The organism is Enterobacter wuhouensis, assembly GCF_004331265.1.
GTDB lineage: Bacteria > Pseudomonadota > Gammaproteobacteria > Enterobacterales > Enterobacteriaceae > Enterobacter > Enterobacter wuhouensis.
On sequence record NZ_SJOO01000002.1, the window covers coordinates 288358 to 726201 of the forward strand.

Here is a 437844-nt window from a genome sequence, read left to right on the forward strand (position 1 = left end):
GGCAGCTCAACGCTGCTGAAGCGGTTATACAGTTCCGCAGAGATAATACCGACGAGGATACCCACGAACTGGTTGCTGATCTTACCGAACGCGGCAGGCACCTGGTCCGCCGGGATCTTCTGGATCATGGAAACCGCAGCCGGGGAACAGAGCGTGGTCAGCACCAGGAAGCCCACGAAACCGGTCAGCGCCGCAGCACCGTCTTTGTCTTTGGACATACCGTAAGCCACACCAATGGCGAACAGCACGGACATGTTGTCGATGATGGCGGAACCAGACTTAATGAAGAACGCCGCTAACGCGTTGTCTCCACCCCAGCCTACCGGATCAATCCAGTAACCGACACCCATTAATATCGCTGCCGCTGGCAGCGTGGCAACCGGCACCATAAGCGCGCGGCCAACCTTTTGTAAATAACCTAGAATACTCACTTTCTTCCCCCTATGAGACCCCGTTTCAGGCACGTTCTCAGCTGTGTTTTTTATTGTGTCACTAACTATAAATACAGTTGATGATTCACTGGCATTGTGAGTGTGTGGAAAATTAATTCGTATCGCAAATTAAACACCCATTTTTTGTGATTTTTGTCACCAAATATCGTAATTAACCCTCCCTTTCACTGGCTAACAGCGAAAACTTATTTTATCATTCAAAAAATCAAGACGGATTGATCCGGCCTGAAAGGTTCCAGGTTACGCTTAAGTATCAGGCTGCAAGAATCATCCGCCCACGTTTCTACTTAAACTTTAGAGGTGAACAATGAGACTGATTCCCCTGACAACAGCTGAACAAGTCGGTAAATGGGCTGCTCGTCATATCGTTAACCGCATTAACGCATTCAAACCAACTGCCGATCGTCCGTTCGTTCTCGGCCTCCCAACCGGCGGCACGCCGCTGACCGCCTATAAAGCACTGGTTGAGATGCACAAAGCAGGCCAGGTTAGCTTCAAGCACGTTGTGACCTTCAACATGGACGAATACGTCGGCCTGCCGAAGGAGCATCCGGAAAGCTACCATAGCTTCATGCACCGTAATTTCTTTGATCACGTTGATATTCCAGCTGAAAACATTAACCTGCTGAATGGTAACGCGCCTGATATTGACGCAGAATGCCGTCAGTACGAAGAAAAAATCCGTTCCTACGGTAAAATCCATCTGTTCATGGGCGGCGTGGGTAACGATGGTCACATCGCCTTTAACGAGCCGGCGTCTTCTCTGGCTTCCCGTACCCGCATTAAAACGCTGACCCATGACACCCGCGTGGCAAACTCCCGCTTCTTTGACGGCGACGTGAACCAGGTTCCAAAATACGCCCTGACCGTTGGCGTAGGCACCCTGCTGGATGCCGAAGAGGTGATGATTCTGGTGCTGGGCGGCGTGAAGGCGCAGGCGCTCCAGGCTGCCGTTGAAGGCAACGTTAACCACATGTGGACCATCAGCTGCCTGCAGCTGCACCCTAAAGCCGTCGTTGTGTGTGACGAACCGTCCACAATGGAGCTGAAGGTGAAAACGTTGAAATACTTCAACGAGCTGGAAGCAGAGAACATCAAAGGTCTGTAACTGAATAACCGCCTCTCAGTATAGAGGCGGTCGCTTTTTTTAAACCGGGGGTCGTTATGTACGCTTTAACCCACGGTCGGATTTATACCGGCCATGAAATTCTGGATGACCACGCGATTGTTATCGCGAATGGCCTGATTGAACGTGTTTGCCCGCTGGCCGAGCTGCCGCCGGAGATGGAACAGCGCTCACTCAATGGAGCAATAATCTCCCCCGGTTTTATCGACGTACAGCTTAACGGCTGCGGCGGCGTGCAGTTTAATGACACAGCCGATGCGGTGACGGTTGAAACGCTGGAGATCATGCAGAAAGCCAACGAGAAATCGGGCTGCACCAGCTATCTGCCCACGCTGATTACCAGCAGCGATGACCTGATGAAGCAGGGTATCCGCGTGATGCGCGAATATCTGGCGAAACATCCTAACCAGGCGCTGGGTCTGCACCTCGAAGGACCGTGGCTGAACATGGTCAAGAAAGGTACGCATAACCCGGACTACGTCCGCAAACCGGACGCTGAGCTGGTTGACTACATGTGTGCTAACGCCGATGTCATCACCAAAGTGACGCTTGCACCTGAAATGACCGGCACTGACGTTATCAGCAAGCTGGCTGCCGCCAGTATTGTGGTGTCAGCAGGTCACTCAAACGCCACGCTGAAAGAAGCCAAAGCGGGCTTCCGCGCAGGTATTACCTTTGCGACCCACCTTTATAACGCTATGCCGTATATTACGGGCCGCGAACCGGGTCTAGTCGGGGCAATTCTGGATGAGCCAGACGTTTACTGCGGCATTATCGCCGACGGCCTGCACGTTGATTACACCAACATCCGCAACGCCAAGCGCCTGAAAGGTGACAAGCTCTGTCTGGTGACAGATGCCACAGCGCCAGCAGGGGCAAATATTGAGCAGTTCATTTTTGCTGGTAAAACAATATACTACCGCAATGGACTCTGTGTGGATGAGAACGGCACGCTGAGCGGTTCTGCCCTGACGATGATTGAAGGGGTGCGTAACCTGGTCGAGCACTGCGGTATTGCCCTTGATGAAGTGCTGCGTATGGCAACGCTTTACCCGGCTCGCGCAATGGGCGTGGATAAACAGCTTGGCGGAATTGCACCGGGTATGGTTGCAAACCTGACGGCGTTCACACACGATTATAAAATTATTAAGACCATCGTTAATGGTAACGAGGTCGTCACTGAGTAAGTAAAAGTATGACACCAGGCGGACAAGCTCAAATCGGTAATGTCGATCTCGTTAAACAACTTAACAGCGCGGCAGTTTATCGCCTGATTGACTCACACGGGCCAATCTCTCGAATTCAGATAGCCGAACAAAGCCAGCTTGCTCCCGCCAGCGTGACAAAAATTACGCGTCAGCTTATTGAGCGCGGCCTGATCAAAGAAGTCGATCAGCAGGCCTCCACCGGGGGGCGCCGCGCCATCTCCATCGTGACCGAAACCCGCAACTTTCAGGCCATTGGTGTGCGTCTTGGTCGTCATGACACCACCCTTACGCTCTACGATCTGAGCAGCAAAGCCATCGCCGAAGAGCACTATCCCCTGCCGGAACGCACCCAGGAGACGCTGGAACACGCTCTGCTGAACACCATCGAGCAGTTTATCGAGAGCTGTCAGCGCAAGATCCGTGAACTCATTGCTATCTCCGTGATTCTACCGGGCCTTGTCGACCCGGAAAGCGGCGTTATTCGCTATATGCCGCACATTCAGGTGGAGAACTGGGGGCTGGTGGACGCGCTGGAAAAGCGCTTCAAGGTTACCTGCTTTGTGGGTCACGACATTCGCTCGCTGGCGCTGGCAGAGCACTACTTTGGTGCGAGCCAGGACTGCGAAGACTCTATTCTGGTGCGCGTTCACCGTGGTACGGGCGCGGGCATTATCTCCAACGGCCGCATTTTCATCGGCCGCAACGGCAACGTGGGCGAGATCGGCCACATTCAGGTGGAACCCCTCGGCGAGCGCTGCCACTGCGGCAACTTCGGCTGCCTTGAAACGGTGGCTGCCAACGCCGCCATTGAACACCGCGTTCGTCATCTGCTGGAACAAGGCTACCAAAGCCGCGTAACCCTGGACGACTGTAAGATCGGCGCCATCTGCAAGGCCGCCAATAAGGGCGATGCGCTGGCCTGCGAGGTTATCGAGCAGGTTGGGCGTCACCTGGGTAAAACCATCGCCATCGCCATCAACCTGTTCAACCCGCAGAAAGTGGTGATCGCCGGTGAAATTGTCGAAGCAGAAAAAGTCTTACTGCCCGCTATCGAAGGCTGCATCAATACCCAGGCGCTGAAGGCGTTTCGCCAGGGCTTACCGGTGGTGCGCTCTACGCTGGATCACCGCTCCGCGATCGGTGCTTTTGCCCTGGTAAAACGCGCCATGCTCAACGGTATTCTCCTGCAACATTTGCTGGAAAGTTGATCGGACCTTATAGTAACGCCTTCTTTTTTTGATGTCGGGAAGTCCATGACCATTAAGAATGTAATTTGTGATATCGACGGCGTGCTGATGCACGACAACGTTGCCGTGCCGGGTGCTGCGGAGTTTCTTTACCGCATCATCGACAAAGGAATGCCACTGGTTCTTCTCACGAACTACCCTTCCCAAACCGGTCAGGATCTGGCAAACCGCTTTGCCACCGCGGGCGTCAACGTCCCGGACAGCGTGTTTTATACCTCCGCAATGGCGACGGCAGATTTTCTGAAGCGTCAGGAAGGGAAAAAAGCCTACGTGGTCGGTGAAGGCGCGCTGATCCACGAGCTGTATAAGGCAGGCTTTACCATTACCGACGTGAACCCGGACTTTGTGATTGTCGGCGAAACGCGCTCCTTTAACTGGGAGATGATGCATAAAGCTGCGTACTTTGTCGCCAGCGGCGCGCGTTTCATCGCCACCAACCCGGACACGCACGGCCGTGGGTTTTATCCGGCCTGCGGCGCGCTGTGCGCCGGCATCGAAAAAATCTCGGGCCGTAAGCCGTTTGTGGTCGGTAAACCGAGCCCGTGGATCATCCGCGCCGCGCTGAACAAGATGCAGGCCCACTCCGAAGAAACCGTGATTGTCGGCGACAACCTGCGCACCGATATTCTGGCCGGTTTCCAGGCGGGTCTGGAAACTATTCTGGTGCTTTCCGGCGTCTCGCAAATTGATGACATTGACTCCATGCCCTTCCGCCCGAGCTGGATTTACCCCTCCGTCGACGAAATCGACATCATCTGATTACAAACCACGCCTCAGGGCGTGGTTTTTCATTTTCAGCCCATACAAATAAACACCCATCTAACGAAAGGCGCATTTTATTGCATAACCATCAATAAAAGCGCTCATGACGTACTCTTTTTTCACTATTCAACAATCGCCATTGCACTTTTTCCGTTTTAGGCTGCAAAACCCTTGCGTGCCCTGCCCCTTTGCGGCATTTTCATAAGCAAGCAACATTACAAAGCAACAGGGTTAACGGAGAAGGTTATGTGTTCAATTTTTGGCGTACTGGATATTAAAACTGACGCGGGCGAACTGCGTAAAAAGGCACTCGAACTGTCCCGCCTGATGCGCCATCGCGGTCCGGACTGGTCCGGCGTTTACGCCAGCGATAAAGCGATTCTGGCTCATGAACGTCTGTCGATTGTTGACGTCAACGCCGGAGCACAGCCGCTGTACAACGAGAAAAAAACGCACGCGCTGGCCGTCAACGGTGAGATCTACAACCATCAGGCGCTGCGCGCAGAATACGGCGATCGCTACGCCTTCCAGACCGGCTCAGACTGCGAAGTGATCCTGGCGCTGTATCAGGAGAAAGGTCCGGAGTTTCTGGACGATCTGCAGGGCATGTTTGCCTTCGCCCTGTACGACAGCGAAAAAGACGCTTACCTGATTGGCCGTGACCACATCGGCATTATCCCGCTGTACATGGGCCACGATGAGCACGGCAACTTCTACGTTGCATCCGAAATGAAAGCCCTGGTCCCGGTGTGCCGCACCATCAAAGAGTTCCCGGCGGGCAGCTACCTGTGGAGCAAAGACGGCGAGATCCGCCAGTACTACCAGCGCGACTGGTTCGACTATGACGCGGTGAAAGACAACGTGACTGACAAAGCCGAGCTGCGTCAGGCGCTGGAAGATTCCGTAAAAAGCCACCTGATGTCAGACGTGCCGTACGGCGTGCTGCTCTCCGGCGGGCTGGACTCCTCCGTGATCTCCGCCATCACCAAGAAGTTCGCCGCGCGCCGCGTGGAGGATCAGGAGCGCTCTGAAGCCTGGTGGCCGCAGCTGCACTCCTTCGCCGTGGGCCTGGAAGGCGCACCTGACCTGAAGGCCGCGCAGGAAGTGGCAAACCATCTCGGCACCGTGCACCATGAGATTCACTTCACCGTGCAGGAAGGCCTGGATGCGATCCGCGATGTGATCTATCACATTGAAACCTATGACGTGACCACCATCCGCGCCTCTACGCCGATGTACCTGATGTCGCGTAAGATCAAGGCGATGGGCATCAAGATGGTGCTGTCCGGTGAAGGTTCCGACGAAGTGTTTGGCGGCTATCTTTACTTCCATAAGGCGCCAAACGCCAAAGAGCTGCACGAAGAAACCGTGCGTAAGCTGCAGGCGCTGCATATGTTTGACTGCGCGCGTGCCAACAAAGCAATGTCCGCTTGGGGCGTGGAAGCGCGCGTGCCCTTCCTGGACAAGGCTTTCCTCGACGTGGCGATGCGCATTAACCCGCAGGATAAAATGTGCGGCAACGGCAAAATGGAAAAACATATCCTGCGCGAATGCTTCGAATCCTACCTGCCGGCAAGCGTTGCTTGGCGTCAGAAAGAGCAGTTCTCCGATGGCGTAGGTTACAGCTGGATCGACACCCTGAAAGAGGTAGCGGCAAAACAGGTTTCTGATCAACAGCTGGAAACCGCAAGCTTCCGCTTCCCGTACAACACGCCGGGTTCCAAAGAAGCGTATCTGTACCGCGAGATTTTCGAAGAGCTTTTCCCGGTTCCGAGTGCCGCTGAGTGTGTGCCGGGTGGCCCGTCCGTCGCCTGCTCTTCCGCCAAAGCCATTGAATGGGATGAATCGTTCAAATCCATGAACGATCCGTCAGGACGCGCGGTAGGCGTTCACCAGTCAGCCTATAAATAAGGTTCAGAATGCAATCAGGCCCTCCGGGGCCTGATTTTTTTTGCCTCACTTTTCATCGCTTAAAACCGATTAATAACCAATAATTGTCGAATATTCGGCCTCGCTGTTCGCAACCTAACCAAACGATCGCATTCCGGCTATTTTCGTTGAAAAAGGTGTTGACGCTGCAAGGGTCTATACGCATAATGCGCCCCGCAACGCCGATAAGGTAACGCGAAAAAAAGATGGCTACGTAGCTCAGTTGGTTAGAGCACATCACTCATAATGATGGGGTCACAGGTTCGAATCCCGTCGTAGCCACCATCTTTTTTGCGGGAGTGGCGAAATTGGTAGACGCACCAGATTTAGGTTCTGGCGCCGCAAGGTGTGCGAGTTCAAGTCTCGCCTCCCGCACCATTCCCAGGTAAGCGTTGCACGGATGGGGTATCGCCAAGCGGTAAGGCACCGGTTTTTGATACCGGCATTCCCTGGTTCGAATCCAGGTACCCCAGCCATATTTCTTCGATTTTGCGGTTCTCCGCGGTATTGGGGTATCGCCAAGCGGTAAGGCACCGGTTTTTGATACCGGCATTCCCTGGTTCGAATCCAGGTACCCCAGCCATCGAAGATTTTAGTACTGGCTACGTAGCTCAGTTGGTTAGAGCACATCACTCATAATGATGGGGTCACAGGTTCGAATCCCGTCGTAGCCACCATATTAGTAATCTGTCGAATGATTCGATAGACTAGAAAAAATTGTTGGGGTATCGCCAAGCGGTAAGGCTCTGGTTTCTGATACCAGCATTCCGAGGTTCGAATCCTCGTACCCCAGCCAATTTAAAAAGTCGTTAAGCAGTCTGTTTAACGCAATTGGGGTGTCGCCAAGCGGTAAGGCACTGGTTTCTGATACCAGCATTCCGGGGTTCGAATCCCTGCACCCCAGCCACTCAAGTAACAAAAAAGCCCGCTCTGCGGGCTTTTTTGTTTTTGTCGTCAGTACCGTGCGGCCTAATGCCCTCTCCCACAGGGAGAGGGGAATAAGATTAGAGTCCGAGTGCGTATTTCAGCGCCTGACGCTTCAAACCGCCCGCACGCTCTGCCGCCATCAATCCAATATTACGCAAAATGCGCACCGGCCCCAGGTCGTTGCTGAATCCGGCGTAGAACAGATCCATCCCCGACTGCATGATGAAGTTATCCGCCATGCGCCGCGTCTGGTAGCGCTTCAGCACCTGATGACTGGCCCAGGCTTCCGCATGGCCGCGCGCGTTGCTCAGCACGTCCAATAAGGCGTCAACGTCACGGTATCCAAGATTTACGCCCTGCCCGGCCAGCGGATGAATGGTGTGTGCCGCATCGCCCACCAGCGCTAACCCCTCGCGGGCATACTGCAGGGCATGGCGGCGCGTGAGGGGGAATGCGCCAGCCGCCACCGGCGTGACGTGGCCCAGGCGGCTCGGGAAATGCAGCATAATCTCACGCTGTAATTGTTCCATCGAAAGCCCCTGCAGCTGGCGAATGCGCGCCGGTTTGTCGTACCACACCAGCGACGCCCAGCTATCAAACAGCGGTAAAAACGCGTGCGGGCCGTTCGGGGTGAAGTGCTGCCAGGTGCTTTCGCCGGGCGCATTTTCAGACTGAACGGTGATCAGCATGCAGGACTGCTGATACTGCCAGGCGTGAACGCCAATTCCGGCCATCTGTCTGACCTGCGAGTTGGCGCCATCGGCTCCCACCACCAGCTTCACGGCCAGCTCGTCATCGTTGTCCAGCGTCAGAATATAGCCACCGTCATGACGATGCAGTGCCTTGAGCGAGGCAGGCACGCGCAGCGTCACCTTTGGATGCGCCTCCAGCGCCTGCCAGAGCGCGAGCTGGAGCACGTTATTCTCTACCATATAGCCCAAGCGCGGCAGCTTCAGCTCGGCGGCATCAAACGCGACGTGGGCATTTTCCCACTCCCAGGTTTCGAGGCGGCTATAGGGATGCGCACGCATCGCCAGCACCGCCTCCCAGACGCCCAGCCCGCGCAGCAGATCGACCGACGCCGCGCTGATGGCAGAAATGCGCACGTCCGGTTTGCTGGCAGGATCGAAGGCCGGCGGAGCAGCCTGTTCAATTACCGTTACCTCGAATCCCTGCTGTGCCAGCCCCAGCGCCAGCGCGCCGCCGACCATACCGCCGCCGACAACGGCAACTTCGGTGTGTTGGAGTGTCATGGTCATTTTTCCTTATTGGAGAATCCCTTAAGTTTACCGGATTTTTGTGGTCTTGAGACGCATAACCTTCACACTGGTCACAACCCCACCAAAGCATTACAATACGCGGCTTGCAATCCTGAGCTGAGCAAGTCGATGACTAAAAAACTCCATATAAAAACCTGGGGCTGTCAGATGAACGAATACGATTCATCCAAGATGGCCGATCTGCTGGATTCAACCCACGGATACCAGCTGACAGAAAACGTGAAAGAAGCGGACGTGCTGCTGCTTAACACCTGTTCGATCCGTGAAAAAGCGCAGGAAAAAGTCTTTCACGTATTAGGCCGCTGGAAGCTCCTCAAGCGTAAAAATCCGGACCTGATCATCGGCGTGGGCGGCTGCGTCGCGTCGCAGGAAGGTAAGCTGATCCGCCAGAGAGCCCCGTATGTGGACATTGTCTTTGGCCCTCAGACCCTGCACCGCCTGCCTGAGATGATCAACAAGGTTCGCGGCAGCCGTAGCCCGGTGGTTGACGTGAGCTTCCCGGAGATCGAAAAGTTTGACCGTCTGCCGGAGCCGCGCGCCGATGGCCCGACCGCCTTCGTCTCCATCATGGAAGGCTGCAACAAATACTGTACTTACTGCGTGGTGCCTTACACCCGTGGTGAAGAGGTCAGCCGCCCGGCGGACGATATTCTGTTTGAAATCGCGCAGCTTGCCGCGCAGGGCGTTCGCGAAGTTAACCTGCTGGGCCAGAACGTTAACGCCTGGCGCGGTGAGAACTACGACGGCACCACCGGCAGCTTTGCCGAACTGCTGCGCCTGGTGGCCGCGATTGACGGTATCGACCGTATCCGCTTTACCACCAGCCATCCAATGGAGTTCACCGACGACATCATTGACGTGTACCGCGATACGCCAGAGCTGGTGAGCTTCCTGCACCTGCCGATTCAGTGCGGCTCCGACCGCGTGCTCAACCTGATGGGCCGCCCGCATACGGTGCTGGAGTACAAATCCACCATACGCAAACTGCTTGCCGCGCGCCCGGATATTCAGATCAGCTCCGACTTTATCGTCGGCTTCCCTGGCGAAACCACCGACGACTTCGAGCGCACCATGAAGCTCATCGGCGAGGTAAACTTCGACGTCAGCTACAGCTTCATCTTCTCTGCGCGTCCGGGAACCCCAGCCGCAGATATGGTTGACGATGTGCCGGAAGAAGAAAAAAAGCAGCGTCTGTATATTCTGCAGGAGCGCATCAACCAGCAGGCCAACGCCTGGAGCCGTCGGATGCTCGGAACCGTCCAGCGTATTCTGGTAGAAGGCACCTCGCGCAAGAGCATTATGGAACTGTCCGGTCGTACCGAGAACAACCGCGTGGTGAACTTTGAAGGCACGCCGGACCTGATCGGTAAATTCGTGGACGTCGAAATTGTCGACGTGCTGACCAACTCACTGCGCGCGAAGCTGGTACGCACCGAGGACGAAATGGGCCTGCGAATTGCTGAATCGCCGGAATCCGTTATTTCGCGCACCCGCAAAGTCAACGATTCTGGCGTGGGAATTTACCAGCCGTGATCCTTCTGGCCTGCCTTTCCGGCAGGCCTTGTATTTCCTCTCATCGTCCCCAATATGCATAGCAATGCTTGCGCCTTTTTTCTCAGGCGTGAATACTTTCGGTATGACAGTTTTATGATGCCAGGCCTACAAAACACTCAAAGAGGAACGGTTTGAATATAGACACGCGTGAAATTAGCCTTGAGCCTGCAGACAACGCTCGCCTGCTGAGCCTGTGCGGGCCGTTTGATGACAACATCAAGCAACTGGAGCGACGTCTGGGTATCGAAATCAATCGTCGCGATAACCATTTCAAACTCACCGGACGCCCTATCTGCGTCAACGCGGCGGCGGATATCCTGCGCAGCCTGTATGTCGATACCGCCCCGATGCGCGGCGAAACGCAGGATATCGAGCCGGAACAAATTCACCTCGCCATTAAAGAAGCACGCGTGCTTGAGCAGAGCGCGGAAAGCGTGCCGGACTACGGCAAGGCGATCAATATTAAGACCAAGCGTGGCGTGATTAAGCCGCGCACGCCGAACCAGGCGCAGTACATCGCCAACATCCTCGACCACGACATCACCTTCGGCGTGGGCCCGGCGGGTACGGGTAAAACCTATCTGGCGGTTGCCGCTGCGGTGGATGCCCTGGAGCGTCAGGACGTGCGTCGTATTCTGCTGACCCGTCCTGCCGTTGAAGCGGGTGAAAAGCTCGGCTTCCTGCCGGGCGATTTAAGTCAGAAAGTGGACCCGTATCTGCGTCCGCTCTACGACGCGCTGTTCGAAATGCTCGGCTTTGAGAAGGTTGAAAAGCTGATTGAGCGTAACGTGATCGAAGTTGCGCCGCTGGCCTACATGCGCGGGCGCACGCTCAACGACGCGTTTATCATTCTTGATGAGAGCCAGAACACCACCATCGAACAGATGAAGATGTTCCTGACGCGTATTGGCTTTAACTCAAAAGCGGTTATCACCGGCGACGTCACCCAGATCGACCTGCCGCGCAGCACCAAGTCGGGCCTGCGCCACGCTATCGAAGTGCTCGCTGAAGTCGACGAAATTAGCTTTAACTTCTTCCACAGCGAAGACGTGGTGCGCCACCCGGTGGTCGCGCGCATCGTTAACGCCTATGAAGCCTGGGAAGAGGCAGATCAAAAACGTAAGGCCGAACTGGCCGCGGAACGCAAGCGCGACGCGCAGGAGCAAGAGAATAAATGAGTCAGGCGATCCTCGATTTACAGCTGGCCTGTGAAGATAATTCCGGTCTGCCAGAAGAGGCACAGTTTCAGAAATGGCTGGATGCGGTTATCCCCCAGTTTCAGGAAGAATCAGAAGTCACGATTCGCCTGGTGGATGAAGCAGAAAGCCATGAGCTTAACCTGACCTACCGCGGGAAAGATAAGCCGACCAACGTGCTCTCTTTCCCGTTCGAAGCGCCACCGGGCATTGAGATGCCTCTGCTGGGCGATCTGATCATCTGCCGTCAGGTGGTTGAACAGGAAGCGAAAGAGCAGCAGAAGCCGCTTGAGGCCCACTGGGCGCATATGGTGGTGCACGGCAGCCTGCACCTGCTGGGCTACGATCACATTGAAGATGACGAAGCGGAAGAGATGGAGTCCCTTGAGACAGAGATAATGCTTGCTCTGGGCTATGAGGATCCGTACATTGCCGAGAAAGAATAGTCAGTCTATTGACCGACTACCGTGCCGCCGCGTAAGGACATCACGCGGCGGCAAACGTTGAACTCACAAGAGAACCCTTAACCAACGCCATGAGCGACGACAATTCACACAGTAGCGACACGACAAACGGTAAAAAGGGATTTTTCTCCCTCATTCTGAACCAGCTTTTCCACGGCGAACCGAAAAACCGTGATGAACTGCTGGAGCTGATTCGTGATTCCGGGCAGAACGACCTTATCGACGAAGATACGCGCGAAATGCTCGAAGGGGTGATGGACATCGCCGACCAGCGCGTCCGCGATATTATGATCCCCCGCTCGCAGATGATTACCCTGAAACGTAACCAGACGCTGGACGAGTGCCTCGATGTGATCATCGAATCCGCCCACTCGCGTTTCCCGGTCATCAGCGAAGACAAAGATCACATCGAAGGGATTTTGATGGCCAAAGATCTGCTGCCGTTTATGCGCAGCGATGCCGAAGCCTTCAGCATGGAAAAAGTGTTACGCCAGGCGGTGGTTGTGCCGGAAAGCAAGCGTGTGGATCGGATGCTGAAAGAGTTTCGCTCTCAGCGCTACCACATGGCGATTGTTATTGATGAATTTGGCGGCGTGTCCGGTCTGGTCACGATCGAGGATATCCTTGAGCTGATCGTCGGCGAAATCGAAGACGAGTATGACGAAGAAGAAGATATCGACTTCCGTCAGCTCAGCCGCCACACCTGGACCGTGCGCGCGCTGGCCTCCATTGAGGACTTCAACGACGCTTTCGGCACCCACTTCAGCGATGAAGAGGTTGATACCATCGGCGGGCTGGTGATGCAGGCCTTTGGTCATCTTCCGGCGCGCGGTGAGACCGTTGACATCGACGGTTACCAATTCAAAGTCGCCATGGCCGACAGCCGACGTATTATTCAGGTTCACGTCAGAACACCGGACGACTCACCGGTGCCAAAACTGGAAGATTAATGTAAATGGCATTTGCCCCATTACTTGAACGCCAGCGCGTCCGTTTGCTGCTGGCGCTGTTGCTCGGAGCCAGCGGTACGCTGGCTTTTTCTCCTTATGACATCTGGCCCGCGGCCATTCTCTCCCTGATGGGGCTGCAGGGCCTGACCCTGAATCGTCGTCCGGTACAGGCTGCCGCCATCGGCTACTTCTGGGGGCTGGGGCTGTTTGGCTCCGGCATCAACTGGGTCTACGTCAGCATCGCGCAGTTTGGCGGCATGCCGGGGCCGGTTAACGTCTTCCTCGTTGTGCTGCTCGCGGCGTATCTCTCGCTCTATACCGGCCTGTTCGCCGGCATTCTCTCCCGCCTGTGGCCTAAAACCACCTGGCTGCGCGTGGCCATTGCCGCGCCGGTTGTCTGGCAAATTACCGAGTTCCTGCGCGGCTGGGTACTCACCGGCTTCCCATGGCTGCAGTTCGGCTACAGCCAGATTGACGGCCCGCTGAAAGGGCTGGCACCGGTGATGGGCGTTGAAGCGATTAACTTCCTGCTGATGGTCGTGAGCGGCCTGCTGGTACTGGCGCTGGTGACGCGCTGCTGGAAGCCGCTGGCCGTGGCGCTGGTGCTGTTCGCCCTGCCCTTCCCGCTGCGCTATATCCAGTGGTATACCCTCGTTCCGGAACGCGCCACGCAGGTATCCATGGTGCAGGGCGATATCCCGCAGTCTATGAAGTGGGACGAAAAAGAGCTGCTGAATACGCTGAAGATCTACGCCAACGCCACCGAAAAGGTGATGGGTAAATCGCAGCTGATTATCTGGCCGGAGTCCGCTATTCCCGATCTGGAAATTAACCAGCAGCCGTTCCTCAACATGATGAACGACCTGCTGCTGGCGCGCGGCAGCACGCTGATCACCGGGATTGTTGACGCACGCCTGAATCAGCAGAACCGCTACGATACCTACAACACCATCATTACGCTCGGCAAGGATAGCGAATACAGCTACGGCTCCACCGACCGTTACAACAAGAACCACCTGGTGCCGTTCGGTGAATTCGTGCCGCTGGAGTCAATTCTTCGCCCGCTGGCACCGTTCTTTGACCTGCCGATGTCCTCATTCAGCCGCGGTCCGTACGTTCAGCCTCAGCTGCACGCCCACAACCTCGCCCTGACGGCGGCTATTTGCTACGAGATCATCCTCGGCGAGCAGGTGCGCGATAACTTCCGTCCGGATACCGACTTCCTGCTGACCATCTCTAATGATGCATGGTTTGGTAAGTCTATTGGCCCGTGGCAGCACTTCCAGATGGCGCGCATGCGTTCCCTGGAGCTGGCGCGTCCGCTGCTGCGCAGCACCAACAACGGCATCACCGCCGTGATTGGTCCGCAGGGTGAAATTCAGGCGATGATCCCGCAGTTTACCCGTGAGGTACTGACCACAAAAGTCACGCCAACCACGGGGCTGACGCCGTACGCCCGCACCGGGAACTGGCCGCTGTGGATTTTGACCGCACTGTTCGGCTTTGGCGCCGTGCTGATGAGCCTGCGTCAGCGTCGTAAATAACCTCACCTTCTGTTGCCGGGTGGCGCTGACGCTTACCCGGCCTACTTTCCCCTTGCTGTAGGTCGGGTAAGGCGCAGCCGCCACCCGACAATCCCTCCCAAATTTTAAATCTGGCACGCCTATTGCTTTGTTTATTCACGCAAACGCAGTTACGGCTTAACGTGCAACCTTGTCGCACCAGCGTAGTTCGTCGGTAGCACCGAAACGGTGCAACGAGAGATTATTGCCTCTGAATGGTGCGGCGCGCTTCGCAAAAATAAACAATAACGCAGCAAAATCTTTACATTAAGCCAGACTAAATGTTAACAAGCTTGCATAACACTGCACTCGCATCGCGCGAGATATAACAACATCACAATGGGTATCAATGCGTCACTGGCGCTGATAAGAAAGGAGTTGGGTATGCAATTACGTAAACTGGCCACAGCAATGCTGGTGATGGGGATGTCTGCAGGCGTCGTTCACGCTGAAGACGCTCCGGCAGCAGGAAGCACTCTCGACAAGATTGCCAAAAACGGCGTGATCGTGGTCGGCCACCGTGAATCTTCTGTCCCGTTCTCTTACTACGACAACACGCAAAAAGTCGTGGGCTATTCACAGGACTACTCCAACGCCATCGTTGAAGCTGTGAAGAAAAAGCTGAACAAACCTGACCTGCAGGTAAAGCTGATTCCAATCACCTCGCAGAACCGTATTCCCCTGCTGCAGAACGGCACATTCGATTTTGAGTGCGGTTCTACCACCAACAACCTCGAGCGTCAGAAACAGGCCGCCTTCTCCGACACGATCTTCGTGGTAGGGACGCGTCTGCTGACCAAGAAAGGCGGCGAGATTAAAGATTTTGCTGACCTGAAGGGTAAAGCCGTCGTTGTGACGTCGGGTACTACGTCAGAAGTGCTGCTGCACAAGCTGAACGACGAGAAGAAAATGGATATGCGCATCATCAGCGCGAAAGACCATGGCGACTCCTTCCGTACTCTGGAAAGCGGCCGTGCCGTCGCGTTTATGATGGATGATGCCCTGCTGGCAGGTGAACGTGCAAAAGCGAAGAAACCTGACAACTGGGAAATCGTCGGCACCGCGCAGTCTAAAGAGGCCTACGGCTGTATGCTGCGTAAAGATGACGCTGACTTCAAAAAGCTGATTGATGACACCATCGCGCAGGCGCAGACCTCCGGCGAAGCGGCAAAATGGTTCGACAAGTGGTTCAAGAACCCGATTCCACCAAAGAACCTCAACATGAACTTCGAACTGTCTGACGACATGAAAGCGCTGTTCAAAACACCAAACGACAAAGCTCTTAACTAATTAGAACGACAGGGGCGGGATCTCCTGCCCTCTCGATTGTCGGGAAGCATGGACAGACTATACGTTGAGTGGATCGTTCCCCACTCGGCGCGAAAAATGAGCTTCTCACCAATCTTCGAGGGTAGCGCTGCTACCCTTTTTTTTCTGGAGTTTATTATGTCAATTGACTGGAACTGGGGCATCTTTCTGCAACAAGCCCCGTTCGGCAACACCACCTATCTTGGCTGGCTGTGGAGCGGCTTTCAGGTTACCGTCGCGCTATCGATAACGGCGTGGATCATCGCGTTTCTTGTCGGATCGCTGTTCGGTATTCTGCGCACCGTCCCTAACCGCTTTCTTTCAACGCTCGGCACGCTTTATGTGGAACTGTTCCGTAACGTTCCGCTGATCGTGCAGTTCTTTACCTGGTATCTGGTCATTCCGGAACTGCTGCCGGAAAATATCGGCATGTGGTTCAAGGCGGAGCTTGACCCTAACGTCCAGTTCTTCGTCTCTTCCATGCTGTGTCTGGGGCTGTTCACCGCCGCGCGCGTCTGCGAGCAGGTGCGTGCCGCCATTCAGTCACTGCCGCGCGGGCAAAAGAACGCTGCGCTGGCGATGGGGCTGACGCTGCCGCAGGCCTACCGCTACGTGCTGCTGCCAAACGCGTATCGCGTTATCGTGCCGCCGATGACCTCCGAGATGATGAACCTGGTGAAAAACTCGGCCATCGCCTCGACGATTGGCCTGGTGGATATGGCCGCGCAGGCGGGCAAGCTGCTGGATTATTCCGCCCATGCATGGGAATCCTTCACGGCGATCACGCTCGCGTATGTTCTGATTAACGCTTTCATCATGCTGGTGATGAACCTGGTTGAACGCAAAATTCGCCTGCCGGGCAATCTGGGGGGCAAATAATGTACGAGTTTGACTGGAGTTCTATCGTTCCATCCCTGCCTTACCTGCTGGATGGCCTGGCGATCACCTTAAAGATCACCGTAATTGCCATCATCATCGGTATCGTCTGGGGCACCCTGCTGGCGGTCATGCGCCTGTCGAGCTTTAAGCCGCTCGCCTGGTTCGCCACCGCCTATGTCAACGTCTTCCGCTCCATCCCGCTGGTGATGGTGCTGCTGTGGTTTTACCTGATAGTGCCCGGTTTCCTGCAGAACGTGCTGGGGCTGTCGCCGAAAACCGATATCCGCCTGATCTCCGCCATGGTGGCGTTCTCGATGTTCGAGGCCGCGTACTATTCCGAGATTATCCGTGCGGGTATTCAGAGCATCTCACGCGGGCAGTCCAGCGCTGCGCTGGCGCTGGGGATGACCCACTGGCAATCCATGCAGCTTATTATTCTGCCGCAGGCGTTTCGCGCCATGGTTCCGCTCCTGCTGACCCAGGGCATCGTGCTGTTCCAGGATACCTCGCTGGTTTATGTCCTGAGCCTGGCAGACTTCTTCCGTACCGCGTCCACCATTGGCGAGCGTGATGGTACGCAGGTTGAGATGGTGCTCTTCGCGGGTGGAGTCTATTTTGTGATTAGTTTAAGCGCATCGCTGTTGGTCAGTTGGCTGAAGAAAAGGACTGTGTAATGATTTCCCTGAAAAATGTTTCTAAATGGTATGGGCACTTTCAGGTGCTGACCGACTGCTCCACCGAAGTGAAAAAAGGCGACGTGGTGGTGGTGTGTGGGCCCTCCGGCTCTGGTAAGTCGACGCTGATCAAAACCGTGAACGGCCTCGAGCCGGTGCAGCAGGGTGAGATCGTCGTCAACGGCACCAAAGTGAACGACAAGAAAACCAACCTGGCCCAGCTTCGCTCCCACGTCGGCATGGTGTTCCAGCATTTTGAGCTGTTCCCCCACCTCTCTATTATCGAGAACCTGACGCTGGCGCAGGTAAAAGTGCTTAAGCGCGATAAAAAAGCGGCGCGCGAGAAAGGCTTAAAATTACTGGAACGCGTGGGGCTTTCGGCACATGCCAATAAGTTCCCGGCACAGCTTTCCGGCGGGCAGCAGCAGCGCGTGGCGATCGCCCGCGCGCTGTGTATGGATCCGGTGGCGATGCTATTTGATGAGCCAACGTCGGCGCTTGATCCTGAGATGATCAACGAAGTGCTGGACGTGATGGTTGAACTGGCGCACGAAGGGATGACCATGATGGTGGTAACCCACGAAATGGGCTTCGCCCGTAAAGTGGCCAACCGCGTGATCTTTATGGACGAAGGGAAAATTGTCGAAGACTCACCGAAAGAAGAGTTCTTCGCTAACCCGAAATCCGACCGCGCCAAAGACTTCCTCGCTAAAATCCTGCATTAATCTTCCCGGTGCGCAATCTGCGGATTGCGCACTGCTTCACGCTTTCACGCTCTGCTTCTCGTCGGCGTCACACTGCAGCGTTAACCTTGTCACAAAATAACGCTACGTATGGAGAACGCTATGGCACAGCCTATTATTCTCGATTGCGATCCGGGTCATGATGACGCGATCGCCCTCGTCCTCGCTCTTGCCTCCCCTGAGCTCGACGTAAAAGCCGTCACCTCGTCCGCCGGAAACCAGACGCCGGACAAAACCCTGCGCAACGTGCTGCGCATGCTGACGCTGCTCAAACGCACCGATATTCCGGTGGCAGGCGGTGCCATCAGGCCGCTGATGCGCGAGCTGATCATTGCGGACAACGTTCACGGGGAAAGCGGGCTGGATGGCCCAGCGCTGCCGGAGCCTGGCTTTGCGCCGCAAAGCTGCACCGCCGTAGAGCTGATGGCAAAGGTGCTGCGTGAAAGCGCAGTGCCCGTGACGCTGGTGGCGACAGGCCCGCAGACCAACGTTGCGCTGCTGCTTAACAGCCATCCGGAACTGCACGATAAAATCGCCCGTATCGTCATAATGGGCGGCTCAATGGGGCTGGGTAACTGGACGCCTGCGGCGGAGTTCAACATCTTTGTAGACCCGGAAGCGGCGGAGATCGTCTTTCAGTCAGGATTACCGATTGTGATGGCGGGACTGGATGTTACCCACCGCGCGCAGATTATGGCAGACGATATTGCGCGTTTCCGCGCCGTGGGCAACCCGGTTGCGACAACCGTGGCGGAGCTGCTGGACTTCTTTATGGAGTACCACAAAGCCGAGAAGTGGGGCTTCCGCGGCGCGCCGCTGCACGATCCGTGCACCGTTGCCTGGCTGTTAAAACCGGAAATGTTCACCACGGTCGACCGCTGGGTTGGCGTGGAGACGCAGGGGAAATATACGCAGGGCATGACCGTGGTGGATTATTACTCGCTGACGGGGAATAAACCGAATACCACGGTGATGGTGGACATCAATCGGGAAGCGTTTGTGGATTTGCTGGCGGAAAGGCTGGCTTACTATTGTGCGGCCTGATGCCCTCACCCCGGCCCTCTCCCACAGGGAGAGGGAGCAAACACTAAAAACGGCAACGGGGTTGCCGTTTTGCTTTTACCTTGTGCGGCCTGATGCCCTCACCCCGGCCCTCTCCCACAGGGAGAGGGTGCAGACACTAAAAACGGCAACGTCGTTGCCGTTTTGCTTTTATTTATGGCTCAAACGGCCGGCGCTGGAACTGATCGTGCCCGCACTTCGGACACAGCGGCAGCACGTCCGGCGTGTAAACTGCAATGTGGTGATGGCACTTCTCGCACACCAGATTCCCCAGCCCAACCACCTCACCGCTGTGGTAGACCCCGTGGTGGTTCAAATCCTGGAACACCTCTCGCCACTCCAGCTGGGTTTTATCGGTGATATCCGCCAGTTCCTGCCATAGGCTCTCTTTGATTACCCGCATAAAGACGCTGTCGGCAACTTCATCCTGACTCTCTTCGTAGCTGCGGGCAAACTCCTCCAGGTCGCGGCGTACCGCGCGCGTCACCTCTTCAATTTCGGTTCGCGTTAACTCACCCGTTTGCGCCACCCGCACGCGCGCCTGTTCAACCAGCGCATCGATATCGCGCTCGCCGTTACGCAGCCGTTCCGTCAGTGTCGCCACCAGTTCGCGGTAAAATTGAGCAACCTTGTTCATCATTTTGCCTCCCGGGTAAGTAACTATCTCTAATAATAGACCTTATTTCGCCGCCGCTTTGTCAGGTGAAGCACAGACCCGGTAAATTCCTGCAAAGTGCATTTGTGCGAAAGGCTGTTTTGACGCGGGCGTTTGGGCTATGCTATGCGGATCTGAATTACCACATCCATTGGCTACATTTGTAGCTGTATTGAAAACAGGACCACTGGCTGCCATGCAAGAGCAATACCGCCCGGAAGAGATAGAATCAAAAGTCCAGCAACACTGGGACGAGAAGCGCACCTTTGAAGTAACCGAAGACGAGAGCAAAGAGAAGTATTACTGCCTGTCGATGCTTCCCTATCCTTCTGGTCGACTACACATGGGCCACGTGCGTAACTACACCATCGGTGATGTGATTGCACGCTACCAGCGTATGCTGGGCAAAAACGTGCTGCAGCCAATCGGCTGGGATGCTTTCGGTCTGCCTGCGGAAGGCGCGGCGGTAAAAAACAATACCGCCCCGGCGCCGTGGACGTACGACAACATCGCGTACATGAAAAACCAGCTCAAAATGCTGGGCTTTGGCTATGACTGGAGCCGCGAGCTGGCAACCTGCACCCCGGAATACTACCGCTGGGAACAAAAATTCTTCACCGAGCTGTATAAAAAAGGCCTGGTGTACAAGAAGACCTCTGCCGTTAACTGGTGCCCGAACGACCAAACCGTTCTGGCAAACGAACAGGTTATCGACGGCTGCTGCTGGCGCTGCGACACCAAAGTTGAGCGTAAAGAGATCCCTCAGTGGTTTATCAAAATCACCGCCTACGCTGACGAACTGCTGCGCGATCTGGATAACCTGGATCACTGGCCTGACACCGTTAAGACCATGCAGCGCAACTGGATCGGGCGTTCTGAAGGCGTAGAAATTACCTTCAACGTTGAGCACTACGACCAAACACTAACCGTCTATACCACTCGTCCGGACACCTTCATGGGCGCGACCTACCTGGCCGTGGCCGCAGGTCACCCGCTGGCGCAGAAAGCAGCCGAAAACAATCCGGAGCTGGCGACCTTCATCGACGAATGCCGCAATACCAAAGTGGCCGAAGCCGACATGGCGACGATGGAGAAAAAAGGTGTGGATACCGGCTTTAAAGCGATCCACCCACTGACCGGCGAAGCCATCCCTGTCTGGGCGGCGAACTTCGTGCTGATGGAGTACGGTACGGGCGCGGTCATGGCCGTACCGGGCCACGATCAGCGCGACTATGAATTTGCATCCAAATACGGCCTGAACATCAAGCCGGTGATCCTGAACGCCGACGGTTCTGAACCCGACCTGTCTGAGCAAGCGCTGACTGAAAAAGGCACCCTGTTCAACTCCGGTGAGTTCAGCGGCCTGAGCTTTGAAGAGGGCTTCAACGCCATTGCCGACAAGCTGGCCTCTCTGGGCGTGGGGGAGCGTAAGGTTAACTTCCGTCTGCGCGACTGGGGGGTTTCCCGCCAGCGTTACTGGGGTGCGCCAATCCCGATGGTGACTCTGGAAGACGGCACCGTGATGCCAACGCCAGAAGATCAGCTGCCGGTGATCCTGCCGGAAGACGTAGTCATGGACGGCATTACCAGCCCGATCAAAGCCGATCCTGAGTGGGCGAAGACCACCGTCAACGGCCAGCCTGCGCTGCGCGAAACTGACACCTTCGACACCTTTATGGAGTCCTCCTGGTACTACGCGCGCTACACCTGCCCGCAGTATCAGGAAGGCATGCTGGATTCCGATGCGGCAAACTACTGGCTGCCGGTAGACATCTACATTGGCGGTATCGAACACGCCATCATGCACCTGCTCTACTTCCGCTTCTTCCACAAGCTGATGCGTGATGCAGGCATGGTGAACTCTGACGAGCCGGCTAAGCAGCTGCTGTGTCAGGGAATGGTACTGGCGGATGCCTTCTATTACGTCGGCGAGAACGGCGAGCGTAACTGGGTTTCTCCGGTTGATGCGATTGTCGAGCGCGACGAGAAAGGCCGTATCGTTAAGGCGAAAGACGCTAAAGGTCATGAACTGGTTTACACCGGCATGAGCAAGATGTCCAAGTCCAAAAACAACGGCATCGACCCGCAGGTCATGGTTGAACGCTACGGCGCAGACACCGTACGTCTGTTCATGATGTTTGCTTCTCCGGCTGACATGACCCTTGAGTGGCAGGAATCCGGCGTGGAAGGCGCGAACCGCTTCCTGAAGCGCGTCTGGAAACTGGTTTATGAGCACACCTCTCAGGGCGAAGCTCCGGCCCTCAACGTGGCTGCACTGACTGAAGATCAGCAGGCCCTGCGTCGTGATGTTCATAAAACGATTGCAAAAGTCACCGATGATATTGGTCGTCGTCAGACCTTCAATACCGCAATTGCGGCTATTATGGAACTGATGAACAAGCTGGCGAAAGCACCGCAGGAAGGCGAGCAGGATCGTGCCTTAATGCGTGAAGCGCTGCTGGCCGTCGTTCGCATGCTGAACCCGTTCACCCCGCACGCCAGCTTTACCCTGTGGCAGGAGCTGAAAGGCGAAGGCGATATCGACAACGCGCCGTGGCCGGTCGCAGACGAAGCGGCAATGGTGGAAAACACCACGCTGGTCGTGGTACAGGTTAACGGCAAGGTGCGCGGTAAAATTACCGTGGCCGTAGATGCAAGCGAAGAGCAGGTTCGCGAACGCGCAGGCCAGGAACCGCTGGTTGCGAAATATCTTGAGGGCGTTACCCTACGTAAAGCGATCTACGTACCGGGTAAATTGCTGAATCTGGTCGTTGGCTAAGCGCGGGAGGAAACGTGCGACAACTGGCAACAATACTCTTATCTCTGGCGGTGCTTGTCACCGCTGGCTGCGGCTGGCACCTGCGCAACACCACGGCAGTGCCTGCCCAGATGAAAACGATGATTTTCGACTCATCGGATCCGAATGGTCCGCTCAGCCGTGCCATTCGTAACCAGCTGCGCCTGAACGGCGTTGAGCTTGTCGAGAAAGATACGCTGCGCCAGGATGTACCGTCTCTCCGTGTTCTGGGTATGACCCTGAGCAAAGATACGGCTTCTATCTTCCAGGACGGGCGTACCGCTGAGTACCAGATGGTCATGTCGGTTAACGCGGCAGTGCTAATCCCGGGTAAAGACATCTACCCAATCAGCACCAAAGTGTACCGTTCGTTCTTTGATAACCCGCAAACGGCTCTGGCGAAAGATGCCGAGCAGCAGATTATCATCAACGAAATGTACGACAAGGCTGCAGAACAGCTGATCCGCAAACTGCCGAGTATTGCCGCATCAACGAAGCAGGGCTCTGACATCATCGAAAAACCGGATGCCGATGCGTCTCCTGTTTCTACCTCCATGGGTAACTGATGATCAGGCTGTATCCTGAACAACTCCGCGCGCAGCTCAATGAAGGGCTGCGCGCGGCGTATCTGCTTCTCGGAAACGATCCGCTTTTACTTCAGGAAAGCCTTGATGCCGTTCGCCATGTGGCGGCGACTCAGGGCTTCGATGAACACCACACGTTCCAGTTGGATAACAGTACCGACTGGAATGCCCTCTTTTCGCTCTGCCAGGCGATGAGCCTGTTTGCGTCGCGCCAGACGATCCAGATCCTGCTCCCGGAAAATGGTCCTAACGCGGCGATCAATGAACAGCTTGCTACGCTGGTTAGCCTGTTGCACAGCGATCTGCTGCTGATTGTACGCGGCAACAAGCTCACCAAAGCGCAGGAAAACGCAGCATGGGTTACCCAGCTGGCGACTCACGCAGTGCTGGTTACCTGCCAGACGCCTGAACAGGCACACCTGCCAAAATGGGTCGCCGCGCGCGCAAAACAGCATAACCTGCAGCTGGATGACGCAGCGAATCAACTGCTTTGCTACTGCTATGAAGGCAACCTGCTGGCGCTGGCACAGGCGCTGGACAGGCTCTCCCTGCTGTGGCCTGACGGTAAACTGACCTTGCCGCGCGTGGAGCAGGCCGTAAATGATGCTGCGCACTTTACCCCTTTCCACTGGGTGGATGCCTTGCTGTCGGCTAAGAGCAAACGCGCCCTGCATATTTTGCAGCAGCTACGGCTGGAAGGCAGTGAACCCGTCATTTTGCTGCGCACGCTGCAGCGCGAACTGCTGCTGCTGATCAATCTCAAACGTCAGTCGGCCACTACGCCGTTAAGATCGCTGTTTGATAAACACCGCGTATGGCAAAACCGCCGGGCGATGACCACTGAGGCAATCAACCGCCTGAGCCACGAGCAGCTTCGTCAGGCAATTCAATTGCTGATGCGCGCTGAGCTTACGTTAAAACAAGATTACGGCCAGTCAATCTGGGCGGAGCTGGAAAGCCTTTCACTTCTGCTCTGCCACAAGGCGCTGGCTGACGTATTTATCGATGGATAGTATGCATTCACTACAGGCGTTGTACGGCGGGACTTTCGATCCGGTCCACTACGGGCATCTTAAGCCCGTCGAAATACTGGCAAATTTGATTGGCCTGAAGCGCGTGACCATCATGCCTAATAACGTCCCGCCCCACCGCCCTCAGCCTGAAGCAACCAGCGAGCAGCGTAAAGAGATGCTCGCGCTGGCAATAGCGGATAAACCGCTCTTTAGCCTGGACGAGCGGGAACTGCGCCGCGATACCCCTTCGTGGACATCGCAAACATTGCAGGAGTGGCGGGCAGAGCAAGGGCCACACAGGCCGCTGGCCTTCATCATAGGCCAGGATTCGCTGCTTAACTTCCCCAGCTGGCACCAGTATGAAACCATTCTGGATAACAGCCACCTTCTCGTCTGCCGCCGCCCGGGCTATCCGTTAACCATGCGTGAAGAGCAGTATCAGGACTGGCTTGAGGCCCATCTGACCGACAATGTAGAAGATCTGCATACCCTGCCCGCCGGCAAGATTTATCTGGCGGAGACGCCGTGGTTTGATATTTCTGCGACCATTATTCGTGAGCGGCTGCAGAACGGGCTGGCCTGCGACGATCTGCTGCCATCCTCAGTGCTGGCGTATATTCACGAGCATGGGCTGTATCATAAAAGCGCAGACGCATAGCCGGGCAGCACGAAATAGCGCCTTATTGATTATCCTGCCTTGACAGAGTAAGCCATACTGTTATCCTCCGCTGCCAGACTTTCCCGCCGTTCATTGCTTTACAGAAATTGTTTTACAAAAATGGCGATGCAATCTCAGGCGGAGGGTGGGATGATACCCGCCTTCAAAAGCCCGGCCGGCGACATTTGTCCCGACACTGGCGTCAGTTCAGGTATACTGTCTGGCCACAAATTCATAGTTGCACCATCTTATTCACCCCAGGGGGAAAACTTGCAGGGTAAAGCACTCCAGGATTTTGTTATCGACAAAATTGATGACCTGAAAGGTCAGGACATCATCGCTATCGACGTAAAGGGTAAATCCAGCATCACCGATTGCATGATTATTTGCACCGGGACATCCACTCGCCATGTAGTTTCTATCGCTAACCACGTGGTTCAGGAATCACGCGCTGCAGGGCTTTATCCGCTTGGCATGGAAGGCGAAGCTACGGCTGACTGGGTGGTAGTCGATCTCGGCGATGTGATTGTCCACGTCCTGCAGGAAGAGAGCCGTCGCCTGTATGAGCTGGAAAAACTCTGGGGTTAATGCGTGAAGTTGCAGCTGGTCGCCGTCGGCACAAAAATGCCGGACTGGGTACAAACTGGTTTTACCGAGTATCTGCGCCGTTTCCCGAAGGATATGCCGTTCGAACTGGTGGAGATCCCAGCAGGCAAGCGCGGCAAGAACGCGGATATTAAACGTATTCTCGATAAAGAGGGAGAGCTGATGCTGGCTGCCGCAGGCAAAAACCGCATCGTGACCCTCGATATTCCAGGGAAACCCTGGGATACGCCGCAGCTGGCGCACGAACTGGAGCGCTGGAAGCAGGATGGCCGTGACGTCAGTCTGTTGATTGGCGGGCCAGAGGGGTTATCCCCCGCCTGTAAAGCGGCAGCAGAACAAAGTTGGTCCCTCTCCGCGCTGACGCTTCCCCACCCGCTCGTTCGGGTTCTGGTGGCAGAAAGCCTCTATCGCGCGTGGAGCATTACTACCAACCACCCATATCACCGCGAGTAGTGAATGACCAGGGTAGATTAAGCAGCGGATGAAACTACAGAATTCTTTTCGCGACTATACGGCTGAGTCCGCGCTGTTTGTGCGCCGGGCGCTGGTCGCCTTTACGGGGATTTTGCTGCTGACCGGCGTGCTGATCGCCAACCTTTATAATCTGCAAATTGTCAGATTTACCGATTACCAGACGCGCTCGAACGAAAACCGTATCAAGCTGGTGCCTATCGCGCCCAGCCGCGGCATTATTTATGACCGCAACGGCACGCCGCTGGCCTTAAACCGCACCATCTACCAGATCGAGATGATGCCGGAGAAAGTCGACAGCGTGCAGGATACGCTGGAAGCGCTGAAGGGCGTTGTCGATCTCACCGACGACGATATCGCCGCCTTCAAGAAAGAACGCGCTCGCTCGCACCGCTTTACCTCTATTCCAGTCAAAACAAACCTGACCGAAGTGCAGGTGGCCCGCTTTGCCGTAAACCAGTACCGTTTCCCGGGTGTGGAAGTAAAGGGCTACAAGCGCCGCTTCTATCCTTATGGCTCTGCGCTGACGCACGTGATTGGCTACGTTTCCAAAATTAACGATAAAGACGTTGACCGCCTCGATAAGGACGGCAAGCTGGCGAACTACGCCGCGACGCACGATATCGGCAAGCTGGGCATTGAGCGCTATTACGAAAATGTCCTGCACGGACAAACCGGCTACGAAGAGGTTGAAGTCAACAACCGTGGCCGCGTGATCCGCCAGCTGAAAGAGGTTCCACCTCAGGCGGGACATGACGTCTATCTGACGCTCGATCTTAAGCTCCAGCAATATATTGAAACCCTGCTGGCCGGCAGCCGCGCTGCCGTTGTGGTCACCGATCCGCGTACGGGCGGCATTCTGGCGATGGTATCCATGCCAAGTTACGACCCTAACCTCTTTGTCGACGGCATATCCAGCAAGGACTATTCCGGCCTGCTTAACGATCCCAATACGCCGCTGGTAAACCGCGCAACCCAGGGCGTTTATCCTCCTGCATCGACGGTCAAACCTTATGTCGCCGTGTCTGCGTTAAGCGCAGGGGTGATCAACCGCAATACCAGCCTGTTTGACCCGGGCTGGTGGCAGCTGCCGGGCTCAGAAAAGCGCTATCGCGACTGGAAAAAATGGGGCCATGGCCATCTGAACGTGACCAAATCGCTGGAAGAATCCGCGGATACCTTCTTCTATCAGGTCGCCTATGACATGGGGATTGACCGCCTGTCCGAGTGGATGAGTAAATTTGGCTACGGGCATTACACCGGGGTCGATCTCTCAGAAGAACGCTCAGGCAACATGCCCACCCGCGAATGGAAGCTCAAGCGCTTTAAAAAGCCGTGGTATCAGGGTGATACCATTCCGGTAGGTATCGGCCAGGGCTACTGGACCGCCACCCCGCTGCAGATGAACAAAGCCATGATGATCCTCATCAACGATGGCGTGGTTAAAGTGCCGCACCTGCTGCAGAGTACGGTTGAAGGCGGTAAAAAAGTGCCGTGGATGCAGCCGCACGAAGCCCCGGTGGGCGATATTCATTCCGGCTTCTGGGAAATCGCTAAAGACGGGATGTACGGCGTAGCAAACCGCCCTAACGGGACGGCGCATAAATACTTTGCCGGTGCCCCTTACAAAGTGGCCGCCAAATCAGGTACCGCGCAGGTCTTCGGCCTGAAGGCAAACGAAACCTATAACGCACACAAAATTGCGGAACGTCTGCGTGACCACAAGCTCATGACGGCGTTTGCCCCTTATGATAACCCGCAGGTTGCGGTGGCGATGATCCTGGAAAACGGCGGTGCAGGTCCGGCTGTGGGTACCATCATGCGTCAAATCCTCGACCATATAATGTTGGGCGACAACAACACCGACCTGCCGGCAGAAAACCCGGCAGCCGCTGCGGCGGAGGACCAATAATCATGACGGATAATCCGAATAAAAAATCGCTGTGGGACAAAATCCACATCGACCCAGCCATGCTGCTGATCCTGCTGGCTTTGCTGGTCTACAGCGCTCTGGTTATCTGGAGCGCCAGCGGCCAGGACATCGGCATGATGGAGCGCAAGATTGGCCAGATTGCGATGGGCCTGGTCATTATGGTGGTCATGGCGCAAATCCCGCCGCGCGTCTACGAAGGCTGGGCGCCTTACCTCTACATATTTTGTATCGTGCTGCTGGTTGCGGTAGATGCCTTTGGTGCCATTTCCAAAGGTGCGCAGCGCTGGCTTGACCTGGGTATTGTCCGCTTCCAGCCGTCGGAAATTGCTAAAATTGCCGTGCCGCTGATGGTGGCGCGTTTTATCAACCGCGACGTCTGCCCGCCTTCGCTTAAAAATACCGCGATCGCGCTGGTGCTGATTTTCCTGCCAACCCTGCTGGTTGCGGCGCAGCCTGACCTTGGCACCTCGATTCTGATCGCGCTCTCCGGTCTGTTTGTGTTGTTCCTGTCGGGGCTGAGCTGGCGTCTGATTGGCATCGCCGTAGTGCTGGTTGCGGCCTTTATTCCCATCCTGTGGTTCTTCCTGATGCATGATTATCAGCGCCAGCGCGTGATGATGCTGCTCGATCCGGAAACCGATCCGCTGGGTGCGGGCTATCATATTATTCAGTCAAAAATTGCCATTGGCTCCGGCGGCCTGCGCGGTAAAGGCTGGCTACACGGCACGCAGTCTCAGCTGGAGTTCCTGCCAGAGCGCCATACGGACTTCATCTTTGCAGTGCTGGCGGAGGAACTGGGGCTGGTTGGCATCCTGATCCTGCTGGCGCTTTACGTGCTGCTGATCATGCGAGGGCTATGGATTGCCGCACGCGCGCAAACCACCTTTGGTCGCGTCATGGCCGGTGGATTGATGTTGATTTTATTCGTTTATGTCTTCGTAAATATTGGTATGGTGAGTGGTATTCTGCCGGTTGTAGGCGTACCGCTGCCGCTAGTGAGCTACGGAGGCTCGGCACTGATCGTGTTGATGGCCGGGTTTGGTATCGTGATGTCGATCCACACCCACAGAAAAATGTTGTCAAAAAGCGTATAAAAATAAGGGGATCGCAATGCGTAAGCAGTGGCTGGGGATCTGCATTGCAGCGAGTTTACTTGCTGCATGTACAAGTGATGATGGTCAGCAGCAGGCGACCGTTGCGCCGCCGCAGCCTGCGGTCTGTAATGGCCCAATCGTTGAGATTAGCGGTGCCGAACCGGTCTATGAACAGCCGAACGCAACGGCAAATCAGGATTACCAGCGCGACGGCAAAAGCTACAAAATCGTTCAGGACCCGTCCCGCTTCAGCCAGGCTGGCTTTGCCGCTATCTATGATGCGGAACCCGGCAGTAATCTGACCGCGTCTGGCGAAGCCTTCGACCCAACGCAGCTGACGGCTGCACATCCAACGCTGCCTATCCCGAGCTATGCCCGCATAACAAACCTGGCGAATGGCCGAATGATCGTGGTGAAAATTAACGATCGCGGCCCTTACGGTAACGATCGCGTGATTTCACTCTCTCGTGCGTCCGCCGATCGCCTGAACACCTCGAACAATACCAAGGTCCGTATCGACCCGATTATTGTGGCGCAGGATGGTTCGCTCTCCGGGCCAGGCACAGCCTGTACGACGGTGGCAAAACAGACTTACGCCCTCCCCGACCGCCCGAATCTGGACGGCGGAATGGGAAGCGTGTCTTCCCCGGCTGAGCCTGCTCAGCCCGGGGGAGAAATTCGCCCCATCAGCAACGACACCCTGCAAAGCGATGACAGCACGGATGCTCCGGTAAAAAGTAGCGGCTTCCTGGGCGCGCCGACGACCTTAGCCTCGGGCGTGCTGGAAGGCAGCGAGCCAACGCCCGCTCCTGTAGCCACGCCGGTTACTCAGCCAGCGCCCGTAACGGCTCCGACTACCGCGCAAAGTGCGCCAGCGTCTGCTCCGGCCACCTCTGCGGGCGGCTTTGTGGTGCAGGTTGGCGCGGTGAGCGATCGGGCACGTGCGCAGCAGTATCAGCAGCGCTTGACCCAGCAGTTTGATGTCCCGGGCCGCGTTGAGCAAAACGGCGCGGTCTGGCGTATCCAGATGGGGCCGTTTGCCAGCAAATCGCAGGCAGTCGCCCTGCAGCAACGTTTGCAAAATGAAGCGAAATTGCAGTCATTTATCACTGTTGCGAAGTAATTAATCGGCGGTATCCGAATTGTCAATTTGTGTAACTTACATTCACAAAGTCGCACTGAAAGTCGGATGCCTGCCTGTATAGCTTTTGCTATAGTAAGGCACTTTTTTTAATTCCATCACGGATGTCGTAGTTCGACCATGAAGACCACTTTCTCTGCTCGTTTTGTGCAGCGCATCGCGCTCACCACGGCCCTTTGCGCGGCTGCACTCTCTGCAGCGCACGCGGATGACCTGAACATCAAGACCATGATCCCTGGCGTTCCGCAAATCGACGCGGAATCCTACATCCTGATCGATTACAACTCTGGCAAAGTTCTGGCTGAACAGAATGCCGATGCCCGTCGCGATCCGGCCAGCCTGACCAAAATGATGACCAGCTACGTTATCGGCCAGGCCATGAAGGCGGGTAAATTCAAAGAAACCGACCTGGTGACCATCGGTAACGATGCGTGGGCAACCGGTAACCCGGTGTTCAAGGGTTCATCGCTGATGTTCCTGAAGCCTGGCATGCAGGTACCCGTTTCTCAGCTGATCCGTGGTATCAACCTGCAGTCCGGTAACGATGCCTGCGTGGCAATGGCCGATTTCGCCGCGGGCAGCCAGGACGCGTTTGTTGGCCTGATGAACAGCTACGTTTCTGCGCTGGGCCTGAAAAACAGCCACTTCCAGACCGTACATGGCCTGGACGCAGACGGTCAGTACAGCTCCGCACGTGACATGGCCCTGATTGGTCAGGCCCTGATCCGTGATGTGCCAAACGAATACACTATCTACAAAGAAAAAGAGTTTACCTTCAACGGCATCCGTCAGACCAACCGTAACGGCCTGCTGTGGGATAACAGCCTGAACGTTGACGGTATCAAGACCGGCCATACCGATAAAGCGGGCTATAACCTGGTGGCTTCCGCCACTGAAGGCCAGATGCGCCTGATCTCCGCCGTGATGGGTGGTCGCACCTTCAAAGGCCGCGAAACCGAAAGTAAAAAACTGCTGACCTGGGGCTTCCGTTTCTTCGAAACCGTGAATCCGCTGAAAGCGGGGAAAGAGTTCGCCTCTGAGCCGGTCTGGTTCGGTAATAACGATCGTGCTTCGCTGGGCGTGGATAAGGACCTTTATCTCACCATTCCTCGTGGCCGCATGAAAGATCTGAAAGCGAGCTACGTGCTCAACACCACCGAGCTGCACGCACCGCTGCAGAAAAACCAGGTTGTGGGCACCATCAACTTCCAGCTGGATGGCAAAACCATCGACCAGCGCCCGCTCGTAGTCCTGGATGAAATTCCGGAAGGCAATTTCTTCGGCAAAATCATTGATTACATTAAATTGATGTTCCACCACTGGTTTGGCTAAAAATTGAACACTTGAAAGTGTGATTTTGATCCCCATATACTAAGTATCCTGATAACTCCCACCTGACGTGGGAGTTATTATTTTTTGACGTTACGCCGGAGCTGACATGAAAACCAAACTTAACGAACTGCTTGAATTCCCTACCTCATTTACTTACAAAGTGATGGGTCTGGCGAAACCTGAGCTGGTTGATCAGGTGGTTGAAGTGGTACAGCGCCATGCGCCGGGCGACTACTCTCCGTCAGTAAAACCAAGCAGCAAGGGCAACTACCACTCGGTTTCTATTACCATCACCGCGACTCACATTGAGCAGGTTGAGACGCTGTACGAAGAACTCGGCAATATCGAAATTGTTCGTATGGTGCTGTAGTCCCTCTGCGGTTACCCGGTTTACCGGGTAACCCGCCTCCCCGCTGTGATATACTCCCTCCCATCTTTTGTCCCTCGTCTTCGGAGACGTTGTTGTGTTCCAGGATAAAATTCTCGTCCGTCAACTCGGGCTTCAACCTTACGAGCCTGTCTCCCAGGCCATGCATGACTTCACCGATTCACGCGACGACACCACCCCCGATGAGATCTGGCTGGTTGAGCACCTTCCCGTGTTTACGCAGGGCCAGGCAGGGAAAGCCGAGCATTTATTGATGACGGGCGATATCCCGGTGATTCAGAGCGACCGTGGCGGGCAGGTGACGTATCACGGCCCCGGGCAGCAGGTGATGTACGTTTTGCTTAATCTGAAACGCCGTAAGCTGGGCGTACGCGAACTGGTTACCCTGCTGGAACAAACCGTGGTTAACACGCTGGGTGAATACGGTATAGAAGCCCATCCGCGTGCCGATGCGCCGGGCGTTTATGTTGGTGAAATGAAGATCTGTTCTTTAGGCCTGCGCATCCGTAAAGGCTGCTCGTTCCACGGGCTGGCATTGAATATAAATATGGATCTCACGCCGTTTCAGCGCATCAATCCTTGCGGCTATGCCGGAATGGAAATGACGCAAATGCGCCAGTGGGTTGAGACCGCTACGCCAGATAATATTCGTCCTGTACTTTTAAACAACTTTTTAGCGCTGCTTAACAATCCTTCCCACGAATATATCCCTGCTTAATACATCATACATCCTGGCTCGATTATTTGACGGGCCACTGCTTATTTGCCGCTTTTATACTTTACAATAATCCGCAGATTCTATATTTTCGAAGCGCCCGAATATTGGCGTTACATATTATTTACTCTACAGCCATTGCTGCCTGCAGAACCTATGTAACTTGCGTGATAATCACACAACTGTTTGTTTTTGATAAACAAGTGAAACACAACCAGCACTTTACGAATCTCTACAAGCATAATAAATAAATTCAACTATCATTCATACTATGAATGAATACGGAGTGAACGCGTGGAGTCTACTAATTTACCAGCCAAACGCCTGAATGAACCTGGTGGACAAGATAAGCCGCAAATTTTTCGGACTTTACGTAATATTGATCTCAATTTGCTGACTATTTTTGAGGCGGTATATGTCCACAAGGGTATCGTTAACGCTGCGAAAATTCTTAATCTCACGCCATCGGCAATTAGCCAGTCAATTCAAAAATTGCGCGCGATATTTCCTGACCCCTTATTCATTCGTAAGGGTCAGGGGGTTACGCCAACCGCCTACGCCACGCATCTTCACGAGTACATCAGCCAGGGGCTGGAATCGATCCTGGGGGCACTGGATCTAACCGGTAGCTATGACAAACAGCGGACCATCACCATTGGCACCTCCCCTTCTCTGGGGGTTCTGGTGATGCCGGCCATCTACCAGGCCATAAAACAGCATGCGCCGCAGCTGCTGATTCGCAACGTTCCCATAAATGAGCCGGAAACTCAGCTGGCGCAATTCCAGACCGACCTGATAATCGACAGCAATAGCTTCACTGCCAGAGCCTTAGGGCAGAATGTTCTCTATGCCGACCATCTGACACTCGTGTGTCGGCAGCAGCATCCAGCGTTCAGCGAACCTTTAACCCTGGAAAGCCTGCGCAAGTATGAGCATTCGTCGTTCATGACCGAGGGCCATGGGCAGAACCCGCAGCGTCAGCGTTTAGACGAACTCTTCCCTGAACGCCAGATCAGCTTTAGCAGTTACAATATGTTTACCGTAGCAGCCCTGATTGGCAGCAGCGACATGCTCTGCGTGATGCCTGTCCGCCTCTTCAATCTGCTGCGCAAATGCTGGCCGCTGCAGAGTATTCCGCTGAGCCAGCTCAATGCAGAAACGGTTGAAATATCCGTGCATTACAACAAGCTAAGCCTGCGCGACCCGGTACTGGAAAACGTCATTAACGTCATCCGTCAGGCCTTCTGACAGCGACGTGCAGCATAAGCCCCTGCGCCATGCAGGGCAAAAGGCACAAAACAACAACTATTTTACAAATTGGCGACCCGGCAGGCTGCTTTATCGACCGTTTCAATGATATACTGCCTGTCGTTGGTTCAAAAATAGTTGATAATTACAACATTCCCTTGAATTGAAACGCTTTCCTTCGATATTCGCAACTGGAACACGCACGCTATGAGTAAACCCATTGTGATGGAACGCGGTGTTAAATACCGCGATGCCGATAAAATGGCCCTTATCCCGGTTAAAAACGTGGCTACAGAGCGCGAGGCGCTGTTAAGAAAACCGGAATGGATGAAAATTAAACTTCCGGCTGACTCTTCGCGTATCCAGGGGATCAAAGCGGCGATGCGCAAGAATGGCCTTCACTCCGTGTGTGAAGAAGCTTCTTGCCCGAACCTTGCTGAATGTTTTAACCACGGTACCGCGACGTTTATGATTTTGGGTGCCATCTGTACCCGCCGCTGTCCGTTCTGCGACGTTGCGCATGGCCGCCCCGTTGCGCCTGACGCGAACGAGCCGCTTAAGCTGGCCCAGACCATCGCCGACATGGCCCTGCGTTATGTCGTCATCACCTCCGTTGACCGTGACGACCTGCGCGACGGTGGAGCACAGCACTTTGCGGATTGCATTACCGCCATCCGTGAAAAAAGCCCAAGCATTAAGATTGAGACGCTGGTGCCTGACTTCCGCGGCCGTATGGACCGCGCACTGGACATTCTGACCGCAACGCCGCCAGACGTGTTTAACCACAACCTTGAGAACGTGCCGCGTATCTATCGTCAGGTCCGTCCCGGCGCAGACTACAACTGGTCACTGAAGCTGCTGGAGCGCTTTAAAGAAGCCCATCCGCATATTCCGACCAAGTCCGGCCTGATGGTTGGCCTTGGCGAAACGAATGCCGAAATTATCGAAGTGATGCGCGATCTGCGCCGCCACGGTGTGACCATGCTCACGCTGGGCCAGTATCTGCAGCCGAGCCGCCATCACCTGCCGGTACAGCGCTACGTCAGCCCGGATGAGTTCGATGAGATGAAAGCCGAGGCGATGGCGATGGGCTTCACCCACGCGGCCTGCGGTCCCTTCGTTCGCTCGTCTTACCATGCCGATATGCAGGCGAAAGGCGAAGAAGTTAAATAAACCTGTAATATCCTTTTACACTAATACAAAAAAACCGGCCTCATGTGCCGGTTTTTTTTTCGCAAGCCCGCAGGCATTGCCGTTACTCTTTGTGAGAAAGCTTCTCTGCAGGAACGTCATCCTCGGCGCTTTTCTTCGCAGCCGCATCATCGTCGTTCATCGCCTTCTTAAAGCCTTTAATGGCTGCACCCAGGTCTCCACCCAGCGTGCGTAACTTCTTGGTACCAAACAGCAGGACGACCAGTGCGGCAACCACCAGCAGTTTGGTAATACTAATCTCACCCATAGATACCTTCTTTACATAAAACAGGCTGCATTCAGCCCCAAAAACCCGATCGTATTAACGGTCATTTGGCGCGTGCACACAATAGCAATCTGTAACGAGATGAATCAAGCATTGTTGAAAAAATCATCATAATAATTGCGGTGGCGCAAACCGCCGGTTACGAAGAACGGGTAATTGCTGGCGCGCAAGCGCAATTCTTTCTGAAATTATCTCCGCCATCAATAAAACCGGCGCTTCCGCCGCCGCCGCGACCGTCACGCCCAGCGGATCGACCACCCTGCTCTGGCCAATATTTTTATTTCCGCACTCGCCTGCCGCGACCACATAGCAGGTTGTATCCAGAGCCCGTGCGGCCAGCAGCGTTGCCCAGTGATGCTCCTTTAACGCGCCCCTGACCCAGGCGGCGGGTAAAACCAGAATATCCGCCCCCTGTAGCGCCAGGTTCAGTGCCAGCTCGGGGAAACGCAGGTCGTAGCAGGTCATCAATCCAATCCTGAACCCACACACGTCCAACAGCGGCGGAACGGTGTCGCCCGGATCAACGAGCCTGGATTCCTGAATACTGAATGCGTCATAGAGATGTAGCTTCGCATAGCTTGCGATAACTGCCCCCGCCCGCAGGACCACCAGCGTATTCACAGCTCGCCCTGGCGTAGAGGGTACATGAATAGTCAGAACGGTGGTCAGGGCATTCCCGGCACTCTCCTGACACAGCATGCGTATAAATGCCCCGTCAAGCGGCTGCGCTGACTTTACCGAGAGATCGGGATCGTTGTCATTCCTCGCCAGAAGGGCTTCCGGGAGAACCAGTAAAGATGCCCCTTTCAGCCGTGCCTCCGCCATCAGGGAGATACATTTTTGCGCATTAACCTCCCAGTCGGGCGTCACCGCAAACTGCCCTACCGCAACATACATATTTGTCCCCTGGTCATAATCGGCGTTAAACTCGATGATCTTATAGATCAAATAGCAGGTATTTAGCGTGTTACAACTACTTATAGCCGTTTTTATCGGTGGGGGCACGGGTAGCGTTGCGCGATGGCTTTTAAGCATGCGGTTTAATCCCCTGCATCAGGCTATTCCGATGGGAACCCTGGCAGCAAACCTGATTGGCGCATTTATCATCGGCATGGGGCTCGCCTGGTTTAACCGTATGACCCATATTGACCCCATGTGGAAAGTCCTGATTACCACCGGTTTTTGCGGCGGCCTGACGACTTTCTCAACCTTCTCTGCCGAAGTGGTTTTTCTGATTCAGGAAGGGCGAATCGGCTGGGCGCTGACCAACGTTGCGATTAATATGCTCGGCTCATTTGCGATGACGGGGATCGCATTTTGGCTATTTTCTTCCGCCAGCGCGCACTGACCATCGGGACGTTAATGTTGGCTTAATTTTTCTCTGTCACTCTGAGGGCAATACTGAACGAGGGTGACAGAATGAAAGAGAGCTTGATGAGTGCGGGAATGGTGTTGTTAAGCGTCCTGATTATCGCCAGCTTCCTGAAAATGTATCTGCTGGGTTGATTCAAAACGAAAAAAACCCGCTCAGTGAGCGGGTTTTGAAATTCTTGCTGACGCGTCTGAATTACAGAGCGATTACGTTAGCAGCAGAAGGGCCTTTGGCACCGTTAGTGATTTCAAACTCAACGCGCTGACCTTCAGCCAGGGTTTTGAAACCATTAGACTGGATTGCAGAGAAGTGTACGAACACATCTTTGCTGCCATCTTCAGGAGTAATGAAACCGAATCCTTTGGACTCATTAAACCACTTAACGTTACCTTTAATCTTAGACATCAAAATTACCTTTACATTAAAAAACGACACAAATGCTGTGTCGGGTATCAGTACACCAATTGCGGGACCTTTTGTCCAGCGGTTCTTTGATAAAAAGTGACAAAAGTCGCGTTAATTTTTGCCGGGCGTTTTTTATCCTATCGGTTTCAACATCAGTGCATTTTTTCACCAATACGTCACGTTTTTTCAGTTAAAACTGAAAACGCATCCACGCGAAGTAAACGTTACCGTTGTTATAGGTTCCGGGTATGTAAGTCATCTGGAAAGTTGCCGGTCCATAGCCAATGGAGGCCAGCGGCAAAAGCACCGGAATCGGAATGTACTTCCAGTTATCGCGCGCGGTAAAGCCAGCGGTATAGCCCAGCCCAAGGCGGAAGTTATCATCAGCCAGCGGGCGCCAGGTTTTCTCCCAGCCGTAACCGCCGATAGGCTCCCACTTATTGTATGAGTCCTTAAAAGCCATCAGATAGAGCCCGTGCCAGTTGCCTTTTTCATCCCAGCGAGACTGGCCAAAACCCGCACCCCACGGACGTTCGTTATAGCGATCCGTTTTTTCTTTGTCGTACGCGAAACGCGCGTGCCAGGTTATGGCTGGAATATAGAGATCATAGTGTTCTGGCTCCTTCCAGGTTTGCGAAACGTTGTCCGTAAAGGTAGAGAACCAGCCTTTATCGGCCTCGTTACCTTCTGCCTGCGCAACAGAAGAGAAGGTTAACTGTCCAAAAATAAACAATAAAATGAGAAAAAATCTATTCCGTACGATCACAATGCAATTACCATTCTTAGTATTCAAAGCAAAGTTTACCATAGAATACTTGAATGAAGTCTTAACAACATCAGCGTTATTCTTAATTAATGACGGGAGTTATGGGAATATTCCGATAGGTAACTTCCTGCACACCCAAATAAGCATATGCAGGAATGTATATTTAACGTTGATGTAACAATTTATACAGGGCGGGAATAACCAGCATCGACAGTAAGGGGGCCGTCACCATTCCACCGATCATCGGCGCAGCGATGCGTTGCATCACCTCAGAGCCGCTGCCACCGCCCCACATGATGGGCAGCAGCCCCGCCATGATAGTTGCCACCGTCATCACTTTTGGACGCACGCGCAGCACCGCGCCCTCATGAATAGCCCGCATCAATACCGCATTTCCACCGTCAGGATCGCGACTTCGGTATTTATCCAGCGCATGATTTAGATAGAGAATCATAATTACACCGAATTCCGCGGCAACACCAGAAAGAGCGATAAATCCTACCGCCCCCGCCACAGAGAGATTATATTCAAGCAGCCACAGCAGCCAGACTCCACCAATAAGAGCGAAGGGTAATGTCCCCATTATTATCAGGACATCCGTCACCCGCTTAAACGTCAGCCAAAGCAGCAGAAATATAATCATTAGCGTTAGCGGCAAAACTATTTTGAGCTTCGCCGTTGCGCGTTCGAGATATTCAAACTGACCGGACCAGGAGAGCGAAACGCCCTGGGGCAAAACCACATTTTCCGCTACCCGTGTTTGCATTTCATCCACGGCGGACTTCAGATCGCGTCCGCGCAAATCGACATAGATCCAGTTGGACAGGCGGGCGTTTTCACTTTTCAGCATCGGCGGCCCCTCGGTAACAACGATATCTGCCAGCTCTCCCAGCGCCACCTGGCTACCGTTCGCCGCAATCACCGGTAACACCCGCAGCTTGTCGACGTTATCGCGCAGATCGCGCGGGTAGCGCAGATTGATCGGGTAACGCTCCCGTCCGTTGAGCACCTCGCCAATGTTATCCCCACCCACCAGCGTCGAAACCATGCTCTGCAGTTCATCAACGGAAACGCCATAGCGGGCGGCCTTCTGCCTGTCGATTCGAATGTCGACGTAGCGCCCGCCCGCCAGCCTCTCCGCCAGCGCAGACGTCACGCCGGGAACGTGCTTCACCACCTGCTCAATTTGCTGCGCCACGCGCTCGATATCCGCAATATTATTGCCGTTCACCTTAATGCCTACCGGGCTTTTAATCCCGGTTGCGAGCATATCAAGACGGTTGCGAATAGGCGGAACCCAGACGTTAGCAATGCCGGGCAGCGATACCGTTTTATCCAGTTCCTCGACCAGCTTCTGCGGCGTCATGCCGGGCCGCCACTCCTCGCGAGGCTTAAAGTGGATGGTGGTCTCCAGCATGGTTAACGGCGCGGGATCGGTTGCCGACTCCGCGCGTCCGGCTTTACCAAACACGCTTGCTACCTCCGGGACGCTTTTGATTAGCCTGTCCGTTTGCTGCAACAGACGCGAGGCCTCCCGGGCAGAGATACCCGGCAAGGTAGACGGCATATACAGCAGATCCCCTTCGTCCAAAGGCGGCATGAATTCACTCCCCAGGCGGCTTAGCGGCCAGAGCGTGGCGAGTAAAAGCGCGAACGCCAGCACCAGGGTGGTTTTGGGGAAGGTCAGTACTTTATCCAGCAGCGGCTCATACAGGCGGATCAGCGCGCGGTTAATCGGATTGGCTTTCTCATCCGGGATTTTCCCGCGGATAAAATAGCCCATCAGCACGGGGACCAGGGTGATCCCAAGCCCCGCCGCCACGGCCATTGACCAGGTTTTGGTAAACGCCAGCGGCGAGAACATCCGCCCTTCCTGCGCTTCAAGCGAGAACACCGGGATAAACGACAGGGTGATAATCAGCAGGCTGCAAAAAAGTGCCGGCCCTACCTCTACCGCCGCACGCTCCGCCAGACGCCAGTACTCTCCCGACGCCGGCTCTTTGCCCGGATTATCATGCCGCCACTGCTCCAGCACCTTGTGCATGTTCTCAATCATCACAATCGCCGCATCCACCATCGCGCCGATGGCGATGGCAATACCGCCCAGCGACATAATGTTCGCGTTGATCCCCTGATAGTGCATCACCACGAATGCGCCCAGGATGCCCAGCGGGAGCGAAACGATCGCCACCAGAGCCGAGCGGAAATGAAACAGGAACAGCGCGCAGACCACCACCACCACGGCAAACTCTTCAAGCAGCTTGTGGGTCAGGGTTTTGACGGATGCCTCAATGAGCGTGGAGCGGTCATACACCGGGACAATCTCAACGCCCTGCGGCAGCGTTTTCCGTAACGCTTCCAGCTTCTCTTTCACTGCATGAATGGTCTCCTGAGCGTTCTGCCCGTAGCGCATCACGACGACGCCACCGGCGACCTCGCCTTCCCCGTTAAGCTCCGCGACGCCACGGCGGATTTCAGGGCCGAAGCCAATCGTCGCGACATCCTTGAGAAGGATGGGTACACCGTCGCGGCTGGTGATAACCACGTTGCGGAAATCGTCCAGCGAGCGCAAATAGCCGGTGGTTCGCACCATATACTCCGCCTCGCCCATTTCCAGCAGCGCACCGCCGCTCTCCTTATTCGCTGCCTGAACGGCACCGGAAAGCTGGCTGTGGGTGATATTAAGCGCGCGCATCTTCGCGGGATCGGCCACAATCTGATACTGGCGTACCATGCCACCGATACTTGCCACTTCCGACACGTTAGGCACCGCCTTAAGCTCAAATTTCAGCGTCCAGTCCTGAATGGCCCGCAGATCCGCCAGGCTATGCTTGCCGCTGCGATCGACCAGGGCATACTCGTAAATCCAGCCCACGCCGGTAGCGTCCGGCCCCAGGGACACCTTAACGCCGGCAGGAAGCTGCGATTGCACCTGACTCAAATACTCCAGGACTCTGGAACGCGCCCAGTAGAGATCGGTGCCATCTTCAAACAGCACGTAGACGTAGGCATCCCCAAACATGGAAAAGCCGCGAACCGTTTTCGCGCCGGGCACCGAGAGCATCGAGGTCGTCAGCGGCCAGGTCACCTGATCTTCAATCACCTGTGGCGCTTTACCCGGATAGCTCGCCTTGACGATAACCTGCACGTCCGACAGATCGGGAAGCGCATCCAGCGGTGCACGCTGCACCGACCACACTCCCCAGCCGACCATCACCAGCGCGGCCAGGATCACCAGCAGCCGGTTTCGTAACGAAGCCCGAATAATTGCCGCAATCATGGCGTCACCTCCGGCATTACGCTCCGCAGGCTGGCTTCAGAGTCGATCAGGAACTGCCCGGAGGTCACCACGCTGTCGCCTTCTTTCAGCCCCGAGCGGATCTCCGTCCACCCCTGCGCCGTTAGCCCCGTCTCGACATTCACCGGATGGAAATAGCCGTCGCCCGTGGCAATGAGAAGACGTGAAGATCCCCCGCTATTAATCACCGCCTCTTCGGGCACGGCGAGCACGGGCGGACGTTTGGATTCTTCCGCACGGGCAACGGTGAGGTACATTCCCGGTTTGAGCTTTTGCCCGGGATTCTCCAGCACCACGCGCGCTTTTAGCGTTCGGGTGGTCGTATCCATCTGCGGCAACAGCTCGCTGACGGTGCCGTGGAACTGCTCGCCGGGCCAACTCTCGCTGGTAGCGATCATCTTATTGCCCACCGCAAGAGACTGTGCCTGCGTCTGGGGGTAATCAATGACCAGCCAGACGGGATCGAGGCTGGCGACCTCAAAAAGGGGCGCAGTTGCGGTAATTTGCGCACCTTCCCGCACGTCCAGCTTCACCACGTATCCCGCCTGAGCGGCACGAAGCGTCATTGTCGTTTGGGGCTTTCCGCTGCGTTCCAGCGTTCTGATGACCTCTTCCGGCATAAACTGCAGCGCAAGCCGTTCGCGCGCCGCCTGCGTCAACCCGGCATCGCCAAGCTGGCGAACCGCCAGATACTCCTGCTGCGCCGTCGTCCACTGCGGTATCCACAGCTGCGCCAGCGGTTCCCCGGCTTTCACCTGCTGCTGAGGCGCGTTGACAAACAATTTCGTTACCACCCCGCTGGCCGGAGCCGAGACGACCGACACGCTGCGTTCGTCCGTGGATACCGTGGCAAAGGCCGAGAAAGGCGATACCAGCTGGCGCACCTGCGCCCTGGCCGTTTTCATCCCCAGATTTTGCTGCTGCTGCGTGCTGATGCTAACGCCAGCCGCGGCTTTCTCTTCATCGGCATAGCGCGGTACCAGATCCATATCCATAAAGGGCGATTTGCCCGGTTTATCGAATCGCTGTCCGGGCACCATGGGGTCGTACCAGTAAAGCACCTTGCGTTCAGCGGGTTGAGAAGGCGTTGCTGTTTGATGGGGCCGTTTCGTTCCCGCGTAGTAGCCGCCGCCGGCGGCCACGATGACGGCGATCGCGACGGCCGTTAAGGTTGTTGTTTTCATTGGGCAAGCTCCTGCGGTATCAACCAGTTCACGGCAGCCCAGGTTCGCGCCATCTCGCGCTCGGCCTGATTGACCGCCAGCGCCGTGTCCAGCACGCCGCGGCGTGCCTCCAGCAGCGTCGAGAGATCTGACTGTCCGGAGCGATACTGCGCCGTCAGCACATCCAGCCGCTGGCGCTGTAAAGGCAACACCTCATCCCGCTGGCGCTGCCACAGGGTTTGTGCCGCCTGATACTGCGCCACCAGCGTCTGGACCTGCGCAACGTGCTCGCGCTTGAGGAGCGTGAGCTGGTCGACCGCCTGCATAGAGCGGGAAACATCGGCGGCATAATCCTTGTCCTGACGTCTGGACTGGAAAAGAGGCAGATCCACGCTGAACATCACCCCTGCCATATCGTCATAGCCTTCGGCACGGTGGGCGTAGAACACCTCGACATCCACGTCCGGGATCGCAGCCACTGCGGATTGAGCAGAACGGGCTTTCGCCGTCTCCGCCTCGCGGCGTGCCGCTTCCACTTCCGGGTGCTGGGCAATGCCTTCCTCCAGCGTTTTCTCCTCTGCCGGGAGCCGTTGATAGCGTGGTAACGGGCCGCGCACGTCTGAAATCGCTCGCCCCGTCAGCTGCAGGAGACGGCTTTGCGCCAGCCGTACGTCACGCTGTGCAAGCGTCTCTTTATCGCGCATGGCGCTCAGGGTCATCTGCAGCGCCAGCACGCTGTCCGGGTTCGAGCTGCCCGCGCCGACGCTCGCCTTCTGCACCCCGCGTTGACGCTCGGTTTCGCTGACCAGATTTTTAGCCGTGCCAAGCGCCTGCTGCGCGAGCGCCAAATCCAGCCATGCCTGAGCGGTATCGCGCTGAAGGGCGGCACGGATGGCCTCCGATTTCGCCAGCACCCCTCTCGCCTGCGCCTGTAAAGTCTGTGCCTTACGGTCCCGCTTCTCTGAACTGACGTAGCGTTGCATGAAGCCAATCTTCTGCATGGTCATGCCTTCACGCGTCATGCGCCCGTCGTTATTGCCCTGCACAGGAACGTTTTCTATGCCGAACTTCAGCTTCGGATCGGGTAACTGCGTGGCGGAATCCGCCATTGCATCCAGCGCCTGCGCTTCGTTGCGGCTGGCAGAAAGCTCCGCCGAATAGCGCTGTGCCTCGGTCAGGGTCTGTTCGAGCGTCCACGGCTCCGCCTGCACGGCGGAGCTGAGAAGGCCGAACAGCACCCCACCGAGCCACAGGCTCAGTGTGTGTTGTTTCATGGTGTCCTCGCTTAGCGCTCTGGCGTCAGCGAGACGATCCGGAAGCCGTCACCTGCACGCTCAAGCGTGAAGGTCACCTCGTCACCCGGTTTCGCACCGTTCAGCTTTGCATCCGGGGATAAGGTGAACGGCATGGTCATCGGAGGCCATTTCAGTTCGGGTATGGCGTCGTGCTGGAGCATGACGGAACGATCGGAGACGGACTGAAGCACGCCGTGGCCCTGCCAGCTCTGGCTGGCCTGAACGGAAAAAGAAGCTACAGAAACGGACGCGCCGAACAGCGCGGAAAGGAATAAAGCACGCATGATAAAACTCCTGTTAAACGTTAATTGAATAAAAACAACGGATTAACAGGGTTATTTACTCTCTGAACCGGCAATAGCGTATCGTTGCCGGCGGCCCTACTGCTGGAGGGGTTACTGACCACGCAGAATGGCTCGCGGAGGTGCATTCTGGCGGATTCAGGGTGAGGGTCATGGCGGCAGGGATCGCCACCAGCTGCGGTTGGGCAGGATCTTTTTGTGCCTGATCCGGCACGCAGTGTTTCTCACAAAGCGGTGAAGCATCAGCAGTGCTGTGAATCCCCGGCGTCGCCATCATATCCATATGCTGGATAGCGGCCACCTCGCCACGCACGTCGATGGTGCAGCTGTGAGACGCGACGGCAACCTGACTCTGGATCATCAGCCAGCCAAACGCCATCAAAAACATCAACAGATGCTTTTTGAGAAAGCGCAGGCGATAGGTCCAGCTGGCGTGCATAGTGGGATCGTCAGGTTGAAAAAAGTGGCGAGAGTATAGGCAGGCAAAAGAATGAATGAAAAGCGCTTTTAACGAGTTTTACGTTACATCTCCTTCCCGGGGGAAATTACCTCCAATGCATTAACAGTTGACTATCAATTTAATGACATATAATGGTGTCTTAGCGGGTCAATATCGATATGGCATAAATGTTAGTGCGGTGGCAAAAATATCGTCGATATCTCCTTTAGTAGTATCTTTATTGATTTTAATCAGCAAGGACTGGCCATTAATTCGGCACATTCTCACCCTTCTTTTATTTTATTGATTTTTTGTGCTCTCGGGCAGCAAGGATACAGGGGAAACCATGCTTACGTTTATCGAACTCCTTATCGGAGTCGTCGTCATCGTCGGTGTAGCACGCTACATCATTAAAGGATACTCGGCCACCGGAGTGTTATTTGTCGGCGGCTTAACGCTGCTGATCATTAGTGCCCTAATGGGACATCCGGTTTTACCTGCCAGCGAAACCAGCACGGGCTATACCGCGACGGACATTGTTGAGTACATTAAAATTCTGCTCATGAGCCGCGGTGGCGATCTGGGCATGATGATTATGATGCTGTGTGGTTTTGCGGCCTATATGACCCATATCGGCGCGAACGATATGGTCGTGAAGCTGGCGTCCAAACCGCTGCAGTATATTAACTCCCCTTATCTGCTGATGGTTGCGGCCTATTTCCTCGCCTGCCTGATGTCTCTGGCCGTTTCATCGGCCACCGGTCTGGGCGTGCTGTTAATGGCGACCTTATTCCCGGTGATGGTTAACGTCGGCATCAGCCGCGGCGCGGCGGCGGCAATCTGTGCGTCCCCGGCGGCCATTATTCTTTCCCCGACGTCCGGTGACGTCGTGCTGGCTGCAAAGGCCGCTGAAATGTCGCTCATTGACTTCGCCTTTAAAACCACGCTGCCTATTTCCATTGTGGCTATCGTGGGAATGGGGATTACCCACTTCTTCTGGCAGCGCTACCTGGATAAAAAAGAGAACATCAGCCATGAGATGATGGACGTGAGCGAAATCACCACTACCGCGCCGGCGTTCTACTCAATTCTGCCCTTCACCCCTATTATCGGCGTGCTGATTTTCGACGGCAAATGGGGCCCGCAGCTGCACATCATCACCATTCTGGTTATCTGCATGCTGCTGGCCGCGGTGCTGGAGTTTATACGCGGTTTCAACACGCAAAAAGTGTTCTCTGGCCTGGAAGTCGCCTATCGCGGGATGGCCGATGCCTTCGCGGGCGTGGTCATGCTGCTGGTTGCCGCGGGCGTATTTGCGCAGGGCCTGAGCACCATTGGCTTTATCCAGAGCCTGATCTCCATCGCCACCTCGTTTGGTTCAGCCAGTATTATTCTGATGCTGGTCCTGGTGGTGCTGACCATGCTGGCGGCGATGACGACCGGTTCCGGTAACGCGCCGTTCTATGCGTTCGTGGAGATGATCCCGAAACTGGCGCACTCCTCCGGCATTAACCCGGCCTACCTCTCCATCCCGATGCTGCAGGCGTCCAACCTTGGCCGCACCATTTCTCCGGTATCAGGCGTGGTGGTTGCGGTTGCGGGGATGGCAAAAATCTCGCCGTTTGAAGTGGTTAAACGCACCTCGGTGCCTGTACTCGTCGGCCTGATCATCGTCATCATCGCCACGGAAGTGCTGGTTCCCGGCGCGGCCTAAGCGAAATTCCTGCTGTTCCAAAAGCGCCTGCGGGCGCTTTTTGTGCTTTAATAACTTCCAGAAATAAATCGCACCCCACCGATCAGGAAATCAAATGTTCAGGAAGGATATCGTTATCCCGTCTGGCGCAATGGCGCTTGCACTCTGTGTATTATCCGCACAGGCAGACCCACTCAAGGCAACGCAATATGGCGATTTCGATCGCTACGTTCTGGCTCTTTCCTGGCAGACCGGTTTTTGCCAGAGCATGGTCGAACGCAATCGCAATGAACCTGACGAATGTCGTCTGCAAAAAGAGAGCAACACCAAAACTGATTTTTTGACCGTCCACGGACTGTGGCCGGGCCTGCCGAAATCCATCGCGGCGCGCGGCGTGGATGAACGCCGCTGGATGCGCTTTGGCTGCGCGACGCGCCCTGTCCCGAATATGCCGGAGGCGAAGGCCAGCCGTAAATGTTCTGCTGCCGAAACGGGGCTATCGCTGTCAGGAGCCGCAAAGCTCAACGGCGTCATGCCCGGGGCGGGCGGAAACTCGTGCCTCGAACGCTACGAATATGCCAAACACGGCGTCTGCTTCGGTTTTGATCCTGACGCCTACTTCGGCACCATGGTGCGTATGAACCAGGAAGTGAAAGCCAGCGCCGTGGGCCAGTTCCTTGCGGCAAACTACGGTAAAACCGTCAGCCGCAACGATTTTGACAACGCGGTGGCTAAGGCCTGGGGTAAAGATAACGTCAGAGCCGTTAAGCTCAGCTGCAGCGGTAATCCTGCTTATCTGACCGAAATGCAGATCTCCCTCAAAGCCGACACCATCAATAATCCGCTCTCTGCCGCATCCTTTGCGCCACAGCCTCATCCGGGCAACTGCGGCAAACGATTTACCGTCGATAAGGTCGGCTATTAACCCCCGCCGGGCACCCTTTGCCCGGCTTGTCATTCATTTCCGTTATATGACGATTCGCGTCACACTTCCGCACACCTGTATCATTTATCCAGCCATTGCATTATTTATCCGGTAAACACAATCGAAAACTCACCGCCATAATCGTTCCGTCACCTACAGGAGGAATTTCACATGGCTAAAAAATTGATTGCACTGTGCGCGTGCCCGATGGGCCTGGCGCATACCTTTATGGCCGCTCAGGCGCTGGAAGACGCTGCGGTTGAAGCAGGTTACGAGGTCAAAATTGAAACCCAGGGCGCGGACGGTATTCAGAATCGCCTGACGGCGCAGGATATTGCCGACGCCGACATCATTATCCACGCCATCGCCATTACGCCGGAAGATAACGAGCGCTTTGAAACGCGCGACGTCTACGAGATCACGCTTCAGGACGCCATTAAAAATGCGGCGGGCACCCTGAAAGAGATCGAAGAGATGATTGCAGCAGAACAATAATAATCCTCAACCTCAGGGGTTTTCGTCATGGCAATTAAAAAACGCAGTGCGGTTCGCCCGGAAAGTCACGAGGGCTACACGCTCGCAATCAAACCCGCGCCGGTCGCCGCGGGCGGTACCTTCTGGAAAGAGCTTCCCCAGCACATTATGTCGGGCATCTCCCGCATGGTGCCGACGCTCATTATGGGCGGGGTGATCCTCGCTATTTCACAGCTTATCGCTTACGTCTGGCTGGAAATCCCGCCGGATACCGGCATTATGGATGCGCTGAACTCGGGCAAATTTACCGGATTTAACCTCTCCGTTCTGAAGTTCGGCTATCTGACGGAGTCCTTCGGCGGGCTGCTGTTTAGCTTTGCGATCCCGATGTTCTCGGCGTTTGTCGCCAACTCCATCGGCGGCAAGCTGGCCTTCCCGGCCGGATTTATTGGCGGCCTGGTCGCTACGCAGCCCACGCTGGTGCTGAACTTCGATCCTGAAAAACTGACCTGGCTTGCCACCAAACCGGTGCCTTCCACCTTTATAGGTGCGCTGATTATCGCCATTGCCGCTGGCTATCTGGTGAAATGGCTGAATGCCAAAATCAGCGTGCCGCAGTATCTGCTGGCCTTCAAAAGCACGTTTCTGATCCCGATTATCTCGGCCCTGTTCGTGATGCTGGCAATGTACTACGTCATCACCCCGATTGGCGGCTGGTTAAACGCCGGCATGCGCGCCCTGCTGCTTGCCGCAGGCCAGGCAGGCTCGATGATGTACGCTATCGGCATGGCCGCCGCGACGGCCATTGACCTCGGAGGCCCCATCAATAAGGCGGCGGGCTTTGTTGGGCTGGGATTAACCACCGACCACGTGCTGCCGATTACGTCACGCGCCGTCGCCATTGTCATCCCACCGATTGGTCTGGGGCTGGCAACGCTTATCGATCGCCGCCTGACCGGTAAACGCCTGTTTAGCCCGCAGCTTTATCCGCAGGGAAAAACCGCGATGTTCCTCGCCTTTATGGGCATCAGCGAAGGGGCGATCCCGTTCCTGCTGGAAAATCCGCTCGCAACGCTGCCTGCCTACATGATCGGCGCCATCGCCGGGGCGATGACCGCGACCGCGCTGGGCGCCGTGCAGTGGTTCCCTGAATCGGCCATCTGGGCGTGGCCGCTGGTGACCAATCTGGGTGCCTATATGCTGAGCATCCTGGTCGGCGCGGTGATTACGGCGCTGCTGGTGGTGACTATTCGGAACGCCTTGCACAAGCGCGGAAAACTCGCCATCGATACGCTGTAACGGAGTAAAAAAGATGGATTTACTGACAACGCTTCGCGGCTGGCTCACGGCAGAAAAACTGGACGGCGTCCTGATCGCATCGCGTCAGAACAAACAGCCGCATCTGGGCATTTCAACCGGGTCGGGCTACGTGCTGGTCACGAAAACCCGCGCGCATATCCTCGTCGATTTTCGCTACTACAACGATATCGCGTCGCGCGCGGCGGGCTACCAGATGCATCTGCTCGATGCCGCAAACCCGTTTGCCGCGGTGGTGAACCGGATTGTTGCCGACGAGGGCCTCACCGCGCTGGGTTTTGAAGGCGAACACGTCAGCTGGCAAACGGGCTGCCGGTGGCGCGACGCGCTGCATGCGACGCTTTGCGGTATCTCCCTCGACGCACTGCGGCAGATAAAAACGGCGGACGAAATTGCCCGCATTCGCGCGGCCTGCCGCATTGCCGACGGCGCGGCGCAGCATATCCGGCGCTTTATTCTGCCGGGCATGCGCGAGCGCGACGTCGCCGCCGAGCTGGAGTGGTTTATGAAGCTGCAGGGGGCGGACAAGCCCTCTTTCGACACCATCGTAGCCAGCGGGCCGCGCGGCGCACTGCCGCACGGTAAAGCCTCTGACAAAGTGATTGAGGCAGGCGAGCTGGTCACCCTCGATTTTGGCGCCCAATACCAGGGATACTGCTCGGACATGACGAGGACCTTCCTTGTCGCCGGGCAACAGCAGGCGCCTGAGGACCACCCGCTCTATGCGATCTACCAGATCGTGCTGGAGGCGCAGCTCGCTGCGATCCGGGCGACTCGCCCGGGCGTTCCGTGCCGTCAGGTGGATAGCGCCGCGCGCGAAATTATTGAACGCGCAGGCTACGGCCCGCAGTTTGGCCACAACACCGGCCACGCCATCGGCATTGACGTGCATGAAAATCCGCGCTTCTCGCCCACCGATACTACGCTGCTGCAGCCCGGTATGCTCTTGACCGTCGAACCGGGCATCTACCTTGACGGCGTGGGCGGCGTGAGGATTGAGGACGTCATTCTGGTGACGGAAACGGGCGCCGAGGTGCTTTACGACACCGATAAAACGCTGCTGCTGACGGGGGAACGCTGATGGACCATGAATTACTGCGCGCGCTGAGCGAAGCCGATGCCATTGCGGCGTCAGAGCAGGAGGTGCGCGATATCCTGATCGCGGAGGCACAGAAGTACCATAAAGAGGTGCAGTTTGACGGCCTTGGCTCAGTGCTCATCCGCGTGAACCAGAGCAGCGGGCCGAAGGTGATGGTTTGCGCCCACATGGATGAAGTCGGTTTTATGGTGCGCAGCGTGTCCCGGGAAGGCGCGATTGACGTTTTACCCATCGGCAACGTACGCATGATGGCCCGCACGCTACAGCCCGTGCGCATCACCACGCGCGCCGGCGCTAAAATCCACGGCCTGCTGGATGGGGATGTTAAAGGCGATACCGTAGACAATCTGCGCGTCGACACGGGAGCGACCTCAGCGGAAGAGGTCTTTGCCAGCGGCATTGACGCAGGCGATCGCGTGACCTTCGATACGCCTTTTCACGCCCTTCCCCACGGCCGGGTGATGGGCAAAGCCTTCGACGACCGCCTGGGCTGTTACCTGCTGATTAGCCTGCTGCGCGAGATGCATCAGGCTCCGCTTGAGTGTGAACTGTGGCTGGTTGCCAGCTCCAGTGAAGAAGTGGGATTGCGCGGCGGACAGACCGCCACGCGAGCGATTAACCCCGATATTGCGCTGGTGCTGGATACCGCCTGCTGGTCAAAAAACTTTGATTACGGCAGCGCGAATCACCGGCAAATCGGCGCGGGGCCAATGCTGGTGCTGTATGACAAAACCCTTATCGCCCCGCCGAAACTCACCGCCTTCATCGAAAAAGTGGCGCGCCCGTTAGGCATCCCGCTGCAAAAAGATATGTTCAGCAACGGCGGTACGGACGGTGGCGCGGTGCATCTTTCCGGCACGGGCATCCCCACCGTGGTGCTCGGCCCCCCAACCCGGCACGGGCATTGCGCCGCGTCGATTGCCGATGAAAAAGACATTGAATACACCCATCAACTGCTTGTCGCGCTGGCGGCATGCATGAACCGTGAGACCGTGGCTCACCTGACGGACTTCAGGTGCTGATCTCACGCGGTAAGGAGAAAATATGCTTTCGATTGAGTTTTTCTGCCCGCTGCCCAACGGCCTGCACGCGCGGCCAGCCTGGGCGTTAAAGGAGCAGTGCAGCGCCTGGCGCAGCGATATTCGTTTTATCAATAAGCGGCTAAACACCCACGCGGACGGCAAAAGCTCACTGGCGCTCATCAGCACCGGCACGCTGTTTAACGATAGCTGCGTGCTGGAAATCAGCGGCAGCGATGAAGAGCAGGCCAGACGCGCGCTTGATCAGTACCTCAGTTCAGAATTCATCGACAGCGACAGCATTCCCTCCGGCGATGCGCCGCACGTTGCGCATCCCCTTCCGCGTTCGCTCGTGCGGCTTAACCCGCAGCTGCAGCACGGCATCACGCTGGCCAGCGGCATCGGCGCCGGTACGCTGCGCGGCTGGCAGAGCGACAACCTTCAGCGTTATCGCCAGCGTCCAGCCTCCCCGGAGGACATTACTCGCCTGGAGCACAGCCTTGCCACGCTTGCGGAGCAGCTTAACCAGCGCCTGCGCGGGCTGGACGGCGAGAGCAAAACCATCATCAGCGCTCACCTGTCGCTGATTCAGGACGATGAGTTTGGGGAAAATATTCGCCGCCTGATCGACGAAGAGCGGCTTAGCCTGGCCGAGGCGATCATTCGCAACATGGAGCAGATCTGCAATAAGCTCTCGCTCTCGGCCAGCGATTACCTTCGCGAGCGCGTCAGCGACATCCGCGACATCAGCGAGCAGCTGTTGAGTATCACCTGGCCGGAGCTTCAGCCAACGTCGGCCTTCACCCTGGATACGCCCACCGTTCTGGTGGCGGAAGATTTAACCCCAAGCCAGTTCTTAAGCCTTGATACCCGCTATCTGAAAGGGATGGTGCTGGAGAAAACCGGGCGCACGTCGCATACGTTAATTCTCGCGCGCGCCGCGTCGATACCCGTACTGAGCGGCCTAACGGTCGCCTCGCTGGAGCCGTACGCGGGCAAAAAGGTGATCCTTGACGGCGTGTGCAGCGTACTGGTCACCGAGCCGGATGAGGCCGTTAATCATTATTACAGCGTAGCGCAGCGCCTTGCCGACAAACGCCATCTGCAGCAGATCAAAGACGCCGGGCTGCCGGCGCTGACCCGGGATAACGTGCCGGTAGATATTGCTGCCAATATCGGCAGCGCGCTGGAAGCCCCCGGCGCATTCGCCAGCGGCGCGCAGGGCGTGGGTCTGTTTCGCACCGAAATGCTCTATATGGATCGCGATACCGCGCCGGACGAGCAGGAACAGTTTGAAGCCTATCAGCAGGTTTTACTCTCCGCCGAGGGCAAACCCGTTATCTTCCGCACGATGGATATCGGCGGCGATAAGCAGATCCCGTATCTCAATATTCCGCAGGAAGAGAACCCGTTCCTCGGCTATCGCGCGGTACGCATTTACCCGGAGTTTGCCCATCTGTTTCGCACCCAGCTTCGCGCCATTTTGCGCGCGGGCGCCAGCGGCAACGCGCTTTTGATGATCCCGATGGTGCATAGCCTCGATCAAATTTTATGGGTCAAACAGGAGCTGCAGAAGGTTCGCGAGGCGCTAACGTCGCAAGGGCTACGCCATACCCCGCACCTGCCGCTGGGGATTATGGTGGAAGTGCCTTCGGTGTGCTTTATCATCGACCACTTCTGCGACGAGGTGGATTTCTTCAGCATCGGCTCGAACGACATGACCCAGTACCTGTACGCGGTCGACCGCAACAACCCGCGCGTGTCGCCGCTGTATAACCCGATTACGCCGTCGTTTTTACGCATGGTGCGCCAGATTGTCGACGCGGCCCATCGCCACGGAAAATGGGTTGGCATCTGCGGCGAGCTGGGCGGCGAGCGCCGCTATCTTCCTTTACTGCTGGGTCTGGGCATTGATGAGTTCAGCATGAGCGGGCCGCGCATTCCTGCGGTCAAGGCGCATCTTCGCCAGCTGGAAAGCGATGCCTGTCGGACGCTGGCGGAGCAGGCCTGCGAATGCCGCAGCGCTGAGGAGATAGAGACGCTGCTGGCGGAGTTCACGCCGGAAGAGCCGCCGCGCCCGCTGCTGGCGCTGGAAACCATCGTCTTTAACGAACCGCTCACGTCAAAAGAGCAGGTGCTCCAGTTCCTGTGCGGCAACCTGGCGATTCAGGGGCGCACCGAAAACCCGCTGGAGCTGGAGGAAGATGTCTGGCAGCGCGAAGAGATTGTTACCACCGCGGTCGGGTTTGGCGTCGCGATCCCGCACACCAAATCCCAGTGGATACGCCATTCCAGCATCAGCATCGCCCGTCTGGAAAAACCTATCGACTGGGAGTCAGAGATGGGTGAGGTCGAGCTGGTGATCATGCTGACGCTCGGCGCGCAGGAAGGGAATAACCACGTTAAGGTCTTCTCCCAGCTGGCGCGAAAGCTGGTGAACAAGGCGTTTCGGGAGGCGCTCTTCGCAGCAGACTCGCCGCAGGGCCTGCTTGACCTGCTGAATGCCGAAATCAGCTTCTGATCGCTACTGAAAACGCGCCCGGTATTCACCCGGCGTCAGGCCAAACTGGCGCCGGAACAGCCTGGAAAAATAGTCGCTGTCGGGATAGCCGCAGCGCTTCGCCACCTCGCCCACCGGCAGGTGGTATTTTTGCAGGATGGTGCGCGCTTTTCCCATTCGTACCCAGCGCACGTAATCGACAAAGCTCATCGTTCCATGCTGAGAAAACAGACGCGACAGATGGTTAGGCGAAATATTAAATAACGCGGCGACGCCCTCGCGCGAAACGGGTTCCGCGTAGTTTTCCTGCAGCCAGCTGCAGATACTCTGATAGAGAAAATCCCCGCGAGACAGCCCCGGTTCAGGGTGCAACCCGGCAACCTTGCGACACCAGTGCAGGAGGCTCAGCGCCAGCGGCTGAATGATATCCTGATCCTGCGCAGAGGTGCTCAGATGGGTCAGCGCCATCAGCATAGCGGCACACTCCCCCCGTTCGGGGTGCGGAAGCTCAACGTTCCGCTGGGGCTGTCCATTGCCGGGAGCCTGAAACGCCAGCCCCAGCCAGGACGGGGCAAAAACAATAGTCAGCAGCATGACCGTTTTTTCAAACATCGGCACATTTGCCGCCCGAGCGGGCAGAAACAGCATCTCTCCCTGACGAATCGCCTTTTGTTCAGGAATAAGCGCGTTGCCATAAACGCCGCGCAGCACCACGTCGAGCCGAGGCCACTCTGCGCGAAAACATCCGGCAGGCGCTGACGCAGGCGAGTGCGCGAACCAGACGCGCCCCAGCTGCTGCGGATTCAGCACCAGCCCGCTGAGCAGGTCTGCAAAAAACTGCCGATCGGCGGGAAGCCGGTTATCAATCATTTTATCCCCTGCGGGCATCCGGGCGAACCAGATCAAAGCGGTGGGTGTCGCTGATGCCGTAGTAGGCCGTCGGTCCACCTGCCCGCAGAATCGGCTGCGCCTTCGCGGTTTGGTAAATCCCCTCTTCCAGCAGCGTGTCGGCAATATGGATCCCAATCACTTCCCCCAGCACCAGCCAGGTGTCGACAGGCGTGCCGTCAGCGCCCGTCAGCTGAATGCACTGCGACAGGCGGCACTCAAAGTTCACCGGGCTTTCCGCCACGCGCGGCGCGTTCACCAGCCTGCTGGCAGCCGGCGTTAATCCGGCAAAGGTAAACTCGTCCTCACCGTGGGGCAACGTAACGGAGGTTTCATTCATCGCCTCGGCTAAATCCCGCGTTGCCAGATTCCAGACAAACTCGCCGGTTTCGGTGATATTACGCACGCTGTCCTTCCAGCCGTTGCTGGAAAAACCGACGATCGGCGGACGATAGTTAAAGCAGTTAAAAAAGCTATAGGGCGCAAGGTTTAGCTGCCCGTCTTTATCACAGGAGGAGATCCAGCCAATCGGGCGCGGGCCGACAATGGCGTTCAGCGGGTCATGCGGCAGGCCGTGCCCCTGAGACGGTTGGTAGAAGTACATTTGGCTCTCTCGTTGGTGGGGCAGACGCGAAATGCGTTTCGCTCATCGCCCTGATTCAGGACGCTCAGCGTAACGCATTCCGCCAGAAATTAAGACTGAATAAATTTCAGCAAATCGTCATTAATCTGGTGCTTATGGGTCGTGCAAATGCCGTGCGAACCGCCGGCATACACTTTCAGCTCGGCATCAGGCAGGATCTCCGCCGCCACGCGCCCGCAGGTGTCGATCGGCACGATTTGATCGTCATCACCGTGGATCACCAGCGTTGGGATAGTCATCCTTTTCAGATCGTCACGCAGATCGGTTTCTGAGAAGGCTTTTACGCAGTCGTACAGCGCCTTGATGGACCCCTGCAGCCCCTGCTCAACGAAGCTTTCACGTACCGCCTTCGACTCTTTCGCGCCTTCGCGGTTATAGCCATAAAAGGCCGCGCTCAGCTCATAGAAGAAGGCTGCACGATCGTTCACCACCCCTTCCCGAATACCATCAAAGACCTCTTTCGGCACGCCGTTCGGGTTGAAATCGGTTTTGATCATAATCGGCGTAACGGCACCAATCAGCGCGGCTTTTGCCACGCGCTGCGTTCCGTGGCGGCCAACGTAACGCGCCACTTCGCCGCCGCCCGTGGAATGGCCAACGTGTATGGCATCCTTAAGGTTAAGATGCTCGGTCAGCTCGGCGAGATCGTCAGCGTACTGATCCATATTATGCCCGTCCCACGGCTGCGCGGAGCGACCGTGCCCACGTCGGTCGTGCGCTATTACGCGAAATCCTTTTGACCCCAGAAACAACATTTGATCTTCAAAGGCATCTGCCGTCAGCGGCCAGCCGTGGCTGAACACCACCGGTTGCCCACTTCCCCAGTCCTTAAAATGCAGATAGCTGCCGTCTTTCAAGGTAAGTTTGTCGTAATCGCTCATGAGATCTCCTGATAAGGAAGGCTGAATGCGGGTAGTCGCCGGATGAGGGCGCTTAAAAAGGATAATTCAAATTTGCGGAGCGTCACGTTTTTCGCCAAAAATTCATATGACGGATGAATGTGACCGACATCACTTCAAACCTGGTCGCGCAATGAGTATCATCAGGGGAGTTAAACCCTCGCTGCCAGACGGCGAGGGTTTTCTTTTGGATTGGTTTCTGCGTTACACGCAGCATTAACGACATGGAGTAATAAATGTCCAGACCCACAATTATCATTAATGAACTCGACGCAGAACGCATTGACCGACTTCTGGAAAAAGCTGAATTCGCTTCGCTCCCGGTAGCCGACGCGCTGAACGAAGAACTCGACCGGGCGCAAATGTGCACGCCGGAAACCATGCCGCATGACGTGGTGACCATGAACAGCCAGGTCAAATTCCGCAACCTGACCACCGGGGAAGAGCTGACCCGCACGCTGGTCTATCCGGCGCAGATGACCGACAGCAGCGCGCAGCTTTCCGTACTGGCACCGGTAGGCGCAGCCCTGCTTGGCCTGCGCACGGGCGATACCATCCACTGGGAGCTGCCGGGCGGCGCCTCGACCCATCTGGAAGTGCTTGAGCTGCTCTACCAGCCCGAAGCCGCAGGCGATTATCTCCGTTAATCCCTTCTGAACAAGCGCCCCCGCTTTGCACAGAGGATGCGCCTGCATCCTCTTTCCGCAATTTCACCCGAATGCCCTATATCACCCAAAATCCCCTTAATCCACGCTTAATCTGTTTTGGTGCCGCGGGGACGGTCATGGGTGAGATACTGAGTATCACACTAATTTTCATGTGTATTTTGGCGATTATCGTCGCGGCAGTGCTGTATCTCGAGCGTCACTGGTAGGCGTGCGACGTCACACCACCCCGCCGGGAAAGGCGTTGACCAACCCTTTCACCTTCTGCTCCGCCGCCTCCGGACTTTCTGCACCGGGCACCAGAATCACCTTGCGGCACTCCTCTTCCCGCTTCTCAAAAATCCTGTAGGCGCGTTCGGCATCCGCCAGCGGCAGGTAATGCGTAACTATCTCCTCCGGGGTAAGCAACCCTTTTTCAATGAGCGGCAGCAGCTCGCCCAGCCACGCGTGAACGTGCGTCTGCCCCATCCTGAAGCTGAGTCCCTTATCAAACGCATCGCCGAACAGAAAACCGTGTATAAATCCGGCATAAACGCCGGGTACGCTCACCACGCCGCCGCGACGCACGGCAGCAATGCACTGGCGCAGCGCTTTACCGCTGCTCCCTTCAATTTTCAGGTTGCTGAGGATAGTTTCCGTGGTGCTGCCTTTGGCTTCAAACCCGACGGCGTCAATCACCGCATCCACGCCGCGCTGCCCCGCCGTCTGCTCGATAATTTTTTCCGCCGCGTCGTTGTCATCATCGAAGTTAATGGGGATTGCGCCATAGCGCTCCTGGGCAAAGCGCAGGCGGTACGGGTGATGGTCTATGACGAAAATCTGTTCTGCGCCGAGCAGCCGGGCGCAGGCTATGGTCAGCAAGCCGACCGGCCCCGCCCCGAAAACGGCGACGCTGGAGCCTTTTTCAATCTGCGCGTTTTTTGCCGCCTGCCAGGCGGTTGGCAAAATATCAGAGAGGAACAGCGCCTTATCATCAGAGAGGAGCTGCGGCACCTTGAACGGCCCGACGTTCCCTTTCGGCACGCGGACGTACTCCGCCTGCCCGCCCGGCACGCCGCCGTAGAGATGGCTGTAGCCAAATAGCGCGGCCGGTGCCGGAATTTGCTTTTTATTCAGGGCCGCACCCTGTCCGGCGTTGGTTTTCTCGCAGGCGGCATACTGCTGCAGACGGCAAAAGAAGCAGTCCCCGCAGGCAATCACAAAGGGGATCACCACCCGATCGCCTTTCTGTAAATTCTTGACATCCCTTCCGCTTTCGACCACTTCACCCATGAATTCGTGGCCAAAAATATCGCCGTGCTCAACTTTGGGGATTTTGCCGCGATAGAGGTGCAAATCGGAACCGCAAATCGCCGTCGCGGTGACGCGCAGGATGATGTCATCGGGTTGTTCAATAACGGGATCGGGAACATTTTCGACGCGAACATGGTGTGGACCGTGGTACGTGAGTGCTTTCATGCAACCTCCGAAAGGATGTGAGCAGCTTCTAAAAGGGTAGCGTCCTCTGAAGGTCTGCCCTGAAATCGGGGCGTTTTGAGATTTATCCTGGCGAGATAAAAAAGTGCTGTTGAGGTTACAGAAACCGATAATATTTTATGTTTGAATGAATTCAGCGTTTATAAACAAGGAGAAACGGGTATGTATAAGACAATCATTATGCCGGTTGATGTTTTTGAAATGGAACTGAGCGACAAGGCCGTACGCCACGCCGAGTTTCTGGCGCAAGAAGACGGCGTTATTCATCTTTTGCACGTATTACCGGGTTCTGCCAGCCTGAGCCTGCACCGCTTTGCCGCCGACGTGCGTCGCTTCGAAGAGCATCTGCAGCACGAAGCCGAAACGCGCCTGCAAACCATGGTTGAGCACTTCAGCATTGATCCTGCCCGCATTAAAACCCACGTCCGGTTCGGCAGCGTGCGTGACGCCGTGAACGAACTCGCAGGCGAATTGAAGGCCGATGTCGTGGTTATCGGCTCGCGTAATCCGTCGATCACCACGCACCTGCTGGGATCTAACGCGTCGAGCGTGATCCGCCACACCCACATCCCGGTGATGGTCGTCCGCTAAATGCAGACAAAAAACCCCGCAATCGCGGGGTTTTTCCTGTCAGTACAGGTGGCCAATATTCACGATAGTGCTGACGGTATCGCCGAAGAAGGTCAGGCGACCGAGCACCAGCCCCACCAGCAGGATCGCAAACAGCATTTTCTGTTTTGGCTGACGCATCAGCGTGAGCGCAAACCCTACCGCGCAGCACAGAAGGCTTCCGATATACAGCGGCGAGCTTAGCCAGGCATGGGCGGTCATTTTCATGATGGTGCCGCCGCTCAGCCAGATAACCGGGGCGGCAATCATCAGCACCACCAGCGTGAGAATGCCCTGGCGCAGCGCGGCCGTGGCGGGCTTCAGCCCAATCAGCGGCGTGGCGGCGCAGCCCATCACCCAGACGATCGCAAAGAACAACATCATCGTCATGCCGTTGGCAATGGCCTGCATCGCAGGCGCCGCATAGGTCATTCCCTGCACGACCACCAGCAAAATGCCGAACAGGGAGGCCAGTAGCGCAGCCCCCTTATTGCCTTTGCTGAGAAATGCCAGGCCGATGGTGCCGCCATACAGCGTCGCGCCAAGAATTTCTCGGCTCAGCCATGCGTGCTTGAGGTTGATCAGCGCGTTATAGGCGTGCTCCGGATGCGCCAGATGGAGGATTGCCGCCACGGACGCCGCCCCCAGAATCAGTCCGGTAATCAGCCACTGAATACGGTTGCCGTGTACGTCACCGCGCAGCGTGCGCCAGGTGAGCAGCAGCGTCATCCCGACGGACATCTGGCTCAGCACGGTAAAGATAACCAGCGGAATTTCGTACTTTTCCATTATTTATCCCCCGGCTGTTTTGGCTGACGGGCCAGAATAAAGCGCGTGCCCGGATTGAGCTGCGGCATCTTCGGGAAACCCGGCGGATACTGCACGGCATTGTTCGGCAGCGGATCGGCATCCAGGTCAATAATGGTCAGCGCCCCGACCGGGCACGCATTTACGCAGGCAGGCGCCATGCCGACATCCAGACGCTCGTAACACATGCTGCACTTCTCGGCCTTTTTGGTTTCCTCGTTGAAGCGCGGCGCGCCGTAAGGGCAGTTGCGGATGCAGTTTTTGCAGCCGATGCAGCGTTCAGGGTTGTGCACCACGATGCCATCATCACGTTTGGTGTAGGCTTCTACCGGACACGCCGCCAGGCAGGCCGGATTTTCGCAGTGGTTACAGGCCAGCGAGAAAAATGCCCGCTCCTCGTGGGGATAAATTTCTTTATCCAGCGGGTAAACGTAGCGCCAGAAGCGATCCGGCTCAAGCTGGTTAAAGCTCTTGCAGGCCATCGCGCATCCACGGCAGCCGATACACTTGTCACTGTTCACTAAAAATGCGCGTCTCATGCGTCTGCTCCTTCATTCGCGATAAGGGCAATATCAACAAACTGGCTGTGGATCGCCGCGCCCGGCGCGCCGGTTGCCATCTTGCCCATATCGGCTGGCGTGTCTTTCACCACGTTCTGCACGTTGTATTTGAGTTTGTTAAACCAGGATTCATACATCACCAGGAAATCTTCCGGTACGTTGGTGGTGATCTTCGCCCGCAGCGTCACCTCACCCGCTTCGTTAAATACCCGTACGGTCGCCAGATCGCGGATGCCCTTTTTCTGCGCCGCGGCAGGATGGATATATACAAACGGCTCGGGCCAGAAGACCTGCATCCAGTCGAGGTTCACAAACTGGGAGTGCAAACCGTACTGCAAATGCGGCGTGAAGAGGTGGAACGGCAGCTTGCCTTCTGCGGCCGGCAGATACTCCGGCAGCGCTTTGTGCCCGTTCTTTTCACACAGCTCAGAGAGGAACTCATATTTGCCCGATGGCGTTTTAAACTTGCGATCGTGCCAGGCGGCGGTGCTGACCATTTTTGCCTTGGCCGGGCCGTCAAGCAGATCGTCCCACGAGCGGATGCCGAACTGCTTCGCCATGCCGTCGTTAAATTCCAGATCCAGCCATGTTTTCTGGTCGATATCCTGCGGGAAGGTGCAGGCACCCGGCTCCATTTTATTGATGGTGCGCGAGAGCAGCGCGGCAATGTCCAGATCGCTCTTACACTCGTACATCGGCTTAATGGCCGGCTCGTTCACCGAGAGCCAGTAATGCCAGTAAGAGGACGAGAGATCCCAATGTTCAAAGGTGGTGGTGACCGGCAGAACGATATCCGCATGCTGTACCGTCTCGTTGAAGAACTGATCGACACACACCACCATCTCCAGCTTGCTAAAGGCTTTTTCCATTTTGTTGCGGTCAAAGTCCTGCGCGAACGGGTTCTTGCAGGCCACCCACAGCATGCGGATTGGCGGATCGTTGGCGTCCAGAATACTCTGCGCGGTCTGGTTAAGGTTCAGCGCACGGTCGGCGTACTGGCTCTTTTCGCCGCTGTCGCTGACGAACTCGCCCACCGGACCGCCGGCCCCCTCCATCCCCACGGACCCCGCCGGTGGCTTCTGCGTCATTGCGTGATAGTTATAGCCCCAGGTCTGCAGATGGCCGTAGCGGGCTCCGCCCCCTTCCACGCCGATGTTGCCGGTCATGGCGACAAACGCATCAATGGCGCGCACGTTTGCCCCGCCGTTGACGTGGCGCTGCATCCCGTAGCCAATCCAGACGGTGGCGGGTTTCACGGCGGTGAACTCTTCCGCCAGCTGACGGATCACATCCGCCGACAGGCCGCAGATCCCCGCCGCCCACTCGACGGTAACGTGACTGCGCAGGTACTGTTCGAACTCGGGGTAGCCGTGGGAAAAGTTGTTCACAAACTCCTGGTCGACGCGGCCAATATCCAGCAGGTGGCGCGCCATACCCAGCGCCAGCGCGCCGTCGGAGCCCGGGCGAACCCGCAGATAGAGGTCGGCCTTAGCGGCGGTCTGCGAGAACAGCGGGTCAATGACCACCACTTTCGCCCCTTTCTCACGCGCCTGGTAGATGTACTTCATGGAGTGCATGGAGCACCACGCCGGGTTAGCGCCCCAGAGGATGATGTATTTGGCCTTCACCATATCTTCCGGGTCGTTACACCACATGTCGCCCATATCGTAGTGCTGGGCATCAATCCCCGCAGGCCAGCACGGCGTACCCGCAAAGCGCGTGGTGTAGCCGAGGGAGGACATCATCCCCTCAACCGCATAGCTCATCACGCCGAGGTTGCCGGAATACTTCGACAGCGCGAGGCCAAGCATGGAGCCATCTTTCTTTTTGATCTCCAGCATCTTGCTGGCGATGCGCTGCATGGCCTCATCCCAGGAGATGCGACGCCATTTCCCGCTGCCGCGCCCGTCCTGAATCATCGGGTATTTGATACGGTCAGGAGAATAAACGCGGCGCGGATAGGTCAGCCCTTTCACGCACGGCGCGCCGTGGGTGAATGTGGATTCGCTCGCCCCGTCGACGAAGGCGATCACATCGTCTTTGACCCAGGTTTTTAAGCTGCAGGTGTCGTAGCAGTTACGCGGGCAGGCGTTGCGGAAAATTTTGTAGGTTTTCGGGTTAAACGGAATGGGCGGCTGCGCCATCGCACAGCGGGACGATAATAATCCACCGGGCAAGGCGGCGACGGTGCCTAACGCAATCAGCCCTTTTAAAAAGGAGCGCCTGTTTAGCTGCCCTTTATCAATGCTCATAATATTACTCTCGTTTTTAATTCATCAAACCAATTGGTTAATTGCAATGCGAGACGTTTAATTGCGGGTGTTGTCGCACGTTGATTTATTTTTTCAATAAAAGCAGGAAGCCATAATTCGAGATGCCCCGTCACAAATCGGGCGAGCGCGTCATGATAGTGCGGAGATGTGCGGGCATGCGCGCAGAGCATCACCGCCAGCTCAAGCTCAACGCTGATGTGATCGTCAGGCACCGCATTTTCATCGGTGACGACAAGCCCCATGCTCTGCAAAAACTCGCGCACGCTAAGCGTGGTAGCGCCCATCAACAGCGGCTCATCGCCCATATAGACAGAGGCGTAAGGGGGCGCCAGCAGCGTCGCAGGCCCGACAAACAGCGCGTTGAAGTCATACTCAACCTCTAACGCCTCATCTTGCTGCAACGGTTCGCTATCCGCGCATAAATGGCGCAGGGAGATCTGTCGTGACGAAATATCTGCCGCGTTAAAAAAATCGCGAAGCATTAATCCATTTATTTCAAAAGGGGTTAACGCTTCATATATTGAAGTTGTGAATACATCTTTATCATTCATGTTAAATATAAATATCAATCAACAAAAAACGACGAGATATTATCAGCAGGCTTATTAATTTCTTTGATCGGAGCAGGCAATTACCGCAAGCAGTAGGCGGTGACGAAAATAATTGAGAGGAAAAAGAGTCTTAAAATAGGTATAAAAAAAGCCACCTCATAAAGAGGTGGCTGCTGCAGGTGTAGTCTTACTTTCTTTTATTATGCTGTTTTGGTGCGAATCAGGTAGTCAAACGAACTCAGTGATGCCTTCGCACCTTCACCGGTCGCGATGATGATCTGTTTGTAAGGCACGGTCGTACAGTCACCCGCCGCAAACACGCCCTTCACGCTGGTTTCGCATTTGGCATCGATGATGATTTCGCCCATGCGGTTGCGCTCAATCGCGCCTTCCAGCCAGGTTGTGTTTGGCAGCAGACCAATCTGCACGAAGATCCCCGCCAGCGCCACGCTGTGAACATCACCCGTTACGCGGTCGCGGTATTCCAGACCGGTCACTTTGCTGCCGTCGCCCTTCACTTCCGTGGTCTGCGCATTCAGCACGATATCGACGTTTTTCAGGCTGCGAACCTTATCCTGCAGAACCTGGTCGGCCTTCATTTCAGGTGCGAATTCCAGCAGGGTCACGTGTTCAACGATACCCGCCAGGTCGATAGCCGCTTCCACGCCGGAGTTACCGCCGCCGATCACCGCCACGCGCTTGCCTTTGAACAGCGGGCCGTCGCAGTGCGGGCAGTAGGTTACGCCTTTGGTGCGATACTGATCTTCACCCGGCACGTTCATGTTGCGCCATTTCGCGCCGGTCGCAATGATAATACTGCGCGCTTTCAGCACCGCGCCGGACGCGGTTTCAATCTGGTGTAAACCGCCTTCAACCGCAGCCGGAACCAGTTTGCTCGCGCTCTGGCTGTCGATGACGTCAACTTCATAGTCGCTAACGTGCGCCTTCAGGGCGCCGGCCAGCTTCTGGCCTTCGGTTTTCGGCACGGAGATGTAGTTTTCGATGTCCACGGTATCCAGCACCTGGCCGCCAAAGCGTTCGCCCATCAGGCCGGTACGAATGCCCTTACGCGCGGAGTAAACCGCCGCCGCCGCGCCCGCCGGGCCGGAACCGACGATCAGCACGTCGTAAGCATCGCGTTTGTTCAGCTCTTCCGCCGCGCGTTTTTCTGCGCCGGTATCCACTTTGGCAACGATTTCGGTCAGCGTCATGCGGCCCTGGCCGAACTCTTTGCCGTTCATGTAGACCGCCGGTACGCCCATCACGTTGCGATCGGTGATTTCGTTCTGGAAGGTGCCGCCGTCAATCGCCGTGTGCTTAATGCGCGGGTTCAGGACTGACATCAGGTTCAGCGCCTGCACCACGTCCGGGCAGTTGTGGCAGGAGAGCGAGTAATAGGTTTCAAACTCAAAATCGCCGTCGATATCGCGGATCTGCTCCAGCAGCGCCTGGGCTTCCTTCGACGGATGCCCGCCGGTCCACAGCAGCGCCAGCACCAGCGAGGTAAATTCGTGACCCAGCGGAGAACCGGCAAAGCGCGGCCCCTGGTCAGAGCCTGGGTTAGTAATCAGGAAAGAAGGCTTGCGCACCGCCAGAGTATTGTCTTCCTTGAAGGTCACTTTCGGCGACAGCTCGGCGATCTCCGCCAGCAGTTCCTTGATCTCTGCCGATTTTGCGCTGTCATCCAGCGTGGCAATCAGCTCAACGGGTTTGGTCAGTTTCTCAAGGTAGGCCTTGAGCTGGGTTTTCATATTTGTGTCGAGCATTGTTCTTCCCTCTCTTAAGACGTCATCATGCAAGCTGCCTTATGCGGGCGGCCTGAATGCAACTTGCATCATGGTGCTGGAATGAAATGGGCGCGGGTGCGCCCATTGATTGCCGGGTGGCACGTCGTTTACCCGGCCTACGATACGGTAGGCCTGTGCAAGCGCAGCGCCGCCAGGCTTTGCAGACTTAGATCTTGCCGACCAGGTCCAGGGATGGAGCCAGCGTCGCTTCGCCTTCTTTCCATTTCGCCGGGCACACTTCGCCTGGGTGAGAAGCCACGTACTGAGCGGCTTTCACTTTACGCAGCAGGTCAGATGCGTCACGGCCGATACCTTCAGCGGTAACTTCGATAGCCTGGATAATGCCCTGCGGGTCAACAACGAAGGTCGCACGGTCTGCCAGACCTTCATCTTCACGCATATTTTCGAAGTTACGGGTCAGGGCGCCAGTCGGGTCACCGATCATCGCGTATTTGATTTTCGCGATGGTTTCAGAGCTGCCGTGCCATGCTTTATGGGTGAAGTGGGTATCGGTAGAGACAGAGTAAACGTCTACGCCCAGCTTCTGCAGTTCATCGTAATGGTCAGCCACGTCGCCCAGTTCGGTCGGGCAAACGAAGGTGAAGTCAGCCGGATAGAAGAAGAAGACGCTCCAGCGGCCTTCGGTATCTTTCTCGGTAACTTCGATGAATTCACCGTTTTTGAACGCCTGGTTTTTGAAAGGTTTAATTTTAGTGTTAATCAAAGACATCTGTACTTCCTCCGTGTTTTCGTTGAGATGTAAGGTAACCAACTTTTTTCATCGGGGCTAATGCGTATGCTTTATCAAATCAATCAGCCAAACCTTACAACTTTAACAAGACAGCAAGATGAACCTTATTAAAGGGAACCAGAAAGTAAAAAGGCCGCCTCAACGGGCGGCCCTGATACCTGAATTCCCCACAGGTACATTCAGTGCCAGCCGACGCTGGCGTTGCGTTGCGCTCTACAACCCTTTATATCAAGGCGGTAACAGCGTTTTGATTACACCATTCACGCGGGCAATGAGCAATCCATAAGAGAGATAGTCCTGCCTATGGCTGTGATAGGTTTGATCGAACATGTTCTCAGATTGTTATAAATATAGTTCCGTGATGAATCACTCACCTTATATAAATGCCAATTGTCATTCAATTAATTCACTCCCTATTCACAGATAAAATTATCTTAATCACCCTTGAAGTTTTGTTTCATTAATTTGATAGCGTGATATATTAAGGTGACTTAAAACTAAAATTAAGTGAGTTAACCACAGGGATTGTAAATGGTTAACTTCAATCTATAGTTATCAGTGATGTGATAACCACAGCAAACACGGCATCCTCAGGACGAAACATGGCAAACCTCTACGACCTTAAAAAATTCGATCTCAATCTGTTGGTCATTTTCGAGTGCATCTATCAGCATCTTAGCATCAGTAAGGCCGCCGAAACTCTGTATATCACCCCCTCTGCCGTGAGCCAGTCACTCCAGCGGTTGCGCGGTCAGCTTAACGATCCCCTGTTTATTCGCTCAGGAAAAGGGATTACCCCCACCACCGTGGGCGTTAACCTGCATCAGCATCTGGAACAGAACCTTAACCAGCTTGAGCAGACCATCAATATCATGCACAGCAGCGGGCTTAAAAAGAATTTTGTGATTTACTGTCCGCAGTTTATGAGCACAAAAATCATGCTCGGGCCGATGCTGCTGCTCATGAAAAAATACAACTATGAAATTGAATTACATGATGTTTTGCTCTCACCCGATTCCGCCGAGGATCTCCTGGCCTACCGAAAAGCCGACCTGGTCTTCTCTTTTTTGCCGCTGAACAGCCGTTCCATCGCCTGCAGCCTGTTCCATAAGCTGCCTTTCGCCCTGCTGTGCCGGGAAGATCACCCGCGCATCGGCCAAAACCCTACGCGTGAAGCGATCCTGAATGAGCATTTCACCGCCTATCTCAGCAACGAAACGAGCGTAAAGAACTATCAGGATAAAGCCGCCCACGCTTTACCTGAAAGAAATATTATCTTTCGCAGCGACTCCTTTATTTCGCTCCTGACGATGATCAGCTCAACCGATCTTCTCGGTTTAGCGCCCGTTCCCGCCTTTGAACAATACGGCGCAGCGCTGAATCTTCGGAAAATAGAAACGGATATACAGTTTCCCAGCATAGATATTTATATGATGTATAACCGCTCCGCATTAAACAGTTCGGCATTCTCGAGCTTTATTGAAGAAATAACCTTACCCTGACATTTACCCTGGCGCCCCTCACTTTCGGGGCCAGGATATTTGATTCATTCACCATAGTAATATATAAAATCTAACATCTTAATTGAGATTATTTATTGACTGAAATTATCCTCTCCCTAATATTGACAGTGTTGTATGGTCTTATTTACTCAGGAAGAGAGCGATCATGTCAATTTACAAGTATCCCCTCAATCAAAATGTCGTCCTCGCTGCTGAGGAACGAATAGCCTGGACTCTGGATAATTTATCCCGGGTCTGCGTCTCATTTTCAGGCGGGAAAGATTCTACCGTCATGCTCCATCTTACGGCACTGCAGGCACGCAGGATGAAACGGAAAATAGACGTCTTATTCATCGACTGGGAAGCGCAATTTTCCTACACCATTTCGCACGTTGAGCGTATGCGTACGCTTTACGCTGATGTCATAGACCACTTCTGGTGGGTGGCGCTCCCCCTGACGACGCAGAACTCGCTCTCGCAATTCCAGCCGGAATGGCAATGCTGGGAGCCAAACACCGAATGGGTACGCCCTCCCCCGGAAGAGGCAATAACCGATCCCGCCTTCTTCCCCTTCTACCAGACGGGCATGAGCTTTGAGGATTTCGTTCGCTGCTTTTCCGACTGGTTTTCCTGCAATCGCCCCGCGGCCGTGCTGGTTGGCATCCGTGCCGACGAGTCGTACAACCGCTTTCTGGCTATCGCTTGCGCGCGCAAGCAGCGGTTTTCAGATGACAAGCCCTGGACCACCGTCGCGCCCGGCGGACATGCCTGGTATATCTACCCGCTGTACGACTGGAAAACCGCCGATATCTGGACCTGGTTTGCCAAAACGGGCCGATGCTATAACCCGCTCTACGACCTGATGTACCAGGCCGGGGTGCCCCCGCGCTATATGCGAATTTGTGAACCTTTTGGCCCGGAGCAGCGCCAGGGGCTGTGGCTCTATCACGTCGTGGAGCCCGAGCGCTGGGCCGCCATGTGTCAACGCGTCAGCGGCGTGCGCAGCGGCGGTATTTATGCCGGTCACGATAATCATTTTTATGGTCACAGGAAAATCCTGAAACCTAACCACCTGTGCTGGCGTGAATATGCCCTCCTGCTCCTCGACAGCATGCCGCAAAATACGGCTGAGCATTACCGCAATAAAATCGCGATTTATCTTCACTGGTATCAAAAAAAGGGGATGTCAGACATTCCTGATACGCAGGAAGGCGACATCGGTTCAAAAGATATCCCCTCCTGGCGACGTATTTGTAAGGTTTTACTCAATAACGACTACTGGTGTCGGGCGCTTTCGTTCAGCCCAAATAAGCCTAAACACTATCAGCGCTACAGCGAGCGGGTGAAAACAAAACGCAAGGAGTGGGGAATTTTATGCGACAACGACTAATCACCGAGATACAAAGCTATCTTCAGTCTCTTCCTGAGGATGAGCGAATTGACGCCATTAATGCGTTTCGCGAGGCGATACATGAAAACAGCCCTTTCCGCGATCAGCCTATCGACTGCGTAATGTGGATCAAACAAGATGATATTACGGCCAACGATTACAACCCCAATACGGTGGCGCCGCCGGAAAAACGGCTGCTGAGCAAGTCGCTGGAGCTAGATGGGTTCACTCAGCCCATTGTAGTGACCGAAAGCGAACCGCATCATTACGAAATCGTGGATGGTTTTCACCGGCATGAAATCGGCTCGAACCGTGCGGTATTAAAGCGCCAGCTCAAAGGGTATTTGCCCGTCACCTGTCTGCGCCGGGATCGGCAGGATAAACATAACCGCATGGCCGCTACCATTCGCCACAACCGCGCGCGCGGGCGGCATCAGATCAACGCCATGTCTGAGATCGTACGCGAACTGGTGCAGCTCGGCTGGGACAACGAGAAGATAGGCAAAGAGCTTGGGATGGATAGCGACGAGGTGCTGCGCCTCAAGCAGATTAACGGCCTACTGGAGCTGTTTGCAGACCGTCGTTACTCAGAAGCCTGGACGGTAAAATAATCAGAGCGTATTCAGACGCTCGGCCGCCGCCAGCAGCGTCGATTCCTGCTTCGCAAAGCACAGGCGAATCAGCCTGTGCGGGAAGGGATCGGCGCAGAACACCGACAGCGGAATGGCGGCCACGCCCACCTCTTTTGTCAGCCACTGGCAGAAGCTGACGTCGTCCAGATCGGAAATCGCGCTGTAGTCGGCCAGCAGGAAGTAGGTTCCTTCACAGGGTAAAATCTCCAGGCGGCTTTTGCTCAGCGCGTTCACAAACAGATCCCGGCGTTTTCGATAGAAGTCCGGCAGCTCGCGGTAGTGCTCCGGCTCGGCGCGCAGCATATCCGCCAGCGCCAGCTGGGCAGGCGTGTTCACGGCAAAGGTCAGGTACTGATGCACCTTGCGAAGCTCGGCGCTGATGGCGGCCGGTGCCACGCAGTAGCCCACTTTCCAGCCGGTCATATGATAGGTCTTACCGAACGACGACACTGCAACCGCGCGCTCGCGAAGCTGCGGATGGGCCAGCACGCTGGCGTGGCCTTCCTCTGCAAAGCAGATGTGCTCGTAGACTTCATCGCTCAGCACGTAAATTTCACGTTCGGCAATCGCCTGCCACAGCGCGGCGAAATCGGCTTTCTGCCACACCGTTGCCGACGGGTTGTGCGGCGTGTTCAGGATCACCAGCCGGGTTTTGTCGCTCAGCAGCGCGGCGAACGCCTGCCAGTCCGGGCGGAAATGCGGCGGCTGGAGCGCCACGCGCTTCACCACGCCGCCGGAAAGTTCAACCGCAGGCGCGTAGCTGTCGTAGCTCGGGTCAAAGCAGATGACTTCATCCCCCGCACGCACCAGCGCGGTTATCGCCGCATACAGCGCTTCGGTTGCGCCTGCCGTCACCGTGATGTCGCTGTTCGCATCGGGCTTGAAGCCATACAGCTCCGCCGTTTTATCCGCAATGGCTTCACGCAGCGCCTGCACGCCCGTCATCGGCGCGTACTGGTTTGCCCCCTGCGCCACGTGGTACGCCAGACGCTCCTGCAGATAGGTCGGGCCGTCGAAATCCGGGAATCCCTGCGAAAGGTTAATGGCGTTGTGCTGCTGCGCCAGGGCGCTCATCTGCGTGAAGATAGTGGTGCCAAGATTGGGAAGTTTACTCTGCGGAATCAATGCGTTATTGCTCATTGTGCGGTGCCTGCTTGTAATACTTATGTTGCTGACACTATAACACGATGTTAGTCTTTGGCAATCAAGACGCTTAGACGTCTATACCATATAAATATTCCTGGCCGCGAGGGTAAAAGGAAATGACAGACAACCTGCAACTCACACATCTGGTCGACGCCTGCCGCTGGATTGGCGCCAAAGGCTGGGCCCCCGCCACCGGCGGCAACATGTCGGTGCGTCAGGACGAACGCCTGTGCTGGCTCAGCGAATCCGGCAAAGACAAGGGCAGCCTGACGACGGAGGATTTTCTGCAGGTGGAGATTGCCACCAACCGCGCGCCGTCTGGTCGTAAGCCATCAGCCGAAACGGGGCTACACACCCTTATTTATCGCCTGTTCCCGGAGGCCAACGCCGTCCTGCACGTGCATACCGTCAACGCCACGGTGCTGTCGCGTCTGGTGAAAGAAGCCGAGCTCAGCATCAGCGGCTTTGAAATGCAAAAATCCCTCACCGGGCAGACCACGCATCTGGATACGGTGGCTATCCCGGTCTTTGATAATGACCAGGACATTGACGCCCTCGCCTTGCGGATCGCCCATTACGCCCAGGAACGCCCGCTTAATTATGGTTTTCTTCTGCGCGGTCATGGCTTAACCTGCTGGGGACGCGACGTGGCCGAGGCGCGCCGTCATCTGGAAGGACTCGAATTCTTATTTGAGTGCGAAATGCGTTTACGACAACTGGAGAGAGTATGATTCGCGCGATTGTGACGGATATTGAAGGGACCACCAGCGATATCCGTTTTGTCCATGATGTTTTGTTCCCCTACGCGCGCGAGCGGCTGGCGGCCTTCGTGACCGCGCAGCAGTACGCCGAGCCGGTGAAATCCATTCTGGACAACCTGCGTGATGAAATCGGCAACCCGCACGCCGGTGCAGGCGAGCTTACCGACGCCCTGTTTGCCTTTATGGATGAAGACCGCAAATCGACGGCGCTGAAAGCCCTGCAGGGGATCGTCTGGCAAGACGGCTACGTTAACGGCGACTTTACCGGCCACCTCTACCCGGACGTGCTGCCTGCGCTGGAAAAATGGAAGGCGCAAGGGATTGATCTCTATGTTTATTCCTCTGGCTCCGTCGCCGCGCAGAAACTGTTATTTGGCTACAGCGACGAAGGTGATATTACTCATCTGTTCAGCGGCTATTTTGATACCCACATCGGCGCCAAGCGCGAGGTGCAGTCTTATCAGAACATTGCGGCGCATACGGGCATCGCCCCGTCGCAGATCCTGTTCCTGTCCGATATTCATCAGGAGCTGGACGCGGCTGAACGGGCAGGCTTTCGCACCCTGCAGCTGATTCGCGGCGATGATGACGGCGCAAGCCATCACCACCAGGTCCACCAGTTTGACGAGATTAATCCGGAGCAGATCCCTTCATGAGCGCATTGACCATTTATTCCGATAAAGACGCCATTCAACACCAGTGGCACAGCACCGACGCCGCCGAGATCGCCCAGCAGCTCAACGCTAAAGGCGTGCGGTTTGAACGCTGGGCTGCCGATCGCGATTTAGGACACGATCCCGCGCCCGAAGCCGTGATCGAGGCGTATCAGCACGCGATCGACAAGCTGGTGGCGGAGAAAGGCTATCAGAGCTGGGACGTGATTAGCCTGCGCGCCGACAACCCGCAGAAAGAGGCGCTGCGCGCGAAGTTCCTGAACGAACACACCCACGGCGAAGACGAAGTACGCTTCTTCGTAGAAGGCGCAGGGCTGTTCTGCCTGCACATTGGCGACGAGGTGTATCAGGTGCTGTGCGAGAAAAACGACCTGATTTCCGTTCCAGCGGGCACGCCGCACTGGTTTGATATGGGCTCAGAGCCGAACTTTACCGCCATTCGTATTTTCGATAACCCGGAAGGCTGGGTGGCGCAGTTTACGGGCGATGCGATCGCGGATGCGTATCCGCGCCTCGCTTGATGAGCCAGCACTGAACAGTCCCCTCGCCCCTCCGGGGAGAGGGTTAGGGTGAGGGGAAACAGCGTGTTGGTATTTCCTTTTCCAACCTTGATTAAATGCTGGCGATAATCCTCTGTACATCAGCTCCAACCAACCTTGCCAGATGAGGAATACCAAAAAGAGAAATCTGTCTTCGACTTGATCAATGAATTCTCCCCCTCACCCCAGCCCTCTCCCTTAAGGGAGAGGGGGTTGAAGAGGCTTCACATACCTCACCACGCGCTCCAGTTTTAAGTCTGTTTCAGGATCGAGCGTCACGATGTTGTCCTCTCAGGGGAACCCCTTAAAGGATAGCCGGACTCAGGCGAATTTCCCTTCCGCCACCGCTTCCGGCGTAACCACGCCCGTATCCAGCACCCAGCCGCTAATCAGCGAGGCAGGCGTGACGTCGAACGCCGGGTTATAGACCTGCGCGTTTTCCGGCGCCCACTGCACCGCGCCAAAGCTTCCGGCTACGCCCGTCACCTCGCTGGCGGCGCGCTGTTCAATCGGGATCGCGTCACCGTTCGGGCAGTCCGGATCGAGGGTCGTTTGCGGGGCAGCCACATAGAACGGAATGCCGTGGAATTTCGCCAGCACCGCCAGAGAATAGGTGCCGATCTTGTTCGCCACGTCGCCGTTGGCGGCAATGCGGTCTGCGCCCACCCACACGGCGTCCACCAGCCCTTTCGCCATCAGGCTGGCGGCCATGGAATCGGTAATCAGCCGATACGGCACGCCCAGCTCGCCAAGCTCCCACGCAGTCAGTCTGCCACCCTGCAGCAGCGGACGGGTTTCATCCACCCAGACGCTGCTGACGTTACCGTCCTGATGCGCGCGGGCAATTACGCCCAATGCGGTGCCGACGCCCGCCGTTGCCAGCCCGCCGGTGTTGCAGTGGGTCAGCAGGCGGCTGCCGGGCTTCACCAGCGCGCTGCCGGCTTTCGCAATCGCGTCGCAAAGCCGTTTGTCTTCGTCAATCAGCCGCAGCGCTTCGGCCACCAGCGCCGGAACATACTCTTCCTGCCACAGCGCAATCTTCATGCGGTCGAGATTGTTCATCAGGTTCACCGCCGTCGGGCGGGACGCGCGCAGGGTGTCCAGCGCCGCCGCCAGCTCGTCGCGGCTTTTGCCGTTTTCCGCCAGCAGCGCCAGCAGCAGGCTTGCAGAAAGACCAATCAGCGGCGCGCCGCGCACCCGCAGGGCATGAATGTGCCCAACCAGCGCCTCGACCGTCGAAGCATCCAGCCAGTGCTTCTCCTGCGGAAGCGCCTGCTGGTCGAGAATAAAGAGCTGATTATTCGCCACCCGCAGGCTGGTCGTCTGTAATGTCTGCATGTCGTTAATTCCCTGTTGCGTTGTTGTAGCACATTGTGTCAGGATGAAATCCAGATGTATAGACGTCTACATGTCTTTATTAGCAAACCGTGAGGAACAGGCCATGTCGCAATACCGTACCTTTACCGCTCAGGACGCCGTGGAGTATGCCAGGCAGTTTGGCGGCCTTGATGACCCATCATCGCTGGTGGAGGCGCAGGAGGTAGGCGACGGCAACCTCAATCTGGTCTTTAAAATTTTCGACGGCGCGGGCGTGAGCCGCATCATCGTCAAGCAGGCGCTGCCCTACGTGCGCTGCGTCGGGGAGTCCTGGCCGCTGACGCTGGACCGCGCCCGTCTTGAGGCGCAAACGCTGGTCGAGCACTACCGGCACAGCCCGCAGCACACCGTGAAAATTCACCACTTCGACCCGGAACTGGCGGTAATGGTGATGGAAGATCTCTCCAGCCATCGCATCTGGCGCGGCGAGCTGATCAACAACATTTACTACCCGCAGGCGGCGCAGCAGCTGGGCGAATACCTCGCGCACGCGCTGTTCCACACCAGCGATTTCTACCTGCACCCGCACGAGAAAAAAGCGCAGGTGGCGAAATTCATCAACCCGGAGATGTGCGAGATCACCGAAGATCTGTTCTTCAACGATCCGTATCAGATCCACGAGCGCAACAGCTACCCGGCCGAGCTGGAAAATGACGTAGCGGCCCTGCGCGACGACGCCCAGCTAAAAATTGCCGTAGCCTCTCTGAAGCACCGTTTCTTTTCTCAGGCTGAAGCCCTGCTGCACGGCGATATTCACAGCGGGTCGATTTTTGTGGCCGACGGCAGCCTGAAGGCCATCGACGCCGAGTTCGGCTATTTCGGGCCGATTGGCTTTGACCTCGGCACCGCCATCGGCAACCTGCTGCTGAACTTCTGCGGCCTGCCGGGGCATCTGGGCATTCGCGATGCCGCCGCCGCGCGCGAGCAGCGCCTGACCGATATTCAAGAACTCTGGAACACCTTCGCGGAACGCTTCCAGGCGCTGGCAAACGAAAAAGCCCGCGACGCCGCGCTTAACGCACCGGGCTATGCCTCCGCGTTCCTGAAAAAGGTCTGGCATGACGCCATCGGGTTCTGCGGCACCGAGCTGATTCGCCGCAGCGTCGGGCTTTCCCACGTGGCGGATATCGACACCATTCAGGACGAGGCGATGCGCCACGCATGCCTGCGCCATGCGATAACGCTCGGTAAAGCGCTGATCGTCATTGCCGACCGCATCGACAGCGCGGAAGAGCTGGTGGCACGAGTGCGACAGTACAGCTGAGTGCATTTGGTTTTCTCCCTCTCCCTGTGGGAGAGGGTCGGGGTGAGGGCACCAAACCGCACTTACCCCAAATACTCAATCACCGACAATCCGCCGTTATAATCCGTGCTGTAAATAATCCCCTGCGCATCCACAAACACGTCGCACGACTGGATCACCTGAGGGCGATTCGGCCGCGTGTCCATCATTCTCTCCGGCGCGGCGGGCACCAGCGCCCCCGTTTCCACCGGTCGATACGGATTGGAAATGTCATACGCGCGAACGCCCGCGTTCTGATAGGTCGCAAAAATTAGCGTCGAGCTGACGAAGCTCCCCGGCCGATTCTCATGCAGGTTGTGCGGGCCGAAATGCGCCCCTTTCGCCACGTAGTCGGTTTCATCCGGCTGCGGGAAGGTCGAGATGCTCACCGGGTTCGACGGCTCGCGGATATCAAACAGCCAGATGAGCTTCTCGCCGTCCTCCTGGTTATCCAGCACCGCTTCGTCCAGCACCACCAGCAAATCGCGGTCCGGCAGCGGCAGCGCGGTGTGCGTCCCGCCGCCAAACGGCGGGCTCCAGTTGCGGTGGCTAATGAGCTTCGGCCGGGTGCGGTCCTTCACGTCCAGCAGCGTCAGGCCGCCGTCGCGCCAGCTGCCGTAGGCGGTATCGCCAGCGATAATCGCGTGGTGCAGCGCGTAGCGTTTCCCTTCCGGCCAGTTCGGCCTCTCCCCTTCTGCCTGGTTCATCCCCGGCAGCCACCAGCGCCCCGCCACTTCGGGCTTGCGCGGGTCCGCAAGATCGATGGTCAGGAAGATGTAGTCGGTAAAGCCGTCGATCAGCGCTGAAACGTAGGCCCAGCGGCCACCGACGTACCAGATGCGGTGAATGCCGATGCCGCTCAGCGACAGAAAGCCGATTTCGCGCGGCCTGTCCGGCGTGGAGATATCAAACACGCGCAGCCCGGCGCTCCAGCCTTTGTCCTGCACGTCGCTGACGGTCTCCCCCACCTGGCGGGTGTAGTACACCTTCTCGTCGGCAAAGCGGGCATCGGCAAACAGATCCCGGGCGTTAATCACCAGCAGCAGGTCGTCATGCGCCTGCAGGTGCACGTTCCAGGTGCCGGGCGGCGCGGGCACGTAGCCTGCGGCCTTTGGGTTCTTCGGGTCGCGCACGTCGACAATCGAAAAGCCCTGCGACACCATATGGCCGATATACGCGAAGCCGCGGTGCACCATCAGCTGCACGCCGTCCGGACGACCGCCCTGGTCGCTATGGCCAATCAGCCGCATATTGCGGCTGTATTCTGGAGGGGGTAAAGAAGTCACCTTGAGCTCCTGTTGGTTTTCCCCCTCTCCCAAAGGGAGAGGGCCGGGGTGAGGGCATCAGGCCGCACCTGACGCCACCCGGCTTGGTTTTACTTGTTTTTCGCTTCCAGCGTCGCAAACCACGGCGCGATAAAATCTTCCGTCTGGCCCCAGCCAGGAATGATTTTTCCCAGAGACGCCACGTTCACCGGCCCCGGCTGGGCGGTCAGCAGCGCCTGCGGAATGGCGGCCGCTTTAAAATCGTAGGTTGCAGGCGTCGCTTCCCCGGCAATCTTGTTCGCCACCAGACGCACGTTCGTCGCGCCAATCAGCTTCGGATCCACCGCCACGCTCACCTTCCACGAACTGCCCGGTTCGCGCATCAGCTGCAGATCCTGGTTGGAGATGTCGATGCTGTAGAGCTTGATCTCGGTGCGGCCGTTCTCCTTCAGCGCCTTATACGCGCCCTGGCTGAAGGCGTCCCAGGTGCCCCAGATGGCGTCGATTTTGCCTTTCGGGTATTTCGCGAGGATCGCACCCACCTTGTTGGCGGTATCGCCCTGCACGTCAGAGGAGACGGCACCGATGGACTCCAGCTCTTTGATGTCCGGATACTGCTTTTGCAGCTCTTTATAGGCTGCCTGACGGCGCTCCATCGGCGGGAAGCCCGCGACCCACAGCTTGACGATATTGGCCTTGCCGTTGAAATCTTTCGCCAGCTGGCCGAAGGAGAGGTTCGTCAGGGAGGCATCGTCCTGCTGGGTGACGGTCACGCCCGGGATCTCGCCGTTAACGGCGGTATCAAAGACCGCGACTTTAATACCGGCATCCACCGCCTTCTTCACCAGCGCGGTGGAGTACGGATCGCGCCCCTGAGAGAGAATAATCCCGTCATATTTCTGGCTGATCGCCTGGTTCACGAAGTCCTGGAATTTAGCGTCATCCCCGTTGCTTAAAAAGGTGCTGACCTTAAAGCCGAGCTTTTTCCCTTCCTGAATCGCCCCGGCAACAAACTGCGTGGTGTTGTCGTCCGAGCCGAGGTTGCGGATCACCGCGATGCGGATCGGGCCGTCATGGTTCGCAATGGCCGCCGGAACCGGCGCGGGCGTAGCCGCGAAGCCTGGCAGAGCCGTGAGCAGTCCAAGTGCCACCAAAGAGAGTGCAATCTTTTTCATTTTTTATCCCGTTGTGTTGTCAGCGTTTTTGTATGTAGGTCATCGCCAGCGCCACTGCGAGCACCAGCCCTTTTATAATGTCCATGGCGTAATACGGCACGGAGAGCATCACCAGCCCGTTCGACAGCACGCCGAGGATCACCGCCCCGACGAGCGTACCCAGCGCGTTCGGTTTCCCGGAACCCGCCAGCGAGAAGCCGATCCACGCCGCCGCCACCGCATCCATCAGGTATCCGCCGCCCGCATTCACCTGCGACGAACCGATGCGCGACGCCAGCAAAATCCCGCCCAGGCCCGCCAGCAGCGAGGCAATCACGTAGGCCGCCACCTTGTAGCGCGTGGTGCGAATGCCGGAGAGGCGCGCCGCTTCCGGGTTGCCGCCAATGGCGTACATCCGGCGTCCGTGCGTGGTCAGCGAGAGGCCAAGCTGCGCCAGCACGGTCACCACTAGCATGACGATCACGATGGTCGGCACCTGTCCCAGCAGGCTGAACGCCTCCGGAATGGTCCCTTCCGCCATGTCGCCGCTCGGCAGCACCATGTTCTCGGTAATCGACCCGCCGTAGCTGTAGGTCATCGCCACGCCCTGGATCACAAACAGGCTGGCAAGGGTCGCGAGCATGTCCGGAATACGCAGGATGACGATCAGGAAGGCGTTAAACAGCCCCACCAGCGTGCAGAGCGCCAGCGTAATCAGAATCGACTCGGTGGTACCAAAGCCGTGCCAGACGAAAAGGGAAATCACCAGCGCGTTCGCCAGCGAGGCGGTGGATCCGACAGAGAGATCGAACCCGCCGATGGTCAATGAAATCGACACGCCAATGGCAATCACCGTCACGATGGCAATCGAGCGCAGAATGTTGATGATGTTGTTCGGATCGAGGAAGCTGTCCGACGCCAGGCCAAAGACGGCCACCAGCGCGACGACGGTTAACAGCATGCCCCACTTGTAGAGAAAATCGAAAATCTGCTGACGGCCAGACGCCGCCGCGTTCACTGAAAGGGCCTTGCTCACGACGCCGTTCCTCCGGTTGAATAATAAAGTAGTGTCTCTTCGCGGGCCTCGGCCCCGGCGATTTCCGCCACGATGCGCCCGTCCCACAGCACGCAGATGCGGTCGCACAGCCCGACCAGCTCGGCAAACTCGCCCGAGGCGTAAATCACCCCTTTGCCCTCGCGCGCCAGGCCGTCAATCAGCTGGAACAGGTCGGTTTTGGCCTTCACGTCCACGCCTTTGGTCGGCTCGTCGAATATCAGCACGCTGGCGTCATTGCGCAGCCATTTACCGATGGCGACCTTCTGCTGGTTGCCGCCGGACAGGCGGCGCAGCACCTGCCCCGGCCCACGCGCGCGCACGCCGACGCGGGCAATCACCTCTTCCGCCCAGCGCCACGCCTGACGATGGCCAAACAGGCTCCAGCGCGAGAAGCTGTTATCGGCGCACACGGCAAGGTTCATGCTCACCGGCTCGTCGATAAAAATGCCCTCTTTCCGCCGCTCCTCCGGCACCAGCGCCAGACCGCGCAGCACGGAGTCGGCCGGATCGCGCGGCTGCCAGGACTGATGATTCAGCTCGCCGCGCGCCACGCGGCTTTTGGTGGCGCCAAACAGCGCCTTGCAAAGTTCGGTTTTCCCCGCCCCCGCCAGCCCGGCAATCCCGAGAATTTCGCCTTTGCGCAGGTGCAGGGAGATATCTTTTAGCAGCGCGTCGTCGTGAAGCCCCTCAACGCGCAGCAGCGTTTCGTCGCCGTGCGGCGGTCGCGCGGGCGGATAGATATCGCTCAGCACGTGGCCGAGCATCTTCTCGACGATCGCTTCGCCGCTAAGATCGGCCATCGGGCCGGACTCGATCAGCTTGCCGTCGCGCAGCACCGTTAAGGTGTCGCAGATGGCCTTCAGCTCGTGAATGCGGTGGGAGATAAACACCACGCCGATGCCCTGCTCTTTTAAACGTCTCACCACCGCAAACAGGCGCTCGCTCTCGTGCGCGTCCAGCGGCGCGGTGGGCTCATCAAGAATCAAAAAACGGCAGTGGTGTGACAGGGCGCGTGCCAGCAAAATCTGCTGCTTTTCGGCCAGCGAACAGCCGTCGATGGAACGGCGAACGTCGAGTGAAACGTCGAGCTGCGCCAGCGCCTGTCTCGCCTGCTGGCGGATCGCGCGCCAGCTATAGCGGTGTCCCGGCTGCGCCAGCTGGTCGAGCATGATGTTCTCGGCAATGCTTAATCCCGGGATCAGCGCCACGTCCACCTCCTGCTGTACGAGGTGAATGCCCAGCCGTTTGGCGTCCAGCGGCTCGCGGATCGTCACCGGCTGGTTGTTAATGCAGATTTCGCCTTCATAGTGGTCATGCGTGCCGCACAGCACCGCCATCAGCGTCGATTTCCCCGCGCCATTGGCACCGGTCAGCGCATGTACGGATCCGCCGGTTAAGGTGAAATTCACGCGCGACAGCGCCTGAAAGCCGGAAAAGACCAGGCTGATACCGCGCATCTCAAGGCGACTGGAAACCATCCGCGTAAATCCTTCATTACTCTTCTGATTTATCGAATTTTTCACAGCTCCGGTTGACTGACAACGACGGAAAAGGCATAAGATAAAGCGAAATATTATTAGCCATCCGGATGTCCAGACATAACATCGGGTTAGCGCTTGCTAAAAAAAGGACAACACCATGAGCAACACCGATATTCGCGTCGTGCCCGGCCCGGCGAACTACTTCTCTCATCCAGGCAGCCTTGCGCATCTGAATGAATTCTTCACCCCGGACCAGCTATCCCGCGCGGTGTGGATCTACGGCGAGCGCGCTATCGAGGGCGCGCGCCCCTTCCTGCCGGAGAGCTTTAACGCGCCGGGAGCGAAACATCTGCTGTTTAAAGGCCACTGCAGCGAGCGCGACGTCACCCATCTGGTGAATGAGTCCGGCAGCAACGCCAGCGTGGTGATTGGCGTCGGCGGCGGCGCGGTGATGGATACCGTCAAGGCCGTGGCGCGCCGCTTAGGGGTACCGTTCGTGGGCATCCCTACGATTGCCGCCACCTGCGCAGCGTGGACGCCGCTCTCCGTCTGGTACAACGATGCCGGTCAGGCGCTGCAGTTCGAAATTTTCGACGACGCCAACTTCCTGGTGCTGGTGGAGCCGCAGATCGTCCTTAACGCCCCGGCGGAGTATCTGTTGGCGGGCATCGGCGATACGCTGGCGAAGTGGTACGAAGCCGTTGTGTTAGCGCCCGAGCCGGAAAACCTGCCGCTGACCGTGCGGCTGGGCATCAACGGCGCGCTGGCGATCCGAGACGTGCTGCTGGAGCGCAGCGAAGAGGCGCTGGCCGACCAGCAGCGCGGTGACCAGACGCAGGCGTTCCGGGATGTAGTCGATGCGATTATCGCCGGTGGCGGGATGGTCGGCGGCCTGGGCGAACGCTATACGCGCGTGGCGGCAGCGCATGCGGTGCACAACGGCTTGACCGTGCTGCCGCAGACGGAAAAATACCTGCACGGCACCAAGGTAGCCTACGGCATTCTGGTGCAGAGCGCCCTGCTCGGCCAGGACGACGTGCTGGCGCAGCTGGTGGCGGCGTACCAGCGCTTTAACCTGCCGACCACGCTTCGCGAGCTGGACGTCGACATCAATAACCGGGAAGCGCTGGACAAGGTCATTGCCCACACCCTGCGCCCGGTGGAGTCGATTCACTATCTGCCGGTTGCGTTAACGCCTGAGGTTCTGCGCGCCGCGTTTGAGAAGGTGGAATCCTTCCGCCGTTAATTGCGCCGACCGTCTATACCTAATGATGATTCTCACCACTCTCGTAACGAGGTCATCATGCAGATCGATTTAACAGGTAAAAAGGCGCTGGTTACCGGCGCCAGCCGCGGGTTGGGTCGGGCAATTGCACTCTCGCTGGCGCGCGCCGGTGCGGATGTGATTATTACGTATGAAAAATCGGCCGATAAAGCCCAGGCGGTCGCCGAGGAGATTAAGGCGCTGGGACGACACAGCGAAGCTGTACAGGCGGACAGCGCCAGCGCGCAGGCGATTCAGGATGCCGTCACCCATGCGGCGCGTTCCCTTGGCGGGCTGGATATTCTGGTCAACAACGCCGGGATCGCGCGCGGCGGCCCGCTGGAATCCATGACGCTGGCGGACATTGACGCCCTCATCAACGTCAACATTCGCGGCGTGGTGATCGCCATTCAGGAAGCGCTGGTGCACATGTCCGACGGCGGGCGCATCATCAACATCGGCAGCTGTCTGGCGAACCGCGTGGCGCAGCCGGGTATCGCCGTTTACTCGATGACCAAATCGGCCCTTAACTCCCTCACCCGTGGTCTGGCACGCGATCTGGGGCCGCGCGGCATTACCGTTAACCTGGTCCACCCCGGCCCCACCAACAGCGATATGAACCCGGAAGACGGCGAACAGGCTGACTCTCAGCGTCAGCTTATTGCGTTGGGTCATTACGGCCAGCCGGAAGACGTCGCGGCTGCGGTCACGTTTCTTGCCAGCCCGCTTGCCGGGCAAATCTCCGGAACCGGTCTGGACGTGGACGGCGGTTTGAACGCCTGATCGCATATTTCCTGCACGCCTCTGTCGCCCGACAGAGGCGTTTCCGAGCAGCCTCGAAGGTTTGCGTTTTGCCGCTTTCTCCCGTTTTTTCTCCGCTCTACAGTACCCCATAAGAAATTCGGAATTTATCTAATAGTCTTATTATTTCCTTATATTTTGTGTGGGCGTACAGTGGAGGTACGGATGAAGATTGTCTGGTCCAATGGTGCAAAGAAGGCGTTTTCAAAGATTGACGAGCGGTATCAGCGTCGCATTGAGGTAAAGCTTGCTGAGCTGGATGACCGCTCGGCTCCCCGGCCCGATATCAAAAAAATATCGGCGACAGAAGATCATTTCCGGCTACGCGTAGGCGATTACCGCATCATCTATACGCTTCGTGGCGATCCCGATGACCATTGTTATGTTTTGGCCGTCAAGCGCAGAACTTCAACGACTTACCTGCATGAGGAGAGTGCCAACTATGGCTGTACAGCTAATCAAGGACGATAACGGGAAAACGCAGTACGTCGTTATTCCCTATCACGAATATTTTCGTATGCTCTTACAGATGGCAGAAATTGACGACGAAACCGACGACGATCTGGAGGATATTGAGGTCGAACACGACAGTCTGGATGACGTGGAATTGCCCGGAGAAGTGTGCAGCATCATGACCTGGCAGAACGTCAGCCTGCAGGCCGCATGGCGTATCCTGCGCGGCATGTCCCAGCAGGAGGTGGCGGAGAAACTCGGCATCAGTCAGTCCGCCGTATCACAGCTTGAAGCGCTGGACTCCCGTCCGCAAAAGCGCACCCGCGAAAAGCTGGCGGCAATTTATGGCTGTAAGCAGGAGCAAATCAGCCTCTATTTACCGAAAGAGGGTTAACAGCACTTCGCCCCGCCCTTGCCGCCGTAGCGGGCGTCCTGGCGGTCGCGGAAAAATTCTTCGTAGGTCATGGGCGTCTGGTCCGGATGGTTGACGCGCATATGCTCGACGTAGTTGTCGTAGTCCGGCACGCCAATCATCATTTTGGCGGCCTGGCCCAGGTACTTACCTGCTTTGGAAAGGGTGTCGAACATAATCAGTTTCTCGTTTGTTTCCCCCTCACCCTAACCCTCTCCCCAAAGGGGAGAGGGAACTTACAACACCCTCTCCCCTTTGGGGAGAGGGCTGGGGTGAGGGGATTTGGTTAATGCGCCCCTTTGGCCTGGGTGACAATCTCTTCCAGGTTTTCAGGCATCGGCTCGTAGGGCGTCTCTTTCGCCGTTGGCTTGTCGACTTTCAACGCCGCCAGCGCGGTCTTGAGAGAATACAACGCCAGCACCACGACCACCACCATAAAGAAGATGGTCAGCCCGGCGTCCAGACGGTTGTTAAACACCAGCTGCGACAGCTGGGACTCGGTGTACTGCGCCGGGATCTTGCCGCTATCGATCATCGCCTGGAACTTGTTGGCGATTGCCAGGAAGCCCACCTTGTTGTCCGGGCTGAAGGCTTTCTGCCAGCCCGCCGTCAGGGTGCAAATCAGCAGCCATGCGGTTGGCACTAATGCCACCCAGGCGTAACGCTGGCGCTTCATCTTGAACAGCACCACCGCGCAGAGCATCAGCGCCATGCCCGCCAGCATCTGGTTGGCGATACCGAACAGCGGCCACAGGGTGTTGATCCCGCCCAGCGGATCGACCACGCCCTGATGCAGGAAGTATCCCCACGCCAGCACGCACAGCGCCGTTGCCAGCAGGTTAGCCGGGAGCGAGTCGGTGCGCTTCAGGTTCGGGGAGATCACCCCCAGCAGGTCCTGCAGCATAAAGCGCGCCGCACGGGTTCCCGCGTCCACCGCCGTCAGGATAAACAGCGCCTCAAACAGGATGGCGAAGTGATACCAGAACGACACGTCCATCAGCCCGCCCAGCGCGCCGTGCAGGATGTAGGCCATGCCCACCGCCAGCGTCGGTGCCCCGCCCGCACGGGAGATAATCGACTGCTCGCCCACCTCATTGGCAATGTGCGTTAGCGTTTCAGGGGTAATGGCAAAGCCCCAGCCGCTTACCACCTGCGCGGCAGACGCCACCACGTCAACGGTTCCGGCAGGGGCCAGCACCGCCATCGGGCTGTTCATCGCGAAGTACACGCCCGGGTCGATGATACAGGCCGAGACCAGCGCCATGATGGCGACGAAGGACTCCATCAGCATGCCGCCGTAGCCAATCAGGCAGGCCTGATTTTCATTCGCCAGCATCTTCGGCGTAGTGCCGGAGGCAATCAGCGCGTGGAAGCCGGACACCGCGCCGCAGGCGATGGTGATAAACAGGAACGGGAACAGGTTACCGGTCCAGACCGGGCCGGTGCCGTCGATGAATTTAGTCAGTGCGGGCATGGTCAGAGTCGGGCGCATGATCAGAATGCCGATAGCCAGCCCGACGATGGTGCCGATTTTCAGGAAAGTGGAGAGATAGTCGCGCGGAGCCAGCAGCAGCCACACCGGCAGCACCGCCGCCACAAAGCCGTAGCCCACCAGCATCCAGGTCAGCTGTACGCCGGTAAAGTCAAACCACGGTGCCCACGTCGGGCTTTCCGCCACCCAGCCGCCGGAGATAATGGCGAATACCAGGAACACCAGACCGATTACCGACACTTCACCGATGCGCCCCGGGCGCAGGTAGCGAATGTAGATCCCCATAAACAGCGCCAGCGGAATGGTGAAGGCCACGGTATAGGTTCCCCACGGGCTGTGGGTCAGCGCTTTCACCACGATCATCGCCAGCACCGCGAGGATGATCACCATGATCATAAAGGTCGCCACCAGCGCAATCACCCCGGCGGTTGCCCCCATCTCTTCTTTCACCAGTTCACCCAGCGAACGGCCGTCGCGGCGGGTCGAGACGAACAGCACCATAAAGTCCTGCACCGCCCCCGCCAGCACCACGCCGGCGAGGATCCAGATCATCCCCGGCAGGTAGCCCATCTGCGCCGCCAGCACCGGCCCCACCAGCGGGCCCGCCCCGGCAATCGCCGCGAAGTGGTGGCCGAACAGCACTTTTTTGTCGGTCGGCACGTAGTCCAGCCCGTCGTTATGGCGCACGGCGGGCGTCATGCGCGTGCTATCAACCCCCAGGACGTTCTTCGCGATATAGCGACCATAAAAACGATAGGCGATCAGATAAATACAAACGGAGGCGACAACGATCCAGAGCGCGTTGATCTGTTCCCCCCGATTAAGGGCGATATAGCCCAGGGCAAAGGCTCCCACAACGGAGAGCCCTGCCCATGTAAGGTATTTCCCTGAGTTGTTCATAGTTGTTTTCCGCTGTAGTGAAACCGTGAGTTGTTACATTTTGTTTCTAGAACAACGGCGGAAATTTAACAACTTTGAAACGTAATTATGCGTGGTCAAACCAGACATTTACACCACAGTGTTAAGCCGATCACTTTCGCGCCGTCACCGGTCACACTTTTGCCTTTTTCATCCTGCCACCGCCTTACGGAATGATTTGTATCATTTTTTTTGGTTATAACCTCGCCAGAATGATCCTGCGCGATCGCGCGCTTACAAGGAAAAGGATATGAACAGTTCAGTACCTCAGGAGTATAAGGTCGGGCCCGGCGCGTACTTCGCCCTGGCATTTGCAGCCGTTTTCTTCTCCGGCCTGTTGGGCGGAAAGGAGTGGTACGGCGTTTTTGATTTCACCACCCTCAACGGCGCGTTTGGCAAAGTGGTCAGTAAGGCCAGCCTGGATGATGGCACCCTGACGACCGCCAGCAGCGCCTTTCGCGGCACCGGCGGCAGCGGCGCGATGGACGGGTTTCTCTTCGCGCTCGGCTTAATTCCCGCGGTGATGTTCGCGCTGGGAATGATCAACGTGCTTGAGCACTACGGCGCCCTGCGTGCCGCCCGCAAGCTCTTAACCCCTCTGCTGCGCCCGCTGCTGGGCATTCCCGGCACCACCGGGCTGGCGCTGATCGGCAGCCTGCAAAGCACCGACGTGGGCGCGTCGCTGACCCGCAACCTGTCAGACGAAGGGCAAATCAGCGAAAAAGAGAAAGACGTGTTCGCCATGTTCCAGTTCTCCGCCGGGGCAATGATCACAAACTTTTTCTCCTCCGGCGCGATCCTCTTCACGCTGGTCGCCGTTGACGGCACCGCGGCGGTTCCCACGTCCATCGGAGCCTGCATTGCGGTGATGTTCATCATGAAGATTGTCGGCGCGAATATGCTGCGCCTGATCCTGACGTTTACGGGCAAAGAAGCCCCTGCGAAACAACCGGCAGAAGGAGACGCCGCATGAGTGCCCCACAGTCAAATCCCGTTATTACAGATGTCTTTGTCGAAGGCGCGCGCAAGGGCTGGGGCATTGCCACCGGCAGCACCCTGCCCAACGTGGTGATGGCGTTTATCATCATCAAAGCGCTGGAAATTACCGGCGCGCTGAAAGGGCTGGGCATGATCTTCGCCCCATTGATGGGCCTGTTCGGCCTGCCGGGTGAGGCCGCCGCCGTGCTGATCGGCGGCTGGATGTCGATGGGCGGCGGGATCGGCGTCGCCATCGGCCTGTTTGATAAAGGCATTATCACCGGCGAGCACCTGGCGATCCTGGCACCCGCCATCTACCTGATGGGCTCGCAGGTGCAGTATCTGGGCCGCATTCTGGGCGTGATCGGCACCCGCGCCAAACGTATCCCGCTGATGATCGCCATCTCGGTAGTCAACGCGTTTTTAGCCATGCTGCTGATGCACATTATTCTCTGAACAGGACGTGAACATGAATCTTGACCACTATATTGAAGAGCTGAAAACCCTGGTGAACGTGGACTGCGGCACCCAGACCATTGCGGGCGTTGCCGCCGTTGCGGGCATTATGCAGCAGCTCTGGCAGCGAGAGGGCTGGCACACCGAGCAGGTTAATCTGGGCGATAAGGTGGGCCCGGGCGTGTTCGTCTGCAATAAGCCGCAGGCGGAGCATTTTGACGTGCTGCTGGTCGGCCATCTCGATACCGTCTTTGCCCCCGGCACCGTCGCCGAGCGCCCGATGAGCGAGGATGATACCCGCCTGTATGGCCCCGGCGTGTCGGATATGAAGAGCGGACTTCTGAATATTTTGTGGGCGATGCGCGGGCTCGACGCCGCGGACAACGATCGTCTCGCGATAGCCGTGGCGATGAACCCGGACGAAGAGACCGGCTCGGTGCATTCCCACGAATGGATCGGCGAGCTGGCGAAGCGTTCCCGCTGCGTGCTGGTGTGTGAAGCCGCCCGCGCCGACGGTTCGCTGGTGAAAGCGCGTAAAGGCATGGCGGGCTATCACCTCACCTTCAGCGGCGTGGCGGCGCACGCGGGTAACGATCCGGAAAAAGGCCGCTCGGCAATTACCGCCCTGGCAAACAGCGTTATCGCCATTAATGCGCTAACCGACTGGGATCGCGGCACCACGCTCAACGTCGGGGTGATTCACGGCGGCAGCGCGGCCAACGTGGTGGCGGATAACGCCGTAGCCGAACTCGACGTGCGCTTCTGGGAAAACGACGAGTACGACCGGGTGAATCAGGCGCTGGAGGCGTTATGTGAAAAAGGCTTTTTAGACGGCGTGACCACGACGCTTGCGCGGGTGAATCACAAGCCGGCGATGGCAGCCAGCGTTGAGACGCAGGCCCTGATGCAGCAGGTTGAAGCGGCAGGAAAAGCGGAGGGTATCGACATTACCTGGCAGGCGGTCGGCGGCGGCAGCGACGCCAACCACACCGCCGCGCTGGGCATCCCGACGCTCGACGGACTGGGCCCGATTGGCGCCGGGTTCCACAGCCCCGCGGAATGGCTGGATAAAGCGTCGATTGAGCCGAGAATTCGTTTGTTAAAGCGGATCGTCTCGACATTGTAAACGCCGGGTGGCGGCTTCGCCTTACCCGGCCTACACGTAATTTTGCACTAAACCGTCCCCTCTCCCTGTGGGAGAGGGTTAGGGTGAGGGCAACAAACCGCACAAAATCAACCCAACACCATCGTACTCAACCGGCAGGTGCAGCACCGCCGCCCCTGCTCGTCGAACACCACAATCTCCCAGCTCTGGCTGGAGCGCCCGAGATGCAGCGGCTGGCACACGCCGCGCACTTTACCCTGCGACACCGCCCGGTGGTGCGTGGCGTTTAGCTCCGTGCCGACCACGTTCTGCCCGTCGCGGGTCATCAGAAAACCGGCCATCGATCCCAGCGTTTCCGCCAGCGCCGCCGACGCGCCGCCGTGCAGCAGGCCAAACGGCTGATGGGTGCGGGCGTCCACCGGCATTTCGGCCTCGAGCGTCTCGTCCCCGAGGCGGGTATAGACGATGCCGAGATGCGCCACAAGGGTGTTCTGGCTGGTGGCGTTCAGCGCGTCGAGCGATAAATGACGTTTCCAGATCATCTTACGCCCCCAGCGTGGAGCCGCCGTCCACCACGATATCCTGCAGGGTGATATGGCTGGCGGCATCCGAGGCCAGGAACAGCACCGTGCCGGCAATCTCCTGCGGGCGGGCAATCTTGCCGAGCGGAATGCCGAGCTTGAACTGCTCGCCAAAGCCGCGAATGCGCTGCTGCTCCGCATCGTCGCTTTTCCACAGGGTGCGCTGCATGTCGGTGTCCGTTGAGCCCGGCGACACCAGGTTACAGCGCACGCCGCTACCCGCCAGCTCCAGCCCGACGGTCAGGGCCAGGCTTTTCAGCGCCGCCTTCGACGCGCCGTAGGCGCTCATGCCGATGCGCGGCGTGTGCGCCGCGTCGGACGCCACGGTCACTATCGCCCCGCCCTGCTGACGGCGGAACTGGCCCATCGTCTGCTGGAACAGGTTGAACGCGCCGCCGACGTTGACCGCGAAGGTCTGCTGCCAGTCCTCCTGCGAAAGCGCGTCCGTCGCGCCCATGCGCAAAATGCCCGCCGCGTTGACCAGCACGTCCAGCCGCTCAAGGGTATTAAGCAAACGGCCACACGCATCGCTGACCTGAGCAAAATCCGCCACGTCCAGCGTTTCGGTGGCGAAAGGATAATCACCCAGCGGAAACGCCAGATCGAAGCCGGTCACCTGCGCGCCTGCCTCCACAAACGCCAGCGCCGTCGCGTAGCCAATCCCCTTCCCCGCGCCCGTCACCCAGACGGTTTTGCCGGTAAAATCAAAACCCATCACTTCACCTCGCGGGAGAGCAGCGCCCACCAGGCGTCGATTGTTGGATTTTTGGCCAGCATAACGAAATCAATGTCGCCGTGCACCTTGCGCCAGCGGGCGGCCAGCGCCATCATGCGCACCGAATCCAGACCGTAGTCGATCAGGTTTTCGTCATCCATCGGCTCGTCGGACTCGTCCAGCAGCGGCAGGATCAGCGCGCGCAGCGCGGCTTTGGTTGCCGGAACGGACGGCAGCAGCTCGTCGGTCATCACCACGCGGCCCGAGCGTCCCGCTACGTAGTTCAGCGACATCAGGTGCTCGTCGCGGGTGAAATCCGCCAGCGCGTCGGCGATAAAGAACGGCTTGATGTCGCGCATAAACGCATCGGTGGCGGTGGTCATGCAGCCGATGTGGGCATACACGCCGGTAATCAGCAGCTGGTTGCGGCCCGTCTCCTTCAGCATCTGCTCGAGCGGCGAGCGATGAAACGCGCTGTAGCGCCACTTCACCAGCACCGTGTCGGCTTCGTCCGGCGTCAGTTCAGCGACGATACGCTGCTGCTCCGGCGAGCGGGTCAGGCCCGGCCCCCACATGTCGTTCAGCAGGGCGCGGTCTTCATCGCTCTGCTCTTTCGGCTGGGCGGTGTAGTACACCGGTATGTTGTGTTCTTTGCAGTAAGCGCGCAGTTTAGCGATGTTCGCCACCACCTGCTGCATCATCGCGCTATTTTCACCCCAGAAGTTCAGGAAGTACTCCTGCATATCGTGGATAAGCAGCGCCGCGCGCTCCGGCTCAAAGGCCCAGTTCACTTTATTGGTCGGCAGCTCTGCGGCGGTCGGCAGCGCGTAAGCGGTTAATTTTGGTATAGCCATACTCTGTTCCTCAGCCCCGGGCGCGTTCAGCGAGCCACAGGCGCAGCTGTTTCTTATCGACTTTGCCGACCGGCGTTAACGGAAGCGCATCCACGCTCTCCACGCGGTCCGGCAGCTTGAATTCGGCAACGCCCTGCTCGCGCAGGAAGCGGCGCACCTCGACCGCGCGCAGCGGCTGTTTCACCACCAGATACGCGCAGCTTTTTTCGCCCAGCAGGCTGTCCTCCATGCTCACCAGCGCGGCGTGGATCACCGACTCGTGGCGCAGCAGCAGGTTTTCGATCTCCTCGGCGGCGATCTTCTCCCCGCCGCGGTTGATCTGATCCTTCTCGCGCCCCTGCACGGTGATGTACCCCTGCTCGTCGATGGCGATCAGGTCGCCGGAGCAGTAAAAGCCGTCGGCATCAAAGGCGCTGGCGTTGTGTTCCGGGCTGTTAAAATAGCCGCGGAAGGTATAGGGCCCGCGCGTCATCAGACGCCCGACTTCGCCGCGCGGCAGCGGGTTACCGTGCTCGTCCGCCACCCACACTTCGTCGTCCGGGCACATCGGACGGCCCTGGGTGTTGATGATGCGTTCCGGCGCGTCGTCGAGCGCGGTGTAGTTCACCAGCCCTTCCGCCATGCCGAATACCTGCTGAAGCTGACAGCCGATTTCCGCCGGAATGCGCGCCGCGAGCGTGGCGGACAGGCGTGCACCGCCCACCTGCAGCAATTTCAGCGACGTAAGCTGACCGTTCCCCGCCCCTTCGGCAATCGCCTGCAGCCACAGGCTGACCGCCGGCGGTACCAGCGAGGTGACGTTAACCTGATGCTGTTCAATCAGCGGGAAGCAGAGCGTGGCGCTCGGGTCGTTCGCCAGCACCACGCAGCCCCCGGCGGTGAAGATGCCGAGCGATCCCGGCGAGCTCATGGCGTAGTTATGCGCCGCAGGCAGGGCGTTGAGGTAACGCGTTTCGGCGGTAATGCCGCAAATCTCGTTGCTGCGGCGGATGCTGTAGTCGTAATCGTTATGCGTGCGCGGGATCAGCTTCGGCGTGCCGGTGCTGCCGCCGGAAAGCTGGAAGAAGGCCACTTCGTCGGCGGGCGTCGGGTTCGGGATAAAGTTGTCGGCCGGACGCGCAATCGCCGTTTCCAGGGCGTGTTCGCCCCGATCGCCGCGCAGCAATACGACGCGGACCGAGCGGTGCTCATCCACAAAGGCGTTGAGGAAGTCATCGCCCGCGAACAGCGCGTGGTCGCGATCGGCAATCAGCACGGCGGGTTTGATCTGCGCGGCGTAGGCGTTCAGCTCGCTGCGCTGATGGCTAAAGAGCGCGTTGACCGGCGCCACGCCGATTTGCAGCAGCGCGAAGAAGGTGATGTAGAACTCGGCCACGTTGCCGAGCTGCACCAGCGCCGTCTCGCCGCGGTGCAGCCCCTGCGCCTGGAGGGCAGAGGCCAGGTTATTCACCGCCTGATTAAACGCGCGGTAGGTAATGTGCCGCTCGCCGTCGATAATCGCCACGGCATCGCTTTGCGCACGATCCGTCAGAATGTGCGTCAGCGGCAGATCCTGCCAGTAGCCTTTCTCACGGTAGCGGCGGGCAAATTCCTCAGGCCAGCGGGTAAAGGGGATGGTCATGAGTATTCCTTAGTGCAAACCAAAAACGTTGAGCATGGTGGAGAGCTTCACGCCGGTTTCGCGCCACTCGCCCACCGGCGAGGAGGCGGGGACAATGCCCGCGCCGGCAAACAGGCGCACGGTATTTTCGCGAAGACGCGCGCAGCGGATGGTCACCACCCATTCGCCGTTGCCTTCGCTGTCGCACCAGCCGACGATGCCGCCAAACAGCTCGCGGTCGAACGGCTCCAGCTCGGCAATCAGCTGTTTCGCCTCCTGATGCGGGAATCCGCTCAGGGCAGGCGTCGGGTGCAGGAGGCAGGCCAGGGTCAGGGCGTTTTCATTTTCACGCGCGTCACCTTCTACCGGCGTCGCCAGGTGCCACAGGGTCGGGGTGGTAATCAGCTGAGGAGAATCCGGCATGCTGAGATGGTGGCTGCGCGGTGCCAGAACGGCCTTCATCGCCTGGGTCACCAGGTCGTGCTCGTGACGGTCTTTTTCAGAGGCCAGCAGCTTGTTGCCCGCTTCTCTGTCCAGCACGTCGTCCGGCTGACGGCGCGCCGAGCCTGCCAGCGGCAGCGAGCTAAAGTGCGCGCCCTCTTTGCGCAGCAGCAGCTCCGGGCTTGCGCCCAGCAGCACGCCGCCGTCTTCCAGCGGCACGTGGAAGTTAAAGCTCGCCGGGTTCTGGGCGATCAGGCGCTCCATCAGCGCACCGCTGTCGAGGGTTTTGTCGGCCGCAATATCGATCAGGCGCGAGAGCACCACCTTGTTCACCTGCGGCGTGGCGGTCAGCGACGCGGCGCGGGCAACCATCTCTTCGAACACCGGCTGCGGCGGGATCTCGGTCCGTTTTTCCACGTTCAGCGTCTGCGCGCCGGTGAAATAGCGCGAAGACTGCTGGCGCGCCGGGCGAGAGAAGGTCTGCCAGCGCTGCGGAATAAACAGGGACGACGGTTTGCGGGTATCGAACGGAATAGCGCCCACCATCACCGGGTGGGCAATGCCGCTGGCCTTCGCGCTCTGGAAAGCCTGGGCTAATTTTTGCTGGAAGTGACCGGCAGGATCGTCGCCGCCGACGGCGGACTCAGAGAAGCGGGCAAAACAGCCTGACGTGGTAAAACTGCGATAGGGCGACATAAAGAAAAAGCTGTCTGATTGCAGCGTGGTCGCGGTGTGCTGGGTATCCTCAGCCAATGACGTATCCATATCATCCTCCTAAAATGATAAAAGCAGTAATAATGATTATCATTTATATTTTCGATGGCTAACCTAATCTCACAGCGCCCCGGTGTCAACCGCAGAGCAAACAACTTGTGCGACTAACGCTTGCATCCCTTCCCCGCAATCATGAAAATGAGAAGCATTAACTTCAATAAAAACAGGATGCCGCTCCGTGAAACTCCCTGCCGTTTGCCGTAATGCCCTTCTTTTAACAGGACTTTTTGTTTTAGGACTAACCTCAGCCACCGCCGCCGACTGGCCGCGTCAGGTGACCGACAGCCGCGGCGTTCACACGCTTGAGAGCAAGCCGACGCGCATTGTCTCCACCAGCGTAACCTTAACCGGATCGCTGCTGGCGATTGACGCCCCGGTCGTCGCCAGCGGTGCCACCACGCCGAACAACCGCGTGGCGGATGCGCAGGGCTTTTTATGCCAGTGGGGAGATATCGCAAAACAGCGCAAGCTGGCCCGGCTGTACATCGGTGAGCCGAGCGCCGAAGCGGTCGCCGCGCAAATGCCGGACCTGATTTTGATTAGCGCCACCGGCGGGGATTCCGCGCTGGCGCTGTACGATCAGCTCTCCGCCATCGCCCCCACGCTTATCATTAACTACGACGACAAGAGCTGGCAGGAACTGCTGACGCAGCTGGGCACCCTCACCGGGCAGGAAAAACAGGCTGCCGGGCGCATTGCCGCGTTTGATAAACAGCTCGCGCAGGTGAAACAGCAGATGAAGCTGCCGCCGCAGCCGGTGAACGCCATCGTCTACACCGCCGCCGCGCACAGCGCCAACCTGTGGACCGCGGAATCCGCGCAGGGCAAGCTGCTGCACCAGCTGGGCTTTACGCTGGCGGAACTGCCCGCCGGGCTGCAGACCTCAAAAAGCCAGGGCAAACGCCACGACATTATTCAGCTGGGCGGGGAAAACCTGGCGACGGGGCTGAACGGCGAAGGGCTGTTCTTGTTTGCGGGCGACCAGAAGGACGTGGAGGCGATTTACGCCAACCCGCTGCTGGCGCATCTGCCCGCCGTGCAGAACAAGCGCGTCTGGGCATTGGGAACCGAGACGTTCCGCCTGGATTATTACAGCGCGATGTTGGTGTTGCAGCGTTTAAATTCAATTTTTAAATAAGTGGCACGTTCCCCGTAGGCCCGGTAAGCGCAGCGCCACCGGGCGTTTTGTCGGGTGGCGGCTACGCCTTACCCGACCTACAGGGTCAAGACGCTCTCCTGCCTGAATCGGCGCAATTCTGCCAACGACAATAATAAAACCGCACCAATAATTGCCAGTACAAACCCGCTGCTGCTCGCCGAGGCCACCGGGGTCATTATCGCCCCCAGCCCGCCGAGGATCGCCGCGCCAATCGCATCGCCCGTCACGTTCTGCGCCGTCCACAGGCCGTTAATGCGCCCGAGCATCCCTTCCGGCGTCTGGGTCTGGATCAGGGTGTACTGCAACAGCGAGCTGATGGCGCTCAGCCAGCCGAAAATCACCAGGCACAACACGCCCAGCGCCCACACCGGCATCAGGCTGAAGAAGCCAATGGCGATAAACGACGCCAGCGTGGCAAGCAGCATAATCAATCCCGGACGCGCGCTCTGCGCCAGGTTGCCGCTGGTCAGCGCCCCGCACGCCGCGCCGAGCGGAATGGCGGCGTAGAGAATGCCAATCTCCGAGGCGCTCATCTGCCACTCACCCGCCAATGCCGGATAGAGCACGCGCACGGAGCTCGCCATCGTCAGCAGGCCGCCAAGCAGCGCAATGCCGCCAATCAGCGGGTTGCTGAACAGAAAGCGAATCGCGGCCATCAGCGATTTCAGCGGATGCTCGCGCGGCTGCGGCGGAGGCGGCAGCAGCGGCAGGCGCAGCAGCGTCAGGGTAGTGATAAAGGTCCCCGCCGCCGCCAGGCCGTAGTTCCACGCCACGTTGCCGGTCGCCAGCAGCAGGCCGCCCACCATCGGCGAAATCACCGACCCGAGGCGCACGGTGAGCATGGTGATCGCCCCCGCCTGCATCAGGTTCTCGCGCCCGACCAGCGCGGGCGTGGCCGCCAGCAGCGCCGTCACGCCCAGCGAGGCAAAGAAACCGTCCCACAGCCCCAGGGCATAAATCGCAATCAGCGACGGCTCCGGCAGCATCGCGTTCAGGCACAGCCCGATAAAGCCCACCCCGCAGGTGCCGCGCGCCAGCAGGATCAGCTTTTTACGCTCGTAGCGGTCCGCCAGCACGCCGCCCACCATCAGGCCGATAAACATCGCCCCGCCGGTTAAGGTGACGGATAGCCCCACCAGCCAGCTGGAGTGGGTCATGGTCTGGATTTGCACCGGCACGGCAACGCCGAGCAGGCCGAGGGACAAAATGGAGATAAAACGGGCGATAAAGACGGCGCGAAACGCCGGGTGCGTTTTGAGGAGGCTGAGGTTGAGCAGCCAGGATTTTTGATTCATGACAAGGCCTTGAGGTATCGGTCTACCATTTCCATGGGCGCACATGCTAACATAGCCAAATAAGATAGATAACGATAATTACTATCATTATCACATCATGGACGTTGCTATGTCGTTTTCCTCTTCCGCGGTGCGCGCCGTTGCCGTGCCCGTTTTATTGCTGCTGTTGATCCTTGCGATTGCACTCAGTCTGCTGGTTGGCGCGAAGCCGCTGCCCGCGTCCGTTATTGTCGATGCGCTCTCCGGTACCTGCCAGAGCGCCGACTGCATCATCGTGCTCGACGCCCGCCTGCCCCGCACCCTTGCCGGACTGCTGGCGGGAGGCGCGCTCGGCCTTGCCGGAGCCCTGATGCAAACCCTCACCCGCAACCCGCTGGCCGACCCCGGCATTCTCGGCGTTAACTCCGGCGCCAGCTTTGCCATCGTGCTCGGCGCGGCGCTCTTCGGGTTGACGTCTCCGTCCGAGCAGCTGGTCATGGCCTTTTGCGGCGCGCTGGCCGCCTCGCTGGTCGTGGCCTTTACCGGCAGCCAGGGCGGCGGGCAGCTGAGCCCGGTCCGCCTGACGCTGGCGGGCGTGGCGCTCGCGGCGGTGCTGGAAGGCTTATCCAACGGCATCGCCCTGCTCAATCCGGACGTTTACGACCAGCTTCGCTTCTGGCAGGCCGGATCGCTGGATATCCGCACCCTTGAAACCTTAAAAGTGGTGGTGGTTCCGGTCATCGCCGCCGCCGCCGTGGCGCTGTTTTTAAGCCGGGCGCTCAACAGCCTGAGCCTCGGCAGCGACACCGCGACCGCCCTCGGCAACCGCGTGGCGCGCACGCAGCTGGTTGGTCTTTTGGCCATCACCGTGCTGTGCGGCAGCGCGACCGCCGTGGTCGGCCCCATTGCCTTTATCGGCCTGATGATGCCGCACATGGCGCGCTGGCTGGTGGGGGCAGATCACCGCTGGTCGCTGCCGGTGACGCTGCTGGCCACCCCTGCCCTGCTGCTGTTTGCCGACGTGCTGGGCCGCCTGCTGGTGCCCGGCGAACTACGCGTCTCGGTGGTCAGCGCCTTTATCGGCGCGCCGGTGCTGATCTTCCTGGTACGCCGCAGGCGCGGAGGTGGCGCATGATGGCCCCGTCCCGCCGTTTAGTCACCAGCGTCTCCCTGCTGCTTATCGCCATTCTGCTGCTGGCGGTCTGGAGCCTGCGCAGCGGCGCGGTGACGCTCGATTTTGCTCAGGTGCTTAACGCCCTGCTCGGCAGCGCGCCGCGTAATATCACCATGGTGGTGACCGAATGGCGGCTGCCGCGCGTGGCGATGGCGGTGCTCGTCGGTGCGGCGCTCGGCGTGAGCGGTGCGATATTCCAGTCGCTGATGCGCAATCCGCTCGGCAGCCCGGACGTGATGGGCCTCAACACCGGGGCCTGGAGCGGCGTGCTGGTGGCGATGGTGCTGTTTGGCCAGCACCTGACGGCGATTACCTTTACGGCAATGGCGGGCGGCATTCTGACGTCATTACTGATCTGGGCGCTGGCCTGGCGCAACGGCATCGACACCTTCCGCCTGATCATCATCGGGATCGGCATCCGCGCCATGCTGATGGCCTTTAACACCTGGCTTTTACTGCAGGCCTCGCTGGAAACCGCGCTCTCCGCCGGGCTGTGGTACGCCGGCTCCCTCAACGGCCTGACGTGGGGCAAAACCTGGCCCGCCGCGCCGCTGATTGTGCTGATGTTTATCGGCGCGCTGCTGCTGGTGCGGCGTATGCGCCTGCTGGAGATGGGCGACGACAGCGCCTGCGCGCTCGGCGTGGGCGTCGAGCGCTCGCGCCTGATGCTGATGCTGGTCGCCGTACTGCTGACCGCCGCCTCTACCGCTATCGCCGGGCCGATCTCGTTTATCGCCCTCGTGGCACCGCATATCGCCCGCCGCCTTAGCGGGACGGCGCGCTGGGGATTAACCCAGGCGGCGCTGTGCGGCGCGCTGCTGCTGCTGGCCGCCGATCTCTGCGCCCAGCGGCTGTTTATGCCTTATCAACTGCCGGTGGGCGTAGTGACCGTCAGCCTCGGCGGGATTTACCTCATCGTCTTGCTCGTTCAGGAGTCACGCAAGAAATGACCGATTCAACCACCCGCTTGCGCGGCGAAAACCTCACCCTCGGCTACGGCAAAAAAATCATTGCCCGGGACTTATCCGTTGCCATTCCGGACGGGCACTTCACGGCAATCATCGGGCCGAACGGCTGCGGCAAATCGACCCTGCTGCGCACCCTGAGCCGCCTGATGACGCCGTCTGAAGGCAGCGTATTCCTCGACGGGGAGCAGATCCAGCGCTTCGCCAGCAAAGAGGTGGCGCGGCGCATCGGGCTACTGGCGCAGAACGCCACCACGCCGGGGGACATCACGGTGCAGGAGCTGGTCTCGCGCGGGCGCTATCCGCACCAGCCGCTGTTTACCCGCTGGCGCAAAGAGGACGACGAGGCGGTCAGCCGCGCGATGCAGGCGACGGGGATTACCGATCTGGCCCTGCAGAGCGTGGACACCCTTTCCGGCGGGCAGCGTCAGCGCGCGTGGATCGCGATGGTGCTGGCGCAGGAGACCTCGATCATGCTGCTGGATGAGCCGACGACCTGGCTCGACATCAGCCATCAGATTGACCTGCTGGAGCTGCTGAGCGAGCTCAACCGCACGCAGGGGTATACCCTGGCGGCGGTGCTGCACGACTTAAACCAGGCGTGCCGCTATGCGACGCATCTGATTGCCTTGCGAGACGGTGAGATTGTGGCGCAGGGCGCGCCGAAAGAGATTGTGACGCCGGAGTTGATCGAGCGGATCTACGGCATGCGCTGCATGATTATTGACGATCCGGTGGCAGGCACGCCGCTGGTTGTGCCGCTTGGCAAACGTGCGGTCTGATGTCCCCTCACCCTGACCCTCTCCCCAAAGGGGAGAGGGGACGATTACACCCTCTCCCCTTTGGGGAGAGGGCTGGGGTGAGGGGCTTTTGACCTTACCCCAATATCTCCTTCAACACCGGCCCTATCTTCTCAAACGCCTGCGGTGAAATGATATCCACGTGGGCGCAGTCCTGGCTGTACACCTCAAGCTCCGCCACCCACGGCGACCACGCAACCTGCGGATCCATCGTTCGCGTGCGCTCGGCGACGAACAGCGTCGCTTTGCCGTCAAACCTTGCGCTGTGCGCCGTGGTGAGCAACCGCACCGCGTCGGCGTAGTTACCTTCGATGGCGTTAAACAGCTCGCTGGAGCCCTGCCCCTGCTGAGCGGCGATAAACGCCTGACGCTCGCGCTCGATTTCCGCCAGCACTTCCGGGTCGAGGCCGTTGGCCTCTTTCTCCGCCCAGTTCTGGGTTTCCGGCGGCCAGGTGTCCAGCAGGCCGAGGAAGGCCACCTCTTCACCCAGCTCGCGCAGACGGGCGGCAATCGCCTGCGCCAGCGTGCCGCCGAGGGAGTAGCCGAACAGGTAATATGGCCCCTGCGGCTGCTGCTTACGCAGCGTAGCCAGATGATGCTCAATGACTCCATCCAGATACGCACGCTGCTGCATCGGCCCGTCCGGGCGCGGCGACTGAATGCCGGTAATGGACCAGCGCGGGCTGAGGTAGCGCGCCAGCACGCTGAACTGCCAGGCAAAGCCGGACGCCGGATGGAAGCAGAACAGCGTCGGGCCGTTACCTTCACGCAGCGGGAGAAGGGTTTCATACCCCAGCCGCTGCGCCTGCTCGTCGCTCATCTGCGAGTCCAGCAGCGCGCTGAGCTTGCTCACCGTGGAGGCGACCATAATCTGCCCCGGCGTCACCTTGCGGTCGAATGCGCGGCTTAGCTGCGCGGCCAGGCGCATCGCCAGCAGCGAGTGTCCGCCAAGGGCAAAGAAGTCGGCCTCAATGTCGTTGACCTCGCAGCCCAGCAGGGCAGAAAACGCCTGTGCCACGGCGGATTCGGTTTCCGTCTCCGGCGCGCGCCCGGTGGTTTTGCTGGTCAACTCCGGCAGCGGCAGCGCCTTGCGGTCAAGCTTGCCGTTCGCGCTGAGCGGCAGCGCGCTGATTTGCAGCAGCACCACCGGCACCATGTGCGGCGGCAGCTGCGCTTTAAGGGATTCCAGCAGCGCGTCGCGATCCAGCGGTAAGCCGGATTCGGAGACGACGTAGCCCACCAGCTGACGGGCATCGCCGCCGGTGGCCGCCGCCTGGTTGAACACGCAGGCGTGCGCCACGGCCTGGGCCACGTCCGGCAGCGACAGCATCGCCCGGTCGATCTCGCCCAGCTCGATGCGCTGGCCGCGAATTTTCAGCTGATCGTCGCTGCGTCCCAGGTATTCCACCGCGCCGTTGTCCAGCCAGCGGGCAACGTCGCCGGTGCGGTACATGCGCTCGCCGGGGGCAAACGGGTCGGCAATAAAGCGGCTGGCGGTAAGGTCCGGACGGCCCAGATACCCCTGCGCCAGCTGAATGCCGGTGAGGTAAAGATCCCCCGCCACGCCGAACGGCACCGGGCGCATCATCGCGTCCAGAATGCGCAGCCCCGTGTTCCACACCGGGAAGCCGATCGGCACGCTGTTGCCCTCCACCCCCGCCAGCTCGGGGCCAAACGCCGGATACCAGCTCACGTCCACCGCCGCTTCGGTTGGGCCATAGAGGTTATGCAGCGGCGCATGAGTCAACTCTTCCCACTCGCGGCACAGCTCGGTCGGCAGCGCTTCGCCGCTGCAGAACACCTGCTTAAGGGTGTTGCAGCACGCCGCGTTTTCCGGGGTCAGCGAGGCGACAAAGGCCGCCAGCATCGACGGCACGAAGTGGGTGGTGGTCACGCCGTACCGTGCGAAGAAGCTCTGCATCGCCTGCGGATCGCGGTGCGCGTCCGGCTCGGCCATCACCAGCTTCGCCCCGGCGATAAACGGCCACCAGAACTCCCACACCGACACGTCAAAGCTGCACGGCGTTTTCTGCGCCACCACGTCCGTCGCGTCCAGCGGGTAATGATCCTGCATCCACTTGAGACGGTTAACGATGGCGGTATGGCCGACCATGACCCCTTTCGGGCGGCCCGTCGAACCGGAGGTAAAGATGATGTATGCGGTCTGCTCCGGCGTCGCCAGCCGCAGCGGCTCAGCCTCCGCAGCCGGTAACAGTGTGTTGTAACTAAACGCCGTAATCGGCAGATCGCTAAAGCGCGGGAGCTGCTCGTCGGTGGTAATGAGCAGGGACGGCTTCGCGTCCTCCAGCATCATCCGCAGGCGGTCGTCCGGGTAGCCGGTGTCGAGCGGCAGCCACGCGGCACCGGCCTCAACGATGCCGTGCAGCGCCAGCGTCAGGAACACCGAGCGCGGGAGTGCCACCGCCACGCTGTCGCCCGGCTTCACGCCGCGCGCGCGCAGCAGGTTTGCCAGCGCGACCACCTGCTCGCGCATCTGTCGATAGCTGAGCTCAACGTGCGCATCCGCCAGCGCGGGGGCGTCCGGCGTTTTGCTCGCCTGCTCCGCCACCAGCTCCGCGAGGGTGGTGGACGGCAGCGCCAGCCCGGTATCGTTGATGCGCGCCAGCTGGGCGTACTCCTGCTCAGAAACCGTTTCCACTTCGCCGCAGCGCAGGTCCGGGTTGGCCGCAAACTGCAGCAGCATCGCGTTCAGGCGCGCGACGTGGCGGGAAAGCGTCGCTTCATCGTAACGCTGTTTATTGGCGAGGATCTCAATGCTCAGGCCGCCCTGCTCGTCCGGGAACAGCGCCAGTTCAAGATCGTTCACCGGGCCGGTGGCCAGCGTGTGGGTGATGGCCTCCACGCCGTCGATATCCAGCTGATAATCGAACACCTTGACGTTCAGCACCGGGCCGAACAGCGCGTCTTCACCCGCGGCGCGCCCGCCGTCGCGCACAATCTGCTCGGCGTCGTAGCGCTGGTGACGGCGCATTTTTTTCAGCTGGTTCGCGAGGCGCAGCGCCAGCGCCGGCAGGCTCTCCTGCGGGTTAATATTCACCGCCAGCGGAAGGACGTTGAGCACCGGCCCCGTCGCGGTGAGCGCGGCGGACCCCATGCGGCGCATGAAGATAAACCCGGCGGCGTAGTCCAGCCGTCCGGTCAGGCGGCCCAGCCACAGCGCCACCAGCGCAAGGGCCAGATCGGTGCGCTGCGCCTGCCCTGCCGCCTGCGCAAGCTGGCTAAACGCGCGGCCGTCCATTGCAATTTTCAGGCGCAGGATATCGGTTGTGGCCGCGCGGCCCGGTAAAGGAGCAGCAGAAAGCGACACCGGAGAAGGAAGCTGCCTGCGCTGCTCCGCCCAGAAGGCACCGTCGCGCGCGTACGCCTCGCTGTCGCGATAGCGCTGATACTCTTCAACCACTTCCGAAAACGGCGTGAACGGTGATTCCGGCGTGCTTTCGCCGTTTTTCCATGCGCGATAGATAGCGGCGATCTGGCGGGTAATCGCCGGGAAGCTAAAGCCATCCACCACCAGATGGTGATAGCGCTGATACCAGTACCAGCGATTTTCACCTACCTGAATCAGCTGGTGAAACGCCAGCGGCTGACCGCTGTCGACGCGCAGGTTCTGATTAAGATCGGCCTCCATCAGCGCCGCGGCAGCCGCATGGGAATCGACGCGAACGATGGACGGCTCCGGCAGCATCATGGACGCATCCACCCACTGCCACACCTCGCCGTTATCCTCAGCGAAGCGCGTGCGCAAAGTGTCAGCCTGCATCATGCCTGCAGCAACGGCTTTCGCCAGCAATGGCGCATCGATGTCGCCGTTCAGTTCGGTATAGTGCGCCACGCTCCAGGCGTTTGGCAGCGTGGAAAGCTGCTCCGCCATCCAGATACCCGGCTGGGCGGCAACGAGAGGTAGACGGTTCATGCTGTTTCCCCCGCAAAATGAGAAGGTTCAAGCGTTTGCCAGTTTTCCGCCAGCCACTGCTGGCAGGCGTCCTGGGGCTGCGGCTCGCAGACCACGCGCCAGCCTGCGGGCAGCTCGCACTGCTGCGGCCACAGGCTGTACTGCCCCTGGTCGTTACGCAAAATGGCGAACTGTCCCTGCGGATTATCGAAAGGATTGCTGAATTCCATACAGACTCCGTTAGTGAAAAAGCGGCTGCCAGAGGGCCATCAGCCCCTGCGTCAGCCCACCGCGCCAGCAAAGCGCATCGTGTCCGCCGTCAACCTGACGCCAGATAACCGGTTGCTGTGTGTGCTGTAGTTCGGCGTGAATCGCCTGATTTGCGCGAAAGATAAGCGGCTCGTTGCGCCCGGCCTCAAGGACGATGCGCAGCCCGCGTGCGGTTTTTTCACCCGCTTTAAGCTGCTCGATGAGCAGCCCGTCCTGCTGCGCGCCGCGGTGCGGCCACCAGTAGGAACCGGACTGGCTGAGCACGCAGCCAAAGCGCTGCGGCCAGTTGAGCCCTGCGTATAGCGCTGAAAGCCCGCCGAAGCTCTGTCCCGCCACGACGGTACGGTCGGCGCGGTCGCTGAACGGCGCGAGGTTTTTCACCTGCGGGAGGAGTTCTTCCTGCACCGCCAGCCAGAAATCGGGGTTGCACGGCAGCTCGCGGCTGCGGTGCGCGGTATCAATCACGTCGATTAACACGTAGACCGCAGGCGGCAGTTTGCCTTCATGGGTGAGCGACGCCAGCGCGGGCCAGACGGGCATACTTTCGGCCCAGAACTGCCCGTCGAGCAGCACCGCAAGCGGGCGCTCGGGATCTTCATCACCGGTGGTAAAAATCCAGACGCGGCGACGGTTGCCCAGCCGCTCGCTGGTCCATTCGATGCAGACGGGCTTTTTGAATGGCGTATACGGAGTGTTCCAGCCCGGCTGTACCGGGGCCTCAGGCATCTCCAGCGCCGAGACGGCGTGACCGCGCCCGCCGCGCCAGCTCTGCGGATTCAGCGGGTCGGACACCGCGTGCGGCAAGAGTTTGCGCCAGCCTTCGCGCAGCGCCATGCGGTCCGGCCGCTCGCCTTCAAACACCGCGCTGGCAAAATCATTTTCGTTATCGGAGGGAATAAAACAGTAGCTGCCGCGCCATTCGGGGCTGAACTCGCCCTGCCACTGCCAGACGTCGGTATCCGGGATGCGTTCAAGGGACTGCGGACGCGCGTTTTGATGGTGATCGGTCACGCCGGTGATATAGAGCCAGACGCGCTTCACCGCCGACGTCGCCTGCGTTCCCGCCGGGTCCCGCCACCAGAAGGTGACGCGAAAGCGCCCCTTCTCACGTTCCCATTCCGGCCCGCTTTTCGACTGCCACCACGCTTCACTTCCGGTTGTTAACGCCGTCACCCTTATAACCCCATGTTTAACAGTCTTTTTTGTTTCAGAGCAAATTTTATTGATAATATTATTGATAACTATTTGCATTTGCAATAGCGTAATGCCCGCGCTGTGGGAAGCGCGCTCATTAAATAACCATAAAAGCGGGACGTACAATGAATAAGAAGATTCACTCCCTGGCCTTGCTGGTCAACTTAGGGATTTACGGCGTCGCGCTGCCAGCGCTGGCAGACGACAACACCACCACCGCGCAGCACGAAGACACGATGGTGATCACCGCCGCCGAGCAGAATCTGCAGGCGCCGGGCGTGTCGACCATCACGGCCGATGAAATCCGTAAAAACCCGCCCGCTCGCGACGTGGCTGAAATCATCCGTACCATGCCGGGCGTTAACCTGACCGGTAACTCCACCAGCGGCCAGCGCGGCAACAACCGCCAGATCGACATCCGCGGCATGGGCCCGGAAAACACCCTTATTCTGATCGACGGCAAGCCGGTCACCAGCCGCAACTCCATCCGTCTGGGCTGGCGCGGCGAGCGCGACACCCGCGGCGATACCGGCTGGGTACCGCCGGAGATGATCGAACGAATCGAGGTGATCCGTGGCCCGGCTGCGGCTCGCTACGGCAACGGTGCGGCAGGCGGCGTGGTCAATATCATCACGAAAAAATTCGACAACCAGTGGCACGGCTCCTGGAACACCTACCTGAACGCCCCGGAACACAAGGACGAAGGTTCCACCAAGCGCACCAACTTCAGCCTGAGCGGCCCGCTGGGCGGCGACTTCAGCTTCCGCATGTTCGGCAACCTGGATAAAACCCAGGCCGACGCGTGGGATATCAACCAGGGCCACCAGTCCGATCGTACCGGTGCCTACGCCGACACGCTGCCGGCTGGCCGCGAGGGTGTGGAAAACAAAGATATTAACGGCGTGGTGCGCTGGGACTTTGCGCCAATGCAGTCCCTCGAATTTGAAGCCGGCTACAGCCGACAGAACAACCTTTACGCGGGCGATACCCAGAACACCAACAACGACAACAGCTCCAACGGCCTGGTGAAGAAGAACTACGGTAAAGAGACTAACCGTATTTATCGTCAGAACTTTGCGGTGACATGGAACGGCGGCTGGGATAACGGTATCACCACCAGCAGCTGGGCGCAGTACGAGCACACCCGCAACTCCCGCCTGGGCGAAGGGCTGGCGGGGGGTCTGGAAGGATTGTTCAACAGCAATAAATTCACCGACACCGACCTGGCCGACGTGATGCTGCACAGTGAAATCAACCTGCCGATCGATTTCCTCGTCAACCAGAACCTGACGCTGGGCACCGAGTGGAACCAGCAGCGCATGAAGGATTCCACCTCCAATACCCAAACCCAGCAGGGCGGCGCCATCCCGGGCATGAGCGACGACCGCAGCCCGTACTCCTCGGCGGAGATTTTCTCCCTGTTCGCCGAGAACAACATGGAGCTGACCGACAGCACCATGCTGACCCCGGCGCTGCGCTTCGACCATCATACGATTGTGGGTAACAACTGGAGCCCATCCCTGAACCTGTCGCAGGGTCTTGGCGATGACTTCACCCTGAAGATGGGCATCGCGCGCGCTTATAAAGCCCCGAGCCTGTATCAGACCAACCCGAACTACCTGCTGTACAGCAAAGGCCAGGGCTGCTACGCCAGCTCCGACGGCGTGGGCTGCTACATGATGGGTAACGACGACCTGAAGGCCGAAACCAGCATCAACAAAGAGATTGGCCTGGAGTGGAAGCACGACGGCTGGCTGGCGGGCGTGACCTGGTTCCGCAACGACTATCGCGACAAGATTGAAGCGGGCTACGCGCCGATTGGCCAGACGTCTACCAGCAAGGTCACGACCGATATTTACCAGTGGGAAAACGTGCCGAAGGCCGTCGTTGAAGGTCTGGAAGGCTCCCTGAACGTGCCGGTCAGCGACACGATCAACTGGACCAACAACATCACCTACATGCTGCAGAGCAAGAACAAGGAGACCGGCGACCGTCTGTCGATCATTCCTGAGTACACGCTGAACTCAACCCTGAGCTGGCAGGTTCATCAGGACGTGTCGCTCCAGTCGACCTTCACCTGGTACGGCAAGCAGCAGCCGAAGAAGTACAATTACAAAGGTCAGCCTGTGACCGGGTCTGAGAAAGATGAAGTCAGCCCGTACAGCATCGTTGGCCTGAGCGCGACCTGGGACGTGACCAAAAACGTCAGCCTGACCGGCGGGATTGATAACGTCTTCGACAAGCGCCAGTGGCGCGCGGGTAATGCCCAGACCACGGGTAACACCACGACGGGCGCGTATATGTACGGTGCGGGTGCCTACACGTATAATGAACCGGGTCGTACCTGGTATATGAGCGTGAATACGCATTTTTAAGGCACTGAAGTCAATCCACCCTCTCCCCTACGGGGAGAGGTTCAGGGTGAGGGGGAAAACCATGCACACAGCCTACAGCACATTTTCCCTCGCAGGCCTCACCCTTCATCACATCACCTTCGACCCCACCACCTTCAGCGACGCCGATCTTATCTGGCTCCCCCATCACGCGCAGCTATCGCACGCCGGGCGCAAACGCAAGGCTGACCACCTGGCAGGCCGCATCGCCGCCGCGCATGCATTACCTGACCACGCCGTCCCCGGGATCGGCCCCAGCGGCGAACCGATCTGGCCGGACGGTATCTCCGGCAGCATCACCCACAGCGGCACGCGGGCGATGGCCGTCGTCACGCAACACCCTGCGCTAATCGGCATCGATTGTGAAACGATCCTCCCCGAAAACGAAGCCCTGGAAATCAAAGACGGCATCATCGATGCGCAGGAAGAGGCCGTGCTTTCACGCTCCGGCTACCCGTTTGCCCTCGCCCTGACGCTGGTTTTCAGCGCCAAAGAGAGCCTGTTTAAGGCTCTCTTCCCGAAGGTGAAGTCATATATGGGATTTGACAGCGCCCGCATCACGATGCTCGATAAAGAGACGCTGATGCTGGCGCTGACCCGTCCGCTGACGGGGTTTGACGAAGGCACCGCCTTCACGCTTCACTGGCTACACAACGGCGATGGGGTTATCACCCTGCTGTCACGTTCTCCTGCCGACGGGCCTTCGCGCTGGTGACCGCAAACGTCACGATAAACACCGCTGCAAACAGCACCACAATGGTCGGCGCGGGCGCGCTGTCGAGATAAAACGACGCATACACGCCGCTCACCGACACGAGGGCTGAAACCGCTACCGCGACCAGCAGCGCCATGTGGAAGCGCCGGGTGATCAGCACCGCCACCGCGCCGGGCGCAATCAGCAGCGAGATCGACAGAATAATCCCCACCGCCTTCAATGTCGCCACGATGGTGAGCGAAACCATGCACAGCAGGCCGTAGTGCAGCCAGCGGGTGCGCAGGCCGCTCGCCTGCGCCTGCTGATAATCAAAGCAGAACAGCAGAAAGTCGCGCCACTTCAGGCCAATCACCAGCGCGATCAGCCCCGCCACGATCCCGCTTTGCAGAATATCCATCCCGTTAATGCCCAGCATATCGCCGAACAGAATGTGGTCGAGATGCACCTCGGGCTTAACGGCGATATAGAGGATCAGGCCCGCGCCGAACATGCCGGAAAAAACGATCCCCATGACCGTATCCTGCTTGATTCGGCTGTTATCCTTCAGGTATCCGGTGGCGATTGCGCAGAACAGCCCGGCCACAAACGCGCCCAGCGCCAGCGGCAGGCCCATCATCCACGCCAGCACGACGCCGGGGAACACCGCGTGGCTCATGGCGTCGCCCATCAGCGCCCAGCCTTTCAGCACCAGGAATACCGACAGCAGCGCGCAGGGCACGGCCACCAGGAGTGAAATCAGCAGCGCGTTGTTCATAAACGCAAACTGGAAGGGTTCAAGGAGCAGCGCCATCATGAGCGTGCCTCCCGCGCGCGGCGGCGGCTGGCGAGCAGCCCGTGCTTCGGCGCAAAGACGAACGCCAGCAGGAACAGCAGCGTCTGGGCGACCACGATAATGCCGCCGGTCGCGCCGTCCAGATAGTAGCTGGCCCACGCGCCGAGGAAGCTGGTGATGCTGCCAATGGCGACGGCAATCACCAGCAGGCGCGGAAAGCGGTCGGTGAGCAGCCACGCGGTCGCGCCGGGGGTGACCACCAGACAGATCACCAGAAACGCGCCGACGGTTTGCAGCGCCGCCACGGTGGAGACCGCCAGCAGGGTAAAGAAAAGAATCTTCAGGCGTTCAGGACGCAGGCCGATGGCGCGGGCGTGGTTCTCATCAAAAAAGGTCACCATCAGATCTTTCCATTTGAACAGCAGGATAACCATCGACACCACGCCGATAATCGCCAGCTGGACGATATCCTCCGGGGCGATAGCCAGAATATTGCCGAGCACGATGGTCTGAATATTCACCGAGGTCGGATTGAGCGAGACCATAAACAGCCCCAGCCCGAAAAAGGAGGAGAAGATCAGCCCGATGATGGCGTCCTCCTTCAGGCGGCTGCGCTGGTTGAGAAACAGCATACTGCCCGCCGCCAGCCCGCCCGAGAGGAACGCCCCCAGCGAGAACGGCAGCCCGAGCATGTAGGCTCCCGCCACGCCGGGCACGATGGAGTGCGACAGCGCATCGCCGATCAGCGACCAGCCTTTGAGCATCAGGTAGCAGGAGAGAAACGCGCACAGCCCGCCCACCATCGCCGAAACCCACATCGCGTTGAGCATGTACTCGTAGCCGAAGGGTTCGAGAAGCGCGTTCATTTGGCCTCCTGACGGTGCGTCACGAAGGGGCGCTCGTCGTCGGTAATAATGCGATCTTCCGAGCCGCTGAGCACCACGTGGCGCAGCACGCCGCTGAAGGCGCGCTCAAGGTTCTCGGCGGTAAAGGTGGTTTCCGTCGGGCCGCTCGCCAGCACGGTGCCTTTGACCATTACCGTGTAATCGCAAAACTCCGTGACCGACCCCAGGTTATGGGTCGAGACCAGCATCGTTTTGCCCTCGTCGCGCAGCTCGCGAAGCAGGCTGATGATCCTGGCTTCGGTTTTGACGTCCACGCCGGTAAACGGCTCGTCGAGCAGGATCACCTCACCCTGCTGGGCAATCGCCCGCGCCAGAAACACGCGCTTCTTCTGCCCGCCGGACAGCTCGCCAATCTGCCGATGGCGCAGCTCGAGCATATCCACGCGCTTCAGGGCGTCGGTCACGATTTGTCTGTCGCGATCTTTGGGCCGACGCAGAAACCCCATGTGCCCGTAGCGGCCCATCATCACCACGTCTTCGACCAGCACCGGAAACGACCAGTCAACCTCTTCCGACTGCGGCACGTAGGCGACCAGGTTCTGGCGCAGCGCCCGGTGCGGCGGCAGCCCCAGAATGGTGATAGTGCCGCTCGCCGCCCGCACAAAACCCATCACCGCCTTGAACAGCGTGGACTTGCCGGAACCGTTCACGCCAACCAGGGCGGCAATCGATCCGCCCGGCACGCTGAACGACGCGTCGCGCAGCGCCGTGTGGCCGTTGCGGTAGGTCACGGTCACGTCTGAGACAACAATCCCCTCGTGCATGGTTACTCCTTCATGCCGTCACGGATGCCCTGCACCAGCGTGCGGGTGGTGACGTTCAGCAGATCGATATAGGTCGGCACCGGACCGTTTTCCGCGCTCAGGGAGTCGACGTACAGCACGCCGCCGTAGCGGGCGTCGGTTTCCCGCGCCACCTGCCGCGCGGGCTTATCGGAAACCGTGCTTTCGCTGAACACCGCCGGGATGTGATGTTTTTTCACCAGATCGATCACCTTGCGCACCTGCTGAGGCGTGCCCTGCTGATCGGCGTTGATCGGCCACAGGTAAAGCTCTTTCATCCCCAGATCCCGCGCCAGATAGGAGAAGGCACCTTCGCTGGTCACCATCCAGCGCTTGTCTTCGGGGATCTCCGCAACCTGCTTGCGCAGCGGTTCGAGAGTGGCGGTGATCTTCTGCTTGTAGGCTTCAGCGTTGCGCCGATACGTCTGCGCGTTGGCCGGATCGTACTTCATCAATGCGTCGCGGATGTTATCGACGTAAATCAGGGCGTTGTCCGGCGACATCCACGCGTGCGGGTTGGGCTTGCCGTTATACGGCCCTTCGCTAATCCCCATCGGCATAATGCCCCTGGTAACAATCACCTCCGGCACGCCGTTCAGGTGCTGATAAAAGCGCTGGAACCACAGCTCCAGATTCATGCCGTTCGCCAGGATCAGCTGCGCCTTCTGCGCGCGTTTGATATCACCCGGCGTGGGCTGGTACTCGTGAATTTCAGCGCCCGGCTTGGTAATGGACGTCACGTCTGCGGCCTCACCCGCCACATTTTTCGCCATATCCGCGATAACGGTAAAGGTGGTGATAACCTGAAACTTTTCAGCCGCCAGCGCGCCCGTAGTGGTCGCGGTCATGAGCAGCGCGCCGAGCAACAGACGCATAATTCCTTGCCGTGGGTGCATCGCAGAAGTCTCCTGAGGTGATTAAATTCAAAGCAAAATTAGCCCGTGCTATAAGGTATAGCACAGGCTATATTTAAATGAAAATGGTTATCATTAAAGTTGTGTCAATGAGCGCTGCCATCCGGGAGTTTTAGGAAAAGTGCGTTCTTTTTTCTCTGCCGCTCAGGCGTATGATTTACGGTCAATATCCATATTAAATAAAGGGAATTGACATGCCCGTTAACGAAAGGATTCATCCCACATCGGGAACCCCGATTAATCCGGGAGGGGTCCGACAGCTCACGATTGGTGAAATCGCCCTGGCGAAGACGCTTTACGGTTACAGCATTCGCTATCATCTGGTTTGGGTGCACAGGGAAAGCTATCTTCCTTTTAATTTGCAACCTGTAAATGTAGCGATGACTCCTAACGGGGAAATGTGGTTTAGAGAAGACACATATTCCCCAGATTTTTCATTAGAAAAATTGTTAGATAAAAAACATCTATTCATGCATGAAATGATGCACGTATGGCAAGCCCAAAAAGGGATGTTTGTCAGAACAAGGGGATTATTCTCTGGTATTGCTGATTACTACTATAGCTTAGATAAAGTAGATCTATTGCATTATGGATTAGAACAGCAAGCATCGATCGTAAGTGATTACTGGCTATTACAATTTTATGGCTTTGAAAAATATAAATTCCTGCCAAAATATCGGGATATTAATTCGAATGAACCCGTATATTCTCTGCTTCACAAATATAAAAACATTCTACAAGGATTCCCAGGATGAAAACTATAACGCTCATCTCACCATTATGTATTCTCCTGACGGGATGTCCTGGATGCCCCCCGTTGTCTCATCCCAGAGCTACTTTTATTGATGGAAACCATGTTTGCTTTAGTATTGATAAAAAAGATGTCGTGAACTATTACACCATTGATTCCAGCAAAGGTCCCGACATTACAACTATCACAAGTTCAGGAAGTAATAAACTCAGTTGGTCTTATCCTAATAGTTGCATAGATGTGAAATGGGAGTATGGCTATACGTATGTTATTAGCTACGGTTTAAATAATAAAAATTATCATCACGAATTCTTTATTGATAATGACGGACAGCTTACTCATTTAGGAGGGTTATAATGTCATTACCCGCTTACTTATTTCTCTACGATGAGAACGGAATGCTCATTCAGGGCGACTGTATGATGCCAGGCCGGGAAGGTGCTATCGAAATTATGAACAGCAGTTACGGCATAAGGCAGGCAGTAGACAGCCATACCGGGAATATGACTGGTACACGGCAGCATGGTCCGGTTACCGTGCATAAGGAATTAGATAAAGTGAGTCCTTATCTTGCCGTTGCCACCTGCGAGGGCAGACGCCTGCAAAAAGCCATTATCAAATATTATGAAATTGCTGAAGCGGGAGCAGAAAGAGAGATCTACACCATTACGCTTGATAGCGTGGTGATCTCATCTCTGGACTTCACGCATGTTTATTACCCCGGCAGCTCAGCGCCGAATATGCATGAAGTGGTTGGACTTAGATTCCGGGGCATACAGTGGAATTATGTGCAAGGCAATATTCTTTATGGCGACGCATGGATGAAACCCGCGCAGAAAGAAACAATCAAATGATAACTATAAATGAAGACGTGATTGCCCTTTAAACGCATTGCACAATGAATGCCTGATGGCGCTTCGCTTATCAGGCCTACGGTAAACCGATTTTGTAGGCCGGGTAAGGCATCGCCGCCACCCGGCTTGAGGGCAACGGCGATGCCTTTATACGTTTTCAGATTGAGTTTTACACATCCGGGAACATCACGCTGTTCCCCGGCGCTTCCCTGTGCAGGTGGATAAAGTTCAGGTGCCGCTCGTACTGGTCCAGAATATCCGTAATCACCTGCTCCTTGCTGTAATCCATCAAGTCATTCCCCTGGCTGCCTTCCAGCAGGAAGGTTTCCAGCCGATAGTAGGTCGACTTCCCGCTGCGCGCCCGGTAGGTGAACCCGGGAATTGAATACTGCTGCGGCCAGATCTTATAGACGAAGTTCTGCTCGTCGCCCATGTGCACCAGCAGGTCCAGGTGCCCCAGGGTCTCACCCTCTTCCGGCGGCAGGTTTTTCAGCTCCACGTAGGCCCCACGCAGCTTCAGCTCCTGCGCCACCTCTTCCATCGCCGGGAAGCAGACCGTCTCCATCATCTGTTTGGTGTAGCGCGTGCCCGGGTAGTTCATCAGGCGCGACAGGCGTTTCTTCCAGCTCAGGCGATCCTGCGCGCCCAGCGGTCGCGGCGCGGTGTCGCGGCTGGCGCTTTCGCGGCGGTAATCTTCTACCTTGAGCGATTTATACAGCCCGGCCATCACGAAGAAGATCACGAAGCTGAACGGCAGACCCATGATCACCGTGGTGTTCTGCAGCGCAGAGATACCGTTGGTCATCAGCATGCCGAGCGTCAGCAGGCCGATGGCGACGGACCAGAAGATGCGCAGCCAGTTTGGCGCGTCGCTGTTGATGTCTTTGAGCTTCGAGGTGAAGTTGCCCAGCACCAGCGCGCCGGAATCCGCCGAGGTGACGTAAAACAGCAGGCCGGTGATGGTCGCCACCGAGGCGCTAAAGGTAAACGCCGGGTACTGCGCCAGCAGGCTGTAGAAGCCGCGCTCCGGGTGCGCCATCGCTTCCTGCGCGAAGGTCGCATTGCCGTGGATGATCTCGTGCAGCGCGCTGTTGCCGAAAATCGACAGCCACAGCAGGGTAAAGGTGAACGGGATAATCAGCGTGCCCATCACGAACTGGCGGATGGTGCGGCCACGCGAAATACGCGCCAGGAACAGGCCGACAAACGGCGACCACGCCACCCACCACGCCCAGAAGAACAGCGTCCAGTTGTTCATCCACTCCACCGGGCGGTCGAAGGCGAAGCTGTTCAGCGTCATGCCCATAAAGCGGTTCACGTAGTCACCCACGTTGAGCACTAAGGCATTGAGCAGGAACGAGGTATCGCCCATAAACAGCACGAACAGGATCAGCCCCAGCGCCAGCGCCACGTTCAGCTCGGAGAGCACGCGGATGCCTTTATCGACGCCCGACGTCACCGAGATGGTGGCGATAATGACGGAGAGCGCAATCAGAGCCGCCTTGGCCGCCATCGAGTCCGGGATATCAAACAGCACGCTCAGCCCGTAGTTGAGCTGCACCACGCCGATGCCGAGCGTCGTCGCGATACCAAAGATGGTGCCGATCACCGCCGCAATGTCGACGCTGTGGCCAATCGGGCCGTTAATTTTTTTACCGAAGATCGGGTAGAGCGCGGAGCGGATGGTGAGGGGCAAATTATAACGATAGCTAAAGTATCCGAGCGCCATGCCCATCAGGGCATACATCGACCAGCCGGTCAGGCCGTAGTGGAACAGCGTCCAGACCATCGCCTGGCGCGCGGCCTCCATCGTCTGCCCTGCCCCTTCCGGCGGCTGCATATACTGCGTGACCGGTTCCGCCACCGAGAAGAACATCAGGTCGATGCCGATGCCCGCGGCAAACAGCATTGCGGCCCAGCTCAGCAGGCTAAACTCGGGCTTTGACTGCTCAGGCCCGAGCTTCACCGAACCGAAGCGCGAGCAGGCAATGCAGACCACGAAGACGATATAGAGCGTCGCGGCCAGCAGATAGTACCAGCCGAAGGTCTTCGACACCCAGTTCAGGGTGCGCCCAATCCACTCGGCAGAAAAATCACGAAAGAAGATCGTCGTCAGGGAAAACAACAAAATCAGCCCGGCGGAAGTATAAAAAACGACCGGGTTGATTTTGTCTTTTTCTCTGTCCTGTGAAAGGTCTGTCATCCAGTATCCCCACTGTTTTTGTAACTATTGAAATCCAAAACCGCAACAATTAAGACACATTTTATATTGAACGTCCAATCAAAAACCGCTTTAATAGTTAACCAACGCTGATGAATGGAGTGGCAAAAATGCCCAAAGTGGGGATGCAGCCGATCCGGCGCAGGCAGCTAATCGATGCCACGCTGGAAGCAATAAATGAGGTGGGTATGCACGATGCGACCATCGCGCAGATCGCCCGTCGGGCGGGCGTTTCCACGGGGATCATCAGCCACTACTTCAAAGATAAAAATGGCCTGCTGGAAGCGACCATGCGCGACATCACCGGCCAGCTGCGCGACGCGGTGTTAAGCCGTTTACACGCCCTGCCGCACGGCAGCGCGGAGCAGCGATTGCAGGCCATTGTCGGCGGCAACTTTGATGAAACCCAGACCAGCGGCGCGGCGATGAAGGCCTGGCTGGCCTTCTGGGCGAGCAGCATGCACCAGCCGATGCTCTACCGCCTGCAGCAGGTGAGCAGCCGCCGCCTGCTGTCGAATCTGGTGTACGAGTTCCGCCGCGAGCTGCCGCGACAGCAGGCCGAAGAGGCGGGCTACGGGCTGGCGGCGCTGATCGACGGGCTGTGGCTGCGCGCCGCGCTGAGCGGCAAGCCGCTGGATAAAACCCTGGCGCAATCGCTCACCAGCCACTTTATCAGCCAGCATTTACCGACCGAATAACCGAGGAGAATTTATGTCCCGAATGGCAGAACAGCAGCTTTATATCAATGGTGGTTATACATCCGCCACCAGCGGTCGCACCTTCGAGACCATCAACCCGGCCAACGGTGAAGTCCTGGCGAGCGTACAGGCCGCCGGACGTGAAGATGTGGATCGCGCCGTAGAAAGCGCACAGCGCGGGCAAAAAATCTGGGCGGCGATGACCGCCATGGAGCGCTCGCGCATCCTGCGTCGCGCCGTCGATATCCTGCGCGAGCGCAACGACGAGCTCGCAAAGTTGGAAACCCTCGACACCGGTAAAGCATTTTCTGAAACCTCAACCGTCGACATCGTCACCGGCGCGGACGTGCTGGAGTACTACGCGGGGCTGATCCCGGCGCTGGAAGGCAGCCAGATCCCGCTGCGCGAGACCTCGTTCGTCTACACCCGCCGCGAGCCGCTGGGCGTGGTGGCGGGCATCGGCGCGTGGAACTACCCGATCCAGATCGCCCTGTGGAAATCGGCCCCGGCGCTGGCGGCGGGCAACGCCATGATCTTCAAGCCAAGCGAGGTGACGCCGCTCACCGCACTCAAGCTCGCGGAGATCTACACCGAAGCGGGCGTTCCGGACGGGGTGTTTAACGTCCTGCCGGGCGTTGGCGCGGAGACCGGCCAGTTCCTGACCGAGCATCCGGGCATCGCCAAAGTCTCCTTCACCGGCGGCGTCGCCAGCGGCAAAAAGGTGATGGCCAACTCGGCGGCCTCGTCCCTGAAAGAAGTGACGATGGAGCTGGGCGGCAAATCCCCGCTGATTATTTTCGACGACGCGGATCTGGATCTCGCGGCGGACATCGCGATGATGGCGAACTTCTTCAGCTCCGGCCAGGTGTGCACCAACGGCACCCGCGTGTTCGTGCCCGCGAAATCTAAGGCCGCGTTTGAGCAGAAGATCGTCGAGCGCGTGGGCCGCATCCGCGCGGGCGATCTGTTCGATGAACGCACCAACTTTGGTCCGATGGTCAGCTTCCCGCACCGCGACAGCGTGCTTCGCTACATCGCCAAAGGCAAAGAGGAAGGCGCGCGCGTGCTGTGCGGCGGAGACGCGCTGAAGGGCGAAGGTTTTGACAACGGCGCGTGGGTCGCCCCGACCGTGTTCACCGACTGCACCGACGAAATGACCATCGTGCGCGAAGAGATCTTCGGCCCGGTGATGTCCATCCTCACCTATGAATCCGATGAAGAAGCCATTCGCCGCGCCAACGACACCGACTACGGCCTGGCGGCGGGCATCGTCACGGCCGACCTGAACCGCGCGCACGGCGCCATTCATCAGCTCGAAGCGGGCATCTGCTGGATCAACACCTGGGGTGAATCCGCCGCAGAGATGCCGGTTGGCGGCTACAAGCACTCCGGCATTGGCCGCGAGAACGGCGTGATGACGCTGCAGAGCTACACCCAGGTGAAGTCCATCCAGGTTGAGATGGGTAAATTCCAGTCCATATTTTAACCGGGAGGTTTATTTGCAATTTGACTACATCATTATCGGTGCCGGCTCTGCCGGCAACGTGCTGGCAACGCGACTGACTGAAGATCCGAACACCACCGTCCTGCTGCTCGAGGCGGGCGGGCCGGATTACCGTATGGATTTCCGCACCCAGATGCCCGCCGCGCTGGCGTTCCCGCTGCAGGGCAAGCGCTACAACTGGGCGTATGAAACCGAGCCAGAGCCGTACATGAACAACCGCCGCATGGAGTGCGGACGCGGCAAAGGGCTGGGCGGCTCTTCGCTGATTAACGGCATGTGCTACGTGCGCGGCAACGCCATGGATCTGGACAACTGGGCGAAAGAATCTGGCCTTGAACACTGGAGCTACCTCAACTGCCTGCCCTACTACCGCAAGGCGGAGACCCGCGACGTGGGGCCGAACGATTACCACGGCGGCGACGGTCCGGTGAGCGTCACCACCTCTAAGCCGGGCGTGAACCCGCTGTTTGAAGCGATGGTCGAAGCCGGCGTGCAGGCGGGCTACCCGCGCACCGAGGATCTCAACGGCTACCAGCAGGAAGGCTTCGGCCCGATGGACCGCACGGTGACGCCACAGGGCCGACGCGCCAGCACCGCGCGCGGCTATCTGGACCAGGCAAAGCAACGCCCGAACCTGACCATCCGCACCCACGCCATGACCGATCATATTATTTTTGACGGCAAGCGCGCGGCGGGCGTCGAGTGGCTCGAGGGCGAAAGCACCATTCCGTCCAAAGCGACGGCAAATAAAGAAGTCCTGCTGTGCGCAGGGGCGATTGCCTCCCCGCAGATCCTCCAGCGCTCCGGCGTGGGCAGCGCGGACCTGCTCGCCGAGTTCGATATCCCGCTGGTGCACGACCTGCCCGGCGTGGGCGAAAACCTGCAGGATCACCTGGAGATGTACCTCCAGTATGAGTGCAAAGAGCCGGTCTCCCTCTACCCTGCCCTGCAGTGGTGGAACCAGCCGAAGATTGGTGCCGAGTGGCTGTTTGGCGGCACCGGCGTGGGCGCGAGCAACCACTTCGAAGCGGGCGGCTTTATCCGCAGCCGCGAAGAGTTCGAGTGGCCGAACATTCAGTACCACTTCCTGCCGGTGGCGATTAACTATAACGGTTCGAACGCGGTAAAAGAGCACGGCTTCCAGTGCCACGTCGGCTCCATGCGCTCCCCGAGCCGCGGGCACGTGCGCATTAAGTCCCGCGATCCGCACCAGCATCCGGCGATCCTGTTCAACTATATGTCCCACGAGCAGGACTGGCAGGAGTTCCGCGACGCGATCCGCATCACGCGTGAGATCATGCACCAGCCCGCACTGGACAAATACCGCGGTCGTGAAATCAGCCCGGGCGTCGAGTGCCAGACCGACGAACAGCTGGACGAGTTCGTGCGTAACCACGCCGAAACCGCGTTTCACCCGTGCGGTACCTGCAAGATGGGCAATGACGAGATGGCGGTAGTTGACGGCGAAGGCCGCGTTCACGGGCTGGAGGGGCTGCGCGTCGTGGATGCGTCGATCATGCCGCAGATCATCACCGGCAATCTGAACGCCACCACTATCATGATTGGCGAGAAGATTGCCGACGCCATTCGCGGGCGCGAGCCGCTGGCGAAGAGCACGGCGGCGTATTACGTGGCGAACGGAGCGCCGGTAAGACGCTAAGTCATTTCCCCTCACCCTGACCCTCTCCCCAAAGGGGAGAGGGAATTCACTTCCCCGCCAAAAATTTATTTTCATTTCACTGCATCCAGTTTCCCCCCTGCCCTCGTATGTGAGTATGTGAGCAACGCCTTTGCTCCCTAATCCGAGGATAAATGATGAAAAAGCTACTCAGTGTTGCATTCGTATCCAGCGCCTTGCTCTTCTGTGCAGGCGCATCAGCAGCCATGACGTCTGGCTCCGTGATGGTGGGCGGAGCGGAAATGTTCCCGAGCAAAAACATTGTTGAAAACGCCGTGAATTCAAAAGATCACACCACGCTGGTGGCGGCGGTCAAAGCGGCTGGCCTGGTGGATACCCTGCAGAGCAAAGGGCCCTTCACCGTTTTTGCGCCAACCGATGCGGCGTTTGCAAAATTGCCTGCGGGTACGGTCGACAATCTGGTGAAGCCGGAAAATAAAGCGCTGCTCACCAGCATTCTGACCTACCACGTGGTTGCGGGTAATTACGATATGAAAGCGCTGGAGCAAAAAATTAAACAGGGCGGCGGCCACGCGGAGCTGAAAACCGTTAACGGGCAACCGCTGTGGATCATGAGCAACGGCCCGCACAACATCCAGATCAAGGATGGTAAAGGCAACGTGGCGAACATCAGCACCTACGACGTCCATCAGAAAAATGGCGTGATCGACGTGATTGATACCGTCCTGATGCCTAAGTAGTTGTCTATACTTCGGAAGTGTGACGTTGCCTTCCGGGAAAAACATGGATAACGCGCTGGCTGAACAGCAGTTGAAATTAATGCAGGCGGTCGCAAACGGCGATCGCCGCGCATTTGAACAACTTTACCGCCTCACTTCGCCTCACCTGTTTGCCGTCGCGCTGCGCATGTTGCGCCATCGCGCCTGGGCAGAAGAGATCCTTCACGACTGTTTTGTCACCGTCTGGAGTAAAGCCGAAACCTATAACGCCACCCTGAGCTCCCCGATGACCTGGCTTACGCATATTGTTCGCAACCGCTGTATTGACTGGCTGCGCAGCGGGCAAACCCGGGCTGCCGCCCGTGAAGAGTCGTATTCGGAAGATATTCTGCTGAGCGAAAGCGATGAGCAGAATAACTGGCACGACGACGCGCAGGCAGCACGGCTCAGGCATTGTCTGGAACATTTGAGTCACGAACAGCGCCAGAGCATTACGCTCGCCTACTATCAGGGCATGTCCCACAGCGACATTGCCGACTGGCTCCAGCAGCCCGTGGGCTCGGTAAAAAGCTGGATCCGGCGCGCGATGGATCATCTTCGGGAGTGCGTGGGCCTATGAATGACAGCGAAAAACGCGATGACATGCTGGCTGCGGAATATGCCCTCGGCACCCTGCGCGGCGGGGCGCGGCTTCAGTTCCAGAAAAGGCTTGCCGCTGATCCCGGACTGGCCGCCCGCGTGGCGTACTGGCAGGAAACGTTCAGCACGCTCGACAGCCATCTCGCGCCCGTTACCCCACCCGAGACGGTGTGGAAGAAGATCGCCCTCGATCTGCCGCCGAAAAAGCCTTTGCGCCAAAGCCGACCTTATCTCGGCTGGATGGTCGCGGCCGGCATCGCCGCCGTTAGCGCGGTAGCATGGTATACCACCCGCACGCCGGAACTCGCACCGCTGATGGTGCTCAACGATGCCCAACAGCACGGGCAGTGGATTGTCAGTGCGGACGCCCGCCGCCAGTATCTGAGCATAACCCCTCTCAGACCGAACGCCGTCGCGGCGCAAAATAGCCTGCAGATTTGGCTGATCCCTGCCGGTGAGGCCCCGATCTCCCTGGGCCTGCTGCATAACGCTGTACCGACGAGCGTTGTCCTGAAGAACGAAACCCTTACTCCTGACGCCATAATAGCCATAAGCCTCGAGCCCGAGGGGGGATCGCCCACCGGCCAACCCACCGGCCCCGTGCTCTACAGTGGCAAAATTTAATTCTCAGGCCCTGCTCGCAGGGCCGCGAGCGTCTTAATACACCTTTCGCCATGATACGAAAAGAGAGCATTTTCAAGGCCAAACCTTATTTCGATAATATTCACTTTTACATATAAGAATTAAATATTAGCACGGCAATGCATTTAATTATTTAAAACGTTATTGACACTCTCTCCTGAACTCTATTAAGTTTAATCGAATGTCATTCCATTCAAAATATACAATATATCGCTTTAAGGATTAAAGAATCTGTCATTATTCTTTAATCCTTTCCTGCCTTTTATTTTTTGAATCACACAACAGTGAGATAAGATCATGAATAATAGTGCAAACAAGGTTATTGTTATCACCGGCGCCAGCAGCGGGATCGGCGAGGCTATTGCTCTGTATTTAGCGGATAAGGCATTTTCGCTGGTCCTGGTGGCGCGCCGCCTTGAGAGGATTAACGCCCTGGTGGATCGGATCATTCAGCAGGGCGGACAGGCGATTGCCGTAAAGGCCGACGTCACGCGCCAGGAAGAGGTGCAAAAGGCGATCGATGCTGCCGTCGCGGCATACCAGCGCGTGGACGTGCTGATAAACAACGCCGGTTTTATGGCTATCGCCCCCCTCAGCGAGCTAAAAACCGACGAGTGGGACCGGATGATTGATACCAACCTGAAGGGCGTACTGTACGGTATCGCCGCGGCATTCCCGGTATTCCAGCGCCAGGGAAGCGGCCACTTTATCAACGTGGCCTCCGTGGCGGGTATCAAAGTGCTGGCCCCCGGCGGCGTGGTGTACAGCGCCACGAAATTCGCGGTTCGCGCCCTGAGCGAAGGCCTTCGCCAGGAGGCGGGCAGGACCATTCGAACCACCCTTATTTCTCCGGGCGCGGTCGAAAGCGAGCTGCAGTTCGGCAGCTCAGACGAAGAGAGTAAAAAATTTCTCCATGAGTTTTATAAGCAGGCTATTTCGGCTGACGCGATTGCCCGCTCCGTTTTATTTGCTATCGAACAGCCCAACGACGTTGATGTGAATGAAATTGTTGTCCGACCGACGCAGGAAGAATTTTAGTATGACTTAATTAATACTGAATGAGGTGTCATTATGATTAAATCATTAACGTCCTTATCAGATTTAAATATGCGCTCAGGTGCCGATATTCTCCTCGACGTACTGGAGAGTGAATGCGTGGAATATATATTTGGCAACCCCGGCACGACGGAACTTCCGCTGATTGACGCCCTGCTCCGGCATGAAAACATTCACTATATTCTGGCACTCCAGGAGAGCAGCGTGGTTGCCATTGCCGACGGCTATGCGAAAGCCTCCGGCAAAACCGGTTTTATCAATTTACATACCGCCAGCGGCCTCGGACACGGGATGGGAAACTTAATCAACTCGCGGATCATGAAAACGCCGCTGGTTGTGACCGTCGGGCAGCAGGACACCCGGCACTACGTGCGCGATCCGCTTTTGTACGATGACATTGTCTCCATCGGTGCTCCGGTGGTGAAGTGGGCGCAGGAGGTCACCAGCGCCGATCAGCTCCCGGTTCTGGTGCGCCGCGCCTTTCATGCTGCCAGCTACCCTCCCGCGGGCCCGGTGCTGCTCTCCCTGCCGATGAACGTGATGGAGGAGCTCAGCGACGCCGGGATACAAACGGCCTCTAAGGTGAACTACCACACCGTGGCGGGCTCGCTGGACGAACTGGCGGAGGAGCTGAGCCAGGTTACGCCCGGCAGGATCATGATCGTGGCGGGGGATGAAGTACACTCCAGCGGCTCAACGCAGGAGATAGTCCAGCTTGCGGAAGCGCTCGGCGCCCACGTCTACGGCTCCTCCTGGCCGTTGAATCTGCCCTTTCCCACACAGCACGCGCTCTGGCGCGGCAATATGCCCACCACCGCCTGCGAAATCGCCGGCATCGTCAATGGCTACGACGCGGTGTTTATCATCGGCGGCAGAAGCCTGATCACCATTTTGTACAGCGAAGGGGACGCGATCCCGGGTTCGTGCGCGGTATACCAGCTCTCCGCCGACATGAACGAGCTGGGCCGCACCTACGCCACGCGCCTCTCGGTAATGGGGGATATCAAACTCTCCCTGAAGGAACTGTTACCGAAGCTTGAGCAGCGCCGGGTGGCAAGCAAGTTGACGCATCAGCGCTTGCTCAAAGCGGCACGCGCTGAACGTGAAAAAGAGTGGCAGGAGCAGGAAGAACGGCTGGCAGCCGAGCGGCTGCGCCCGGCGATTTCGCCGATGGTCGCGGCCTACGAGGTGATTAAATCCGTTCCGCCGGGCACCACGATTGTCGACGAGGCGATTGCAACGGCAAGGCACGTTCGCCGGGTGATCTCGGACCAGCAGCACCTGCGCTACTACTTTATGCGCGGCGGCGGGCTGGGCTGGGGTATGCCTGCGGCAGTCGGCCACTCGCTGGGGCTGGGCCGCGAGCCGGTAGTGTGCCTGATGGGCGACGGCGCGTCCCTGTATTCCCCGCAGGCGCTCTGGACGGCGGCACACGAACAGCTTCCCGTGACCTTTATCGTCATGAATAACCTGGAGTACAACGTTCTCAAAAACTTTATGAAGAGCCAGCCTACCTACAGTTCGACGACGCTGGGGCGCTTTATCGGAATGGATTTGGTTAACCCGCACATCGATTTTCAGTCGCTCGCCACCGCCATGGGCATTCGCTGCTGTCGGGTCACAGAGGCGGCGGACATCGCCGCCGCGGTAACTCAGGGACTGCAGTCCGGCAAAACCAACTTAATTGAAATCGTGATTTCGGCAGATTAATCACAGGATTTCGCTGTACCCTACGTAAACGTTCTTATAAACGAAAATCCTCAAGCCGCTTAACCTGCCGCCCTTCCCCGTCAAAATTCTCCGCCGCCAGCCAGGCGCGCAGCTCCGCATCGCGCTGCGGCCATTCGCCGTCGATAATAGAGAGCATATCGCTGTCGCGGTTGCGCCCTTTGCGCACAAGCTTCTGGCGAAGCCGCCCTTCCCAGACGAACCCCAGCCGCTCCGCCGCGCGGCGAGAGGCGGTGTTCATCGAATCGCACTTCCACTCCAGCCGACGGTACTTATGCTCAAACGCATTTTTCAGCAGCAGCCACACCGCTTCGGTGCCGATGCGGGTGCCTTTCATCCTGCGCGACCAGGTGACGTGGCCGATTTCCACCGAGCCGAGAAACCGCTCGATCGCCATATAGCTCACCAGCCCGACCGCCTTTTCGGTCTGTACATCAATAACGGCGAAAGGCACCAGGTCATCATCCAGCACCTTTCCCAGCACCCAGTGCGCGGTGGCCTCCACGCTTTCCGGCTGGGTGCTGGCAAGCCACGTCCAGTCGCTGTCGTCCCCCAGCGCGTAGGCGTCAAACAGGTCTGCAGAGTGGCGGTCCGCATCCAGCGGCTCCAGACGGCAATACTGGCCGGTCAGCGCCGTGCGGGTTAATACCTGCGCGCATTTCCAGTCGGGAACAATATCGTTAACGGTTTGACCATGATGGTTGATTTCGGGCACGGCGGTGACTCCCTGAAAGGTAAGGGATTTGTTATAGCAGGTTAAAAAGCGGACGAAAAGAGACGTGACTAATAACCAGGCCGAATGCGTTATACCCGGATGGCATAAGCAAAGCAGAATTTCGACTTTGAGGAAATCCTTAGTCAGCCTACCGTAGCGGAGCATAAAACAATCACAATATATTTTCTTCAGGGATCGCTATGACTAAAAAACTGCTGCCATTACTGGTGCTGGCTGCGCTCTCAAGCGCTGCCCACGCCGCTACTCCGCCCAACACGCTGGTTGTCGCCCAAGGCCTTGATGATATCGTGAGCCTCGACCCGGCCGAAGCCAACGAGCTTTCCAGCATCCAGACCGTGCCGAGCCTGTATCAGCGTCTGGTTCAGCCGGACCGCGATAATCCGGAAAAAATCACCCCAATTCTGGCAGAAAGCTGGGACGCGGACGCGGCAGCAAAAACCCTGACCATCAAACTCAAGCCCGATGCGAAATTCGCCTCCGGCAACCCGCTGCGCCCGGAAGACGTGATTTTCTCGTACACCCGCGCCGTGACGCTGAACAAATCTCCGGCGTTTATTCTCAACGTGCTGGGCTGGGACGCGAGCAACATCGCCAGCCAGCTGAAAAAGGTGGACGACCATACCCTCCAGCTTCACTGGACGGCGGACGTCAGCCCGTCGGTGGCGCTGAATATCCTCTCCACGCCGATTGCCTCCATCGTTGATGAAAAGCAGGTTGCGGCAAACGTGAAGGATAACGACTTCGGTAACGCCTGGCTGAAAATGCACTCGGCGGGCAGCGGCGCGTTCAAAATGCGCGTCTATCAGCCGCACCAGGCCATCGTGCTGGAAGCCAACGAATCCGCACCCGGCGGCGCGCCGAAGCTGAAAAGCATCATCATTAAAAACGTTCCCGACCCGGCCTCCCGTCGCCTGCTGATCCAGCAGGGTGACGCGGACGTGGCGCGCGACCTGGGGGCAGATCAGATAAGCGCCCTGGACGGCAAGCCGGGCGTGAAGGTGCTGAGCATTCCGTCCGCCGAGCAAAACTATCTGGTGTTTAACACCGGCAACAGCGCCAACCCGCTGCTGAACAACCCGGCGTTCTGGGAAGCCTCGCGCTGGCTGGTGGACTATGAAGGCATCACCAAAGACCTGCTGAAAGGCCAGTACTTTGTACACCAGAGCTTCCTGCCGGTCGGGCTGCCGGGCGCGCTGGAAGATAATCCGTTCAAGTTTGACCCTGCAAAAGCGAAAGCGATCCTCGCCAAAGCGGGCATTAAGGACGCGCACTTCACGCTGGACGTGGAGAACAAGCCGCCGTTTATCACCATCGCCCAGTCGATGCAGGCGAGCTTTGCCCAGGGCGGCGTGAAGGTCGATCTGCTGCCTGCCGCCGGGAGCCAGGTCTATGCCCGCGTGCGCGCTAAGCAGCATCAGGCGGCGATCCGTCTGTGGATCCCGGACTACTTCGACGCGCACTCTAACGCCAGCGCCTTCGCGTGGAACGACGGCAAATCCAGCACCGTGGCCGGGCTTAACGGCTGGAAAATTCCCGAGTTGAACAAGGCGACGCTGGCGGCGGTGGCCGAGCCGGACCCGGCGAAGCGTCTGGATCTGTACAAGAAGATGCAGGAACAGCTGCAGCATAGCTCACCGTACGTGTTCGTCGATCAGGGTAAAACCCAGATCGTGGTGCGCGATAACGTGAAGGGGTATCAGCAGGGGCTGAACGCGGATATGGTCTGGTACGATCGCGTCACGAAGTAGCCTTTCTCCCTCTCCCCGTGGGAGAGGGTTGGGGTGAGGGCAACATCGCGCAACAGAGTCGCCTGTTCCCCCTCACCCCCGCCCTCTCCCAAAGGGAGAGGGGGTCGTCCGTGCATATTTTCAGGATAACGATTTTCCCATGCCACATCTTTCCACCCGCGTGCTCCAGGGTCTGCTGACCCTGCTGCTCACGCTCTTCGGGCTGCTGCTCGTCACGTTTGCGCTCTCGGCATTTTCACCTGTCGATCGCGTGCTGCAGATCGTGGGCGATCACGCCAGCCAGTCTACCTACGATCAGGTACGCCACCAGCTCGGGCTGGATCGGCCCCTGCCCGTGCAGTTCTGGAACTACCTGCAAAACCTGGCCCACGGTGATTTAGGCACGGCCAGCGCCACCGGGCAGCCGGTGTTGCAGGACTTACTCCACGCGTTCCCCGCTACGCTGGAGCTGGCCACGCTGGCGTTAATCATCGGGTCCGTCCTCGGCGTAATTGCCGGTGTGCTTTGCGCCCGCTACGCCGGCTCGCCGCTCGATCTCGCCATTAGAACGCTTACCCTACTCGGCAACTCGGTGCCGATTTTCTGGCTCGGCCTGCTGATGCTGGCCCTGTTCTACGCGAAGCTGCAGTGGAGCGCGGGCCCCGGCAGGCTGGACGATATCTGGCAGTTTACCGTGGAACCGCGCACCGGCTTTGCGCTGATTGATACCTGGCTTTCCGGCGACCGCGAGGCGTTCCGCAACGCCATCAGCCACCTGGTGCTGCCGGTACTGCTGCTGGCCTATTACTCGCTGGCGAGCATCACGCGCCTGACGCGCTCCGCCTGCCTGAGCGAGATGAACAAAGAGTACATTCTGCTTGCCCGCTCCAAGGGTGCCGGGGAGATGACTATTCTGCTGCGCCACGTGCTGCCGAACATTCGCAGCACCCTATTGACGGTGATTGCGCTGGCCTACACCAGCATGCTGGAGGGCGCGGTGCTGACAGAAACCGTCTTCTCGTGGCCGGGCATCGGGCGCTATCTCACCACGGCCCTGTTCGCCGGAGACACCACCGCCATCATGGGCGGCACGCTGCTGATTGGCGTGAGCTTTGTGCTGATCAACAACCTTACCGACCTGCTCGTGCGGGCAACCGATCCCAGGGTACGCTAATGCCGTTTTATCTTTTCTTACGCCGCCTGCGCCGCTCCCCTGCCGCGTTTTGCGGGCTGAGTGCCATCGCGCTGCTGGTGCTTATCGCCCTGCTCGCGCCGTGGCTTGCGCCGCTTGACCCGAACTGGCAGGACGCCGCCGCGCGCCTGCAGGCACCGAATCACCAGCACTGGCTGGGCACCGACAGCTACGGGCGCGACCTGCTCTCGCGCCTGATTTACGGCACCCGTCCGGCGCTCGGGCTGGTGGCGCTAGTCACCGTTATCACCCTGCCCGCGGGGCTGCTGGTGGGGATTTTGTCCGGCTACTACGGCGGCTGGCTGGAGCGCATCCTGATGCGCTTTACCGACGTGGTGATGTCGATGCCGCGCCTGATCCTCGCCTTCGCGTTTGTGGCGATGCTCGGCCCGGGGCTGGTCAACGGCGCGCTGGCGCTGGCCTTGACCACCTGGCCCGCCTACGCGCGTCAGGCCCGGAGCGAGATCCAGCGCCTGCGCCACAGCGACTACCTCGCCGCCGCCGAGATGATGGGCATTCGCGGCCCGCGCCTGCTGGTCGGCCATATTCTGCCCCTGTGCCTGCCGTCCGCGATTGTGCGGTTGGCGCTGGATCTGGCGGGGATTATTCTGGCAGCCGCCGGGCTGGGCTTCCTCGGCCTTGGCGCGCGTCCGCCGATGGCCGAATGGGGCGCGATGATCGCCGACGGCATGCAGGTCATTTTCGACCAGTGGTGGATTGCCGCCATTCCGGGCGGGGCGATCCTGTTTGCCAGCCTGGCCTTTAACCTGCTGGGCGACGGCCTGCGCGACGTACTGGAGCCACAGCATGACTGAACAACGCGTCATCGTCGATGCGCTGAATATCGACTACCCCGCCGCGCGCGTGGTGAATAATCTGAGCTTCACGCTTGGCAACGAGCGGCTGGCGCTGGTGGGGGAATCCGGCTCGGGCAAATCGATGTCAGCCCGTGCGTTGATGGGGCTGGTGCGCAGGCCCGGCATCGTGAGCGCCCGCCAGCTTAACGTACTCGGCAACGACCTGCTGACCCTGAACAGCCGACGCTGGCAGGCGCTGCGCGGCAACGGGATTGCGATGGTCCTGCAGGACCCGCGCTACGCCCTGAATCCGGTGAAAAACGTTGCCGCCCAGCTTGATGAGGCGCTAACGCTTCATCAGCGCCTGCCCCGCGCCGAGCGCCTGGCGCGCATTCACGACGTCATCCGCGCCGTCGGGCTGAACGAGCAGGTACTCCAGCGCTACCCCGGCGAACTCTCGGGCGGCATGGGCCAGCGGGTGATGATCGCCATTGCGCTCATCAACAACCCGCAGGTGCTGATTGCCGACGAGCCCACCTCCGCGCTGGACGCCCGCCTGCGCAATCAGATCCTCGAGCTGCTGGTGGAGCAGTGCGAGGCGCGGCAGATGGCGATGCTGCTGATCAGCCACGACCTGCCGCTGGTGGCGGAACACTGCGACCGCGTGCTGGTGATGTATCAGGGTGAAAAGGTAGACGAGATGGCGGCGAACCGGCTTTCGCAGGCGACGCATCCGTATACGCGCACCCTGTGGACCTGCCGACCCAATGCGGAAACCTACGGCCAGATGCTGCCGACGCTGGACCGCTCGCAGCCGTGGAAGGAGGCCGACAATGGCGCTCGTTGAAGTCAATCAGCTCCAGGTGAGCTTCGGAGAGAAAACGGCGGTGTCCGCCGCCAGCTTTGCCATCGAGCAAGGCGAAACCTTCAGCCTGATAGGTGAATCCGGCTGCGGGAAATCGACTATTCTTCGCGTGCTGGCGGGGCTGCAGCGCGAGTGGAACGGCCGCATTTCGATCCTGGGAGGCGCGCTACGGCCAGGACGACGTTTTGAAGGCGAGCTTCGCCGCAACGTGCAGATGGTGTTTCAGGATCCGTGGGCCTCTTTGCACCCGAACCACACCGTTGAGCGCACCCTGTCGGAGCCGTTACACATCCACGGCGAAAAGCAGGTTCCTGAAAAGGTAGCGGATGCGCTGCGGCAGGTTGGTCTTTCAGCCGACGCGGGCAGGTGTTATCCGCATCAGCTTTCCGGCGGACAGCGCCAGCGCGTGGCCATTGCCCGGGCGCTGCTGCTGCGGCCTCAGCTTCTGCTGCTGGACGAGCCGACCTCGGCGCTGGATATGTCGGTGCAGGCGGAAATTCTCAATCTTTTGAACCGCCTGAAGGCCGAGCACGGCATGACCTATCTGCTGGTGAGCCACGATGCGGACGTGATTGCGCATATGTCCGACCGGGCGGCGTTTATGGCGCACGGGGAGATCCAGCGGGTGTTTGACCGTGAGGCGATGTTAAGGGGCGAGCACAGGATGGGATAAACCGTGCGGCGGCGAGCGCCGCACGGGTTTCGTAGGCCGGGTAAGGCGTAGCCGCCACCCGGCAAAACGTTACTTCAGCAGCTTCACCGTGGCGTCGATGTCGATCTCATCTTCGGTAAAGATCATCGTCGTGTTCTGGAAGGTGGTGATCGCCAGCTTCTTCACCGAACGCGTTTCGCCCGGCTTTTTATCGGACTTCGGCTTGATGCTGTTCATCAGCAGCCCTACCGACAGCACCGCGTTCTCTTTGTCGATTTTGGCATCAACCGGCTCTTCTTCGCTGAACACCACGAAAGATTTGATCGAGGTGAGCTTTACGCGCTCGCCCGCGATAAAGAGGTGCTTGCTTTCATGGATCACCTTCACCGCATACGCGGAAAGGCCTTTGTTGTTGGTGGTTGGCTCGAAGGTCACCGCCGCATCTTTCTTAATCAGATCAGGGTTGGCGACCTTAATCACATGAAAATAGCGGTTGTCGCCGTTTTCATCTTTGATAAATCCGAAGCCTTTATCTTTAAACCACGTTGTGATTGTACCGTTCATCGCTGTTACCGCCTGTCAGATCTCTGAGACTAAAGTTTTGCAGCGCGCAGTGTAATGCACAATGGCTGAGGAGACAAAAAAAAGCCCCTGCAATCGTGCAGGGGAAAGTTCATGTCAGAGCTTATTAGAATTTAATTAAACACCATCCCACCATCAATCAAGAGCGACTGGCCGGTCATGTAGTCGGAGTCCGGTCCGGCGAGGTATGAAACGCAGGCGGCCACGTCCTCAGGCTCGGACAGACGGCCAAGCGTAATGCGTTTGGCAAAGGTTTCGGTTCCGTAGCCGAGCGGTTTACCCGCCGCCTCGGAGACCTGACGGTCGATTTCCGCCCACATCGGCGTTTTGACGATGCCCGGGCAGTAGGCGTTAACGGTGATCCCCAGCGGCGCGAGGTCCCGCGCGGCGGTCTGGGTTAAGCCGCGTACCGCGAACTTGCTGGAGCTGTAGACCGCCAGTTCAGGGTTGCCGGTGTGGCCCGCCTGGGAGCAGGCGTTGATGATCTTGCCGCCGTGCCCCTCTTTGCGAAAAGCGTCAATCGCGGCCTGAATGCCCCATATGACCCCCTTCACGTTGATGTTGTAAACCTTGTCGACAATCTCCGGCGTGATGGATTCGATAGGGGTAGACGGCGCGACCCCGGCGTTGTTGACGATAACGTTGAATCCGCCCAGCGCGGTGCGGGCTTTTTCCACCGCTGCGAACACCTGGTCGCGGTCAGAGACGTCCACCTTCACCGCGACGGCCTTGCCGCCACTGCGGATGATTTCATCGGCCACGGCCTTCGCCGTCTCCTCGTTGTAATCCGCGATGGCGACGGCAAAGCCGTCCTTCACCAGGCGAAGCGCGATCGCTTTACCAATCCCCTGGCCCGAGCCGGTTACGAGAGCTACTTTTTGCATGTCTCTGTCCTTATAGTGATTCATAAAATCTGGCTGAGATGGAGCTGGCCCATCAGCAGCGGGTTATCGCTGTAGTCGACGGGAATGGCCACCACGGCCGGGCCGTCGACATCCATTGCCGCGCGCAGCGTCGGCTCAAGCGCGTCCGCGCTCTCCACGGCAAAGCCTTTCGCGCCGAAGGCGTCGGCATAGGCTTTGAAATCGACCGGGCCGAACTCCACGCCGGAAAGCCGCTGGTATTTTTTCTCTTCCTGAATCGCCACCATGTTGTAGGCGTTATCCACCCAGATGATGTGCAGCACGTTGGCGTTGAGGCGCACCGCGGTTTCCAGCTCCATGCTGGACTGCAGGAAGCCGCCGTCGCCGGAGACCGATACCACCTTGCGGCCCGGGTTCACCAGCCACGCGCCAATCGCCCACGGCAGCGCAACGCCCATGGTCTGCTGACCGTTGGAGATCATCACCTGACGCGCCCGGAAGCTGTAGAGATAGCGGGCGATCCAGATGTGGAAGCTGCCCATGTCGACGGTGAGCGTTACGTCGCTGTTCACGATGTCCTGCATGGCGCGCACGATGCGCAGCGGATGCAGGGCAAACTGGTTGAGCGAGGCGCCGCGGCGATCGAGGAGATCGCGCTGATGCTGGCGATCGACGAGGATCTCCGTGGCGCGCGGGCTGAGTTCCAGCTTATGGTCGATGCGGCTGGCGAGCTGATTCAGCGTTTCGGCGATGTCCCCCACCAGTTCGAGATCGGGAACATACCTGCGCTCCTCGTAGGCGGGCAGCACGTCGATATGCACCAGCGTCGCGTCGCCGCTGTTCCACATGGACGGCTCGTATTCCACCGGGCTGTAGCCGATGCAGATAATCAAATCCGCCAGGTGCAGCAGCCGGTCGCCCGCCTGGTTGTTGAACAGGCCGACGCGTCCGGCAAAGCGGGTGAAGTGCTCCTGATTCACCGCCCCGGCGGCCTGATAGGTGCTGGTGACCGGAATACGGCTTTTCTCCAGCAGCGTGCGCAGTGCGGCGCTGTTGGCGGGCTGGCTTGCCATCAGGCCAAGCAAAATCACCGGGTTTTTAGCCTTTTCAATCAGCTTCGCCACGTCGTTAATGGCTGACTCTGGTGCCGGGCCCATCAGCGCCGGACCGCTGGCGGGCAAAATCGCGCCCGCGGTGGGCTGGTCGACAATATCCTGCGGCAGGCTGACGAACGAACTTCCCGGCCTGCCCTGTTCGGCGGCGCGAAAGGCGTTCGACACCACCTCGGCAATCGCCTCCGGTGAATTGACTTCAACGGCGTATTTGGTCACCGGGCTGAACATCGCCACCGTGTCCATGCTCTGGTGGACCAGCTTCGCCTTATCCGCGCGCTTCACCGCCCCGCCCAGCGCGACTACCGGGTCGCCTTCGCTGTTAGCGGTGGCAATGCCGGTGATCAGGTTTGAACAGCCCGGCCCGGAGGTGACCAGCGCCACCCCGGCCTTGCCGGTCAATCGCCCTACCGCCGCCGCCATGAACGCCGCGTTCGCCTCGTGGCGCACGGGGATAATCTCGATGGAGGAGTCCAGCAGGGAGTCAAAGACCTTGTCGATTTTCGCGCCCGGAATGCCGAACACCTGCTTCACGCCCTGCGCTTCCAGCTGGGCAACGACCATATCGGCGCCGTGCGCCCACTGACGCGACTGTTTCTCACTGTTCACGGTGTTCTCCTGTTAGTTTTCGACGGAACGGATGGCCGCATCAAGGTTGCTCGGGTGAAGGTTGGCCTGTAAGAACGCGCTGTCGGCGGGCAGGTCAATCATCAGCTTGTGGATTTCGCCGAAGGTGAGCACGCCGCTCTCCAGCTGGTAGTCGAGCAGATGGCCCCCGCCCTGACGGTCGTCGGTGATGAAATGCTCGTGATAGCCCGCCACGTTGATGCCCTGCATGTGCTGCGGCGTGCGGAACCCGACCAGCACGCCCTTGCGCTGGTTAAAGCGGAACACCGGCTGGTCGTCCAGCACGTCGGTCATCGCGCGGTACGGCGGCTTCTGACGCGGTACGGTGCGGGTGTGGGCGTGGCGGAAGTTGCCGTCAATGCGCAGCGCGCAGAACAGGTTGTCTGAGGGGATCTGCTGGTCGATTGCGTCGTGGATCTGCTGGCGGCTGACCGGCGCATCGAAGGTGATACGGTACTGCGGCTGGAACCAGGTCATCACCGCGAACGGCGTTTTCTGCTCTGGCTTCGCGGCCCTGGCGCTGCCGTCGGCGCGCAGCTGGTACACCTGACTGCTGAAGGCAATCATTTCACCGTCCAGCTCGTTGAAGGTCCCCAAACCAAAATCACCGTGTGCCAGCAGATCGGCGATGGTGGTCTCCCCCTCGTACACGCCGCTTAGCAGGGCGCTCATTAGCGATGTCTGATAGATCACGCTGTCAGGATGCCGGGCGGAGAACCCCTGCAGGGTCTCGCACAGGCTGGCCTCACAGTCGCAGGCAGATGAATGCATCATCGTGCTCGTCCTCTTCAACTTTATTTAGAAAGGTTAAATAAATGTTGACCCGATTCAGCAGAGAGTTCCAATATAGAAACTATGCTGGTTTGAGACGTTTTTGATATGGAACTTCGATATCTGCGGTATTTTGTCGCCGTGGCACGCGAGCGACACTTCACGAAGGCGGCCAAAGCGCTGGGTATTTCACAGCCTCCTCTGAGTCAGCAGATCAAGCGGCTCGAAGAGGAAGTGGGCACGCCGCTGTTCAGGCGCCTGACGCGCGGCGTGGAGCTCACCGAGGCGGGAGAAGCCTTCTACGAGGACGCCTGCAAGATCCTGGCGATGAGCGACGCCGCGCTGGAGAAGGCCCGGGGCATCGCGCGCGGGCTGAACGGCAGCCTGTCGATTGGCATCACCAGCTCCGACGCCTTTCATCCCAAAATCTTCACCCTGATCCGCCAGTACCAGGTGCAGAACATGGCGGTGCGGGTTCATCAGGTGGAAGCAAACATGTCGTCGCTGATGACGATGCTGGCGGAGGGGGAGCTGGATATCGCCTTTGTGCGGCTGCCGTGCGAAAGCAGCAAGGCGTTTGACCTGAAAATCCTTGACCGAGAGCCGATGGTGGTGGCGCTGCACCGCGACCACCCGCTGGCAGCGTGCGGTGAACTGGCGCTGGAGCAGCTTCGTGATACGCCGGTGGTGCTGTTTCCGCAGGAGGTCGCGCCGGGGCTGTACGACCGCGTGTACGGCTGCTGCGAGCGGGCCGGGATTGACGTAAAACGCGCGCTGCAGTCGTCCCAGCTTTCATCTTCTTTGAGCATGGTCTCTGCGGGCGGCGGGTTCGCCCTGGTGCCGCAGTCGATGGCGGCCATTTCACAGCCGAATGTCACCTACCACGCGCTGAGCGCGCCGGCGCTTTATACCGATATCGCCATCTGCTGGCGGCGGTTTGAGCGTTCGCGGACGGTGAAGCGGTTTCTGGCAATGATGAGCGAGGGGTAACCGCCGCGCCCGGTGGGTTTGGTTGGTGGTTGTTGTAGGCCGGATAAGACGTAGCCGCCACCCGGCAATGCCGATCTGGAAGCCGCCTCGCATACCTGCAAGCAACCTTATGTAATTCAGGGTTATCCCTTTTAATCCCTTCTTCGCGGTCGTACAGTGCCTGCGTTGCGGCACATCCGTAACCGGGCGTAGGAACCCGTTAGCATAACGTGACATTTCTTACTTAAAGAGGATGCTAAATGGCGACTATCCCTGAGTTTTCTTATGCGCTTTCTGAAGAAAGCGCCGTTCATCATCTCATCAACTTACCCGTTTCCGAATCTGCGGATCTCTTTGAACTGGCCGACGCCTGCACCGCGTATGTGAGCGTGCTGGTGGAAACTGACGACGCAGTGACGTTTGCCACGCTCTGAAAGCGATTGCTGGAGGCGCTAAAGCGACTGCGTGAATGCTGCGATGCTGAACTCCCGCAGTATCTGGTTGAACAGCTGATTGCGGGGGAGAAGATCAACTCATGCGTGCCGGACTGCTGGCAGGAGACGACGCTGCAGGTGGACTATGCCGTGGCGTTAACGCTGGCAGTGATGGGCGGAACGCTGCCTGCAAGCGTGGCGAAAGAACTCACCGGGCTGCTGCATGATATGGTCTGGCTGCTGGCGGAGTTTGTAAAGGAGCCTTATATCACGGCGCACTGAGGCGGGTGATGGTAGGCCGGGGTTCTGCTGGGTAAGAAGCGGGATTTCGGTCTTATGCAAAATACAATGTTGTTTGTTGGATGTCTGTGAAGCGCGAAAAGCGGGCATAATGTTGAACTTAAATAATGATCATTTACTAATCTTGGCGAAAACGGCCCTTAACCCTGACTAGTAAAGACAAGGCAAAATCACGCATCCGGTCGTCAGGTCAAAACATGATATTCTTCAGGATACTTACAACCTAAAAGGCGAGTCCGGATGGAAAAGACCTTCACTCCTGAACAAATTAACATTATCAATCGTGTTGTCTTCAGCCATATCGATAAAATGACTGAGGAAGTGGCTAACATTGTTGAAAAAACAGAGAAAGCCGCGCACCAAGAAATATCAGATTACGGCATAAATATGGCAGATTTTTATCCTGCCAATCAGCCATTTTTAATGATGACAATCGTACAGACATTGATAGACCGTGTGCATGGTGGGGACATGGCTCTTGCTCAAAAAATGATAACTATGGAAGCGAAAAGACTGAATGTCAGCGTAAGTGTTGAGGCGGATAAATCAGGGATATCGAGCATGAACGATTAAATTGCTAATCATGTCCGCTTTTGGCATGAAGCGGATCGCCTGACATACTGCGAGGTCTGCTACGAGCGAATAGCAGACGGCCTATCCATCAAAAGAACATAAAAAAAACCGCCGTGAGGCGGTTTAGCTGTCTCGTTAGGAGGTTGCGCTTGCGAGTCGCGCTGCAAATCCAATGAAGAACATACCTACCAGCGCGTTTCCAATGGTTGATAATCTACGGTTGCCTTTCAAACGGCTTAGCAGATAAGAGCCGCAGAAAACGAGAAAGCCGAAATAAACGAGAGTAATTGCGAACATTACTGCTGCCAGAATGATAAAAGCCATCCAGGAGTGTTCAGCCTGAACATTAATGAACTGGGCGAAGAAAGAGATATAGAACAGCAGCGTCTTTGGATTCAATAGCGTAACCAACATTCCGCGTCCGATGATCCCCCCGGCATCAGCTGAAGCTTTCTTTTCCTCACTCGTTTCGACAGCTGGCTTGAAGATAGCGCGTATTGTCTGGACACCGAGATAGAAAAGATAAGCAGCGCCTGCGTACTTGATGGCGTTAAACAAGGCAGGAGTTGAGCTTATGACCGCCGCCAGCCCACACCATGCCAGCAGAACCAGAATAACGTCGCTCAGCAGAATGGAAAATATTGCAGCAAAGCCCCGCTTGATGCCGCTGGTAATGCTCGTTTTAATCACGAACATGGTTTCAGGGCCAGGTACAAGGACTATCAGCGTTGCACCAAGCAGGTACGTCCAGAAATTCACGACACCAAAATCAGCAAACATTTTCACTCCGGTTCTCTCGTTTTCAACGAAGCTATTCTAATGTAACCAGCGTAGATGAAAACACATCACGGCAACTTTCCTAGTAAGCCAATGTCTGCTGTTGGCACAGAGCGGACATTCATATTCATCTCCCTTCCTCTCTATCGGCCCGCCGCCACTCTCAGGTATGAATACGTTTATCACCTTGTTTAGAAAAGCGATGGGCAGCACGGCCGCCCATTACTTTGCCGAACGGAAAAACAGCGGCCGTTAACCCGGCCCCTCGCTCCCCGCCGCCAGCAGCGGCACCACCACGTCGCTGATGGGCACCGCAATACCGTGCCTGCGGCCGTAGCGCTGGATCACGCCGTTGCGGATGTCCCACTCCATCGGGCGATCGGCCTGACGGTCAGCAAGGATCGACGTGCCCAAATCCTCAGGCGCACGCTGGAACTTCGCCAGAATATCCTCAGCAACGTCATCGTCCAGCTTCGCCCCTTCGGCACGGGCGACGGTAAGCCCCTCGCGCAGGTAGGCCAGCGCAAGCTCGCTAATATCCTCGCGCCTGAACATCCCGGCGCGGCGGTTGGCCAGCACCATCAGCCCGGCGACCGCGTTTTGCAGCAGCTTGCGCCAGGCGACGGTAGGGAAATCTGCCGAGAGCTCAACTTCACAGCGCGTTCCGCGAAGCGCCTCCACCACCCGCTGCGCCTGCGGCACGTCCGGCAGCGTTAGGCGCGGTTTGGCACGCAGCCAGACGGACGCATCCGGCTCACGCTGGGCCGGAAACCACACCACCGACGGCAGCACCGTTGCACCATTAACCAAAGGCTCAAGCTGGGCTTTTTGCTCCACGCCGTTTTGCAGCGCGCAGACCACGGTATTTTCATCGCACAGCGCGCGCAGCCATCCGGCGCTGTCGGCATTTTGCGTCGTCTTTACCGCCACGAAAACGAGATCGACGGGGCGCGTAATGACGGACGGATCGGTCAATACCGGGCCGGGCACCACGGTTTCGCCCCCGTCGTGGCGAAGACGCAACTCTGGATGCGCGGTGCGTCCGCACAGCAGCGGCGTACGGCCCGCGTCATGCAGTACCGCGGCGATGGTGGTCCCAATTGCGCCAGGCCCAATCAGCGCAATCACTGGATTGTCAGACATGGTTAACTCCCCTTTTCGCTAAGCCTGCTAACAGTTATACCACCCTGAAAAGTGAGCGCCACGTCGTTGTCTATACTCAACACACAACAGCCAACGGAGTGCACCATGCCCCTACCCGACTTTAAATCCTCTGAACCCTACACCCTCGGCATCGAGCTCGAACTACAGGTGGTTAACCCGCCGGGCTACGACCTGAGCCAGGACTCCTCCGCGCTCATCGCCGCCGTCAAAGACGACATCAAAGGTGGCGAAGTCAAACACGACATCACCGAGAGCATGCTCGAAATCGCCACCGGCGTGTGCCAGACCATCGACCAGGCGGCGGCGCAGTTCTCGGTGATGCAGCAGAGCATCCTGCGCGCGTCGGCGGAGCAGCATATCCAGATCTGCGGCGGCGGGACGCACCCGTTCCAGAAGTGGCAGCGTCAGGAGGTGTGCGACGACGAGCGCTATAACGTCACGCTGGAGCGCTTTGGCTATCTGATTTTGCAGGCGACGGTGTTCGGCCAGCACGTGCACGTCGGCTGCCGGACCGGAGACGACGCGATTTATCTGCTGCACGGCCTGTCGCGCTTCGTGCCGCACTTTATCGCCCTGGCGGCCGCCTCGCCGTATATGCAGGGCACCGACACGAAGTTCTCCTCATCGCGGCTCAACATCTTCTCAGGCTTTCCGGATAACGGCCAGATGCCGTGGGTCAACAGCTGGCAGGAGTTCGAGGGGCTGTTCCGCCGCCTGAGTTCCACCAGCATGATCGACAGCATTAAGGATCTGCACTGGGACATCCGCCCCAGCCCGCACTTCGGCACCGTGGAGGTGCGGGTGATGGATACGCCGCTGACGCTCGGCCACGCGATTAACATCGCCGGGCTTATTCAGGCGACGTCGCATTGGCTGCTAACCACGCGGCCCTATAAGCATCAGGAAAAAGATTTTCTGCTGTACCGCTTTAACCGTTTTCAGGCGTGTCGCTACGGGCTGGAGGGGATCCTGACGGACGTGCACACCGGTGAGCACAAAACCGTGGCGGAAGACATTTCGTGGCTGCTGGAGCAGGTTGCGCCGTCGGCCGAGAAGCTCGGCGCGACGAGCGCGATCAATGAAATTGCCCTGCTGTTAAAGCAGGGCAAGAGCGAGGCGCAGCGCATGCGGGAGTTTATCGCCGACGGCGGCTCGCTGATTTCTCTGGTGCAGAAGCACTGCGAGCTGTGGGCGACGAGTCCGTAAGGCCGTGACCCCACTCGCGCAGGCGCTGGAACAGCACGAACAGCGCCGGGATAAACAGGATCCCTACCACGGTTGCCACCAGCATGCCGCTGAACACCGTGGTGCCGATGATGCGGCGGCTCTGGGCACCGGCCCCGGTTGCCAGCATCATGGGCAGGACGCCAATGATGAACGACACGGCGGTCATCATCACCGCGCGGAAGCGGCGCGAGGCCCCTTCCCTTGCGGCATCGACAATCGTCATCCCGTCCATGCGCCGCGCGCGGGCAAACTCCACGATAAGAATTGCGTTTTTAGCCGCTAGCGCGATCAGCAGCACCAGGCCTATCTGCACGTACACGTCGTTGGCGTAGCCCGCTAACCACAGCCAGACCAGCGCCCCGCCGATGGCGAACAGCACCGAGAGCATCACGCTCGCCGGGAGCGTCCAGCTCTCGTACTGGGCGACGAGGAACAGCCACGCCATCACCACCGCCGCCAGCACGATCCATATCGCCTGGTTGCCGGTCTGCTGCTCCTGATACGACATGCCGCTCCAGGCGTAGTCGTATCCCGCTGGCAGATTCTCCGCCAGAAGCTCGCCCATCGCCGCCATCGCGGTGCTGCTGCTCACCCCAGCCGCCGCCGAGCCGCTCACCGACACGGACGGGAACTGGTTGTACTGCTGCAGAAATGGCGCGCCGACGGTCGGCGTGATGGTGACGAGGTTGCTCAGGCGCACCCGCTCGCCGCTGTTGCTGCGCACGAACAGCTCGCTTATCTGCTCGGCGCGCTCGCGCCACTGCATCTCGTTCTGCATCACCACGTGGTAAACGCGGTTGTTGACGCTGAAATCCCCGGCGCGCGTGCCGCCAAAGGCGGTCTGCAGGCTGCTGAAGATGCGCGACACCGGCACATCGAGGCGCGCGGCACGCTCGCGGTCAACGGTCAGCGTCAGCTGCGGCACGTTGCTGCTCCAGGTGGTGAACACGCGGCTCAGCTGCGGATGCTGGTTGGCTTTCGCCAGCACCTCGCGCGTCACGCGCTCCAGCTCCGCCGGGCTCTGCCCCGCCTGCGCCTGAATGCGCAGGTCGAAGCCGGAGGCGTTGCCCAGCCCCGGCAGCGTCGGCGGCGCGAAGGTCATGATGGTTGCTTCCGGCAGAGCCAGCAGTTGGCGCTGCAGGGTGCCCATCACCTCGTCCAGCGGCGGGCGCTCGCTCCAGTCTTTGAGCATGATGGAGATAAACCCGCCGTTGGAGGCGCTGGTGCCGTTGAGGATGTTAAACCCGGACACCTGAATCACGTCCTCCACCGCCGGATTTTTGATTATTAATTCGCGCGCCGTGGTCATCACCGCCTCGGTGCGCTCCAGCGAGGCCGCTTCCGGCAGCTGGACGCTGGCGAAGAAGTAGCCCTGGTCTTCCTGCGGCAGGAAGCCTTTTGGCATCGACGTAAAGCTGAACGCCACCACCGCCGCCGCGCCCGAGGTAGCCAGCAGCGCCAGCCACGGGCGCTGGTTTAATACGTTCACGATGCGGGTGTAGAAACCGCGCGTGGCGTCCAGCCCGCGGTTAAAGGCGCGATAAACCGCGGCAGGTTTTTCCGGGCGCGGACGCAGCAGCATCGCGCACAGAGCGGGCGTCAGGGTGAGCGCCACCAGGCTTGAGAGCGTGACGGCGGTGGAGAGCGTCACCGCGAACTGGCGGTACAGCTCGCCGACAATCCCCGGCAGGAGCGCCACCGGCACAAACACCGCCAGCAGCACCAGCGTCGTCGCGATGACCGGCCCGGCGATCTGGCGCAACGCCAGCGCGGTCGCCGCCGTGCGGCTCTGCCCTTCCGCCATCAGCGTTTCGACGCTCTCCACCACCACGATGGCGTCATCCACCACCATGGTCAGCGCCAGAATAATGGCGAACAGGCTGAGGGTGTTGGCGGAGTAGCCGAGCGTGTAGAGCACCGCGAAGGTGCCCACCAGCGACACCGGAATGGCGAGCGCGACAATCAGCGTCGCGCGCCAGCTTTGCAGGAACAGGGAAACGACCACCACAACCGCCAGCATGGTGAGCGCCAGCGAGACGCCGATCTCTTTAATGGTGGCGGCAACAAAGGAGGTGGTGTCGAATTTCACCTCGTAGACCAGGTCGTCCGGGAAGCGCGTCGAGAGGCGCTCCAGCTCCGCGCGCACCGCATCGGCCACGCGCAGGGCGTTGGCGGACGGCGTCGGGTAGATGCCGAGGTAGGCGGAGTCGTGCCCGTTCAGCTGCGCGCCGGAACTGTAGCTGCGCGAGCCGAGCTCGATGGTGGCGACGTCCTTCAGGCGCACCAGCTGGCCCATCTCGCCCGCTCGGATAATGATGTCGGCAAAGTCTTCGGCCTGATTCAGGCGCCCCAGCCCGTTAATGGTCAGGGTCTGCTGCTGGCCGTTAAACACCGGCGGCGTGCCGACCTGGCCTGCCGCCCCCTGCACGTTCTGCTCGCGCAGCGCCTGCGCCACGTCGTCGGTGGTGACGTTCAGGGCGTTCATGCGGTCCGGACGCAGCCAGATGCGCATGCTGTAGTCGCGCGCGCCAAACATCTGCACCTGCCCGACGCCCGGCAGGCGTGACAGCGCCTCACGCACCTGGGTACTGGCGTAGTTGCTGACGAACAGCGGCGTGTGGGTGTTGTTCGGTGAGTAAAGACTTACCCCCATCATCAGGTTGGTGGCGCGCTTGCGGACCTGCACGCCGTTTTGCTGCGCCTCGGTCGGCAGCTGCGCCACGGCCTGCGCCACGCGGTTCTGCACGTCGATGGCGGCGAGGTCCGGATCGGTCCCCGCCGCAAAGGTGATGTTCAGGCTGTACGTGCCTTCGTCCGAGCTGGTGGACTCCATATAGAGCATGTGATCCACGCCGTTCAGCTGGGTCTCCAGCGGCGTGGCTATCGCTTCTGCCACGTCAGCCGAGCTGGCGCCGGGCCATGAAGCTGACACATTCACCACCGGCGGCGTGATCTGCGGGTACTGCTCTACGGGAATAATCCTCAGCGCGATGGCCCCCAGCAGGGTGATGACCAGCGCAATCACCATCGCGAAGCGCGGGCGTTTGATGAAAAACGTCAGCATGATGGCTCCTTAATTCAGTATCTGGACGGCGGCGCCGGGCTGCACGCGCTGCGCGCCATCAGTAATCGCTCGCTCACCGGGCTTCACGCCGGATGAAATCTGGAACTGCTGGCCAATCTGTCCGGCGACCTGTAGCGGACGCATTTCGGCTTTGCCGTCGGCGTTAACCACCCAGGCAAAGAACCCGTCGCCGTTCTGCTGTACGGCAGCGGCGGGCAGGGTCAGGACAGGCTGCTCGCTGGTCGGGCGCAGGTAGACGTTAACGTTACCGCCGGGCAGGAGCTGATGGCGCGGGTTAGCGAACTCGGCGCGCAGCATCACGCTGGCGGTGCGCGGGTCGATGCGGTTGTCCACGGAGGTCAGTTCACCGCTGACGCGCTGGCCGTTGCTGTCGATAAGCGCCTGCCAGGCCTTTTTCATGGAGTTAATATCAGGATGCTGTCCGGCTTTGGTGGCAAAGGCTCCCTCTTCCAGCGCAAAGGCGATGCGGATGGGATCGAGCTGCACGACCTCCACCAGCACGCCGCTTGCGGGGTTGACCAGGCTGCCGACGTGGAAGTTGCTGTGCCCCACGCGCCCGTCAATCGGCGAGGTGATTCGGGTATAGCTCAGGGTGACGTTGCGGGTTTCGAGACGTGCTTTCGCCTGCTCCAGCGCCGCGCTGGCGACGTCGCGCTGCATGCGGGCGTTATCCACGTCGTGACGGCTGATGGCGTTGCTGCTGCCCAGGCTTTCAAAGCGGGAAAGCTGCTGCTGCGCCTGGCGCAGCGTGGCTTCTGCACTTTTTACTTCGGCCTGCGCCAGACGCACCGCGGCGCGCGGCTCGGCATCGTCCAGCTCGAACAGCACATCGCCTTTTTTCACGTACTGTCCGTCGCGGAACGGGGCTTTGACGATTGCGCCTTCCGTACGCGCGCGCAGCTCAACGGTGTGGATAGCCTCAATGCGGCCCGGGATCTGGCGCTCGGCGGCGTGGGCGGTCTGCTCCACGGCGGCGACGCGAACGGGAATGGCGGCGGCGAAGGCGGGTTGCAGGGTGCAGGCGAGGAGCGCGAACAGGAGTGGGAGTTTCATGGGAGTACCTCAGATGTGTTCCCCTCACCCTAACCCTCTCCCCAAAGGGGAGAGGGAACTTGAACACCCTCTCCCCTTTGGGGAGAGGGCAGGGTGAGGGGTAAGGTTTTAAGGTTTTCGTTACGCAGCCTTACGGAACCTGCGGGTCAGTCGCTTCTCGACTTCGACGACGAAGAACATCACGCCCGCGACCGCCAGGGTCACAAACCAGTAGCGCAGCGGCAGGGCTTCGGTGCCGAACAGCATCTGCATAAACGGCAGGTAGATGATCGCCGCCTGGAGCAGGAACAGCACGCCCGTCACCAGCCAGATACCTTTGTTCGCCAGCAGGCCGCGGTTCAGAGAGAACCCGTCGGTGTTGCGGCAGTTAATCATGTACACCCACTGGGCGCAGACCAGCATCTGCAGCAGCACGGTGCGGATGAACTCCGCGCTGTGGCCGCGCGGGGCCAGCCAGGCTTCCAGCGCAAAGGCGGCGATGGCAATCATGGTGCCGACGAAGGCCACGCGCCACACGGCGTAGGCGTCCATCACGTGCTGACCAGTCTGACGCGGCGGACGGCGCATGATGTTGCGCTCGGCGGCCTCAAAGGCCAGGCCGAAGGAGAGCGTGGCGGAGGTGGCCATGTTCATCCACAGAATCAGCACCGGCGTCAGGGGAATAATGTTCCCCGCCAGCAGCGCAATCACAATCAGCAGCCCCTGCGCCAGGTTGGTCGGCATGATGAACAGAATGGTCTTCTTCAGGTTGTCGTAGACGCGACGCCCCTCTTTCACCGCGCTGGCGATGGTGGCGAAGTTATCGTCCGTCAGGACCATGTCCGCCGCCTCTTTGGTCACTTCCGTGCCCTTGATGCCCATCGCGATGCCCACGTCCGCCTGGCGCAGCGCCGGGGCGTCGTTCACGCCGTCACCGGTCATGCCGACGATTTCGCCTTTGTCCTGCAGCGCTTTCACCAGGCGCAGCTTATGCTCCGGGCTGGTGCGGGCGAAGATGTCATACTTCACCGCGGCTTCCGCCAGCGCGGCGTCGTCCATCTTCTCCAGCTCGTAGCCGGTGACCGCCTGCTCGCTGTTGGTGATCCCCAGCATCTGGCCGATGCTCATCGCCGTCTGCGGGTGATCCCCGGTGATCATCTTCACGCGGATCCCCGCCTGCTGGCAGGCGTTAATCGCATCAATGGCTTCCGGACGCGGCGGGTCCATCATCCCGGCGATGCCGAGGAAGATCAGGCCGTGGCTCAGGTCATCGTGCGTCAGCGTCTGCTCGCCGTTTGCCGGCTTGAACGCCGCGGCAACCATGCGCAGCCCCTGACGCGCATAGCGCTCCATCTCGGCTTCCCAGTACGCGCGGTTGAAGGCTTCGGTGCCGTTGCGGGTCTGCTGCTCGGCGCACAGGGCGAAAATCACGTCCGGCGCACCGGTGATCAGGATCTGCTCCTCACCGCCAATCTGGTAGTGGGTGCTCATGTACTTGTACTGCGAGTCGAACGGGATCTTGTTAATCAGCGTGGTCATGACCGGCGCAAGGTTAGCCTTCGCCGCCAGCACCTTCAGCGCGCCCTCGGTCGGCCCACCGGTAATGCCCCACAGGCCGCGCTCGTCCTGAATCATCTGGCTGTCGTTACACAGGTCGATGGTGCGCAGGTACTGCTCCAGCACGGTGCCCGGCTGGATCTGCACCGGCTCGTCGCTGCCTTCCAGGTAAATGTTGCCCACCGGCTCGTAGCTGTTACCGTCCACGCGATAGCAGGTGTCGGCGGTGATGATGGCTTTGACCGTCATCTCATTCATGGTCAGGGTGCCGGTTTTATCCGAGCACACCACGGTCATCGCGCCCAGGGTTTCAACCGTCGGCAGCTTGCGGATAATCGCCCGCTTGCGCGCCATCGCCTGCACGCCCAGTGAGAGGATGATGGAGATAATCGCCGGCAGACCTTCCGGCACGGAGGCCACCGCCAGGCTAATCAGGGAGAGCAGCAGCTCGCCCATTGGGATCTCGCGGAACACCAGGCTGAAAACAAACAGCGCGGCCATCATCGCCAGGATAATGGCGAAGATGGCTTTACCCAGCTTGTCCATCTGCACCAGCAGCGGCGTGCGGTGCTTTTCGATGCCCGCCATCATCTGGTTGATGTGGCCAAGCTCCGTATCCTTGCCGGTCGCGGTGACCAGGCCGACGCCACCGCCCGCGCTTACGGTCGTCCCGGAGAAGACCATGTTGGTGCGGTCGCCCAGCGGCAGTTCGCCGCTCAGCGGATTCGTGTGCTTATCCACCACGGTGGATTCACCGGTCAGAATCGCCTCTTCCACGCGTAAATTATGCGCTTCGATTAAGCGCATATCCGCCGGAATACGATCTCCCGCGCGTAATACAATAATATCGCCCGGGACTATTTCAGTTGTGGGTATCGTTTCGTGGTTGCCGTTACGAATAACGCGCGCCTCGCTGGAGAGCATATTGCGAATACTCTTCAGCGATTTTTCCGCGTTGCTTTCCTGAATATGGCCAATTAAGGCATTGATGACCGCCACGCCGAGAATAACCAGCGTATCGACCCAGTGGCCCATCACCGCGGTTAATACGGCCGCCGCAAGCAGAACGTAAATCAGGACATCGTTAAAGTGCGCGAGAAAACGCAGCCAGCCCGGCTTGCCTTTTTTCTCCGGCAGGGCGTTCGGGCCATGTTTCTGCAAACGCGCCTGCGCCTCGGCGCGGTCCAGGCCGTTAGCCTGACTCTGCGCCTGAGCGAGCACCTGCTCTACGGTCTGCTGGTACGCCTGCCCGCCCGCGGGTGGCATATTCTGTGAGAAATTTTTTTTGGTCATGGTATTTTTCCTTCAATATCCGGTGGACGGAAGCCGGAATTCCCTTCTGGCTTTAATTAATTCAATTTTAATTCTTGCGGGTTAAATTGATCTAAAGCAATATAATGACAACGGAGTTATTCAAAACTGCTAAAAATTAATTCGATAAGATGATTTTTACAAAATATTTCTAAACCAACATTAAACAAGGAGACAGCATGTTTGGTATTTATCGCGGACGGCGCCTGGCGTTATACATTGTCGCAGCCATTGTTATTGCTACGTTAATTGGATACAGCACCTATACGTTTGTAAAATTATTTTCCTGATGCAGACGTTTATTTACATAACGCGATATTAATTTAATCGACCGGCCAATATTATTCTTTTTTTAGTTATGAAATGCGGAATAAAGGCTATGTGATATTCAAATTCGTCGGCCGGATTGATATTGCTTTACGAAACAGGATGCCGGACAATGACATTTTTAACTGACGATTAACATTACGATGAAACACCCGTTAGAATCGCTGCTTACGGCCGGGGGCATTTTATTGCTGGCCCTGATCTCCTGCCTGCTGCTACCCGCGCCGTCGCTGGGTCTGGTGCTGGCGCAGAAGCTGATGACGACCTTCCACATGGTCGATCTTAACCAGCTTTACACCATTCTGTTCTGCCTGTGGTTTTTAGCGCTCGGCGCCATCGAATTCTTCATCCTGCGTTTCGTCTGGCGCCGCTGGTTTTCACTGGCGTCGTAGGCCGGTGAAATCACGCATGCCGTGGATCAGCGCTTCGCACCAGGCCGCGTAGTCGTGGCCGCTGGATGACGGACTGAAACTGACGCGATAGCCTTTCTCCCGCAATACCTGTTCAAATTCCTGGGTTGTGCGATAGATCCCCCCGCCCGGCCCCGCGGTTTCGAACTTCCCGGCCTGCAGCCAGAATCGCACCGGATACGGCGGCGACTGCTGATACTGGCGCGTCAGCCAGCCGGGGGCTTCCCCCTTCGGCGCCCACCAGTACGAGCCTGAAAGACTCAGCACGTTGCCAAACAGGCGCGGGTAGCGCAGCGCCACCCACGACGAGGCAATGCCCCCGTAGCTCGACCCCGCCAGCACCGTTTTCTGCCGCTGCATCGCAATGCCCTGCCCGCGCAGCCACGGCAGCAGCTCGTGCGCCATAAAGTCGGCGAAGTCCGGATTTGGCGGCAGCTCTTTGCCGCGTCGGGCGTGATCGAGGCTGTCGATAAACACCACGTTAATCGGCGGAAGATGATGGCGGGCAATAAGACCGTCCAGCACGTTGGCGAAGCGGTATTCATCCTGATAAATCTGCCCGTCGAAGAGGATGAGCGTCCAGCGCGCGGGCTGCGCGCCGCGCGGCTTGTAGACCATCACTTCGCGGGAATTGCCGAGGATCTTGCTCGCTATGTTCTGACGGCTCAGCGTGCCGTGCACCAGCGGCTGCGCCGTGGCCTGAACGGTGCAGTAGCGCGCGGGGCTGAGATCGAGCAATGAATAGCGGTTCCAGCGATCGGTCTTTTGCCCCCCAAAGGACGTCGGGTTGAGCGGATCGGCCTGGGCGCTCACCAGGATCGCGCGCCGCTGGTCGCGTGGCGATCCGTCAATGACCGGCACGTCCGGCGCAAGCTTGTACTGCATCACCGTATCGGCGGGCACCACGTAGCTGCGGAACCAGACGTCGCTTTTGCCCAGCCGGAAAAGCGGATCGTGATCCCCCGCCGGGGAGCCAAGGATAAAAACGTTGTCCCGCGCGCCGCGCCACAGGAAGGTGACGCGCTTATGGCCCGCATCCACCGGCTCCACCATCGGCGTTCCCTGCCGACTCTGCGCCTGCCAGAACGCGTTGGTACTCCCACCGGCAGCAATCTCTTTTGCCAGCGCCTGAAGCGTCGGGCTTTCAGGCGCCAGGATTTGTTCGCGCGATAAGGCGGAGGTCTCTTTCATCCGCCACTGAAAACGCCACGGCTTGCCCGCTTCACCGTGCAGCACCAGCGAGCTGGTTTGCTTCACCGGGAGGGCAAAAAGCAGCGTGTGTTCCCCGTCGGCGGGTCCATTCTCGACCAGCGTGCGAATGCGGCGGTTTTGCCCGTACAGCAGGCGCGCATCGGTCACGCCGTTCAGCGTGGCGGATACGTAATTCTCGTCCAGCGGCGGAAGTAAAAAACAGACTTCACCGCTGGCATCAAACTTCCCCTGCACATCGCCCTGAAGGGAAGAGTGTTCGCACGTCGCCGCCACGGCGGGTAGCGCGCCTATCCCTAATAACAACCCACTCCATACCCTCTTCATTACCGCATGTTCCCCGACGAAATTTGTTAACAACGCTAATGCAAATGGTAATAATTTGCAATATCATCCAGACCGATTTACCGGTGTTTTTATGGCGATAGCAACCAAGGACGTTCAACAAAAATGTTTAAAAATAATAAGATAATGCAGCTCTGGCTGCTGAGCCTGACCGCGGCCAGCGTGACGGCTCAGGCAGAAACGAAAGAAGAAACCATCACGGTGACGCAAGGGACGAGTCAGGAGCCCACCGCGCCCGTGAAGGGGATTGTGGCGACAAAAACTCTCTCTGCGACCAAAACCAGCGCTGAGATCGTCAGGACGCCGCAGTCGGTGTCGGTGATCACCCGCGATCAGATGCAGATGCAGGACGTCACCTCCGTGTCGCAGGCGCTGCGCTACTCGGCGGGGGTGTTCACCGAGTATCGCGGATCGTCAAACCGTAACGACGAGGTGTTTGTGCGCGGCTTTAGCTATGTGCCGAAATTCCTCGACGGATTAAGCTTTGGCGCAACGGCCTCGTCACAGACGGGCACCATCGATCCGTGGCTGCTGGAGCGCGTGGAGCTGGTGCGCGGCCCGGCGTCCGTTCTGTTTGGCCAGGTGAACCCGGGCGGGCTCATCAGCATGACCAGCAAGCGCCCGACCGCTGAATCCATCCACAACGTGCAGTTCCGCACCGGCAATAACGCCCTCGCCGAAGGTGCATTTGACGTCGGCGGCAGGCTCAGCGACGACGGCCGCGTGCTGTACCGCGTGAACGGGATTGCCCGCACCCAGCATAATCAGGTGGATGATTACAAAGAGACGCGGATGGCGATTGCCCCTGCCATCACCGGGTACCCGAACGATCGGACCCGCTTTACGCTGCTGACCAGCTACCAGAAAGATCCGGACGCGGGCTACCGCAACTTCCTGCCCGCCTACGGCACGGTAAAAAGCGTCGACGGAAAATACATCCCGCGCGACTTTAACGTCAGCGATCCGGATTATAATCAGTCCTGGCGCGAGCAGACGATGATTGGCTACGAGCTGGAACATCAGTTCGCCGATAACCTCACCCTGCGCCAGAACGCACGTTACGCCACCATCAGGCAGAAATACCGGTATCTGGTCTACGCCACCAGCGCCGCCAACAGCTCGGTGCTAACGCGTCGCGCCCAGCACGAGGAACGCACCACCAACGAGTTTGGCCTCGACAACCAGCTGGAGTACCTGGCGAATACCGGTGAAGTCTCCCATACCCTGCTCGGCGGATTCGACTATAAAACCAGCAAAGATAAACAGCTGCTGGCGCGCGGGAGCGGCTCGCAGTATGACCTCGACTGGCGAAACCCGGTATACGGCGTAAACGTGGACGAAAGTACCTTTAAGGCCGCCACCGACGAACAGCAAAATCTCGACCAGATGGGGCTGTATCTGCAGGACCAGATGAGCTGGAACCGCTGGGAGTGGCTGGTTTCCGGGCGCTACGACTGGAGCGAAGTGCGCACCAATGACTTCACCGACGGCAGCTTTGCCCAGCAAAACGACAGCAAGTTCACCTGGCGTACCGGCCTGCTGTACGCGTTCGACTCTGGACTGTCGCCGTACGTCAGCTACAGCACCTCGTTTGAACCGAACCTGCAAACCAACCGCGCGCCGGGCGTGGGGCCGTTTAAGCCGACCACCGGCGAGCAGGCCGAGATTGGCCTGAAGTATCAGCCGGTCGATACCACCCTGATGACCCTGGCCCTGTACGATTTAACCCAGGACAACGTGGCGACCTACAACAGCGCCGAAGGCTGGTTCGAGAATGCGGGCAAGGTGCGTTCGAAGGGCGTTGAGGCGGAAATCCACTCCACGCTGTTGGACAACGTCAACCTGATTGGCTCGTACACCTACACGGATGCGAAAACCAGGAGCACCACGGTCGCGGGGACCGAAGGCAAAACGCCAGCGCGTATTCCGGCGCATATGGCCTCGGCCTTCGCCAGCTATACCGTGCCCGGCGGCGCGCTGAAGAGCCTGACCGCCGGCGTGGGGATGCGCTACATCGGCACCAGCTACGGCGACGCGAAAAACACCTTCAAGGTGCCGTCGGTGGATCTGTATGACGCGATGGTCAGCTACGACCTGGGCGAGATGAGCCGCAGCCTGAAAGGGGCGAGCGTGCAATTCAACGTCAATAACGTGGCGGATACGAAGTATGTGGCATCGTGCGCAAGCGATACGGCGTGCTTCTACGGGATAGGCCGGACGGTAACGGCGACGATGAATTACAGCTGGTAAACTGGGTGCGGTCTGGCCCCTCACCCTAACCCTCTCCCCAAAGGGGAGAGGGGACGATTACACCCTCGCCCCTTTGGGGAAAGGGCCGGGGTGAGGGGACGATTACACCCTCGCCCCTTTGGGGAGAGAGCCGGGGTGAGGGGACGATTACACCCTCGCCCCTTTGGGGAAAGGGCCGGGGTGAGGGGACGATTACACCCTCGCCCCTTTGGGGAGAGGGCCGGGGTGAGGGGATGTTTTTCAGTGCGCCCTACTATGGTTCTCTTTACGGTACGCGCCCGGCGGCTGGTTGAAGGTGCGGGTAAATATGCGGGTAAACGTCTGCTGCGAGTCAAACCCGTAGCGCAGACAGATGTCGTACACGCGCTCGTCCGATTCGCGCAGGTCGCGCGCCGCCAGCAGCAGCTTGCGCTCGCGAATATAGCGCCCCAGACTTTCCCCCTTGTACTGCATAAACAGCCGCTGCAGGTGCCACTTCGAATATCCCGCGTGGCGGGCAATCTCTTCGATGCGTAGCGGCTGATGTAGGTTGTCGTCAATCCACTCGACGATGGTGTCGATGACCTGAGCGGAAATAGTCATGCTGCTCTCCCCCTCTGCTTCTCGGTTAAACATTATTCCCACCACTCACGAAATTGTTGCGTGCTGTCGCCCACGCGAACCGGTTCGCCCAGCTCTGGCGTCAGCAACCGATAATTTTTGTCCTTGCTGGCCCGCGCCAGCTGGATCAGCGGATCGTTCCACGTGTGCTTCGCCAGCACGAAGCGCCCGTTGTGTCCCGGCACCACCGCTTTCGCGTTGAGATCCGCCGAGGCCTGCGCCGTTTCATCCGGCAGCATGTGGATGTACTTCCAGTCCTGGTCGTACTGACCGTTTTCCATGATGGCTAAATCCACTTCGCCAAACTGCTCGCCGATGGCCTTGAAGTGCGGGCCATAGCCGGAGTCACCGCTGTAATAGACCTTCTGCCCTGGCGTGACGAACATAAAGCTGCCCCACAGGGTCTGATTGCGCTTGATGCCGCGCCCGGAAAAGTGGCGCGCCGGCAGCACGTGCACCGTCAGTTCATCGCTAATGCGCACCGCCTGGTTCCAGTCCCGCTCGTCGATAATCTCCGGGTTCATGCCCCAGTAGCGCAGGTGGGAGCCCACGCCCAGCGGCGTGACTACGCGCTTCACCTTCGGCAGCAGCGCCCTGATGGTGGTGTAATCCAGATGATCGTAGTGATCGTGCGAGATAATCAGCAGGTCGATCTCCGGCATGCTCTCCGCATGCCACGGATACTCACCGGCAAAGGCCTTATTGAGGAACGAAAACGGCGCGGCGTAGTTGCCAAGCACCGGGTCGATCAGAATGCGTTTCCCCGCCAGCTGCATATACCATGACGAGTGGCCGAGCCACACCAGGGTATCCTGCTCCAGCGGCAGGCTCGCGAGATCGGTTTTCACCAGCGGCAGCGGCTGCGCCGGTCGTGCGTTTTCGGTTTTACGGGTCAGAAACTGCCACCACGCCACCAGCATATTTTGTTGACCGGTAAAGCCCGGCGTCGGCAGCGTATTGTGGAATGTCCCGTCGCGATACTGCGGGGAGGCTTCCACCTCGGAAAGCCGATCGCCCTGCGGGGGCTGGCCGAAACCGGCGTTCAGAACAAAAGGTAAACTGGCCGCTGAAGCAATAATCATGACAAACACCACGCAGATGAATAGAGGCTTTTTCATTTCCTGACCCGAATACGCGCCCCGTCCGATGGTTTACGCGGGTTAAGCTTGATTATGAGTGAGTAAGCACTCATTATTAGATACGATGAATATATCGTCAAGACGTTTTCGATCTTTGACATTCCGCGTTGCAGCAGTATGAACCGCATGCTTCAATACGCTTTTTTACAATTGACAAAGGGGAGAATTTAGTGGCACGTCCGAAGAGTGAAGATAAAAAACAGGCCTTACTGGAAGCAGCAACCGCTGCATTTGCGCAGTCGGGGATTGCCGCCTCAACGGCGCTCATTGCCCGTAACGCGGGCGTTGCCGAAGGCACCCTGTTTCGCTACTTTGCGACGAAAGACGATCTGCTGAATGCCCTCTACCTGCACCTGAAGCAGGATCTCTGCCAGGCGATGCTGTCTAATCTGGATCGCTCACTCACCCAGCCCAAAGAGCACACGCGTAACATCTGGAACAGCTATGTCGACTGGGGGATTAAAAATCCTCTCGCACACGCCGCCATTCGCCAGCTGGGCGTCAGTGAGAAGATCAACGCCGAGACGGAACAGGCCGTGAAGGATATGTTCCCGGAGCTGCACGAGCTGTGCCGCCGCTCGGTGCGCCAGGTGTTTATGTCCGACGAATTTAAAACCTTCGGCGATGCGATTTTCTTATCGCTGGCCGAAACGACGATGGAATTTGCCACCCGCGATCCCTCCCGCGCCGTCGATTTTAAAGCGCTGGGCTTTGAGGCCATGTGGCGCGGGCTGGCTCAGGAGGATAGCGATGGACGGTAAGTCCTTGCAGGAACACGCAAAACGCGCGGCGCTGGAACTGCCTTTTACGGAACACTGCTGGCCGTTTGGGCCCGAATACGACGTGTTTAAAGTGGGCGGGAAGATTTTTATGCTGATGGCGGTTGTACGCGGTCGCCCCCACGTCAGCCTGAAATCCGATCCTGAAAAATCGCTGTTGAATCAGCAGATTTACCGCGGCGTTGAACCGGGCTATCACCTGAATAAAAAGCACTGGATCTCACTCTACGGCACCGATGACATCACGCCTGAGGTGGTTACCGATTTCATCAATGACTCATGGAACCTGGTGGTCGATAAGCTGCCCAAAAAAGACCAAAAATGGATACGCCCGGCCTGATTGTTCGCCTGAGACGAACAGATTAACCGCTCGAATCGCACTTATCTTTTCCCGCTTCGCGCGGTAATCTGCTCTCCTTTCGCGCCCGCGTACGGGCGAATTTTATTACCAGGAGTTGTTATGGATATCATTTCTGTCGCCCTGAAACGTCACTCGACCAAGGCGTTCGATCCAACCAAAAAACTGACCGCGGAAGAAGCGGAAAAAATCAAAACCCTGCTGCAGTACAGCCCGTCCAGCACCAACTCCCAGCCGTGGCACTTTATTGTCGCCAGCACCGAGGAAGGGAAAGCGCGCGTGGCGAAATCCGCCGCGGGGACCTACGTGTTCAACGAACGCAAAATGCTGGATGCTTCTCACGTGGTGGTGTTCTGCGCGAAAACCGCAATGGACGATGCCTGGCTTGAGCGCGTGGTGGAGCAGGAAGAGGCCGATGGCCGTTTCAACACGCCAGAAGCTAAAGCCGCCAACAATAAAGGCCGCCACTACTTTGCCGACATGCACCGCGTGGATCTGAAGGATGACGACCAGTGGATGGCGAAACAGGTTTACCTGAACGTCGGTAACTTCCTGCTGGGCGTGGGCGCGATGGGTCTGGACGCGGTGCCGATTGAAGGTTTCGACGCCGCTATTCTCGACGAAGAGTTTGGCCTGAAAGAGAAAGGCTTTACCAGCCTGGTGGTTGTACCGGTTGGGCACCACAGCGTGGAAGATTTCAACGCCACGCTGCCGAAATCTCGCCTGCCGCTGAGCACGATTTTGACCGAGTGCTGATCCTTAGTGGCACGCTGGGTTCCGGCGTGCCTGTTTTCAGTAAAGCGTAATTTGCGGGTGTTTAACCCCGCACACCAGTGCATAACGCGTTAACGTATCAAGGCTCGCCCGGGTAATATTCGCTTCCATTCTTGATACGGTGGGTGCGCTGACGCCCATTCGCTCCGCCACCTGTGCGCGCGTCAAACCAGCCTGGTTCCGCCATTGCGCCAGCATCTCTCGCAGGCGCTCCTTGCGCTCTTCTGCATCAAAAGAAGCCTGAACCTCTGAATCGCTTAACAGTTCCGCTCTGAGTGCGTCCCAGTCAATAATCTTCTTGCTCATCCAACATCTCCTGTTGTCGTTTTAATGCCAGACGGAGTTCAGCTGAGGGCGTTTTTTGCGTCTTCTTAACAAATACACGCAAAAGAAAAATCGTCTTTTCCCGCTGGTAAACATAAATACCTCGGGTATGGATCAGCCCAACGGTCCTGATTTCAAACAGACCATGCGTCAGTGGTTTGCTGTCAGGTTCCCGAAGAGCCGTCGGGTTTAAGCGCAATTTATCAAGCTGGCGAATTAGCTTCGCCTGCACCCCTGCAGGCAGTAAGAGAATCTCTTCCCTGACCGCCTCATGAACGATAAGTCTGAACACGGTATTTCATCCCTGATGATATTAACACATAAGGCAATTTGCATTAAAGGCTAATATTGCCTTTAGTGACTTACCTTACCTGCTTTTATCGGGTCATACCGGATCCGCAATAATTCCCTGAAAGCGCCTCGCAAAAAATTTATTTCCCCGCATGCCAAATCTTCTCCGCATACCGCCCAATCACCGCCAGCGACGCCGCCAGGATCAGGAAAAACACCACTTTGTTCATCCCGTCCCAGAAGTATTCGAAGTAGCGCGTATAGAGGTTAACGGCGAGGAACGTCAGGCCAAAACCGCGCAGCATCCCGTCGTCGGTTCTCAGGCTGATGTAAATGCAGAGCACCGCCGCCACGGCGAACAGCAGTGCCCACGGCAGGAGTGAGGCCCGCGTGACGCTGTACCAGCTGTCGATATCGTAATTGCCGAAAATCGACATGATCCACAGGGCCACAAACAGATACGTCAGCCCCATGGCTTTGCTGGTGGCATAGAGATGCCGCGCCTGCAGCACTGCACGCAACACCCGGCACAGCGCCAGCAGCGCGCCGCCGAAGAAGATAAACCGCACCGGGTAGTTCATCCCCAGCCAGTACGCGCCCCAGCCGGACATGTAGCCCGTCTCTGCGCCAAACCAGTTGCCGAGCGAGAGCAGGAAAAACAGCCACACCAGCCCCGAACGGCCAAAGAAGCCCACCAGCCCGTAGATCGCGCATCCGGCCAGGAACAGCGGCGCAACGTGACCGCTGCCGTTATCGAGCCGCTCGCCAAGCTGCCAGAGCGCAATGGCGGTAAAGAGCACGCCGAGGAACAGAATCGCCTCGGTACTGTAGTGCCACCAGGTTTCCCGCCGCTGTCGGCTGAATCCCCACAGGTAAAACAGCACCGCAATCACCGCAGGCAGGCCGATGCGGGCGAGAGAAGAAAAAGCGAAGAATTCGATGATGCGCGCCATCAGCTCGCTGTCGGAGAACAGGCTGCCGATGGCGATAATGACGCAGGCCAGCGCCGTCCAGAAGGCATAACGGCTGAGGCGCTGCCAGTCCATGGTGACGCGGCGTAAGGTTCCGGCAAGGCGCTGGTGCTCGTCGGCGGTTAATGCGCCCTCCTGCTCCCACTCGGTGAGCGCGCGGCGCAGGAGGCGTTCCTGTTTGCGGGTGACGTTCATTTTACCTGCTCCGCCAGCCATTCCATCGCCCTCTCCCCCGCTTCGTCCACCGGCAGATACACCAGCAGCCGCGATCCGTTTCGCGGCGCGGAGTACCAGTACATCTGCTGCAGCGTAAAATCCCCCAGCTCGGGATGGGTAAACAGCTTGAGCTGGTTCTCCACGCCGCGCACGTCGTTGCGCTGGTGCCACAGGGTTTTGAACTCTTCGGACACGGCAAAGAAGCGCGCCAGCTTCGCTTCCCACAGCGGGTCGCCCCGGTGCTCGGCCATCGCCGCGCGGAAGTAGGAGACAAATATCGGCAGCACGTCGTCGCGCCTGCCGAGCCGCGCGCGCCACGCCGGGTGGGTGAGGAACAGGTAAATACAGTTGCGGTCTTCCGGCGGGATCTCATTGAAATCGACGCCCATCAGGTGCCCAAAGCTGTCGTTCCACGCCACGATGTCGAAGTTCGGCTTCTGGATGCTGGCAGGCTTCGGCATCAGCGTGTCGAGCAGGCGGCGCGTGCCTTCGCTGATGCCCTCGCAGCAGACCGCCTGCGGCGCTTCGCCCGGCGGCAGACCGGCGAGCACGAAAACGTGTCGCGCTTCGGTCGGGGTGCACTGCAAGGCTTTCGCCACGGCCGCCATCACCGCGCTGGACGGATTGACGTCCCTGCCCTGCTCAAGCCAGGTATACCAGGTCACGCCCACGTCAGCGAGCATCGCCACCTCTTCGCGGCGCAGGCCCGGCGTGCGTCGGCGCCCGCTGCGCGGCAGGCCGAGACGCTGCGGATCGAGGCTTTCACGGCGGGCGCGCAAAAATGCGCCGAGCTGTTTTCGCGTGTCATCCTGAAGTGAGACGACGGGTTCAGACATCAAGGCCATAAATCCCCCTGCATGGTAGTGCCAGTACCAGTATAAGTAAGAACTGGTACCCGTTTATCAGATGGTTGATGCTACGACCATCTGATGAATGACGCAATGGAGATCCCATGAATACGTCAGTTGTTTCACCGGGCCGCGCTGGCCTGATATTGCTGTTAACCGGCCAGATGCTGCCGCTGATTGATACCTCAATTACCAACGTCGCGCTGGACTCCATCACCCACTCTTTACACGCTACGGCGACCGAACTGGAGCTGATCGTCGCGCTCTACGGCGTGGCCTTCGCCGTCTGCCTGGCGCTCGGCAGCAAGCTGGGGGATAACTTTGGCCGCCGTCGCCTGTTTATGTGGGGCGTGGCGAGCTTTGGCCTGGCCTCGCTGCTGTGCGGCATGGCGGGAAACATCGAACAGCTGCTGGCCGCGCGCATCGTTCAGGGCGCGGGCGCGGCGCTGATCATGCCGCAAATTCTCGCGACGCTGCACGTGACGTTAAAAGGCACGGCGCACGCCAAAGCCATCAGCCTGTTCGGCGGCATCGGCGGGATTGCGTTCATCGTCGGCCAGATGGGCGGCGGCTGGCTGGTATCGGCGGATATCGCCGGGCTGGGCTGGCGTAACGCCTTCTTTATCAACGTGCCGATTTGTCTGGTGGTGCTGGCGCTGAGCCGCCGCTACGTGCCGGAGACCCGTCGCGATACGCCATCGCGCATCGACTGGCCGGGTACGGCTCTGCTGGCGATGATTCTCTGCTGCCTGCTGTTCCCGATGGCGCTTGGCCCGCAGTGGCACTGGTCATGGCCGCTGAAGGCTGCGCTGCTGGCCATTATTCCACTGGCATATTTAATGGTGCTAAACGCGCGTAAAAAAGAGCGTGAAGATGCGCACCCGCTGATCCCGCCGCGTCTTATGCAGCTCAACAGCATCCGTTTTGGCGTGCTGATCGCGATGCTCTTTTTCAGCGTCTGGTCCGGGTTTATGTTCTGCATGGCGCTGACCATGCAGACCGGCCTTGGCATGGCGCCGTGGCAGTCCGGAAACAGCTTCATCGCCCTCGGAGTGACCTACTTTATCTCCGCGTGGTTCGCGCCGCGCCTGATTGCCCGCTACAGCACCAGCACCATTCTGCTCACCGGGCTGGCGATCCAGATTGTCGGCCTGCTGGCGCTGGTTGCCACCTTCCGCACGTGGGGCATGAACAACACCGCGCTGACGCTGGCACCCGCGACCGGGCTGGTCGGCTACGGGCAGGCGCTGATTGTGAACAGCTTCTACCGCATCGGGATGCGCGATATCAAGCCCGACGACGCGGGTGCCGCAAGCGCCATTCTCAGCACGCTGCAGCAGGCCGCGCTGGGGCTGGGTCCGGCCATTTTTGGCGCGATTCTGCTGCACGCGCTGCAAAACCATCACGGGGACTACACCCAGGCGGTTAACGTTTTCCTGACGGTAGAAACTGCGATGATGGTCGCGCTGGCGCTGGCGACGCTGCGCATGCGCCATCGCCTCTGTTTACCGGTGGTAAAGGTTTGCCAGGCCACCAAATAAGCCTGTGAATTTGCATAATTAATCCGCAGCCGCCATTATGGGGCTGCATCAATACAGGAGACGTTATGCAGGAATTAATTGCTCAGGTTGAAGAGTTAGGGATTGAAATTAATCACACCACCTCTTTAGTGATTATCTTTGGTATTATTTTTCTTACCGCCATCATCGTTCATTTTATTCTGCACAAAGTGGTGCTCCGCGCCTTTGAAAAGCGCGCGCGGGCAAGCAGCCATTTGTGGCTGCAGATCATTACCGAGAATAAATTATTTCACCGCGTGGCCTTTACCCTGCAGGGGATAATCGTCAACGTTCAGGCGGTTCTGTGGCTGCAAAAAGGCAGCGAAGCGGCGGAAATACTCACTACCTGCGCGAAGCTGTGGGTAATGGTCTATGCCCTGCTCTCCTTCTTCTCGCTGCTGGACGTGATATTTAATCTGTCGCAAAAGATGGCCACCGCGTCCCAGCTGCCGCTGAAGGGGATCTTCCAGGGCGTTAAGCTGGTGAGCGCCATCCTGGTGGGGATTTTGATTATCTCCCTGCTGATCGGCCAGTCACCGGCGATCCTGATTAGCGGCCTGGGTGCGATGGCCGCCGTGCTGATGCTGGTCTTTAAAGATCCGATACTCGGACTGGTGGCGGGCATTCAGCTTTCCGCCAACGACATGCTCAAGCTCGGCGACTGGCTGGAGATGCCGAAGTACGGCGCCAACGGCACGGTGACCGACATCGGCCTGACCACCGTCAAGGTGCGCAACTTCGATAACACCATCACCACCATTCCGACGTGGGCGCTGGTGTCCGACGCCTTTATCAACTGGAGCGGCATGTCGGCTTCCGGCGGTCGACGCATCAAGCGCAGCCTGAATATCGACACCACCAGCATTCATTTTCTCGACGAGCAGGAGCAGCAGAAGCTGATACAGGCGAGGCTGCTGAAGCCGTATCTGGCCGCGCGACACGAGGAAATTACCCTCTGGAATCAGGAGAACGGTGAAGGGGAATCGGTATTAAACCTGCGCAAGATGACCAATATCGGCACCTTCCGCGCCTACCTGAATGAATATCTGCGCAACCACCCGCGCATTCGCAAAGATATGACGCTGATGGTGCGCCAGCTCGCGCCGGACGCTAACGGCCTGCCGATTGAAATATACGCCTTCACCAACACGGTGATCTGGGCGGAATATGAGGAGATTCAGGCGGATATTTTCGACCATATTTACGCGGTGGTGGATGAATTTGGTCTGCGCATTCACCAGTCGCCGACCGGGAACGATATTCGCTCCCTGGCGGGCGCACTCGTTAAATAATCAGGCGCTGGCGCGGGAAATATAGCGCCAGTCCATCATCACCCTTTCCGTAGGCGCATCCGGGTTGTCGATTTTATTCATTAACAAATCGACCGCCTTGCGCCCGATATCCCGCGAAGGCTGCTCAATGGTGGTGAGCGAAATCATGTCCGCCAGCTCCGTGCCGTCAAACCCCACGACCGAAATATCCTCCGGCACCCGCAGCCCCGCCTGCTGAATGGCGCGCAGCGCGCCTGCGGCCAGGGTATCGGACACCGCAAAGACCGCGTCCGGCGGGTTCTCTTTCAGCAGGTTTTGCATCGCGGCCATCCCGGCGCGCGAGCTGAGATCGCTGGCGTATTCCACCGCCTGATAGTCCAGGTCCTTCAGGTGGATCACGCTCTTGTAGCCGCGCTCGCGCAGGCGGGCATATTTATAGCTGAGGTCGTGGTTTATCATCGCGATACGCGTGCGCCCGCTTTCAGCCAGCTGGCTGACGGCGTGCTGCGAGGCGTCGACGTCGTTAATCCCCACGCAGGAGACCGCGCCCGCATCGGCGTATTCGGCGCACTGTACCCACGGCGCGGCACCAATCAGCGCGGCCAGTTCCGGCAGCTTCGAGAAGGCGTCCATGGTGATAATGCCGTCGACGATTTTGCCCGACAGCAGGCTTAAGCCCGAGCGGGAGCGCTCGATGTCCGAGCCGGAGTTGCATAGCAGGATGCGGTAGCCGTTTTTCTCCGCCTCTTCTTCAATGCCCTTCACCACCTCGGCGCAGAACGGGTTGGCGATGTTGGAGACCATTACCAGGATCATATAGCTGCGGGCGGTGCGCAGCTGGCGCGCCAGCAGGTTCGGCTGGTAGTTGCTCTCCTGGATCGCCTGCAGAACGCGCTCGCGGTTTTTCGCCTTCACGGTGTCGCTGTTGTTGAGCACGCGGGAGACCGTCGCCACGGAGACTCCGGCGAGCTGAGCGATTTTCTGAATAGACATAGCGACGACACATCCTGCGGTTAGCGTTTTGTGCAGGCTACCATAAAACGGTTGCCCGGCGAACCGGGCAACGCGTCAATACGCCACGCGCACCCAGCGCTGCTGCTGATGGCTTTTCACTATCGCATCAATGATATACATCACGTTCGCGCCGTCGTGGAAGGTCGCAAACGGCGGTTTATCCGCCATCGCCCCCGCCTGAACGGCGCGGTAGAACTGCGCCATCATATTTTTAAACGCGTCCGGCCAGCCTTCGATATGCCCACCGGGGAAGTGGGCGCTGTCGGCCACGTCAGGGTTCATCAGGCCCGGATCGTCGGTGAGCGTCTGGTTGGCCTGCGCGCGATGCCCGATCCACAGCCGCTGCGGGATCTCCTGATCCCACGCCACCGACCGCTCGCTGCCGTTGATCTCAAACGTCAGGCGATTTTTGCGCCCCGCGCTCACCTGCGAGACGCTAAAGCTGCCCCTGCTGCCGTCGTCGAAGCGGAACAGCACCGAGCCGAAGTCTTCGGTGGTGACCGGCCTGTCTTCATACTGCGCGTGCGCATCGTGGGTAAAAGTCTGATTGCCCGACACGCTGGCTTTGCGCGTCGGCCAGACGATGGCGAGATCGGCCATCACCTCGGTTATGCGTCGCCCGGTGACGAACTGCACCGTGTCGCACCAGTGGGAGCCGATATCCGCCACCGCGCGCGATGCGCCGCCGAGCGCGGCATCCACCCGCCAGTTGTAGTCGGTTTCCAGCAGCATCCAGTCCTGCAGGTAGCTGCCGTGCGCGGCGAACAGCCGCCCGACGCTGCCCGCGCGCATCATGCTCGCCGCCTGGCGCACCATCGCAAACTGGCGATAGACAAAGCTCACGCCGTGCACCACGCCTGCCTGCTCCGCCAGCGCCACCAGCTCGCGCGCCTCGTCCGGAGTCATGCACAGCGGCTTTTCGGAAAACACGTGCTTGCCCGCGCGCAGGATCTTGCGGTTAATTTCCGCGTGCAGATGGTTCGGCGTGCAGTTGTGCACCACGTGCAGATCGGGATGTGCGAGCAGTTCCTCCACGCTGCCGTACGCGTGCGGCACGTTAAGCTGGCGCGCTTTTTCTTGCGCCTGAGTAAGGGTTCCGTCGCACAGGGCAACCACCTGCACAAAACCTAGGCGCCTAAGCGCCTCGATATGCGCCGGGCCGATAAACCCGCTGCCGATAATCCCGACGTTAATCATGGCTGCCTCCCGCCGCGAAGTCGTCAAACGCGCGCCCGGAGACCGGGATGATATGGCGGCGGATAAACTCGCTGCCCTCACTGGCGCCGGCTTCGCCGTCCTTTAGGCAGCACTCCCACTCCAGCACCGCCCAGCCGTCGTAGTCGTACTGGGTCAGCCTGCTGAAAATGCCCTTAAAGTCGATCTGCCCGTCGCCGAGCGATCGGAAGCGCCCGGCGCGGTTGATCCACGGCTGGTAGCCGCCGTACGCGCCGCTGCGCCCGTTGGCCCTGAACTCGGCATCCTTCACGTGGAACGCCTTGATGCGCGCGTGGTAGATGTCGATAAAGGTCAGGTAGTCCATCTGCTGCAATAGCATATGGCTCGGATCAAAGAGAATGTTGCAGCGCGGATGGTTATCCACCAGCGCCAGAAAACGCTCGAAGGTCACGCCGTCGTGCAGATCCTCCCCGGGATGCAGCTCAAAGCAGACGTCCACGCCCTGCTCGTCGAACGCGTCCAGAATCGGCCGCCAGCGGTTTGCCAGTGCCTGGAACGCTTCCTGAAAACGCTGCTCGTTGTGCGGCGGCCACGGGTAGAAGAACGGCCACGCCAGCGAGCCTGAGAAGGTGGCGTGCGCTTTCAGGCCTAACCTGGCCGAGGCAGCCGCCGCCTGCGTCAGCTTCTCCGTCGCCCACGCCCGTCGCGCCGCATCGTTGCCGCGCACGGCGGCGGGCGCGAAGTGGTCAAACGCGTCGCTGTAAATCTCATTCACGGCGACAAGCTGCCCCTCCAGATGGGTCGACAGCTCGCTGATGACCAGCCCGCGCGCGGCCAGCTTGCCGGTGATTTCATCACAGTAGCTCTGGCTCTCGGCCGCCTTCGCCACATCAAAAATGTGCGGATGGTTGCAGGGGATCTGCACCGCTTTATAGCCCTTCCCGGCTGCCCACCCGGCCAGCCCGTCGAGGGTGTTGAACGGCGCTTCTGCACCGATAAACTGCGACAGAAAAATGCCGGGTCCTTTCATCGTCCTCATACCACCTCCTGAACGTTACGCCTTGTCATCGTCATACTTAAACGTGAGAAGGAAAATCAGCGCGATCGCCGCGGCAGCCACCGCCGGGATCCACCAGAATGTCACCCACGCCTGCGGCACGGTTTGCCCCGCCACCAGACGGTTATAGAGCGCGCCGGAAATCTGCGAGCCGAGCAGCATGCCGATGCCGTAGGTGAACATCACGATCATGCTCTGCGCCTGGCCCTTCACCTTTTCGCCCGCCACGCGGTCGGTATAGATAAAGCCCACCACAAAGAAGAAGTCATAGCACACGCCGTGCAGCAGGATGCCGATATAGAGCAGGAAGCGCCCCTCCTCGCTCACGCCCAGCGCGAACATGGCGTAACGCACGAACCACGCCAGCATGCCGATCAGCAGCATGTATTTCACGCCCAGGCGGCGGAACAGCAGCGGAATGACCAGCATGAAGAAGATTTCCGACATCTGCCCGAAGGACATGGCGGTACTGACGTCGGCAATGCCGGCATCCGCCAGGTATGAGGCGGTGTAGGCGTAATAGGTGCCGAGCGGAACGGAGATCAGCATCGCGCAGACGGAAAAGACGAAGAAGTGGCGGGTTTTGAGCAGCGCGAAGGCATCCGCGCAGAACAGATCGCGCACCTTTACCGGCAGCCCCTTCGCCGGAGCAGGCGTGTGCGGCAGCGTCAGGCTGTAGAGCGCCAGCAGCACGGAGCTGGCCGCCGCCACCTGGAAGATGGTGACGCTGGACGCCACGCCGGTCACGCCGATGAAAATGCCCGCCACGATCCAGCCGATGGTCCCAAAGACGCGCACCACAGGGAAGGTCTTATCGACGTTCGCCAGGCTGTGAAACGCGATGTTGTTGGTCAGCGCCAGCGTCGGCATGTAGCAGAGCGTGTAGCCAAACAGCAGGCCGATGAGCAATGCGCCGTTTTCAGCAACGAGCGCCCCCGGCACAAACCAGAGGATCGCCGCGCCCGCCAGATGCATCACCGCCATCACCTTCTGCGAGGCGAAGAAGCGGTCCACCAGCATCCCGAGCACGAACGGCGAGAGAATAGACGCGATTGGCCCTGCGGAAAACGCGTCGCCAATCAGCAGAGACATGTTGTGCTGGGTCATCACCAGGCCGAGCGTGACCGACCAGCTACCCCAGATAAAAAACTGCAGAAACATCATCAGCGACAGACGCGGAACCAGCATCCGGTGCTGTGCTATCGCCTTTCCACTACTTTCAGTTGTTGACACCATGATGAGCCTCACCCAGAAAAAGTAATCGATTACAAAAAGAGTTCAAATGAAAAGTAATCGATTACAAAATAAAGATCCTGTGGATCAAAACGGAATTGGGAGGGAGGTCACGATAAAGGTTGAGCTGGAGGTGATTTGGGATTTTGTAGGCCCGGTAAGCGTAGCGCCACCGGGCGTGAAGGCGGGTGCGGTCTGGTTTGGTGCGGCCTGGTGCCCTCACCCCGGCCCTCTCCCACGGGGAGAGGGAGAAAACCGTGCTACTTTTTGCGCGAGAGCTTAAACGCCACGAACAGGAACACCACCCACACCGGCAGCAGCATCGCGGAAAGACGCATCTCATCCATGGTGCACATCAGCACCAGAATCAGCGCCAGGAAGGCGATGCAGATATAGTTCCCCGCCGGATAGAGCAGCGCTTTGAACTGCGTTTCGCGTCCCTTTCGGCGCATCGCCGCGCGGAAGCGCAGGTGCGCCAGGCAGATCATGATCCAGTTCAGCAGCAGCGTGGCGACAACCAGCGCCATCAGCAGGCCAAAGGCCTCTTTCGGCAGCAGGTAGTTAATCAGCACCACCAGCGAGGTTATGGCCCCGGAAAGCAGCAGCGAATTGACCGGCACGCCGCGACGGCTGACGCGGGTCAGGAACTTCGGCGCGTTCCCCTGCACGGAAAGGCCAAACAGCATGCGGCTGTTGGAGTAGACGCCGCTGTTATAGACCGAGAGCGACGCCACGAGAATGACGAAGTTCAGCGCCGATGCGACCAGGTTGCTGTTCATGTCGTGGAAAATCATCACGAACGGGCTGCTGTCGGACTTCACTTCCACCCACGGATAGAGCGCCAGCAGGACCACCAGCGAACCGATGTAGAACAGCAGGATACGGTATACCACCTGGTTGACCGCTTTCGGGATGCTTTTGTGCGGGTCGCGCGCTTCGGCCGCGGTGATCCCTATCAGCTCTAATCCGCCGAAGGAGAACATGATCACCGCCAGGGAGAGGATCAGCCCTTTCCAGCCGGTCGCCAGGAAGCCGCCGTGCTGCCACAGGTTGTCGATGGTGGCGCGCTCGCCGCCGTTGCCGGAGAACAGCAGCCAGAGGCCAAAGCCGATCATGCCGATAATCGCCAGCACCTTGATCAGCGCAAACCAGAACTCGGTTTCGCCATACAGGCGCACGTTCACGAGGTTAACGGCGTTGATGATGATGAAGAAGGCCGCTGCCCAGATCCACGTAGGGACGTCCGGCAGCCAGTATTGCATGTAGATGCCTGCGGCGGTCAGCTCCGCCATCCCCACCAGCACGAACATCACCCAGTAGTTCCAGCCGGACAGGAAGCCTGCGAACGGGCCCCAGTATTTATAGGCAAAGTGCGCGAACGAGCCTGACACCGGCTCTTCAACGACCATCTCGCCGAGCTGGCGCATGATCAGGAAGGCGATAATCCCCGCGATAGCGTAACCCAGCAGAACCGCCGGGCCAGCCATCTGAATGGCGGGGCCGATGCCGAGGAACAGCCCGGTACCAATGGCGCCGCCGAGGGCAATAAGCTGAATATGTCGATTTTGCAAACCACGTTGCAGCGTCGGATTCTGATCCGACGAGGCTTCAGCGCTACCGTTGGCTGAAGCGGATGACGCGTCTTTCACGTCCTACCCCTGTCTCTTTTTTAGAAGGGGCACGTTTTAACACTTCATGCTGGTGGTAGCAAGGGATTGGGGCATCCCTGCCCCTGATAACGAGGGTGGAACGCTTAGAACTCGTAGCCAACCGAAACCTTAAAGGTGCGCGGTTCGCCCTGAGAAAGGTAGGTGCCGGTATCGTCAACCGCCGCCCAGTAGTTTTCATCGGTTACGTTTTCGATGCCCGCGCGAAGGGTCATCTGATTTTGGTTGTGGATCACGGCGAAGCGATAGCGCATGCCCAGATCCAGCGTGGTATAGCTGTCCAGCTTGTTGGTATTCGCCAGGTCAGCGTATTGCGATCCCGAGTGGTTCACGCGCGCCGTTGCGGTCAGGCCATCAATAGGCTTGATGTCGTATTCTGCGCCCAGCACAGCGTAGAAACTCGGCACGCCAATCGCCTTGTTCCCCTGATTCACGCCGTTGTTCGTTTTGGTCAGCTCCGCCTGCAGCCAGGTCGCGCCAGCGTTAAGACGCAAGCCCAGCATCGGCTCGCCGAAAACATTCAGCTCGACGCCACGGTTACGCTGCTCCGCATCCAGACCGTAGTGCTTGGTCTGACTGTCGAGAATAGCGGAGGGCATTTTGATTTCGAACAGCGCCAGTGAACCGCCCACGCGGCCAAAATCTGCCTTCACGCCCACTTCGTTCTGTTTAGAGTGAACGATTCCGGTGCTCTGACCGTAGTTGGTGGCGGTGTTAGGCGCGGTTTTACCCGGCTGCAGCGCTTCGGTGTGGTTGGCGTAGAGTGAAACTTCATCCAGCACTTTGTAAACCACGCCGTAGGTTGGCATCCAGCGGCTGCCGTCAAAGGAGTCGCCTTTATTTTCCAGCCCGGTTTGTTTGTCATAACCGCGAATGACCACCTTTTGGTGGCGCGCGCCTGCGGTAAACAGCAGTTTATCATCCAGCACGCCCAGGGTATCGCTCAACAGCCAGCCCTGAGTACGAGTGCGGCCGCTGGTCAGCGGATCGCTATATTTCCCGCCGAGGCCGTTGAAGTTGGTGCTGTCAGGCGCGTTGACGCCCGTATTATGGTAGATGTTGGTATACGGATTATCCGCCGCAGCCGACATTTTCCAGGCGATTTTTTCGTTTTTGGTCATCGCCGAGTAACCGACGTTGACCTTATGCGATACAAAGCCCGTATCAAAGTTACCGCGAATCCCCGCCATTCCGCTGACGGAGTCGCTAATACGATTTGTGTCCAGGCGCGTCGCCGTCGCCGTGCCGTCTTTTTTCCACAGCTTAGCACCGCTGTATAAACCTTCTTCATGGGCGTGCTGCGCGCCAAGCCCGGTGTAGGCCGTCCAGCTGTCGGTAATATCGTATTCGCTGCGCCACATACCGAATTCGTTTTCGATATCGTTGTAAGCCCACTTCTGGGAATAGTTGCGATCGTTTTTTGGCGGCTCAGGAATGAAATCAACGGCGGAGATATTTACTCCGGTTTCACTCCCGTGGAATGATTTCTTCTGATAGCCCACGTCCAGAGAGGTGCGGAAGCTGTCACTTTTATAGTCAAGCCCGGTGGAGAGCAGCGTGGTGCGGCGGCGATCGTTAGCAACCGGCGCTTCGCCTTCGCGATGCACCAGATTCACGCGCGCGCCAAACTGGTCATTGTCACCAAAGCGGCGTCCCGCATCCAGCGTGGTGCCAATCTGAGAATCGGACGTGTAGTCGACGCCCACCTTCGCCTGCGGCGTATCGCCGGCATGCTTAGGCTCAAGGTTGATCATCCCGCCAACGCCGGAGCTGGCCGCTCCGTTCATCAGGGCGTTGGCGCCTTTAAAGACCTCAATGCGATCGACCATCTGTGCATCCACCACCTGACGCGGCAGCACGCCGGACAGGCCGCCAAAGGTCATGTCGTCGCCGTCAAACTTCAGGCCGCGAATGCGGTAGGTTTCGGAGTTGTTGCCATAGCCCTGTACGTTCTGAACACCCGCGTCGTTCGCCAGAACGTCGGCAATGGTTCTCGCCTGCTGGTCTTCCACCAGCTTCGAGGTGTAGCTAATGATATTGAACGGGACGTCCATGGCGTTTTGCTGGCCGAGCATGCCCATGCGCCCGCCGTTCGCCACCTGTCCGTCGAGGAAGGCCGGAACGAGCTGGTCGCCGCCGGGTTTGAAATCGTCGGCAGGTGCGGCCTGGACAACAAGGGTGTCCTCTTTTTTAGTCTCCGCCGCAAAGGCGGAGTGCGTAACCGCGCCAACGGCGAGCGCCAGCAGCGTTTTGTGCATTGTGGTGTTGTTCATACGTTACTCATGAAAAAAGCGCGCAAAAATGGCCCGTTGCCGGGCCTGAGAATTTAGTTAAGTGCGATGCGAACGACGCTGTCCGGCCCGTTAGTCGAGTGGTCTTTATTGAAAGCCTGCTTCACGGTGACGTAGAGCGTCTGGCCATCCGCCGACAGCAGCAGGCTGTTCGGATTCGGCGGCAGCTCCCAGGTTTGCTTCACTGCATAGGAGGTAGCGTCCAGGCTCAGCAGTTTCCCGCTTTCGCGCTGGGTGATGTAAAGCTCGTTGCGTTTGGCGTTGAACTTCACCGCCAGCGAATCGCCCACATCCAGCTGTTTGATTACCTCCCCGGTATGGATATTCAGCACCAGCGTAGTTTTCGCCTTGGAGTTATCGGTGACGAACAGACGCCCGGTGGCGTTGTCTTCCGCCAGGTTCAGCAGCAGCGCAGGCTTGTCGCCCAGCGGCTTCCAGCGTTTTTCGATTTTGTTGCTGTGCGGGTTGATCACCAGGATCTCACCGCCGCCGTTCGCCGCATACAGACGATCGGTTTGCTCAGACCACAGCAGCCCGGTGACCCACTGGCCGGCATTCTTGATGGTTTTTTTCAGCTTCAGCGTCTCTGCGTCAACCACCCAAATCACGCCCGGATCGCCCACGCCGCCAACGTACAGCGTGCCTTCATGGAGCAAAATTTCACGCGCGCCAAACGGGAACCCCTCTTTGTTGCGCTCGGTGAACATCAGGCGTTTTTTGATTTTGCCGTCAGCCGTATTGATAGCGCTAATGCCGCCGTCCAGCGAGTTGGTGACGTAGAGCGTCTGCCCGTCCGGGGAGAGGGTCATCGCAAAGTTTTTCAGATCGGTATGGCTGCGGCCAATGGTTTTCAGCGTGGTGGGATCGAGCTTGTAGATCACCCCACCCTGCACATCCTTGAAGCCTTCAGCGCTGGCAACGAACAGCGCGTCACCTTTCTGGTTCAGCACCATTTCGTACAGGCCGTCGGCGAGCTCGCGCTTGAGGACGCCGGTTTCTGCCGGAGCCGTTACGGTTTTCTGGACGTCAGGTGCGGGGGCGGCGTGCCGGGCAGCGCAGCCGGAAAGTGAAGCAGCGACGAGCAGCGCCAGCGCGGACAGTTTTTTGGTCATCAGGAACATCCTTTACCGTTTAAAGAGAGTCAGGCGGGGATCTGCGTCGCATGCGGCTGCGATTATGGTTGTGTTGGCAGGCTGTCAAGCCAGAGCAGGTTCCACCGTCATACCCAGTGTTCCGTGTGAGATCTGCTCACTGTTGATGCGGGAAATATCCGTCGGCGCCCGCAAACACTAAAGAGAATGAGAACTATACTCATTATCTTTGTATGATCAAGTGTAAATATGCCTAAGGCATTAAATTAAAAGGAGTGCGATGAAAAGGGGTATTCCCGCTCAGTCTTTGGTGCAGTAAAACGTGGGCGAATTACCAAAGCTAAAGAGGTAGCTGTGGCCGTTTACCGGCATAATTTGTATGCTGATGCCGCTGTCGCGATGGTGGAAGAAATCAGGAATATCATGGCGGAAAGGTTCGTCTTTTTTCGGCAGTTCATTCGTTTCGCTGGCGACCAGAATAACCCTGCCATCTTCATACCAGTAGTTAAAAGCGATTTTATTGCTGATGGTGACAGGCTGCTGGCCCGCCTCGGTATATTCCCCGGTGGTATCATAACTGCCGGTGCCATTATTAAAAGTAAAGGTCATAATGGAATCAACCCGCCAGTCATTGTCGACGATCGTTAAGTGACTTTCGCAGGTAAAATGATTTTTCTGGTCATTGAGATACCAGGCGTAAAGCAGTGGCGCAATAATCGCCAGGGTTATAACCAGCCAGCGCACAATCAGGCTATTCACTCTCATGATATTGCTCCCGATAGACAATGGCATCACATTGAGCGTCGTCATTGCTCAGTTTTTTATCGCATATCATCACCGAGGTGCCATTCTGAAAACGATTGAGCGTGATATAAGCCACGCCGCCCGAGCGGCACTGAATGGGATAACGCCCGTCACGGGCAATAAACGCACTCCGGCTTCTCATTTCATCATGCCAGGATGAATACACTTCGCATCCCTTGATTTTACCCACGTATTGATAATCATCAAAATTCGCGCGCTGCCCCTCAAGCTGGAAATATAACACCGAGCAAGAGACGATAAACAGCAGTCCAGCCAGTAAATAGGCGATGAGTGAATAAGACGAAGCGTGACGTTGAGAAGGTATTTCGGCTGGCACAGGAACAGCCGAATCGATAAAGTCCTGGAGGGTGCCCGTTTCAATTTGCGCAATTGACTTAAAACCCTCTTTAGGCACCGTCTGTACAACATTTTCTGCCAGACCGGCGGTTTTTAACGCCTTACGGATTGAGGCGATGGTTTGATACAGCGCATTGGTGGTCACGACCGCGCCCTGTTTTTCCCATACTGCAGCAAACAGATAGCGTTGCGTGAGTACCTCTCCGTTATGTTCAAGCAGTTGCAGCAAGCACTCACTGACCGGGCCGTGCAGCAAGACCGCATGTTCCGGGTAGCCCGCAAGCGGGCCCAGCCGACGCTTATCTGGCTCAAACAACACGGAGCCATTAATCAGAAAGGCCGGCTTCATGGGGCACCTGCCGGTAAGGTACAAGGGTGAAATATATTCATCGTTGTTATATTACCGCGTCCGTATTCAGTTTCTGATTCAGGATTTTATTTTTATTTATCAACGCATTGACTTTTAAACAATGCGCTATCCTGCATTTTTAGTCCGCTCTGCGCCTCTATACGATCAGTATAAATCATTTAACTTCATTCCACTTTGTTGCTCAGACCTCGTAACGTGAGTGACATCGCAAAGGATTAACCTGACGTGCAAAAGCCAGCCCGCCAGGACAGGCAGATATGCTGATAGTTTTTAAAATTTTGCACTTTTATATTGAGGCATCGATCGCGTATTTAATTTTAAAACAAATGAAAGATAATCTGCGTTTGGGTAGTTTTTTGCGCTAAAAATACAGCTTACATCGACAAATACGCCATGAGCGCATGTTACATAGCCAGTTTCTCATAGCGCATAAGGATGCGTATTGGAAAGCATTGATAGCGGCAATATAATCCTCCACACAAAAGGTATGGATTATCTCAACGCTTATATGCAGGGTTGCTCCCTGGTTTAATTGAATATAGGTATAAGACATGAGTTATCGTCTATATGGATTCATGATTGGTGATGAAATTCATTTCGACATTTCTAATCGCAGGCTGTACCGACTCTCCGGGAGCCATACTGAAAAAAGCATTGCCTTTGCATCCATTTATTTTAACGAAACAATGCTGCGGCTTTTCCTTTATTTGTTGATGAATGGCAGAACGAAGCCCGTTTCAAAAGAGGAACTGTTTGAAGAGATATGGGAGGCTCACGACCTGAGCCCCTCAACCCAACGATTATGGCAGGTCCTGCACAATCTAAACAATAAACTCAGCCTGCTTGGACTGCCCGATGATTTCATCCGCAATATTAGAGGGCGCGGTTACATTATTAATTATCCGGACGTCATCCCGGTATATTACAGGATGAGCGAACTCCCGGCTCATTCCGTTAAAAAAGAGGAGAAGACAGATAGCCTGAGTGAGTGATGTCAACCCAGGTTTTGCCCTGAGCACGTCCGTGCGAGGGGCTTTTTTTTATCTCATTTTCAACGCGTTTTATTACTCCGTTAGTGACGATAGCACTGTTTCTCGGCGATCGCCGAGACTGGAAAAAACCTATGAATATATTTAATCGTTTTAATAATTTAAAAGTCAGCAAGAAATTATTTTTCGGGTTTACTGCCGTACTGCTGGTGACGTCGGCTATTCTCGTTACGGGGTTACTTGGGCTGTACAACGTCCAGGATAAAGTCGATAAAAACGGTCATACCACCGATCTGTTTAACGCGCTTTCTGCCGTGCGCCTCAACCGCACCAGCTATCAGTACACGCTGGATCGGCAGTACCTGGACAAGACGAACGCCGCCGCCCAGCGCATGAAGGCAACGGTGACCGAGCTGGAAAAGTTTGACTGGACCTCAGACGGGAAAAGCACCGTTGACGCCACCGGGCGCGCCGTGAACAGCTACGTTAAAACCCTGTCGTTATTTACCGCCGCGCTAAACGAAAAGAGAGAGAGCGAGGCGAAACTCAATACGCAGGGCCTGTGCGATAACTCAGAAATCGCCACCAGGCTGAGCCGTAACGCGACGCTGACGCCGGAGCAGGCACTGCTGGCGTCTCAGGTGGCGTTCATTATGAGCGATATCGACTCGCAGGTGTCTCTGTATAAGCAACACCCGACGGATGCGTTGCGCCAGGCGGTACTCGCGCGTCTCAGTACGGGAATTACCGACTCCGGTAAGCTGCTGCCGCTTTTGCCTGACGATGGGAAAGAATGGGTGCTCGAAGGCATTGAGGAGATGAAGCGCATCACTGCCGAGGTGGACAACTATAAAAACGTTTGGCAGCAGCAGGCCACGCTGTCGGAGGCGTTAACCGCTAATGCGGTTGCGCTGACGGACGCCATTCAGACCATGTTTACCCGACAGCAGCAAAAAGTGTTTGATACCGTGGACAGTATTCAGACGCAAATGAGCATTGTCGCCGCCATAGGTATCGTGCTGGGCATGCTGCTGGCGCTGGCGATCACCCGTTCGATTACTCGCCCGCTGAATGAAACGCTGCACGTTGCCGAGAATATCGCCCGGGGCGATTTGACCAGCACGCTCGCCAGCACTCGCCTTGACGAACTGGGCTTGCTGATGCGCGCCGTCTCCACCATGAATGACAATCTCAAGAAAATTATCCGCGAGGTGCATGACGGCGTGGAAAGCGTTGCCCGCTCGTCCTCGGAAATTGCCGCCGGGAATATGGATCTTTCAGCCAGAACGGAGCAGCAGTCTGCCGCCGTGGTGGAAACGGCCGCCAGCATGGAAGAGCTTACCTCGACCGTGGCGCTGAACGCGGAAAATGCCAACCATGCCCGACTGCTGGCGGATGAAGCGTCGCAGAACGCGACTGAAGGGAGCCAGATTTCACTGAAGGTGATCGATACCATGAAAAACGTGCGCAGCAGCTCGCACCGGATTTCAGAAATCACCACCGTCATTAACAGCATCGCGTTTCAGACCAACATTCTCGCGCTGAATGCCGCCGTTGAAGCCGCCCGCGCGGGCGATCAGGGGAAAGGCTTCGCCGTGGTCGCCGCCGAGGTGCGAACCCTGGCGCAGCGCAGCGCCCAGTCGGCAAAAGAGATTGAGAACCTGATCAACGAGTCCGTCGTGCATGTCGATACCGGTTTTAGCCTGGTGGAGAGCGCGGGTGATGCGATGACCAAAATCGAAACCTCCGTGGCGCAGGTCCGCGACATCATGAACGAAATCGCCGCCGCTACCGACGAACAGAGTCGCGGTATTTCCCAGATTGCGCAGGCGATGGCCGAAATGGACACCACCACCCAGCAAAACGCCGCGCTGGTGGAAGAATCCTCCGCGGCGGCAAGCTCGCTTGAGGATCAGGCCGTTCAGCTCGAAAACGTCGTCTCGATTTTCCGCGTCTCGAACGATCAAACCGCTCGCGTGCAAAAACGTCCGCAAAGCAGCGCTGCCGTCCTGAAGCACCCGTCGGCCAAAGAACCTAACGACTGGGTCAAATTCTGATGACGCGTCTTTTTACCCGTGCACCGGAAAAAACGCTGAGCAAGGCCATTGCTCAGCGCCAAATCCGGCCGGTCTATCAGCCCTTCTTCGACAGCCAGAAGGGCACTCTTGCAGGCATTGAAGTCCTGGCCAGATGGAGGCATCCGCTGTATGGCAACGTTGCGCCGGATACCTTTATCGCTCTGGCGGAAGAACGCAACCTCATCGCCCCGCTGACGCATCAGCTCATTCAACAGGTGATTGCCGATCTCGAGCACCACATCCATCTTTTCCCTGATGGCCTGTACATTAATCTTAACCTGAGCCCCTACAACTGCCTCGATCCGCGCTTTGAATCGGACACGGTTGAGCTTTTGCAAAAATTCGCCGACAGCCGCGTGCAGCTGGTTATTGAAATCACGGAGAGGCATCCGCTGCATTTCACCCCGCAGCTGAGCGAGTGGTTTGCCGTACTGCGAAAATCCGGTATTTCCGTTGCGCTGGACGACTTTGGTACGGGGTATTCGAACCTCTCCTATATTTACGCCCTGGAGCCTGAGTTCATCAAAATCGATAAACTGTTCGTTGGCCAAATCGGTGAAAATGGCGATACCCGTCTCGTGGACAGCCTGATCGCGCTCGCGAAGAATATGCATCTGAGGATTATTGCCGAGGGCGTCGAAACCCAATGCCAGGCCGACTATCTGCGCACGAAAGCGTGTGATTTTTTGCAGGGCTATCACCTGTGCAGGCCGGTTCCGATGAGGGAACTGATTGGGATGGCTGGCTAACAGAGGCTGGATAACCACCCCGCAATCGGGGTGGTTGTGAGGAGGTTATTTTTTCTTGTAAATATTGGCCGTACCGTGAATTTTATTGTTGGTGTTACCTGACGTCAGGACCAGCACATCGGCGCCTTCCTTGTCCGCTTTTTCAATCAGCTCTTTTTTGGCATCATCCACCGATACTTCACCCGAGGTGTTCACCGTACCGATTTTTGTATACTGAGATTCGACCTTCTCGAACTCACTTTTGGTCAGCAGCTCAGCCGCAAAGGTGCTGGTTGTAAACAGAAATACCGTTCCCAACAAAATAGCAGTCGTCTTTTTCATAACCTTTTTTCCTTGAGATTAATCAGCAACTACGTAAAACCTCACGACCCACTGTAAGGTTTAATGAGCATGGTAGAGGATCTCAGGAAATGCCATACGTTCAGGAAAATTCTTTTATAACAATCCGTTGTATAAAAATACTAACGAGCGTTAAGAATATTCAAAACGCGAACGTTGCCGATAACATCAATACGCACGGCCATGCCCGGACGCCAGGCTGCCTGGCTAACCGTTTTCAGGGCGATGGGTTCCTCCTGCCCGACAAGGGCCAGCGTGAGCGTGGAGAGATGACCGGTAAAATCCACATCAATAATGGATACAGGGCTGTCCTGCTGCGCACAGGCCGTCACCCGAAGTTGTTCAGGACGCATCATAATCCTGCCCTGACCCGCCGCATGCGCGTTGTCCGTCCGCACTTCGCCCAGGGCACAGAGCGCGCGTCCGTTAGAAAGCCGGGCGGGCAAGATGACCGCATCGCCAAGAAACAGTGCCGTCTCTTCATCCACAGGCTGGGTGTAAACCTCAAAGGGCGATCCTACCTGGGTAAATCGACCGGAACGCATCACGGCCACCTGCGTCGCAAAGGAGAGTGCCTCATTTTGATCGTGGGTAACCAGAATAGAGGCAACGCCCGCCTCCGCCAGCAGTTCGGCGGTGGCCTTGCGGGTCATCGCGCGCAGCCCCGTATCCAGGGCGGAAAAAGGTTCGTCGAGCAGCATCAGCGAGGGACGCTGCGCCAGCGCGCGGGCAAGCGCCACGCGCTGCTGCTGACCGCCGGAAATCTCGTGCGGCCAGTGCGCGGCAAGCTGCCTGTCCAGAGACACCCTCTCCATCAGCGCGTCCACGTGCTTACGCTTTTCGTGGCGGCTGCCCTCTAATCCCCAGGCGATGTTATCCGCCACGTTGAGGTGCGGGAACAGCGCTCCCTCCTGCGGAACAAAGCCGATGCCGCGCTGGTGAGCCGGGATAAAACTGTTTTCATCAAACAACGTTCGCCCCTGCATCACGATGCGCCCGGCGTCCGGCGTTTCAAACCCGGCAAGTATGCGCAGCAGCGTCGTTTTCCCCGAACCGGACGGCCCGACAATCGCCGTCCGGCTTCCCGGTGCAACGCTCAGGTTTACATTCTCCAGCACCTGAGCATCGGAAAACGATTTTGAAATGGACGTGAGTTCAAGCATGTCATAGCCCTGCAATTTTTTTAGACTGCACATAAAGAATGGCGGTGAGCGGTAAGGAGATGAGGATCATCAGCATTGCGTAAGGCGCAGCGGCCACGTAGTCGATCTCGCTGGTCAGGGCCCAGAAGCCGGTGGAGAGCGTGCGCGTGCCCAGCGGGGAGAGCAGAAGCGTGGCGGTCAACTCATTGCTGACGCCGAGGAATACCAGCGCCGCGCCCGCAGCGGCACCCGGTGCGGCCAGCCGCAGGGTAACGCTCCACAATGCTTTTCCCGGCGTGCTGCCAAGGCTGCGGGCTACGTTTTCCAGCTCCACAGGCGCCTGGGCGATCCCGGCCCGCAGGTTAATCAGCGCCCTGGGCATAAACATCAGCACATAGGCGAGGAACAGCGTGATTTCCGTCTGATAGATCGGACGGGCGTAATGGATCGTGACGGTGACCAGCGCGAGGGCGGTCACAATTCCCGGCAGAGAGCTGGTGATATAGATGCACCCTTCAAGCATGCGGAAGAGGCGGTGCGGATAGCGAACGCCGAGCCAGGCTATCGGGATCACGCAGGCCGTCGTCAGCAGCGCCCCGCCCACGCCCAGCATTAGCGTCTGGCGCAGCGAGTGCCAGAGATCGGCGCTCATCCAGATTTCCACGCCGCCAAGCCCTATCCAGCGGCACAGCACAATCAGGGGAACGCCCAGCGCCAGCATCACCAGCGACAGAAACATCACCTGGCTCAGTGCAGCAACAGCAGGCTTCAGCATCCAGCGCTTTTGCTCGCGGGCAGCTCCGGCACCGATTCGCGCATACCGCGCTTTGCCGCGCGTCACCCCTTCCAGCACCAGGATGGCCAGGCAGCACAACGCCAGCACGCCCGCGAGCATGTTCGCCGCCGGGCCGCTGAAGGTTGACTGGAACTGGTCATAAATTGCCGTGGTGAAGGTGTCAAAACGGATCATCACGTACAGGCCATATTCTGCCAGCAGATGCAGCGCCACCAGCAGCGCCCCGCCGCAGATCGCCAGCTTAAGCTGGGGTAAGACCACGCGGAAAAAGACCCGCCAGGGAGGTGTACCCAGCGAGGCGGCCACATCCTCAAGCGTCGGATCGAGGCGGCGTAGCACCGCCGCCACCGGCATGTAAATAAACGGATAGTAGGCTAACACGGAGAGAAACACGCCCGCGGAAAGACCGTGCAGGGAGGGAACTGCGCTCACCCAGGCATAGCTTTGTACAAACGCAGGGATCGCCAGCGGGGCTACCGCCAGCGCAGACCACATCCCCCGCCCGGCAAGCGTTGTGCGCTCCGTGAGCCAGGCAATCGCCACGCCCAGGACAATGCACAGCGGTACCGCAAGCGCCGTCAGCCACAGCGTGTTGCTCAGCAGCTCGGCAACACGCGGGCGGAACACCAGCGCCTGAATGTTCTCCCAGCCGGTCTCAATGCCAATGGCTACGATAAAACCCAAAGGCAGAAGCGCCAGTACTGAAAACAACGCGGCTAACATGACCATCGGCAGTGCAGGACGCCTGCGAACAGGCTTCCGTAATCTGCTTTTGCCGATATCGAGACTCAGACCAGACATAGGACGTTCACTTTACTCTCAGGATCACAGCAGGCCGGCCTTCGTCATCAGCTCGATAACTTTTTTACCGTTGAGCGTTGAAGGTTCAACTTTTGGCGCATCCAGATCCTTCAGAGGCACCAGCTTCGGATTCGAGACCGCGTTCACGCCCACCGCATATTCAAACGCGTTGTTGGTGCGCAGCTGCTCCTGGCCTTCTTTACCGGTGATGTACTTAACGAAGGCCTGAGCCTGTTCTTTATGTTTGCTGGATGCCATGACGCCGCCGCCAGAGAGGCTGACAAACGCGCCCGGGTCCTGATTTTTGAAGTAATAGAGCTGGGTATTTTTGCTGTTTTCACCCGTTTTGGATTGATCGACAAAACGGTAGTAGTGATAGATCACCCCGCCATCAATTTGTCCGGCATTCACCGCTTTCATCACGGTGCTGTTGCCTTTGTAGGCAACAAAGTTAGCCTTCATCGCTTTGAGCCAGTCCAGCGTCGCCTGCTCGCCTTTCAGCGCCAGCATTGCGCTGACGATTGCCTGGAAATCGGCACCGGACGGAGAAGCCGCCCAGCGGCCCTTCCACTCAGGCCTGGCCAGATCCATCAGCGATTTTGGCAGTTGCTGCTCGTTCAGTTTTTTCGGGTTATAGACAAACACCGTGCTGCGGGCAGCAATGCCAATCCAGCGGCCGTGTGCCGGACGATATCCCGGCGGGACCTGCTTTAAGGTATCCGCATCTAACGTTGCGAACAGTTTTGCATTATCAACTAATACCATCGACGGGGAGTTTTCCGTCAAAAATACATCCGCAGGAGACGCATCACCTTCCTGAACCAGCTGATTACCCAGCTCGCTGTCGTCGCCATTGCGTAAAGTCACTTTAATACCGGTCTCTTTTGTAAAACCGTCCACCCAGGACTTCACCAGATTTTCATGCTGCGCGTTATACACCACAATGCCTTCGTTGTTATCGGCGGCAACTGCTTGTGTTGAAAGGAAAATTGACGATAAAAGCAAGGCAAGCGAGAAACATGACAGCAGGCGAGAATGCATAGAAATATCCTTAATAGACCAATGTAAATAATAACGAATGGCTTAGCGGGTAAGGATTAAAGCATACAAAAACGCTAATGATAATTACTATCAATCCAGTTTAGATGTAAAAGTGTAAAATATCCCTGAAGATGAATTTGGTGTGATAAAAATCCAGAGTAAAATAAGTGAAAAATTAAAGATTAAGAAAACCTTAAGATGAAAATAATAATAATTTATTAGCGTTCTATTTATTAGTCGATTATTTAACGGGCTGCGTAAAGGTGCAACAAAAGCGTGGTTGTGACCAGGCCGAGACAGGTATATGAAGGGAAGCGAGCGGGTAGAATGGTACGCCCTGTAGGATTCGAACCTACGACCTACGGCTTAGAAGGCCGTTGCTCTATCCAACTGAGCTAAGGGCGCACGGAGAAGTAAAAACTTCGCGGTGGTGAAACGCCTGGAATTATACGGTCAATGACAGGTGAGTCAATGCCTTTTCCTTCTTCCGGGCTGATTACGGCTAGTCGATTGTAAATACGACTATTTTTTCGACATTCGGCGCGCGTGCTTCACCTCTTTCCCCGTTGCGAAAAAGCCTGGCCTCATTTAAGTAACGCCTGCTGTTAACCCCTGCATCCCGCGGTCACACTGGTGCAATGGCAAACAACAGGATACCGGCGTGACAGCGCAAAATCAGGCGTATACGCCCCCCCGCTTAAAACATGTTTCTCAGGACATCGTTGGCATAAAGCTGGAGCCTATCGTGGCGCTCTCCACCTTACGCAGGGTGGGCGTGGAAGTGCTCAGCGTGATGTCCCCGACGCAGCAAAGCGAGGACTTTTTTCGCAGGCAATCCGCCGGGCGGTTGTTTACGCTACTCGAGGCGCAGCGCGCGGCGCTAAAAAATAGCCCGGCCTGCAATAACCTTTTCATCAATTTGCCGATAACCGTACTGACCGTGCCGGAAAATTTTCAGCGATTGCTGCGGATGGATGGCGCACCGCTCAACATTGAGATTGTCGAACCTGCACAATTTTTGACGCTCACCGGTGCGCAGCAGCGTGAGGTCATCCAGCGGCTGAAGCGGCTCACTCTACAGGATCACCGCATCTGGCTGGATGACGTTGATGAAACGTTAGCGCAGCGCTTTTTATGCTATCGATTGCCCTTACACGGCATCAAAATCGATAAAGAAGCATTCTGGCGCTTGCGTAACACCCCCGAACTTGGACAGCTGGTTTCTTTTTGCGCTCAACTTGCCGGGAATGTGCTTATCGAAGGTATTGAAACTGAAAGGGATCTTGCCTGTGCGCAGCGGGCAGGCGCAGGACTCGGCCAGGGATATTACTGGCCATCCTGGACATGGCCGGAGAAGTAAACAGCATCTCCAGGAGGGAAGCCATGCGAATGACCGTGCGCCGTTACCGGCGGCGTCGTACAGGAAGTGATGCTCTGGGATTCACCCACTCGCCGTTTGCTCCCCCCTTTTTCGACCGGCTTGAATTTTTAAGCCAGCCCAAAAACCTGGCCCGTAAAACGGATGCGCCGTATATCATCCTGGTCACGGAGGATCACTTCCTGCGCGCGGGATTTTTGAACGGGCAATTCCCTCTGAGCAGCTGTTGCGATTATCCCGCGCTGGACGTTGCCCTTAGCGCCCTGAACCAGTGGCCATCTTCCCGTCTGGTGGTGGATGTAGAGAGTCATAAAACGACGCTCATCGACAGGCTGGAGCAGCTGAGAAGGCACAGCCTCTACCCGCCTTTTCTTACGCCGCATCTGTTAATCAGGGCGGATGATTATGATACGCGCCTGTTCTGTAAAGCAGCCGGTCCTTTTCATGTTCTCGAGCGCCAGCTGACGGCCGCAACGCTTCAGCGTCGGCTTCTGGAAACCAGGCCGCCTCCAGGCGTACATAAAGAGTGGTTCTCTCGGGCCGAGTGGCCCATTTTGCAGGAGATGTCGCGCGGGAAGTCTCTGCGTCAGATAGCGCTTATGCAAAATCGGCCCTACAGCCGCATTATTTATCGTCTCGGCTGCATTCTGACGAAGCTTGGTTTGAGTCATCGCCAGGAACTGCTCCATCTTCTTAACAATATCTCAGACTGCGCACGATAACTTACCCACTAACCTCTTAATTCCTAAAGACCTTTAAGAAATTGCCTATCAGCAATGTTGCTTTTATGTTTAATATTAACAATTCATTAAATTTTAAAACTATTCCTAATTCATCAACTTAAACGAAGCGAAATGTTTAAGAACAGGTAAATTCCAGCACTTTCCTCCATGTGTTAGAGGAATAGCGCTTCCGTTAACAGGATGATAATGATGCAAAAACAAGCAGCTTGTCAGCTTTGGTCAAGACGATAAGGTGACGGAAACAGCATATCCTGCTGCTTCATTTGGTTTTTTCCCGAAGGGCATCCCAGCGCTTTCCCGTGAAGGTTCGCCGCACTTTTCCGGCAAAGGCGTGCCCGCCCGGCCCCCTCTCTATGTCATAAATTTATTAACAACCAATTAACATTAAGCAATATATGTTATTTTTTGTTATTACATAAAGACGAAAGAATGCTGTAAATCGGATAGCAGGATAATTCCGCTAAAATTAAAATAATAGTCATTCAGATCCAGAAGATAATACAAAGCAATTAGTAGAAAATAATTTACAGGGTTTTCGGAGAAAACTTACACGGTATAATAAGACGTGTTTCAAATATGAATAAGAAAACGCTTTTTTGCCACCGTCAGCCAATTGAGCTATACGCGCTGAGGCACTGATTTTTCACTACGTAAACAAGGATGCTTTCGCTCTTTCCAGGGAAATACACCGTATAAGGATCTGCATATTTATCCTTCCGGCATTTCGTGAGTTTTACAAAACTCAGCATAACGCTTTTAACAATCTGAGGCATAAAAAATGAAACCGGCATCCGTTATCATTATGGACGAACACCCTATTGTCAGAATGTCGATAGAAGTCCTGCTACAGAAAAATAAAAATATCATCGTCAAACTCAAGTCTGGCGACAGCCATGAGGTGCTTGACTGTATCCGTAATCATACTATCGACCTGGTGATCCTTGACATTGAACTCACGGGCACCGATGGACTGGCATTACTCAAAAGAATCAGGAACTTAAATAAAGACATTAAGGTTCTGTTTCTCTCCTCTAAATCAGAGTCCTTCTACGCGGGCCGGGCGATTCGCGCAGGCGCAAATGGCTTTGTCAGCAAGCGAAAAGATCTGGGTGAAATCTACAATGCGGTAGAAATGATCCTGATGGGCTATTCTTTTTTCCCTTCAGAAACCCTGAATTTTATTAACCATCTGGGTTCCGGGAAAGGCGATGTGGTGGATATGCCATTATCGAATCGCGAGGTGACGGTATTGCGTTATCTGGCAAATGGATTATCAAATAAGGAGATTGCAGAACAGCTGCTATTAAGCAACAAAACCATTAGTGCGCATAAGTCCAATATTTATTCCAAGCTCGGCGTGCAAAGCATTGTCGAATTAATTGATTACGCAAAAGCGCACGAGCTGCTATAACCTGAATTCACTCCCCGCAACTTATGTGAGTTGCAGGGAGTGCGGTCAGCGCTAGTTATAATTAATCATAAAGGTGGCATCCGCGTCAGCCCGCCCGGGCTGAGGGTTGTCAGCCGTCGCGATATAATTGGCATAAAACGACAGTTCCGCGTTCCCCTGCGCATCCACCGTTACCGGCTGGCTGGCCTGCTGCAGAGCCAGACGCGTCTTATCGCCGTCAAGGATCTCAACGGCCACGTTATCAGCGGTACTGCCGTCATTCAGGGCCAATAGTCCGCTATCGCTTCCGTTCACCTTCCCCGAAAACGTTATGGAGGCCGACCCCGGCGGGCAGCCGGTAAGCTTCAGCGTAAAGGGCATGGGCTGCGTGCGGCTGCCCGCTGTGCGGAGCTGCTTCGTCGGCCAGGTTCCCAGTTTGACAACCTTGTCGCTATCGCTGCCCTCCGCCACGCAGGTAAAATCCACAATGTTGCCGTGCATCTCAATATTGATTTCGCCCAGCGCAGTCACCGCCTGCGCGCTGGCGTGAAGCATCCACAGCGTCGCCGCAAAAAATCGGAACCCGTTACGCATCCCCACTCCTTAATCGTAATCCACACGCAGATAGCCGCGTGACGTAAAGCGCCCCTCGGCAGGCTTGTTGCCCGTAATGCTCACCGGCCAGACCCGAATCGCCACCTGCGCCTGGGCGCTATCGTCCAGTCGGAACGGGATTTTGCTGGTCAGGTTGTTGGGCGTCAGCGGGACACCGCTTTCGTTAGCCACCACAAATCCCAGGTCCGCGTTATCAGAAACCAGCGCATTGCCGGACACTTTTTCCGCTTCAATACGCATCGTCAGCAGAGCGTTGGCCTCCACGTTGGTGCATTTGATGGCGATGGTTTTGCTTTGCGGCGAGACTTTCTGCGGGCGGTTTCCTGCCCCGGCATCGCTGAACAACGACGCGCGAATGTCCCCAAAATCAAACTCCACGATCTGGCCGGCGTTAATCGCACAGCTTTGCGGCACCTGAATCGTCCCGCTGTAGCTGATGGTATAAACCGCCGTCGTCAGCGGATCGGATCGGGTTGTGGTGACATACACCCGGAACATGGTCTGCTGCGGGATAACCACCATGTTGATAAACCGTCGCGTGACCCTCAGACGAAATACCAGCTTCGAATCCGTGACCGGGAAGGCCTTATTGTTCGGCACGTTCGGGTGCTGCCCCATCTGGATATAATCCGCGGGCGGATAAAACGTGCCCGCGAAATCATCGTGGATTTGCATTGCTCCATCGAGATAATCATTGAGCTTCACATACTTATAGCTGTCGATCACCGTGGTAATGGGCAGATCGGTCACGTAGCTGCGCATGGTCGATTTGCCGCTCGTTCCTTTCGGACAAATGGCGTTTACCCCCACCAGGCCGGATTTTTGCGCCAGGGTGACGATCTGCCCGGGTTTGTTGTTCGAGCTGTCGAACACGTTCGAAAGATCGTAGGAAATGTCCTTCGCGGAACCCGTCGAATTCTGACAGACCGTCGCCCAGGCCGGCAGCGCGCTGCACAGCAAAGCCGCGCCTAATACGTTGCGAAAAAGAGTCATTATTGGTTTCCTGTTAGCGATCACAGCGTGCCCCCGCGAGGGTAATGGCCTGATTCTGGCTTTCAGGCGGGAGTTGGTACTTCGCGCGACACTGGGACTGCATGCCGTCGCCCCACTGGATAAGCAGCTCCCCGTCCAGCGGAAGCCCGCTGAGGTAGACCTGCCCGTCATCCCCTACCATGCTGGTGACGCCGCTCTGCGTTTCGCGTACCACCGCGCCAAACGGCACGGGCTGGTTACCGCGCATGACGGTCAGCAGGGCGCGAACGCCGATTCGGGTTTCAAAGCTCGCACGCACCAGCGCCCCTTTGGTGGGCACCACGCTGCTCACGTTGTTTTCGATATCGGTGTTGTTGCTCATGGAGTTGGTATCCAGCGCCACGCGGTTGTAGCGGTAGACGGTGGCGTACGGCATCACCGCGTAGCCCCGCCAGTCGGTTCTCACCCCGGTCTGGTTTTCGACGCTCACGCCCGTCGCCCCCGGCGCTTTGATCAGCACGTTGGTGTCACCCAGCGGCTGGCTGAACGTCACGCCGTCTGAATGTCCCACCACGCCGCCGGAAAGCTGCCAGTTGAGATCGTGCTGGTCGCGGGCATAGTTGTAGCCTACGCCCAGCGTGCCGTAGGTGGCCTGCCAGTTGGCGCTCGCGCTACCGCTGGAGCCGTTGTTGCTGGTATGCCCCTGGGTAACGCTGTAGCTCAGGTTACGATCCTCAAGCAACGTCCCGCTGACGCCGGTTTGCCAGCTGGAATCGCCCTCGCTGTTACGGCTGGCGGATGCGGTCGCGTAAGCTCTGTCGAGGGCGCTATCGCGACGATAGCCGCTGCGGGTAAACAGGCTGAACGGCACGGAGACGTTAAACGACGCGATCCTGTCCGTGCCGTCAATGCCCACGGCCTTGTTCCACGACCAGGATACGGAGTAGTTGATCCCCTGCACGCCGCCGGCATAGCCCAGCTGATACCAGACGTTCGATTCGCTGGTGCCCCAGTAGCTTTGCTGGCTCCCCGACACATACACCGAGCCGTAATCTCCCAGCGACTGCGAGATATTGAGCTGGAAGCGCCCTTTTTTGTTCCACGTCAGGTTGTGATAGCTCTGCACGTCCGGTACGCCGTCCTCGTCCTTGCTGTCGCCGTACTGGTAGCCTTCCATCGAGCGCCAGGCCACGTCGTCCAGGGTGTAGAAGCCTTTCGTGGAGTAGCGGTAGCCAAGCAGCTGAAAGTTGGTGCCGAAGCTGTTGAGCGATTTTGCATAGAGAAAACGGAGCGACTGTCCTTCATGACGGCTGTCGTCCGCCAGCTGGCTGCGGGCGTGCGTGAGATCGAGCGAAACCGCCCCCCAGTCGCCCAGGTTTTTACCGGCACCGATAGCCAGCGCGGTATAGCGCGATGCGAGCTGCGTTCCCCCGTAGAGCGTATAGCCGTCGGGCAGGCCCGCAATCAGCGTTCCCTGCGTAAAGAACGGCGTATCCTGCTCGCTGTTGCCGCTGCGGTAATCCCCCGCCACCAGGTCATACTTCCAGCGCCCTTCACGCTGCAGCAGCGGCACGGTGGAGTACGGCACGGTATAGCGCTGCTGGCTACCGTCTTTCTCTTCAACCGTGACGTCCAGGTCGCCGCTTGAGGAGGTCGGGTTCAGGTCGGTAATGGCAAATGCGCCCGGCTGGACGTAGCTTTGATAGATAACGTAGCCGTTCTGGCGAACGACCACTTTGGCTGGCGTGCGGGCGATACCGCGCACGGTTGGCGCGTAGCCCTGCAGGCTGTCCGGGTACATGCTGTCGGAGGAATAAAGCCGCCCGCCGCGAAAGCCGAGGCTGTCGAACACGTCGTTACCGGTATTGCTGTCGCCCAATACCAGCTCGCTTTTCAGCGGAATCACGGTGCGCTCGGCCCAGGTGCCGATATTCTGCCATTGGCTGTGGCGCTGGCCGTTGCTTTCGGTGTAGCGCCACGCGCCGTTGTTACGCAGGCGCCAGGCACCGTAGTTCAGCCCGCTCTGCAGGTTCAGATAGTAGCTGTCGTCGTCGCTGCCCCGGTTGCCGGTGAAGCTGTAGTTCACCAGCGCGGCCGGGATGCCCTCATCCCACTGTTCAGGAGGAATATAGCCCCGGGCGCTGTTCTGCATCGCCACCTGCGGCAGGCTGACGTTCAAACGCTGCGACGCAAAGTTGAATGCCGTTTCGCTGCCGGGGATGGCCGTCGTCAGCGGAACACAGGTATCGCCCTGCACGTTCGCCAGCTCCGGGAAGGCCGCAACGTTGACGCCAAAACGATCAAGCATCGCCCGCGTGATGCACGGCGACAGGCCGCCCGCCACCTGCGGGGTATCCTCAGCCTGTTCAAAGCGTACGTCCTGGGTCCCGATAAATTCGTCGTTACGCCAGATATCCACGCGATAAATGCCCGGCGCCTGCTGGTGCCCTTGTTCAAAACGCGACAAATCCGCCACGTTAGCGGTGTCATCGGATAAAAAGGCCGGGTTGAAGTAGCTTTCACCCCAGCCGGCGTGCGGCCAGAGCGTTGTCATCAGAGCCAGTGCAACCGGGCAGTAACGCCATTGAGTGTTCATCGCCCTGACTCTGCTCACAGATTTACGCTGCGCGTCGGCGTAATGGCACCATAATCATTCACGCTCTGCCAGGAGAGCGTGCCGCCCGCGGCTGCCGGAAGCACCTGCTGCGCCGAGTTTTTCGGTGCGACCATCAGGTTATCCAGCGCCTGAGCGCCCAGCTTCAGGTTGACCAGGGTGATGTAATACGGCGACGCGTTGCTGACCTTGAGATGGTTCCCGACGCGTTCAAAACGCAGCTGAGAGAGCGCCTCTTCCGGCGGCATCGCCAGGTTAGCCGGGCGAACAAACAGCTTGATGCGTGACAAAATGGCGAGCTGCAGGACGTTGTTTCCCTCCTGCTGCGATTTGCTTACCGACGGGATCGCCTTTACGTTCATGTAGAAGAGCGATTCGCGATCGGCGGGCAGCGCCGGGCCCGCATAAATAATACGCAGCGTGTTTTCGCTATCCGGCTCGCTGACGAACAGCGGCGGCGTTACCGCGAACGTTTTTTCTTTTTGCCCGCTGGCGTTTTCAATCCACGCGTTAATTAAGTAACGCTCTTTTTTATTGCTGTTGGTGATCGCCAGCGATGTCTGTTTAGCCTCTGCCGGATAAATAACGCGCGTGGCGCCCAGCGCAATTCCGCCGGAGGCATTTGCGCTTGCGGAAATCATCATCAAAATAAGCGATAAAATCAGACCTGGTTTAATTAGGATGTTCATCACAACCGTACCTTTATTAATGTGTTCGCAGGCGTTAGGGATAAATCAACGTAAACCAGACGTCCGACTGAATAGCGCCTGGCACGAGGTGTTCGGAAATTGCCCGGTATCGGGCGCTGAAATGAAACGCAAGCTCGCTGGTGTTAATCGGTAACCAGCTGACCGCCGTGGCGTTTGGGATAATCTGACGCTGCTGTTCGTCGAAAAGCGCCAGCCCCACCCCGCTGCTGACGGGCGTTTCGCCTGGCCGCGATGTCGCCAGGAAAACCTGCGGATCTTCTGCGGGGGTTACCCCCTGAAACTGAATACCCACGGTGCGCGAGACGTCGACGCTGCAGTCCAACAGCCGGACGGTAAACGGCACATTCACCGTGGAAAAACTGCCGACACCGGAAAACGCGTTGGTCCGATACTGCCCCATATCGATGCGCATACTTTGACTGTCAGGCGCCACGGCGCAGCCACCGTTGACCAGCTCGCCTCTGAGGTGAACCTTACCGCCGTCGATGACCACGGTATGTGCGTTTGCGGCAGGGGCAATCGCAAGGGTTAACAGTACAATCCCAATCCTTGTCATCCTTTGTTCCCGGCGTGAGCAATAAAAAGGCCTCCTCCCTGAGGCCAGCGACATCCCTGTGCGAAAGTCTTATTCGTATTTCATGACGAACGTTGCGTCTGCGTTCGCCTGACCTGGGGTGGTGGTCGCCGCGGTCGCTTTATAGCGCGCGGTGAAGTTCAGGGTGTTGGTCCCTTCGATCAGCGTCTGCGCAGCAGAGAAGGTGGCACCGTCCGGCGTCAGGACGCTGGATTTGCTGTCGAGGATCTCAATACCCACGCCTTTCGCGGTGTTGTCGTTGCTGCCGGAGCTAACGGCCAGCAGGGTTTTATCGGTCGCATCAATTTGACCGGTAAACGCAACGGCAGCGGTTTTCGCAACCAGCGGATCGCAATCGTTCAGTTCGATGGTGAACGGAATATTAGAGGTGGTGTCACCCACTTTGGTAAATTTCGCGGTACGGTACTGGCCGAGCTTAACGGTCTGCTCAGAAGAATCAGTATTTACTGAGCATGCCGCATTCACTAATTCACCTTTGAAGTGCACGGTACCGCCATTTACGGAAACCGGCGTGGTGGTATCTTCTGCGTGAGCGGCACCCGCGACCAGGGCCAGAGAAGCAATTACGGTAGATGCAATATTGCTGAATTTCATGTCTATTCCTTTAAGATGTAAATAACCCTTCCCGTGAATTATCGGGAATAAGAAATATGTTCAATTGATAAATTGAAGGCTTATTTCGGAGGAGATAAAGTAGCCCATGAATGTATTTTAAAATATGTCAAAACGCTGTCATTTCGCCAGGTCACATCCTAATCAGGCCTAAGAAATTGACCATCACAAAACCAGGGGCTTTAGGGTCAGTTTTCGAAATCTCGCAAAGGGTGACTGACAGCGGCGCTCGCTTCTGACAAAATAAAGGCAATCCCCCCTTTTGAACGTTACAGACGGAATCTTCTCTCTGATGGCAGCAAAGATTATTGACGGTAAAACGATTGCGCAGCAGGTGCGCTCTGAGGTTGCGGAAAAAGTGAAGGCCCGCAGAGCGGCCGGAAAACGCGCCCCTGGGTTAGCTGTTGTGCTGGTTGGTAGCAACCCGGCATCGCAAATTTATGTCGGCAGCAAGCGCAAAGCGTGTGAAGAGGTGGGCTTCGTCTCCCAGTCTTACGACCTGCCGGAAACCACCAGCGAGGCAGAACTGCTGGAACTTATTGACACTCTGAATGCCGATAAAGAGATCGACGGTATTCTGGTTCAGCTGCCGCTGCCTGCGGGCATCGACAACGTGAAGGTGCTGGAGCGTATTGCGCCGGACAAAGACGTCGACGGTTTCCACCCGTACAACGTGGGCCGCCTGTGCCAGCGCGCGCCGCGCCTGCGCCCGTGTACCCCGCGCGGGATCGTGACGCTGCTGGAGCGCTATAACATCGATACCTACGGCCTCAACGCCGTGGTCATTGGCGCCTCCAACATCGTGGGCCGCCCGATGAGCATGGAGCTGCTGCTGGCGGGCTGCACCACCACCGTGACCCACCGCTTCACCAAGAACCTGCGTCACCACGTCGAGAATGCGGACCTGCTGATCGTTGCGGTCGGTAAGCCGGGCTTTATTCCGGGCGAGTGGATCAAGGAAGGCGCGATTGTCGTGGACGTCGGGATTAACCGTCTGGAAAGCGGCAAAGTGGTCGGCGACGTAGTGTACGAGGATGCCGCCGCGCGCGCGTCTTACATCACTCCGGTTCCGGGCGGCGTAGGCCCGATGACCGTCGCAACATTAATTCAGAATACCTTGCAGGCGTGCGAGGAGTATCACGACGTAGAGGACGCGTAAGATGGCCACTTTTTCTTTAGGTAAACACCCGCACGTAGAGCTGTGCGACCTGCTCAAGCTGGAAGGCTGGAGCGAGAGCGGCGCGCAGGCAAAAATCGTTATCGCCGACGGGCGGGTAAAAGTCGACGGTGCGGTGGAAACCCGCAAGCGCTGCAAGATTGTCGCGGGCCAGACCGTGAGCTTTGAAGGTCAGAGCGTAACCGTTACGGCGTGAGCCGTCAGTTGCCCTCACCCTAACCCTCTCCCACAGGGAGAGGGGATAAAAAATCCCCCCACATCCATCACGGTTAATTATCGATCAACTTCAAACAATCACGCTTTCATCTGAAGAAATGTGAAATTTAAGTTGCGCGAAATTCATGCTTTCATCACGATAAGTAGAACGTTCTACTAAAACGTTCTACTTACAATAACAGCGCTAATAAAAGCGCTTCTCGGGGGAAGTCAGCATGAGTCTGATATCAGGGTTTGTTAAATCGCTGTCTAAGTTATCGATGATTGGTCGCGCCTTAATGCTGCCAATTTCACTGCTTCCCGCCGCGGGCCTGCTGCTGGCCTTCGGCGATAAGTTCCACCTGCCGCTGATGATGAACGCGGGCGGGGTTATTTTTGATAACCTGCCGATGCTGTTCGCCATCGGCTCTGCCGTCGGCCTGGCGTCGGAATCCGGCATCGCGGCGCTTTCTGCGGCGGTCTCGGTGTTTGTCACTAACATCACCATCAGCACCGTGTTAAGCATCACGCCGGAAATGGCCTCTCAGGGCGGGAAATACGCCATGGTGGTCGGTATCCCGACGCTGCAGATGGGCGTCTTTGGCGGCCTGATCTGCGGTATTCTCGCAGCCTGGTGCTACAACCGCTTCCACACCATGCAGCTGCCGGAATTCCTCGGCTTCTTCTCCGGCAAGCGTTTTGTAGCCATTGCGACGGCGTTTCTCTCGTTCCTGCTCGGCCTGCTGCTGCCGTACGTCTGGCAGCATATTCAGTCCGGTATCGACGCCCTTTCCGTGGTGGTGAATGGCGATAATCAGGCGGCCTCGACCTTTATCTTCGGTCTGGTGGAACGCGCGCTGATCCCGCTCGGCCTGCACCACATCTGGTATCCGTCCTTCTGGTATTCGTTCGGGGATTACACCACCCAGGCCGGCCAGGTGATCCACGGCGACCAGACCATCTGGTTCAAGATGCTGGAAGAAGGGGTGAAATCCTTCAGCAGCGACACCTACCAGAACGCCGGTAAGTTCATGCAGGGCGAGTTCCCGCTGATGCTGTTCGCGCTGCCCGCGGCGTGCCTGGCGATGTATCACGAAGCGCACACGAAGAATAAGAAAATCGCGGCCGGTATTCTGTTCTCTGCGGCGCTGACCTGCTTCCTGACGGGGATCACAGAGCCGGTAGAGTTCACCTTTATCTTCGTGGCCCCGATCCTTTACGTCTTTAACGCCATCATGGCGGGTCTGGCGTACATGACCATGTACCTGCTCCATGCGCATATCGCCAAGTCGTTCTCGGCGGGCTTTATCGACTACCTGTCGTTCGGGATCCTGCCGTCGTTTAACGGCTACCAGACCAACTTCCTGAGCGCCATTATCATCGGTATTCCAATGGCGCTGATTTACTACTTCACCTTCCGCTTCGTGATCCGTCGCTTCGACGTGAAAACGCCGGGACGCACTGAAGTGACCGCCAATGCAAACGATAAGTCCGATTCCGAACTTGCTACCGAAATCATCGGCCTGCTGGGCGGCGCGCAGAACATCGATTCCGTGGGTTCCTGCATCACCCGCCTGCGTCTGGAAGTGGCGAAGAGCGACGTGGTGAATAAAGACGGCCTCAACGGACTCGGCGCACGCGGCGTGGTCTTCGTGGGCGACAACGGTATTCAGGTGATTTTCGGTGCCAGAGCACAGTTTATCGCCCAGACCATGTCCACCATGATCGGCAAATAATAAGATGCCTGAACGACACGTCTCCTGTACGCTGGGAGACGTGTCTTATCTGGCTGATAATCGGTAAATTTCAGGGAGCGGTTTTGAAGAAAGTCAGCATCATTGATGTCGCAAAGCACGCGGGCGTCTCGGTTTCGACCGTGTCGCTGGTGCTACGCCAGAAAGGGAAAATCTCAGAGGCGACGATCGGGAAGGTCAATGCCGCCATCACGACGCTGGGCTATGTTCATAACGTCGCCGCTGCCAACCTCCGCGCCAACACCTCCAACCTCATCGGCCTGATCCTGCGCGACTTCAGCGACAGCTTTTCCATCAAGGTGATGGCGAGCATCGTTCAGGAGCTGGAAAAGCAGGGTTATATGGTTTTTCTCGGCCAGCCGCTGAACGACCGTGAACATCTGGAACGCACCCTGCTGTCGTTCAAGCAGCAGGGCGTCGCGGGCGTCATCTATCTTGCGTCTGACACCCGCAACGCAGCGTTGCCCCAGCAAATTCGCCAGTGCCCGCTGCCGCTGGTTGCGGTGTCTCAGTCTCTGCTGGATGAAAAATGCAACCTTGTGATGCGCGACAATCGCCAGGCGGCGAACCTCGCCGCGCGCTATTTGATCGAGCGCGGGCACCGCAACATCGCCTACATTGGCGGGCGCGAAGGCTGTCTGATCCGCGAGCAGCGCCTGCTTGGTTTTCGCAGCGCGATGACGCAGAACGGGCTGGTCCTGCGCGACGAATACTCCCCCGCCTGCAGCGACGACACGCAGGCCGCCGCGATGGCTACGCGCCAGCTGCTGGAGAAGAACAGCTCCATCACCGCCCTGCTCTGCCATTCGCCGGATGCGATGATCGGCTCTATTTCCGGCATTCATCAGGTGGGCCGCACCGTGGGAAAAGACGTGTTCCTGTCCCAGCAGGTCGCGCTGGTCGGTTTTGAAGATATGCTCCACGTTAACCTCACCTCCCCATCCTTCACCTACGTATCATCGGCCAGCGACGAAACCGGGCGTCAGGCTGCGGGGCTGATTATCCGCAAGCTGAAAGAGCCGGATCTGCAAACCCAGCGCATTACCCTTTCCGGGCAGCTTATCGCGCGCGAGTCGGCGTAAATTCAGAATTTGGCGCAGCTTTGCTGGGGCGAATTCGCTGCTAAATTTCCATGATTTGCCAGGAATAATTGCAATGCCTACCGTCATCACTCACGCCGCTGTACCTCTTTGCCTGGGCTTAGGCCTGGGAACTAAAGTCATCCCTCCCCGCCTGCTGTTTGCCGGCGTCGTGCTCGCGATGCTGCCGGACGCCGACGTGCTGGCGTTTAAATTTGGCGTCGCCTACGGAAATATTTTCGGCCATCGCGGTTTTACCCACTCCCTGCTGTTCGCCTTTGTGGTGCCGATACTCTGCGTGCTGATTGGCCGACGATGGTTCAGGGCCAACCTCACGCGCTGCTGGCTGTTTTTAACGGTGTCACTGCTGTCGCACAGCCTGCTGGATTCCGTTACCACCGGCGGAAAAGGCGTCGGCTGGCTGTGGCCGTGGTCGGATGAACGGTTCTTCGCGCCGTGGCAGGTGATCAAGGTCGCGCCGTTTGCGCTGTCGCGCTACGCTACGCCGTACGGGCATCAGGTCATTATCTCGGAACTGCTGTGGGTGTGGCTGCCGGGGGTAGTAGTGATGGGGTTGCTGTGGTGGAAACGCGCGCGCTGATGCCCTCACCCCGGCCCTCTCCCACGGGGAGAGGGAGACAACCGAACGATCCCCTCTCCCTTAGGGAGAGGGTTAGGGTGAGGGTGGAAATTACTTACGGCGCCAGGTGGTCCCCTGCGGGCCGTCTTCCAGAATGATGCCCATCTCGGTCAGACGGTTACGCGCCGCATCCGCCGCTGCCCAGTCTTTCGCCTGACGCGCTTCCAGACGCGCCTTAATCAGCGCTTCAATCTCCGCCACTTCGCCGTCGTCCGCCTGCGCGCCGCTCTGCAGGAACGCGTCCGGCTCCTGCTCCAGCAGGCCGAGCACGGAAGAGAGCTTGCGAAGATGGGACGCCAGCGCATTCGCCGCGGCCATATCTTCTGACTTCAGGCGGTTCACTTCGCGCGCCATGTCGAACAGCACGGAGTAGGCTTCCGGGGTGTTGAAGTCGTCGTTCATCACCTCGATGAAGCGCGCTTCGAACGCCTCGCCGCCCGCGGCAGGAACAGAGCTGTCGGTCCCGCGCAGCGCGGTGTACAGACGCTCCAGCGCCGAACGCGCCTGCTTCAGGTTCTCTTCGCTGTAGTTCAGCTGGCTGCGATAGTGGCCGGACATCAGGAAGTAACGCACGGTTTCTGCGTCGTAGTACTTCAACACGTCGCGCACGGTGAAGAAGTTGCCCAGCGATTTGGACATCTTCTCGCGGTCAACCATCACCATCCCGGAGTGCATCCAGTAGTTCACGTACTCGCCGCCGTGGGCGCAGGTGGACTGCGCGATTTCGTTTTCGTGGTGCGGGAACATCAGGTCCGAACCGCCGCCGTGAATATCGAAATGTTTGCCCAGCTGCTTGCAGTTCATCGCCGAACACTCAATGTGCCAGCCCGGACGGCCTTCGCCCCACGGGGACGGCCAGCTTGGTTCGCCCGCTTTGGACATTTTCCACAGCACGAAGTCCATCGGGTTACGCTTCACGTCAACCACGTCTACGCGCGCGCCGGCCTGGAGCTGGTCCAGATCCTGACGGGAAAGCGCGCCGTAGGTTGGGTCCGTCGGCACCGAGAACATCACGTCGCCGTTATCCGCCACGTAGGCGTGACCGCGTTCGATCAGCTTCTCGGTGATCTCGATAATTTCATGAATATGGTGGGTCGCACGCGGCTCGCTGTCCGGGCGCAGGATATTCAGGGCGTCAAAATCTTTGTGCATTTCGACGATCATACGGTCCACCAGCGCAACGAAGCTTTCGCCGTTTTCATTAGCGCGCTTGATGATTTTATCGTCGATATCGGTGATGTTGCGCACGTACTTCAGCGTATACCCCAGGAAGCGCAGGTAGCGTGATACCACGTCGAAGGCAACAAAGGTACGGCCATGGCCGATATGACAGAGATCGTAAACCGTAATACCACACACGTACATGCCGACTTCCCCGGCATGGATAGGTTTAAATTCCTCTTTTTGGCGCGTCATTGTATTAAAGATTTTTAACATCGAAGATTCCATGTAAACACGTGTGTGGACGAAAACCGGGTATTCTACCCGTAATTCAAACCCGAAGCAGCACACAATGCAAGGTGATCGCATCCTGTGGTTATGCTATAACAAGCCCCTATAGATGACCCGAACGCGGGTCGACGTACCACAATAACGGAACAGGATGCAAAAATGGTTACTTTCCACACTAATCATGGCGATATCGTAATCAAGACCTTTGATGACAAAGCGCCTGAAACAGTTAAAAACTTCCTGGACTACTGCCGCGAAGGTTTCTACAACAACACCATCTTCCACCGCGTGATCAACGGCTTTATGATCCAGGGCGGCGGTTTCGAACCTGGCATGAACCAGAAAGAGACCAAAGAAGCGATCAAAAACGAAGCGAATAACGGTCTGAAAAACACCCGCGGTACGCTGGCAATGGCCCGTACTCAGGCACCTCACTCCGCAACCGCGCAGTTCTTCATCAACGTGGCTGACAACGACTTCCTGAACTTCTCCGGCGAAAGCCTGCAGGGTTGGGGCTACTGCGTATTCGCCGAAGTAGTTGAAGGTATGGACGTGGTTGACAAGATCAAAGCCGTCTCTACTGGCCGCAGCGGTATGCACCAGGACGTTCCTAAAGAAGACGTTGTGATTACAAGCGTGACCGTCAGCGAGTAATTCGTGGCGACACTCTTTATTGCGGATCTACATCTGCAAACGGAAGAACCGGCGATTACCGCCGGTTTTCTGCGTTTTTTACGCGGTGAAGCGAAAAGCGCCGATGCGCTGTACATTCTGGGCGACCTGTTTGAAGCCTGGATTGGCGACGACGATCCTAATCCGCTGCACCGTGAAATGGCCTCCGCCATTAAGGCGCTGGTTGATTCCGGCGTCCCCTGCTACTTCATCCACGGCAACCGTGATTTCCTGATAGGCCAGCGCTACGCCCGCGAAAGCGGCATGACGCTGCTGCCGGAGGAACAGGTGCTCGACCTCTATGGCCGTAAGATACTGATCGTGCACGGCGATACGCTCTGCACCGACGATACCGGCTACCTGGCGTTTCGCGCCAAGGTCCATACACCGTGGATCCAGAGGCTGTTCCTGGCACTGCCGCTGTTTATCCGCAGCCGTATCGCCGCCAAAATGCGCGCGGGCAGCAAAGCCGCCAACAGCAGTAAATCCATGACCATCATGGACGTGAACCCGCAGGCGGTTGTCGACGTGATGGAAAAACATCGCGTCCAGTGGCTTATCCACGGGCATACCCATCGTCCTGACGTGCATTCCCTTATCGCCAACGGCGAACCCGCCCACCGCGTAGTGCTGGGCGCGTGGCACACTCAGGGGTCAATGGTCAAAGTCACGCCGCAGGGCGTTGAGCTGATCGCCTTTCCTTTCTAAATACCCCACCGCACTAAATGATCAAGAACATTCAATTTTATTGAATGATATCGGCAAATTGTTTCGATTTTAATCACTCCGTGGTCGGTCTATTATTTATCACATCAGGGCAACACGCCCTATCCCAAACAAAACACTTAAGGAATACGACCATGAAATCTATCAAAACTTTCGTTGCAGTTGCGGCTCTCTCCCTGGTTTCTTTCGGTACTTTCGCACAGAGCATTAGCGCGACCGGTTCAACTCTCGACCGTGCAGAAGCGAAAATTGCTGCCCAGGCCGCTGAACAGGGTGCCTCTTACAAAATCACCAGCGCACAGTTCAACAACCGCGTACACATGACTGCAGAACTGACTAAATAAGAACACAGATTGCCGTGCCGCCAGTTGAGACTTGCGACAGCGACAAGACGATGAGGAAGGAACAGAGAATGAAAAAAATCAGCATCGTGAGCGCCCTGCTGTTAGCAGCTTTCGTGTCCACTGGCGCAATGGCGGCGGAGAATCGCTTCTCCATGCCCGAAGCAGGCTCAAATATGGACACCGGCATGGTGAATCATATTGACGTCAGCCACGCGTTCGACAAAGAAAACCTGACCGCAGGGGATCTTCAGTAAACGCCTAAAACAGACCGCCAAATGCGGTCTGTTTTGTTATGCATTCCCGCCCACAACGGCTCACCTTTTAACCGCGCAACCGTTTTCCTTGCCCGTATTACATGCTATTCTCTGTGCCCTCGAAAGCAGTGTGTTTCGCACCACAGGAGTTTTAAGACGCATGTCTTCCCGCAATAATCCGGCGCGTGTCGCCATCGTGATGGGGTCCAAAAGCGACTGGGCTACCATGCAGTTCACCGCCGAAATCTTTGAAATCCTGAATGTTCCGCACCACGTCGAAGTGGTCTCCGCGCACCGTACCCCCGACAAACTGTTTAGCTTCGCCGAACGCGCCGAAGAGAACGGTTACGAGGTGATTATTGCCGGTGCGGGCGGCGCAGCACACCTGCCGGGCATGATTGCCGCTAAAACCCTGGTGCCGGTTCTGGGCGTCCCGGTGCAAAGCGCCGCGCTAAGCGGCGTGGATAGCCTCTACTCTATCGTCCAGATGCCGCGCGGCATTCCTGTCGGCACGCTGGCGATTGGCAAAGCGGGTGCCGCAAACGCCGCCCTGCTGGCGGCGCAAATTCTGGCGACGCACGATAAAGCGTTGCATCAGCGTCTGGCGGACTGGCGTAAAGCCCAGACCGACGAGGTACTGGATAACCCTGACCCGCGGGGTGATGCATGAAGCAGGTATGCGTCCTCGGCAACGGCCAGCTAGGCCGGATGCTGCGTCAGGCCGGCGAGCCGCTGGGCATTGCCGTCTGGCCCGTCGGGCTGGACGCCGAGCCGGAAGCCGTGCCGTTCCACCAGAGCGTAATCACCGCCGAGATTGAACGCTGGCCGGAAACCGCGCTGACCCGCGAGCTGGCGCGCCATAACGCCTTCGTGAACCGCGACGTGTTCCCAATCATCGCCGACCGCCTGACGCAGAAACAGCTGTTCGACAAGCTCGGCCTGGCGACCGCGCCGTGGCAGCTCCTGTCCGACAAAAGCGAGTGGAATGACGTCTTCGCGATGCTGGGCGAGCTGGCGATCGTGAAGCGTCGCGTGGGCGGCTATGACGGCCGCGGGCAGTGGCGCCTGCGCGCCGATGAAACTGCAGAGCTGCCGGACGACTGCTACGGCGAGTGCATCGTTGAGCAGGGCATTAACTTCAGCGGCGAAGTATCGCTGGTGGGCGCGCGCGGGCACGACGGCCACACCGTGTTTTATCCGCTGACGCACAACCTGCATCAGGACGGCATTCTGCGCACCAGCGTCGCCTTCCCCCACGCAAATGCTGACCAGCAGGCGCAGGCGGAAGAGATGCTCTCAGCCATCATGCACGAGCTGGGCTATGTCGGCGTGATGGCGATGGAGTGCTTCATCACCCCGTCCGGCCTGCTGATTAACGAGCTGGCGCCGCGCGTGCACAACAGCGGCCACTGGACGCAAAACGGCGCGTCCATCAGCCAGTTTGAGCTGCACCTGCGCGCGATCGTCGATCTCCCTCTGCCGCAGCCGGTCGTCAACAGCCCGTCGGTGATGATCAACCTGATCGGCACCGATCTGAACTATGACTGGCTGAAGCTGCCGCTGGTGCATCTGCACTGGTATGACAAAGAGGTACGCGCGGGGCGTAAAGTGGGTCACCTGAACCTGAACGACGCCGATACGGACCGCCTGAGCGCCACGCTGGAAGCGATCGTCCCGCTGCTGCCGCCGGAGTATGCGAGCGGCATCGTCTGGGCACAATCAAAGCTAAAATAGCTCTCCCTCCGCCGGGGAGTTGATATTCCCCCTCCCCGGCGTAAAATCCCCGCCCATTGCTGCTCAGTTTTCTTCTGGAATAACCATGAACGATGGAACGGACTATCGCGCGATCCTCGCGTCGGATACCCCTTTGATCGACGTTCGCGCGCCGATCGAATTCGCCCAGGGCGCGATGCCTGCGGCTATCAACCTGCCCTTAATGAACGACGACGAACGCGCCGCCGTCGGCACCTGCTATAAGCGTCAGGGACCGGACGCCGCGCTGGCGCTCGGCCATAGCCTGGTGAACGGCGACACGCGCAGCGCGCGCATCAGCGCCTGGCGGGAAGCCAGCCTTGCTCATCCTGAGGGCTATCTCTGCTGCGCGCGCGGCGGCCAGCGTTCGCACATCTCACAGGCGTGGCTGAAAGAGGCGGGCGTCGAGTACCCGCTGATCCGCGGCGGCTATAAGGCCCTGCGTCAGACGGCCATTCAGGTGACGGTCGAGCAGTCACAAAAGCCGATGGTGCTTATCGGCGGCTGCACCGGAAACGGTAAAACGCTGCTGGTGAAGCAGCACGCCCAGGGCATCGATCTGGAAGGGCTGGCGCACCATCGCGGCTCATCATTTGGCCGCACGCTGACGCCGCAGCTTTCCCAGGCCAGCTTTGAAAATCATCTTGCCGTCGAGCTGCTGAAAAAAGACGCCGCGCGCTGGGTGCTGGAAGACGAGGGCCGGATGATTGGCTCTAATCACCTGCCGGAGTGCCTGCGCGACCGCATGGTTGACGCCCCTATCGTGGTCGTCGACGATCCGTTTGACGTCCGTCTTGAGCGCCTGCGCGAAGAGTATTTCGACCATATGTGGGCCGATTTTTCTGCCGCCTACGGTGAAGACGCGGGCTGGAAAGAGTACAGCGAGTACCTGCATCACGGCCTGTTCGCCATCCGCCGCCGTCTGGGGCTGCAGCGCTTTGCGGAATTCACCGCGCTGTTAGACTCCGCGCTGCTGGAACAGCTTCGCTCCGGCAGCACCGACGCACACTTCAGCTGGCTTGCGCCGCTGCTGAAGGACTATTACGACCCGATGTACGGCTATCAGCTGGAGAAAAAAGCGGAGAAGATTGTGTATCGCGGGACGTTCGAAGAAATTGCCGAGTGGCTTAATCGCTGAAAAAAGCCGGGTGGCGGCTACGCCTTACCCGGCCTACATGTTCTACCCGTCTGTTCCCTCTCCCTTTCAGGGAGAGGGTTAGGGTGAGGGTTAGAAGTCGTAGCGCAGACGCACCAGGTTCATGTCACCCAGATCGTCGGTGCTGGAGGTGAACACGTGTTCGTAATCCACGCGGAAACCGTAATCCAGCTGGAAGCTGATACCCACGCCGTTGTCGATGCGCTGGTAGTTACGACCGTTCACGTACTCGATACGATCGCCCATGAAGTAAGGCTGGATAGACTTAACCGCATACTGACCGATTGGGAATTTATACCCTGCGAAGTACTCGATACCCCATGCATCACCGGCAAAGTAGTTGTTAGTCGATACTTTTTTGGTGGTCATGAAGTTCTGGTACCAGCCGCCGCCGGCAGAGAAGGTCCAGTTGTCCGGCGTCCAGCTCAGTGCGGTACCCAGGATGTTCTGGTCGTAGGTTTTGCTGTCGCCGTTTTCCGGGTTACGCATGTCTGCACGGGTATAGTTCCACGCAGCGCCCCAGGTCAGATCGGTGGTCAGGTGGTAATCCAGACCCAGCGAGCCGCCGCCTTTACGCTTGTAGCGCAGGCCGTTGCCCGGCAGGTATTCACTGTCTTCAAACAGGTAAGATGCGTAGATGTCTGCATCGCCCACGGTTTTCTTATATTTCAGCATCTGGCGTGAACGATAAGAACCGTCGTAGTCGCCGTTGATCCCGTTACCCGGCGCCTGACCAATCATGTCATAGTCCCAGATATCGGTTTTCACGCCAACCACATCATAGTAAACGCTGTTTTGTTGACCGAAGGTCAGCGTACCCCAGGTATCGCTCTTCAGGCCGGTGTACAGCATACGGCGAGAGGTGTTGTTCGCACCTTCTGCGTAGTGGTTGTCCCAGTCGAACAGCGCAGGAATATTCACGCCCAGCTCGTAGTAGCTGATCCAGCTGATGTCATCAAACAGGTAGTAATCTGCTGCAAAACGGAAGCGGGTGCCGCCGTCGAAGCCGTTACGCTTGTAGGAGCCTTTGTCGCCGTCGCCGGTCATCATGTTGAACTGAGGACGGATGCTGCCGCCAACGGTGAAGTTCAGGCGGCTCAGCGGATCGCCCGCCTGAGGATCTTGTTTCAGAACCGTGATTTCCGCTTGCGTTGCGAAGGACGTTAATGCCACTGCCGCGCCGATCGTTGCCGCCAGCGCTGATTTTTTTATAGTCATTATTTTTCCTTGATAGACACGCTGCTAAATATTTAGCAGGTGAATATTAACTGGAAATAATCTGGCTGTGTGGGCGGGTTTTTAATGATTTGTGCTACTAACGCTTGTGGTATTACCGTTTTGTGCTACTAAGCGATTACGCACCAGCATATAAACCGGTGCGTAATCATCACGGATGTAAATTAACTGACAAACTGTCGGAACAGCGCTTTACCTTTTAAAAGCCGCGTTCCGAGCCAGCCGCCGCACAGCGACAACAGCACCGCGCCGCACGCCGGCAGCGTGATCCACAGCCGCCAGTCCGGCTCCCACGGGAAGTCAAAGACTCTGGTCTGCAGGACCGCCAGCGCCGTCTCCGCACCAATGGCCGCCACCAGGCCGGCCACCAGCCCCAGCAGGGCAAATTCGCTCCAGAGCGTGGCGCGCAGCAGGCGCTTTCCTGCCCCCAGCGTGCGGTAAACCACCAGCTCCTGATGGCGCTGACGCATGCCAACCTGCACCTGCGCCAGCAGCAGCAGTACGCCGCAGATCGTCACCAGCACCACCATCACCTCCAGGGCACGGCTAACCTGATCGAGCACCTGACCCACCTGCTTCAGGATCGCGCCGATATCCAGCAGGCTCACCGTCGGGAATTCCCGGTTAAGCTGGGTCAGCATGCCGTTGCCGTTCTCCCAGCGGAAGCTCGTCAGCCAGCTCTGCGGCTGCCCGTCCAGCGCCCCTGCCGGGAAGATGAAGAAGAAGTTTGGCCGCAGGCTTTCCCAGTCCACCTTGCGCAGGCTGGTCACCTTCGCGCTGAAATCCTGCGTGTCGCCGGTAAAGGTCACGCTGTCCCCGAGCCTCACGTTCAGGCGCTTCGCCAGCCCCTCCTCCATCGACACTTCACCCGCTTTGGGTGGCCAGGTTCCGGCGGTGATCGGGTTGTGGTCAGGGCGCTTATCCTGCCATGTCAGGTTCAGCTCGCGGTTAAGCGATTCGTCTTTATTTCCGTCCGTCGACTGCCCGTTAATCTGCGTCAGGCGCGCGCGAACGATGGGATAGAACGACTCCGGAATAATGTGGTGCTCCGACAGGAAGCCCTTCAGCGGCGTGACCTGTTCCGGGGCAATGTTGATCAGGAAATAGTTCGGGCTTTCCGGCGGAAGCTGCTGCTGCCAGCGATCGAGCAGATCGCCGCGCAGCACCAGCAGCAGGGCCAGCAGCATAAACGACAGCGAAAACGCCGAAAGCTGGCTGAGCGTGGACCACGGCTGGTGCAGCAGGCGGTTCACCGCCAGCCTCACCGGCAGCGATTTGACCGTCAGCTTTCTCAACACGTTGAGCAGCAGCCAGCCCACCACGCCGCACAGCAGCGCCAGCACCACGGCCCCCGCCAGCACGGCCCACAGCAGCGTGCTGCCGCCCATCAGCCAGGCCAGCAGCCCGACCGCCACGGCGATAATCACCGGCAGATAAAACTTCAGCGGCCAGACGCTGGCAACCACGTCACGGCGCAGCACGCGCAGCGGCTGCGTTGCCAGCAGCAGCCGGTACGGGCGTAGCCCTACCAGCAGCGAAATCACCGTCATCGCGCCGATTGCCCATAGCCACGGCCAGAGGCTGGCGGGAGGAAGCGCTGCAGGCAGAACCGGCTTTAGCAGCACCATCAGCAGCTTCTCAAACAGCAGCCCGATAGCCCCGCCGGTCACGGCAGACAGCGCCAGCACCATCAGCCACTGGCCGACGATCAGCCTGCGCAGCTGCGCCCGGCCCGCGCCGAGGGTTTTGAGGATTGCCACCAGGTCGTAGCGGCTGCGGCAGTAGTGCCCCATCGCCACGGCGACCGCCGCAATGGCCAGCAGCAGGGTTAACAGCGCCGACAGCAGCAGGAACTGCTGGGAACGCTCAAGGGATTTGCCGAGCGCCCCTTCGTCCTGCTCCAGCCCGTACCAGCGGTGTTCCGGCTTGAGCTGCGGCAGGAGCCATTTTTCATACGCATCAAGCTGCGCGGGCGTACCGCCAAACTTGTAGCGCCAGGTGACGCGGCTCCCCGGCTGCACGGCGTTGGTTTTTGCCACGTCAGCGGTATTCATCAGCAGGCGTGGCGCAAGCTGGAACGGGTTGAAGCCCGAGTCGGGTTCCTGAACCACCTCCCCGGCAATTTTCAGCGTGGCGTCACCCACGTCGATGCTGTCGCCCGTTTTCAGGTTCAGCAACGCCATCAGGCGCGGGGCCAGCAGTACGGTGCCGGATGTCGGCTTCAGGCCCGCCGGGCTGGTCTGAAGCTCCCCGTACATGGGGTAGACATTATCGACGGCTTTCACGCTCGCCAGCTGCGGCGTGTCGCCCGCAAAGGTCATGGTCTGGAACGTAATCTGCTCGCCGACCTTCAGCCCCATCCGGCGGGCCTCATCTATCCAGCCGGGCGGAACGGCGCGCGAGCTTTGCAGCGTCCTGTCCCCCGCCATAAATTCACGGCTCTGCTGGCTGAGGCCTTTCTCCATGCGGTCGCTGACGCTGCCGAGCGCCAGCACGCAGGCCACCGCCAGGCTTAGCGCCAGCCAGACAATCAGCAGCGAGGGCGAGCGCCATTCGCGCCAGAACCAGCGTGCGATCATGCTTCCTCCTGCAATTCACCGTTCACCAGGCGCAGGCGTCGGTCACAGCGGGCGGCGAGCTGCGGATCGTGGGTGACCAGAACCAGCGTCGTGCCGTGCTCGCGGTTGAGGGAAAACAGCAGATCGGCAATTTTATCCCCGGTCTTACGATCGAGATTGCCGGTGGGTTCATCGGCGAATAACACTTCAGGCCGGCCGTTGAACGCGCGCGCCAGCGCCACGCGCTGCTGCTCGCCGCCGGAAAGCTGGGCCGGAAGATGGTTGAGGCGTTTGCCCAGCCCCAGCTGTTCCAGCAGCGCTTTCGCGTGATCGCGGCTTTCACGGGTGTTTTCCCCGCGCAGAAGCCCCGGCAGCTCGACGTTTTCCAGCGCGTTCAGGGTGGGGATGAGCATAAAGGACTGAAAGACAAAACCGATATGCCGGGCGCGCAGCGCGGCGCGCGCCTCTTCATCAAGCTGGTGCAGCGGTTGCCCAACAAGGTTGACCTCTCCACTGCTGCCGTCGTCCAGGCCGGCCAGAATCGCCAGCAGCGTGGACTTACCGGAACCGGATTCGCCAATCAGCGCGATGGTTTCGGCGCGTTTGACAACGAGTTCAACTCCGGTGAGGATGGAAAGCTCGTGTTCCCCCTGACCGACGGACTTCTTAAGACGATGAACTTCAACACTGTTTTCCGCTGGCATTTGCCCTTCCTGTTTATGATTCTGATGACCTTCCGCGCGGCGGCAGCGGACACGTTACTGGTTCTGGGCGACAGCCTGAGCGCGGGCTATCGCATGGCGGCCAATGCGGCCTGGCCGGCCCTGCTCAATGACAAATGGCAGACGCAAACCGCTGTCGTCAACGGCAGCATCAGCGGCGATACGTCGCAGCAAGGCTTATCGCGCCTTCCCGCCTTACTCAAGCAGCATCAGCCGCGCTGGGTGCTGGTGGAGCTGGGCGGTAATGATGGCCTGCGCGGCTTCCAGCCTCAGCAAACGGAGCAGACGCTGCGCACCATTTTGCAGGACATTAAGGCGGCCAATGCCCAGCCGCTGCTGATGCAAATTCGCCTGCCCGCCAACTACGGTCGTCGGTATAATGAGGCCTTTAGCGCGATTTACCCTAAGCTTGCCAAAGAGTTTGATATTCCGCTGCTGCCATTTTTCATGGAAGAGGTCTATCTCAAACCCCAATGGATGCAAGACGATGGTATTCACCCCAATCGCGATGCACAGCCGTTTATTGCCGACTGGATGGCAACACGGTTAGCCCCTTTAGTTAAACATGACTCCTGATTACGTGGAGATCCTGACAGGTAAAGTTATGCAAAAATCGGTCTTAATAACAGGATGTTCCAGCGGAATTGGCCTTGAGAGCGCGCTTGAATTAAAACGTCAGGGATTTTGGGTACTGGCGGCCTGCCGCAAACCCGAAGACGTCGACCGCATGAACGGGATGGGCCTTAAGGGCATCCTGCTCGATCTGGATTCGCCCGAAAGCGTTGAACGCGCCGCCGACGAGGTGATTACCCTGACCGGCAACCGCCTGTACGGCCTGTTTAATAATGCCGGCTACGGCGTTTATGGCCCGCTGGAGACAATTTCACGCGAGCAGCTGGAGCAGCAGTTCTCCGCTAACTTCTTCGGCGTGCATCAGCTGACCATGCGCCTGCTCCCGGCGATGGTGCCACACGGTGAAGGACGCATTGTGATGACCTCCTCGGTGATGGGGCTGATTTCTACCCCAGGCCGCGGTGCCTATGCCGCCAGCAAATATGCGCTGGAAGCCTGGTCAGACGCCCTGCGCATGGAGTTACGCCACAGCGGCATCAGGGTGAGCCTGATTGAACCCGGCCCCATCCGCACCCGCTTTACCGATAACGTGAACCAGACGCAGTCTGACAAACCGGTCGAGAACCCCGGCATAGCCGCACGTTTTACCCTCGGACCTGACGCGGTTGTCGCCAAAGTTCGCCATGCTTTTGAGAGCGATAAACCCAAAATGCGCTATCCGGTCACGCTGGTTACCCATGCCGTCGGCTGGCTAAAACGCCTGCTGCCGGGCCGGGTGATGGACAAAATTTTACACGGCTGAGTTGAAGCGCCGTCGCTCACCCCCATGTAAAGATCAAACTGATAAAAGAGAATTCCGCATGTCCGTACAGAATATCGTCAATATCACTGAAGCTAACCTGCAGCAGACGCTCGAACAGTCGATGACTAAGCCGGTGCTGTTCTACTTCTGGTCTGAGCGCAGCCAGCACTGCCTGCAGCTGACGCCGGTACTGGAAAGCCTGGCCGCGCAGTATAACGGTCAGTTCATACTGGCGAAGCTGGACTGTGACGCCGAGCCCATGGTGGCCTCTCAGTTTGGCCTGCGCGCCATCCCAACGGTGTACCTGTTCCAGAACGGTCAGCCTGTGGATGGCTTCCAGGGGCCGCAGCCGGAAGAGGCGATCCGCGCCCTGCTGGATAAAGTGCTGCCGCGTGAAGAGGAGCTGAAAGCGCAGGAAGCCATGGCGCTGATGCAGGAAGGCAAATATGACGAGGCGCTGCCGCTGCTGAAAGACGCGTGGCAGCTGTCGAATCAGGATAGCCAGATTGGCCTGCTGCTGGCGGAAACGCAGATCGCCCTGCACCGTTCAGAAGATGCAGAAGCCGTGCTGAAAACCATTCCGATGCAGGATCAGGACACCCGCTATCAGGGCCTGGTGGCGCAGATTGAACTGCTGAAACAGGCGGCGGACACTCCGGAGATCCAGCAGCTTCAGCAGCAGGTTGCCGACAACCCGACGGATGCCGCACTGGCAAGCCAGCTGGCGCTGCAGCTGCATCAGGTGGGGCGTAACGAAGAGGCGCTGGCGCTGCTGTTCAGCCATCTGCAAAAAGACCTCGCCGCCGCAGACGGCCAGGCGCGCAAGATGTTCCAGGAGATCCTGGCCGCGCTGGGCACCGGTGACGCGCTGGCCTCGAAGTATCGCCGTCAGCTGTACGCGTTGTTATATTGATGCACTTTGCCCGGTGGCGGCTTCGCCTTACCGGGCCTACAAAAGCACGAATCGTAGGCCGGGCAAACGCAGTGCCGCCCGGCACAATCACCGCACGTTTTTCAACTGCGTCACCACCAGCTGGTGACGCGAGTTGTAAAACTTCCGGTAGGTTAAATAGCAGGCAATAATGGTCGACAGGCTGGCCGTAGAGAGCAGCATAAAGGTCACCATGATCTGATACTTAATCGCTTTCACCGGATCGATACCGGCAAAAATCAGCCCCGACATCATCCCCGGCAGGCTCACCAGCCCCACCGTTTTCACCGAATCCACCGTTGGGATCAGCGACGAACGGATGCTTTCGCGGATTAACCGCGCAGAGGCCACCTTCGGCGTTGCCCCAAGGCTCAGCTTCTCCTGCAGCTGCTGCTGTTCGCTGCTAAATCGCTGCCCCAGATTGTTGTAGCACAGCCCCACGGCCACCATCGCGTTGCCGGCGATCATCCCGGAGATCGGAATCACCTGCATAGGGGTAAATTCAATAGAGCCCGAGAGAACCAGCACCGCCAGCGTAAGCGCCGTTCCGGTGGTGATGGCAATAAACGATGAAATGAATGCTTTATCGATGTACTTGCTGCGCTTCTGCGCGTTCCAGGCCGCGTTGAAGCAGATAAAGAGCACCATCAGCAGCGTTAGCACCGCGTGGTTGACGTTGAAAATGTACTTGAGCACATAGCCAACGATGATGAGCTGGATTACCGCGCGGCAGATGCTCCACAGGATATCTTTCTCCAGCCCCAGCTTTTCCCGGTAGCTCACCACGATTGCGACCAATACCAGCACCATCGATAGCGCCAGCGATTCGTTAGTTATATTATGTTCACCCACGGTGTGCCTCCTGCATTTTCCCACCCTGCGGCGCCAGCCTGATGACATCATCCGCATGGGTAATTTCATTTGCGTCGTGCGTCACCCACAGCACAGCGATGTTCTGCTCCCGCGCGTAGCGATGAATGATGTCGTTAACGTTGCGTTTATTGTCGTCGTCCAGCGCGCTGGTGATCTCGTCGAGGAGCAGCACCTTCGGCAGAAACTGCAGGTTGCGGATCAGCGACACGCGCTGTTTTTCTCCGCCCGACAGCTCGTGAATGGATTTGGTGAGCGTTTCCTGGGGCAGGCCAAAGCGGGCGAGATCGGCAATGAACGCTTCCGGCTCCGGCGTTTTTTCGCGGATCTGCCACGGGAAAATCAGGTTGTCGTAAACCGTCTCGCCAAACAGGGAAGGCGTTTGCACACAGTAGGAGACCTGCTGGCGATAGCGTTCCGGCGAAAGCGTCGCGATATCTTTTCCTTCAAACATAATGGTGCCTTCCGTCGGGCTGAGCAGCGAGGCCACAATCTTCAGTAACGTGCTTTTACCGCAGCCCGAGGGGCCCGTGATGAGTTTGAATTCACCCGGTGAGAGGCTTATATCCACGTGCTGAAGGATGATATTACCACCGACATGAAAGCCAACGTCCTTAGCCTGCAAGAGCTTCGTTTTATTGTTCATCTCTGTTCCCTTTTAACGCATCACTTATTGAACACATTTTACAGTTTATCTTTACAGTTTACAGTGTGACCACGCTGGCAGTTCCGCACCCAGGGTTTAGAACCTTCGTTAAAGTGGTGTTAAACTCTGCGCGCAGCACAATAAGGAAGTACCAGAATGTCTAATAATCACACTTTTTATGAGTTTTCCGCGCTTGAACCCGGGGTAAAAACAATAGACCAGCTTCTTGCGGCTATTGCTTCTGAATCTGTTACGGCATTTGTCTTTGGCGGAGAGCTGGTCAGGTTCGTCAACGGTCTGCTGAAGATGAAACCCGTTATCCAGCTTAAAAATTGCCGTTTTGCCTTTGATAATGGCGCTCGCTTTGTTGAAGTTGATAGCAAAGGGAATGTTAAAGAGTTTGAACCAGGGCAAGTTCCGGCCTGGTTTCAGGATCCGGGTGAGTTTGCCCGAGGCCAATGGTTAGTTAACCATGACTTTGCCGATCTGGTCACGCCAGAGTTCATTCATGCTTTTATCGAACGTTTCCCTGACGTAAAGAAAAGACGCGAGCATGCAAATCTCCTCTTTGACCTGCAGCTCGGCAAGATGTCAGCGGCAGCAGCGCAGCCGGTGCACAAAAGAAGCGGAAATATTCAGGGGAAAACAACCAAACCCCGCGTTACGGACCTTCAGTCTTTCGAACTCTTCGGTCAATTCTATAGCCGACTGAAAGAGGCCGTAAACGCCGATCGTTTCCCGACCCTGCAGGTCCTGACCGGCTACGAATCAATGAATGAAGCCCCTACATCGCTCAAAGGAGCGGTCCGTACCTGGTTTAAGGGCATTACAGGCCAGCTTCCCCCCAACAATAAGCGCGTGGGCGCGGGCAATTCGGCGCTCTTTTGTGCGCCAATCCGGGAACAGCTGCAGCACGTAGATGAAATCGGGCTTGAGGCATACTACCAAAGTCTCTCTAAAGCGATTGCGGACGCCGGTGAAGATACGCTTATTGCAGACTTTACCTTCCATTATAAATAACCTTTTTTCCTGCCCCGCTTTCTGCGGGGCTGCTTATTTCCCGAGAGTCTGTTTCCCACCTCTTTACAGGGGCGAATTTCCCCCCAATAGCCGATATACTTACGGCTAACAAACACGCGGATTTTCTTATCACAGCATGCAAAACAGGAGGTTTTTATGCTCATCGTTATTCCTGTCCTTATTTTCGTCGCGCTGGTCATCGTGGGCGCGGGTGTCAAAATTGTCCCGCAGGGCTATCAGTGGACCGTAGAGCGTTTCGGTCGATACACCAACACGCTGCAGCCGGGATTAAGCCTGATCGTGCCGTTCATGGACAGAATTGGTCGCAAGATCAACATGATGGAACAGGTACTGGATATCCCTTCTCAGGAAATTATCTCCAAGGACAACGCCAACGTTACCATCGACGCGGTCTGCTTTATTCAGGTCATCGATGCGCCAAAAGCGGCCTATGAGGTGAGCAACCTCGAGCTGGCCATCGTCAACCTCACCATGACCAATATTCGAACGGTGCTCGGCTCGATGGAGCTGGACGAGATGCTTTCCCAGCGCGACAGCATTAACACCCGCCTGCTGCACATTGTCGATGAAGCGACGAATCCGTGGGGGATCAAGGTCACCCGCATTGAGATCCGCGACGTGCGTCCGCCGGCGGAGCTGATCGCCTCCATGAACGCCCAGATGAAGGCCGAGCGAACCAAGCGTGCCTATATTCTGGAAGCCGAAGGGGTGCGTCAGGCCGAGATCCTCAAGGCAGAAGGTGAAAAGCAGTCGCAGATCCTGAAGGCAGAGGGCGATCGTCAGTCCGCATTCTTACAGGCCGAAGCGCGTGAACGTTCAGCCGAGGCGGAAGCCCGCGCCACCCAGATGGTCTCCGAGGCGATTGCCGCCGGTGATATCCAGGCCGTGAACTACTTTGTCGCGCAAAAATATACCGACGCGCTGAAAGAGATCGGCTCTGCGAACAACAGCAAAGTGGTGATGATGCCGCTGGAGGCCAGCAGCCTGATGGGCTCCATCGCGGGCATTGCGGAATTAATCAAAGACAGCGGGAACGAGCGCAAAAAATGATTGAGCTGATCGTTGCACATCCTCATGCCTTCTGGCTAAGCCTCGGCGGCTTATTGCTGGCGGCGGAGATGCTGGGCGGCAACGGCTACCTGCTGTGGAGCGGTATCGCCGCAGTGATTACCGGGCTTCTGGTCTGGATCCTGCCGCTGGAGTGGGCGTGGCAGGGCGCGCTGTTTGCCGTCCTGACGCTGGTGGCGGCGTGGCTCTGGTGGCGCTGGCTGAACAAACGGGTTAAGGAACAGACGCCCGCAGACGCACACCTTAACCAGCGCGGACAGCAGATCGTCGGCAAGCGCTTTACGCTGGATACTACGCTGGTCAACGGGCGCGGGCACATGCGCGTGGGCGACAGCTCGTGGCCCGTCGTGGCTGACGACAACCTCAGTGCCGGAACGCAGGTTGAAGTCATTGCGGTGGAAGGCATTACCCTGCGGGTTAAGGCCTGTTAAGCATGCGCCTTACGGTGACAGCAGCCAGAAAGGTTGTCGATAATCGGGCAATCGGCGCTGTCATCTCCCGGACATGATGCCGCCAGCCCCAGGAGCTGCTCGCGCATCGCCTGTAGTTCGACAATGTGGCGTTCGATCTCCGCCACTTTTTCCAGCGTGCGCTTTTTCACGTCGGCGCTGTGGCGCTTCGGATCGTTGAACAGGTTAACCAGCTCGCCGCACTCTTCCAGATTAAACCCCACCTGCCTTGCCTGGCGCAGAAGCGTCAGTTCATCAAGATGCAGCTGCGTGTAGCTGCGGTAGCCGTTTTCGCTGCGCAGCGGCGGCGTGACCAGCCCTTTCTCTTCATAAAAGCGAATAGCTTTGCTGGTTAACCCGGTTTTTTTCGCAACATCACTGATATTCACATTTCCCCCTTGACCTTCCCCTTGATGGAAGGTTTAACCTTCATAACAGTTAGCGAAAAGCGTTACTCCGGTCAACTACTGACCAGTTCATTATACGGGAGTTTTGTTATGTCTCACACTATAGACCTGACGCTGGACGGCCTCTCCTGCGGCCACTGTGTCAAACGCGTTAAAGAAAGCCTGGAACAGCGCCCTGACGTTGAAAGCGCTGACGTGACTATCGATCGTGCCGCCGTGACCGGCAGCGCCAGCGCCGACGCGCTGATCGATACCATTAAGCAGGCCGGTTACGGGGCGGAGTTAAGCCACCCAAAGGCTAAACCGCTGGCAGAGTCATCATCCCCGTCGGAAGCGCTGACAGCGGCCACTCCTGAGCTTCCGGCAGCGGATGACATTGACGACAGCCAACAGCTGCTGATCAACGGCATGAGCTGCGCCAGCTGCGTCTCCCGGGTACAAAACGCCTTGCAGGCCGTACCGGGCGTCGCGCAGGCACGGGTCAATCTTGCGGAGCGCACCGCGCTGGTGATGGGCAGTGCCTCCGCCGCAGATTTAGTGCAGGCGGTTGAGAAAGCGGGCTACGGTGCGGAGGCCATCGAAGATGATGCCAAACGCCGCGAGCGCCAGCAGGAAACGGCGGTTGCCACCATGAAGCGCTTCCGCTGGCAGGCGATCGTCGCCCTGCTGGTCGGTATTCCGGTAATGGTGTGGGGCATGATCGGCGACAACATGATGGTCACCGACGACAACCGCACGCTGTGGCTGGCGATTGGCGTCATTACGCTGGCGGTGATGGTCTTTGCTGGCGGGCATTTCTATACCAGCGCCTGGAAGAGCCTGAAAAACCGCACCGCGACGATGGACACCCTGGTGGCGCTCGGAACGGGCGCGGCGTGGCTCTATTCCATGAGCGTGAACGTCTGGCCCCAGTGGTTCCCGATGGAAGCGCGGCATCTCTACTATGAAGCGAGCGCGATGATTATCGGCCTGATTAACCTGGGCCATATGCTGGAAGCCCGCGCCCGTCAGCGCTCCTCGAAAGCGCTGGAAAGATTGCTCGATTTAACCCCGCCGACGGCCCGCGTGGTCACGGACGAGGGGGAGAAAAGCGTCCCGCTGGCGGACGTCCAGCCCGGCATGACGCTGCGCCTGACGACGGGCGACCGCGTTCCGGTTGACGGTAAGATAACCCAGGGCGAAGCCTGGCTGGATGAAGCGATGCTGACCGGCGAGCCTATCCCTCAGCAGAAATCAGACGGCGACGCCGTTCATGCCGGTACGGTGGTGCAGGACGGCAGCGTGCTGTTTACCGCCAGCGCCGTCGGCAGCCACACGACGCTGTCGCGTATCATCCGCATGGTGCGCCAGGCGCAGAGCAGCAAGCCGGAGATCGGCCAGCTCGCCGATAAAATCTCCGCTATTTTTGTTCCCGTCGTGGTCTGTATCGCCCTGCTGAGCGCGGCCATCTGGTATTTCTTCGGCCCGGCACCGCAGATTGTCTACACCCTGGTGATTGCCACCACGGTGCTGATTATCGCCTGTCCGTGTGCCCTTGGCCTGGCGACGCCGATGTCGATTATCTCCGGGGTAGGCCGCGCGGCCGAATTTGGCGTACTGGTGCGGGATGCCGACGCGCTGCAGCGGGCCAGCACCCTCGACACGCTGTTGTTTGATAAAACGGGTACGCTGACCGAAGGCAAACCGCAGGTCGTGGCGGTGCACGCTCTCGACTTCTCTGAGGCTGACGCGCTGCGCCTTGCCGCCGCGCTGGAGCAAGGGTCCAGCCACCCGCTGGCCCGCGCCATTCTTGACAAAGCCAGTGAAGTGACTCTGCCGCAGGTGAGCAACTTCCGCACCCTGCACGGGCTCGGCGTCAGCGGTGAAGCCGAGGGCCACACGCTGCTGCTGGGCAATCAGGCGCTGCTGAATGAAAACGGTGTTGATACCTCGGCGCTTGAACACGAGCTGAACGCTCAGGCCTCGCAGGGCGCTACGCCGGTTCTGCTCGCCGTTGACGGCAAAGCCGCCGCGCTGCTGGCCGTTCGCGACCCGCTTAGACAGGACAGCGTTGATGCGTTGAAACGCCTGCATCGCGCGGGCTATCGCCTGGTGATGCTGACCGGGGATAACCCCACTACCGCCAACGCCATTGCCAAAGAGGCGGGCATTGATGAAGTGATCGCTGGCGTGCTGCCGGATGGCAAAGCCGACGCTATCAAGAACCTGCAAAGCCAGGGTCGTCAGGTGGCGATGATCGGCGACGGGATCAACGACGCCCCGGCGCTGGCGCAGGCTGAGGTGGGTATTGCCATGGGCGGCGGGAGCGATGTGGCCATTGAAACGGCGGCCATTACCCTGATGCGCCACAGCCTGATGGGCGTTGCGGATGCGCTGGCCATTTCGAAAGCCACGTTGCGCAACATGAAGCAGAACCTGCTGGGGGCGTTCATCTACAACGCGTTTGGCATCCCCATTGCCGCCGGGATTTTGTGGCCGCTGACCGGCACGCTGCTGAACCCGGTAGTCGCGGGGGCCGCGATGGCGCTCTCCTCCATCACCGTGGTGAGCAACGCCAACCGTCTGCTGCGGTTTAAACCGAAAGCGTAGAATGCCAGAAGTAGGCCGGGTAAGCGCAGCGCCACCCGGCTTTTTTTGCCTGATGGCGCTGCGATTATCAGGCCTACGAAACCTGACGGCGTTCGCCTATTGCGCCCCCCTTCCCCACGCGCTAGCATGAACCTTTCCGGTCATGGAGCGCGTATGAGCCTGTTTAATCGTATAAAAGCGTCGTTTCGCGCCCTTTTCCCTCGCCGCTATACCTGGCCCGGTATGGATATTTCGCTACCCGGTGGACAGCATCTCCATCTGGTCGGCAGCATCCATATGGGCACGCAGGATATGTCTCCCCTGCCACCCGGCCTGGTAAAACGCCTGAAGAGCGCCGATGCGCTGGTCGTCGAAGCGGATATCTCAGGTCACGACTCGCCCTTTGCCGGGCTTGAAAGCGATCGTCCTCTGGCCGAGCGGCTGAATGAGCAGCAGTTCACCGAGCTGACGCGCCTCGCCGATGAGGTTGGCGTGTCCCTCTCCATGCTGGATACTCTGCCGCTCTGGCAGATTGCGATGGTGTTACAGGCCACGCAGGCGCAGCGTCTTGGCTTGCGCGGCGATTACGGCATCGATTACCAGCTGTTGAATGCGGCGAGGGCGCGCAGCATGCCCATCATCGAGCTGGAAGGCACCGATAGCCAGATAGCCCTGCTTCGCCAGCTTCCCGACGACGGCCTGATGCTGCTGGATGACACGCTGACCCACTGGCACACCAACGCGCGGCTGCTGCAAACCATGATCGGCTGGTGGCTGAATGCCCCGCCGACGGACGGTAAGCTGGCGCTACCGTCGACGTTCAGTGAATCGTTGTATGACGTGCTGATGAACGAGCGCAACAAAGCCTGGCGAGAGACGCTGCACGCTCTGCCTGCCGGATATTACGTTGTGGCCGTTGGCGCGTTACATTTGTACGGAGAAGGGAATTTGCCGTCGCTGCTGAAATAAAAAAATGGCCAATATTTCTATTGGCCCGTCAAAGAGGAATTTCATCGTTTTTATTATGCCGAAGGAGACCTTCGGTTGAGCCGATTGTCGCTCAAAGTGACCATCACTGCCAATACTATTGCGCAAGATGGTGCTATTTTTTAGACAAACGTCAGGCGTATGCTGTTGGCATGAATTGTCTGTCGCAAGAAGGATAGCTATGACTCCCGCCGTTAAATTACTCGAAAAAAACAACATTTCCTTCCGGATCCACACTTACGATCACGATCCGAATGAAACCAACTTTGGTGACGAAGTGGTGCGCAAGCTGGGGCTAAACGCCGATCGGGTCTACAAAACGCTGCTGGTGGCGGTAAACGGGGATATGAAGCATCTCGCCGTCGCGGTCACGCCCGTTGCCGGGCAGTTGGATCTGAAAAAGGTCGCGAAAGCGCTGGGAGCAAAAAAGGTCGATATGGCCGATCCGATGGTTGCGCAACGCACCACCGGGTATCTGGTCGGCGGCATCAGCCCGCTCGGGCAGAAAAAACGCCTGCCGACGCTGATCGATGCGCCTTCACAGGAGTTTGAGACGATCTATATTTCGGGCGGCAAGCGCGGGCTGGATATTGAGCTGGCCGCAGACGATCTGGCGGAAATGCTGGACGCGAAATTTGCGGATATTGCGCGCCGGGAGTAAAAGAAAAGCCGGGTGGCGGCTACGCCTTACCCGGCCTACATTTTGCACCCGTAGGCCCGGTAAGCGCAGCGCCACCGGGCAAAACAACAACCCGCACTACTGCCAGCTCACCTCACCCTTCGGCTCATAGGCATTCACGTCAATCGGTGAATTCTGCTGGATATACTGTTTCAGCACTTCCGCGTCGATAAAGCCGGTATTCACATAGCCCGGTTTGTTATCGATATGCGGATAACCGTCGCCGCCGGTGGCGTTAAAGCTTAACGTTGCCAGACGGTACGTTTTAGCCGGGTCAACCGGTTCGCCCTTGATCTTCAGATCGTTAAGCTTGCCCTCTTTTGCGTTAAAGCTAACGTTGGCAAACTGCGGATAGGCACCCGAGTCCGGCTTCATCTGCGCGACGGCGGTGAGGTACTCAATAACCTCTTTACCGCTCATGTCCGCATACACCACCACGTTGCCGAACGGCTGCACCTTGAGCACGTCCTTGTAGGTGATGTTCCCGCCTTCGATGGAATCACGAATGCCGCCGCCGCTCATCACGCCAAAGTCCGCACCGGTGCGCGCCATTTGCGCCGCCAGCACCAGGTGGCCCATATTGGTCTGCACGAAGCGCACCTTGCTGCGATCCCCTTCCAGTCTACCGTTCAGCGTCCCGATCTTCACGTCCAGCTGGGCCTTGCCCTTGCTCTGGAACGGCGTCAGCAGGGAGAGCATCTGCTGATTCTCATGGATCTCAGGCGTGTAAAGTACGCGCTCGCTTTTCCCGTCCGGGTAGGTCACTTTCTTCTTCAGGTTGACCGGAATAAGCTGATAGTGCACCAGCTTCATCTCGCCGTTGCGGAACTCGAAATCGGCACGACCGACGTATTTCCCCCACTCGTGGGCCTGGACAATCCAGATACCGTTTTGACGATCCGGCGCGCACGGCGTGCCGGGCACGTAATCCACCTGCTTTTTATTCTCAGACGCCATGCACACCGGATCTTGTGAGTGACCGCCCACAATCATCGCCAGCGAGCCTGCCGGCAGGCTGCGCGCCATCTCCACGTCTCCCGGCGCGTTGGAGCCGTGCTCGCCGTTATCGTAGTGGCCCATATGGGTAGTGGCGATAATCACGTCCGGCTTTTCGTTCTGCTGCAATTCCTGGATCACCAGCTTCGCTTCGTCTGCCGGTTTGCGGAATTCGATATCGGTAAAGAATTCAGGGTTGCCAATTTTTGCCGTGTCGTCGGTGGTTAAACCAATGACCGCAATTTTGAGGTCCTGACGCTTAAACAGCGCCCATGGCTTAAACAGACGCTCCCCGGTGCTTTTTTGATAAATATTGGCGGAGAGGAACGGGAATTTGGACCACTTTTCCTGCTGGCGAAGCACGCTCAGCGGGTTGTCGAACTCATGGTTGCCAACGGCCATCGCGTCGTAGCCAATTAGGTTCATGCCGCGAAAGTCAGGCTCGGCATCCTGCAAATCGGATTCCGGGACGCCGGTATTAATATCGCCTCCGGACAGCAGCAGCACGCTGCCGCCTTCTGCGGCGACCTCTTTGCGAATACCGTCCACCAGCGTTTTTTGCGCCGACAGGCCATATTCACCGTATTCACTGCGCCAGAAATGGCCGTGGTGATCGTTGGTATGCAGAATAGTGATTTTATAGGTTTTATCTTTTTCATACGCCTGCGCGGGTGAACTCATCATCCCCCAGGCCGCTATCAACGCCAGCGCGACGCCACGCTTCATTAACTTCATCATCTCTCTCCCTGACCAATAGACAAACGCAAAAATTACAGTGACTCACAAGAATAGACAAATATGTTTTCAGAATTGCGACTTTCTTCAAATGTCGCGGACGGGTATGTTAGTTGGATAATAATTACACCCTGCATTTCTAATAACAAAACGACGTGGTATTTATGGCAATCAGTGAATCAACCCAGCCCGTTTCGGGCGCTCCGGCGTCGCCGCCAAAATCGCGCACCTCATTTAAAGTATTAGGCGCAATCAGTCTGTCTCACCTGCTCAACGACATGATCCAGTCGCTGATCCTGGCAATCTACCCGCTGCTGCAGTCTGAGTTCTCGTTAACCTTCGTGCAGATCGGGATGATCACCCTGACCTTCCAGCTGGCCTCCTCGCTGCTGCAGCCGGTGGTGGGCTACTGGACGGACAAATACCCGATGCCGTGGTCGCTGCCGATTGGCATGTGCTTTACCCTAAGCGGGCTGGTGCTGCTGGCAATGGCGGGCAGCTTTGAAGCGGTGCTGGTCGCCGCCGCGCTGGTGGGAACGGGTTCGTCGGTGTTCCACCCGGAGTCGTCACGCGTGGCGCGCATGGCCTCCGGCGGACGGCACGGGCTGGCGCAGTCCCTGTTCCAGGTGGGCGGTAACTTCGGTAGCTCCCTCGGCCCGCTGCTGGCAGCGGTGATCATCGCCCCGTACGGTAAAGGCAACGTGGCGTGGTTTGTGCTTGCCGCCCTGCTGGCGATCGTGGTGCTGGCGCAGATCAGCCGCTGGTACGCTGCGCAGCACCGCGTGAATAAGGGCAAACCTGTAGCGAAGGTTATTAATCCCCTTCCCCGCAACAAGGTTATCCTGGCCGTAAGCGTGCTTCTGGTGCTCATTTTCTCGAAATATTTCTATATGGCGAGCATCAGCAGCTATTACACCTTTTACCTGATGCAAAAATTCGGATTATCGGTACAAAACGCCCAGTTTCACCTGTTTGCCTTCCTCTTTGCGGTGGCGGCAGGCACGGTTATTGGCGGGCCTGTGGGCGATAAAATTGGGCGTAAATATGTCATTTGGGGCTCGATCCTCGGCGTAGCGCCGTTTACCCTCATTTTGCCGTACGCAACCCTTGAATGGACGGGGATTTTAACCGTTATCATTGGTTTCATCCTCGCGTCCGCCTTCTCGGCTATCCTGGTCTACGCGCAGGAGCTGCTGCCCGGGCGTATCGGTATGGTTTCCGGCCTCTTTTTCGGTTTTGCCTTCGGTATGGGTGGCCTTGGAGCCGCGGTGTTGGGGATGGTTGCGGACCACACCAGCATTTTCCTGGTCTATAAAATCTGTGCTTTCCTGCCACTTCTGGGGATGTTGACCATATTCCTGCCTGACAACCGTCACAAAGCATGATTTACAGGCCGCCAAAGTTAAACTTTGGCGGCCCCACCCCCTCATACCATAAGGGTTTCGTCTTCTTACCCTTGCCGATTTTGTCATATCCTGCTTTTTTGCATCCATATTGCCGTTTTATTCAAACTTCAACAATTATTCATAAACATAAGCCTGAAAATTGTCATAAACTATTAATCGGCTTTTTGGTATTCACACCAAAAATGGAACACTCACCGCGAAAGGAGACGGAATGCACCACGCCACACCGCTTATCACCACCATTGTTGGTGGACTTGTGCTTGCTTTTATCCTTGGCATGATTGCCAACAAACTGCGTATTTCTCCTCTTGTCGGCTATTTGTTAGCGGGTGTTCTGGCGGGTCCTTTCACGCCAGGTTTCGTGGCGGATACCAAACTGGCTCCTGAACTGGCGGAATTGGGCGTGATTCTGCTGATGTTTGGCGTGGGCCTGCATTTTTCCCTAAAGGACCTGATGGCGGTAAAGTCGATCGCCATACCGGGTGCGATCGCCCAGATAGGGGTGGCGACGCTGCTGGGGATGGCGCTTTCGGCGATGCTGGGCTGGTCACTGATGACCGGCATCGTGTTTGGGCTGTGTCTTTCAACCGCCAGTACCGTGGTGCTGCTGCGCGCGCTTGAAGAGAGACAGCTGATAGACAGCCAGCGCGGACAAATCGCGATTGGCTGGCTGATAGTTGAAGATCTGGTGATGGTGTTGACGCTGGTTCTGCTGCCTGCCGTCGCCGGGATGATGGAAAAAGACAACGTCGGCTTTGCCTCGCTGGCGCTGGACATGAGTATCACCATCGGTAAAGTCGTGGCCTTTATCGCCATCATGATGCTGGTGGGTCGCCGCCTGGTGCCGTGGATCATGTCCCGCAGCGCGGCGACGGGCTCCCGCGAGCTGTTTACGCTCTCCGTTCTTGCTCTGGCGCTGGGCATCGCCTTTGGCGCCGTTGAGCTGTTCGATGTTTCCTTCGCGCTGGGCGCGTTCTTTGCCGGGATGGTGCTGAACGAGTCCGAGCTGAGCCACCGCGCCGCGCACGACACCCTGCCGCTGCGCGACGCGTTCGCCGTGCTGTTCTTTGTCTCCGTCGGGATGCTGTTTGACCCGATGGTGCTGATCCATCAGCCTCTGGCGGTGCTGGGCACGCTGGCGATCATCATCTTTGGTAAATCGGCGGCGGCCTTCTTCCTGGTGCGTATGTTCGGCCACTCGCCGCGTACGGCGCTGACTATCGCCGCCAGCCTGGCACAGATTGGTGAGTTCGCGTTTATCCTGGCGGGCCTGGGTATGGCGCTGAATCTGCTCCCTCAGGCCGGACAAAACCTGGTGCTGGCGGGGGCGATCCTCTCCATCATGCTAAACCCGGTGCTGTTTGCCCTGCTGGAAAAATACCTCGATAAAACCGAAACGCTCGAAGAGCTGACGCTGGAAGAGGCGACGGAGGAAGAGAAGCAGATCCCGGTGGATATCTGCAACCACGCGCTGCTGGTCGGCTTTGGCCGCGTGGGGAGCCTGCTCGGTGAGAAGCTGATGGCGCAGGGCATTCCGCTGGTGGTGATAGAAACATCGCGCACCCGCGTCGACGAGCTTCGCGAGCGCGGCATTCGCGCGGTGCTGGGTAATGCAGCGAACGAAGAGATTATGAATCTTGCACACCTCGACTGCGCCCGCTGGCTGCTGCTGACCATCCCGAACGGCTATGAAGCCGGTGAGATTGTGGCTTCCGCGCGCGAGAAATGTCCAACGATTGAGATTATCGCCCGGGCGCACTATGACGACGAGGTGGAGTACATTACCGAGCGCGGCGCGAATCAGGTGGTAATGGGCGAGCGTGAGATTGCGAATACTATGCTGACGCTGCTGGAGAAACCGCCGGTTGAAGAGGCGGTGACGGGTTAATTTTGGTGCGGCCTGGTCCCCTCACCCCAGCCCTCTCCCCATAGGGGAGAGGGTGTTCAAGTTCCCTCTCCCCATAGGGGAGAGGGTTAGGGTGAGGGGTTTTCTTTTAGCAATCAACGATCCCAATACGCCTCTTCGAGGCTGTCTTCCCGTTCCGGCAGGCCACGCGTTAAGCGCGGGGAGTGCTGGTTCAGCACCTGATAGCTCACGCGGTTCGCGTACTTACATACCTGCGCCAGCGACGAATAGGTCAGCCAGCTAAACGTGTGCTTGCTGGAGTTCGGCACGTTGGTTTTGTGGTAGGCATTGGCGGTGATGTCGTGCAGCAGCGCCGCCAGCGCGCCGTCGCCCGCGCCGTTGGTGTTCATGATCTTCTCCGGCCCGCCCATGTATGGCGCGATGTGGGAGTAAATGCGCAGCGGGTTGGTGCAGTCTTTATGGCGCATACCGCGGCTGAACTCGTACTGGTTGAACTCGGCAATCGCCCCCGGCAGCAGCGGATGCTGGGTTTTGCGCTTGCTCTCTTCTTCCGTGAAGCCCGCCATATACAGGCCCACCGGCCCGGCGGTGCAGAGCACCAGATCCACCCAGTCCAGCGCTTTATCGGACGCCAGGAGCGGATCGCTTTCGCCGGTCAGCGCTTCGGCCTCTTCTTCGTTCATCGCCAGAATCGAAACGTGCTCCTTCAGGAAGGCCTGCCACCACTCCGGGTTATCGGCAATCACAAATTTGGTGCCCAGCGTCAGGACAACGGGTACGTCATATTTTTTCGCATACTCAATCGCCTTCATGGTCGCTTCCGGCATCGGTTCACCCGGCTTGCAGCGCACCAGATAGGAGGTCAGCACCAGCGCAGAGGCGCCCGCGATCACCGCTTCCGGGATGCTTTCGGCGCGCAGCTTGTTCATGTGGCCCGGGCTGATGGCAAAGGTACGCTCGCCGGATTCGCCAATCAGGGTAAAGCAGCGGCCAATCGGCCCGTCGACGCCCTGCAGGTAGTTCAGATCGGTACGGCTGGAGGTGTTGCAGAGATAGCGGTAGGCGTAGCCGCCGATTTCGATATTGCTGCACATCACGCCGAGCAGCACCGAGCGGTCGTCTGCCAGCACGGAGTAGTTGTGCATGGTATTGCCGATGGTGCCACCGGCGAACTGATGGGTAATCAGGTTTTCGCGCACCAGTTCCTGATACAGCGCTTCGGCAACGTCGTCCTCGATCACCAGCGAATGCCCGGCGCTCAGACCGTAACGCGCGACAAACGCATCGTCCACTTTGGCTTCAATATCCACCAGCGTCTGGTCGATACCCACCACCCACGCGGCGCTGGTTTCGTTTTCCGGCTGGATTTGCTGCAGGAGCGGATCGCGAGCGTTGACGGGGAAGTAGTGTTTAGATTTACGTTTACCGGGAAATTTCATGGTCTGAACTGTGCAAGGATTATGGGCCGGGAATGGTAGCACAAACCCGGCCTCAAGCGCGATCAGCGGCTTTTCGTCACCAGCGAGACCATCATGTCGATATGTTCAGGGGAGTCGTTAAGTGCCGGAATGTACTCGTACTTTGTTCCGCCCGCCTCGAGGAAGAACTCTTTATTTTGTACGGCAATTTCTTCCAGCGTTTCCAGGCAGTCTGCCGAGAAGCCCGGCGACATGACCTGAATATGCTTCACGCCCTTCTCGCCCAGCATTTTGAGGGTGTCGTCAGTATACGGCGTGAGCCATGGCTCGCGGCCAAAGCGAGACTGGAAGGTCATCATCACCTTCTCCGGCGGCAGTCCAAGGGCAGAGACCAGCTCGCGCGTGGTATCGCGGCAGCGCTGCGGGTAGTCGTCACCTTCATTGGCGAAACGCTGCGGAATGCCGTGATAGGAGAGCAGGAGCAGATCCGGCTCGCCGTGCTTTTCAAACGATGCGCGCGTGCTGCTGGCGAGTGCCTTGATGTACAGATCGTTATCCGCGTAGTCGCGAATAAAGGTCACCGCAGGAATGCGGCGTCGCGTCTTCAGAATACGCGCCAGCTCGTCCCACACGGCAGCCACCGTGGAGCACGAATACTGCGGATAGAGCGCCAGCACCACGATGTGGTCCACGCCCTGCGCGAGCAGGTTTTCCACCGCGCTTTCCAGCGAAGGTTTACCGTAGCTCATGCCGAGCGCGACGGGCATATCCGGCAGGCGGGCAGCCAGCGCTTTTTCCTGTCGGCGGCTGTACACCATCAGCGGCGAGCCCTCTTCCATCCAGACGGACTGGTAGAGTTTTGCCACGCGCGGAGAACGAATCGGCAGAATGACGCCACGCAGCAGCGGCCACCACAGCAGTCTCGGGGTATCCACAACGCGCGTGTCGCTTAAGAATTGTCGCAGGTAGCGTTTTACCGCGTCTGGAGTGGGTGCTTCTGGAGTGCCCAGATTGGCAAGCAGGATGCCGGTTTTCGCCTGACTCATTCACGCCTCTTAACCATTTGATAGGTTGTCAATTGTAGCGGAAATGCGTTTAAACGGAACCAATTGCAGTGAAAGGAAAAATGAGAATTTTTCTCACCCGGAGAAACCGGGTGAGAAGAGTGCATTAGCCGAGGATTTTTTCCAGCTCTGCACGTACGTCAGCCACGGCCTGGGTGCCGTCAACTTTGGCGTATTTGGTGTTACCCGCCTGCGCTTCTTTGGAGTAGTAGCCGATCAGCGGCGCGGTCATCTGATGGTATTCCACCAGGCGCTTACGCACGGTCTCTTCCTGATCGTCTTTACGGGTGGTCAGCTCTTCGCCGGTCACGTCGTCTTTGCCTTCAACCTTAGGTGGGTTGAATTTGATGTGGTAAACGCGGCCTGAGGCAGCGTGTACGCGACGGCCAACGATACGGTCAACGATCAGCTCGTCCGGCACGTCGAACTCCAGAACGTAGTCCACGTTGATGCCCGCTTCTTTCATGGCGTCAGCCTGAGGAATGGTGCGCGGGAAGCCGTCCAGCAGGAAACCGTTACGGCAGTCTTCCTGCGCAATACGCTCTTTAACCAGCGCGATAACCAGTTCGTCGGTTACCAGCTTGCCCGCGTCCATGATGTCCTTCGCCTGTTTGCCCAGCTCGGAGCCAGATTTCACAGCGGCACGCAGCATGTCACCGGTAGAGATTTGCGGAATACCGTATTTCTCCATGATGAACTGAGCCTGAGTTCCTTTACCCGCGCCCGGAGCGCCAAGCAGAATAATACGCATTGCGAAAATCCCCTCAAATGTCGTTTCAATTTTTCAAAAGCGCTAAACAATACCACCAGAACGGGCGTGGCTCAAGGAAGGCGGGGAAGCTGAAACGGTTAAGGGGGGAGATAATTTGGGTGAGTGCGGTTGGTTCCCCCTCACCCTAACCCTCTCCCCAAAGGGGAGAGGGAACGATTACACCCTCTCCCCTTTGGGGAGAGGGCAGGGTGAGGGGCAGGTGTTTAATTACGCCAGCAGCAGCGCATTCACACGCTTAATGAACAGGTTAGGATCTTCCAGCGTGCCGCGCTCGGCCAGCAGGGACTGATCCAGCAGCAGCTCAACCCACTCGGCGAAGCGGGCGTCGTCCTGGGTATCCGCCGCGCGTTTCACCAGCGGGTGATCCGGGTTCAGCTCGAAGATATATTTCACTTCCGGCATCGCCTGGCCCGCCGCCGCAAACAGCTTCGCCATCTGGGTGCCCATTTCGTCGGCATCGGTGGTGACAATTGCCGGCGTATCGGTCAGACGGTGCGTGAAGCGAACCTCTTTCACGCGATCGCCCAGCAGGGTTTTCACACGCTCAACGAACGGCTCCAGCGCCTTCTCGGCCTCTTTCGCGCTTTCGTCCACTTCGTCCGCCAGCTTGTCGATGGACTCGTCGGCTTTGGCAACGGACTGGAAGGATTTACCGTCGAACTCGGTCAGGTAGTTCATCATCCACTCGTCGATGCGGTCAGAAAGCAGCAGCACTTCGATGCCTTTCTTACGCAGCAGCTCCAAGTGAGGGCTGCTCTTCGCCGCCGCGTAGCTGTCGGCGGTGATGTAGTAGATTTTCTCCTGGCCGTCTTTCATGCGGGAGACGTACTCTTCCAGCGACACGGTCTGCGCGGAGGAGTCGGTATGCGTAGAGGCAAAGCGCAGCAGCCTGGCGATGGTTTCGACGTTCGCGGTGTCTTCCGCCGGGCCTTCTTTCAGCACCAGGCCGAACTGTTTCCAGAAGGTCTGATATTTTTCCGCATCGTCTTTCGCCAGTTTTTCCAGCATCTGCAGCGTACGCTTGGTCAGCGCGTTGCGCAGGTTGCGGGTCACCGTGCTGTCCTGCAGAATTTCACGCGAAACGTTCAGCGGCAGATCGTTGGAGTCGATCAGGCCGCGGGTGAAGCGCAGGTAGTTCGGCATGAACTGCTCGGCGTCGTCCATGATGAACACGCGCTGCACGTACAGCTTCAGGCCGTGCTTGTGATCGCGGTTCCACATGTCCCACGGCGCCTGCGCCGGGATGTACAGCAGACTGGTGTACTCCTGCTTTCCTTCCACGCGATTGTGGCTCCAGGTCAGCGGGTCGGTAAAGTCGTGGGCAATGTGCTTATAGAATTCGTTGTATTCGTCGTCTTTAATTTCAGACTTGTTGCGCGTCCACAGCGCCTGCGCCTTGTTGATTTTCTCCCAGGAGACAACGGTTTCACCGTCCTGTTCTTCCTGTTTTTCAATCTCAACCGGCAGCGCGATGTGGTCGGAATATTTGCTGATGATGGAGCGCACGCGCCAGTCGTTCAGGAAATCGTCTTCGCCTTCGCGCAGGTGCAGGGTGATCTCGGTGCCGCGATCCGCTTTGGTGATGTCGTCAACGGTGTACTCGCCTTCCCCTTTGGACTCCCAGAACACGCCGTTTTCGGCGCTTTCGCCTGCCGCGCGGGTGCGCACGGTGACCTTATCCGCCACGATGAACGCCGAGTAGAAGCCCACGCCGAACTGACCGATCAGCTGGCTGTCTTTCGCCTGGTCAGAGCCCATGGACTCGAGGAACGCTTTGGTGCCGGATTTGGCGATGGTCCCGAGGTGGTCGATCACCTCGTCGCGGTTCATCCCGATGCCGTTATCGGCGATGGTCAGGGTGCGGTTCTCTTTATTGAACGAGACGCACACGCGCAGCTCGCCTTCACCTTCGTACAGATCCGGGTTGGACAGCGCGCGGAAGCGCAGCTTGTCCGCCGCGTCCGAGGCGTTGGAAATCAGCTCACGCAGAAAGATTTCTTTGTTGGAATACAGGGAATGGATCATCAGGTGCAGAAGCTGTTTTACTTCTGACTGGAAACCACGGGTTTCTTGTCCTTTCATCTAAGTCGACCTCAACAATGCCATTTAATGGGGTTGTAAAACGTTGAGTGAGAGATGGGGATAAGGGGGGAGATTTTCAAGCGGAGGCCACGAATGCAGCCTCCGTTTGGTCAGAAAACAATCTTATGACGCCCGGCCAGCGAGTGCGACAGCGTGGTGCCGTCGACCATTTCCAGCTCGCCGCCCACCGGCACGCCGTGGGCGATGCGGCTGGCGTCAACGCCGTACTGCGAGCACAGTTCAGCGATATAGTTGGCGGTTGCCTCCCCTTCCACCGTCGGGTTGGTGGCGAGGATAACCTCTTTGATGGTCTCGGACTCAAGACGCTGTTCAAGGCGGTCAAGACCGATATCATCCGGGCCGATGCCGTCGAGCGGGGAAAGATGCCCCATCAGCACGAAGTAGCGGCCGGAAAACTGCCCGGTTTGCTCAATGGCGTAGATGTCCGCCGGACTCTCTACCACGCAAATCTGGCCGTTTTCCTGACGGCGCGGGTTCGTGCAGATGTTACACACGTCCTGCTCGGTAAAGGTACGGCAGTCCGCACAGTGACCAATTTCTGACATGGCGCGGGTCAGAGCCTGCGCCAGGCGCATCCCGCCGCTGCGGTCGCGCTGTAATAGCGTAAACGCCATGCGCTGCGCCGACTTCGGGCCAACGCCCGGCAGGCAGCGCAGTGCTTCCATTAACTGCGTGAGCAGCGGACTGGTTTGCATCAGAATGGCATCTTAAAGCCCGGCGGCAGCTGCATACCGCTGGAAACAGAGGCCATTTTCTCTTTCTGGGTTTCGTCGATACGGCGCGCGGCATCGTTAAACGCGGCGGCAACCAGATCTTCCAGCATCTCTTTGTCGTCTTCGAGCAGGCTTGGGTCGATTTCCACGCGGCGGCAGTTGTGCGCACCGTTGATGGTCACTTTCACCAGGCCGGCACCGGATTCACCCGTGACTTCCAGCTGAGCGATCTCTTCCTGCATCTTCTGCATTTTTTCCTGCATCTGCTGAGCCTGCTTCATCAGACCACCCAGACCGCCTTTTCCACCGAACATAGGCTTCTCTCTCTTTCACGTTTAAGGATTACAACCGTAAGTCAGACTCACGATCAAAGGGGGCGAATACTCTCTTCATCCAGATCGGCGTCGAAGAACCGGCGCAGGGTCTGAATGTTGTTATCCGCAATAATCGACTCGCGCGCCTGCGCGAGCTTCTCTTCATAAATAGCCTGACGCCATTCCAGCGGCGTGCGCACTGCGGGATTATCATCTTCAATGATAGTCAATTCAACCGGCGTGCCCTGCAATGCGGTGAGCGCCTCCGCCAGCGCCTTTTGCGCGCCCGGGGAGTTCAGGTGCCGTTGGCCAGGCCGCAGGTGCAGACGCACCTGGTTGCCGTCCTGCTCTTTCCAGGCGTTCAGCGCGACCTGCTCCACCAGCTTCGGCAGCTGCAGTTTGCTGACCTCGGCGGCCCAGGCGTCGCGCTCGATTGATTCTTCAGCCAGCTTCGCGGCAAGCTCCGGCGTTTTTTCGTGCTCCAGCGCCTTTTTCAGGGCTTTTGGCGTGGCGACCTCTTCCTTCACCGTTTCGATGATGGTGGTCGCCTTCCAGCGGTAGGCCTCTTCTTTCGCCGGGGCTTTTTGCTCGAGCGCGGACGGTGCCGGGCGCGACTGTACGCGCTCCGTTACCGAAGCCAGTCGTTCAAGCGCGGCGTTGTTAACCGGCCGCGCTCTTGCAGGCGCTGCCGGTTCACTCTTTTTTGGTTTGGTTGCTCCCTGCGCACGCTGTAGCTGGCTTCGTGCGGCAAGCACCGAACTGGTGGCATCCGACAGCGGCACGTTTTGCTGCGGCGGCGGTGTCGGCTGCGGCGGCACCTGCTGCGGCGACATCACCGCCGTGGGCGCGACCGGCGCGAAGGACTGCCGCGGCACTTCCGGCTCCGGCAATGGCATACGCGGGTGGAACGCCAGCGCGCGCAGCAGCGTCATTTCAACGCCCATCCGGCGATCCGGCGCGAACGGCAGCTCTTTGCGGCCAATCAGCAGCGTCTGGTAGTAAAGCTGAACGTCGGCAGGCGGCACGGTGCGAGCAAGTTCACGCATCCGCTGCTCAATGGCGGCCATATCCGCGCCGATGGCCGACGGAGAAAGCTGCAGCATCGCCACGCGGTGCAGCAGGCTGAGCATTTCAACCAGCAGCGCTTCCCACTCCACGCCTCGGGCGGCGGCAGCGTCAACCTGCGACATCACGCGCTCGCCGTTGGCGGCAATCATCGCTTCGATAAGCGACAGCGCCTGATCGTCATCCAGCGTGCCGAGCATGGTGCTGACCGCGTCGGTCGAGAGCTTGCCGTCACCGCTGGCAATCGCCTGATCGGTCAGGCTTAGCGCATCACGCAGGCTGCCGTCCGCCGCGCGGGCCAGCAGTTGCAGGGCGCGCGGTTCGTGGACGATCTTCTCTTCATCAAGAATGTGTTCCAGCTGAGCGCGGATCTGCTCAACGTCCAGCGCCTTCAGGTGGAACTGCAGGCAGCGCGACAGGATGGTGACCGGCAGCTTTTGCGGATCGGTGGTCGCCAGCAGGAACTTCACGTGTGCAGGCGGCTCTTCCAGCGTTTTCAGCAGGGCGTTGAAGCTGTGGCGCGACAGCATGTGCACTTCATCGATCAGGTAGACCTTGAAGCGGCCGCGCGCCGGGGCGTACTGCACGTTATCGAGCAGATCGCGGGTGTCTTCCACTTTGGTGCGCGAGGCGGCATCGATTTCGATCAGGTCGACAAAACGCCCCTGCTCGATCTCCCGGCAGTTATCGCACACGCCGCACGGCGTGGCGGTGATCCCGGTTTCGCAGTTGAGACCTTTTGCCAGCAAACGGGCAATAGAGGTCTTACCGACGCCGCGGGTGCCGGAGAAAAGATAGGCGTGATGGATGCGACCTAGCGACAAGCCGTTCGCCAGGGCCGTCAGCACATGTTCCTGACCGACAACGTCAGCAAAGGTTTGTGGTCGCCATTTACGGGCTAACACCTGATAACTCATGGGCAGGCTCTGCAACGCTGGAAGGTGAATTTATGGGGGGGAATGCTATCACAACCTCACTCATTGAGCGAGGTTGTGAGGAACGGGATTAATGACCCGGGAATGGCACCAGGCTGTAGCTGGTAATACCCTGTTTTTCCAGGCGCTGTTCGCCGCCCAGATCGAACAGGTTGATGATGAATGCCGCGTCGGTCACTTCACCACCCAGACGACGGATCAGCTTCACGGTCGCTTCAATGGTGCCGCCGGTCGCCAGCAGATCGTCCACCACCAGCACTTTGTCGCCTGGCTTGATGGCATCCACGTGGATTTCCAGCTGATCGGTGCCGTATTCCAGCTCGTAGCTCTCTGCGATGGTTTCACGCGGCAGCTTGCGCGGCTTACGCACCGGCACAAAACCCACGCCCATCGCCAGCGCAACCGGTGCGCCGAACAGGAAGCCACGGGCTTCGGTACCTACTACTTTGGTGATCCCGGCGTTTTTATAACGCTCAACCAGCAGTTCAATGCTGAGCGCGTACGCTTTCGGGTCTTCCAGCAAGCTGGTGACATCACGGAAAAGAATGCCAGGCTTTGGATAGTCCTGGATACTTTTGATGCTGTTTTTCAGATATTCAAGCTGCTGTGCAGTTGCGGTCATCGGTTTGTGCCTAAATGAAACAGTGTTACTCACAGCGCGCAACGAGTCGGCCAAGGCAACAATTGTTTAACCTTTGACCAGGCGCACCTGTGCTCGAAAACGGTCGAATTTACTGGCTGCGCGTGATAATTGCAACAGCCATGATGAGGCTTCAGTGCTTTTGTTGCTTTTCATCAACCACGGGGATCCGCCACATAAAGAAAAGCAGACAGGTCAGGATCGCCAGCAGCAGAATACGCACCCACATCATGTTCACCAGCCATAATGAAATAGCGAAGGTGATGAGGATCGCTGCGATCGCGCGCGGCTTCGCGCCGGGCGGCATGGCGCGGTGTTTTTGCCAGTGGCGCAGATAGCCGCCAAACCACGAGCGGTAGAGCAGCCAGTGGTGAAAACGCGGCGACGAGCGGGCGAAGCACCAGGCCGCCAGCAGGATAAACGGCGTGGTCGGCAGTAAGGGCAAAACAACGCCCAGCGTGCCCAGCACTACCGCAAGCCAGCCAATGATGATTAAAATAGTACGCTGCATAATGCGAATCGTTATCAAACTGAACGGCTACTTTACCACTGGAGAGCGTTTTGAAAACAGCCCTGCTTCTTGAGACGCTACAAAATCAGCTGACGACGCTGCGCGCCAAGGCCACGCCGCTGATGGGACACGCCACGCTGAAGCCGCGCTTTGATCGACAGCTTTTTCGTACCCGCAGCACGTTAATTCAGGATTATCTTGCTGAGGCGCAAACGAATCTTGATGAGTTGCGCCACGCGGTAGAGGCGGAACAGCAGGAGCAGGTCGCCTGGCTTGCGGAACACCTCACCGAGCAGATCACCGCCCTGCACCGTGAAATCGCCGCCTGGCCGCTGCGCGCCTGGGACAGCCCCGCGCCGGGCCTCGGCAAATGGCAGCGCAAGCGGCTGGAGAACCAGGAGTTTGAGCGCCGTCTGTTTGAGATGAAGCGCGAGCGCGAGACGCGGCTTAACGCCGCCGAAACGCTTGAAGAACAGCAGCTATTGATGCGCGAAATAACCGCGCTGGAAGGGCGCATCGTCCGCTGTCGTCAGGCGCTGGACGAGATTGAACGCGTCATTGAACGGTTGACCCGTTAACAGGAGCCACACAGATGTCACTGGAAAATGCACCCGACGAGGTCAAGCTGGCCGTCGATTTGATTATGCTGCTGGAGAACCATGAGCTCCCGGCGGAGACGGTGCTGAAGGCGCTGGAGATTGTTAAGCGGGATTTTGAGGGGAAACTTCCCCCTCACCCTGCCCTCTCCCCTGAGGGGAGAGGGTAAAAAACAGCCCGCACCAGATTATTCTCTCTCCCTTCAGGTGAGAGAGTTAGGGTGAGGAGTCGGATCGTCACCCTTAATCTCGCGCTTCACTTCCGTATGCTCTTCACCTTTTTCGTTACGCAGGTGAACCTCAAGCTGGTTGAAGGCGATATTAATGTCGTTTTCACGGCACAGGCGATCGATCGCGCGGTTAAGTTCGTCGACGGTGTAGCTGCGATCGCGCAGCTCGCGCACGTACAGACGCAGCTCGTGATCGAGCGTGCTCGGCCCGAAGGTGGTGAAGAACACCGCTGGCGCCGGGTCGTGCATCACTTTCGGATGGTCAGACGCCGCCTTCAGCAGCACCTCTTTCACTTTGTCCAGATCGGAGCCATAGGCTACGCCGAGGCGGATCACCACGCGGGTGGTGGTATCCGAGAGCGACCAGTTGATCAGGCGCTCGGTCACGAACGCTTTGTTCGGGATGATCACCTCTTTGCGATCGAAGTCGGTGATGGTGGTCGCACGGATGCGGATCTTGCTGACGGTTCCTGAGAAGGTGCCGATGGTGACGGTATCGCCAATGCGCACCGGACGCTCGAACAGGATGATCAGGCCGGAAACAAAGTTACCGAAGATCTCCTGCAGGCCGAAACCAAGACCGACCGAGAGGGCGGCGGCCAGCCACTGCAGCTTATCCCACGAGACGCCCAGCGAGCCAAAGACCGTCATCGCGCCGACGATAATGATCACATAGTTCAGAATGGTGGTGATGGCGTACGACGCGCCCTGTCGAAGGTTCAGGCGGGACAGCACCAGCACTTCCAGCAGGCCCGGGAGGTTGCGGATCAGCGCCCACGCGACCACCAGCGAGACCAGCGCAAAGAGCAGGCTGCCCATGGTCACGCTTTTCATCACCGTGGCGCCCGCCTCGGTGCCGCTGTACTGCCAGAGCGTGACGCTATCGAGATAGGCAAATACGGTGATCAAATCAGACCAGATGGCCCAGAACATCACCCCGAACAGCGCCACCATCACCAGCATAGTAATACGCATCGTTTGCTGGTTGACCTGCTCCAGAGCGATGGTCGGCTCTTCCTGCGGCTCTGCGCCTTCTGCCCCCTCCTTCACCTGATGCTGACGACGCGCAATAGCACGGCGGTAGGCGATACGGCGCGCCGCCACGCTCAAGCCGCGCAGCACGGTCTGGAACAGCAGGTTCCAGACGATTACCAGATAGACCGTTTCGATCCAGCGGCCCGACAGGCGCAGGGTGGTATAGAAGTAACCCGTTGCGGTCAGCACCATCAGCGCCAGCGGTATGATCGCAAGCACGGTTACGGTAACCAGGCGAAGATTGTGGGACTCCTTATCGCGCCAGCTGTCGCGGCACATCGGCCACATCAGGACGGCAATCAGCAGCAGGTTCAGCATAATCACCAGCTGCCCCAGCACGTCATCCATCAGGTGCAGCGGGGAAAGCTCGGCCACAACCGACCAGAAGTGCAGCGGCAGCAGCGCCAGGCTGATGCGCACAATCTGGCGACGCCAATGGCTGGTGAGCTGCTCCGGCATGTTGAAGTGACGCACCGCCACGCCGTCTTTTTCCAGCACTTTCCAGCACAGGCCAAATACCAGCCAGAACAGCGCCAGTTTTTTGCTGAACGCCCACAGCAGATCGCTGATATTAAGCTGCATCGTCAGCAGGATCAGCCCGGCAGCCAGAATGAGCAGGCAGACCGGCAGGGCGCGGATCAGGTCAATCAGGATTGCCTTCGGCGTGTGCAGCTGGCTGTCGTTTCGCAGCTGCCCCACTTCGGAGGCCAGCTTCGCCTGGTATTTCTTGAGCCAGCCCAGGCGCCAGCGGATTAAGCCAGCAATCAGCAGCAGCGGCAATCCCGCCAGGAAGGCAATCATCACCGCGGGCCAGGCTTTCTCCCAGTTGACGGTGATTTTCATGCTCTTGATTTGCGCTTTCAGCGCTTCCGGGAAGGATTTGATCCAGTCCCAGTCCATCGGCTTGTTGCTGTTCACCCAAAAAATCTGCTGGGTCAGAATCTCCTGCAGGCTTTTCGAGACGCTCACCAGCTGCTGCTGGTTAATCTGCAGGTTGATGGCCATCATCAGCTGATTACCCAGCTGCTTGTTGAGCTGGTCGAGCAGCTCGCGGCGCATATCCACCACCTGCAGCAGCGCGTCGTGTACTTCCGGATTAACCTCGGCGGAGTGGCCCTCTTCCACCTTAGCGACAAAGCTATCGCTCTGGAAAAGCGCATCGCGCTGCTGGTTGACGTCGAACTGTTCCAGACGTAGATCGGCGATGCGGTTGGTCATGTCCTCCAGCTCGTCGGCGGACGGCAGCGTCTGCTGCTGCTGGTAGAGAATGCGCGAGAGCAGGAGGCTGCCTTTCAGCACCGCAATCTGCTCTTTAATGTTACGTTCAGCCTGCAGGGCGCGATCCAGCCAGTTTTTGACCTGGATGTTCTGCTGCACCAGCGAGTTACCGCTTTCCGTGGCCTGAATCAGGCGCTGGCTCAGCTGATGGTTAACGTCCAGCTCCTGCTTCACCAGCGGGTTGGCCTGAATGCGGGCGGTTTCATCCGGCGAGACGGCTTCCTGCGCCGTTTTTTCCGTCAGCGTCAGGCGCTTGCTGTTGACCGCTTCCTGAAGCAGCTGAAGCTGATGCTCCAGGCGGTTAATGTTTGCGGTGACGTAGTCGCGCTGTTTTTGCAGCGTATCCTGCAGCACCGTATTCCCTTCCAGGCTTTTACGCTGCTGTTCAATTTGCGCATTGAGTAAGGATTGCTGAACCAGCAGCAGGGTCTGCTGCGTCGGACGTAATGCGCCTTCGCCAACCGTCGTGCCGTTCAGGCGGTTGCGGACCTGCTGAAGCTGTTGAGACGCAGCATACATCGCGTTCTGCACGCGCTCCGGCTGGGTTTGCAGCGAAACCAGCTGGCTATTGTAGGTGGCGAGATCGGACTGCGCGGTTTGCAGATCGTCGAGCAGCTGTGCCACGCGTGACTCCAGCTGACGCAGCGAAAGCGTCGCGAGCGTTTTGCGGGTTTCATCGTCATTATCGACGTCGCTCAGGGCAGACAGCGCCTCTGTCGCCTTGCGCATGTTTTCCGGCGCCTGTGCGACTTTCTGACGCAGCGCCGCGGTTTCTGCTTTGACGCGCTCGATTTTATCAATCGACTCCAGCGTTTGGGTCAGATCCTGCTGGATGAGTTTATCCTGCGGCGTGAGGTCTTTTTGTTTGTTCAGCGTGTCGAGCTGGGACTGAACGTCGGTACGCGTGGGGATATCATTGCTGTTATCGGCGCGAGCCCACGTAAGCGGCGCGGTGACAAAGAAAAACAGCGTCGCGAAAAGAAATGCAAGAACAGGATGTTGCGAGCGATTGGTGTGCAGCATAGTCGTGAATGATGTCAGAAGATGACCGAAAATAGTCCGGCACGCAGAATATCACGCCCGTTGAAAGCGGGATAGCGCGAAGATTCTTATCTGAGCTAATTAAGCACTGAGCGTCGGGGCATCGCTGCGCAGCGTCGGACAGAACTGGCACATCTCCAGCAGAATCGCGACGTAGCTGCGCGCTTCCTGTTTAAGGTCAAAGGATTCCGGCGCGAAAAGCCAGTTTTCCATCAGCCCCGAAATATAGCTTCGCAGCAGAATAGCCGCCCGGCGGGTAAGTAAATTGGCGGGCAGCATGTTTGCCTGCATGCACTGATGAAGCGTCTGCTCAATGCGGTCGTAGCTCTCCAGACACAGGCTGCGCTGCGCCTGCTGGACGACGGCCATTTCGCCAACGAACTCGCATTTATGAAAAATTATTTCCATCATTAACCGGCGACGTTCTTCAACTACCGTTGCTTCAAGGATATATACTAATATTTCTCTTAATACTGAGAGTGGATCGTCAGGGAATTTTGCCCGATACTCAGTCTCAAGATCGCTAATGCTGGACTCTGAAAGTTGCCAGATTTCACCGAACAGATCTGACTTGTCTTTAAAATGCCAGTAAATCGCTCCCCGCGTGACGCCCGCGGCCTGAGCAATCTGCGCCAGTGAGGTTGAGGACACACCCTGCTGAGAAAACAAACGCATTGCCACATCCAGAATGTGTTGTCGGGTTTCAAGCGCTTGTTGTTTGGTTTTTCGTGCCATACGTCAGTGAATTTACAGGAGTCAGATTTACATACATTTATGAATGTATGTACCATAGCATGACGATAATATAAACGCAGCAATGGGTTTTTGGACTCAGGACCATTGATCAATTTGAAATCGGACACTCGAGGTTTACATATGAACAAAAACAGAGGGTTAACGCCTCTGGCGGTCGTTCTGATGCTCTCAGGCAGCTTAGCGCTTACAGGATGTGACGACAAACAGGCTCAACAGGGAGCTCAGCAGGTGCCAGAAGTTGGCGTGGTGACGCTCAAATCCGAACCTCTGCAGATGACAACAGAACTGCCAGGCCGCACCAGCGCATACCGCATTGCGGAAGTTCGTCCTCAGGTAAACGGCATTATCCTGAAACGTAACTTCACCGAAGGCGGTGATGTGAAAGCCGGTGAGTCTCTGTATCAGATTGATCCAGCAACCTATCAGGCGTCTTATGAAAGCGCTAAAGGCGACCTGGCGAAAGCCGACGCTGCAGCAAAAATCGCCCAGCTGACCGTGAATCGCTACAAAAAACTGCTCGGCACGAAATACATCAGTCAACAGGATTACGATACTGCCCTGGCAGATGCACAGCAGGCTAACGCCGCCGTTGTGGCCGCCAAAGCGGCTGTTGAAACCGCGCGTATCAACCTGGCCTATACCAAAGTGACCTCTCCTATCAGCGGTCGTATTGGTAAATCTTCCGTGACGGAAGGGGCGCTGGTACAGAACGGCCAAACGAACGCGCTGGCCACCGTGCAGCAGCTTGATCCGATCTACGTTGACGTGACGCAGTCCAGCAACGATTTCCTGCGCCTTCAGCAAGAGCTGGCAAACGGCACGCTGAAGCAGGAAAACGGCAAAGCCAAAGTTGAGCTTGTGACTAACGACGGTATCAAGTTCCCGCAGGCAGGCACACTGGAATTTTCTGATGTGACCGTCGATCAGACCACGGGGTCTATCACCTTACGTGCGATTTTCCCGAACCCGGATAAAACGCTGCTGCCGGGGATGTTCGTTCGCGCGCGTCTGGAAGAAGGGACTAACCCAACCGCAATTCTGGTACCTCAGCAGGGTGTGACCCGTACGCCACGCGGCGATGCGAGCGCGCTGGTTGTGGGCGCAGATGACAAAGTCGAAACGCGCAATATCACCGCAACGCAGGCGATTGGCGATAAGTGGCTGGTGACGGAAGGTCTGAAAGATGGCGATCGCGTGATTATTACTGGTTTGCAAAAAGTTCGTCCTGGCGCGCAGGTCAAAGCACAGGAAGTGAAATCTGACGAGAAACAACAAGCTTCGGCCGCTGGCCAGTCAGAACAAACCAAGTCTTAACTTAAACAGGAGCCGTTAAGACATGCCTAATTTCTTTATCGATCGCCCCATATTTGCGTGGGTGATCGCCATAATTATCATGCTAGCTGGGGGACTTGCGATCCTGAAGCTGCCCGTCGCGCAATATCCAACGATTGCGCCACCGGCGGTGACGATTTCCGCAACCTACCCGGGGGCTGATGCAAAAACGGTGCAGGATACCGTTACGCAGGTTATCGAACAGAACATGAACGGTATCGATAACCTGATGTACATGTCCTCAAACAGTGACTCAACCGGTACGGTTCAGATCACCCTGACCTTCCAGTCTGGTACGGATGCTGACATCGCGCAGGTTCAGGTGCAGAACAAACTGCAGCTGGCCATGCCGCTGCTGCCGCAGGAAGTACAACAGCAGGGCGTGAGCGTCGAGAAATCGTCAAGCAGCTTCCTGATGGTTGTCGGCGTTATCAACACCAACGGCACCATGACCCAGGAGGATATTTCCGACTACGTGGGCGCCAACATGAAGGACGCCATCAGCCGTACCTCCGGTGTGGGTGACGTTCAGCTGTTCGGTTCCCAGTACGCAATGCGTATCTGGATGGACCCAAACAAGCTGAACAACTTCCAGCTGACGCCGGTTGACGTGATCAGCGCCATTAAAGCGCAGAACGCCCAGGTTGCAGCCGGTCAGTTAGGCGGTACGCCGCCGGTCAAAGGCCAGCAGCTTAACGCCTCGATCATCGCGCAGACGCGTCTGACGTCCGCCGATGAGTTCAGCAAAATTCTGCTGAAGGTGAATCAGGACGGTTCGCAGGTTCGCCTGCGCGACGTGGCTAAGGTTGAGCTGGGCGGTGAGAACTATGACATCATCGCGAAGTTTAACGGTAAACCGGCTTCCGGTCTGGGTATCAAACTGGCGACAGGCGCTAACGCCCTGGACACCGCCACGGCGATCCGCGCAGAGCTGAAGAAGATGGAACCGTTCTTCCCGTCAGGTCTGAAAATCGTTTACCCGTATGACACCACGCCGTTCGTTAAAATCTCGATTCACGAAGTGGTCAAAACGCTGGTTGAGGCGATCATTCTCGTCTTCCTGGTGATGTACCTGTTCCTGCAGAACTTCCGCGCGACGCTGATACCAACCATCGCCGTGCCGGTCGTACTGCTCGGGACCTTCGCGATCCTGTCGATATTTGGCTACTCGATAAACACCCTGACGATGTTCGGGATGGTGCTCGCCATCGGCCTGCTGGTGGATGACGCCATCGTGGTGGTCGAGAACGTCGAGCGCGTCATGGCGGAAGAAGGGCTCCCGCCGAAGGAAGCGACCCGTAAATCAATGGGTCAGATCCAGGGCGCGCTGGTCGGTATCGCGATGGTCCTGTCTGCGGTATTTATCCCGATGGCCTTCTTCGGCGGGTCTACCGGTGCGATTTACCGCCAGTTCTCCATCACCATCGTTTCGGCAATGGCCCTGTCGGTGCTGGTGGCGCTGATCCTGACGCCTGCCCTGTGTGCAACCATGCTGAAGCCGATTCAGAAAGGTGGTCACGGCGAGCATAAAGGGTTCTTCGGCTGGTTTAACCGCATGTTTGATAAGAGCACGCACCATTACACCGACAGCGTGGGCAATATCCTGCGCAGTACCGGTCGTTACCTGCTGCTCTACATCATCATCGTGGTGGGCATGGCTTACCTGTTCGTTCGTCTGCCAAGCTCGTTCCTGCCGGATGAAGACCAGGGCGTGTTCCTGACCATGGCGCAGCTGCCTGCGGGTGCATCGCAAGAACGTACCCAGAAAGTGCTGGATGAAGTGACTGACTACTACCTCACCAAAGAGAAAGCCAACGTTGAGTCCGTGTTTGCGGTTAACGGCTTTGGCTTTGCGGGTCGTGGTCAGAACACCGGTATCGCCTTCGTTTCTCTGAAAGACTGGGCGGATCGTCCGGGCGAAGAGAACAAAGTTGAAGCGATTACTGGCCGTGCGATGGGCACCTTCTCGCAGATTAAAGACGCGATGGTCTTCGCCTTTAACCTTCCAGCGATTGTTGAGCTGGGTACGGCAACGGGCTTTGACTTCCAGCTGATCGACCAGGGCGGTCTGGGTCATGAAAAACTGACGCAGGCGCGTAACCAGCTGTTTGGTGAAGTGGCGAAACACCCTGACCTGCTGGTCGGCGTGCGTCCTAACGGCCTGGAAGATACCCCGCAGTACAAGATCGATATCGACCAGGAAAAAGCACAGGCGCTGGGCGTTTCCATTAGCGACATCAACACCACGCTGGGCGCAGCCTGGGGCGGGAGCTACGTAAACGACTTCATCGATCGCGGTCGCGTGAAGAAAGTGTACGTGATGTCCGAAGCGGAATACCGCATGTTGCCGAACGATATCAATTCCTGGTACGTTCGCGGCAGCAACGGCCAGATGGTACCGTTCTCCGCCTTCTCAACCTCGCGCTGGGAATACGGTTCACCGCGTCTGGAACGCTATAACGGTCTGCCTTCCATGGAAATTCTGGGCCAGGCCGCACCGGGCCGCAGTACCGGTGAAGCCATGAACCTGATGGAAGAGCTGGCCGGTAAACTGCCGGCGGGGATCGGCTATGACTGGACGGGCATGTCCTACCAGGAACGTCTGTCCGGTAACCAGGCCCCTGCCCTGTACGCCATTTCACTGATTGTGGTGTTCCTGTGTCTGGCGGCGCTGTACGAGAGCTGGTCGATTCCGTTCTCCGTTATGCTGGTGGTGCCGCTGGGGGTTATCGGTGCGCTCCTTGCCGCAACGTTCCGTGGACTGACCAACGACGTTTACTTCCAGGTGGGCCTGCTGACCACCATTGGCCTGTCGGCGAAGAACGCGATACTTATCGTGGAATTCGCCAAAGATCTGATGGAGAAAGAAGGTAAAGGCCTGATTGAAGCGACGCTGGACGCCGTGCGTATGCGTCTGCGTCCAATCCTGATGACGTCTCTGGCGTTTATCCTCGGTGTTATGCCGCTGGTTATCAGCTCTGGTGCGGGTTCCGGCGCCCAGAACGCGGTAGGTACAGGGGTAATGGGTGGTATGGTCACCGCGACCGTGCTCGCCATCTTCTTTGTACCGGTGTTCTTCGTGGTGGTTCGCCGCCGCTTTAGCCGCAAGAGTGAAGATATTGAGCATAATCACTCGGTAGAACATCACTGATACCGGTTTCATCCTATAAAAAGGCCGCTTTTGCGGCCTTTTTCATTTTAATGAGAAAATCATAAATTACGCTTATTGTTGTTCTCTTTATTTACGGCCATTGTATTTAGACATACCATAATTAATGGATAAGCTAATCAACGAACTCATCCTTTTTTTAATTTCATTTCTTCCGGTAACATATTAGGAATATTCCTAATAAGCCGTTCTATTGAAAGAGAAATCCGAATCTGGACTTCATCTGAAGGTTAATGCTAACTCAATGAAACGTAAGGATGACGTAAAAAAACAAGGATGGGTGAAGATAAAATTGTCTGATTCAGGATCGCCATTTGCGTAAAGGCTCGCAAACTGACGTTTTAATTGTAATTTTTCGTAATAGCGCGGTGAAATCTTGATCAGAGTGGCTTATAGTTAGGTTTATCAGGAACACAGCACCCGTGTGGCTAAGTAAGTTGTATCCATCCCGACATTGATGTTCGGTGACAAAAGGGGATGCGCTATGGACGAGTACTCGCCAAAAAGGCATGATATCGCGCAGTTGAAATTTCTCTGCGAATCCTTGTACCATGACTGCCTTGCTAATCTTGATGAAAGCAATCATGGCTGGGTGAATGACCCAACCTCTGCCATCAATCTACAGTTAAATGAGCTGATTGAGCATATCGCAACCTTCGCACTTAATTATAAAATTAAGTATAATGAAGATAATAAGCTGATTGAGCAAATTGACGAATACCTGGATGACACCTTTATGTTGTTCAGCAGTTACGGCATTAACGCACAGGATTTGCAGAAATGGCGTAAATCGGGAAATCGTCTATTTCGCTGTTTTGTCAACGTGAGCAGAGCTAACCCGGTTAGCCTTTCCTGTTAAAATTATTACAATTACTAAGGTGAATTTATGTCTGAAAAACCACTCACAAAAATCGATTATTTAATGCGCTTGCGACGCTGTCAGTCAATTGACACGCTTGAACGTGTCATTGAGAAGAATAAATACGAGCTTTCCGATAATGAACTGGCTGTATTTTATTCAGCGGCTGATCATCGGCTTGCTGAGCTCACAATGAATAAACTTTATGACAAAATACCCTCTTCCGTGTGGAAATTTGTCCGTTAATGTTCGAAGCGTCTCTTTAGAGGTTCTGCACCACTTTCTAAGCTGAATTCACCTTTCGAATTACGATCCCTGTGCGTACGCCAGGTCCCCGTGTAAAAAGTGCTCATCAGCAACAATGTTGTGACTGTAGTCACATCAGCTTTTCGGGAACGTTCCCTTTCTGGTTAATCCCCTTTACGCTGTGGTAAGTGTATCCAGAGAGGTTCCCATGAGTACTGAAAAACAGAAGATGATTGCAGGCGAACATTATCGCCCGGGTGATGAGACGCTAAGGGCCGACCGAATGCGTGCGAGACATCTGGTTCACCGCTATAACCATACCGCCCCCGATGAAAAAACCGAGCGCCAGACGATCCTGGCCGACCTGCTGGGGCAAAGTGAAGGGGCGTATATTGAGCCCAGCTTCCGCTGCGATTACGGCTATAACATTTACCTCGGCAAAGACTTCTACGCCAACTTCGATTGCGTGATGCTGGATGTCTGCCCCATTCATATCGGCGACAACTGCATGCTCGCGCCCGGGGTACATATATATACCGCGACCCATCCGCTGGATGCAGGCGAGCGGAACAGCGGCGTTGAATTTGGCAAACCCGTGACCATTGGCAATAACGTCTGGATTGGCGGGCGGGCCGTCATTAACCCTGGCGTAACCCTGGGTGACAATGTGGTCGTGGCGTCCGGAGCGGTAGTAACAAAAGATGTCCCTGCCAACGCGGTGGTCGGTGGTAATCCGGCGAAAATCATTAAAATGCTGTAGCTGAACTGTTATGGTCTTTCAGGGCATAACTGTTACTTTTTTCAGCCTGGTGGCTCCCCTAAAATAGGCAGATCCCCTGTATTTTCAACATTCATGAAGGTAAAAAATGACCGAGATACAGCGCCTGCTTACCGCCACCATCGACGATCTTAACATTCGCGAAAAGCGCGACAATCGCCCGCGCTTTAGCATTAGCTTTATCCGCAAACATCCGGGGCTGTTTGTCGCCATGTACGCGGCCTGGCTGGCAACGCTTGTGGTGATGCTAACATCCGAAACCCTGGTGGACTCCGTGTGGCTGCTCGTTGTGCTGTTTGTGGTATTTAACGCGTTCTTCTTTTTCGACGTCAACCCGCGCTATCGCTATGAAGATATCGACGTCCTTGATTTCCGGGTCTGCTATAACGGCGAGTGGTATAACACCCGCTATGTGCCATCGGAATTAATCGACAGCATTATGCATTCCCCGGCAGTAGAGACAGGCCTCAAAGAGAAACTGCAGAAAATGGTTTCAACTAAAGGCGATCTCTCCTTCTATGATGTCTTTACCCTTTCCCGCCCTGCTGCTGCGTAATTAACCTCTGTATGCGCCGGATACCCGGCGCGAATTGTGACGCGGAAGTATTGCCGTAACCCAATACCAGACCCGTTTGCCCCTGCCGGGCATCAAGGTAGTACCCGCTCAACGCGGCGGGAGCAAGCTGAAACGCCCTCGCCTGCTGGACAAGCCGCCGATCGTCGATGCCCTCAATCGACACCGTAAGATGCATTCCCCCTTCACCCGCCAGAATGCGGTGCGCCGTGGCCAGCTCCGCGTCCAGCGCCTCGCGTAGCTGCAGATAGCGTTTACGATAGAGTCGACGCATGGCGGCAAGATGGCGAGCGTAGTGCCCTTCTTCAATAAACAGCGCGAGGGTTCGCTGTTCTGCACGGTGACCGCCGCGCAATAACGCGCCGATGGCAGGGAGAGCCGCTTTCGCCAGGGCGGGAGGAAGCACCATAAAACCGATTCTGAGTGACGGAAAGAGCGTTTTGCTGAAGGTGCCGAGATAGACCACGGGCGCGTTGTTCACCATTCCCAGCATCGCCGGGACGGGTTCACCGGTGTAACGAAACTCGCTGTCGTAATCATCTTCAATAATCCAGGCGTTGTGCCGCTGGGCCAGCTCCAGCAGTGCCAGACGCCGCCGCGCGCTGAGCACGCTTCCGCACGGAAACTGATGCGAAGGCGAGGTGAAAATAAACGAAGGGGGCGGTGCCTGTTGCCCTTCCCAGCAGATCCCTTCTTCATCAACCGGCATACCTGCCATCGTCAGGCCTGCTTTTGCAAATGCGCTTTTTGCCCCGGCATAGCCGGGATCTTCTACCCATGCAACATCGCCCGGTTCACTCAGCAGCATCGTGCACAGGTTAACCCCTTCGAGTGCGCCTTCGGTAATCACTATCTGACTCGCGTCGCAATCAATACCGCGTGATATCGCAAGATGGCGGGCGATAGCCGATCGTAACGACGGTTCTCCAGCCGGATCGCCGTAGCCTAAAAGTGCACTGCCCTCCTCGCGCAGCACGCGATCGTACAGGCGGCGCCACAGCGGGAGAGGAAAATAATTGATGGCGGGCGTGCCCGGCGTAAAGGCCGGAACGGGTGTATCTCTGGCAACGGGAGCGGGAAGCTGCGCGACGCGTCTGGCAAGCGTGACGGCGGGCTCAGGTAAATCCAGGGCAACGTTACGCTGCGCCAGCTGCGCCACCCGCGTTCCCTGACGGCTGCGCAGGAGATATCCTTCAAGCGTAAGCTGCTCCAGCGCTGCGTTGACGGTGTTTCGGGACAGGGAAAGCTGCTGAGCCAGGGTACGCGAGCCGGACAGCCTGCTGCCGGGCTGCAATCTCCCGCACAAGATAGCCTCCCGCAGCGCCAGATAGAGCGCACGCTGCAGGGTTTCTTCGCCGCGTTTTTTCAGCGCAGCACTCACTAAAGTATAAAAATCGTCGCCCGGAATATTCATCCACCCTCCTCGTGGTACCAACAAAACATAGCGCGTTGGTTCTTTTTAAGGAACCAGTTATTCACTAGCCTGAAGCTCTTTCACTATCAAGGAGATGAAGATGAATACGTTTAACCAGTTTGGGCAGCCCGTAGGCGACGCGCTCGTCGACTGGCAGCCACGACCGCACCCTTCCCGGGCAACGTTTCAGGGTCAGTACTGCCGGCTGGAACCGCTGCGGGTGGAACACGCCGATGCGCTGTTTTCCGCTTATTCCCTTGCTGCAGACACGCGAAGCTGGACGTGGCTGCTGCGTGAGCCCGATGCGACCACAGCCGAATTTACCGGGTGGGTTGAAAGCGTGTGCGCGCTATCGGATCCAATGCATTTCACCGTTATCGATAATCAGACGCAGGCCCCGGTGGGCACGCTGGCGCTGATGCGCATCGATCCCAAAAATGGCGTCGTGGAGGTGGGGCACGTGCATTTCTCCCCGCTCCTCAGCCGCACGCCGATGTCAACGGAAGCTCAATACCTGCTGATGAAGTACGTGTTCGATACCCTGGGCTATCGACGCTACGAATGGAAATGCAACAGCCTGAACGAGCCTTCCCGCAGGGCGGCGCTGCGGTTGGGCTTTCAGTTTGAAGGGCGCTTTCGCCAGGCGCTGGTCGTCAAAGGCCACAACCGGGACACCGACTGGTTTTCGATCGTGGACAACGAATGGCCGGCGCTGGCGAGCGCGTTTGAAAACTGGCTTGCCATCGGCAATTTCACGCCCGATGGCAAGCAGAGAAGATCCCTGGAAAGCTGGCGAGAACAACGCGCTTAGCGTCTTTTTTTACGTCCCTGAACCGCCTTAAAGCGCGGGTTAGATTTGCAGATCACGTACAAACGCCCTTTGCGTTTGACGATCTGGCAGTCCGGATGACGCTGTTTGGCACTGCGAAGTGAGTTAAGCACCTGCATGATTAACCTCGCTTCGCATTAAGAAAGCCGCCAAAACGCTTGCGGAAGCGCGCTGCGCTGCCGTCCGTCGAGAACGTTTTTTGCTTACCGGTATAAAACGGGTGCGATTTTGAAGAAACCTCGATGGTGATATACGGGAAGGTTTCACCGTCGAGTTCAATTTCGCGGTCGGTCTTGATGGTTGAGCCGACCTTAAAGTATTCATTGGCACTGGTGTCGTGAAACACAACGGTGCGATAGGCTGGATGGATATCAGGTTTCATCGCTGTCTTCTCATGTTTTGTTATAACATAACAAAATAATATCCGAGCCTCGCTGCAAAAACAACCCCTGATAATACGCCACCACTCCGACAAGATTTTGTGATTTACCAACAGCAGGCTGAAATCAATGACCGTCGCGTGCTATAACTATATCATTTCGCGGTAAAATCTTTCTCCTCAGGCGATCACACTCAGTGCTACTGCAACGGGCATATGAGAAGGAAACAGCAGCATGAAAACCCGACATCTGGTCAGCCTGGTGACAGGCATATTGATCTTTTCTGTGCTGATACCGATTTGCCTCAGTATCTGGCTGGCGCATCGCCAGGCGGAAAAACAGTTCGTTGATGCGCTGGAAAACTACGCCTCCCGCGTGATGCTTCGGGCAGACAAAGTCGTGGGACAGGCAAAAGATGCCCTTACGCAGCTGCAAACAATCACCTATCTGCCCTGCAGTCAGATGCACCTGCGAGAGCTGCGCCGGCTCACGTTCTCATATCGCTATGTGCAGGAGGTGATTTACGTCGACAACCTCAAACCCGTCTGCTCCTCGCTGGAGCAGGTCAGCCACGCCGGGCCTTTTCCGCCTCCCATGCGCGTGACCTCTGACGGCTACAGCGCCTGGATCACCACGCAAAACGATCTGGGCTTTAATCACTACATGGCCGTTTTGGGTAAAGCACACTATCTGGTGATGATTGACCCTGAATCGCTGGTCGATGTCATTCCCTTTGGCTCTATGCGCACCGATGCTGCGCTAATCGGTCATGGCAATAATATTATTTTCGCCAGGAGCGATACGCTTAACCCCCACATCCGTCAACTTCTGGAAACCCAGAGCCTGACGCAACTGCAGTACAAAGGTTCAATGTACATTGCAAAGTCGGTGTCCGACCTGGGATATACCGTGGTGGCATGGGCCGCGCTGAAACCGCTTGAAGAGAGCTGGCATAAGCAGCTCTTTTTCTGGCTTCCCTTTGGCATGCTGGTCAGCCTGCTTGCCGCCCTGTTTTTGATCCGCATATTGCGCCGCATCCAGTCGCCCAAAAACCGACTGCAGGACGCCATAAACGGGCGCGATATTGTGGTGCACTATCAGCCCATAGTGGCGCTGTGCAGCGGTAAGATCGTGGGGGCCGAGGCGCTGGCGCGCTGGCCGCAGCCAGACGGAAGCAGTTTGTCACCCGATATTTTTGTGCCGCTGGCAGAGCAGACTGGCCTTATTTCACCGTTAACCCAGCTCATCGTTGAAAAAGTGTTCGAAGATATGGGGCACTGGCTGCATCACCATCCGGATCAGCATATTTCCATTAATCTCGCGTCGGACGATCTGACCTCCGGCAAGCTGCCACCTTTGCTTCATAACCTGCTGAACAAATGGGAAGTTCATCCTGGACAAATTGCCCTTGAGCTTACCGAGCGCGGTTTTGCCGATCCCAAAGTGAGTGCCCCCGCCATAGCCGCATTCCGCCGCTCGGGGCACCCTGTATATATTGATGATTTCGGGACCGGCTATTCCAGCCTGAGCTATCTGCAGGATCTGGACGTCGACACGCTGAAAATAGATAAATCTTTTGTGGATGCGCTGGAGTACAAAAACGTCACGCCGCACATTATTGAAATGGCGAAATCACTCAAGCTGGCGATGGTTGCCGAGGGCATTGAAACCCAGGGCCAGCTCGACTGGCTGCATCGTCACGGCGTGCAGTATGGTCAGGGCTGGTACTACAGTAAGGCGCTGCCGAAGGTGGAATTCGTGCTCTGGGCCGAACACAACCTTGAGCAGCACGTTACTTAAGTCAGTTTACTCCGGCCGTTGCCGCCAGGTAACGCGATAGCGTAGCTGGCGCTTCTGCAGGATGAACTCTGGCGAAACGCTCGGACTCCACGAATCATCGCCGCCCACGCCCATATGAAACGCATCGAGATTGAGCCAGCATCCCGGCTCCTCACGAAGCTTGTGATGGTGCGTAACCTCACGCAGCTGCTGCTGGCCGTAGCGGCTCAGGGAGAAATGGAAATGTCCCTGCAGCTGATGCGGGCCAAACTCAAGCTCCCGGGTATCGCAGCGCAGGCCATTATCCGTCGGGAAGATATAAGGCGTATGCATCTCATCCAGCGGTAACTCCCAGCGCCCCTGCTGCGCGGCCAGCTTTCTGTCCGGATAGTTTTCCAGCGGCCCCGCCCCCAGCCAGCGCACCGTGTCCGGCGCCTGGGCGAGATGTACGCTCAGGCCAATGCGCGCCGGTTCGGGGATATCGGAGGCAACCTGCACCTCGACGTCGGCATGCAGCGCGCCCTGCGCGTCAACCCGCCAGACCTTACGGCTCAGGAACAGCGCCTTGCCGCGATGCTCCCAGACGTGCTGCGTCGTTACCACCGCGCCGTCCGCATGCTGGTTCCCTTCACACAGCAGCATGCGCGAGGTTAAAGCATACATCCCCGCCGCCTTCCAGCGTTCAACCCATGCATTCGGGTCGATTCGCGTTACCTCGCTCACGCCAATATCATTATCCAGCGGGGCGCGGGTAAAGCTATCCACCAGCGGTGAGAGCAAGGTTTCAACGCCATTGCGCCACCACTGCGTCAGGTTTCCTGAGGCACAATCGAACGTCCAGCGCTGATGGTGATGCGTTATCTCCAGAACGCCATCTTTATGCGCTAAAACCGGCGTCTCGCCCGTCTCTTCGCGGGCGGCAACGTACAGCGGTGCGGGAAGCGGCCACTGGTCCCATGCGCAGCGATGATTCGCCGATGACCACGCCGTCGCCTCCGGCTGAAGCACCTCAACATTCAGCCAGACCTCGCCCGGCTCGGCCGCGAGTTCGGGCAGCGGGATCTCCAGACGCTGTGCGCCCTGCGGTGCAATAGACAGCGTCAGGTCGCCCGATGCCAGCGCTTTCCCGTCGCGGGTTATTGACCATTTCAGCAGCTCGTTATCGGTCTGGCGGAACAGATAATCGCTCTGCACCTCCACCACCAGCGGAGAGGTGCTGACCAGCGTAAAGGTGAAGAACTGCTGGGCACGCTGCGCTTCGTATAGTGCCGGATGCGGCGTGCGGTCGGGGAACACCAGCCCGTTAAGGCAGAACTGTCGGTCATTGGGCGTATCACCAAAATCCCCCCCGTAGGCCCAGAAAGGATTACCCTTCTCATCTTTCTTCGTCAGCGCCTGATCGACCCAGTCCCAGACAAACCCACCCTGCAGACGCGGATGGCTGCGAAATGCCTGCCAGTATTTAGCGAATCCGCCGAAGCTGTTACCCATCGCATGGGCGTATTCGCAGAGGATTAGCGGACGCGTTTCATCCGGCATGCCGATCCACTTCTTAATAGACCATTTCGGCACGGCCGGGAACGGCTGATCCCAATCGACGCGGGCGTACATCGGGCAGACGATATCGGTGGCGGCGCTATCTGCCCCGCCGCCTTCGTACTGCACCGGACGCGTAGGATCGGTGGTTTTCAGCCATCGGTAGAGCGCATCGTGATTCGCGCCGTGCCCGGACTCATTCCCCAGCGACCAGATAACGATCGACGGATGGTTGCGGTCGCGCAGCACCATGCGGGTAACGCGCTCGCTCATGGCTGGTAGCCAGCGGGGATCGTCCGAAAGGCGGCTCATTGGAACCATGCCGTGCGTTTCGATATTGGCTTCATCGACAACGTACAGCCCGTAGCGATCGCAAAGGGTGTACCACAGGGGATGGTTAGGGTAGTGAGAGCAGCGGACGGCGTTAAAGTTGTGCTGCTTCATCAGTTCGATGTCGCGACGCATGGTTGCTTCGTCCATCACCTGACCGTTTTCCGGGTGATGCTCATGGCGGTTCACCCCGCGGATGAGCAGGGGTTTACCGTTGAGCTTCAGCAGGCCGTTGCTGATTTCAACGCGACGGAAGCCAACGTCGCAGGCTTCAACCTCCAGCGTATTCCCCTCCCCGTCCAGCAGCGCGATCGTCAGGCGATACAGCTCCGGCGCTTCAGCGCTCCACAGTGCGGGAGCGGCAACGGGTAGCGATACCGTCAAGCGCTCTGCCCAGCTTCCCCGCTCATCCACCGGGACGGAGCCGGGACGCTGGGTGGCGCTGGCGCATTTTTCGCCGTTACGCCAGAGGGTAACGGCCACTTCGCACTCGCTAAATTTCGCGCCCGCCAGCGCCACATCGACGTTCAGCGTCGCGCGGTCTAATTCAGTATTCAGACGGGTTACGACGTGATAATCGGCAATCTGCGTTTCCGGCTTATGCAAAAGCGTTACGTCGCGGAAAATGCCGCTCATGCGCCACATATCCTGGTCTTCCAGATAGCTCCCGTCACACCAGCGCAAGACCATTACCGCCAGGCGGTTGTGGCCCGGGCGCAGAACGGCAGAGAGATCGAACTCGGCGGGTAGTCGGCTATCCTGCGAATAGCCAATCCACTGGCCGTTGCACCACAGGTGAAACGCCGAATTTACGCCGTCGAACACGATGCGGGTTTGCCCGCTCTGCAGCCAGGCCTCGTCCATCTCAAATGTGAGCGAGTAACAACCGGTAGGATTTTCTGCCGGAACGAAAGGCGGATTGACGGCAATGGGATAGGTCACGTTCGTGTAGATGGGGGTATCGAAGCCCTGCATCTGCCAGTTTGACGGAACAGGCATCGCAACCGCGTCAGCGTTATCCTCCGCGAGCCATGCCTGCGGAACGTGCTCAGGTGCGGTATAGAAGCTAAAGCGCCACGCCCCGTTAAGAGAGCGTCGGCTGACCGAGCCGGCATCCTCTCTGGCTAAGATTTCATTTCGCCAGCTATGAAACGGCGCATGCGCTGCCAGGCGGTTCCACTGCGTTACGCCAGGGTTTTCCCAGTCCCGGCGAGCCAGAATTGCGCTGAGAGTCAGCGATGATGTATCGGACATGTTTACCTCGTTGCGAAGCGCTCACAATTTTAGTCAACATGCCCTGGTAATGTATGGCGGTAAAGTGTCCGATCGCAACGTAGCGAGTCAGATCACAAAAGCATTACTCCCGCGCGATTTTCTCCGCCAGAAGCGTCAGAGCCTTCAACTGCCGGGCAAGATCGTCACGATCGGCTCGATCGGCTGCACGAGGCGCGCTGGAATGCCGTGCGATTAAGGTCACGGGCAGCTGCATTTGCCAGCCGTTTTTCTCCTGCGTGGGCGCCAATAGCCATTCCACGCTTCGCTCGCCCGCCTCGCGGAAGGCCTGACGAACGGTCGTGAGGGGAGGAGAAAACCAGGCACTGTCGGCGGTATCATCAAACCCGACAATAGAAATATGCCCCGGCACCGCAATCCCTTTTTCGGCGCAGGCACGCATTACGCCAAGCGCCATTTGGTCATTCGCCACCAGAATCGCGTCGGGCAACTGCGCGCCCGATAACAGCTGATGGGCTTTTTCATATCCGGAGGCCGCACTCCACTCCCCGTAAGCCACCGCTACGGGCTCAAGCCCGGACTGCGCCAGCGAGGCTTTCCAGCCCGCCAGCCGCGCGCGCGCAGAGACGGAACTTTCTGGCCCGCTCAGGAGAGCAATACGCCGATGCCCCAGGGAAAGAAGATGTTCAGCCCCCAGGCTGGCCCCCTGCCCGGCATTAAACACCAGGCTGTTGACCCGCGCAGAAGGAGAAACATCCAGGAACAGCACCGGTACGGACGCAGCCAGCGTTTTGAGCTGTTCGGCAAGCGGATCGTCCAGCGGGACGTTGACCAGCAGTGCGTCCACGCGCTGCGCCAGCAGCTCCTGGATGGCGGCCTGGCACTGCTGCGGATGTTCCACCATCGAAATGAGCACGCTCGCCCCCTGCTCCAGCGCGCGGGATTTTACGGCAGAGGCTATTTGCGAAGGCGCATGCAGCGCCAGATCGGTGGTGATCAGCCCCAGGGTACGCGTACGTTTTCCCGCCAGCTGCTGTGCGCCACGGTTGGGGACGTAGTGCAGCTCGGCCATCGCCCGCTGCACCTTTTCCCGCGTGCGGGCGGAGACATGCTCCGCATCGTTAATCACGCGGGAAACGGTCTGGTAAGAAACCCCCGCAAGGAGGGCGACATCATAAAGGGTGATCGCTTTCATGCATTCCGGCTTCGCGTCGAGAGGATCCACTATTGTGGCATAGCGTTAACCTTAAAGCATGTGAGCGCTTCGCAAAATTAAACAATCTGCTCCGGCTGAGCAATGTTATCAGCGCGCGGCTTCTGCCGGAACCACGGCAAGCAGAGCTGAATCATAGGGCCAATGGTCAGGGCATACACCACGGTGCCTACGCCAAACGTTCCGCCAAGAATACAGCCGATAATTAACACGCTCACCTCGATCCCGGTGCGCACGCTGCGAATCGACCAGCCAAGACGCGCATGGATCCCTGTCATCAGGCCATCTCGCGGCCCGGCACCAAAGCCCGCGCCAATATACATACCCGTTGCAATTGCATTCACCACAATGCCGGACAGCAGCAGGGTGATGCGTATCGGTAGCGAAGTCAGCTCGGGGATCAGCGCCATCGAAGCATCCGCCGCGAGGCCGATACAGATTACGTTACTGATAGTGCCAAGCCCCGGCATTTGACGAAGCGGTATCCACAGCAGCAGCACCGCCGCCCCGGTCAAAATAATCACCGTACCGATACTCATCCCCAGCTGCAGTGCCACCCCAAGGTGAAAAACGTCCCACGGATCGACACCGAGATCCGAGCGAATAAACATTGCGGTGGACAGGCCGTAAAGCCCCAGACCGACGTAAAGCTGTACCAGACGACGTACCATTTTTATCTTCTCCGAATAACCAGACTTTCATCCTGAACCAAAATGGCATTATGATTAATGTCCAGTTTTGAAATAGTGGACTGCACATGTCATCACGTCGTTTCGGAAGCCAGTCTCTGGTCCGCCTGTTAGGCCACTGGCAGCAGCCCTCGTCGCGTACCCCGCTCTGGCGTCAGCTGGCTGACGGATTACGTCTGTTAATTCTTGACGGCAGGCTGGCGCTTAGCACGCGGCTGCCGGGTGAACGGGAGCTGGCCACTGCGCTGGACGTGAGCAGGACAACCATCGGCAGCGCGCTGGCCCATCTGCGGGAGGAGGGATACCTCGAGAGCCGACACGGCAGCGGCTCACGCGTGATTTTGCCGGATACCCGCGCCATACCCACCCTGTCAGCCGCCAGCGCGGCGCTGGATCTCTCGACTGCCGCGCTCAATGCCGGACCCGAAATCCACCAGGCCTACACCCATGCGCTCGCGACCATTCCGCAGCACCTTACCCTGACGGGGTACGATCAGCTTGGGCTGTTGGCACTGCGCGAAGCTATTGCCGCCCGCTATACCGCGCGAGGGCTGCCGACCCAGGCAGATGAAGTGATGGTAGTAAACGGTGCGGTGAGCGGCTTTGCGCTGGTGCTGCGGATGATGACCGGCCCGGGCGATCGCGTCGTGGTTGATTATCCTACCTATCCGCTGGCGATCGCCGCTATCCAGGGGGCGCAATGTCGGCCCGTGGGCGTTTCGCTGCCGGATAAGGGCTGGGATACGGATGGCTTCGCGGCAACGCTTGCCCAGACGGCCCCCCGCCTGGCGTACCTGATGCCGGATTTCCACAATCCAACAGGGCGCTGTATGGATCGCGCCACCCGTCAGGCCATAACCGATATTGCTGCAAAGACCCGCACCGCGCTGGTTGTCGATGAAACGATGGTGGATTTGTGGTTTGACGCGCCGCCGCCGCCACCGCTGGCCTCCTTTAACCCGGGAGCAAACGTGATTACGCTCGGCTCAGCCGGAAAAAGCTTCTGGGGAGGACTTCGCCTCGGATGGATCCGCGCCAACTCGCGCACCATCGCAACGCTGACCCAGACCCGCGACACCCTTGATTTGGGCTCGCCAATACTGGAACAGCTGGCAACACAGTGGCTGATTGAAAATAGCGATTCCTTCCTGCCCGCGCGCCGAAAAATGCTGAAGGCACACCGCAGCCGGTGTCGCGAGCTGCTGCAAAAGCACTTCCCTGAATGGCGATTTCAGGAGGCCGAAGGCGGGCTTTCCTACTGGATAGAGCTGCCCGGCATGCATGCGACGCAGCTGGCCGCACGCGCCGAAACGCTGGGGATAAATCTGGGAACGGGCACGCGGTTTGGTCTTTCCGGTGCGTTTGATCGCTACTTACGCATGCCCTTCTCGCTCGACCCGGATCGGCTTGAAGAAGCGCTGCTAAGAATTAAACCGCTTTGGCTGGCGCTAAATAAAAGCACGCCATCAATTAAGCGCAGCCTGGTATAATGTAAATAATAAAAACTGCTGACTGTAATGCATGCAGTCAGCAGTTTTCACCGGCCAGGATTTAGTGCTGCGGAGGAATAGGGAAACCTTTCAGCGAAATAACAAAACTTTCACCCTCTTTCTTTATTTTTGCGCCGGTGTCACACCAGTCAGACGCAATACGAAAGAATTCATCGCTTCCTACATTCCAGCCGAGACGTACATGCTTGACGTAGCCTGAGCGTAACAGATCGCAGGCCTCTTTGTAGTCACAGGCAGTTGACGGTTGTTGTTTCATTTTCTCTTCTTCAGAAGTTTGCGTAGCGCTTTGATTTCTTTAGGAGTAAATGGATTTACACTCTCTTCTTCCGTATGCTGATTATCAATATCCTCTTCCGATACTCCCGCCTCTTCTACTGCTTCAAATGCCAGCAGCAGCAGTTTTTCTGTCGTCACGCTTAAATTCTCGTTATTCACTTCCGCGTAGTGGCGAAGTCTTTCTTTCAGCGCTTCATCAATTTTAACGTTTAGTACCGCAGTAGCCATGATTGTTACTTCCCTTCGGAATAAGTTCTTTATTTAATACACGAAGTTATCCGCCTAAGCCAGATCTATATTTTTTGCTTATGACGGAAAAAAGACACCCAATAATAAAATGACAGTCTATTATTACAGGTTTATGACAGTAATATTTCAAATGAATGAAAGATATATTACGCAGGCTATTAAATACCCTTTATATAATAAAGGCTATTTCAACTGGCGGTAGAGTAAGGGGGTCATGGAGGCCGAAATGGGTGGGGGCCCTGCCAGCTACATCCCGGCACACACGTCGTCTGCCCTGGCTGCTTCCTTCCGGACCTGACCTGGTGAACAGAGTAGCGTTGCGGGAGAACCAACAGGGCCCCCATTGAGAGCGTTGTTAACCAACGCGCTGGCGCATTATCGCTATGCCGCCCTGTAATTGCAAGCCGCAGGCGTCCGGATGCTGGTTTATTGCGCAAACAGGCGCAGTAATCAGTAAGAACCTGGTTTAACATGGCTGTCCAGACAATCCCACAGGCATAGATATGGACGAACACGACACCTTTCCACAGCGTGTATGGCAAATCGTGGCCTCCATCCCGGAAGGCTATATCACAACCTATGGCGACGTTGCCCGTCTTGCCGGTTCTCCCCGTGCCGCGCGCCAGGTCGGCGGCGTACTGAAGCGGCTTCCGGAGGGAAGCGCCTTACCGTGGCATCGCGTGGTGAATCGTCACGGCGCAATTTCGCTCACCGGGCCGGATCTTCAGCGCCAGCGTCAGGCGTTGCTTTCCGAGGGGATACAGGTGTCAGGGTCGGGGCAGATAGATTTGCAGAAGTACCGCTGGGTGTACTGATTGACACCCTCTCCCGCAGGAGAGGGTTTAGCCTTAATTACAGCTGGGTAGGCGGCGTAGGGACAGCCGGCTGGTTCGCTTGTGGCGCAACCGGGAGTGCCGTTTGCGTTACCGGCACCAGGTTCAGGTCGACTTTGGTTCCACCGTTGTTAACGGCTTCCTGCACGGTATCGGTGATAAAGACCAGCTTATCGTTGATCGTTACCGCCGCGCTCAGCAGGATACGCGCGTTTGGCTGCACGTCTGATGGGTTATACGGCAACACGAAGCTGAACGGTGCCTGTTTACCCTCTGTACGCACCGCACGCTGCGCCAGAACCTTAGACGGCGCGTCCGCCAGCGAGGCGTCAGACAGGGTTACCGTTAATACCGCATCCGGCGGTAAGGCAACTTTCTGCTTGATCCAGATAGTACCGGACACATTTGGCTGCTGAATGGACTGCTGTGAAAGTGTATTTATCCCGTTAGGATCTGCAGCGGGCACGGGCACCTGAGCGCTTTTACCGGCGCAAGCAGAGAGCGCTACCGCAATGGCTATACCACTTAGCATTGGCACGAGTTTCATTGAAGTCTCCTTATCATCAATGCACCAGCGGGATCGATCCCATCCGATGTCGTTTCATTCACATAACGTAAACAAGTGTGGCACAAATCACTGATTAATGCCTAATTTCGAGCCGATATTCAGACTATTCTACCCATCGGACCACTTTCATTTCTGCGTTATACTCTGCGTATCTTTCGCCACGGCGTTTATTGAGGACGACTATGAGTCAAGCACTGAACAATCTGCTGACATTACTGAATCTGGAAAAAATAGAGGAAGGACTCTATCGCGGGCAGAGCGAAGATTTAGGCTTACGCCAGGTTTTCGGCGGCCAGGTCGTAGGGCAAGCGCTGTACGCGGCCAAGGAAACCGTCCCGACAGACCGTCTGGTGCACTCCTTTCACAGCTATTTCTTACGCCCTGGCGACAGTGCAAAGCCGATTGTGTACGACGTTGAGGTATTACGTGACGGCAACAGCTTTAGCGCCCGTCGCGTGGCGGCCGTTCAGAACGGCAAACCCATCTTTTACATGACCGCCTCGTTCCAGGCGCCAGAGCCGGGTTATGAGCATCAGAAAGAGATGCCACCCGCCCCGTCGCCGGACGATCTTCAGTCTGAGACTGACATTGCCCGCGCGCTCGCGCATTTATTGCCGCCGCAGGTTAAAGAGAAGTTTCTCTGCGATAAGCCGCTGGAAATCCGCCCTGTCGAATTCCATAACCCGATGAAAGGCCACACCGCTGAACCCAAGCGTCAGGTCTGGATGCGAGCCAACGGCACCGTGCCGGAAGATCTTCGCGTACATCAGTACCTGCTGGGCTACGCGTCTGATTTCAACTTCCTGCCGGTTGCGCTACAGCCGCACGGCGTTGGGTTCCTGGAGAAAGGGATGCAGGTCGCAACCATTGACCACTCCATGTGGTTCCACCGTCCGTTTGATATGAATGAATGGCTGCTCTACAGCGTGGAGAGCACGTCAGCGTCGAGCGCTCGCGGGTTTGTGCGTGGGGAGTTTTATACGCAGGATGGCGTGCTGGTGGCTTCTACAGTGCAGGAAGGGGTGATGCGTAATCGAGGGTGATCTTGTGCGGCCTGGTGCCCTCACCCTGGCCCTCTCCCACGGGGAGAGGGAATACACACTAAAATCGGCAACCTCTCGGTTGCCGATTTGCTGTCTATTAGGCGTTATAGGCATTCTCGCCGTGGCTGTTCACATCCAGACCTTCGCGTTCCTGCTCTTCCGGTACGCGCAGCCCGACGGTCATGTCCGCCAGCTTGTAGCCGATGAAGGCGACAACCGCAGACCACACAACGGTGATGGCAATACTTTCCAGCTGTACCAGCACCTGATGAACCATCGTCACGCCTTCTGCATACCCCACGCCGCCCAGAGATTTCGCGGCAAAGATACCGGTCATGATACAACCGACGATGCCGCAAACGCCGTGGACGCCAAACACGTCGCATGGGTCGTCAACGCGCAGAATACGCTTCAGTGCGGTCACGCCCCACAGGCCGGCAAGACCCGCCACCAGACCCACCAGCAGCGCACCGCCGACGCCCACGTAACCACACGCAGGGGTAATACCGACCAGCCCAGCAATCGCGCCGGAACAGGCACCCAGCAGAGACGGCTTACCGCGCACGGCCCACTCGCCAAACACCCAGGAGAGGATCGCACCTGCCGTCGCGACAACGGTGTTCACGAAGGCCAGCGCGGCGATTTCGTTAGCCGAACTTGCAGACCCGGCGTTGAAGCCGAACCAGCCAAAGTAGAGGATAGCCGTACCGGTAAAGACCATCGGCAGGTTGTGCGGCTTAAACGCCTCTTTCCCAAAGCCCACGCGTTTGCCAATCAGGTACGCGCCCACCAGACCCGCAACCGCGGCGTTGATGTGGACAACGGTCCCGCCCGCAAAGTCCATCGCACCGTGAGACGCCAGCAGACCGCCGCCCCAGACCATGTGCGCAATCGGCACGTAGGAGAGCGTCAGCCAGACCACGACGAAAATCAGCACCGCAGAGAAACGAATACGCTCCGCCAGCGCGCCGACAATCAGGCCCACGGTTATACAGGCGAACGAGCCCTGGAACGCAACGTGGATATACTGATAGAAGGACCCCATCAGCGCGGTCAGCTCAATATTCTTCAGCATCGCCCAGTTGAAGCTGCCGAAGAAGGCGTTACCTTCGCCGAAGGCCAGCGAGTAACCGTAAACCACCCACAGCACGCACACCAGCGCGAACGTCACGGCAACCTGCGTTAGCATAGAGAGCACGTTTTTACCGCGGATCAGGCCGCCGTAAAACAGCGCAATGCCCGGAATAGTCATGAACAGCACCAGCGCGGTGCAGATCATCATAAATGCGTTATCGGCTTTGTCTGCCACAGCAGGGGCAGCCATGGCCAGGCCCGGCAGCAGCGCCAGCGACCCCAGACCCGTTTTGATTGTTGCTATCTTCATTTTCTCGATCCCTATCACTGTGTGCCAGGCGTTATTTACAGTGCCGCTTCGTCGGATTCGCCGGTACGGATGCGAATGACGCGCTGCAGTTCAGCAACGAAAATTTTGCCGTCGCCAATTTTGCCGGTGTAGGCCGCTTTGCTGATGATGTCGATGACTTCATCGAGCTGATCGTCCGCAATCGCGACATCAATTTTTACTTTTGGCAGGAAGTTAACGCTGTATTCCGCCCCGCGATAAAGCTCGGCATGCCCCTTCTGACGACCAAAGCCTTTCACTTCGGTAACAGTCAGTCCCTGAATACCCATAGAGGACAGTGCTTCACGCACGTCTTCGAGTTTGAATGGTTTAATTACCACCGTAACCAGCTTCATAGATCCCCTCCAGTCAGAATTCGGTAATGGCCGCAGCTAACACGAAAGGGATACTGCAAGGGATGTGCCAGAATTGAAAACAGAGGGAAAGCGCGGGGGAAGTCGCCTGATACGGCGCAAAGTAAACGACTGATGAAAAAAAACGCACCATGACGGTGCAGGGTGCGTTTCAGTTTTGCACCAACAGCTTTGGCTGTTAGCGCGTTGCCTGCTTTTGGTGCATCAGGCGCTAAGCGACTCTTCTTCGCGCGCGCTGGCGGCCAGCTCTTCGCCCGCAAGCTGTAGTTGATACATCTGCCAGTAGCGCCCCTTCGCCTCCAGAAGCTCTCGGTGCGTACCGCGCTCTACGGCCTGCCCGCGGTGCAGCACCAGAATGGTATCCGCCTCGACAATCGTTGAAAGACGATGGGCAATGACCACCAGCGTCGTATGGTCACGCACGGCGGCCAGCGCCTGCTGGATAGCCTGCTCGGTGCCCGAATCGATACTGGCCGTGGCTTCATCCAGAATTAGCACCTGCGGCGTTTCGATCAGCACGCGCGCCAGCGCCAGAAGCTGCTTTTGCCCAACGGAGAGGTTATTCCCCTGTTCACCCAGCTTCGTGTTGATCCCGTCGCTAAACCCGCGCGCCAGTTCTGCCAGCTGGACCTTTTCAAGCACGTCCCAGACCTGCTCATGGGTATAAGGCCGCCCCAGCGTCACGTTAGCGTAGAAGGTATCCGCCAGCACAACCGGGTCCTGCTGCACCATCGCGACGCCCTTACGCAACACGTTATGGCTGAGTGTCGCAAGCGAACGGCCGTCCAGGCGGATCTCGCCCTGAGTTAAGGGGTAATATCCCATAAGCAGGCTGGCCAGCGTACTTTTGCCACTGCCGGTATGCCCAACCAGCGCGACAAAGCCGCGCGACGGAACGTCCAGGTTGATGTCCTTCAGCACCAGCTGGTCGTCGCGGTAGGCAAACGAGACATTATCAAAAGCAATTGCCCCGCTTTGCAGCGGGCGGTCGTCGTTGCCGTAGGTCTGACGCGGTCTGTCCATTAATTCAAATACGCGTTCGCCTGCCACCACGGCCTGCTGCAGCATGGATTGCTGGGTAGTGAGTTCAATCAGCGGTTCATTAAGACGCCCAAGATAGCTGATAAAGGCATACAGGACCCCGACCTCAATAGTGCCGCGCGTTGTCAGGCTAAACATCATCAGCAGGCCGCAGAGCACCAGCGCTGAGAAAAGACTCAGCAGCGGGCGCAGGAGGAAACCGTCCAGGCGCAGCGTCTGCATACGCGCCATATAGTGAGAACGGCTGGCCTCGCCCATCCGCTCGCCAAAGCGCGCCTGCTGGCGGAACTGCTGGATCACGCTCATGCCGTTAATCACTTCGTTGAAGCCATCGTTGATATCGGCGAGGTAGGCGCGCACGCGACGCACAATCGGCGTGCTGTAGCGTTGATAGATAACCATCACGATCAGCACCGCCGGGAAGATGGCGATCGCCACCAGCGCCATGCGCCAGTCGAGGCTAAACATCGCTACCAGCATCGCGCCTATGAGCGCCGCGCTGCGTAATACGGTAGCGACAACCGTGACGTACAGATCGCGGATCACTTCGGTATCGTTGGTGACGCGAGAGATCACCTGCCCGACAGGCTGAGTATCGAACTCGCTGAGCGGCTGGCGCAGCGCCGCGTCCATGACGTCCGTACGCAGCTGCTGAACAACGCCCACGGCTGCACGGTTAAACAGCAGCGACTGGGCATAGTGCAGCCCCGCCGCCGTCAGCTGTAGTCCCACATAGGCCACGCCCAGCCCAGCCAACAGCCCCAGCGGCAGATAGCTTTTTGCGACCATGTTATCGATGAAATAGCTGATAAGCAGCGGGCCGCTAACCTCCGCAACCGCCGCAATCCACAGCAAAAGCACGGCGATGGACAGCGGTTTACGCCACGGAGAGCCGTAGGCAAGCAGACGCTTCAGCGTCGGCCACATCGTTCCGAGCTTACGCATGGGTGACCTCCTCATCCAGCGCCGCCTCAAGCTGCTGATAGCGGTACATATCCCGGTACCAGCCAGCCTGCTCCGCCAGCCGATCGTGCTGACCGCGCTGGGCAATGTGTCCGTGCTGCAGTACGAGGATCTCACTGGCCTCCGTCAATGCCGACAGGCGGTGAGCGCTGATGATGACCGTGCGCCCTTCGCCCCACTGGCGCAGGTTGTGCAATATTTGATGCTCGGTGCGGCCATCAACGGCGGAAAGCGCATCATCCAGAATCAGAATTTCAGCGTTCAGCAGCAGCGCGCGGGCAATAGAAATTCGCTGTTTTTGTCCGCCGGAGAGCATCACGCCGCGTTCGCCGACCTCCGTTTCATAGCCCTGCGGCAGGCGCAAAATATCGTCATGAACGCTGGCTAAGCGCGCGACGTGTTCAATCTCGTCCTGCGTGGCGGCAGGGTGGCCGAGGGCAATATTGTTGGCGATGGTATCTGAGAATAAGAACGGCGTCTGGCTGACGACCGCCAGGCGGCTGCGCCAGCCGTCCAGCTGCAGGCTCGTCAGGGGACGATCGTGGAAACGAATGTCGCCCTGCGTCACGTCAAAATGGCGCTGGAGCAGCGACAGAATGGTGCTTTTTCCCGATCCCGTTGGGCCACAGATGCCCAGCATCTGGCCGGGCTGCAGCGTAAAGCTCACGTTTTCGATCACCGGATGTTCCGTCTGCGGATAGCTAAATGACCGGATATCAGCCTTCACCACCCCGCGTCCTTCGGGCACCGGCTCACTGCCGTCATTCACGACCGGCGCTTCGGCCAGCATGGAGCGAATGCGGCTGTAGGCGGCGCTGCCGCGCTCGACAATGTTGAACATCCACGCCAGGGCCAGCATCGGCCAAATCATCAGCCCCAGATACATCGCAAAGCTGGTTAACTGACCGAGCGTCATCGAGCCCTGCACCACCATCCAGCTGCCACCGCCGATCGCCAGCATGTTTGCCATGCCGATGGCGATATAGATCGTCGGATCGAAGCGGGCATCAATACGCGCCACGCGCATATTTTTCGCCCCGGTATCGGCCGCATCGGCGGCAAACAGCGCGGACTGGCGATCCTCCAGACCAAAGGCTTTGATCATGCGGATGCTGGTCATGCTCTCCTGGGTGCGATCGTTGAGCGATGAAAACGCCGCCTGCGCCAGCTTGAAGCGCTCGTGCAGCTTTTCACCGTAGCGGTTGATCGCCAGCGCCATTATTGGCATCGGCAGCAGCGCCAGGAGGGTCAACTGCCAGCTGATCTGGGTCGACATGACGATCAGTACCGCGCAGCCCATCACCAGTGAATCCACCAGCGTCAGCACCCCTTCCCCGGCGGCAAAGACCACGCGGTCCACGTCGTTGGTGGCGCGGGCGATGAGATCCCCGGTGCGATGGCGAAGGTAAAACTCCGGATGCTGGCGGCTCAGCTGGCGATAAAAATCTTCGCGCAGCTCAACGGCCAGCTGATAGGACGCACCGAATAAGAGCACGCGCCAGACGTAGCGCAGCAGGTAGACAATCACCGCGGTCAGCACCAGCGTGCCAACCCACATCATCACCCGTGCGGTGGTGTAATGCTGTTCCGTAACGCCATCCACGACGTATCCCACCACTTTCGGCGGGATCAGCTGCAGAATGGCAATAATGATAAGCAGGCATACGGCGCCGAGATAGCGTTGCCACTCCCGACGAAAGTACCAGCTTAATTGGGCAAATAATCGCACGAAGTTTGTTCCTGAAGGTATTTGACGACGTTATTCAATGGGTAGCGCGGTGGTGTATTTAATCTGTTCCATCGCAAAGCTCGAGGTGACGTCCGACAGGCCCGGTACGCTGTTGACGAGCCGCTTGTAAAAATCATCGTAACGCTTCATGTCAGCGACCTGAACGCGCATCAGGTAGTCATACTCTCCGGCCATACGCCAGAAACCCAGAACCTCCGGCATGTCCGAAACCTGCGTCACGAACCGGCAATACCAGTCGCTGCTGTGATGCTGCGTTTTTATCAGAACAAAGGCGGTCAGTCCAAGCCCCAGTTTTTCGGGATCTAACAACGCGACGCGCCCCAGCAGAATGCCGTCATCTTCCAGTTTCTTGAGGCGTTTCCAGCACGGTGTGGTGGTCAGATTAACGGCATCTGCCAACGCCTGCAAAGAGAGGGTGCAGTCGCTTTGCAGCAATGAAAGCAGCTTGCGGTCAATTTTATCTAGCATACCCACCTCACAGAGAAAATTTTTCTCCCTTCATTCTATTTTAAAGGCAAGATAGCAACAATTTTTTCTGTGCTTTTCGCTATGCTGGGCACAAAATGACAAATGGATACATACGATGAATAGCACCTGGGTTAAACATGCCATCAGCGAAATCAATGCCGACTACCAGCGCTCGGCAGACACCCATTTAATCCGCCTGACGTTGCCCGGGTTTGCGGGCATTCAGCTGTACCTGAAGGATGAAAGCACTCATCCAACCGGCAGCCTGAAGCATCGTCTGGCGCGCTCGCTATTCCTGTACGGTTTATGTAACGGCTGGATTAAAGAAGGCACCACCATCATTGAGTCCTCATCCGGTTCAACGGCGGTGTCAGAAGCCTACTTTGCCCGCCTGCTTGGCCTGCCGTTCATCGCCGTGATGCCCTCCTGCACCGCAAAACGCAAAATCGAACAGATCGAATTTTACGGCGGACGCTGCCACTTTGTTGAAAGCGCCTGCGAAATCTACGCCGCCTCTGAAATGCTGGCGCGCGAGCTGAACGGCCACTATATGGACCAGTTCACCTTCGCGGAACGCGCCACCGACTGGCGCGGCAATAACAACATTGCCGACAGTATTTTCCGCCAGATGACCCACGAGCCGCACCCGGTGCCCGCGTATGTTGTGATGAGTGCAGGTACGGGCGGCACGTCGGCCACTATCGGGCGCTATATCCGCTGTCAGGGCTATGATACCCAGCTGATGGTGGTTGACCCGCAGAACTCCGTGTTCCTCGACTACTGGCAAAGCCGTGATGCCGCCCTGCGCAGCCCCGTGGGTAGCAAAATCGAAGGCATCGGCCGTCCGCGCGTGGAGCCGTCGTTCATTCCTGACGTGGTCGATGAAATGCTGCGCGTGCCGGACGCAGCCAGCGTGGCCACCGCGCACTGGCTGGAGACGCAGCTTGGCCGCAAGGTGGGCGCCTCGACGGGCACCAACATGTGGGGCGCACTGCAGCTTGCCGCCCGCATGCGCGAAGAGGGCCGCACCGGTTCCATCGTCACGCTGCTGTGCGACAGCGGCGAGCGCTACCTCGACACCTATTACAATGCGGAGTGGGTGCAGGCGAATATCGGCGACATCGCGCCGTGGAAAGCGCAGATTGTCGAGCTGGTGAAATAAAAAAAGCCAGGCCGAAGCCTGGCTTGCTGGAAGGGTCTCACTATTCGGGGGAATACGGGAGGTTGTTTTTGTCCAGCCAATGCGTCAAAAAATGGGACACCGCTTCGTTACGGCAGTGGCCAATAACCGGCAGGTGAGGAAGCTCTGCAATCAGCTGCGGCATCGCATTCCCCATTATCAGACCGCGACCCACGCTGCCCAGCATCTCGCGGTCGTTCATGGCGTCGCCAAACGCCATACAGTCCTGCATCGTTAAGCCCAGGTGGTCGCTCAGGACCGCCAGGGCAGATCCTTTGTTACAGCCGACCGGCAGCACTTCCAGACAATCTACCGCCGAGAAGGTCAGGTGCGCCCGGTCGCCCAGCGCCTCATTGAGCTGAATGCGCAGGCGGCAGAGATCGTCATGATCGCCACAGAAGCAGATCTTAGTCACCGCGTGGGCGGGGATCCGCCGCAGATCGATAAGCTGATATTTAAAGCCGCTGTATACGTGCGCGTGCAGCAAATCGGGAATTTCACGACCGGTAAACCAGCCTTCGTCATTGAACACGTGAATGCTGGCCTGCGTGTCCCAGGTGCTGTGCAGCACGATATCCGCCACTTCCGGGTTAAGATCCTGACGATGCAGCACATCGCCTTCAACGGAGTGTATCCGCGTGCCGTTTCCTGTGATCAAAAACGCATCAAGTGAAAATGCCCCTAATAGATGGCGCATCTCCAGCACGTGGCGACCGGTGGCAAACGTCAGGGTCACATCGCGTTCATGCAGGCGCTTCAGCGTGCTCAGGGTATTCTCCCCTAAACGGTGATCCGGCATTAACAGCGTGCCGTCCATATCAAATGCAGCGAGCCTGGCCATGATTACTCCCGAAATGTGATGCGATTAACTTGTGCATCAGTATTGCGTGAGATATACGGAAGTAATAGTGAATAGATGATAATAATTGTTCCGGGTTTATCATGCGCCAGCTCAACCGTCTTAAACAGTATCAACGCCTGTGGCAACCTTCAGAAGGCGCGCAACAGCAGGCCACCGTTAGCGAACTTGCCAGCCGCTGCTTTTGCAGCGAACGGCACGTTCGCACCCTGCTGCGTCAGGCTCAGGAGGCGGGCTGGCTAAGCTGGCGCGCGCAGTCCGGGCGCGGTAAGCGCGGGGAGCTGACGTTCCACGTCACCCCTGAATCATTGCGTAATGCCATGATGGAAGAGGCGCTCAAAAGCGGACAACAGCATAACGCCCTGGAACTGGCGCAGCTGGCGCCTGATGAGCTGCGCTTGCTGCTCCATCCTTACATGGGCGGGCTTTGGCAAAACGATACGCCAACGCTGCGTATTCCCTACTACCGTTCGTTGGAGCCGCTTCATCCCGGCTTTTTGCCCGGTCGGGCAGAGCAGCATCTGGCGGGGCATGTCTTTTCCGGGCTGACGCGTTTCCACGGTAACAGCAACGAACCGACGGGCGATCTGGCGCATCACTGGGAAGTGTCGGACGAGGGGCTACGCTGGCATTTTTATATCCGCTCTACGCTTCACTGGCATAGCGGCGATAAAATCGAGACGGAGCAGCTGCAGCGGAGTCTGACAACGCTGCAGGCACTGCCTGCCTTACGTAAACTCTTTCAGAGCGTATTGCGCATTGAGGTCACGCATCCGCAGTGCCTGACCTTTACCCTGCATCAGCCTGATTACTGGCTGGCGCACCGGCTGGCGGCCTACTCCAGCGGCCTCGCCCATCCCGACCAGCCCATGACGGGCAGCGGCCCTTTCAAACTGAGCGTGTTCGATCCCGACCTGGTGCGCCTTGAAAGCCATGAGCAGTACCACCTTAGCCATCCACTTTTGAAGGCCATTGAGTTTTGGATCACGCCGACGCTCTTTGACTACGGGTTGGGAACAAGCTGTCGTCATCCGGTGCAAATTGCCATCGGCGAGCCGGACGAGCTGGAAAGCCTGCGCCTGGTGAGCAACAGCACCAGTCTCGGCTTCTGCTATCTCACCCTGAAGCAGAGCGCGCGGCTGAATGAAATGCAGGCGCGACGGTTGATTAATATCATACACCTGTCGGCGCTTCTGCATACGCTGCCGCTAAACGAAGGGTTGATTACGCCAACGGAGGAGTTGCTTCCCGGCTGGTCTATACCCCAATGGCCAGACTTGACAGAGGTTGCCCTGCCTGAAAAATTAACGCTGATTTACCATCTCCCCGTTGAGCTGCACACCATGGCGGGCCAGCTAAAACAGTACCTTGCGCAGCAGGGCTGCGATCTGACGGTTATCTTTCACGATGCCAAAACCTGGGACGGGTGTCTGCGCCTGGCGGAGGCAGACATCATGATGGGCGACAGGCTGATTGGCGAAGCGCCAGAGTACACGCTTGAGCAGTGGCTCCGCTGCGATACGCTCTGGCCGCACCTGCTCAGTGCGCCACAATATGCCCATCTGCAGGCCACCCTGGATGCGGTACAGACGCAGGCCGATGAGCAGGCTCGACATGCCGGGCTGAAAGCTATTTTCAATCAGCTTATGGAAAACGCGGTGCTGACGCCGCTGTTTAACTATCAATATCAAATCAGCGCCCCGCCGGGCGTAAACGGCATTCGACTCAATACCCGCGGCTGGTTTGATTTTACCGAAGCCTGGCTTCCAGCCCCCAAATCGTGAAGAAGCTGGTCGACGCTGGAGTGAGGCGGTAACATGACGTTTTTACCGTAACTGTCGAGATGATTTATGAAACGTGCCGTCGTCGTGTTCAGCGGAGGACAAGATTCCACTACCTGCCTGGTTCAGGCCCTTCATCAGTATGATGAGGTTCACTGCGTGACGTTTGACTACGGTCAGCGCCACCGCGCTGAAATCGACGTTGCCCGCGAACTGGTCCTGAAACTGGGCGCGCGCGCGCACAAGGTGCTGGACGTGACGCTGCTAAATGAACTGGCCGTCAGCAGCCTCACGCGCGACAGCATTCCCGTACCGGACTACGAGCCCGACGCCAGCGGCATTCCCAATACCTTCGTGCCGGGACGCAATATTCTGTTCCTGACCCTGACGGCCATTTATGCCTATCAGGTGAAAGCCGAAGCGGTGATCACGGGCGTGTGTGAAACCGATTTTTCCGGCTATCCTGACTGTCGCGATGAGTTCGTAAAAGCGCTGAATCACGCGGTTAATCTGGGAATGGCGAAAGAGACGCGCTTTGAAACCCCGCTGATGTGGCTGGATAAAGCGGAAACCTGGGCGCTGGCAGACTACTGGGGCAAGCTGGATTTGGTGCGCAGCGAAACCCTGACCTGCTACAACGGCATTAAAGGCGACGGTTGCGGCCAGTGCGCGGCCTGTAATCTGCGTGCGAACGGGCTGAACCACTATCTTGCCGACAAAGTCGGCGTGATGACCGCGATGCAGAAAAAAACCGGGCTTAAATAGGGTTAATTCCTCGTGCTGTCGCAAAACGGGTGTCGACAGCACGAGTACGCCTTAACATGTCTTACACGATCATCAGCTCCAGCTTTTCTCGCAGCTCCCCTTCCAGCGGCAGCGCTTTCTGAGTTTTAAGATCGATACAGACAAAGGTAATCAGCGCATCGGCTACCACCTGCCCTTCAGGATCCAGCGTCACAACCTGGCTTAACACGCCGCTCTTGCCGTTTAGCTGCTGAACCTGGCTGGTGACGGTCAGCACATCCCCCAGCACTGCCGGACGACGGTAGTTGATGTTGATGTTGACGACCACGAACGCAATATTGTGCGCGGTCAGCCACTGAAAGCTCTCGCTGTTTTCCAGCCCGTCCCAGCGCGCTTCTTCGAGAAACTCAAGATAGCGGGCGTTGTTCACGTGCTGATAAACGTCGAGGTGGAAACCGCGTACTTTGATTTTTGTCTGCATAGCGCAATAGCCTTAACTGTTATTGTAGGATGAGAGGTCATAACTGGTATGACCTCTTTATCCTGGCAAAAAATTGCCGCAGTGCAAGAAAATGCGTAATTACAACGTCAGGTGTGAGAGGTTGCGCTCAACCAGCGCGCTGCCCATACCGGGAACCTGCTTGAGATCGTCGAGGGTTTTAAAGGGACCATACTCCTCGCGGTAGCTGACGATAGCCTGAGCTTTTTTCAGCCCCACGCCGTTCATTGCGCGGGCGAGATCGTCTGCAGACGCCGAATTGATGCTGACGCGCGTACCGTCGTCATCGGTTTTTTTAGCGACGTCGGTAGCCTTCGTCTGCTCTGCAACCTGCGCAGTTGAGTGGGTTTGGCTCTGCGAGGCCTGCGTTTTAGCGGCAGGCGCTGCCGCGAGCGCGCCGACGCTCATCCCGGTAGTGGCAATGGTCAGCGTAATTAACAGTGCTTTGATTCCACGTTTCATGCTGTTATCTCCTTGTTTGTTGACAGCCACGTCACGATAGCCGCAAGAAAAAACAGGCACAAACAGCAGATTGCAGAAATGGAAAAGGCCGCGAAAGCGGCCTTTAGTTTTTGCAGAGCGTTACGAAAATCTGCGAGCAGATACGTAATTATTGCTGCTGAGTCACCACGTCACCCAGCTTAATTTTGGCTTCTTTACGCAGGTTGCTCATCATCGCTTCGAAGGCAATTTGGGCATTGTTCTGGGTGATCCCCTGAACCATCGCTTTCTTCTGCTCTTCCGGCATGGTGCCCGCCTTCACGTCGTCCAGCGCCAGCAGAACCACATTACCCTGCACGTCGGTCGTGGTGCCGTAGGTCGGCTTGTCCTTCGCTGGAAGACTCAGACCAAACGCGGCCTGGCTGATAGGGTCCTGACCGGTACGGCTCAGCGTTTTGGCTTCACCGAAGCTCAGGCCAGCCGCTTTCAGCGCGTCATTTTTACCGGCTTTCAGATCCACCAGGATCTTCTCGGCATCCATTTTCGCCTGCTGTTCAGCTTTGTTGTGCTTAACCTGCGCCACCACCCGATCTTTCACTTCCGCCAGCGGTTTGACCGCTTCCGGTTTGTGCTCGCTGACGCGCAGAACAAATGCACGGTCACCGTCCACGGTAATGATGTCAGAGTTGCTGCCCGGTGTGCCGTTCTCGCCGACCAGCCCGCCGTTGAAGATGGCGTCAGAAACCGGTTTGAAGTTCAGCTCTTCCGGCAGGTTGTCGTGACCAAACCAGCCGGTTTCAACCGCTTTAACGCCCGCCGCCTGCTCTGCGCCTGCCAGCGATTCGTTGTCGTTGCTCGCGGCATCGCTTACCTTCTGCTGCAGCGCATAGAAGGCGTCCAGGGCTTTCTCTTGCTTCACTTTCGCCGCGATATCATCACGAACGTCAGCTAGCGGCTTGGTTTTTGCTGCCTGAACATCGTCCAGACGCGCCACCAGGTAGCCTACGGAGGATTTGATCACCCCAGACAGCTGGCCTTTTTCCTTGAGGCCTGCGTTTTTCAGCTCTTCCGGGGTCGTCGCGTCTTCCAGCCAGCCCATATCACCGCCATTTTTCGCAGAGATGATGTCGGTAGACTTGGTTTTCGCTACGGTCGCAAAATCTGCGCCCTTGTTCAGCTCGTCCAGCGCCGCTTTGGCATCGGCTTCAGTTTTGGTCTGAATCACGCTGTAGCGGTTACGCTGCGGCTGAGTGAACTGATCCTGATGCTGATCGTAGTATGACTGGATGTCCGCGTCAGAGGCCGTTTCCTGCAGCGCAGCGGCGTCGAGCTTGATATAGCTCACGCGGAACTGCTCAGGCGCAACGAAGGTGTTTTTGTTCTGCTCGTAGTACGCGTTAACCTCAGCGTCGCTGACCTGCTGTTTTGCCGCCAGCGCATTGACGTCGATGGTCGCTTCACGCACGACACGCTGCTGAGATACCAGCGCGGCCAGTTCGTCAGTTTCACCCTTGAGCATGAAGTCGGTGCCCACAACGGCGTTGATGAGCTGCTGAGTGGTCAGCTGGTTACGCAGCGCCTGCGCGTACTGATCGGCGGTCATGCCCATCTGGTTCACGATGCTGTTGTAACGGGCGTTGTCGAATTTACCGTTAGACTGGAAAGCCTGGGTAGAAAAAATGGCTTTTTTAACCTGTTCGTCGCTGATGCCCAAACCTAAGTTTTTAGCATACTGGTCCAGCAGAGCCTCATCGATAAGACGGTTGAGCGTTTGCTGACGCAGGGTCTTCATATACCCTTCATTCCCCGCCAGCTCAGAGAACTGGTCGCCCAGCTGCTGCTGCATACGATTACGTTCACCCGCGAAAGCATTCTCGAACTGCCCACGGCTGATTTCCTGGCCATTCACTTTTGCGGCATAGTTGGCGCCAGCGCCGATAAGGTAACTGCTCACGCCGGTCAAAATGAACGACACGATAATGATACCGAAAATGATCTTGAGCACGAGACTGTTAGCAGCCGTGCGTAAGCTGTCCATCATGGTGTAACAACACTCCGCTGTAGGTGACTGGTTACCTGACGCTGACGGAAAATCCTGACCGTCGCGCGTAAAGGCGTATTGTGACAAGAAAACAGGGCAATTGTCAGCCCACAACTCGCATAAACTCGCACAAATCAGGTCTGGACAAACAAAAAAGGCACATCAAATGATGCGCCCTTGTACTTTTCGGCTTCCCTGAAGCGGGAAAGCAATCAGTTTACTGCGTCTTTCAGCGCTTTACCTGCACGGAAACCAGGCACTTTAGCAGCAGCAATGGTGATCTCTTTACCGGTCTGAGGGTTGCGGCCAGTACGGGCAGCACGCTCTTTAACAGCAAAAGTACCGAAGCCTACCAGTGCAACGTCGTCCCCAGCCTGCAGAGATTCAGTAACAGAAGCAATTAATGCATCTAACGCACGTCCAGCTGCAGCTTTAGAAATATCAGCACCCGCAGCAATTTTGTCAATCAGTTGAGATTTATTCACTGTTCTCTTCCTCTCTTTATAATTTATATCGCGCCTGAATCCTTCACAACGCGACCGCGCAGCAGTTATATCAGGCCTGCCATGACCTTACAACACCCGTTGTTGATGGCTAGCCCAATCAGCAATCTAAATTAGCTATACAAAAAAAGGCTGGCAAGTCCGAAATGACTTACCAACCTTGTTTTTATTGACGCTCTTTGCGCGAGGTCACTATTTTGCGGTTACAACCTGCATTCCGGAGGGTTCATTTTGCAGTGCGAGACTAAGAACTTCCTCAATGCGCTTAACCGGATGGATCTGCAGATCGGCAATCACGTTGTCCGGAATCTCTTCCAGATCGCGTTTATTCTCGTAAGGAATCAATACGGTTTTGATCCCACCACGATGTGCCGCCAGCAGTTTTTCTTTTAATCCACCGATTGGCAGAACCTGACCACGCAGCGTAATTTCACCGGTCATTGCGACATCGGCACGCACCGGGTTCCCTGTCAGGCAGGAAACCAGAGCGGTACACATCGCAATACCTGCGCTCGGGCCATCTTTCGGCGTCGCCCCTTCCGGAACGTGCACGTGGATGTCGCGTTTTTCGTAGAAATCTGCGTTGATGCCCAGTTTTTCTGCACGCGCGCGCACCACGGTCAGCGCCGCCTGAATGGACTCCTGCATCACTTCGCCCAGCGAGCCGGTGTAGGTCAGCTTGCCTTTACCCGGCACGCAGGCGGTTTCGATGGTCAGCAGATCGCCACCCACTTCCGTCCATGCCAGGCCGGTGACCTGGCCTACGCGGTTTTCGTTGTCGGCACGACCGTAGTCGAAGCGCTGAACGCCGAGGTAAGCATGCAGGTTGTCGCCGTTAATCACGATGTGTTTCAGGCTCTTATCCAGCAGCAGCTGTTTAACCGCCTTACGGCACAGTTTAGAGATTTCACGCTCAAGGCTACGCACGCCCGCTTCACGGGTGTAGTAGCGGATGATGCCAACGATCGCGCTGTCCTCAACGGTCAGCTCGTTCGCTTTCAGCGCGTTACGCTCAATCTGTTTCGGCAGCAGGTGCTGCTTAGCGATGTTCAGCTTCTCGTCTTCGGTATAGCCCGAGAGACGGATCACTTCCATACGGTCCAGCAGCGGCGCCGGAATGTTCATGGAGTTGGAGGTGGCCACGAACATCACGTCACTCAGATCGTAGTCCACTTCCAGGTAGTGATCGCTGAACGCCACGTTCTGTTCTGGATCAAGCACTTCCAGCAGTGCAGACGCAGGGTCTCCACGCATGTCCGACGACATCTTGTCGATCTCATCGAGCAGGAACAGCGGGTTTTTAACGCCCACTTTCGCCATTTTCTGGATCAGTTTACCCGGCATAGAACCGATATAGGTACGGCGGTGACCGCGGATTTCCGCTTCATCGCGTACGCCACCCAGCGCCATACGGATATACTTACGTCCGGTCGCTTTGGCGATGGACTGACCCAGAGAGGTTTTACCCACCCCTGGCGGCCCCACCAGACACAGGATTGGGCCTTTAATTTTGTTCACACGGCTTTGTACCGCGAGGTACTCAAGAATGCGGTCTTTCACGCGCTCCAGGCCGTAGTGGTCGGTATCCAGGATTTCCTGCGCCTGACGCAGGTCTTTTTTGACCTTGCTGCGGGCGTTCCACGGAACCTGCACCATCCACTCAATGTAGCCGCGCACGACGGTCGCTTCAGCCGACATCGGAGACATCATTTTCAGCTTCTGCAGTTCTGCTTCCGCTTTCTCTTTTGCCTCTTTCGGCATCTTCGCCGCGTCGATCTTACGCTTCAGCGCTTCGTTTTCGTCCGGCGCGTCGTCCATCTCGCCCAGCTCTTTCTGAATGGCCTTCATTTGCTCATTCAGATAGTACTCGCGCTGCGATTTCTCCATCTGCTTTTTCACGCGGTTGCGAATGCGTTTCTCAACCTGCAGCAGATCGATTTCTGACTCCATCATCGCCATCAGGTATTCCAGACGTTCATTCACGTCGGACATTTCCAGCACGGACTGTTTGTCAGCCAGCTTCAGCGGCATATGTGCGGCGATGGTGTCCGCCAGACGCGCAGGATCGTCGATGCTGTTCAGCGACGTCAGCACTTCCGGTGGGATTTTCTTGTTCAGCTTGATATAGCCTTCAAACTGGCTAATCGCGGTGCGCACCAGCACTTCCTGCTCGCGCTCATCAAGCTCAGGCGAATCAAGGTACTCTGCCTTCGCAGAGAAGTGCTCGCCATCGTCTGACAAAGTGGTAATACGCGCACGCTGCAGGCCTTCTACCAGCACCTTCACGGTGCCGTCAGGCAGCTTCAGCATCTGCAAAATAGAGGCCACGGTCCCGACGGTGAAAAGATCGTTTACACCCGGCTCATCCGTTGATGCTTCTTTCTGCGCCACCAACATGATTTTTTTATCATGATCCATGGCGGCTTCGAGGCAACGGATAGATTTTTCCCGCCCTACAAATAAGGGTATGACCATGTGCGGATAAACCACCACATCGCGCAACGGCAATACGGGGATTTCAATGCGTTCAGAACGCTCAGGATTCATAGAGCTCTCTCTTAGTTTAGTGTCCGCCAGGTAAACTGGTCATGTAACTGTGCTTCACACAACCATTAACATGTAACCAGTATATGGGGATGTTTCCCACACATTCAACGCCATGAATACGGAAAAAGTAAAGGGGAGATAAAATCCCCCCTTTTTGATTAACTGCTTGTATGATTTGGTGAATTATTCGCCAGATGCCTGCTGGGCTTCTGGTTTACCGTAAATCAACAGCGGCTTGGTCTGACCGCCAATAACGGATTCGTCGATAACCACTTTCTCAACATCTTCCATCGACGGCAGATCGTACATGGTATCAAGCAGTGCCGCTTCAACGATTGAACGCAGGCCACGCGCGCCGGTTTTGCGGATCATCGCTTTCTTCGCGATGGCATCCAGCGCTTCGTCGCGGAATTCCAGCTCAACGCCTTCCAGATTGAACAGCGCCTGATACTGCTTGGTCAGCGCATTTTTCGGCTCTTTCAGAATCTGGATGAGCGCATCTTCGCTCAGTTCGTTCAGCGTTGCCACAACCGGCAGACGACCGATGAACTCAGGGATCAGACCAAACTTGATCAGATCTTCTGGTTCGACCTGCGACAGCAGCTGGCCTTCGTTCGGCTTTTCAGACGTGGATTTCACCGTTGCGCCAAAACCAATGCCGGAGCCGGTTTCAACACGGTGAGAAATCACCTTATCCAGGCCTGCAAACGCACCGCCACAGATGAACAGGATCTTGGAGGTATCAACCTGCAGGAACTCCTGCTGCGGATGCTTACGGCCACCCTGTGGCGGCACCGCCGCAACGGTACCTTCAATCAGCTTCAGCAGCGCCTGCTGCACGCCTTCACCCGACACGTCACGGGTAATGGACGGGTTGTCAGACTTACGGGAGATTTTGTCGATTTCATCGATGTAAACAATCCCGCGCTGCGCCTTCTGCACGTCGTAATCGCACTTCTGCAGCAGTTTTTGAATGATGTTTTCAACGTCTTCACCCACATAACCGGCTTCGGTCAGGGTGGTGGCATCCGCCATGGTGAACGGAACATCCAGCAGGCGCGCCAGGGTTTCAGCCAGCAGCGTTTTACCGGAGCCGGTTGGCCCGATCAGCAGAATGTTACTTTTACCCAGTTCGACGCCATTACTGGTATCGCCGTTACGCAGGCGTTTGTAGTGGTTATATACCGCCACCGCCAGCACCTTCTTCGCCTGCTCCTGACCGATGACATAGTCGTCAAGGTGATGACGAATTTCATGCGGTGTCGGCAACGCGCTACGCTCACGGTGCGGGGCAACTTCTTTAATCTCTTCGCGAATGATGTCGTTACATAAATCGACACACTCGTCGCAGATATACACGGACGGCCCGGCAATCAGTTTACGCACTTCATGCTGGCTTTTGCCGCAAAAAGAGCAGTACAGCAGTTTGCCCGAACCATCTTTGCGTTTATCTGTCATGAGTCCAAACCTCTTTTTAAGTTCTTTGTGCCGCACATGACGACGCAAATGCCATTCTCAGACGCAAGCTGCTCTCGGCAGAATGCCGCCCTACCTTAGTATAGCGGCACACTCGCGTCGCGGGCATCAATTACGATGGGTCAAAACGGAGTCGACCAGGCCGTACTCAACTGCCTCTGGAGCTGAGAGGAAGCGATCGCGTTCAGTATCGCGCTCGATCTGCTCGAGAGGTTGACCCGTATGCTGCGCCATAAGTTCATTCATGCGCGCTTTTACTTTCAGAATTTCTCGGGCGTGGATTTCGATATCCGTCGCCTGGCCCTGGTAACCACCCAGCGGCTGGTGAATCATCACGCGGGAATTTGGCAGGCAGAAACGCTTGCCTTTCGCCCCTGCGGTTAACAGGAATGCCCCCATGGATGCGGCCTGTCCCATACAGATGGTGCTCACATCCGGCTTGATGAATTGCATGGTGTCGTAAATGGACATACCTGCCGTGATCACGCCGCCCGGCGAGTTAATGTACAGGTAAATGTCTTTTTCCGGGTTTTCCGCTTCCAGAAACAGCATCTGCGCCACGATCAGGTTAGCCATGTGGTCTTCCACCTGGCCGGTCAGAAAGATAACGCGTTCCTTGAGCAGACGGGAATAGATATCAAAAGAACGCTCACCGCGTGAGGTCTGTTCAATAACCATTGGCACCAGAGCCATATGGGGTGCAAAGTTATCTCGTTCGCCACTGTATGACATTTCCGTCTCCTGGATCAAAATTGAAAACACCTGCTGCACTGATTGTAACCTTATGGACGGATTATCAGCCAGTCTCATTCATCGGGATTACATACTTATGGGGTTCACATTGCCCTATTTCAAGCATAACAATCTTTTGTTGTTACGCTAACACTGAAAGGGCGTTTTAGCACTCTTCCTGGGCTATTGGTGTGATAAAAAAAACCCGTCGCCGGAGGGCAACGGGTTTTCTGTTCAAACTTTAAACCGTTGGGGCGAAATTACGCCTGCTGGTTCATCAGTTCGTTGAAAGAGGTCGCTTTTTCGGACACTTTAGCTTTCGCCAGTACCGCTTCAACAGCCTGCTCTTCCAGTGCGACGTTGCGCATGTTGTCCATCAGCTCTTTGTTCTTACCGTAGAACTCAACAACTTCTGATGGATCTTCGTACGCAGAAGCCATCTCTTCGATCAGGCCTTTCACACGCTCTTCGTCAGCTTTCAGCTCGTGGGTACGAATCACTTCGCCCAGCAGCAGGCCAACAACAACGCGGCGTTTAGCCTGCTCTTCGAACAGCTCGCGCGGCAGCTCCATCGCCTGCTGCTGGTTGCCACCGAAACGCTGTGCAGCCTGACGGCGCAGGACGTCGATTTCGCTGTCAATCAGTGCAGCCGGAACGTCGATGTCGTTCGCTTTCACCAGGCCGTCGATCGCCTGAGATTTAACACGGTTGCGCACAGCACCGTTCAGCTCGCGTTCCATGTTCTTACGCACTTCGGTACGCAGGCCTGCAACAGAACCATCTTCCACGCCGAAACGTTTGATGAATTCTTCAGTCAGCTCTGGCAGTTCGCGCTCTTCCACTTTCTTCAGGTTGATAACGAACTTCGCTGCTTTCCCTTTCAGGTTTTCAGCGTGGTACTCTTCAGGGAAGGTCACGTCAATGGTGAACTCTTCACCTGCTTTGTGGCCTTTGATACCGTCTTCGAAGCCTGGGATCATACGACCCTGGCCCATTGCCAGTACGAAGTCAGACGCTTTGCCGCCTTCGAACTCTTCGCCGTCTACAGAACCGGTGAAGTCGATGGTGACACGGTCTTCAGCGTCAACTGCGCCTTCTTTCTCTTTCCAGTTCGCCTGCTGCTTGCGCAGGGTGTCCAGCATGCCGTCAACGTCTTCGTCAGTCACGGAAACGATCGGTTTTTCAACTTCGATAGATTCCAGACCTTTCAGCTCAACTTCCGGGTACACTTCAAACTCTACGGAGTAGGTGAAGTCTTCGCCCAGTTTGTATTCGCCTGGAACGTAGTTTGGCGCACCGGCCGGATTGATTTTTTCTTTGATGATCGCATCGATAAAGTTGCGGCTCATCAGTTCACCCAGCACATCCTGACGCACGGAAGCGCCATAACGCTGAGCAACAACATTCATTGGTACTTTGCCCTTGCGGAAGCCGTCAATACGTACTTTTTTTGCTACGTTGACCAGCTCGCTTTTCACAGCAGTTTCGATGCTGTCAGCAGCGATAGTAATCGTTACACGGCGGCCAAGGCCTTGAGTGGTTTCAACTGAAACTTGCATCTTGTTACCTCAAAAAAATCACAGTGCTCGGTCAACTCTGAATCTGTCTGTGTTTACCGGGATGCTCTCTTAGTGCAGATTCACATTCCCTGTCGCCAGAATCATCCCGAAGACATTCAATAAGACGCGGCATTATAGCGGCATCACTTAGGTGAGTCGAGAACGGTTGGGGCATGTTGCTGCGGCTTTTTTCACACTTTAAGGCTATTTTTAGCCTTAAAATCGCACCATCCGCTCAAAACTCAGACAAAACAAAACGGCCCGTAGGCCGTTTTGACGAAATCTCTATGCAACATACTGGAAAAACTCCGGCAGTTGCAAATCCGATTTTTCAGGCTAAGGTGCCTGCACCGCGACAGGGCGGTGAGGCGACTACCGTATCCTGCAAGCCTTCCCACTCCTTAATGGTGTAGGTATGCAATGCCAGCGCATGTACGGTCGTGGAGAGTTCTTCCGACAGGGTGCTGTAGATCATGCGATGTCGGTTCAGGAAGCGTTCTCCCTGAAAACGATCGCTGACCAGAACCACTTTAAAGTGGCTTTCAGAACCCGCCGGCACGTTATGACGATAGCTTTCGTCGACAACTTCGAGGAACACAGGGTCGAACGCTGCCCTTAATTTATCTTCTATCTGCTCACGTATCATCATGAAATTACTCCTCCGACAACGCCAGGATGTCACCCATCCCTTTAAATGTTAGCCGCTTTTACCGTTTCCATTACATCAACACAACAAATATTTAGCTTTCGTCCGATTTTCTCATTCAAACGAATGAAGTTCACTGTGAGGCTCATACGTTTTGTCATTCACAGGTAGAGAAAAGCGGTGAGATGGTCAGATTTCAGACAAGGCGATGAATTTACATGCGTTGACCACTTCCCCTGGCCGTTGGCGATGTTATGATGGCGGCAATTTTTCTCTTTATATGCTTACGATTCGTTGAGAACCTGAAAATGTTAAAAAAACTCTTCTTTCCGTTGGTAGCGATTTTTATGCTGGCAGGCTGTGCCACCCCGCCAACCACCATTGATGTTTCACCAAAAATCACCCTGCCTCAGCAGGACCCTAGCCTGATGGGCGTGACCGTTAGCATCAACGGTGCCGATCAGCGCCAGGATCAGGCGCTGGCAAAAGTCACCCGCGACAACCAGCAGGTTACCCTGACCGCGTCCCGCGACCTGCGCTTCCTGCTGCAGGAAGTGCTCGAGAAGCAAATGACCTCCCGCGGCTATATGGTTGGCCCAAGCGGTACGGTTGATCTGCAGATCATCGTCAACAACCTGTACGCAGACGTTTCCCAGGGTAACGTGCGCTACAACATCTCTACCAAAGCGGATATTGCCATCATCGCCACCGCGAAGAACGGCAACAAGATGAACAAAAACTACCGTGCGAGCTACTCCGTTGAAGGCGCATTCCAGGCCTCTAACAAAAATATCGCCGACGCGGTTAACAGCGTGCTGACCGACACCATTGCAGATATGGCGCAGGACACCAGCATTCACGACTTCATCAAGCAGAACGCGCGCTAATCCCGCTGACTGACCCGGTGCTTAGCCGGGTCAGTTTTATTAAACATGTCCAGTCATTACTTACGCATTTTCCAGCAACCGAAATCAGCCATCCTGCTGATCCTCGGCTTCGCCTCCGGTGTACCCCTCGCGCTCACCTCCGGCACGCTCCAGGCGTGGATGACCGTCGAGAATATCGATCTCAAAACCATCGGCTTCTTCTCGCTCGTCGGCCAGGCTTACGTCTTTAAGTTCCTGTGGTCGCCGGTGATGGACCGCTACACGCCGCCGTTCCTCGGCCGGCGTCGCGGCTGGTTAGTGATAACTCAGCTTCTGCTGCTCGTGGCGATTGCCGCGATGGGCTTCCTCGAGCCGTCAACGCAGCTGCGCTGGATGGCGGCGCTTGCGGTGGTGATTGCCTTCTGTTCCGCTTCGCAGGACATTGTTTTTGATGCCTGGAAGACGGACGTGCTGCCCGCTGACGAACGCGGCGCAGGTGCTGCAATCAGCGTTCTCGGCTACCGTTTGGGCATGCTGGTTTCCGGCGGCCTGGCGCTGTGGCTGGCCGACCGCTATCTCGGCTGGCAGGGCATGTACTGGCTGATGGCCGCATTCTTGATCCCCTGCATTATTGCCACCCTGCTTGCGCCTGAACCGAGCGATGTGATCCCGGTGCCGCGCTCGCTGGAACAGGCCGTTGCCGAACCGCTGCGCGACTTCTTTGGCCGCAACAACGCGTGGCTAATTCTGCTTTTGATCGTCCTTTATAAGCTGGGCGACGCGTTTGCCATGAGCCTGACCACCACCTTCCTGATTCGCGGCGTTGGGTTTGACGCCGGTGAAGTGGGCGTGGTGAACAAAACGCTGGGGCTGTTTGCCACCATCGTCGGGGCGCTCTACGGCGGGGTGTTGATGCAGCGCCTGACGCTGTTCCGCGCCCTGCTAATCTTCGGCATTTTACAAGGGGCATCGAACGCGGGTTACTGGCTGCTGTCGATTACCGACAAGCATATGATCAGCATGGCGACCGCGGTGTTCTTCGAAAACCTCTGCGGCGGGATGGGAACCGCAGCCTTCGTGGCCCTGCTGATGACCCTGTGCAACAAATCGTTTTCTGCCACGCAGTTTGCCCTGCTCTCGGCGCTCTCCGCCGTTGGCCGCGTTTACGTCGGCCCCATTGCCGGCTGGTTTGTTGAGGCCCACGGCTGGCCTACGTTTTATCTCTTCTCGGTGGTCGCCGCCGTGCCGGGAATTTTATTACTGCTGGTCTGTCGCCAGACGCTGGAATATACCCAGCGAACAGAGCACTTTATGCCGCGCACCGAATATTCTCGCGCCTACCGCTTTGCATTACGGCTGTTGATGGTGGGCTGTTTTGCGCTGGTACTTTGGCTGGCGGTGCTGATTATCAATGCGACGACCGGGCTGTCGCTACCGTTCGAAGCCCTTCTTTTAGACGCGGGCGCGCTGCTGGCGATTGCCGGGATTCTGATCGGTGGACTGCTCGACTTCCTTGCGCTGCGTAAAACCCAGCTGACCTGAAGGTATAAACGAAAGGTTATTTCCCGTTGTAATCACGAGGCGTAATTATAACGGTGAAATAACCGGCAGCGGCAAAAAAATATTTGTTGTTTTGTGCGGGATAGAATTTGGAAATTATTGGAGCTAATTCCAAAACGCTATTTTTCATTAAACGATTCAGCTTTTGAAAGATTGAATTTTCGTTTTTTAAATGTCTATTTATTGATAATTAATTGTTAATTTTTTGTATATTTTTGATAATGGTTATACCAATTGCCCCTTTTAGGGTATGCTTGGAGGTTCGTTCGTTATAAAGCCCATGCCATGCGGCTTCCGTCTTAAAAAACGACATAATTTGCAACACTTGTGACATGTGCGGCAGAACCCAGTAACACCTTCCTGACACAGCCCTAATGATGTTTACAGTAATGTAACCTTCCCGTAAAATGCCCCCACACTTTAAACGCCACCAGACTCCGTGGAATTGAGGTCGTTAAATGAGACTCGGGAAATACAATAAAAGTTTGGGATGGTTGTCATTATTCGCGGGCACTGTATTACTCAGTGGCTGCGATTCTGCACTACTAGACCCCAAAGGACAGATTGGACTGGAACAACGTTCGTTGATTCTGACGGCATTTGGCCTGATGATGATTGTGGTTATTCCAGCCATTTTGATGGCTGTTGGTTTCGCCTGGAAGTATCGTGCGAGCAATAAAGATGCGAAGTATAGCCCTAACTGGTCACACTCCAATAAAGTGGAAGCTGTGGTCTGGACGGTGCCTATCCTGATCATCCTGTTCCTTGCCGTACTGACCTGGAAAACCACTCACGCGCTTGAGCCTAGCAAACCGCTGGTTCACGATGAGAAACCTATTACCATTGAAGTGGTCTCCATGGACTGGAAATGGTTCTTCATCTATCCGGAACAGGGCATTGCTACCGTGAATGAGATCGCCTTCCCGGCGAACACTCCGGTTCAGTTCAAAGTGACCTCCAACTCCGTAATGAACTCCTTCTTCATCCCGCGTCTGGGCAGCCAGATCTACGCGATGGCCGGTATGCAGACTAACCTGCACCTGATCGCCAATGAAGCAGGCACCTACGACGGTATCTCCGCCAGCTATAGTGGCCCGGGCTTCTCGGGTATGAAGTTCAAAGCTATCGCTACGCCAGACCGTGCCGCATTCGACCAGTGGGTTGAAAAAGCGAAGCAGTCTACTAACACCATGTCTGACATGGCGGCGTTCGAAAAAGTGGCTACGCCTAGCGAATACAACAAGGTGGAGTACTTCTCTAATGTGAAACCTGATTTGTTCAAAGACGTTATTGGCAAATTTATGGATCACGGCAAGAGCATGGACATGACCCAGCCTGAAGGTGAGCACAGCGCACACGAAGGTATGGAAGGTATGGACATGAGCCACGCGGAAACCGCTCACTAAGGGGCCGAGGAAGAAAATGTTCGGAAAATTGACACTGGATGCAGTGCCGTATCACGAACCGATTATCGTGATTACGGTGGCTGCAATTATCATCGGTGGCGCAGCCTTACTGGGCTTGATCACTTACTTCGGTAAGTGGAGCTACCTGTGGAATGAGTGGCTGACTTCGGTTGACCACAAAAAACTCGGTATCATGTACTGCATCGTCGGTATCGTCATGTTAATTCGTGGCTTTGCGGATGCGATCATGATGCGTAGCCAGCAGGCGCTCGCCTCGGCGGGTGAAGCCGGCTTCCTGCCGCCGCACCACTACGATCAGATCTTTACCGCCCACGGCGTAATCATGATCTTCTTCGTGGCGATGCCGCTGGTTATCGGTCTGATGAACGTTGTCGTACCGCTGCAAATCGGCGCGCGCGACGTGGCGTTCCCGTTCCTGAACAACCTGAGCTTCTGGTTCACGGTTGTCGGCGTTATCCTGGTTAACCTGTCGCTGGGCGTGGGCGAATTTGCTCAGACCGGCTGGCTGGCCTACCCGCCGCTGTCGGGAATTGAGTACAGTCCTGGCGTAGGCGTCGATTACTGGATTTGGGCGCTTCAGCTCTCCGGTGTCGGTACTACCCTGACCGGTATCAACTTCTTCGTGACCATTATCAAGATGCGTGCCCCTGGCATGACCATGTTCAAGATGCCGGTATTTACCTGGGCATCTCTGTGCGCCAACATCCTGATTATTGCTTCATTCCCAATTCTGACCGTCACCGTCGCGCTGCTGACCCTGGACCGCTACCTGGGCACCCATTTCTTCACGAATGATATGGGTGGCAACATGATGATGTACATCAACCTGATTTGGGCCTGGGGTCACCCGGAAGTGTACATCCTGGTTCTGCCTGTGTTCGGCGTGTTCTCCGAAATCGCGGCAACCTTCTCGCGTAAGCGTCTGTTTGGTTACACCTCGCTGGTGTGGGCAACCGTCTGTATTACCGTTCTGTCGTTCATCGTTTGGCTGCACCACTTCTTCACCATGGGTGCGGGCGCGAACGTAAACGCCTTCTTCGGTATTACCACCATGATTATCGCGATCCCTACCGGGGTTAAGATCTTCAACTGGCTGTTCACCATGTACCAGGGCCGTATCGTGTTCCACTCAGCGATGCTGTGGACCATCGGCTTCATCGTGACCTTCTCCGTAGGTGGGATGACCGGCGTACTGCTGGCAGTACCGGGTGCTGACTTCGTTCTTCACAACAGCCTGTTCCTGATTGCGCACTTCCATAACGTTATCATCGGTGGCGTGGTCTTCGGCTGCTTCGCTGGCGTAACCTACTGGTGGCCAAAAGCGTTCGGCTTCACGCTGAACGAAAAATGGGGTAAACGCGCGTTCTGGTTCTGGATCATCGGCTTCTTCGTGGCGTTTATGCCGCTGTACGTGCTGGGCTTCATGGGTATGACCCGTCGCCTGAGCCAGCAGATCGATCCGCAGTTCCACCCAATGCTGATGGTTGCAGCGGGCGGTGCAGTGCTGATTGCCTGTGGTATCGCGTCTCAGCTGATTCAGTTCTACGTGTCTATTCGCGACCGCGACCAGAACCGTGACCTGACCGGTGACCCATGGGGTGGCCGTACGCTGGAGTGGGCGACCTCTTCTCCGCCTCCGTTCTATAACTTCGCCGTTGTGCCGCAGATCCATGAACGCGACGCATTCTGGGAAATGAAAGAAAAAGGTGAAGCGTACAAGCAACCTGCTCATTACGACGAGATCCACATGCCGAAAAACAGCGGCGCGGGCATTGTGATTGCCGCATTCGCAACGGTATTTGGTTTCGCAATGATCTGGCACATCTGGTGGATGGCGATTGTTGGCTTCGCCGGCATCGTAATCAGCTGGATTGTGAAGAGCTTTGACGAGGACGTGGACTACTACGTACCAGTCCGTGAAGTTGAAAAGCTGGAAAATCAGCATTTCGACGAGATTTCTAAAGCGGGGCTGAAAAATGGCAACTGATACTCTGGCGCACTCAACTGCCCACGCGCATGAGCATGCGCACCACGATACCGGGCCGATGAAAGTCTTCGGTTTCTGGATCTACCTGATGAGCGACTGCATTCTGTTCTGCTGTCTGTTCGCAACCTATGCCGTTCTGGTGAACGGCACAGCGGGCGGCCCGACCGGCAAGGACATTTTTGAGCTGCCGTTCGTTCTGGTTGAAACCGCACTGCTGCTGTTCAGCTCCATCACCTACGGCATGGCGGCTATCGCCATGTACAAAAACAACAAGAGCCAGGTTGTTTCCTGGCTGGCGTTGACCTGGCTGTTTGGTGCTGGATTTATCGGGATGGAAATCTATGAATTCCATCACCTGATCATGGAAGGTTTCGGTCCGGATCGCAGTGGCTTCCTGTCCGCGTTCTTCGCGCTGGTCGGAACCCACGGTCTGCACGTGACCTCTGGTCTGATCTGGATGGCGGTACTGATGTTCCAGGTACACCGTCGCGGCCTGACCAATACTAACCGTACCCGTATCATGTGCCTGAGCCTGTTCTGGCACTTCCTGGACGTGGTATGGATCTGTGTGTTCTCTGTTGTCTATCTGATGGGGGCGATGTAATGAGTCATTCTAACGATCATGGCGCTTCCCACGGCAGCGTAAAAACCTACATGACAGGTTTCATCCTGTCGATCATCCTGACGGTCATTCCGTTCTGGATGGTGATGAACGGTTCTGCATCTAAGCCGGTTATCCTGGGCGCAATCCTGGTGACCGCGGTGATTCAGATTCTGGTGCATCTGGTTTGCTTCCTGCACATGAACACCAAGTCCGATGAAGGCTGGAATATGACGGCCTTTATCTTTACCGTGATTATCATCGCTATCCTGGTAGTCGGTTCCATCTGGATTATGTGGAACCTTAACTACAACATGATGGTTCACTAAGAGCGGCGAGTATGTTTAAGCAATACCTGCAAGTAACGAAACCAGGCATCATCTTTGGCAACCTGATCTCCGTGATCGGAGGGTTCCTGTTGGCCTCCAAGGGCAGCATTGATTACACCCTCTTTATCTACACGCTGGTCGGTGTGTCCCTGGTTGTTGCGTCCGGTTGTGTATTTAATAACTACATCGACATGGATATCGACAAGAAGATGGAAAGGACCAAAAATCGGGTGCTGGTGAAAGGCCTGATCGCCCCTTCCGTCTCGCTGGTGTACGCCACCTTGCTGGGTATTGCTGGCTTTATGCTCCTGTGGTTTGGCGCTAACCCGCTGGCCTGCTGGCTGGGGGTTATGGGGTTCGTGGTGTATGTGGGCGTCTACAGCCTGTATATGAAACGTCACTCCGTCTACGGTACGCTGATTGGTTCACTCTCCGGCGCTGCGCCGCCGGTGATTGGCTACTGCGCCGTCACGAATGAGTTCGACAGCGGTGCGCTGATCCTGCTGGCTATCTTTAGCCTGTGGCAGATGCCGCACTCCTATGCCATCGCGATTTTCCGCTTCAAGGATTATCAGGCAGCGAACATCCCGGTTCTGCCGGTCGTGAAGGGCATTTCGGTTGCCAAGAACCACATCACGCTGTACATCATCGCCTTTGCCGTGGCAACGCTGATGCTCTCTCTGGGCGGTTACGCCGGATATAAATATCTGGTCGTGGCGGCTGCGGTGAGCGTCTGGTGGCTCGGTATGGCGCTGCGCGGTTACAAGGTGGAAGATGACAAGGTTTGGGCGCGCAAGCTGTTTGTGTTCTCGATTGTTGCCATCACCTCGCTGTCCGTGATGATGTCCGTGGATTTCATGGTGCCAGATTCACATAGCCTGCTGACTTACGTCTGGTAAGTGTGCTGAATTGAAAAAGCCAGGTTAATCACCTGGCTTTTTTTTTGCCCGGCGGCGCTACGCTTGCACGGGCCTACGGGATCGGTAGGTCGGGTAAGGCATAGCCGCCACCCGACGCGGTTTTGCTCGATGGTAATATCTCTTAAACAAACACCTATTTACCGCACTTAACACCCCGCCTAAACTAGTGCCTGCTTTTGAACTGAGGTGGTAATGAACGATTATAAAATGACGCCGGGCGAGCTACGCGCGACCTGGGGCTTAGGGACTGTCTTCTCGCTACGGATGCTTGGCATGTTTATGGTCCTGCCTGTTCTGACCACGTACGGCATGGCGCTGCAGGGGGCCAGCGAGGCGTTGATTGGCCTGGCGATTGGGATCTATGGTTTAGCCCAGGCGGTATTCCAGATCCCCTTTGGCCTGCTTTCGGATCGCGTTGGCCGTAAGCCGCTGATTGTCGGCGGTCTGCTGATTTTTGTACTTGGCAGCGTCATTGCCGCCCTCTCCCACTCCATCTGGGGCATTATTTTAGGCCGCGCCCTGCAGGGTTCCGGCGCGATTGCCGCTGCCGTGATGGCGCTACTGTCAGACCTCACCCGCGAGCAGAACCGCACCAAGGCAATGGCGTTTATCGGCGTCAGCTTTGGCGTGACGTTTGCAATTGCAATGGTGCTCGGGCCAATTATTACCCACAAGCTTGGCCTGCACGCCCTCTTCTGGATGATTGCCGCGCTGGCGACCGTTGGGATCGCGCTTACGCTCTGGGTGGTCCCGGACAGCAAAAACCACGTGCTCAACCGTGAATCCGGCATGGTGAAGGGCTGCTTCAGCAAGGTGCTCGTTGAGCCACGACTGCTCAAGCTAAACTTCGGCATCATGTGCCTGCACATTCTGCTGATGTCGACCTTCGTCGCCCTGCCCGGCCAGCTCGCCGCCGCGGGCTTCCCCGCCGCCGAGCACTGGAAAATCTATCTGGTGACGATGCTGATCTCCTTCGTCTCCGTGGTGCCGTTTATTATCTACGCCGAAGTGAAGCGCAAAATGAAGCGCGTTTTCGTGGGCTGCGTGGCGCTCCTGCTGATTGCCGAAATTGTGCTGTGGGGCTCCGGCCCGCACTTCTGGGAGCTGGTCATCGGCGTGCAGATCTTTTTCCTGGCCTTTAACCTGATGGAAGCCCTGCTGCCGTCGCTTATCAGCAAGGAATCCCCGGCGGGCTACAAAGGCACGGCGATGGGCATTTACTCCACCAGCCAGTTCCTCGGCGTGGCCATTGGCGGCTCGCTCGGCGGCTGGGTGGACGGCCTGTTTGATTCGCAAACCGTGTTTCTGGCGGGGGCGCTGCTGGCGATGGTCTGGCTGCTGGTTGCCAGCAGCATGAAGGAACCGCGCTACGTAAGCAGCCTGCGCGTAGAAATCCCGGATAGCGTAGATATTAACGATGCGCTGAAACAGCGTCTTGAAGCAACGGAGGGCGTCAGTGAAGTGCTCATCGCCCCGGAAGAGCGCAGCGCCTATGTCAAAATTGACAGCAAGGTAACCAACCGCTTCGAGGTTGAGCAGGCCCTGAAAGCTTAAAAATAAGCCCGGTTGAAACCGGGCTTTTTGGTCTTAATCGCGGAAGTTTTTGAACTGGAACGGCTGTCCCAAATCGCCGCCGCGGATCAGCGCCATCACGCCCTGCAGATCGTCACGCGATTTGCCCGTCACGCGGATCTCTTCGCCCTGGATCTGCGCCTGAACCTTCAGCTTGCTGTCCTTGATGAGCTTAACGATTTTCTTCTGAACCGCGCTCTCAATGCCCTGCTTCAGTTTGGCTTCGACGAACCATGTTTTACCGCTATGGACGAACTCTTCCGGCACATCCAGTGAAGTACCTTCAATGCCGCGCTTCAGCAGCTTAGCGCGCAGAATATCGAGCAACTGGTTGACCTGGAAATCTGACTCGCTCAGCACCTTGATGGTCTTATTTGCGTCATTCAGCTCAAAGGTCGCCTCAACGCCACGGAAATCGAAACGTGACTCAACTTCACGGCTTGCGTTGTCCACGCCGTTACGCACTTCCTGGATATCAACTTCGGAAACAATATCGAAAGATGGCATCTTTTCTTCTCCCTTCATTTTTGTTGCGTTGCATAATACCCGCAACGAGGCATAACGAGAAGCTTAGCTGACGGCGCTATACTTAGGCCGTAACACCTGGCGCAGTTGCAGGTGAGGAGGAACGATGAAAATTACAGTGCTCGGATGCGGAGCCCTGGGTCAGCTATGGCTGACCGCGCTGTGCAAACACGGACACGAGGTACAGGGCTGGCTGCGCGTGCCCCAGCCCTATTGCAGTGTAAACCTGATTGGTGAAGACGGAAGTATCTTTAACGAATCCCTGACCGCGAACGATCCTGACTTCCTGTCGCAAAGCGACCTTCTGCTGGTGACGCTCAAGGCGTGGCAGGTTTCCGATGCGGTAAAAACGCTGGCCGCGCAGCTCCCCCCTGGATCGCCGATTCTACTGTTGCATAACGGCATGGGGACCATTGACGAGCTGAAAAGCATCCCTCAGCCGCTGCTGATGGCGACGACCACCCACGCCGCGCGCCGCGATGGCACTATCATCGTCCATGTTGCCAGCGGGGTGACGCATATCGGCCCTGCCCGCGAGCAGGACGGTGACTACAGCTACCTGGCGGACGTTCTGCAAAAGGTGCTGCCGGACGTGGCATGGCATAACAACATTCGCCCGCAGCTATGGCGCAAGCTGGCGGTGAACTGCGTCATTAATCCGCTGACGGCGCTCCGGGACTGCCCGAACGGGGAGCTGAAAAACGCCCCGCAGGAGATTGCCACGCTGTGCGAGGAAGTCGCGTCGGTCATCGAGCGCGAAGGCCTGCACACCTCCGCAGATGATTTACGCTATTATGTCGAACAGGTGATTGATAGTACGGCGGAAAATATCTCCTCCATGTTGCAGGACGTGAGGGCGTTACGCCATACGGAGATCGACTACATTACCGGCTATCTGCTCAAACGCGCCCGCGCGCACGGCGTTGCCGTACCGGAAAACGCCCGCCTGTATGACCTGGTTAAACGTAAGGAGAATGAGTATGAGCGCGTCAGCTCTGGTATGCCTCGCCCCTGGTAGCGAAGAGATGGAAGCCGTCACCACTATCGATTTGATGGTGCGCGGCGGCATCACGGTCACCACCGCCAGCGTCGCCAGCGACGGTAATCTTGCGATCGCCTGTTCACGCGGGGTGAAGATCCTGGCGGACGCACCGCTCGTTCAGGTGGCTGACGGCGATTACGACATCATCGTCCTGCCCGGCGGCTTAAAAGGCGCGGAATGTTTTCGCGACAGCCCGCTGCTGGTTGAAACCGTGCGTCAATTTCATCTGTCTGGCCGCATCGTCGCAACGATCTGCGCCGCCGCCGGCACGGTCCTGATCCCTCACGATATCTTCCCCATCGGCAACATGACCGGCTTCCCGGGGCTTAAGGATACGATCCCCGAAGAACATTGGGTGGATAAACGCGTCGTCTGGGACCCGCGCGTCAACCTGCTGACCAGCCAGGGGCCCGGTACGGCGATTGATTTTGGCTTAAAGATTATTGACCTGCTGGTCGGGCGTGAAAAAGCGTACGAAGTGGCGTCGTCGCTGGTGATGCCGGCGGGGATTTATAATTATTACGAATAGGTGTTCTCCCTCTCCCTGTGGGAGAGGGCCGGGGTGAGGGCATCAGGCCGCACTCCCCGGCGAGAAACTACGGGCGATACACCTTCACATTCGCAAAGCCCTGCTCGCGCAGATACAGCGCCTGCAGGCGGCTCATCACCCCGCGCTCACACCACAGCAGATACGTTTTGCTCTGGTCGAGATCGCCAAACTTGGTGCTCAGCTTGTAGAACGGCAGAGAAACCACGTCCACGCCTTCCACCTTAAGCGGCTTGTCATCCTGCTCGTCAATGGAGCGGATATCCAGAATCGCATCGTTAGCGCCGAAACCGCTCACGGTTTCAACTTCAACGACTTCCTGCTCGGTCTGCTGGGCAATCTCGCGGATATCAATGTTGGACGCTTCCGCCACCACTTTTTCCAGGATAGCAAAATCGAAGTTCTCTTCTTCGGCTTCGATCTTCGCCTTCACCGCCTTGACGGTTGGGCTTTTCGAGATCACGCCGCAGTATTCCGGCATGGTGCGGGCAAAATCTTCGGTGCCAATTTCGCGCGCCAGATCGATGATGTGCTCTTTGTCGTGGGAAATCAGCGGACGCAGGATCAGCGTATCGGACACGTTGTCGATAAGACGCAGGTTGGTCAGCGTCTGGCTGGAGACCTGGCCCAGCGCTTCGCCGGTAACCAGCGCCTGTACGCCGTAACGCTCGGCCACTTTAGACGCCGCGCGCACCATCATGCGCTTCAGCACCACGCCCATCTGGCCGTCATCCACTTTTTCGAGGATCTCGCCAACGACAGGCTCGAAGTTAATCGCCACAAAACGCACGCGGTGTGAACTGCCGAAGCGGTTCCACAGGTAATGCGCCACCTGACGTACGCCGATTTCGTGCGCCGCGCCGCCCAGGTTGAAGAAGCAGTAGTGTACGCGACAGCCGCGACGCATCAGCATATAGCTGGAGACGCCGGAATCGAAGCCGCCGGAGATCAGGGACAATACGTCTTCCTGGGTGCCGATCGGGAAGCCGCCGATACCTTCGTAACGGCCTTTTACCAGCAGCAGGCGATCGTTTTCGATCTCAAGATTAACGGTCACGTCCGGGTTGGTCAGACGCACGCGCGCCGTCTCGACGTGCTGGTTCAGACCGCCGCCCACGTAGCGCTCGACTTCGATAGAGCTGAACTCGTGCTTGCCGCGACGCTTCACGCGCACGCAGAAGGTTTTGCCTTCGATCTGGTCGCGGTACTGCACCAGCGCCTTCTCAAAGATGTCGTGCATATCGCTGAACGGGACGTCTTCCACTTCCAGAATATGGTGGATACCCGGAATGCGGGTCAGCGCGTCGCGAATATCAAGACGTTTGTTTTCGTCTTTGGCGCGCACTTCTACGTGGTCCCAGTGACGCACCACGGCAAGGGTTTCGTCGTAGTGCTTTAATACGTTACGAATGTTCCCGGTGAGAATTTTAATAAAGCGCAAACGCACAGACTGGCTTTTGATGGTGATTTCAGGGAACAATTTAATGATAAACTTCATGGCGGCAATGTTTCTTAGGCAAGCCTGTAACGGCTTGTAGTGGAAAATGATACAGCAGCCCACACCCGTGGCTGCATCCAGGCGCGCAAGTATACCACCAACGCGCCGCCCGCGTTATTTGATAATTGCCCTGAGTCCGTTACCATGTAGGGGCGAAGAATATAAGAGTCAATTCACTATGCCGAAGAAGAACGACGCACCGGCCAGTTTCGAAACTGCGCTGAGTGAACTGGAGCAAATTGTTACCCGTCTTGAGAGCGGCGATCTCCCGCTGGAAGAGGCGCTCAACGAATTCGAGCGTGGCGTACAGCTGGCGCGCCAGGGGCAGGTCAAACTGCAGCAGGCCGAGCAGCGCGTGCAAATCCTGCTTTCCGACAGCGAAGACGCGAAAACCACGCCATTCACACCGGACGCCGAGTAAATGGATTTTGCCAACGAGCTTGAGGCGCGCGTCGTGCGCGCCAACGACGCCCTGCGCCGTTTTATTGCGCCACAGCCTTTTCAGAACACTCCGCTGGTTGAAGCTATGCACTATGGCGCACTCTTGGGTGGAAAGCGCCTGCGCCCGTTCCTTGTGTACGCTACGGGCAACATGTTTGGTATCAGCGATAACACGCTGGACGCCCCGGCCGCTGCGGTTGAGTGCATCCACGCCTATTCGCTGATCCACGACGATCTCCCGGCGATGGACGACGACGATCTGCGTCGCGGTCAGCCAACCTGCCACATTAAGTTTGGCGAGGCGAACGCCATTCTTGCGGGCGACGCGCTGCAGACGCTGGCATTCTCGATTTTAAGCGATGCGCCGATGGTGGAAGTGAGTGACCGCGACCGCCTGGCGATGGTTTCTGAGCTTGCCATGGCGAGCGGTGTGGCCGGCATGTGCGGCGGTCAGGCGCTGGATTTAGAGGCGGAAGGTCGTCAGGTTAATCTGGAACAGCTGGAGCGCATTCACCGTCATAAAACGGGCGCGCTCATTCGTGCAGCCGTTCGCCTGGGCGCGCTGAGCGCGGGTGAACAAGGGCGCAAAGCCCTGCCGATTCTGGACAGATACGCAGAAAGTATCGGTCTGGCGTTCCAGGTTCAGGATGACATTCTGGATGTGGTGGGCGATACTGCAACATTGGGTAAACGTCAGGGTGCGGACCAGCAGCTTGGCAAAAGTACCTACCCCGCCCTGCTGGGCCTTGAGCAAGCCCAACGTAAAGCCCGGGATCTGATTGAAGATGCCCGCCAGTCGCTGAATCAGCTGGCCGCGCAATCGCTGGATACCTCGGCACTGGAAGCGCTAGCGGACTACATAATCCAGCGTGATAAATAAATAACCTATCTCGATGAGCCTTTGATGAGTTTTGATATTGCCAAATACCCGACACTGGCGTTAGTAGACTCCACCCAGGAGTTACGTCTGTTGCCGAAAGAGAGCCTGCCGAAGCTGTGCGACGAGCTGCGTCGCTACCTGCTCGACAGCGTTAGCCGCTCCAGCGGCCATTTCGCCTCCGGGCTTGGCACGGTTGAGCTGACCGTGGCGCTGCATTACGTCTATAACACGCCGTTCGATCAGCTCATCTGGGACGTAGGCCACCAGGCCTACCCGCACAAAATTCTGACCGGGCGTCGCGATAAAATTGGCACTATTCGCCAGAAAGGCGGCCTGCACCCATTCCCGTGGCGCGGCGAGAGCGAATATGACGTTCTGAGCGTCGGCCACTCTTCCACCTCTATTTCTGCGGGCATCGGTATTGCCGTTGCCGCAGAGAAAGAGAACAAGCAGCGCCGTACCGTCTGCGTCATTGGCGACGGTGCCATCACCGCCGGTATGGCCTTTGAAGCCATGAACCACGCGGGCGATATCAAGCCGGACATGCTGGTTGTCCTCAACGATAACGAGATGTCGATCTCCGAGAACGTGGGCGCGCTGAATAATCATCTGGCGCAGCTGCTTTCCGGCAAGCTCTACTCCACCCTGCGCGAAGGCGGCAAAAAGGTCTTCTCCGGCGTACCGCCGATTAAAGAGCTGCTCAAGCGTACCGAAGAACACATCAAAGGCATGGTGGTACCGGGCACCCTGTTTGAAGAGCTGGGCTTTAACTACATCGGCCCGGTAGACGGCCATGACGTGCTGGGGCTGGTGACGACGCTCAAGAACATGCGCGACCTGAAAGGCCCGCAGTTCCTGCACATCATGACTAAAAAAGGGCGTGGTTACGAACCGGCGGAAAAAGATCCAATCACCTTCCACGCGGTTCCAAAATTCGACCCGACCAGCGGCTGTCTGCCGAAAAGCAGCGGCGGCATGCCGAGCTATTCAAAAATCTTTGGCGACTGGCTGTGCGAAACGGCGGCCAAAGACAACAAGCTGATGGCGGTAACGCCTGCCATGCGTGAAGGCTCCGGCATGGTGGAGTTCTCCAAAAAATACCCTGACCAGTATTTTGACGTGGCGATTGCCGAGCAGCATGCGGTGACGTTCGCGGCAGGGCTGGCGATTGGCGGCTACAAGCCGGTGGTGGCGATTTACTCCACCTTCCTGCAGCGCGCCTACGACCAGGTGATCCACGACGTCGCTATCCAGAAGCTGCCGGTGCTCTTTGCTATCGATCGCGCGGGCATCGTCGGGGCCGACGGCCAGACGCACCAGGGCGCGTTTGACCTGTCGTTCCTGCGCTGCATCCCGGACATGGTTGTCATGACGCCGAGCGACGAGAACGAATGCCGCCAGATGCTGTTCACCGGCTACCACTACCAGGACGGCCCGAGCGCCGTGCGCTACCCGCGTGGGAACGCGGTGGGCGTTGAGCTGGCTCCGCTGGAAAAACTTCAGATTGGTAAAGGTCTGGTGAAACGTCGCGGTGAAAAAGTAGCGATCCTGAACTTCGGCACGTTAATGCCGGAAGCTGACAGCGTTGCCGAAACGCTGAACGCCACGCTGGTGGACATGCGCTTCGTAAAACCGCTGGATGAATCCCTGATCCTCAGCATGGCGGAAGATCATGACGTGCTGGTGACGCTGGAAGAGAACGCTATCATGGGCGGCGCAGGCAGCGGCGTGAACGAGGTGCTGATGGCAAATCGCAAAATGATCCCGGTGCTGAATCTCGGCCTGCCCGATCATTTCATTCCGCAGGGCACGCAGGACGAGGCCCGGGCGGCTATTGGCCTGGACGCGGCCGGTATCGAAGCCAAAATCCGCGCCTGGCTGGCATAATCCCCCCCTTTTCCGCTCCTGCTATGCTTAAACCTAATGTTTAAAACAGCAGGAGCGGATCGTGCAATACACTACATTTGGAAAAACTGACCTTAAGGTTTCCCGACTTTGCCTGGGCTGTATGACCTTCGGCGAACCTGACCGGGGCAAGCACGCCTGGACGCTGCCGGAAGAAAGCAGCCGCCCCATCATTAAACGCGCCATCGACGGCGGCATTAACTTCTTTGACACCGCCAACAGCTACTCCGACGGCAGCAGCGAGGAGATCGTGGGCCGCGCCCTGCGCGACTTTGCCCGCCGCGAGGACGTGGTCGTTGCGACCAAGGTGTACCACCAGGTTGGCGATTTGACTGAAGGTCTTTCCCGCGCGCAGATCCTGCGCTCCATTGACGACAGCCTTCGCCGCCTGAACATGGATTACGTCGACCTGCTGCAGATCCACCGCTGGGATTACAACACCCCAATTGAAGAGACGCTGGAAGCCCTGAACGACGTGGTAAAAGCGGGGAAAGCGCGTTATATCGGCGCATCGTCCATGCATGCCTCGCAGTTTGCGCAGGCGCTTGAACTGCAGGCGCAGCACGGCTGGGCGCGCTTTGTCAGCATGCAGGATCACTACAACCTGATCTACCGCGAAGAAGAACGCGAGATGCTGCCGCTGTGCTATCAGGAAGGCGTGGCGGTGATCCCCTGGAGCCCGCTGGCGCGAGGCCGCTTGACCCGCCCGTGGGGCGAAACCACCGCCCGCTCGGTGTCGGACGAGTTTGGCAAAACGCTGTATGAGGGAACGGAAGGCAGCGATGCGCTGATTGCCGAGCGTCTGGCAGGCATCGCCGACGATACCGGCGCGACGCGCGCTCAGGTGGCGCTGGCGTGGCTGCTGAGCAAGCGCGGGGTTGCGGCACCGATTATCGGCACGTCGCGTGAGGAACAGCTGGATGAGTTGCTGAGTGCGGTTGATATTACGCTAACGCCGGAGCAGGTTGCCGAGCTGGAGACGCCATATCAGCAGCACCCGGTGGTAGGGTTTAAATAAACGCTTGCCGGGTGACGGCTTCGACTTACCCGGCCTACGATCGCACCTATTTGTTGGCCGGGTAAGCGCAGCGCCACCCGGCAATACAGCGCGCACAAACTCACGCGAAGTGATCGTAGCCTTTCCAGTCGAGCGTAACCGGCGCGCCGTCTTTCACAAACTTCAGCCCTTCACTCTCCGGCATAATCTGCCCGATGCAGGTAAACCGTGCGCCAAGATGGGCCAACGCCACGTCCAGCGTTCCACGGTTTAGTTCCGGTACGGTAAAGCACAGCTCGTAATCTTCTCCGCCGGAAAGCGCCCATTCCAGAGCGCGATCGGGATCAACGTGGCGCAAAAGCTGATCTGAGAGAGGAAACGTATCGAGATCGATGCGTGCGCCCACTCCGCTGGCCTTCAGGATATGACCGAGGTCTGAGATCAGCCCGTCAGAGAGATCGATAGCCGAGCTGGCGCGATCGCGCAGCGCCTGTCCGTGCAGAATGCGCGGCGTTGGGCGCAGATGGCGCTTCACCAGATACGCCGCATCCTCCGCGTCTTCAACCTGCAGACGCTTCTGCAGAATAGCCAGCCCAGCCGCGCTGTCGCCCGGCGTGCCGGTCACGTAGATCCAGTCGCCCGGTTTTGCGCCCGAGCGCTTCAGCGCGCGGCCAACTGGGACATAGCCGTGGATCGCCAGCGTCATCGACAGCGGCCCGGCGGTGGTATCGCCGCCAATTAGCTGCATATCGTAGTAGTTAAGCTGGTCAAACAGCGTGTCGCTGAAGGCCTCAAGCCAGGCTTCATCGACATTCGGTAGGGTCAGGGCCAGGGTTAACCACGCGGGATCGGCCCCCATCGCCGCCAGATCGCTCACGTTCACCGCCAGCGCCTTGTAGGCCAGATCGGCAGGATCGATATCCGCCAGGAAATGACGCCCGCACACCAGGGTGTCGGTGCTGATTGCCAGCGTCTGTTTTTCAGGAATATTGAGAAGTGCACAGTCATCGCCAATGCCGGTTTCAACATCAAGACGAGAGGTTCTGACACGGTCGAAATAACGGGCAATCAGGGAGAATTCGCCGCATGCCATACGTTATGCCTCAGCAAATTAAATAAAAAAACCGGAGCCGCACCGCCGGCAGGCAGCGCAAGACTCCGGTTAGCGGATCACTTTTTGCGGGGACGGATCGCAGGTGCGGCTTTATCCAGCACGCCGTTCACAAACTTGTGGCTGTCTTCAGCGCCGAAGGTTTTCGCCAGTTCGATCGCTTCGTTGATGGCCACTTTGTACGGCACATCGTCACGTTTAGACAGTTCAAACAGCGCAATACGCAACACTGCTTTTTCCACCTGGCCCAGCTCTTCGAGCAGGCGAGACAGGTATGGCTTCATCAGACCATCGAGATACGCGCTATTAGTCGCCACTCCCGACAGCAGTTCACGGAAGTACAGGACGTCAACGTCTTTAACGTCCTGTTCTGACAGGAACTGGTATTCAACATCAGCGATGTCGTTCTGGGACAACTGCCAGGAGTAAAGCGCCTGAACGGCACATTCACGGGCGCGGCGACGAGCAGCAGGTTTCACGGAATTCCCCTTACAAAAAAATCAGGCCTTAATGGCTTTCAATACATTGATCATTTCAAGCGCGGTCAGTGCAGCTTCTGCGCCTTTGTTGCCGGCTTTGGTGCCAGCGCGTTCGATAGCTTGTTCAATACTTTCGGTAGTCAGCACGCCAAACGCGACAGGAATTTCAGCATCCTGCGCAACGTGTGCCAGACCGTTGCTTGCACCGCCCGCAACGTATTCGAAGTGGGCAGTGCCGCCACGAATAACCGTACCCAGCGCAATCACCGCGTCATATTTACCGGTTTTTGCCAGCGCGCCCGCTGCCAGAGGCAGTTCGTAAGCACCTGGAACCCAAACAACGGTGATATTGTCATCTTTAACCTGGCCGATACGTTTCAGGGCGTCGATGGCACCTTCCAGCAGGCTGTCGTTGATGAAGTTGTTGAAACGCGCAATGGTGATGGCGACGCGAGCGTCCGGGGTAGCTACAGCAGCTTCAATAATGTTCATACTCTTCCTTTACGGGTTCATTTGGCCCCGCAGGGGGGCGGATTTTATCATAATACTTTGCGCACTGCTTCCCTATTTCAGGAGCAATTACGCTGTCGTTAAATGGAGGCAGACATCCGGACCTACCGGACGAATCTCGCTGAATTTGAGCTGTGGTGCGTCGGCCAGTTTTTCAAGGCCGGGCAGCACAAACAGGCCGCGCGCATCGTTGCCTAACAGTTTAGGCGCAACGTAAACGAGAAGCTCGTCCACCAGCCCCGCCTGAAGCAGCGCACCGGCCAGCGTGGGTCCGGCTTCTACCCAGATACTGTTCACCTGCTGCTTGCCGAGCAACATCATCAGCACCACGAGATCCAGATGCCCGTTGTGTTCTGGCACCATGATGCTGCGCACGCCTTCCGGCCATTCGCGCGTATCTTCCCGGGTGCGGGCAATCCAGGTTTCGCCGGGCTGCTGCACGATCCGGTGCTCGGGCGTCACGCGGTTCTGGCTATCGATAATAATACGCAGCGGCTGGCGCAGGTTTTCCTGCGGATAGAGCGCCTGGGTATCGGCACCCAGCTCGTCCCAGCGTACGGTCATCGCCGGATCGTCAGCAAGAACGGTTTCACTGCTGGTGAGGATAGCATGACTTTGCGCACGCAGACGTTGCACATCGCGCCTTGCCTGCGGAGAGGTGATCCACTGGCTTTCACCGCTTGCCATTGCCGTACGACCGTCCACCGAGGCGCCAAGCTTGAGCTGAATATACGGGAAACCGGTGCGCATACGCTTCAGGAAGCCTTTATTAATTGCTTCGGCGTCCTGCATCATCAGGCCGTGGCTGACGTCGATCCCTTCCTGCTGCAGGCGGTACAGGCCACGCCCGGCCACCTGAGGATTCGGGTCCTGCATCGAGGCGACCACGCGCGATACGCCTGCGGCAATAAGCGCTTCACAGCACGGCGGCGTGCGCCCGTGGTGGCTGCAGGGCTCCAGCGTGACGTAGGCCGTCGCGCCGCGCGCCTTCTCGCCCGCCATGCGCAACGCGTGTACTTCGGCATGCGGCTCGCCCGCGCGATGGTGATAACCCTCGCCCACAATCTCGCCATCTTTAACAATGACGCACCCGACGTTCGGGTTAGGATGGGTCGTAAAACGTCCGCGCTGCGCCAGCTTCATGGCTCGCGCCATGTAAATCTCATCCTGCATGAGCTTAGTCCTGTAAGCGGGCGATCTCTTCGCCAAACTCTTTGATATCTTCGAAGCTGCGGTACACAGAGGCGAAGCGGATATAGGCGACTTTATCGAGCTTTTTCAGCTGCTCCATCACCAAGTTGCCGATCATTTTGCTCGGCACCTCGCGCTCCCCTAAACCGCGGAGATGGGATTTAATATGGTTTAACGCCATTTCGACGTCGTCCGCACTGACCGGTCGTTTTTCCAGGGCCTTGAGCATCCCGCTGCGCAGCTTCTCTTCGTTAAACGGCTCGCGCACGTCGTTGCTTTTTACCACGCGAGGCATCACCAGCTCGGCGACTTCAAAGGTCGTGAAACGCTCGTTGCACACCAGACACTGCCGACGGCGGCGTACGGAGGACCCTTCGCCCACCAGGCGAGAGTCGATGACTTTGGTATCCACAGCGGAGCAGAATGGGCAATGCATACGGTATCCCTGTTATCCGGTTAACTGACTTTCATTTTACCCTGATCTGGCCTGACAACAAAGGAAGAGCTTTTTGAGACAAAGGATCTATGTCTTTCATTGCGAGGCTGGCTACCATAACGAAGATCCGTTATTTCAAGGAAATAAACGCAATGACAAGACGTTACCTGAAAATTTTGCTGGTGGGGAGCCTCTTCACCCTTAGCGCCTGCGCACAGCAGACCGAAGTTCGCCAGATGAAACAAAGCGTGAACACGCTGAATACGGCGATGGACAAGCTGAACAAAGAAACCGTCAAGATTACCCAGCAAAATGCGCTGAATGCGAAGTCCAGCAGCGGGGTTTACCTCCTGCCCGGTGCCAATACGCCTGCACGCCTGAACAGCCAGATCGGCACCTTAAAGATGTCCCTGGTGAATGTTGCAGCAAACGCGGATGGTACTCGCGCAACATTACGCATTCAGGGGGAATCGAACGATCCCCTGCCCGCCTTTAGCGGCACCGTAGAGTGGGGGCAGATTCAGGGCACGACGGAGAATTACCAGGAAGTGAACGTGAAGAACCAGCTGTTCACCGCTCCGGCGAGCACTCTTGCACCGAGCGACGTTGATATCCCGGTTCAGCTTAGCGGCCTAACGCCGGACCAGCTGGGCTTTATTCGCATCCACGATATTCAGCCCGCAGCGCAGTAATTTCCCTCCTTCTTAGCGGAGTGCAATGTCACTCCGCTAACATTTACATCCCGCAAAGATTGGCAACATAAATGATTGCCGTTACAATCCCCGCCGTTTAAAGTACGCAAACGTGAACGCAATCGATTACGTGCGTGAGAGATATGTGAAACAACACATATTTTTGTGAGCAGGGATTCCTATAATAGGCTCCGCACAAACACGAAATATTTTGATACGCAAATCGCGCATTTTTCACTCCCGGAAGGGAATTTCAATCAGTGGCATGATTATGAAAAAAACATTACTCGCAGCCGGTGCAGTACTGGCACTTTCCACCTCCTTCACTGTTAACGCAGCGGAAAACGATAAACCACAATACCTCTCCGACTGGTGGCACCAGAGCGTTAACGTGGTAGGCAGCTACCACACCCGTTTCGGACCTCAGATCCGCAACGATACCTACCTGGAATACGAAGCGTTCGCCAAGAAAGACTGGTTTGATTTCTATGGCTATATGGATGCACCGGTCTTCTTCGGCGGTAACACCGACGCGAAAGGCATCTGGAACCACGGTTCCCCGCTGTTCATGGAAATTGAACCGCGCTTCTCCATCGACAAGCTGACCGGTGCAGACCTGAGCTTTGGTCCGTTTAAAGAGTGGTATTTCGCCAACAACTACATCTACGACATGGGCCGTAACAAGTCCGGTCGTCAGAGCACCTGGTATATGGGTCTGGGTACCGACATCGACACCGGCCTGCCGATGAGCCTGTCCATGAACGTGTACGCGAAATACCAGTGGCAGAACTACGGTGCTGAGAACGAAAACGACTGGGACGGCTACCGTTTCAAAGTGAAGTACTTTGTGCCAATCACCCAGCTGTGGGGCGGTAACCTGAGCTACATCGGCTTCACCAACTTTGACTGGGGTTCAGACCTGGGCGACAAGAGTGCTTACGCAGAGAACGGCATCAAGCAGCGTACCAACGACTCTATCGCCTCAAGCCATATCCTGGCGCTGAACTACGATCACTGGCACTACTCTGTCGTCGCGCGTTACTGGCACAACGGCGGCCAGTGGAATGACGACGCCGACCTGAGCTGGATGAAAGAAAACGTCCGTTCTACCGGTTGGGGTGGTTACCTGGTTGTAGGTTATAACTTCTAACCTTGTGGTTGGTGCCGGGTGGCGGCTACGCCTTACCCGGCCTACAAAACCTGTAGGCCCGTGCAAGCGCAGCGCCGCCGGGCAAAAAAGCCAGCTCAAAAGCTGGCTTTTTACCGCTTAACCTTCCGTAAAAAATCCGCCAAAGACCTGTCCGCACTCTCGCTAAAGCGTCTTTCCGTCAATGCGATATTCAAACATCTGTCGAGCCGGAAGCAGCGGTAGTCATCGCGCCGTTCGCACCATGCGGCCAGCAGCCAGTGCTCGCCCCAGAAGAACAGCCCCAGCGGCTGAACCTCGCGCTTTGAAAGCTGCCCGGCCTCATCACGATAATGCAGCGCCAGCACGCGCTGGGCGGATATCGCCTGATGGATCACATCAAACCCGCTGCGCGAATGGGGCTGAAGCGCAATGTCCGGCGCGTAGATCCGCGTCTGCTCAGCCTTGCGCCTGCTTTCCTCCGGCAGGATCGCCAGCACCTTCTCCTGGGCAGACTCCAGCTCGCGCGACAGCGATTCGCCTCCCCAGGTTTTAAGCAGGCGAATTGCGACAATCAGCGCCTCAGACTCTTTGTTGGTCAGCATCAGCGGCGGTAAATCAAAGCCCGACATCAGCCGATATCCGCTTCCCGCCTCTCCCTCTACCGGCACGCCAGAGAGAGACAGGTCGCGGATATCGCGGTAGACCGTGCGCTCTGACACGCCAAGCCTCTCCGCCAGATGCGCTGCCGTTGTCAGACGCCTGCCCCGCAGGATCTGCACAATCTGAAATAAACGGTCAGCGCGTCGGGTCATGTATGAATCCGCTCTCAGGCAGGTTGATGGAGGCCGACGCGGTTACCTTCGCAGTCGGTAAACAAAGCGATAGTACCAATGCCGTTTGGCAATTCAAGCGGGCCAAACACGCACTCACCGCCCGCCGAGGCGATTCGATCGAGCGTGGCCGCCAGACTGTCAGTATGCAGGTAAATAATAGCGCCCTGTGTTGAAGGCGTAATACCGTCAAATTTTGCCAGCGCGCCGCCGGTCGCCGGATCTTCGTGCGGGAAAATCGCCAGATCTGCAACGTCCATTTTCTCGCGACGCAGCGTAACCTGCATCACCGGCTCGTAAAACGTAATGGCGCGATCTATATCAGCGACCGGAATTTCAAACCAGTTAATCACACTTTTCATAATCACTCCTGCCTGTTGTTTGGGTTCAGAAGGAGTCTACGACAGGGCTCCTGACAGCATACTGTCAGGAGTGTTTGTCAGGAGCAGGCAAAAAAAATCCCGGTCAATAGACCGGGATTTCGATAACGCTTCTGACGATGTCTTACGGCAGAATTGACGGCTGATCCGCCCCTTCTTTTTCGACTTTCTGCTGGAGCAGATGCTCGCGCTTCATGCCGAGTTTCAGTGCCAGTGCGGACGCCACGTAGATGGACGACGCCGTACCGATAGACACACCAATCAGCATGGTCAGCGAGAAGCCTTCCAGTACCGGGCCACCGAAGAGGAACAGCATCAGGATAACCATCAAGGTGGTACCCGATGTGATCAACGTACGGTGCAGCGTCTGGGTCAACGACACGTTGAAGATTTCGTACGGCGTACCGCGACGGATCTTACGGAAGTTTTCACGAATACGGTCAGATACCACGATACTGTCGTTCAGTGAGTAACCGATAACGGACATCAGGGATGCCACAATCGTCAGGTCAATCTCAATATGGAACAGAGACAGTATGCCCATGGTGATCACCACGTCGTGCGCCAGCGCGATAACCACGCCTGCCGCCAGTCGCCACTCGAAGCGGAAACCGACATAAATCAGGATGGAGATCAGCGCCACCATCAGCGCCATTGCACCGGTCTGCGCCAGGTCCGCACCCACGCTCGGGCCGACGAACTCAATACGCTTAACCGTTGCATCCTGGCTGGTCGTTTCGTTAATAACCTGTACGACCTTGCTGCCCAGCTCCTGGCTGCCGTTAGCATCGTGCACCGGCGGCATACGCACCATGATGTCACGGCTGCTGCCGAAGTTCTGCAGCAGCGGCTCTTCGAAGCCCGCTTTCTGCAGAGACAGACGCATTTCGTCCATATCGACCGGTTTTTCCAGGGTGATTTCAATCACCGTACCACCGGTAAAATCGAGACCCCAGTTAAAGCCCTTCACGCCCATTATGACGATGGACAGAATCAGCAGAAAACCTGAAATGCCGAAGGCCCAGTAGTCCCAGCGCATAAAGTCCCAGACTTTACGGCCATGGTTCAATTGTTCAACAGTATATTCCTGTGCCACAACGCACTCCTCAGATAGACAGCTTTTTGACGCGCTTGCCGCCGTACAGCAGGTTCACGATGGCACGGGTGCCGACAATAGCGGTAAACATCGACGTTGCGACACCGATACCGGTAGTAATCGCAAAGCCTTTGATCGCGCCAGTACCCACTGCATACAGGATAAGAACCTTAATCAGTGTTGTTACGTTCGCATCGAAGATGGAGCTGAACGCGCCTTTATAGCCTTCTTCAATCGCCTGCTGCACAGAACGACCGTTGCTTAGCTCTTCTTTAATACGTTCGTTTATCAGTACGTTGGCGTCGACCGCCACCGCAAGGGTAAGCACGATACCCGCAATACCCGGCATGGTTAGCGTCGCCCCCGGCAGCAGGGACATGATACCGATAATCAGCACCAGGTTCGCCACCAGCGCAGAGGTCGCAATCAGACCAAACTTCTTGTAGAAGAAGATCATGAAGAGGATGGACACCACCAGACCGGCCAGACACGCTTCCAGACCCTGTTTGATGTTCTGCATACCCAGGGTTGGACCGATGGTACGTTCTTCCACAATCTGAATTGGCGCAATCAGCGCACCGGCACGCAGCAGCAGCGAGAGCTGACGCGCTTCGTTCGGGTTGCTGATACCGGTGATGCGGAAGCTGTTACCCAGACGAGACTGGATGTTGGCGATGTTAATCACCTCTTCCTCTTTCACCAGCACCGCACGGCCGTTGGCATCTTTCTTACCGCTGTCCTTGTACTCCACGAACAGGGTCGCCATCGGTTTGCCGATGTTGTCCTTGGTGAAGTTAGACATGATGTTACCGCCCGCGCTATCCAGCGAGATGTTAACCTGCGGCTGGTTGTACTCATCCTGGCTTGAAGTGGAGTCGGTGATGTGGTCACCGGTCAGGATCACGCGTTTGTACAGCACAACCGGCTGACCTTCGCGGGTCTGTTTCACTTCGGAGTCGCCCGGGATACGGCCAGAGGCGGCAGCAGACTGATCGACGTTGGAGTTAACCAGACGGAATTCCAGGGTTGCAGTCGCACCCAGAATCTCTTTCGCACGCGCGGTATCCTGGATACCCGGCAGTTCCACCACGATACGGTCAGCACCCTGACGCTGTACCAGCGGCTCGGCCACGCCCAGCTGGTTTACACGGTTACGCAGAATGTTGATGTTCTGCTGAACGGCGTATTCACGCGCTTCGCTCAGACGCGCATCCGTCATCACCGCACGCAGCTGGTTGCTGCCCTGAGAGGTGATCACCAGATCGCGGTGACGCTGAGACAGATAGGTCACAGCCTGGTCACGCGCCGCGCTGTCGCGGAAGGTGATGCTCATGCCGTAGTTATCTTCTTTGCGCACGGTAGTGTACGCGATGCCTTTGTCGCGCAGATCGCTGCGCAGGCTGTCGATATTCTGTTCCTGCAGCTTGCCGAGCGCGGTATCCATATCCACTTCCATCAGGAAGTGAACGCCACCACGCAGGTCAAGACCGAGTTTCATTGGCTCTGCGTTCAGCGCAGCCAGCCAACGTGGGGTTGCAGGAGCAAGGTTAAGCGCCACGACGTATTTATCACCCAGCACGCCCATCAGCGCTTCACGGGCGCGGAGCTGCGTGTCGGTGGTGTCGAAGCGAGCAAGAATTGCGCCCTCTTCCAGTGCCACAGACTTAGCGGTAATTTTTTCTTCTTGTAACGTTTTCTGGACCTGGATCAGCGTTTGCTCACTGGCGGCGACACCGCGCGCGCCAGTGATTTGAACGGCCGGATCCTCACCATACAGGTTGGGAAGCGCGTACAGCAGGCCGACGATAATCACGACGACCAGCATGATGTACTTCCACAAAGGATAACGGTTTAACACGGCAGTTCCCTTTGGGAAAAGTTGGGATTACAGCGCCTTCATGGTGCCTTTCGGCAGAACGGCAGCTACGAAGTCACGTTTGATAACCACTTCAGTGGTATCGTTCAGAGCGATAGCAATGTAGCCGCTTTCAGCTACTTTGGTCACGCGACCGACCAGGCCACCGTTGGTCAGCACTTCATCGCCTTTCGCAATGGAGTTCATCAGGTTTTTGTGCTCTTTGGTGCGCTTCTGCTGTGGACGCAGGATCATGAAGTAGAAGATCAGACCGAACACAACCAGCATCAGAATCAGAGACATTGGGCTGCCCTGCGCTGGAGCGCCTGTTGCTGCTACCGCATCAGAAATAAAAAAGCTCATTCAAATTCCCTCATTATTAAAATTAATCAACGTTCAAAGGTGGGACATCCCGGCCCTGACGTTGGTAGAAATCGGTCACGAAGCTCTCTAATTTACCCTCTTCGATAGCCTTACGTAAACCAGCCATTAAGCGCTGATAATAACGAAGATTATGAATGGTATTGAGACGCGCGCCCAAAATCTCGTTGCAACGATCGAGATGATGCAAATACGCGCGGGAATAATTGCGACAGGTATAGCAATCGCACTCGGAATCGAGCGGGCTGGTGTCACTCTTATGCTTCGCGTTACGGATTTTTACCACGCCGTCGGTCACGAACAGATGGCCGTTACGCGCGTTACGGGTTGGCATCACGCAGTCGAACATATCAATGCCGCGACGAACGCCTTCCACCAGGTCTTCTGGTTTCCCCACACCCATCAGGTATCGTGGTTTGTCCGCCGGGATTTGCGGGCAGACATGCTCCAGAATGCGGTGCATATCTTCCTTCGGCTCACCCACAGCCAAACCGCCGACAGCGTAGCCATCAAAGCCTATCTCTACCAGACCTTTAACGGAGATATCGCGTAAATCTTCGTAAACGCTGCCCTGGATGATACCGAACAGCGCATTTTTGTTCTGTAAGGAGTCAAAACGGTCGCGGCTACGCTGTGCCCAGCGCAGGGACATCTCCATGGAACGTTTGGCGTAATCCCAGTCCGCCGGGTACGGCGTGCATTCGTCGAAGATCATCACGATGTCGGAGCCGAGATCGTACTGAATCTCCATCGATTTTTCCGGATCGAGGAAAATCGGATCGCCGTTGATCGGGTTACGGAAGTGAACGCCCTTTTCGGTGATCTTACGAATATCGCCCAGGCTGAAGACCTGGAAGCCGCCGGAGTCGGTCAGGATGGGGCCTTTCCACTGCATGAAGTCGTGCAGGTCGCCATGGAGCTTCATGATCTCCTGACCCGGACGCAGCCACAGGTGGAAGGTGTTGCCGAGGATAATCTGTGCGCCAGTGGCTTCAACTTCTTCCGGCGTCATCCCTTTTACGGTGCCGTAGGTGCCCACAGGCATAAACGCGGGGGTTTCCACCACGCCGCGATCAAACACCAGGCGACCGCGACGCGCGCGGCCATCGGTGGTATCGAGTTCAAATTTCATTTTTTCTCCGACGTCAGAAAAACAGTCCAACGTTGTAAAACGGTGCCGCGGAGTTATTCCCCGACACGCTCATTCAAAGCCAGCGGATTGTACGTGATAAACATCGCGTCCCCGTAGCTAAAAAAGCGATATTTTTGTTCTACCGCAGACTTGTAGGCGTTCATCGTATGCTGATAACCGGCGAAGGCGGAAACCAGCATAATCAGCGTCGATTCAGGCAGATGGAAGTTGGTCACCAGCGCGTCAATCACTTTGTACTGATAGCCCGGGTAGATAAAGATCTGCGTATCGCCAAAGAACGGCTCGATTAAATCCGTTTTTGCGGCCTGCGCGGCGCTCTCAAGCGAGCGCACGGACGTGGTCCCGACGGCAATCACGCGGCTACCGCGGCCTTTTGCCGCCAGCACCGCATCCACGACCTCCTGCGGCACTTCGGCGTATTCAGAGTGCATGATGTGGTCTTCGATGCTGTCCACGCGCACCGGCTGGAAGGTCCCCGCGCCGACGTGCAGCGTCACGAACGCCATCTCAACCCCTTTCGCGCGCAGTTTTTCCAGCAGCGGCTCGTCAAAGTGCAGGCCCGCAGTCGGTGCCGCCACCGCGCCAGGCTTCTGGCTGTAGACGGTCTGATACAGCTCGCGGTCGGCCTCTTCGTCCGGGCGCTCAATGTACGGCGGCAGCGGCATGTGGCCGATGGCGTTCAGGATATCGAGCACCGTGCGCTCGTCGTGGAATTCCACCTCGAACAGCGCGTCGTGACGTGCGGTCATGGTCGCCTTAATGCTCTCGTCATCGCCCAGCAGCAGTTCGGCACCCGGCTTCGGCGCCTTGGAGGCGCGAATATGTGCCAGAATACGTTTATCATCGAGCATACGTTCGACCAGCACTTCAATCTTGCCGCCGCTGGCTTTACGGCCAAACAGGCGTGCCGGGATCACGCGGGTATTGTTAAAGACCAGCAGATCTCCAGGGTTGAGCTTGTCGAGCAAATCGGTGAAAGTACCGTGCGTCAGCTCGCCCGTAGGCCCGTCCAGTGACAGCAAGCGACAGCTGCTGCGCTCAGGCATGGGATAGTGAGCAATCAGGGATTCGGGTAGTTCAAAGGAGAAATCGGCGACGCGCATGACGTATACTCGTGACTTAAAAACAGGCGGCATAGTCTAGTGCTCACACCCTTTTGCTGCAACAACTAGCCGCTTCCGGACAAATAAAACGCATGAATTTTCTCGCTCACCTGCATCTCGCTCACCTCGCCGACAGCTCACTTTCGGGCAATTTGCTGGCCGATTTTGTACGCGGTAACCCCGCGGAGGACTATTCCCCCGAGGTTGTCGACGGGATTTTTATGCACCGCCGCATCGACGTGTTGACCGATAACCTGCCGGAGGTGACGGAGGCTAAAGCCTGGTTCCGCCCCGAAACGCGCCGCGTTGCGCCGATCACGCTCGATGTGATGTGGGACCATTTTCTGTCGCGCCACTGGGAACAACTGTCGCCGGAGATGCCCTTGCCGGATTTTGTGCGCTATGCCCGCCAGCAGGTGTCGATCATCCTGCCCGACTCGCCGCCGCGCTTTGTGAATCTGAACAACTATCTCTGGTCCGAACGCTGGCTGGAGCGCTACGGCGAGATGGATTTCATTCAGAACGTGTTGAATGGGATGGCGAGCCGTCGCCCGCGTCTGGACGCGCTGCGCGACTCCTGGCACGACCTGGATACACATTACGACGCGCTGGAAACGCGCTTCTGGCAGTTTTATCCGCGCATGATGGCGCAGGCGAAAAACAAACTGCTGTGACTCTATTTATATTGATAGGCGAAATCTTATTGAACGATTGTCGCCACCTCTTTGTCTTATTCCCGAACACTCTCTATACTGGCCCGCGTTGCGTTCCAAATAACCTTAGTATCTACAGGAGAATCATATGGTTCTGGTAACTCGTCCGGCTCCGGATTTTACAGCTGCAGCAGTTCTGGGCAACGGTGAAATCGTTGAAAACTTCAACTTCAAACAGCACACCAACGGTAAAGCGACCGTTCTGTTCTTCTGGCCAATGGACTTCACTTTCGTTTGCCCGTCTGAGCTGATCGCATTCGACAAACGTTATGAAGAATTCCAGAAGCGTGGCGTAGAAGTTGTTGGCGTCTCCTTCGACTCTGAATTTGTACACAACGCATGGCGTAACACCCCTGTCGACAACGGCGGCATCGGTGCGGTGAAATACGCAATGGTTGCGGACATCAAACGCGAAATCCAGCAGGCTTACGGTATCGAACATCCGGACGCTGGCGTTGCGCTGCGTGGTTCCTTCCTGATCGACGCAAACGGCATCGTTCGTCACCAGGTTGTGAACGATCTGCCGCTGGGTCGTAACATCGACGAAATGCTGCGCATGGTTGACGCGCTGCAGTTCCACGAAGAGCACGGCGAAGTGTGCCCGGCTCAGTGGGAAAAAGGTAAAGAAGGTATGAACGCGTCTCCAGACGGCGTGGCTAAATACCTGTCCGAGAACGTATCCAGCCTGTAATCGGCACGGTTTACGAAAAAGGCCCGCTTATGCGGGCCTTTTTGTTTGTTGCCGATCAGTTCCCGAACCAGACGGAGGCGGAAATAGCGGGCAACGAGAGTATCCCTTCCTGAATCGTGCCCTTGCCCTCCTTCAGCTGCCACGCCTTCACGTTGAGCAGCGGCGAGTCGTCCAGCACCACTTCACAGGCCTCACCCCGATTAATCGCCACCAGCACGCGCTGCTGGTTGTAGACGCGGGCAAACACCACCACGTTGTCGTGGGCATAAACCACCTGGCAGCCGCCGTAGCGCAAAGCCTGATTCTGCTTGCGCAGCGTAGCCATGCGCTGGTACAGGCTGAACAGCACCTTGTCCTGCTTCTCTGGCTCCCACGGGAAGGTTTTGCGGCAGAACGGATCGTTATTCCCATCCAGCCCCACTTCGTCTCCATAATAGATGCACGGCACGCCCGGCCAGGTGAAGAGCCAGGTCACTGCCAGCGGCAGACGCGCCACATCCTTGCCAAGCAGGGATTTAAAGCGCGCGGTGTCGTGGCTATCGAGCTGGTTAAACATCCGCAGCTGCTGCTGGTGCGACAGGCCGGCCCGGTAGTTGTCCATCCACGCCATGCAGGTTTCGGCGTCGATATGATTGGGATCGTAAGAAATATCGGTGTTAGCGAGGAATCCCCACAGCGGGAAGGTAAACCCGCGATAGTTCATCGACGCATCCTCCGCATCGTTCTGCAGCCACTGCCGAGCGTCGCCGAAGTGCTCGCCAAAGACGAACGCCTCCGGCTGAGCCTGTTTTGCGGAACGGGTAATGCCCGCGACGTGCTGAAGATTGTTTCGCGCCCCGCCCGCTTCGCCGAGCATATGCACCACGTCCAGACGCCAGCCGTCCATGTTCCACGGCGCACTCAGCCAGTGACGCACAATGCTGTCCTCCCCGCCGTAAATTTCATTCACGAGCGTGGGTGACTGGAAATCGAGCTTTGGCAGGCTGGCATAGCCGAGCCAGTCGAGCGCGCGCCCCTCGTCGTTGAAGCTGTACCAGTCGCGCTGCGGCGAGTCCGGGTTATGGCACGCGCCCCCCATCGACTGGTTATGGCGATCAAACCAGGCGTGAGAGTCGCCGCTGTGGTTAAACACGCCATCCAGTATCAGGCGCATGCCCGCGTTTGTAGTGTTCTCACGCAGGCGCAGCAGCGCCTCATCGCCGCCAAACTGTTCGTCAACGTGGCGATAATCCTGAGTATCGTATTTGTGCACGCTTGGCGCTTTAAATACCGGGTTCAGGTACAGCGCCGTCACGCCGAGCGTTTTCAGGTAGGGAAGTTTTTCGCTGATGCCGTCGAGATCGCCGCCGTAAAAGGTCGAGCCACCGGCCTGGGCGGTCACCGGTTCATCCCATTTTTTCAGGATGACGTCATGACCGGCCGCATGGTGGTAATAGACCTTGTCCTGAGCTGCAGTGCGTTTTTCGCTGCGCGCAAAGCGGTCCGGGAAAATCTGGTAAAACACCTGATCGTTAACCCACTGCGGCCCATTGTCCGGGAAGTCGACGGCAAATTGCTCCAGCCGCGCAGGGGGAAACCGGCTGAACCCCTGCGGGGTAAACCACAGCTGACGGTTGTTCCACAGCAGCTTGAAGCCGTAACGGCGGCGCGGCTGCCCGCTGCGCAGGTCGATATTCGCCCGCCACGCCGTCACGCCCGGCTGCGGCTGGCTGCGCTGTTTATGCATCTTGAGCGACGTTTCTTCATTATCGATTTCGGCGCGGAGGGTCACGCGTTCAGGCTGATTTTCCCCCGCCAGCCAGAGCGTGATCACAAGGTTGTCTTTGTTTTGCTTAACAAACGGGGCAACCGGAAGGTGCCAGGCATTTAACATCACGAATCCCCTTTGATGAAATTGACGTCACCTTGCCACAGGGTGGTTAAGGATAGCTCATCACGTTCGGGATTATTGGGGGAGGAGAAAGGAGGATGAGGCAAAATTCCCTCTCCCACAGGGAGAGGGAGAAAAAAGATTACTGCGCTTCTGCCAGCTGACGGTCGCGACGGCGCTTAAACATCCAGCCCACCAGCAGCAGGACGATCCACGCGAAGCCCACGTACAGAGAGATGCGGGTATCCGGATGGTAGCCAATCAGGCCAATAATAAAGACCAGGAAGATCAGGCCGACGATGGTCGTCGGCACGCCGCCCGGCACTTTGAACTTCAGCGCTTTGGCCTCTTCCGGCGACAGACGGCGGCGGAACGCAATCTGCGAAAGCAGGATCATGATCCACACCCACACCGTCGCGAAGGTCGCCAGGGACGCAATCACCAGGAAGACGTTCTCCGGCATGATGTAGTTCAGGTAGACCGAGAACAGCAGCGCCACGGTCATCACCACGACCGTCACCCACGGCGTTCCGCGGCGTGAGGTTTTGGCAAACACCTTAGGCGCGCTGCCCTGCTCCGCCATGCCGTGCAGCATGCGGCCCACGCCGAACACGTCGCTGTTGATCGCGGAAAGCGACGCGGTCAGCACCACAAAGTTCAGAATGCTGGCGGCAAAGGCGATGCCCATATGCTGGAAGGTCAGTACAAACGGGCTACCGTTGGTGCCGACCTGGTTCCACGGGTAGATGGACATGATCACGAACAGCGTCCCCACGTAGAACACCAGAATGCGCATCGGCACGGAGTTGATGGCGCGCGGAATGGATTTCTCCGGGTCTTTCGCTTCACCGGCGGTAATGCCGATGATCTCGATGCCGCCGTAGGCGAACATCACCATCTGTAGCGACATCACCATGCCGAGCCAGCCGTTGCTGAAGAAGCCGCCGTTGCTCCACAGGTTATGGATGCCGGTCGGCTGGCCGCCGTTACCGATGCCCCAGATGATGATGCCGAAACCGGCGAGGATCATGATGATAATGGTCGCAACTTTGAAGAACGAGAACCAGAACTCCAGCTCACCAAACACCTTCACGCTCATCAGGTTGACGGCGCAGATGATCAGCACCACGCTCAGCACCCATATCCAGTGCGGCACCGCCGGGAACCACACGCCCATATAAATCCCAAACGCGGTCACGTCGGCAATCGCCACTATCAGGATTTCAAAGCAGTAGGTCCAGCCGGTGATAAAGCCGGCCAGCGGGCCCAGGTTTTCCTGCGCATAGCGGGAGAAAGAGCTGGCGGACGGGTTATGAACCGACATCTCACCCAGCGCGCGCATGATGATATAGGCCGCCACGCCGCCGATAATATAGGCCAGCAGCACGCTTGGACCGGCCATTTTGATGGCATCTGCCGAGCCATAAAAAAGGCCGGTACCGATAGCAGAGCCCAGCGCCATAAAGCGGATGTGGCGCGTGCTTAGCCCACGTTTAAGTTTGTTAGTGCTTTCCATTTAAATCTTGCCATTCAACACGAAAAAAACAAAAAACCACGGGGCCTTAAGCCCCGTGGTTAAACAGTTTGTTGCCGTTGATTAATGGGCGTTCGATGCAACCTCACGCCCTGCAGCACGGTCCCAGATAATCGCCAGAACCAGCGCAACAACGGTAGGCATCAGCCAGGCCAGGCCCTGCTCGGAGAGCGGCAGACGCTGTGTCCAGGCGGGCAGGATTTCTGCGAAGGCCGATGCTTTAATTCCGTCAAGGATACCAAAAATCAGGCTAATGAACATGGCTGGCGCAATAATTCGCGACGCGTTGTTCCACCATGGACGGGTAAAGCTCAGCACCACCAGCACGATGCACGGCGGATAGATGGCCGTCAGCACCGGAATAGAGACCTGGATCAGGTGGCTCAGACCGAGGTTCGACACCGCCATAGAGAAGATGCCGAGGATAAACACCAGCGTGCGGTAAGAGAGCGGCAGATACTGGGCAAAGAACTCTGCGCAAGCGCAGGTCAGGCCAACCGCCGTCACCAGACACGCCAGGAAGATCAGCACGGCCAGCAGCATACTGCCCGCACCGCCAAAGGTGTGCTGAACGTAAGCGTGCAGGATAGCCGCACCGTTCGCATTCTGATCAACCAGCGTTGCGCTATCAGAGCCCAGGCGGAACAGCGCCAGATACAGGAGCGTCAGGCCAACACCGGCCATCAGGCCAGCCCAGATGGTATAGCGGGTCAGCAGGCGCGCTTCGGTCACGCCGCGAGAACGCGCGGCGTTAACGATAACGATACCAAACACCATCGCGCCCAGCGTATCCATGGTCAGGTAGCCGTTAACGAAGCCGTTAGAAAAGGCCGCGTTCTGGTACGCATTCATCGCCGTGCTGATAGGACCGGCTGGCCAGACGATAGCGGCAACCGCCAGCACGATCAGCGCGACGATTTTCAGTGGAGCCAGGAAGTTACCCACGGTATCCAGCAGCTTGCCAGGATAGAGGGAGACCAGAATCACGATCGCGAAGTACACCAGGCTGTAGATAAACAGCGGCATCGCGCCGTCACCGGTCAGGGGAGCGATCCCCACTTCGAAGGAGACGGTCGCCGTGCGCGGAGTCGCAAACAGCGGGCCAACGGCCAGATAGCAGACGGTCGCCAGCAGAACGCCAGCCACTTTGCCAATCGGGGTGCTGAGACTGTCCACGCCGCCGCCGACTTTCGCCAGCGCAACAACGGTGAGGACCGGCAGGCCCACGGCAGTAATCAGGAAACCAAACGCGGCGGTCCAGACGTGTTCACCCGCCTGTAAGCCAACCATTGGAGGGAAAATGATGTTACCTGCGCCAACGAACAGCGCAAATGTCATAAAGCCCAGCGCGATGATGTCACGCGATTTTAAGTGATGGGTCATAAAACCTTACTGCCTGTGGATGTGGTGTTGAAAACGTTGAGAATTTCGCCATCCCTCGCGGGACAATACAGCGGAAATTTACTCAATTTCAGCGGGATATACTCCCGTCCTGGCGTGGCGAAGAATAGTTTTTCGATTTACCACGCAAATACAGTCGGTCTGACAGTATATGGGGGGCAATTTAAACGCTTATAACGTTTAAAGGCAAGGAGGGATCGTAAAACCAGAACAATATGCCAGCATGAAAATACAGACCAGCATAATACGCCAGTTATAAGAAAAACGTATGGCTAATCATGCGAACAAAAAAGCATCAGCCGTATAAAATTCACTCGCGTTTCGCTTGACCGCAAAGCAAACAGGCCAGCGTGCGCTGGCCTGTGGAAAGGTAAAATGACACGCCTGCCGTCAGGCGATCTTTTTGGCAATTAATCGTTCCGGGATGACGAAGCTAAAGCGGGTTCCCTTCCCCACCGTGCTCTGTATATCAAGACGGCTTTCATGGTGGTTCACGGCATGTTTCACAATCGCCAGCCCCAGGCCACTCCCTCCTGTCTGCCGGGATCGCGCCTTATCCACGCGATAAAAGCGCTCGGTCAGGCGTGGAATATGCTCTGGGGAAATGCCCGGCCCGTTGTCCTCAACGCTAAACTCCGCGCCCGTCGACGTATGCTGCCAGCGCACCCGAATATGCGTCCCTTCCGGCGTATGGTTCACCGCGTTATATACCAGATTGGAGACAGCGCTGCGCAACTCATCTTCGCTACCAAGTACCTTGAGACTGTTATCAACCTCAAAGGTAAGCTCGTGTTTTTTATGGCTGAGCGTCTGCGCTTCACGCTCAACAACCCGCAGCATCATCGGCACGTCGATGGTGTCAGTCAGCGCGAGCGAAGGCGCTGCCTCAATTTTCGAAAGCGTAAGCAGCTGCTTAACCAACCCTTCCATCCGGTGCGTTTGCTCACGCATGGTGTGCAGCGCTTTCTCGCGCGGCGCCCCTTCCAGCGTTTGCTCCTGCATCATCTCCAGGTAGCCCTGAAGCACCGTCAGCGGCGTGCGCAGCTCGTGGCTAACGTTGGCAAAGAAGTTACGCCGCGCCCCTTCCAGCTGGTGCATCTGGGTTACATCGCGCGCCACCATCAGCCACTGCCGATCGCTGTAGGGCATCACGCGAATTTCCAGGTGGCGGCCATTATTGAGCTTCAGATTGTGCGGTCGGGTAAAGTCACGCTTTTTCAGATACAGCGTGAACTCCGGATAGCGCAGAAGGTTGAGGATGTTCTGTCCGTTATCGTCCGGCCAGCGCAGGCCAAGAAGCTGCTGTGCCAGGCCGTTACACCAGAAGATGGTGCCCTCTTCTGTGGTCAGAATGACCGCATCCGGCAGCGACTCCGCGCCGCTGCGGAAACGCTTGATCAGGCTTCCCAGCTCGCGGCGGCGCTTTTTATTACGCATCTGCATCTGGTGCAGACCGTATAAGAGCGGCTCCCAGCTCCCGCTTCCCGGCGGGGGCGTCATACTTCTGTCGACCCACAGCCACCAGGAAAGGCGCAGCAGGTTCCAGAAATGCCAGATCAGTAATCCCGTAACCGATGCCAGCAAAAACCAGGGCAGATGTCCAAGAAAGGCCCCCAGAATGAAGGCCGGAATACAGCATAGGATCAGTTCAAAGACGAGCCTTTTCCATGACAGACGTTCCAGCACGCGTCACACTCCTGTCATTGTTCAGAAACGGGTTGAGAAACGATAACCCGTGCCGCGGACCGTCTGCACCATGCGATCGTGGCCGCTCAGTTCCAGCGCTTTACGCAGGCGGCGAATATGGACGTCAACCGTCCGGTCTTCGACATAGACGTTAGTCCCCCAGACGTTATTCAGCAACTGCTCGCGGCTGTAGACGCGTTCCGGATGGGTCATGAAGAAGTGCAGAAGTTTAAATTCGGTAGGCCCCATATCGAGGGGATTTTCACCCGTCATCACCCGGTGTGAGGTGGGGTCAAGGCTCAGGCCCTGCATCTCGATCACCTCTTCCACCGCCATCGGGGAAATGCGGCGCATCACGGCTTTGATGCGGGCGACCAGCTCTTTCGGGGAGAACGGCTTGGTAATGTAATCGTCCGCGCCGGTTTCCAGACCGCGCACGCGATCTTCCTCTTCACCGCGCGCCGTGAGCATCACCACCGGAATATCGCGGGTCATCGCTTCACGCTTGATGTGTTTGATGAACTGCAGACCAGAGCCGCCGGGCAACATCCAGTCCAGCAGAATCAGGTCGGGCCAGGGTTCATTCAGCTGGTTCACCGCGCTGTCATAATCTTCCGCTTCAACCGGCTGGAAGCCATTTTGTTCGAGCACGAAGCACACCATTTCACGAATTGGAGCTTCATCTTCTACGACCAGAATACGTCTCGCCATACTTTGCCCTGTCTTATCTTATTAAGTTACAAGTTTGTAATGCGGCGTCATTATGCGTCAGATTTATGACAGATTTATGAAAAACAGTACCACTATAAATGGCAAACTGTTGTTTTATTACAGCGGTTATTTTCCGCCCCCTGAAAGTTTATAATCCCCTCCACCATTTTTTGCCACGGATCTGTTATGCGCATACTTCACACCTCGGACTGGCATCTGGGTCAAAACTTTTACAGCAAAAGCCGCGCTGCTGAGCATGAAGCGTTCCTGAACTGGCTGCTGGACACGGCCCAGTCTCGCGAGGTTGACGCGATTATCGTGGCGGGTGACATCTTTGATACCGGTTCGCCACCGAGCTATGCGCGCGAGCTTTATAACCGCTTCGTGGTAAACCTGCAGCAAACGGGCTGTCATCTGGTTATTGTTGCCGGCAACCACGACTCCGTGGCGACGCTCAATGAGTCGCGCGACATTCTGGCCTTTCTCAATACTACCGTGGTCGCCAGCGCCGGACACGCGCCGCAGATCCTGAAAAAACGCGACGGCACGCCGGGTGCGGTGCTGTGCCCGGTTCCCTTCCTGCGCCCGCGCGATATCGTGCAAAGCCAGGCGGGGCTGTCCGGCGGCGAAAAGCAGCAGCACCTGTTGCAGCGCATTACCGACTATTATCACCAGCAGTATGCCGACGCCTGCGCGCTGCGCGGCGAACTGCCGATCCCGGTGGTTGCCACCGGGCACCTGACCACCGTGGGCGCCAGCAAAAGTGACGCGGTGCGTGACATCTATATTGGTACGCTTGACGCGTTTCCGGCGCAAAACTTCCCGGCCGCCGACTATATCGCGCTCGGGCACATTCATCGGGCGCAAATCATCGGCGGCTGCGAGCACATTCGCTACTGCGGATCGCCTGTCTCGCTCAGCTTTGATGAAACCGGCAAAGCAAAATCCGTGCACCTGGTGAGCTTTAGCGAGGGCAAACTTAGCGCCGTTGAGACGCTGGAGGTGCCCGTCACCCAGCCGCTGGCGGTGCTAAAAGGCGATCTGGCGGCCATCACTGAGCAGCTTGAACAGTGGCGTGGTGCCGAGCAGGTTCCGCCCGTCTGGCTGGATATCGAAATCACGACCGACGACTACCTGCACGATATGCAGCGGAAAATTCAGGCGCTGACGGAAGACCTCCCCGTGGAGGTTTTACTGGTGCGCCGCAGCCGGGAACAGCGCGAGAAAATTCTGTTAAGCGCCCAGCGTGAAACGCTCAGCGAGCTCAGCGTTGAAGAGGTATTTGAGCGTCGGCTATCCCAGGAAGAGATTGACGACGTGAAGCGCGAAAGGCTTACCGAGCTCTTTACGCTTACCCTGCATGCGCTCAATGACGAGGAAGAAAACGCATGAAAATTCTGAGCCTGCGGCTGAAGAACCTCAACTCACTCAAGGGCGAGTGGAAGATCGACTTTACCGCCGAGCCCTTTGCCAGCAACGGTCTGTTTGCCATCACCGGCGCGACCGGGGCAGGTAAAACCACCCTGCTCGACGCCATCTGTCTGGCGCTTTATCACGAAACGCCGCGACTGCAGAAGGTGTCTCAGGCGCAAAACGACCTGATGACCCGCGACACCGCCGAGTGCCTGGCGGAAGTGGAATTTGAGGTAAAAGGCACCGCCTATCGCGCCTTCTGGAGCCAGAACCGCGCCCGCAACCAGCCGGACGGCAACTTACAGGCACCCCGCGTAGAGCTGGCGCGCTGCGAAGACGGCAAGATCCTGGCCGACAAGGTCACGGATAAACTGGAGCAAATCGCGACGCTCACCGGGCTGGACTACGGCCGCTTTACCCGCTCAATGCTGCTCTCACAGGGACAGTTTGCCGCCTTCCTTAATGCCAGGCCGAGCGATCGCGCCGAGCTGCTGGAAGAGCTGACCGGCACCGAGATCTACGGCCAGATTTCCGCCATGGTGTTTGAAAAACACAAAGCCGCACGCAGCGTGCTTGAAAAGTGCGAGGCGCAGGCGGCGGGCGTCGTGCTGTTGAGCGAAGAGCAACAGCAGCAGTTACAGCAAAGTTTGCAGGCACTTACTGACGAAGAGAAAACCCTGCTGGTTCAGCAGCAAAACCAACAGAAAGATTTTCAGTGGCTTACGCGCCATGATGAGCTCGTGCTTGAGCAACAGCGCGTCACCGCGATGCAGCAGCAGGCGCAGCAGGCGCTGACGAACGCTGCGCCAGAGCTGGCAAAGCTCCAGCTCGCTCTGCCCGCTGCCCAGCTTCGACCGCTTTGGGAGCACCATCAGGAGCAAACCGCGCGTCTGACGCAAACCCAGCAGCGAATTATCGAAGTAAATACTCGCTTACAGGCCAAAACCGCACTGCGCGCGCGGATCCGTCATACCGCCCAGCGGAATCATGAGCAGCTTCAGACCGAACTGACGGCGCTGGCGCAGTGGCTGGCGGAGCATGAGCGCTATCGCCTGCTGGGGCAGGAGATTGCCGGCTGGCGCGCCCAGCTCTCGCAGCTCAACCGCGATAAAACGCAGTTAGCCTCGCTTGCTGCGCGGATAAGTGAATTACGCAACAGGCTGGCCGAGATGCCGGAAAATGCGCTGACGCTGACGGCGGATGAGGTCAGCGCGGTCATGGAGCAGCAGTCCCGGTCACGCACGCTGCGCCAGCGGCTAACGTCGCTGCATGCCCGCTATCAGCCGCTGCAAAAGCGCCTGCGCCAGAGCGGTGAAAGCGTGCAGAAGGCCCAGGCCGATCAAAATAAGCTCAATGAAACGCTGGCGCTGCGCCGCCAGCAGTACAAAGAGAAACACCAGCACTATGTGGACCTGAAGGCCCTGTGCGAAAGCGAAGCGACGATTAAAAAGCTGGAGAACTACCGTTCGCAGCTTGAGGCAGGCAAACCCTGTCCGCTGTGCGGCTCCAGCGAGCACCCCGCCGTTGAGCAATACCAGTCGCTTGAGCTGACGGATAACCAGCGCCGCCGTGATGCCCTGGAAAAAGAGGTCGCCGCGCTTAAAGAGGAAGGCCTGCTGGTGCTGGGACAGGTTAATGCCCTGACTCAGCAGATCCAGCGCGAGACGGACGAAGCGCAGACTCTCTCTCAGGAAGAGCAAGCACTCACTAAAGAGTGGATGGAAGCCTGCGCTTCCCTGAACATCGCGTTGAATATTCAGGAAGATATCACGCCGTGGATGAACGAGCAGGAACAGTACGAGCGTCAGCTTTATCAGCTCAGCCAACGTCTCACCCTGCAAAACCAGTTAAACGAGCAGGAAGCGCAGGAGCGACAGTATCAGCAGCAGCTGACGAACGCTCGCCAGGCGCTGGAAGACACCCTGCTCTCGCTATCGCTTAACGTACCTGAAGACGGTAATGAAGCCGCCTGGCTGCACGCCCGCGAAGCGGAATTTGCGCAGTGGCAGGAGAAACAAACGCAGCACGGCGTGCTTCTGGAACGCATAAACGCATTGAAGCCGCTGCTCGACACGCTTCCGGAAACGCACGGCGAAGAGGCCGAACCGGCCATTCCGGACGGCTGGCGCGACGTGCACGACGAATGCGTGTCGCTACAGAGCCAGCTCACCGCGCAGCATCAGCAGGAAACGCTGGAGCAAGAGCGGCTGCAGCAGTCGCAGACGCAGTTCACCGCGGCGCTCTCGGCGAGCTGCTTTGCCGATCGGGACGCGTTCCTTGCCGCGCTGCTGGATGACGAGGCAATTCGCCACCTCGAACAGCTTAAACAATCGCTGGAAAACCAGATACAGCAGGCCGCGGCCCTTTCCGGCCAGGCGAATCAGCAGCTGCAGGCGCATCAGGCACAGCGTCCGCACACGCTGGAGGCCGATCTGCAAACCCTGCAAAGCCAGCTGCAGCAGCTGGCACAGCGGCTTCGGGAGAACACCACTCGCCAGGGTGAGATCCGCCAGCAGCTGAAGCAGGACAGCGATAACCGTCTGCATCAGCAGGCGCTTATGCAGCAAATCGAAGACGCCACCCGCCAGGCCGAGGACTGGGGCTATCTGAATTCGCTGATTGGCTCCAGCACCGGCGATCGATTCCGCAAATTTGCCCAGGGGCTGACGCTCGACAATCTGGTGTGGCTCGCCAACCAGCAGCTTAACCGCCTGCATGGCCGTTATCTGCTGCAGCGTAAGGTCAGCGACGCGCTGGAGCTGGAGGTGGTCGATACCTGGCAGGCGGATGCGGTACGCGACACCCGCACGCTTTCAGGCGGCGAGAGTTTCCTGGTGAGCCTGGCGCTGGCGCTGGCCCTTTCCGATCTGGTGAGCCATAAAACGCGGATTGATTCCCTGTTCCTGGATGAGGGTTTCGGCACGCTCGACAGCGAAACGCTGGATACGGCGCTGGATGCGCTCGACGCGCTGAACGCCACCGGGAAAACCATCGGTGTTATCAGCCACGTTGAGGCGATGAAAGAGCGCATTCCGGTGCAGATTAAGGTTAAGAAAATTAACGGGCTGGGGTACAGCAGGCTGGATAAGGAGTTTGCGGTGGGATGAATGGTGGGGACGGTGCGGTCTGGTGCCCTCACCCTGGCCCTCTCCCACAGGGAGAGGGTAAAACCATTATTCCGGCCATAACCACGCTGCGCCGCGCACGCCGCTGGAATCCCCGTGCACCGCTTTGCGGATCGGGGTTTCGCACTCGCCGCCAAAGACCCACTGCGTCACCAGGTTTGGCACCGTGGCGTACAGCCGGTCAACGTTGCTCATCCCACCGCCGAGCACAATCACGTCCGGATCGAGAATGTTCACCACGTGCGCCAGGGATTTCGCCAGCCGCATTTCGTAGCGGCTAAGGGCTAGCTCGGCGACCGGGTCCTGTTCTTCGACCAGGCCCATGATTTCGTTGCCCTTGAGCGGCTGGCCGCTCAGACGGTGGTAGTCGGTGGCAAAGCCGGTGCCGGAGATAAACGTCTCGATACAGCCCTGCTTTCCACAGTAGCACGGCACTTCCGCGCGGTATTTAAGCTCATCTTCATCCATCCACGGCAGCGGGTTGTGCCCCCACTCGCCAGCGGTGCCGTTACCGCCAATGTGGGCGCGTCCGCCGAAGGCCACGCCCGCGCCGCAGCCGGTGCCGATAATCACCGCAAAAACGGTCTGCGCCCCTGCCGCCGCACCGTCGATGGCTTCCGATACCGCCAGGCAGTTAGCATCGTTTGCCAGACGCACGTCGCGGTTCAGGCGTTTGCTTAAATCCTTATCAAACGGCTGACCGTTCAGCCAGGTGGAGTTGGCGTTTTTTACCACGCCGGTATACGGAGAAATCGAGCCGGGAATGCCCATTCCGACGGTACCCGTTTGCCCCGTCGCCTGCTCTGCCATCTCAACAAGCCGGGCAATGGTCTCGATAGTCTGGTGATAATCATCGCGCGGCGTGGGCAGGCGGTGGCGGAACAGCTGCTCTCCCCGCTCGCTCAGCGCAATGACTTCTGTTTTGGTGCCGCCCAAATCAATCCCAATACGCACAAGACTCTCCTCATTATTTTGATTATCAACAGAGTAGAAGCACGCTTCCCGATTAGCAATGCAAGCGATGCGACAATTCGTTATCATGCCCGCTGATTTAACGACAAGGCCGTGGAAATTATCATGCTGTGGTTCAAAAATTTGATGGTTTACCGTCTCAGCCGCGACGTTTCGCTGCGCGCTGAAGAGATGGAAAAACAGTTAGCCGCCTATAGCTTTTCCCCTTGCGGTAGCCAGGATATGGCGAAAACCGGCTGGGTTCCGCCAATGGGTTCACAAAGCGATGCACTGACCCACGCCAGCAGCACGGGTCAAATCATCGTTTGCGCCCGCAAGGAAGAGAAAATCCTGCCAACGCCTGTGGTTAAGCAGGCGCTTGAGGCGAAAATCTTCAAGCTGGAAGCCGAGCAGGGCCGCAAACTGAAGAAGACGGAAAAAGACTCTCTGAAGGATGAAGTGCTGCACTCGCTGCTGCCGCGCGCCTTTAGCCGCTTCAGCCAGACCATGATGTGGATCGACACCGTCAACGGGCTGATCATGGTGGACTGCGCCAGCGCCAAGAAAGCAGAAGATACGCTGGCCCTGCTGCGCAAGAGTCTCGGTTCTTTACCGGTGGTACCGCTGGCGCTGGAAACGCCGATTGAGCTGACCCTGACCGAATGGGTGCGCAGCGGAACGGCAGCGCAGGGCTTCCAGATCCTCGACGAAGCGGAGCTGAAAGCGTTGCTGGAAGACGGCGGCGTGATCCGTGCGAAGAAGCAGGATCTGGTCAGCGATGAGATCGCCGTGCACATTGAAGCGGGCAAGGTGGTCACGAAACTGGCGCTCGACTGGCAGCAGCGTATTCAGTTTTTGATGTGCGACGATGGCTCCGTGAAGCGTCTGAAATTCTGCGACGAGCTGCGCGATCAGAACGAAGATATCGATCGGGAAGATTATGCCCAGCGCTTTGACGCGGACTTTATCCTGATGACCGGGGAGCTGGCAGCGTTGATCGAGAGCCTGGTAGAAGGGCTTGGCGGCGAAGCGCAGAGATAACAGGCAAAACGTAGGCCGGGTAAGCGTTGGCGCCACCCGGCTTATTTTTTATTTCAGGTAGCGGCACAGATAAGAGGTAGGCTCAGCAACCTGCAGATGGAATTCGCTGTGAGCCGGGACGTTGAACACCTGACCGGCAGCGTAAACCGTCCATTCCGTTTCACCCGGCAGCAAGACGTTCAGCGCACCGCTGACGACCGTCATCTCTTCAGCTTCCGCGGTGCCAAAGGTGTATTCCCCTTCCGCCATCACGCCAACGCTGGCGCGGCCAGTGCTGCTGCTGGTAAAACCGATGGATTTCACTTTACCGGAAAAGTATTCGTTACTTTGAAGCATGAACTGGCCCTTATATTTATAGATAAAAATCCACTATAGGGGCCATGCTCATGACCTGTCACGCAAAATCATTACACCAGCAGCTCTGATGCCAGACGCGCCATCAAAACATTCGACAGCAGCACCGGAACATCAAGCGCCTTTTGCAGTAAATCACGATGACGCTGATGGAAACCGAGGCAGTCGAGGATAAGTACGTCCGCGCCTCTGTCCAACAGCTCCTGTCCCGCCGCGATCAGCGCTGCTTCGCTATCCCAGACGGGATTGGCCAGCGCGTAGAGCGGCGTTTTTTCCAGTACCTGCCATTTAGCCGCCTGATTATCGAGAAGTTCCTCAATAGGAACAATCACGCCCACCTGATGACCATCAACAATCGAGGCCACCAGCGGGGGAATAATCCGCATCGGCTCCAGCAGTATCGAGGTTCGTGCAATGAGTCCCTTAATCGGAGCGGTACTCATCAGTAAAATTACGTCATACCCTTGATTATCGAGGACTTCTATTACCCCCTGAAGCGAGCGCTCGATTTTCTGGCGCGACACATGCGCCAGTTTGCCGTCACTTAATAACGTCGGTAGGGGATCCTCCCCCTCTTCTAAAGCGTAGTCTTCCATGACCTCTTCCCGACTCATCTTGCCCAACAGGCTAAGATGCGTGATCTGTTGTTCAGAGACATGCTCCGTCAGGAGCGGTAACACTTCGCTTACAGGGACCACACCAATAGTGAGGATCGCCAACGTCGCCTTCATTTTGATCGCCTTCCATTACTACCCCAGCCTTCACACAGGTACAGGCTCACTACGCTGCACAGTTCATTTTTTCAACAAAACAGCACCAATCGTAGCAGGCGATCCCGACATTGAAATGTAAAGATCGCAGGACCCTTTCGAATCCGCCTGTAATAACTAAATATTAACTCCTGCTTAACATTACCGGTGAGTTAAAAGTGTGATTTAAGCACGGTTGTAACGAAATCAGATTTTTATCAGGACTTTTCAGGATCCTCATAGCGCCGCTTAGCGTCCAGCGCTTCCTGCTCGGTTTCATGCTCGCTGATCAGCGAATCTGGTTTGGGGTGATCTGCGCGCAGCTGATACCAGGTGACGGTTTGATCGGCATTACCTTTTTCGACGGTAACAATACGCGCTTCACGCGGATAGGGAGGTCTGGTTGGCATAGCTCATCCTTTTTAAGTGTCTGAGCTATGAGTATAGACGGCAGCTAGCTGGCGCAAGCCAAACGGAGGGCGGTAATAATCTGAATAACCACTTCTTTGGGCGTCGCGGATGCATCCACGACGTGATGAGCCGCCTCGCGGTATAACGCATCGCGCTCCGCCAGCACTTCACTGACCTCTTCGCTGAGCGGCTTCGCGGTCAGCGCAGGGCGTTGCCCCTCTTCCGGAAACGCTTCAAGGCGCCCAACCAGGGTAGCAACCGGGGCGCAGAGGTAAATGACGATCCCTTTTTCACGCATAAAGTGGCGATTATAGTCCGCGAGAATGATACCGCCTCCGGTCGCAATCACGGTGGACGGTGCAGTCACCGCCTCCAGCGTGGCCGTTTCGCGCGCGCGAAAGCTCTCCCATCCCTCGTTTTCGACGATCCCGGCGATGCTTTGACCCGCATTTTCCTGCAGCCAGTGGTCAGTATCGACAAACTGACTGTCGCATGCGCGCGCCAGCTCCGTGCCAACGGTGGTTTTCCCACAGCCGCGAGGGCCAACTAAGAAGATGGGTGGGTTCATAACCAGGTGTTTCCCCTTGATGCCGGAAGGCTGAAGACTGTAAAGAAATGATTGCAGAAGATGTTGCGTTTACTTTACTGCAAAGCGGTACGGGATGACAACCCTGTGGAGGCCACACTGTACCACAAATTGACAATGGTTATCATTACGCCGTGCGTCGCTTGACTTCAAGCAGCCATTTATCCAGCTCGGCGGCGAACTGCTGGCGATCGCGCTGCGACAGGCTGTCGGGCCCGCCGGTCTGCACGCCGCTGGCGCGCATCGTATCCATAAAATCGCGCATCGTGAGTTTCTCCCGGATGGTCGACGGCGAATATCGCTCACCGCGCGGGTTAAGCGCTGCCGCCCCTTTCTCCAGCACTTCCGCAGCGAGAGGAATATCGGCCGTAATCACGAGATCGTCGGCGCTGCAAAGTCGGACAATTTCGTTATCCGCCACGTCAAACCCGGCAGGAACCCGCAGGGAACGAATGAACTTCGACGGCGGGACGCGAATATTCTGGTTCGCCACCAGCGTAAGCGGCATCTGCACGCGATCCGCCGCGCGGAACAGAATCTCTTTAATCACATTCGGACAGGCGTCCGCATCAACCCAAATGGCCATATTGTCTCCCCGGTTTAGCAATGATGGCTATTGTCGCCTGCTTTTCGTTGTTAAGCTATAACCCTATCAATCAGCGATAACAACGCATAATAACGGAGAGACGTGATGGAGAAGAAAATCGGGTTTATCGGCTGCGGCAACATGGGTAAAGCCATCCTGGGCGGCCTGATCGCCAGCGGGCAGGTCCTGCCTGGACAGATTTGGGTCTACACCCCGTCCCCGGACAAAGTTGCCGCACTGCGTGACGAATACGGCATCAACGCGGCAGAAAGCGCGCAGGAAGTTGCCCAGGTCGCGGATATCGTCTTTGGCGCCGTTAAGCCGAACATCATGATCAAGGTATTGAGCGAGATCACCTCCAGCCTGAACAAAGAGACGCTGGTGGTATCGATAGCCGCAGGCGTGACCCTGGACCAGCTGGCGCGCGCCCTCGGCCATGACCGTAAAATCGTGCGCGCGATGCCAAACACGCCGTCACTGGTTAACGCCGGGATGACCTCCGTCACGCCTAACGCGCTGGTCACGTCAGAGGACGTGGCGGACGTGCTGAATATTTTCCGCTGCTTCGGCGAAGCGGAGGTGATTGCCGAGTCGATGATCCATCCGGTTGTCGGGGTGAGCGGCTCTGCTCCCGCGTATGTCTTTATGTTCATCGAAGCAATGGCCGATGCCGCCGTGCTCGGCGGGATGCCGCGCGCGCAGGCGTACAAGTTCGCCGCACAGGCCGTCATGGGCTCCGCCAAAATGGTGCTGGAAACCGGCAAGCATCCGGGTGAGCTGAAAGATATGGTCTGCTCGCCGGGCGGAACCACCATTGAAGCCGTGCGCGTGCTGGAAGAGCGAGGATTCCGCGCGGCGGTAATCGAAGCCATGACCAAGTGCATGGAAAAATCAGAGACGTTAAGCAAGTCCTGATCGCGATAGTCGGGCGTCAGGCGGCCACTTCAGTGCGGCCTCGCCCGGCATTTTTGGCTTTATACAGCGCGACGTCTGCCGCCTTTAGCCACTCCCGGTAGTGACCAAAATGTTCGCCCCATGGGGCCACGCCAACGCTGATACGCAGCCGCTCCGCGGGCGCGCACGGCAGGGATAATTTTTTCAGCCGCTCGTGAACGCGCGACATCGCGGCAATTGCATGTTCAGCAGGCGTACCGGACATGATGATCGCGAACTCATCCCCGCCAAAACGGCCGATACAGTCCCCTGAGCGCAGCGTCATCTGCAGCTGTCGGGTGATGGCGATAATCGCTTCATCCCCGACGTCATGTCCCCAGGTGTCGTTAATGCTTTTGAAGTGATCGATATCGATCAGCAAAATCGTTGTCTGGCGATGGCTGCGGCGACACTTTTCATATTCATCACGCAGCAGCGTCTCCCAGTGGCGTCGGTTATAGACCCCGGTCATGCCGTCCCGGGTGCTCATCTGCTCCAGCTGCCGCCTGTTTTCTACCAGCCGGATTGCCGTCCGATGGCTTACCCAGGCAAACAGCACGGGATAAAACATAAAAATGGGCAGCGTCAGCCACCACTCCAGGGGCCCCGGGGAAAGCGTTACCACGCTGTCGGTGAGCTGTAATGTCGCCAGGGCGGACACAGACATCATTACCATCCCCGCGAAAAATAAGCGGCAGCCGCCCGCCCCCATCATATTCATGCCTATCATCATGATCAGCGCGGCCGTGGAAAGCGCGTTTCCCCCCATCAGGCCAATCCACACGCCGGCAATGACGGCATCAGCCTTCAGGTTCATCCGTTCGCGATGATGCGGATCGGGCGCACGAGAGGCAATCTGCCAGGCAAGATGGGGCCAGACAAACGCCCAGCCAACCAGAAATAGCCACCATCCGCCGGGCAGAAAATGCGTCACCAGCACGTCGGCAATGGGGAAAAACATGCCCGCCAGCCCGACCACTCGCGCCAGCCGCATCCGCCGGGCAAACTGTATGCCGGTGCGGTGTGCGTCATCCTGAGAAAGGTTTTGCTGCCACTCTTCCCGAATGCTCTCTTTATTGTAAAAATTTTCGTCATTCATCATGTTTTGGGAATATTCTGAAACATTTTCCCAAATTATAGAGAGGGGGCTTTCGGGGGAAGTATGAAATTTCGGGTGAGCCAGGAGAGCGGCTCACCCGATAGGACTACGCCTGTTTTTTCAGGCAAGCGCTCATAAACTTGCTGCGATCGTCGCCCTTCAGCATCTGCTGCGTGGCCTGAGCGTTACATTCGCGCATTTTCTGCTGCTGCGGCGTCAGGCTTTTCTCGCCCGGTTGAGATGCCCCATTTTTCAGGCAATCACTCATGTAGGTCTTGCGGGCATCGCCCTTCAGGGTTTGCGCCGTCGCCTGCTGATTACAGGTCGTCATACGCTGCTGTTGAGGGGTAAGGGTCTTCTCTGCTGCGTTCGCCGAGGCCATCAGGAACACGCCCGAGAGTAGGGTAACCAGAATTGTTGTTTTCATTGCACCATCCTTTATGTGAAGTTCCACGTTAAGTCTGGTTCGTTACGGGGAAAAAACCACCCGGCGGTTACGCTTTTCGCCGGGCGTTATGCTTATTTCAGATTGAGCGCCGCTTTCATGGTGTAGAACAGATCCGTTTGATCCGTCAGCCCCACCACGTTCGCCGCATGCGGGCCGTAGGCCGCGATACGCAGCTGCGTGCCCGTGTGCTCCATAGACTCTTCTTCCGAGTTGCCATAGCTCATCACCATTACCGCACCGTCTTTGGTGTTCAGCGCCTGAGTGAGGCCAGGTGCTTTGGTATCGGACGGGATAATCTGGCTGGCGTGCGCATGGTCGGCGGTGACGACCACGAGGGTATTCCCGTCTTTCTTCGCAAACTCCAGCGCCTTTTGCACGGCTTCGTCCAGATCGACGGTTTCACCAATTTGGCCGCACGGGTTTGCCGCATGGTCTTGCTTGTCGATTGAAGCGCCTTCGACCTGCAGGAAGAATCCTTTTTCGCTCTTGCTGAGCAGAGAGATGGCCTTATCCGTCATTGCCGCCAGGGTTGGCACGCTGCTGTCCCGTTTCGGATTGGGTGTACAGGTTACCGCGGGCTTATCCAGGCTGCCGTGGTAAGAGGCTTTCGGCCCTTCCCAGCGCACCGGCATGTTGCCGTCAGAGAAAAGGCCCAGCAGCGGTTTATCCTGGTTCGCCTCGGCTATCGCAGCCAGAGAGGACGCATCGCTTACCATCTGATAACCGCGAGCCTGCGCCTGCTCGCGCAGGGTTTTGCCCTGCCATTCGCCCGCCGTCGCCGTCTCTGCGAAGGTTTTTGCCCCGCCGCCCAGGGTGACGTCAGCACGCGTATTCAGCAGCTGCTCGGTAATCGACCCTTTGCCGCCTTTTTCCAGCGCGTTGGTCGGGCATTTTTCACTGGTGACGGACGGGCCGTAGCACTTTCGCGACGTCACGTGGGACACCAGCGCAGCCGGCGTCGCATCCTGAAGTTCAGCGGTAGAGACGTTGCCGGTCGCCAGCCCTGCCGCTTTTGCCATCTCCAGAATGGTTTGATGATCTTTTTCGTGGATGTCTACGCCCAGCGCGCCATTATAGGTCTTCACGCCGGTTGACCACGCCGTTGCAGACGCCGCGGAATCCGTTACGTAATCCGGCTTTCCGGTTTTTTTATCCAGCGCATAATGGGTATATTGTCCGGTAAGCGGTAATGCATCGATGCCTTTAAAAAACCCGCCCGCGCCTTCTGCATAATTTCGCGCTGCCGTAATTTCTGAATCACCCATGCCGTCGCCGATCAGCAGAATTATATTTTTAGCCGGTTTGTCATTCAGCGAGGCGCGAATAGCTGCAGTCTGATCTTCTGACAGACGGCGTGCGCCACCGGGCTGAGTGATATCGCCCTGTGCGGCACGATTATCCAGCACGCGGGTATTCGTCGTTTCAGCCTGAATAGCAGGGGCAAATAACAGGGGGAGTAGTGCGATGAAAAGTGCGCTCTGTTTCAATTTATTTTCTCCATGTACAAATACATAAAAATAAAAACAGAGCGACTATAGGCAACCCGCATGACATTTCAATGACAGACCGTCACGTCCTGTGACAGCCTAGCTGCGGGGATGCCTTAAAAGCTTCTTTACGTATTGCTGGAGCATTTCAGCATCGCGAGCGGGGACCTGTGAATCAGGCCTGGCACCTTCCAGCGCGCCTTCGATGCTTTCAATCAGCGACTGCTGATCGTTTTCAGCCATTCGTCTGAGGAGCGCCGTCACAACAATTTCCAGCGCCTCGACCTGGGCGACCAACTCTTTTGACTCTTCTTCCTTTTGTGCAAGCTTGATCAGCAACTCAGCAATGAGATTTTTCATCGTGCTATTTCCTTATGGGATTTTCCATGAAATTAGCATTCTCATTGTTCAATGCAAAGAGAAGAAAAGTATTATCTTATGCAAAAGTGACATCGCTGCCAAAATAGATATTCAGGCCTGCGAGCGAAACGTTTTTCTATAAAAAAACAGCCGCATTTTGTTATATAAAAATGCGGCAGCCATAAGAATATATAATGTATATCGCGGCGGATTAGCGTGCTCCCTTCGCCTATGCAATTTGTCTACGACGACGCAGGGCAATTGCAAGCTGGATAATATTAAGCAACACCACGACGGCCGTCGCGGCAAATACCCAGCGGAAACCCGCCATAGCGGAAACAGAAGCACCAATAAGCGGACCGGCAACATTGCCTAAATACATAAAGGACTGGTTATACCCAAAAATACGTCCCGTTACCCGATCGCTGGAATACTTCACCAGCAGGGTCTGCACCGCGGGCAGCATTGCCCCATCGGCAAAGCCCAGCAGGAAGCGCAGCACGCCAAGCTGAAGCGGCGTAGTGACGAATGACATGGCGAAAAAGAGGAGTACCGCAAAAATCAGCGTGGCCATCAGGATGCGCGCCGTGCCAATTCTGTCGCCCAGCTTGCCCAGGCGCGGCGCGGAGATCAGCGCCGACACGCCGGGCACCGCTGCAATCATCCCGGCAAGAAACGCTATGTTGTTGCTGTCCGGTGCCATCGACTTAATAAACAGCGCCAGAATCGGGCCGACGGAGCCGTTGCAGAGCTGGATCACCATGGTGGTGACAAACAGGCTGATCATCAGGCCGGGATAGGGCAGCGAGGCAAACACCGCCTTTCCGCTCAGGCGTTCGGATTTACTGACGATTGGCCGGCCCCCTTCTTTTATCAGGAAGAGCGTGACCAGGAAACTGACCACCAGCAGTATTGCCGTGATAAAAAACACCGCCCGCAGGCCGACATGGTCGGCCAGGAAGCCGCCCAGCAGCGGGCCGCCGATCACGCCGCTGATCTGTGCCGTGGAGAGCGTGCTTAATGCCCAGCCGCTTCGCTCACGCGGCACCTGCGAGGCCACCAGCGCCATCGCGTTAGGGATATACCCGGAGGTTAACCCCATAATGGCGCGGAGGATAAACAGCTGCCAGACGTTGGTGGCAAAGGCCTGCAGCAAAATAGCTATCGCCATTCCCAGCGAAGCCCGCAGCAGCATCAGCTTGCGCCCTTTGCGATCCGCCAGGCTGCCCCACATCGGCGACACGATGGCGGACACCAGAAACGTCACGCTGAACGTCAAACCGGACCACATTGAGAGTGCTTCATGGGACGTGACGCCCAGCTGCGACACGTACAGCGGCAGGAAGGGTAAAATCTGGCTGATGGCCAGGCCGGTAAAGAAGCAGCCGAACCAGACCGAGATGAGGTTTACTTTCCAGGATTCCATAAACGACACAATCTTCATTTTTAGGCGAATTCGCCTACAGATTAGCAAGTTACGTTCGCTCGCGTAGTGCCTGAGATGCGCCTTCGCTGACTTTGGTGTTTTATCTTCCCAGTCATCATATTTGTGAAACAAGTCACAATTCAACCCGCTACTGGCGGAAGATTATGCTTTTATCGACAGAGCCCGAAGCCGCGCATGCCTAAATGAAAGTGATTGGCATGCGCCGCGTTATAGTCTGGCCCCAGGCCGTTGCCATAATAGCCGCAGCTTGCGGCGAGCAGGGCCTGAAGCCAGGGCTGCGTTTTCGCTGACGTCCAGCCCTTCAGTACCGTCACGCGTTCGCCGCCGGCCAGCCGAAAGGCACTAATGTCCAGCGCCTCGGCGGAGGCGTGTTCGCTTCGTCGCGCATCCGCGCGATGGTAAATATTACGGCAGGCAAAGCTTCCCAGATGATCGATGCGCGTAAGCTCGCGCCCCATCAGGGTTTTGGTCAGCGGCCTGGCCTGCTGGCTAACAAACAGCGCCGAGCTGAGCGCCAGCGGACAGCTGGCCAGAAAGCTGCTGCTCAGGCTGACGGGCCCAAAGTCGCGAACGCGAACCACGTTAGCGAGCGGGCACGCTCCGGCACTGTCGGCAACGGGCTGCGTGCGAATAAGCTTACGTTGATTGGCCTGAGACAGCAGCGCCCCGCACGCCTCTGGCGTTAAGCGCCGAAGCTTATACTGCGTAATTTTACCGGGCGGATCGTCAAGGGTAAGCGGTGTGAAAGGGTTGTAGTAAGACGGCAGCCAGCGATAACCCACTGTTGCGGCAGCGACAATAACGCAAACGGTCAGTAATTTTTTTCCTTTCACCTTCCCCTCCTGGCACACCAAAACATTATGGCAGAAGGCCGCGAATCCCGCCGGGCATCGTGGTATGTTATTGGCTTTTCGTCAGACTGGAAGAGAGTGAGATGGCAAAGCAGCGCGTAGGGATTGTCTTTGGGGGCAAATCAGCAGAGCACGAGGTTTCATTGCAATCGGCTAAAAATATCGTTGATGCAATTGATAAGAACCGTTTTGACGTCGTGCTGCTGGGCATTGATAAACAAGGCCAGTGGCACGTTAACGATGCCAGCCAGTATCTGTTAAACGCCGACGATCCGGCGCACATCGCCCTCAACCCTTCTGAAACCAGCGTCGCGACGGTGCCGGGCGTGCTTCAGGGTCAGTTTATCGATGCCGGTAGCGCGCGCACGCTTGCTCAGATCGACGTTATTTTCCCTATTGTTCACGGCACGCTGGGCGAGGACGGTTCTCTGCAGGGCATGCTGCGCATGGCTAACCTGCCGTTTGTGGGTTCCGACGTACTGGGATCGGCCGCCTGCATGGACAAAGACGTCACCAAACGCCTGCTGCGCGATGCCGGGCTGAATATTGCGCCGTTTGTCACCCTTACGCGCGCAAATCGCGATAAGCAGGGTTTCGCGCAAATCTCGGCCCAGCTGGGCCTGCCGCTGTTCGTGAAACCGGCTAACCAGGGCTCATCCGTCGGCGTCAGCAAAGTCACCACCGAAGCGCAATTTACCGACGCCGTGCGTCTGGCTTTTGAATTTGACCATAAGGTGGTGGTTGAGCAGGGTATCAAGGGCCGTGAAATTGAGTGCGCCGTATTAGGTAACGATTTTCCGCAGGCAAGCACCTGCGGTGAAGTTGTGTTAAACAGCGATTTCTACTCTTACGACACCAAATACATTGACGATAAGGGCGCGCAGGTTGTCGTACCGGCCGCGCTCGATCCTGACGTTAACGATAAGATCCGCGCGATCGCGGTTGAGGCCTATCAGGCGCTCGGGTGCAGCGGCATGGCGCGCGTGGATGTGTTCCTGACGCCGGAAAACGAGATAGTGATCAACGAAATCAACACGCTGCCCGGCTTTACCAATATTAGCATGTATCCAAAACTGTGGCAGGCGAGCGGGATTAGCTACCCTGAGCTTATCACTCGCCTGATCGAGCTGGCGCTTGAGCGCCATGCCGCAGACCGCGCGCTGAAAAGCTCGGTTAACGGTTAATCGGCTTTCTCCACACTCTCCGCTGTCGCCTCTTCGGGGCGGCGGCGGATAATAAATCCTGCCAGCCAGAAGCTTATCACCCAGGTCACCAGCCCAACGGCGTAGGTTTGCCAGCCTTTCGCTTCAAAACCCAACAGCCCGACAACGCCGTTAAGAATAAAAATCAGCCCAATAGCAAAGGCATAGTAATGCCAGTCACGGCGTAATTTAGACGTGAGCTTCATGACAACTCCGGAAGGGAAAAGAGACATCCTCTCACAGTTTTATCGCCAGGTCTGTGGCGCATGCGGAAATTCTGAAACGCGACGCAATTTCACTTAAGTAACAAAATTGTGATGTGCTGCAGAAATCGACAATCCAGGAGTAATCCCTGGAGAAAATTACCACGATTCTGATATTGACAAATGCTATGACCTGTCACACTTCACCTGTAAGACGCGTATGAGCAGAGTGACATTTCGGGAGGTCTTTATGGCTGATTTTACATTGTCGAAACCGATTTTTGGCGGCAAACAACCTAGAACCTCTACGGCGGGTAATATTGCCTATGCCCTGTTTGTCCTGTTCTGCTTCTGGGCCGGTTCCCAGCTTCTTAATATGCTGGTCCATGCGCCGGGCGTTTATGAACATCTAATGCAGGTGCAGGATAGCGGACGCCCCCGCGTAGAGATTGGCTTTGGCGTTAGCACCCTGTTTGGCCTGATCCCGTTCCTTACCGGCTGTACGATCCTGGGCGTTGTCGCGCTAGTACTGCGCTGGCGTCGCCGCCACTAAAGCCCCATACAGCGAGCCCGACGATCGTCCACGCGCTTAGCGAACCACGCCGTGGTCAGGTTACGCGTGATCTTCGGGCTTTCCAGCTGAATTCCCGGCAGGATTGCCCGCGGTAACGCTTTCCCGCTTTTTTGCTCAGCTAACGCAAACACCTTCTTGTACAAATCCGTTTTCTCGAACGCCAGGCTATCGCCCTTCTCCAGCTGCCGACGAATATCGCTGTCGCTCATATCAAGCTTTGCCCCAAGCTTACGCACCGCACGCTCGGTGCTCCCCGCCTCGCTGCTGCCGTAGGCAATTAGATCGCCATCCAGCGCCAGCTTCACGCCGCTTGCACGACTGACCGCACTCTGGAAGGCCGCGTTACGGCTTGCGTACCAGCCGGCGTTGAAGTCCGCAAAGCGGTAGAGCGGCTCATCATAGTTCGCCGGATAGTTCAGAAGGTGGTAGGTGCCAAACCACAGGCCGCCGCGCAGGGAGAAGACTTCCTGGCGCACGGTGCCGTCGATTTTCCACGGGTAGCCGTCGGTGTGTTTCTCCGCAAAGGCGATGCTAACCTGCATCGGCCCGCCGGTGTGAACAGGGTTAAGCGAGCCGAACAGCTTCTGCCCCATCGGCACCATGTCGATGAAATCATCAAAGATGGCGCTGAGCTGTTTCTCCGTTTTTACCGTATCCAGCCGTTCGCTGTAGGTTTTGCCGTTTGGCGAAGGGATCTTCAGCGCGGTGTGGACCAGGAATACCGGGATATGCATCGATTCCGCGCGGCGGTCGATCTCCTTCCAGGCAATCTTATTCAGCCCCGGCACGGCAGGGTCCGACTGGTACATCGACTCCTGCTGCGCGACCGCCAGCACCGAGCAGATATTCTCCTCGGTGGGGGCAATCTTCTGGCTTTCAAAGGTTTTAGCCAGCGCGTCTGCCCACGCGCTGCGGTCCTTCACGGTGGAGGGCATTTTTTGCCGCACAACGCTTGCCACATCGACCGGTTTCTCACCTTTCTTGAGCGGCGCAGCGCCTTTTTCAGCACATCCCGCCAGCACAAAAGCGGCCAGCAGGGACAACGGTAAGACGCGCGGTACGGCAAAGGACATAGCAACTCCCTGTATTAACTGAATGTATTGGTCACTTCCTGCAGGTCTTTATCGTCCAGCTCACGCTCGAAGCTGCGTAAACGTTTGTAGATAGACATCAGCTCCACCAGCGTCGTCCACGAGCTGATCAGATACTGGAACGAGCCGCGAACCTGACCAAAGACGTTAGTGATCTGCGTCATCAGACCCAGCGTAATGGTACCCGCAACGATAGACGGGAACAGCAGGAACAAACCGAAAACGTTGTCCACCTGCAGGTACAGAATACGCGCGATGTTAAAATACATGTAGTGGAAATAGAGGCGGAAATAGTTACGACGCACCGCGCCGAACAGCTCGCGAACGGTTGGCGGCGACGCGCGGTTAGCATCATCTTCCCCGTACACCAGCTCTTTACGATAGGCCGCTTCGACGCGCTGATTTTTAAACTCCAGGCCCGGCAGCTTAATCCCGACAACCGCCAGCAGCCCCGTCCCCATCAGCGACCAGACAATCGCGGCAATCACCAGGCCATACGGCAGATGGCCAATAATCGGCAGCTCCGGAACGTGCGCAGAAAGCGTGACCAGCACGGGCAGGAAGGCAATCAGCGTCATAATGGCGTTGATGAAGCTCGTGCCCATATCTTCAAGGGTAGAGGCAAAGCGCATGGTGTCTTCCTGCACACGCTGTGCGGCGCCTTCGATATGGCGCAGGTGCTGCCAGTGCGCCATATAATGTTCGTTCATGGCGGTGCGCCAGCGGAACACGTAGTGGCTGACGAAAAAGTTATTCATTACGCCAATCACAACAGCGATGAGGGCGATGCCGAGGAAGACGCCCACTTCCTGATAGAACTGATTAATGGTCACCTTGTGCGGCGCGCTCAGCGCGGTCTGGATCAGATCGTAGAACGGCGCATACCAGGCGTTCACCGCCACCCCGACTTCCACCAGGAACCAGGTGACAAAAATGATCAGCGACGTGCCCAGAATCGACCAGTACTGCCAGCGGTGCGGCGAATAGACAAACCAGAACAGCGCGAACAGCCCCACGCATACCGTGTAGTAGGCGTAAAACAGCAAATAGCTCAGCGACCAGAAACGTGCCGCGCTAATCGGCACGTCGCCCGTAGCGCCCGCGATACGCATTAGCCACGCGCCGCCGCCAGCCTGCCAGAAAATGACGGCTATCAGTGCCCAAATAAATGCCGACAGGAAAAATGGCCCCGGCTTTGGGAAAAAAGACTTAAACATTATGCTTCCTTCTTGTTGTTATGGCTGTTGCTGTGCTCAACACATCACCACACGAAAACCTGCCCCGGACCAGCCTCCCGGACCGGGCAAAAAAGTCAGACCTGAGGGTTTATTATTAGTTCGCTTTCCATTTTTCGAGAATTGTTTCGGTGCGTTACATCGGGCTTCGCGAAAAAGGCCTCTATCATAAGCCCGATGTCACAAAATGGGAGATGGGTCGCAGGTAAATTATTCATATTTACCCATGGTTACGTTTTTCTCGCTATCGTTATGCAATTCGGCCCATTGCGCGGCTCCGATTAGTAGTATAAATACCCCTTACTCACCTTATTGACTTGATGGATGCTTTTCGTTGAAACGTTGTCTGCTCTCTTTCGCCGCGCTGTGTGCGGTGAGCTTCTCCACTGCCCAGGCAGCACAGCCGCTGACGGCCCCGGTTTTGGCCTCTGATATCGCCGATCGCTACGCGAACCTCATCTATTACGGGAGTGGCGCAACGGGAATGGCGATGGTGGTTATCGACGGTAACCAGCGCGTTTTTCGCAGCTTCGGTGAAACGCGTCCGGGAAATAACATTCACCCACAGCTGGATTCGGTGATCCGTATCGCCTCCATTACCAAGCTGATGACCAGCGAACTGCTGGTGAAGCTGCTCGACCAGGGCGTGGTGAAGCTCGACGATCCGCTGAGTAAATATGCACCGCCTGGCGCTCGGGTGCCGACGTACCAGGGGACGCCGATCCGGCTCGTCAACCTCGCAACCCATACCAGCGCCCTTCCGCGCGAACAGCCTGGCGGCGCGGCCCATCGCCCCGTCTTTGTCTGGCCAACCCGGGAACAGCGCTGGAATTACCTGAGCACCGCCACGCTGAAATCCGCGCCGGGCTCGCAGGCCTCGTATTCTAATCTGGCGTTTGACCTGCTGGCCGACGCTCTGTCTACGGCCTCCGGCAAGCCGTATACCAGGCTGTTCGAAGAGCAGATCGCCCGCCCGCTGGGTATGAAGGACACCACGTTTACCCCTTCTCCGGATCAGTGCGCCCGCCTGATGGTGGCCGAGAAAGGGGCCAGCCCGTGTAACAACACCCTCGCCGCCGTCGGCAGCGGCGGCGTGTACTCCACGCCCGGCGACATGATGCGCTGGATGCAGCAGTTCCTCTCGTCAGATTTCTACGCGCGCAGCAGCCAGGCCGATCGTATGCAGACGCTGATTTACCAGCGCACCCAGCTGCACCGCGTCATCGGTATGGATGTACCCGGTAAAGCCGATGCGCTTGGCATGGGCTGGGTGTATATGGCACCAAAAGAGGGCCGTCCGGGTATTATTCAGAAAACGGGCGGGGGCGGCGGGTTCATCACCTACATGGCAATGATCCCGCAGTCCAACGTCGGGGCGTTTGTGGTCGTCACCCGCTCGCCGAACACGCGTTTCGTCAATATGAGTGACGGGATTAATAACCTGGTTGCTGAGCTGAGCGCCAACAAAGCGCAGGTGCTCACGGCATCGAATTAGGGTTAATAGTCAGTGGGCAAACGGTTGATGCTGACCAGTTTGCCCCGGCTCATATTGATGTAATTTCCCTGCCGTAGGGCAGCCAGAACCTCCGCGACCACCGAGCGCGAAATACGCGTGCTGCGCTGAATATGATTCATAACACCAATTTTTGACCGTAGCGTATCATCCCATTCGGCCATATTTAGCAGCATCGCCCTTATTTGGCTGTAGGAATTATTTCCAACCAGCTGAATATCGCGCTTCCCCAGAATATGGTTAATCCAGGACAGCCAGCAAAAAGCCTCCTGCCAGAGGGACTTTTGTTGAATAAGCTGCCGCGACATTGAGGCAGGTAAATAAAATCCGCTGCAGGAAGTGTGTGCCGTCATCTGATATTCCTGATGACTGTCATTCATCCATGCGCTCAGGCCGTAAATATAGGGTGCCTTCGCAATCCCCACGAGGAGCTCATCTGATTTACGATGAATAGCGATAATGCCGGTCTGTATCACAAAGGTATAAGGTTCATCGCTATTGCCGGGTGATATGACATTCTGTGGCAAGGTTTTAAATGGCGTACTGGCTGCTTCCAGACACTGTACGAGCCGGCTTAATTCAGAAAGTGGTTTCGCATCGACGTTCATGCAGACCTCAAGTCATCTGTATATGTCGGTTCTTTATTATTTTTTACGTAATATAAGAAAGCGGGGGAATTCCCCCGCTTTTATCTTTTACCAGGTATATTTCACACCCAGATTTGCACCCCAGTTCTGGTCAACGTCGCCGCCGCCGAGATAGGTTGCATCAGTGTAGGCACTGAAGTTTTTCGTAAAGCTGAACTGCGTGCCCAGACCCACGCGAACCGCAGAGCCTTCAACGCCGTTATCAATGCTGTCACCGTTAATGTCGGCGCTGTTATCAGCATCGTCATACACGTAGGCCAGCTTGAAGTAAGGGGTCAGCGCCTGATCGCCGCCGTAGTTGAAGGTATAACCCGCATCCACGCCCAGCTCGTAGCGCAGGCTGTCGTAAGACTGCCCATCGATACGCATGTCGTTACTCAGACGGTAGTCATCCCCGGACTGGAACAGACCGGATACCGCCGCATAAGGAGTGACGTAGCCAGACAGGTTTGGTTTCCAGTCGTATCCCAGCTTCATGCCAAAGCCCACTGCGTCGGTTGTGGTGTTGCCATCCACATACTGACCGTTGCTCATGTTTGCAGAGAGATCGCTGTTGAAGCGGGTATAGCTCAGGGAACTGTCGAGGAAGACATCGTTCGCAAACGCCGCAGAGGCGTAGATCATTGCGGTCTGGCTATCCTGATCGACCTGACCGGTGCGATCGCTGATATCACCCTTCGCGAAGCCTGCCGCACCGCCGACAACCCACTTAGCATTGTTGCCGTCAATACGGATATCGACACCGACCATGATGCCGCTCACGTCCTGATCGTAACTCACGTCGCCATTATCGGCGTCGAAGTTACCGCCGAAGTAGCTTACCCACGCCCCGCCGTTATCCGCCAGGCCATGACGGCTGTTGGTCAGACGCGTGCCAACGGTATCCTGCTGCAGGTTCCAGATGTTGGTATTGGCAGAAGGAATGCTCAGCACCATGTTGGCAGAGTCGGTCAGCTCTTTCTGCTGCAGAACAACGGTGTCACCCTTCTGCTGCGCCTGATAGGTATATGCCCCTAAATCAGCTTTGTTCGCGGCGGTAAAGCTGGCAGCGGTATCCACGTTGTTATCATAAACGCGGATAATCTCTTTGTTTTTGTAATCAGCAACGGAGCCGGCACCGGTCGCATCGTCGATACGCAACTTGTAGTTGCCCGCAACGTCACCGTTTACCGACAGATGACCGTCAGAGTTCAGAGCAACGACGCCGTAATCGTAATCAGCCTTGCTCTTGTCATTGGTGATATACCGCGCGTTGTTCAGATCGCTGTTCAGCACGTAATCGCGGCTGGCAACGTTCAGGACGCCGCCGTCGGTCAGGACCATGCTGTGGGTATCGACCTGGCCCAGACCCAGCGCCAGCTCGGCACCGTTGTCCACGGTAATGGTATTCGCATACAGCTCGGCTGTTTCTTCGGTCAGCGCCGCACGGCTATCGCTGTCGAGATACAGGCTGTCTGTTGCGACCGCGCCACTGTCGCCAATATTCAGCGATGACGCATTGGTCAGGGTAATGGAGTCCGCCAGCAGGCCCGAGTTTTCAACGTTCACCTGGGACTGATTATTCACCGTCAGGGTGTCGATGTTAGATACTTTGCGGGTATCCCACTCGGAGCCATTGTTCAGGGCAACATTGAACAGACCGCTCTGATAGACCTCTTCACCCGCCACGTGGCCGTTGGTGTCGAAAGTGGAGTCAGGCCAGATGCTGTTTGGCGACAAGGTTCTCCAGTCAACGTCGCTGTAGCCCTCACCGTACATCTGCGCGGTGCTGATGGCCTCAACGCTGGACTGCGCCGCGCCTACCCACTTGCTGCCGTTGGTCAGGGTGACGTCCAGCTTATCCGTATCATCCCAGCCGTTGGTGGTTGGGTTGTATACGCCGTCGTCGGTGGTATCCGTTGCCGGATCGCCATTGACGTAGAAGTTGTTATCGAAGGTACTGGAGAAGAGGATATCGCCGGTCACGGTAGAGTGATCGAACGTGGCGGTCGTCTGCATTGCGTTATCAGACGCGCCGGCAGCCACGATCAGCGCCGCGTCATCCGCCGCGGTGGCATTGGTTTCGCCGTAATCGCTCGGCTTCGCCGTTTGACCGTAGAAGCCGCTGGTGCCCAGATCGCTGTATGCGCCGGAGGTCAGCACGGAGTCTTTCACCACCAGCGTGTCGGTAAAGACGTTGGTATTGTTAGCAACGCCCTCAACACCGTCGTACGGAGTATTATCCAGCTCCTGATAACCCTGCGTCAGCGTAATACCCGCCACGTGGGAGTTATTCTGGATAACAATATCAGACTCCACATCCAGCGTAATCGCGTTACCCAGAGCATAGGTATCCTGATAATGGGTTTCGGTGGTGTCGCCATTCACAACGTCATAAGCATAATGCTCATAGGCGTCGTTAATGGTGCTGTTATCGACCGTCAGACTAAAACGATCGTACTGAGAATGCGTGGTGCCATCCGTATCCACGCCATCGGAGCAGGTCGACGTCATGCATTTTGACGTAATCATGCCGTTAACGGTGCTGTTGGAAATCGTCAGCGCATTTGCCCGGCCATTGACGCCGTCATCCAGATAGTACGTTGAAATAACGCCGTTTACCGTTGATTTATTGATCACCGGGTAAATATCACCATCGTGGGTGGCATCTGAGTAATCCCAGTCCGCGTAGCCATAATACCAGGGGGCCGTCGCGGTATTATCATATCCAAATGTATTATACGTGGTGCCGGAAATATCCTTCGCATTGGCCTGAGAAGCGATAGCCAGGGTGCAGGCTAATGCAAGTTGAGATACAACCAGTTTCTTTTTCCATGTTTGCATTGGGTCATCCCTCCTCAGGGACGTAAGCAAGTTTGTCCATCAAATAATGTTGCAACGTTTAATTGCGGAAGGAATTATGCATTTTCAATTCGAAAAGGTTCAATGAATGATTCCATTAAGTCCGTATCCAGACAAATAATACCGAAAAAACCAAGAAACATTAGCTACCCAATACAAATATTATAAAAACAGAAACTTAAAATTCTCTACCATCATCACGATAAATATAATAAAAATAAATAGATCATTTTAATCTATATATTCCATGCAATCTAAAAACCCCACCAATATTACTGCCGGGTATAAATTTAAATCTCGCCACAGTATATAAGGGTTTAAAAAGAGATAACCTGGGATATTGCACAAACTCAAAATGCCCACTTTAGTAAAACACCCTGCCGTGCTTTCAGGTACACTAGCCCTCTTTGTTCCACAAACGTCAGGCATACCATGACCGATTTAATTGCACGTCCCCGTCGCCTGCGCAAGTCACCTGCACTGCGCGCTATGTTTGAAGAGACAACACTGACCTTAAACGATCTGGTGTTGCCGATTTTTGTTGAAGAAGAGATCGATGACTACAAAGCCATTGATGCCATGCCGGGCGTGATGCGCATCCCGGAAAAGCATCTGGCGCGTGAGATCGAACGCATTGCCAACGCGGGCATCCGCTCGGTGATGACCTTCGGGATCTCCCACCACACCGATGCCACCGGCAGCGATGCGTGGAAAGAAGACGGCCTGGTTGCCCGCATGTCGCGCATCTGTAAAGAGACCGTGCCGGAGATGATCGTCATGTCCGACACCTGTTTCTGCGAATACACCTCTCACGGCCACTGCGGCGTGCTGTGCGATCGCGGCGTGGATAACGACGCCACCCTGTTAAACCTCGGCAAGCAGGCCGTTGTAGCCGCTGCTGCAGGTGCGGATTTCATCGCGCCGTCTGCCGCAATGGACGGTCAGGTTCAGGCGATTCGTCAGGCGCTGGACGCGGCGGGCTTTACCGATACCGCCATCATGTCCTACTCCACCAAATTCGCCTCCTCCTTCTACGGCCCGTTCCGTGAAGCCGCAGGCACGGCGCTGAAAGGCGACCGTAAAACCTACCAGATGAACCCGCTGAACCGTCGCGAAGCCATTCGTGAGTCTCTTCTGGATGAAGCCCAGGGCGCAGACTGCCTGATGGTGAAACCGGCTGGCGCGTATCTCGACATCCTGCGCGACATCCGCGAGCGTACCGAGCTGCCGCTGGGCGCGTATCAGGTGAGCGGTGAGTACGCGATGATCAAATTCGCCGCGCAGGCGGGTGCGATTGACGAAGAGAAAGTGATCCTTGAAAGCCTGGGGGCGATCAAACGCGCGGGCGCGGATCTGATCTTCAGCTACTTCGCGCTGGATCTGGCCGAGAAAAAAATTCTCCGCTAATCTTCACCAAACTGCAATACAACCGACATCTGCTCCTTCTACTGTCTTCGCAAGACGGCAGGAGGAGTAACCATGTTTAGTCTCGACAGCGTTCTCGACGATCTTTGGCCCCAGGCAAGGCCCGCCCCCTGGCAAAAAAATCTGTTAAAAAGACTGTTCTACGAAGAAGAATTCCAGCAGTTTGCCGCAACCCACCGCCACCTGAAGGGGCTGGATATGGTGGAGAACGTTCTGGAACACCTCGATATTCTCTGCACCGTTTCAACCCGCGATCTCGAACACATCCCCGAACATGGCCCGCTGGTCATTATTGCCAACCATCCCACCGGAACCCTTGACGGGCTGGCGCTGATGTACGCCGTATCGCGCGTGCGCCGCGATATCAAAGTCGTCACTAACCGCATGTTGACCCACCTCGAACCGCTCAGCTCGCTGTTTATTCCGGTGGACAACATGGGCGGCAGGACCGCCAAAGCGTCGCTGGTGCAGATGGAGCAGCATCTGCAAAACGCGGGCGTACTGATCTTCTTCCCGGCGGGAGAAGTGTCGCGCCCGACGCGCCAAGGGATACGCGATAAAAAATGGCATTCGGGCTTTATCAAACTCGCCGGCAAGCTGCGCGTGCCGCTGCTGCCGGTGCATATTCAGGCGCGCAACAGCCTGCTCTTTTACGCCAGCACGCTGGTGTCGCCTACTCTGCCCCTGCTGCTGCTCATGCAGCAGATGTTCCGCCGCCGCCATAGCCAGCTGCCGATTAAAATCGGCCAGCAAATTGCCTGGAACAGCTGGTTTAGCGCCACGCTTTCATCGCGCGAGATGGCCGAGCAGTGCCGTCAGCACGTGATACGTCTTGGCAAGGGATTGCCCGGCGTCTTCAAAACCCAGTGCGCCATCGCCCGCCCGGAAGATCGCGCCACGCTGAAGCGCGAGCTGGCGCAGGCGGAATGTCTGGGCAAAACCGGCGACGGCAAAACCATCTACCTGTGGCAACGCAACGGGCAGGAAGAGGCTCCCGTGCTGCGAGAGCTGGGGCGCCTGCGTGAGATTGCGTTTCGCGCCGTGGAGGAAGGCAGCGGCAAGCGCCGGGACACCGACAGCTATGATGATGACTATCTGCACCTGATCCTCTGGGATGACGACGATCTGGAGATCGTCGGCGCGTATCGCTTTATGCCGACCGCCCGGCAGGTGGAAAAGCGTGGCGTCGAGGGGCTGTACAGCTACAGCCTGTTCCATTACGACGACAAAATGCAGGACGTGCTTGAGCACGGCATTGAGCTGGGGCGCAGCTTTATTCAGCCGCGCTACTGGGGGCGCCGCGGTCTGGACTATTTATGGTCCGGCATTGGCGCCTATCTCGCCCGCTATCCGCACTACCGCTACCTGTTTGGCCCGGTGTCTATCTCCGGCGGCTTACCGCCTGCCGCGCGGGATCTGCTGGTGGCGTTTTATCGTCTGTGGTTCCCGGCAAGCCATCCGTTAGCCGCGTCACGTCAGCCGTATCCCGCATCGCTGCCGGACGTGCTGGCGCAGTTTGGCGGCGTGGAATACGTCGACGATCTGACGAAGCTGAAGTCCCTGCTCGGCAATCTGGGCTGCGGCATTCCGCCTCTCTACAAGCAGTATTCCGAACTGTGCGAGCCCGGCGGGGTGCAGTTTATCGATTTCGGCAGCGACCCGGCGTTTAACAACTGCGTCGACGGGCTGGTGCTGGTGGATTTGTGTTACCTGAAGGCGAACCGCTACCAGCGGTATATTGAGGCGCATTTAAGACCCTCACCCCAGCCCTCTCCCTAACAGGGAGAGGGTGAAAACCGCACCGGGCAGTCCCCTCGCCCCTTTGGGGAGAGGGTTAGGGTGAGGGGATCAAGGCGCACGATAGAACGGCTTATCCCCCAGAATCGTCGCGCGCTGCATAATCCTGCGCTGCGGCAGATAGTCCGCATTGGCATAGTGCTGCGTCACGCGGTTATCCCAAATCGCCAGGTCGTTCTCCTGCCAGCGCCAGCGCACCTGAAACTCCGGCTTGGTGATATGCGCGAACAGGAAGCCCAGCAGCGCCTCGCTCTCTTTCTCGGACACGTCCACAATGCGCGTGGTGAACCCTTCGTTTACAAACAGCGCCTGCCTGCCCGTGACCGGATGGGTGCGCACCACCGGGTGCAGCAGCGGAGGATGCTTCGCCACCGCCTCCTGCCAGCGCCGGTGCTCCTCTTCGCTTTTGCGGTACTTGTACTCCTGGAAGGATTTCTTGAAATCGTGCTCCGCCCGCAGGCCGCTCAGCAGCGTCTGGAACGGCGCGGAGAGCGCCTCAAAGGCCGCAATGCCGCTGGCCCACAGCGTGTCCCCGCCGCTCTCCGGCAGCAGCTTCGCCGCCAGAATTGCCCCGGCGGGCGGCGTTTCGATAAAGGTCACGTCGGTATGCCAGTTGTCGTTGTCCGGCGGGTTATCGTTGTGGGTGTCCAGAACGATGATCTCCTCCACCCCTTCCGCATGCGGATAGACGGGGTGGATATGCAAATCGCCAAAGCGCAGGGCCAGCGCGCGCTGCTGCTGCGGGGTGATCGCCTGCTCCCGCAGGAACACCACCTGGTGGCGCAGCACTGCGTGGTACAGCTGCTCGAACTGGTTATCGCTCAGCGGACGGGTCACATCCAGGCCCGACACCTGCGCGCCAATGTACGGCCCCAGCGGGGTAATGGTCAGACGTTCACTCATTGTATTTCTCCATGCCAGGGCGTCAGGCGGCGCTGTAGCGCGCGCAGCCCCAGTTCTAATCCAAAGGCGATCGCGGCGATCACCGCGATCCCTGCCAGCACCACGTCAGTCGCCAGGAACTCCCCCGCCGACTGCACCATAAACCCAAGGCCGCGCGTGGCCGCAATCAGCTCCGCCGCTACCAGCGTGGACCAGCCCACGCCAAGGCCGATGCGCAGCCCGGTTAAAATCTCCGGCAGTGCGCCCGGTAAAATCACGAACAGCAGCACCTGCGTGCGGCTGGCGCCCAGCGACTGCGCCGCACGAATGCGAACCTGCTGGGCGCTCTTCACGCCCGCCAGCGCCGACATGGCCACCGGGGCGAAAATCGCCAGGTAAATCAGCAGGATTTTTGACGTTTCACCGATGCCGAACCAGATCACCATCAGCGGCAGATAGGCCAGCGGCGGCACCGGGCGGTACAGCTCAATCAGCGGGTCGAGTATGCCGCGCACCGTCGGGCTTAAGCCCATCGCGATGCCGACTGGAACACCGATAATCACCGCCGCCAGCAGCGCCACCAGAATACGCGCCAGGCTTGCACCTAAGTGCTGCCAGAGCGTGGCATCCATAAAGCCCTGCGGCCCGGCAATGGTAATGAGTTTGGCCAGCACCTGTCCCGGCGGCGGCAGAAACAGCGGGCTGACCCACTGCTGGGCAGCAACCGCCCACCACACAGCCAGCAGCACCAGCAGCGTACCAACGCTCAACGTGATTTGGCGCGAGAAAGGCCAGCGCAGCGCCAGACGCGTGCGGCGCGTTTTTTCACTGAAGACGATGCTCATGAGAAGGCCTCCCGTTGTTCAAACACGCGGCTTAAGACGTATTCACGCTGTTCGATAAACAGCGGATCGGATTTGATGCTGCGCACCGGCTCCCCCGCCACGTAGCGACGGGCAAATTCGAGCGGCAGCCGTTCAAGCACGCGGCCCGGCCCCGGCGACAGCAGCACCAGCTCGGTTGCCATAAACACTGCCTCTTCGATGTCGTGCGTAATCAGCAGCACCTGCTTGCCCGTTTCATGCCACAGGCGCAGCAGCAGGGTTTGCATCTGCTCGCGGGTGAAGGCATCCAGCGCCCCGAACGGCTCGTCCAGCAGCAACAGCTGCGGATTGGCTGCCAGCGCGCGGGCGATACCTACTCGCTGGCGCTGTCCGCCGGAAAGCTGCCAGATAAAGCGCTTTTCCGCCCCTTCCAGCCCTACCTTTTTCAGCATCTCCCGCGCCGTCGCCAGCCGCTGCTCACGGCCAACGCCGGCGAGCTGCAGGCCAAAGGCCACGTTTTCCTGCACGTTTCGCCACGGCAGCAGCCCTTCGTTCTGAAAGACCACGCCGCGCTCGGCGCCGGGGCCTTCCACCTTTTTGCCTTCCAGTTGAATAGCGCCATGCTGATAAGGGACAAACCCGGCGATCAGATTCAGCAGAGTGGTTTTTCCGCAGCCGGACGGGCCGAGCACGACCAGCAGCTCGCCGCTGTCCAGCGTCAGGTTAATGTCCTCCAGCGCGGGCTTACCACCGTAATCGGCGTACAGGTTCGTAATATTCAGCATGGCGGACTCCTTATTTCACAAAGCGATCGGTGACGTACTGGCTGTAATCCGCCGACACCGCAGGCACTTTGCCCTGCTCTTTCAGGAAGGTGGCGGTATCCACAATCGCTTTATTCACCGGCCCGGTCAGCTGCTGCACCTGCTGCGCGGGCGTCAGGTAGGTATTACCCTTCACCAGCCCCGGCACGTCCGCTTCAGGCACGCCGCTCAGGCGAGACAGTTTTTCCAGGTTGGCGGGCTGCTTCAGCCATTCGTCCGGATTGCTGATGTACGGCTGCTGGGCGTCAATCGCGCTTTTCGCGAAGGCCTTCACCACCTCAGGGTGTTTCTCGGCAAAGTCTTTGCGCACGACCCACACGTCGAGGGTCGGTGCGCCCCACTGGCCCACTTTTTCGGAGTCGGTCAGCACGGTACCGTCCTTTTCCAGCTCGTTCACGGCCGGTGCCCAGACGTAGGCGCCGTCGATGTCGCCGCGCTGCCAGGCGGCAATAATCGCCGGCGGCTGCAGGTTAAGGATTTGCACCTGGCCCGGCTTGATGCCCCAGTGCTTAAGGGCCGCCAGCAGGCTGTAATGGGTCGTTGAAATGAACGGCACGGCGATGCGCTTGCCGATCAGATCTTCCGGTTTGGTGATGGTTTTCTTCACCACCAGCGCTTCGGAGTTGCCGAGCTGGGACGCCAGCAGGAAAACTTCAATCGGCACCTGCTGGCTGGCCGCCACCGCCAGCGGGCTTGAGCCGAGGTTGCCAATCTGCACGTCGCCGGAGGCCAGCGCCCGCACGATGGCCGCGCCGCTGTCGAACTTGCGCCAGTCGACGTTCGCCCCGCTCTCTTTGGCGAAGGTGTTGTCCGCCTGCGCGACTTTCGCCGGTTCCGCAGAGGTTTGATACGCGACGGTGACGTCCACCGCCTGCGCCTGAAATGCCCACAGCGCCAGCGCGCCGAGTAATGTGATCCGCGATGAAATTGCCATAGTGCCTGCTCCCCTTGTTGTTATGAGGGCAGTATTTCCGGCGCGGGAATTTTGATAAAGGAATAAAAATGAATCGCTCATAACGATTCGTTTTTAGATAAAAAGCGGCAAAGGATAGTTAAAAAGTGGGTTGGACCTTTATTGCAATTTTGTTACATCGGTTACATAACCGCAGCCGCAGGATTGCCAGCCCGCCGGCAACGGGCATCATAGGTCAACGAATGAGCAAAAGGTGTCGAGATGATTAAAGTGGTGCTGGTGGACGACCACGTGGTGGTACGTTCCGGTTTCGCCCAGCTGTTAAGTCTGGAAGACGATCTTGTGGTTGAGGGCCAGTTTAGCAGCGCCGCCGAGGCGTGGCCCGTACTGTCGCGCACCGCTATCGACGTGGCGGTGATGGACGTCGCGATGCCGGACGAAAACGGTCTTAGCCTGCTCAAGCGCCTGCGCCTGCAGCGGCCAACGTTTCGCGCCATCATCCTGAGCATCTACGACACCCCGGCCTTTGTGCAAAGCGCCCTCGATGCGGGCGCCAGCGGCTATCTGACCAAGCGCTGCGGCCCGGAGGAGCTGGTGCAGGCCGTGCGGTCCGTCGGCATGGGCGGACATTACCTGTGTGCCGATGCGGTAAAAGCCCTGCGCGGCGGCGAGCCGATGCCCAACGTGCTTGAGGCGCTCACCCCGCGCGAGCGCGAAGTGTTTGAGCTGCTGGTGAAAGGAGAAAGCGTGAAGGAAATCGCCTATACGCTTTCGCTGAGCCACAAGACGGTACACGTCCACCGTGCCAACGTGCTGGGCAAGCTCCAGTGCAACAGCACCATCGATCTGGTGCATTTCGCGCTGGATAACCAGCTGCTGACGGGCCACTGATGCGGTGCGCAGTCCGGCATCTAATCCTTTCTCTGTTCATTATGCTAGCCTGGGGCACCGGCTGGCTGATGCTGTGGACGCTGAGCTTCTACCTTACCCACAACGGCCAGCAGGCGGTGCTGTTTCTGCCTCAGGGGGTGTGGCTGGCGCTGATGATTTTACTTTCCCGCCGCTTCTGGCCCGCGTTAGTGCTTTCCCCCCTTGCCGCCATTCTGTGGCTGCACGGTGAGCAACTCCTCACACGCTATCTGATGCTGGCCGTGCCGCTTATCGGCATCGTCAGCGCCTGGCTGGCGCAGCGCTACTGGCACCGCTTCCCGCTCTACTGGCAGCGGCTGTCGATCCTGATCGCGGCGGTGACGGTAAATGCCCTGCTGCAAACCCTGATTCTGTCGCCCTTTCTCGACAGCCCGGCCACGCTGCTATTGCTTGGCTCCTTTACCGGCGGCGTGCTCCTGACGCCGTTCGTCTATCTGGTATTCGAATTTTTACGCCAGCAGCATCGCTACCACCTGCTGGGGCTGGATACCAGCAATCCTCCGCTGCGCACCTCGCTGATCGTCTGGTGCAGCCTGTTTTTTATTATCGGCATAGGCACGCAGATGGTGCTCTCCCCGGCGCTGGAGCGGCTGCTGCTGATTATCGTGTTCCTGCCCAACGTGGTGATGGCGTGGAAATTCGGCTGGCAGGGAGGTGTCCTTTCCGGGCTGCTCGGCAGCATGATGATCACCATTGCCCGCCAGGTAGGCGTCGGGTTTAGCGACCTTCTGGAACTGGAAATTTTTCTCTCTACCCAGTCGCTGCTGGGGATTGGCCTGGGGATCGCCATCAGCCGCCAGCAGCATCTGGCGATGAACCTTGAGCGCTATCGCCATCGGCTTGAGAACGAGCTTCAGGCCAGACGGGCGCTGGCGGAAAAACTGATCCATTCCGAAGAGGACACCCGCAAGCAGCTGGCCCGCGAGCTTCACGACGAAATCGGCCAGAACATCACCGCCATCCAGATCCAGTCCCAGCTGGTGAAGCGGGCGGGCGATACGCCGCTCGCCATTGAGGCCGCCGGGCAGATCAACGATCTCGCAAGGCGTATTCACCGCTCCACGCGTCAGCTGCTGCGCCAGCTTCGCCCGCCGGTGCTCGACGAGCTGTCGCTCCAGGAGGCCCTGCACCACCTGGTCAACGAGTTTGCCTTTGCTGAACGCGGGATCCGCTGCCGCTTTGACTACCGGCTACCCACGCCGCCGGAGAGCGAAACGCTGGTCTTTACCCTGTATCGCCTGCTTCAGGAGCTGCTTAACAACGTTTGCAAACACGCCAACGCCAGCGAAGTCACGATCCTGCTCTGCCAGCGGCACGCGCGGCTCCACCTTGAGGTGCGCGATAACGGCAGCGGCATCAGCCCTCAGCAGCAGCCCGGCTTCGGCATTCAGGGCATGCGCGAGCGCGTCTCCGCCCTCGGCGGCGAACTGACGCTGGAATCCCACGCCGGGACGCGCGTAATTGTTAACCTGCCCACAAATTTGCAACAAACGCACCTCTAGCCAGGAAAAAGTCTTAGCCACACCAGACTTTGTCTCATCCCATTTACGCCGCGCTTGCCTACAGTCATCTCAAACGGAGAACGCCATGCACGCACTGTCTGCTGAAGAGGTTTCACAACGTTACCGGGCGCTGCGCCCCAGGCTGCTCCTTTGTATGGCGATTGGCTACGCCGCGTTTTACCTGACGCGAAAAAGCCTTAACTACGTCTTACCCGCGCTACAGCTGGATTTGGGGCTGAGCAAGGGCGATATCGGGCTTATCGGGTCGCTGTTTTATCTCAGCTACGGAATGTCCAAATTCGCCGCCGGGCTCTGGCACGACAGCCATGGACAGCGCGCGTTTATGGGCATCGGGCTGCTGGCGACGGGCGTGCTGAACGTGCTGTTCAGCTTTAGCGATTCGTTCCCGCTGCTGCTGTTTATCTGGACGCTGAACGGCTTCTTTCAGGGCTGGGGCTGGCCGCCCTGCGCCAGACTGCTGACCCACTGGTATTCGCGCAACGAGCGCGGCTTCTGGTGGGGCTGTTGGAATACCTCCATCAACATGGGTGGCGCGATTATTCCATTGATTTGCGCCGTTGCCGCCCAACGCTGGGGCTGGCAGGCGGCGATGCTGACACCGGGGATCATCAGCATCGTGCTCGGCCTGTGGCTGACCACACAACTGCGGGGTACACCGCAGGAAGAGGGTCTGCCCACGGTCGGGGAGTGGCGGAGCGATCCGCTGGAGCTGCGCCAGCAGCAGCAAAGCCCGCCGATGGGGCTGTGGCAGATGTTGCGTACCACCATGTTGCAAAACCCGATGATCTGGCTGCTCGGGGCGTCGTATGTGCTGGTGTATCTCATCCGAATCGCCCTGAACGACTGGGGCAATATCTGGCTGGCGGAGAGCCACGGCGTAAATCTTCTCAGCGCCAACGCCACGGTCATGCTGTTTGAAGTGGGCGGATTGCTGGGCGCGCTGTTTGCCGGTTGGGGATCGGATCTGCTGTTCAGCGGCCAGCGCGCGCCGATGATTTTGCTGTTCACGCTGGGGCTGATGGTGTCGGTCGCCGCCCTGTGGCTGGCGCCGGTTCACCACTACGCCCTGCTGGCGATGTGCTTTTTTACGGTGGGATTTTTCGTTTTTGGTCCGCAGATGCTCATTGGCCTTGCCGCCGTTGAGTGCGGGCACAAGCAGGCGGCAGGCTCGATTACCGGCTTTCTCGGCGTATTTGCCTATCTGGGCGCCTCGCTGGCCGGGTGGCCGCTGTCGCAGGTGATTGAACGCTACGGCTGGTCCGGGATGTTCAGCCTACTGTCGATAGCCGCCGTCCTGATGGGTTTATTACTGATGCCATTGCTGATGGCGGGCATCACCGCTTCTCGCAGTCACATAACGTCATAAAAAGGGCTGAATAATGAAAACAACGCTTCTCTCTACCCTCATTGCTTCCGGGATCGCGCTGGCCACCTTAACCGGTGCAGCGCAGGCTAAAGGCCGTCTGGTGGTGTACTGCAGCGCCACCAACGAAATGTGCGAAGTCGAAACCAAAGCGTTCGGCGAAAAGTACGATGTCAAAACCTCGTTTATCCGCAACGGCTCCGGCAGCACGCTGGCGAAGGTGGATGCCGAGAAGAAAAACCCGCAGGCCGACGTCTGGTACGGCGGCACGCTGGACCCGCAGTCCCAGGCCGGTGAGATGGGGCTGCTCCAGCCCTATAAATCGAAAAACCTGGAGCAGATCATGGAGAAATTCCGCGATCCGGCCAAGGTGAAGGGCAACCTCTCCTCCGCGGTCTACGTCGGGATCTTAGGCTTTGGCGTCAACACCCAGCGCCTGAAGGAGAAGAACCTGCCGGTACCCAAATGCTGGAAGGATCTGACCAAACCGGAATACAAGGGCGAGATCCAGATCGCCGATCCGCAAAGCTCCGGCACCGCCTATACCGCGCTGGCGACCTTCGTCCAGCTGTGGGGTGAAGATCAGGCCTTCGACTACCTGAAACAGCTCAACGGCAACGTCTCCCAGTACACCAAATCCGGCATTGCCCCAGCGCGTAACGCCGCGCGCGGTGAAACCGCCATCGGCATCGGCTTCCTCCACGACTACTCGCTGGAAAAAGAGCAGGGTGCGCCGCTGGAGCTGATCTCTCCGTGCGAAGGCACCGGGTATGAAATTGGCGGCGTGAGCATTCTGAAGGGCGCGCGCAACGAAGAGAACGCGAAGCTGTTCGTGGACTGGGTGCTCTCAAAAGAGGCGCAGGAGCTGGCGTGGAAGAAGGGTAAATCCTATCAAATCCTCACCAACACCACGGCGGAAACCTCGCCGAACTCGCTCAAGCTCGATGATCTGAAGCTCATCAGCTATGACATGGACAAGTACGGCTCTACCGACGTACGTAAAGCGCTGATCAATAAATGGGTCAGCGACGTGAAGATGGGTAAATAAGCCCGCGAACAGTGGTTATCGCCCGGCGGTATTCATCCGCCGGGCATCCAACACCCGGAAAACTTATGTCACAGACACTTGCTCTTCATCCCGCCAAAAAACGGGATGCGGTATTCCTGTGGGTTTTACTCGGCTGGCTGGCCTTTGCCCTGCTGCCGAGCTGGAGCCTTGATTACGGCCTGCTGGAGTCTACCGGGGATGAGATCCTCGACGCCTACGGCTGGTCCCATTTCAACGTTAGCTGGCTGTGGTACCTGCTGCCGAGCCTGCTGCTGGTGCGCCCGTTTAACGAAGCGAAGCGCGAGCAGCGCAGCCGTCACTACCTCGATGCGGGCTGGGCGCTGCTGTGCATGGCGTTCGTGGTCATCAGCGCCACTGTGGAAGGACGCGGTTTAGGCTATGCCACTATCGTGCTGTTTGTGGCGCTCGGGGCGATCATGACCCTGGCCCTGACTCGTCTGGAGTGGCTGGGCGGCGACCGCTTTGTGATTGGCTCGCTGATTACCATCGTCGCGCTGATCGGCATTTTTATCGTCTGGCCGAGCATCGCCATCTTCATTCCGATGTTCACCAACGACGCTGGCGAATTCGCCCCGCTGGCCTTCATGAGCGTGCTGTCGCAGGCGCACATTATCCAGGTCATCATCAACTCGATTCTGCTGTCGATTGCCGTGGGGATCGGCTGCACCTTCTTTGGCCTGGTGCTGGCGATATACACCACGCGCATCGCCCGGCGCAGCGCCATCATTGGCCGTATCTTCTCGATTCTTCCCATCGTTACTCCGCCGTTCGTGGTGGGCCTGGGCGTCACGCTGATGATGGGGCGCTCCGGCTATATTACCGAGCTGATGGTGGACTGGTTTGGGTTAACCAATACCAACTGGCTGTACGGCTTCACCGGCATCTGGCTGGCGCAGGTGCTGGCCTTCACGCCGATGGCCTTTATGATCCTCGACGGCGCGATCAAAACCATTCATCCGTCGCTGGAAGAGGCGTCGTACACCCTGCGCGCCAGCCGCTGGCAGACCTTTAACGGCGTCTTTGTTCCGCTGCTGAAGCCGGCGCTGGCGAATGCGTTTTTAATCGTGATTGTGCAGTCGCTGGCCGACTTCAGCAACCCGCTGGTGCTGGGCGGGAACTTCGACGTGCTGGCCACGCAGATCTACTTCTACATTACCGGCTCGCAGCTGGACTATCAGGCGGCAAGCACCCTCGGAGCCTTCCTGCTACTGTTCTCGCTGCTGGTGTTCTGCATCCAGTACATGTGGATCGGCAAGCGCTCCTACGTGACGGTGTCCGGTAAATCGTACCGCGGCGACGTTCAGCCGCTGCCGGTGACGCTGGTGTGGAGCGTGATCGCCCTGCTGGCGGTGTGGATCGCCTTTAACGCCCTGCTCTACGGCAGCATTTTCTACGGCAGCTTTACCGTCAACTGGGGCGTGGACTACACCCTGACGCTGGATAACTTTATCAAGCTGTTCGGCCAGGGCATGAGCGACGGCGCATGGCCTTCGCTGCTTGATACCCTGCTCTACGCCGGGATCGCCGCGCCGATCACCGCCGCCTTCGGCCTGCTGATCGCCTGGGTTGTGGTGCGCCAGCAGTTTAAGGGCAAAAAGACCATCGAGTTCACCACCATGCTGTGCTTTGCCGTGCCGGGCACCGTGGCGGGCGTGTCGTACATTCTGGCCTTTAACAGCGCGCCGGTGTACCTCACGGGCACCGCGGCCATCGTGATTATCTCGATGGTGATGCGCAACGTGCCGGTCGGCATTCGCGCCGGCATCGCGGGCTTAGGGCAGATCGACAAGTCGCTGGACGAGGCCTCGCTGAGCCTGCGTGCCGGGAGCCTGCGCACCATCACCCACATCCTGCTGCCGCTGCTGAGGCCCGCCATTTTGTCGGCGCTGATCTACAGCTTTGTGCGCGCCATTACCACCGTCAGCGCCATTGTGTTCCTCGTCACGCCGGATACCCGCGTGGCAACGGCCTACATTCTGAACCGCGTGGAAGACGGCGAATACGGCGTGGCGATTGCCTACGGCTCGATCCTGATTGTGGTCATGCTGGCGATCATTTTCCTCTTTGACTGGCTGATCGGCGAGGCGCGTATCTCTCGTTCAAAAGCCAAAAACCAGGCGTAACACTATGACTGAGAAACATTTTGTTGAACTGCGCAACGTGACCAAGCGCTTCGGCGCAAACACGGTGATTGAAAACATCAACCTGGCGATCCCGCAGGGACAAATGGTGACGCTGCTCGGCCCGTCCGGCTGCGGTAAAACCACCGTGCTGCGTCTGGTCGCGGGGCTGGAAAAACCAACCGAAGGACAGATCTACATCGACGGCGAGGACGTGACCCACCGCTCCATTCAGCAGCGCGATATCTGCATGGTGTTCCAGTCCTACGCCCTCTTCCCGCATATGTCGCTGGGCGAGAACGTGGGCTACGGTCTGAAGATGCTGGGCGTGTCGCGCGCTGAGATAAAAACGCGGGTTAAAGAAGCCCTGGCGATGGTGGATCTTGATGGGTTTGAGGACCGCTACGTGGACCAGATTTCCGGTGGCCAGCAGCAGCGCGTGGCGCTGGCCCGCGCCCTGATCCTCAAGCCAAAAGTATTGCTGTTCGACGAGCCGCTGAGCAACCTCGACGCCAACCTCAGGCGCAGCATGCGCGACAAAATTCGCGAGCTGCAAAAGCAGTTCAACATCACCTCGCTGTACGTGACGCACGATCAAAGCGAGGCGTTTGCGGTATCCGATACCGTGCTGGTGATGAACAAGGGCAACATCATGCAGATTGGCTCACCGCAGGATCTGTATCGCCAGCCGGCCTCTCGCTTTATGGCGAGCTTTATGGGGGATGCCAACCTGTTCCCGGCCCGCTTCAGCGAGGAAGTCGTCGAGATCTACGGCTACCGTCTGCCGCGCCCGCTGCACTTTGCCACGCAGGGCGAAGGCACCGTCGGCGTGCGTCCGGAGGCAATTACGCTGAGCCAGCGCGGGGAAGAGAGCCAGCGCTGCACTATCCGCCACGTCGCCTACATGGGGCCGCAGTATGAGGTGATTGTCGACTGGCACGGCCAGGAGATTTTACTGCAGGTGAACGCCACCCGGCTGCAGCCGGACGTGGGCGATGCGTACTATCTGGAGATCCACCCGTACGGGATGTTTGTATTGGCTGAGGCTGCGTGATCTGTGCCGGGCGGCGCTGCGCTTGCCCGGCCTACGGTTCGTGCATGTTGTTGTATTTTGTAGGCCGGGTAAGGCGCAGCCGCCACCCGGCAAAAGACTCAGCGCTGCGCGTTAAGCTCCGCAATGTCCTTCGGCGAGGTGCGACAGCACCCGCCAATCAGCTTCGCCCCTGCCGCTAACCACTGCGGTAAATACCCCGCCAGCGTCTCGCAGGCCTCACCGTGATGGTGCCAGGTTTTGCTCACCGCGTCGTAATGCTCGCCCGAGTTCGGATAGACCACCAGCGGCAGCGCCGTCAGGCTTTGCAGGTATTTCAACGCCGCGGTAGTGTTTTCCAGCGCGATACAGTTGATGCCCAGCGCCACAATCTGCGGATAGTTTGCCAGCACGCTGACCACCTCACGCAGCGGCGTACCGTCGCTCAGGTGCTCGCTGTCGCGCAGGGTAAACGAGAACCACGCCCGGGCGCGGGGATACTCGGCCAGCAGCGCGGCCAGCGCTTTGATCTCCGCAAAGGACGGCAGGGTTTCGCAGGCCAGCAGGTCTGCCCCCGCGTCCAGCAGCGCCTCCACGCGCGGACGGTGGAATTCCGTGAATTCGTCCGCGCTACGCACGTAGTCACCGCGGTACTCAGAGCCATCCGCCAGATACGCGCCGTAAGGCCCCACGGAACCCGCCACCAGCAGCGTGCCCGCGTGCGGGTTTTCGGCCAGGTACGCTTCGCGCGCCTTACGCGCCAGCTCGACGCTTTTACCAATCAGCGCACGGGATTGCGCTTCGTCCAGCCCGCGCGCGGCAAAGCCCGCAGGCGTGGCCTGATAGCTGGCGGTGATCGCAACCTGCGCCCCGGCACGGTAGTAGTCAAGATGCACTTCGCGGATAAGCTCCGGGTTTTCTACCAGCACTTTGGCAGACCAGAGGCTGTCTGCAAGGTTACAGCCGCGCGCTTCCAGCTCCGTTGCCATCGCGCCGTCCAGCACCACAAACGGCTGCGTTTCAAGGAGGGCGGTAAGCGGATTATTCTGCGACATGTTCAGGCTCCTGCGTTGTCAGATGTCGGGTCAGGTAGTAGGCACCATAACACAGGGCGACAAAGGGCAGCCCGCAATAAAGCGCAATGCGCTGGCTCGGATCAAACCACAGGCCGACGCAGGCCACCACGCAGAGGATAAAGCCCAGTACCGGCACAACCGGATACCACGGCGCACGGTACTGCAGCGCAGAAAGCGGCTGGCCGGACTGCAGATGGCGACGACGGAACATAAAATGCGACGCGCAGATGCTGATCCACACCGCCACCACCGCGAAACCGGAAATCGCCGACAGCGCGACAAACACCGTATCCGGCGCGACAACGCTGGAGAACAGCGCCAGCACGCCGCCGAGCATGGAAACGGACAGCGCCGTCAGCGGTACGCCGTTTTTATTGACGCGGGCGAAGCAGCGCGGCAGCGTTTTCTCGTTAGAGAGCGACCACAGCATCCGGCCCGAGGCGTACAGCCCGGAGTTCGCCGCCGAGAGGATTGCCGTCAGGATCACAAAGTTAAAGATATCCGCCGCGTAAGGAATGCCGACCTTTTCAAACACCAGCACGAACGGGCTTTTTTCCACCCCGGCCTGCTGCATCGGGATCAGCGCCGCCAGCACAAACACCGTGCCGATAAAGAAGATAATCAGGCGCGCAATGGTGGTGCGGATCGCCACCGGAATCACCCTGTGCGGGTTCTCCGTTTCACCCGCCGCGATGCCGATCAGCTCGGTGCCGGAGAAGGCAAAGTTCACCGCCACCATGGTCATCAGAATAGGCAGGCCGCCGTGCGGGAACCAGCCCTCGGCGGTAATGTTGCTCAAGCCCGGCGCGGGAGAACCGTCCTGCATCGGGATAAACCCGAAGATCGCTGCGCCGCCGAGGATAATAAAGGCGATGATGGTGATCACTTTGACCAGCGAGAACCAGAATTCCCCTTCGGCAAAGAAGCGCGTCGAGATAACGTTGAGGCCGAAAATCACCGCGCAGAACACCACGCACCACGCCCAGACGGGCACCTGCGGGAACCAGTACTGCATGCAGAACCCGGCGGCGGTGAAGCTCGACCCGAGCGCCACCGTCCAGGTCAGCCAGTAAAGCCACGCTACGGTGTAGCCCGTCGCCGGGCCCAGGTAGCGGGCGGCGTAGACGTGAAACGCGCCGGTCTCCGGCATCGCTACGGAAAGCTCGCCCAGACACTGCGTCACCAGCCAGACCACCAGCGCGCCAATCAGATACGCCAGCAGCGTGCCCGCCGCGCCGGTGGTGGAAATGATGTATCCGGTATTGAAAAATAACCCTGTACCAATCACGCCGCCCAGCGAGAGCATAATCAGGTGGCGCGTTTTCATGGTGCGCTTTAGCTGCCCATTTTCGTGTTCTGTTTGCATATTACCTTCTAAACGTATGGACATCTAAACATCCAAAGAAGGAGTTATACCGTGATTGTTAATAAAAAGCTAGATGACCAGACGCAGACGGGCGCGCCGCGCGCTGAGTCGTGGATGGGATGTGAGGATAACGTAGAGAATCGGACGCCAGGCCATAAGCACCTCCGCAGGCTGATGCTTATGATATTTACCTTTTTAAAGCGATCCCACCTCATACTAAAGTAGGTTTTTAATTTTGCATCGAATTATTATTTATAATCTTTCTGATATATTCTTCAGGATGGTCTCCAGACAGTTCCATTAATTTCTTATGGGTTATTTCATCCAGTTTTACCGTTGTGTTTTCACCTCCAATTTTAAGCGTGATTAATAATGGAAACATGACAACGACAAAAGCAATCAATATATATTTAAAATTTTTATCGTGCTTATTCAGAAATCGAGATATGCACAATGATTGACCGATAAAAAGAAACATAAGGAGATAAAATACATATTTCATAAAACCAATAACATACTTTTTATAGTGAGGTAAAGAAAAACACACCCACATAAACAGGCATACTGTTGATACACCGCAGAAAACTAACATAGCAGGAAGAGCCAATTGCCACAACTTAATCGTCAACAGACGTGAAAGTCTATACAAGCGCCCTCTATATTTTTTAAGTGAAATGAAGCGAAACAACATTACGACTAAGAGCATAAACAGAAGGACTAAAAAAGGCCCAAAGACAATATAGCTTACCAATGTTTCAGCAAATAAATCGCCCTTTAACCCAAATGGAAGATTATCTTCAACCAGAATCATTATGGCTATAAACATACCTACAGCATAATAGAAAAACAATGCATCTCTTTCGAGAGAAATCCCCCACCGCAAATGCTTAGCCATCTCAGTAAGATGTTTGCTTAAGGATATTTTACATGAACGCCCTTTTTCCATCATTTGTTTCCAATAGTTTTTCGCCACCATGATGGCATCATGTCGTCGAAGGCGTGATGTTCCGGGGCAAACTCCGGCTGATCTGGTTCATCAAACACGCCGGAAAAGAGCGCGATGGTGGGTGAGTCATCAATCGCGCCGATTGAGCTGCCGCATTTGGCGCAAAACGCCCGGCTGGAGTAGTCAGACGATCGCCAGGTCGCCGGGCGGCCACCCGGACCTGTCCACTGCACCTTTTCCGCCGGGAACTCAATCCACACGACGGTGTGCGCCCCGGTGTGTTTCTGGCAAATATCACAGGAGCAGGTGTGAACATTGCCCCCATTCGTAGCAGTAAAGCGAACCGCACCGCATAAACATCCGCCAGAAATGACCTTTTCCATGCCGCTGTCCTGAGTTGTTTAAAATCCCATCAGAACATAACACATTATTTTCGCACAGCCAGCGCCTTACTGTGGCGCTACGCCATCACTGGTATGGAGCATCGCGCGCGGTGGAATGCACTGGCTAAAGCGCGATCATCCCCTCCTCCGTTCTCAGCCAGCGTGGCATTTTTAGCGTATCGGCATAGTAGCTCACCAGTTCAAACAGCAGATCCTGCATCACACGTTCGGCATCTGCCGCCAGTGCCCCACTGATGAACAGCTGAGTCAGCGTCTGGCAGTAACGGCCCAGTTGATCGGCTTCCGGTTCGAATGCGGGCAGGCGAGTGGGAGGCTCATCGACGGTCAGGCACTCTTTTAATTGCTCGGGGACAGGCTCTAGCAGCGTGGGCTGTAACAGCGCCAGACAGGTCGCGAGTCGTCCGCACAGGGCGAGCTTTGTGGTGGGGTCATCGCACTCCACCAGCGCGTCAACAAAACGCTCGCAGTTATCCGCCAGTTCAGTGAAATCGGTGTTGTGGGACAACGGCAATGTGAATAACAGGTGAGTCTGGGTTGGGGTCGTAGCCATAGTGGCAGCCTCCAGTATGTAGTGTTTAACCGCCACCGGAGAGGCTAATCTCGCGGGTGGCAGAACCGGGCGGAGTTAGCCTTACCGGTCATACTGGACACCGGCGCATCTTACGATGCCCCCGCCCGGCCCACCATTGAGGTGTAACCGTTCGCACGACATATTAAATACATGTCGCCAGTATGAAGTCCAGGAGGCTAATCCCGGCGCCTGATTTTGCAGGCGCGGCAAAACGATACTGCTATATCCCTTTTCTAACAAGGGCCATTGTCTGAAGGCGCCTCGCATTTATTGGTAAATCCTCAAATCAGTTCTATAGTCGTCACAGTTTATTCGTTACCAGGACTCACTATGCGCTTTAATGGACTGACCAAAGGTTTCTTCATTTTTATTCTCGCCCTCGTTACCTGGGCCTTCTTTGACGTGCTGTCGCCCTATTTCTCCGCGATACTGTGGGCCGCAATCCTGACCATCATCTTTAACCCGGTGAAAAATAAGCTGCGTACGGCGCTGGGCGAGCGCAACGGGCTGGCGTCGTTCCTGACGCTCTGCATCATCTGCCTGATCGTGTTTATCCCCTTGATGGTGATCTTCTCCTCGCTCGCCATCGAGCTGAACGTGGTGTACACCAAGCTGCAGCAGAACAATACCCAGTTCCCGGAAGTGGTCGCCGGAATATTTAACCGCCTGCCCGACTGGGCAACCGGCTTCCTGGCCGATCACAACCTCACCAACGCCCAGCAGATTCAGAAAAAGCTCTCGGATGTGGCGCTACAGGGCGGTCAGTATCTGGCGGGCAGCGCGTTTCTGATTGGTAAGGGTACGTTCGGTTTTGCCATCAGCTTCGGCATCATGCTCTATCTGCTGTTCTTCCTGCTGAAGGACGGGCCGTATCTGGTGCGTCAGATCCTCGATTCTCTGCCGCTGTCCGACTTCGCCAAGCAGCACCTGTTCGCCAAGTTCGTCGGCGTGTCCCGCGCGACGGTAAAAGGTACGGCAGTAGTCGCCGTGGTGCAGGGGACGCTCGGCGGCATCGCGTTCGCGATTGTCGGCATTGACGGCAGCGTGCTCTGGGGCGCGCTGATGGCGTTCCTCTCGCTGGTGCCTGCGGTTGGCTCCGCTATCGTCTGGGTTCCGGCGGCCATCTTCCTGTTCGCTACCCACCAGCTGTGGCAAGGGCTGTTTATCGTCGGCTTCTTCGTCATTATCGTCGGGCTGGTGGATAACATCCTGCGCCCTCTGCTGGTCGGCAAAGACACCAAAATGCCGGACTACCTGATTCTGATCTCGACTCTTGGCGGGATGGAGCTGTACGGGATCAACGGCTTTGTCATTGGCCCGCTGATTGCCGCGCTGTTTATCGCCTGCTGGAACCTGTTCTCAGGCCGCGACCACGAAGGAAACGCCGAAGAGCTGGATGCCGATTTCATCGAAGAGGGGAAAAATCCGCCGGATTTGTGACGCTCCCCTTTCAGGAAGGCGGCCTCGTGCCGCCTTTTTTTTCACGCGAAATCAAACATTTTCTATAATTTGAAAAACGCTCCCCCACTTATGCCGCAGAAGGACCCCACAGGTGCGAATCGCCACGATAACCAACTGGGCCTACGGTGCCACGGTGTGCCTGACCATCGCCTCCGGCATCGTGATGCTGATGGCCTCCCACGCCGACGACGTTGAGCGCCAGGCCGTTAAGCAACGGCAGGTGTTCGATCAACTGACGGAAGATGTAGAGACGGATGCCTGGATGCTCTCTGATTTGGCACGCCTGTTCGTTATCAAAAAAGAACCTTCTGTTCTGGAAGAGTATCAGCAGAAAGAGAGCGAACTAAAGAACGTTGAACATCGTCTGGCGCAGCTAAAAGATAACGGCGCATCGGGCGAAGAGCTGTTGCTGCTCCAGGATGGATTAAACATCATTAATGAACTGCAGGACGAGCAGAAAACCGCACTGAGCAGTATGGCTCGAGGTGAAGAGCAGCAGGCCGTTGCCCTGCTTTATGGCACCTATTATGAGCAAGAGCTCGAACGCGCGCAGATGCAGATCGACCATTTCCGCCAGATACTCGACAAACGCGTCATCGCCGACGTGCAGGCTGCCACGAAAACCTCGAAAAACCTGCGAACAGCCTCTGAGATCATGGTCGGCCTGACCGCCCTGCTCTTTCTGTTCGTCATGGGCTTTATTCTCAAGCGACGCGTACTTCATCCGGTCGTCCGGCTGAGCGACGTGGTTCATCGTCTGGCCTCGCAGGATTACGCCGTCGAAACGCCAAACTTCACCCAGATCGACGAAATTGGCGACATGGCGCAGGCCATTCGTATCTTCCGTGAAAACGGCCTGGCGCGGCAGCGGCTGGAAAAAGAGCGCGATGCCGACTGGGCGATCCGCGAACTGCTGGCGCGAATGACCCAGCGACTGCAGGGCTGCGAAAACTTCGCCGACGTGATCAACGTGGCCGAGCTGTTCGCCCCCAATATTGCACCCGGCATCTCGGGGCGCCTGTATATTCTCGATCGCGAGGCGTGGGAGATGCGCTGCGCGGCTGAATGGCTCTCGCCGGAAGGAGAGAAAAAACCGTTTCACCCTGACGCGTGCTGGGCCGTTCGTCGTGGACAAAGCCATCCGCCGGTCAGCGGTGAACCGGATATCGCGTGCTATCACCTGCCTGAATCGCAAAATCATCGAACGCTCTGCGTGCCCCTGATTGCCCAGGGCGAAGCCATCGGCCTGCTCTCCTTCCAGAACATTACGCCTGAAACCGCGCCGTCCCGCGCCTATCTGGAACTGATGGCCGAGGCGCTGGGCCTGGCGCTGGCCAACCAGCGGCTGCGCGATGCCCTGCTGGAAAAAGCCCTCTTTGACCCGCTCACCGGCTTGCGTAACCGCCATCATCTGGAAGACACGCTGCGCACGCAGATGAAGCAGGCCATACGCAACGAGGAGCCGGTAAGCTGCCTGATGATCGATATCGACCACTTCAAAAGCATTAATGACCGCTTTGGTCACGAGGCTGGGGATCAGGTGATTAAAAGCGTCGCAACCATTATTCAGCGGGCGGTACATGATAACGGACTGGCCTTCCGCTACGGCGGCGAAGAGTTTCTGGCGCTGCTCACCGGCGCGGATGAGGACGCAGCGCATGCCTGCGCAACGGAGATTTACAACGGCGTGCATGCGCTATCGCTCCGCTACGGGCTGTCTGAGATTGGGCCGGTGGACGTCTCGATCGGTATCGCCTGCTATCCAGAGCACGCCCAGAGCGACAACCTGCTGCGCGCGGCGGACGTGGCGCTGTACCGGGCGAAAGAGCTGGGACGTTCGCGGATTGTGAGTTTTGGGATGCTGGAGGCGGGCTAGCGCGTTGCCGGGCGTAACCCGGCATGACTTACTGGGGGACTTCAAGCGGACATAGGATTTCATCAATAAGCGGCATCGCACTTCTTAATGTTTCAAGAACGGTATTAAGCGGTTCAAATACCGGATGTTCCACTGGAAATGCACCGTATTCCAGCCAGCACTCTGAGAGCTGGGCGATATTAAGGAACAGGGGAATGAAGAAATTCCCTTTACCCTGATCTTCAAATCCGAACGCAGCGAGTTTGTCTCGCGCTGCACGCGAACGTTCTTCCTGGGCGTAATTTTTTAAATTACGCACGCCGCCATATGCGCTGCCGTTAATCGCCAGACGAAATCCGAATGCAGTTTTCTCAGTCGCACAGCGGGTTAATACGGCTAGCAGGTAATCATTCTCCTTGCAGGGAGTCTGGTGGTTTTCAAACCAGCATTTGTAATGATCTTCTCCTATACACCACGAGGCTGGAGCTATCCAGAGAACGTCTTTGGCTTCGATGTCAGATTTCCCAAGAAAAGCGTTAGACTGAATAAATTGCGTGACGCATTGATCAAACCCCTTCCAGAACGCTGGGGCAACAACCGTTTCAAACACCACTGCCGCCTGGTTAAACATGCTCAGCTGTGAAAGCAGCATCGCTCCGGCTTTACGTTCTTCCTCGTTGTAATAACTCATCCATTTTTCCTTCGTTACAATTTGCGTATGTGGTCAATAAAATGAAGTGCTGCGCACGCAGCCATCAGCCTGGAGGGAGAAACTGGCTGAGAGGAAATGATGTCCTGATAAGGGGCCGAGACGGCGGCGCGCAATGCGTTTGAAAGCCTGCGCCAGGATATGGCCGGAACCTGTTCGGGAAGGGCATCCGGCCCGGCCGTTAGCGATGCGCCACCGTGCACGGTCAGAAATACCACCGCCCACTTTCGTGCTCCGGCTCTGGCAGCGGCCTCCTCGCAGTAGCGCTGCATCTGTTCCTCCTGCTCCCCCGCGCGAATCTTTACCTCAATGAGCAGGAAAAATGCATCGGTATCGATTTCAATATCAACCCGGTTGCGGCTGTCTCCGCTCGGATTTTTTTCCACTTCAATCCGGCAATAGCGCTGATATCCCAAAGGAAAATCGGCACGCTTGGCGTTGATCAGTTGCAAAAGCGCATGAAGCGGGGCTCTGCCAAAGCCATGGTTTTCCCGAGGATCAAGTAGCCAGGCCAGCAATGCTGAATTACGCACTTCGTTGTGACCTATTCCAGCGGCCTCCCAGGGATTGAAGCCTATCGTAGCGTAATGTAGCGACTGAAGCGGTTGTTCAAGCTGCGCCAAAAAGCGCGCCAGGGCTGTTGTTGATGGAAATGAGGCTGGCGAAGATCTGCTATTCCTGATTGTCAGGTTTTTAGGCCAGTTTTCGAAAAAATCCTCGAGGCGAGCGGTAAGAGTGGCTGTCGCTGTCTCCATATTGCATTAATTCCCTTTGCTGTAAATCTACCTTTATAACGGCATCCCAATGAAAAAATTGAGCTTTATCTAACGTTCTTCCCGCTATATATACGACTATACGTGGCCTGCCGGGACGATCGGGGTCACAGTTTTCACAGCTCCCCATTCCCCTACATAAACCAGGTGTTATTATTCACCACGTAAATACCTTTCAACTCTCACCGAGGCTTTGATGCTGGAGAATGTAATCATCTGATAATCAGTTTCCCGCCCTTTTCAGGACGGACTGGTTATCGCTGCGCCTAAACCTTACGCACGCACCTGCTGGTGTGGGCTTGTTTTTACGCATGATGATTAAACAGGTTTTCCGGTATGAATTTATCCCGTCAGGAACAACGTACCTTACACGTTCTCGCAAAAGGTGGACGTATTGCGCACGTCCGCGACAGCGCTGGCCGCGTCACCTCCGTTGAATGCTATACCCGCGAAGGGATGCTCCTCAGCGACTGCACGCTCGCCGTTTTTAAAAAACTCCGCACCAAGAAGCTGATCCGTTCGGTGAACGGCCAGCCTTACCGCATCAACGCCACCGGGCTGAACAACGTTCGCGCCCAGCTGGATAATCGCTAAGGAGCAGTGATGAATACACCTTATACAGACAGCTACGATCGCGCTTTTTTACTCGACACCATGATGGGTCCAAACGCCATGCGGCTAACCGAGGAGCTGGTGGCACAGCTTCTGATAACACCGGGTATGCGCATTCTGGATCTCGGCTGCGGAAAGGGGATCTCCTCTATCCTTCTCGCAGAGAAATACGGTGCGACGGTCTTTGCCGCCGACCTGTGGATCGGCCCCACCGAGAACGCAGAGCGGTTCACCGCGCTGGGGCTGGACGGGAAAATTTTCCCGCTTCTGGTCGATGCAACAAAAGAGATCCCCTTTGCGCATGACTACTTCGACCTGATCGTGAGCGTGGACGCGTACCAGTATTTCGGCAGCAACGACACCATGCTGGCAACGCTCCTGCCGTACCTGAAGCCTGGCGGGCATTTTGCCGCTGCGGTTCCCGGATTTATCGGCGACTACAGCGAAGAAAATCTGCCGGAGGTCGTGAAGCCTTTCTGGACGCCCGAGTGGTACTTTTACCCGCTTCACTGGTGGAAAGCGCTTTGGGAGAAAGAGCCGGGTATTACGCTGACCACGGTACGCGAAATGGACACTTGCCAGCAGGCGTGGGACGAGTTTATGGCGTGCGAGATCGCCCAGGAGATGATGGTGCCGATCATGGACGCCGGTGCCGGAGCGTATTTTAATATGATTCAGCTTATCGCCCAAAAACGGGAGTAACCTTTGCCCGGCGGCGCTGCGCTTGCACGGGCCTACAATGAACGGCGTATTATTGCCGCATGTAGGCCGGGTAAGCGCAGCGCCACCCGGCAGTTCATCGCTTGCTCATCGCCAGCTTTGCGGCAAACAGCAGGAACACGACGCCGGTTGTTCGGTCCATCCACTTCACTACGGCAGGCTTTTTCAGCACATCCGCAGCATACCCCGTCGCAATAATCAGCGTGAGTGACCAGAGCGTGCCGATCAGCACATGAATCCCGACCAGCAAAAACGTCCAGGCAAAAGGCGAATGTCCTGCGGGAATAAACTGCGGGAGAAACGAAACGTAAAAGATGCCCATTTTAGGGTTCAGGACATTCCCTAACATGCCGCGCAAAAAACCGTTGCCGCTGCGGGCACGGCCTTCTGCTGAGAGGGAAAACTGCTGCCGCGGGCGAAGCAACAGCTGGAGGCCTAGCCAGCACAGATACGCTGCACCACACCACTTTAGCAGCGAGTACGCGACTTCAGAGACGGCCAGCAGCGCGCCCAGACCAAACGCCACTACTGCCCCCCAGATAAAGCAGCCGGTATCAATCCCCAGCGCGACGTGTATGGCTTTTTTACTGCCATCAGCGGCGGCGGTTCGCAGGATTAAGGCCGTGTCGAGGCCGGGGGTGAGCGTCAGAAGCGTGGCTGCGAAGGTGAATGCAAGAAGGGCATCGGTGACGGACATGCTGTTTCTCCGAAAACGCAAAGCGTAATGGGAAGTTAACAATACCGCAACAAAAAAGACCCGCATCAAGCGGGTCTGTCTGTTTACGAGCATGAATTCAGGTTCAGAACGACCAGCGCAGATTCGCGTTAACCGAGTTGACGCGGGTATCCGCACCATATTGTCCCTGATAGCCCACGTCCAGCGTCGCAGCCCGAGACAGCTGTACGCTCACGCCGATATCACCCACCATCACGTCCTCATCGACGGCCTGACCCTGAGTAATGAACGCGTCGCTGCCCGCAAACGCCATGCGCGATGAGGTGTTCTTATCGCCGTAGGCGTGCTGCCAGCCCAACGAACCGTAGAGGTTGACGTTCTTCGGTAGCTCGGTCACGCCGCGCACCCCGAGGGTGGAGTAGAAGGTGTTCATCGTGTCGTTACGCACGCTCAGCGCGGCGGCACCGCCGTCTTCCCTGAAGCTGTCGGTATGCAGTCGGATGTACGATAAATTAGCGAACGGCTCAATATTCATATCCGGCTGGCCGAAACGGTAGCCCGCCTCGGTGAACGCCAGCAGCGAGTTGGCGTCGTAATCCGATTTCAGACGATCCGAGAAGCCGCTGAAATCAACATTGCGCTCGCCTTCGATCTTGTGCCAGGTGTAGCCCAGCGCGCCGCGAAGGGAGAACGCATCCTGTTGTCCAGCCGCATACAGGCCAAGGTGGTAGTTGTCGGTATCCGTTGAGGAACGACGGCTGTCGACGTCGTAATCACCGCGGCTGTAGCCGAAGTAGCCACCGACACGCACGCTATGGTCCGCCAGCTTGCGATCCGCCCCCAGCAGGAAGCCGGTGGTGTTGCCGTCCAGCTTGCCCACGTTACCGTCGCCGCTGTTTCGGCTCCAGGAGCTGAAGGTCTGGCCCCAGACGCCGTTGTTTTGCGGCTCCGGCTGCTGCACCAGCGACATCGCTAACGGGGATATTGCCAGGCTGTCGTTATCGAACGCGCGCTGCATGCGCTGGTTTAACACGTTAAACACCTGCGTGCTGCCGGCGATCAGGTTGGACTGCATCGACGGATAAACTTCACCGGACAGCTGGTTGAACGCCTCTCGCGCTTCCGGCGCGCTCAGCGCCAGCAGGGAGTTGTACAGCGCCAGCGACGGGCCGCTTTGCGTCAGCGTGGAGAGCGCGCCGGCGGTATTCCACTGGTTGCTGCTTTTGGCCACGGTCTGGAAAATCCCCGGCTTGCCGCTACCCGGATTTTCGCCGCCCGGATTCTCTCCACCAGGATTCTCTCCACCAGGATTCTCACCGCCCGGATTCTCACCGCCGGGGTTTTCTCCGCCCGGATTTTCGCCGCCAGGGTTCTCGCCGCCGGTCTCTTTCTGCGCGATAGTCAGATCGACGGCGTTATTGCCCTGCTTGAGCGCCACGTCCAGGAAGGCGGATTTTGAAATCGCCCCCGCGAACTGGCCGTCAATTCCCCCGTCAGAGGTTAAAATGCGGTAGCTTTGGCCCGTTTTGTAGCTGGTTTGCGGATCGAGCGCGGTGACCTGAACTTTGGCCCGATCGCTGATGGTAGTTTTGCCCGAGACGAGCAGCCGATCGCTGCTGCCATCGCCCGCAATATCAACGTCATAGAAGGATTCGCCGATAAAGTTCAGGTAACGTTTTAGGGTGAGCGTGCCAATGCCGCCATCGCCGGGCGAAATATGACCGCCGGACAGGATCTCGGTCTGGCCGAGCGTGCCGTTGCCGCCCAGCGTGCCGCCGGCCTTGATTGACGCAGCGCTGCTGTAACCCTGCCCGTTGTTAACGTCGGAGCCCGCCGTCGCGTTGAGGATCAGCGTACCGCCGTTCTCGGCGCTAAGGGTCTGAACATCAAAGATATCGTCTTCAGGCTGAGTGTTGATATTGCTGGCAATAATGACTTTGCCACCGCGCGCGGTCACGTTCGCCTGCAGTGCTGAAAGATCGCCGTTCAGCGTTGTCTGCCCGGCGGTATTGATCACCTCACCTTCACCTCTCATCGTGTTGCTAAACACGTAGTTAGCGTCGGTATGATTAAAGTAGACATAGCTGCCGAACAGCCCGCCCCGCAGGCTGATTGCCGTCTTCGCATCGATGGTGCCCGCGCCGCCCGCCGCGCCCAGCGTCGGTTCGGTCAGGCCGGTTCCGGTATCCATATTGCCGCGGCTGCCGATAATCAGCGCGCCGCGGTTCGAGCCGGAGCTGGTCGTGCCTAAGACCAGCTCGTTGCTGCCCGCGGAAAACGCACCGCCGTCAATGACCGACAGCACGCCGTTGCCATAGTCGCCCACGTTCACGCTGCTGGCGCTGGTAAAGCGCGAGTCTTTGCCCGCAATAACCAGCTCGGCGGTTTTACCTGCCCCGGAGACGCCCGCTACCTGCACGTTAGCAACGTTCACCGCCCCGCCGTTCAGCACGTCCATATCGCCATACAGCGTCAGCGTACGGCCAACGTTCCACTGCGAACCGGCACCGGTGACGGTGGCTTTGGGGCTCAGCGCGTCGGCTTCACCCGGCCCGGTACCATTGCCGATGCGCGCGTCGTAGGCTGTGCTGAGCACCGCGCCATCTTCAATCGCCAGCGTGGAGCGTGCCCCAAGATCGGTGCCGACGCTGAGAAAATTACTGGTCACGCGCGAGCCGCTGCCCGTGGCGATAAGGTGGCTGTCGTAGCCGCGGGTGGTGCCGACCAAGATCTCCTTCGCGCTGGCCAGCGCGCCCTCTTCGACCCGCAGGGTGCCGAGGCCAAGATTCAGGTCGCCGCGCAGGACATACTGGTCGTTCACCGCGTTAAGCTCGGCATTGGGTCCACGGACCGTGACCAGGCTTTCATAAATTTGGCCGTTGAACAGTCGGCCAATATTGATGTTATAGGCGGTGATTTTACCATTATCGATCAGCAGGTTTCCGCGCTGGTTACGTCCAACGTAAACATCTCCGGTGTAGCCCAGCGTTTCGGTAATACGCGAGTCGCCGTCAAAAATTGCATCGGCTGCGCGGGCGAAATCGGCAGGTGAAAGCAGTAGCAGCGGCGCGGAAAATAACGCGAGGTAAAGTCTGGAAAGCGGTGTCTTAACCGCTAAAGAAGGCGATGTAGAGTTATTCACGGGCTATCTCCGTACTCATTAGCGTGATGTCAGGAAAATCGTTTTTATATGAAAACTCAGAGACGTCAGAAAATGTAAAAGGCGTTATTTATCTACGCCTTTTGATGTGGAGTTATTTATTTGTGTGTGACGACGGGTGTACAGGTTGGCGCGCTCAGCGTCGGTGCCGATCCTAAAATCCCCGGCATCATCATTGACGAGCAATCAAAAATACGCCCTTTTTCCGTCGTCGCGCGATAAGAGAGCTTTTGTCCGCCGAGTGCATCAGGCTGGGCGCCATTAACGTTGGTTACGGTTATTTCATCGGACGAGCCCAGGCCCAGCATTTTAGCGGTTTCCGCCTGCAGCAGCGGAATAGCCTGATCTGTTTTCAGCGTGGAACAACCGGCCAGCATCATTGTAGCGGTTAAAACGATAAGCGTTCTTTTCATAAATTATCCTTTATATCCAACCAGTTAATATCTCTGATTGTATTTATGTTTTCTATCACCCAAATGTGCGATTAATATATTTCCCTTTCCTATTCGAAAAAACCCTCCTAAAGTAGGGTGGGTAGATAATAATTCATCCGTACTCTTAGTTATGCGAAGGTGAAAGGAGATTCCTTTGGGGCAGAATTATGCGTTGGTCGTTGATGACCATCCATTGGTAGCAAGCGGCATCGCCAATTTTCTGATTACGCATTGCCGATTTAAGCAGGCGTGCGTGGTGACGAATGAGGATGATTGCTACCGTCAAATTAGGGATAATGGCCCGCCGCGCTTGCTGGTAATCGATTTTTGGCTTTCGTCCGGCACGGCGTTGAAATTACTGAAAGAAGTGAAACAGCTTTACCCACAGGTACGACTCCTGGTGGTCAGCGGGGATGATAACAACGATATCTGGCAAAAAGTTCACGCCTCCGGAGGGCATGGTTTCGTATTAAAAAGCGAGCCGCCTGAAATATTCTCACGGGCCGTTTTCGCACTTACTGATAATCTCACCTGGTTTCCCGAGGGGAACGATTTATCCGTAAAGGCGAATAACGAGAAGTTAAGTAAATTTAACTTAACGCCGCGACAAATAGACGTGTTAAATATGATTATGCGCGGACTGCCAAATAAACGAATTGCCGCACAGCTTTCAATTTCTGAGCCCACGGTCAAAGAACACATCAGCAATATCCTTAAAAAGATAGGCGTTAATAGTCGGGTAGAAGCCATCACCCTTCTGCATGGCAAGCGGGAACCGTCGGAATGAGGTTTTTCCAGGGCTTACAGAACGAAGGGATCTCTCCGACCGCGCAGATCCGTTTGCTAAACAATACTTTTCTGCGGCTGGTGTTCAGCTTCAGCGCCGTGCCTTTTGTCGGCATTCCTTTCGCCATCTGGATAAATTTGCTGGGCGACGATCTTGGCCCAACCCTTACCTGGATAATCATTTACCTGCTATGTGCCGTGGCGATCCGAATATTGCACCGACGCTACCGGCGCGAAGCGAAAGAGCAGGATGAAGAGGACGTCCTGCGCCGCTGGCTTCCACGCATAAATAAGATCGCTCTTATTCACGGGCTGGGGATTTCATCCCTCTATTTAATTACCCCGCAGACGCAGAACTTTGACTTTTTCCTGCTCCTGAATATCAGTATTGCCGCTATCGTCGCCGCCAACGCGACGCATCTGACGCCGGTCATCAGCACCTTTACGCGCTTTTTCTTCGCCTCCTGGGGCGTACTGAACCTCGGCATCATCTGGCGGCTGGACGATCTGATGTTCATCGTGCTGATGCTGAACCTGCTGTACGGCTTCGCCATTTATCGCCATGCGTTAACGTCGCATGCGTTCTTCATTCAGCAAGCGCTGCTTGAAGAGCAAAGCTCACGCCTGGCAGAACAATTTCGCCAGGCCAAAGAGGAAGCGGAGCAGGCGCTGCTGGATAAAAACCAGTTCCTGACGACAGCCAGCCACGACCTGCGCCAGCCGGTACATGCCATGGGTTTTCTGATCGAAGCGATTATCCACCGAAACCGGGACGACAGCCTGACCCCCCAGCTCCTTGACCTGCAGCAGAGCGTCCGCTCGGTGCATTTGATGTTCAATTCCCTGCTCGATCTCAGCAAGATTGAATCCGGGAATGTGCTCACCGCCCCGACCAAAGTGGACATTGGCGCCCTGCTCGACTCGGTGATCACGCTGTTTCGCGAAGAGGCCAACAGCCGCGCCCTGCGGCTGCGCATGTGGCGGCCTAAACGCCGCATCTACGTGATGGGCGATCCGCTGCTGGTGCGACAATCCATGATCAACCTGGTTCAAAACGCCCTTCGCTATACGCAGCAGGGCGGCGTGCTGGTCGCCATCCGGCCGCGCGGCGGCGATTGCCTTGTTGAGGTGTGGGACACGGGCGTCGGCATCGCCGACGACGAGAAAGGCAAAATTTTCTCGCCCTACTATCGCCCCGAGCTGGCATGGAAGATCGACAGCGCCGGACACGGGCTGGGCCTGGCGGTGGTTGCCCGCTGCGCCAGGCTGATGAAGGTGAAGTACGGGATGCAGTCCATCGAGGGCAAAGGTTCACGATTCTGGATGCGCTTCACCCGCTATGCTGGCGAAGACGTCTCGCAGGACTCCCCGCCCGCCTGTGACAATACCGCCCCGCCGGTACGCTATGCTCCGCTGCACGGCTCCTGTCTGGTCGTCGATGACGACCCGCTGGTGACGTCCGCCTGGGAGAGCCTGATGAGCATCTGGGGAATCAACGTGCGCTGTGCGGCCTCCGCTGAAGAGGCGTTCGCCATCATCGACGACGGCTTCACGCCGTTCGCCGTGCTGTGCGACCAGCGCCTGCGATCCGGTGAGAGCGGCTTCGACATCCTGAAAGCGCTTTTTGAACGCCTGCCGGGCATGAGCGGCGCGATGGTCAGCGGCGAGTTTAACTCGCCGGTTCTGCTGGAGGCGGAGCAGGAGGGATACATGGTGCTGCGCAAGCCGCTGGAGCCGGCTAAACTGCATGCGCTGCTGACGCAGTGGTGTGGGTGTCGTGGATAAAAATGTCGCTATGCCATTTCCGGGAGGACAATGAACCGCCGTCATTTTCTGCGGGGCCTTGCTGCGGCAATGGCAACAGCCCGATTTTCCTTTGCCTCTGACACGCCGGATGCAGGGGTAGAGATTGCGCTGTGGAAAGGTGTTCCGCCGGGCGGTGGTGGGCCTAAAGGATCGCGCATGTATACATCTTCTGGTGCGTTGCACACTATCTCGATACCGAGCCTGACTATGCTCGCCCCCCCCTCACCTAACGGACGCGCGGTGTTAATTGCAGCCGGGGGAGGTTATAAGCGTATTCAAAACCGTAAAGAGGCCATTCCCGCCGCACGGTGGTTGAACGCGCGCGGATTTACCTCGTATATCCTGAACTATCGCCTGCCCGCCGAAGGCTGGAACGATGGAAATCTGGTAGCACTGCAGGATGCCCAGCGCGCGTTGCGGATTATTCGCCAGCGAGAAAAACACGTTAGCGTGTTGGGATTTTCTGCAGGTGGGCATCTGATGGGCATGACGGCCACACGATTTGACTATTGCTCGTATCCTGCGCGGGATGAGATTGATAAATTAAGTGCCAGACCTGACGGTGCAGCGCTGATTTATCCGGTGATTACCCTTCAAAAACCTTACACCCATACCTCTACGCACAGAATTCTGGTGGGACCGCACGCGTCTGCGGCAGAGGAGTATGCAGGGTCGGTGCAGAATTACGTCACAGCTACTACACCACCGTGTTTTATCGTACAGGCAGAAGACGACCCGCTTTCCGATCCCCACAATTCGTTGATTATGGCTGAGGCGTGCAGGGAGCATGGCGTCCCGGTTGAGATGCATAGGTATCCGACGGGCGGACATGGTTTTGGGATAGGGAAGCGGGGAACGGAGACGGTGGAGTGGCCAGACGAGTATGGAAGATGGCTGAGGGGGTGATGGTCCCCCCTGTTATATTCAGGCTGTGTGTCGCTCATTCCAGGCGTCTGCAAACTGGATGTTGCCGTCTACGATACGCCACGTGATTTTTTCATATTGCATACTGACGCTTTCAACATGATTCATCTTATCGTTGCCTGGCATTTTGACGTTGGCAACCCCGCAGTTAACGCCAGTGATCTTCACATTTTCCATCATGACCGTGTAGTAACTCACTTCCTGACCAGCGTCATTTATGTGATAAAACTTAACTTCTGCGCTTTTCAGCGTCTGGCCAGTCGCAGCAGCGCGGTATAAATAGGGCGTGGAGCTATCAACCTCTTTTTCAATCATCATTGATGAGTGCTGGCGTGTACCGGTTATTTTTCCACTCATGCTATCCACGGGGAGATTAATCCCGTGGCTAAGGCCAATGATTTCTATGCTACCTTCACGATCTTTAACATCAACGGAGCCTTTTATATCAGCGCCACCGTCGTCTTTTAGCCACATATAGGGAGGGGTTGGCATTTTATTTCCTCATATATTTTATTAATATCATAATAAAAAGATATATTATTGTCGTCACAAAAAATGCAACGACAATATCAACGTCATCGAATAAATCATATAGTGTCTCAATATTATCTTCCCCATATATTACTTCACTCCACTGGGATGCCACCTCAATATTAAGAAAGTGCTCTGCCTTAGGCATAAGACCATAGCAAAGAATAAAGCATATTATGTACAGAATTGTTTTACCTGTACGAAGGACAAATGTTTTTATAGCCATTTGCTACGACCTCAATCCATCCTCGAGCCAGTAAGGATTTCATACAAGGGACCTGAATGAGTGTTGTTGCCATAAGAGCATTATAAATTTGTGCAAAATCAGTCTCATGTGCGATTGTAATGCAGCCCTTGGAAACACGTCCAGGATGAAGCCTGAACAATCCACGGTGTACACCTTCTATCCAGGTCCCGTCATCAATACCCCAGTCATCTTTATATAAAGCAAACCACCGAGATTTTCCAAATTCCTGGAGTCCTAGTTTTCTATTTATAGAATCTTTGATTTCTAATTTTCCTTGCGAAAACCAATTCCCCTCATGTCTATCAACGATCCAGTATTTACCTGGTGGCAATGGTCCATCTTTTGCAATAGCTCTACATGCGGCATTATTTTTATAATTACCTCGTCCAGAGAAGGCCATAAACACACCAACCCCAAAAAGATTAAAGGGCGCGTAATCAGCATCATTAAGTAAAAGCTTGCCATGTAATGCCATGATTAAGGGTTTAAATTATTGAACACTTAATGAGTGTATAGGCAATACAATCAAGACAGCAATATTTAATGGTGATTTTAGGATTGTATAAAAAATTAGTAGTGGTTGATGTACTTAGAATGTATTTATTCAAACAATAAAGGGAGGAGATGAACGAGAAAGATAAAGGTTCAAACAACCTGACAGGAGAGGGGTGTGGGTCTGAAATGATGCTTTGAATTAAATGGTGCCGATAATAGGAGTCGAACCTACGACCTTCGCATTACGAATGCGACGTTATTATATTTTTACTCCTTTAAAAACCTCATTTTAAAACACTAAACTAATTATAAAACATCAAGTTATAAAAAACACCTGTTGATATAAATTGAAAGCTGTTGATGTTTATTCCCTTAATTTACTTACACCAGCCGTTACATTATCGTGATGTAATACTTCTCATCTGGAACCCCAAAATGGCACTACCAAGACAAAAACTCACCTTCGAGCGTATTCGAAAATTTGCTTTATCTGAAGGAAAAAACCAAGCATTTCTTTGGGATGCGGATGTAACAACTCTAGCATGTCGGGCAACTCGTGGAACAAAAGCTTTTGTATTCCAAAGCGTATATGCGGGAAAAACCCTTCGCATGACCATTGGCAATATTAACGACTGGAAGATTGATGATGCCAGGGCTGAAGCCAGGCGGCTGCAAACACTAATCGATACTGGGACAGATCCGCGTATAGCTAAGGCAGAAAAAATTGCTGAAGCGGAATCACACCTGGCTGAGTCTCGCAAAACAAAGGTAACCTTCTCAAGCGCCTGGGAAGATTATCTTCACGAATTGAGAACCGGTATCAGCGCAAAAACTAAACGCCCTTACTCTGCACGCTATATTGCCGATCACGTTAATTTATCTAGCCGTGGTGGAGAAAATAAAAAAAGAGGGCAAGGTCCAACCTCGGCTGGACCATTGGCAAGCTTGCTAGACCTGCCGTTATCGGAACTAACACCAGTGAACATCGCTACATGGCTGAGTACAGAAAGACAAAATCGGCCCACTGTCACTGCACATGCCTACCGTCTGCTGCGTGCATTTATCAAATGGGCTAATTACCAGAAAGAATATCAGGGAATAATCCATGGCGATCTTGCACAAGATCGTAACGTGAGAAAAATGGTTCCAGTATCAGCGAGTAAAGCGGGTGATTGTTTACAAAAAGAACAGTTAAAAAATTGGTTTCAAGCTGTACGTCAACTCAATAGCACTGTTGCATCAGCTTACCTTCAAGCACTTTTACTCACTGGAGCACGACGAGAAGAAATTGCGTCACTTCGGTGGCCTGACATAGATTTCAAATGGTCAAGCATGAGGATTAAAGACAAGATCGAAGGCGAACGAATCATACCTCTCACCCCTTATGTTTCTGAGCTGTTAAGTGCACTAGCTCAATCCCAAAATCCTGATGTAAATAATGAAGGTTGGGTTTTCAGAAGTAACAGTAAAAGTGGCAAAATTATTGAACCGCGTTCAGCGCATAACAGAGCGTTAGAGCGGGCTGAGTTGCCACATATCAGCCTTCACGGTTTGCGCCGTAGTTTTGGTACTCTGGCCGAGTGGGTTGAAGTTCCTACCGGTATTGTTGCACAGATTATGGGCCATAAACCTAGTGCTCTAGCTGAAAAGCACTATCGCCGCCGCCCGCTGGATTTGCTCAGAAAATGGCATGAAAAAATTGAGACCTGGATCTTAAATGAAGCAGGCATCGTTATAAAAAACAACGTTGAAATGCGTTGATTTTATTTAAAATCAATAACTTACAAAAAACATAGACTATTGACCAGAATAGATTTTCATGTATCGTAATACACAGTTTAGTCAATCATACAGCAACTACACAGGAGATAAGGCAAGTGACAAACTCAGTAACTGTTAACTCAGAAATGACTCAAGCGGCTATCAAAGCTCGCTGGGATTTTGATTCAGGCAAAACAGACCTATCCTTTAACGATTCTACCTCCATGGATCAAGTCATTGAGCATCTCAAAGAAACATATTCTGCTTTTCACAAGGCTTTCGCATGCGCCAAAGCTAAAATGTTACACCTTAAACAAAGAATGCAAAATGCTACTTTACGTAATTTTATCGCGCGTCTGATGCCATGCAAAAATCAGGTATCCAGGGCTCACCGCAGCACGGCAAAATCAGCAAAAAATTCGTTATCATCAGATTCGAGTGATGGTAGTGACCCCGACCCTGAAACTCTTCTTTCAGCCTTCATCATTCCCCTTACTAATTCAATAATACCTAAAGCTTTCTTTGCACACATCTCAATCAATGAGGTGGCAAAATGAGCACATTCCAACTCTCCGACACAACCCAGCAACAACTTATTTCAACTGCTGATTTAGCTAAAATCATCAGCTACAAATCCCAAACCATTCGTAAATGGCTTTGCCAGGACAGACTGCCTGAAGGACTACCTCGTCCAAAACAAATCAATGGTCGTCATTACTGGTTACGTAATGAGATCGCCGATTTTATAGCAACATTTTCTGTACGAGGGATCCTATAAGTAAACGAATCAGAGAGCTGTTCTGCCTGACAGCGGAATAGCTCTCTTCCACAAATAAATAAGGGCAATTCCCCCTGGCAATATAGGTGTTCATATGGCAAAAAAAACAACATCACTAAGTATCAGCGAGGAATCGATCAATATCGCCGGCAGGATCAGCTCTGCTATGCATATGTCGCGCTCTGCTGTTTTTGATTATGCGGTAAAGGCGTTGTATCCCTTAGCCAGCCGAATCAGCTATCACAGTAACGAGGTAAAAAATATTGAAGAATTGTTTCTGAATCAATCATTGGATATACATTTGCAATCCGTTCGTGGGGCACCAGAAATTACTCGTGAGGAATTTTTTTTAACGGGATGGGAGAGCCACATCAAAAGCCCGCTTAACATACTGGCATTTGAACATTACCGACATAACACCAGTGATGGGACCATGGGTAAAAGTGAGAAAAAAAGCATAGAAGAGCAACTTAAAGATATTGTTGATGCGAACAGGGTGAAAGGAGCAATCCACATCAAAACTGATCGTATCGTTGATAAAAGCAGTCCTAATGTCAAAGGGTACGAAAAAACCATCCTCATTAATGAAACTTCGTGGCATGGTTATTTTTTTGACCTTAACCAAATAATTACCTTGCCTATTTCTGACCTAATCATTTTTGGGATCAAGGAGGTTTTAAAACGCAGGGCCATTTACTTCAACGCCCCATACATTTGCTGGATAAACATTTACCACACCAATGACATGGCTGTAATGGTTCCAATCATTCGCGTGACGGATGTACCAGAGCACAGGAGGCAAGAAAAGATAATTTTCATTGTAAACCCTTTCGCGGAAAGGCCAAAAACTAATTAATGACACCTAATTTATTAATAGTTGGGATCATTGTTAGTGGCTTTCCACCAACGAAGCCATTGAACAATTATCATTTTCAATGATGAGTTTGAGATTAACATACGAAATGCAACCCCTTCTTTGCTCAGGAGACCAAGATGTGAAATTTTTCCACTATCAACTGTGCCAGGATGCACAAGAAGCAAGCACAACAAAGAAACACCCTACATTTCTGGAGATAATTAAAGAGTTTGCTATTCCCGTGGAGAATGTGGCAATTGAGATCGCTGGAGCCAACCGCCGAATATTAAAAGAACTCATAAATGAGATGGGGAAAGGAGACACGCTCATTCTGACCGATTTAAACAACCTTGGAGAGAATATCAATGACATGTTGAATACCTTGTTTTCTTGTTTCATCAAAGACATCAATATCTACTGTTATCACCCTTACAGCAGAATTGAACCTTCAGCGGAAAGTTGCATGTCTTTTCTGATCTCGGTTCAGACACAGGTTGACATCCAGAATCTTAAATCAACCAGAAGCAAACATAGAACATTAAAAAAACCGTTAGGTCGGAAGGAGGGAAGCAAGCACAAACTGAGTATCTATACCCTAAAACTGAAAGGCTATAAACAGTCACAGATAGCCCAACAACTGGGCATCAGCTTATCAACAGTTAAACGACACTGGAGTAACGGAATTATCGGTTAATTTAAAAAGCTAATTCCAGAGTAACTTTTTAACAGCCATCACAGGCTGGGGCTACCTTCGTCTCAAATTTAGATGTAGGAAAAGGTATTATAATGGCTAACCTACTGTACATAACAGTTAGCCTACTATTCCATAATAACTAACCTACAGATCTACTGTACTGATCACAGTATTAACCCCTTATTACCAGTAAGGGTCAGTTCCCCTTTAATGGGGGCAGATTGAGAACGAGTATAACCCAGCCTGTGTGGCTACTCACCTAATACGGTCCCTGCCGTAGGACCACCCACATAGGTATATATTATGAAAACGTACTTAGGCACTCACGGATTACACAACGCAGACAACCTGGATACCATGCAGGAGGTGATCGATTATGCCACGGATGATTATACCAGCATTACAGTTGTACGTGTCGATCTCCATTATCCCCCAATACTGGAAGATACCGTTTGCTGCTTCCCTAACCTGGAACCTGGCGCGATATCCCGGTTCATAGACTCGCTCAAAGAGATACTTAAAAACAGTGAACGACGCAGGAGACGTAACGGTACACGGGTCCACCCCAATACTCTGCGTAGCCTGTGGGCTAAAGAATACAGCCAGTCAGGGAAATGCCACTTTCATGTTTGCCTGATATTCAACGAACAGGCTTACAAGCATTTAGGTGACGACAAGGTTGATACCAGCTTACGGATGATGATCACCCGAGCCTGGTACAGCGCGTTAGGTATGGACGTGGAAGACTACCACGGACTGGTACACTTCCCTGAAAACTGTCGGTATATTCTGGACCAAAACTCTCCAGATTATATCTATGAGTACGGCATGTTGTTCATACGACTGGACTACCTGACCAAACTCGAAAGCAAAAACTACGAAGAGGGGGAACGTAACTTCGGTGGTAGCCGTAAGTAACCCTCGTAATGGGCCTTCTCTACGAGGGAAGGCCTTTTTTACGTTAGAGTTCAATAATATAGCCAGCAAATAACCTGCCCCCCAGGATCTTCAATTTGGTGTGATTTTTCCACTTTCAGTCATGATAGCGATTGCTTCGTCGATAGTCTGCGTTGTAAAGAGCGAATTCTCCCTACAGTCCTTGCGAATCACCTTCCTGTTTTTTTGAACAGAAATATTCTTGCACCAGGCTAACGTCTCGGCGGCGTGCTTTTCTTCCATGCTCATGTCCAAAAAAGCGACACGGCTATCAAGTGATTGCATATCCTAATTGACAACCGAAGGGCTGGATTCTAAGAGGTTTTCAACATCTGCAAGGCTTTGTTGAATAAATCGAACTTTTGCTGAGTTGAAGGATCAGATCACACATCCCCTGACAAGACAGGCATTCTCGTGGCAAAGCAGAAGTTCAGGATAACCAACTGGCGCACTTACAATAAAGCCCTTATCAACCGGGGCTCCATGACTTTCTGGCTGGATGATGAAGCTATTCAGGCCTGGTATGAGTCAGCCCCTCCTCCATCACGGGGACGACCCCAGCGCTATTCTGACCTTGCCATCACGACTGTCCTGGTGATTGAACGTGTATTCCGGCTCACCCTGCGGGCCGCTCAGGGCTTTATTGATTCCATTTTTGCCCTGATGGGCGTTCCGCTTCGCAGTCCGGATTACAGCAGCGTCAGTAAGCGGGCCAAATTGCATTGCTATCTTGGCTTAAAGGCGTTCACCGGCAGAATACAGCGGAACGGTGTTACACACCTACTACCGATGGCGATGCGCACCGATAAAGGAATTCTCAAGGCCGAAGAGTTACAGGACTGGCTCCGGGAGAACAAAGTGATAATTCCCACGATTGATGTCGTGTAGCGTACCTGCGCTGAGGCCATGGCAGCAGAGTCGGATGTATCTCCCTCTTTTCCTTCGGTGTCTTAAGCAAAGAAAAGTCCAGGTTACCGCTTTGCGTGCCGGAATAACGGGCCGAATTTATTTCATCCTGTCTGTAATTCCTCGCTTCCAGTATCCTTGTCGGCCAGAAGTTCGGCGGCCCGGTAACAGCGTCTCTCCGGTCAACGGCAGTGGGATCTGATTCAGTGCCAACTGCCGATATACATGATGCCTCTATCGGCCCTGTCAGCGAACGCTCTCCTGATGCTGAGTGGCGACAACCCGTTCTCCCGTGTGAGTCTTACTTCTTTCCCTGTACCACAGATAAAAATCGGCTGCCCGCATGGGCCTGCCATAATAATATCCCTGCACGTACTGCACCTGATTTTTAATGAGCCAGTCGACCTGATGCACAGCCGTCACGCCCTCCGCTATGGTGGTAAGGTTCAGACGCCTGCTGAGGTCGATAATCGTGTCCAGCACTGGCGTATCCGCACCGGCTGACGTCAGGCTGTCGATGAATATTTTGTCAATTTTCAGGTAATCCACTGGCAGACTCTGAAGCAGGCTCAGCGAGCAGTAGCCCGTACCAAAATCATCCACGGCCACCTGACAGCCTTTCTGGCGAAGCTCATAGAGTTTCGCCGACGCCGTTTCTGTGTCCTCAACCAGGCTGCGCTCGGTAATTTCCAGCACCAGGCGAAAAGCAGGATCGAGTGATACCCACAGTCTCAGAACGTCAGTGGTAAACGACCGGTCTGTCAGGTGAGGGGCTGCAATATTCACGCCCAGATGGAAGGGGGCGGTCACCTGCCAGGTCCTGACGTCCTCTTCAATCAGGCTGAAGAGATGCTGCGTCAGGCTGACAATCAGACCTTCCTCTTCTGCTGCCCGGATAAACACCACCGGTGAAATGCTCCTGCCGTCGGGACGCTGCCATCGCATCAGTGCTTCGGCACCGGAGCAGGTGCCAGTCGCGGCGTCACAGACCGGCTGGTAGTGCACGCTGAATTCGCCGTCTGCTATCCCTTTCCTGATTTCTTCTGCCAGAGACATCTTTCTTGAATCCCAGCGGCGCCATATGTACAACAAGGTCAGGGTCAGTAGCAAAGACAGGGGGCCGAGGAAAAGCAGATTACGCAGGATGTAATGGCGAAGCGAAAGCGCCGGCGTAAGAACCTGAAGCTGCGCCTGACTCACAGCAGAGCTGAACTCAGCGGTGAACATTTTCGTATGAGGGTAGATTTTTTCCTGGCCGGAAATGACCAGGCACCCAGGTGGAGCAGATAACCCGACCCGGTGTAACTAATCCATTCCGACTCACCAAAGTCTTCATACTGGTGTGAAAGAGTAAACAGCAGAGCATTGTCTTCCGCCGTGATATGCGCGGTACTGCACTGGATGCAGTTTACGTGGGCGACGGGCGGCAGTGGATCTTCTACTACCAGCTTTCCGGGCTCATCAGCAACGCGAAGTGAATACCCGTTGTCACAGACCACATTGATCAGGTCAGCCAGTTCAATACCGTCAATATCTACAGCGATCCGTCCCGCATTCAGGGCCAGTACGTTAATGGTATCGGCTTCTACCGTCAGGGGCAGCTTCATGGCTGCACCTCTCGATATTTTCCGGTGGTGATGTCGGTCACCGTTCTGTAATCGTTGCGGGTCATCAGCCCGGTGGTTTTGCGGGCGCGGAGAATATCGATACTGGTGAGACGCGGCAACTGTGTTTCTGTACTGAAACCGTGACGATCGATGCGCACCAGATCGTACTTCTCCACAATAAAATTCACGGCGTCGCACAGTGATATACCGGCGTCGATATGCTCCTGAATCACACAGTCGTTGCCAAACGGCTTGTCGTTAAGCGTCAGACCGTAGTGACGATCCAACAGGTGGCTCAGAAGCCGTTGCCAGATCTCCACAGGTGACGGGTGTGCTGTAGCCTCCTGCGTTGAGGATAGTGGTTGGGTTTGCATAGTGGGATCTCTTTGTTGATGGGTAAAACGAGGGTAAGTAGTAAGAAGCTTTATGCGGTTGCCGCTGGTGTCGGATAAATCGCCAGGTATACGTAACCATGCGAGCCGAGGGAGTCGGCCTCGCAGGTCAGCCCTTTTGCATAGAGCGTGACACAGTGCTGATGGCGGGGATTGAGTTCACCGCTGGTGAGCATCAGTTCAAGCTGTTTGAGCATCAGTTCAAGCTGTTTGAGCAGCAGTGGAAATGCCTGGTCGAGATGCCGTAAATCCGCGTCGCTGAACTGTCCGGTGATGCTGGCCCGGTCAGCGAGATAATGCAGACGGTTGCCCGCCTGCACCAGCCGTGCGCCAAAACAGGGCGTGATACTGCGTTTAAGCCCCCACCAGGGTTCAGCAATATCGTGGTTTACTGTCGGTATTTTATTCGACAATTTAGCGTTCCTTAAATTAACGTTAATTGAGCGTGACGCTGCGCAGGACGACATACGGGCCGTTGCGGTCCTGACGGCGTTCAGCGAAGACTGCGAGCACGCCGGTGATATCCTGCACCTCCCGCCCGGCATAGTGGCAGACGCTGCCGGACCACTGGTATTTCCCGGCACAGAAGCGAAACAGGCGGGATTGAGGATGTTGACGGTATATCGCCATCGCCTGACGTTTACTGATAATTTTCATTGGGTTATTCTCCTGTTGTGCTACAGCCAGCCACGATCTGCAAACGAGGTGATCTCCATGCCGCCGACCACCAGGTGGTCCAGCAGGCGGATATCAACCAGGTCCAGCGCCTGCTGAATACGCGTAGTGACCTGACGGTCTGCCTTGCTGGGTTCAGCCTCCCCGGAGGGATGGCTATGGGCGACAATGACAGCGGCGCAGTTATGCTTCAGACCGGCCTTCACCACTTCGCGAGGATGGACCTGCGTATGGTTGATGGTGCCGGTAAAGAGCGTTTCGTGGGCTATCAGGCGATGCTGGTTATCGAGAAAGAGCGCGGTAAACTCTTCCCGCTCCAGTGACGCGAGCTGCAGGCGCAGCCAGTCGCGGACGGCATGGCTGGAAGTAAATGACGCGCCGGGTTCACGTAGCTGGCACTCCAGCAGGGTTAACGCTTCCCTGACTATCTGCTGGTCGGCAGGGGCTAATTCACGGGCAAACAGTGGTAACTGTTGTTCCATAGCTGCTGACTTCAGTCGATGATGTGCATGATGGTGTTACATTCCGCGTGGTTGAGCGCGTAATCCCGCAGGCGGTAATAGTGCTCTGTCATGGCATCGCATTCGGTACGCATGGAGTGGTGGCTGTAAGTCATCAGACAGACCGTAATCCCTGCCGCTTCGGCACTCATGTCACCGCCGTGGCCGTTCATCGCGTTGAACAGAGACCAGGGTCCCTCGCTATCCGCTTCCGGGGCCATAAACGCGCCGCCGTTGCTGAGCGTGTACAACTGCCAGATACCGCCGTGGTAATCGGCGCAGAGGCGGTCCATCCACGCGAAGACCGTGGGCTCAAGGATTATCCACTGCGGAATGCTGCCAAAGTGCTGCGGCCAGAAGCTGATGCGGTTCTCATCGGTTACCGGTATAGCGATAATCTGATGCTGAGCCGCAGCAGGAGCATCTGCTGCGGGTGTGAACAGTGGCAGAGTGTTATCGGTCATGTTGTTTTTCCTCTTTCATTCATTGTGTTGGGGATACCGGTTCAATCGGAGTGACGGACAGGACTGCGCATAGCCGTCTTCATCACAGTGTGAGGGCCATTGTCCGTCAGCGAGACTTAACCGGCAGAGACTGAGTTCACCGGGACGATAAAGAAGGTGTGAGCACCAGGCGCACAGGTCGTCATCGGAGATGGAGCGGCTGCAGGGGGTGTTCTCCAGGGGGGCAGGATAAATGGCGGCCGGGTGGGCGTTATCAGTCAACGGTGGCATCAGCTCAGTGCCTGCTGCAGCTCTTCCGCCATCACCCAGAGTGCCCGGTTGAGCTTAACGTCGCCGTCGATGCCTTTCACCGCGCGGGTATGGCTGCGTTTGCCTTTGGCAGTACGCCCTGGCAGCCCCCCTTTGAGCAGGTTCTCCTGGCACCGGTTAAAAACTGACCACAGGTCATCCTGACGGTCTTCATAGCGGCGGGGTGTCAGTATCTGCGCTTCCGTCACCGGCTGGTGCTCTTCCCCGAAGCGGTACGTCAGCGCGGCTCTGGCAAAAGCCTGTTGTGCCGGTGGCGGGAGTAAAAGCGACTGCATGGAATCACGCTTCTCTTCCACTCGGTCAAAAACGCCAAGGACTTCATAAGCACCTTCAATAACCTTCTCCACCACATTCCCCCGGTGTGGAACTCTGATCTCGCCAAACGACTGTCCGCAGACGAGCGAATTCGTACACACGCTTCGAAATATGCCTGGAAGTAACTGAAAACTGGACTCACCATCGTGCGAATTCAGAATGATGATTTCCGGTACCTGCTGGTCGTTTATCTGTCCGGCACGGCGCAGTCGGAGCATGTGCTTTGTGTGCTCCCGTCGACCCGGATCGCGAACACGTGACTGACAGGCAAAAAAGGGCTGGAACCCTTCGCGCTGCAGGTTCTCCAGCAGGGTTATCGTGGGGATGTAAGTATATTTTTCACTTCTGGATGCGTGTTTATCTTCCCCGAAGACGCTGGGGACGACCTGCATCAGTTCTTCGTGGGTCAGTGGCCGGTCACGGCGTATCTGGTTTATACGGCCAAAGCGGCTGGCTAATCGCATGGCTAACTCCTTATCTGATAATGAAATAAAAACAAAAAGGCCATGTTCCCGAAGGATCATGGCCTGTGTGTAATCAGGTGTAGATGGTTTACTGGCTGGAGAGCCAGAAATTTGAGAAATTAATCGCTGTAGTATATGGTCCGGCAGCCACTGAGGTCCGACAACTCTTTCTGCGTGTTCTTCAGCCCCGGGCTGAAGGTTCCTGCTTTTTTATCGTTGATGTAAACATCAAACGTCGCGGCCTGAGCCAGCGCGTTAATAAATGATACCCAGGCGTTATCACCGTTTCGCCAGCCAAGGAATGACGGTAGCGAATACTGGCTGTTATCCATGACGACCGTTATTTCCGTCCGGTCGTCATGAGAACTTACTGATGTTCCATCAGGCAGGGTGAGATCAACACCGTGTTGCAGAATATTCTGCGCATCAGGGTTGGTGGTGCAGTTCAGATTAAACACCACCTTCTCCGGGCTGGTGATGATATATTCAGCTACGCCCTGACCAAAGCCACTGGTCCACATATTGGGCAGGGCATGGGCCGGTGTCAGCAAAAACAGACTCAGGGCTGCAGCAGAGATAACACCTTTCAGCTTCTTCATGGATTGTTCTCCTGATTCTCCGGCAGATAGAGTTTCCCCATTTCCTTGCCATCGTGCGAATACACCACCGATTTCTCACCCGTGTAGCTGTCGGTCTCAATCCGGAAGCTCAGAGCAATATTGTCAGCGAGACACAGGGCGGCTATCAGCGGCTGCACCGTTTTCTGCTGCATATCAGCAATGTAGTAATAATTACCGGACTCACAGCCTTCCGGCGACTGACGGGTTTTCATCACCGTGTATTGCGGCGTACCGAAGGCATCCTTTTTTACCCATTCCTGCACGATGTCGGATTTATGCGCCACTACCTTGCTGAACGGCGGCGGGGTCAGATCCTTAAATCGGGTAATCGTCTTCACGCCAGCATCTTCCTTACTGTCGCAGCCGGAGACCAGCAGCGTGCCGGTGACCACCAGAGCGGTCGTCAGACGCGTAGTCAATACATTCATGGTAAAACTCCCTGTTATGGTTGTTTTTCAGCGGGTCAGCAGTTGCCGGTACGACGACATAATTCCGCCATACTCTGTTTTGCCACCCACTGCTGCAGCTTCCGGTCATCCTCAGAGCGTTTTGCTGCCAGAGCAGCCTGTTGCTGTTTGTTGACACAGTTGTCCTTCACCCTCATCACAACTTCCGGGCTGAATTGTTTTCTGAGTTCCTCCGCCTTTGCATCAATGTTCTCAACGGGCGGGTCCTGATAAAGAAGCTTATCTTCAACGGCCTGATGCCAGTTGCTCATACGGTTATCAACGATGGCGAAATAACAGCCATTCCCTTCATCAGTCCCTTGATATACCGACTGCAGGTGCAAGGGATATTCGTCACGGGGTTTGATATCGATGTATTTGACAGTTTTAGCTTTCTTGTCTGCCAGATAAAGTGAACTGCCGCCTCTGCTGCGGAGCAGGAAGTGATTTGTCCACGGGTAATTGTCGAGGACAACAGCTTGATACAGCTCGTTATGCATGCGGTTGTCATCGAACCCGTCAGCGGATTTCCAGCCGTCAGCCTGCATGTACTGCCAGGCCTTAACTGAACCTACGATATTTTCTGCGAGAACCGAGGGCACAGAGGTCATGCAGAGGCTGGCGGCCAGCGCCGCCGTGGTGAGTAATTTCATCGTGTTCTCCTTATTTTGTCCATCCGGAGGAGGTATGTTTCACACAACATCGATCGATTAAAGTGATCAATATTTATTTATCGATCGATATATTCTATTAACAAGGGCGAGAGTTGTCATCCGTTACTGAAAACGGGTGTGGTGTACAAGGGGAGGTCGTTAAGTGTGTTCAGAAGAAAATCCAGTCCCAGACCGCGCGGGCAACCGACACCACCGCATCACGCACGGAGCGAACCACCGCTTTCAGCGGCGCGGGCAGGAATGATGATGACTCGGCTGTATCGAACACCCGGCCCACCGCCTCACCGAAGTCGTCACGGGCCTGCGACTTTACCGGCTCCGTACAGAGCCTCCCTTGCAGTTGTGTCGCCACCGGGCTGGTGGCGCGGTCCGGCAGACAGCGCATCATGGTTGCCACCATCTCCTCCACACCCCAGCCGCTACAGGCGGAGACCATGCAGACCGGGTGATGCGGGTTAAACATTGACGTAATGGCGGCCTGCTTCTCCTTCAGGTTTTCCTGTTGCTGTGCTGAAGGGGTACTGGTTCGGGTATCCCATTCGTGGCTGGGTTCGATTTTGTCGGCCTGGTTAATTACAAACAACACCTGCTGCCGGTAAGACTGCATCACACCGTGCCAGAACTGTTCGTCCACCGACAGCGCCCGGTCATCGGCCTTGATGAGCCACAGCACCAGGTCCAGCTCTGGCAGCATACGCCGGTACAGGGCGCGGTATTCCTGGTCTCGTTGCCCGTTTTCGCCCACACCCGGCAAATCAACAATCACCAGACTGTGACGACCACTGCGCAGCCGAAAACGCAGTACGTCACGGGTACAGGCGTTCACATCGCTGACAGGAGAAACCTTGCCCCGGAAGAGTTCATTACAGAGCGAGGATTTACCGGCACCACTTTTACCCATGATGCCAATCACCGGCTCGTAGTGGGTGAGGTTCTGAATGCGTTCAAGAATAAGCTGGCGAAGCGTATCGGGAAGCGACGCCAGCGGTTGTTCCAGGGCCTGAAGGCCGCGAGGTTTAGTCATACAGGGTTCTCAGCGTGAAAAATAAAAATCCCCGCACACCGGTAAAGGAGGCGGGGGATTCACGGAGATAATATCTGTCTGAAATTATTTGGATTGTAACAGGTTAAAGGACGAAAGGCTCTCCGTCTTAGTGAGCGAACGTAATGATGTGGGACCGATGATGAGCAGCACACCTGCGACATCAGATGCCAACACACCATTTCAACGTTCATCCAGTAAATTAAAGAGAGAGCCTTTATGAATCCTTATTCTCCCTCCATCGTCTCCGTCAATTCGACTGACACGACAAATACACGCGACTTTCTGCAACAGGCCGTTGATACGGATGCACTGCTGGTAAGGAAGTCGGCACTGAACGGTGGATTTTCGGATGAGAGCAAACTGGTTGCACCGGTGGAATTTCTGGTGACGGGCAACCTGTCAGCATGTACAGAGGTTTTTCAGGCCCATGCCCTCCCGGCTGTCATGATGTCGTTGAACCGGATCGCATTACAACCTGAGCAATAGAACAAACATTCTCAACGCATTAGTCAGTCTGATCACTGTCCATTTCCAGAATGGAAAGTATCCGTATCCGGGTCGTGCTTACCTCCTGGTATTGAGGCATGTATACAAGGGGAGTCTGACATTTCCTTTCTTCTGGCGAAAACAAATAAGCCCCGTTTAAGTGAATAATAAGAAATGATGAAAACCTGAAAATGTCGTCAATTTTTCCCATGCTCAGTCACATCCTGTTTCTGACATAAGGGGTATGGACCGTAGAAGAGGCTGTTCACCCCTTATGATAGCAAAAGGTTAATACCCTGCCAAATCAACATCATACATGCTGTTCTGACTAGCTTTAAAATATTTTATGTTCCATATAAGAGCATCTGCTTAACTGCCAGGCGGGATAGCCTTATTACATGCTACAATTTTTCATCAGTCACCCTTAATTGGGCGCAATCGTAGCATAGACTGTCGTTTTGTAATCGCCGGGCTGTGGTTTTTCATTGTTGTATGATGATAATTTAAAATCGATACTCCCTGTGCTGTTCCCGGTACTGTCCATTGTTAACTCTTTGTTATTCGAGCCATCAAGTTTAAAACCGTCTGCACACAACCTGAGCGCCTGACTGACATCTCCCTGTTTTTGGGCAGACAGGCATCCTTCGGTGTCAATTGCACCCGTACCACTGAGCGATAACGTTGCACTTGTTGTTCCCTCGCATGATGCACTGAAGGATGCACTGCGGTGAATGCCGTTAATAAAACTGGCTGCATCTCCGGTAAAGTTTATGGCCGGGTCAGGCACAGATAAAGTACATGACGGCGTTGTGTAAAGCGTTCCCGTTGATATCTGTCCATTGATGACATATGCACTGGTGCTTCCCCAGTGGAAGTTCACATAAAAAACATATCGACCATCCATCACGATATTGCTGTGGCTTTCATTCGTCAGCGTCGCCCTGCAGGCAATCGCATAGGAGACAATTTTGGCCGGTTCCGGGAGGTTGTAGCTGTTATTTGTTTTTACCCCTTTCAGGGATACGACGATTGTATCTTTTTTTCCGTCTTCAGTTGTGTAGTCAAAAGTACAGTTGTTCACAATCCTGAGCCCGGTCGCGGGAAGCCACGATCCACCACTACTGTTGTTCACTATAATAGACTCGACTTTTTCCTTTGTTGAGATGGGGGTGGTCGGGGCTCTCCAGTAAACCGTCCCTGTGGTTCCCTTCACATCCATCGCGCTGACAAGTTCATTACTTGCCATAAGTCGGGCATCATCTGCTCCTGCAAGACACAGGTTCGGGGACATCAGCACCATATACATCAGCGCGGGCAAGACAAATTTAAATGAATGTCCGGTACGATGGTGGACAGGAATGCATTCTGCCATATCTTTCTCTCAAATTATTGCTGCTTTCAACTGAGTGGTCAGCAACCAGGACAGGATGAGCTCTTTGAATACTCAGCCAGGCCCGGATGCAGAAGTGGCCTCACCATTTTTAATGGCCACAACGTCCGGAGTAGTTCACGACTTCACTTTCAGGCAGAGCGCATGAGCACTGAGTGTTGTGCCTGCTCTGTACTGGTTTCAGAACCAAACTACGTTACACTTAAAGTCATCCAGGCACTGAGCGTACAGTCAGCGAACTTGCTTCTACTGATAATTAAATTTCATATTCACGACGGTACTGAAGGCACCGGCCGTGACTTTGTCTTTCGTACCGACATACGCAGCCTGATAGGTCAGCGTATTATCCTGTGAGGGGGTGAGGGTACTGGTTTCAGTTTCAGTTCCCTGAGGATTGAATAACCCTGTTTTGTCCGTTTTATAAAAATAGAGTGCCACCCCGTCAGCCCCGTCCGTGAGTGAATTCTTAAATGCGCCGGTATTTTCATCATCAGCATTACCTGACGCTGTGACCAGAACCGTCGTCACCGATGCGCCACAGTCCTTCAGCACAATATCAATATCTTTAGTGCCACCCGTTTTGCCTTTTCCCTGTATATCGCGGTCTGCAATATCCGGTAATGTCACTTTTTTATTCGCGGAATCGCTGTCAATTGTGCAGGTACTGGCCTTTACGGTACCGGTAATCGTAATCGTTGCGGTATCACTTGCTGCACGAACAACACCGGACAGGCATGCCGTGAGCAGTAAGGCCAGCCCCGCAGTTTTCAGCGCGTGAATATGATTAATATGCTTTTCCAAAACGTTATCCTTTATAGTGTGCTGTTAAAGAAATTAATTTATTGTCAGAAACAATCGTTTTTTATACGAATATAGGGGTGTTTTTCAGCATCAGAAGGTAGCCTGTAATGACCTGTACACTGACTGATTTTTCCGTCTCCCCACACCGCTTTTACCGTGCCCTCACCGTTTATCCCTGACAGGTACACCATCCCCTCATCCCCGACAATTCCACTTTGCTCTCCGGCTGTCACTACGGTTCCGAAAGGGAGGGGGGTCCCGTTATGCGTCAGCGTCAGCAGTACCCGGCTTCCTGTGTGACCTTTGAAGCGTACCCTGACCACTGCCCCCCGGGTTGGCACGACTTTTACCACCGTATTCTCCACATCGGTCTGGTCATCCAGTGTGGATGCATCCAGTGCTATCCGGTTTTCGCGGTACACAGACGCATAAGGTTTGACCGCGTATCCACGCCAGTCCGTATAAATGCCGGTTTCATTTTCCACTGACACGCCCGACACGCCGGGAGCAGCAATCAGAACGCTGGTTTCACCGAGTGGTTGCCCCAGCGTAACGCCTTCACTGTGTGCAACAGCGCTGCCATTGACTCCGTAGCTGGTCTGGCGATAAGCCCGACTGTAGCTGTATCCGGCATTTACGTTTCCGTATCCGCCCTGATAATCCGCACTTAAGTTGCCACTTTCTCCCTCGCTGTGAGAGTAACCCTGAGTAACATTCCAGCTGAGATTATCCTGCTGCAGGGCCGTGCCACTCAGTCCTGCCTGATGACTTACCCGACCTTCACTGTCTCTTGCCGCCATATAAGTTGCACGCAGTGAGTGATGTACACCGCTGTCGCCCGCCATGAATGTATCGAGCGGGACAGACACGGAGAGCGAAAACGTTTTGTCTGCGCCGGACTGACTGCTGCTTTTGCTGTAACCGTATGACAGACTGTAACTGATGTTGCCTGCTGTGCTGCTGAATCCCGCCTGAAGGGAATCATCCCGGCCCGTGGTGTTCCAGTACGTCTGTCTGACACCCGTCAGGTAAACGGAACCCAGTTGCCCCAGCCGTTGTGAAATACTGGCCTGCGTTTTCGCCCGCCGGGTATTGTAAAGGTTGTAGTAATCGGTCCATGGTCGTTTCACCGGATTTCCCTCTGCATCAACGGTATCGGTATCGTATCTCCACCCCTCCATGCCCTTAAGGGCAGTCTCATCCAGAGAGTGGAAACCCTGGGTGGAATATCGATAGCCGGTCAGCTGGAACGTGGTTCCCAAAGAGTTCAGGGTACGGGCATAAAGAAAACGCACGGACTGACCCTGATGATGGCTCCCGTCAGCAAGCGTACTGTCGGCCTGTGTGATATCAGCTGAAAACGCCCCAATCATGCCGAGGTTAAGCCCTGCCCCCGCCAGCACGGACTGATACTTCTCCGCATACTGTATTCCGCCATAAGCTGTCACGTTATGAGGCAACCCCCATATCAGCGTGCCCTGAACAAACTCAGGACTGTCATAGCGGCTACTGAAAGACTGATACCGTCCGGCAGCCAGGGCATATTTGAATCGCCCCTCTCGCTGGAGAACAGGAACGGAGGAATACGGGACACTGAATACCCGGGTGTGTCCATCCGCCTCCGTCACTGAAACCTCGAGGTCTCCACTGGAATAAACAGGGTACAAATCGTCAATAGCAAACTCGCCCGGTGAAACAAACGTCTGATACACCGTATATCCGTTCTGGCGTATGGTGACTTTAGCATTGGAGGTTGCTGTTCCGCGTATGACAGGAGCAAACCCACGAACACTGTCAGGAAACATGCTGTCGTCCGTCTGAAGCTGAATGCCACGGACCCCCAGAGAATCGAACACATCGCTGCCGGTTGTACTGTCTCCCAGGATGACTTCGCTGTTCAACGCAATAATATCCCGTTCGATATAGGTCTTGATGCGCTGCCACCGGCGGTATTTGTAATAATGGCTGTCGTACTCACTCCAGGTCCGGTAGTCACGCAAACGCCATGCTCCCAGATTCAATCCGGCGTTCAGGTTGAGGTAATGACTGCCGCTATCACCATACCGACCGTGACTTTGATTACCACTGAAGCTGTAGTTCAGAAGTGCAGCATTTATTCCTTCATCCCATCTTTCCGGCGGGATATATCCATGGGCACTGGACTGCATCGCAGCCTGAGGCACACTGATATCGAGTCGCATTGTCTGAAAGTTAAATGCGGTATAAGCTTCAGGAATATATTTCCCGGGTGCAAGACATTGCTCATCGCCTGCTGCCATTATGTCCGGAAACGCACGGGTTTTTATTCCCAGGGATTCAAGGTCATGACGGGTCAGGCAGGGCATCAGCCCGGTATTATCGTGGAAATACGAATGCACATCTTTTTTTTCATTAGATGACGCCTGCAGCCCGGACGTATCAATAAATCTGAGCTGCCTGTTAAGAGCCTGCTTACCATTAACATAGATATCAGTCTGGTAAACACCCGGCAACTGGGCGCCCTCCCGCTGAAAACGGGATAAATCTGCGACGCTGCGGATGTCCGATGAAATAAGTTCTGGCGCGAAATAGAGTTCAGCATAAACCGGCGACGTTATACCTGCCATAGCCAGCGCAATGCAGACAGACAGGGATGACCTGCGGCTGAAGTATTGTTTTATTATTTTCATTCTGGCTGGACTCTTTCACTCATATCACTGCCTCCCGGGCATGGGCGGAGAGGGTTACCTGACCACGGCATGCATTACCGGTGTGACGGCACCATAATCATTAATGTTTCGATATGAAATTGTATTATCGGTCGTGGCAGGAAGCGGCATCCTGATGCTCCCTCGGGGAGCCACCATGGTGTCCGGCAACTTGTGCCCTCCGATATTTATCTGTGCAAGCGTGATATAATATGGCGTCGGGTTAACCACCTCCAGCGACTTACCGTCCCGGCGAAAACTCAGGGCAGACGGCGCCTTATCTACGGAAGGGGTGAGTCCTTCAGGGCGAACGAAAAGCTTGATGCGGGTAATTGCTGCCAGCATCAGTAAATTTTTATTCTCGCCATCTTTTTTATCCATTGCAGGTATTGCTTTAGTATTAAAGTAATAAAGTGTTTCCCGGTCAGCCTTTACGGGGACACCGACATACATCAGGCGAAGAGTATTTTCATTACCCGGGCCGCTGACATACAACGGAGGTGTAACGATAAAGTCTGCTGTTTTTCGGCCGTCAGACTGCTCTGTCCAGGACTGCACCATAAAGCTGGATTTTGGTGACGTATTTCTCACTGAAACGGCCACTTGTTTTTGTCCTGCGGGATAAACAATCCGCGTACCATCCAGGGTGATGCCTCCGGCAAAAGCCAGAAACGGCGTTATCATTACTGACGAAGCCAGTGCTGCGTAAACGAACTGACGAGATAAAAAACCAGGCATAGATGCTCCGCGACTGAAAAATGATGTCCCTGCCTGCAGACAGGCAGGGACAGTGATTACTGATAGTTCATCAGAAACTCAATACTGGAATTAGCCGAGCCGGCAACCGCACCATCTGCAGTGGCGACGTACTCTGCACTGAAGGGGATTTCGTTATATCCATCGGTGATTTTTTGTGCTGTACTGGCTGTGCTGCCGTCAACCTTCAGCGATTTTCCGTTCTGGAGGATTTGGATCCCTACATTCCGGGCAGTGTTCGTGGTATCCCCTGCGCCGTCGGCTGCAGCCTGAAGCGCCAGAGTGGAATCGTCCCCTGTCGTTGTTCCTTTGAACGTTACAGAAGCCGCGGTATAGTTTGCCGCTTTGGTCGGGTCATCTTTATCGGTCGATGCCAGCTTACAGCCAACCAGTTTTATGACAAACGGAACTGCAGAGCTTGTATCACCTTTGGTGACCAGGCGATTTGTCGGCACCTGCCCCAGGCGGACCGTCAGTCCATCGGTATCGTTGTCCACAGCGCAAGGAGACGCTTTGATGGAGCCGGTAAAGTTAATTTTACCGCCATCGACAGTGATAGGATTTGGCGTGGTCGTATCTTCTGCTGCGAAAGAAGCAAATGCCGCCGACAGCAATACCGGCATAAGTGAGGCCATAATAATTTTTTTCATGCTATTACCTTTTTCCTGCAATAAAACCACACGCTGATTGCAACGTGCAGCACCTGTGAAGTATCAGAACACTAAATCACGTCCTGATATTCAGCTTAAAAACTTTTCAATAATCCATAGTTGTTAAAGTAATCAGGTTCTCCAGTTTTTTCAGTCCCATTTTTACGGCGATTCTCTTTCGATATCCATATACCGTTTTAGGATGCTTACCCAGTGATCTGGCTATTATGCTTATACTTTTCCCCGCCATAAATCCGTCCAGGATAACCACTTCAACCCAGGACAAACAAGGTAGACGAGACATACTGGAGATTAATCCTTTTATTCCGTTAAGACTGGACAACCATTCGACCGAGAAGTCTAGTGTTCTGTCTGCTTCAATGACCGTTGAAACAAACCAAAAATGGTGATAATAGAAAATAGCGAGCGGGAGAAGTTTTTTACTTGACACAAGAACACATTTTCCCCAGCAATGCTCAAGAGCAAAATCGTATGTCGATATTGGGTTAAGTATGCGCTCATCAAAGTCTATAAATTTATAGTCAGTATAACTTTCCCGGATTTTCAGTTGTCTGGCGATTTCTCTGGTTCCGAAGGTAAAACACAGCTGACGCAATGAGGCTTGCTTCTCTACTTCAGGAACACTGTCCATATCTCTTTCCATGAGAAGATGTCTATCTTTCACTGAGTTACAACCTAATCATCATCTGTTTTCTGATGCGGCGTATTTTTACACACTAACAAACGATCGTCAAAACTGATCAAGAGCAATTAACCAATAGTCAATAGCTATCAAAAATAACGATATCGATCGATTATCTGAATAACCAAATGAGGGTATTAAATAAAAAACCTTACAAAACATATAAGTAATATAAGTTTCTATAGAAACTATTTTTCTTTTAACAAAATTTGATTTTCATATAAATTTTAACTAGACACATTTTGTTTCACTTTCGCAGGTTGTACATAGCGATTATAAACGAACCATAAACGTTAACCTTCACCAAGATTAATTTCCATTTAGCTCAAGCAAAACCGGATGATTGTCAAATAGTTTTTAGAAGACAATATCAAGAGTTTTCTTTCAGCGGATCCGAAAAGTCACTTCTATCTTCCATGATAAAATCTGTTCTATACCCATCATATCCGGGTACTAAATTGATACTGGAGAAGATCGAATAAATTAAAAAGAATGCCTTAGTAAAAAGAATATTCTTACTTAGTCTCCATGCAAAATTTCAAGACTATCCTTATGAAAGATTAATTGTCCGTTAGATGTAACTCGGTTAACAATTCACGTTCGTTAAGGTCTGATGACATTTTTTGCGCATTGCACTAAAAAGACAGCAGGTTCGATCTCAGTTTTACTTTATTGGTTTAGAATCCGGCTCAGGTTTTCTGATTTTAATAAGGGGTTGCTCTGGCGGCGGTTGTGCTGTTTCAGATGCCATTCATGGCATGAGTAAAGGATATAGGGGTTACTTATGCTGGCTCCATGGGAAAAGTTATGGATCAGGGATTAGGTCCGGGCTTCACCAGAATAAACAATGACAATTATCAGGGGCAGGGCAGGGCAAGGGCAAGGTGCATATGGGATGGCACGTCTGCTGGCAAGCCACAAAATTGAGGCCGATGTATTCGTCTCCATCACCCCGGGACCGATGCAGATCCTCAAAGATGCCGGGCAGATAGATGAGGCGGTCCCGGTCGCCAGTATCAGCATGGTGGTCGCTTACAGCCCTGAGGATAACATGCGACGCAGTTTGAACAGGCCAGCAGTAAGAAAGACGGCTCGTGGCTGACTTGCTGGCGCAGAAAGATGTCTCATTCGGCCGCACCGATCCTTATGTCGATCCAAAAGGCCAGAATATTGTCTTCAGCCTGATGCTGGCTGAAAAGTATTACAACATGCCGGGTATCGCCGATGAGATTTTTGGCTCGCTGCAGAACTCAAGGAAGGAGGTCTGCTCGCCCGTCTGGAAAGCGGTCAGGTGGACGCAGCAGCAGGATACAAGATGAAGTTCACTCAGTTCATTTGCCGTATGTCGCGCTGCCGGATGAAATCAACCTCAGCAATCCGGCAATGACGAAACAGTGGTATGAAACCGTCAGTTTCACCATTAAAGACAGCAATGGCCGGGATCAGGTAGTCCACACTCAACCAATGGTGCTTTATGCGGCAGTGCTGAAAGACGCACAAGATGGTGTGGAACAGGGTCAAAAGTTCGTATCGTTTATGCAAAGCGCCGAGGGGCAGAAACTGTTCAAAGCGTTTGGCCACGCCGAACCTAAAGGAGACAGCTTATACGCCCGCTAAGAAAACCGGGCTGGGTGGCGGGATGGTTATCTGTAACGGCTCGCAATCGAAAACAGTCGGACTCGCAATCAGCGCAAATTTTGGCTCACATTAACTGCAAATCAAAAACACCCCCGGCTCACATTAAATGATAATGGACTCGCATTTATCCTGCCCGACTCGCAATCCAGTCCGCCGGGATCACAATAACTGCAAATCAACATCGTCATATCGGCAAACCGACCGCCAGCATTCTGTCACGCAGCTCGGCTGTGCGGGCAGGGTCTAACTGATTGTTAAATAATGCCCTGATTTCAGCAGGTTTTGCATCGAACTGCTCCACCATGTCCTTCAGGCGGTAACCATGCCGCGTGAGCGTTGGTTCCAGGTCATCCAGTTGACGTGACAGCACGGATTCAACCAGCGTGGCGGTAATCGGTTTTTCACCTGTCTGGTATCCTGCTTCCATCGCCAGCGTCAGGTGTAACTGGACCTGCAACGGTGTTCGCAGTTTCATCGCCAGCAGATCAACTGCTTCGGTCGTCAGAATATCTTCCGGCTTACCCTTGCTGGTGCTGGTCTTCAGCAGCCACCGGATATATTCGCGCTGGCTGCCGGTGAGCCCGTCCAGCGTAAAAATATCAGTACGATACCCGATCTCCTCCATCGTCGGACGACGCAGGTCATTACGCAGTTTTGGGTGTCCGGCCAGAACGACAGACAGCCGACCGCCACCGTCTTCAACCACTTCCATCAACCGTTTGAGCCCCGTCAGTGTATGACCGTTCAGGTCATGAGCCTCATCAACAAACAGTGCAACCGGGCGCTTACCTTTTTTGACCAGTTCCTGCAGCTCACGCTCGCGGCGTTCACCCTGTTTAGGGATCTGCACCTGCTTATCCTGCGCCAGGTCGTAAAACAGGGCGTTAATCAGCGTGGCAAGACGGACGCTTTGTTTGTCCACCGACAGTGAACGGGCGACAATGATTTTGTTTTCATCCATCAGTTGCTGCTGCAGGCGTCGCAGGGTGACGGTTTTACCGCTGGCCCATTACATGGCGAAGGGAAGCAGTTTGAATGTGTTTGCGACGTGGATTAACTGACCTAATAAGGTGAAGACCTTTGATAATCAGCGAAATGCAACGCAAGCTTGCCACATGGGCAGCCACCAACCCGTCCCGACGGGTTGAACGGCTACTGCGTCTGATAACACAACCAGAATGGCTGGCTGAAGCGGCGCGGATCACACTTGCATCAAAGGGGGCGCATACCCCCGGCGTTGATGGTGTGAACAAAACAACGCTACAGGCCAGACTGGCTGCTGAGCTACAAATACGCAGGGATGAACTTCTCTCAGGTTGTTACCACCCTCTGCCAGTCAGACGGGTTTATATCCCCAAAAGCAACGGCAAACAGCGACTACTGGGTATCCCCACACTGCGAGATCGTATTGTTCAGCGGGCCATGCTGATGGTGATGGAGCCGATATGGGAGCGTGATTTTCATACCCTCTCGTATGGCTTCCGACCTGAACGCAGCGTCCATCACGCGATCCGCACGGTGAAGTTACAGCTTACCGATTGTAGGGAAACACGAGGACGCTGGGTGATTGAAGGCGACCTGTCCAGTTACTTTGACACCGTACATCATCGGCTGCTGATGAAGGCCGTCCGCCGCAGGATCAGTGACACACGCTTTATGAGCCTGTTGTGGAAAGCCATCAAGGCCGGGCACATTGATGTCGGTCTCTTTCGGGCGGCCAGAGAAGGCGTACCGCAGGGTGGCGTAATATCGCCGCTGCTGTCGAATATCATGCTCAATGAGTTCGATCAGTATCTGCATACGCGCTACCTGAGCGGGAAAGCCCGAAAGGATCGCTGGTACTGCAATAACAGCATCCAGCGAGACCGAAGCACCGCAGTCAGAGAAAACTGGCAATGGAAACCTGCTGTAGCGTACTGCCGGTATGCCGATGACTTCGTGCTTATCGTCAAAGGCACCAAAGCACAGGCAGAAGCCATCAGGGAGGAGTGTCGGGGTGTGCTTGAAGACAGCCTGAAACTCAGGCTGAACAACGGGCCGTTTTGCTGGTTGATACTGGTTTTGTCATGAGTAATCACCTCTGGTTGAGAGTTTACTCACTTAGTCGCGTGTCCACTATTGGCGGGTAAGATCAAATGGCGCTCTGGCGCAGATTGAAGTGCTTATGCAACAACTGGACGATGTTTCGATGCTGACCCGCAGTATCGGGGGAAAAACCGCGCTGGACTGGGCTATGAAGCAGGATTTCCGTTGCGGCTGCTGGTTGATGGATAAACCAGAAGCGGCGATGAAAGCTATTACCCGTAATCTCGATCGCAGCATATGGCGAGACCTGATGAAGAAGTCGGGCATGCTTTCGCTCATGGATGCTCAGGCTCGTGAGCAGTGGTACAACAGCCTGGAAAAGGACGATATTCCCGCTGTCAGTGAAGCCAATATCCTCAGTACGTTTGAGCAGTTGCACCAGAGCAAAGGCGAGGTGTTTGAGCGTGGGGGGATCAACGTGTTTAAAGGGCTGAGCTGGGATTTTAAGAGCAATAGCCCATGTAAGTTCGGGAAAAAGATCATCGTTACGGGACTGGTCAAATGTGATCGGTGGGGATTTGGGCTTAACTGGGGTTGGCAACGTGATCGGCTTGCAGACCTTGAACGCATGCTGATGCTTCTTGATGGCAAACCGGTTCCCGACAACCGCACTGACATTACCCGTCGTCTCAGCGATCATATCCATGCTAACAGGCACAGTAACTGTTATGAGGATGAGATGTTTGCAATCAAATACTTTCAGAAGGGAACCGCGCATATCACGTTTAAGCGACCGGAACTGGTCGACAAACTGAATGACATCATTGCCAGGCACTATCCGGGAACACTGGCAGCAAGGTAGAGTTGATTATCATTGATGAAAATCACTTACACCAGCACTTACATAGGAAAATTTGTTGGTGTAAAAAAGACAGAATTACATCGTAACTATATGAATTTAATGATGCCGATAATAGGAGTCGAACCTACGACCTTCGCATTACGAATGCGCTGCTCTACCAACTGAGCTATATCGGCCCTGAGAGGCCGGTTACGAGCGTAACCACGGGGCAAAAGGTTAGATCTAACCGGGTGATGCGTCAATGCCCTTTTGATTCAAACGGCTATTTTTGCATCACCCGCGTTTTATTTACGCACGAATCGTATCGTCGCCGAAGCCGATCCACTTGTAGGTGGTCAGTGCTTCCAGCCCCATCGGACCGCGCGCGTGCAGTTTTTGCGTGCTGACCGCCACTTCTGCTCCCAGACCGAACTGGCCGCCGTCGGTGAAGCGGGTGGAGGCGTTCACGTACACCGCGGATGAATCCACTTCGTTCACGAAGCGATCGGCATTGCGAAGGGTACGCGTCAAAATCGCGTCAGAGTGCTGCGTGCCGTGTTCACGAATGTGCGCAATAGCGTCATCGAGATCGGCAACCACCTTCACGTTCAAGTCCAGCGACAGGAATTCATCGTCATACTGCTCGGCTTTAACGGGAACCACGTTTGCCGGGCCGTCCTGAAGCAGCGCGAGCGCGTTGGCATCAGCATGCAGCGTCACGCCGCTCTCCGCCATCTGCTTGCTCAGCGCAGGCAGGAAGGCGTTCGCGATACCCTGATGCACCAGCAGCGTTTCTACCGTATTGCAGGTGCTCGGACGCTGGGTTTTGGCGTTCACGATAATCTTCAGCGCCGATTCAATCTCAGCGGTGTCATCCACCACGATATGGCACACGCCGATTCCGCCGGTGATCACCGGTATCGTCGACTGTTCGCGGCACAGCTTGTGCAAGCCCGCGCCGCCGCGTGGGATCAGCATGTCGATATATTTGTCCATGCGCAGCATCTCGTTCACCAGCGCACGGTCGGGGCTTTCAATCGCCTGCACGGCGCCCGCAGGCAGACCACACTCTTCCAGCGCCTGCTGGATGACGTTCACCGTCGCGGCGTTGGTGCGCCAGGTCTCTTTCCCACCGCGCAGAATGGCGGCGTTGCCGGTTTTCAGGCACAGGGAGGCGACGTCAACGGTCACGTTTGGACGCGCTTCGTAAATGACGCCAATCACGCCGAGCGGCACGCGGCGACGCTCCAGACGTAAGCCGCTGTCGAGCAGCCCACCGTCAATCACCTGCCCTACCGGGTCAGCGAGGCTGCAGACCTGACGAACATCGTCGGCAATGCCTTTCAGGCGCGCAGGATTCAGCGCCAGACGGTCAAGCATCGCTTCGCTCAGGCCGTTGCGGCGGGCTTCCAGCAGATCCTGCTCGTTGGCGAGCAGGATCTGCTCGGACTGTGATTCCAGATAATCAGCGATTTTTTCCAGCACGCGGTTTTTCTCACGGCTGGAAAGGAGCGCCAGTTTGTAAGAGGCGGCCTTCGCGGCGGCGCCCATTTGTTCCAGCATGTTCTGGCTCCTTAACGAATAATCATGTCATCGCGATGCACGGCAACCGGGCCGTACTCATAGCCCAGAATGGCGTCGATTTGCTGCGAGTGATGGCCCGCGATGCGGCGCAGCGCGTCGCTGTTATAGCGGCTCACGCCGTGGGCAATATCCCGGCCTTCGAGGTTACGTATACGAATCACTTCACCACGCGAGAAGTTGCCTGTCACGCTTTTAATTCCTTTTGGAAGCAATGAGCTTCCTCTTTCCAGAATTGCGGCGGTGGCGCCTTCGTCCACGGTGAGCTCGCCTGCCGGAGGCGCACCGAAAATCCAGCGCTTGCGGTTTTCCAGCGGGGATTCCTGGGCGTGGAAGCGCGTGCCCACAGAGATGCCTTCCATCACGTCGCCAATCACGCCCGGGCGGCTGCCCGCCGCAATGATGGTGTCGATGCCGGCGCGACAGGCCACGTCGGCGGCCTGCAGCTTAGTGCCCATTCCGCCGGTGCCGAGGCCAGACACGCTGTCGCCCGCGACGGCGCGCAGCGCATCGTCGATGCCGTGAACGTCGGTAATCAGTTCCGCTTCAGGGTTGGAGCGCGGATCGGCGGTGAACAGCCCCTGCTGGTCGGTGAGGAGCAGTAATTTATCCGCACCCGCCAGAATGGCCGCCAGCGCGGAGAGATTGTCGTTGTCGCCCACTTTGATTTCAGCGGTGGCGACGGCATCGTTCTCGTTAATCACTGGAACAATGTTGTTGTCGAGCAGCGCACGCAGCGTATCGCGCGCGTTCAGGAAGCGCTCTCTGTCTTCCATGTCCGCGCGCGTCAGCAGCATCTGCCCGACGTGAATGCCATAGATGGAGAACAGCTGTTCCCAGAGTTGAATGAGACGGCTTTGTCCCACGGCGGCCAGCAGCTGCTTGGAGGCGATCGTCGCGGGGAGTTCGGGGTAGCCCAGATGTTCACGCCCGGCGGCAATCGCCCCGGAGGTCACGATAACGATACGATGCCCTGCGGCATGCAGCTGAGCGCACTGGCGTACAAGCTCAACAATGTGGGCGCGATTTAGGCGGCGCGATCCGCCTGTTAACACACTGGTACCGAGTTTTACCACCAGCGTCTGGCTATCACTCATGATTCTCTGCCGTTCAACAATAAGGGAAAATGATGTTAATCAGACGTTTTAACAGGTGTGAGCCTCGTTGCCAACTGCCTTAACAGTTCGCGAAACACTTTGTTGCGCGGGATCAGGAAGCGTAGCGGCAGACGTTGACACTTTTATTACCGAAATAATAAATCACAGTTTTTTAAAATTATTCTTAGATTGTCATAAAACTTTCATTCCAGAACGATAAAACCCTTCCTGTTTTTTCACGGGACTTAAGCATGAGCTTATCGTCCAGCGAATTTTTAGCGCGTATATAACACTCAGGATTGAAAATGAAAAAGAGTACTCTGGCATTAGTGGTAATGGGCGTGGTGGCTTCCGCATATGTTCACGCAGCTGAAGTTTATAATAAAAACGGGAATAAACTGGACGTGTACGGCAAAGTTAAAGCAATGCACTACATCAGTGATGATGATTCTAAAGACGGTGACCAGACTTACGTGCGTTTTGGCTTTAAAGGCGAAACGCAGATTAACGATCGGCTGACCGGCTATGGCCGTTGGGAAGCGGAGTTTTCCGGCAACAAGGCCGAGAGCGACTCCTCACAGAAAACCCGTCTCGCGTTTGCGGGTCTGAAACTCAAAGATTTTGGCTCCCTGGACTACGGTCGTAACCTGGGCGCACTGTATGACGTGGAAGCATGGACCGATATGTTCCCGGAATTCGGCGGCGACTCTTCCGCGCAGACCGATAACTTCATGACCAAGCGTTCCACCGGCCTGGCGACCTACCGTAACACTGACTTCTTCGGCGCTATCGACGGTCTGGACATGACCCTGCAGTATCAGGGTAAAAACGAAAACCGCGACGCCAAAAAACAGAACGGCGACGGTTTTGGTACTTCTCTGACCTATGATTTCGGCGGCAGCGATTTCGCTATCAGTGGCGCATACACCAACTCTGACCGCACCAACGATCAGAACCTGCTGGCACGCGGTGAAGGCAAGAAAGCGGAAGCCTGGGCAACCGGTCTGAAATATGACGCGAACGATGTTTACCTGGCGGCAATGTATTCTGAAACCCGTAATATGACCCCAATTTCAGGTGGTTTTGCAAATAAAGCGCAGAACTTCGAAGTGGTAGCGCAATATCAGTTTGACTTTGGCCTGCGTCCATCCCTGGGCTACGTTCAGTCCAAAGGCAAGGATATCGAAGGTATCGGTGATGAAGATCTCGTGAAATACATCGACGTGGGCGCGACCTATTATTTCAACAAAAATATGTCTGCGTTTGTTGATTATAAAATTAACCAGATCGATGACGATAATAAGCTGGGCGTGAGCAGCGATGACATCGTCGCGCTGGGTGTGACGTACCAGTTCTAATCGTATGGAAATAAAAAAACCGGCTCGATGCCGGTTTTTTTTATTGTCGGGGATAAATGCGGTCTGGTGCCCTCACCCCGGCCCTCTCCCACAGGGAGAGGGGGAAGACCATCAGGCCGTCAGCTTAACCGCTTCGCTGGAAAAGTCATCCGCCGGTTCCAGCTTCAGATCCAGCGTTGCCAGCAAGGCGGTTGCCTTGCCGAGGTACTCTTTCAGCGTATGCTCCAGGCGGTCGATCACTTCCTGATCTTTGATCGGTGCAGCTTGCCAGTTCCCGTCTTTATTGAACAGGCCAAACTGGTAGCTATAGGTAAAGCGTTTTTCCTGTGCTTCCATTTCCATCCACCAGCCCCAAAACTCACGTTTTTCAGGTGCTGGCTTCACGTTGACGCAAACAGCCAGGCAGTCGAAAAAAAAGCGATTCTCTTCACACTGCTCTTCTCGAATATACGGGCCAAGAGCCATGAACTTCTTAATCAGTCTACTTTTCGGGTGTCCACTCGGTAACGTCATTGCGATCTCCTTTTGTGAAGCCACTGTTTTACCAAACCATCAAAATTTAGCAAACTATTAACACAATCTCTGAGCGATCCAGCGGGTAATCTCCCGTAACGCCTTGTCAAAATTCTGATACACCGGGCTGAACGGCACTTCGAGCAGTTTGCCATCCGCAGATGACGAAGTGATTAAGCGCGATTCTTCCTCCGGACTGAAAGGATCGTTCTTCCAGAAGCCTGACAGCATCGGCGTCGGGCACCGGCGCCCCAGCAACCCCTGGGTTTTTAACGAGTAGCGGTTAAGTTCAATACGCAGCGCTTCGTCTGATGCATCATGCATGCCAAGGCGGCTCGCCAGCACGTCCAGGTACATTTCCGGCACGCTCCCCTGGCGGGCCGGATCGCTGAGCAGGGCATGTACCACCGGGCCAAGACAGGCCACCGCTTTCAGGCGGGATGACTCAAGGTAAGCCAGACGCACCGCGACGTTTGCACCGAAGCGGAAACCAAACGCCGCCACGCGGGTATGGTCGACCCAGGGGATATTTTCCAGCGCTTTTAGCGCATGCTGGTGCAGCAGGCTCGAATCCTGAGTCAGCTTCCACTTCGACGAGAAACCAATAGAAGGCATGTCGAGCGTCAGCATCGCGATCCCTTTTGGTGCGAAATAGCGCTCATACAGGCTGTAATAGTCAATCTGCAGCGAATCCAGCCCACCGCACATCAGCACCGTCGGGAACGGGCCGTCGCCTTCAGGCATATGCAGGAACCCGGTGACGGGTGCACCGCCCGGTATCGTGAACTCAAGCTCGCGCATCTGGCCCGGCAGACGCTGCGCCGCCTCTTCATAGGCACGATTTGCCAGCGCCTGAGCCTGCTCTGCAAGTTCGTCCCCTTTCAGATGCGGGTAAGCAGCAATGGCGTAAAGATTGGCCGCATGCAGCCAGTGCTTCCCGCTAATCGCAGCATCTTCTTCCTGGCTCGCCTTTTGCTGCCAGAGCATTGCCTGTTTAGACCATTCGTAAATCCAGTTGCCGCCGCGATAGCCCACCACCGTATCGTAAAGTTCGCTGTCGGTCCGTTCAGATTCGCTCATGACGATACGCGCCTGCACGTCGAGGATTTCACGCGGATCGATTCCGCGCCAGATCCACATCAGGCGGTTAATCATACGATACCAGTGGGGCACGTTTTTGCCGTCTAACGCTGACTGCACGGAAGGCATGATGCCAGGGTTAAACCGACGCACCAGCGTCGACGTTTCAGGGTGCTTGAAACGGGGTTTGAAGAGAGTCTCGGTGAGATTCGCCTGCGTCATTGCGTTGCCTCCATGGATACGTCAGATGAAGACTATTGTAACGCGCTGCAGGCTAAAAAGAACAACGCCCGGCATAGCCGGGCGTGTAAAGTTACGTACTGGTATTAGCGGCCTGAAATAGGCGGTACGAAGACCACGCCCATATCCCATGGCTGTTCAATCCAGGTATCCTGCGGGATATCAATCACGTAATCGTCAACCAGTGGGCGACCAGCAGGTTTGGCGAAGATCGTGACGAAGTGCGCTTTTGGATACATTTCGCGGATAGCCACCGCGGTGCCGCCGGTATCCACAAGGTCATCAATTACGATGAAGCCTTCACCGTCGCCTTCCGCGCGCTTCAGCACGGTCAGCTCACGCTGGTTGTCGTGGTCATAGCTGGAGATACATACGGTATCGACATGACGAATACCCAGCTCACGTGCCAGCAACGCCCCCGGTACCAGACCGCCACGGCTAACGGCAATAATGCCTTTCCACTGTTCGGAAGGCATCAGACGCGCAGCCAGTTTGCGTGCGTGAATCTGCAACATGTCCCAGGTGACGACGTATTTTTCGCTCATGTGAAGTGTCCCAGCCTGTTTATATACGGCTTAAAAAGTGTTCGAGGGGGAAATAGGTTGCGCGAGATTATAGAGATCTGACGCACTAAAAACCAGTGTTTAGCGCCCTGAGCCTGAGTTTTTACATGCTTTATGCTACCCGCCGCCGGAGAAAGTGGTATTCTCAGAGGCATCTCGCAAGCCTGTCTTGTGGTAACTATTAACCTGCTAACCCTGTGACCTGCAACACTGTTTTGCAGCGCCTCGACAAGGAGACTTATCGTGTCTGAACTGTCTCAGTTATCTCCACAGCCCCTGTGGGATATTTTTGCCAAAATCTGCTCTATTCCGCACCCTTCCTATCACGAAGAACAGCTCGCCGAACACATTATGGGTTGGGCAAAAGAAAAGGGCCTGCACGCCGAGCGCGACCAGGTTGGCAACATTCTGATCCGTAAACCTGCCACCGCAGGCATGGAAAACCGCAAACCGGTTGTCCTGCAGGCGCACCTGGACATGGTTCCGCAGAAAAACAACGACACCGTTCACGACTTCACCAAAGATCCTATCCAGCCGTACATCGACGGCGAGTGGGTGAAAGCGCGCGGCACGACCCTGGGCGCGGACAACGGCATCGGCATGGCTTCTGCCCTGGCGGTGCTGGCTGACGACGGCGTGGAGCACGGTCCGCTGGAAGTGCTTCTGACCATGACCGAAGAAGCGGGCATGGACGGCGCGTTCGGTCTGCAGGCGAACTGGCTGCAGGCGGATATCCTGATCAACACCGACTCCGAAGAAGAAGGTGAGATCTACATGGGCTGCGCGGGCGGGATCGACTTCATCTCCACCCTGCCGCTGTCCCGTGAAGCCATTCCTGCTGGCTTCGAGACCTTCAAGCTGACGCTGAAAGGGCTGAAGGGCGGCCACTCCGGCGGCGATATTCACCTGGGCCTGGGCAACGCAAACAAACTGCTGGCGCGCTTCCTGGCTGGCCACGCGGCCGAGCTGGATCTGCGCCTCGTGGATTTCAACGGCGGCACCCTGCGCAACGCGATCCCGCGTGAAGCCTTCGCCACCGTTGCCGTGCCTGCGGCAAAAGCGGACGAGCTGAAAAAACTCTCCAGCGTTTATCTCGACATCCTGAAAAACGAGCTGTCTGAGAAAGAGAAAAACCTGACCGTGGTGCTGGAATCCGTCTCCACGGATAAAGCGGCGCTGACCGCGCAGTCTCGCGACAGCTTTGTTCAGCTGCTGAACGCGACGCCAAACGGCGTAATCCGCAACTCTGACGTCGCGAAAGGCGTGGTCGAAACCTCGCTGAACGTGGGCGTGGTCACCATGGCTGACGACAGCGCAGAGATCATCTGCCTGATCCGTTCCCTGATCGACAGCGGTAAAGAGTACGTGGTGAGCATGCTGGAATCTCTGGGCACGCTGGCGGGCGCGAAAACGTCTGCAAAAGGCAGCTACCCGGGCTGGCAGCCGGATGCAACCTCTCCGGTCATGGCGCTGGTGCGCGAGACTTACCAGCGTCTGTTCAACAGCACGCCGAACATTCAGGTTATCCACGCGGGTCTGGAATGTGGTCTGTTCAAGAAGCCGTATCCGGACATGGACATGGTTTCTATCGGGCCAACCATTACCGGTCCGCACTCGCCGGATGAGCAGGTTCATATCGAAAGCGTCGGTCACTACTGGACGCTGCTGACTGAACTCCTGAAGGCGATCCCGGTTAAGTAATGCCCTCACCCCAGCCCTCTCCCTGTGGGAGAGGGTGAACTCACCTGCTTTTTTACAATCCCAATACCAGCTGTCGCTCTAGCTGCGGATCCAGCAGCGTGACGTGTAATCCCACCAGCCTGACCCCTCGCCCGCCTCGTCTTTCTTCCCATGCTTTTTTCGCCGTCGCAATAAGATCGTCTTTATTCAGACGCGGCCAGACGTGTTCCTGCGTGGTCTGCTGGAAGTCGTTGAATTTTAATTTGATACCCTGACGGGCAATGAGAAGGTCCGGCTTCACCTTGATTAAGCGTCGTTCCAGCTCAGGGTAAAGCTGTTCCGTGATAATGGTTTCGCAGTCCGCCCAGTCATGAATGTCTTCGATGAGGGTTCGCTCAACCCCAACGGACTTCCGCAGCCGTTCGTTGTTAACGTCACGATCGTCAATGCCCTGGCTGCGCTCCCACAGCACGCGGCCAAACTTCCCAAACCGCTTGAGCAGCATGGCGAGATCGCTTCGCTGCACGTCTTCGCAGGTGCGTAACCCCATGCTTTCAAGCTTTGCGGCGGAGACTTTACCCACCCCGGGAATTTTGCCAAGCGGCAGCGTTTTTAAGAATGCAGGCACCTCTTCCGGCGTGATGACGTACTGACCGTTGGGCTTATTTAAATCGGAGGCGATTTTGGCGAGAAACTTCACCGGCGCCACACCCGCAGACGCCGTCAGATTCAGCTCGTTGAAAATCGTCTGGCGGATCTCCTGCGCCATCAGCGTGGCGGAGCCGTGGCAGTGCACGCTGTCGGTCACATCAAGATAGGCTTCGTCCAGAGACAGCGGTTCAATCAGGGAAGTGTAACGAGAGAAAATCTCACGAATATGCACGGAGGCTTCTTTGTAGGCCTCGAAGCGGCCAGGTAAAAGCGTGAGATGGGGGCAGAGTTTCAGCGCCGTCGCCGTCGGCATCGCGCTGCGCACGCCAAATTTGCGCGCGGGATAGTTGGCGGTGCTGATCACACCACGCTGAACGCGGCTGCCGCCAATGGCGATGGGAATATCCCGCAGCGCCGGGTTGTCACGCATCTCCACTGCGGCAAAAAAGCAGTCCATATCGACATGGATTATTTTGCGCATCGGTCACACCACCACATGTATTTATATACAGTATAACAAAAGGCGAAAAATGCGTCAGCTGTTTTCATGTCTCACATTTGTCATAAAAAGATGTTACATGTAATCAAAATAAAAGCTTTATATACATACACTTAATAAATAAATGGAGAATATTTATTCATGAAGAAAATCATTTCGTTTTCATTATTTTTCCTGGCGAGCGCAGCATTAGCCAATCCGGAGATCGTTGCGCATCGAGGCGGCACTGCCGATGCGCCTGAAAATACTCTTCCGGCAATCAAGCTGGCGCTTGAGAACCAGGCGCAGGTGATTTGGGTTACCGTTCAGTTAAGCCGGGATGGGGTTCCGGTGCTGTATCGCCCAAGCGACCTGAAAGCGTTAACCGATCAGCAAGGAAAAGTGTCGCAATATTCATTTGCGGAGCTGGCTAAGGTGGATACCAGCGTCAAGTGGAAGGATAAGGGACTGCCGGAAAACCTGCTTCACACTTCGATACCTACGCTGAAATCGGTGCTGACGACCTGGCCCGATACGCGATTTTTTATTGATATCAAATCCCCTGATGCCGATCCGAGCACGATGGGTAAGCGGCTGCTTGACGTATTGAAAGAAACCAACAGTCTGAATCGGGTCCGCATCTATTCAACAGAAGATCGTTACCTGGAAGCATTACCCGCCGAAATCCCTCGCTTTGTTACCCGCAGCGAAACGCGCACGCGTCTGGCCAATATTTCGTTAAGCCACGAATGCCTTCCACCCTCCCAAAAAATGAATGAGTACTGGTACGGACTGGAGTTAAACAGAAAGGTCGAAGTGGTCGAGAAATTTACCTTAGGTGAAGGCATCTCCCCTGCAACCTTAACCTGGGATAAAGAAGCCGTTGATTGCTTCCGCTCCCAGGGCAATGCGCATTTGATTTTTATCGGCGTGAACTCTGATGAAGATTATCAGAAAGCCAGGGCGTTGGGTGCTGAAGGGGTACTGGTGGATTCACCCGCGAAAGCGAAAAGCTGGGCAAAATAAGCAACAAAGGCCGCAGGACGCGGCCTTTCTATTAGATAATTCTATTTTGCAGACGCTGCTGCTCGCGTGCCATTTTTTTTCTGCGGGCATCGCAGGGCTCCGGGCAGTCGCAGACCTTTTCCATCCCAATGGAGGAAATACCGCCGCAGCTGCCCTGAATGCTTTTCCGCTTAACGATCCAGCCTAACGACATGCCGAACACCACCAGCACAAACGCCACAAAGGTTGCCAGAAACGTCAGCATCATCAGCCTCCAAAATCATCGAGCATGATGTTCTCGTCTTCCACGCCGAGATCTTTAAGCATCTTAATCACGGCGGCGTTCATCATCGGCGGTCCACACATATAGAATTCGCAGTCTTCTGGCGCCGGGTGCTGCTTGAGGTAGTTTTCGTACAGCACGTTGTGGATGAAGCCCGTATAGCCCGTCCAGTTATCTTCCGGCTGCGGATCGGAGAGCGCCACGTGGAAGGTAAAATTCGGATTCTCACGCGCCAGCTGTTCAAATTCATCGTCATAGAACATTTCGCGCAGCGAGCGCGCGCCGTACCAGAAGCTGATTTTACGCTTGCTGCCAAGCCTTTTGAGCTGGTCAAAAATGTGCGATCGCATCGGGGCCATACCGGCGCCGCCGCCGATAAAGACCATTTCCGCGTCGGTATCTTTGGCAAAGAATTCGCCGAACGGGCCGGAGATCGTCACTTTGTCGCCAGGCTTGAGGGACCAGATATACGATGACATCACGCCCGGTGGCGCATCCGGCACGTTAGGCGGCGGCGTGGCGATACGCACGTTGAGCATGATAATGCCCTTCTCTTCCGGGTAGTTAGCCATTGAGTAAGCGCGCAGCGTTGGCTCTTTCACGTCTGAGACAAAACGGAAAAGATTAAATTTATCCCAGTCCGCGCGGTATTCATCCGGCACGTCGAAGTCCGCGTAGGCCACGGTATGCTCAGGACACTCAATCTGAATATACCCGCCCGCACGGAACGGAACGCTCTCCCCTTCAGGAACGCGCAGCTTGAGCTCTTTAATGAAGGTGGCTTTGTTATCGTTAGAGATAACCTCGCACGCCCATTTTTTGACGCCGAAAATCTCTTCCGGCAGCTCAATCTTCATGTTCTGACGCACCGCAACCTGGCAGGCCAGACGGCATCCCTCTTTTGCCTCGCGCTTCGTGATATGCGCCAGCTCGGTTGGCAGGATATCACCGCCACCCTCTTTTACTTTTACGCGGCACTGTCCGCATGACCCGCCGCCGCCGCAGGCTGAGGAGACAAATATCCCGCTGCCGGAGAGCGTATTAAGCAGCTTGTCTCCGGCCGGAGCGCGGATCTGATTTTGCGGTTCATCGTTGATATCAATAATGACATCGCCGGAATTCACCAGCTTTGCGCGCGCGGCCAGGATCAGCCCCGACAGCACCAGTACAATCAGCGTGAACATCACCACGCCAAGAATGATTTCCATTAGTTAGCCCTTATAGCTGCACACCGGAGAAGGACATAAAACCTAATGCCATCAGCCCGGTGGTGATAAAGGTGATCCCTAAGCCGCGCAGACCCGCAGGCACGTTGGCGTATTTAATTTTTTCGCGTATCCCCGCCATGGTGACAATCGCCAGCATCCAGCCGATGCCGGAGCCAAAGCCATAGACGACGGATTCACTGAAGTTGTAATCGCGTTGAACCATAAACGAGACGCCGCCAAAGATGGCGCAGTTCACCGCGATCAGCGGCAGGAAGATCCCCAGCGCGTTGTAGAGCGACGGGAAATACTTGTCGAGGATCATCTCAAGTATCTGCACCAGGGCGGCAATCACACCAATAAAGGTGATGAAGTTCAGGAAGCTGAGATCAACGCCCTCCACCAGCGCGCCGTCCCGCAGAACGTAATTGAACACCATGTTATTGATAGGCACGGAAAGCCCGAGCACGACCGTCACCGCCACGCCCAGACCAAATGCCGTCGACACCTTTTTGGATACCGCGAGGAAGGTACACATGCCCAGGAAGAACGCGAGCGCCATGTTTTCAACAAACACCGCGCGCACAAATAAACTCAGGTAATGAGCCATTGTCGGTTACTCCTTTTCCTGCTGCTCAGGCTTCAACGTACGAATCAGCCAGATCAGCAAACCGATAATGAAAAATGCGCTTGGCGCCAGCAGGAACAGACCGTTTGGCAAATACCAACCGCCATTCTGCACCGTATCCAGCACCGGGATGCCAAACAGCTTGCCGCTGCCAATCAGCTCGCGCAGGAAGCCTACCGTCAGCAGGATCACGCCGTAACCGAGGCCGTTGCCGATACCGTCCATAAAGCTCGCCAGCGGCGGCATCTTCATGGCATAGGCTTCTGCCCGCCCCATCACAATACAGTTGGTGATGATCAGGCCAACAAACACCGAGAGCTGTTTTGAGGTTTCGTAGGCAAACGCGCGCAGCAGCTGATCCACCACGATCACCAGCGAGGCGATGATCGCCATCTGCACGATGATCCTCACGCTGTTCGGGATGTGGTGGCGGATCATGGAGATAAACATGCTGGAAAACGCTGTAACCAGCGTTACCGCCAGCGTCATCACGACCGCCGTTTCCAGCTTGGTTGTTACCGCCAGCGCCGAGCACACGCCCAGCACCTGCAGAGTTATCGGGTTATTGGCTAACAGTGGGCCAATGAGCACCTTTTTGACTTCTTTCAGTTCACCCGCATCAGCCATTGTTTAGCGCTCTTTCACGTACGTTTTTCAGGAAAGGACCAAAGCCCAACTCGCCCATCCAGAAGTCAAAACTGTGCTGCACCCCGTTAGAGGTGAGCGTTGCCCCTGAAAGTCCGTCTACGGCGTAGTCGTCGCCCGGACGCGCGGCCCCTTTCATCACCCTCAACGCGGGCTGGCCGTTGTCGTCGAGCACCTTCTTGCCGACAAACTGCGCACGCCAGTTAGGGTTTTCCACTTCGCCACCCAGTCCCGGGGTTTCACCCTGGTCATAATACGTAATGCCTTTGACCGTACGGCCATCGGTATCCAGCGCCACGAAGGCGTACATCATCGACCATAGCCCGTTGCCGTAGATGGGCAAAACCACCTCCTGCACGCGCTTCTGTTCGTCGCGGACCAGGTAGATCTCCGCGAAATTGCTGCGGCGCTTAATCCCCGCAGGATCCTGTGATGCATCCAGCACGGTGCTCATCTGCGGATCTTTTAGCGCCTGCGCCTGGTTATATTTCGCAGGGTCTTTGTCCAGCAGTTCACCGGTTTTTAAATCCACCAGCCGTGCGGAGATGCGTTCGGCAAACACGTCTGCAACGTCATCCTTCGTCATGCCTTCCTGCATCAGCCCGGCGACGGCGAGGATATTGCGCTGTTTATCCAGCGCGCGCTGTTCCTGCTGCAGCGGCTTTAACCCCACGGCAGAGCCCGCCACCACGATAGAACAGACCAGGCAAAGCACCAGCACCACCAGCAGCGTTTTGCCGATGCTGTCGTTCGATTTAATTTCAGCCACGCGCCTTCCTCCGCTTAATGTTGGCACGCACGACCAGATAGTCGAACAGCGGCGCAAACAGGTTGGCAAATAAAATGGCCAACATCATCCCTTCCGGATACGCCGGGTTGACCACGCGGATCAGGACGCACATCACGCCAATGAGCACCCCGTAGCTCCATTTACCTTTATCGGTAAACGAGGCTGAGACCGGGTCAGTCGCCATAAACATCATGCCGAAGGCAAAGCCGCCGAGAACCAGATGCCAGTACCAGGGCATGGAGAACATCGGGTTGGTATCTGAACCTATGAGGTTGAACAGCGTGGCGGTGAGCACCATGCCCACCATAACGCCCGCCACGATGCGCCAGGAGGCCACGCGCCCAAACAGAATGATCGCGCCGCCAATCAAGATCATCAGCGTAGAAACTTCCCCGATGGAGCCAGGGATGTTGCCGATAAAGGCGTCAAACCAGGTAACGGGCTGGCCCGTCGCGTTGTTCACCAGCGTTTCGCCGCCGTGGGCCGCCCACTGCGAAAGCGGCGTTGCGCCTGAGAAGCCGTCCGCTGCCGTCCACACCAGGTCACCGGAGATCTGCGCCGGATACGCAAAGAACAGGAAGGCACGCCCCGCCAGCGCCGGGTTGAGGAAGTTACGCCCGGTGCCGCCGAAGATCTCTTTAGCAATCACCACGCCAAAGCTGATCCCCATCGCCGCCTGCCAGAGCGGCAGCGTCGGTGGGACAATCAGCGCAAACAGAATCGAGGTGACAAAAAAGCCTTCGTTGATCTCATGCTTGCGAATGATGGCGAACAGCACTTCCCAGAAGCCGCCCACGATAAAGACGGTGATGTAGATCGGAAGGAAGAAGACCGCACCCAGCGTCATCATGCTTATCCAGCCCGCATCGGCGCTAAAGCTTACGCCCAGGGACTGCGCCAGACGATAGTGCCAGTCAGACTGAATCACCTGCGCCAGCTGCTGCGCATCGTACATATGGTGCAGCGCCGGAATGGTCTGCAGGCCGACGTTGTACATGCCCCAGAACATGGCCGGGAAGACCGCAAACCAGACCAGAATCATCATTCGCTTCAGGTCGATGGCGTCGCGAACGTGTGCCGCCCCTTTCGTCACCAGCCCCGGCGTGTAGAAGATCGTCGTTGTCGCTTCGTAGAGCGGGTAATACTTCTTCAGTTTGCCTTCGGTAAAGTGCGGCTCAATTTTTTCAAAGAGGTGTTTTAAGCCCATCAGTTATCCTTCCTGCTCAATGCGGGTTAACACCTCGCGCAATACCGGTCCGTATTCGTATTTCCCCGGACAGACATAGGTACAGAGCGCCAAATCTTCTTCGTCCAGCTCAAGGCAGCCCAGCGCCTGCGCGCCGTCGGTATCTCCTGCCAGCAGATCGCGCAGCAGGACGGTCGGCAGAATATCCAGCGGCATCACGCGCTCGTAGTTGCCAATGGGAACCATGGCGCGCTCACCGCCGTGGGTGCTGGTGGAAAAGTTAAAGAGCTTATGGCGCAGGAAGTGCCCCAGCGTGGTGCGGGTCACGGAGTATTTTTCAGCACCGGGCAAAACCCAGCCGAACAGCTCTTTCTCGCGTCCTTCCTGAACGACGCTGACCTGAAGATGGAAGCGCCCCAGGTAAGCCTGCGGGCCAACAGCCTGGCGTCCACCAAGCACCGAGCCGGAAATCAGGCGGTTTTCACCTTCTTTTGTTTCACCGACCAGGAGTTCATTGATGTCCGCCCCCAGCAGCGTACGCACCAGACGCGGGTTTGCAGCCTGCGGTCCGCCAATGGCAACGACGCGCTCGGTGCACAATTCGCCGGTCGTAAAAAGCTTTCCGATGGCAATCACGTCCTGGTAATTAAGATGCCAGACCTGTTTCGTCAGGCTCACCGGTTCAAGGAAATGAATGTGGGTGCCAGCCAGCCCCGCCGGATGCGGGCCGGCGAAGGCGTTAAAGGTAACTTGCCCCTGAGGATGGCCGCCGAGCTTGCCGCCGCTCGCCTGGCAGACGTGTATTTTCCCTGCCGTCAGGCGCGTTAGCACCGTTAGCCCGGCATCAAAAGCCGCGCGCTGCGCCAGAATGACAGGCTCAGGATCGACACAGAGCGGATTCGTGTCGATAGCCGTAACGAAGATGGCGGCAGGTAACTCGCCGGGAACGGGGGTCTTGCTAAAGGGACGCGTGCGAAATGCCGTCCACAAGCCGGAGTCCAGCAACTGTGCCTGCACGGTATCCCGGCTGAGCGTCGCGATATCCGCCACATCGAAACTGGCAAACTCGCGCTGCTCATCGCCTTCAATGCGGATAACAACCGATTGAAGAACGCGGCGTTCACCACGGTTGATTGCCGCTACGGTGCCGCAGGCAGGTGCGGTAAACATGACGCCGGGATTTTTTTTATCCTCGAAGAGCGCCTGTCCTTTAACGACGCGATCGCCCTCCTGTACCAGCATTGAAGGGCGCATTCCCACGTAATCGCTACCTAAAAGAGCAACATGGCAAATGCTTGCGCCCGTCGAAACGTGCTGTTCAGGCACGCCAGCGATCGGCAGGTCTAGTCCTTTTCTGATTTTAAACATGTGGTTAGCAAGTTTCCATGAACAACAATCCAGAGGAGGTGAAGTTTACCATTTCACTCTCTTTCCGGGCAGGGAAACCGCCGTTGCAGACACCGAAATGCGAGCCATTACGCAAAGTTCCTGGAGTCAAGGCAATTTGGATCGGTTATAAAGTAAAACTAATGTGTAAACCCAAAGGTTGGCTCTTGCGAAAATCTTTATCGGTGCTAATGTGAGCGCTCCTGTCCAGATTTATCTGATTTCGGGTCTCTTTTGCCGTCCTGGCAAGTTGGTCATAGTTTTATCAAGGAACTCGTAGTATGCGTAAAATCGCATTGTTCATTGCGATGCTTCTGATTCCGTGTGTGTCGTTTGCCGGGCTGCTCAGCAGCAACAGCTCCACCACGCCGATCAGCAAAGAATATAAGCAACAGTTAATGGGATCGCCGGTTTATATTCAAATCTTCAAGGAAGAGCGCACACTCGACCTGTTTGTGAAAATGGGTGAGACATATCAGCTGCTCGACAGCTATAAAATATGTAACTACTCCGGCGGGCTGGGGCCAAAACAGCGCCAGGGCGACTTCAAAAGCCCGGAAGGGTTTTACAACGTTCAGCGTAGCCAGTTAAAACCTGACAGCCGCTTCTATAAAGCGATTAACATCGGCTTTCCGAATGCCTTTGACCGCGCCCATGGCTATGAAGGTAAATACCTGATGATCCACGGTGCCTGCGTGTCTGTCGGCTGTTACGCGATGACGGACTCGGGTATTGATGAGATCTTCCAGTTTGTGACCGGCGCGCTGGTATTCGGCCAGCCTAACGTACAGGTCAGCATCTATCCGTTCCGCATGACCGATGCCAACATGGCGCGTCACAAGTACTCGTACTACGCGGATTTCTGGAAACAGCTGAAGCCGGGCTATGACTACTTTGAGCAGACCCACAAGCCGCCAGTCGTCTCTATCGTCGATGGTCGTTACGTGGTCAGCAAGCCGCTGAGCCACGAAGTCGTCCACCCGCAGCTGGCGTCAAATTACACGGTCCCCGAGACAAAATAACACCCACTCGCCTGGCATAATCTTTTGCCAGGTTTCGTTGCCCGTCAGCGGCTGCGTTGCAATGACTGTGACCACATCGTTCGGTGTGGTCTCTTTCTGAAAGTCTATTTCCACATCCTGATCCAGCAGCGTCGCAACGCCAAACGGCGCACGCCGGGTGATCCAGAACAGATTCGTCGAACAGAACGCCATCACATAGCGGCCGTCCGAGAGCAGCATGTTAAACACGCCTTTTTCACGCAGTTCAGATGCCAGCGTCGCGATGTATTTGAATACGGCGGCCATGTTGCCCGGCGTGCGGGGATAGCGCTCCGTCAGCTTGTGCAGCAGCCAGCAGAAGGCTTTTTCGCTGTCCGTTTCGCCGACCGGGCGGAAGTTTCCCGTTTCCAGTGACTTATAGCCCGTAAGCTGCCCGTTGTGCGCGTAGGTCCAGTTACGGCCCCACAGTTCACGGGTAAACGGATGGGTATTCTCCAGCGCCACTTCGCCACGGTTTGCCTGGCGGATGTGGGCGATCACCGAGCGGGACTTGATGGGGTAGTCCTGCACCAGTTTGGCAATCGGTGAGTTAAAGCTGGGCTGTGGATCTTTGAACGTGCGACACCCTTTGCCTTCGTAGAAGGTGATGCCCCAGCCGTCTTTATGCGGCCCGGTTCCTCCCCCGCGCTGAACCAGCCCGGTGAAGCTAAAGCAGATATCGGTTGGCACATTGGCGCTCATCCCGAGCAGTTCGCACATAAAACACCTCCACAACAGCGGGGGGCACCGGTGCCCCCCAGCGAAGTCTTACTTAACCATCTCTTTTTCGATCAGCTGGATCAGGATGTGGATCACTTTGATGTGAATTTCCTGAATACGGTCAGCATAACCGAAGTGCGGAACGCGAATTTCGACATCCGCCGTACCGTCCATCTTACCGCCATCTTTACCGGTCAGGGTGATGACTTTCATCCCCTTCTCACGCGCGGCGGCGATCGCCTTGATCACGTTGCCGGAGTTACCGGAGGTAGAAATCCCCAGCAGCACGTCACCTTCACGGCCTACCGCCTCAACGTAGCGGGAAAAGATGTGGTCGTAACCGAAGTCGTTGCCTACGCAGGAGATGTGGCTCACGTCGGAAATCGCAATCGCCGGGTAGCCCGGACGGTTTTCGCGATAGCGTCCGGTTAGCTCTTCGGCGAAGTGCATCGCATCACAGTGGGAACCGCCGTTACCGCAGGAGAGCACTTTGCCCCCCGCTTTGAAGCTGTCGGCCAGCAGGACCGCCGCGCGCTGAATAGCGTGAATATTGGCATCATCTTTCAGAAAATTAGCCAGCGTTTCCGCCGCTTCGTTCAGTTCGTTACGAATAAGATCCTGGTACATGAGGATAATCCTTCAGTATTGATGAAATAACTCAGTGGAGTGTACCGGATAGCGGGAAAAGCGAGAAGCTAAAGCCATGCGAATCGTCCGGCGTTTTGATTTTTTGTGCCGGCTAAAACGCGAACAATGTGAACCAGGTTGTAATTATTTTGTAAACACATTGCTAAAGGAATTCACATCAACTACAACCATATCATCACAAGTGGTCAGACCTCCTACAAGCAAGGGAGCTTTTCTTTATGATGATTTTGAGCATTCTCGCAACCGTTATTCTGCTCGGTGTGCTGTTCTATCACCGCGTAAGTTTATTTCTGAGCAGCCTGATTCTTCTGGCATGGACGGCAGCGCTTGGCGTCGCAGGCCTTTGGAATATCTGGCTTTTAGTCCCTCTTGCCATCATTCTTCTGCCGTTTAACCTGACCCCGATGCGCAAGGCAATGATTTCCGCACCGGTGTTCAGAGGCTTCCGCAAGGTGATGCCGCCGATGTCGCGCACCGAGAAAGAAGCGATTGATGCAGGCACCACCTGGTGGGAAGGCGACCTGTTCCAGGGCAACCCGGACTGGAAAAAGCTGCACAATTATCCGCAGCCGCGTCTGACCGCTGAAGAACAGGCCTTTATTGACGGTCCGGTGGAAGAAGCGTGCCGCATGGCGAACGACTTCGCCATCACGCACGAAATGGCCGATCTGCCGCCAGAGCTGTGGGCTTACCTGAAAGAGCATCGCTTCTTCGCGATGATCATCAAGAAAGAGTACGGCGGCCTCGAATTCTCCGCTTACGCTCAGGCTCGCGTGCTGCAAAAGCTGGCGGGCGTCTCCGGGATCCTGGCGATTACCGTTGGCGTGCCTAACTCCTTAGGCCCGGGCGAACTGCTGCAGCACTACGGTACTGAAGAGCAGAAAGATCACTACCTGCCGCGTCTGGCACGCGGTCAGGAAATCCCTTGCTTCGCGCTGACCAGCCCGGAAGCAGGCTCCGATGCAGGCGCGATCCCGGATACCGGCGTGGTCTGCATGGGCGAATGGCAGGGCGAACAGGTGCTGGGCATGCGCCTGACCTGGAACAAGCGTTATATCACCCTGGCGCCTATCGCCACCGTGCTGGGTCTGGCCTTTAAGCTCTCTGACCCGGAAAAACTGCTGGGCGGTGAAGAAGATCTGGGCATTACCTGTGCGCTGATCCCAACCTCTACCCCAGGCGTCGAAATTGGTCGTCGTCACTTCCCGCTGAACGTGCCGTTCCAGAACGGTCCGACCCGCGGTCAGGACATCTTTGTGCCGATTGACTACATCATCGGCGGTCCGAAAATGGCCGGTCAGGGCTGGCGTATGCTGGTGGAATGTCTGTCGGTGGGCCGCGGCATTACCCTGCCGTCGAACTCAACCGGCGGTCTGAAGTCGGTCGCGATGGGGATTGGCGCGTACGCCCATATCCGCCGTCAGTTCAAAATATCCATCGGCAAGATGGAAGGTATCGAAGAACCGCTGGCGCGTATCGCGGGCAACGCCTACGTGATGGACGCCGCTGCGTCGCTGATTACCTACGGCATCATGCTGGGCGAAAAACCGGCCGTGCTGTCGGCGATTGTGAAGTACCACTGTACCCACCGCGCGCAGCAGTCGATCATTGACGCGATGGATATCGCAGGCGGCAAAGGCATTATGCTCGGCGAAGGCAACTTCCTGGCGCGCGGCTATCAGGGCGCACCGATTGCCATCACCGTGGAAGGGGCAAACATCCTGACCCGCAGCATGATGATCTTCGGTCAGGGCGCGATTCGCTGCCATCCGTACGTGCTGGAAGAGATGGCTGCCGCGCAGAACAACGACGTGGATGCCTTCGACAAGCTACTGTTCAAACATATCGGTCACGTGGGCAGCAACAAGGTTCGCAGCTTCTGGCTGGGCCTGACGCGCGGTCTTACCAGCGCGACGCCGACCGGCGATGCGACCAAACGTTACTACCAGCATCTGAACCGACTGAGCGCCAACCTGGCCCTGCTGTCTGACGTTTCCATGGCGGTGCTGGGCGGCAGCCTGAAGCGTCGCGAGCGTATCTCTGCCCGTCTGGGCGACGTGCTGAGCCAGATCTTCCTGGCCTCGGCGGTCCTGAAGCGCTACGACGACGAAGGTCGACAGGAAGCGGATCTGCCGCTGGTGCACTGGGGCGTGCAGGATGCGATGTATCAGGCGGAGCAGGCGATTGACGACCTGCTGGCGAACTTCCCGAACCGCTTCGTGGCGGGCGCTCTGCGCGCGGTGATCTTCCCGACCGGTCGTCACCATCTGGCACCGTCTGACAAGCTGGATCATAAAGTGGCGAAGATCCTGCAGGTACCGAGCGCAACCCGCTCCCGTATCGGCCGCGGTCAGTATCTTGAGCCAACGCCGCACAACCCGGTGGGCCTGCTGGAAGAGGCGCTTCTGGACGTGATGGCTGCCGATCCGATTCACCAGAAAATCTGCAAGCAGCTGGGTAAAAACCTGCCGTTTACCCGTCTGGACGAACTGGCAAAACAGGCGCTGGCCGGTGGTATTATCAATAAAGATGAAGCCGCTCTGCTGGTGAAAGCCGAAGAAAGTCGTCTGCGCAGCATTAACGTGGATGATTTCGAACCGGAAGAGCTGGCGACGCAGCCGGTAAAGCTGCCGGAGAAGCACCGCAAACCTGAAGCGGCGTAACGCGTTTCGCTCTGATAAACCCCGCCCAGCGCGGGGTTTTTTATTGCCACATTTTCCCGTAATGACGTGCTACAGTGTCAAAAAGCGGTCGTTTGAGGAGCCTGTATCGTGCCTGGTTTGAAGATTTCGATTTTGCAGCAACCTTTAGTGTGGATGGATGGCCCTGCCAACCTGCGCCACTTCGATCGTCAACTGGAAGAGATTACCGGGCGCGACGTGATTGTCCTGCCGGAGATGTTCACGACCGGCTTCGCCATGGAAGCGGCTAAACAGTCGATGCCGCAGGAGGAAGTGGTGGCGTGGATGCATGCCAAAGCGCAGGAGACCAACGCGCTAATTGCCGGGAGCGCCGCCCTGCAAACGGAGCGTGGGCCGGTGAACCGCTTCCTGCTGGTGGAGCCGGAAGGGAAAGTGCATTTTTACGATAAACGCCACCTGTTCCGCATGGCGGATGAGCATCATCACTATGAAGCGGGTCACGAGCGCGTGGTGTTTGAGTGGCGCGGCTGGCGCATTTTGCCGCTGGTTTGCTACGACCTGCGCTTCCCGGTCTGGTCGCGCAACCGCAACGATTACGACCTGGCGCTGTATGTCGCCAACTGGCCTGCACCGCGCTCCCTGCACTGGCAGGCGCTGCTGGTGGCGCGCGCGATTGAGAACCAGGCGTACGTGGTGGGCTGTAACCGCGTGGGAACCGACGGCAACGGGCATCACTACCGCGGCGACAGCCGGGTGGTGAACCCGCAGGGCGAGATTATCGCCACCGCCGAGCCGCACCAGGCGACACGCATTGATGCCGAGCTGTCGTTAACGGCGCTGAAGGAGTACCGGGAGAAGTTTCCGGCATGGCAGGATGCGGATCCGTTTAGCATTGGGTGAAATTTTCCCCTCACCCCGCCCCTCTCCCAAAGGGAGAGGGAGGATAAAACATTAACTCACCAACGCCTGCCCGTCTTTGCGGCTTTCCGTCGCGGCAACGTAGTGCCCTTCCGGCATACGGTAAATCACCTGCGCCCCGCCGAAATTGTAATCCTGCAGCGGGTCTTCCACCACGATCTGATGCCCGCGCTCGCGCAGTGCGGCGATCGTATTGCGATCGAACGTCGATTCGACGATCACCTCCCTGCCCTGCACCACGCGCCAGCGCGGGGCGTCGATTGCCGCCTGCGGGTTTTGCCCGTGCAGCATAATGCGCAGCGCCATCTGCATGTGCCCCTGCGCCTGCATCGGGCCGCCCATCACGCCAAAGGACATCAGCGGCTGCCCGTTGCCGTCCATCGCAAAGCCCGGAATGATGGTGTGGAACGGGCGCTTGCTGCCCGCCAGAGCGTTCGGGTGATTGGGAGCCAGCACAAACCCGCAGCCCCGGTTTTGCAGGCTGATCCCCGTATCCGGCACCACGATGCCTGAACCGAAACCCATAAAGTTAGACTGAATAAAGGAGATCATCATTCCGCTGGAATCTGCGGCGCTGAGGTAAACCGTGCCGCTCTGCGTCGGTGAACCGTAGACAAAATCGGATGCCTTTTCGCGATTGATAAGCGCGGCGCGCGACTTCAGGTAATGGTCGCTCAGCAGCTCTTTCGCCGCGAACTCCATGTGTTCTTCATCCGCCACGTAGCGGTCGAGATCCGCCAGCGCCAGCTTCATCGCCTCGATGGAGAGATGAAGAGACTGCACGGAATCCGGGTGATGCTTCTCAATGCCGCACTGCTCCAGAATGCCGAGCGCAATCAGCGTGGCGATCCCCTGGCCGTTTGGCGGCAGCTCCTGCACCGAGCCGCCCGCGAAGTCGCGCGACAGCAGATCGACCCAGTCAACGCGGTGGTTCGCCAGATCTTCCGCCGTCAGGTGCGCGCCGTGCTCTTTAGCGAAGGCGGCAATTTTTTGCGCCAGCTCGCCGCGGTAAAACGCATCGCCGTTGGTTTTGGCAATCAGCTCCAGCGAGTTCGCCTGCGCCGGGTTACGGAAGATCTCCCCAACGCGCGGGGCGCGGCCTTCCGGCGCAAAGCAGGCGCTAAAGCCAGGCTGATCTTTCAGCTTGTTATAGCCGCGCTGCCAGAGATGGCCAATCAGCGGGGAGACCGGAAAACCATTGCGCGCGTAGTCAATGGCAGGCTGCGCCAGCGTGGTCAGCGGCAGCGTGCCGAAGCGTTCCGCCAGCGCCACCCAGCCGGATACCGCACCCGGTACGGTCACCGCGTCCCAGCCGATTTCCGGCACCGCGGTTTTACCGGCAAAGAGATCTGCATGCCAGCTGGCCGGCGAGCGGCCCGACGCGTTCAGGCCGTGAAGCTTTTCACCGTCCCAGACGATGGCAAAAGCGTCGCTGCCGATCCCGTTGCCGGTCGGCTCAACCACCGTCAGCGCCATCGCGGTGGCAATAGCCGCATCCACGGCATTCCCCCCCAGCTGCAGCATTTTCATGCCCGCCTGCGCCGCCAGCGGCTGCGACGTCGCAACGGCGTTATGGCCCAGCATCGGCGGGCGTCGTGAATCGTAACCGGACGTAAAATCAAGCGCTTTGGTCATCATGACTCCTTAGTCGTGGCGCGGATCGAGCGCATCGCGCAGCCCGTCGCCAAGTAAATTAAAGCCCTGCACGGCAAGGAAAATCGCCACGCCGGGGAACACGGACATCCACGGTGCCTGCTCAAGAAACCCTTTCGCGGTGTTGAGCATGGAGCCCCAGGAGGGATTGGGCGGCTGCTGTCCCAGCCCTAAAAACGACAGGCTGGCTTCGGCGATAATCGCCGAGGCAATGGCCAGCGTGGCCTGCACGAGGATCGGTGACATCACGTTTGGCAGGACGTATTTAATGATGATCCAGCGATCCGGCAGGCCAATCGCCCGCGCGCCGTCGATGTACTCTTCGTTGCGAATGGCGATCACCTGGCCGCGCGTCAGGCGGGCGAAGATCGGCATCGCCGAAAGACCGATGGCGATCATCGCGTTGGTCAGGCTCGGGCCCAAAAATGCCCCCAGCGCGATCGCCATGATCAGGAACGGACAGGCCAGCAGCGCCTCGATAAAGCGCGAGATCACCCCGTCCCACATCTTCTGGAAGTAGCCCGCCACCAGCCCCAGCGGCACGCCGATGACCACCGCGATAACGACCGACATACAGCCCGCCATCAGCGAGGTACGCGCCCCCCAGATAATGCGGGATAAAATGTCGCGCCCCAGCTCGTCGGTGCCGAACCAGTACATCGCCGACGGCGCTTTGCGCACCGCCAGGAAGTTGGCCTTAACCGGGTCGAACGGGGCAATCCACGGCGCGAGAAGCGCCACCAGCACAAAGAAGCCCACCACCACCGCGCCAATCACCGCGCTTTTGTTGGCGAGGAATTTCTTCAGCACCCGGTTTTGCGCACGCGGCAGCGCGGGGGCAACGGTTTGCGTTGTCAGTTCCGCCATGGTTAACCTCGCATTTTCGGGTTGATAAGGACGTAGAGCACGTCGGCCAGCAGGTTGAGCATCAGGAAGCCAATCGCCACGATCAGCACCACGCCCTGCACCACCGCGTAGTCACGGTTAAATACCGAGTCGACGATCATCTTGCCGAAGCCCGGAATGGTGAAGACCTGCTCTGTCAGCACCGCGCCGCCCAGCAGCTCGCCGAACAGCAGCGTGGTGAGGGTAATGACCGGCACCAGCGCGTTGCGAAACGCGTGCTTCAGGATCACCGCTTTTGGCAGCAGCCCTTTCGCCCGCGCGGTGCGGATGTAATCCGCCTTCAGGACCGCAATCATCGAGGCGCGGGTGTGGCGCATCAGCGTTGCCGCGAGGCCGGTTCCGAGCACGGACGCGGGCAGCAGCAGCGTGCGCAGGTTCTGGATTGGATCTTCACTGAACGGCACGTAGCCGGACGCGGGTAGCCACTGCAGGTTCACCGAAAAGACCAGAATCAGCAGGATCCCCAGCCAGAAGTGCGGGATCGAGATCCCCGAGATCGCCACGAAGTTCGCCCCGTGATCGACCCAGCTGTTTTTGTTCACCGCCGCGAGGATCCCCATGCTGATGCCAAACACCAGCGCGATAATCATCGCCAGCAGCGACAGCTCCAGCGTGACCGGCAGCTTGCTGGCAATCAGCTGCGTCACCGGCTCGTGGGTGCGTAAGGAGACGCCCAGATCGCCCTGCAGCGCCCGCGTCAGCCAGTTGAAGTACTGCACCGGGATGGGCGCGTCGAGGTTCAGCTCCGCGCGCAGCTGGGCAATGACCGCCGGGTCGCGCTCCTCCCCGGCCATGGCGATCAGCGGATCGCCGGGCAGCAGCTTTTGCAGCCCGAACACCATCATGCTCACCAGCAATAGCGTCGGGACGGCCAGCAGCAGACGTTTGCAAATCAGTTCCAGCATGGGTTCTCCTCAGGACGTTTATTTCGCCAGCGATAGGCCAGCCAGACGCACGATGCCGTCCGGATACGGCTTAAAGCCCTGCACGCTTTTGTTCAGGCCAAAAATACGCGGCTCAAAGTAGAGGTAGGCAATCGGCATGTCGGTCTGCAGCTGTTTAACCACCTTGTCGTACAGCGGCTGGCGTGCGGCCTGATCGGTGCTCTGGCGCGCCTGGGTCAGCCATTCATCAACCTGCGCGTTGCTGTAGCGGCCGTCGTTCAGGGTGCCTTTGCTGTTGATAAAGCCGTAGATGCTGCCGTCCGGGTCCGGGCGGCCCGACCAGCCGGAGAAGCTCAGCTGGTAGTCACCGCTCTGCTGGCGATCCAGCAGCGTGGCGAATTCGGTCATCTGCAGGTTCAGGTTAAATCCGGCCTCAGCGACCATCGCCTGCAATACCTGACCCACCTGCTGCGAGGTTGGGTTGTTCGGCACCAGCAGGTTGACGGTCAGCGGCGCGGTGATGCCTGCCGCTTTCAGCAGCGCTTTTGCCTTGTCAACGTCACGCGGCGGCACCGGCAGGTTAACGTGATACGGGCTGACCGGTGAAAACGCCTGGTTGGCCGGGGTGTAGAGCCCCTCAAAGACCACCTGGTTTAACGCATCGCGGTCGATGGCCTGAGAAAACGCCTCGCGCACGCGGGCGTCTTTGAACGGATCGTTCGCCGGCACCTTGCCGTTGTTGATGTTGAAGGTGATGCCCTGATAGCCCAGGCCGGTTACCTTCGCCAGCGCCAGCTTGCTGTCGGCTTCCACGGTTTTAACGTCGCTGGCGGCGATGCCTTCGGTCAGATCGAGATCGCCCGCGCGCAGGTTCGCGAGGCGCACGGAGGCATCCGGGATCGGCAGATAGATAATCTTGTCAAAGTGGTAGGCGTCTTTGTTCCAGTAGTTGTCAAAGCGCGTCAGAACGATACGGTCCTGCGACACGCGGCTGTCGAACTTGTATGGGCCGGAACAGACCGGGTGAGCGGCAAAGTCTGGCTTTTTCGCCGCCTCGGGGGCCATCATTGCGCCCGCGCGGTCGGTGAGCTGCATCAGCAGCGCGGCATCGGGCGTTTTCAGGTGCAGGGCAATCTGCATCGGGCCGGTGACTTCGACTGACTCCACGGAGGAGATCTCGCTTTTACGCAGGGAGCCTTTTAGGGTCAGAGCGCGGTCAAGGTTATATTTTGCGGCGGCGGCATCGAATTTCTCGCCGTCGTGGAAGGTGACGCCGTCGCGCAGATCCATTGTCAGCGTTTTGCCGTCATCGCTCCAGGCCCAGGATTTAGCCAGACCCGGCACGACCTTCAGGTGCTCGTCGACGTCCACCAGCCTGTCGCACAGGGAGGCAAAGACGAAGCGGCCATAGTAGGTGCGCGCCAGATGCGGGTCGAGCATGTCGGGGTCTGCGCCCAGACCGATTCGCAGCACGCTTTCAGAATGGGCGGGCAGCGCCGCGCCAAGCAACATAACACTTCCCAGTACGGTCAAAAGAGAATTACGCATTGTCATTATCATGAGTTCCTTGAAGGAAGGGACGAGTGAGTGGCCGCGTGTTCAAACAGCGCGCGGCGGCGCAGAAAAGCGGCGGATGGCGGTGCGATCTGGATAACGCTGCGATCGCGGTTGATCTCCTGCCAGCGGTGGCAGGCAACCTGACGTCCGCCGTCGAGCACCTGATTAATCGGCTCGACCTGGCGGCATTCATTTGTAACGTACGGACAGCGGGTATGGAAACGGCAGCCGGACGGCGGGCTGGCCGGGTTGGGCAGATCCCCCTGCAGCAGCGGCGCGTCGCGCTCAACCCCCGGCTGCATCTGCGGCGCCGAAGCGATCAGCGCCTGGGTATAGGGGTGCAGCGGCGCGTCAAAAATCTCATCCACGGTGGCAAGCTCGACGATTTGCCCGAGATACATGACCGCCACGCGGTCGCTCATGTGGCGGATCACCGCCAGGCCGTGGGCGACAATCACCATCGTTAGCCCAAGCTGGTGCTTCAGGCTTTCCAGCAGGTTGACCACCTGCGCCTGAACGGAGACATCCAGCGCGGATACCGGCTCGTCGCCCAGCAGCAGCTTCGGCCCGGAAGCCAGCGCGCGCGCGATGCCGATACGCTGGCGCTGCCCGCCGGAAAACTCGTGCGGATAGCGCCCGGCCCAGGCGGCAGGCAGGCCGACGGTTTTGAGCAGCTCGGCGACGCGGTACTGGCGGTCCGCTTTTTTCATGTTCTGATGCAGCCACAGCGGCTCACCGACGATCTGCTCCACCGTCATGCGCGGGTTCAGCGAGGCAAAGGGGTCCTGAAAGATGATCTGCAGCTCGCGGCGGAGCTGGTTCAGGCGAGCGCCCGAGGCGTCGGTGATCTCCTCCCCCTGATAAAACACGCGCCCTTCGCTGGCGGCCAGCAGGCGCAGCAGCAGGCGGCCGAGGGTGGATTTCCCGGAGCCGGACTCGCCGACAATCGCCAGCGTTTCGCCCGGCATGACGGCAAGCGAAACGCGGTCGACCGCCGTGACAAACCGGGCCGGGGAAAAGAGTTTTTTCGGGCCGGGGAAGCGCTTGCTCAGGTCGCGGGCTTCAAGAATGGGCGTGGTCATGCGGTCTCTCCCAGGGCAATGTGGTGTTCGAGCGGCACGCGGAAGCAGGCGACCTGATGGCCGGTGCCGAGGGTGGTGAGCTGCGGTTTTTCTGCGTGACAGCGCGTCTGCGCGAACGGACAGCGGGTGGCAAAGCGGCAGCCTTCAGGCATAGATTCCGGCAGCGGTACCGCGCCGGGAATGGTTGACAGTTGGCCTTTGCGTGCGCCAAGGGACGGGATCGAGCCCATCAGGCCGATGGTGTACGGGTGCTGCGGATCGGCAAAAATTGCCTCTACGCTTCCCTGCTCAACTACCTGTCCGGCATACATCACCGCTACCTGCTGCGCCACTTCGGCCACCACGCCTAAATCGTGGGTGATCATCAGCACCGCCGTGCCGGTTTCCTCTTTTAAGGTATTCAGCAGGGAGAGGATTTGCGCCTGAATAGTGACGTCGAGCGCGGTGGTCGGCTCATCGGCAATCAGCAGTTTGGGATGGTTAATCAGCGCCATGGCAATCATCACGCGCTGGCGCATACCGCCGGAAAGCTGATGCGGGTAAGCCTTAAGGCGCATCTCTGCCGCCGGGATTTGCACCTTTTCCAGGATTTGCAGCGCGACGCTCATCGCCTCTGCACGCGAGACGTTCTGATGGCGTATGACCGCTTCTCCAAGCTGATCGCCCAGCGTAAACGCCGGATTGAGCGAGGTCATGGGCTCCTGGAATATCATCGCCAGCTCGCTGCCGCGCAGGTCAGCGTATTCCCGCGGCGAGAGCTTGCGCAGGTCATGGCGGCGAAACTGCATCTCACCGCTGACAATCTGCGCGCTGGCAGGCAGTAAGCCCATCAGCGCTAACGAGGTGATACTTTTTCCGCAGCCGGATTCGCCCACCAGCGCCAGCGTTTCGCCCGCTTTAACCGTCAGCGTAATACCGTCCAGCACGCTGACCGGGGAGCCCGCGAATTTAACGTTGAGGTTTTGCAGCCGCAGTACGGGCGTAGCGTCCTTAAAGGGTATCGTCGTCATAGCGTGGAGTCGTCCTCAAGGTGAATAGCCTGAATCAGGGCGGTTTGCAGCGTGAGCAGGTGTTCCCGCATGGCGGCGGCTGCTTCATTGGGCTGGCGATGAATAATCGCGGACATGATTTTGTGGTGGTGGTCGTTATAGCTATCGACGCGTTCAGGGGTTCGTGCAAGCTCGCGCAAATGCTGCCAGCTCGGCTCGCGCCGCACGGCGTCAATGGCATCAAACAGCCCGAGCATCAGGCGGTTGCCTGCGGCCTCGGCAATGGCACGGTGAAAAGCGCTATCCCATAATTCATTAAGATCGCGGTCGTCCGGGCTGACCTTATCAATGCGTTCCAGCATGCGCTGCATAAGCGCGAGGTTTTCCCTGGTGGCACGCAGTGCCGCAAGCCGGGCCAGGCCGGGTTCGAGCTGTAAACGAGCTTCCATCACTTCCAGAAGGTTGGTTTGCTGAACCAATCCCTGAAGGGCCAGCGGTTCAACGGGAGCTGCCGGGCCAATAAAGGTCCCTTTGCCCTGCTTACGCCAGATTCGCCCTTCTTCTTCCAGCACGTCCAGCGCACGACGGACCTCACGCCGCCCTACGCCGAGAGTGTCCGACAGCTCACGTTCAGTGGGCAGCGGAATGCCTGGTGTTGACTCGTGCTGGTTGATTAGCCCGCGCAGCTGCTCAAGCGCGGTGCTGGAATTTGCCAGAAACCGTGACGGTTTTTCCATATTGGTTCGCTCGCTATCATCATTACTTTATTTTTATTAACGATAAGTTATTGATATGACGTGCAACTTATCGTGCTAATGATTAAGCAATAAACGAACCAATAGCGCATTGGTTCATGAGCTTTTTGGAAAATGACCGGTAACTGGATGATTTTCTATGAATTATTTTTACATAATTATTACAAATCGAGGTCGTGCCGGAAGGGAGGTGTGGACGTAATGCACACAATGAGTGCAAATAATGCACTAAAAACGTGCATTTGTTAATTAAATGCACTGCGTTTATTAACTTTTTGTTAACCAAAAAAATACTGAGGCGGGTAATTTTTTGCAGCGATAAAACGACAAAGGCCTGAATCATTTCTGATTCAGGCCTTCTGAATAGTGGCGGAACGGACGGGACTCGAACCCGCGACCCCCTGCGTGACAGGCAGGTATTCTAACCGACTGAACTACCGCTCCACTGTTCCCGTTTGGGGAACGAGGCGAATATTACGGTCTGCCTCTGAACTCGTCAACGCTTTTTCTTAGCTTTTGAATCGTTTGCTGCAAAAATCACCCAAGCGGTGAATTTACAGGCATTCTCACGCTATTTAAGCGCGCCACATGCAGCTGCCACCTTTCTTCTGAACCAAATCGAGACGCGATTCATGATTCAGAAGTTCTTCATCGCTGGCTAAAACAACCCGCAGGCGGCTAGCCTGACGCACAACGCGCTGAATGCCCGCTTCTCCCTGCGTCTGCTGCGATTCATTCTCCGTACTGAACTTCATCGACGTCTGCCCGCCGGTCATGGTCAGGTAGACATCGGCCAGGATCTGGGCATCGAGCAGTGCGCCGTGCAGCGTTCGCTTGGTGTTGTCTATTTCATAGCGTGAACAAAGAGCATCGAGGCTGTTACGCTTGCCGGGAAACATTTTCCTTGCCAGCGCCAGGCTGTCTGTCACCTTGCAGAAGGTATTCGTCTTCGGGATATCACGATTGAGCTTGCTGAATTCATAATCCATAAAGCCGATATCGAACGAGGCGTTATGGATGACAAGCTCGGCGCCCTTAATGTATTCCAGGAACTCGTCCGCCACGTCTGCAAAAGTCGGCTTATCCAGCAAGAACTCATCGGCAATACCGTGAACGCCGAACGCTTCCGGATCCACCAGCCGATCGGGCTTGAGGTAAACGTGGAAGTTGTTCCCTGTCAGACGACGGTTCACGACTTCAACGGCACCGATCTCGATGATCTTGTGCCCTTCGTAGTGCGCGCCAATTTGGTTCATACCGGTGGTTTCGGTATCAAGAACAATCTGGCGAGTAATTGCAGTGCTCATAGCGGTCATTTATGTCAGACTTATCGTTTAACTGAACGTTCAAATTACAGGAAGTCTACCAGAGATGCGTAAACAGGTAGAAATTTTCACCGATGGATCTTGTCTTGGCAACCCGGGACCTGGCGGCTATGGCGCCATTATGCGTTACCGCGAGCACGAAAAAACCTTTAGCGAAGGCTATTTCCTGACTACCAACAACCGCATGGAGTTGATGGCCGCCATCGTGGCGCTGGAAGCCTTAAAAGAACACTGTGACGTGGTGCTGAGCACTGACAGCCAGTACGTGCGCCAGGGCATTACCCAGTGGATTCACAACTGGAAAAAACGCGGCTGGAAGACGGCTGAAAAGAAGCCGGTCAAGAACGTCGACCTCTGGAAACGCCTTGATGCGGCGCTGGGCCAGCACGAAATAAAATGGGAATGGGTGAAAGGCCATGCCGGTCACCCCGAAAACGAACGCTGTGACGAACTTGCGCGCGCGGCTGCGTCAAATCCTGCTCATGAAGATACTGGGTATCAGCCAGAATCCTGATCAGGGTTTTCGATACTGACGCGTTGCGCCAACGGTCTGGCGGATCTGCGATTTAGATTTGCTCTGCTTCATCGGGTTGAGCGTAAGAGGGATTGTCCGCTTACGCGCGACGATAAACTGCATGCAGCCTAACGCTGGGAGATGGGTGCTAAGCACAACGCCGCCCTTTCTTGCCCAGGGCAATACCTGAAAACCACCGTAGCCGAGCACTTCAAAGTTCAGCAGTGAAAGCCAGTCGAGCTGGCGCATCATCGTAAACATCCGGCTGTCATAGGGTGGCGTGCGGCGTAACACGGGGACGAGCTTTCGTAATCCCATCAGACTTAACGGATTGAACCCGCTAATCACCAGCCAGCCATCATCAATCAGCACGCGATCGGCTTCGCGTAACAAACGATGCGGATCGCTACACCAGGGTAAGGTGTGGGCGAGCAGGCAGGCATCAATCGATTTTTCAGCAAAGGGAAGATGCAGGGGATCGGCTTTCACCTGAACCGGTGCACCATTGAGAGAGACATTAACCTGATGTGAGATAGCGCAGCTTTCGGTATTGATTTCCGCACTGAGATTGCCAATCTTAAGCAGGTGAAAGCCATACATTTTTGCGAGCCACGGCTTGAGCTGTTGCTCTAACGCCTCGCGATAGTATTCACCCCAGGGCAGTTCCGCCCAACGTTCCGGTGCTGTGACAGTCTGAGGTATCCTTGCCGGTTTCATAAACGCACCCGCCACGCTATAAGAGGTAATGTATGAATCTTATCAGTATTTCTGCTTTCCAGGACAATTACATCTGGGTTTTGGTCGATGACGCGCGCCGATGCATCATTGTCGATCCCGGAGAATCTGCCCCGGTTCTACGTGCCATCAATGAGAACGGCTGGCAGCCAGAGGCCATACTCCTCACCCATCATCATAACGATCACGTTGGTGGAGTATCCGAACTGCGCGCCCGGTTTCCGCATCTTGTGGTATACGGGCCAGCAGAAACACAAGATAAAGGTACAACGCAAGTAGTCGAAGAAGGCGAAAATATCCTCATACTGGGGTGGGAATTTTCCGTATTTGCTACACCAGGTCACACTTCGGGACATCTCTGTTTCTACAGTAAACCTTATCTATTTTGCGGCGACACGCTGTTTTCTGGCGGCTGCGGCAGACTCTTTGAGGGTACACCTGAACAAATGCATCAGTCTTTACAAAAGATTAATGCACTTCCCGAGGATACGCTTATATGTTGCGCACATGAGTATACTTTAGGGAATATGAAGTTTGCCGTCAGCATTTTACCAGACGATCGTGCTATTCAGGATTATTATCAGGAAGTGAAGGAGTTACGTGCAAAAAACCAAAAAACACTACCCGTAATTCTGAAAAACGAGCGGAGAATAAATTTATTTTTACGAACTGATGATGTTGATTTAATTAATAAAATTAACCAAGAAACAAATTTGCAACAACCAGAACAGCGATTTGCATGGTTAAGGTCAAAGAAAGATAACTTCAGATAAATGCGGGTTGCCTTTTCAAAATTTCGCCGTTATCATCGCTCGTCTTTTAAGCAACTATTGACACACACATGAAGGCAAAAGCGATATTACTCGCCTCTGTCCTGCTTGTAGGTTGCCAGTCGCAGACTGGCAACAACGTACAACAGCACGCACAGAGCCTTTCTGCAGCTGGTCAAGGGGAAGCAGGGAAGTTTACAAGTTCGGCGCGGTGGATGGACGATGGAACATCATTTGCGCAGGAACAGGACTTGTGGGCCTCTATTGGCGACGAGCTAAAGATGGGAATTCCGGAAAATACCCGGATTCGCGAACAGAAACAGAAGTATTTGAGAAATAAGAGCTATCTCCACGATGTAACGTTACGGGCAGAGCCGTATATGTACTGGATAGCCGGGCAAGTTAAGAAACGTAACATGCCTATGGAGCTGGTACTCCTACCCATAGTGGAGAGCGCTTTTGACCCACACGCAACGTCTGGCGCCAATGCCGCAGGCATCTGGCAGATCATTCCGAGCACAGGGCGCAATTATGGTTTGAAACAGACCCGCAGCTACGATGCGCGTCGTGATGTTGTCGCTTCAACGACAGCCGCTCTCGACATGATGCAACGTCTGAACAAGATGTTTGACGGCGACTGGTTGTTAACGGTCGCGGCGTATAACAGCGGCGAAGGTCGTGTAATGAAGGCAATGAAAGCGAACAAAGCGCGTGGTAAGTCCACCGATTTTTGGTCGCTCTCACTGCCTCAAGAAACGAAAATTTACGTACCGAAGATGCTGGCCTTGAGCGATATTCTCAAGAACAGTAAGCGTTACGGTGTACAACTGCCAACACCAGACGAAAGTCGTGCACTGGCGCGCGTTCGCCTCAGCAGCCCGGTTGATATTCAACAGGTTGCCGATATGACGGGTATGTCGGTAAGTAAATTGAAAACCTTTAATGCAGGTGTTAAAGGCTCAACCCTGGGAGCAACTGGCCCACGGTATGTGATGGTTCCGCAGAAACATGCAGAGCAGTTACGCGAGTCTTTAGCTTCGGGTGAAATTGCCGCCGTTCAGTCAACGCTGATCGCGGATGCTTCATCAGTCAGCAGCCGCAGCTATAAGGTTCGTTCAGGCGATACGCTTTCGGGCATTGCATCACGTCTTGGCGTGAATTCAAAAGATCTGCAGCAGTGGAACAACCTGCGCGGTTCAAGTCTGAAAGTGGGTCAAACTCTGACGGTTGGTGCAGGTAGCAGCGCACAGCGTCTCGCCAAAAACAGCGATAGCATTACCTATCGCGTGCGTAAAGGTGATTCGCTGTCCAGTATCGCTAAACGACACGGCGTGAACATCAAAGATGTGATGCGCTGGAACAACGATACTGACAATCTGCAACCAGGCGACCAGCTCACGCTGTTTGTGAAAAACAGCGCTACGCCAGACTCCTGATTACACGATCCCGGATAAAAAGGCACCGATTCCCCCGGTGCCTTTTTTGTTTTACCCTGCTTTTTGCGCTTCGGCCATGATCGTATCGCTGGTAAACGATCCATCTTCCTGCAGTTCAAAGTAGGCCTTCACCTCCGCAGAAGCACTCTCCTGATACCTCCGAATGGCCTGACTTAAGGCATCAGGCGTGCGCATACGCGCAATCCACGAACTGAATTCCAGCGGCAGCCGGTCTGTTATCAATGAGCGCGAAATCAAACCGGCTTCGGTGATAAACGACAACCACTCCCCGCTGGAATAATTTTGTACATGGGACGTATCGCGCAGAGCTTCTACCGTCTGCAGCCAGATATTACGAACCGGATGCCCCGGAGACATCACGTCCATGATGATGAAAATCCCCCCCGGCTTGAGTACACGCTTCACTTCCCGCAATGCCTGCCCCACATCATGCCAATGGTGTGCGGAGTAGCGACTGATGACAACGTCAAAGGATGCATCCTCAAAGGGTAAGGATTCGGCGTAGCCCTGACGGGTGGTGACGTTGCTCAGCCCTTTGGCTTTTGCGGCCTCAGCTACCACCTCCAGCATCTGGCTGGATAAATCATATGCCGTGACCTGAGACACCTGCTGCGCAGCGGTAAAGCTGGCGTGCCCTGCCCCACAGCCTAAATCCAGCGCCTTTGCCTGAGGGAATGCCTTCAGACGCTCCCCCAGACGAACCAGATCATTGCCAGAAGCATGCACGGCGCTGCTCAGATAGGCGCTTGCCTGAGAGCCAAACTGTTTTTCTACGTTGTCATGATGGGAATATGTTGTTGTCATCTTACTGTCCTTTTGTTGTTTAAAAAAATAAAGGGCAGCTCCCGCACAGGCCTGCCCCACGGCAGACCTGACACACCATTATTTATCAGGTTTGCCGGGACTGAATTCAACTAGTAGAGGGTTGTGATCGGAGGCGCGCGTCACCAGAACGGAGGCGTCGTGCACGCTCAAACCACGATAGAAGACGAAATCGAGAGGACGGCCAAAGGCCTTTTTGCGTTGGTCATCGCTGAAGCGGACCTCACGCAGCGACATTTCGCGTGCAAAGCGATACAGCGCATTCATACGCGGACGGCTCCAGGCGTTGAAGTCTCCCGCCATAATGATGGGTCCGCTGTGATGGGCAATCTGATCGCCAATGGGCAGTAACTGCTTGCTATACACATCGACGCCGAGGCTGAAGTTCACCGCGTGGATGTTCACCACCATCAGCATGCGGGTGTCCGGAAGCGGATAGACGGTTACCAGCGCCGATTTAGCCAGACGCAGGATAGGCTCGCGCTCACGCAGAGGGCAGCAATAAACCGGATGCGCGGCGGAAAGCGTCATCACACCGGAGGGGTGCTGCGGCAAGACAAATGCCGGCACCTGATCGGCGGCGAGGTAGTTAGTTGTTGCAAACCGAACCAGTTCAGGCGTCGTTTGCGCCTCTTGCAGCAGAACCAGATGGGCATCTTTGCCGAAATTCTTGAGCACGGATAACCACTCCGCGCGCTGCTGTTTAAAGATATTCCACACCAGGACCCGAATTTTGTCATCGCTGCTTAACGGCGTACCGGCGGGCAATGCCTGACTAATGCTCGCAAATGACCCCGGAGGCATAATTCTCTCCGCGGGCATTCCGGCAACATAACGCATGGCATAGGTATTCTTTCGCACTTTTGGAAACAACCTCTATAACGTGAACCAGCCCGGAAAACGGACTGGTTCTAATGTTATAGGGACTTTAGGTCACACTTTCAACGCAATTTCTCAGAAAGCGCTTTCCAGTTTTGTAAGCAAGCACTTACTGATATTTATCCGAGCGCCACGCGAGCAGGTTTATCAAGACGTCCACTCAGGCCAATCAGCAGGAAGGCAGCCAGAACAATCGCAGCACCAATCCATGGCGTTTGGGTCAGGCCAAAGTGTTCAACAGTTTGTCCGCCAATAATGGAGCCGATCGCAATACCAATGTTAAACGCGGCAATATTCAAACCCGATGCCACGTCCACCGCGTTCGGCGTGTACTGCTCGGCTTTCTGCACCACGTAGACCTGTAGCCCCGGCACGTTACCAAAGGCAAATATCCCCATCACCAGAACGGTGACCAGCGCAGCATATTGCATGGATGCCGTGAACTGGAAGATCAATAGCAGAACGACCAGTGCCGCAAAGATGAACTTCAGAGCGGGTACTGCGCCATGTTTATCTGCAAGCTTGCCGCCCCAGATATTACCGATTGCGACTGAGATACCGTAGCCGAGCAAAATCCAGCTCACGGCACTGGGGGAGAAGCCCGCCAGGTCTTGCATCATCGGCGCCAGGAAGGTGAAAGCGGTGAACACGCCGCCATAGCCCAGCGCGGTAACGGCATAGATGAGCAGCAGGCGCGGATGTGTCAGTACCTTTATCTGATCGCTCAGGCGTGCGCTCGCCCGACCCGGAATATTTGATGGCACCAACAGCATACTGGCGACCAGCGCAATCACGCCCAGCAGAGATACGGCGAGGAAGGTTTCACGCCAGCCGAAGTGCTGTCCGATAAATGTTCCCAAAGGCACGCCGGTCACCAGCGCCACCGTTAATCCACCAAACATAATTGCAATGGCTGACGCCGCTTTCTCTTTAGGCACCAGGCTTGTTGCAATGGTTGAACCGATGGAGAAGAACACGCCGTGCGCGAGGCCGGTGAGCAGCCGGGCAATAACCAGAGTCGTGTAATCCGGCGCCTGCCAGGCCAGAAGGTTGCCAGCGGTAAAAAGCACCATCAGGGCAATCAGCAGTTGTTTACGGGGGAAACGCCCGGTCAGCGCCGTCAATACTGGCGCACCGACGGCGACGCCCAATGCGTAGATTGACACCAGCAGTCCGGCCGAGGGCAACGAAATAGCAAGTTGATGAGCGATGGTAGGAACCAGTCCTACAATAACGAACTCGGTCGTGCCTATCGCAAAGGCACTGATCGTGAGGGCAAGTAGCGCCAGTGGCATAAAATACTCCGTCTCTTCAGGATTAAGATGACAGGCAGTATGCGCCGGTGGTTAAATAACAAAAATGGTCAAAATATCAATTGAATTTTGCGGATGAGGCAACAATGAAAGCAACATCGGAAGAGCTGACAATCTTTGTCGCCGTCGTCGAAAGCGGCAGCTTTAGCCGTGCAGCCGAACAGCTGGGGCAAGCTAACTCGGCTATAAGCCGCTCGGTGAAAAAACTTGAGATGAAGCTTGGGGTGAGCCTCCTCAACCGAACAACGCGCCAGCTGAGCCTGACGGAAGAAGGAGAGCGCTATTTCAGACGCGTGCAGTCTGTTCTGCAGGAGATGGCGGCGGCTGAAACCGAGATTATGGAATCCCGCAGTACGCCGCGGGGGCTTCTGCGTATCGATGCAGCCACCCCTGTCGTGCTGCACTTTCTGATGCCGTTGATTAAACCTTTCCGCGAACGTTATCCTGAGATGACGCTCTCGCTGGTTTCCTCTGAGACATTTATCAATCTTATTGAACGAAAGGTCGACGTCGCCATCCGGGCGGGAACCTTAACGGACTCCAGCCTGCGCGCCCGTCCGCTGTTCACCAGCTACCGTAAAATAATCGCGTCGCCAGAGTATATCGCTGAACATGGGAAACCGGAGACGGTGGAAGATCTTAAGCAGCACCTGTGCCTGGGCTTTACAGAGCCCGTCTCGCTGAATACCTGGCCTGTAGCCTGCCGTGACGGCCAGCTTCATGAAATCAGCTGCGGACTATCATCCAACAGCGGGGAAACGCTGAAGCAGCTGTGTCTTACAGGGAATGGTATCGCCTGCTTATCGGATTACATGATTGATAAGGAGATTGCACGCGGTGAACTTGTGGAGCTGATGGCCGATAAGCGCCTGCCGGTTGAGATGCCTTTTAGCGCGGTCTATTACAGTGACAGAGCGGTCAGCACGCGCATACGCGCCTTTATCGACTTCCTGAGCGAACATATAAAAACAGCTCCGAAAGGAGCTGTGTGAGGGTTTTGGGTACAGAGGGAGGGTGAGTATTAATCCCAGTCTGGCGCTAACCCTTCCGGGCTCACCAGGCGATCGTTGCAATCCAGGGCGGCGATAGCTTTTTTGTCTTCTTCGTCCAGCTTGAGATCCATCGCGAGCAGGTTGCTTGCCAGGTTTTCACGTCTGGTTGAGGACGGGATCACGGCATAACCTTCACCGATCGCCCATGCCAGAATAACCTGCGCAGCAGTGGCGTTGTGTTTCTCTGCAATGCGAATAATCACCTCATCCTTCAACGCCTTACCGTAGGCCAGCGTCATGTAAGAGGTAATGTGGATACCGTGCTGTTTGGCCCAGTCCACCACTTTGTGGTTTTGCAGGTACGGTGACAGTTCAATCTGGTTGGTGGCGATGTTTTCTGCCCCCACAGCCGCAATCGCTCTTTCCATCAGCGGGATAGTGAAGTTGGAGATCCCAATTTCACGGGTTAATCCCTCTTTCTTCGCTTCGAGCAGTGCCTGCATGAACTCTTCTACAGAGACTGTATCATTGGGTGATGGCCAGTGGATCAGCGTCAGATCCACGTAGTCTGTACACAGTTTCTTCAAACTTTCTTTCAGGCTCGGGATCAGCTTATCTTTGCTGAGGTTCTCAATCCAGATTTTCGTGGTGATGAAAAGCTCGTTACGCGGCACACCGCTTTCTTCGATGGCCTGGCCGACGGCAGCTTCATTATCGTAAATCTGTGCCGTATCAACGGTACGATAGCCCAGCTCAAGCGCAGTTTTTACGGATGCGATAACAACGTCGTCTTTCAGGCGGAAAGTGCCCAGACCAAATGCAGGGATAGCCATATGATTCCTCTTTAATAATCGTGTTCGTAAGCTGAGGAAGATTATGGCTGGTGCGGTTATGCAGAAAAAGAGCGTAAAACGCAGAGGATTTTTGCTTATTTAGCAAAAATGATGCAGCAGATAAGAAAAAAGCCCTGAGCGTTAGCTCAGGGCTTTTAATAAGTGGCGGAACGGACGGGACTCGAACCCGCGACCCCCTGCGTGACAGGCAGGTATTCTAACCGACTGAACTACCGCTCCACCGAAGACTTTTGTAACCACCGGATTTAC

At 56.8% G+C, this 437844-nt stretch carries 406 protein-coding genes, 11 tRNA genes, 1 other RNA gene, 9 pseudogenes and 1 other annotated feature (1 of these 428 only partly in view); of the genes and pseudogenes, 200 read left to right on the forward strand and 227 right to left on the reverse strand.

Annotation, left to right across the window (positions count from 1 at the left end; all coding sequences use genetic code 11):
• Window positions 1–431, reverse strand: partial view of an N-acetylglucosamine-specific PTS transporter subunit IIBC gene (nagE, locus tag E0L20_RS05380; RefSeq protein WP_131633050.1) — the 5' portion only. The gene continues 1591 nt to the left of window position 1, outside the view; 431 of the gene's 2022 nt are visible here — the first part of the coding sequence; its start codon is at window positions 429–431; its stop codon lies beyond the left edge, outside the window.
• 328 nt (window positions 432–759) lie between these two features.
• On the opposite strand from nagE, the gene nagB reads away from it, so the two are divergent.
• The 12 genes from nagB to E0L20_RS05445 all read left to right on the forward strand — a co-directional run bounded on the left by nagB (window position 760) and on the right by E0L20_RS05445 (window position 7631).
• Window positions 760–1560 (forward strand): glucosamine-6-phosphate deaminase, encoded by an 801-nt coding sequence (gene nagB, locus E0L20_RS05385; protein ID WP_131633051.1) that lies wholly within the window; start codon window positions 760–762, stop codon window positions 1558–1560.
• A 56-nt stretch (window positions 1561–1616) separates the two neighbouring features.
• Window positions 1617–2765 (forward strand): N-acetylglucosamine-6-phosphate deacetylase, encoded by a 1149-nt coding sequence (nagA, locus tag E0L20_RS05390; protein WP_131633052.1) that lies wholly within the window; start codon window positions 1617–1619, stop codon window positions 2763–2765.
• 8 nt (window positions 2766–2773) lie between these two features.
• Window positions 2774–3994, forward strand: a complete 1221-nt coding sequence (nagC, locus tag E0L20_RS05395) for a DNA-binding transcriptional regulator NagC (protein WP_131633053.1) — start codon at window positions 2774–2776, stop codon at window positions 3992–3994.
• A 45-nt stretch (window positions 3995–4039) separates the two neighbouring features.
• The gene (gene nagD, locus E0L20_RS05400; RefSeq protein ID WP_131633054.1) at window positions 4040–4792 is read left to right on the forward strand and encodes a ribonucleotide monophosphatase NagD; all 753 of its coding nucleotides are present in this window, start codon (window positions 4040–4042) and stop codon (window positions 4790–4792) included.
• 249 nt (window positions 4793–5041) lie between these two features.
• The gene (gene asnB, locus E0L20_RS05405; protein ID WP_131633055.1) at window positions 5042–6706 is read left to right on the forward strand and encodes an asparagine synthase B; all 1665 of its coding nucleotides are present in this window, start codon (window positions 5042–5044) and stop codon (window positions 6704–6706) included.
• Window positions 6707–6932: 226 nt separating this feature from the next.
• Window positions 6933–7009, forward strand: a tRNA-Met gene (locus tag E0L20_RS05415).
• 8 nt (window positions 7010–7017) lie between these two features.
• Window positions 7018–7102: transfer RNA gene (locus tag E0L20_RS05420), tRNA-Leu, on the forward strand.
• 23 nt (window positions 7103–7125) lie between these two features.
• Window positions 7126–7200: transfer RNA gene (locus E0L20_RS05425), tRNA-Gln, on the forward strand.
• 32 nt (window positions 7201–7232) lie between these two features.
• Window positions 7233–7307, forward strand: a tRNA-Gln gene (locus tag E0L20_RS05430).
• Between the two features lie 17 nt (window positions 7308–7324).
• Window positions 7325–7401 (forward strand) — tRNA-Met (locus E0L20_RS05435).
• A 44-nt stretch (window positions 7402–7445) separates the two neighbouring features.
• A tRNA-Gln gene (locus E0L20_RS05440) sits at window positions 7446–7520 on the forward strand.
• A gap of 36 nt (window positions 7521–7556) precedes the next feature.
• Window positions 7557–7631, forward strand: a tRNA-Gln gene (locus tag E0L20_RS05445).
• Between the two features lie 97 nt (window positions 7632–7728).
• Here E0L20_RS05445 and ubiF read toward each other — a convergent pair.
• On the reverse strand, window positions 7729–8904 hold the full coding sequence (gene ubiF, locus E0L20_RS05450) for a 3-demethoxyubiquinol 3-hydroxylase (RefSeq protein WP_131633056.1): 1176 nt from the start codon (window positions 8902–8904) through the stop codon (window positions 7729–7731).
• Window positions 8905–9039: 135 nt separating this feature from the next.
• Between ubiF and miaB the strand changes: the two genes are divergently transcribed.
• The 10 genes from miaB to rihA all read left to right on the forward strand — a co-directional run bounded on the left by miaB (window position 9040) and on the right by rihA (window position 19305).
• The gene (gene miaB, locus E0L20_RS05455) at window positions 9040–10464 is read left to right on the forward strand and encodes a tRNA (N6-isopentenyl adenosine(37)-C2)-methylthiotransferase MiaB (RefSeq protein ID WP_131633057.1); all 1425 of its coding nucleotides are present in this window, start codon (window positions 9040–9042) and stop codon (window positions 10462–10464) included.
• A 152-nt stretch (window positions 10465–10616) separates the two neighbouring features.
• Window positions 10617–11663 carry a PhoH family protein gene (locus E0L20_RS05460; RefSeq protein ID WP_131633058.1) on the forward strand — a complete coding sequence of 349 codons (1047 nt, stop codon included), beginning with the start codon at window positions 10617–10619 and terminating at the stop codon, window positions 11661–11663.
• Entirely contained in the window at window positions 11660–12127 is a 468-nt protein-coding gene (gene ybeY, locus E0L20_RS05465; protein WP_131633059.1) for an rRNA maturation RNase YbeY, read from the forward strand. The genes E0L20_RS05460 and ybeY overlap by 4 nt, the downstream gene beginning before the upstream one ends.
• Window positions 12128–12216: 89 nt before the next feature.
• The gene (gene corC, locus E0L20_RS05470) at window positions 12217–13095 is read left to right on the forward strand and encodes a CNNM family magnesium/cobalt transport protein CorC (RefSeq protein ID WP_131633060.1); all 879 of its coding nucleotides are present in this window, start codon (window positions 12217–12219) and stop codon (window positions 13093–13095) included.
• Between the two features lie 5 nt (window positions 13096–13100).
• Window positions 13101–14639, forward strand: a complete 1539-nt coding sequence (gene lnt, locus E0L20_RS05475; protein WP_131633061.1) for an apolipoprotein N-acyltransferase — start codon at window positions 13101–13103, stop codon at window positions 14637–14639.
• 402 nt (window positions 14640–15041) lie between these two features.
• Window positions 15042–15947, forward strand: coding sequence for an amino acid ABC transporter substrate-binding protein (locus E0L20_RS05480; RefSeq protein ID WP_131633062.1), 906 nt, complete (start codon window positions 15042–15044; stop codon window positions 15945–15947).
• 156 nt (window positions 15948–16103) lie between these two features.
• The gene (gltJ, locus tag E0L20_RS05485) at window positions 16104–16844 is read left to right on the forward strand and encodes a glutamate/aspartate ABC transporter permease GltJ (protein WP_010428609.1); all 741 of its coding nucleotides are present in this window, start codon (window positions 16104–16106) and stop codon (window positions 16842–16844) included.
• The gene (gene gltK / locus E0L20_RS05490; RefSeq protein ID WP_131633063.1) at window positions 16844–17518 is read left to right on the forward strand and encodes a glutamate/aspartate ABC transporter permease GltK; all 675 of its coding nucleotides are present in this window, start codon (window positions 16844–16846) and stop codon (window positions 17516–17518) included. The genes gltJ and gltK overlap by 1 nt, the downstream gene beginning before the upstream one ends.
• Window positions 17518–18243, forward strand: a complete 726-nt coding sequence (locus E0L20_RS05495) for an amino acid ABC transporter ATP-binding protein (protein ID WP_131633064.1) — start codon at window positions 17518–17520, stop codon at window positions 18241–18243. The genes gltK and E0L20_RS05495 overlap by 1 nt, the downstream gene beginning before the upstream one ends.
• A 120-nt stretch (window positions 18244–18363) precedes the next feature.
• The gene (gene rihA, locus E0L20_RS05500) at window positions 18364–19305 is read left to right on the forward strand and encodes a pyrimidine-specific ribonucleoside hydrolase RihA (protein ID WP_131633065.1); all 942 of its coding nucleotides are present in this window, start codon (window positions 18364–18366) and stop codon (window positions 19303–19305) included.
• A gap of 172 nt (window positions 19306–19477) precedes the next feature.
• Here the strand turns inward: rihA and E0L20_RS05505 are convergent, their stop codons facing one another.
• Entirely contained in the window at window positions 19478–19960 is a 483-nt protein-coding gene (locus E0L20_RS05505) for a zinc ribbon-containing protein (RefSeq protein WP_131633410.1), read from the reverse strand.
• Window positions 19961–20174: 214 nt separating this feature from the next.
• Between E0L20_RS05505 and leuS the strand changes: the two genes are divergently transcribed.
• The 14 genes from leuS (at window position 20175) to lipA (ending at window position 35131) form a co-directional block, all read left to right on the forward strand.
• A complete protein-coding gene (leuS, locus tag E0L20_RS05510) occupies window positions 20175–22757 on the forward strand; it encodes a leucine--tRNA ligase (RefSeq protein WP_165500684.1) in 2583 nt (860 codons plus the stop codon).
• A 14-nt stretch (window positions 22758–22771) separates the two neighbouring features.
• Window positions 22772–23341: an LPS assembly lipoprotein LptE gene (gene lptE / locus E0L20_RS05515; protein WP_131633067.1), complete on the forward strand. Its 570-nt coding sequence runs from the start codon at window positions 22772–22774 to the stop codon at window positions 23339–23341.
• Window positions 23341–24372, forward strand: a complete 1032-nt coding sequence (gene holA / locus E0L20_RS05520) for a DNA polymerase III subunit delta (protein WP_131633068.1) — start codon at window positions 23341–23343, stop codon at window positions 24370–24372. The genes lptE and holA overlap by 1 nt, the downstream gene beginning before the upstream one ends.
• Entirely contained in the window at window positions 24365–25030 is a 666-nt protein-coding gene (nadD, locus tag E0L20_RS05525) for a nicotinate-nucleotide adenylyltransferase (protein WP_131633069.1), read from the forward strand. Before holA ends, nadD begins: the two co-directional genes overlap by 8 nt.
• Before the next feature lie 270 nt (window positions 25031–25300).
• The gene (gene rsfS / locus E0L20_RS05530) at window positions 25301–25618 is read left to right on the forward strand and encodes a ribosome silencing factor (protein WP_131633070.1); all 318 of its coding nucleotides are present in this window, start codon (window positions 25301–25303) and stop codon (window positions 25616–25618) included.
• A 3-nt stretch (window positions 25619–25621) separates the two neighbouring features.
• Window positions 25622–26089: a 23S rRNA (pseudouridine(1915)-N(3))-methyltransferase RlmH gene (gene rlmH / locus E0L20_RS05535; protein ID WP_003858701.1), complete on the forward strand. Its 468-nt coding sequence runs from the start codon at window positions 25622–25624 to the stop codon at window positions 26087–26089.
• Between the two features lie 28 nt (window positions 26090–26117).
• Window positions 26118–28019 carry a peptidoglycan DD-transpeptidase MrdA gene (mrdA, locus tag E0L20_RS05540; RefSeq protein ID WP_131633071.1) on the forward strand — a complete coding sequence of 634 codons (1902 nt, stop codon included), beginning with the start codon at window positions 26118–26120 and terminating at the stop codon, window positions 28017–28019.
• Between the two features lie 2 nt (window positions 28020–28021).
• Complete coding sequence (gene mrdB / locus E0L20_RS05545) at window positions 28022–29134, forward strand: peptidoglycan glycosyltransferase MrdB (RefSeq protein ID WP_131633072.1); 1113 nt, start codon at window positions 28022–28024, stop codon at window positions 29132–29134.
• Between the two features lie 16 nt (window positions 29135–29150).
• The gene (gene rlpA / locus E0L20_RS05550; protein WP_131633073.1) at window positions 29151–30257 is read left to right on the forward strand and encodes an endolytic peptidoglycan transglycosylase RlpA; all 1107 of its coding nucleotides are present in this window, start codon (window positions 29151–29153) and stop codon (window positions 30255–30257) included.
• Window positions 30258–30395: 138 nt separating this feature from the next.
• Window positions 30396–31607: a D-alanyl-D-alanine carboxypeptidase DacA gene (gene dacA / locus E0L20_RS05560; protein ID WP_131633074.1), complete on the forward strand. Its 1212-nt coding sequence runs from the start codon at window positions 30396–30398 to the stop codon at window positions 31605–31607.
• A gap of 106 nt (window positions 31608–31713) precedes the next feature.
• Window positions 31714–31977, forward strand: a complete 264-nt coding sequence (ybeD, locus tag E0L20_RS05565) for a DUF493 family protein YbeD (protein WP_006177135.1) — start codon at window positions 31714–31716, stop codon at window positions 31975–31977.
• 94 nt (window positions 31978–32071) lie between these two features.
• The gene (gene lipB, locus E0L20_RS05570; RefSeq protein WP_131633075.1) at window positions 32072–32713 is read left to right on the forward strand and encodes a lipoyl(octanoyl) transferase LipB; all 642 of its coding nucleotides are present in this window, start codon (window positions 32072–32074) and stop codon (window positions 32711–32713) included.
• A gap of 291 nt (window positions 32714–33004) precedes the next feature.
• Window positions 33005–33958, forward strand: a complete 954-nt coding sequence (locus E0L20_RS05575; RefSeq protein ID WP_131633076.1) for a YbeF family transcriptional regulator — start codon at window positions 33005–33007, stop codon at window positions 33956–33958.
• Window positions 33959–34165: 207 nt separating this feature from the next.
• Window positions 34166–35131 carry a lipoyl synthase gene (gene lipA, locus E0L20_RS05580; RefSeq protein ID WP_131633077.1) on the forward strand — a complete coding sequence of 322 codons (966 nt, stop codon included), beginning with the start codon at window positions 34166–34168 and terminating at the stop codon, window positions 35129–35131.
• Between the two features lie 82 nt (window positions 35132–35213).
• Here the strand turns inward: lipA and tatE are convergent, their stop codons facing one another.
• Both tatE and E0L20_RS05590 read right to left on the reverse strand, forming a co-directional pair.
• The gene (tatE, locus tag E0L20_RS05585) at window positions 35214–35417 is read right to left on the reverse strand and encodes a twin-arginine translocase subunit TatE (protein ID WP_014069320.1); all 204 of its coding nucleotides are present in this window, start codon (window positions 35415–35417) and stop codon (window positions 35214–35216) included.
• Between the two features lie 126 nt (window positions 35418–35543).
• Window positions 35544–36332: a deaminated glutathione amidase gene (locus E0L20_RS05590; RefSeq protein ID WP_131633078.1), complete on the reverse strand. Its 789-nt coding sequence runs from the start codon at window positions 36330–36332 to the stop codon at window positions 35544–35546.
• Between the two features lie 67 nt (window positions 36333–36399).
• Here E0L20_RS05590 and crcB point away from each other — a divergent pair, with 67 nt between their 5' ends.
• A complete protein-coding gene (gene crcB / locus E0L20_RS05595; RefSeq protein WP_131633079.1) occupies window positions 36400–36783 on the forward strand; it encodes a fluoride efflux transporter CrcB in 384 nt (127 codons plus the stop codon).
• A gap of 219 nt (window positions 36784–37002) precedes the next feature.
• Here the strand turns inward: crcB and cspE are convergent, their stop codons facing one another.
• The 7 genes from cspE to E0L20_RS05630 form a co-directional block, all read right to left on the reverse strand.
• On the reverse strand, window positions 37003–37212 hold the full coding sequence (gene cspE, locus E0L20_RS05600; protein ID WP_002439184.1) for a transcription antiterminator/RNA stability regulator CspE: 210 nt from the start codon (window positions 37210–37212) through the stop codon (window positions 37003–37005).
• A gap of 190 nt (window positions 37213–37402) precedes the next feature.
• Entirely contained in the window at window positions 37403–38020 is a 618-nt protein-coding gene (gene pagP / locus E0L20_RS05605; protein WP_165500685.1) for a lipid IV(A) palmitoyltransferase PagP, read from the reverse strand.
• Between the two features lie 121 nt (window positions 38021–38141).
• Window positions 38142–41258, reverse strand: a complete 3117-nt coding sequence (locus tag E0L20_RS05610; RefSeq protein ID WP_131633081.1) for an efflux RND transporter permease subunit — start codon at window positions 41256–41258, stop codon at window positions 38142–38144.
• Window positions 41255–42460, reverse strand: a complete 1206-nt coding sequence (locus E0L20_RS05615; RefSeq protein WP_131633082.1) for an efflux RND transporter periplasmic adaptor subunit — start codon at window positions 42458–42460, stop codon at window positions 41255–41257. The genes E0L20_RS05610 and E0L20_RS05615 overlap by 4 nt, the downstream gene beginning before the upstream one ends.
• Window positions 42457–43713 carry a TolC family protein gene (locus E0L20_RS05620; protein WP_131633083.1) on the reverse strand — a complete coding sequence of 419 codons (1257 nt, stop codon included), beginning with the start codon at window positions 43711–43713 and terminating at the stop codon, window positions 42457–42459. Before E0L20_RS05620 ends, E0L20_RS05615 begins: the two co-directional genes overlap by 4 nt.
• Before the next feature lie 11 nt (window positions 43714–43724).
• On the reverse strand, window positions 43725–44018 hold the full coding sequence (locus E0L20_RS05625) for a copper-binding protein (RefSeq protein WP_131633084.1): 294 nt from the start codon (window positions 44016–44018) through the stop codon (window positions 43725–43727).
• Window positions 44019–44073: 55 nt separating this feature from the next.
• On the reverse strand, window positions 44074–44475 hold the full coding sequence (locus E0L20_RS05630) for a hypothetical protein (protein ID WP_131633085.1): 402 nt from the start codon (window positions 44473–44475) through the stop codon (window positions 44074–44076).
• 346 nt (window positions 44476–44821) lie between these two features.
• Between E0L20_RS05630 and dcuC the strand changes: the two genes are divergently transcribed.
• The 7 genes from dcuC (at window position 44822) to ptsP (ending at window position 53523) form a co-directional block, all read left to right on the forward strand.
• Window positions 44822–46189, forward strand: a complete 1368-nt coding sequence (dcuC, locus tag E0L20_RS05635) for an anaerobic C4-dicarboxylate transporter DcuC (RefSeq protein ID WP_131633086.1) — start codon at window positions 44822–44824, stop codon at window positions 46187–46189.
• Between the two features lie 94 nt (window positions 46190–46283).
• Window positions 46284–47093, forward strand: coding sequence for a ribonuclease I (gene rna / locus E0L20_RS05640; RefSeq protein WP_131633087.1), 810 nt, complete (start codon window positions 46284–46286; stop codon window positions 47091–47093).
• Between the two features lie 171 nt (window positions 47094–47264).
• Entirely contained in the window at window positions 47265–47588 is a 324-nt protein-coding gene (locus tag E0L20_RS05645; RefSeq protein WP_131633088.1) for a PTS fructose transporter subunit IIB, read from the forward strand.
• Between the two features lie 27 nt (window positions 47589–47615).
• A complete protein-coding gene (locus E0L20_RS05650) occupies window positions 47616–48866 on the forward strand; it encodes a PTS fructose transporter subunit IIC (RefSeq protein WP_131633089.1) in 1251 nt (416 codons plus the stop codon).
• Between the two features lie 13 nt (window positions 48867–48879).
• Window positions 48880–49965 carry an aminopeptidase gene (gene ypdF / locus E0L20_RS05655; protein WP_131633090.1) on the forward strand — a complete coding sequence of 362 codons (1086 nt, stop codon included), beginning with the start codon at window positions 48880–48882 and terminating at the stop codon, window positions 49963–49965.
• Window positions 49965–51005 carry an aminopeptidase gene (ypdE, locus tag E0L20_RS05660; protein ID WP_131633091.1) on the forward strand — a complete coding sequence of 347 codons (1041 nt, stop codon included), beginning with the start codon at window positions 49965–49967 and terminating at the stop codon, window positions 51003–51005. Before ypdF ends, ypdE begins: the two co-directional genes overlap by 1 nt.
• A 22-nt stretch (window positions 51006–51027) precedes the next feature.
• Window positions 51028–53523: a phosphoenolpyruvate--protein phosphotransferase gene (ptsP, locus tag E0L20_RS05665; protein WP_131633092.1), complete on the forward strand. Its 2496-nt coding sequence runs from the start codon at window positions 51028–51030 to the stop codon at window positions 53521–53523.
• Between the two features lie 3 nt (window positions 53524–53526).
• On the opposite strand, the gene E0L20_RS05670 is transcribed toward ptsP, so the two are convergent.
• The 3 genes from E0L20_RS05670 to E0L20_RS05680 form a co-directional block, all read right to left on the reverse strand.
• Entirely contained in the window at window positions 53527–54372 is an 846-nt protein-coding gene (locus tag E0L20_RS05670) for a helix-turn-helix transcriptional regulator (RefSeq protein WP_131633093.1), read from the reverse strand.
• Window position 54373: 1 nt separating this feature from the next.
• On the reverse strand, window positions 54374–54994 hold the full coding sequence (locus tag E0L20_RS05675; protein ID WP_131633094.1) for a flavin reductase family protein: 621 nt from the start codon (window positions 54992–54994) through the stop codon (window positions 54374–54376).
• Between the two features lie 89 nt (window positions 54995–55083).
• Window positions 55084–55914, reverse strand: a complete 831-nt coding sequence (locus E0L20_RS05680; protein ID WP_131633095.1) for an alpha/beta fold hydrolase — start codon at window positions 55912–55914, stop codon at window positions 55084–55086.
• Window positions 55915–56168: 254 nt separating this feature from the next.
• Here E0L20_RS05680 and rnk point away from each other — a divergent pair, with 254 nt between their 5' ends.
• Together rnk and yldA are read left to right on the forward strand one after the other, a co-directional pair.
• On the forward strand, window positions 56169–56579 hold the full coding sequence (rnk, locus tag E0L20_RS05685; protein ID WP_024907006.1) for a nucleoside diphosphate kinase regulator: 411 nt from the start codon (window positions 56169–56171) through the stop codon (window positions 56577–56579).
• A 137-nt stretch (window positions 56580–56716) separates the two neighbouring features.
• Window positions 56717–56806 (forward strand): small membrane protein YldA, encoded by a 90-nt coding sequence (yldA, locus tag E0L20_RS24265; protein WP_416186422.1) that lies wholly within the window; start codon window positions 56717–56719, stop codon window positions 56804–56806.
• Between the two features lie 10 nt (window positions 56807–56816).
• Here the strand turns inward: yldA and E0L20_RS05690 are convergent, their stop codons facing one another.
• Entirely contained in the window at window positions 56817–58055 is a 1239-nt protein-coding gene (locus E0L20_RS05690; RefSeq protein ID WP_131633096.1) for a zinc-dependent alcohol dehydrogenase, read from the reverse strand.
• A gap of 180 nt (window positions 58056–58235) precedes the next feature.
• Between E0L20_RS05690 and uspG the strand changes: the two genes are divergently transcribed.
• Entirely contained in the window at window positions 58236–58664 is a 429-nt protein-coding gene (gene uspG / locus E0L20_RS05695) for a universal stress protein UspG (RefSeq protein WP_131633097.1), read from the forward strand.
• A gap of 39 nt (window positions 58665–58703) precedes the next feature.
• Here the strand turns inward: uspG and E0L20_RS05700 are convergent, their stop codons facing one another.
• The 6 genes from E0L20_RS05700 to ahpC all read right to left on the reverse strand — a co-directional run bounded on the left by E0L20_RS05700 (window position 58704) and on the right by ahpC (window position 65390).
• Window positions 58704–59471 carry a dimethyl sulfoxide reductase anchor subunit family protein gene (locus E0L20_RS05700; protein WP_131633098.1) on the reverse strand — a complete coding sequence of 256 codons (768 nt, stop codon included), beginning with the start codon at window positions 59469–59471 and terminating at the stop codon, window positions 58704–58706.
• Entirely contained in the window at window positions 59471–60028 is a 558-nt protein-coding gene (locus E0L20_RS05705; RefSeq protein WP_131633099.1) for a 4Fe-4S dicluster domain-containing protein, read from the reverse strand. The genes E0L20_RS05700 and E0L20_RS05705 overlap by 1 nt, the downstream gene beginning before the upstream one ends.
• The gene (locus E0L20_RS05710) at window positions 60025–62301 is read right to left on the reverse strand and encodes a molybdopterin-dependent oxidoreductase (protein ID WP_131633100.1); all 2277 of its coding nucleotides are present in this window, start codon (window positions 62299–62301) and stop codon (window positions 60025–60027) included. Before E0L20_RS05710 ends, E0L20_RS05705 begins: the two co-directional genes overlap by 4 nt.
• Window positions 62298–62873, reverse strand: coding sequence for a TorD/DmsD family molecular chaperone (locus tag E0L20_RS05715; RefSeq protein WP_242673387.1), 576 nt, complete (start codon window positions 62871–62873; stop codon window positions 62298–62300). Before E0L20_RS05715 ends, E0L20_RS05710 begins: the two co-directional genes overlap by 4 nt.
• A 200-nt stretch (window positions 62874–63073) precedes the next feature.
• The gene (gene ahpF, locus E0L20_RS05720; protein WP_131633101.1) at window positions 63074–64639 is read right to left on the reverse strand and encodes an alkyl hydroperoxide reductase subunit F; all 1566 of its coding nucleotides are present in this window, start codon (window positions 64637–64639) and stop codon (window positions 63074–63076) included.
• A gap of 187 nt (window positions 64640–64826) precedes the next feature.
• Entirely contained in the window at window positions 64827–65390 is a 564-nt protein-coding gene (ahpC, locus tag E0L20_RS05725; RefSeq protein ID WP_010428492.1) for an alkyl hydroperoxide reductase subunit C, read from the reverse strand.
• Window positions 65391–66013: 623 nt separating this feature from the next.
• Between ahpC and citR the strand changes: the two genes are divergently transcribed.
• The 3 genes from citR to E0L20_RS05740 all read left to right on the forward strand — a co-directional run bounded on the left by citR (window position 66014) and on the right by E0L20_RS05740 (window position 68914).
• Window positions 66014–66913 carry a DNA-binding transcriptional repressor CitR gene (gene citR, locus E0L20_RS05730; RefSeq protein WP_131633102.1) on the forward strand — a complete coding sequence of 300 codons (900 nt, stop codon included), beginning with the start codon at window positions 66014–66016 and terminating at the stop codon, window positions 66911–66913.
• 166 nt (window positions 66914–67079) lie between these two features.
• Complete coding sequence (locus E0L20_RS05735) at window positions 67080–68303, forward strand: phosphoadenosine phosphosulfate reductase (RefSeq protein WP_131633103.1); 1224 nt, start codon at window positions 67080–67082, stop codon at window positions 68301–68303.
• Window positions 68288–68914, forward strand: a complete 627-nt coding sequence (locus tag E0L20_RS05740) for an IbrB-like domain-containing protein (RefSeq protein WP_131633104.1) — start codon at window positions 68288–68290, stop codon at window positions 68912–68914. Before E0L20_RS05735 ends, E0L20_RS05740 begins: the two co-directional genes overlap by 16 nt.
• Here the strand turns inward: E0L20_RS05740 and E0L20_RS05745 are convergent, their stop codons facing one another.
• Window positions 68915–70075, reverse strand: a complete 1161-nt coding sequence (locus tag E0L20_RS05745; RefSeq protein ID WP_131633105.1) for a pyridoxal phosphate-dependent aminotransferase — start codon at window positions 70073–70075, stop codon at window positions 68915–68917. It lies immediately after the preceding gene.
• A gap of 122 nt (window positions 70076–70197) precedes the next feature.
• Here E0L20_RS05745 and E0L20_RS05750 point away from each other — a divergent pair, with 122 nt between their 5' ends.
• Genes E0L20_RS05750 through E0L20_RS05760 form a run of 3 tightly spaced genes read left to right on the forward strand, consistent with a single transcriptional unit; the run spans window position 70198 to window position 72037 of the window.
• Complete coding sequence (locus E0L20_RS05750; protein WP_131633106.1) at window positions 70198–70812, forward strand: methylthioribulose 1-phosphate dehydratase; 615 nt, start codon at window positions 70198–70200, stop codon at window positions 70810–70812.
• Entirely contained in the window at window positions 70809–71498 is a 690-nt protein-coding gene (gene mtnC / locus E0L20_RS05755; protein WP_131633107.1) for an acireductone synthase, read from the forward strand. The genes E0L20_RS05750 and mtnC overlap by 4 nt, the downstream gene beginning before the upstream one ends.
• Window positions 71495–72037, forward strand: a complete 543-nt coding sequence (locus tag E0L20_RS05760) for a 1,2-dihydroxy-3-keto-5-methylthiopentene dioxygenase (RefSeq protein ID WP_131633108.1) — start codon at window positions 71495–71497, stop codon at window positions 72035–72037. The genes mtnC and E0L20_RS05760 overlap by 4 nt, the downstream gene beginning before the upstream one ends.
• 339 nt (window positions 72038–72376) lie before the next feature.
• On the opposite strand, the gene mtnA is transcribed toward E0L20_RS05760, so the two are convergent.
• Window positions 72377–73393: an S-methyl-5-thioribose-1-phosphate isomerase gene (gene mtnA, locus E0L20_RS05765; RefSeq protein WP_131633109.1), complete on the reverse strand. Its 1017-nt coding sequence runs from the start codon at window positions 73391–73393 to the stop codon at window positions 72377–72379.
• A 103-nt stretch (window positions 73394–73496) separates the two neighbouring features.
• On the opposite strand from mtnA, the gene mtnK reads away from it, so the two are divergent.
• Window positions 73497–74696, forward strand: coding sequence for an S-methyl-5-thioribose kinase (gene mtnK / locus E0L20_RS05770; protein WP_131633110.1), 1200 nt, complete (start codon window positions 73497–73499; stop codon window positions 74694–74696).
• A 62-nt stretch (window positions 74697–74758) separates the two neighbouring features.
• On the opposite strand, the gene E0L20_RS05775 is transcribed toward mtnK, so the two are convergent.
• From E0L20_RS05775 to E0L20_RS05790, 4 genes are all read right to left on the reverse strand, one after another.
• Entirely contained in the window at window positions 74759–76000 is a 1242-nt protein-coding gene (locus E0L20_RS05775) for an LVIVD repeat-containing protein (RefSeq protein WP_207389436.1), read from the reverse strand.
• A gap of 89 nt (window positions 76001–76089) precedes the next feature.
• Window positions 76090–77154, reverse strand: coding sequence for a sugar ABC transporter substrate-binding protein (locus E0L20_RS05780; RefSeq protein WP_131633111.1), 1065 nt, complete (start codon window positions 77152–77154; stop codon window positions 76090–76092).
• Window positions 77155–77173: 19 nt separating this feature from the next.
• A complete protein-coding gene (locus E0L20_RS05785) occupies window positions 77174–78169 on the reverse strand; it encodes an ABC transporter permease (protein WP_131633112.1) in 996 nt (331 codons plus the stop codon).
• Window positions 78166–79668, reverse strand: coding sequence for a sugar ABC transporter ATP-binding protein (locus E0L20_RS05790; protein WP_131633113.1), 1503 nt, complete (start codon window positions 79666–79668; stop codon window positions 78166–78168). The genes E0L20_RS05785 and E0L20_RS05790 overlap by 4 nt, the downstream gene beginning before the upstream one ends.
• Before the next feature lie 160 nt (window positions 79669–79828).
• Here E0L20_RS05790 and E0L20_RS05795 point away from each other — a divergent pair, with 160 nt between their 5' ends.
• The 4 genes from E0L20_RS05795 (at window position 79829) to E0L20_RS05810 (ending at window position 82583) form a co-directional block, all read left to right on the forward strand.
• The gene (locus E0L20_RS05795; RefSeq protein WP_131633114.1) at window positions 79829–80917 is read left to right on the forward strand and encodes an oxidoreductase; all 1089 of its coding nucleotides are present in this window, start codon (window positions 79829–79831) and stop codon (window positions 80915–80917) included.
• Window positions 80918–80974: 57 nt separating this feature from the next.
• Entirely contained in the window at window positions 80975–81718 is a 744-nt protein-coding gene (locus tag E0L20_RS05800) for an SDR family NAD(P)-dependent oxidoreductase (protein ID WP_131633115.1), read from the forward strand.
• 183 nt (window positions 81719–81901) lie between these two features.
• Complete coding sequence (locus tag E0L20_RS05805; protein ID WP_131633116.1) at window positions 81902–82207, forward strand: type II toxin-antitoxin system RelE family toxin; 306 nt, start codon at window positions 81902–81904, stop codon at window positions 82205–82207.
• Window positions 82179–82583 carry a helix-turn-helix domain-containing protein gene (locus E0L20_RS05810; protein ID WP_010428455.1) on the forward strand — a complete coding sequence of 135 codons (405 nt, stop codon included), beginning with the start codon at window positions 82179–82181 and terminating at the stop codon, window positions 82581–82583. The genes E0L20_RS05805 and E0L20_RS05810 overlap by 29 nt, the downstream gene beginning before the upstream one ends.
• Here the strand turns inward: E0L20_RS05810 and E0L20_RS05815 are convergent.
• Both E0L20_RS05815 and cstA read right to left on the reverse strand, forming a co-directional pair.
• The gene (locus E0L20_RS05815; protein ID WP_006809671.1) at window positions 82580–82777 is read right to left on the reverse strand and encodes a YbdD/YjiX family protein; all 198 of its coding nucleotides are present in this window, start codon (window positions 82775–82777) and stop codon (window positions 82580–82582) included. The genes E0L20_RS05810 and E0L20_RS05815 overlap by 4 nt on opposite strands.
• Before the next feature lie 110 nt (window positions 82778–82887).
• Window positions 82888–84993 (reverse strand): pyruvate/proton symporter CstA, encoded by a 2106-nt coding sequence (gene cstA / locus E0L20_RS05820; protein WP_131633117.1) that lies wholly within the window; start codon window positions 84991–84993, stop codon window positions 82888–82890.
• A 268-nt stretch (window positions 84994–85261) separates the two neighbouring features.
• Between cstA and E0L20_RS05830 the strand changes: the two genes are divergently transcribed.
• Genes E0L20_RS05830 through E0L20_RS05840 form a run of 3 tightly spaced genes read left to right on the forward strand, consistent with a single transcriptional unit; the run spans window position 85262 to window position 87571 of the window.
• Window positions 85262–85984 (forward strand): nucleoside recognition domain-containing protein, encoded by a 723-nt coding sequence (locus E0L20_RS05830; RefSeq protein WP_131633118.1) that lies wholly within the window; start codon window positions 85262–85264, stop codon window positions 85982–85984.
• Window positions 85981–86445, forward strand: coding sequence for a YjiG family protein (locus E0L20_RS05835; RefSeq protein ID WP_131633119.1), 465 nt, complete (start codon window positions 85981–85983; stop codon window positions 86443–86445). Before E0L20_RS05830 ends, E0L20_RS05835 begins: the two co-directional genes overlap by 4 nt.
• A 13-nt stretch (window positions 86446–86458) precedes the next feature.
• Window positions 86459–87571, forward strand: coding sequence for a M20 family metallopeptidase (locus E0L20_RS05840; protein WP_131633120.1), 1113 nt, complete (start codon window positions 86459–86461; stop codon window positions 87569–87571).
• Window positions 87572–87678: 107 nt separating this feature from the next.
• Here E0L20_RS05840 and entH read toward each other — a convergent pair whose 3' ends face one another.
• From entH to entC, 5 genes are read right to left on the reverse strand one after another with little or no spacing between them, the layout of a single operon-like run.
• On the reverse strand, window positions 87679–88092 hold the full coding sequence (entH, locus tag E0L20_RS05845) for a proofreading thioesterase EntH (RefSeq protein WP_131633121.1): 414 nt from the start codon (window positions 88090–88092) through the stop codon (window positions 87679–87681).
• A 1-nt stretch (window position 88093) separates the two neighbouring features.
• On the reverse strand, window positions 88094–88846 hold the full coding sequence (gene entA / locus E0L20_RS05850) for a 2,3-dihydro-2,3-dihydroxybenzoate dehydrogenase EntA (protein WP_427854506.1): 753 nt from the start codon (window positions 88844–88846) through the stop codon (window positions 88094–88096).
• On the reverse strand, window positions 88846–89700 hold the full coding sequence (locus tag E0L20_RS05855) for an isochorismatase (protein WP_131633123.1): 855 nt from the start codon (window positions 89698–89700) through the stop codon (window positions 88846–88848). The genes entA and E0L20_RS05855 overlap by 1 nt, the downstream gene beginning before the upstream one ends.
• Window positions 89701–89710: 10 nt before the next feature.
• Complete coding sequence (gene entE, locus E0L20_RS05860) at window positions 89711–91321, reverse strand: (2,3-dihydroxybenzoyl)adenylate synthase EntE (RefSeq protein ID WP_131633124.1); 1611 nt, start codon at window positions 91319–91321, stop codon at window positions 89711–89713.
• Between the two features lie 9 nt (window positions 91322–91330).
• On the reverse strand, window positions 91331–92506 hold the full coding sequence (gene entC, locus E0L20_RS05865; RefSeq protein ID WP_131633125.1) for an isochorismate synthase EntC: 1176 nt from the start codon (window positions 92504–92506) through the stop codon (window positions 91331–91333).
• A 187-nt stretch (window positions 92507–92693) separates the two neighbouring features.
• On the opposite strand from entC, the gene fepB reads away from it, so the two are divergent.
• Window positions 92694–93653 carry a Fe2+-enterobactin ABC transporter substrate-binding protein gene (gene fepB, locus E0L20_RS05870; protein ID WP_131633126.1) on the forward strand — a complete coding sequence of 320 codons (960 nt, stop codon included), beginning with the start codon at window positions 92694–92696 and terminating at the stop codon, window positions 93651–93653.
• A gap of 77 nt (window positions 93654–93730) precedes the next feature.
• On the opposite strand, the gene entS is transcribed toward fepB, so the two are convergent.
• Window positions 93731–94969 (reverse strand): enterobactin transporter EntS, encoded by a 1239-nt coding sequence (gene entS / locus E0L20_RS05875; RefSeq protein WP_131633127.1) that lies wholly within the window; start codon window positions 94967–94969, stop codon window positions 93731–93733.
• Between the two features lie 109 nt (window positions 94970–95078).
• Between entS and fepD the strand changes: the two genes are divergently transcribed.
• Genes fepD through fepC form a run of 3 tightly spaced genes read left to right on the forward strand, consistent with a single transcriptional unit; the run spans window position 95079 to window position 97869 of the window.
• Window positions 95079–96083, forward strand: a complete 1005-nt coding sequence (fepD, locus tag E0L20_RS05880; protein ID WP_131633128.1) for a Fe(3+)-siderophore ABC transporter permease — start codon at window positions 95079–95081, stop codon at window positions 96081–96083.
• The gene (fepG, locus tag E0L20_RS05885) at window positions 96083–97072 is read left to right on the forward strand and encodes an iron-enterobactin ABC transporter permease (protein ID WP_131633414.1); all 990 of its coding nucleotides are present in this window, start codon (window positions 96083–96085) and stop codon (window positions 97070–97072) included. Before fepD ends, fepG begins: the two co-directional genes overlap by 1 nt.
• Window positions 97069–97869, forward strand: a complete 801-nt coding sequence (fepC, locus tag E0L20_RS05890) for an iron-enterobactin ABC transporter ATP-binding protein (protein ID WP_131633129.1) — start codon at window positions 97069–97071, stop codon at window positions 97867–97869. The genes fepG and fepC overlap by 4 nt, the downstream gene beginning before the upstream one ends.
• A gap of 94 nt (window positions 97870–97963) precedes the next feature.
• Here the strand turns inward: fepC and entF are convergent, their stop codons facing one another.
• From entF to fes, 3 genes are read right to left on the reverse strand one after another with little or no spacing between them, the layout of a single operon-like run.
• Window positions 97964–101821: an enterobactin non-ribosomal peptide synthetase EntF gene (gene entF / locus E0L20_RS05895; protein ID WP_131633130.1), complete on the reverse strand. Its 3858-nt coding sequence runs from the start codon at window positions 101819–101821 to the stop codon at window positions 97964–97966.
• A complete protein-coding gene (locus tag E0L20_RS05900; RefSeq protein ID WP_131633131.1) occupies window positions 101818–102030 on the reverse strand; it encodes an MbtH family protein in 213 nt (70 codons plus the stop codon). Before E0L20_RS05900 ends, entF begins: the two co-directional genes overlap by 4 nt.
• Before the next feature lie 10 nt (window positions 102031–102040).
• The gene (fes, locus tag E0L20_RS05905; RefSeq protein WP_131633132.1) at window positions 102041–103243 is read right to left on the reverse strand and encodes an enterochelin esterase; all 1203 of its coding nucleotides are present in this window, start codon (window positions 103241–103243) and stop codon (window positions 102041–102043) included.
• Window positions 103244–103389: 146 nt separating this feature from the next.
• Between fes and E0L20_RS05910 the strand changes: the two genes are divergently transcribed.
• Together E0L20_RS05910 and entD are read left to right on the forward strand one after the other, a co-directional pair.
• Window positions 103390–105639 (forward strand): TonB-dependent siderophore receptor, encoded by a 2250-nt coding sequence (locus E0L20_RS05910; protein WP_131633133.1) that lies wholly within the window; start codon window positions 103390–103392, stop codon window positions 105637–105639.
• A gap of 61 nt (window positions 105640–105700) precedes the next feature.
• Window positions 105701–106372, forward strand: coding sequence for an enterobactin synthase subunit EntD (gene entD / locus E0L20_RS05915; RefSeq protein WP_131633134.1), 672 nt, complete (start codon window positions 105701–105703; stop codon window positions 106370–106372).
• Here entD and E0L20_RS05920 read toward each other — a convergent pair.
• Genes E0L20_RS05920 through E0L20_RS05935 form a run of 4 tightly spaced genes read right to left on the reverse strand, consistent with a single transcriptional unit; the run spans window position 106326 to window position 109727 of the window.
• Window positions 106326–107165 (reverse strand): metal ABC transporter permease, encoded by an 840-nt coding sequence (locus E0L20_RS05920; RefSeq protein ID WP_131633135.1) that lies wholly within the window; start codon window positions 107163–107165, stop codon window positions 106326–106328. The two genes, entD and E0L20_RS05920, sit on opposite strands and share 47 nt — an antisense overlap.
• Window positions 107162–108010 (reverse strand): iron/manganese ABC transporter permease subunit SitC, encoded by an 849-nt coding sequence (gene sitC / locus E0L20_RS05925; protein WP_131633136.1) that lies wholly within the window; start codon window positions 108008–108010, stop codon window positions 107162–107164. Before sitC ends, E0L20_RS05920 begins: the two co-directional genes overlap by 4 nt.
• Complete coding sequence (sitB, locus tag E0L20_RS05930; RefSeq protein ID WP_042713807.1) at window positions 108007–108813, reverse strand: iron/manganese ABC transporter ATP-binding protein SitB; 807 nt, start codon at window positions 108811–108813, stop codon at window positions 108007–108009. The genes sitC and sitB overlap by 4 nt, the downstream gene beginning before the upstream one ends.
• A 2-nt stretch (window positions 108814–108815) precedes the next feature.
• Window positions 108816–109727, reverse strand: a complete 912-nt coding sequence (locus tag E0L20_RS05935) for a metal ABC transporter substrate-binding protein (protein WP_131633137.1) — start codon at window positions 109725–109727, stop codon at window positions 108816–108818.
• A gap of 212 nt (window positions 109728–109939) precedes the next feature.
• Here E0L20_RS05935 and E0L20_RS05940 point away from each other — a divergent pair, with 212 nt between their 5' ends.
• The 3 genes from E0L20_RS05940 to E0L20_RS05950 are packed head-to-tail and all read left to right on the forward strand — an operon-like array spanning window position 109940 to window position 111350.
• Window positions 109940–110500 (forward strand): type IV secretion protein Rhs, encoded by a 561-nt coding sequence (locus E0L20_RS05940; RefSeq protein WP_131633138.1) that lies wholly within the window; start codon window positions 109940–109942, stop codon window positions 110498–110500.
• Complete coding sequence (locus E0L20_RS05945) at window positions 110497–110853, forward strand: putative T6SS immunity periplasmic lipoprotein (RefSeq protein WP_080327955.1); 357 nt, start codon at window positions 110497–110499, stop codon at window positions 110851–110853. The genes E0L20_RS05940 and E0L20_RS05945 overlap by 4 nt, the downstream gene beginning before the upstream one ends.
• Entirely contained in the window at window positions 110853–111350 is a 498-nt protein-coding gene (locus E0L20_RS05950; RefSeq protein WP_131633139.1) for an Hcp family type VI secretion system effector, read from the forward strand. The genes E0L20_RS05945 and E0L20_RS05950 overlap by 1 nt, the downstream gene beginning before the upstream one ends.
• A 169-nt stretch (window positions 111351–111519) precedes the next feature.
• On the opposite strand, the gene betT is transcribed toward E0L20_RS05950, so the two are convergent.
• A complete protein-coding gene (gene betT / locus E0L20_RS05955; RefSeq protein ID WP_131633140.1) occupies window positions 111520–113553 on the reverse strand; it encodes a choline BCCT transporter BetT in 2034 nt (677 codons plus the stop codon).
• 128 nt (window positions 113554–113681) lie between these two features.
• Between betT and betI the strand changes: the two genes are divergently transcribed.
• The 8 genes from betI (at window position 113682) to E0L20_RS05995 (ending at window position 122178) form a co-directional block, all read left to right on the forward strand.
• Window positions 113682–114269: a transcriptional regulator BetI gene (gene betI, locus E0L20_RS05960; protein ID WP_131633415.1), complete on the forward strand. Its 588-nt coding sequence runs from the start codon at window positions 113682–113684 to the stop codon at window positions 114267–114269.
• A gap of 13 nt (window positions 114270–114282) precedes the next feature.
• Window positions 114283–115755, forward strand: coding sequence for a betaine-aldehyde dehydrogenase (betB, locus tag E0L20_RS05965; protein ID WP_131633141.1), 1473 nt, complete (start codon window positions 114283–114285; stop codon window positions 115753–115755).
• Between the two features lie 13 nt (window positions 115756–115768).
• A complete protein-coding gene (gene betA, locus E0L20_RS05970) occupies window positions 115769–117433 on the forward strand; it encodes a choline dehydrogenase (protein ID WP_131633142.1) in 1665 nt (554 codons plus the stop codon).
• A 155-nt stretch (window positions 117434–117588) separates the two neighbouring features.
• Window positions 117589–118152: a fasciclin domain-containing protein gene (locus tag E0L20_RS05975; protein ID WP_131633143.1), complete on the forward strand. Its 564-nt coding sequence runs from the start codon at window positions 117589–117591 to the stop codon at window positions 118150–118152.
• 43 nt (window positions 118153–118195) lie between these two features.
• The gene (locus tag E0L20_RS05980) at window positions 118196–118750 is read left to right on the forward strand and encodes an RNA polymerase sigma factor (RefSeq protein WP_131633144.1); all 555 of its coding nucleotides are present in this window, start codon (window positions 118196–118198) and stop codon (window positions 118748–118750) included.
• A complete protein-coding gene (locus tag E0L20_RS05985) occupies window positions 118747–119394 on the forward strand; it encodes an anti-sigma factor (RefSeq protein ID WP_131633416.1) in 648 nt (215 codons plus the stop codon). Before E0L20_RS05980 ends, E0L20_RS05985 begins: the two co-directional genes overlap by 4 nt.
• A 315-nt stretch (window positions 119395–119709) precedes the next feature.
• Entirely contained in the window at window positions 119710–120450 is a 741-nt protein-coding gene (locus tag E0L20_RS05990; protein ID WP_131633145.1) for an SDR family oxidoreductase, read from the forward strand.
• A 33-nt stretch (window positions 120451–120483) separates the two neighbouring features.
• Window positions 120484–122178 carry a thiamine pyrophosphate-binding protein gene (locus E0L20_RS05995; protein ID WP_131633146.1) on the forward strand — a complete coding sequence of 565 codons (1695 nt, stop codon included), beginning with the start codon at window positions 120484–120486 and terminating at the stop codon, window positions 122176–122178.
• Between the two features lie 34 nt (window positions 122179–122212).
• Here the strand turns inward: E0L20_RS05995 and E0L20_RS06000 are convergent, their stop codons facing one another.
• Window positions 122213–122911, reverse strand: coding sequence for a GNAT family N-acetyltransferase (locus E0L20_RS06000; protein WP_131633147.1), 699 nt, complete (start codon window positions 122909–122911; stop codon window positions 122213–122215).
• 200 nt (window positions 122912–123111) lie between these two features.
• Between E0L20_RS06000 and E0L20_RS06005 the strand changes: the two genes are divergently transcribed.
• The 5 genes from E0L20_RS06005 to E0L20_RS06030 all read left to right on the forward strand — a co-directional run bounded on the left by E0L20_RS06005 (window position 123112) and on the right by E0L20_RS06030 (window position 128186).
• Window positions 123112–124680: an ABC transporter substrate-binding protein gene (locus E0L20_RS06005; RefSeq protein WP_131633148.1), complete on the forward strand. Its 1569-nt coding sequence runs from the start codon at window positions 123112–123114 to the stop codon at window positions 124678–124680.
• Between the two features lie 139 nt (window positions 124681–124819).
• On the forward strand, window positions 124820–125833 hold the full coding sequence (locus E0L20_RS06015) for an ABC transporter permease (RefSeq protein ID WP_131633150.1): 1014 nt from the start codon (window positions 124820–124822) through the stop codon (window positions 125831–125833).
• On the forward strand, window positions 125833–126666 hold the full coding sequence (locus E0L20_RS06020) for an ABC transporter permease (protein WP_131633151.1): 834 nt from the start codon (window positions 125833–125835) through the stop codon (window positions 126664–126666). Before E0L20_RS06015 ends, E0L20_RS06020 begins: the two co-directional genes overlap by 1 nt.
• Window positions 126659–127495 carry an ABC transporter ATP-binding protein gene (locus E0L20_RS06025; protein ID WP_131633152.1) on the forward strand — a complete coding sequence of 279 codons (837 nt, stop codon included), beginning with the start codon at window positions 126659–126661 and terminating at the stop codon, window positions 127493–127495. The genes E0L20_RS06020 and E0L20_RS06025 overlap by 8 nt, the downstream gene beginning before the upstream one ends.
• Complete coding sequence (locus E0L20_RS06030) at window positions 127482–128186, forward strand: ABC transporter ATP-binding protein (protein ID WP_131633153.1); 705 nt, start codon at window positions 127482–127484, stop codon at window positions 128184–128186. The genes E0L20_RS06025 and E0L20_RS06030 overlap by 14 nt, the downstream gene beginning before the upstream one ends.
• 69 nt (window positions 128187–128255) lie before the next feature.
• Here E0L20_RS06030 and E0L20_RS06035 read toward each other — a convergent pair whose 3' ends face one another.
• From E0L20_RS06035 to budA, 4 genes are all read right to left on the reverse strand, one after another.
• Window positions 128256–128729 (reverse strand): cold-shock protein, encoded by a 474-nt coding sequence (locus E0L20_RS06035; protein WP_131633154.1) that lies wholly within the window; start codon window positions 128727–128729, stop codon window positions 128256–128258.
• A 131-nt stretch (window positions 128730–128860) separates the two neighbouring features.
• Window positions 128861–129631 carry a (S)-acetoin forming diacetyl reductase gene (locus E0L20_RS06040; RefSeq protein WP_119935169.1) on the reverse strand — a complete coding sequence of 257 codons (771 nt, stop codon included), beginning with the start codon at window positions 129629–129631 and terminating at the stop codon, window positions 128861–128863.
• Between the two features lie 20 nt (window positions 129632–129651).
• Complete coding sequence (gene alsS / locus E0L20_RS06045) at window positions 129652–131331, reverse strand: acetolactate synthase AlsS (RefSeq protein WP_131633155.1); 1680 nt, start codon at window positions 131329–131331, stop codon at window positions 129652–129654.
• Between the two features lie 12 nt (window positions 131332–131343).
• Complete coding sequence (budA, locus tag E0L20_RS06050; protein ID WP_131633156.1) at window positions 131344–132123, reverse strand: acetolactate decarboxylase; 780 nt, start codon at window positions 132121–132123, stop codon at window positions 131344–131346.
• A 105-nt stretch (window positions 132124–132228) separates the two neighbouring features.
• Here budA and E0L20_RS06055 point away from each other — a divergent pair, with 105 nt between their 5' ends.
• The 3 genes and pseudogenes from E0L20_RS06055 to E0L20_RS06065 all read left to right on the forward strand — a co-directional run bounded on the left by E0L20_RS06055 (window position 132229) and on the right by E0L20_RS06065 (window position 134396).
• A complete protein-coding gene (locus E0L20_RS06055) occupies window positions 132229–133110 on the forward strand; it encodes a LysR family transcriptional regulator (RefSeq protein ID WP_131633157.1) in 882 nt (293 codons plus the stop codon).
• Window positions 133111–133349: 239 nt separating this feature from the next.
• Window positions 133350–133805 (forward strand): annotated as a pseudogene (locus E0L20_RS06060) (hypothetical protein).
• A 258-nt stretch (window positions 133806–134063) separates the two neighbouring features.
• Window positions 134064–134396, forward strand: a complete 333-nt coding sequence (locus E0L20_RS06065) for a nitroreductase (RefSeq protein ID WP_131633158.1) — start codon at window positions 134064–134066, stop codon at window positions 134394–134396.
• 135 nt (window positions 134397–134531) lie between these two features.
• Here the strand turns inward: E0L20_RS06065 and leuE are convergent, their stop codons facing one another.
• Window positions 134532–135176: a leucine efflux protein LeuE gene (leuE, locus tag E0L20_RS06070; RefSeq protein ID WP_131633159.1), complete on the reverse strand. Its 645-nt coding sequence runs from the start codon at window positions 135174–135176 to the stop codon at window positions 134532–134534.
• 249 nt (window positions 135177–135425) lie between these two features.
• Window positions 135426–136316, reverse strand: coding sequence for an oxidoreductase (locus E0L20_RS06080; protein ID WP_131633160.1), 891 nt, complete (start codon window positions 136314–136316; stop codon window positions 135426–135428).
• Window positions 136317–136421: 105 nt separating this feature from the next.
• On the opposite strand from E0L20_RS06080, the gene E0L20_RS06085 reads away from it, so the two are divergent.
• Window positions 136422–137543, forward strand: coding sequence for a YbdK family carboxylate-amine ligase (locus tag E0L20_RS06085; RefSeq protein ID WP_131633161.1), 1122 nt, complete (start codon window positions 136422–136424; stop codon window positions 137541–137543).
• Here E0L20_RS06085 and E0L20_RS06090 read toward each other — a convergent pair.
• From E0L20_RS06090 to E0L20_RS06100, 3 genes are all read right to left on the reverse strand, one after another.
• Complete coding sequence (locus tag E0L20_RS06090; protein WP_131633162.1) at window positions 137473–140628, reverse strand: efflux RND transporter permease subunit; 3156 nt, start codon at window positions 140626–140628, stop codon at window positions 137473–137475. The two genes, E0L20_RS06085 and E0L20_RS06090, sit on opposite strands and share 71 nt — an antisense overlap.
• A 9-nt stretch (window positions 140629–140637) precedes the next feature.
• Complete coding sequence (locus E0L20_RS06095; RefSeq protein ID WP_131633163.1) at window positions 140638–141702, reverse strand: efflux RND transporter periplasmic adaptor subunit; 1065 nt, start codon at window positions 141700–141702, stop codon at window positions 140638–140640.
• Window positions 141703–141822: 120 nt separating this feature from the next.
• Complete coding sequence (locus E0L20_RS06100) at window positions 141823–144531, reverse strand: cation-transporting P-type ATPase (RefSeq protein WP_131633164.1); 2709 nt, start codon at window positions 144529–144531, stop codon at window positions 141823–141825.
• A 488-nt stretch (window positions 144532–145019) separates the two neighbouring features.
• Between E0L20_RS06100 and E0L20_RS06105 the strand changes: the two genes are divergently transcribed.
• The gene (locus E0L20_RS06105) at window positions 145020–145268 is read left to right on the forward strand and encodes a DUF1158 domain-containing protein (protein WP_010428319.1); all 249 of its coding nucleotides are present in this window, start codon (window positions 145020–145022) and stop codon (window positions 145266–145268) included.
• Here E0L20_RS06105 and E0L20_RS06110 read toward each other — a convergent pair.
• A complete protein-coding gene (locus tag E0L20_RS06110; RefSeq protein WP_131633165.1) occupies window positions 145254–146822 on the reverse strand; it encodes an alpha/beta hydrolase-fold protein in 1569 nt (522 codons plus the stop codon). The two genes, E0L20_RS06105 and E0L20_RS06110, sit on opposite strands and share 15 nt — an antisense overlap.
• Before the next feature lie 123 nt (window positions 146823–146945).
• Between E0L20_RS06110 and E0L20_RS06115 the strand changes: the two genes are divergently transcribed.
• The gene (locus E0L20_RS06115; RefSeq protein WP_131633166.1) at window positions 146946–149090 is read left to right on the forward strand and encodes a TonB-dependent siderophore receptor; all 2145 of its coding nucleotides are present in this window, start codon (window positions 146946–146948) and stop codon (window positions 149088–149090) included.
• Between the two features lie 240 nt (window positions 149091–149330).
• On the opposite strand, the gene E0L20_RS06120 is transcribed toward E0L20_RS06115, so the two are convergent.
• Entirely contained in the window at window positions 149331–149672 is a 342-nt protein-coding gene (locus E0L20_RS06120; protein WP_119935465.1) for a RamA family antibiotic efflux transcriptional regulator, read from the reverse strand.
• Window positions 149673–149704: 32 nt separating this feature from the next.
• Window positions 149705–150808, reverse strand: coding sequence for an MBL fold metallo-hydrolase (locus E0L20_RS06125; protein ID WP_131633167.1), 1104 nt, complete (start codon window positions 150806–150808; stop codon window positions 149705–149707).
• 191 nt (window positions 150809–150999) lie between these two features.
• Between E0L20_RS06125 and E0L20_RS06130 the strand changes: the two genes are divergently transcribed.
• The 3 genes from E0L20_RS06130 to nfsB all read left to right on the forward strand — a co-directional run bounded on the left by E0L20_RS06130 (window position 151000) and on the right by nfsB (window position 152722).
• Window positions 151000–151590 (forward strand): TetR/AcrR family transcriptional regulator, encoded by a 591-nt coding sequence (locus E0L20_RS06130; protein ID WP_131633168.1) that lies wholly within the window; start codon window positions 151000–151002, stop codon window positions 151588–151590.
• On the forward strand, window positions 151580–151948 hold the full coding sequence (locus E0L20_RS06135; RefSeq protein WP_131633169.1) for an MmcQ/YjbR family DNA-binding protein: 369 nt from the start codon (window positions 151580–151582) through the stop codon (window positions 151946–151948). The genes E0L20_RS06130 and E0L20_RS06135 overlap by 11 nt, the downstream gene beginning before the upstream one ends.
• A gap of 120 nt (window positions 151949–152068) precedes the next feature.
• A complete protein-coding gene (nfsB, locus tag E0L20_RS06140) occupies window positions 152069–152722 on the forward strand; it encodes an oxygen-insensitive NAD(P)H nitroreductase (protein ID WP_131633170.1) in 654 nt (217 codons plus the stop codon).
• Between the two features lie 36 nt (window positions 152723–152758).
• On the opposite strand, the gene E0L20_RS06145 is transcribed toward nfsB, so the two are convergent.
• The 4 genes from E0L20_RS06145 to E0L20_RS06160 form a co-directional block, all read right to left on the reverse strand.
• Window positions 152759–153046, reverse strand: a complete 288-nt coding sequence (locus E0L20_RS06145; RefSeq protein ID WP_131633171.1) for a helix-turn-helix domain-containing protein — start codon at window positions 153044–153046, stop codon at window positions 152759–152761.
• On the reverse strand, window positions 153027–153356 hold the full coding sequence (locus E0L20_RS06150; RefSeq protein WP_131633172.1) for a type II toxin-antitoxin system RelE/ParE family toxin: 330 nt from the start codon (window positions 153354–153356) through the stop codon (window positions 153027–153029). The genes E0L20_RS06145 and E0L20_RS06150 overlap by 20 nt, the downstream gene beginning before the upstream one ends.
• A 139-nt stretch (window positions 153357–153495) precedes the next feature.
• Window positions 153496–154521, reverse strand: a complete 1026-nt coding sequence (locus E0L20_RS06155) for a DUF2157 domain-containing protein (RefSeq protein WP_131633417.1) — start codon at window positions 154519–154521, stop codon at window positions 153496–153498.
• The gene (locus E0L20_RS06160; protein WP_131633173.1) at window positions 154518–155387 is read right to left on the reverse strand and encodes a helix-turn-helix transcriptional regulator; all 870 of its coding nucleotides are present in this window, start codon (window positions 155385–155387) and stop codon (window positions 154518–154520) included. The genes E0L20_RS06155 and E0L20_RS06160 overlap by 4 nt, the downstream gene beginning before the upstream one ends.
• A 107-nt stretch (window positions 155388–155494) precedes the next feature.
• Here E0L20_RS06160 and E0L20_RS06165 point away from each other — a divergent pair, with 107 nt between their 5' ends.
• On the forward strand, window positions 155495–156931 hold the full coding sequence (locus tag E0L20_RS06165; protein ID WP_131633174.1) for an MFS transporter: 1437 nt from the start codon (window positions 155495–155497) through the stop codon (window positions 156929–156931).
• A gap of 65 nt (window positions 156932–156996) precedes the next feature.
• Window positions 156997–158241: a mechanosensitive ion channel family protein gene (locus tag E0L20_RS06170; RefSeq protein ID WP_131633175.1), complete on the forward strand. Its 1245-nt coding sequence runs from the start codon at window positions 156997–156999 to the stop codon at window positions 158239–158241.
• Here E0L20_RS06170 and E0L20_RS06175 read toward each other — a convergent pair whose 3' ends face one another.
• The 9 genes from E0L20_RS06175 to E0L20_RS06215 all read right to left on the reverse strand — a co-directional run bounded on the left by E0L20_RS06175 (window position 158242) and on the right by E0L20_RS06215 (window position 169259).
• A complete protein-coding gene (locus E0L20_RS06175) occupies window positions 158242–159213 on the reverse strand; it encodes a LacI family DNA-binding transcriptional regulator (RefSeq protein ID WP_131633176.1) in 972 nt (323 codons plus the stop codon).
• Between the two features lie 75 nt (window positions 159214–159288).
• The gene (locus E0L20_RS06180; RefSeq protein ID WP_131633177.1) at window positions 159289–160431 is read right to left on the reverse strand and encodes a Gfo/Idh/MocA family protein; all 1143 of its coding nucleotides are present in this window, start codon (window positions 160429–160431) and stop codon (window positions 159289–159291) included.
• Window positions 160424–161449 carry a sugar phosphate isomerase/epimerase family protein gene (locus E0L20_RS06185; protein ID WP_131633178.1) on the reverse strand — a complete coding sequence of 342 codons (1026 nt, stop codon included), beginning with the start codon at window positions 161447–161449 and terminating at the stop codon, window positions 160424–160426. Before E0L20_RS06185 ends, E0L20_RS06180 begins: the two co-directional genes overlap by 8 nt.
• Before the next feature lie 15 nt (window positions 161450–161464).
• Window positions 161465–162703: an MFS transporter gene (locus tag E0L20_RS06190; protein ID WP_131633179.1), complete on the reverse strand. Its 1239-nt coding sequence runs from the start codon at window positions 162701–162703 to the stop codon at window positions 161465–161467.
• A gap of 257 nt (window positions 162704–162960) precedes the next feature.
• Window positions 162961–164349 (reverse strand): phenylalanine transporter, encoded by a 1389-nt coding sequence (gene pheP, locus E0L20_RS06195; protein ID WP_131633180.1) that lies wholly within the window; start codon window positions 164347–164349, stop codon window positions 162961–162963.
• 104 nt (window positions 164350–164453) lie between these two features.
• Window positions 164454–166640: a TonB-dependent receptor gene (locus E0L20_RS06200; protein ID WP_131633181.1), complete on the reverse strand. Its 2187-nt coding sequence runs from the start codon at window positions 166638–166640 to the stop codon at window positions 164454–164456.
• Between the two features lie 53 nt (window positions 166641–166693).
• Complete coding sequence (locus tag E0L20_RS06205; protein WP_131633182.1) at window positions 166694–167770, reverse strand: YncE family protein; 1077 nt, start codon at window positions 167768–167770, stop codon at window positions 166694–166696.
• A 279-nt stretch (window positions 167771–168049) separates the two neighbouring features.
• A complete protein-coding gene (locus tag E0L20_RS06210) occupies window positions 168050–168514 on the reverse strand; it encodes a hypothetical protein (protein WP_131633183.1) in 465 nt (154 codons plus the stop codon).
• On the reverse strand, window positions 168501–169259 hold the full coding sequence (locus E0L20_RS06215) for a winged helix-turn-helix domain-containing protein (RefSeq protein ID WP_131633184.1): 759 nt from the start codon (window positions 169257–169259) through the stop codon (window positions 168501–168503). The genes E0L20_RS06210 and E0L20_RS06215 overlap by 14 nt, the downstream gene beginning before the upstream one ends.
• A gap of 572 nt (window positions 169260–169831) precedes the next feature.
• On the opposite strand from E0L20_RS06215, the gene E0L20_RS06220 reads away from it, so the two are divergent.
• From E0L20_RS06220 to E0L20_RS06230, 3 genes are all read left to right on the forward strand, one after another.
• Complete coding sequence (locus tag E0L20_RS06220; protein ID WP_131633185.1) at window positions 169832–170272, forward strand: winged helix-turn-helix domain-containing protein; 441 nt, start codon at window positions 169832–169834, stop codon at window positions 170270–170272.
• 131 nt (window positions 170273–170403) lie between these two features.
• Window positions 170404–172326: a methyl-accepting chemotaxis protein gene (locus tag E0L20_RS24180; protein ID WP_131633186.1), complete on the forward strand. Its 1923-nt coding sequence runs from the start codon at window positions 170404–170406 to the stop codon at window positions 172324–172326.
• The gene (locus tag E0L20_RS06230; RefSeq protein ID WP_131633187.1) at window positions 172326–173096 is read left to right on the forward strand and encodes an EAL domain-containing protein; all 771 of its coding nucleotides are present in this window, start codon (window positions 172326–172328) and stop codon (window positions 173094–173096) included. The genes E0L20_RS24180 and E0L20_RS06230 overlap by 1 nt, the downstream gene beginning before the upstream one ends.
• Window positions 173097–173141: 45 nt before the next feature.
• Here the strand turns inward: E0L20_RS06230 and yahO are convergent, their stop codons facing one another.
• The 5 genes from yahO to E0L20_RS06255 all read right to left on the reverse strand — a co-directional run bounded on the left by yahO (window position 173142) and on the right by E0L20_RS06255 (window position 177620).
• Complete coding sequence (gene yahO, locus E0L20_RS06235) at window positions 173142–173417, reverse strand: DUF1471 family periplasmic protein YahO (RefSeq protein ID WP_131633188.1); 276 nt, start codon at window positions 173415–173417, stop codon at window positions 173142–173144.
• A 140-nt stretch (window positions 173418–173557) separates the two neighbouring features.
• Window positions 173558–174598: an ABC transporter ATP-binding protein gene (locus E0L20_RS06240; protein ID WP_131633189.1), complete on the reverse strand. Its 1041-nt coding sequence runs from the start codon at window positions 174596–174598 to the stop codon at window positions 173558–173560.
• Window position 174599: 1 nt separating this feature from the next.
• On the reverse strand, window positions 174600–176174 hold the full coding sequence (locus E0L20_RS06245) for an ABC transporter permease (RefSeq protein WP_165500687.1): 1575 nt from the start codon (window positions 176172–176174) through the stop codon (window positions 174600–174602).
• Between the two features lie 24 nt (window positions 176175–176198).
• Entirely contained in the window at window positions 176199–177215 is a 1017-nt protein-coding gene (locus E0L20_RS06250) for an iron ABC transporter substrate-binding protein (protein ID WP_131633191.1), read from the reverse strand.
• A gap of 328 nt (window positions 177216–177543) precedes the next feature.
• Window positions 177544–177620: transfer RNA gene (locus E0L20_RS06255), tRNA-Arg, on the reverse strand.
• 256 nt (window positions 177621–177876) lie between these two features.
• Between E0L20_RS06255 and E0L20_RS06260 the strand changes: the two genes are divergently transcribed.
• From E0L20_RS06260 to fimZ, 3 genes are all read left to right on the forward strand, one after another.
• Window positions 177877–178575: an EAL domain-containing protein gene (locus tag E0L20_RS06260; RefSeq protein ID WP_131633192.1), complete on the forward strand. Its 699-nt coding sequence runs from the start codon at window positions 177877–177879 to the stop codon at window positions 178573–178575.
• 23 nt (window positions 178576–178598) lie between these two features.
• Window positions 178599–179315 carry a helix-turn-helix transcriptional regulator gene (locus E0L20_RS06265; RefSeq protein ID WP_131633193.1) on the forward strand — a complete coding sequence of 239 codons (717 nt, stop codon included), beginning with the start codon at window positions 178599–178601 and terminating at the stop codon, window positions 179313–179315.
• A 799-nt stretch (window positions 179316–180114) separates the two neighbouring features.
• Window positions 180115–180747 carry a fimbria biosynthesis transcriptional regulator FimZ gene (gene fimZ / locus E0L20_RS06270; protein WP_131633194.1) on the forward strand — a complete coding sequence of 211 codons (633 nt, stop codon included), beginning with the start codon at window positions 180115–180117 and terminating at the stop codon, window positions 180745–180747.
• Window positions 180748–180798: 51 nt separating this feature from the next.
• Here fimZ and sfmF read toward each other — a convergent pair whose 3' ends face one another.
• The 6 genes from sfmF to fimA form a co-directional block, all read right to left on the reverse strand.
• Window positions 180799–181320 carry a fimbria assembly protein gene (gene sfmF / locus E0L20_RS06275; RefSeq protein WP_131633195.1) on the reverse strand — a complete coding sequence of 174 codons (522 nt, stop codon included), beginning with the start codon at window positions 181318–181320 and terminating at the stop codon, window positions 180799–180801.
• Between the two features lie 9 nt (window positions 181321–181329).
• Window positions 181330–182334, reverse strand: a complete 1005-nt coding sequence (gene fimH / locus E0L20_RS06280) for a type 1 fimbria D-mannose specific adhesin FimH (RefSeq protein WP_131633196.1) — start codon at window positions 182332–182334, stop codon at window positions 181330–181332.
• 13 nt (window positions 182335–182347) lie between these two features.
• The gene (locus tag E0L20_RS06285; RefSeq protein WP_131633197.1) at window positions 182348–184909 is read right to left on the reverse strand and encodes a fimbrial biogenesis usher protein; all 2562 of its coding nucleotides are present in this window, start codon (window positions 184907–184909) and stop codon (window positions 182348–182350) included.
• Window positions 184910–184923: 14 nt separating this feature from the next.
• The gene (gene fimC / locus E0L20_RS06290) at window positions 184924–185616 is read right to left on the reverse strand and encodes a type 1 fimbria chaperone FimC (protein WP_131633198.1); all 693 of its coding nucleotides are present in this window, start codon (window positions 185614–185616) and stop codon (window positions 184924–184926) included.
• Window positions 185617–185650: 34 nt separating this feature from the next.
• Window positions 185651–186193: a type 1 fimbrial protein subunit FimI gene (fimI, locus tag E0L20_RS06295; protein ID WP_131633199.1), complete on the reverse strand. Its 543-nt coding sequence runs from the start codon at window positions 186191–186193 to the stop codon at window positions 185651–185653.
• A gap of 69 nt (window positions 186194–186262) precedes the next feature.
• Window positions 186263–186826 carry a type 1 fimbrial major subunit FimA gene (gene fimA, locus E0L20_RS06300; RefSeq protein WP_131633200.1) on the reverse strand — a complete coding sequence of 188 codons (564 nt, stop codon included), beginning with the start codon at window positions 186824–186826 and terminating at the stop codon, window positions 186263–186265.
• A gap of 310 nt (window positions 186827–187136) precedes the next feature.
• On the opposite strand from fimA, the gene folD reads away from it, so the two are divergent.
• The 5 genes from folD (at window position 187137) to E0L20_RS06325 (ending at window position 191650) form a co-directional block, all read left to right on the forward strand.
• The gene (gene folD, locus E0L20_RS06305) at window positions 187137–188003 is read left to right on the forward strand and encodes a bifunctional methylenetetrahydrofolate dehydrogenase/methenyltetrahydrofolate cyclohydrolase FolD (RefSeq protein WP_131633201.1); all 867 of its coding nucleotides are present in this window, start codon (window positions 187137–187139) and stop codon (window positions 188001–188003) included.
• A 1-nt stretch (window position 188004) separates the two neighbouring features.
• Entirely contained in the window at window positions 188005–188217 is a 213-nt protein-coding gene (gene ybcJ, locus E0L20_RS06310) for a ribosome-associated protein YbcJ (RefSeq protein ID WP_010428256.1), read from the forward strand.
• A 235-nt stretch (window positions 188218–188452) separates the two neighbouring features.
• Complete coding sequence (locus E0L20_RS06315; RefSeq protein ID WP_131633202.1) at window positions 188453–189952, forward strand: PTS transporter subunit EIIC; 1500 nt, start codon at window positions 188453–188455, stop codon at window positions 189950–189952.
• 83 nt (window positions 189953–190035) lie between these two features.
• On the forward strand, window positions 190036–191052 hold the full coding sequence (gene malI, locus E0L20_RS06320; RefSeq protein WP_131633203.1) for a Mal regulon transcriptional regulator MalI: 1017 nt from the start codon (window positions 190036–190038) through the stop codon (window positions 191050–191052).
• A 73-nt stretch (window positions 191053–191125) separates the two neighbouring features.
• Window positions 191126–191650, forward strand: a complete 525-nt coding sequence (locus tag E0L20_RS06325) for a metal-dependent hydrolase (RefSeq protein ID WP_131633204.1) — start codon at window positions 191126–191128, stop codon at window positions 191648–191650.
• 90 nt (window positions 191651–191740) lie between these two features.
• Here the strand turns inward: E0L20_RS06325 and cysS are convergent, their stop codons facing one another.
• Entirely contained in the window at window positions 191741–193126 is a 1386-nt protein-coding gene (gene cysS, locus E0L20_RS06330; RefSeq protein WP_131633205.1) for a cysteine--tRNA ligase, read from the reverse strand.
• A 174-nt stretch (window positions 193127–193300) separates the two neighbouring features.
• Between cysS and ppiB the strand changes: the two genes are divergently transcribed.
• From ppiB to mnmH, 7 genes are all read left to right on the forward strand, one after another.
• Window positions 193301–193795: a peptidylprolyl isomerase B gene (gene ppiB, locus E0L20_RS06335; protein ID WP_010428247.1), complete on the forward strand. Its 495-nt coding sequence runs from the start codon at window positions 193301–193303 to the stop codon at window positions 193793–193795.
• Window positions 193796–193798: 3 nt separating this feature from the next.
• Complete coding sequence (gene lpxH, locus E0L20_RS06340) at window positions 193799–194521, forward strand: UDP-2,3-diacylglucosamine diphosphatase (protein ID WP_131633206.1); 723 nt, start codon at window positions 193799–193801, stop codon at window positions 194519–194521.
• A gap of 152 nt (window positions 194522–194673) precedes the next feature.
• A complete protein-coding gene (locus E0L20_RS06345) occupies window positions 194674–194883 on the forward strand; it encodes a YdgH/BhsA/McbA-like domain containing protein (protein ID WP_131633207.1) in 210 nt (69 codons plus the stop codon).
• Window positions 194884–194951: 68 nt separating this feature from the next.
• Window positions 194952–195137, forward strand: coding sequence for a hypothetical protein (locus tag E0L20_RS06350; protein WP_131633208.1), 186 nt, complete (start codon window positions 194952–194954; stop codon window positions 195135–195137).
• Window positions 195138–195297: 160 nt separating this feature from the next.
• On the forward strand, window positions 195298–195807 hold the full coding sequence (purE, locus tag E0L20_RS06355) for a 5-(carboxyamino)imidazole ribonucleotide mutase (protein ID WP_131633209.1): 510 nt from the start codon (window positions 195298–195300) through the stop codon (window positions 195805–195807).
• The gene (gene purK, locus E0L20_RS06360) at window positions 195804–196871 is read left to right on the forward strand and encodes a 5-(carboxyamino)imidazole ribonucleotide synthase (protein ID WP_131633210.1); all 1068 of its coding nucleotides are present in this window, start codon (window positions 195804–195806) and stop codon (window positions 196869–196871) included. The genes purE and purK overlap by 4 nt, the downstream gene beginning before the upstream one ends.
• Window positions 196872–196956: 85 nt before the next feature.
• Window positions 196957–198027, forward strand: a complete 1071-nt coding sequence (gene mnmH / locus E0L20_RS06365; RefSeq protein ID WP_131633211.1) for a tRNA 2-selenouridine(34) synthase MnmH — start codon at window positions 196957–196959, stop codon at window positions 198025–198027.
• Window positions 198028–198117: 90 nt separating this feature from the next.
• Here mnmH and E0L20_RS06370 read toward each other — a convergent pair whose 3' ends face one another.
• From E0L20_RS06370 to ybbA, 3 genes are all read right to left on the reverse strand, one after another.
• Window positions 198118–199263 (reverse strand): porin, encoded by a 1146-nt coding sequence (locus E0L20_RS06370; protein WP_131633212.1) that lies wholly within the window; start codon window positions 199261–199263, stop codon window positions 198118–198120.
• Between the two features lie 182 nt (window positions 199264–199445).
• Entirely contained in the window at window positions 199446–201860 is a 2415-nt protein-coding gene (ybbP, locus tag E0L20_RS06375) for a putative ABC transporter permease subunit YbbP (RefSeq protein ID WP_131633213.1), read from the reverse strand.
• The gene (ybbA, locus tag E0L20_RS06380) at window positions 201857–202543 is read right to left on the reverse strand and encodes a putative ABC transporter ATP-binding protein YbbA (RefSeq protein WP_131633214.1); all 687 of its coding nucleotides are present in this window, start codon (window positions 202541–202543) and stop codon (window positions 201857–201859) included. Before ybbA ends, ybbP begins: the two co-directional genes overlap by 4 nt.
• Here ybbA and tesA point away from each other — a divergent pair.
• The 3 genes from tesA to E0L20_RS06395 are packed head-to-tail and all read left to right on the forward strand — an operon-like array spanning window position 202514 to window position 204849.
• Window positions 202514–203137 (forward strand): multifunctional acyl-CoA thioesterase I/protease I/lysophospholipase L1, encoded by a 624-nt coding sequence (gene tesA / locus E0L20_RS06385; protein ID WP_131633215.1) that lies wholly within the window; start codon window positions 202514–202516, stop codon window positions 203135–203137. The two genes, ybbA and tesA, sit on opposite strands and share 30 nt — an antisense overlap.
• Complete coding sequence (locus E0L20_RS06390; RefSeq protein WP_165500688.1) at window positions 203127–203936, forward strand: SDR family oxidoreductase; 810 nt, start codon at window positions 203127–203129, stop codon at window positions 203934–203936. Before tesA ends, E0L20_RS06390 begins: the two co-directional genes overlap by 11 nt.
• A gap of 58 nt (window positions 203937–203994) precedes the next feature.
• Window positions 203995–204849: a co-chaperone YbbN gene (locus E0L20_RS06395; RefSeq protein WP_131633217.1), complete on the forward strand. Its 855-nt coding sequence runs from the start codon at window positions 203995–203997 to the stop codon at window positions 204847–204849.
• An 87-nt stretch (window positions 204850–204936) separates the two neighbouring features.
• Here E0L20_RS06395 and fetB read toward each other — a convergent pair whose 3' ends face one another.
• Together fetB and fetA are read right to left on the reverse strand one after the other, a co-directional pair.
• Window positions 204937–205719, reverse strand: a complete 783-nt coding sequence (gene fetB, locus E0L20_RS06400; RefSeq protein WP_131633218.1) for an iron efflux ABC transporter permease subunit FetB — start codon at window positions 205717–205719, stop codon at window positions 204937–204939.
• Entirely contained in the window at window positions 205712–206383 is a 672-nt protein-coding gene (gene fetA, locus E0L20_RS06405; protein WP_131633219.1) for an iron efflux ABC transporter ATP-binding subunit FetA, read from the reverse strand. The genes fetB and fetA overlap by 8 nt, the downstream gene beginning before the upstream one ends.
• 156 nt (window positions 206384–206539) lie before the next feature.
• On the opposite strand from fetA, the gene E0L20_RS06410 reads away from it, so the two are divergent.
• From E0L20_RS06410 to E0L20_RS06420, 3 genes are all read left to right on the forward strand, one after another.
• On the forward strand, window positions 206540–207403 hold the full coding sequence (locus tag E0L20_RS06410; RefSeq protein ID WP_131633220.1) for a hypothetical protein: 864 nt from the start codon (window positions 206540–206542) through the stop codon (window positions 207401–207403).
• A 156-nt stretch (window positions 207404–207559) separates the two neighbouring features.
• Complete coding sequence (locus E0L20_RS06415; protein WP_131633221.1) at window positions 207560–208474, forward strand: SPFH domain-containing protein; 915 nt, start codon at window positions 207560–207562, stop codon at window positions 208472–208474.
• On the forward strand, window positions 208471–208923 hold the full coding sequence (locus tag E0L20_RS06420) for an NfeD family protein (RefSeq protein ID WP_131633222.1): 453 nt from the start codon (window positions 208471–208473) through the stop codon (window positions 208921–208923). The genes E0L20_RS06415 and E0L20_RS06420 overlap by 4 nt, the downstream gene beginning before the upstream one ends.
• On the opposite strand, the gene cueR is transcribed toward E0L20_RS06420, so the two are convergent.
• Window positions 208920–209330 carry a Cu(I)-responsive transcriptional regulator gene (gene cueR, locus E0L20_RS06425; protein ID WP_131633223.1) on the reverse strand — a complete coding sequence of 137 codons (411 nt, stop codon included), beginning with the start codon at window positions 209328–209330 and terminating at the stop codon, window positions 208920–208922. The two genes, E0L20_RS06420 and cueR, sit on opposite strands and share 4 nt — an antisense overlap.
• Before the next feature lie 108 nt (window positions 209331–209438).
• On the opposite strand from cueR, the gene copA reads away from it, so the two are divergent.
• The 3 genes from copA to ybaK all read left to right on the forward strand — a co-directional run bounded on the left by copA (window position 209439) and on the right by ybaK (window position 213564).
• On the forward strand, window positions 209439–211937 hold the full coding sequence (copA, locus tag E0L20_RS06430; protein ID WP_131633224.1) for a copper-exporting P-type ATPase CopA: 2499 nt from the start codon (window positions 209439–209441) through the stop codon (window positions 211935–211937).
• A gap of 153 nt (window positions 211938–212090) precedes the next feature.
• Window positions 212091–212885 (forward strand): TraB/GumN family protein, encoded by a 795-nt coding sequence (locus E0L20_RS06435; protein ID WP_131633225.1) that lies wholly within the window; start codon window positions 212091–212093, stop codon window positions 212883–212885.
• A 199-nt stretch (window positions 212886–213084) separates the two neighbouring features.
• On the forward strand, window positions 213085–213564 hold the full coding sequence (ybaK, locus tag E0L20_RS06440) for a Cys-tRNA(Pro)/Cys-tRNA(Cys) deacylase YbaK (RefSeq protein ID WP_131633226.1): 480 nt from the start codon (window positions 213085–213087) through the stop codon (window positions 213562–213564).
• 96 nt (window positions 213565–213660) lie between these two features.
• On the opposite strand, the gene ushA is transcribed toward ybaK, so the two are convergent.
• The gene (gene ushA, locus E0L20_RS06445) at window positions 213661–215313 is read right to left on the reverse strand and encodes a bifunctional UDP-sugar hydrolase/5'-nucleotidase UshA (RefSeq protein ID WP_131633419.1); all 1653 of its coding nucleotides are present in this window, start codon (window positions 215311–215313) and stop codon (window positions 213661–213663) included.
• Window positions 215314–215477: 164 nt separating this feature from the next.
• On the opposite strand from ushA, the gene E0L20_RS06450 reads away from it, so the two are divergent.
• Together E0L20_RS06450 and ybaL are read left to right on the forward strand one after the other, a co-directional pair.
• Window positions 215478–216698, forward strand: coding sequence for an MFS transporter (locus E0L20_RS06450; protein WP_131633227.1), 1221 nt, complete (start codon window positions 215478–215480; stop codon window positions 216696–216698).
• 232 nt (window positions 216699–216930) lie between these two features.
• Window positions 216931–218607 carry a YbaL family putative K(+) efflux transporter gene (ybaL, locus tag E0L20_RS06455; RefSeq protein WP_131633228.1) on the forward strand — a complete coding sequence of 559 codons (1677 nt, stop codon included), beginning with the start codon at window positions 216931–216933 and terminating at the stop codon, window positions 218605–218607.
• A gap of 113 nt (window positions 218608–218720) precedes the next feature.
• Here the strand turns inward: ybaL and E0L20_RS06460 are convergent, their stop codons facing one another.
• From E0L20_RS06460 to E0L20_RS06500, 9 genes are all read right to left on the reverse strand, one after another.
• The gene (locus tag E0L20_RS06460; RefSeq protein ID WP_131633229.1) at window positions 218721–220025 is read right to left on the reverse strand and encodes an inosine/guanosine kinase; all 1305 of its coding nucleotides are present in this window, start codon (window positions 220023–220025) and stop codon (window positions 218721–218723) included.
• A 62-nt stretch (window positions 220026–220087) separates the two neighbouring features.
• The gene (gene hemH, locus E0L20_RS06465) at window positions 220088–221050 is read right to left on the reverse strand and encodes a ferrochelatase (RefSeq protein WP_131633230.1); all 963 of its coding nucleotides are present in this window, start codon (window positions 221048–221050) and stop codon (window positions 220088–220090) included.
• Window positions 221051–221174: 124 nt separating this feature from the next.
• On the reverse strand, window positions 221175–221819 hold the full coding sequence (gene adk / locus E0L20_RS06470; protein WP_014069168.1) for an adenylate kinase: 645 nt from the start codon (window positions 221817–221819) through the stop codon (window positions 221175–221177).
• A gap of 228 nt (window positions 221820–222047) precedes the next feature.
• Window positions 222048–223922 carry a molecular chaperone HtpG gene (htpG, locus tag E0L20_RS06475; protein WP_131633231.1) on the reverse strand — a complete coding sequence of 625 codons (1875 nt, stop codon included), beginning with the start codon at window positions 223920–223922 and terminating at the stop codon, window positions 222048–222050.
• A gap of 110 nt (window positions 223923–224032) precedes the next feature.
• On the reverse strand, window positions 224033–224638 hold the full coding sequence (recR, locus tag E0L20_RS06480; RefSeq protein WP_059346267.1) for a recombination mediator RecR: 606 nt from the start codon (window positions 224636–224638) through the stop codon (window positions 224033–224035).
• A complete protein-coding gene (locus tag E0L20_RS06485; protein WP_003858972.1) occupies window positions 224638–224970 on the reverse strand; it encodes a YbaB/EbfC family nucleoid-associated protein in 333 nt (110 codons plus the stop codon). The genes recR and E0L20_RS06485 overlap by 1 nt, the downstream gene beginning before the upstream one ends.
• Before the next feature lie 53 nt (window positions 224971–225023).
• Window positions 225024–226952, reverse strand: a complete 1929-nt coding sequence (dnaX, locus tag E0L20_RS06490; protein WP_131633232.1) for a DNA polymerase III subunit gamma/tau — start codon at window positions 226950–226952, stop codon at window positions 225024–225026.
• Window positions 225630–225694 (reverse strand) — a sequence feature (DnaX frameshifting element). (Overlaps the previous gene by 65 nt.)
• A gap of 88 nt (window positions 226953–227040) precedes the next feature.
• Window positions 227041–227592, reverse strand: coding sequence for an adenine phosphoribosyltransferase (apt, locus tag E0L20_RS06495; protein WP_000127359.1), 552 nt, complete (start codon window positions 227590–227592; stop codon window positions 227041–227043).
• Between the two features lie 151 nt (window positions 227593–227743).
• Window positions 227744–228121, reverse strand: a complete 378-nt coding sequence (locus tag E0L20_RS06500; protein WP_131633233.1) for a DUF454 family protein — start codon at window positions 228119–228121, stop codon at window positions 227744–227746.
• A 50-nt stretch (window positions 228122–228171) separates the two neighbouring features.
• Between E0L20_RS06500 and priC the strand changes: the two genes are divergently transcribed.
• Window positions 228172–228699, forward strand: coding sequence for a primosomal replication protein N'' (priC, locus tag E0L20_RS06505; protein ID WP_131633234.1), 528 nt, complete (start codon window positions 228172–228174; stop codon window positions 228697–228699).
• Window positions 228700–228713: 14 nt separating this feature from the next.
• Window positions 228714–228887 carry a pleiotropic regulatory protein RsmS gene (gene rsmS, locus E0L20_RS06510; RefSeq protein WP_131633235.1) on the forward strand — a complete coding sequence of 58 codons (174 nt, stop codon included), beginning with the start codon at window positions 228714–228716 and terminating at the stop codon, window positions 228885–228887.
• A 33-nt stretch (window positions 228888–228920) separates the two neighbouring features.
• On the opposite strand, the gene mscK is transcribed toward rsmS, so the two are convergent.
• Both mscK and acrR read right to left on the reverse strand, forming a co-directional pair.
• Complete coding sequence (mscK, locus tag E0L20_RS06515) at window positions 228921–232283, reverse strand: mechanosensitive channel MscK (protein ID WP_131633236.1); 3363 nt, start codon at window positions 232281–232283, stop codon at window positions 228921–228923.
• Between the two features lie 99 nt (window positions 232284–232382).
• Window positions 232383–233036: a multidrug efflux transporter transcriptional repressor AcrR gene (gene acrR / locus E0L20_RS06520; RefSeq protein WP_131633237.1), complete on the reverse strand. Its 654-nt coding sequence runs from the start codon at window positions 233034–233036 to the stop codon at window positions 232383–232385.
• A gap of 141 nt (window positions 233037–233177) precedes the next feature.
• Here acrR and acrA point away from each other — a divergent pair, with 141 nt between their 5' ends.
• The 6 genes from acrA to E0L20_RS06550 all read left to right on the forward strand — a co-directional run bounded on the left by acrA (window position 233178) and on the right by E0L20_RS06550 (window position 239997).
• Window positions 233178–234371, forward strand: a complete 1194-nt coding sequence (gene acrA / locus E0L20_RS06525) for a multidrug efflux RND transporter periplasmic adaptor subunit AcrA (protein ID WP_131633238.1) — start codon at window positions 233178–233180, stop codon at window positions 234369–234371.
• 22 nt (window positions 234372–234393) lie between these two features.
• Window positions 234394–237540, forward strand: a complete 3147-nt coding sequence (acrB, locus tag E0L20_RS06530; RefSeq protein ID WP_131633239.1) for a multidrug efflux RND transporter permease subunit AcrB — start codon at window positions 234394–234396, stop codon at window positions 237538–237540.
• Between the two features lie 502 nt (window positions 237541–238042).
• Window positions 238043–238417, forward strand: coding sequence for an Hha toxicity modulator TomB (tomB, locus tag E0L20_RS06535; protein ID WP_008499288.1), 375 nt, complete (start codon window positions 238043–238045; stop codon window positions 238415–238417).
• A gap of 27 nt (window positions 238418–238444) precedes the next feature.
• Window positions 238445–238663, forward strand: a complete 219-nt coding sequence (locus E0L20_RS06540; protein WP_131633240.1) for an HHA domain-containing protein — start codon at window positions 238445–238447, stop codon at window positions 238661–238663.
• Between the two features lie 208 nt (window positions 238664–238871).
• Window positions 238872–239423 (forward strand): maltose O-acetyltransferase, encoded by a 552-nt coding sequence (gene maa / locus E0L20_RS06545; protein ID WP_131633241.1) that lies wholly within the window; start codon window positions 238872–238874, stop codon window positions 239421–239423.
• 106 nt (window positions 239424–239529) lie between these two features.
• On the forward strand, window positions 239530–239997 hold the full coding sequence (locus E0L20_RS06550) for a YlaC family protein (protein ID WP_131633242.1): 468 nt from the start codon (window positions 239530–239532) through the stop codon (window positions 239995–239997).
• Here the strand turns inward: E0L20_RS06550 and pdxR are convergent.
• Window positions 239969–241429: a MocR-like pyridoxine biosynthesis transcription factor PdxR gene (gene pdxR / locus E0L20_RS06555; RefSeq protein ID WP_131633243.1), complete on the reverse strand. Its 1461-nt coding sequence runs from the start codon at window positions 241427–241429 to the stop codon at window positions 239969–239971. The genes E0L20_RS06550 and pdxR overlap by 29 nt on opposite strands.
• Before the next feature lie 100 nt (window positions 241430–241529).
• Here pdxR and E0L20_RS06560 point away from each other — a divergent pair, with 100 nt between their 5' ends.
• Window positions 241530–242240 (forward strand): GNAT family N-acetyltransferase, encoded by a 711-nt coding sequence (locus E0L20_RS06560; RefSeq protein WP_131633244.1) that lies wholly within the window; start codon window positions 241530–241532, stop codon window positions 242238–242240.
• Here E0L20_RS06560 and ykgO read toward each other — a convergent pair.
• Together ykgO and E0L20_RS06570 are read right to left on the reverse strand one after the other, a co-directional pair.
• A complete protein-coding gene (ykgO, locus tag E0L20_RS06565) occupies window positions 242237–242377 on the reverse strand; it encodes a type B 50S ribosomal protein L36 (RefSeq protein ID WP_003859006.1) in 141 nt (46 codons plus the stop codon). The two genes, E0L20_RS06560 and ykgO, sit on opposite strands and share 4 nt — an antisense overlap.
• A 2-nt stretch (window positions 242378–242379) precedes the next feature.
• Window positions 242380–242640 (reverse strand): type B 50S ribosomal protein L31, encoded by a 261-nt coding sequence (locus tag E0L20_RS06570; protein WP_131633245.1) that lies wholly within the window; start codon window positions 242638–242640, stop codon window positions 242380–242382.
• Between the two features lie 232 nt (window positions 242641–242872).
• Between E0L20_RS06570 and E0L20_RS06575 the strand changes: the two genes are divergently transcribed.
• Entirely contained in the window at window positions 242873–244438 is a 1566-nt protein-coding gene (locus E0L20_RS06575; RefSeq protein WP_131633246.1) for an EAL domain-containing protein, read from the forward strand.
• A gap of 6 nt (window positions 244439–244444) precedes the next feature.
• Here E0L20_RS06575 and E0L20_RS06580 read toward each other — a convergent pair whose 3' ends face one another.
• The 3 genes from E0L20_RS06580 to yczE form a co-directional block, all read right to left on the reverse strand.
• The gene (locus tag E0L20_RS06580) at window positions 244445–247537 is read right to left on the reverse strand and encodes a beta-galactosidase (protein ID WP_131633247.1); all 3093 of its coding nucleotides are present in this window, start codon (window positions 247535–247537) and stop codon (window positions 244445–244447) included.
• A 103-nt stretch (window positions 247538–247640) separates the two neighbouring features.
• Window positions 247641–248711: a LacI family DNA-binding transcriptional regulator gene (locus E0L20_RS06585; RefSeq protein ID WP_131633248.1), complete on the reverse strand. Its 1071-nt coding sequence runs from the start codon at window positions 248709–248711 to the stop codon at window positions 247641–247643.
• 77 nt (window positions 248712–248788) lie between these two features.
• The gene (gene yczE, locus E0L20_RS06590; protein ID WP_131633249.1) at window positions 248789–249400 is read right to left on the reverse strand and encodes a membrane protein YczE; all 612 of its coding nucleotides are present in this window, start codon (window positions 249398–249400) and stop codon (window positions 248789–248791) included.
• A gap of 86 nt (window positions 249401–249486) precedes the next feature.
• Here yczE and yczR point away from each other — a divergent pair, with 86 nt between their 5' ends.
• Window positions 249487–250908, forward strand: coding sequence for a MocR-like transcription factor YczR (yczR, locus tag E0L20_RS06595; protein WP_131633250.1), 1422 nt, complete (start codon window positions 249487–249489; stop codon window positions 250906–250908).
• A 61-nt stretch (window positions 250909–250969) separates the two neighbouring features.
• Here yczR and E0L20_RS06600 read toward each other — a convergent pair whose 3' ends face one another.
• From E0L20_RS06600 to ffs, 3 genes are all read right to left on the reverse strand, one after another.
• Window positions 250970–251185 (reverse strand): hypothetical protein, encoded by a 216-nt coding sequence (locus E0L20_RS06600; RefSeq protein WP_131633251.1) that lies wholly within the window; start codon window positions 251183–251185, stop codon window positions 250970–250972.
• Entirely contained in the window at window positions 251182–251433 is a 252-nt protein-coding gene (locus tag E0L20_RS06605; RefSeq protein ID WP_131633252.1) for a hypothetical protein, read from the reverse strand. The genes E0L20_RS06600 and E0L20_RS06605 overlap by 4 nt, the downstream gene beginning before the upstream one ends.
• Window positions 251434–251691: 258 nt before the next feature.
• An RNA gene (ffs, locus tag E0L20_RS06610) (signal recognition particle sRNA small type) lies at window positions 251692–251788 on the reverse strand.
• Between the two features lie 166 nt (window positions 251789–251954).
• On the opposite strand from ffs, the pseudogene E0L20_RS06615 reads away from it, so the two are divergent.
• Window positions 251955–252269, forward strand: a pseudogene (locus E0L20_RS06615) (MGMT family protein); the annotation flags it as partial.
• 37 nt (window positions 252270–252306) lie between these two features.
• Here the strand turns inward: E0L20_RS06615 and E0L20_RS06620 are convergent.
• Window positions 252307–252834, reverse strand: coding sequence for a YbaY family lipoprotein (locus E0L20_RS06620; protein WP_131633254.1), 528 nt, complete (start codon window positions 252832–252834; stop codon window positions 252307–252309).
• A 203-nt stretch (window positions 252835–253037) separates the two neighbouring features.
• On the opposite strand from E0L20_RS06620, the gene tesB reads away from it, so the two are divergent.
• The gene (tesB, locus tag E0L20_RS06625; protein WP_131633255.1) at window positions 253038–253898 is read left to right on the forward strand and encodes an acyl-CoA thioesterase II; all 861 of its coding nucleotides are present in this window, start codon (window positions 253038–253040) and stop codon (window positions 253896–253898) included.
• A 97-nt stretch (window positions 253899–253995) separates the two neighbouring features.
• Here the strand turns inward: tesB and amtB are convergent, their stop codons facing one another.
• From amtB to E0L20_RS06650, 5 genes are all read right to left on the reverse strand, one after another.
• Window positions 253996–255282 carry an ammonium transporter AmtB gene (gene amtB, locus E0L20_RS06630; RefSeq protein WP_131633256.1) on the reverse strand — a complete coding sequence of 429 codons (1287 nt, stop codon included), beginning with the start codon at window positions 255280–255282 and terminating at the stop codon, window positions 253996–253998.
• A gap of 35 nt (window positions 255283–255317) precedes the next feature.
• Window positions 255318–255656, reverse strand: coding sequence for a P-II family nitrogen regulator (gene glnK / locus E0L20_RS06635; RefSeq protein ID WP_119935278.1), 339 nt, complete (start codon window positions 255654–255656; stop codon window positions 255318–255320).
• Window positions 255657–255878: 222 nt separating this feature from the next.
• A complete protein-coding gene (locus tag E0L20_RS06640) occupies window positions 255879–257660 on the reverse strand; it encodes a SmdB family multidrug efflux ABC transporter permease/ATP-binding protein (RefSeq protein ID WP_131633257.1) in 1782 nt (593 codons plus the stop codon).
• A complete protein-coding gene (locus tag E0L20_RS06645) occupies window positions 257653–259407 on the reverse strand; it encodes a SmdA family multidrug ABC transporter permease/ATP-binding protein (RefSeq protein ID WP_131633258.1) in 1755 nt (584 codons plus the stop codon). Before E0L20_RS06645 ends, E0L20_RS06640 begins: the two co-directional genes overlap by 8 nt.
• A gap of 30 nt (window positions 259408–259437) precedes the next feature.
• Complete coding sequence (locus tag E0L20_RS06650) at window positions 259438–259896, reverse strand: Lrp/AsnC family transcriptional regulator (protein ID WP_131633259.1); 459 nt, start codon at window positions 259894–259896, stop codon at window positions 259438–259440.
• A 115-nt stretch (window positions 259897–260011) separates the two neighbouring features.
• Between E0L20_RS06650 and E0L20_RS06655 the strand changes: the two genes are divergently transcribed.
• The gene (locus E0L20_RS06655) at window positions 260012–261058 is read left to right on the forward strand and encodes a PLP-dependent cysteine synthase family protein (RefSeq protein ID WP_131633260.1); all 1047 of its coding nucleotides are present in this window, start codon (window positions 260012–260014) and stop codon (window positions 261056–261058) included.
• 40 nt (window positions 261059–261098) lie between these two features.
• On the opposite strand, the gene cof is transcribed toward E0L20_RS06655, so the two are convergent.
• Window positions 261099–261917, reverse strand: coding sequence for an HMP-PP phosphatase (gene cof, locus E0L20_RS06660; protein WP_131633261.1), 819 nt, complete (start codon window positions 261915–261917; stop codon window positions 261099–261101).
• Between the two features lie 101 nt (window positions 261918–262018).
• Between cof and E0L20_RS06665 the strand changes: the two genes are divergently transcribed.
• Together E0L20_RS06665 and queC are read left to right on the forward strand one after the other, a co-directional pair.
• Complete coding sequence (locus E0L20_RS06665; protein ID WP_131633262.1) at window positions 262019–263719, forward strand: SgrR family transcriptional regulator; 1701 nt, start codon at window positions 262019–262021, stop codon at window positions 263717–263719.
• A 66-nt stretch (window positions 263720–263785) separates the two neighbouring features.
• The gene (queC, locus tag E0L20_RS06670) at window positions 263786–264481 is read left to right on the forward strand and encodes a 7-cyano-7-deazaguanine synthase QueC (RefSeq protein WP_131633263.1); all 696 of its coding nucleotides are present in this window, start codon (window positions 263786–263788) and stop codon (window positions 264479–264481) included.
• Between the two features lie 61 nt (window positions 264482–264542).
• On the opposite strand, the gene E0L20_RS06675 is transcribed toward queC, so the two are convergent.
• From E0L20_RS06675 to bolA, 9 genes are all read right to left on the reverse strand, one after another.
• The gene (locus E0L20_RS06675; protein WP_014830880.1) at window positions 264543–264941 is read right to left on the reverse strand and encodes a YbgC/FadM family acyl-CoA thioesterase; all 399 of its coding nucleotides are present in this window, start codon (window positions 264939–264941) and stop codon (window positions 264543–264545) included.
• Between the two features lie 99 nt (window positions 264942–265040).
• On the reverse strand, window positions 265041–265421 hold the full coding sequence (locus E0L20_RS06680; protein WP_131633264.1) for a helix-hairpin-helix domain-containing protein: 381 nt from the start codon (window positions 265419–265421) through the stop codon (window positions 265041–265043).
• 148 nt (window positions 265422–265569) lie between these two features.
• Window positions 265570–267441 carry a peptidylprolyl isomerase gene (gene ppiD, locus E0L20_RS06690; protein WP_131633265.1) on the reverse strand — a complete coding sequence of 624 codons (1872 nt, stop codon included), beginning with the start codon at window positions 267439–267441 and terminating at the stop codon, window positions 265570–265572.
• 212 nt (window positions 267442–267653) lie between these two features.
• Window positions 267654–267926, reverse strand: coding sequence for a nucleoid-associated protein HU-beta (gene hupB / locus E0L20_RS06695; protein WP_002444653.1), 273 nt, complete (start codon window positions 267924–267926; stop codon window positions 267654–267656).
• 210 nt (window positions 267927–268136) lie between these two features.
• Window positions 268137–270491 carry an endopeptidase La gene (gene lon / locus E0L20_RS06700; protein WP_089599338.1) on the reverse strand — a complete coding sequence of 785 codons (2355 nt, stop codon included), beginning with the start codon at window positions 270489–270491 and terminating at the stop codon, window positions 268137–268139.
• Window positions 270492–270674: 183 nt separating this feature from the next.
• Window positions 270675–271949, reverse strand: a complete 1275-nt coding sequence (gene clpX, locus E0L20_RS06705; RefSeq protein WP_131633266.1) for an ATP-dependent protease ATP-binding subunit ClpX — start codon at window positions 271947–271949, stop codon at window positions 270675–270677.
• 126 nt (window positions 271950–272075) lie between these two features.
• Window positions 272076–272699, reverse strand: a complete 624-nt coding sequence (gene clpP, locus E0L20_RS06710) for an ATP-dependent Clp endopeptidase proteolytic subunit ClpP (protein WP_010428105.1) — start codon at window positions 272697–272699, stop codon at window positions 272076–272078.
• 260 nt (window positions 272700–272959) lie between these two features.
• Entirely contained in the window at window positions 272960–274258 is a 1299-nt protein-coding gene (gene tig, locus E0L20_RS06715) for a trigger factor (protein ID WP_131633267.1), read from the reverse strand.
• 331 nt (window positions 274259–274589) lie between these two features.
• Window positions 274590–274907: a transcriptional regulator BolA gene (gene bolA, locus E0L20_RS06725; protein ID WP_119935294.1), complete on the reverse strand. Its 318-nt coding sequence runs from the start codon at window positions 274905–274907 to the stop codon at window positions 274590–274592.
• 305 nt (window positions 274908–275212) lie between these two features.
• Here bolA and E0L20_RS06730 point away from each other — a divergent pair, with 305 nt between their 5' ends.
• The 8 genes from E0L20_RS06730 (at window position 275213) to E0L20_RS06765 (ending at window position 284148) form a co-directional block, all read left to right on the forward strand.
• The gene (locus E0L20_RS06730; protein ID WP_131633269.1) at window positions 275213–275791 is read left to right on the forward strand and encodes a lipoprotein; all 579 of its coding nucleotides are present in this window, start codon (window positions 275213–275215) and stop codon (window positions 275789–275791) included.
• 45 nt (window positions 275792–275836) lie between these two features.
• On the forward strand, window positions 275837–277312 hold the full coding sequence (gene ampG, locus E0L20_RS06735) for a muropeptide MFS transporter AmpG (RefSeq protein ID WP_131633270.1): 1476 nt from the start codon (window positions 275837–275839) through the stop codon (window positions 277310–277312).
• 476 nt (window positions 277313–277788) lie between these two features.
• Window positions 277789–278736 (forward strand): cytochrome o ubiquinol oxidase subunit II, encoded by a 948-nt coding sequence (gene cyoA / locus E0L20_RS06740; protein ID WP_089600911.1) that lies wholly within the window; start codon window positions 277789–277791, stop codon window positions 278734–278736.
• A 16-nt stretch (window positions 278737–278752) separates the two neighbouring features.
• The gene (gene cyoB, locus E0L20_RS06745) at window positions 278753–280744 is read left to right on the forward strand and encodes a cytochrome o ubiquinol oxidase subunit I (RefSeq protein ID WP_131633271.1); all 1992 of its coding nucleotides are present in this window, start codon (window positions 278753–278755) and stop codon (window positions 280742–280744) included.
• Entirely contained in the window at window positions 280734–281348 is a 615-nt protein-coding gene (locus E0L20_RS06750; protein WP_131633272.1) for a cytochrome o ubiquinol oxidase subunit III, read from the forward strand. The genes cyoB and E0L20_RS06750 overlap by 11 nt, the downstream gene beginning before the upstream one ends.
• Window positions 281348–281674: a cytochrome o ubiquinol oxidase subunit IV gene (locus E0L20_RS06755; RefSeq protein WP_006809888.1), complete on the forward strand. Its 327-nt coding sequence runs from the start codon at window positions 281348–281350 to the stop codon at window positions 281672–281674. Before E0L20_RS06750 ends, E0L20_RS06755 begins: the two co-directional genes overlap by 1 nt.
• 11 nt (window positions 281675–281685) lie before the next feature.
• Window positions 281686–282573, forward strand: coding sequence for a heme o synthase (gene cyoE, locus E0L20_RS06760; RefSeq protein WP_131633273.1), 888 nt, complete (start codon window positions 281686–281688; stop codon window positions 282571–282573).
• A 213-nt stretch (window positions 282574–282786) separates the two neighbouring features.
• Window positions 282787–284148, forward strand: a complete 1362-nt coding sequence (locus E0L20_RS06765; protein WP_131633274.1) for an MFS transporter — start codon at window positions 282787–282789, stop codon at window positions 284146–284148.
• Window positions 284149–284181: 33 nt separating this feature from the next.
• Here the strand turns inward: E0L20_RS06765 and E0L20_RS06770 are convergent, their stop codons facing one another.
• Window positions 284182–284673, reverse strand: a complete 492-nt coding sequence (locus E0L20_RS06770) for a YajQ family cyclic di-GMP-binding protein (RefSeq protein WP_042320808.1) — start codon at window positions 284671–284673, stop codon at window positions 284182–284184.
• Between the two features lie 124 nt (window positions 284674–284797).
• Between E0L20_RS06770 and panE the strand changes: the two genes are divergently transcribed.
• Both panE and yajL read left to right on the forward strand, forming a co-directional pair.
• The gene (gene panE / locus E0L20_RS06775; protein ID WP_131633275.1) at window positions 284798–285709 is read left to right on the forward strand and encodes a 2-dehydropantoate 2-reductase; all 912 of its coding nucleotides are present in this window, start codon (window positions 284798–284800) and stop codon (window positions 285707–285709) included.
• The gene (yajL, locus tag E0L20_RS06780; RefSeq protein WP_131633276.1) at window positions 285672–286262 is read left to right on the forward strand and encodes a protein deglycase YajL; all 591 of its coding nucleotides are present in this window, start codon (window positions 285672–285674) and stop codon (window positions 286260–286262) included. The genes panE and yajL overlap by 38 nt, the downstream gene beginning before the upstream one ends.
• 67 nt (window positions 286263–286329) lie before the next feature.
• On the opposite strand, the gene thiI is transcribed toward yajL, so the two are convergent.
• Window positions 286330–287778 carry a tRNA uracil 4-sulfurtransferase ThiI gene (gene thiI / locus E0L20_RS06785; RefSeq protein WP_131633277.1) on the reverse strand — a complete coding sequence of 483 codons (1449 nt, stop codon included), beginning with the start codon at window positions 287776–287778 and terminating at the stop codon, window positions 286330–286332.
• A gap of 178 nt (window positions 287779–287956) precedes the next feature.
• Here thiI and xseB point away from each other — a divergent pair, with 178 nt between their 5' ends.
• The 4 genes from xseB to E0L20_RS06805 all read left to right on the forward strand — a co-directional run bounded on the left by xseB (window position 287957) and on the right by E0L20_RS06805 (window position 292022).
• Complete coding sequence (gene xseB, locus E0L20_RS06790) at window positions 287957–288199, forward strand: exodeoxyribonuclease VII small subunit (protein WP_008503331.1); 243 nt, start codon at window positions 287957–287959, stop codon at window positions 288197–288199.
• Window positions 288200–289099 carry a (2E,6E)-farnesyl diphosphate synthase gene (gene ispA / locus E0L20_RS06795; protein ID WP_131633278.1) on the forward strand — a complete coding sequence of 300 codons (900 nt, stop codon included), beginning with the start codon at window positions 288200–288202 and terminating at the stop codon, window positions 289097–289099.
• 24 nt (window positions 289100–289123) lie between these two features.
• A complete protein-coding gene (dxs, locus tag E0L20_RS06800) occupies window positions 289124–290986 on the forward strand; it encodes a 1-deoxy-D-xylulose-5-phosphate synthase (protein ID WP_131633279.1) in 1863 nt (620 codons plus the stop codon).
• A 61-nt stretch (window positions 290987–291047) separates the two neighbouring features.
• Window positions 291048–292022, forward strand: coding sequence for an aldo/keto reductase (locus E0L20_RS06805; RefSeq protein ID WP_131633280.1), 975 nt, complete (start codon window positions 291048–291050; stop codon window positions 292020–292022).
• 100 nt (window positions 292023–292122) lie between these two features.
• Here E0L20_RS06805 and thiL read toward each other — a convergent pair whose 3' ends face one another.
• From thiL to nrdR, 5 genes are all read right to left on the reverse strand, one after another.
• Window positions 292123–293094, reverse strand: coding sequence for a thiamine-phosphate kinase (thiL, locus tag E0L20_RS06810; RefSeq protein WP_131633281.1), 972 nt, complete (start codon window positions 293092–293094; stop codon window positions 292123–292125).
• 77 nt (window positions 293095–293171) lie between these two features.
• Window positions 293172–293591: a transcription antitermination factor NusB gene (gene nusB, locus E0L20_RS06815; RefSeq protein WP_131633282.1), complete on the reverse strand. Its 420-nt coding sequence runs from the start codon at window positions 293589–293591 to the stop codon at window positions 293172–293174.
• A gap of 21 nt (window positions 293592–293612) precedes the next feature.
• A complete protein-coding gene (gene ribH, locus E0L20_RS06820) occupies window positions 293613–294083 on the reverse strand; it encodes a 6,7-dimethyl-8-ribityllumazine synthase (protein ID WP_006176874.1) in 471 nt (156 codons plus the stop codon).
• An 87-nt stretch (window positions 294084–294170) separates the two neighbouring features.
• Entirely contained in the window at window positions 294171–295274 is a 1104-nt protein-coding gene (gene ribD / locus E0L20_RS06825; protein ID WP_131633283.1) for a bifunctional diaminohydroxyphosphoribosylaminopyrimidine deaminase/5-amino-6-(5-phosphoribosylamino)uracil reductase RibD, read from the reverse strand.
• Window positions 295275–295278: 4 nt separating this feature from the next.
• Window positions 295279–295728 carry a transcriptional regulator NrdR gene (gene nrdR, locus E0L20_RS06830; protein WP_006176872.1) on the reverse strand — a complete coding sequence of 150 codons (450 nt, stop codon included), beginning with the start codon at window positions 295726–295728 and terminating at the stop codon, window positions 295279–295281.
• A gap of 152 nt (window positions 295729–295880) precedes the next feature.
• On the opposite strand from nrdR, the gene E0L20_RS06835 reads away from it, so the two are divergent.
• Both E0L20_RS06835 and E0L20_RS06840 read left to right on the forward strand, forming a co-directional pair.
• Window positions 295881–296420: a SadB/YajI family lipoprotein gene (locus E0L20_RS06835; RefSeq protein ID WP_131633284.1), complete on the forward strand. Its 540-nt coding sequence runs from the start codon at window positions 295881–295883 to the stop codon at window positions 296418–296420.
• A 271-nt stretch (window positions 296421–296691) separates the two neighbouring features.
• Window positions 296692–297570 (forward strand): nucleoside-specific channel-forming protein Tsx, encoded by an 879-nt coding sequence (locus E0L20_RS06840; protein ID WP_131633285.1) that lies wholly within the window; start codon window positions 296692–296694, stop codon window positions 297568–297570.
• A 110-nt stretch (window positions 297571–297680) separates the two neighbouring features.
• Here E0L20_RS06840 and E0L20_RS06845 read toward each other — a convergent pair whose 3' ends face one another.
• The 7 genes from E0L20_RS06845 to queA form a co-directional block, all read right to left on the reverse strand.
• A complete protein-coding gene (locus tag E0L20_RS06845; protein ID WP_131633286.1) occupies window positions 297681–298361 on the reverse strand; it encodes a helix-turn-helix transcriptional regulator in 681 nt (226 codons plus the stop codon).
• A gap of 14 nt (window positions 298362–298375) precedes the next feature.
• Entirely contained in the window at window positions 298376–298741 is a 366-nt protein-coding gene (locus E0L20_RS06850) for a VOC family protein (protein WP_131633287.1), read from the reverse strand.
• 142 nt (window positions 298742–298883) lie between these two features.
• Window positions 298884–299855: a protein translocase subunit SecF gene (gene secF, locus E0L20_RS06855; protein ID WP_131633288.1), complete on the reverse strand. Its 972-nt coding sequence runs from the start codon at window positions 299853–299855 to the stop codon at window positions 298884–298886.
• Window positions 299856–299865: 10 nt separating this feature from the next.
• Complete coding sequence (gene secD, locus E0L20_RS06860) at window positions 299866–301713, reverse strand: protein translocase subunit SecD (protein WP_131633289.1); 1848 nt, start codon at window positions 301711–301713, stop codon at window positions 299866–299868.
• A gap of 27 nt (window positions 301714–301740) precedes the next feature.
• Window positions 301741–302073, reverse strand: a complete 333-nt coding sequence (gene yajC / locus E0L20_RS06865) for a preprotein translocase subunit YajC (protein WP_003021544.1) — start codon at window positions 302071–302073, stop codon at window positions 301741–301743.
• A gap of 22 nt (window positions 302074–302095) precedes the next feature.
• On the reverse strand, window positions 302096–303223 hold the full coding sequence (gene tgt, locus E0L20_RS06870; protein ID WP_089599266.1) for a tRNA guanosine(34) transglycosylase Tgt: 1128 nt from the start codon (window positions 303221–303223) through the stop codon (window positions 302096–302098).
• A gap of 53 nt (window positions 303224–303276) precedes the next feature.
• A complete protein-coding gene (gene queA / locus E0L20_RS06875) occupies window positions 303277–304347 on the reverse strand; it encodes a tRNA preQ1(34) S-adenosylmethionine ribosyltransferase-isomerase QueA (RefSeq protein ID WP_131633290.1) in 1071 nt (356 codons plus the stop codon).
• A gap of 92 nt (window positions 304348–304439) precedes the next feature.
• Here queA and acpH point away from each other — a divergent pair, with 92 nt between their 5' ends.
• Both acpH and E0L20_RS06885 read left to right on the forward strand, forming a co-directional pair.
• Complete coding sequence (gene acpH, locus E0L20_RS06880; protein ID WP_131633291.1) at window positions 304440–305021, forward strand: ACP phosphodiesterase; 582 nt, start codon at window positions 304440–304442, stop codon at window positions 305019–305021.
• Window positions 305022–305148: 127 nt separating this feature from the next.
• A complete protein-coding gene (locus tag E0L20_RS06885; RefSeq protein WP_131633292.1) occupies window positions 305149–305751 on the forward strand; it encodes a peroxiredoxin in 603 nt (200 codons plus the stop codon).
• 55 nt (window positions 305752–305806) lie between these two features.
• Here the strand turns inward: E0L20_RS06885 and malZ are convergent, their stop codons facing one another.
• The 5 genes from malZ to phoB form a co-directional block, all read right to left on the reverse strand.
• Complete coding sequence (gene malZ / locus E0L20_RS06890) at window positions 305807–307624, reverse strand: maltodextrin glucosidase (protein WP_131633293.1); 1818 nt, start codon at window positions 307622–307624, stop codon at window positions 305807–305809.
• 139 nt (window positions 307625–307763) lie between these two features.
• Complete coding sequence (gene proY, locus E0L20_RS06895; RefSeq protein ID WP_131633294.1) at window positions 307764–309137, reverse strand: proline-specific permease ProY; 1374 nt, start codon at window positions 309135–309137, stop codon at window positions 307764–307766.
• An 81-nt stretch (window positions 309138–309218) separates the two neighbouring features.
• Complete coding sequence (gene brnQ, locus E0L20_RS06900) at window positions 309219–310538, reverse strand: branched-chain amino acid transporter carrier protein BrnQ (RefSeq protein WP_131633295.1); 1320 nt, start codon at window positions 310536–310538, stop codon at window positions 309219–309221.
• A 408-nt stretch (window positions 310539–310946) separates the two neighbouring features.
• Window positions 310947–312242: a phosphate regulon sensor histidine kinase PhoR gene (phoR, locus tag E0L20_RS06910; protein ID WP_131633297.1), complete on the reverse strand. Its 1296-nt coding sequence runs from the start codon at window positions 312240–312242 to the stop codon at window positions 310947–310949.
• A 21-nt stretch (window positions 312243–312263) separates the two neighbouring features.
• Window positions 312264–312953 carry a phosphate response regulator transcription factor PhoB gene (gene phoB, locus E0L20_RS06915; RefSeq protein ID WP_003859122.1) on the reverse strand — a complete coding sequence of 230 codons (690 nt, stop codon included), beginning with the start codon at window positions 312951–312953 and terminating at the stop codon, window positions 312264–312266.
• 186 nt (window positions 312954–313139) lie between these two features.
• Here phoB and sbcD point away from each other — a divergent pair, with 186 nt between their 5' ends.
• Both sbcD and sbcC read left to right on the forward strand, forming a co-directional pair.
• Window positions 313140–314345: an exonuclease subunit SbcD gene (sbcD, locus tag E0L20_RS06920; RefSeq protein ID WP_131633298.1), complete on the forward strand. Its 1206-nt coding sequence runs from the start codon at window positions 313140–313142 to the stop codon at window positions 314343–314345.
• A complete protein-coding gene (gene sbcC, locus E0L20_RS06925; protein ID WP_131633299.1) occupies window positions 314342–317473 on the forward strand; it encodes an exonuclease subunit SbcC in 3132 nt (1043 codons plus the stop codon). Before sbcD ends, sbcC begins: the two co-directional genes overlap by 4 nt.
• Before the next feature lie 66 nt (window positions 317474–317539).
• On the opposite strand, the gene mak is transcribed toward sbcC, so the two are convergent.
• Window positions 317540–318445, reverse strand: a complete 906-nt coding sequence (gene mak, locus E0L20_RS06930) for a fructokinase (RefSeq protein ID WP_131633300.1) — start codon at window positions 318443–318445, stop codon at window positions 317540–317542.
• A 123-nt stretch (window positions 318446–318568) separates the two neighbouring features.
• On the opposite strand from mak, the gene rdgC reads away from it, so the two are divergent.
• Window positions 318569–319483, forward strand: a complete 915-nt coding sequence (rdgC, locus tag E0L20_RS06935; RefSeq protein ID WP_131633301.1) for a recombination-associated protein RdgC — start codon at window positions 318569–318571, stop codon at window positions 319481–319483.
• 48 nt (window positions 319484–319531) lie between these two features.
• Here rdgC and ppnP read toward each other — a convergent pair whose 3' ends face one another.
• From ppnP to E0L20_RS06960, 5 genes are all read right to left on the reverse strand, one after another.
• Complete coding sequence (gene ppnP / locus E0L20_RS06940; RefSeq protein WP_131633302.1) at window positions 319532–319819, reverse strand: pyrimidine/purine nucleoside phosphorylase; 288 nt, start codon at window positions 319817–319819, stop codon at window positions 319532–319534.
• 71 nt (window positions 319820–319890) lie between these two features.
• Window positions 319891–320568 carry an AroM family protein gene (locus E0L20_RS06945; RefSeq protein WP_131633303.1) on the reverse strand — a complete coding sequence of 226 codons (678 nt, stop codon included), beginning with the start codon at window positions 320566–320568 and terminating at the stop codon, window positions 319891–319893.
• A 236-nt stretch (window positions 320569–320804) separates the two neighbouring features.
• A complete protein-coding gene (gene yaiA, locus E0L20_RS06950) occupies window positions 320805–320996 on the reverse strand; it encodes a protein YaiA (RefSeq protein ID WP_131633304.1) in 192 nt (63 codons plus the stop codon).
• A 44-nt stretch (window positions 320997–321040) separates the two neighbouring features.
• Window positions 321041–321565: a shikimate kinase AroL gene (gene aroL, locus E0L20_RS06955; protein ID WP_131633305.1), complete on the reverse strand. Its 525-nt coding sequence runs from the start codon at window positions 321563–321565 to the stop codon at window positions 321041–321043.
• Between the two features lie 145 nt (window positions 321566–321710).
• Window positions 321711–322169: a YaiI/YqxD family protein gene (locus tag E0L20_RS06960; protein WP_131633306.1), complete on the reverse strand. Its 459-nt coding sequence runs from the start codon at window positions 322167–322169 to the stop codon at window positions 321711–321713.
• A 105-nt stretch (window positions 322170–322274) separates the two neighbouring features.
• Here E0L20_RS06960 and proC point away from each other — a divergent pair, with 105 nt between their 5' ends.
• Entirely contained in the window at window positions 322275–323084 is an 810-nt protein-coding gene (proC, locus tag E0L20_RS06965; RefSeq protein WP_131633307.1) for a pyrroline-5-carboxylate reductase, read from the forward strand.
• A 16-nt stretch (window positions 323085–323100) separates the two neighbouring features.
• Here the strand turns inward: proC and adrA are convergent, their stop codons facing one another.
• The 6 genes from adrA to E0L20_RS06995 form a co-directional block, all read right to left on the reverse strand.
• The gene (adrA, locus tag E0L20_RS06970; protein WP_131633308.1) at window positions 323101–324204 is read right to left on the reverse strand and encodes a diguanylate cyclase AdrA; all 1104 of its coding nucleotides are present in this window, start codon (window positions 324202–324204) and stop codon (window positions 323101–323103) included.
• Between the two features lie 103 nt (window positions 324205–324307).
• Window positions 324308–324628 carry a phosphate starvation-inducible protein PsiF gene (psiF, locus tag E0L20_RS06975; protein ID WP_131633309.1) on the reverse strand — a complete coding sequence of 107 codons (321 nt, stop codon included), beginning with the start codon at window positions 324626–324628 and terminating at the stop codon, window positions 324308–324310.
• Window positions 324629–324720: 92 nt separating this feature from the next.
• Window positions 324721–326136 carry an alkaline phosphatase gene (phoA, locus tag E0L20_RS06980; RefSeq protein WP_131633310.1) on the reverse strand — a complete coding sequence of 472 codons (1416 nt, stop codon included), beginning with the start codon at window positions 326134–326136 and terminating at the stop codon, window positions 324721–324723.
• A 99-nt stretch (window positions 326137–326235) separates the two neighbouring features.
• Window positions 326236–326496, reverse strand: coding sequence for an anti-adapter protein IraP (gene iraP, locus E0L20_RS06985; RefSeq protein WP_131633311.1), 261 nt, complete (start codon window positions 326494–326496; stop codon window positions 326236–326238).
• A 229-nt stretch (window positions 326497–326725) separates the two neighbouring features.
• Entirely contained in the window at window positions 326726–327922 is a 1197-nt protein-coding gene (locus E0L20_RS06990) for a multidrug efflux MFS transporter (RefSeq protein WP_131633312.1), read from the reverse strand.
• 170 nt (window positions 327923–328092) lie between these two features.
• Window positions 328093–328776, reverse strand: coding sequence for an extensin-like domain-containing protein (locus E0L20_RS06995; protein WP_131633313.1), 684 nt, complete (start codon window positions 328774–328776; stop codon window positions 328093–328095).
• A 101-nt stretch (window positions 328777–328877) separates the two neighbouring features.
• Here E0L20_RS06995 and ddlA point away from each other — a divergent pair, with 101 nt between their 5' ends.
• The gene (gene ddlA, locus E0L20_RS07000; RefSeq protein ID WP_131633314.1) at window positions 328878–329978 is read left to right on the forward strand and encodes a D-alanine--D-alanine ligase; all 1101 of its coding nucleotides are present in this window, start codon (window positions 328878–328880) and stop codon (window positions 329976–329978) included.
• Here ddlA and E0L20_RS07005 read toward each other — a convergent pair.
• Window positions 329975–330202 carry a DUF2754 domain-containing protein gene (locus tag E0L20_RS07005; protein WP_131633315.1) on the reverse strand — a complete coding sequence of 76 codons (228 nt, stop codon included), beginning with the start codon at window positions 330200–330202 and terminating at the stop codon, window positions 329975–329977. The two genes, ddlA and E0L20_RS07005, sit on opposite strands and share 4 nt — an antisense overlap.
• Window positions 330203–330449: 247 nt before the next feature.
• Between E0L20_RS07005 and E0L20_RS07010 the strand changes: the two genes are divergently transcribed.
• Window positions 330450–330752, forward strand: a complete 303-nt coding sequence (locus tag E0L20_RS07010) for a YaiY family protein (RefSeq protein ID WP_131633316.1) — start codon at window positions 330450–330452, stop codon at window positions 330750–330752.
• Here E0L20_RS07010 and E0L20_RS07015 read toward each other — a convergent pair.
• Window positions 330749–331846, reverse strand: coding sequence for a DUF1615 domain-containing protein (locus tag E0L20_RS07015; protein WP_131633317.1), 1098 nt, complete (start codon window positions 331844–331846; stop codon window positions 330749–330751). The genes E0L20_RS07010 and E0L20_RS07015 overlap by 4 nt on opposite strands.
• A 14-nt stretch (window positions 331847–331860) precedes the next feature.
• Entirely contained in the window at window positions 331861–333081 is a 1221-nt protein-coding gene (gene sbmA, locus E0L20_RS07020; protein ID WP_131633318.1) for a peptide antibiotic transporter SbmA, read from the reverse strand.
• Between the two features lie 352 nt (window positions 333082–333433).
• On the opposite strand from sbmA, the gene ampH reads away from it, so the two are divergent.
• Complete coding sequence (gene ampH, locus E0L20_RS07025) at window positions 333434–334594, forward strand: D-alanyl-D-alanine-carboxypeptidase/endopeptidase AmpH (protein ID WP_131633319.1); 1161 nt, start codon at window positions 333434–333436, stop codon at window positions 334592–334594.
• A 2-nt stretch (window positions 334595–334596) separates the two neighbouring features.
• Here ampH and E0L20_RS07030 read toward each other — a convergent pair whose 3' ends face one another.
• Both E0L20_RS07030 and E0L20_RS07035 read right to left on the reverse strand, forming a co-directional pair.
• Window positions 334597–335220, reverse strand: coding sequence for a helix-turn-helix domain-containing protein (locus tag E0L20_RS07030; protein ID WP_131633320.1), 624 nt, complete (start codon window positions 335218–335220; stop codon window positions 334597–334599).
• Window positions 335221–335307: 87 nt separating this feature from the next.
• Complete coding sequence (locus E0L20_RS07035) at window positions 335308–338082, reverse strand: autotransporter outer membrane beta-barrel domain-containing protein (RefSeq protein ID WP_131633321.1); 2775 nt, start codon at window positions 338080–338082, stop codon at window positions 335308–335310.
• 450 nt (window positions 338083–338532) lie between these two features.
• Here E0L20_RS07035 and hemB point away from each other — a divergent pair, with 450 nt between their 5' ends.
• Both hemB and olsF read left to right on the forward strand, forming a co-directional pair.
• Complete coding sequence (hemB, locus tag E0L20_RS07040; RefSeq protein ID WP_131633322.1) at window positions 338533–339507, forward strand: porphobilinogen synthase; 975 nt, start codon at window positions 338533–338535, stop codon at window positions 339505–339507.
• A 72-nt stretch (window positions 339508–339579) separates the two neighbouring features.
• Window positions 339580–341304, forward strand: coding sequence for a bifunctional ornithine lipid synthase OlsF (gene olsF / locus E0L20_RS07045; RefSeq protein ID WP_131633323.1), 1725 nt, complete (start codon window positions 339580–339582; stop codon window positions 341302–341304).
• 69 nt (window positions 341305–341373) lie between these two features.
• Here the strand turns inward: olsF and tauD are convergent, their stop codons facing one another.
• From tauD to tauA, 4 genes are read right to left on the reverse strand one after another with little or no spacing between them, the layout of a single operon-like run.
• Window positions 341374–342225: a taurine dioxygenase gene (gene tauD / locus E0L20_RS07050; protein WP_131633324.1), complete on the reverse strand. Its 852-nt coding sequence runs from the start codon at window positions 342223–342225 to the stop codon at window positions 341374–341376.
• Complete coding sequence (tauC, locus tag E0L20_RS07055; RefSeq protein WP_131633325.1) at window positions 342222–343049, reverse strand: taurine ABC transporter permease TauC; 828 nt, start codon at window positions 343047–343049, stop codon at window positions 342222–342224. Before tauC ends, tauD begins: the two co-directional genes overlap by 4 nt.
• Entirely contained in the window at window positions 343046–343813 is a 768-nt protein-coding gene (gene tauB / locus E0L20_RS07060) for a taurine ABC transporter ATP-binding subunit (RefSeq protein ID WP_131633326.1), read from the reverse strand. Before tauB ends, tauC begins: the two co-directional genes overlap by 4 nt.
• 10 nt (window positions 343814–343823) lie before the next feature.
• On the reverse strand, window positions 343824–344786 hold the full coding sequence (gene tauA, locus E0L20_RS07065; RefSeq protein ID WP_131633327.1) for a taurine ABC transporter substrate-binding protein: 963 nt from the start codon (window positions 344784–344786) through the stop codon (window positions 343824–343826).
• Between the two features lie 240 nt (window positions 344787–345026).
• Here tauA and E0L20_RS07070 point away from each other — a divergent pair, with 240 nt between their 5' ends.
• The 6 genes from E0L20_RS07070 (at window position 345027) to fbpC (ending at window position 352824) form a co-directional block, all read left to right on the forward strand.
• The gene (locus E0L20_RS07070) at window positions 345027–345656 is read left to right on the forward strand and encodes a response regulator transcription factor (protein WP_131633328.1); all 630 of its coding nucleotides are present in this window, start codon (window positions 345027–345029) and stop codon (window positions 345654–345656) included.
• Window positions 345656–347197 (forward strand): MASE1 domain-containing sensor histidine kinase, encoded by a 1542-nt coding sequence (locus E0L20_RS07075; RefSeq protein ID WP_131633329.1) that lies wholly within the window; start codon window positions 345656–345658, stop codon window positions 347195–347197. The genes E0L20_RS07070 and E0L20_RS07075 overlap by 1 nt, the downstream gene beginning before the upstream one ends.
• Before the next feature lie 85 nt (window positions 347198–347282).
• Window positions 347283–348584, forward strand: coding sequence for an MFS transporter family glucose-6-phosphate receptor UhpC (uhpC, locus tag E0L20_RS07080; protein ID WP_131633330.1), 1302 nt, complete (start codon window positions 347283–347285; stop codon window positions 348582–348584).
• A 13-nt stretch (window positions 348585–348597) separates the two neighbouring features.
• A complete protein-coding gene (locus E0L20_RS07085) occupies window positions 348598–349629 on the forward strand; it encodes an ABC transporter substrate-binding protein (RefSeq protein ID WP_033487712.1) in 1032 nt (343 codons plus the stop codon).
• A gap of 65 nt (window positions 349630–349694) precedes the next feature.
• Window positions 349695–351773: an ABC transporter permease gene (locus E0L20_RS07090; protein ID WP_131633331.1), complete on the forward strand. Its 2079-nt coding sequence runs from the start codon at window positions 349695–349697 to the stop codon at window positions 351771–351773.
• A 4-nt stretch (window positions 351774–351777) separates the two neighbouring features.
• Entirely contained in the window at window positions 351778–352824 is a 1047-nt protein-coding gene (fbpC, locus tag E0L20_RS07095) for a ferric ABC transporter ATP-binding protein (protein ID WP_131633332.1), read from the forward strand.
• Between the two features lie 98 nt (window positions 352825–352922).
• Here fbpC and mmuM read toward each other — a convergent pair whose 3' ends face one another.
• The 5 genes from mmuM to E0L20_RS07125 all read right to left on the reverse strand — a co-directional run bounded on the left by mmuM (window position 352923) and on the right by E0L20_RS07125 (window position 357142).
• Window positions 352923–353855: a homocysteine S-methyltransferase gene (mmuM, locus tag E0L20_RS07105; RefSeq protein ID WP_131633333.1), complete on the reverse strand. Its 933-nt coding sequence runs from the start codon at window positions 353853–353855 to the stop codon at window positions 352923–352925.
• Window positions 353842–355242, reverse strand: a complete 1401-nt coding sequence (gene mmuP, locus E0L20_RS07110) for an S-methylmethionine permease (RefSeq protein ID WP_131633334.1) — start codon at window positions 355240–355242, stop codon at window positions 353842–353844. Before mmuP ends, mmuM begins: the two co-directional genes overlap by 14 nt.
• A gap of 229 nt (window positions 355243–355471) precedes the next feature.
• Window positions 355472–356218 carry a hypothetical protein gene (locus tag E0L20_RS07115; RefSeq protein WP_131633335.1) on the reverse strand — a complete coding sequence of 249 codons (747 nt, stop codon included), beginning with the start codon at window positions 356216–356218 and terminating at the stop codon, window positions 355472–355474.
• The gene (locus E0L20_RS07120) at window positions 356188–356571 is read right to left on the reverse strand and encodes a GFA family protein (protein ID WP_131633336.1); all 384 of its coding nucleotides are present in this window, start codon (window positions 356569–356571) and stop codon (window positions 356188–356190) included. The genes E0L20_RS07115 and E0L20_RS07120 overlap by 31 nt, the downstream gene beginning before the upstream one ends.
• A 124-nt stretch (window positions 356572–356695) precedes the next feature.
• A complete protein-coding gene (locus tag E0L20_RS07125; RefSeq protein WP_131633337.1) occupies window positions 356696–357142 on the reverse strand; it encodes a hypothetical protein in 447 nt (148 codons plus the stop codon).
• A gap of 351 nt (window positions 357143–357493) precedes the next feature.
• Between E0L20_RS07125 and E0L20_RS07130 the strand changes: the two genes are divergently transcribed.
• Window positions 357494–358603, forward strand: coding sequence for an AI-2E family transporter (locus E0L20_RS07130; protein WP_131633338.1), 1110 nt, complete (start codon window positions 357494–357496; stop codon window positions 358601–358603).
• A 112-nt stretch (window positions 358604–358715) separates the two neighbouring features.
• Window positions 358716–360500: a diguanylate cyclase gene (locus E0L20_RS07135; RefSeq protein ID WP_131633339.1), complete on the forward strand. Its 1785-nt coding sequence runs from the start codon at window positions 358716–358718 to the stop codon at window positions 360498–360500.
• Between the two features lie 28 nt (window positions 360501–360528).
• Here E0L20_RS07135 and E0L20_RS07140 read toward each other — a convergent pair whose 3' ends face one another.
• Together E0L20_RS07140 and E0L20_RS07145 are read right to left on the reverse strand one after the other, a co-directional pair.
• A complete protein-coding gene (locus E0L20_RS07140) occupies window positions 360529–361170 on the reverse strand; it encodes a hypothetical protein (RefSeq protein ID WP_131633340.1) in 642 nt (213 codons plus the stop codon).
• 14 nt (window positions 361171–361184) lie between these two features.
• Entirely contained in the window at window positions 361185–361943 is a 759-nt protein-coding gene (locus E0L20_RS07145) for a PDDEXK-like family protein (protein WP_131633341.1), read from the reverse strand.
• Window positions 361944–362297: 354 nt separating this feature from the next.
• Here E0L20_RS07145 and E0L20_RS07150 point away from each other — a divergent pair, with 354 nt between their 5' ends.
• Window positions 362298–362555 (forward strand): YjhX family toxin, encoded by a 258-nt coding sequence (locus tag E0L20_RS07150; RefSeq protein WP_119935358.1) that lies wholly within the window; start codon window positions 362298–362300, stop codon window positions 362553–362555.
• Between the two features lie 9 nt (window positions 362556–362564).
• Complete coding sequence (locus E0L20_RS07155) at window positions 362565–363275, forward strand: SAM-dependent methyltransferase (protein ID WP_131633342.1); 711 nt, start codon at window positions 362565–362567, stop codon at window positions 363273–363275.
• A gap of 94 nt (window positions 363276–363369) precedes the next feature.
• Here the strand turns inward: E0L20_RS07155 and E0L20_RS07160 are convergent, their stop codons facing one another.
• The 3 genes from E0L20_RS07160 to E0L20_RS07170 form a co-directional block, all read right to left on the reverse strand.
• Window positions 363370–363990, reverse strand: coding sequence for a LysE family translocator (locus E0L20_RS07160; RefSeq protein ID WP_131633343.1), 621 nt, complete (start codon window positions 363988–363990; stop codon window positions 363370–363372).
• A gap of 103 nt (window positions 363991–364093) precedes the next feature.
• Window positions 364094–367111: an autotransporter outer membrane beta-barrel domain-containing protein gene (locus tag E0L20_RS07165; RefSeq protein ID WP_131633344.1), complete on the reverse strand. Its 3018-nt coding sequence runs from the start codon at window positions 367109–367111 to the stop codon at window positions 364094–364096.
• 116 nt (window positions 367112–367227) lie between these two features.
• The gene (locus E0L20_RS07170) at window positions 367228–367542 is read right to left on the reverse strand and encodes a putative periplasmic lipoprotein (RefSeq protein WP_131633345.1); all 315 of its coding nucleotides are present in this window, start codon (window positions 367540–367542) and stop codon (window positions 367228–367230) included.
• Between the two features lie 175 nt (window positions 367543–367717).
• On the opposite strand from E0L20_RS07170, the gene E0L20_RS07175 reads away from it, so the two are divergent.
• Genes E0L20_RS07175 through E0L20_RS07185 form a run of 3 tightly spaced genes read left to right on the forward strand, consistent with a single transcriptional unit; the run spans window position 367718 to window position 371061 of the window.
• Complete coding sequence (locus E0L20_RS07175; protein ID WP_131633346.1) at window positions 367718–368350, forward strand: response regulator transcription factor; 633 nt, start codon at window positions 367718–367720, stop codon at window positions 368348–368350.
• Window positions 368347–370134 carry a hybrid sensor histidine kinase/response regulator gene (locus E0L20_RS07180; RefSeq protein WP_131633347.1) on the forward strand — a complete coding sequence of 596 codons (1788 nt, stop codon included), beginning with the start codon at window positions 368347–368349 and terminating at the stop codon, window positions 370132–370134. Before E0L20_RS07175 ends, E0L20_RS07180 begins: the two co-directional genes overlap by 4 nt.
• Window positions 370135–370164: 30 nt before the next feature.
• On the forward strand, window positions 370165–371061 hold the full coding sequence (locus tag E0L20_RS07185; RefSeq protein ID WP_131633348.1) for an alpha/beta hydrolase: 897 nt from the start codon (window positions 370165–370167) through the stop codon (window positions 371059–371061).
• 18 nt (window positions 371062–371079) lie between these two features.
• Here the strand turns inward: E0L20_RS07185 and E0L20_RS07190 are convergent, their stop codons facing one another.
• A complete protein-coding gene (locus tag E0L20_RS07190) occupies window positions 371080–371571 on the reverse strand; it encodes an Hcp family type VI secretion system effector (RefSeq protein WP_131633349.1) in 492 nt (163 codons plus the stop codon).
• A gap of 230 nt (window positions 371572–371801) precedes the next feature.
• On the reverse strand, window positions 371802–372332 hold the full coding sequence (locus tag E0L20_RS07195) for a DUF2778 domain-containing protein (RefSeq protein WP_131633350.1): 531 nt from the start codon (window positions 372330–372332) through the stop codon (window positions 371802–371804).
• Window positions 372333–372712: 380 nt separating this feature from the next.
• On the opposite strand from E0L20_RS07195, the gene E0L20_RS07200 reads away from it, so the two are divergent.
• The 7 genes and pseudogenes from E0L20_RS07200 (at window position 372713) to E0L20_RS24270 (ending at window position 378265) form a co-directional block, all read left to right on the forward strand.
• Window positions 372713–374113: a tyrosine-type recombinase/integrase gene (locus tag E0L20_RS07200; RefSeq protein WP_131633351.1), complete on the forward strand. Its 1401-nt coding sequence runs from the start codon at window positions 372713–372715 to the stop codon at window positions 374111–374113.
• Window positions 374114–374229: 116 nt separating this feature from the next.
• A complete protein-coding gene (locus tag E0L20_RS07205) occupies window positions 374230–374670 on the forward strand; it encodes a hypothetical protein (RefSeq protein ID WP_228293829.1) in 441 nt (146 codons plus the stop codon).
• Window positions 374667–374891 (forward strand): helix-turn-helix transcriptional regulator, encoded by a 225-nt coding sequence (locus E0L20_RS07210; RefSeq protein WP_131633352.1) that lies wholly within the window; start codon window positions 374667–374669, stop codon window positions 374889–374891. The genes E0L20_RS07205 and E0L20_RS07210 overlap by 4 nt, the downstream gene beginning before the upstream one ends.
• 94 nt (window positions 374892–374985) lie before the next feature.
• The gene (locus E0L20_RS07215; RefSeq protein ID WP_131633353.1) at window positions 374986–375747 is read left to right on the forward strand and encodes a hypothetical protein; all 762 of its coding nucleotides are present in this window, start codon (window positions 374986–374988) and stop codon (window positions 375745–375747) included.
• Between the two features lie 139 nt (window positions 375748–375886).
• The gene (locus tag E0L20_RS24035; protein WP_165500689.1) at window positions 375887–376441 is read left to right on the forward strand and encodes a recombinase family protein; all 555 of its coding nucleotides are present in this window, start codon (window positions 375887–375889) and stop codon (window positions 376439–376441) included.
• A gap of 303 nt (window positions 376442–376744) precedes the next feature.
• Window positions 376745–377359 (forward strand): inovirus Gp2 family protein, encoded by a 615-nt coding sequence (locus E0L20_RS07225; RefSeq protein ID WP_131633355.1) that lies wholly within the window; start codon window positions 376745–376747, stop codon window positions 377357–377359.
• 388 nt (window positions 377360–377747) lie between these two features.
• Window positions 377748–378265: pseudogene (locus E0L20_RS24270) on the forward strand (transposase).
• A gap of 264 nt (window positions 378266–378529) precedes the next feature.
• On the opposite strand, the pseudogene E0L20_RS07240 reads toward E0L20_RS24270, so the two are convergent.
• The 12 genes and pseudogenes from E0L20_RS07240 to E0L20_RS07300 form a co-directional block, all read right to left on the reverse strand.
• Window positions 378530–379558, reverse strand: a pseudogene (locus E0L20_RS07240) (EAL domain-containing protein); the annotation flags it as partial.
• Window positions 379519–379890: pseudogene (locus E0L20_RS07245) on the reverse strand (DUF5983 family protein); the annotation flags it as partial. The pseudogenes E0L20_RS07240 and E0L20_RS07245, both read right to left, overlap by 40 nt.
• Entirely contained in the window at window positions 379887–380264 is a 378-nt protein-coding gene (locus E0L20_RS07250) for a TA system toxin CbtA family protein (protein ID WP_131633358.1), read from the reverse strand. The pseudogene E0L20_RS07245 and the gene E0L20_RS07250, both read right to left, overlap by 4 nt.
• A 50-nt stretch (window positions 380265–380314) precedes the next feature.
• Window positions 380315–380695, reverse strand: a complete 381-nt coding sequence (locus E0L20_RS07255) for a type IV toxin-antitoxin system YeeU family antitoxin (RefSeq protein ID WP_131633359.1) — start codon at window positions 380693–380695, stop codon at window positions 380315–380317.
• A 22-nt stretch (window positions 380696–380717) separates the two neighbouring features.
• Window positions 380718–380939 (reverse strand): DUF987 domain-containing protein, encoded by a 222-nt coding sequence (locus E0L20_RS07260; protein ID WP_131633360.1) that lies wholly within the window; start codon window positions 380937–380939, stop codon window positions 380718–380720.
• Between the two features lie 20 nt (window positions 380940–380959).
• Window positions 380960–381439, reverse strand: a complete 480-nt coding sequence (gene radC / locus E0L20_RS07265; protein WP_131633361.1) for a RadC family protein — start codon at window positions 381437–381439, stop codon at window positions 380960–380962.
• Between the two features lie 11 nt (window positions 381440–381450).
• Entirely contained in the window at window positions 381451–381921 is a 471-nt protein-coding gene (locus E0L20_RS07270) for an antirestriction protein (protein WP_131633362.1), read from the reverse strand.
• A gap of 269 nt (window positions 381922–382190) precedes the next feature.
• Complete coding sequence (locus E0L20_RS07280; protein WP_131633364.1) at window positions 382191–383009, reverse strand: DUF932 domain-containing protein; 819 nt, start codon at window positions 383007–383009, stop codon at window positions 382191–382193.
• Between the two features lie 119 nt (window positions 383010–383128).
• Window positions 383129–383608: a hypothetical protein gene (locus E0L20_RS07285; protein ID WP_131633365.1), complete on the reverse strand. Its 480-nt coding sequence runs from the start codon at window positions 383606–383608 to the stop codon at window positions 383129–383131.
• On the reverse strand, window positions 383605–384057 hold the full coding sequence (locus E0L20_RS07290) for a YfjS/YafY family lipoprotein (RefSeq protein WP_131633366.1): 453 nt from the start codon (window positions 384055–384057) through the stop codon (window positions 383605–383607). The genes E0L20_RS07285 and E0L20_RS07290 overlap by 4 nt, the downstream gene beginning before the upstream one ends.
• Window positions 384058–384092: 35 nt before the next feature.
• On the reverse strand, window positions 384093–384728 hold the full coding sequence (locus tag E0L20_RS07295) for a hypothetical protein (protein ID WP_131633367.1): 636 nt from the start codon (window positions 384726–384728) through the stop codon (window positions 384093–384095).
• 169 nt (window positions 384729–384897) lie between these two features.
• Complete coding sequence (locus E0L20_RS07300; protein ID WP_131633368.1) at window positions 384898–385773, reverse strand: GTPase family protein; 876 nt, start codon at window positions 385771–385773, stop codon at window positions 384898–384900.
• Between the two features lie 237 nt (window positions 385774–386010).
• Here E0L20_RS07300 and E0L20_RS07305 point away from each other — a divergent pair, with 237 nt between their 5' ends.
• The gene (locus E0L20_RS07305; RefSeq protein WP_131633369.1) at window positions 386011–386280 is read left to right on the forward strand and encodes a hypothetical protein; all 270 of its coding nucleotides are present in this window, start codon (window positions 386011–386013) and stop codon (window positions 386278–386280) included.
• Between the two features lie 424 nt (window positions 386281–386704).
• On the opposite strand, the gene E0L20_RS07310 is transcribed toward E0L20_RS07305, so the two are convergent.
• From E0L20_RS07310 to E0L20_RS07335, 6 genes are all read right to left on the reverse strand, one after another.
• Window positions 386705–387652: a hypothetical protein gene (locus E0L20_RS07310; protein ID WP_131633370.1), complete on the reverse strand. Its 948-nt coding sequence runs from the start codon at window positions 387650–387652 to the stop codon at window positions 386705–386707.
• Window positions 387653–387916: 264 nt separating this feature from the next.
• Window positions 387917–388471 carry a fimbrial protein gene (locus E0L20_RS07315; protein ID WP_165500691.1) on the reverse strand — a complete coding sequence of 185 codons (555 nt, stop codon included), beginning with the start codon at window positions 388469–388471 and terminating at the stop codon, window positions 387917–387919.
• 44 nt (window positions 388472–388515) lie between these two features.
• On the reverse strand, window positions 388516–391077 hold the full coding sequence (locus tag E0L20_RS07320; protein ID WP_242673388.1) for a fimbrial biogenesis usher protein: 2562 nt from the start codon (window positions 391075–391077) through the stop codon (window positions 388516–388518).
• Between the two features lie 117 nt (window positions 391078–391194).
• On the reverse strand, window positions 391195–391896 hold the full coding sequence (locus E0L20_RS07325; RefSeq protein WP_131633373.1) for a fimbria/pilus periplasmic chaperone: 702 nt from the start codon (window positions 391894–391896) through the stop codon (window positions 391195–391197).
• Between the two features lie 56 nt (window positions 391897–391952).
• Window positions 391953–392564 (reverse strand): fimbrial protein, encoded by a 612-nt coding sequence (locus E0L20_RS07330; protein ID WP_131633374.1) that lies wholly within the window; start codon window positions 392562–392564, stop codon window positions 391953–391955.
• Window positions 392565–392670: 106 nt separating this feature from the next.
• On the reverse strand, window positions 392671–393216 hold the full coding sequence (locus E0L20_RS07335; RefSeq protein WP_165500692.1) for a LuxR C-terminal-related transcriptional regulator: 546 nt from the start codon (window positions 393214–393216) through the stop codon (window positions 392671–392673).
• Between the two features lie 795 nt (window positions 393217–394011).
• Here E0L20_RS07335 and E0L20_RS07340 point away from each other — a divergent pair.
• Window positions 394012–394884, forward strand: a pseudogene (locus E0L20_RS07340) (extracellular solute-binding protein).
• 205 nt (window positions 394885–395089) lie between these two features.
• Here E0L20_RS07340 and E0L20_RS07345 read toward each other — a convergent pair.
• A pseudogene (locus E0L20_RS07345) lies at window positions 395090–395908 on the reverse strand (ExeA family protein); the annotation flags it as partial.
• Between the two features lie 92 nt (window positions 395909–396000).
• Between E0L20_RS07345 and E0L20_RS07350 the strand changes: the two are divergent.
• Window positions 396001–396936, forward strand: a pseudogene (locus tag E0L20_RS07350) (reverse transcriptase domain-containing protein); the annotation flags it as partial.
• A gap of 103 nt (window positions 396937–397039) precedes the next feature.
• A pseudogene (locus E0L20_RS07355) lies at window positions 397040–397792 on the forward strand (DUF4942 domain-containing protein); the annotation flags it as partial.
• A gap of 103 nt (window positions 397793–397895) precedes the next feature.
• Here the strand turns inward: E0L20_RS07355 and E0L20_RS07360 are convergent.
• The 3 genes from E0L20_RS07360 to proB form a co-directional block, all read right to left on the reverse strand.
• A tRNA-Thr gene (locus E0L20_RS07360) sits at window positions 397896–397968 on the reverse strand.
• Between the two features lie 112 nt (window positions 397969–398080).
• The gene (gene proA / locus E0L20_RS07365) at window positions 398081–399334 is read right to left on the reverse strand and encodes a glutamate-5-semialdehyde dehydrogenase (protein ID WP_131633376.1); all 1254 of its coding nucleotides are present in this window, start codon (window positions 399332–399334) and stop codon (window positions 398081–398083) included.
• An 11-nt stretch (window positions 399335–399345) separates the two neighbouring features.
• On the reverse strand, window positions 399346–400449 hold the full coding sequence (gene proB, locus E0L20_RS07370) for a glutamate 5-kinase (protein WP_131633377.1): 1104 nt from the start codon (window positions 400447–400449) through the stop codon (window positions 399346–399348).
• Between the two features lie 305 nt (window positions 400450–400754).
• Here proB and phoE point away from each other — a divergent pair, with 305 nt between their 5' ends.
• Entirely contained in the window at window positions 400755–401807 is a 1053-nt protein-coding gene (gene phoE / locus E0L20_RS07375) for a phosphoporin PhoE (RefSeq protein WP_131633378.1), read from the forward strand.
• 111 nt (window positions 401808–401918) lie between these two features.
• On the opposite strand, the gene crl is transcribed toward phoE, so the two are convergent.
• The 3 genes from crl to gpt all read right to left on the reverse strand — a co-directional run bounded on the left by crl (window position 401919) and on the right by gpt (window position 404185).
• Window positions 401919–402320, reverse strand: a complete 402-nt coding sequence (crl, locus tag E0L20_RS07380) for a sigma factor-binding protein Crl (protein WP_131633379.1) — start codon at window positions 402318–402320, stop codon at window positions 401919–401921.
• Between the two features lie 57 nt (window positions 402321–402377).
• The gene (frsA, locus tag E0L20_RS07385; RefSeq protein ID WP_131633380.1) at window positions 402378–403622 is read right to left on the reverse strand and encodes an esterase FrsA; all 1245 of its coding nucleotides are present in this window, start codon (window positions 403620–403622) and stop codon (window positions 402378–402380) included.
• A 104-nt stretch (window positions 403623–403726) separates the two neighbouring features.
• Window positions 403727–404185 carry a xanthine phosphoribosyltransferase gene (gpt, locus tag E0L20_RS07390; RefSeq protein ID WP_010427903.1) on the reverse strand — a complete coding sequence of 153 codons (459 nt, stop codon included), beginning with the start codon at window positions 404183–404185 and terminating at the stop codon, window positions 403727–403729.
• 261 nt (window positions 404186–404446) lie between these two features.
• Between gpt and pepD the strand changes: the two genes are divergently transcribed.
• Window positions 404447–405904 carry a cytosol nonspecific dipeptidase gene (gene pepD / locus E0L20_RS07395; RefSeq protein ID WP_131633381.1) on the forward strand — a complete coding sequence of 486 codons (1458 nt, stop codon included), beginning with the start codon at window positions 404447–404449 and terminating at the stop codon, window positions 405902–405904.
• 52 nt (window positions 405905–405956) lie between these two features.
• Here the strand turns inward: pepD and dinB are convergent, their stop codons facing one another.
• The gene (gene dinB, locus E0L20_RS07400) at window positions 405957–407015 is read right to left on the reverse strand and encodes a DNA polymerase IV (RefSeq protein WP_131633382.1); all 1059 of its coding nucleotides are present in this window, start codon (window positions 407013–407015) and stop codon (window positions 405957–405959) included.
• A gap of 159 nt (window positions 407016–407174) precedes the next feature.
• Between dinB and E0L20_RS07405 the strand changes: the two genes are divergently transcribed.
• The gene (locus E0L20_RS07405; protein ID WP_131633383.1) at window positions 407175–408038 is read left to right on the forward strand and encodes a glycerophosphodiester phosphodiesterase family protein; all 864 of its coding nucleotides are present in this window, start codon (window positions 407175–407177) and stop codon (window positions 408036–408038) included.
• 31 nt (window positions 408039–408069) lie between these two features.
• On the opposite strand, the gene nqrM is transcribed toward E0L20_RS07405, so the two are convergent.
• The 7 genes from nqrM to E0L20_RS07440 are packed head-to-tail and all read right to left on the reverse strand — an operon-like array spanning window position 408070 to window position 414122.
• Complete coding sequence (nqrM, locus tag E0L20_RS07410) at window positions 408070–408285, reverse strand: (Na+)-NQR maturation NqrM (protein WP_165500693.1); 216 nt, start codon at window positions 408283–408285, stop codon at window positions 408070–408072.
• Window positions 408285–409508 carry an NADH:ubiquinone reductase (Na(+)-transporting) subunit F gene (nqrF, locus tag E0L20_RS07415; protein WP_131633384.1) on the reverse strand — a complete coding sequence of 408 codons (1224 nt, stop codon included), beginning with the start codon at window positions 409506–409508 and terminating at the stop codon, window positions 408285–408287. The genes nqrM and nqrF overlap by 1 nt, the downstream gene beginning before the upstream one ends.
• Window positions 409509–409518: 10 nt before the next feature.
• Window positions 409519–410115, reverse strand: coding sequence for an NADH:ubiquinone reductase (Na(+)-transporting) subunit E (nqrE, locus tag E0L20_RS07420; RefSeq protein ID WP_131633385.1), 597 nt, complete (start codon window positions 410113–410115; stop codon window positions 409519–409521).
• Window positions 410116–410121: 6 nt separating this feature from the next.
• Window positions 410122–410760, reverse strand: coding sequence for an NADH:ubiquinone reductase (Na(+)-transporting) subunit D (locus tag E0L20_RS07425; protein ID WP_131633386.1), 639 nt, complete (start codon window positions 410758–410760; stop codon window positions 410122–410124).
• Entirely contained in the window at window positions 410753–411547 is a 795-nt protein-coding gene (locus E0L20_RS07430; protein ID WP_131633387.1) for a Na(+)-translocating NADH-quinone reductase subunit C, read from the reverse strand. The genes E0L20_RS07425 and E0L20_RS07430 overlap by 8 nt, the downstream gene beginning before the upstream one ends.
• Window positions 411540–412775: an NADH:ubiquinone reductase (Na(+)-transporting) subunit B gene (locus E0L20_RS07435; RefSeq protein ID WP_131633388.1), complete on the reverse strand. Its 1236-nt coding sequence runs from the start codon at window positions 412773–412775 to the stop codon at window positions 411540–411542. Before E0L20_RS07435 ends, E0L20_RS07430 begins: the two co-directional genes overlap by 8 nt.
• A 3-nt stretch (window positions 412776–412778) precedes the next feature.
• Window positions 412779–414122 (reverse strand): Na(+)-translocating NADH-quinone reductase subunit A, encoded by a 1344-nt coding sequence (locus tag E0L20_RS07440; protein ID WP_131633389.1) that lies wholly within the window; start codon window positions 414120–414122, stop codon window positions 412779–412781.
• 299 nt (window positions 414123–414421) lie between these two features.
• Between E0L20_RS07440 and dpaA the strand changes: the two genes are divergently transcribed.
• Complete coding sequence (gene dpaA, locus E0L20_RS07445; RefSeq protein WP_131633390.1) at window positions 414422–415162, forward strand: peptidoglycan meso-diaminopimelic acid protein amidase; 741 nt, start codon at window positions 414422–414424, stop codon at window positions 415160–415162.
• Here the strand turns inward: dpaA and E0L20_RS07450 are convergent.
• Together E0L20_RS07450 and lpcA are read right to left on the reverse strand one after the other, a co-directional pair.
• The gene (locus E0L20_RS07450; RefSeq protein ID WP_010427885.1) at window positions 415133–415900 is read right to left on the reverse strand and encodes a class II glutamine amidotransferase; all 768 of its coding nucleotides are present in this window, start codon (window positions 415898–415900) and stop codon (window positions 415133–415135) included. The two genes, dpaA and E0L20_RS07450, sit on opposite strands and share 30 nt — an antisense overlap.
• A gap of 48 nt (window positions 415901–415948) precedes the next feature.
• On the reverse strand, window positions 415949–416527 hold the full coding sequence (lpcA, locus tag E0L20_RS07455; protein WP_010427884.1) for a D-sedoheptulose 7-phosphate isomerase: 579 nt from the start codon (window positions 416525–416527) through the stop codon (window positions 415949–415951).
• 239 nt (window positions 416528–416766) lie between these two features.
• Here lpcA and fadE point away from each other — a divergent pair, with 239 nt between their 5' ends.
• Entirely contained in the window at window positions 416767–419211 is a 2445-nt protein-coding gene (gene fadE / locus E0L20_RS07460; RefSeq protein WP_131633391.1) for an acyl-CoA dehydrogenase FadE, read from the forward strand.
• Window positions 419212–419319: 108 nt separating this feature from the next.
• Complete coding sequence (locus E0L20_RS07465) at window positions 419320–420090, forward strand: amidohydrolase (RefSeq protein WP_131633392.1); 771 nt, start codon at window positions 419320–419322, stop codon at window positions 420088–420090.
• Between the two features lie 51 nt (window positions 420091–420141).
• Here the strand turns inward: E0L20_RS07465 and E0L20_RS07470 are convergent, their stop codons facing one another.
• From E0L20_RS07470 to dnaQ, 9 genes are all read right to left on the reverse strand, one after another.
• On the reverse strand, window positions 420142–421743 hold the full coding sequence (locus E0L20_RS07470; protein WP_131633423.1) for a gamma-glutamyltransferase family protein: 1602 nt from the start codon (window positions 421741–421743) through the stop codon (window positions 420142–420144).
• Window positions 421744–421752: 9 nt separating this feature from the next.
• Window positions 421753–422628, reverse strand: a complete 876-nt coding sequence (locus tag E0L20_RS07475) for an ABC transporter permease (RefSeq protein WP_048957588.1) — start codon at window positions 422626–422628, stop codon at window positions 421753–421755.
• 2 nt (window positions 422629–422630) lie between these two features.
• On the reverse strand, window positions 422631–423572 hold the full coding sequence (locus tag E0L20_RS07480; RefSeq protein ID WP_131633393.1) for an ABC transporter permease: 942 nt from the start codon (window positions 423570–423572) through the stop codon (window positions 422631–422633).
• Window positions 423573–423590: 18 nt separating this feature from the next.
• On the reverse strand, window positions 423591–425105 hold the full coding sequence (locus tag E0L20_RS07485; RefSeq protein WP_207389437.1) for an ABC transporter substrate-binding protein: 1515 nt from the start codon (window positions 425103–425105) through the stop codon (window positions 423591–423593).
• Between the two features lie 2 nt (window positions 425106–425107).
• Entirely contained in the window at window positions 425108–426190 is a 1083-nt protein-coding gene (locus tag E0L20_RS07490; RefSeq protein WP_131633394.1) for an ABC transporter ATP-binding protein, read from the reverse strand.
• Window positions 426187–427200 (reverse strand): ABC transporter ATP-binding protein, encoded by a 1014-nt coding sequence (locus E0L20_RS07495; RefSeq protein WP_131633395.1) that lies wholly within the window; start codon window positions 427198–427200, stop codon window positions 426187–426189. Before E0L20_RS07495 ends, E0L20_RS07490 begins: the two co-directional genes overlap by 4 nt.
• Window positions 427197–427916 carry a FadR/GntR family transcriptional regulator gene (locus E0L20_RS07500; protein WP_119935402.1) on the reverse strand — a complete coding sequence of 240 codons (720 nt, stop codon included), beginning with the start codon at window positions 427914–427916 and terminating at the stop codon, window positions 427197–427199. Before E0L20_RS07500 ends, E0L20_RS07495 begins: the two co-directional genes overlap by 4 nt.
• Window positions 427917–428301: 385 nt before the next feature.
• Window positions 428302–428378, reverse strand: a tRNA-Asp gene (locus E0L20_RS07505).
• 131 nt (window positions 428379–428509) lie between these two features.
• Complete coding sequence (gene dnaQ / locus E0L20_RS07510) at window positions 428510–429241, reverse strand: DNA polymerase III subunit epsilon (RefSeq protein WP_165500694.1); 732 nt, start codon at window positions 429239–429241, stop codon at window positions 428510–428512.
• 64 nt (window positions 429242–429305) lie between these two features.
• Between dnaQ and rnhA the strand changes: the two genes are divergently transcribed.
• Entirely contained in the window at window positions 429306–429773 is a 468-nt protein-coding gene (rnhA, locus tag E0L20_RS07515) for a ribonuclease HI (protein ID WP_131633397.1), read from the forward strand.
• Here rnhA and E0L20_RS07520 read toward each other — a convergent pair whose 3' ends face one another.
• Complete coding sequence (locus E0L20_RS07520; RefSeq protein WP_131633398.1) at window positions 429774–430490, reverse strand: class I SAM-dependent methyltransferase; 717 nt, start codon at window positions 430488–430490, stop codon at window positions 429774–429776.
• Between the two features lie 32 nt (window positions 430491–430522).
• On the opposite strand from E0L20_RS07520, the gene gloB reads away from it, so the two are divergent.
• Together gloB and mltD are read left to right on the forward strand one after the other, a co-directional pair.
• Window positions 430523–431281 carry a hydroxyacylglutathione hydrolase gene (gene gloB, locus E0L20_RS07525; RefSeq protein ID WP_131633399.1) on the forward strand — a complete coding sequence of 253 codons (759 nt, stop codon included), beginning with the start codon at window positions 430523–430525 and terminating at the stop codon, window positions 431279–431281.
• Window positions 431282–431349: 68 nt separating this feature from the next.
• Window positions 431350–432714 carry a murein transglycosylase D gene (gene mltD / locus E0L20_RS07530; protein WP_131633400.1) on the forward strand — a complete coding sequence of 455 codons (1365 nt, stop codon included), beginning with the start codon at window positions 431350–431352 and terminating at the stop codon, window positions 432712–432714.
• Between the two features lie 51 nt (window positions 432715–432765).
• Here the strand turns inward: mltD and E0L20_RS07535 are convergent, their stop codons facing one another.
• The 3 genes from E0L20_RS07535 to E0L20_RS07545 all read right to left on the reverse strand — a co-directional run bounded on the left by E0L20_RS07535 (window position 432766) and on the right by E0L20_RS07545 (window position 435731).
• The gene (locus E0L20_RS07535) at window positions 432766–433539 is read right to left on the reverse strand and encodes a class I SAM-dependent methyltransferase (protein ID WP_131633401.1); all 774 of its coding nucleotides are present in this window, start codon (window positions 433537–433539) and stop codon (window positions 432766–432768) included.
• Between the two features lie 78 nt (window positions 433540–433617).
• Window positions 433618–434418, reverse strand: coding sequence for an endonuclease/exonuclease/phosphatase family protein (locus tag E0L20_RS07540; RefSeq protein ID WP_047653284.1), 801 nt, complete (start codon window positions 434416–434418; stop codon window positions 433618–433620).
• 137 nt (window positions 434419–434555) lie between these two features.
• Window positions 434556–435731, reverse strand: a complete 1176-nt coding sequence (locus E0L20_RS07545) for an MFS transporter (RefSeq protein ID WP_131633402.1) — start codon at window positions 435729–435731, stop codon at window positions 434556–434558.
• 104 nt (window positions 435732–435835) lie between these two features.
• On the opposite strand from E0L20_RS07545, the gene yafC reads away from it, so the two are divergent.
• Window positions 435836–436741, forward strand: coding sequence for a DNA-binding transcriptional regulator YafC (gene yafC, locus E0L20_RS07550; protein WP_131633403.1), 906 nt, complete (start codon window positions 435836–435838; stop codon window positions 436739–436741).
• Between the two features lie 29 nt (window positions 436742–436770).
• On the opposite strand, the gene dkgB is transcribed toward yafC, so the two are convergent.
• Window positions 436771–437574: a 2,5-didehydrogluconate reductase DkgB gene (dkgB, locus tag E0L20_RS07555; protein WP_131633404.1), complete on the reverse strand. Its 804-nt coding sequence runs from the start codon at window positions 437572–437574 to the stop codon at window positions 436771–436773.
• 163 nt (window positions 437575–437737) lie between these two features.
• Window positions 437738–437814: transfer RNA gene (locus E0L20_RS07560), tRNA-Asp, on the reverse strand.
• Between the last annotated feature and the right edge of the window lie 30 nt (window positions 437815–437844).

What these genes read in the sequence shown, in the direction of transcription:
- gpt (WP_010427903.1), bottom strand. Translation starts at nt 404,185, where the DNA reads ATGAGCGAAAAATACGTCGTCACCTGGGACATGTTGCAGATTCACGCA.
- E0L20_RS06325 (WP_131633204.1), top strand. Translation starts at nt 191,126, where the DNA reads ATGCCTACCGTCATCACTCACGCCGCTGTACCTCTTTGCCTGGGCTTA.
- uhpC (WP_131633330.1), top strand. Translation starts at nt 347,283, where the DNA reads ATGCACGCACTGTCTGCTGAAGAGGTTTCACAACGTTACCGGGCGCTG.
- leuE (WP_131633159.1), bottom strand. Translation starts at nt 135,176, where the DNA reads ATGTTTGCTGATTTTGGTGTCGTGAATTTCTGGACGTACCTGCTTGGT.
- E0L20_RS06215 (WP_131633184.1), bottom strand. Translation starts at nt 169,259, where the DNA reads ATGAAGCCGGCCTTTCTGATTAATGGCTCCGTGTTGTTTGAGCCAGAT.
- gltK (WP_131633063.1), top strand. Translation starts at nt 16,844, where the DNA reads ATGTACGAGTTTGACTGGAGTTCTATCGTTCCATCCCTGCCTTACCTG.
- mnmH (WP_131633211.1), top strand. Translation starts at nt 196,957, where the DNA reads ATGAACGATGGAACGGACTATCGCGCGATCCTCGCGTCGGATACCCCT.
- E0L20_RS06650 (WP_131633259.1), bottom strand. Translation starts at nt 259,896, where the DNA reads ATGCTAGATAAAATTGACCGCAAGCTGCTTTCATTGCTGCAAAGCGAC.
- entD (WP_131633134.1), top strand. Translation starts at nt 105,701, where the DNA reads ATGCACACAGCCTACAGCACATTTTCCCTCGCAGGCCTCACCCTTCAT.
- E0L20_RS06015 (WP_131633150.1), top strand. Translation starts at nt 124,820, where the DNA reads ATGCCACATCTTTCCACCCGCGTGCTCCAGGGTCTGCTGACCCTGCTG.
- E0L20_RS07215 (WP_131633353.1), top strand. Translation starts at nt 374,986, where the DNA reads ATGGCAAAAAAAACAACATCACTAAGTATCAGCGAGGAATCGATCAAT.
- sbcD (WP_131633298.1), top strand. Translation starts at nt 313,140, where the DNA reads ATGCGCATACTTCACACCTCGGACTGGCATCTGGGTCAAAACTTTTAC.
- rna (WP_131633087.1), top strand. Translation starts at nt 46,284, where the DNA reads ATGTTCAGGAAGGATATCGTTATCCCGTCTGGCGCAATGGCGCTTGCA.
- ushA (WP_131633419.1), bottom strand. Translation starts at nt 215,313, where the DNA reads ATGAAGTTAATGAAGCGTGGCGTCGCGCTGGCGTTGATAGCGGCCTGG.
- E0L20_RS07035 (WP_131633321.1), bottom strand. Translation starts at nt 338,082, where the DNA reads ATGCAAACATGGAAAAAGAAACTGGTTGTATCTCAACTTGCATTAGCC.
- E0L20_RS05670 (WP_131633093.1), bottom strand. Translation starts at nt 54,372, where the DNA reads ATGATTGATAACCGGCTTCCCGCCGATCGGCAGTTTTTTGCAGACCTG.
- entC (WP_131633125.1), bottom strand. Translation starts at nt 92,506, where the DNA reads ATGGATACGTCATTGGCTGAGGATACCCAGCACACCGCGACCACGCTG.
- E0L20_RS06680 (WP_131633264.1), bottom strand. Translation starts at nt 265,421, where the DNA reads ATGAAACGTGGAATCAAAGCACTGTTAATTACGCTGACCATTGCCACT.
- purE (WP_131633209.1), top strand. Translation starts at nt 195,298, where the DNA reads ATGTCTTCCCGCAATAATCCGGCGCGTGTCGCCATCGTGATGGGGTCC.
- E0L20_RS05760 (WP_131633108.1), top strand. Translation starts at nt 71,495, where the DNA reads ATGAGCGCATTGACCATTTATTCCGATAAAGACGCCATTCAACACCAG.
- tig (WP_131633267.1), bottom strand. Translation starts at nt 274,258, where the DNA reads ATGCAAGTTTCAGTTGAAACCACTCAAGGCCTTGGCCGCCGTGTAACG.
- sbmA (WP_131633318.1), bottom strand. Translation starts at nt 333,081, where the DNA reads ATGTTTAAGTCTTTTTTCCCAAAGCCGGGGCCATTTTTCCTGTCGGCA.
- E0L20_RS06185 (WP_131633178.1), bottom strand. Translation starts at nt 161,449, where the DNA reads ATGAGGACGATGAAAGGACCCGGCATTTTTCTGTCGCAGTTTATCGGT.
- htpG (WP_131633231.1), bottom strand. Translation starts at nt 223,922, where the DNA reads ATGAAAGGACAAGAAACCCGTGGTTTCCAGTCAGAAGTAAAACAGCTT.
- dcuC (WP_131633086.1), top strand. Translation starts at nt 44,822, where the DNA reads ATGCTTACGTTTATCGAACTCCTTATCGGAGTCGTCGTCATCGTCGGT.
- E0L20_RS07285 (WP_131633365.1), bottom strand. Translation starts at nt 383,608, where the DNA reads ATGAAGAAGCTGAAAGGTGTTATCTCTGCTGCAGCCCTGAGTCTGTTT.
- E0L20_RS06170 (WP_131633175.1), top strand. Translation starts at nt 156,997, where the DNA reads ATGCAGGAATTAATTGCTCAGGTTGAAGAGTTAGGGATTGAAATTAAT.
- fimH (WP_131633196.1), bottom strand. Translation starts at nt 182,334, where the DNA reads ATGACTCTTTTTCGCAACGTATTAGGCGCGGCTTTGCTGTGCAGCGCG.
- E0L20_RS06100 (WP_131633164.1), bottom strand. Translation starts at nt 144,531, where the DNA reads ATGACCAAAAAAAATTTCTCACAGAATATGCCACCCGCGGGCGGGCAG.
- E0L20_RS05995 (WP_131633146.1), top strand. Translation starts at nt 120,484, where the DNA reads ATGATTAAATCATTAACGTCCTTATCAGATTTAAATATGCGCTCAGGT.
- fepC (WP_131633129.1), top strand. Translation starts at nt 97,069, where the DNA reads ATGACCGATTCAACCACCCGCTTGCGCGGCGAAAACCTCACCCTCGGC.
- lnt (WP_131633061.1), top strand. Translation starts at nt 13,101, where the DNA reads ATGGCATTTGCCCCATTACTTGAACGCCAGCGCGTCCGTTTGCTGCTG.
- ahpC (WP_010428492.1), bottom strand. Translation starts at nt 65,390, where the DNA reads ATGTCTTTGATTAACACTAAAATTAAACCTTTCAAAAACCAGGCGTTC.
- E0L20_RS06840 (WP_131633285.1), top strand. Translation starts at nt 296,692, where the DNA reads ATGAAAAAAACATTACTCGCAGCCGGTGCAGTACTGGCACTTTCCACC.
- E0L20_RS07480 (WP_131633393.1), bottom strand. Translation starts at nt 423,572, where the DNA reads ATGCTGGAACTGATTTGCAAACGTCTGCTGCTGGCCGTCCCGACGCTA.
- E0L20_RS07310 (WP_131633370.1), bottom strand. Translation starts at nt 387,652, where the DNA reads ATGGCAGAATGCATTCCTGTCCACCATCGTACCGGACATTCATTTAAA.
- glnK (WP_119935278.1), bottom strand. Translation starts at nt 255,656, where the DNA reads ATGAAGCTGGTTACGGTGGTAATTAAACCATTCAAACTCGAAGACGTG.
- nqrE (WP_131633385.1), bottom strand. Translation starts at nt 410,115, where the DNA reads ATGGCTCATTACCTGAGTTTATTTGTGCGCGCGGTGTTTGTTGAAAAC.
- E0L20_RS05700 (WP_131633098.1), bottom strand. Translation starts at nt 59,471, where the DNA reads ATGGAAAAGTACGAAATTCCGCTGGTTATCTTTACCGTGCTGAGCCAG.
- gloB (WP_131633399.1), top strand. Translation starts at nt 430,523, where the DNA reads ATGAATCTTATCAGTATTTCTGCTTTCCAGGACAATTACATCTGGGTT.
- E0L20_RS05675 (WP_131633094.1), bottom strand. Translation starts at nt 54,994, where the DNA reads ATGTACTTCTACCAACCGTCTCAGGGGCACGGCCTGCCGCATGACCCG.
- E0L20_RS05975 (WP_131633143.1), top strand. Translation starts at nt 117,589, where the DNA reads ATGAAAAAGCTACTCAGTGTTGCATTCGTATCCAGCGCCTTGCTCTTC.
- mltD (WP_131633400.1), top strand. Translation starts at nt 431,350, where the DNA reads ATGAAGGCAAAAGCGATATTACTCGCCTCTGTCCTGCTTGTAGGTTGC.
- olsF (WP_131633323.1), top strand. Translation starts at nt 339,580, where the DNA reads ATGTTTAGTCTCGACAGCGTTCTCGACGATCTTTGGCCCCAGGCAAGG.
- fbpC (WP_131633332.1), top strand. Translation starts at nt 351,778, where the DNA reads ATGACTGAGAAACATTTTGTTGAACTGCGCAACGTGACCAAGCGCTTC.
- E0L20_RS06390 (WP_165500688.1), top strand. Translation starts at nt 203,127, where the DNA reads ATGACTCCTGATTACGTGGAGATCCTGACAGGTAAAGTTATGCAAAAA.
- uspG (WP_131633097.1), top strand. Translation starts at nt 58,236, where the DNA reads ATGTATAAGACAATCATTATGCCGGTTGATGTTTTTGAAATGGAACTG.
- fimZ (WP_131633194.1), top strand. Translation starts at nt 180,115, where the DNA reads ATGAAACCGGCATCCGTTATCATTATGGACGAACACCCTATTGTCAGA.
- E0L20_RS06040 (WP_119935169.1), bottom strand. Translation starts at nt 129,631, where the DNA reads ATGCAAAAAGTAGCTCTCGTAACCGGCTCGGGCCAGGGGATTGGTAAA.
- dacA (WP_131633074.1), top strand. Translation starts at nt 30,396, where the DNA reads ATGAAGACCACTTTCTCTGCTCGTTTTGTGCAGCGCATCGCGCTCACC.
- ubiF (WP_131633056.1), bottom strand. Translation starts at nt 8,904, where the DNA reads ATGACACTCCAACACACCGAAGTTGCCGTTGTCGGCGGCGGTATGGTC.
- copA (WP_131633224.1), top strand. Translation starts at nt 209,439, where the DNA reads ATGTCTCACACTATAGACCTGACGCTGGACGGCCTCTCCTGCGGCCAC.
- entS (WP_131633127.1), bottom strand. Translation starts at nt 94,969, where the DNA reads ATGAATCAAAAATCCTGGCTGCTCAACCTCAGCCTCCTCAAAACGCAC.
- E0L20_RS06245 (WP_165500687.1), bottom strand. Translation starts at nt 176,174, where the DNA reads ATGTCTGGTCTGAGTCTCGATATCGGCAAAAGCAGATTACGGAAGCCT.
- rnhA (WP_131633397.1), top strand. Translation starts at nt 429,306, where the DNA reads ATGCGTAAACAGGTAGAAATTTTCACCGATGGATCTTGTCTTGGCAAC.
- adrA (WP_131633308.1), bottom strand. Translation starts at nt 324,204, where the DNA reads ATGATGAATGACGAAAATTTTTACAATAAAGAGAGCATTCGGGAAGAG.
- E0L20_RS06450 (WP_131633227.1), top strand. Translation starts at nt 215,478, where the DNA reads ATGGCAATCAGTGAATCAACCCAGCCCGTTTCGGGCGCTCCGGCGTCG.
- E0L20_RS06285 (WP_131633197.1), bottom strand. Translation starts at nt 184,909, where the DNA reads ATGAACACTCAATGGCGTTACTGCCCGGTTGCACTGGCTCTGATGACA.
- nagB (WP_131633051.1), top strand. Translation starts at nt 760, where the DNA reads ATGAGACTGATTCCCCTGACAACAGCTGAACAAGTCGGTAAATGGGCT.
- entH (WP_131633121.1), bottom strand. Translation starts at nt 88,092, where the DNA reads ATGATCTGGAAACGTCATTTATCGCTCGACGCGCTGAACGCCACCAGC.
- E0L20_RS06210 (WP_131633183.1), bottom strand. Translation starts at nt 168,514, where the DNA reads ATGAGAGTGAATAGCCTGATTGTGCGCTGGCTGGTTATAACCCTGGCG.
- E0L20_RS05950 (WP_131633139.1), top strand. Translation starts at nt 110,853, where the DNA reads ATGTCATTACCCGCTTACTTATTTCTCTACGATGAGAACGGAATGCTC.
- E0L20_RS06765 (WP_131633274.1), top strand. Translation starts at nt 282,787, where the DNA reads ATGAACGATTATAAAATGACGCCGGGCGAGCTACGCGCGACCTGGGGC.
- pagP (WP_165500685.1), bottom strand. Translation starts at nt 38,020, where the DNA reads ATGGTAAACTTTGCTTTGAATACTAAGAATGGTAATTGCATTGTGATC.
- fadE (WP_131633391.1), top strand. Translation starts at nt 416,767, where the DNA reads ATGATGATTTTGAGCATTCTCGCAACCGTTATTCTGCTCGGTGTGCTG.
- cstA (WP_131633117.1), bottom strand. Translation starts at nt 84,993, where the DNA reads ATGAACAACTCAGGGAAATACCTTACATGGGCAGGGCTCTCCGTTGTG.
- E0L20_RS07270 (WP_131633362.1), bottom strand. Translation starts at nt 381,921, where the DNA reads ATGACCGATAACACTCTGCCACTGTTCACACCCGCAGCAGATGCTCCT.
- E0L20_RS07495 (WP_131633395.1), bottom strand. Translation starts at nt 427,200, where the DNA reads ATGACGACGATACCCTTTAAGGACGCTACGCCCGTACTGCGGCTGCAA.
- E0L20_RS07535 (WP_131633401.1), bottom strand. Translation starts at nt 433,539, where the DNA reads ATGACAACAACATATTCCCATCATGACAACGTAGAAAAACAGTTTGGC.
- nqrF (WP_131633384.1), bottom strand. Translation starts at nt 409,508, where the DNA reads ATGGAAATCATTCTTGGCGTGGTGATGTTCACGCTGATTGTACTGGTG.
- E0L20_RS07295 (WP_131633367.1), bottom strand. Translation starts at nt 384,728, where the DNA reads ATGAAATTACTCACCACGGCGGCGCTGGCCGCCAGCCTCTGCATGACC.
- sbcC (WP_131633299.1), top strand. Translation starts at nt 314,342, where the DNA reads ATGAAAATTCTGAGCCTGCGGCTGAAGAACCTCAACTCACTCAAGGGC.
- E0L20_RS07195 (WP_131633350.1), bottom strand. Translation starts at nt 372,332, where the DNA reads ATGGCATTACATGGCAAGCTTTTACTTAATGATGCTGATTACGCGCCC.
- E0L20_RS07305 (WP_131633369.1), top strand. Translation starts at nt 386,011, where the DNA reads ATGAATCCTTATTCTCCCTCCATCGTCTCCGTCAATTCGACTGACACG.
- budA (WP_131633156.1), bottom strand. Translation starts at nt 132,123, where the DNA reads ATGATGCATTCATCTGCCTGCGACTGTGAGGCCAGCCTGTGCGAGACC.
- ispA (WP_131633278.1), top strand. Translation starts at nt 288,200, where the DNA reads ATGGATTTTGCCAACGAGCTTGAGGCGCGCGTCGTGCGCGCCAACGAC.
- E0L20_RS06080 (WP_131633160.1), bottom strand. Translation starts at nt 136,316, where the DNA reads ATGTCTGACAATCCAGTGATTGCGCTGATTGGGCCTGGCGCAATTGGG.
- E0L20_RS06990 (WP_131633312.1), bottom strand. Translation starts at nt 327,922, where the DNA reads ATGGAATCCTGGAAAGTAAACCTCATCTCGGTCTGGTTCGGCTGCTTC.
- E0L20_RS05815 (WP_006809671.1), bottom strand. Translation starts at nt 82,777, where the DNA reads ATGTTCGACACCCTTTCCAAAGCAGGTAAGTACCTGGGCCAGGCCGCC.
- E0L20_RS07155 (WP_131633342.1), top strand. Translation starts at nt 362,565, where the DNA reads ATGAATACACCTTATACAGACAGCTACGATCGCGCTTTTTTACTCGAC.
- mtnK (WP_131633110.1), top strand. Translation starts at nt 73,497, where the DNA reads ATGTCGCAATACCGTACCTTTACCGCTCAGGACGCCGTGGAGTATGCC.
- lipA (WP_131633077.1), top strand. Translation starts at nt 34,166, where the DNA reads ATGAGTAAACCCATTGTGATGGAACGCGGTGTTAAATACCGCGATGCC.
- E0L20_RS06575 (WP_131633246.1), top strand. Translation starts at nt 242,873, where the DNA reads ATGAAAACCCGACATCTGGTCAGCCTGGTGACAGGCATATTGATCTTT.
- ppiD (WP_131633265.1), bottom strand. Translation starts at nt 267,441, where the DNA reads ATGATGGACAGCTTACGCACGGCTGCTAACAGTCTCGTGCTCAAGATC.
- E0L20_RS06350 (WP_131633208.1), top strand. Translation starts at nt 194,952, where the DNA reads ATGAAAAAAATCAGCATCGTGAGCGCCCTGCTGTTAGCAGCTTTCGTG.
- E0L20_RS07335 (WP_165500692.1), bottom strand. Translation starts at nt 393,216, where the DNA reads ATGGACAGTGTTCCTGAAGTAGAGAAGCAAGCCTCATTGCGTCAGCTG.
- proB (WP_131633377.1), bottom strand. Translation starts at nt 400,449, where the DNA reads ATGAGTGATAGCCAGACGCTGGTGGTAAAACTCGGTACCAGTGTGTTA.
- E0L20_RS06435 (WP_131633225.1), top strand. Translation starts at nt 212,091, where the DNA reads ATGAGCCTGTTTAATCGTATAAAAGCGTCGTTTCGCGCCCTTTTCCCT.
- E0L20_RS07005 (WP_131633315.1), bottom strand. Translation starts at nt 330,202, where the DNA reads ATGAAGCTCACGTCTAAATTACGCCGTGACTGGCATTACTATGCCTTT.
- E0L20_RS06030 (WP_131633153.1), top strand. Translation starts at nt 127,482, where the DNA reads ATGGCGCTCGTTGAAGTCAATCAGCTCCAGGTGAGCTTCGGAGAGAAA.
- nagA (WP_131633052.1), top strand. Translation starts at nt 1,617, where the DNA reads ATGTACGCTTTAACCCACGGTCGGATTTATACCGGCCATGAAATTCTG.
- mrdA (WP_131633071.1), top strand. Translation starts at nt 26,118, where the DNA reads ATGAAACTACAGAATTCTTTTCGCGACTATACGGCTGAGTCCGCGCTG.
- E0L20_RS05840 (WP_131633120.1), top strand. Translation starts at nt 86,459, where the DNA reads ATGAATCTTGACCACTATATTGAAGAGCTGAAAACCCTGGTGAACGTG.
- E0L20_RS07450 (WP_010427885.1), bottom strand. Translation starts at nt 415,900, where the DNA reads ATGTGCGAACTGCTCGGGATGAGCGCCAATGTGCCAACCGATATCTGC.
- E0L20_RS06395 (WP_131633217.1), top strand. Translation starts at nt 203,995, where the DNA reads ATGTCCGTACAGAATATCGTCAATATCACTGAAGCTAACCTGCAGCAG.
- nagD (WP_131633054.1), top strand. Translation starts at nt 4,040, where the DNA reads ATGACCATTAAGAATGTAATTTGTGATATCGACGGCGTGCTGATGCAC.
- E0L20_RS05795 (WP_131633114.1), top strand. Translation starts at nt 79,829, where the DNA reads ATGAGCAACACCGATATTCGCGTCGTGCCCGGCCCGGCGAACTACTTC.
- yajL (WP_131633276.1), top strand. Translation starts at nt 285,672, where the DNA reads ATGAGCGCGTCAGCTCTGGTATGCCTCGCCCCTGGTAGCGAAGAGATG.
- nfsB (WP_131633170.1), top strand. Translation starts at nt 152,069, where the DNA reads ATGGATATCATTTCTGTCGCCCTGAAACGTCACTCGACCAAGGCGTTC.
- E0L20_RS05715 (WP_242673387.1), bottom strand. Translation starts at nt 62,873, where the DNA reads ATGAATGATAAAGATGTATTCACAACTTCAATATATGAAGCGTTAACC.
- ybbP (WP_131633213.1), bottom strand. Translation starts at nt 201,860, where the DNA reads ATGATCGCACGCTGGTTCTGGCGCGAATGGCGCTCGCCCTCGCTGCTG.
- E0L20_RS06960 (WP_131633306.1), bottom strand. Translation starts at nt 322,169, where the DNA reads ATGGCCATTTGGGTTGATGCGGACGCCTGTCCGAATGTGATTAAAGAG.
- E0L20_RS05505 (WP_131633410.1), bottom strand. Translation starts at nt 19,960, where the DNA reads ATGAACAAGGTTGCTCAATTTTACCGCGAACTGGTGGCGACACTGACG.
- E0L20_RS07075 (WP_131633329.1), top strand. Translation starts at nt 345,656, where the DNA reads ATGCGGTGCGCAGTCCGGCATCTAATCCTTTCTCTGTTCATTATGCTA.
- E0L20_RS07260 (WP_131633360.1), bottom strand. Translation starts at nt 380,939, where the DNA reads ATGAAAATTATCAGTAAACGTCAGGCGATGGCGATATACCGTCAACAT.
- ppiB (WP_010428247.1), top strand. Translation starts at nt 193,301, where the DNA reads ATGGTTACTTTCCACACTAATCATGGCGATATCGTAATCAAGACCTTT.
- E0L20_RS06160 (WP_131633173.1), bottom strand. Translation starts at nt 155,387, where the DNA reads ATGGCCTTGATGTCTGAACCCGTCGTCTCACTTCAGGATGACACGCGA.
- E0L20_RS06850 (WP_131633287.1), bottom strand. Translation starts at nt 298,741, where the DNA reads ATGAAAAGTGTGATTAACTGGTTTGAAATTCCGGTCGCTGATATAGAT.
- E0L20_RS06345 (WP_131633207.1), top strand. Translation starts at nt 194,674, where the DNA reads ATGAAATCTATCAAAACTTTCGTTGCAGTTGCGGCTCTCTCCCTGGTT.
- fetA (WP_131633219.1), bottom strand. Translation starts at nt 206,383, where the DNA reads ATGAACAATAAAACGAAGCTCTTGCAGGCTAAGGACGTTGGCTTTCAT.
- corC (WP_131633060.1), top strand. Translation starts at nt 12,217, where the DNA reads ATGAGCGACGACAATTCACACAGTAGCGACACGACAAACGGTAAAAAG.
- E0L20_RS06090 (WP_131633162.1), bottom strand. Translation starts at nt 140,628, where the DNA reads ATGCTGACGTTTTTCATCAAACGCCCGCGCTTCGCGATGGTGATTGCG.
- tgt (WP_089599266.1), bottom strand. Translation starts at nt 303,223, where the DNA reads ATGAAATTTGAACTCGATACCACCGATGGCCGCGCGCGTCGCGGTCGC.
- pdxR (WP_131633243.1), bottom strand. Translation starts at nt 241,429, where the DNA reads ATGAATATTCCGGGCGACGATTTTTATACTTTAGTGAGTGCTGCGCTG.
- E0L20_RS06025 (WP_131633152.1), top strand. Translation starts at nt 126,659, where the DNA reads ATGACTGAACAACGCGTCATCGTCGATGCGCTGAATATCGACTACCCC.
- E0L20_RS05740 (WP_131633104.1), top strand. Translation starts at nt 68,288, where the DNA reads ATGCGACAACGACTAATCACCGAGATACAAAGCTATCTTCAGTCTCTT.
- E0L20_RS06580 (WP_131633247.1), bottom strand. Translation starts at nt 247,537, where the DNA reads ATGTCCGATACATCATCGCTGACTCTCAGCGCAATTCTGGCTCGCCGG.
- E0L20_RS07120 (WP_131633336.1), bottom strand. Translation starts at nt 356,571, where the DNA reads ATGGAAAAGGTCATTTCTGGCGGATGTTTATGCGGTGCGGTTCGCTTT.
- mrdB (WP_131633072.1), top strand. Translation starts at nt 28,022, where the DNA reads ATGACGGATAATCCGAATAAAAAATCGCTGTGGGACAAAATCCACATC.
- entF (WP_131633130.1), bottom strand. Translation starts at nt 101,821, where the DNA reads ATGAACCGTCTACCTCTCGTTGCCGCCCAGCCGGGTATCTGGATGGCG.
- E0L20_RS06835 (WP_131633284.1), top strand. Translation starts at nt 295,881, where the DNA reads ATGACAAGACGTTACCTGAAAATTTTGCTGGTGGGGAGCCTCTTCACC.
- ypdF (WP_131633090.1), top strand. Translation starts at nt 48,880, where the DNA reads ATGGATTTACTGACAACGCTTCGCGGCTGGCTCACGGCAGAAAAACTG.
- E0L20_RS05900 (WP_131633131.1), bottom strand. Translation starts at nt 102,030, where the DNA reads ATGGAATTCAGCAATCCTTTCGATAATCCGCAGGGACAGTTCGCCATT.
- panE (WP_131633275.1), top strand. Translation starts at nt 284,798, where the DNA reads ATGAAAATTACAGTGCTCGGATGCGGAGCCCTGGGTCAGCTATGGCTG.
- E0L20_RS06105 (WP_010428319.1), top strand. Translation starts at nt 145,020, where the DNA reads ATGAAACACCCGTTAGAATCGCTGCTTACGGCCGGGGGCATTTTATTG.
- nrdR (WP_006176872.1), bottom strand. Translation starts at nt 295,728, where the DNA reads ATGCATTGCCCATTCTGCTCCGCTGTGGATACCAAAGTCATCGACTCT.
- tesB (WP_131633255.1), top strand. Translation starts at nt 253,038, where the DNA reads ATGAGTCAAGCACTGAACAATCTGCTGACATTACTGAATCTGGAAAAA.
- entA (WP_427854506.1), bottom strand. Translation starts at nt 88,846, where the DNA reads ATGGGTTTTGATTTTACCGGCAAAACCGTCTGGGTGACGGGCGCGGGG.
- E0L20_RS06730 (WP_131633269.1), top strand. Translation starts at nt 275,213, where the DNA reads ATGTTAAAAAAACTCTTCTTTCCGTTGGTAGCGATTTTTATGCTGGCA.
- E0L20_RS06675 (WP_014830880.1), bottom strand. Translation starts at nt 264,941, where the DNA reads ATGCAGACAAAAATCAAAGTACGCGGTTTCCACCTCGACGTTTATCAG.
- E0L20_RS06570 (WP_131633245.1), bottom strand. Translation starts at nt 242,640, where the DNA reads ATGAAACCTGATATCCATCCAGCCTATCGCACCGTTGTGTTTCACGAC.
- E0L20_RS07280 (WP_131633364.1), bottom strand. Translation starts at nt 383,009, where the DNA reads ATGCGATTAGCCAGCCGCTTTGGCCGTATAAACCAGATACGCCGTGAC.
- E0L20_RS07145 (WP_131633341.1), bottom strand. Translation starts at nt 361,943, where the DNA reads ATGGAGACAGCGACAGCCACTCTTACCGCTCGCCTCGAGGATTTTTTC.
- tomB (WP_008499288.1), top strand. Translation starts at nt 238,043, where the DNA reads ATGGACGAGTACTCGCCAAAAAGGCATGATATCGCGCAGTTGAAATTT.
- hemH (WP_131633230.1), bottom strand. Translation starts at nt 221,050, where the DNA reads ATGAGTCAGGCGAAAACCGGCATCCTGCTTGCCAATCTGGGCACTCCA.
- E0L20_RS06560 (WP_131633244.1), top strand. Translation starts at nt 241,530, where the DNA reads ATGAATACGTTTAACCAGTTTGGGCAGCCCGTAGGCGACGCGCTCGTC.
- E0L20_RS07425 (WP_131633386.1), bottom strand. Translation starts at nt 410,760, where the DNA reads ATGGCTGATGCGGGTGAACTGAAAGAAGTCAAAAAGGTGCTCATTGGC.
- ptsP (WP_131633092.1), top strand. Translation starts at nt 51,028, where the DNA reads ATGCTTTCGATTGAGTTTTTCTGCCCGCTGCCCAACGGCCTGCACGCG.
- queC (WP_131633263.1), top strand. Translation starts at nt 263,786, where the DNA reads ATGAAACGTGCCGTCGTCGTGTTCAGCGGAGGACAAGATTCCACTACC.
- E0L20_RS05830 (WP_131633118.1), top strand. Translation starts at nt 85,262, where the DNA reads ATGAACAGTTCAGTACCTCAGGAGTATAAGGTCGGGCCCGGCGCGTAC.
- xseB (WP_008503331.1), top strand. Translation starts at nt 287,957, where the DNA reads ATGCCGAAGAAGAACGACGCACCGGCCAGTTTCGAAACTGCGCTGAGT.
- E0L20_RS07015 (WP_131633317.1), bottom strand. Translation starts at nt 331,846, where the DNA reads ATGTCCTTTGCCGTACCGCGCGTCTTACCGTTGTCCCTGCTGGCCGCT.
- yahO (WP_131633188.1), bottom strand. Translation starts at nt 173,417, where the DNA reads ATGAAAAAGACGACTGCTATTTTGTTGGGAACGGTATTTCTGTTTACA.
- aroL (WP_131633305.1), bottom strand. Translation starts at nt 321,565, where the DNA reads ATGAACCCACCCATCTTCTTAGTTGGCCCTCGCGGCTGTGGGAAAACC.
- E0L20_RS06315 (WP_131633202.1), top strand. Translation starts at nt 188,453, where the DNA reads ATGAGTCTGATATCAGGGTTTGTTAAATCGCTGTCTAAGTTATCGATG.
- radC (WP_131633361.1), bottom strand. Translation starts at nt 381,439, where the DNA reads ATGGAACAACAGTTACCACTGTTTGCCCGTGAATTAGCCCCTGCCGAC.
- ppnP (WP_131633302.1), bottom strand. Translation starts at nt 319,819, where the DNA reads ATGCTTCAAAGTAACGAATACTTTTCCGGTAAAGTGAAATCCATCGGT.
- E0L20_RS06750 (WP_131633272.1), top strand. Translation starts at nt 280,734, where the DNA reads ATGGCAACTGATACTCTGGCGCACTCAACTGCCCACGCGCATGAGCAT.
- E0L20_RS06095 (WP_131633163.1), bottom strand. Translation starts at nt 141,702, where the DNA reads ATGAAACTCCCACTCCTGTTCGCGCTCCTCGCCTGCACCCTGCAACCC.
- E0L20_RS05745 (WP_131633105.1), bottom strand. Translation starts at nt 70,075, where the DNA reads ATGAGCAATAACGCATTGATTCCGCAGAGTAAACTTCCCAATCTTGGC.
- tatE (WP_014069320.1), bottom strand. Translation starts at nt 35,417, where the DNA reads ATGGGTGAGATTAGTATTACCAAACTGCTGGTGGTTGCCGCACTGGTC.
- E0L20_RS05940 (WP_131633138.1), top strand. Translation starts at nt 109,940, where the DNA reads ATGCCCGTTAACGAAAGGATTCATCCCACATCGGGAACCCCGATTAAT.
- yaiA (WP_131633304.1), bottom strand. Translation starts at nt 320,996, where the DNA reads ATGCCAACCAGACCTCCCTATCCGCGTGAAGCGCGTATTGTTACCGTC.
- E0L20_RS05780 (WP_131633111.1), bottom strand. Translation starts at nt 77,154, where the DNA reads ATGAAAAAGATTGCACTCTCTTTGGTGGCACTTGGACTGCTCACGGCT.
- rdgC (WP_131633301.1), top strand. Translation starts at nt 318,569, where the DNA reads ATGCTGTGGTTCAAAAATTTGATGGTTTACCGTCTCAGCCGCGACGTT.
- ybeD (WP_006177135.1), top strand. Translation starts at nt 31,714, where the DNA reads ATGAAAACCAAACTTAACGAACTGCTTGAATTCCCTACCTCATTTACT.
- E0L20_RS05800 (WP_131633115.1), top strand. Translation starts at nt 80,975, where the DNA reads ATGCAGATCGATTTAACAGGTAAAAAGGCGCTGGTTACCGGCGCCAGC.
- nagC (WP_131633053.1), top strand. Translation starts at nt 2,774, where the DNA reads ATGACACCAGGCGGACAAGCTCAAATCGGTAATGTCGATCTCGTTAAA.
- ybaL (WP_131633228.1), top strand. Translation starts at nt 216,931, where the DNA reads ATGCACCACGCCACACCGCTTATCACCACCATTGTTGGTGGACTTGTG.
- E0L20_RS06415 (WP_131633221.1), top strand. Translation starts at nt 207,560, where the DNA reads ATGCTCATCGTTATTCCTGTCCTTATTTTCGTCGCGCTGGTCATCGTG.
- E0L20_RS05790 (WP_131633113.1), bottom strand. Translation starts at nt 79,668, where the DNA reads ATGGTTTCCAGTCGCCTTGAGATGCGCGGTATCAGCCTGGTCTTTTCC.
- E0L20_RS06205 (WP_131633182.1), bottom strand. Translation starts at nt 167,770, where the DNA reads ATGACCAAAAAACTGTCCGCGCTGGCGCTGCTCGTCGCTGCTTCACTT.
- E0L20_RS06115 (WP_131633166.1), top strand. Translation starts at nt 146,946, where the DNA reads ATGTTTAAAAATAATAAGATAATGCAGCTCTGGCTGCTGAGCCTGACC.
- E0L20_RS07070 (WP_131633328.1), top strand. Translation starts at nt 345,027, where the DNA reads ATGATTAAAGTGGTGCTGGTGGACGACCACGTGGTGGTACGTTCCGGT.
- proC (WP_131633307.1), top strand. Translation starts at nt 322,275, where the DNA reads ATGGAGAAGAAAATCGGGTTTATCGGCTGCGGCAACATGGGTAAAGCC.
- miaB (WP_131633057.1), top strand. Translation starts at nt 9,040, where the DNA reads ATGACTAAAAAACTCCATATAAAAACCTGGGGCTGTCAGATGAACGAA.
- E0L20_RS06845 (WP_131633286.1), bottom strand. Translation starts at nt 298,361, where the DNA reads ATGACCCGACGCGCTGACCGTTTATTTCAGATTGTGCAGATCCTGCGG.
- E0L20_RS06370 (WP_131633212.1), bottom strand. Translation starts at nt 199,263, where the DNA reads ATGACTATAAAAAAATCAGCGCTGGCGGCAACGATCGGCGCGGCAGTG.
- E0L20_RS06945 (WP_131633303.1), bottom strand. Translation starts at nt 320,568, where the DNA reads ATGAAGGCGACGTTGGCGATCCTCACTATTGGTGTGGTCCCTGTAAGC.
- E0L20_RS07470 (WP_131633423.1), bottom strand. Translation starts at nt 421,743, where the DNA reads ATGACCAAAGCGCTTGATTTTACGTCCGGTTACGATTCACGACGCCCG.
- phoE (WP_131633378.1), top strand. Translation starts at nt 400,755, where the DNA reads ATGAAAAAGAGTACTCTGGCATTAGTGGTAATGGGCGTGGTGGCTTCC.
- hemB (WP_131633322.1), top strand. Translation starts at nt 338,533, where the DNA reads ATGACCGATTTAATTGCACGTCCCCGTCGCCTGCGCAAGTCACCTGCA.
- tauD (WP_131633324.1), bottom strand. Translation starts at nt 342,225, where the DNA reads ATGAGTGAACGTCTGACCATTACCCCGCTGGGGCCGTACATTGGCGCG.
- E0L20_RS06020 (WP_131633151.1), top strand. Translation starts at nt 125,833, where the DNA reads ATGCCGTTTTATCTTTTCTTACGCCGCCTGCGCCGCTCCCCTGCCGCG.
- E0L20_RS07500 (WP_119935402.1), bottom strand. Translation starts at nt 427,916, where the DNA reads ATGGAAAAACCGTCACGGTTTCTGGCAAATTCCAGCACCGCGCTTGAG.
- queA (WP_131633290.1), bottom strand. Translation starts at nt 304,347, where the DNA reads ATGCGCGTCGCCGATTTCTCCTTTGAACTACCCGAATCCCTGATTGCT.
- nadD (WP_131633069.1), top strand. Translation starts at nt 24,365, where the DNA reads ATGGATAGTATGCATTCACTACAGGCGTTGTACGGCGGGACTTTCGAT.
- E0L20_RS07090 (WP_131633331.1), top strand. Translation starts at nt 349,695, where the DNA reads ATGTCACAGACACTTGCTCTTCATCCCGCCAAAAAACGGGATGCGGTA.
- E0L20_RS06055 (WP_131633157.1), top strand. Translation starts at nt 132,229, where the DNA reads ATGGAACTTCGATATCTGCGGTATTTTGTCGCCGTGGCACGCGAGCGA.
- E0L20_RS06085 (WP_131633161.1), top strand. Translation starts at nt 136,422, where the DNA reads ATGCCCCTACCCGACTTTAAATCCTCTGAACCCTACACCCTCGGCATC.
- psiF (WP_131633309.1), bottom strand. Translation starts at nt 324,628, where the DNA reads ATGAAAACAACAATTCTGGTTACCCTACTCTCGGGCGTGTTCCTGATG.
- E0L20_RS07125 (WP_131633337.1), bottom strand. Translation starts at nt 357,142, where the DNA reads ATGGCTACGACCCCAACCCAGACTCACCTGTTATTCACATTGCCGTTG.
- E0L20_RS06165 (WP_131633174.1), top strand. Translation starts at nt 155,495, where the DNA reads ATGAATACGTCAGTTGTTTCACCGGGCCGCGCTGGCCTGATATTGCTG.
- E0L20_RS07030 (WP_131633320.1), bottom strand. Translation starts at nt 335,220, where the DNA reads ATGAACGTCGATGCGAAACCACTTTCTGAATTAAGCCGGCTCGTACAG.
- ykgO (WP_003859006.1), bottom strand. Translation starts at nt 242,377, where the DNA reads ATGCAGGTGCTTAACTCACTTCGCAGTGCCAAACAGCGTCATCCGGAC.
- holA (WP_131633068.1), top strand. Translation starts at nt 23,341, where the DNA reads ATGATCAGGCTGTATCCTGAACAACTCCGCGCGCAGCTCAATGAAGGG.
- nqrM (WP_165500693.1), bottom strand. Translation starts at nt 408,285, where the DNA reads ATGATGCTGACGTTTCTGGCAACCTTTGTGGCGTTTGTGCTGGTGGTG.
- E0L20_RS06585 (WP_131633248.1), bottom strand. Translation starts at nt 248,711, where the DNA reads ATGAAAGCGATCACCCTTTATGATGTCGCCCTCCTTGCGGGGGTTTCT.
- cspE (WP_002439184.1), bottom strand. Translation starts at nt 37,212, where the DNA reads ATGTCTAAGATTAAAGGTAACGTTAAGTGGTTTAATGAGTCCAAAGGA.
- E0L20_RS06550 (WP_131633242.1), top strand. Translation starts at nt 239,530, where the DNA reads ATGACCGAGATACAGCGCCTGCTTACCGCCACCATCGACGATCTTAAC.
- ybbA (WP_131633214.1), bottom strand. Translation starts at nt 202,543, where the DNA reads ATGCCAGCGGAAAACAGTGTTGAAGTTCATCGTCTTAAGAAGTCCGTC.
- E0L20_RS05735 (WP_131633103.1), top strand. Translation starts at nt 67,080, where the DNA reads ATGTCAATTTACAAGTATCCCCTCAATCAAAATGTCGTCCTCGCTGCT.
- E0L20_RS07200 (WP_131633351.1), top strand. Translation starts at nt 372,713, where the DNA reads ATGTTTATTCCCTTAATTTACTTACACCAGCCGTTACATTATCGTGAT.
- E0L20_RS06240 (WP_131633189.1), bottom strand. Translation starts at nt 174,598, where the DNA reads ATGCTTGAACTCACGTCCATTTCAAAATCGTTTTCCGATGCTCAGGTG.
- E0L20_RS06885 (WP_131633292.1), top strand. Translation starts at nt 305,149, where the DNA reads ATGGTTCTGGTAACTCGTCCGGCTCCGGATTTTACAGCTGCAGCAGTT.
- tauB (WP_131633326.1), bottom strand. Translation starts at nt 343,813, where the DNA reads ATGCTGAATATTACGAACCTGTACGCCGATTACGGTGGTAAGCCCGCG.
- tauA (WP_131633327.1), bottom strand. Translation starts at nt 344,786, where the DNA reads ATGGCAATTTCATCGCGGATCACATTACTCGGCGCGCTGGCGCTGTGG.
- E0L20_RS06500 (WP_131633233.1), bottom strand. Translation starts at nt 228,121, where the DNA reads ATGCAGCGTACTATTTTAATCATCATTGGCTGGCTTGCGGTAGTGCTG.
- folD (WP_131633201.1), top strand. Translation starts at nt 187,137, where the DNA reads ATGGCAGCAAAGATTATTGACGGTAAAACGATTGCGCAGCAGGTGCGC.
- lon (WP_089599338.1), bottom strand. Translation starts at nt 270,491, where the DNA reads ATGAATCCTGAGCGTTCTGAACGCATTGAAATCCCCGTATTGCCGTTG.
- bolA (WP_119935294.1), bottom strand. Translation starts at nt 274,907, where the DNA reads ATGATGATACGTGAGCAGATAGAAGATAAATTAAGGGCAGCGTTCGAC.
- proA (WP_131633376.1), bottom strand. Translation starts at nt 399,334, where the DNA reads ATGCTGGAACAAATGGGCGCCGCCGCGAAGGCCGCCTCTTACAAACTG.
- E0L20_RS07140 (WP_131633340.1), bottom strand. Translation starts at nt 361,170, where the DNA reads ATGAGTTATTACAACGAGGAAGAACGTAAAGCCGGAGCGATGCTGCTT.
- E0L20_RS05855 (WP_131633123.1), bottom strand. Translation starts at nt 89,700, where the DNA reads ATGGCTATACCAAAATTAACCGCTTACGCGCTGCCGACCGCCGCAGAG.
- yajC (WP_003021544.1), bottom strand. Translation starts at nt 302,073, where the DNA reads ATGAGCTTTTTTATTTCTGATGCGGTAGCAGCAACAGGCGCTCCAGCG.
- E0L20_RS06125 (WP_131633167.1), bottom strand. Translation starts at nt 150,808, where the DNA reads ATGAAAAAGCCTCTATTCATCTGCGTGGTGTTTGTCATGATTATTGCT.
- E0L20_RS06485 (WP_003858972.1), bottom strand. Translation starts at nt 224,970, where the DNA reads ATGTTCGGTGGAAAAGGCGGTCTGGGTGGTCTGATGAAGCAGGCTCAG.
- E0L20_RS05645 (WP_131633088.1), top strand. Translation starts at nt 47,265, where the DNA reads ATGGCTAAAAAATTGATTGCACTGTGCGCGTGCCCGATGGGCCTGGCG.
- E0L20_RS05615 (WP_131633082.1), bottom strand. Translation starts at nt 42,460, where the DNA reads ATGAAAACAACAACCTTAACGGCCGTCGCGATCGCCGTCATCGTGGCC.
- E0L20_RS05990 (WP_131633145.1), top strand. Translation starts at nt 119,710, where the DNA reads ATGAATAATAGTGCAAACAAGGTTATTGTTATCACCGGCGCCAGCAGC.
- yldA (WP_416186422.1), top strand. Translation starts at nt 56,717, where the DNA reads ATGGGTGAGATACTGAGTATCACACTAATTTTCATGTGTATTTTGGCG.
- yczE (WP_131633249.1), bottom strand. Translation starts at nt 249,400, where the DNA reads ATGGTACGTCGTCTGGTACAGCTTTACGTCGGTCTGGGGCTTTACGGC.
- dnaQ (WP_165500694.1), bottom strand. Translation starts at nt 429,241, where the DNA reads ATGAGCACTGCAATTACTCGCCAGATTGTTCTTGATACCGAAACCACC.
- E0L20_RS07330 (WP_131633374.1), bottom strand. Translation starts at nt 392,564, where the DNA reads ATGAAAAAAATTATTATGGCCTCACTTATGCCGGTATTGCTGTCGGCG.
- crl (WP_131633379.1), bottom strand. Translation starts at nt 402,320, where the DNA reads ATGACGTTACCGAGTGGACACCCGAAAAGTAGACTGATTAAGAAGTTC.
- E0L20_RS07405 (WP_131633383.1), top strand. Translation starts at nt 407,175, where the DNA reads ATGAAGAAAATCATTTCGTTTTCATTATTTTTCCTGGCGAGCGCAGCA.
- cyoA (WP_089600911.1), top strand. Translation starts at nt 277,789, where the DNA reads ATGAGACTCGGGAAATACAATAAAAGTTTGGGATGGTTGTCATTATTC.
- E0L20_RS07320 (WP_242673388.1), bottom strand. Translation starts at nt 391,077, where the DNA reads ATGGCAGGTATAACGTCGCCGGTTTATGCTGAACTCTATTTCGCGCCA.
- E0L20_RS05710 (WP_131633100.1), bottom strand. Translation starts at nt 62,301, where the DNA reads ATGAGCATTGATAAAGGGCAGCTAAACAGGCGCTCCTTTTTAAAAGGG.
- E0L20_RS06540 (WP_131633240.1), top strand. Translation starts at nt 238,445, where the DNA reads ATGTCTGAAAAACCACTCACAAAAATCGATTATTTAATGCGCTTGCGA.
- gltJ (WP_010428609.1), top strand. Translation starts at nt 16,104, where the DNA reads ATGTCAATTGACTGGAACTGGGGCATCTTTCTGCAACAAGCCCCGTTC.
- ribH (WP_006176874.1), bottom strand. Translation starts at nt 294,083, where the DNA reads ATGAACATTATTGAAGCTGCTGTAGCTACCCCGGACGCTCGCGTCGCC.
- amtB (WP_131633256.1), bottom strand. Translation starts at nt 255,282, where the DNA reads ATGAAGATAGCAACAATCAAAACGGGTCTGGGGTCGCTGGCGCTGCTG.
- ybaK (WP_131633226.1), top strand. Translation starts at nt 213,085, where the DNA reads ATGACTCCCGCCGTTAAATTACTCGAAAAAAACAACATTTCCTTCCGG.
- rlpA (WP_131633073.1), top strand. Translation starts at nt 29,151, where the DNA reads ATGCGTAAGCAGTGGCTGGGGATCTGCATTGCAGCGAGTTTACTTGCT.
- E0L20_RS05980 (WP_131633144.1), top strand. Translation starts at nt 118,196, where the DNA reads ATGGATAACGCGCTGGCTGAACAGCAGTTGAAATTAATGCAGGCGGTC.
- E0L20_RS07150 (WP_119935358.1), top strand. Translation starts at nt 362,298, where the DNA reads ATGAATTTATCCCGTCAGGAACAACGTACCTTACACGTTCTCGCAAAA.
- E0L20_RS06770 (WP_042320808.1), bottom strand. Translation starts at nt 284,673, where the DNA reads ATGCCATCTTTCGATATTGTTTCCGAAGTTGATATCCAGGAAGTGCGT.
- betB (WP_131633141.1), top strand. Translation starts at nt 114,283, where the DNA reads ATGTCCCGAATGGCAGAACAGCAGCTTTATATCAATGGTGGTTATACA.
- dnaX (WP_131633232.1), bottom strand. Translation starts at nt 226,952, where the DNA reads ATGAGTTATCAGGTGTTAGCCCGTAAATGGCGACCACAAACCTTTGCT.
- E0L20_RS05610 (WP_131633081.1), bottom strand. Translation starts at nt 41,258, where the DNA reads ATGATTGCGGCAATTATTCGGGCTTCGTTACGAAACCGGCTGCTGGTG.
- E0L20_RS06175 (WP_131633176.1), bottom strand. Translation starts at nt 159,213, where the DNA reads ATGTCTATTCAGAAAATCGCTCAGCTCGCCGGAGTCTCCGTGGCGACG.
- E0L20_RS06420 (WP_131633222.1), top strand. Translation starts at nt 208,471, where the DNA reads ATGATTGAGCTGATCGTTGCACATCCTCATGCCTTCTGGCTAAGCCTC.
- ahpF (WP_131633101.1), bottom strand. Translation starts at nt 64,639, where the DNA reads ATGCTCGACACAAATATGAAAACCCAGCTCAAGGCCTACCTTGAGAAA.
- rnk (WP_024907006.1), top strand. Translation starts at nt 56,169, where the DNA reads ATGTCCAGACCCACAATTATCATTAATGAACTCGACGCAGAACGCATT.
- entE (WP_131633124.1), bottom strand. Translation starts at nt 91,321, where the DNA reads ATGACCATCCCCTTTACCCGCTGGCCTGAGGAATTTGCCCGCCGCTAC.
- E0L20_RS07225 (WP_131633355.1), top strand. Translation starts at nt 376,745, where the DNA reads ATGAAAACGTACTTAGGCACTCACGGATTACACAACGCAGACAACCTG.
- E0L20_RS06065 (WP_131633158.1), top strand. Translation starts at nt 134,064, where the DNA reads ATGGAAAAGACCTTCACTCCTGAACAAATTAACATTATCAATCGTGTT.
- sitB (WP_042713807.1), bottom strand. Translation starts at nt 108,813, where the DNA reads ATGCACGAGGGGATTGTTGTCTCAGACGTGACCGTGACCTACCGCAAC.
- E0L20_RS06155 (WP_131633417.1), bottom strand. Translation starts at nt 154,521, where the DNA reads ATGAACGTCACCCGCAAACAGGAACGCCTCCTGCGCCGCGCGCTCACC.
- rsmS (WP_131633235.1), top strand. Translation starts at nt 228,714, where the DNA reads ATGTCACTGGAAAATGCACCCGACGAGGTCAAGCTGGCCGTCGATTTG.
- E0L20_RS07325 (WP_131633373.1), bottom strand. Translation starts at nt 391,896, where the DNA reads ATGCCTGGTTTTTTATCTCGTCAGTTCGTTTACGCAGCACTGGCTTCG.
- citR (WP_131633102.1), top strand. Translation starts at nt 66,014, where the DNA reads ATGGCAAACCTCTACGACCTTAAAAAATTCGATCTCAATCTGTTGGTC.
- E0L20_RS05910 (WP_131633133.1), top strand. Translation starts at nt 103,390, where the DNA reads ATGAATAAGAAGATTCACTCCCTGGCCTTGCTGGTCAACTTAGGGATT.
- E0L20_RS06145 (WP_131633171.1), bottom strand. Translation starts at nt 153,046, where the DNA reads ATGAGCAAGAAGATTATTGACTGGGACGCACTCAGAGCGGAACTGTTA.
- fimA (WP_131633200.1), bottom strand. Translation starts at nt 186,826, where the DNA reads ATGAAATTCAGCAATATTGCATCTACCGTAATTGCTTCTCTGGCCCTG.
- E0L20_RS07115 (WP_131633335.1), bottom strand. Translation starts at nt 356,218, where the DNA reads ATGGTGGCGAAAAACTATTGGAAACAAATGATGGAAAAAGGGCGTTCA.
- ypdE (WP_131633091.1), top strand. Translation starts at nt 49,965, where the DNA reads ATGGACCATGAATTACTGCGCGCGCTGAGCGAAGCCGATGCCATTGCG.
- mmuP (WP_131633334.1), bottom strand. Translation starts at nt 355,242, where the DNA reads ATGCAAACAGAACACGAAAATGGGCAGCTAAAGCGCACCATGAAAACG.
- maa (WP_131633241.1), top strand. Translation starts at nt 238,872, where the DNA reads ATGAGTACTGAAAAACAGAAGATGATTGCAGGCGAACATTATCGCCCG.
- clpP (WP_010428105.1), bottom strand. Translation starts at nt 272,699, where the DNA reads ATGTCATACAGTGGCGAACGAGATAACTTTGCACCCCATATGGCTCTG.
- E0L20_RS05835 (WP_131633119.1), top strand. Translation starts at nt 85,981, where the DNA reads ATGAGTGCCCCACAGTCAAATCCCGTTATTACAGATGTCTTTGTCGAA.
- fepD (WP_131633128.1), top strand. Translation starts at nt 95,079, where the DNA reads ATGTCGTTTTCCTCTTCCGCGGTGCGCGCCGTTGCCGTGCCCGTTTTA.
- adk (WP_014069168.1), bottom strand. Translation starts at nt 221,819, where the DNA reads ATGCGTATTATTCTGCTTGGCGCTCCGGGCGCGGGTAAAGGAACTCAG.
- E0L20_RS05935 (WP_131633137.1), bottom strand. Translation starts at nt 109,727, where the DNA reads ATGCACCCACGGCAAGGAATTATGCGTCTGTTGCTCGGCGCGCTGCTC.
- E0L20_RS07010 (WP_131633316.1), top strand. Translation starts at nt 330,450, where the DNA reads ATGGCTGATTTTACATTGTCGAAACCGATTTTTGGCGGCAAACAACCT.
- E0L20_RS07490 (WP_131633394.1), bottom strand. Translation starts at nt 426,190, where the DNA reads ATGACCACGCCCATTCTTGAAGCCCGCGACCTGAGCAAGCGCTTCCCC.
- E0L20_RS06655 (WP_131633260.1), top strand. Translation starts at nt 260,012, where the DNA reads ATGAATAGCACCTGGGTTAAACATGCCATCAGCGAAATCAATGCCGAC.
- E0L20_RS05805 (WP_131633116.1), top strand. Translation starts at nt 81,902, where the DNA reads ATGAAGATTGTCTGGTCCAATGGTGCAAAGAAGGCGTTTTCAAAGATT.
- E0L20_RS07475 (WP_048957588.1), bottom strand. Translation starts at nt 422,628, where the DNA reads ATGGCGGAACTGACAACGCAAACCGTTGCCCCCGCGCTGCCGCGTGCG.
- thiL (WP_131633281.1), bottom strand. Translation starts at nt 293,094, where the DNA reads ATGGCATGCGGCGAATTCTCCCTGATTGCCCGTTATTTCGACCGTGTC.
- fimI (WP_131633199.1), bottom strand. Translation starts at nt 186,193, where the DNA reads ATGACAAGGATTGGGATTGTACTGTTAACCCTTGCGATTGCCCCTGCC.
- phoB (WP_003859122.1), bottom strand. Translation starts at nt 312,953, where the DNA reads ATGGCGAGACGTATTCTGGTCGTAGAAGATGAAGCTCCAATTCGTGAA.
- E0L20_RS06005 (WP_131633148.1), top strand. Translation starts at nt 123,112, where the DNA reads ATGACTAAAAAACTGCTGCCATTACTGGTGCTGGCTGCGCTCTCAAGC.
- purK (WP_131633210.1), top strand. Translation starts at nt 195,804, where the DNA reads ATGAAGCAGGTATGCGTCCTCGGCAACGGCCAGCTAGGCCGGATGCTG.
- E0L20_RS05920 (WP_131633135.1), bottom strand. Translation starts at nt 107,165, where the DNA reads ATGATGGCGCTGCTCCTTGAACCCTTCCAGTTTGCGTTTATGAACAAC.
- E0L20_RS05650 (WP_131633089.1), top strand. Translation starts at nt 47,616, where the DNA reads ATGGCAATTAAAAAACGCAGTGCGGTTCGCCCGGAAAGTCACGAGGGC.
- E0L20_RS07085 (WP_033487712.1), top strand. Translation starts at nt 348,598, where the DNA reads ATGAAAACAACGCTTCTCTCTACCCTCATTGCTTCCGGGATCGCGCTG.
- E0L20_RS06600 (WP_131633251.1), bottom strand. Translation starts at nt 251,185, where the DNA reads ATGAAACAACAACCGTCAACTGCCTGTGACTACAAAGAGGCCTGCGAT.
- E0L20_RS07485 (WP_207389437.1), bottom strand. Translation starts at nt 425,105, where the DNA reads ATGACAATGCGTAATTCTCTTTTGACCGTACTGGGAAGTGTTATGTTG.
- thiI (WP_131633277.1), bottom strand. Translation starts at nt 287,778, where the DNA reads ATGAAGTTTATCATTAAATTGTTCCCTGAAATCACCATCAAAAGCCAG.
- E0L20_RS06180 (WP_131633177.1), bottom strand. Translation starts at nt 160,431, where the DNA reads ATGATTAACGTCGGGATTATCGGCAGCGGGTTTATCGGCCCGGCGCAT.
- E0L20_RS05480 (WP_131633062.1), top strand. Translation starts at nt 15,042, where the DNA reads ATGCAATTACGTAAACTGGCCACAGCAATGCTGGTGATGGGGATGTCT.
- E0L20_RS06190 (WP_131633179.1), bottom strand. Translation starts at nt 162,703, where the DNA reads ATGGTGTCAACAACTGAAAGTAGTGGAAAGGCGATAGCACAGCACCGG.
- ybcJ (WP_010428256.1), top strand. Translation starts at nt 188,005, where the DNA reads ATGGCCACTTTTTCTTTAGGTAAACACCCGCACGTAGAGCTGTGCGAC.
- E0L20_RS06230 (WP_131633187.1), top strand. Translation starts at nt 172,326, where the DNA reads ATGACGCGTCTTTTTACCCGTGCACCGGAAAAAACGCTGAGCAAGGCC.
- E0L20_RS05690 (WP_131633096.1), bottom strand. Translation starts at nt 58,055, where the DNA reads ATGAAAGCACTCACGTACCACGGTCCACACCATGTTCGCGTCGAAAAT.
- acpH (WP_131633291.1), top strand. Translation starts at nt 304,440, where the DNA reads ATGAATTTTCTCGCTCACCTGCATCTCGCTCACCTCGCCGACAGCTCA.
- E0L20_RS07170 (WP_131633345.1), bottom strand. Translation starts at nt 367,542, where the DNA reads ATGAAAAGAACGCTTATCGTTTTAACCGCTACAATGATGCTGGCCGGT.
- E0L20_RS07185 (WP_131633348.1), top strand. Translation starts at nt 370,165, where the DNA reads ATGAACCGCCGTCATTTTCTGCGGGGCCTTGCTGCGGCAATGGCAACA.
- sitC (WP_131633136.1), bottom strand. Translation starts at nt 108,010, where the DNA reads ATGAACGCGCTTCTCGAACCCTTCGGCTACGAGTACATGCTCAACGCG.
- ampG (WP_131633270.1), top strand. Translation starts at nt 275,837, where the DNA reads ATGTCCAGTCATTACTTACGCATTTTCCAGCAACCGAAATCAGCCATC.
- iraP (WP_131633311.1), bottom strand. Translation starts at nt 326,496, where the DNA reads ATGAAAAATCTCATTGCTGAGTTGCTGATCAAGCTTGCACAAAAGGAA.
- E0L20_RS05945 (WP_080327955.1), top strand. Translation starts at nt 110,497, where the DNA reads ATGAAAACTATAACGCTCATCTCACCATTATGTATTCTCCTGACGGGA.
- betI (WP_131633415.1), top strand. Translation starts at nt 113,682, where the DNA reads ATGCCCAAAGTGGGGATGCAGCCGATCCGGCGCAGGCAGCTAATCGAT.
- E0L20_RS07250 (WP_131633358.1), bottom strand. Translation starts at nt 380,264, where the DNA reads ATGCAAACCCAACCACTATCCTCAACGCAGGAGGCTACAGCACACCCG.
- E0L20_RS05750 (WP_131633106.1), top strand. Translation starts at nt 70,198, where the DNA reads ATGACAGACAACCTGCAACTCACACATCTGGTCGACGCCTGCCGCTGG.
- E0L20_RS07210 (WP_131633352.1), top strand. Translation starts at nt 374,667, where the DNA reads ATGAGCACATTCCAACTCTCCGACACAACCCAGCAACAACTTATTTCA.
- E0L20_RS24180 (WP_131633186.1), top strand. Translation starts at nt 170,404, where the DNA reads ATGAATATATTTAATCGTTTTAATAATTTAAAAGTCAGCAAGAAATTA.
- E0L20_RS07300 (WP_131633368.1), bottom strand. Translation starts at nt 385,773, where the DNA reads ATGACTAAACCTCGCGGCCTTCAGGCCCTGGAACAACCGCTGGCGTCG.
- E0L20_RS07290 (WP_131633366.1), bottom strand. Translation starts at nt 384,057, where the DNA reads ATGAATGTATTGACTACGCGTCTGACGACCGCTCTGGTGGTCACCGGC.
- E0L20_RS07160 (WP_131633343.1), bottom strand. Translation starts at nt 363,990, where the DNA reads ATGTCCGTCACCGATGCCCTTCTTGCATTCACCTTCGCAGCCACGCTT.
- betT (WP_131633140.1), bottom strand. Translation starts at nt 113,553, where the DNA reads ATGACAGACCTTTCACAGGACAGAGAAAAAGACAAAATCAACCCGGTC.
- mscK (WP_131633236.1), bottom strand. Translation starts at nt 232,283, where the DNA reads ATGCTGCACACCAATCGCTCGCAACATCCTGTTCTTGCATTTCTTTTC.
- dkgB (WP_131633404.1), bottom strand. Translation starts at nt 437,574, where the DNA reads ATGGCTATCCCTGCATTTGGTCTGGGCACTTTCCGCCTGAAAGACGAC.
- cyoE (WP_131633273.1), top strand. Translation starts at nt 281,686, where the DNA reads ATGTTTAAGCAATACCTGCAAGTAACGAAACCAGGCATCATCTTTGGC.
- E0L20_RS05590 (WP_131633078.1), bottom strand. Translation starts at nt 36,332, where the DNA reads ATGTATGTTGCGGTAGGGCAGTTTGCGGTGACGCCCGACTGGGAGGTT.
- dinB (WP_131633382.1), bottom strand. Translation starts at nt 407,015, where the DNA reads ATGCGCAAAATAATCCATGTCGATATGGACTGCTTTTTTGCCGCAGTG.
- asnB (WP_131633055.1), top strand. Translation starts at nt 5,042, where the DNA reads ATGTGTTCAATTTTTGGCGTACTGGATATTAAAACTGACGCGGGCGAA.
- E0L20_RS05620 (WP_131633083.1), bottom strand. Translation starts at nt 43,713, where the DNA reads ATGAAACAACACACACTGAGCCTGTGGCTCGGTGGGGTGCTGTTCGGC.
- clpX (WP_131633266.1), bottom strand. Translation starts at nt 271,949, where the DNA reads ATGACAGATAAACGCAAAGATGGTTCGGGCAAACTGCTGTACTGCTCT.
- recR (WP_059346267.1), bottom strand. Translation starts at nt 224,638, where the DNA reads ATGCAAACCAGTCCGCTGCTCACGCAGTTAATGGAAGCACTGCGCTGC.
- E0L20_RS05630 (WP_131633085.1), bottom strand. Translation starts at nt 44,475, where the DNA reads ATGCACGCCAGCTGGACCTATCGCCTGCGCTTTCTCAAAAAGCATCTG.
- E0L20_RS06220 (WP_131633185.1), top strand. Translation starts at nt 169,832, where the DNA reads ATGAGTTATCGTCTATATGGATTCATGATTGGTGATGAAATTCATTTC.
- cysS (WP_131633205.1), bottom strand. Translation starts at nt 193,126, where the DNA reads ATGTTAAAAATCTTTAATACAATGACGCGCCAAAAAGAGGAATTTAAA.
- dxs (WP_131633279.1), top strand. Translation starts at nt 289,124, where the DNA reads ATGAGTTTTGATATTGCCAAATACCCGACACTGGCGTTAGTAGACTCC.
- E0L20_RS05810 (WP_010428455.1), top strand. Translation starts at nt 82,179, where the DNA reads ATGGCTGTACAGCTAATCAAGGACGATAACGGGAAAACGCAGTACGTC.
- dpaA (WP_131633390.1), top strand. Translation starts at nt 414,422, where the DNA reads ATGCGTAAAATCGCATTGTTCATTGCGATGCTTCTGATTCCGTGTGTG.
- mtnA (WP_131633109.1), bottom strand. Translation starts at nt 73,393, where the DNA reads ATGCAGACATTACAGACGACCAGCCTGCGGGTGGCGAATAATCAGCTC.
- E0L20_RS06620 (WP_131633254.1), bottom strand. Translation starts at nt 252,834, where the DNA reads ATGAAACTCGTGCCAATGCTAAGTGGTATAGCCATTGCGGTAGCGCTC.
- yczR (WP_131633250.1), top strand. Translation starts at nt 249,487, where the DNA reads ATGTCATCACGTCGTTTCGGAAGCCAGTCTCTGGTCCGCCTGTTAGGC.
- fimC (WP_131633198.1), bottom strand. Translation starts at nt 185,616, where the DNA reads ATGAACATCCTAATTAAACCAGGTCTGATTTTATCGCTTATTTTGATG.
- E0L20_RS06035 (WP_131633154.1), bottom strand. Translation starts at nt 128,729, where the DNA reads ATGAACGGTACAATCACAACGTGGTTTAAAGATAAAGGCTTCGGATTT.
- acrB (WP_131633239.1), top strand. Translation starts at nt 234,394, where the DNA reads ATGCCTAATTTCTTTATCGATCGCCCCATATTTGCGTGGGTGATCGCC.
- E0L20_RS06410 (WP_131633220.1), top strand. Translation starts at nt 206,540, where the DNA reads ATGTCTAATAATCACACTTTTTATGAGTTTTCCGCGCTTGAACCCGGG.
- acrR (WP_131633237.1), bottom strand. Translation starts at nt 233,036, where the DNA reads ATGGCACGAAAAACCAAACAACAAGCGCTTGAAACCCGACAACACATT.
- E0L20_RS05625 (WP_131633084.1), bottom strand. Translation starts at nt 44,018, where the DNA reads ATGCGTGCTTTATTCCTTTCCGCGCTGTTCGGCGCGTCCGTTTCTGTA.
- E0L20_RS06250 (WP_131633191.1), bottom strand. Translation starts at nt 177,215, where the DNA reads ATGCATTCTCGCCTGCTGTCATGTTTCTCGCTTGCCTTGCTTTTATCG.
- E0L20_RS07435 (WP_131633388.1), bottom strand. Translation starts at nt 412,775, where the DNA reads ATGGGCTTAAAACACCTCTTTGAAAAAATTGAGCCGCACTTTACCGAA.
- frsA (WP_131633380.1), bottom strand. Translation starts at nt 403,622, where the DNA reads ATGACGCAGGCGAATCTCACCGAGACTCTCTTCAAACCCCGTTTCAAG.
- fepG (WP_131633414.1), top strand. Translation starts at nt 96,083, where the DNA reads ATGGCCCCGTCCCGCCGTTTAGTCACCAGCGTCTCCCTGCTGCTTATC.
- E0L20_RS07545 (WP_131633402.1), bottom strand. Translation starts at nt 435,731, where the DNA reads ATGCCACTGGCGCTACTTGCCCTCACGATCAGTGCCTTTGCGATAGGC.
- E0L20_RS06755 (WP_006809888.1), top strand. Translation starts at nt 281,348, where the DNA reads ATGAGTCATTCTAACGATCATGGCGCTTCCCACGGCAGCGTAAAAACC.
- brnQ (WP_131633295.1), bottom strand. Translation starts at nt 310,538, where the DNA reads ATGACCCATCACTTAAAATCGCGTGACATCATCGCGCTGGGCTTTATG.
- E0L20_RS05705 (WP_131633099.1), bottom strand. Translation starts at nt 60,028, where the DNA reads ATGAGACGCGCATTTTTAGTGAACAGTGACAAGTGTATCGGCTGCCGT.
- E0L20_RS06640 (WP_131633257.1), bottom strand. Translation starts at nt 257,660, where the DNA reads ATGCGTAAGCTCGGAACGATGTGGCCGACGCTGAAGCGTCTGCTTGCC.
- cyoB (WP_131633271.1), top strand. Translation starts at nt 278,753, where the DNA reads ATGTTCGGAAAATTGACACTGGATGCAGTGCCGTATCACGAACCGATT.
- cof (WP_131633261.1), bottom strand. Translation starts at nt 261,917, where the DNA reads ATGGCCAGGCTCGCTGCATTTGATATGGACGGCACGCTGTTAATGCCG.
- tauC (WP_131633325.1), bottom strand. Translation starts at nt 343,049, where the DNA reads ATGAGCATCGTCTTCAGTGAAAAAACGCGCCGCACGCGTCTGGCGCTG.
- rihA (WP_131633065.1), top strand. Translation starts at nt 18,364, where the DNA reads ATGGCACAGCCTATTATTCTCGATTGCGATCCGGGTCATGATGACGCG.
- E0L20_RS05680 (WP_131633095.1), bottom strand. Translation starts at nt 55,914, where the DNA reads ATGAGCGATTACGACAAACTTACCTTGAAAGACGGCAGCTATCTGCAT.
- proY (WP_131633294.1), bottom strand. Translation starts at nt 309,137, where the DNA reads ATGGAAAGCACTAACAAACTTAAACGTGGGCTAAGCACGCGCCACATC.
- leuS (WP_165500684.1), top strand. Translation starts at nt 20,175, where the DNA reads ATGCAAGAGCAATACCGCCCGGAAGAGATAGAATCAAAAGTCCAGCAA.
- lpcA (WP_010427884.1), bottom strand. Translation starts at nt 416,527, where the DNA reads ATGTACCAGGATCTTATTCGTAACGAACTGAACGAAGCGGCGGAAACG.
- tesA (WP_131633215.1), top strand. Translation starts at nt 202,514, where the DNA reads ATGAACTTCAACACTGTTTTCCGCTGGCATTTGCCCTTCCTGTTTATG.
- ybeY (WP_131633059.1), top strand. Translation starts at nt 11,660, where the DNA reads ATGAGTCAGGCGATCCTCGATTTACAGCTGGCCTGTGAAGATAATTCC.
- E0L20_RS07520 (WP_131633398.1), bottom strand. Translation starts at nt 430,490, where the DNA reads ATGAAACCGGCAAGGATACCTCAGACTGTCACAGCACCGGAACGTTGG.
- E0L20_RS06265 (WP_131633193.1), top strand. Translation starts at nt 178,599, where the DNA reads ATGCGAATGACCGTGCGCCGTTACCGGCGGCGTCGTACAGGAAGTGAT.
- E0L20_RS06200 (WP_131633181.1), bottom strand. Translation starts at nt 166,640, where the DNA reads ATGAACAACACCACAATGCACAAAACGCTGCTGGCGCTCGCCGTTGGC.
- mmuM (WP_131633333.1), bottom strand. Translation starts at nt 353,855, where the DNA reads ATGTCGCAGAATAATCCGCTTACCGCCCTCCTTGAAACGCAGCCGTTT.
- E0L20_RS06605 (WP_131633252.1), bottom strand. Translation starts at nt 251,433, where the DNA reads ATGGCTACTGCGGTACTAAACGTTAAAATTGATGAAGCGCTGAAAGAA.
- ribD (WP_131633283.1), bottom strand. Translation starts at nt 295,274, where the DNA reads ATGCAGGATGAGATTTACATGGCGCGAGCCATGAAGCTGGCGCAGCGC.
- malZ (WP_131633293.1), bottom strand. Translation starts at nt 307,624, where the DNA reads ATGTTAAATGCCTGGCACCTTCCGGTTGCCCCGTTTGTTAAGCAAAAC.
- E0L20_RS07190 (WP_131633349.1), bottom strand. Translation starts at nt 371,571, where the DNA reads ATGCCAACCCCTCCCTATATGTGGCTAAAAGACGACGGTGGCGCTGAT.
- apt (WP_000127359.1), bottom strand. Translation starts at nt 227,592, where the DNA reads ATGACCGCAACTGCACAGCAGCTTGAATATCTGAAAAACAGCATCAAA.
- E0L20_RS06665 (WP_131633262.1), top strand. Translation starts at nt 262,019, where the DNA reads ATGCGCCAGCTCAACCGTCTTAAACAGTATCAACGCCTGTGGCAACCT.
- E0L20_RS06110 (WP_131633165.1), bottom strand. Translation starts at nt 146,822, where the DNA reads ATGAAGAGGGTATGGAGTGGGTTGTTATTAGGGATAGGCGCGCTACCC.
- E0L20_RS05985 (WP_131633416.1), top strand. Translation starts at nt 118,747, where the DNA reads ATGAATGACAGCGAAAAACGCGATGACATGCTGGCTGCGGAATATGCC.
- E0L20_RS06460 (WP_131633229.1), bottom strand. Translation starts at nt 220,025, where the DNA reads ATGAAATTTCCCGGTAAACGTAAATCTAAACACTACTTCCCCGTCAAC.
- E0L20_RS06120 (WP_119935465.1), bottom strand. Translation starts at nt 149,672, where the DNA reads ATGACTATTTCCGCTCAGGTCATCGACACCATCGTCGAGTGGATTGAC.
- acrA (WP_131633238.1), top strand. Translation starts at nt 233,178, where the DNA reads ATGAACAAAAACAGAGGGTTAACGCCTCTGGCGGTCGTTCTGATGCTC.
- E0L20_RS05495 (WP_131633064.1), top strand. Translation starts at nt 17,518, where the DNA reads ATGATTTCCCTGAAAAATGTTTCTAAATGGTATGGGCACTTTCAGGTG.
- E0L20_RS06135 (WP_131633169.1), top strand. Translation starts at nt 151,580, where the DNA reads ATGGACGGTAAGTCCTTGCAGGAACACGCAAAACGCGCGGCGCTGGAA.
- mtnC (WP_131633107.1), top strand. Translation starts at nt 70,809, where the DNA reads ATGATTCGCGCGATTGTGACGGATATTGAAGGGACCACCAGCGATATC.
- E0L20_RS07180 (WP_131633347.1), top strand. Translation starts at nt 368,347, where the DNA reads ATGAGGTTTTTCCAGGGCTTACAGAACGAAGGGATCTCTCCGACCGCG.
- E0L20_RS07130 (WP_131633338.1), top strand. Translation starts at nt 357,494, where the DNA reads ATGCGCTTTAATGGACTGACCAAAGGTTTCTTCATTTTTATTCTCGCC.
- E0L20_RS07440 (WP_131633389.1), bottom strand. Translation starts at nt 414,122, where the DNA reads ATGTTTAAAATCAGAAAAGGACTAGACCTGCCGATCGCTGGCGTGCCT.
- ddlA (WP_131633314.1), top strand. Translation starts at nt 328,878, where the DNA reads ATGGCAAAGCAGCGCGTAGGGATTGTCTTTGGGGGCAAATCAGCAGAG.
- sfmF (WP_131633195.1), bottom strand. Translation starts at nt 181,320, where the DNA reads ATGCGTAACGGGTTCCGATTTTTTGCGGCGACGCTGTGGATGCTTCAC.
- yafC (WP_131633403.1), top strand. Translation starts at nt 435,836, where the DNA reads ATGAAAGCAACATCGGAAGAGCTGACAATCTTTGTCGCCGTCGTCGAA.